The sequence below is a fragment of the Bosea sp. NBC_00550 genome, assembly GCF_026020075.1.
In the GTDB taxonomy this organism is placed as follows: Bacteria; Pseudomonadota; Alphaproteobacteria; order Rhizobiales; family Beijerinckiaceae; genus Allobosea.
Window position 1 is genome coordinate 4,442,515 of the sequence record NZ_CP102772.1, and the last position, 461,373, is coordinate 4,903,887.

The 461,373-nt window shown below is 66.8% G+C and carries 395 protein-coding genes, 2 tRNA genes, 11 pseudogenes and 2 riboswitches (1 of these 410 only partly in view); of the genes and pseudogenes, 191 read left to right on the plus strand and 217 right to left on the minus strand.

Annotated elements, in window-relative coordinates:
* The first annotated feature begins 237 nt into the window (after positions 1-237).
* The 5 genes from NWE53_RS21285 (at position 238) to NWE53_RS21305 (ending at position 6,163) form a co-directional block, all read left to right on the plus strand.
* Positions 238-684, plus strand: a complete 447-nt coding sequence (locus NWE53_RS21285) for a MerR family transcriptional regulator (protein WP_265051343.1) — start codon at positions 238-240, stop codon at positions 682-684.
* A gap of 264 nt (positions 685-948) precedes the next feature.
* Positions 949-4,347: a helicase-related protein gene (locus NWE53_RS21290; RefSeq protein WP_265051344.1), complete on the plus strand. Its 3,399-nt coding sequence runs from the start codon at positions 949-951 to the stop codon at positions 4,345-4,347.
* Between the two features lie 24 nt (positions 4,348-4,371).
* Complete coding sequence (locus tag NWE53_RS21295; RefSeq protein WP_265051345.1) at positions 4,372-4,680, plus strand: RNA-binding S4 domain-containing protein; 309 nt, start codon at positions 4,372-4,374, stop codon at positions 4,678-4,680.
* A gap of 171 nt (positions 4,681-4,851) precedes the next feature.
* Complete coding sequence (fdxA, locus tag NWE53_RS21300; protein ID WP_265051346.1) at positions 4,852-5,187, plus strand: ferredoxin FdxA; 336 nt, start codon at positions 4,852-4,854, stop codon at positions 5,185-5,187.
* A 376-nt stretch (positions 5,188-5,563) separates the two neighbouring features.
* Positions 5,564-6,163, plus strand: a complete 600-nt coding sequence (locus tag NWE53_RS21305) for a CarD family transcriptional regulator (RefSeq protein ID WP_265051347.1) — start codon at positions 5,564-5,566, stop codon at positions 6,161-6,163.
* Positions 6,164-6,380: 217 nt separating this feature from the next.
* Here the strand turns inward: NWE53_RS21305 and NWE53_RS21310 are convergent, their stop codons facing one another.
* The 3 genes from NWE53_RS21310 to NWE53_RS21320 all read right to left on the minus strand — a co-directional run bounded on the left by NWE53_RS21310 (position 6,381) and on the right by NWE53_RS21320 (position 9,574).
* On the minus strand, positions 6,381-7,250 hold the full coding sequence (locus NWE53_RS21310) for a dienelactone hydrolase family protein (RefSeq protein ID WP_265051348.1): 870 nt from the start codon (positions 7,248-7,250) through the stop codon (positions 6,381-6,383).
* A gap of 97 nt (positions 7,251-7,347) precedes the next feature.
* The gene (locus NWE53_RS21315; protein WP_265051349.1) at positions 7,348-8,826 is read right to left on the minus strand and encodes a M48 family metalloprotease; all 1,479 of its coding nucleotides are present in this window, start codon (positions 8,824-8,826) and stop codon (positions 7,348-7,350) included.
* Positions 8,827-8,830: 4 nt separating this feature from the next.
* Positions 8,831-9,574, minus strand: a complete 744-nt coding sequence (locus tag NWE53_RS21320) for a hypothetical protein (protein ID WP_265051350.1) — start codon at positions 9,572-9,574, stop codon at positions 8,831-8,833.
* Positions 9,575-9,632: 58 nt separating this feature from the next.
* Here NWE53_RS21320 and NWE53_RS21325 point away from each other — a divergent pair.
* Both NWE53_RS21325 and NWE53_RS21330 read left to right on the plus strand, forming a co-directional pair.
* Positions 9,633-9,709: transfer RNA gene (locus tag NWE53_RS21325), tRNA-Arg, on the plus strand.
* A gap of 399 nt (positions 9,710-10,108) precedes the next feature.
* Positions 10,109-10,495, plus strand: coding sequence for a recombinase family protein (locus NWE53_RS21330; protein WP_265051351.1), 387 nt, complete (start codon positions 10,109-10,111; stop codon positions 10,493-10,495).
* Positions 10,496-10,565: 70 nt separating this feature from the next.
* On the opposite strand, the gene NWE53_RS21335 is transcribed toward NWE53_RS21330, so the two are convergent.
* The 9 genes and pseudogenes from NWE53_RS21335 to NWE53_RS21365 all read right to left on the minus strand — a co-directional run bounded on the left by NWE53_RS21335 (position 10,566) and on the right by NWE53_RS21365 (position 19,486).
* Positions 10,566-10,976, minus strand: coding sequence for a hypothetical protein (locus NWE53_RS21335; RefSeq protein ID WP_265051352.1), 411 nt, complete (start codon positions 10,974-10,976; stop codon positions 10,566-10,568).
* Between the two features lie 102 nt (positions 10,977-11,078).
* Positions 11,079-11,507: a hypothetical protein gene (locus tag NWE53_RS21340; protein ID WP_265051353.1), complete on the minus strand. Its 429-nt coding sequence runs from the start codon at positions 11,505-11,507 to the stop codon at positions 11,079-11,081.
* 932 nt (positions 11,508-12,439) lie between these two features.
* Positions 12,440-12,607, minus strand: a pseudogene (locus tag NWE53_RS29875) (hypothetical protein); the annotation flags it as partial.
* Positions 12,546-13,289, minus strand: coding sequence for a hypothetical protein (locus tag NWE53_RS21345; RefSeq protein WP_265051354.1), 744 nt, complete (start codon positions 13,287-13,289; stop codon positions 12,546-12,548). The gene NWE53_RS21345 and the pseudogene NWE53_RS29875, both read right to left, overlap by 62 nt.
* Before the next feature lie 551 nt (positions 13,290-13,840).
* A complete protein-coding gene (locus tag NWE53_RS21350) occupies positions 13,841-15,967 on the minus strand; it encodes an autotransporter family protein (protein WP_442865047.1) in 2,127 nt (708 codons plus the stop codon).
* A gap of 3 nt (positions 15,968-15,970) precedes the next feature.
* Positions 15,971-16,768: pseudogene (locus NWE53_RS30085) on the minus strand (hypothetical protein); the annotation flags it as partial.
* 363 nt (positions 16,769-17,131) lie between these two features.
* Positions 17,132-17,395 (minus strand): hypothetical protein, encoded by a 264-nt coding sequence (locus tag NWE53_RS21355; protein ID WP_265051356.1) that lies wholly within the window; start codon positions 17,393-17,395, stop codon positions 17,132-17,134.
* A 683-nt stretch (positions 17,396-18,078) separates the two neighbouring features.
* Positions 18,079-18,312: a hypothetical protein gene (locus NWE53_RS21360; protein ID WP_265051357.1), complete on the minus strand. Its 234-nt coding sequence runs from the start codon at positions 18,310-18,312 to the stop codon at positions 18,079-18,081.
* Positions 18,313-18,505: 193 nt separating this feature from the next.
* A complete protein-coding gene (locus tag NWE53_RS21365; protein WP_265051358.1) occupies positions 18,506-19,486 on the minus strand; it encodes a hypothetical protein in 981 nt (326 codons plus the stop codon).
* 208 nt (positions 19,487-19,694) lie between these two features.
* On the opposite strand from NWE53_RS21365, the gene NWE53_RS21370 reads away from it, so the two are divergent.
* Positions 19,695-19,970: a hypothetical protein gene (locus NWE53_RS21370; RefSeq protein ID WP_265051359.1), complete on the plus strand. Its 276-nt coding sequence runs from the start codon at positions 19,695-19,697 to the stop codon at positions 19,968-19,970.
* Here the strand turns inward: NWE53_RS21370 and NWE53_RS30090 are convergent.
* Positions 19,857-20,222, minus strand: coding sequence for an autotransporter domain-containing protein (locus NWE53_RS30090; protein WP_442865048.1), 366 nt, complete (start codon positions 20,220-20,222; stop codon positions 19,857-19,859). The two genes, NWE53_RS21370 and NWE53_RS30090, sit on opposite strands and share 114 nt — an antisense overlap.
* Positions 20,223-20,701: 479 nt before the next feature.
* Here NWE53_RS30090 and NWE53_RS21375 point away from each other — a divergent pair, with 479 nt between their 5' ends.
* Positions 20,702-26,155 carry an autotransporter-associated beta strand repeat-containing protein gene (locus tag NWE53_RS21375; RefSeq protein WP_265051360.1) on the plus strand — a complete coding sequence of 1,818 codons (5,454 nt, stop codon included), beginning with the start codon at positions 20,702-20,704 and terminating at the stop codon, positions 26,153-26,155.
* A 442-nt stretch (positions 26,156-26,597) separates the two neighbouring features.
* On the opposite strand, the pseudogene NWE53_RS21380 reads toward NWE53_RS21375, so the two are convergent.
* Positions 26,598-27,536 (minus strand): annotated as a pseudogene (locus NWE53_RS21380) (IS3 family transposase); the annotation flags it as partial.
* Positions 27,537-27,566: 30 nt separating this feature from the next.
* On the opposite strand from NWE53_RS21380, the gene NWE53_RS21385 reads away from it, so the two are divergent.
* Complete coding sequence (locus tag NWE53_RS21385) at positions 27,567-28,610, plus strand: IS110 family RNA-guided transposase (RefSeq protein WP_265051361.1); 1,044 nt, start codon at positions 27,567-27,569, stop codon at positions 28,608-28,610.
* 259 nt (positions 28,611-28,869) lie between these two features.
* On the opposite strand, the pseudogene NWE53_RS21390 reads toward NWE53_RS21385, so the two are convergent.
* The 13 genes and pseudogenes from NWE53_RS21390 to NWE53_RS29880 form a co-directional block, all read right to left on the minus strand.
* Positions 28,870-29,151 (minus strand): annotated as a pseudogene (locus NWE53_RS21390) (transposase); the annotation flags it as partial.
* A gap of 103 nt (positions 29,152-29,254) precedes the next feature.
* Positions 29,255-29,662: a VOC family protein gene (locus NWE53_RS21395; RefSeq protein ID WP_265051362.1), complete on the minus strand. Its 408-nt coding sequence runs from the start codon at positions 29,660-29,662 to the stop codon at positions 29,255-29,257.
* A 167-nt stretch (positions 29,663-29,829) separates the two neighbouring features.
* On the minus strand, positions 29,830-30,966 hold the full coding sequence (locus NWE53_RS21400) for an SH3 domain-containing protein (protein ID WP_265051363.1): 1,137 nt from the start codon (positions 30,964-30,966) through the stop codon (positions 29,830-29,832).
* Positions 30,967-31,150: 184 nt separating this feature from the next.
* Positions 31,151-31,387 carry a hypothetical protein gene (locus NWE53_RS21405; RefSeq protein ID WP_265051364.1) on the minus strand — a complete coding sequence of 79 codons (237 nt, stop codon included), beginning with the start codon at positions 31,385-31,387 and terminating at the stop codon, positions 31,151-31,153.
* Between the two features lie 21 nt (positions 31,388-31,408).
* Positions 31,409-31,546 carry a hypothetical protein gene (locus NWE53_RS21410; RefSeq protein WP_265051365.1) on the minus strand — a complete coding sequence of 46 codons (138 nt, stop codon included), beginning with the start codon at positions 31,544-31,546 and terminating at the stop codon, positions 31,409-31,411.
* Between the two features lie 239 nt (positions 31,547-31,785).
* Positions 31,786-32,118: a hypothetical protein gene (locus NWE53_RS21415; RefSeq protein ID WP_265051366.1), complete on the minus strand. Its 333-nt coding sequence runs from the start codon at positions 32,116-32,118 to the stop codon at positions 31,786-31,788.
* The gene (locus tag NWE53_RS21420) at positions 32,118-33,653 is read right to left on the minus strand and encodes a YfjI family protein (protein ID WP_265051367.1); all 1,536 of its coding nucleotides are present in this window, start codon (positions 33,651-33,653) and stop codon (positions 32,118-32,120) included. Before NWE53_RS21420 ends, NWE53_RS21415 begins: the two co-directional genes overlap by 1 nt.
* The gene (locus tag NWE53_RS21425) at positions 33,653-33,892 is read right to left on the minus strand and encodes a hypothetical protein (RefSeq protein WP_265051368.1); all 240 of its coding nucleotides are present in this window, start codon (positions 33,890-33,892) and stop codon (positions 33,653-33,655) included. The genes NWE53_RS21420 and NWE53_RS21425 overlap by 1 nt, the downstream gene beginning before the upstream one ends.
* Positions 33,892-34,074, minus strand: coding sequence for a hypothetical protein (locus NWE53_RS21430; RefSeq protein WP_265051369.1), 183 nt, complete (start codon positions 34,072-34,074; stop codon positions 33,892-33,894). Before NWE53_RS21430 ends, NWE53_RS21425 begins: the two co-directional genes overlap by 1 nt.
* 2 nt (positions 34,075-34,076) lie before the next feature.
* A complete protein-coding gene (locus tag NWE53_RS21435) occupies positions 34,077-34,289 on the minus strand; it encodes a hypothetical protein (protein ID WP_265051370.1) in 213 nt (70 codons plus the stop codon).
* A 100-nt stretch (positions 34,290-34,389) separates the two neighbouring features.
* Complete coding sequence (locus NWE53_RS21440; protein WP_265051371.1) at positions 34,390-34,977, minus strand: hypothetical protein; 588 nt, start codon at positions 34,975-34,977, stop codon at positions 34,390-34,392.
* Positions 34,978-35,310: 333 nt separating this feature from the next.
* On the minus strand, positions 35,311-36,378 hold the full coding sequence (locus NWE53_RS21445; RefSeq protein ID WP_320109525.1) for a tyrosine-type recombinase/integrase: 1,068 nt from the start codon (positions 36,376-36,378) through the stop codon (positions 35,311-35,313).
* Between the two features lie 5 nt (positions 36,379-36,383).
* Complete coding sequence (locus NWE53_RS29880; RefSeq protein WP_320109526.1) at positions 36,384-36,533, minus strand: hypothetical protein; 150 nt, start codon at positions 36,531-36,533, stop codon at positions 36,384-36,386.
* A gap of 270 nt (positions 36,534-36,803) precedes the next feature.
* Here NWE53_RS29880 and NWE53_RS21450 point away from each other — a divergent pair, with 270 nt between their 5' ends.
* Positions 36,804-37,391: a hypothetical protein gene (locus NWE53_RS21450; RefSeq protein WP_442864868.1), complete on the plus strand. Its 588-nt coding sequence runs from the start codon at positions 36,804-36,806 to the stop codon at positions 37,389-37,391.
* A 16-nt stretch (positions 37,392-37,407) separates the two neighbouring features.
* Here the strand turns inward: NWE53_RS21450 and NWE53_RS21455 are convergent, their stop codons facing one another.
* The 9 genes from NWE53_RS21455 to proB form a co-directional block, all read right to left on the minus strand.
* Positions 37,408-37,917, minus strand: a complete 510-nt coding sequence (locus tag NWE53_RS21455) for an RNA pyrophosphohydrolase (protein ID WP_265051373.1) — start codon at positions 37,915-37,917, stop codon at positions 37,408-37,410.
* A complete protein-coding gene (locus NWE53_RS21460; RefSeq protein WP_265051374.1) occupies positions 37,914-39,137 on the minus strand; it encodes a divergent polysaccharide deacetylase family protein in 1,224 nt (407 codons plus the stop codon). The genes NWE53_RS21455 and NWE53_RS21460 overlap by 4 nt, the downstream gene beginning before the upstream one ends.
* Before the next feature lie 105 nt (positions 39,138-39,242).
* Complete coding sequence (locus NWE53_RS21465; protein ID WP_265051375.1) at positions 39,243-40,619, minus strand: S41 family peptidase; 1,377 nt, start codon at positions 40,617-40,619, stop codon at positions 39,243-39,245.
* Complete coding sequence (locus NWE53_RS21470) at positions 40,619-41,983, minus strand: murein hydrolase activator EnvC family protein (protein WP_265051376.1); 1,365 nt, start codon at positions 41,981-41,983, stop codon at positions 40,619-40,621. The genes NWE53_RS21465 and NWE53_RS21470 overlap by 1 nt, the downstream gene beginning before the upstream one ends.
* The gene (gene rlmH / locus NWE53_RS21475; RefSeq protein WP_265051377.1) at positions 41,980-42,459 is read right to left on the minus strand and encodes a 23S rRNA (pseudouridine(1915)-N(3))-methyltransferase RlmH; all 480 of its coding nucleotides are present in this window, start codon (positions 42,457-42,459) and stop codon (positions 41,980-41,982) included. The genes NWE53_RS21470 and rlmH overlap by 4 nt, the downstream gene beginning before the upstream one ends.
* 12 nt (positions 42,460-42,471) lie before the next feature.
* On the minus strand, positions 42,472-42,849 hold the full coding sequence (gene rsfS, locus NWE53_RS21480; protein ID WP_265051378.1) for a ribosome silencing factor: 378 nt from the start codon (positions 42,847-42,849) through the stop codon (positions 42,472-42,474).
* Between the two features lie 103 nt (positions 42,850-42,952).
* The gene (locus NWE53_RS21485; RefSeq protein WP_265051379.1) at positions 42,953-43,564 is read right to left on the minus strand and encodes a nicotinate-nucleotide adenylyltransferase; all 612 of its coding nucleotides are present in this window, start codon (positions 43,562-43,564) and stop codon (positions 42,953-42,955) included.
* Positions 43,565-43,579: 15 nt separating this feature from the next.
* On the minus strand, positions 43,580-44,821 hold the full coding sequence (locus NWE53_RS21490) for a glutamate-5-semialdehyde dehydrogenase (protein WP_265054974.1): 1,242 nt from the start codon (positions 44,819-44,821) through the stop codon (positions 43,580-43,582).
* 111 nt (positions 44,822-44,932) lie between these two features.
* Positions 44,933-46,057 carry a glutamate 5-kinase gene (proB, locus tag NWE53_RS21495; protein ID WP_265051380.1) on the minus strand — a complete coding sequence of 375 codons (1,125 nt, stop codon included), beginning with the start codon at positions 46,055-46,057 and terminating at the stop codon, positions 44,933-44,935.
* A gap of 330 nt (positions 46,058-46,387) precedes the next feature.
* Between proB and NWE53_RS21500 the strand changes: the two genes are divergently transcribed.
* The 6 genes from NWE53_RS21500 (at position 46,388) to NWE53_RS21525 (ending at position 51,739) form a co-directional block, all read left to right on the plus strand.
* The gene (locus NWE53_RS21500) at positions 46,388-46,762 is read left to right on the plus strand and encodes a DUF6481 family protein (protein ID WP_265051381.1); all 375 of its coding nucleotides are present in this window, start codon (positions 46,388-46,390) and stop codon (positions 46,760-46,762) included.
* A 254-nt stretch (positions 46,763-47,016) separates the two neighbouring features.
* Positions 47,017-47,577: a sigma-70 family RNA polymerase sigma factor gene (locus tag NWE53_RS21505; RefSeq protein ID WP_265051382.1), complete on the plus strand. Its 561-nt coding sequence runs from the start codon at positions 47,017-47,019 to the stop codon at positions 47,575-47,577.
* Positions 47,578-47,625: 48 nt separating this feature from the next.
* Positions 47,626-48,318, plus strand: coding sequence for a hypothetical protein (locus tag NWE53_RS21510; protein ID WP_265051383.1), 693 nt, complete (start codon positions 47,626-47,628; stop codon positions 48,316-48,318).
* A gap of 61 nt (positions 48,319-48,379) precedes the next feature.
* Complete coding sequence (locus tag NWE53_RS21515) at positions 48,380-49,879, plus strand: S8 family serine peptidase (RefSeq protein ID WP_265051384.1); 1,500 nt, start codon at positions 48,380-48,382, stop codon at positions 49,877-49,879.
* A 46-nt stretch (positions 49,880-49,925) separates the two neighbouring features.
* Positions 49,926-51,080, plus strand: coding sequence for a glycosyltransferase family 4 protein (locus NWE53_RS21520; RefSeq protein WP_265051385.1), 1,155 nt, complete (start codon positions 49,926-49,928; stop codon positions 51,078-51,080).
* Positions 51,077-51,739: a class I SAM-dependent methyltransferase gene (locus NWE53_RS21525; RefSeq protein WP_265051386.1), complete on the plus strand. Its 663-nt coding sequence runs from the start codon at positions 51,077-51,079 to the stop codon at positions 51,737-51,739. Before NWE53_RS21520 ends, NWE53_RS21525 begins: the two co-directional genes overlap by 4 nt.
* An 11-nt stretch (positions 51,740-51,750) precedes the next feature.
* Here NWE53_RS21525 and NWE53_RS21530 read toward each other — a convergent pair whose 3' ends face one another.
* Positions 51,751-53,259: a globin-coupled sensor protein gene (locus NWE53_RS21530; protein WP_265051387.1), complete on the minus strand. Its 1,509-nt coding sequence runs from the start codon at positions 53,257-53,259 to the stop codon at positions 51,751-51,753.
* A gap of 117 nt (positions 53,260-53,376) precedes the next feature.
* Complete coding sequence (locus NWE53_RS21535; protein ID WP_265051388.1) at positions 53,377-54,012, minus strand: LbetaH domain-containing protein; 636 nt, start codon at positions 54,010-54,012, stop codon at positions 53,377-53,379.
* Between NWE53_RS21535 and phnN the strand changes: the two genes are divergently transcribed.
* Positions 54,011-54,610, plus strand: coding sequence for a phosphonate metabolism protein/1,5-bisphosphokinase (PRPP-forming) PhnN (gene phnN / locus NWE53_RS21540; RefSeq protein WP_265051389.1), 600 nt, complete (start codon positions 54,011-54,013; stop codon positions 54,608-54,610). The genes NWE53_RS21535 and phnN overlap by 2 nt on opposite strands.
* Here the strand turns inward: phnN and NWE53_RS21545 are convergent.
* From NWE53_RS21545 to phnG, 8 genes and pseudogenes are all read right to left on the minus strand, one after another.
* Entirely contained in the window at positions 54,607-55,302 is a 696-nt protein-coding gene (locus NWE53_RS21545; RefSeq protein ID WP_265051390.1) for a DUF1045 domain-containing protein, read from the minus strand. The two genes, phnN and NWE53_RS21545, sit on opposite strands and share 4 nt — an antisense overlap.
* Complete coding sequence (locus NWE53_RS21550; protein ID WP_265051391.1) at positions 55,299-56,438, minus strand: alpha-D-ribose 1-methylphosphonate 5-triphosphate diphosphatase; 1,140 nt, start codon at positions 56,436-56,438, stop codon at positions 55,299-55,301. Before NWE53_RS21550 ends, NWE53_RS21545 begins: the two co-directional genes overlap by 4 nt.
* A gap of 2 nt (positions 56,439-56,440) precedes the next feature.
* On the minus strand, positions 56,441-57,136 hold the full coding sequence (phnL, locus tag NWE53_RS21555; protein WP_265051392.1) for a phosphonate C-P lyase system protein PhnL: 696 nt from the start codon (positions 57,134-57,136) through the stop codon (positions 56,441-56,443).
* A gap of 212 nt (positions 57,137-57,348) precedes the next feature.
* A complete protein-coding gene (gene phnK / locus NWE53_RS21560; RefSeq protein ID WP_265051393.1) occupies positions 57,349-58,155 on the minus strand; it encodes a phosphonate C-P lyase system protein PhnK in 807 nt (268 codons plus the stop codon).
* 161 nt (positions 58,156-58,316) lie between these two features.
* A pseudogene (locus tag NWE53_RS21565) lies at positions 58,317-59,207 on the minus strand (alpha-D-ribose 1-methylphosphonate 5-phosphate C-P-lyase PhnJ); the annotation flags it as partial.
* A complete protein-coding gene (locus tag NWE53_RS21570; protein WP_265051394.1) occupies positions 59,204-60,391 on the minus strand; it encodes a carbon-phosphorus lyase complex subunit in 1,188 nt (395 codons plus the stop codon). The pseudogene NWE53_RS21565 and the gene NWE53_RS21570, both read right to left, overlap by 4 nt.
* Positions 60,392-60,413: 22 nt before the next feature.
* Positions 60,414-61,016 carry a phosphonate C-P lyase system protein PhnH gene (gene phnH / locus NWE53_RS21575; protein WP_265051395.1) on the minus strand — a complete coding sequence of 201 codons (603 nt, stop codon included), beginning with the start codon at positions 61,014-61,016 and terminating at the stop codon, positions 60,414-60,416.
* Entirely contained in the window at positions 61,016-61,447 is a 432-nt protein-coding gene (gene phnG / locus NWE53_RS21580) for a phosphonate C-P lyase system protein PhnG (protein WP_265051396.1), read from the minus strand. The genes phnH and phnG overlap by 1 nt, the downstream gene beginning before the upstream one ends.
* A gap of 88 nt (positions 61,448-61,535) precedes the next feature.
* Here phnG and phnF point away from each other — a divergent pair, with 88 nt between their 5' ends.
* Complete coding sequence (gene phnF, locus NWE53_RS21585) at positions 61,536-62,279, plus strand: phosphonate metabolism transcriptional regulator PhnF (protein ID WP_265051397.1); 744 nt, start codon at positions 61,536-61,538, stop codon at positions 62,277-62,279.
* Between the two features lie 112 nt (positions 62,280-62,391).
* Here the strand turns inward: phnF and phnE (NWE53_RS21590) are convergent, their stop codons facing one another.
* The 5 genes from phnE (NWE53_RS21590) to NWE53_RS21610 form a co-directional block, all read right to left on the minus strand.
* Complete coding sequence (gene phnE, locus NWE53_RS21590; protein ID WP_265051398.1) at positions 62,392-63,246, minus strand: phosphonate ABC transporter, permease protein PhnE; 855 nt, start codon at positions 63,244-63,246, stop codon at positions 62,392-62,394.
* A complete protein-coding gene (gene phnE, locus NWE53_RS21595; protein WP_265051399.1) occupies positions 63,243-64,124 on the minus strand; it encodes a phosphonate ABC transporter, permease protein PhnE in 882 nt (293 codons plus the stop codon). Before phnE (NWE53_RS21595) ends, phnE (NWE53_RS21590) begins: the two co-directional genes overlap by 4 nt.
* A gap of 143 nt (positions 64,125-64,267) precedes the next feature.
* The gene (gene phnD / locus NWE53_RS21600) at positions 64,268-65,197 is read right to left on the minus strand and encodes a phosphonate ABC transporter substrate-binding protein (protein WP_265051400.1); all 930 of its coding nucleotides are present in this window, start codon (positions 65,195-65,197) and stop codon (positions 64,268-64,270) included.
* 76 nt (positions 65,198-65,273) lie between these two features.
* A complete protein-coding gene (gene phnC / locus NWE53_RS21605) occupies positions 65,274-66,092 on the minus strand; it encodes a phosphonate ABC transporter ATP-binding protein (protein ID WP_265051401.1) in 819 nt (272 codons plus the stop codon).
* 151 nt (positions 66,093-66,243) lie between these two features.
* Complete coding sequence (locus NWE53_RS21610; RefSeq protein ID WP_265051402.1) at positions 66,244-67,008, minus strand: TetR/AcrR family transcriptional regulator; 765 nt, start codon at positions 67,006-67,008, stop codon at positions 66,244-66,246.
* Positions 67,009-67,086: 78 nt separating this feature from the next.
* On the opposite strand from NWE53_RS21610, the gene NWE53_RS21615 reads away from it, so the two are divergent.
* Positions 67,087-68,166, plus strand: a complete 1,080-nt coding sequence (locus NWE53_RS21615) for an efflux RND transporter periplasmic adaptor subunit (RefSeq protein WP_265051403.1) — start codon at positions 67,087-67,089, stop codon at positions 68,164-68,166.
* The gene (locus NWE53_RS21620) at positions 68,166-71,252 is read left to right on the plus strand and encodes an efflux RND transporter permease subunit (protein WP_265051404.1); all 3,087 of its coding nucleotides are present in this window, start codon (positions 68,166-68,168) and stop codon (positions 71,250-71,252) included. The genes NWE53_RS21615 and NWE53_RS21620 overlap by 1 nt, the downstream gene beginning before the upstream one ends.
* A gap of 597 nt (positions 71,253-71,849) precedes the next feature.
* Here NWE53_RS21620 and pbpC read toward each other — a convergent pair.
* Together pbpC and NWE53_RS21630 are read right to left on the minus strand one after the other, a co-directional pair.
* Positions 71,850-73,943, minus strand: a complete 2,094-nt coding sequence (gene pbpC / locus NWE53_RS21625; protein WP_265051405.1) for a penicillin-binding protein 1C — start codon at positions 73,941-73,943, stop codon at positions 71,850-71,852.
* Positions 73,944-74,035: 92 nt separating this feature from the next.
* A complete protein-coding gene (locus NWE53_RS21630; RefSeq protein WP_265051406.1) occupies positions 74,036-79,291 on the minus strand; it encodes an alpha-2-macroglobulin family protein in 5,256 nt (1,751 codons plus the stop codon).
* Positions 79,292-79,581: 290 nt separating this feature from the next.
* Between NWE53_RS21630 and NWE53_RS21635 the strand changes: the two genes are divergently transcribed.
* From NWE53_RS21635 to NWE53_RS21650, 4 genes are all read left to right on the plus strand, one after another.
* Positions 79,582-81,132: a serine protease gene (locus tag NWE53_RS21635; protein ID WP_265051407.1), complete on the plus strand. Its 1,551-nt coding sequence runs from the start codon at positions 79,582-79,584 to the stop codon at positions 81,130-81,132.
* Between the two features lie 128 nt (positions 81,133-81,260).
* Positions 81,261-82,256, plus strand: a complete 996-nt coding sequence (locus NWE53_RS21640) for a tripartite tricarboxylate transporter substrate binding protein (RefSeq protein ID WP_265051408.1) — start codon at positions 81,261-81,263, stop codon at positions 82,254-82,256.
* Positions 82,257-82,341: 85 nt separating this feature from the next.
* Positions 82,342-82,833 (plus strand): tripartite tricarboxylate transporter TctB family protein, encoded by a 492-nt coding sequence (locus tag NWE53_RS21645; RefSeq protein ID WP_265051409.1) that lies wholly within the window; start codon positions 82,342-82,344, stop codon positions 82,831-82,833.
* 13 nt (positions 82,834-82,846) lie between these two features.
* Complete coding sequence (locus NWE53_RS21650) at positions 82,847-84,352, plus strand: tripartite tricarboxylate transporter permease (RefSeq protein WP_265051410.1); 1,506 nt, start codon at positions 82,847-82,849, stop codon at positions 84,350-84,352.
* A gap of 274 nt (positions 84,353-84,626) precedes the next feature.
* Here the strand turns inward: NWE53_RS21650 and NWE53_RS21655 are convergent, their stop codons facing one another.
* Positions 84,627-85,376: an enoyl-CoA hydratase-related protein gene (locus NWE53_RS21655; protein WP_265051411.1), complete on the minus strand. Its 750-nt coding sequence runs from the start codon at positions 85,374-85,376 to the stop codon at positions 84,627-84,629.
* A gap of 184 nt (positions 85,377-85,560) precedes the next feature.
* On the opposite strand from NWE53_RS21655, the gene NWE53_RS21660 reads away from it, so the two are divergent.
* Both NWE53_RS21660 and NWE53_RS21665 read left to right on the plus strand, forming a co-directional pair.
* Positions 85,561-87,639, plus strand: a complete 2,079-nt coding sequence (locus tag NWE53_RS21660; RefSeq protein WP_265051412.1) for a 3-hydroxyacyl-CoA dehydrogenase NAD-binding domain-containing protein — start codon at positions 85,561-85,563, stop codon at positions 87,637-87,639.
* A 170-nt stretch (positions 87,640-87,809) separates the two neighbouring features.
* Positions 87,810-88,871: a DUF808 domain-containing protein gene (locus tag NWE53_RS21665; protein ID WP_265051413.1), complete on the plus strand. Its 1,062-nt coding sequence runs from the start codon at positions 87,810-87,812 to the stop codon at positions 88,869-88,871.
* Between the two features lie 216 nt (positions 88,872-89,087).
* On the opposite strand, the gene NWE53_RS21670 is transcribed toward NWE53_RS21665, so the two are convergent.
* From NWE53_RS21670 to NWE53_RS21700, 7 genes are all read right to left on the minus strand, one after another.
* The gene (locus NWE53_RS21670; protein WP_265051414.1) at positions 89,088-89,777 is read right to left on the minus strand and encodes a nitroreductase; all 690 of its coding nucleotides are present in this window, start codon (positions 89,775-89,777) and stop codon (positions 89,088-89,090) included.
* Positions 89,778-89,966: 189 nt separating this feature from the next.
* Entirely contained in the window at positions 89,967-90,869 is a 903-nt protein-coding gene (locus tag NWE53_RS21675; RefSeq protein WP_265051415.1) for a GntR family transcriptional regulator, read from the minus strand.
* Positions 90,870-90,940: 71 nt separating this feature from the next.
* A complete protein-coding gene (locus tag NWE53_RS21680) occupies positions 90,941-91,909 on the minus strand; it encodes a Bug family tripartite tricarboxylate transporter substrate binding protein (RefSeq protein ID WP_265051416.1) in 969 nt (322 codons plus the stop codon).
* Between the two features lie 44 nt (positions 91,910-91,953).
* Positions 91,954-94,626: an aconitate hydratase AcnA gene (gene acnA, locus NWE53_RS21685; protein WP_265051417.1), complete on the minus strand. Its 2,673-nt coding sequence runs from the start codon at positions 94,624-94,626 to the stop codon at positions 91,954-91,956.
* Between the two features lie 127 nt (positions 94,627-94,753).
* On the minus strand, positions 94,754-95,455 hold the full coding sequence (locus NWE53_RS21690; RefSeq protein WP_265051418.1) for a hypothetical protein: 702 nt from the start codon (positions 95,453-95,455) through the stop codon (positions 94,754-94,756).
* A 219-nt stretch (positions 95,456-95,674) separates the two neighbouring features.
* On the minus strand, positions 95,675-96,664 hold the full coding sequence (gene mbfA, locus NWE53_RS21695; protein WP_265051419.1) for an iron exporter MbfA: 990 nt from the start codon (positions 96,662-96,664) through the stop codon (positions 95,675-95,677).
* Between the two features lie 199 nt (positions 96,665-96,863).
* The gene (locus NWE53_RS21700; RefSeq protein WP_265051420.1) at positions 96,864-98,570 is read right to left on the minus strand and encodes a lysine--tRNA ligase; all 1,707 of its coding nucleotides are present in this window, start codon (positions 98,568-98,570) and stop codon (positions 96,864-96,866) included.
* 373 nt (positions 98,571-98,943) lie between these two features.
* Between NWE53_RS21700 and NWE53_RS21705 the strand changes: the two genes are divergently transcribed.
* Entirely contained in the window at positions 98,944-100,101 is a 1,158-nt protein-coding gene (locus NWE53_RS21705; RefSeq protein ID WP_265051421.1) for an amidohydrolase, read from the plus strand.
* Between the two features lie 185 nt (positions 100,102-100,286).
* On the opposite strand, the gene NWE53_RS21710 is transcribed toward NWE53_RS21705, so the two are convergent.
* The 3 genes from NWE53_RS21710 to uxaC all read right to left on the minus strand — a co-directional run bounded on the left by NWE53_RS21710 (position 100,287) and on the right by uxaC (position 104,144).
* Positions 100,287-101,117 carry a transporter substrate-binding domain-containing protein gene (locus tag NWE53_RS21710; protein WP_265051422.1) on the minus strand — a complete coding sequence of 277 codons (831 nt, stop codon included), beginning with the start codon at positions 101,115-101,117 and terminating at the stop codon, positions 100,287-100,289.
* 157 nt (positions 101,118-101,274) lie between these two features.
* The gene (locus NWE53_RS21715; RefSeq protein ID WP_265051423.1) at positions 101,275-102,744 is read right to left on the minus strand and encodes a mannitol dehydrogenase family protein; all 1,470 of its coding nucleotides are present in this window, start codon (positions 102,742-102,744) and stop codon (positions 101,275-101,277) included.
* Positions 102,741-104,144, minus strand: coding sequence for a glucuronate isomerase (gene uxaC / locus NWE53_RS21720; protein WP_265051424.1), 1,404 nt, complete (start codon positions 104,142-104,144; stop codon positions 102,741-102,743). Before uxaC ends, NWE53_RS21715 begins: the two co-directional genes overlap by 4 nt.
* Before the next feature lie 178 nt (positions 104,145-104,322).
* On the opposite strand from uxaC, the gene NWE53_RS21725 reads away from it, so the two are divergent.
* The 5 genes from NWE53_RS21725 to NWE53_RS21745 all read left to right on the plus strand — a co-directional run bounded on the left by NWE53_RS21725 (position 104,323) and on the right by NWE53_RS21745 (position 110,282).
* A complete protein-coding gene (locus NWE53_RS21725) occupies positions 104,323-105,813 on the plus strand; it encodes an ABC transporter substrate-binding protein (protein ID WP_265051425.1) in 1,491 nt (496 codons plus the stop codon).
* Between the two features lie 154 nt (positions 105,814-105,967).
* Positions 105,968-106,912, plus strand: coding sequence for an ABC transporter permease (locus NWE53_RS21730; RefSeq protein ID WP_265051426.1), 945 nt, complete (start codon positions 105,968-105,970; stop codon positions 106,910-106,912).
* Positions 106,909-107,769 carry an ABC transporter permease gene (locus tag NWE53_RS21735; protein WP_265051427.1) on the plus strand — a complete coding sequence of 287 codons (861 nt, stop codon included), beginning with the start codon at positions 106,909-106,911 and terminating at the stop codon, positions 107,767-107,769. The genes NWE53_RS21730 and NWE53_RS21735 overlap by 4 nt, the downstream gene beginning before the upstream one ends.
* A gap of 173 nt (positions 107,770-107,942) precedes the next feature.
* Entirely contained in the window at positions 107,943-109,328 is a 1,386-nt protein-coding gene (locus tag NWE53_RS21740; protein ID WP_265051428.1) for an amidase, read from the plus strand.
* Between the two features lie 153 nt (positions 109,329-109,481).
* The gene (locus NWE53_RS21745) at positions 109,482-110,282 is read left to right on the plus strand and encodes an SDR family NAD(P)-dependent oxidoreductase (protein WP_265051429.1); all 801 of its coding nucleotides are present in this window, start codon (positions 109,482-109,484) and stop codon (positions 110,280-110,282) included.
* A 153-nt stretch (positions 110,283-110,435) separates the two neighbouring features.
* Here the strand turns inward: NWE53_RS21745 and NWE53_RS21750 are convergent, their stop codons facing one another.
* Positions 110,436-110,996, minus strand: coding sequence for a DUF4337 domain-containing protein (locus tag NWE53_RS21750; RefSeq protein ID WP_265051430.1), 561 nt, complete (start codon positions 110,994-110,996; stop codon positions 110,436-110,438).
* 64 nt (positions 110,997-111,060) lie between these two features.
* Positions 111,061-111,987 (minus strand): tyrosine recombinase XerC, encoded by a 927-nt coding sequence (locus NWE53_RS21755; RefSeq protein ID WP_442864873.1) that lies wholly within the window; start codon positions 111,985-111,987, stop codon positions 111,061-111,063.
* Between the two features lie 264 nt (positions 111,988-112,251).
* Between NWE53_RS21755 and NWE53_RS21760 the strand changes: the two genes are divergently transcribed.
* From NWE53_RS21760 to NWE53_RS21785, 6 genes are all read left to right on the plus strand, one after another.
* Positions 112,252-114,456, plus strand: coding sequence for a primosomal protein N' (locus tag NWE53_RS21760; RefSeq protein WP_265051431.1), 2,205 nt, complete (start codon positions 112,252-112,254; stop codon positions 114,454-114,456).
* 207 nt (positions 114,457-114,663) lie between these two features.
* Positions 114,664-115,233, plus strand: a complete 570-nt coding sequence (locus tag NWE53_RS21765; protein WP_265051432.1) for a F0F1 ATP synthase subunit delta — start codon at positions 114,664-114,666, stop codon at positions 115,231-115,233.
* Positions 115,233-116,765, plus strand: coding sequence for a F0F1 ATP synthase subunit alpha (gene atpA / locus NWE53_RS21770; protein WP_265051433.1), 1,533 nt, complete (start codon positions 115,233-115,235; stop codon positions 116,763-116,765). The genes NWE53_RS21765 and atpA overlap by 1 nt, the downstream gene beginning before the upstream one ends.
* Positions 116,766-116,929: 164 nt before the next feature.
* Positions 116,930-117,799 carry a F0F1 ATP synthase subunit gamma gene (locus NWE53_RS21775; protein WP_265051434.1) on the plus strand — a complete coding sequence of 290 codons (870 nt, stop codon included), beginning with the start codon at positions 116,930-116,932 and terminating at the stop codon, positions 117,797-117,799.
* Positions 117,800-117,874: 75 nt separating this feature from the next.
* Entirely contained in the window at positions 117,875-119,362 is a 1,488-nt protein-coding gene (gene atpD, locus NWE53_RS21780) for a F0F1 ATP synthase subunit beta (RefSeq protein ID WP_265051435.1), read from the plus strand.
* A 138-nt stretch (positions 119,363-119,500) separates the two neighbouring features.
* A complete protein-coding gene (locus NWE53_RS21785; RefSeq protein ID WP_265051436.1) occupies positions 119,501-119,914 on the plus strand; it encodes a F0F1 ATP synthase subunit epsilon in 414 nt (137 codons plus the stop codon).
* Positions 119,915-119,962: 48 nt separating this feature from the next.
* Here the strand turns inward: NWE53_RS21785 and NWE53_RS21790 are convergent, their stop codons facing one another.
* From NWE53_RS21790 to NWE53_RS21800, 3 genes are all read right to left on the minus strand, one after another.
* Positions 119,963-120,343: a VOC family protein gene (locus NWE53_RS21790; protein WP_265051437.1), complete on the minus strand. Its 381-nt coding sequence runs from the start codon at positions 120,341-120,343 to the stop codon at positions 119,963-119,965.
* Positions 120,340-120,858, minus strand: a complete 519-nt coding sequence (locus NWE53_RS21795; protein ID WP_265051438.1) for an RNA pyrophosphohydrolase — start codon at positions 120,856-120,858, stop codon at positions 120,340-120,342. The genes NWE53_RS21790 and NWE53_RS21795 overlap by 4 nt, the downstream gene beginning before the upstream one ends.
* A gap of 96 nt (positions 120,859-120,954) precedes the next feature.
* On the minus strand, positions 120,955-121,260 hold the full coding sequence (locus NWE53_RS21800) for an ArsR/SmtB family transcription factor (RefSeq protein ID WP_265051439.1): 306 nt from the start codon (positions 121,258-121,260) through the stop codon (positions 120,955-120,957).
* 106 nt (positions 121,261-121,366) lie between these two features.
* On the opposite strand from NWE53_RS21800, the gene NWE53_RS21805 reads away from it, so the two are divergent.
* Positions 121,367-122,467: an NADH:flavin oxidoreductase/NADH oxidase gene (locus NWE53_RS21805; protein WP_265051440.1), complete on the plus strand. Its 1,101-nt coding sequence runs from the start codon at positions 121,367-121,369 to the stop codon at positions 122,465-122,467.
* A gap of 208 nt (positions 122,468-122,675) precedes the next feature.
* On the opposite strand, the gene putA is transcribed toward NWE53_RS21805, so the two are convergent.
* Complete coding sequence (putA, locus tag NWE53_RS21810; RefSeq protein WP_265051441.1) at positions 122,676-125,777, minus strand: bifunctional proline dehydrogenase/L-glutamate gamma-semialdehyde dehydrogenase PutA; 3,102 nt, start codon at positions 125,775-125,777, stop codon at positions 122,676-122,678.
* 125 nt (positions 125,778-125,902) lie between these two features.
* Here putA and NWE53_RS21815 point away from each other — a divergent pair, with 125 nt between their 5' ends.
* The 3 genes from NWE53_RS21815 to NWE53_RS21825 all read left to right on the plus strand — a co-directional run bounded on the left by NWE53_RS21815 (position 125,903) and on the right by NWE53_RS21825 (position 129,240).
* Positions 125,903-126,361, plus strand: a complete 459-nt coding sequence (locus NWE53_RS21815) for an Lrp/AsnC ligand binding domain-containing protein (RefSeq protein WP_320109583.1) — start codon at positions 125,903-125,905, stop codon at positions 126,359-126,361.
* A gap of 106 nt (positions 126,362-126,467) precedes the next feature.
* Positions 126,468-127,526 (plus strand): ABC transporter substrate-binding protein, encoded by a 1,059-nt coding sequence (locus NWE53_RS21820; RefSeq protein ID WP_265051443.1) that lies wholly within the window; start codon positions 126,468-126,470, stop codon positions 127,524-127,526.
* Positions 127,527-127,626: 100 nt separating this feature from the next.
* Entirely contained in the window at positions 127,627-129,240 is a 1,614-nt protein-coding gene (locus NWE53_RS21825) for an AMP-binding protein (RefSeq protein ID WP_442865049.1), read from the plus strand.
* Here NWE53_RS21825 and NWE53_RS21830 read toward each other — a convergent pair.
* From NWE53_RS21830 to NWE53_RS21845, 4 genes are all read right to left on the minus strand, one after another.
* A complete protein-coding gene (locus NWE53_RS21830) occupies positions 129,209-130,351 on the minus strand; it encodes a GNAT family N-acetyltransferase (RefSeq protein ID WP_265051445.1) in 1,143 nt (380 codons plus the stop codon). The genes NWE53_RS21825 and NWE53_RS21830 overlap by 32 nt on opposite strands.
* A gap of 113 nt (positions 130,352-130,464) precedes the next feature.
* The gene (locus NWE53_RS21835) at positions 130,465-131,586 is read right to left on the minus strand and encodes a CobW family GTP-binding protein (RefSeq protein ID WP_265051446.1); all 1,122 of its coding nucleotides are present in this window, start codon (positions 131,584-131,586) and stop codon (positions 130,465-130,467) included.
* Positions 131,587-131,664: 78 nt separating this feature from the next.
* Positions 131,665-132,561 (minus strand): DMT family transporter, encoded by an 897-nt coding sequence (locus NWE53_RS21840; RefSeq protein WP_265051447.1) that lies wholly within the window; start codon positions 132,559-132,561, stop codon positions 131,665-131,667.
* A 7-nt stretch (positions 132,562-132,568) separates the two neighbouring features.
* Positions 132,569-134,152, minus strand: a complete 1,584-nt coding sequence (locus tag NWE53_RS21845) for a serine hydrolase (RefSeq protein ID WP_265051448.1) — start codon at positions 134,150-134,152, stop codon at positions 132,569-132,571.
* A gap of 191 nt (positions 134,153-134,343) precedes the next feature.
* Here NWE53_RS21845 and NWE53_RS21850 point away from each other — a divergent pair, with 191 nt between their 5' ends.
* The 5 genes from NWE53_RS21850 (at position 134,344) to NWE53_RS21870 (ending at position 138,678) form a co-directional block, all read left to right on the plus strand.
* Entirely contained in the window at positions 134,344-135,249 is a 906-nt protein-coding gene (locus tag NWE53_RS21850; RefSeq protein WP_265051449.1) for a DMT family transporter, read from the plus strand.
* Between the two features lie 135 nt (positions 135,250-135,384).
* Positions 135,385-136,554 (plus strand): acetyl-CoA acetyltransferase, encoded by a 1,170-nt coding sequence (locus tag NWE53_RS21855; protein WP_265051450.1) that lies wholly within the window; start codon positions 135,385-135,387, stop codon positions 136,552-136,554.
* A 211-nt stretch (positions 136,555-136,765) separates the two neighbouring features.
* The gene (locus NWE53_RS21860) at positions 136,766-137,959 is read left to right on the plus strand and encodes an MFS transporter (RefSeq protein WP_265051451.1); all 1,194 of its coding nucleotides are present in this window, start codon (positions 136,766-136,768) and stop codon (positions 137,957-137,959) included.
* An 81-nt stretch (positions 137,960-138,040) separates the two neighbouring features.
* Positions 138,041-138,274, plus strand: a complete 234-nt coding sequence (locus NWE53_RS21865; RefSeq protein ID WP_265051452.1) for an AbrB/MazE/SpoVT family DNA-binding domain-containing protein — start codon at positions 138,041-138,043, stop codon at positions 138,272-138,274.
* Complete coding sequence (locus NWE53_RS21870; protein ID WP_265051453.1) at positions 138,271-138,678, plus strand: type II toxin-antitoxin system VapC family toxin; 408 nt, start codon at positions 138,271-138,273, stop codon at positions 138,676-138,678. The genes NWE53_RS21865 and NWE53_RS21870 overlap by 4 nt, the downstream gene beginning before the upstream one ends.
* Before the next feature lie 10 nt (positions 138,679-138,688).
* Here NWE53_RS21870 and NWE53_RS21875 read toward each other — a convergent pair whose 3' ends face one another.
* Positions 138,689-138,961, minus strand: a complete 273-nt coding sequence (locus tag NWE53_RS21875; RefSeq protein ID WP_265051454.1) for a BolA family protein — start codon at positions 138,959-138,961, stop codon at positions 138,689-138,691.
* A 95-nt stretch (positions 138,962-139,056) separates the two neighbouring features.
* Between NWE53_RS21875 and NWE53_RS21880 the strand changes: the two genes are divergently transcribed.
* On the plus strand, positions 139,057-139,674 hold the full coding sequence (locus NWE53_RS21880) for a J domain-containing protein (RefSeq protein WP_265051455.1): 618 nt from the start codon (positions 139,057-139,059) through the stop codon (positions 139,672-139,674).
* Positions 139,675-139,817: 143 nt separating this feature from the next.
* Here NWE53_RS21880 and NWE53_RS21885 read toward each other — a convergent pair whose 3' ends face one another.
* The 5 genes from NWE53_RS21885 to NWE53_RS21905 form a co-directional block, all read right to left on the minus strand.
* Positions 139,818-141,803 (minus strand): protein meaA, encoded by a 1,986-nt coding sequence (locus tag NWE53_RS21885; protein WP_265051456.1) that lies wholly within the window; start codon positions 141,801-141,803, stop codon positions 139,818-139,820.
* 204 nt (positions 141,804-142,007) lie between these two features.
* Positions 142,008-142,913: a cell wall hydrolase gene (locus NWE53_RS21890; RefSeq protein WP_265051457.1), complete on the minus strand. Its 906-nt coding sequence runs from the start codon at positions 142,911-142,913 to the stop codon at positions 142,008-142,010.
* Between the two features lie 366 nt (positions 142,914-143,279).
* On the minus strand, positions 143,280-143,756 hold the full coding sequence (locus NWE53_RS21895) for a DUF1178 family protein (RefSeq protein WP_265051458.1): 477 nt from the start codon (positions 143,754-143,756) through the stop codon (positions 143,280-143,282).
* A gap of 85 nt (positions 143,757-143,841) precedes the next feature.
* Complete coding sequence (grxC, locus tag NWE53_RS21900; RefSeq protein WP_265051459.1) at positions 143,842-144,099, minus strand: glutaredoxin 3; 258 nt, start codon at positions 144,097-144,099, stop codon at positions 143,842-143,844.
* Between the two features lie 31 nt (positions 144,100-144,130).
* Positions 144,131-144,931, minus strand: a complete 801-nt coding sequence (locus NWE53_RS21905; RefSeq protein ID WP_265054975.1) for a ComF family protein — start codon at positions 144,929-144,931, stop codon at positions 144,131-144,133.
* Between the two features lie 242 nt (positions 144,932-145,173).
* Here NWE53_RS21905 and NWE53_RS21910 point away from each other — a divergent pair.
* Positions 145,174-145,249, plus strand: a tRNA-Glu gene (locus tag NWE53_RS21910).
* A gap of 76 nt (positions 145,250-145,325) precedes the next feature.
* Complete coding sequence (locus tag NWE53_RS21915) at positions 145,326-146,579, plus strand: tyrosine-type recombinase/integrase (RefSeq protein ID WP_265051460.1); 1,254 nt, start codon at positions 145,326-145,328, stop codon at positions 146,577-146,579.
* Between the two features lie 138 nt (positions 146,580-146,717).
* On the opposite strand, the gene NWE53_RS21920 is transcribed toward NWE53_RS21915, so the two are convergent.
* From NWE53_RS21920 to NWE53_RS21960, 10 genes are all read right to left on the minus strand, one after another.
* Positions 146,718-147,413: a hypothetical protein gene (locus tag NWE53_RS21920; RefSeq protein WP_265051461.1), complete on the minus strand. Its 696-nt coding sequence runs from the start codon at positions 147,411-147,413 to the stop codon at positions 146,718-146,720.
* 125 nt (positions 147,414-147,538) lie between these two features.
* Positions 147,539-148,165 (minus strand): hypothetical protein, encoded by a 627-nt coding sequence (locus NWE53_RS21925; protein ID WP_265051462.1) that lies wholly within the window; start codon positions 148,163-148,165, stop codon positions 147,539-147,541.
* Positions 148,166-148,247: 82 nt separating this feature from the next.
* Entirely contained in the window at positions 148,248-148,769 is a 522-nt protein-coding gene (locus tag NWE53_RS21930) for a ribonuclease H family protein (protein ID WP_265051463.1), read from the minus strand.
* 803 nt (positions 148,770-149,572) lie between these two features.
* The gene (locus NWE53_RS21935; RefSeq protein WP_265051464.1) at positions 149,573-149,830 is read right to left on the minus strand and encodes a hypothetical protein; all 258 of its coding nucleotides are present in this window, start codon (positions 149,828-149,830) and stop codon (positions 149,573-149,575) included.
* Positions 149,831-150,392: 562 nt separating this feature from the next.
* Entirely contained in the window at positions 150,393-150,785 is a 393-nt protein-coding gene (locus NWE53_RS21940; RefSeq protein WP_265051465.1) for a hypothetical protein, read from the minus strand.
* Positions 150,786-150,997: 212 nt separating this feature from the next.
* Positions 150,998-151,405: a BRO-N domain-containing protein gene (locus NWE53_RS30095; RefSeq protein WP_442865050.1), complete on the minus strand. Its 408-nt coding sequence runs from the start codon at positions 151,403-151,405 to the stop codon at positions 150,998-151,000.
* A 134-nt stretch (positions 151,406-151,539) separates the two neighbouring features.
* Positions 151,540-152,163 (minus strand): recombinase family protein, encoded by a 624-nt coding sequence (locus NWE53_RS21945; RefSeq protein WP_265051466.1) that lies wholly within the window; start codon positions 152,161-152,163, stop codon positions 151,540-151,542.
* Positions 152,164-152,672: 509 nt separating this feature from the next.
* Positions 152,673-153,029, minus strand: a complete 357-nt coding sequence (locus tag NWE53_RS21950) for an HdeA family protein (RefSeq protein ID WP_265051467.1) — start codon at positions 153,027-153,029, stop codon at positions 152,673-152,675.
* 546 nt (positions 153,030-153,575) lie between these two features.
* Entirely contained in the window at positions 153,576-153,851 is a 276-nt protein-coding gene (locus NWE53_RS21955; protein WP_265051468.1) for a hypothetical protein, read from the minus strand.
* Between the two features lie 194 nt (positions 153,852-154,045).
* Positions 154,046-154,381: a hypothetical protein gene (locus tag NWE53_RS21960; protein WP_265051469.1), complete on the minus strand. Its 336-nt coding sequence runs from the start codon at positions 154,379-154,381 to the stop codon at positions 154,046-154,048.
* A gap of 81 nt (positions 154,382-154,462) precedes the next feature.
* On the opposite strand from NWE53_RS21960, the gene NWE53_RS21965 reads away from it, so the two are divergent.
* From NWE53_RS21965 to NWE53_RS22010, 10 genes are all read left to right on the plus strand, one after another.
* Positions 154,463-155,812, plus strand: coding sequence for a polysaccharide biosynthesis/export family protein (locus tag NWE53_RS21965; protein WP_265051470.1), 1,350 nt, complete (start codon positions 154,463-154,465; stop codon positions 155,810-155,812).
* Between the two features lie 69 nt (positions 155,813-155,881).
* Entirely contained in the window at positions 155,882-156,556 is a 675-nt protein-coding gene (locus NWE53_RS21970) for a LuxR C-terminal-related transcriptional regulator (RefSeq protein ID WP_265051471.1), read from the plus strand.
* Between the two features lie 412 nt (positions 156,557-156,968).
* Positions 156,969-157,661 carry a sugar transferase gene (locus tag NWE53_RS21975; protein ID WP_265051472.1) on the plus strand — a complete coding sequence of 231 codons (693 nt, stop codon included), beginning with the start codon at positions 156,969-156,971 and terminating at the stop codon, positions 157,659-157,661.
* 115 nt (positions 157,662-157,776) lie between these two features.
* Positions 157,777-158,934 (plus strand): glycosyltransferase, encoded by a 1,158-nt coding sequence (locus NWE53_RS21980; RefSeq protein WP_265054976.1) that lies wholly within the window; start codon positions 157,777-157,779, stop codon positions 158,932-158,934.
* A 102-nt stretch (positions 158,935-159,036) separates the two neighbouring features.
* Complete coding sequence (locus NWE53_RS21985) at positions 159,037-159,729, plus strand: class I SAM-dependent methyltransferase (RefSeq protein WP_265051473.1); 693 nt, start codon at positions 159,037-159,039, stop codon at positions 159,727-159,729.
* A 79-nt stretch (positions 159,730-159,808) separates the two neighbouring features.
* A complete protein-coding gene (locus tag NWE53_RS21990) occupies positions 159,809-161,218 on the plus strand; it encodes a hypothetical protein (RefSeq protein WP_265051474.1) in 1,410 nt (469 codons plus the stop codon).
* The gene (locus NWE53_RS21995; RefSeq protein WP_265051475.1) at positions 161,215-163,218 is read left to right on the plus strand and encodes a glycosyltransferase; all 2,004 of its coding nucleotides are present in this window, start codon (positions 161,215-161,217) and stop codon (positions 163,216-163,218) included. Before NWE53_RS21990 ends, NWE53_RS21995 begins: the two co-directional genes overlap by 4 nt.
* On the plus strand, positions 163,215-164,927 hold the full coding sequence (locus NWE53_RS22000; RefSeq protein WP_265051476.1) for an exopolysaccharide biosynthesis protein: 1,713 nt from the start codon (positions 163,215-163,217) through the stop codon (positions 164,925-164,927). The genes NWE53_RS21995 and NWE53_RS22000 overlap by 4 nt, the downstream gene beginning before the upstream one ends.
* Positions 164,928-164,951: 24 nt before the next feature.
* A complete protein-coding gene (locus NWE53_RS22005) occupies positions 164,952-165,737 on the plus strand; it encodes an FkbM family methyltransferase (protein WP_265051477.1) in 786 nt (261 codons plus the stop codon).
* On the plus strand, positions 165,727-166,794 hold the full coding sequence (locus tag NWE53_RS22010) for a glycosyltransferase family 2 protein (protein WP_265051478.1): 1,068 nt from the start codon (positions 165,727-165,729) through the stop codon (positions 166,792-166,794). The genes NWE53_RS22005 and NWE53_RS22010 overlap by 11 nt, the downstream gene beginning before the upstream one ends.
* A gap of 3 nt (positions 166,795-166,797) precedes the next feature.
* Here NWE53_RS22010 and NWE53_RS22015 read toward each other — a convergent pair whose 3' ends face one another.
* Genes NWE53_RS22015 through NWE53_RS22025 form a run of 3 tightly spaced genes read right to left on the minus strand, consistent with a single transcriptional unit; the run spans position 166,798 to position 171,422 of the window.
* The gene (locus tag NWE53_RS22015; protein WP_265051479.1) at positions 166,798-168,237 is read right to left on the minus strand and encodes a lipopolysaccharide biosynthesis protein; all 1,440 of its coding nucleotides are present in this window, start codon (positions 168,235-168,237) and stop codon (positions 166,798-166,800) included.
* Between the two features lie 51 nt (positions 168,238-168,288).
* Entirely contained in the window at positions 168,289-169,455 is a 1,167-nt protein-coding gene (locus NWE53_RS22020; protein ID WP_265051480.1) for a glycosyltransferase family 4 protein, read from the minus strand.
* Between the two features lie 17 nt (positions 169,456-169,472).
* Positions 169,473-171,422 (minus strand): HAD family hydrolase, encoded by a 1,950-nt coding sequence (locus NWE53_RS22025; RefSeq protein ID WP_265051481.1) that lies wholly within the window; start codon positions 171,420-171,422, stop codon positions 169,473-169,475.
* A gap of 254 nt (positions 171,423-171,676) precedes the next feature.
* On the opposite strand from NWE53_RS22025, the gene NWE53_RS22030 reads away from it, so the two are divergent.
* The 4 genes from NWE53_RS22030 (at position 171,677) to NWE53_RS22045 (ending at position 177,295) form a co-directional block, all read left to right on the plus strand.
* Complete coding sequence (locus NWE53_RS22030) at positions 171,677-173,023, plus strand: FAD-dependent oxidoreductase (RefSeq protein ID WP_265051482.1); 1,347 nt, start codon at positions 171,677-171,679, stop codon at positions 173,021-173,023.
* 124 nt (positions 173,024-173,147) lie between these two features.
* A complete protein-coding gene (locus NWE53_RS22035; protein ID WP_265051483.1) occupies positions 173,148-174,209 on the plus strand; it encodes a glycosyltransferase family 4 protein in 1,062 nt (353 codons plus the stop codon).
* Complete coding sequence (locus NWE53_RS22040; RefSeq protein ID WP_265051484.1) at positions 174,202-175,158, plus strand: LamG domain-containing protein; 957 nt, start codon at positions 174,202-174,204, stop codon at positions 175,156-175,158. Before NWE53_RS22035 ends, NWE53_RS22040 begins: the two co-directional genes overlap by 8 nt.
* Positions 175,159-175,240: 82 nt before the next feature.
* Positions 175,241-177,295 carry a hypothetical protein gene (locus NWE53_RS22045; protein WP_265051485.1) on the plus strand — a complete coding sequence of 685 codons (2,055 nt, stop codon included), beginning with the start codon at positions 175,241-175,243 and terminating at the stop codon, positions 177,293-177,295.
* 126 nt (positions 177,296-177,421) lie between these two features.
* Here NWE53_RS22045 and NWE53_RS22050 read toward each other — a convergent pair whose 3' ends face one another.
* Genes NWE53_RS22050 through NWE53_RS22060 form a run of 3 tightly spaced genes read right to left on the minus strand, consistent with a single transcriptional unit; the run spans position 177,422 to position 181,856 of the window.
* Entirely contained in the window at positions 177,422-178,561 is a 1,140-nt protein-coding gene (locus NWE53_RS22050) for a siderophore-interacting protein (RefSeq protein ID WP_265051486.1), read from the minus strand.
* A complete protein-coding gene (locus NWE53_RS22055) occupies positions 178,558-179,691 on the minus strand; it encodes an ABC transporter substrate-binding protein (protein ID WP_265051487.1) in 1,134 nt (377 codons plus the stop codon). The genes NWE53_RS22050 and NWE53_RS22055 overlap by 4 nt, the downstream gene beginning before the upstream one ends.
* A gap of 8 nt (positions 179,692-179,699) precedes the next feature.
* Positions 179,700-181,856: a TonB-dependent siderophore receptor gene (locus NWE53_RS22060; protein ID WP_265051488.1), complete on the minus strand. Its 2,157-nt coding sequence runs from the start codon at positions 181,854-181,856 to the stop codon at positions 179,700-179,702.
* Positions 181,857-181,975: 119 nt separating this feature from the next.
* Here NWE53_RS22060 and NWE53_RS22065 point away from each other — a divergent pair, with 119 nt between their 5' ends.
* From NWE53_RS22065 to NWE53_RS22085, 5 genes are all read left to right on the plus strand, one after another.
* A complete protein-coding gene (locus tag NWE53_RS22065; protein ID WP_265051489.1) occupies positions 181,976-182,662 on the plus strand; it encodes a TetR/AcrR family transcriptional regulator in 687 nt (228 codons plus the stop codon).
* A gap of 195 nt (positions 182,663-182,857) precedes the next feature.
* Positions 182,858-184,378: an ABC transporter substrate-binding protein gene (locus tag NWE53_RS22070; protein ID WP_265051490.1), complete on the plus strand. Its 1,521-nt coding sequence runs from the start codon at positions 182,858-182,860 to the stop codon at positions 184,376-184,378.
* Positions 184,375-185,292, plus strand: coding sequence for an ABC transporter permease (locus NWE53_RS22075; protein ID WP_265051491.1), 918 nt, complete (start codon positions 184,375-184,377; stop codon positions 185,290-185,292). Before NWE53_RS22070 ends, NWE53_RS22075 begins: the two co-directional genes overlap by 4 nt.
* An 18-nt stretch (positions 185,293-185,310) precedes the next feature.
* Positions 185,311-186,192 (plus strand): ABC transporter permease, encoded by an 882-nt coding sequence (locus NWE53_RS22080; protein WP_265051492.1) that lies wholly within the window; start codon positions 185,311-185,313, stop codon positions 186,190-186,192.
* A 37-nt stretch (positions 186,193-186,229) separates the two neighbouring features.
* Entirely contained in the window at positions 186,230-187,564 is a 1,335-nt protein-coding gene (locus NWE53_RS22085) for an LLM class flavin-dependent oxidoreductase (RefSeq protein ID WP_265051493.1), read from the plus strand.
* A gap of 56 nt (positions 187,565-187,620) precedes the next feature.
* Here the strand turns inward: NWE53_RS22085 and NWE53_RS22090 are convergent, their stop codons facing one another.
* Both NWE53_RS22090 and NWE53_RS22095 read right to left on the minus strand, forming a co-directional pair.
* Positions 187,621-189,003, minus strand: coding sequence for an NAD(P)/FAD-dependent oxidoreductase (locus tag NWE53_RS22090; RefSeq protein ID WP_265051494.1), 1,383 nt, complete (start codon positions 189,001-189,003; stop codon positions 187,621-187,623).
* Positions 188,921-189,637: pseudogene (locus NWE53_RS22095) on the minus strand (LysR substrate-binding domain-containing protein); the annotation flags it as partial. The pseudogene NWE53_RS22095 and the gene NWE53_RS22090, both read right to left, overlap by 83 nt.
* A gap of 124 nt (positions 189,638-189,761) precedes the next feature.
* On the opposite strand from NWE53_RS22095, the gene NWE53_RS22100 reads away from it, so the two are divergent.
* From NWE53_RS22100 to NWE53_RS22145, 10 genes are all read left to right on the plus strand, one after another.
* Positions 189,762-192,080 (plus strand): molybdopterin guanine dinucleotide-containing S/N-oxide reductase, encoded by a 2,319-nt coding sequence (locus tag NWE53_RS22100; protein ID WP_265051495.1) that lies wholly within the window; start codon positions 189,762-189,764, stop codon positions 192,078-192,080.
* Entirely contained in the window at positions 192,077-193,285 is a 1,209-nt protein-coding gene (locus NWE53_RS22105; protein ID WP_265051496.1) for a CaiB/BaiF CoA transferase family protein, read from the plus strand. The genes NWE53_RS22100 and NWE53_RS22105 overlap by 4 nt, the downstream gene beginning before the upstream one ends.
* 179 nt (positions 193,286-193,464) lie before the next feature.
* Positions 193,465-194,931, plus strand: a complete 1,467-nt coding sequence (locus NWE53_RS22110) for a DUF1800 domain-containing protein (protein WP_265051497.1) — start codon at positions 193,465-193,467, stop codon at positions 194,929-194,931.
* Positions 194,932-194,936: 5 nt separating this feature from the next.
* Entirely contained in the window at positions 194,937-196,187 is a 1,251-nt protein-coding gene (locus NWE53_RS22115) for a DUF1501 domain-containing protein (RefSeq protein ID WP_265051498.1), read from the plus strand.
* 118 nt (positions 196,188-196,305) lie between these two features.
* On the plus strand, positions 196,306-197,841 hold the full coding sequence (locus NWE53_RS22120) for a CYTH and CHAD domain-containing protein (protein ID WP_265051499.1): 1,536 nt from the start codon (positions 196,306-196,308) through the stop codon (positions 197,839-197,841).
* 196 nt (positions 197,842-198,037) lie between these two features.
* Positions 198,038-199,507 (plus strand): M81 family metallopeptidase, encoded by a 1,470-nt coding sequence (locus NWE53_RS22125; protein WP_265051500.1) that lies wholly within the window; start codon positions 198,038-198,040, stop codon positions 199,505-199,507.
* A 103-nt stretch (positions 199,508-199,610) separates the two neighbouring features.
* Positions 199,611-201,212, plus strand: a complete 1,602-nt coding sequence (locus tag NWE53_RS22130) for an ABC transporter substrate-binding protein (RefSeq protein ID WP_265051501.1) — start codon at positions 199,611-199,613, stop codon at positions 201,210-201,212.
* A 133-nt stretch (positions 201,213-201,345) separates the two neighbouring features.
* Entirely contained in the window at positions 201,346-202,287 is a 942-nt protein-coding gene (locus NWE53_RS22135) for an ABC transporter permease (protein ID WP_265051502.1), read from the plus strand.
* 13 nt (positions 202,288-202,300) lie between these two features.
* Positions 202,301-203,179, plus strand: a complete 879-nt coding sequence (locus tag NWE53_RS22140; protein ID WP_265051503.1) for an ABC transporter permease — start codon at positions 202,301-202,303, stop codon at positions 203,177-203,179.
* Positions 203,180-203,315: 136 nt separating this feature from the next.
* Positions 203,316-205,178 carry an ABC transporter ATP-binding protein gene (locus tag NWE53_RS22145; protein ID WP_265051504.1) on the plus strand — a complete coding sequence of 621 codons (1,863 nt, stop codon included), beginning with the start codon at positions 203,316-203,318 and terminating at the stop codon, positions 205,176-205,178.
* A 41-nt stretch (positions 205,179-205,219) separates the two neighbouring features.
* On the opposite strand, the gene NWE53_RS22150 is transcribed toward NWE53_RS22145, so the two are convergent.
* Together NWE53_RS22150 and NWE53_RS22155 are read right to left on the minus strand one after the other, a co-directional pair.
* Positions 205,220-208,381 (minus strand): efflux RND transporter permease subunit, encoded by a 3,162-nt coding sequence (locus NWE53_RS22150; protein ID WP_265051505.1) that lies wholly within the window; start codon positions 208,379-208,381, stop codon positions 205,220-205,222.
* A 4-nt stretch (positions 208,382-208,385) separates the two neighbouring features.
* Positions 208,386-209,546 carry an efflux RND transporter periplasmic adaptor subunit gene (locus tag NWE53_RS22155; protein WP_265051506.1) on the minus strand — a complete coding sequence of 387 codons (1,161 nt, stop codon included), beginning with the start codon at positions 209,544-209,546 and terminating at the stop codon, positions 208,386-208,388.
* A 511-nt stretch (positions 209,547-210,057) separates the two neighbouring features.
* Between NWE53_RS22155 and aspT the strand changes: the two genes are divergently transcribed.
* Together aspT and NWE53_RS22165 are read left to right on the plus strand one after the other, a co-directional pair.
* Positions 210,058-211,746, plus strand: a complete 1,689-nt coding sequence (gene aspT, locus NWE53_RS22160; protein ID WP_265051507.1) for an aspartate-alanine antiporter — start codon at positions 210,058-210,060, stop codon at positions 211,744-211,746.
* Positions 211,747-211,766: 20 nt separating this feature from the next.
* On the plus strand, positions 211,767-213,587 hold the full coding sequence (locus NWE53_RS22165) for a bifunctional aspartate transaminase/aspartate 4-decarboxylase (protein WP_320109527.1): 1,821 nt from the start codon (positions 211,767-211,769) through the stop codon (positions 213,585-213,587).
* 81 nt (positions 213,588-213,668) lie between these two features.
* Here the strand turns inward: NWE53_RS22165 and NWE53_RS22170 are convergent, their stop codons facing one another.
* The 10 genes from NWE53_RS22170 to NWE53_RS22215 all read right to left on the minus strand — a co-directional run bounded on the left by NWE53_RS22170 (position 213,669) and on the right by NWE53_RS22215 (position 220,303).
* Positions 213,669-214,073, minus strand: a complete 405-nt coding sequence (locus NWE53_RS22170) for a DUF1801 domain-containing protein (protein ID WP_265051508.1) — start codon at positions 214,071-214,073, stop codon at positions 213,669-213,671.
* Positions 214,074-214,116: 43 nt separating this feature from the next.
* Positions 214,117-214,569, minus strand: coding sequence for a DUF1801 domain-containing protein (locus NWE53_RS22175; RefSeq protein ID WP_265051509.1), 453 nt, complete (start codon positions 214,567-214,569; stop codon positions 214,117-214,119).
* Positions 214,570-214,626: 57 nt separating this feature from the next.
* Positions 214,627-215,037 carry an SRPBCC family protein gene (locus NWE53_RS22180; protein WP_265051510.1) on the minus strand — a complete coding sequence of 137 codons (411 nt, stop codon included), beginning with the start codon at positions 215,035-215,037 and terminating at the stop codon, positions 214,627-214,629.
* Positions 215,034-215,360 carry an ArsR/SmtB family transcription factor gene (locus NWE53_RS22185; RefSeq protein ID WP_265051511.1) on the minus strand — a complete coding sequence of 109 codons (327 nt, stop codon included), beginning with the start codon at positions 215,358-215,360 and terminating at the stop codon, positions 215,034-215,036. The genes NWE53_RS22180 and NWE53_RS22185 overlap by 4 nt, the downstream gene beginning before the upstream one ends.
* A 96-nt stretch (positions 215,361-215,456) precedes the next feature.
* The gene (locus NWE53_RS22190) at positions 215,457-215,798 is read right to left on the minus strand and encodes a cupin domain-containing protein (RefSeq protein WP_265051512.1); all 342 of its coding nucleotides are present in this window, start codon (positions 215,796-215,798) and stop codon (positions 215,457-215,459) included.
* A gap of 12 nt (positions 215,799-215,810) precedes the next feature.
* Entirely contained in the window at positions 215,811-216,581 is a 771-nt protein-coding gene (gene kduD / locus NWE53_RS22195) for a 2-dehydro-3-deoxy-D-gluconate 5-dehydrogenase KduD (protein WP_265051513.1), read from the minus strand.
* Complete coding sequence (gene kduI / locus NWE53_RS22200) at positions 216,581-217,417, minus strand: 5-dehydro-4-deoxy-D-glucuronate isomerase (protein WP_265051514.1); 837 nt, start codon at positions 217,415-217,417, stop codon at positions 216,581-216,583. Before kduI ends, kduD begins: the two co-directional genes overlap by 1 nt.
* 10 nt (positions 217,418-217,427) lie before the next feature.
* Positions 217,428-218,708, minus strand: coding sequence for a TRAP transporter large permease (locus NWE53_RS22205; RefSeq protein ID WP_265051515.1), 1,281 nt, complete (start codon positions 218,706-218,708; stop codon positions 217,428-217,430).
* A gap of 4 nt (positions 218,709-218,712) precedes the next feature.
* Positions 218,713-219,246, minus strand: a complete 534-nt coding sequence (locus NWE53_RS22210) for a TRAP transporter small permease (RefSeq protein WP_265051516.1) — start codon at positions 219,244-219,246, stop codon at positions 218,713-218,715.
* 70 nt (positions 219,247-219,316) lie between these two features.
* Positions 219,317-220,303, minus strand: coding sequence for a TRAP transporter substrate-binding protein (locus NWE53_RS22215; RefSeq protein ID WP_265051517.1), 987 nt, complete (start codon positions 220,301-220,303; stop codon positions 219,317-219,319).
* Between the two features lie 157 nt (positions 220,304-220,460).
* Here NWE53_RS22215 and NWE53_RS22220 point away from each other — a divergent pair, with 157 nt between their 5' ends.
* The 8 genes from NWE53_RS22220 (at position 220,461) to NWE53_RS22255 (ending at position 230,039) form a co-directional block, all read left to right on the plus strand.
* A complete protein-coding gene (locus NWE53_RS22220) occupies positions 220,461-221,150 on the plus strand; it encodes a GntR family transcriptional regulator (RefSeq protein WP_265051518.1) in 690 nt (229 codons plus the stop codon).
* A 209-nt stretch (positions 221,151-221,359) separates the two neighbouring features.
* Positions 221,360-222,364 carry an HlyD family secretion protein gene (locus NWE53_RS22225; protein WP_265051519.1) on the plus strand — a complete coding sequence of 335 codons (1,005 nt, stop codon included), beginning with the start codon at positions 221,360-221,362 and terminating at the stop codon, positions 222,362-222,364.
* Positions 222,361-225,093 carry a ribosome-associated ATPase/putative transporter RbbA gene (gene rbbA / locus NWE53_RS22230; RefSeq protein WP_265051520.1) on the plus strand — a complete coding sequence of 911 codons (2,733 nt, stop codon included), beginning with the start codon at positions 222,361-222,363 and terminating at the stop codon, positions 225,091-225,093. The genes NWE53_RS22225 and rbbA overlap by 4 nt, the downstream gene beginning before the upstream one ends.
* Before the next feature lies 1 nt (position 225,094).
* Positions 225,095-226,228, plus strand: a complete 1,134-nt coding sequence (locus tag NWE53_RS22235; protein WP_265051521.1) for an ABC transporter permease — start codon at positions 225,095-225,097, stop codon at positions 226,226-226,228.
* Positions 226,229-226,328: 100 nt separating this feature from the next.
* Entirely contained in the window at positions 226,329-227,450 is a 1,122-nt protein-coding gene (locus tag NWE53_RS22240) for an alpha/beta fold hydrolase (RefSeq protein WP_265051522.1), read from the plus strand.
* Positions 227,451-227,455: 5 nt separating this feature from the next.
* Positions 227,456-228,403, plus strand: a complete 948-nt coding sequence (locus NWE53_RS22245) for a bifunctional enoyl-CoA hydratase/phosphate acetyltransferase (RefSeq protein WP_265051523.1) — start codon at positions 227,456-227,458, stop codon at positions 228,401-228,403.
* Positions 228,400-229,506 (plus strand): acetate/propionate family kinase, encoded by a 1,107-nt coding sequence (locus NWE53_RS22250; RefSeq protein WP_265051524.1) that lies wholly within the window; start codon positions 228,400-228,402, stop codon positions 229,504-229,506. Before NWE53_RS22245 ends, NWE53_RS22250 begins: the two co-directional genes overlap by 4 nt.
* Positions 229,507-229,523: 17 nt before the next feature.
* On the plus strand, positions 229,524-230,039 hold the full coding sequence (locus tag NWE53_RS22255; protein ID WP_265051525.1) for a protein-tyrosine phosphatase family protein: 516 nt from the start codon (positions 229,524-229,526) through the stop codon (positions 230,037-230,039).
* Between the two features lie 167 nt (positions 230,040-230,206).
* Here NWE53_RS22255 and NWE53_RS22260 read toward each other — a convergent pair whose 3' ends face one another.
* The 6 genes from NWE53_RS22260 to NWE53_RS22285 all read right to left on the minus strand — a co-directional run bounded on the left by NWE53_RS22260 (position 230,207) and on the right by NWE53_RS22285 (position 235,037).
* On the minus strand, positions 230,207-230,992 hold the full coding sequence (locus NWE53_RS22260) for an ABC transporter ATP-binding protein (RefSeq protein ID WP_265051526.1): 786 nt from the start codon (positions 230,990-230,992) through the stop codon (positions 230,207-230,209).
* A 10-nt stretch (positions 230,993-231,002) separates the two neighbouring features.
* Positions 231,003-232,046, minus strand: a complete 1,044-nt coding sequence (locus NWE53_RS22265; protein WP_265051527.1) for a FecCD family ABC transporter permease — start codon at positions 232,044-232,046, stop codon at positions 231,003-231,005.
* On the minus strand, positions 232,043-233,074 hold the full coding sequence (locus NWE53_RS22270; RefSeq protein ID WP_265051528.1) for an ABC transporter substrate-binding protein: 1,032 nt from the start codon (positions 233,072-233,074) through the stop codon (positions 232,043-232,045). The genes NWE53_RS22265 and NWE53_RS22270 overlap by 4 nt, the downstream gene beginning before the upstream one ends.
* Positions 233,075-233,343: 269 nt before the next feature.
* A riboswitch (cobalamin riboswitch) is annotated at positions 233,344-233,554 on the minus strand.
* A 34-nt stretch (positions 233,555-233,588) separates the two neighbouring features.
* The gene (locus tag NWE53_RS22275) at positions 233,589-234,416 is read right to left on the minus strand and encodes a 1-aminocyclopropane-1-carboxylate deaminase/D-cysteine desulfhydrase (protein ID WP_320109584.1); all 828 of its coding nucleotides are present in this window, start codon (positions 234,414-234,416) and stop codon (positions 233,589-233,591) included.
* Positions 234,371-234,592 carry a hypothetical protein gene (locus NWE53_RS22280; protein ID WP_265051529.1) on the minus strand — a complete coding sequence of 74 codons (222 nt, stop codon included), beginning with the start codon at positions 234,590-234,592 and terminating at the stop codon, positions 234,371-234,373. Before NWE53_RS22280 ends, NWE53_RS22275 begins: the two co-directional genes overlap by 46 nt.
* 49 nt (positions 234,593-234,641) lie before the next feature.
* Complete coding sequence (locus tag NWE53_RS22285; RefSeq protein WP_265051530.1) at positions 234,642-235,037, minus strand: (R)-mandelonitrile lyase; 396 nt, start codon at positions 235,035-235,037, stop codon at positions 234,642-234,644.
* Positions 235,038-235,348: 311 nt separating this feature from the next.
* Between NWE53_RS22285 and NWE53_RS22290 the strand changes: the two genes are divergently transcribed.
* The 9 genes from NWE53_RS22290 (at position 235,349) to ureG (ending at position 241,205) form a co-directional block, all read left to right on the plus strand.
* A complete protein-coding gene (locus NWE53_RS22290) occupies positions 235,349-235,561 on the plus strand; it encodes a hypothetical protein (RefSeq protein ID WP_265051531.1) in 213 nt (70 codons plus the stop codon).
* 67 nt (positions 235,562-235,628) lie between these two features.
* Positions 235,629-236,474 (plus strand): urease accessory protein UreD, encoded by an 846-nt coding sequence (locus NWE53_RS22295; RefSeq protein ID WP_265054978.1) that lies wholly within the window; start codon positions 235,629-235,631, stop codon positions 236,472-236,474.
* 28 nt (positions 236,475-236,502) lie between these two features.
* Entirely contained in the window at positions 236,503-236,805 is a 303-nt protein-coding gene (locus NWE53_RS22300; protein WP_265051532.1) for an urease subunit gamma, read from the plus strand.
* Between the two features lie 21 nt (positions 236,806-236,826).
* Positions 236,827-237,408: a HupE/UreJ family protein gene (locus tag NWE53_RS22305; RefSeq protein ID WP_265051533.1), complete on the plus strand. Its 582-nt coding sequence runs from the start codon at positions 236,827-236,829 to the stop codon at positions 237,406-237,408.
* A gap of 4 nt (positions 237,409-237,412) precedes the next feature.
* A complete protein-coding gene (locus NWE53_RS22310; RefSeq protein ID WP_265051534.1) occupies positions 237,413-237,718 on the plus strand; it encodes an urease subunit beta in 306 nt (101 codons plus the stop codon).
* The gene (ureC, locus tag NWE53_RS22315; RefSeq protein WP_265051535.1) at positions 237,718-239,430 is read left to right on the plus strand and encodes an urease subunit alpha; all 1,713 of its coding nucleotides are present in this window, start codon (positions 237,718-237,720) and stop codon (positions 239,428-239,430) included. The genes NWE53_RS22310 and ureC overlap by 1 nt, the downstream gene beginning before the upstream one ends.
* 8 nt (positions 239,431-239,438) lie before the next feature.
* A complete protein-coding gene (locus NWE53_RS22320) occupies positions 239,439-239,936 on the plus strand; it encodes an urease accessory protein UreE (protein ID WP_265051536.1) in 498 nt (165 codons plus the stop codon).
* On the plus strand, positions 239,857-240,591 hold the full coding sequence (locus NWE53_RS22325) for an urease accessory protein UreF (protein ID WP_442864877.1): 735 nt from the start codon (positions 239,857-239,859) through the stop codon (positions 240,589-240,591). Before NWE53_RS22320 ends, NWE53_RS22325 begins: the two co-directional genes overlap by 80 nt.
* Positions 240,588-241,205 carry an urease accessory protein UreG gene (gene ureG / locus NWE53_RS22330; RefSeq protein WP_265051537.1) on the plus strand — a complete coding sequence of 206 codons (618 nt, stop codon included), beginning with the start codon at positions 240,588-240,590 and terminating at the stop codon, positions 241,203-241,205. The genes NWE53_RS22325 and ureG overlap by 4 nt, the downstream gene beginning before the upstream one ends.
* Before the next feature lie 33 nt (positions 241,206-241,238).
* On the opposite strand, the gene NWE53_RS22335 is transcribed toward ureG, so the two are convergent.
* Positions 241,239-242,021 (minus strand): IclR family transcriptional regulator, encoded by a 783-nt coding sequence (locus NWE53_RS22335; RefSeq protein WP_265051538.1) that lies wholly within the window; start codon positions 242,019-242,021, stop codon positions 241,239-241,241.
* 141 nt (positions 242,022-242,162) lie between these two features.
* On the opposite strand from NWE53_RS22335, the gene NWE53_RS22340 reads away from it, so the two are divergent.
* From NWE53_RS22340 to NWE53_RS22365, 6 genes are all read left to right on the plus strand, one after another.
* Positions 242,163-242,825 (plus strand): amino acid ABC transporter permease, encoded by a 663-nt coding sequence (locus NWE53_RS22340; protein WP_265051539.1) that lies wholly within the window; start codon positions 242,163-242,165, stop codon positions 242,823-242,825.
* Positions 242,822-243,472, plus strand: a complete 651-nt coding sequence (locus tag NWE53_RS22345) for an amino acid ABC transporter permease (protein ID WP_265051540.1) — start codon at positions 242,822-242,824, stop codon at positions 243,470-243,472. The genes NWE53_RS22340 and NWE53_RS22345 overlap by 4 nt, the downstream gene beginning before the upstream one ends.
* Positions 243,459-244,190, plus strand: a complete 732-nt coding sequence (locus NWE53_RS22350) for an amino acid ABC transporter ATP-binding protein (RefSeq protein WP_265051541.1) — start codon at positions 243,459-243,461, stop codon at positions 244,188-244,190. The genes NWE53_RS22345 and NWE53_RS22350 overlap by 14 nt, the downstream gene beginning before the upstream one ends.
* 41 nt (positions 244,191-244,231) lie before the next feature.
* Complete coding sequence (locus NWE53_RS22355) at positions 244,232-245,014, plus strand: transporter substrate-binding domain-containing protein (RefSeq protein ID WP_265051542.1); 783 nt, start codon at positions 244,232-244,234, stop codon at positions 245,012-245,014.
* A gap of 181 nt (positions 245,015-245,195) precedes the next feature.
* A complete protein-coding gene (locus NWE53_RS22360; protein WP_265051543.1) occupies positions 245,196-246,239 on the plus strand; it encodes a succinylglutamate desuccinylase/aspartoacylase family protein in 1,044 nt (347 codons plus the stop codon).
* Entirely contained in the window at positions 246,236-247,180 is a 945-nt protein-coding gene (locus tag NWE53_RS22365) for a threonine ammonia-lyase (protein ID WP_265051544.1), read from the plus strand. Before NWE53_RS22360 ends, NWE53_RS22365 begins: the two co-directional genes overlap by 4 nt.
* A 206-nt stretch (positions 247,181-247,386) precedes the next feature.
* On the opposite strand, the gene NWE53_RS22370 is transcribed toward NWE53_RS22365, so the two are convergent.
* From NWE53_RS22370 to NWE53_RS22390, 5 genes are all read right to left on the minus strand, one after another.
* Positions 247,387-248,676 (minus strand): four-carbon acid sugar kinase family protein, encoded by a 1,290-nt coding sequence (locus NWE53_RS22370; protein WP_265051545.1) that lies wholly within the window; start codon positions 248,674-248,676, stop codon positions 247,387-247,389.
* 5 nt (positions 248,677-248,681) lie between these two features.
* Positions 248,682-249,965: a ribulose-bisphosphate carboxylase large subunit family protein gene (locus NWE53_RS22375; RefSeq protein WP_442864878.1), complete on the minus strand. Its 1,284-nt coding sequence runs from the start codon at positions 249,963-249,965 to the stop codon at positions 248,682-248,684.
* A gap of 116 nt (positions 249,966-250,081) precedes the next feature.
* On the minus strand, positions 250,082-250,636 hold the full coding sequence (locus NWE53_RS22380; protein WP_265051547.1) for a VOC family protein: 555 nt from the start codon (positions 250,634-250,636) through the stop codon (positions 250,082-250,084).
* Between the two features lie 20 nt (positions 250,637-250,656).
* Positions 250,657-252,504, minus strand: coding sequence for a TRAP transporter large permease (locus tag NWE53_RS22385; protein ID WP_265054980.1), 1,848 nt, complete (start codon positions 252,502-252,504; stop codon positions 250,657-250,659).
* A 93-nt stretch (positions 252,505-252,597) separates the two neighbouring features.
* Positions 252,598-253,614: a TRAP transporter substrate-binding protein gene (locus NWE53_RS22390; protein ID WP_265051548.1), complete on the minus strand. Its 1,017-nt coding sequence runs from the start codon at positions 253,612-253,614 to the stop codon at positions 252,598-252,600.
* A gap of 118 nt (positions 253,615-253,732) precedes the next feature.
* Between NWE53_RS22390 and NWE53_RS22395 the strand changes: the two genes are divergently transcribed.
* Both NWE53_RS22395 and NWE53_RS22400 read left to right on the plus strand, forming a co-directional pair.
* Entirely contained in the window at positions 253,733-254,791 is a 1,059-nt protein-coding gene (locus NWE53_RS22395; protein WP_265051549.1) for a LacI family DNA-binding transcriptional regulator, read from the plus strand.
* Between the two features lie 264 nt (positions 254,792-255,055).
* A complete protein-coding gene (locus NWE53_RS22400; protein ID WP_265051550.1) occupies positions 255,056-255,523 on the plus strand; it encodes an MmcB family DNA repair protein in 468 nt (155 codons plus the stop codon).
* Here NWE53_RS22400 and NWE53_RS22405 read toward each other — a convergent pair.
* A complete protein-coding gene (locus tag NWE53_RS22405; RefSeq protein ID WP_265051551.1) occupies positions 255,515-256,480 on the minus strand; it encodes a LysR family transcriptional regulator in 966 nt (321 codons plus the stop codon). The two genes, NWE53_RS22400 and NWE53_RS22405, sit on opposite strands and share 9 nt — an antisense overlap.
* Positions 256,481-256,579: 99 nt before the next feature.
* On the opposite strand from NWE53_RS22405, the gene NWE53_RS22410 reads away from it, so the two are divergent.
* Entirely contained in the window at positions 256,580-257,749 is a 1,170-nt protein-coding gene (locus NWE53_RS22410; protein ID WP_265051552.1) for an MFS transporter, read from the plus strand.
* A 245-nt stretch (positions 257,750-257,994) separates the two neighbouring features.
* On the opposite strand, the gene NWE53_RS22415 is transcribed toward NWE53_RS22410, so the two are convergent.
* Together NWE53_RS22415 and NWE53_RS22420 are read right to left on the minus strand one after the other, a co-directional pair.
* Positions 257,995-258,561 carry an ActR/PrrA/RegA family redox response regulator transcription factor gene (locus tag NWE53_RS22415; RefSeq protein ID WP_265051553.1) on the minus strand — a complete coding sequence of 189 codons (567 nt, stop codon included), beginning with the start codon at positions 258,559-258,561 and terminating at the stop codon, positions 257,995-257,997.
* Positions 258,562-258,648: 87 nt separating this feature from the next.
* Entirely contained in the window at positions 258,649-260,001 is a 1,353-nt protein-coding gene (locus NWE53_RS22420; RefSeq protein ID WP_265051554.1) for an ActS/PrrB/RegB family redox-sensitive histidine kinase, read from the minus strand.
* Between the two features lie 179 nt (positions 260,002-260,180).
* Here NWE53_RS22420 and NWE53_RS22425 point away from each other — a divergent pair, with 179 nt between their 5' ends.
* The 7 genes and pseudogenes from NWE53_RS22425 to NWE53_RS22455 form a co-directional block, all read left to right on the plus strand.
* Positions 260,181-261,482, plus strand: coding sequence for a polyhydroxyalkanoate depolymerase (locus NWE53_RS22425; protein WP_265054981.1), 1,302 nt, complete (start codon positions 260,181-260,183; stop codon positions 261,480-261,482).
* 44 nt (positions 261,483-261,526) lie between these two features.
* Entirely contained in the window at positions 261,527-262,267 is a 741-nt protein-coding gene (locus tag NWE53_RS22430; protein ID WP_265051555.1) for a M48 family metallopeptidase, read from the plus strand.
* A 93-nt stretch (positions 262,268-262,360) separates the two neighbouring features.
* Positions 262,361-262,576: a hypothetical protein gene (locus NWE53_RS22435; protein WP_265051556.1), complete on the plus strand. Its 216-nt coding sequence runs from the start codon at positions 262,361-262,363 to the stop codon at positions 262,574-262,576.
* A 174-nt stretch (positions 262,577-262,750) separates the two neighbouring features.
* Positions 262,751-263,911 carry an amidohydrolase gene (locus tag NWE53_RS22440; RefSeq protein WP_265051557.1) on the plus strand — a complete coding sequence of 387 codons (1,161 nt, stop codon included), beginning with the start codon at positions 262,751-262,753 and terminating at the stop codon, positions 263,909-263,911.
* A 12-nt stretch (positions 263,912-263,923) separates the two neighbouring features.
* Positions 263,924-265,432, plus strand: coding sequence for a serine hydrolase domain-containing protein (locus NWE53_RS22445; RefSeq protein ID WP_265051558.1), 1,509 nt, complete (start codon positions 263,924-263,926; stop codon positions 265,430-265,432).
* Positions 265,433-265,483: 51 nt separating this feature from the next.
* Entirely contained in the window at positions 265,484-266,197 is a 714-nt protein-coding gene (locus tag NWE53_RS22450; protein WP_265051559.1) for an ABC transporter substrate-binding protein, read from the plus strand.
* Positions 266,198-266,199: 2 nt separating this feature from the next.
* Positions 266,200-266,733 (plus strand): annotated as a pseudogene (locus NWE53_RS22455) (ABC transporter substrate-binding protein); the annotation flags it as partial.
* Positions 266,734-267,066: 333 nt separating this feature from the next.
* Here the strand turns inward: NWE53_RS22455 and NWE53_RS22460 are convergent.
* Together NWE53_RS22460 and NWE53_RS22465 are read right to left on the minus strand one after the other, a co-directional pair.
* On the minus strand, positions 267,067-267,948 hold the full coding sequence (locus NWE53_RS22460) for an aldose 1-epimerase family protein (RefSeq protein ID WP_320109585.1): 882 nt from the start codon (positions 267,946-267,948) through the stop codon (positions 267,067-267,069).
* 97 nt (positions 267,949-268,045) lie between these two features.
* Entirely contained in the window at positions 268,046-268,219 is a 174-nt protein-coding gene (locus NWE53_RS22465; RefSeq protein WP_265051560.1) for a hypothetical protein, read from the minus strand.
* 44 nt (positions 268,220-268,263) lie between these two features.
* Between NWE53_RS22465 and NWE53_RS22470 the strand changes: the two genes are divergently transcribed.
* From NWE53_RS22470 to dapD, 7 genes are all read left to right on the plus strand, one after another.
* Positions 268,264-268,863, plus strand: coding sequence for a nitroreductase family protein (locus NWE53_RS22470; protein WP_265051561.1), 600 nt, complete (start codon positions 268,264-268,266; stop codon positions 268,861-268,863).
* A gap of 70 nt (positions 268,864-268,933) precedes the next feature.
* Entirely contained in the window at positions 268,934-269,917 is a 984-nt protein-coding gene (locus tag NWE53_RS22475) for a TRAP transporter substrate-binding protein (RefSeq protein WP_442864880.1), read from the plus strand.
* 27 nt (positions 269,918-269,944) lie between these two features.
* On the plus strand, positions 269,945-270,724 hold the full coding sequence (locus NWE53_RS22480; RefSeq protein WP_265051562.1) for a VOC family protein: 780 nt from the start codon (positions 269,945-269,947) through the stop codon (positions 270,722-270,724).
* Between the two features lie 155 nt (positions 270,725-270,879).
* Entirely contained in the window at positions 270,880-271,146 is a 267-nt protein-coding gene (locus NWE53_RS22485; RefSeq protein WP_265051563.1) for a hypothetical protein, read from the plus strand.
* Positions 271,136-271,453: a hypothetical protein gene (locus NWE53_RS22490; RefSeq protein ID WP_265051564.1), complete on the plus strand. Its 318-nt coding sequence runs from the start codon at positions 271,136-271,138 to the stop codon at positions 271,451-271,453. The genes NWE53_RS22485 and NWE53_RS22490 overlap by 11 nt, the downstream gene beginning before the upstream one ends.
* A gap of 52 nt (positions 271,454-271,505) precedes the next feature.
* Complete coding sequence (cobF, locus tag NWE53_RS22495; protein ID WP_265051565.1) at positions 271,506-272,264, plus strand: precorrin-6A synthase (deacetylating); 759 nt, start codon at positions 271,506-271,508, stop codon at positions 272,262-272,264.
* A 61-nt stretch (positions 272,265-272,325) separates the two neighbouring features.
* Positions 272,326-273,168 carry a 2,3,4,5-tetrahydropyridine-2,6-dicarboxylate N-succinyltransferase gene (gene dapD, locus NWE53_RS22500; RefSeq protein ID WP_265051566.1) on the plus strand — a complete coding sequence of 281 codons (843 nt, stop codon included), beginning with the start codon at positions 272,326-272,328 and terminating at the stop codon, positions 273,166-273,168.
* Between the two features lie 94 nt (positions 273,169-273,262).
* Here dapD and NWE53_RS22505 read toward each other — a convergent pair whose 3' ends face one another.
* Positions 273,263-273,826, minus strand: a complete 564-nt coding sequence (locus NWE53_RS22505; RefSeq protein ID WP_265051567.1) for a DUF1269 domain-containing protein — start codon at positions 273,824-273,826, stop codon at positions 273,263-273,265.
* A gap of 96 nt (positions 273,827-273,922) precedes the next feature.
* Entirely contained in the window at positions 273,923-275,416 is a 1,494-nt protein-coding gene (locus NWE53_RS22510) for an MDR family MFS transporter (RefSeq protein ID WP_265051568.1), read from the minus strand.
* A 191-nt stretch (positions 275,417-275,607) separates the two neighbouring features.
* Here NWE53_RS22510 and NWE53_RS22515 point away from each other — a divergent pair, with 191 nt between their 5' ends.
* Complete coding sequence (locus tag NWE53_RS22515; protein ID WP_265051569.1) at positions 275,608-276,138, plus strand: hydrolase; 531 nt, start codon at positions 275,608-275,610, stop codon at positions 276,136-276,138.
* A 14-nt stretch (positions 276,139-276,152) separates the two neighbouring features.
* On the opposite strand, the gene NWE53_RS22520 is transcribed toward NWE53_RS22515, so the two are convergent.
* The 5 genes from NWE53_RS22520 to NWE53_RS22540 form a co-directional block, all read right to left on the minus strand.
* On the minus strand, positions 276,153-277,142 hold the full coding sequence (locus NWE53_RS22520) for a branched-chain amino acid ABC transporter permease (protein ID WP_265051570.1): 990 nt from the start codon (positions 277,140-277,142) through the stop codon (positions 276,153-276,155).
* A 21-nt stretch (positions 277,143-277,163) separates the two neighbouring features.
* A complete protein-coding gene (locus NWE53_RS22525) occupies positions 277,164-278,051 on the minus strand; it encodes a branched-chain amino acid ABC transporter permease (protein ID WP_265051571.1) in 888 nt (295 codons plus the stop codon).
* A 167-nt stretch (positions 278,052-278,218) separates the two neighbouring features.
* Positions 278,219-279,424 carry an ABC transporter substrate-binding protein gene (locus tag NWE53_RS22530; protein ID WP_265051572.1) on the minus strand — a complete coding sequence of 402 codons (1,206 nt, stop codon included), beginning with the start codon at positions 279,422-279,424 and terminating at the stop codon, positions 278,219-278,221.
* 79 nt (positions 279,425-279,503) lie between these two features.
* Positions 279,504-280,250 carry an ABC transporter ATP-binding protein gene (locus NWE53_RS22535; RefSeq protein ID WP_265051573.1) on the minus strand — a complete coding sequence of 249 codons (747 nt, stop codon included), beginning with the start codon at positions 280,248-280,250 and terminating at the stop codon, positions 279,504-279,506.
* Entirely contained in the window at positions 280,237-281,004 is a 768-nt protein-coding gene (locus NWE53_RS22540) for an ABC transporter ATP-binding protein (RefSeq protein WP_265051574.1), read from the minus strand. The genes NWE53_RS22535 and NWE53_RS22540 overlap by 14 nt, the downstream gene beginning before the upstream one ends.
* Positions 281,005-281,412: 408 nt before the next feature.
* Between NWE53_RS22540 and NWE53_RS22545 the strand changes: the two genes are divergently transcribed.
* Positions 281,413-283,056: a caspase family protein gene (locus tag NWE53_RS22545; RefSeq protein WP_265051575.1), complete on the plus strand. Its 1,644-nt coding sequence runs from the start codon at positions 281,413-281,415 to the stop codon at positions 283,054-283,056.
* An 85-nt stretch (positions 283,057-283,141) separates the two neighbouring features.
* Here the strand turns inward: NWE53_RS22545 and NWE53_RS22550 are convergent, their stop codons facing one another.
* Entirely contained in the window at positions 283,142-284,047 is a 906-nt protein-coding gene (locus tag NWE53_RS22550; RefSeq protein ID WP_265051576.1) for a LysR family transcriptional regulator, read from the minus strand.
* Between the two features lie 98 nt (positions 284,048-284,145).
* On the opposite strand from NWE53_RS22550, the gene NWE53_RS22555 reads away from it, so the two are divergent.
* Entirely contained in the window at positions 284,146-285,387 is a 1,242-nt protein-coding gene (locus NWE53_RS22555; RefSeq protein WP_265051577.1) for an MFS transporter, read from the plus strand.
* A 3-nt stretch (positions 285,388-285,390) separates the two neighbouring features.
* Here NWE53_RS22555 and bluB read toward each other — a convergent pair whose 3' ends face one another.
* The 5 genes from bluB to cbiE form a co-directional block, all read right to left on the minus strand.
* Entirely contained in the window at positions 285,391-286,002 is a 612-nt protein-coding gene (gene bluB, locus NWE53_RS22560; protein WP_265051578.1) for a 5,6-dimethylbenzimidazole synthase, read from the minus strand.
* Positions 285,999-287,321, minus strand: a complete 1,323-nt coding sequence (locus NWE53_RS22565) for a cobyrinate a,c-diamide synthase (protein ID WP_265051579.1) — start codon at positions 287,319-287,321, stop codon at positions 285,999-286,001. Before NWE53_RS22565 ends, bluB begins: the two co-directional genes overlap by 4 nt.
* Complete coding sequence (gene cobM / locus NWE53_RS22570) at positions 287,318-288,082, minus strand: precorrin-4 C(11)-methyltransferase (protein WP_265051580.1); 765 nt, start codon at positions 288,080-288,082, stop codon at positions 287,318-287,320. The genes NWE53_RS22565 and cobM overlap by 4 nt, the downstream gene beginning before the upstream one ends.
* Positions 288,083-288,269: 187 nt before the next feature.
* Complete coding sequence (locus tag NWE53_RS22575) at positions 288,270-288,659, minus strand: cobalamin biosynthesis protein (protein ID WP_265051581.1); 390 nt, start codon at positions 288,657-288,659, stop codon at positions 288,270-288,272.
* A gap of 148 nt (positions 288,660-288,807) precedes the next feature.
* The gene (gene cbiE, locus NWE53_RS22580; RefSeq protein WP_265051582.1) at positions 288,808-290,058 is read right to left on the minus strand and encodes a precorrin-6y C5,15-methyltransferase (decarboxylating) subunit CbiE; all 1,251 of its coding nucleotides are present in this window, start codon (positions 290,056-290,058) and stop codon (positions 288,808-288,810) included.
* Here cbiE and NWE53_RS22585 point away from each other — a divergent pair.
* Entirely contained in the window at positions 290,057-290,821 is a 765-nt protein-coding gene (locus NWE53_RS22585) for a cobalt-precorrin-6A reductase (protein WP_265051583.1), read from the plus strand. The genes cbiE and NWE53_RS22585 overlap by 2 nt on opposite strands.
* Here the strand turns inward: NWE53_RS22585 and cobJ are convergent.
* The 9 genes from cobJ to NWE53_RS22630 all read right to left on the minus strand — a co-directional run bounded on the left by cobJ (position 290,764) and on the right by NWE53_RS22630 (position 300,424).
* Positions 290,764-291,537 (minus strand): precorrin-3B C(17)-methyltransferase, encoded by a 774-nt coding sequence (gene cobJ / locus NWE53_RS22590; RefSeq protein WP_442865051.1) that lies wholly within the window; start codon positions 291,535-291,537, stop codon positions 290,764-290,766. The two genes, NWE53_RS22585 and cobJ, sit on opposite strands and share 58 nt — an antisense overlap.
* A 134-nt stretch (positions 291,538-291,671) precedes the next feature.
* The gene (locus NWE53_RS22595) at positions 291,672-292,442 is read right to left on the minus strand and encodes a precorrin-2 C(20)-methyltransferase (protein ID WP_265051584.1); all 771 of its coding nucleotides are present in this window, start codon (positions 292,440-292,442) and stop codon (positions 291,672-291,674) included.
* Entirely contained in the window at positions 292,417-293,049 is a 633-nt protein-coding gene (locus NWE53_RS22600; protein WP_265051585.1) for a precorrin-8X methylmutase, read from the minus strand. The genes NWE53_RS22595 and NWE53_RS22600 overlap by 26 nt, the downstream gene beginning before the upstream one ends.
* The gene (locus NWE53_RS22605) at positions 293,046-294,482 is read right to left on the minus strand and encodes a hypothetical protein (protein ID WP_265051586.1); all 1,437 of its coding nucleotides are present in this window, start codon (positions 294,480-294,482) and stop codon (positions 293,046-293,048) included. The genes NWE53_RS22600 and NWE53_RS22605 overlap by 4 nt, the downstream gene beginning before the upstream one ends.
* Entirely contained in the window at positions 294,479-297,994 is a 3,516-nt protein-coding gene (locus NWE53_RS22610) for a cobaltochelatase subunit CobN (protein WP_265051587.1), read from the minus strand. The genes NWE53_RS22605 and NWE53_RS22610 overlap by 4 nt, the downstream gene beginning before the upstream one ends.
* A 9-nt stretch (positions 297,995-298,003) precedes the next feature.
* The gene (gene cobW, locus NWE53_RS22615; protein WP_265051588.1) at positions 298,004-299,059 is read right to left on the minus strand and encodes a cobalamin biosynthesis protein CobW; all 1,056 of its coding nucleotides are present in this window, start codon (positions 299,057-299,059) and stop codon (positions 298,004-298,006) included.
* Between the two features lie 4 nt (positions 299,060-299,063).
* Positions 299,064-299,453 carry a DUF1636 domain-containing protein gene (locus NWE53_RS22620; RefSeq protein ID WP_265051589.1) on the minus strand — a complete coding sequence of 130 codons (390 nt, stop codon included), beginning with the start codon at positions 299,451-299,453 and terminating at the stop codon, positions 299,064-299,066.
* Positions 299,454-299,494: 41 nt separating this feature from the next.
* On the minus strand, positions 299,495-300,235 hold the full coding sequence (locus tag NWE53_RS22625) for a CbtA family protein (protein WP_265051590.1): 741 nt from the start codon (positions 300,233-300,235) through the stop codon (positions 299,495-299,497).
* Positions 300,236-300,247: 12 nt separating this feature from the next.
* The gene (locus NWE53_RS22630) at positions 300,248-300,424 is read right to left on the minus strand and encodes a CbtB domain-containing protein (protein ID WP_265051591.1); all 177 of its coding nucleotides are present in this window, start codon (positions 300,422-300,424) and stop codon (positions 300,248-300,250) included.
* 36 nt (positions 300,425-300,460) lie between these two features.
* A riboswitch (cobalamin riboswitch) is annotated at positions 300,461-300,660 on the minus strand.
* A 165-nt stretch (positions 300,661-300,825) separates the two neighbouring features.
* On the opposite strand from NWE53_RS22630, the gene cobU reads away from it, so the two are divergent.
* The 4 genes from cobU (at position 300,826) to NWE53_RS22650 (ending at position 304,582) form a co-directional block, all read left to right on the plus strand.
* The gene (gene cobU, locus NWE53_RS22635; protein ID WP_265051592.1) at positions 300,826-301,338 is read left to right on the plus strand and encodes a bifunctional adenosylcobinamide kinase/adenosylcobinamide-phosphate guanylyltransferase; all 513 of its coding nucleotides are present in this window, start codon (positions 300,826-300,828) and stop codon (positions 301,336-301,338) included.
* Between the two features lie 9 nt (positions 301,339-301,347).
* Entirely contained in the window at positions 301,348-301,965 is a 618-nt protein-coding gene (gene cobO, locus NWE53_RS22640; protein ID WP_265051593.1) for a cob(I)yrinic acid a,c-diamide adenosyltransferase, read from the plus strand.
* 344 nt (positions 301,966-302,309) lie between these two features.
* Entirely contained in the window at positions 302,310-302,930 is a 621-nt protein-coding gene (locus tag NWE53_RS22645; RefSeq protein WP_265051594.1) for a TetR/AcrR family transcriptional regulator, read from the plus strand.
* A complete protein-coding gene (locus NWE53_RS22650) occupies positions 302,927-304,582 on the plus strand; it encodes an acyl-CoA dehydrogenase family protein (protein ID WP_265051595.1) in 1,656 nt (551 codons plus the stop codon). Before NWE53_RS22645 ends, NWE53_RS22650 begins: the two co-directional genes overlap by 4 nt.
* 230 nt (positions 304,583-304,812) lie before the next feature.
* On the opposite strand, the gene cbiB is transcribed toward NWE53_RS22650, so the two are convergent.
* Positions 304,813-305,790 (minus strand): adenosylcobinamide-phosphate synthase CbiB, encoded by a 978-nt coding sequence (gene cbiB, locus NWE53_RS22655; protein WP_265051596.1) that lies wholly within the window; start codon positions 305,788-305,790, stop codon positions 304,813-304,815.
* On the opposite strand from cbiB, the gene cobD reads away from it, so the two are divergent.
* The 3 genes from cobD to NWE53_RS22670 all read left to right on the plus strand — a co-directional run bounded on the left by cobD (position 305,789) and on the right by NWE53_RS22670 (position 309,104).
* Entirely contained in the window at positions 305,789-306,817 is a 1,029-nt protein-coding gene (cobD, locus tag NWE53_RS22660) for a threonine-phosphate decarboxylase CobD (protein ID WP_265051597.1), read from the plus strand. The genes cbiB and cobD overlap by 2 nt on opposite strands.
* Positions 306,818-306,896: 79 nt before the next feature.
* Positions 306,897-307,868 carry a D-2-hydroxyacid dehydrogenase gene (locus tag NWE53_RS22665; protein ID WP_265051598.1) on the plus strand — a complete coding sequence of 324 codons (972 nt, stop codon included), beginning with the start codon at positions 306,897-306,899 and terminating at the stop codon, positions 307,866-307,868.
* Between the two features lie 18 nt (positions 307,869-307,886).
* Positions 307,887-309,104: an MFS transporter gene (locus NWE53_RS22670; RefSeq protein ID WP_265051599.1), complete on the plus strand. Its 1,218-nt coding sequence runs from the start codon at positions 307,887-307,889 to the stop codon at positions 309,102-309,104.
* Between the two features lie 4 nt (positions 309,105-309,108).
* On the opposite strand, the gene NWE53_RS22675 is transcribed toward NWE53_RS22670, so the two are convergent.
* Together NWE53_RS22675 and NWE53_RS22680 are read right to left on the minus strand one after the other, a co-directional pair.
* The gene (locus tag NWE53_RS22675) at positions 309,109-309,621 is read right to left on the minus strand and encodes a hypothetical protein (protein WP_265051600.1); all 513 of its coding nucleotides are present in this window, start codon (positions 309,619-309,621) and stop codon (positions 309,109-309,111) included.
* A 257-nt stretch (positions 309,622-309,878) separates the two neighbouring features.
* On the minus strand, positions 309,879-311,543 hold the full coding sequence (locus NWE53_RS22680) for a GMC family oxidoreductase (protein ID WP_265051601.1): 1,665 nt from the start codon (positions 311,541-311,543) through the stop codon (positions 309,879-309,881).
* A gap of 261 nt (positions 311,544-311,804) precedes the next feature.
* Here NWE53_RS22680 and NWE53_RS22685 point away from each other — a divergent pair, with 261 nt between their 5' ends.
* On the plus strand, positions 311,805-313,844 hold the full coding sequence (locus NWE53_RS22685; protein WP_265051602.1) for an NAD(+) synthase: 2,040 nt from the start codon (positions 311,805-311,807) through the stop codon (positions 313,842-313,844).
* Positions 313,845-313,987: 143 nt separating this feature from the next.
* Here the strand turns inward: NWE53_RS22685 and NWE53_RS22690 are convergent, their stop codons facing one another.
* Positions 313,988-314,860 carry a flagellar motor protein MotB gene (locus tag NWE53_RS22690; RefSeq protein ID WP_265051603.1) on the minus strand — a complete coding sequence of 291 codons (873 nt, stop codon included), beginning with the start codon at positions 314,858-314,860 and terminating at the stop codon, positions 313,988-313,990.
* Between the two features lie 28 nt (positions 314,861-314,888).
* On the minus strand, positions 314,889-315,746 hold the full coding sequence (gene motA, locus NWE53_RS22695) for a flagellar motor stator protein MotA (RefSeq protein ID WP_265051604.1): 858 nt from the start codon (positions 315,744-315,746) through the stop codon (positions 314,889-314,891).
* Positions 315,747-316,051: 305 nt separating this feature from the next.
* Here motA and NWE53_RS22700 point away from each other — a divergent pair, with 305 nt between their 5' ends.
* A complete protein-coding gene (locus tag NWE53_RS22700) occupies positions 316,052-316,198 on the plus strand; it encodes a hypothetical protein (RefSeq protein WP_265051605.1) in 147 nt (48 codons plus the stop codon).
* Positions 316,199-316,401: 203 nt separating this feature from the next.
* On the opposite strand, the gene NWE53_RS22705 is transcribed toward NWE53_RS22700, so the two are convergent.
* From NWE53_RS22705 to purU, 6 genes are all read right to left on the minus strand, one after another.
* Positions 316,402-317,562, minus strand: a complete 1,161-nt coding sequence (locus tag NWE53_RS22705; RefSeq protein WP_265051606.1) for an IS30 family transposase — start codon at positions 317,560-317,562, stop codon at positions 316,402-316,404.
* Positions 317,563-317,773: 211 nt separating this feature from the next.
* The gene (locus tag NWE53_RS22710; protein WP_265051607.1) at positions 317,774-319,624 is read right to left on the minus strand and encodes an ABC transporter ATP-binding protein; all 1,851 of its coding nucleotides are present in this window, start codon (positions 319,622-319,624) and stop codon (positions 317,774-317,776) included.
* Between the two features lie 18 nt (positions 319,625-319,642).
* Positions 319,643-320,584 (minus strand): ABC transporter permease, encoded by a 942-nt coding sequence (locus tag NWE53_RS22715; RefSeq protein ID WP_265051608.1) that lies wholly within the window; start codon positions 320,582-320,584, stop codon positions 319,643-319,645.
* Entirely contained in the window at positions 320,550-321,509 is a 960-nt protein-coding gene (locus NWE53_RS22720) for an ABC transporter permease (protein ID WP_265051609.1), read from the minus strand. Before NWE53_RS22720 ends, NWE53_RS22715 begins: the two co-directional genes overlap by 35 nt.
* Before the next feature lie 154 nt (positions 321,510-321,663).
* Entirely contained in the window at positions 321,664-323,451 is a 1,788-nt protein-coding gene (locus tag NWE53_RS22725; protein WP_265051610.1) for a peptide ABC transporter substrate-binding protein, read from the minus strand.
* A gap of 209 nt (positions 323,452-323,660) precedes the next feature.
* Positions 323,661-324,524, minus strand: a complete 864-nt coding sequence (purU, locus tag NWE53_RS22730) for a formyltetrahydrofolate deformylase (protein ID WP_265051611.1) — start codon at positions 324,522-324,524, stop codon at positions 323,661-323,663.
* Positions 324,525-324,879: 355 nt separating this feature from the next.
* Between purU and NWE53_RS22735 the strand changes: the two genes are divergently transcribed.
* The 10 genes from NWE53_RS22735 to NWE53_RS22780 all read left to right on the plus strand — a co-directional run bounded on the left by NWE53_RS22735 (position 324,880) and on the right by NWE53_RS22780 (position 336,431).
* Complete coding sequence (locus tag NWE53_RS22735; protein ID WP_265051612.1) at positions 324,880-325,680, plus strand: SDR family oxidoreductase; 801 nt, start codon at positions 324,880-324,882, stop codon at positions 325,678-325,680.
* Between the two features lie 37 nt (positions 325,681-325,717).
* On the plus strand, positions 325,718-326,740 hold the full coding sequence (gene iolG / locus NWE53_RS22740; RefSeq protein ID WP_265051613.1) for an inositol 2-dehydrogenase: 1,023 nt from the start codon (positions 325,718-325,720) through the stop codon (positions 326,738-326,740).
* The gene (locus NWE53_RS22745; protein WP_265051614.1) at positions 326,740-327,537 is read left to right on the plus strand and encodes an inositol monophosphatase family protein; all 798 of its coding nucleotides are present in this window, start codon (positions 326,740-326,742) and stop codon (positions 327,535-327,537) included. The genes iolG and NWE53_RS22745 overlap by 1 nt, the downstream gene beginning before the upstream one ends.
* Positions 327,538-327,626: 89 nt before the next feature.
* A complete protein-coding gene (locus NWE53_RS22750) occupies positions 327,627-328,664 on the plus strand; it encodes an ABC transporter substrate-binding protein (RefSeq protein WP_442864882.1) in 1,038 nt (345 codons plus the stop codon).
* Positions 328,665-328,902: 238 nt separating this feature from the next.
* Positions 328,903-331,119: an ABC transporter permease gene (locus NWE53_RS22755; RefSeq protein ID WP_265051615.1), complete on the plus strand. Its 2,217-nt coding sequence runs from the start codon at positions 328,903-328,905 to the stop codon at positions 331,117-331,119.
* A complete protein-coding gene (locus NWE53_RS22760; protein WP_265051616.1) occupies positions 331,116-332,183 on the plus strand; it encodes an ABC transporter ATP-binding protein in 1,068 nt (355 codons plus the stop codon). The genes NWE53_RS22755 and NWE53_RS22760 overlap by 4 nt, the downstream gene beginning before the upstream one ends.
* 163 nt (positions 332,184-332,346) lie before the next feature.
* Complete coding sequence (locus tag NWE53_RS22765; protein WP_265051617.1) at positions 332,347-334,074, plus strand: Na/Pi cotransporter family protein; 1,728 nt, start codon at positions 332,347-332,349, stop codon at positions 334,072-334,074.
* Positions 334,075-334,592: 518 nt separating this feature from the next.
* The gene (locus NWE53_RS22770; protein ID WP_265051618.1) at positions 334,593-335,816 is read left to right on the plus strand and encodes a TIGR03862 family flavoprotein; all 1,224 of its coding nucleotides are present in this window, start codon (positions 334,593-334,595) and stop codon (positions 335,814-335,816) included.
* 52 nt (positions 335,817-335,868) lie between these two features.
* On the plus strand, positions 335,869-336,090 hold the full coding sequence (locus NWE53_RS22775) for a hypervirulence associated TUDOR domain-containing protein (RefSeq protein WP_265051619.1): 222 nt from the start codon (positions 335,869-335,871) through the stop codon (positions 336,088-336,090).
* Complete coding sequence (locus NWE53_RS22780; protein ID WP_265051620.1) at positions 336,087-336,431, plus strand: hypothetical protein; 345 nt, start codon at positions 336,087-336,089, stop codon at positions 336,429-336,431. The genes NWE53_RS22775 and NWE53_RS22780 overlap by 4 nt, the downstream gene beginning before the upstream one ends.
* 215 nt (positions 336,432-336,646) lie before the next feature.
* Here NWE53_RS22780 and NWE53_RS22785 read toward each other — a convergent pair whose 3' ends face one another.
* Positions 336,647-340,069 (minus strand): class I SAM-dependent DNA methyltransferase, encoded by a 3,423-nt coding sequence (locus NWE53_RS22785; RefSeq protein ID WP_265051621.1) that lies wholly within the window; start codon positions 340,067-340,069, stop codon positions 336,647-336,649.
* A gap of 142 nt (positions 340,070-340,211) precedes the next feature.
* Here NWE53_RS22785 and uvrB point away from each other — a divergent pair, with 142 nt between their 5' ends.
* Entirely contained in the window at positions 340,212-342,890 is a 2,679-nt protein-coding gene (gene uvrB / locus NWE53_RS22790; protein ID WP_320109528.1) for an excinuclease ABC subunit UvrB, read from the plus strand.
* A gap of 262 nt (positions 342,891-343,152) precedes the next feature.
* Positions 343,153-343,434: pseudogene (locus tag NWE53_RS22795) on the plus strand (transposase); the annotation flags it as partial.
* Between the two features lie 259 nt (positions 343,435-343,693).
* Here NWE53_RS22795 and NWE53_RS22800 read toward each other — a convergent pair.
* Entirely contained in the window at positions 343,694-344,737 is a 1,044-nt protein-coding gene (locus tag NWE53_RS22800) for an IS110 family RNA-guided transposase (RefSeq protein WP_265051361.1), read from the minus strand.
* A 30-nt stretch (positions 344,738-344,767) separates the two neighbouring features.
* Between NWE53_RS22800 and NWE53_RS22805 the strand changes: the two are divergent.
* Positions 344,768-345,706: pseudogene (locus NWE53_RS22805) on the plus strand (IS3 family transposase); the annotation flags it as partial.
* Here the strand turns inward: NWE53_RS22805 and NWE53_RS22810 are convergent.
* The 11 genes and pseudogenes from NWE53_RS22810 to NWE53_RS22860 form a co-directional block, all read right to left on the minus strand.
* The gene (locus NWE53_RS22810; RefSeq protein WP_265051622.1) at positions 345,674-346,180 is read right to left on the minus strand and encodes a twin-arginine translocation signal domain-containing protein; all 507 of its coding nucleotides are present in this window, start codon (positions 346,178-346,180) and stop codon (positions 345,674-345,676) included. The pseudogene NWE53_RS22805 and the gene NWE53_RS22810 overlap by 33 nt on opposite strands.
* Positions 346,181-346,274: 94 nt before the next feature.
* A complete protein-coding gene (locus NWE53_RS22815) occupies positions 346,275-347,735 on the minus strand; it encodes a short-chain fatty acid transporter (RefSeq protein ID WP_265054987.1) in 1,461 nt (486 codons plus the stop codon).
* 72 nt (positions 347,736-347,807) lie between these two features.
* The gene (locus NWE53_RS22820) at positions 347,808-348,458 is read right to left on the minus strand and encodes a 3-oxoacid CoA-transferase subunit B (protein ID WP_265051623.1); all 651 of its coding nucleotides are present in this window, start codon (positions 348,456-348,458) and stop codon (positions 347,808-347,810) included.
* A gap of 6 nt (positions 348,459-348,464) precedes the next feature.
* Positions 348,465-349,112 carry a CoA transferase subunit A gene (locus tag NWE53_RS22825; protein ID WP_265051624.1) on the minus strand — a complete coding sequence of 216 codons (648 nt, stop codon included), beginning with the start codon at positions 349,110-349,112 and terminating at the stop codon, positions 348,465-348,467.
* Between the two features lie 235 nt (positions 349,113-349,347).
* Positions 349,348-350,133, minus strand: a complete 786-nt coding sequence (gene fabI / locus NWE53_RS22830; RefSeq protein WP_265051625.1) for an enoyl-ACP reductase FabI — start codon at positions 350,131-350,133, stop codon at positions 349,348-349,350.
* A gap of 14 nt (positions 350,134-350,147) precedes the next feature.
* A pseudogene (locus tag NWE53_RS22835) lies at positions 350,148-350,638 on the minus strand (acetate/propionate family kinase); the annotation flags it as partial.
* Between the two features lie 55 nt (positions 350,639-350,693).
* A complete protein-coding gene (locus NWE53_RS22840) occupies positions 350,694-352,910 on the minus strand; it encodes a DUF3141 domain-containing protein (protein ID WP_265051626.1) in 2,217 nt (738 codons plus the stop codon).
* Positions 352,911-353,392: 482 nt separating this feature from the next.
* On the minus strand, positions 353,393-354,640 hold the full coding sequence (locus NWE53_RS22845; protein ID WP_265051627.1) for an NADH-ubiquinone oxidoreductase-F iron-sulfur binding region domain-containing protein: 1,248 nt from the start codon (positions 354,638-354,640) through the stop codon (positions 353,393-353,395).
* Positions 354,637-356,259 carry an FAD-dependent oxidoreductase gene (locus NWE53_RS22850; protein ID WP_265051628.1) on the minus strand — a complete coding sequence of 541 codons (1,623 nt, stop codon included), beginning with the start codon at positions 356,257-356,259 and terminating at the stop codon, positions 354,637-354,639. Before NWE53_RS22850 ends, NWE53_RS22845 begins: the two co-directional genes overlap by 4 nt.
* Positions 356,256-356,936 carry a 4Fe-4S dicluster domain-containing protein gene (locus NWE53_RS22855; RefSeq protein WP_265051629.1) on the minus strand — a complete coding sequence of 227 codons (681 nt, stop codon included), beginning with the start codon at positions 356,934-356,936 and terminating at the stop codon, positions 356,256-356,258. The genes NWE53_RS22850 and NWE53_RS22855 overlap by 4 nt, the downstream gene beginning before the upstream one ends.
* A gap of 29 nt (positions 356,937-356,965) precedes the next feature.
* Positions 356,966-358,471 (minus strand): anion permease, encoded by a 1,506-nt coding sequence (locus NWE53_RS22860; RefSeq protein ID WP_265051630.1) that lies wholly within the window; start codon positions 358,469-358,471, stop codon positions 356,966-356,968.
* Positions 358,472-359,253: 782 nt separating this feature from the next.
* Between NWE53_RS22860 and NWE53_RS22865 the strand changes: the two genes are divergently transcribed.
* Positions 359,254-359,532 carry a DUF3300 domain-containing protein gene (locus tag NWE53_RS22865; protein ID WP_442864884.1) on the plus strand — a complete coding sequence of 93 codons (279 nt, stop codon included), beginning with the start codon at positions 359,254-359,256 and terminating at the stop codon, positions 359,530-359,532.
* A 329-nt stretch (positions 359,533-359,861) separates the two neighbouring features.
* Here NWE53_RS22865 and NWE53_RS22870 read toward each other — a convergent pair whose 3' ends face one another.
* From NWE53_RS22870 to NWE53_RS22905, 8 genes are all read right to left on the minus strand, one after another.
* A complete protein-coding gene (locus NWE53_RS22870; RefSeq protein ID WP_265051631.1) occupies positions 359,862-360,221 on the minus strand; it encodes an endonuclease domain-containing protein in 360 nt (119 codons plus the stop codon).
* A 105-nt stretch (positions 360,222-360,326) separates the two neighbouring features.
* Positions 360,327-361,133, minus strand: a complete 807-nt coding sequence (locus tag NWE53_RS22875) for a class I SAM-dependent methyltransferase (protein ID WP_265051632.1) — start codon at positions 361,131-361,133, stop codon at positions 360,327-360,329.
* A 793-nt stretch (positions 361,134-361,926) separates the two neighbouring features.
* Complete coding sequence (locus tag NWE53_RS22880) at positions 361,927-362,376, minus strand: NUDIX hydrolase (RefSeq protein ID WP_265051633.1); 450 nt, start codon at positions 362,374-362,376, stop codon at positions 361,927-361,929.
* Positions 362,377-362,502: 126 nt separating this feature from the next.
* Positions 362,503-363,699 (minus strand): Na+/H+ antiporter NhaA, encoded by a 1,197-nt coding sequence (gene nhaA / locus NWE53_RS22885; protein ID WP_265051634.1) that lies wholly within the window; start codon positions 363,697-363,699, stop codon positions 362,503-362,505.
* An 82-nt stretch (positions 363,700-363,781) separates the two neighbouring features.
* On the minus strand, positions 363,782-364,168 hold the full coding sequence (locus NWE53_RS22890) for a c-type cytochrome (protein WP_265051635.1): 387 nt from the start codon (positions 364,166-364,168) through the stop codon (positions 363,782-363,784).
* An 81-nt stretch (positions 364,169-364,249) separates the two neighbouring features.
* Complete coding sequence (locus NWE53_RS22895; protein WP_265051636.1) at positions 364,250-365,065, minus strand: alpha/beta fold hydrolase; 816 nt, start codon at positions 365,063-365,065, stop codon at positions 364,250-364,252.
* 295 nt (positions 365,066-365,360) lie between these two features.
* A complete protein-coding gene (locus tag NWE53_RS22900) occupies positions 365,361-366,071 on the minus strand; it encodes a flavin reductase family protein (protein ID WP_265051637.1) in 711 nt (236 codons plus the stop codon).
* Complete coding sequence (locus tag NWE53_RS22905; protein ID WP_265051638.1) at positions 366,068-366,775, minus strand: GntR family transcriptional regulator; 708 nt, start codon at positions 366,773-366,775, stop codon at positions 366,068-366,070. The genes NWE53_RS22900 and NWE53_RS22905 overlap by 4 nt, the downstream gene beginning before the upstream one ends.
* Before the next feature lie 248 nt (positions 366,776-367,023).
* Between NWE53_RS22905 and NWE53_RS22910 the strand changes: the two genes are divergently transcribed.
* The 7 genes from NWE53_RS22910 (at position 367,024) to NWE53_RS22940 (ending at position 375,588) form a co-directional block, all read left to right on the plus strand.
* On the plus strand, positions 367,024-368,592 hold the full coding sequence (locus tag NWE53_RS22910) for an ABC transporter substrate-binding protein (protein ID WP_265051639.1): 1,569 nt from the start codon (positions 367,024-367,026) through the stop codon (positions 368,590-368,592).
* Positions 368,593-368,720: 128 nt separating this feature from the next.
* Positions 368,721-369,713, plus strand: coding sequence for an ABC transporter permease (locus NWE53_RS22915; RefSeq protein WP_265051640.1), 993 nt, complete (start codon positions 368,721-368,723; stop codon positions 369,711-369,713).
* Positions 369,703-370,656, plus strand: a complete 954-nt coding sequence (locus NWE53_RS22920) for an ABC transporter permease (RefSeq protein ID WP_265051641.1) — start codon at positions 369,703-369,705, stop codon at positions 370,654-370,656. The genes NWE53_RS22915 and NWE53_RS22920 overlap by 11 nt, the downstream gene beginning before the upstream one ends.
* A gap of 217 nt (positions 370,657-370,873) precedes the next feature.
* Complete coding sequence (locus NWE53_RS22925; protein ID WP_265051642.1) at positions 370,874-372,073, plus strand: amidohydrolase family protein; 1,200 nt, start codon at positions 370,874-370,876, stop codon at positions 372,071-372,073.
* A 38-nt stretch (positions 372,074-372,111) separates the two neighbouring features.
* Positions 372,112-373,575 (plus strand): amidohydrolase family protein, encoded by a 1,464-nt coding sequence (locus NWE53_RS22930; RefSeq protein WP_265054988.1) that lies wholly within the window; start codon positions 372,112-372,114, stop codon positions 373,573-373,575.
* On the plus strand, positions 373,572-374,561 hold the full coding sequence (locus tag NWE53_RS22935; RefSeq protein ID WP_265051643.1) for an ABC transporter ATP-binding protein: 990 nt from the start codon (positions 373,572-373,574) through the stop codon (positions 374,559-374,561). The genes NWE53_RS22930 and NWE53_RS22935 overlap by 4 nt, the downstream gene beginning before the upstream one ends.
* A 46-nt stretch (positions 374,562-374,607) precedes the next feature.
* Entirely contained in the window at positions 374,608-375,588 is a 981-nt protein-coding gene (locus NWE53_RS22940; protein ID WP_265054989.1) for an ABC transporter ATP-binding protein, read from the plus strand.
* A gap of 176 nt (positions 375,589-375,764) precedes the next feature.
* On the opposite strand, the gene NWE53_RS22945 is transcribed toward NWE53_RS22940, so the two are convergent.
* Positions 375,765-376,196: an OsmC family protein gene (locus NWE53_RS22945; RefSeq protein ID WP_265051644.1), complete on the minus strand. Its 432-nt coding sequence runs from the start codon at positions 376,194-376,196 to the stop codon at positions 375,765-375,767.
* Between the two features lie 159 nt (positions 376,197-376,355).
* On the opposite strand from NWE53_RS22945, the gene NWE53_RS22950 reads away from it, so the two are divergent.
* Complete coding sequence (locus tag NWE53_RS22950; protein ID WP_265051645.1) at positions 376,356-376,652, plus strand: antibiotic biosynthesis monooxygenase family protein; 297 nt, start codon at positions 376,356-376,358, stop codon at positions 376,650-376,652.
* Positions 376,653-376,903: 251 nt separating this feature from the next.
* On the opposite strand, the gene NWE53_RS22955 is transcribed toward NWE53_RS22950, so the two are convergent.
* From NWE53_RS22955 to NWE53_RS22985, 7 genes are all read right to left on the minus strand, one after another.
* The gene (locus NWE53_RS22955; protein ID WP_265051646.1) at positions 376,904-378,562 is read right to left on the minus strand and encodes an OFA family MFS transporter; all 1,659 of its coding nucleotides are present in this window, start codon (positions 378,560-378,562) and stop codon (positions 376,904-376,906) included.
* Positions 378,563-378,656: 94 nt separating this feature from the next.
* Positions 378,657-378,929: a formate dehydrogenase subunit delta gene (locus tag NWE53_RS22960; RefSeq protein ID WP_265051647.1), complete on the minus strand. Its 273-nt coding sequence runs from the start codon at positions 378,927-378,929 to the stop codon at positions 378,657-378,659.
* Entirely contained in the window at positions 378,926-379,768 is an 843-nt protein-coding gene (fdhD, locus tag NWE53_RS22965) for a formate dehydrogenase accessory sulfurtransferase FdhD (protein ID WP_265051648.1), read from the minus strand. Before fdhD ends, NWE53_RS22960 begins: the two co-directional genes overlap by 4 nt.
* Entirely contained in the window at positions 379,755-382,637 is a 2,883-nt protein-coding gene (gene fdhF, locus NWE53_RS22970; RefSeq protein WP_265051649.1) for a formate dehydrogenase subunit alpha, read from the minus strand. The genes fdhD and fdhF overlap by 14 nt, the downstream gene beginning before the upstream one ends.
* Before the next feature lie 10 nt (positions 382,638-382,647).
* Positions 382,648-384,228, minus strand: a complete 1,581-nt coding sequence (locus tag NWE53_RS22975; RefSeq protein ID WP_265051650.1) for a formate dehydrogenase beta subunit — start codon at positions 384,226-384,228, stop codon at positions 382,648-382,650.
* Positions 384,225-384,701, minus strand: coding sequence for an NAD(P)H-dependent oxidoreductase subunit E (locus NWE53_RS22980; RefSeq protein ID WP_265051651.1), 477 nt, complete (start codon positions 384,699-384,701; stop codon positions 384,225-384,227). The genes NWE53_RS22975 and NWE53_RS22980 overlap by 4 nt, the downstream gene beginning before the upstream one ends.
* 228 nt (positions 384,702-384,929) lie before the next feature.
* Positions 384,930-385,895 carry a LysR family transcriptional regulator gene (locus NWE53_RS22985; protein WP_265051652.1) on the minus strand — a complete coding sequence of 322 codons (966 nt, stop codon included), beginning with the start codon at positions 385,893-385,895 and terminating at the stop codon, positions 384,930-384,932.
* Positions 385,896-386,053: 158 nt separating this feature from the next.
* On the opposite strand from NWE53_RS22985, the gene NWE53_RS22990 reads away from it, so the two are divergent.
* On the plus strand, positions 386,054-387,085 hold the full coding sequence (locus NWE53_RS22990; RefSeq protein ID WP_265051653.1) for an LLM class flavin-dependent oxidoreductase: 1,032 nt from the start codon (positions 386,054-386,056) through the stop codon (positions 387,083-387,085).
* Between the two features lie 147 nt (positions 387,086-387,232).
* On the opposite strand, the gene NWE53_RS22995 is transcribed toward NWE53_RS22990, so the two are convergent.
* Complete coding sequence (locus tag NWE53_RS22995; RefSeq protein WP_265051654.1) at positions 387,233-387,730, minus strand: Lrp/AsnC family transcriptional regulator; 498 nt, start codon at positions 387,728-387,730, stop codon at positions 387,233-387,235.
* Positions 387,723-387,959 (minus strand): hypothetical protein, encoded by a 237-nt coding sequence (locus tag NWE53_RS23000; RefSeq protein ID WP_265051655.1) that lies wholly within the window; start codon positions 387,957-387,959, stop codon positions 387,723-387,725. Before NWE53_RS23000 ends, NWE53_RS22995 begins: the two co-directional genes overlap by 8 nt.
* Between NWE53_RS23000 and NWE53_RS23005 the strand changes: the two genes are divergently transcribed.
* From NWE53_RS23005 to NWE53_RS23025, 5 genes are all read left to right on the plus strand, one after another.
* Entirely contained in the window at positions 387,958-389,217 is a 1,260-nt protein-coding gene (locus NWE53_RS23005; protein ID WP_265051656.1) for a 3-methyl-2-oxobutanoate dehydrogenase (2-methylpropanoyl-transferring) subunit alpha, read from the plus strand. The genes NWE53_RS23000 and NWE53_RS23005 overlap by 2 nt on opposite strands.
* Before the next feature lie 4 nt (positions 389,218-389,221).
* The gene (locus NWE53_RS23010; protein WP_265051657.1) at positions 389,222-390,238 is read left to right on the plus strand and encodes an alpha-ketoacid dehydrogenase subunit beta; all 1,017 of its coding nucleotides are present in this window, start codon (positions 389,222-389,224) and stop codon (positions 390,236-390,238) included.
* Positions 390,238-391,629, plus strand: coding sequence for a dihydrolipoamide acetyltransferase family protein (locus NWE53_RS23015; protein WP_265051658.1), 1,392 nt, complete (start codon positions 390,238-390,240; stop codon positions 391,627-391,629). The genes NWE53_RS23010 and NWE53_RS23015 overlap by 1 nt, the downstream gene beginning before the upstream one ends.
* A gap of 10 nt (positions 391,630-391,639) precedes the next feature.
* On the plus strand, positions 391,640-393,037 hold the full coding sequence (gene lpdA / locus NWE53_RS23020) for a dihydrolipoyl dehydrogenase (protein ID WP_265051659.1): 1,398 nt from the start codon (positions 391,640-391,642) through the stop codon (positions 393,035-393,037).
* A 124-nt stretch (positions 393,038-393,161) separates the two neighbouring features.
* Positions 393,162-393,563: a DUF983 domain-containing protein gene (locus tag NWE53_RS23025; protein ID WP_265051660.1), complete on the plus strand. Its 402-nt coding sequence runs from the start codon at positions 393,162-393,164 to the stop codon at positions 393,561-393,563.
* A 191-nt stretch (positions 393,564-393,754) separates the two neighbouring features.
* On the opposite strand, the gene NWE53_RS23030 is transcribed toward NWE53_RS23025, so the two are convergent.
* Positions 393,755-395,137, minus strand: coding sequence for an aminotransferase-like domain-containing protein (locus NWE53_RS23030; protein ID WP_265051661.1), 1,383 nt, complete (start codon positions 395,135-395,137; stop codon positions 393,755-393,757).
* 162 nt (positions 395,138-395,299) lie between these two features.
* On the opposite strand from NWE53_RS23030, the gene NWE53_RS23035 reads away from it, so the two are divergent.
* Positions 395,300-395,788 (plus strand): Lrp/AsnC family transcriptional regulator, encoded by a 489-nt coding sequence (locus NWE53_RS23035; RefSeq protein ID WP_265051662.1) that lies wholly within the window; start codon positions 395,300-395,302, stop codon positions 395,786-395,788.
* A 186-nt stretch (positions 395,789-395,974) separates the two neighbouring features.
* Here NWE53_RS23035 and mgrA read toward each other — a convergent pair whose 3' ends face one another.
* The 3 genes from mgrA to NWE53_RS23050 form a co-directional block, all read right to left on the minus strand.
* Positions 395,975-396,997, minus strand: coding sequence for an L-glyceraldehyde 3-phosphate reductase (gene mgrA, locus NWE53_RS23040; protein ID WP_265051663.1), 1,023 nt, complete (start codon positions 396,995-396,997; stop codon positions 395,975-395,977).
* Positions 396,998-397,091: 94 nt separating this feature from the next.
* A complete protein-coding gene (locus tag NWE53_RS23045; RefSeq protein ID WP_265051664.1) occupies positions 397,092-398,522 on the minus strand; it encodes an aldehyde dehydrogenase family protein in 1,431 nt (476 codons plus the stop codon).
* A 492-nt stretch (positions 398,523-399,014) separates the two neighbouring features.
* Positions 399,015-399,452: an Lrp/AsnC family transcriptional regulator gene (locus NWE53_RS23050; RefSeq protein ID WP_265051665.1), complete on the minus strand. Its 438-nt coding sequence runs from the start codon at positions 399,450-399,452 to the stop codon at positions 399,015-399,017.
* 127 nt (positions 399,453-399,579) lie between these two features.
* Here NWE53_RS23050 and NWE53_RS23055 point away from each other — a divergent pair, with 127 nt between their 5' ends.
* Positions 399,580-400,638: an ornithine cyclodeaminase gene (locus NWE53_RS23055; RefSeq protein WP_265051666.1), complete on the plus strand. Its 1,059-nt coding sequence runs from the start codon at positions 399,580-399,582 to the stop codon at positions 400,636-400,638.
* A 9-nt stretch (positions 400,639-400,647) separates the two neighbouring features.
* Here the strand turns inward: NWE53_RS23055 and NWE53_RS23060 are convergent, their stop codons facing one another.
* From NWE53_RS23060 to ilvA, 5 genes are all read right to left on the minus strand, one after another.
* Entirely contained in the window at positions 400,648-402,810 is a 2,163-nt protein-coding gene (locus NWE53_RS23060; protein WP_265051667.1) for a TonB-dependent receptor, read from the minus strand.
* A 54-nt stretch (positions 402,811-402,864) separates the two neighbouring features.
* Positions 402,865-404,094, minus strand: a complete 1,230-nt coding sequence (locus tag NWE53_RS23065; protein ID WP_265051668.1) for a GTP-binding protein — start codon at positions 404,092-404,094, stop codon at positions 402,865-402,867.
* 110 nt (positions 404,095-404,204) lie between these two features.
* Entirely contained in the window at positions 404,205-405,095 is an 891-nt protein-coding gene (locus NWE53_RS23070; RefSeq protein WP_265051669.1) for a LysR family transcriptional regulator, read from the minus strand.
* Between the two features lie 10 nt (positions 405,096-405,105).
* Complete coding sequence (locus NWE53_RS23075; protein ID WP_265051670.1) at positions 405,106-406,152, minus strand: YeiH family protein; 1,047 nt, start codon at positions 406,150-406,152, stop codon at positions 405,106-405,108.
* 264 nt (positions 406,153-406,416) lie between these two features.
* Positions 406,417-407,934, minus strand: coding sequence for a threonine ammonia-lyase, biosynthetic (gene ilvA, locus NWE53_RS23080; RefSeq protein ID WP_265051671.1), 1,518 nt, complete (start codon positions 407,932-407,934; stop codon positions 406,417-406,419).
* 189 nt (positions 407,935-408,123) lie between these two features.
* Here ilvA and ggt point away from each other — a divergent pair, with 189 nt between their 5' ends.
* Complete coding sequence (gene ggt / locus NWE53_RS23085) at positions 408,124-409,719, plus strand: gamma-glutamyltransferase (RefSeq protein ID WP_265051672.1); 1,596 nt, start codon at positions 408,124-408,126, stop codon at positions 409,717-409,719.
* 74 nt (positions 409,720-409,793) lie between these two features.
* Here ggt and rocF read toward each other — a convergent pair whose 3' ends face one another.
* From rocF to NWE53_RS23125, 8 genes and pseudogenes are all read right to left on the minus strand, one after another.
* Positions 409,794-410,774 (minus strand): arginase, encoded by a 981-nt coding sequence (rocF, locus tag NWE53_RS23090; RefSeq protein WP_265051673.1) that lies wholly within the window; start codon positions 410,772-410,774, stop codon positions 409,794-409,796.
* Between the two features lie 228 nt (positions 410,775-411,002).
* A complete protein-coding gene (gene efeO, locus NWE53_RS23095; RefSeq protein WP_265051674.1) occupies positions 411,003-411,827 on the minus strand; it encodes an iron uptake system protein EfeO in 825 nt (274 codons plus the stop codon).
* Between the two features lies 1 nt (position 411,828).
* Positions 411,829-413,151, minus strand: coding sequence for an iron uptake transporter deferrochelatase/peroxidase subunit (gene efeB / locus NWE53_RS23100; RefSeq protein ID WP_442865052.1), 1,323 nt, complete (start codon positions 413,149-413,151; stop codon positions 411,829-411,831).
* Positions 413,145-414,212, minus strand: coding sequence for a cupredoxin domain-containing protein (locus NWE53_RS23105; protein ID WP_265054990.1), 1,068 nt, complete (start codon positions 414,210-414,212; stop codon positions 413,145-413,147). The genes efeB and NWE53_RS23105 overlap by 7 nt, the downstream gene beginning before the upstream one ends.
* Positions 414,195-414,980: pseudogene (efeU, locus tag NWE53_RS23110) on the minus strand (iron uptake transporter permease EfeU); the annotation flags it as partial. The gene NWE53_RS23105 and the pseudogene efeU, both read right to left, overlap by 18 nt.
* Positions 414,981-415,298: 318 nt before the next feature.
* Positions 415,299-416,681, minus strand: a complete 1,383-nt coding sequence (locus tag NWE53_RS23115) for an aldehyde dehydrogenase family protein (protein ID WP_265051676.1) — start codon at positions 416,679-416,681, stop codon at positions 415,299-415,301.
* 182 nt (positions 416,682-416,863) lie between these two features.
* Positions 416,864-418,519, minus strand: a complete 1,656-nt coding sequence (locus NWE53_RS23120; protein WP_265051677.1) for an acetolactate synthase large subunit — start codon at positions 418,517-418,519, stop codon at positions 416,864-416,866.
* A gap of 119 nt (positions 418,520-418,638) precedes the next feature.
* On the minus strand, positions 418,639-419,427 hold the full coding sequence (locus tag NWE53_RS23125; RefSeq protein ID WP_265051678.1) for a class II glutamine amidotransferase: 789 nt from the start codon (positions 419,425-419,427) through the stop codon (positions 418,639-418,641).
* 290 nt (positions 419,428-419,717) lie between these two features.
* On the opposite strand from NWE53_RS23125, the gene NWE53_RS23130 reads away from it, so the two are divergent.
* The 3 genes from NWE53_RS23130 (at position 419,718) to NWE53_RS23140 (ending at position 423,581) form a co-directional block, all read left to right on the plus strand.
* Positions 419,718-420,317, plus strand: a complete 600-nt coding sequence (locus NWE53_RS23130; RefSeq protein WP_265051679.1) for a TRAP transporter small permease subunit — start codon at positions 419,718-419,720, stop codon at positions 420,315-420,317.
* A 158-nt stretch (positions 420,318-420,475) separates the two neighbouring features.
* On the plus strand, positions 420,476-422,140 hold the full coding sequence (locus NWE53_RS23135) for a TRAP transporter large permease (protein WP_442865053.1): 1,665 nt from the start codon (positions 420,476-420,478) through the stop codon (positions 422,138-422,140).
* A gap of 13 nt (positions 422,141-422,153) precedes the next feature.
* Positions 422,154-423,581 carry a sodium:proton antiporter gene (locus NWE53_RS23140; protein ID WP_442864885.1) on the plus strand — a complete coding sequence of 476 codons (1,428 nt, stop codon included), beginning with the start codon at positions 422,154-422,156 and terminating at the stop codon, positions 423,579-423,581.
* A 150-nt stretch (positions 423,582-423,731) separates the two neighbouring features.
* On the opposite strand, the gene NWE53_RS23145 is transcribed toward NWE53_RS23140, so the two are convergent.
* The 3 genes from NWE53_RS23145 to NWE53_RS23155 form a co-directional block, all read right to left on the minus strand.
* The gene (locus NWE53_RS23145) at positions 423,732-424,742 is read right to left on the minus strand and encodes an Lnb N-terminal periplasmic domain-containing protein (RefSeq protein WP_265051680.1); all 1,011 of its coding nucleotides are present in this window, start codon (positions 424,740-424,742) and stop codon (positions 423,732-423,734) included.
* A gap of 36 nt (positions 424,743-424,778) precedes the next feature.
* On the minus strand, positions 424,779-426,389 hold the full coding sequence (locus NWE53_RS23150) for a phosphoenolpyruvate carboxykinase (protein WP_265051681.1): 1,611 nt from the start codon (positions 426,387-426,389) through the stop codon (positions 424,779-424,781).
* 265 nt (positions 426,390-426,654) lie between these two features.
* Positions 426,655-427,407, minus strand: coding sequence for a HugZ family pyridoxamine 5'-phosphate oxidase (locus NWE53_RS23155; protein ID WP_265051682.1), 753 nt, complete (start codon positions 427,405-427,407; stop codon positions 426,655-426,657).
* Positions 427,408-427,548: 141 nt separating this feature from the next.
* Between NWE53_RS23155 and NWE53_RS23160 the strand changes: the two genes are divergently transcribed.
* The 15 genes from NWE53_RS23160 (at position 427,549) to trxA (ending at position 446,284) form a co-directional block, all read left to right on the plus strand.
* Positions 427,549-428,250, plus strand: coding sequence for a response regulator transcription factor (locus NWE53_RS23160; RefSeq protein ID WP_265051683.1), 702 nt, complete (start codon positions 427,549-427,551; stop codon positions 428,248-428,250).
* Between the two features lie 71 nt (positions 428,251-428,321).
* Complete coding sequence (locus NWE53_RS23165; RefSeq protein ID WP_442864886.1) at positions 428,322-430,121, plus strand: stimulus-sensing domain-containing protein; 1,800 nt, start codon at positions 428,322-428,324, stop codon at positions 430,119-430,121.
* Between the two features lie 7 nt (positions 430,122-430,128).
* Complete coding sequence (locus tag NWE53_RS23170) at positions 430,129-430,593, plus strand: HPr kinase/phosphorylase (RefSeq protein ID WP_265051684.1); 465 nt, start codon at positions 430,129-430,131, stop codon at positions 430,591-430,593.
* A 109-nt stretch (positions 430,594-430,702) separates the two neighbouring features.
* Positions 430,703-431,104: a PTS sugar transporter subunit IIA gene (locus NWE53_RS23175; RefSeq protein ID WP_265051685.1), complete on the plus strand. Its 402-nt coding sequence runs from the start codon at positions 430,703-430,705 to the stop codon at positions 431,102-431,104.
* A 24-nt stretch (positions 431,105-431,128) separates the two neighbouring features.
* Positions 431,129-431,443 carry an HPr family phosphocarrier protein gene (locus NWE53_RS23180; protein ID WP_442864887.1) on the plus strand — a complete coding sequence of 105 codons (315 nt, stop codon included), beginning with the start codon at positions 431,129-431,131 and terminating at the stop codon, positions 431,441-431,443.
* On the plus strand, positions 431,440-431,706 hold the full coding sequence (locus NWE53_RS23185; protein WP_265051686.1) for a DUF4258 domain-containing protein: 267 nt from the start codon (positions 431,440-431,442) through the stop codon (positions 431,704-431,706). The genes NWE53_RS23180 and NWE53_RS23185 overlap by 4 nt, the downstream gene beginning before the upstream one ends.
* Entirely contained in the window at positions 431,703-431,900 is a 198-nt protein-coding gene (locus tag NWE53_RS23190) for a DUF2283 domain-containing protein (RefSeq protein ID WP_265051687.1), read from the plus strand. The genes NWE53_RS23185 and NWE53_RS23190 overlap by 4 nt, the downstream gene beginning before the upstream one ends.
* A gap of 109 nt (positions 431,901-432,009) precedes the next feature.
* Positions 432,010-433,404, plus strand: a complete 1,395-nt coding sequence (gene ahcY, locus NWE53_RS23195; RefSeq protein WP_265051688.1) for an adenosylhomocysteinase — start codon at positions 432,010-432,012, stop codon at positions 433,402-433,404.
* 527 nt (positions 433,405-433,931) lie between these two features.
* Entirely contained in the window at positions 433,932-436,277 is a 2,346-nt protein-coding gene (locus NWE53_RS23200) for a sensor histidine kinase (protein WP_265051689.1), read from the plus strand.
* Complete coding sequence (gene tsaE / locus NWE53_RS23205; protein WP_265051690.1) at positions 436,274-437,830, plus strand: tRNA (adenosine(37)-N6)-threonylcarbamoyltransferase complex ATPase subunit type 1 TsaE; 1,557 nt, start codon at positions 436,274-436,276, stop codon at positions 437,828-437,830. Before NWE53_RS23200 ends, tsaE begins: the two co-directional genes overlap by 4 nt.
* A gap of 64 nt (positions 437,831-437,894) precedes the next feature.
* Positions 437,895-438,599 carry a nucleotidyltransferase family protein gene (locus tag NWE53_RS23210; RefSeq protein ID WP_442865054.1) on the plus strand — a complete coding sequence of 235 codons (705 nt, stop codon included), beginning with the start codon at positions 437,895-437,897 and terminating at the stop codon, positions 438,597-438,599.
* Entirely contained in the window at positions 438,592-441,699 is a 3,108-nt protein-coding gene (addB, locus tag NWE53_RS23215) for a double-strand break repair protein AddB (protein ID WP_265051692.1), read from the plus strand. The genes NWE53_RS23210 and addB overlap by 8 nt, the downstream gene beginning before the upstream one ends.
* Positions 441,696-445,193, plus strand: a complete 3,498-nt coding sequence (gene addA / locus NWE53_RS23220) for a double-strand break repair helicase AddA (RefSeq protein WP_265051693.1) — start codon at positions 441,696-441,698, stop codon at positions 445,191-445,193. The genes addB and addA overlap by 4 nt, the downstream gene beginning before the upstream one ends.
* Positions 445,190-445,846, plus strand: coding sequence for a DUF1345 domain-containing protein (locus NWE53_RS23225; RefSeq protein WP_265051694.1), 657 nt, complete (start codon positions 445,190-445,192; stop codon positions 445,844-445,846). Before addA ends, NWE53_RS23225 begins: the two co-directional genes overlap by 4 nt.
* Positions 445,847-445,963: 117 nt before the next feature.
* On the plus strand, positions 445,964-446,284 hold the full coding sequence (trxA, locus tag NWE53_RS23230) for a thioredoxin (RefSeq protein ID WP_038366779.1): 321 nt from the start codon (positions 445,964-445,966) through the stop codon (positions 446,282-446,284).
* A gap of 79 nt (positions 446,285-446,363) precedes the next feature.
* Here the strand turns inward: trxA and NWE53_RS23235 are convergent, their stop codons facing one another.
* Positions 446,364-446,756 (minus strand): DoxX family protein, encoded by a 393-nt coding sequence (locus NWE53_RS23235; protein ID WP_265051695.1) that lies wholly within the window; start codon positions 446,754-446,756, stop codon positions 446,364-446,366.
* A 289-nt stretch (positions 446,757-447,045) separates the two neighbouring features.
* On the opposite strand from NWE53_RS23235, the gene NWE53_RS23240 reads away from it, so the two are divergent.
* Positions 447,046-449,196, plus strand: a complete 2,151-nt coding sequence (locus tag NWE53_RS23240; protein WP_265051696.1) for a transglycosylase domain-containing protein — start codon at positions 447,046-447,048, stop codon at positions 449,194-449,196.
* A gap of 183 nt (positions 449,197-449,379) precedes the next feature.
* On the opposite strand, the gene NWE53_RS23245 is transcribed toward NWE53_RS23240, so the two are convergent.
* The 3 genes from NWE53_RS23245 to NWE53_RS23255 are packed head-to-tail and all read right to left on the minus strand — an operon-like array spanning position 449,380 to position 452,490.
* Positions 449,380-450,576: a multidrug effflux MFS transporter gene (locus tag NWE53_RS23245; protein ID WP_265051697.1), complete on the minus strand. Its 1,197-nt coding sequence runs from the start codon at positions 450,574-450,576 to the stop codon at positions 449,380-449,382.
* 58 nt (positions 450,577-450,634) lie between these two features.
* Entirely contained in the window at positions 450,635-451,279 is a 645-nt protein-coding gene (locus tag NWE53_RS23250; RefSeq protein ID WP_265054995.1) for a glutathione S-transferase family protein, read from the minus strand.
* Between the two features lie 26 nt (positions 451,280-451,305).
* The gene (locus NWE53_RS23255; protein WP_265051698.1) at positions 451,306-452,490 is read right to left on the minus strand and encodes a diaminopropionate ammonia-lyase; all 1,185 of its coding nucleotides are present in this window, start codon (positions 452,488-452,490) and stop codon (positions 451,306-451,308) included.
* Positions 452,491-452,592: 102 nt separating this feature from the next.
* On the opposite strand from NWE53_RS23255, the gene NWE53_RS23260 reads away from it, so the two are divergent.
* On the plus strand, positions 452,593-453,072 hold the full coding sequence (locus NWE53_RS23260; RefSeq protein ID WP_265051699.1) for an Lrp/AsnC family transcriptional regulator: 480 nt from the start codon (positions 452,593-452,595) through the stop codon (positions 453,070-453,072).
* A 106-nt stretch (positions 453,073-453,178) separates the two neighbouring features.
* On the plus strand, positions 453,179-454,978 hold the full coding sequence (locus NWE53_RS23265; protein WP_265051700.1) for a chloride channel protein: 1,800 nt from the start codon (positions 453,179-453,181) through the stop codon (positions 454,976-454,978).
* Between the two features lie 165 nt (positions 454,979-455,143).
* Here NWE53_RS23265 and NWE53_RS23270 read toward each other — a convergent pair whose 3' ends face one another.
* Complete coding sequence (locus NWE53_RS23270) at positions 455,144-455,626, minus strand: 2'-5' RNA ligase family protein (RefSeq protein WP_265051701.1); 483 nt, start codon at positions 455,624-455,626, stop codon at positions 455,144-455,146.
* Positions 455,627-455,778: 152 nt separating this feature from the next.
* On the opposite strand from NWE53_RS23270, the gene NWE53_RS23275 reads away from it, so the two are divergent.
* The 4 genes from NWE53_RS23275 (at position 455,779) to NWE53_RS23290 (ending at position 459,860) form a co-directional block, all read left to right on the plus strand.
* A complete protein-coding gene (locus NWE53_RS23275; protein WP_265051702.1) occupies positions 455,779-456,894 on the plus strand; it encodes an ABC transporter ATP-binding protein in 1,116 nt (371 codons plus the stop codon).
* Between the two features lie 15 nt (positions 456,895-456,909).
* Positions 456,910-458,040, plus strand: a complete 1,131-nt coding sequence (locus tag NWE53_RS23280; protein ID WP_265051703.1) for an ABC transporter substrate-binding protein — start codon at positions 456,910-456,912, stop codon at positions 458,038-458,040.
* 171 nt (positions 458,041-458,211) lie between these two features.
* Positions 458,212-459,048 (plus strand): ABC transporter permease, encoded by an 837-nt coding sequence (locus NWE53_RS23285; protein ID WP_265051704.1) that lies wholly within the window; start codon positions 458,212-458,214, stop codon positions 459,046-459,048.
* Positions 459,048-459,860 (plus strand): ABC transporter permease, encoded by an 813-nt coding sequence (locus NWE53_RS23290; RefSeq protein ID WP_265054996.1) that lies wholly within the window; start codon positions 459,048-459,050, stop codon positions 459,858-459,860. The genes NWE53_RS23285 and NWE53_RS23290 overlap by 1 nt, the downstream gene beginning before the upstream one ends.
* A gap of 324 nt (positions 459,861-460,184) precedes the next feature.
* Here NWE53_RS23290 and NWE53_RS23295 read toward each other — a convergent pair whose 3' ends face one another.
* Positions 460,185-461,373: the 3' portion of a M20/M25/M40 family metallo-hydrolase gene (locus NWE53_RS23295; protein ID WP_265051705.1), read on the minus strand. The gene runs 86 nt beyond the window's last position; only the last 1,189 of its 1,275 coding nucleotides appear in the window; the start codon falls outside the window, past its right edge; its stop codon occupies positions 460,185-460,187.

Sequence of the window (461,373 nt, forward strand, 5' to 3'; positions counted from 1 at the left end):
TTCCGGGGCAAGCGCGTAGCGCTTGAGCCCGGAACCCATGAACACGGTGATCGCCGGATAGGCGCATCGGCCGCCGCTCCCGGCTTTTTCTGAAATGTCGTGTTCATGGGTTCCGGGCTCGGCCGTGCGGGCCGCCCCGGAATGACGACGCGGTTCCGTTCAACATGACAGGCTCTTGTCTTCGGAGTGCTGCGGTCTATCTAAAGCTCTAGACACTACAGCTTCGGAGATGATGTCATGACCGCGACGGACAGGCTCGAACGCGTGATGCCGATCGGCGCGCTGGCGGAGCGTACCGGCGTCAAGGTCGAGACGATCCGCTATTACGAGCAGGTCGGGCTGCTGCCGCCGCCGGAGCGTTCCGAAGGCAATCAACGCCGCTATGGCCGTCGCCATGCCGAGCGGCTCGCCTTCATCAAGCATGCGCGCGATCTCGGCTTCGCGGTCGAGAACATCCGCACGCTGCTCCGGCTCTCCGATACCCCCGGCATCGCCTGCGACGAGGCGCATGCGATTTCGGTCGCTCATCTCGATGAAGTTCGCGACAAGATCGCGCGGCTGCGCTCGCTGGAGAAGGAATTGGAGCGGATCGCGACCACCTGCTCGGGCGGCGTCGCAGCCTGCGACTGCGCCATCATCGAGGCCCTGGCCGATCATGGCCAATGCAAGCACGCCCGCCATTGAGCTGGCCGGCAGGCCGGAAAACCGCATTGCCTCTCGTTTCCCCGCCCGAAAGGCTTAAATAGAAAACCTGAAGGGCGGCCTCTGCGCCGCCTCCACGATCACTTTGCGGGAGGGCGCGCGATGCGGCCATGGCCCATGCCGAAGGGAGTGTGGCCCCGAAAGGGGAACAAATCCCGATTCTGCCGGAGTCACCGATTCGGCCCCGCTTCGTTCCGGACTCGTTCCTGATTCAAGTTCACGCTCCCGCCCGCATGGGCGGGCGAGATGATCGGCTCCATCGCCTTGCTTCCTTTCCGTTCGCTGCCGCCCGCTGCCCGCGCCCATGGCGTCACGGCGGTGCTGGGCCCCACCAATACCGGCAAGACCCATCTCGCCATCGAGCGCATGGTCGCCCATCCGACGGGGATGATCGGCCTGCCGCTGCGCCTGCTGGCGCGCGAGGTCTACCAGCGCACCGTCGAGAAGGTCGGCCCCGATGCGGTCGCGCTCGTCACCGGCGAGGAGAAGATCAAGCCGGAGCGGCCGCGCTTCTGGGTCTGCACGGTCGAGGCAATGCCGCGCGACCTCGCGGTCGATTTCGTCGCGATCGACGAGATCCAGCTCGCCTCCGATCTCGACCGCGGCCATGTCTTCACCGACCGGCTGCTCAACCGGCGCGGCCGGGCCGAGACCATGCTGATCGGCGCCGGCACCATGCGCCCGCTGGTCGAGCAGCTGATCCCCGGCGTCAATGTGGTGTCGCGCCCGCGCCTCTCGAACCTGACCTTCGCGGGCGACCGCAAGATCACGCGGCTGCCGCCGCGCTCGGCCATCGTCGCCTTCTCGGTGGAGGAGGTCTACGCCATCGCCGAATTGATTCGCCGGCAGAAGGGCGGGGCGGCCGTGGTGCTCGGCGCGCTCAGCCCGCGCACCCGCAACGCGCAGGTCGAGATATACCAGTCCGGCGACGTCGATTATCTCGTCGCGACCGATGCGATCGGCATGGGGCTCAACCTCGACGTCAACCATATCGCCTTCGCGGCCGACAAGAAATTCGACGGCCATCATTTCCGCAAGCTAAACCCGGCCGAGTTCGGCCAGATCGCCGGGCGCGCCGGGCGGCATCTGCGCGACGGCACCTTCGGCACCAGCGGGCGTTGCCCGCCTTTCGATGCCGAACTGGTCGAGGCGATCGAGAATCACCGTTTCGAGCCGATCCGGCAGATGCAGTGGCGCAATTCCGATCTCGACCTGCGCTCGATCGCCGGTTTGCTCGACACCCTGAATATCCAGCCCTCCGAGCTTGGACTGACGCGGGCGCTGATCGCCGAGGACATGACGACGCTGGAAATCCTGGCGAAGGACCCGGACGTCGCGGCGTTGGCGCAAGGGCGTGCGGCGGTCGAACGGCTCTGGGAGGTCTGCAGCCTGCCCGATTACCGCAAGATCTCGCCTATGCAGCACGCCGATCTGGCGACCACGCTGTATCTCCGGCTGATGCGTCATGGCCGGCTCGATGCCGACTGGTATGCGGCGCAATTGGCCTCCCTCGACCGCACCGATGGCGAGATCGACACGCTCTCGGCGCGCATCGCGCAGGTCCGGACTTGGACCTTTGTTGCAAACCGTCCGGACTGGTTGCCCGATCCTGAGCATTGGCAGGGCATGGCGCGTCTTGTAGAGGACAAGCTGTCGGATGCTCTGCATGAGCGTCTCGCCAGCCGATTTGTCGATCGGCGCACCAGCGTGTTGATGCGCCGCTTGCGGGAGAATGCGATGTTGGAGGCTGAGGTCACTGCGACGGGCGATGTGCTCGTCGAGGGCCAGCACGTTGGAATGCTGCAGGGTTTTCGCTTCACGGCGGACCCGAAGGCTGGAGGGGCCGAGGTCAAGGCCCTGAACCTGGCGGCGATGAAGGCGCTTGGCGCCGAGATCGAAGCCCGGGCGGCGCGCGTCGTGCTGGCGGGCGACGATGCCTTCGTGCTGTCGCATGACGGGCTGGTGCGCTGGGTCGGCGAGCCGGTGGCGCGCCTGACGGCCGGCGAGAAGGTTCTCGAGCCGCGCCTGCGCCTGCTCGTCGAGGAGCATCTGAGCGGTGCGGCGCGCGAGCAGATCGAGGCCCGCCTCAATCTCTGGCTGAAGAATCATGTCACCCGCCTTCTCGGCGCGCTGCAGATTCTGGAAGCGGCGGAAAACGCTACCGGGATCGCGCGCGGCATCGCCTATCAGGCCGCCGAGGCGCTGGGCGTGCTCGAACGCGCCAAGGTCGGCGAGGAGATGAAGGCGCTCGACCAGGAGGGCCGCGCCGCGCTGCGCCAGCTCGGCATCCGCTTCGGCGCTTTCCACATCTACATGCCGGCGCTGCTGAAGCCGGCGCCCCGCGCGCTCGCCGCCCAGCTCTGGGCGCTCAAGCATGGCGGGCCGGAGACGGCCGGGCTCGACGACATCGCCCATCTCGCGGCGTCCGGCCGCACCTCCTTCCCGGTCGACAAGGCCGTGCCGAAGGGGCTCTACCGCGCGGCGGGCTACCGCGTCTGCGGCGAGCGCGCGGTGCGCGTCGACATCCTCGAACGCCTCGCCGATCTCATCCGGCCTGCGATCGCCTATCGGCCCGGTGCGACCCAGGGCACGCCGCCGGCCGGCACCGCAGATCAGGACGGCTTCGTCGCCACCGGCGCGATGACATCGCTCGTCGGCTGCGCGGGCGAGGACTTCGCCTCGATCCTGCGCTCGCTCGGCTATGTCTCGGTCAAGCGCCCCGGCCCGGCGATCACTGTGCCATTGGCGCCGCCGCCGGCAGCGACCGAGCCGGCAAAACCCGTTGTGGCCAAGGCGGATGACGCCACTGCCGCCGATGAGGCTGCACAGGCCGAGCCCGAAACGGCACAGGCTGAGAGCGAAACGGCGGGCACCGAAACGATTGAGGCTCCGGTAGAGGCCGAAGCGCCAGCCGAGCCCGCCATGGCGCTGAACGAGGATGCGTCGGCGGAGAGTGAGGCACCCGTCGCCGAAGCGCCGGCGGTCGAGACGGCGGACACGCCTGTTCTCACCGAAAGCGAGCTGGATCAGGCTCGCGAGCCGGTTCCGGCCGATGCGCTGGTGGCTCTGCCGACCGAGGCCGAGACCGCCGAGACGACCGAGACCCCAGAGGTCGTCGAGGCGGCAACAGCCGAGGCGCCTGCCGCGGAAGCCGCGACCCCGGCCGAGCCCGAGCTCATCGAGGTCTGGCGTCCGCACCGCCATCAGGGCGGGCGCCGGCCGGAGCATGCTCCGCGCGGCCGCCGCGACGGCGATCAGCGCCGCGGCGAGCGTCCCCAGCGCGAAGGCCAGCAGCCGGGTGGTCAGCGTCGCGATCAACGCCCCGGACAGCAGCAGCCTGCCGCGGCAGCGCGCAGCGAAGGCGAGGCGCCGCAGCGGCAGGAGCGCTCGCAACGCCAGGAGCGGCCACGCCGCGACGAGCAGCCGCCACGGCAGGGGCGCCCCGAGGGCGGGCGCGGTCCGCGGCCCGACTTCAAGCGCGACGGCCGCCCCGGCGGCCCGCGGCGCGAGGAACGCGGCGGCGGCGGCGGCGAACGCTTCCAGCAGGCGCCGCGTCCGCGGCCGGCCAATCGCGAGCCGGATCCGGATTCACCCTTCGCCAAGCTCGCCGCACTCAAGGCGCAGCTCGAAGGCGGCAAGAACTGAACGATCCCGGGAGGCGCGGACCGCTTGCAGGAGCATCGTCAACGCCTCGACAAATGGCTCTGGTTCGCGCGGTTCGCGCGAACCCGTCCGTCCGCCGTGCGTCTGGTAGAGGACGGGCATGTCCGGATCGAGGGACGCCGCGCCGAAAATCCCGCGCAGGGGATCAGGGTCGGAGCGGTGCTGACGCTGGCCTTGCCGCACGCGACCATGGTCGTGCGCGTGCTCGCCTTCGCCGAGCGGCGCGGTCCCTTCGAAACGGCGCGACAGCTCTATGAGCGGCTCGACGGCGGCAGCGGCGATGCGCCGCTTGCGGAGGCGGAAGGCGGAGACTAGATCGCGGCTTGTCGTCGGCAGATGCCGCGAGCGGGCAAGCGATGAAAACATTCTCCTGAGCGCCAGAGGAATGAAAAAACGTTCTGCCGAAGATCACGAAAACAGCCTTGAAACCTGCGCCGGGCAGGGGTTTATGGGGCTGTTTAGAAGCGTTGGAAGGGCCGATCGATCATGACCTATGTGGTCACCGAGAACTGCATCAAGTGCAAGTACATGGATTGCGTCGAGGTGTGCCCGGTCGACTGCTTCTATGAAGGCGAAAACATGCTCGTCATCCATCCCGACGAGTGCATCGATTGCGGCGTCTGCGAGCCGGAATGCCCCGCCGAGGCGATCAAGCCCGACACCGAGCCCGGCCTGGAAAGCTGGCTCCAGCTCAACGGCAAATATGCCGGAAGCTGGCCGAACCTGACCCAGAAGAAAGAGGCGCCGGCCGACGCGAAAGAGTTCGACGGCGTGCCCGGCAAGCTTGAGATGTTCTCACCGGAGCCCGGCGAAGGCGACTGATTTTCGCCCCCTCGAGAGCCCAGCGCTGCATTAACCAAGACCGCGCCATGCCGTCACAGGGGAACGCCTTCCGGCGTTTACCTTTGATTCGGCGTGTTTTTTATGCTACAAGCTAGCCCCAGTCGATTTCGTTCCGCATGCCCCTGCGAGATTCCCACAAAAGGGGTGCCCCCAACGATCAGAGCGTCAGAGACAGCCGGTTCAACCGCCGGGCCTCGATCGTCGTTCTCGTCCTGGAGGAAATGAAACAGTCGACTGAGGGAGCGTGAAGCGGTGCCTTTCAAGCGTCGCATCAGGCGGAAAGTCTTCGTCCGACCGGATGAAGACGTGTCATCGCGTGCTCGCGTCGAGCGGGCCGGTCAGGAGTCGTAACGGCATGTCCACTGCGAAGAAAGCTGTTGTGCGCCAGGGTTTCAAGACGGGCGAGTATGTCGTCTACCCGTCCCACGGCGTCGGTCAGATCACGGCGATCGAGGAACAGGAAGTCGCAGGTTTCAAGCTTGAGCTCTTCGTGGTCAGCTTCTCCAAGGACAAGATGACGTTGCGCGTCCCGACCGCCAAGGCCGCCAGCGTCGGCCTGCGCAAGCTCGCCGATGCCGAAGCCGTCACCAAGGCGCTGACCACGCTCACCGGCCGCGCCCGCGTCAAGCGGACCATGTGGTCGCGCCGCGCCCAGGAATACGAAGCGAAGATCAACTCGGGCGATCTCGTCGCCATCGCCGAGGTCGTGCGCGATCTCTATCGTTCCGAGGCGCAGCCCGAGCAGTCCTATTCGGAGCGCCAGCTCTATGAAGCCGCGCTCGACCGCATGACCCGCGAGATTGCGGTCGTCGACGACGTCACCGAGACAGAAGCCCTCAAGAAGATCGAGGGTCAGCTCGCCAAGTCGCCGCGCCGCGCCGGCAAGAACGAGGCGGCCGACGCCGAGGCGGAGTTGGAAGGCGACAACGACGACCTGCAGGAAGAGGCCGCCTGAACGGCTGCTTCCATCCGGAATTCAGAAACCCGGCGGGCGACCGCCGGGTTTTTTGTTGTCCGGACCGCTCCGGGATTTTCCCGGAAACGCGAGTCATCCCGGCCGGAGCGAAGCGAAGAGCCGGGATCCATGCCTGAACCCTGATCGGAGGCGCTCCGGCATGGATCCCGGGTCAAGCCCGGGATGACGACTTGGTACCCCGCGCGATGAACAGGACTCAGGCGGTGCCCGTTCCCGCCTTGAGGAAGGCGATCGTCCGCGCCCAGGCCTGCTTGGCGGTGGCGGCGTTGTAGCGCTCGGCGCTGGTGTCGTTCATGAAGGCGTGGTCGACATCGGGGTAGATGATCGCCTCGTACTGGATGCCGGCCGCCTTCAGCGCCTTCTCGTAATCGGGCAGCATCTGGACGAGGCGCGTATCGCGCGAAGCCTGCTGGATCAGGAGGCGGGCCTTGATCTGCGGCACCTTGGCGAGATCGGGCGGGCCGCCATAGAAGACGACGCCGGCGGCGAGCTCGGGCGCCGCGACCGCGAGATTGTTGACCGCGCTGCCGCCCCAGCAGAAGCCGACCGCGCCGACCTTGCCGTTCGCGTCCGGCCGGGAGGCCAGGTATTTGAGGGCCGCGCGCCCCTGTCCGACGACGGCGTCGTTGGAAAGCTGCGGGAACAGCGCGCGGGCGGCGTCTGGATCAGCAGGCGTGCCGCCCAGCGGGGTCAGGAAGTCCAGGCCGAGCGCCGTGAAGCCCTCCAGCGCCATGCGCCGGGTGATGTCCTCGATATGCGGATTGAGGCCGCGATTCTCGTGGATGATGAGGACGCCGCCGCGCTTGGCCTCCGCCTTCGGCGTGGCGAGATAGCCCTTCAGCGCGACGCCGTCGACGGTGGTGTCGACCCGCGACGTCGCGATCCGGGCATCGTCCGGCGCGATCTGCTGCGCCCTTGCATAATTGGGTTCGAGCAGGGCCAGTGCCGCTTCCGCTGCGGCAGTGGTGCCGGCGATGGCGAGCAGCCGGTTCATGAAGACGCGCCGGTCGAGCGGTTTGTGTGTGTATTCGTCGTAGAGTTCGACGATCCTGCGATCGAGCGCCATTCCTGCCTCCCCGTGGGTTATAGCGGCGATCATAGCGACGTATTCGCCGAGCGCAGGAGGCAGGCGCCCGGGCTCGCAGCCTTGTGAAGGCGCAGGGCTATTCGGCGACGACCTTGTAGCGCTGGCCCGGCGTCAGCGCGGCGTTGCGCTCGATCCCGTTCAGAAGCTGGAAGAGCTCGCTCGGGCGATCCTGCTCGGGCATGCGCTCGGCCATGCTGGCGACGGTGTCGCCGGCTTCGGCCGCGACCAGCCGGATCTGCATCGGCCGGATGGCCTGGGCTTCCGCCGGGCTCAACGTTCGGAAGCTCTCGGCGATGCTGCGCATCGGCCGCTCGGGGTCGCTGGCGCCGCGCGCGGCGAGGATGAAGCGATAGACGCGCTCGCCGACCTGCACGGCGGCAAGGCGGAACATCCAGTCCGTGCCCTTGCCATAGGCGATGACCGCCGGCTGCCCGCCGATATCGACCTTCTCGATCCCGGTCGTCTCGACGCCCTCGATCCAGCCTGCCGCGACATAGGATTCAAGCGTCTGGCCGCTCTTCAGGGTCACGGAGTCGAAGCGCAAGGCCTGGGAGCCGCTGGCGCTGACGCCGATGACCATGTCCTGCGCGGCCTCCAGGCTGAAGCCCTCGGGCGCGGTGAAGCCGATGCGCAGCGTGCTGTTCAGATACCGCCGGCCGCGCACCACCCCGTCGCGCGGGTCGTCGCCATAGGCCAGCCCCTCGATGGCGTTGAGCCAGCGATTGGCGTCGCGCTCGCCGATGCCGGGCGCGCCGATCTGCCTTGCGGCGGCCGTCACCGCGGCGATGCGCTCGGGCGTCTGCGGGTGGCTGGAGAGGATGTCGAGCCGCTTGTCCTCGGCGCTCTGGTTCTGCCCGCTGTTGCGGAAGGCGGTGTTGCGCCCGAGGGTCGCCAGGAAGCGGCCGGCGCCGTACGGGTCGTAGCCTGCGCGCGAGATATTGCGCACGCTGATCTGGTCGGCGGTCAATTCCTGCTGGCGCGAGAAGCGGGCGAGCGAGAGCTTCGAACCCGCCCGCACGGCGGCGCCCCGCGAGGGGTCTTTCAGCACCTGCGAGACGACCTGGCTCACCAGCGCCGATTCGGCCTCCTTCTCGGCGCGCTCGACGGCGTGCTGGGCGGTGACGTGGGCGATCTCATGGGCCAGCACCGAGGCGATCTCGGAGGTGTCGTTGGCAAGCGCGAGCAGGCCGCGCGTCACGTAGAGCCGGCCATTGGGCAGGGCGAAGGCGTTGACCACCGGCGAGTTCAGGATGGTGATCTCGTAATGGCCGATCTGGCCCTCGCCGGCCTTGGCCAGCCGCTGCACCACCTCGTCGAGCGCGGCGCGGGCCTTGGGCGCGCGGTATTCGCCGCCGAAGGCCGTCAGCAGCCGTTGATGCTCCTGATCCGAGGCGCGCTGGACGGTGTTGATGCGCGGGGCGATGTCGTCGCCCGAGGGCGTCGGCAGCAGCGCGCTCTGGTCGCCGAGGCAGCCGACGAGCAGCAGGCCCGGCAGCACGATGGCCGCCAGCCGCTTCGAATGCCGCGAAAGCGATGTCCGCCAGGGCTCCAGCATATCCTCAGTCGATCAGTTCCAGCGCTGCCCGCGATGTCGCCTCCAGCAGGAGGCCGTCGCGCCCGGACATGACGCCATAGGCTCGCAGGCGTTTACCGCCCAGGCTGCCCGCGGTCCAGCCGGCAGCCTTCAATTCACGCCAAAGCGCGCGCGAGACGACGATCGAGGCAGCCTCCCCGGGACGGCGGGACAAATTCAGATAGGTCCGCTGGGAGCGCTCGCCGACGGAGGCGATCCGACCTTCCAGCATGACGTAACGCCCCTCCTGCGCCTTCACGGCGGCGAGATCATGACCGTCGACGGCCACGAGCTGCGAAGGTTGGAGGGCAGATGTTACCGTTTTCTGAATGGGAGCAGGCGCGCCCTTGCAGGAGGCTGTGGCCGGCTCGGGTAAGGGCAGGGCCGCGCCGCTGCGTTGCAGGGCGGTGGAAAGCTCCAGCGGCTCGCGAGCAGCCCCCTCGGGCGGGATGAAGAGCTTCGCGGGCCAGCGCCCCCAGCGGTCCGGCTCGCCCAGGACGGCGAGATCAAGGGCCCGATCGAGGAAGGGCTGGAGCCCGGCGCGGAAGCGCGCGGCTTCGTCGAGGTCCTGGCGCGGCGCCAGCCCGACCAGCCGCAGGACGCGGCCATCGCTCAGGACCGGGTCACCGGCGGCGTTGATGCCGGTCAGCCGCGCTGCTGTCGTCTCGGCCCTGGGTTCGGCGCAGGCGGGCGCCGCCTGCACCGGCGCGCCGGGCAAGACCGCGATCATGACAGTTGCAAGAAGGGACTTCACCCGCATCGCGATTATGCTACACGACGTTTTGTGCGTCCCGGTAGCTCAGCAGGATAGAGCAACGGTTTCCTAAACCGTAGGTCAGGGGTTCGAATCCCTTCCGGGACGCCATATTTTATGTCTAAGTCTTTGTAATCGCACAGCTTTAATTCTGGCGGCCCGTCTTACCCCAACATTTACCCCAACAGCCGGTTTCTGGGCCTGTCTCGCTCGTCGTGTTTCTGCCGTCCGGAGGTCGGTCGCTGGCGAGCCCTGCCAAGTCGCGCCTCCACGGGCAACCGATTTACGGCGTGGCGCAGAACATTCACGAAGCCCACGAACCCATCCGTGCCTTCAAGGGCGAACTCTCGGGTCAGATGATCCGATCACGAAGCGGAGCCCAAGCCCGCGTAGGACGGTACGTCCACGATTCGAGGCGTTTGCGCGCCGTCTTAGGATTTGGCGTAGCCCGCCGGCTTGAAATCAAGAAGCGGGAGAGGCGGGAGACTTCAAACCGCCATCCTGGCCGGCATGGCCGAGCAGGAGCGCCAGGTCATCACGGAGAGGACGTTCCTTGGCCGGCAGGAAAAGGCGACGCGGGGAGGGTATGCCTGCGGGGCGGTGCCGCTGGGCTATGTCACCGACCGGGAGGGCGGGCTTGCGCCTGATGCCGAGAGCGCGGTGACTGTGCGCCGGATCTTCGCCATGCGGAAGGAAGGCGCCACGCTGCAGGCCATCGCCAGCGCCTTGAACGGGGACGGCATCGCAACGTCGCGCGGCGGCCGGTGGTGGCCGGCCACGGTTCGCTACATTCTCGACAACCCCAAATATCGCGGCGACAGCGAATACCTGTTCCGCTGGAATGGCGACGAGAAGCACGTCCAGCGCACCGGCACGCATGCTGCCCTGATAGATTGATGTCTTGCAGTCTAGCTGCCCTGCTACCTCGTCATCTTCCTATCGCGCGCCGGCATAACTTCTGATGCAGTCATTTTCTGACGCAGCGGCCTATCTTGGTGGTCGTGTGGCTGCCGAGTGCGATTATGGTTTCGATGAACTCGCCAGTGGCGTGGTCAATGACGACTGTAAGCGCACCGATGCCGGTTTTGGCGCCGAACACGTTCGTCCTCTTGTTCGCGCCGTCCTCGACCGTCGTGACGGGCAACGGGGGCAGGCATTCGGATAAGCAAGTAACGAGCGTTGCCTCGGTGATCACCAGACGGCTCTTGATGTAGCGGAGCGTTGGATTGTCGCGCTCGTCGGTGCAATGGATGGCCCCAGAGGCCCGCATATCGCAGTCTGCCCGGTTGTTTTCGAGACATTCGAACGAGGCGGCGTAGGTCGGCGAAGCCCCAGCAACCAGCGCGCACGCCAGCAGTTTCCTAAGCAATGCCGTCATTTGTCTGGTTCCTCTCAGCCATGCCCATTCGCAGAGGGTTCAGTCCCGATGGCCAAGGGCCCCATCCGGAGGCCCTTGCCCATTTAGCAGCGGGCAGGGCACTTAAAATTTCTGGCAGGTGCCTCGCGCCAAGTACACCTGATCAGGAACCGGGTTTTTTTCAGTCGCCCCGCCGATTTCTCCAAACATCCGCGCTCTGTAATATTTCAATGTCTTCGAATTGAAAGTGATAAAATTGGACATCCCAACGCATTGAACCAAGTCCGGTAGGGAAAACTCAAGTGGTATAGAACAGGTATATGTTAATTCAGCAATTTGATTCTTAAATTTTAACGTTGGCCAATCCATAACAATGGTGAATTTGGACGGGGCAAAACTTACCTGATTAGGTCCGTTCTTAAAATCAAAACCTGTCGCCTGATCATCAGCGCAGACATACGCAGTCTTTTCCTGACCAATGCCCGGTGTTGTTGAGAACGCCAGCGCCATAAGAGCGCAAAGGAAAGGGCGGGGAAACGAGGTCATGGCCATAATGAGCTCACCGGGCTTTGGGACGATTGGTAACAGTTAAATAAGCTGCCGCTGCGTTCGCCAGTTGTTATTCTCCGCCAAAAGGTTGCTCGCCCCTGCCACGGGGTGGCGTTCGCGGTCCTCACGGAGAGGTGCAAGGATTTGCGGTCCTCTCACCCACCGGCCCGCACTCCCGGAAACGCACGGCACAGGCCCTTCGAGCAGGCACTCGCTGCATGCTCCGCACACTCCCTTACCAATGGAGTACTCGGTTCCTGAGGGATGGCGACCCGCATCCGAGCCCGCGCAGTCAGGCGCGCCGGGGAATTGCTCCAGCAACTCGACGGTCGCGGTGGGGATAGGAGCAAATGGGGACGAACCCACTTTTACTCCAGTGAGCCCCGCGCCCATCTAGTTGCTGGAGCAATTCCCCGGCGCGACCGAAGGGTGTGGCCATGATGGCCATACCTTCGGACAGGAGGGGGAGGCGGGCGAAGTCGCTATTCGCGTCGCCGAGACGGATCTCCGCGCAGTTTGGCAACCCGGTTGGCGACAAGGTCCAGTGCTTCGAAGGCGCAGCGCTTCCAAAGCCGTTCGGCCGCCGAAAAGCCGGTCAGGTAACCGGCCAGGAACGCAATGACGAGTAGGCCAGCCACCATGACGCGAGCCCTCACCCTGTGCCACCGGGGGAATACAAGGCCGGCTGTAGGCAACGGATCGCTTTTGAAGCGATGCGCGATGAGGCCCCGGACTGCGTAAAGCCAAGCTTTCGCAGATCTCAGAAAGTCCGGCCTATCTGTGCAAATTCCGGCTCCGATGACGTACCGTCCACAGAACGTGGATTCTCCTCGCCGATCGAAGTAGCCTTGGTTCGCCGATCAGATGCGGCAGGAACGCCACCGCTTGCAAAGCCCCCCAGCCCAGCCCCGCGGTGGCGTTCTGCTGTCGGCTCGTTAGACCCTCTCCGCCGTCTCCCGCATCCTCCGCACGAGCGCCGAGACCATACGTCGCCGCTCGATCGCCTCTGCCTTGAACCGACCGTGCTTGAACCTGTTCTGATTACCTTTCGGCGCGCCGGGGCTCTTGCCCCCGTGCAGGCGACATCTCCCGTTCGGCATGGCCGGGGATTGGCAGGACGTTGCCGATCGGGTCCGAGCACAGCAGCGGGGGCTGAGACGCAGTTGCGCTGGTTCCATGGGGTTGATCCTCTGATTTGATCGCTGCCCCACCCCCTGGGGTGGCGAAGGCGCCGATTGCGGCCTGTCCGCCCTCGTGGACGTGGACATGCTCGACCGTGACCTTCTGCTGGCCGCCCTTGCCGCGATGCCGGTTCAGGGCCTCGATCAGAGTGGCGTAGGTGCGCGAGAGCTTGTTCGCCTGGGAGAGGTTCTCGGACCGGCCAGCGAATGTCTGGTCGATAATCATCGCCCGGCGGTAGCACTCCATCGCGGCGTTGTGGGCAGCGAACAGCTGGGTTCCCATCATCGCCTCGAGCTCGTCCTTCGCCTGGAAGGCGGTCAAATAAGCGGCGGTGGACTTGAACTGCTTGCCCACCTGGTCCTCATCGGAGCCGGCGAGCCATATGGAACCGAACGCCTGATTGGCGAGGATGTTGTTCCAGTCGTCCGATGACGATCCGCCAATGCGCCTGAGCCGGCCCGCAGTCTTTGGCTCGGCACCCTTGCTCTTGATCGGGGGCGTCTCGGTCTGGGGCTGCTGCTTTGTGGCCTTCGTCACATCACACCTCTCATCGTCACCCAGAGGATCGTTCCGAAACTCGCGAAGGTCATCAAGATGGTGCACCGGCCTCGCTTCTTGATCCGCCGGCCCCGATTTGGATTGCAGGCATGCAATCAATCAAATCATAAGGTGCGATCGATTATGCAATGTTGCCATCGAGAATAACATCCTCGACTGCGCAGCGCCAGATTAGGGGGACTGCCCAGAGCTCCGGGGATGGCCGGATAGACGCCCGGCTGAGTTGCGTCGGTGGGTCGGTGTTGCCTCGCGAACCGGGCCATTTCCTTGAGCCGCATCTTGAACAACCTGCCGCGAAGCAACTGCTCGCGGATTTACGCCTGCTGAGCGCGCAGCTCGGCCTTCTCCAGCGCCCGCGTTAATGGCTCGTGACGCTCACAACGTCAGCTTCCGGACCGAGATCGGAGGGGCAAAATCGACCCAACCGAGACATTTGAAGATCGGCGTCTGCTGACCGGAGCTGGCCCCATTGCCGGCATCCGTAGGGTCCGCTTGCAGGTAAAATGACTGAAGACAACGTAAGGGCGGCCGGTTTGGCAGACTCACGAAGTCCCGTCCCGGCTCGGAACCAACAAGGTTGTCGGCAGGCGCCGCGCCTACCAGGTGACACGCAGGCCGAGATTGCCCTTGATGCCGCGGCGATCGTCGCCGCCGAGATTGCTGGTGTAGCTCGCCGCCGCGAAGACGCCGACGTTCGGCGTCACCTGGGCCGCAACGCCGCCGCCGAGTTCCAGCGAGGTGGAGCCGAAGCCGGTTGTAATCGGCGTGACATTGAAGGTCGTCGTGTCGCTGCCGGAAAACGTGCGCCAGACATTGGCGAGGAGATAAGGTTTCAGCGTCATCCCGCCCATCACCCAATCGCCGGTGAGCCGTGCGCCGATCCGGCCGGTTAGCGCATCGTCGGGCGAAAAGCGGACCGCGGAGAAGCGATCGCGCTCCGTTCCAAACGAGACCGATTGCCAGATCAGCTGCGCCTGCGGCTCAAGCGACAGCCCGGCACCGATCTGGATCGGATAGCCCGCCTCGAGCGAACCGGTGAGCCCGGTTCCGTCGGCGCTCATCCCGATGCCGCGGGTCGAGCGCGGATCGCCATCGAACCAGGAGGTCAGCAGCACCGCGTCGAGATACCAGCCTGACGGACCAATATGGGTCCAGTAGGCGCCGAGGCTGGTTGCATCCATCTTCAGCTTGCCGACCAGCACTCGCTGCTGGGCGATCGCGAAACCGCGAGCATCGACATCCGCACTGGCGAAGCCGACGAACAGCCCAAGCCGGTCGCGATGGCCGTTATTGTCCCAGCCAAAAAGATCCTGACCGGCCTGGAAGCCGCCGATATTGCCCTTCATCTCGGGCGAGAGCGGGCCTGAGCGACTCTCCTCGGCATGGCGGCCGAAGACACGGCCCCAGGCGCCCGGAAGCGCGCCCGAGCCGAGCAACATGGCTTGATCGCCCTGGCGCTCGTGAAAGGTCCCGAGCGTCGCCAGACCAAGCTGGCGCGCCACCCCCGGCAACAGCGTGTAGAGCGCCGCCTCGGGGCGGAAAAGAGGGACGGGAGTGCCAGGAGCCGTTACGCCGGGGGGAAGCACGCCGGGTGGTGTCACGCCTGGTGGCGTCGGGCCGACCGGGGGCGTCACACCGGGGGGCGTCGGGAAAAGCTGGCTTCGCAGGAACCAGTCATTCTCGGTGCCGGGCGTCACACCGCCCTGGAACAGGAGATACTCGTACGGGCCAGCCCCAACGGGGCCGCCGAGCGTGAAAGCGCCGGCAGCGGTGGTCCCTCCGTTCAGCGCGCTGACCACCTGGATGCCGCTGCCTGTCGTCAAATCGCCGGGCCCGCCGGCATTGGCGATACTCAGAAGCGAATTGCCGGTCGCCGAGCCGCCATTGATAACGAGGCGATCGGAAGGCGAGCCGTCAGTTCCGAGGAAAGTGTTCAGCCCTATCGTGCCGCCAGTTCCTGTATAGCTCGGCGTCGTCAAGACTGTGCCGGGGGCGGTGCCGGTGCCCATGCTGACTAGGCCAGCATTGGCGACGCTCGGGATGGTGTGGCTGAAGCCATTGAGGTCGAGCGTTCCGGCGCTCGCGACCGTCACCGGAGAATTTGGACTGAGCGTGTTGAGAGCGCCCGCGCGCAACGTGCCACCGTTAACGTTCGTCGGTCCGGTGTAGCTGTTGGCGCCGGTGAGCATCGTCGTGCCGGCGAACACATTGACGGTGCCATTGCCGCTGATCGCCGGCGCGAACACGTACTCGGAGGACGTGTGATTGAAGTTGAGCGTACCGGCGCCCAAACCAAAGGCGACGGTCGGCGCGTTGATGGTGCCGGGTGCAGCCGCCGCCGTGCTGACGAGCGGGTCCGCGCCGATGTTCAGTGTGCCAATCGATCCGGTCTGCGCCGCGACCACTACAGAAGGCGCGGCAACGACGCCTTCGTTCGCAATCGTGAGCGCGCCCGTGCCAGAGTTGCCAATGTTCACCCCCAAGCTGTTGCGCCAGGCGGAGCCAGTGCCGGTTACCGTGACTGTGCCCCGCGAGCCCGAAGAACCGCCAACCACCCCGGTGAGATCGGTTACAGTGCCGCCGTCCGCGATCATGAGCTCGCCCGTCCCCGCACTGCCGACCACAACGTTTCCGTTATTCGTCCAGTTGGAGCCCGCGCCGGCCACCGTCACCATACCGGTCGCGCCGGCAAACGATCCCAGCACGCCACTAGTATTGGTCACGCTCCCACCGCTTTGGATCGTGAGTGTGCCGGTGCCCGAATCGCCGATATTGAGGACGCCACGGACATCCCAGGTGGATGTAGGCCCAGTTACAGTGGCCGTACCCGTCGAGCCGGCAGTCTCTCCGACAGAGCCCCCAAAAGAACTAATCACCCTACCGCCATCTTCGATTTTAAGAACCCCTGTACCTAGTCGGCCCACAAAGAGGAGGGCATTTGACCACGTGGAGCCGGTGCCGGTCACGGTCACGGTACCATTCGAGCCAAGCCCGCCGCCAATGAACCCGCCCCCAAACGGGAGGGTGGTCAATGTCCCGCCCTCTTGAATTGTGAGCGCCCCAAACCCAACCACGCCGACGGACACTTGAGAGGCGTGCGCGGGCAAGCCCGAGATCACCGTCGGAAACGGCGTCGTGGTGTCAATGACCGTGAAGTTTTGGTTCGTCGGAACACTACCGGGATTCCAATTGCCAGCCGCAAACCAATCAGATGATCCCGCTCCGGCGGTCCAATCTCTGAGGTTCTGGGCGCGTGTCGAAACCGTCGAGGCTGCAACAAGCACCATAGTTGCTAGAGCCGTGGACGAGCCAAACCTGCAACCGCGTGCAAACAACGTCTCGCGCCCCGCCGCGTATATACACCGATGAAACAGTGGTTCGACGTTTCGAGCTAGCGCCCGGCAGTAATGCTCGAAAGCCATTCCTGCGCCCCCTTTGCGTGCACCCTGCGAGCGTGATCGGCGATCACATGAGGGGACTGCGTGACGAGTCGTGCGAATGATCAGAGAAAACGGCAACGACATCTACAAAATGTTTACATGGGCAAGTCCAGTGCCAATGCGAGCCCATATATTTCAGGAACCTGTTGCAAGAACGCTGCGGTTTTCGATCCTACCGCCCCTATGCAGCGACTGAAATTTGCTGTCGGTGCAATTTTGGACGGTCCGAGGCAGGCATTGCGCCCGTCGGAAATGGGTCCTGACCCTGCTTGCTGACCTTCAATCAGTAGCGTTCGCTATGGGGCAGCCCGCCAAAGTTTGGGGGTGGCTGGTTTATGCCAGCGATGCTGCGTGGCGGACTTCTGCTCTCCACCCCTGGCTGTCCCAAACAACGTCAGCTCTCGGGCACATTATCGAACGAAAAAGCTCAATTTCCGCTGAGGCCGATCAGCGTCGCGGGCCGGTGGCGGTCCCGGTCACGCGACCTCTGGAATCGCGGAACGTCGTCGTCCCTTGGCTCTCGGTCGAGGCGCGCCCCGTCGTCCTGCCATCTGGGCCGTAGAAGTTCTGGTTGCCTTGGCTGTCGGTCGTTGAGCGGCCTGTAACGCGCCCGGAACTGTCGCGGAAGGTCTGCTGCGACTGCTGCGCCCCTGCATCGCCCGCCAGAGCTGCGAGCGTCAGGCCGGCGATGATGGCGGTCGTCCTACTCATGGTGGCCTCCCAGTTCAGTCTGGTTACGGACGCCCGTGATCCGCTCTCGGCGCTCCGGCCGGCCGGGCTTTCCATTCCGGCCGGGGAACCTTGGCTTCGCGTCGCGGTTGGCCAAAGGTCTCCTTTCGGTTTGAGCGAACTACCCCGCTTGCGTGCGCAGGCGGGGATTTTCTTATGTCAAAATATATTGCCTCCAGTCGAGAGGCATAGATTCTCGCCCGTATCCATGGCGGAGGAAGGAGCCATGCCATTCTCATCGCTGAGCGACCCCGTCGACCTGGCCCGCGCGCAAGCCGCGCTTAATGCTGCCTGGTCCGAGATCCGATCGACCGTCCCCGATGCCGATGACGAGCAAGTGCGGACGAAGCCGGCCTACATCGTCGCGAGCTTGGTCGCCTTAGCTGAAGATGAGGACGATCTGACGCTACGGGCGATCGAGCGATTTCGATCTCCGTCGTTGCATGAGCGTTCGCCGCGGCGGAACTCGGCTGCGGCTACCTCGTTTTGGCAGTGCTATTGTCGCGACGTGACCCGCGATGGTGGTGGTGGCCACCTACCCAGATGGCTACCGAAGGGAGCCGGTACAGCCCCCAGCCCTCGGCTCCCTTCTCCCGCCGATCGGGAAGCTGTAACCGCGAGCGTGTTTCCGTTTTTCCGCCCGCGTTTCATTCAACGCCACATGCTCACAATTGTGACGTGCCGTCCTGGTTCGCGGCGACAAATTTCTTTGCTTCGCTCACAAACAATAGCCACGTCGGAACATCGCTGCTCGTCAGGCTGTCAATGAATGCCTTAGCGCCAGTGACAGCGGGTATCGCCTCGTCGAGGGGTTGGTCGGGGTCCAATCGTTTCGCTCGACACATAGCCCGCGCGATCCGAATGACCCGGGCACGCTCATGCTCATGCACGTCGTCCATTATGGTCCTCCCAGATTCGCCAATCCGCGCTGCGCCGTCAGATGGTCAGGACATCAGAGTGCGGTGAACTTCACGCGACATGCACCTTCCCCGCCCACGCTCTCGCCTTCAGATGGATCGAACCGTCCTCCGGGCGGGGCAATGGCGGTGGAGCGACAAATGAACCAGTCAAACAATGTATTGATCAAACCGCTTAGCGTCTGCCCATTGCAATCTTCGCCGGCGGTCGTAAGCGCAGGCTCACTGCCGCAGCGATCTTCGCCGCTATGTTTGTCTCGAGATCGAAGCCGCTGCCAGCATTTTGGTCCGCTTCATAGATGCCCGACCAGATGATCGCAGTCGTTCGCCCATCCAGCAGGCGGCTTGTGATCCTGAGCTTGCCGTCGCCTGCACGGATCACGCCCTCCAGGATATGCCGCCGGCCAAGCTGGCGATCGATTTGTGCGGCGGACGCGGAAGATTCCAAGGCAGCTGAAGTCTGACTGCGAAAGATTGTCAGCTCTTCGTTCGGAACGAGCTGCGAGATGACATCGTCGGCAAGTCCTGCCGCGAAAACCTCGAATTCGGCATTCTCAGTGAGGTTGACGAAGGGCTTCACGACGAGTGACAGCCGTGCCGGGCTCACTGGCGCAGCCGGGATCGGTCCATTCGCTATCGCCAGGAAGGCCACCAAGGAGCTGATCGCGAGCGCTGAAGTGGCGCCGACAAGCCAAGGTAGCCTCAGCCAATCGCCCGTTTGCGGGCGGGATGGTTCGTCGGGTGGGGGATCGGATGGCGAAAGCGGCGCAGGGTCGATCTGATCGTTCAATTGCCAGCGGAAGCTAGGCACATAGCCCCCCTTGGCAATCTCGATCACAAGCGCGTCGGTACTGCCTTCAAGCAGATAATACCGCTCCAATCCGCGCCTGAGCCGCCCCGCCTCAATGCGAACGACGGGATCGTTCGAAACGTCGAAATCTGCCCTCCGGCCGAAGACTTCGACTGCGATCGAATAGGCCTTGATGCGGTCTGCCCGGCCAAAGAGCGTCTCTTCAACCACAAAGGACAGAAACCGGCGCACCCGCTCGGGCACCTTAAAGTCGTCACTTGCTAAAATGCGACCCAGTTGGGCACGAATATCGTCTTCAGAGATCCCAGGAACAACGCAGGAGCCACTGCTGGAACGCGTCGGCATTATCAAGGCCCTTCGAATACGCTTAGCACCATCTCGAACAGATGGGGAAATTACTGCAACAGCGCGGTGACACGCAGAGCGCTAGCCAGTCAGCCAAACACTCGCCCCTGCTGTCCCTAAGGTCAATTGAGGGTTCGCTGCGCCAAGCCCAAAATCGGTGAAGGGCAAGGAGTGCATCGACCCGCCCTCACATATCGAGGTCGGCATTATGACCCGGATCGAGGAGCGCGGGCGCGCCCGTCTGAAACTGCGTTTTCCTGATTGGCGGGCCCGTTTTGATCTGGCCGCAAGCGAACCCTTTCTCGACCTTTGCGAGGCGTACGAACTGGCGCATGTGGGGCTGGATTACTGGACCAGGTCAGACGCACCGTTACGCGACGAGATGATTGCAGACTATCGAGACCTGATGGCCTCCCTGGAGTTGGAAGCCCAGATCTGGGCAGATCGCGAGATCGAGGGGAGAAGTCACGCCAGAAAGCGTTAGCTGGACAGTGTTCCTCGTGATCTGCGCATCGATCCCGGCCTTGATCTCGCCCCAGGCTCCGCCAAGATCCGAGCGGAAGGGGATAAAGCCGGTCGCCGAGGAGAACGAGGTCTTGGGGCTGCCCAGGAACTCGTTCCAGAGGCTCGCCTTCAGCGAGGCGGTCATCATGCGCGGTTTGGAACTCGTTGTCCCCTCGTCGAGCGCCCAACTTCTGGCGAGGCGAGCGCCGATCCGTCCGGCCAGTGACTCGATTCCGAAAAGCGCACCAGAGCCGCCCCGTCATTGCCGGAGCCGTTGACCAGCGTCACGGCTGTAACGGGCAGCAGGGCAGCGAGACGGTTTTCAGGGGCGCCGAAAAGGCGGCGCTGGCCAGGGGGTTATCGTGTGGTAACGCTTCATCGAACGTCTGCTTCCGGACCGAGATCGAAGGGGCAAAATCGACCGACCCCCGCCTTGGCAACGTCCGGTTCCCGGCTGCTCGCCTGGCGGTTGAGAGCGCGACGTCCGTTCCCATCGCATCGGTGAGGCTGCAGGCAGCGCAGCGAAAGCGTTCGTCGGGCGGCAGACCGCTAGATCGCAGGCCGCGGCGCAGCCGGCATGTGGTGTCCGCGTAACAAATGCAGAGACTGATCCGCATCAGCGCGGGTGCGCTTGACAGGGACTGCGCTAGGTCATCGAGTTACGATCGCTGCGACGATGCCGTGATCCAATGACGAAGGCTTGCGTCTCCCATGCCGTACCGCAAGACGACTGCCCCTTCGCGTCTCGCGCTACTGCTCGGCGTCAGTGCCGCGGCTTTTGCCGCCCGATCTCCGGCCTTCGCCCAGGATGCGACCTGGCTGGGTGTGACGGGCGACTTCGGCACGGCTTCGAACTGGATCGGCGGCGTCGTTCCGAGCGGCACGGCAACCTTCGGGGCGTTTGGCGCGACAGCCGTCACCACGGTCAACCAGACCCTCGGCGGCTTCACATTCGCGGCTGGCGCCTCCGCCTATAATTTCGGTATGGTGGGAAGTCTGGGCTTCATTGGTGCCGGTATTGTCAATAATTCCGGCCAAATCCCGACGCTGAACAATTCAGGAACTCTGGCTTTCCTCATCAGCAGCACGGCCGGAAACGCCACGCTCACGAATGATAGCGTTCTGAATTTCAACGACACCAGCACGGCTGGAAACGCTACGATCGCGAATAATGGCGGCCTGGATTTCTACAACGCCAGCACGGCTGGAAACGCAACGATCGCGAATAATGGCGCCCTGGGTTTCAACGACGCCAGCACGGCTGGCAACGCCACGATCTCGAATAATAGTTTCTGGGATTTCAACAACGCCAGCACGGCTGGCAACGCCACGATCACGAATAAGGGCGTGCTGGATTTTAACCGCACCAGCACGGCCGGGAATGCCGCGATCACGAATTATTCCGAGGGCGGCCTGACTTTCAAAGAAAGCAGCACGGCTGGCAACGCCACGATCATCAACTATGGCGACCTGGGTTTCTACGACAAAAGCACGGCGGGCAACGCACGGCTGATCACCACGGCTGGCGTTATCACCGCCTTCCTCGGCACCGGGCCGCTCGAGGACGGCCAGGTCTCGGCCGGCTCGATCGAGGGGGCTGGCGCCTACCAGCTTGGCAGCGTGCATCTGACGGTCGGCGGCAATGGCCTGTCGACCGAGGTCAGTGGCGTCATCAGCGGGGCCGACGGCGCCTTGACCAAGACCGGGGCGGGGGCGCTGACGCTGTCGGGCATCAACAGCTATAGCGGCGGGACGACGATCACTGCCGGCTCGATCATCGCGGGCAACGATTCAGCCTTTGGCGCCGGTTTGGTGACGCTGAATGGCGGCGAGCTGGCGACCAACGGTACGCGCGGCATCGCCAACAACGTCTCGCTGGCTAGCTCCAGCGCGATCAGTGTGCTGGACGCGACCGCGACGCTCAGCGGCGTCATCTCGGGCTCAGGCGGCTTGACCAAGACCGGGACCGGGGCGCTGACGCTATCTGGCGTCAACACCTATACCGGCGGCACGACAATCAATAGCGGCAGACTCTCGATTTCCGCCGACAACAATCTCGGCACTACAGCTGGGGCCGTGACATTCAATGGCGGAACTCTGGCAACTACCGCAAGCTTCACGACGACTCGCAATGTGACGATGAACGCCACTGCGACGATCGATGTCGCCGCGGCCACCACGCTGACGGCGAACGGCAATTTCACCGGCGCCGGCGCGATCTCCAAGAACGGAACCGGCGCGCTGACGCTGGGAGGCAACAACGCCGGCGTCACAAACGGTTTCCTGCTCAACCAGGGCACCTTAAGTCTCGCAACCACGGCCGCCGCCGGGTTCCAACGCGTTGGCGCGACCGGGGCCAGCGTCCTCGACCTCGCCAACGGCGTGACTATGTCGGCAAACACGCTGCTGTCTGGAAGCGGCCTGCAGTATCAGGTCGCGGCGGGAACGGCGACGATTTCGGGAAACATCTCCGACCCCGGCGGACCCTTCACCTACGCGAAGATCGGCGCGGGCACGCTCATTCTGACCGGAACTGGCAATACCGTGGCCGGCCCGCTCACCCTCTCCGGCGGCACGCTGCAGATCGGCAATGGCGGCGCCAATGGCTCGCTCGGCACCGGCAACATCCTCAACAACGCCGCGCTCGTCTTCAACAGCAGCAGCCTGGCCTATGCCGGTGCGATCACCGGCATCGGCACGATCGCGCAGAACGGCGGTGGTCGGACAACTCTGAGCGGCAACAGTTCGGCTTTCGCAGGCTCGACCACGGTTGCCGCAGGCGAGCTCCGGGTCGATGGTTCGCTTGGCGGCGCTCTCACGGTCAATGGCGGCACGCTCTCAGGCATCGGCACGATCGGCGGCGCGGTCACGGTCAATGCCGGCGGGACGCTGTCGGCCGGCAACAGCCCGGGCACCCTCACCGTCGGATCGCTGGCGCTCAGTGCCGGCTCGAATACCGTGTTTGAGCTTGGCACCGCAGGCGTCGCAGGCGGTTTGACCAACGACCGCATCGTCGTCAACGGCATCGGTGCGGCCGGCAACCTCACATTGGGCGGCACCCTGACAGCCACGGCTGCCTCGGCAGGCTATTATCGCCTGTTCGACGTCACCGGCGGTGGCACGATCAGCGGCGGCTTCAGCGCGCTTGCGCTCACCGCTCCCACCGTTCCCGGAGCGACCGGCACGGTCTACAGCATGCCTGCCGGCGTGCCGCCGCAGGTCAATCTTGCTGTGATCGGAGCCGGCCAGACTCTGCAGTTCTGGGACGGCGCAGACCAGGCCGGCAACGGCACCGTCAATGGCGGCACGGGAACCTGGAACGGCGGCAACACCAACTGGGCGGTGGCGCCGGGCGAAGTGGGCTTCAATGCCCCGTGGTTGAACTCGGTCGGCGTGTTCCAGGGTACAGCCGGCACGGTTACGGTGTCCGGCACGCAACGTTTCGACACGCTGCAGTTCAACAGCGACGGCTACATCCTGAACGGCGGCGTGCTTGGCCTCGGGGTCGCCGCAGGCGGCACGATCAACACGGCATCCGGCGTCTTCACGACGATCGGCTCGACCATCATCGATGGGGCCGGGACCAGCCTGACCAAGGTTGGTCCCGGCACTCTGATCCTCACAGGCGTCAACACCTATTCCGGAGGCACCACGATCGGCGGAGGCACGTTGCGGGCCGGCAGCGTATCCGCTATCGGCGCTGGCCCGCTGACGCTTGCCGGCGGCACTTTCCAGGCGGGAACGGGTTTCACCAACACCTTCGCCTCCGCCATTGCAGTCGACACGAGCGGTGGTGCCATCGACGTGAACGGTCAGGTCGTCACGCTGACCGGCAACATCACAGATGGCAACGGGGCCGGCGGAGTGCTCTCGCTGCTCAACTCCAGCGCCGACATCGGCCGGGTAGATCTCAGCGGCAGCAACAGCTACAGCGGCCCGACCGCGGTTGGCGGCGGCGTGACGCTGGCAGCAGCGGCCAACGGCGCATTCTCTCCGAACTCCGAAGTTATGCTGGCGCCGAACGCTGCCCTGATGGCGGATGGCCATGCCGTGACCGTTCGCTCGCTCACCGGGAGCGGGCTGGTCGTCAACGGCCATGATACTCAGGCTGGATACCTTACCCTTGCGCTCTCGTCAGGCACAGCGAGTTTTGCCGGGAGCATCGCCGACGACGGGCCCGGCGAGACCGGAGCGACGCTGGCGCTGACCAAGACCGGCGCGGGTACGCAGATCCTTGCCGGTGCCAACAGCTACACCGGCGGCACGACGATCCTGGGAGGGACGCTTCAGATCGGCGCCGGCGGCACAAGCGGCTCGATCACCGGCGACGTCGCCAATGGCGGGGCGCTGGTCTTCAACCGGTCAGACGCTTTTAGTTTTGGCGGTGCCGTCTCGGGTTCCGGCACATTGCGCCAGGCCGGCACGGGCAGGACGACGCTGACCGGCATTAGCAGCTATACGGGCGCCACCTTTGTCGATGCCGGCACGCTCGTGGTCAACGGCTCGATCGCGGCGTCCTCGGGTGTGACGGTCGCGGCCGGTGGCGCGGTCGGCGGAACCGGCACCCTGCCTTCGCTCACCGTGAACGGCACGCTGGCGCCGGGCAATTCGCCGGGAACGCTGACCGTCAATGGCAACCTCGTGATGGGGGCGGGCTCGACCTATATCGCCGAGGTCCAGGGGCCGCTGGCCGACCGGGTCAACGTCACTGGCACGGCCTCGCTGGCGGGTACGCTGCGGCTGGTGCCGCTCGGCGGCTCCTACAGCTTCAACAGCGCCTACACGCTGCTCTCGGCGGCGGGCGGGCTCGGCGGCACAAGCTTCAGCCCGGTCGACACCACTGGAACCTTCGGCGACGGCGTCTCCACGGCGGTGAGCTACACCGGCAACAACGTGCTGCTGACGCTGACGCCGATGCCGCTGGCACCGATCATCGCTCCCGTCGCTCTTGTCGTGCCCGGGGCCGTGCCTGCGCCGACGCGCCCGCGCCTCGGAGTCGGTCGCCCAGCCAATGCCCTTGCCGCCGCCTCGGCCATTGACGGCGCGGTGGCCAACGGCGCCGATCCATCGGCCCTGTTTGGCATCTACAACCTGCCGGCGGCGTCGATCCCGGCGGCGGTGAACAGCCTTTCGGGCGAGGTCCACACCGCTGCACCCGCCATGGCCCACGCCGCCTCCGACCAGTTCCTGCGCACGATGCTCGACGGCGCGGGCGCCGGGCGGCTTGCGGGTGCGCCCGGCGGCCCCGGCGGTGCCACGAGCTTCACTGCCGACCTGCCCTCGAAGCAGGACGGGCCGGGCCGCCCCAGCTTCGACCCGGCGCGCTTCTCGCTCTGGGGCGCGACCTTTGGTTCGACCGGACGCACTGACGGCGACCGGGCCGTGGGCTCGGCGAACCGCAACCTCTCCGATGCTCATGTCGCAGTTGGCGCCGACATCCGGCTCGGCGCCAACACGGTCGCGGGCGTCGCGCTCGCGGGCGGGCAATCGCGCGCCTCGCTTTCGGGCGGGCTCGGCAAGGCTGAGGCCGATGTCTTCCAGACCGGCCTCTATGGCCGCACCACGCTGGGCACGGTCAACCTCGCCGGCGCGCTCGGCTATGCCAGGCTCGACACCGACACCAGCCGCGCCATCCCGGCACTCGGCCGCACCGGTGTTGCCGCCTCCTATGCGACGCAGGCCTGGTCCGGCCGGATCGAGGCCAGCCTGCCGGTGGCAGGCTGGGGTGGCCTGACGCTCTCGCCGCTCGCCGCCTTCCAGGCGGTGCGCGCGAGCAGCCCGGCCGCGATCGAGCGCGACGGCTCGGGCGCGACCGCCGGCATGCTGACGCTGGTGCGGCGTTCCGACATCACCAGTCGCAGCGAACTCGGCCTGCAGCTCGACGCCAGCCTGATCGCGGGCGCCATGCCCGTCACAGGCTTCGTGCGCGCCGCCTGGGCGCATTACTACCAACGCGACGCGGAGCTTGCCGCCGCGCTCAACGGCCTGCCCGGCACGAGCTTCGCGGTGACCGGCGCCAGGCCCGACCGCAATGCGGCGCTCCTCGCCGCCGGCGCCGATATCAGGCTCAGCCAGACCGTCAGCCTTGGCATGCGCGTCGACTCGGAACTGTCCGGGAACACAAGTCGCATCGGCGGCACCGCGCAGCTCAGGGTCAGCTTCTGAGCAGAGACGGCGCCAGATCTGATCGAGATCAGCGCTACGGCGCCACACAATGGCAGCCATCGGCATTTCGTGGAGCGGCCGCTCCCCACCCTCAGCTGTCCCATACAACGTCAGCTGTCGGGCACATTATCGAACGATAAAGCTCCAATTCCGCTGAGGCCGATCAGCGTCGCGGATGGGTGGTGGTCCCGGTCACGCGACCGCTGGAATCGCGGAACGTCATCGTCCCCTGGCTGTCGGTCGAGGCGCGCCCCGTCGTCCTGCCATCTGGGCCGTAGAAGTTCTGGTTGCCTTGGCTGTCGGTCGTTGAGCGGCCTGTGACGCGCCCGGAACTGTCGCGGAAGGTCTGCTGCGACTGCTGCGCCCCTGCATCGCCCGCCAGAGCTGCGAGCGTCAGGCCGGCGATGATTGGCCTGCCCCCATCAGGTGGCCCGGTTCTAATCTAATGCATGGTGGGCTTGTCGGCCACGGTTGAGATGGCCGGCGAAGCGGGTTGGGTTTTCGTAGGCGGCCAGACCACAGCGACCGGTGCTGGCGGCTTGTAGCCGAGCGAGGAGTGCGGGCGCCGGGTATTGTAGTGCTGACGCCAGCCCTCGATGACGATCCGAGCCTCGGCGAGGCTGTAGAACAGCTCGCCGCTCAGGAGTTCGTCGCGCAGCTTGGAGTTGAAGCTCTCGCAGTAGCCGTTCTCCCAAGGACTGCCAGGCTCGATAAAGGCTGTCTTCGCGCCGACCGCTGCGATCCAATCCCGCACTGCTTTGGCGACGAACTCGGGACCGTTGTCCGAACGAACATGCCCGGGCACGCCGCGCAGGATGAAAAGATCGGACAGGACATCGATGACGTCGGTGGCTTTGAGTTTCCGGTCGATCCGGATCGCAATGCATTCCCGGGTGAACTCGTCGATCACGTTCAGCATGCGGAATTTTCGACCGTTGTGGGTGCGATCCTCGACAAAGTCGTAGGACCAGACATGGTTGGGGTGTTCCGGCCGAAGCCGGATGCATGATCCGTCATTCAGCCAGAGACGGCCTTTCTTCGGTTGCCTGGCCGGCACCTTGAGCCCCTCCCGCCGCCAGATCCGCTCAACGCGTTTGACGTTCACCGCCCAACCGGCGGTCTCCAGCATGGCCGCGACCCGGCGGTAGCCGTAGCGGCCATACTGGGTGGCGAGCTCGACAATGTCGGCGGTCAGCGCCGCATCATCGACGCGACCCGTCGGCAGTTTCCTTTGCGTAGATCGATGCTGCCCCAGAACCCGGCACGCCAGCCGCTCCGACACGCCGAACTTTATCATGGCGTGGTCGATGCACCGGCGACGACGGGCGGGGCTCAGATGGGGTATTCGGGGCGCCTCGCGCGGTTGAAGCGGCGGCATAGTGGCGCTCCGATCCAACGCGGGAGTCCCACCATGAACCACCAGCACCATGTCGGCCTCGATGTCTCCGTGAAAGAGACCGCCATCTGCATCGTCGATCCGCACGGTAAGGTCGTGCACCGTACCACCGTCGAGAGCCATCCTGAGGTGATCTGCAAACACCTCATCGGTCTCGGCCACAGCTATGCTCGTATCGGCCTGGAGGCGGGGCCTCTCTCGCCATGGCTCTACGCCGGCCTGGTCGAAGCTGGGTTGCCGGCGATCTGCGTCGAAACCCGTCACATGCACGCCGCCCTTTCGGCGCGCATCAACAAGACCGACCGCAACGACGCGATGGGTATCGCTCAGATGATGCGTGTCGGCCTATTCAAGCCGGTCCACGTCAAGACGCCAGCCAGCCAGCAACGCCGCCTGCTCCTGACCTCGCGCAAATTGCTTCAGCGTAAGGCCTATGACATCGAGAGCGACCTACGAGGTCAGCTGCGCAATTTTGGCCTCAAGGTCGGTGTCGTGGGAGCTGCCGGCTTCGAGCAGCGCGTGCGAGACCTCGTGCTCGATCTGCCCTTCGTCGCGGCTGTGGTCCTACCGTTGCTGGAGGCTCGCTCCGCGTTGCGGACCCAACTCGCCAAGCTGCACAAGATGCTGCTGGACCAGGTCCGCATCGATCCGATCTGCCGACGGCTGATGACCGCACCCGGCGTTGGGCCGGTCGTGGCGCTGACCTACCGCACATGCGTCGACAACCCGGCCCGTTTCGGACGATCGCAATGCGTCGGGGCGCATTTCGGTCTGACGCCGCGGCTTTACCAGTCCGGTGAGACGATGCGGGGCGGGCGGGTCTCGAAGTGCGGGGACACGATGATGCGCGCTGCGCTCTATGAAGCCGCGCTCGTGCTGCTGACCAGCCCGCGCGGCCCGTGGTCCTCCCTGAAGGTCTGGGGGTTGGCCGTGGCCAAACGCCGAGGCATGCAGAAGGCGCTCGTGGCCGTCGCTCGCAAGCTGGCCATCGTGTTGCACCGCATGTGGCGCGACGAGACGGACTTCCGCTGGTCGGCCGCATCCGCCACGGCGGCCTGAGGCCCGCGCTTTAGCATCACGCAATACCGAGCTCCTCCGGCGTGGAGGGGGCCCTGCGGGGACGATGGGAGCGGGCGAGACCGAGGAAACTCGAGCGTCGGTTCTGCCGAGCGCGCGGCTTAGATGGCTCCGCCCACTCCCTCTGATCCCATCATGAGGCGGCACAGGCCGACCTCGGAGAGAAGCAAGAGCTCCGCAGGACCGTTCGCGCGCCGATCCAGGATGCGCACGCAAGGGAGTTGACCTATGAACCCCGAATAGAGAAGTAGTTTCCCGAGGCAGCTTCCTTGAGGATCAGCTTCTCCAACGTCAGATCCGAGACGGCTTTGCGCAGCCGCTCGTTCTCCTTCTCCAGATCCTTCAGACGCTTCACCTGGTCGGACTTCAGCCCGCCAAACTCCTTGCGCCAGCGATAATACGTGAACGCCGTCACGCTGATGGCCCGGATCGCCTCCGCGACCGGGCGCCCCTGGGACAACAGCACGTCGACCTGCCGCAGCTTCGCGACGATCTCTTCAGGCTTGTGCTTCTTCTGCGGCATCGCGGGCATCCTCCAAAGGCTCAAAAAGCCTACTTCAGGGAGGGCCACTTTTCAGGGGGCAGGCCAATCCCGAAAGACCTGCCGCCGCGCAATATTCACTGGATCACGAAGGAACCGTCAGCGGGTAGCCTTCGTAGTCCGCTAGTTCTGGAAGCATCGCTTCCAGAACGAAATCGACAAACGCGTTCGGGGCATCAAGAAAAAACTCTCGCTCTGAGTAAGCGTCGACGTGCGCTGCAAGGCCTCGTTCCTGCAGCCAGGTTGCCAGACGTTCAAGGTCAGCCCTGGGGGTGACACTCAGGAAGGCGATCTGCGAACGCCGTTTGTCGTCGTCACGGTGGGATATCTCGCTGCGGCTGAACTGTAGGTCAACATTCGCGTCTGCTTGCCGCATCCATATCGACCGTTCGGTGCGGCGCAGTGTTGCAAACCCCAGGCAACTTGCAAACATCTCGACAACGGTCTCAAAGCACTTATCCGAAAGTCGGTTCGCAACATGGTTCAGTTTCATTCCGCCGCCTCCATAACTCGCCAGCTCAATGCGCGGAACTGTCGGACATTCATTTGATTCCGATTTGTGCTCGTTGGGATTTCCGTGTGTTCACGCTGATTTGAGAGGATTGCGCGCAACCCGAGGTTCTTGCGGGTATCCAGCTGGGACTCCAAAAGTGGGTTGTCTTAGTAAAGTTTGGAAATATAAGTATTGCCTACCGTTAGAATAGGTTTTATCGGAATGTTTGATTTCAATTTCAAATTAGTCAGTATTTTTCTACCAAGATGCAAATCAAATGTATCCTCAAGAGCAACAATATATGCTCTATTTGTCGAAATATAAATTGATGATGGAACATTTATTCTTGATTTGAAAGACAGTGCTTCGTTCAAATTTTTGAATGAGGCCACTTGTATGTATCGGCTGTCAAAATCGACATTAACAAATTGATCAACAAGTATCCAATTATGGTGTGCATATCCGATAAGTCCGTCGTAAGAAATTCGATACCAATTATCAGAATTTTTGATTATAATTACCTTCGATTTGTTATCCAGAATGGAGATGGTCCGACTGCTTTCGTCCGCCTCTTCGCGGAGGCCAATAAATCCCGCCAATGCCCTCACCTGACCGGTTCTCGCAATCGGTAGCGAGGGGTTCTGAAGTGAGTTGTCCGGTCCGCTGCGAGGCTCCGGCGGCAACTCGTCGCTTCGCCGTTTTGGCGCGTTCATGGTTTGACGCGCGGAAGCGTTCGTAACGATGCGGTATTGCGTCATTTCCCCGCTAGATAAATACCGCATGTCCCAACTCGGATAGCTGAGCCAAATTTGCAAAAAGGCTGCATCTGCGCCCATCTCCGTGACGTAAGCAATTATCTGTCCAGTAAGACGCTGTATTCCCTCCGCGGCCTCTCCTGCATCAAGTGCATACGCCGATTTAACGGATGCCTGATGGACTCCGATTGAGCCCGCTTCAGCCGATCGGCGAACGCCTCCAAGAAAAGCAAGCGAGCATGCGGAAGCGCACAATGTCGCTCTGGGCTGAATTGTATCCAGCCCAAGATGACGTATCAACCGACCCAATTCTAATGCTTTAAATACTTGTCCACCGGGCGAATCGAATGTCACAAAGGCAATAGAATGACTTGTAGCAATCTTTGAAAATTCGGAAAGATCGTCAGATTTTTCAAAACTACCTTGGATAATTACAAAATTTGCTCCATCCGGAAGGGACGATGTCTTGTAAGTTAGAGCCGCCTTAGATGGAGTTGGGAGCCACAAAATTGTTAAAGCTATAATTAATGAATATAATTTCTTCATCATCGTTGCCCCCAAAATTCCGAATGTTCATATTGGTAGGCGTATGGAATTAAAATTCTGCAACTTGATGATGTAAAATTTCTGATAAAGTAAAATATAAGGTTACGTAGGTATGGTTATAACATTATACTGCGAATTTAGGCGAGTGGCTGAGTTAATCCGCAATATTTTACCAATCTTATCAAGTTTATCTAATAATTCCTTCAATCCAGACCTGCGCCATGACCGCCGAGGATCGGCTCGGCGTCGGCCCGAGCGATGATCGACTCAGTATTTCTTGCGCCGCTGAAACCCGCGCGCTGGCCGGCGCACGGGAATCGTTGCAAACGTCCAGCAGGGTCTTGAAGGCGGCTGCGGCTGCGACATCAAAACCAGCACTGATCTCGCCGATGATCGCACGGGCGATACGGCCGGAAGCGAGCAAGGTTGGAGCCGCGCGCTCGGCTTACTCCGGCGTGCTGCCATAGCCGGCGCGCTGCGCCGCTGCCACCGCATGCTGCGGGCCACCCAACGCCAGCAAGGCGGTAATGAATGCAACCTCGCGCGGATCGGAAAGATCGGCGGTGGTGATGGGGCGGCGCATTTCGACCTCACATGCTCCCTGCAATCCGGCCACGTTTGGGGTTTGTGGCGGCTCTTGAATTCTCGAAAAATGCCATACGCAAGCGCCCGTTACTAAGGGTGCGCTCGTGGGGGTATGGGGGACAGGGCGCACCCATCGTGCACCTGTCGTAATGGCCAGTGCCGCGCTAGCCGCGCTGGCCGTAGCCATTGCAGGGACGGCCGAGGCCCGGATAATCGGGAGCGTTCACGACCCAGCCCTTAGTGCAGCAGATGCCTGGTCTGCTCGCGCGCAAGCCGTTCGGCTTCCTCGCGGGGCAGGCCTTCGTCGTATTCGAGGATGCCGGCGCGTTCCTCAAATGCGGCGATCTGGTCTTCGAGGGTTAGCCCTTCCGGAGCCATTGGCTTGGCGATGAGATGAGGTTCCGGAGGTGTTCGATCCAGGGGCGTCGCAAAATCTGTTTTGGAGGTAGGGGCTGCTACATCTGCTAAATCCGCTACGCTTCCGGTCTTTTCTGCGCGAAACGTAGCAGGATTAGCAAACGTAGCCGGGGCATCTTCAGCTTCGATTTCGAAGAACGGCCGGTACGCCATTACTCTCCTCCATCATCGAGAAGCAGGAAACGCTTAGGCCGGGCGTTGATCTCACGAACCCAGCCGTGAGCTAGAAGTAGGGTGGTCGCATCATCGGCTGCGGCTTTGGTCCGGGTGGCTGTCGGTCCCAGCTGCAAGATTTCTCGAAAGCCAATCTCCGGTCTATCACGCGCGCGCAGCCAATCGAGCAACGTCTGAGCACGCATCAGCTTCGGGTCGAGACGCGACGCATGGGCAAGACGCAGCGCCTCGCGCAGATACCAGCCTGCCAGGGCGATGCCGCACAGCATGGATGCGAGCCCGATGTGATCCGTGTATCCCTTCTCCACAGCAGCGATGACGGCCGCGATGCGAGCGGCGTTTTCCGCCGCCTTTGCCGCGACATCTCGAATGAGCTTGAGATCACCTTCGGGACCGCTCTGGGCCTCGACGTGGTTGAAGAACGCAATCCATTTTGCCTCGGCCTCGGCCGACATGTTTAGTGTGACCGGGTCGAGTTCGTTGGCGCCGCCGGAAAGGCTGCGCGCAGGCCTCTCCAGCAAGGCCAAGACCCGCTTGCCGTAGTCAGAGATGGCATGCTCCTGATCAAGGCTCGCGGTCCTGTAGAGCCGCTTTCCGGCGATCGAGAGCGGCGCCGCCAGCAGCACGCGCGAGAGCAAGCCTTGATCGCGCAGGGTCCGGTCGGAGAGGAAGCCACCCGCTGCCTCGGGCTGGACCATAAGATGCGCAGAGAGCCGACGCCCCGACAGGAGCGTGATGCCGTCGCCAGCGCGGATGCGGACAGCGCCATTTCCATCCCACAGCCCGGACAGCATCGCGGCCGTGCGGAGGCGGTTAGCATCGTCCATGCCGTGGCCGGCAGTGAATTGCCCCCCCTCGGCTGAAAAGACGCCGAGAGCCCCGTGCATGTGGCGCCAGTTCTTTGTCAAGCCATCGGGCGTGATGTCGCCAGATGTCAGGACAGGCGACAACGGCCGTCGTGGCTCGTCGCCGAGATCGGCAAGACGATCACGCCGTTCGTCATGGTCGATCTTTGCATCATTCTCGATCTTGCGCTTCGTCGCGGCCCAAGCGGCAAAATCGATCTTCCATTCCCGGAAAAGAATGTCGTGGTCCTCGCGAAGGCGCTTTTCATGCGTCCGAACAGGCCAGTTGGATTCATTGTCAGCGCTAGATTTCCTGTCGCCGGATGCGGCGATGGTGACTAGGAACAGACTACAGGGCCGAACCTGGCCGTAGGGCAAGCGCACGTCGTAGTGGGCCTGAGCTGCCAGCGCCGCTGTGCCGAGCACGGACTGAGCGGCAAGCTCGATCGGCGCCTGCACCTTCGCCGAGATCGCCTCAGCAGCCTGCCGAAGACAAGGCCCAAGGCTAGCGACAGGATAGGGCGCTGCGGCGGCAGGCTGCGGGAACAGGGGCAAGGGCCGATCGGAATACTGGCGCCGAACCTGTTCTCTCCGGCTAAGGAGCAGAGCCGGCGCCAATTGCGCCGGCTTGAGGGAAAGGTCGGTAAGGTCGATCGGATCAAAGGCCATCAGCGGGCGATCCCCTTGCTATCGGCGAGCGCGCCGAGGTCATTGACGACACCAGCGACGGCCTTAGCGCGGGCGATCATGCAGGCGAGGGAATAACGGAAGCCGGCGTTGTCGCCGACCTCCAGAAAGTCGCGCGCCATCGTCGCGTTCATGGCGAGGAGCGACAGGTGTTCGGAAAGGAACGCGCCGGTATCGCAGGCCGGGGCGGTCTGCTGGTTCTGTTGCGAGGTCGTCTGCATCAACGCACCGCCTGCGACCCGAGGCCGGCAAGATGAGCGACGGTGGCTGCGTGCAACTCGCTGATGGCGAACCGCCGCTGGAGCCGGTTGATGATGAGGGCCGGTGTGCTATGTTCGGGATTGCACGCTGCCGAGCTATGCGCCCTGGCCGGCGTCGCGGGGTTCATCTGTTTCAGGTGCATGATCAGGCCGCCTTCCCCTGGTTGGAGGAGGACCGCACCGGCAGCGAAGCCAGCCAGTCGTTGGCGTCCTTGGTGGTGATCAGGAGATGCGCGCCGAGCCGGCGAGCCTTCAGCCGTCCACAGGACATATGCTCGAACGCGGCGGAGCGGCTGATACCGTAGCGCTTGAGAAAATCACGAAGCTTCATGGCTTCGGGTGTGTCGTGATTAGGCATTTGTGCCTCGCATTCCCACCCGCGGAGCCAGCACAATTGCTGCGAACCGGTGTGGTTGAATGCGACTGGGCACTGCCAGCACCCACCTTAACAGGGGGGGTTATTTCTTCTTGTCTGGCTGCGTCTTCTGCGGCGGATTTCTGCGACGTGCGCGGGCCGCAACTTTGGTGATGGCAGTGGCATCGGCCGTCCGGGCAGACAGCAATACGGCGTGCTTCAGGATGTTTTGCGCGATGGCGTTCGGATCGTCCGTCCCGAGCTTCTTTGCCAAGAAATCAATGTAGCGTTGACGTCCATCGAAGACAGACTGTGCCCCAGCGTCGGCGCTAATACCGGAAGCAAGTTCCTGATGCCATTTACCAACGAGTACGCCAAATTTCGACGCGCCGCCGGCCAATGTGTCGGCGAGGAATCCGAAGTTCTTTTCGATGACCGCAAGAGCTTGCTTCTTCAGCATTCCTCCGCCGACCATGATGTCCACCGCCAATGCGACATGTGCTCTGGCCTCCCAAAGGTCACTGCTGAGCATGGGTCTATGGCGCACCTTTTTGGGTGCCAGAGAATAGTGGACGGTGCCGCGATCAAGGTCACTGAGCGATGAGGTGAATCGCATCAGCTCGTGCACTAGGAAAGGCGAGATTTTCTGCTTGGCAAAATGAACAAATATCGTCTCCATTGCCTGCACCATGCGAGCTCGATCTCGTGGAGGTCTATCCTCGGAAACCTCTGAGAAAAGCGCGCGCTCCAATCCCGATTCGACTTCGCCCAGATCCTCGAAGTGCCGTCGAGCCACCTTCTCAGCGAACGACCCCCAAGGCCGAACGCAACCCGCTGGCGGGTTGAATGGGATGCCTAAACGCCAATGAAGAGCTTCCTCCTGCGAGAAAGTAACAGCGATAGACGCTGAAATCGTGGGAAAGCCCAAACTGCACCTGGAAATGACACCGTGGGGAGAACAGGGAAACCAAGCGGTGCAACTCGGCTTGTCGGCTGGCCGGCCTATCCCTGCCCGTCTGGCCCGCTACCAGGCCTTCGCTGGTGAGAGCGGAACGATTTTGGCATCTGCCTTCGGCGTGCTGATGAAACGGCTCCAAGCTTCCATGAGCTTCCGCCGCTTTTCCAATGCGTCGCCGCGTCTATAGGCCTGCTCGGCCTCGTCACCTACCGTGTGCGAAAGTGCCGCCTCGGCTATCTCGCGAGCGAACGGCGTGCACTCGCCGCACCAATCCCGGAATGATGACCGGAAGCCGTGCTGAGTGAATGCAGACGCGCCCATTCGGCGAAGCAGCATTTCCATAGCCATGCCCGAAAGTGGTCGGTCGGGCTTCTGACCCGGGAATACAAAAGCGCTGATCTTAGCGGCCGCCTGCTTCTCGATCACATGAAGCGCGGCCGCGCTTAGGGGTACCCGATGGGCCTTGCCGCCCTTCATACGCTCAGGCGGAACCGTCCAGATTTTCAGTTTCAAGTCGATCTCGTCCCACCGTGCGCCGAGCGCTTCGTTGGATCGACTGGCATTGAGAATCGCGAACTCCAGGGCAGTAGCGGCGGTCGCGTCGCGCTGGCGAAGTTCGGCAACAAAATCAGGCACGTCGGGATAGGGCATGGCGGCGTGGTGGCCGCGCGAAAGCTTTCTCCGCTGAGACAGCAGCTCTTTCAAATGGCCGCGCCATCGCGCTGGGTTTTCCCAAGGCGAGCGAATCTCGTTTTTGGCCTTCGCAGCCGCCAACACTCTCTCGATCCGCCCGCGCACGCGGGACGCTGTCTCCTGTTTTGTGTGCCACAACGGCTGGAGGATCTTAAGGATGTCCTCGGTGGTGATATCGCCCAGCACTTTCCCCCGGATCGGTTCGGCGTAGTGCACCAGCGCCCGCTTCCACTGAGCTTGATGCCGGACGTTTTTGTAGCCGGGCAGGATGGAGACGAGCATGTCATCAGCGAACTCGCCGAACGTCATCGGCTTCTTTTCTGCGGCGGCCGCTTTCTTGAACTCGATCGGGTTGACGCCGGACGATACGAGCTTCCGCGCTACAGACGCGGCCTCACGAGCCTCAGCGAGAGAAGTCCTGCTGATGCCGCCCAGCCCCAATTCCTTCAGCTTGCCTGCCAGCGGAACAGGAACAGCCAGCGGCGAGCGCCAGTTGCGTCGATCACGAGATAGAGCCCATCGCCATCGCTATGGCGGCCGGGCTTCGTCAGCGTCGTGACGCTTCGAGCCGAGAGCTTCTTGACTGATCGCGCCATGCCGCCCGAATCTACCCCAACATTTACCCCAACGCGCGACGCAGATCGTAGCAGACGGATATGGACTGGTACAGCATGTTGCCGCTTTGCGCTGTCCTAAATACCCGGTTTTGTCGGACTTATGTGGATTATGGCGGACTGCAGTTTAGCGTCCTTCCGGGACGCCATTCGACAGTTCGCATGAGAGCGGCCACGTTGTTCTCCAGCGTCTCGTCAAGGCGCCGGCCATTCCGGATTCCCCTTCTCGGCGCGGTGCTTTAAGCAACGTTCATGGAGAACGTGACGCCGCAAGAACTCTTCATCCATGTCCGCATCGTCATGGGCATGGTCATCGGCCTCGGTATCACCCGGATGCTGGCCGGCATTGCCGGCTTCATCCAGCATCCCGGCCGCCACCGCGTCTCGTTGCTGCACATGCTCTGGGTCGGCTCGATCCTGCTGGAGCTGGTGCTGTTCTGGTGGTGGGAGTTCGGGCTCTCGCGCATTCCGGGCTGGAGCTTCGGCATCTACCTGTTCCTGATCGGCTATGCCGTGGTCCTCTATCTGCTCTCGGCGCTGCTCTTTCCGGACAACATCTCGGAATACGCCGGCTACGAGGATTTCTTCATCAGGCGCCGGCGCTGGTTCTTCGGCCTGATGGCGGCGGCGTTCCTGCTCGACATCGTCGACACGCTGATCAAGGGCAGCGAGCACTGGAGCCAGCTCAGCGGCGACTATCTCATCCAGGTCCCGATCGGGCTGCTGCTATGCCTCGTCGCCTTCGTTTCCGCCCGGCGCTCGGTCCAGATCGCGCTGGCATCCGTGCACATCGGCTATCAGGCTTACTGGATCGGGCGCGTCGTCTACACGATGGGCTGACGCCGCGCGAACAGGTTCAGCGCTCGGCGAAGGGCGCGAAATGCCTGGCGACCTGCCGGTAGACGCCCTGCTTGAACGGGATGATCAGCTCCGGCGTCTCGTCGAGCCGCGCCCAGCGCCAGGCGTCGAACTCGGCCTTGTGGCCGCCCGCCGGGGTGAGGATGTTGATCTCGTCATCGGCGCCGACGAAGCGGAAGGCGAACCATTTCTGCGTCTGGCCGCGCCAGCGGCCTTTCCAGGCCTCCTTGCCGATATCGCCGGGCAAATCGTAGGTCAGCCAGCCTGGTGCCTCGGCGAGCAGCTCGACGGAGGTGACGTTGGTTTCCTCCATGAGCTCGCGGCGGGCGGCCTCCAGCGGGGTTTCGCCCTTGTCGATCCCGCCCTGCGGCATCTGCCAGGCATGGCCCGGCGCGACATGCTCGCGCTTCGTCTTGTCGGCGCGCCGGCCGATGAAGACGAGCCCCTCGGCATTGAACAAGGCGAGCCCGACGCAGGGACGATAGCCTTCGGGGGCGGTCTCGGTCATCGCTGCGATCCGGTGGAGAGTGATCCGGTGGTCTTGGGGCTGCGGAAGCCGCGCGCGGCGCTGACGGGGACGAGCGCGATCTTCTTGGCTTCCAATGATTGGGCCCAGCGATTGATCCGCTCGATCGAGACCGGCAGGGCGCTGGCCGAGGCGACGACGATGCCCTGATCGCGTGCCAGCGCTTCCAGCGCTGCGAGCTCCTTGTCGATGGCGTCGGCGCGGGTGACGGAATCGATAACCCGGTCGATCTTCAAGGCGGGGATCTGTGCGCGCGTGGCGGAGGCGGCCAGCAAGCTGCGCGGCGAGGAACCATCGTCGACGACCATCAGGCCGCGGCCCGCAAGCTCGCGCAGGATCGGCGAGAGGGCGCCTTCGTCCGAGGTCAAACGGCCGCCGAGGAAATTGACGATGCCGACATAGCCGGTGAAGCGGCCGAGCGACCAGTGCAGCCTGTCGAGATTGTCCTGCGCCTTGGGCCCGGTCAGCAGCGTATGCGGGCCGGGGTCGTTGTCGGGATAGTCGAAAGGCTCCATCGGCAATTGCAGGAAGATCTCGTGGCCTTCGCTGCGGGCGCGCTGGACAGTGCGTTCGAGCTCGGTGCCATAGGGCGCGAAGGCCAGCGAGACCGGCCCGGGCAGCTTGGCGATGGCGTCGGCGGTGCCATTCTGGCTGATGCCGAGGCCGCCGATGAGCAGGGCGATGCGGCCGGCCGGTTTCGCCCCCGGCTCCGGGCCGAGGGGGCGGGCATAGATCTTCGCAGGCGTCGCGCCGTCCGCGCCGAGCTTCGGCAGCAGGCCGTAGCGGGTGCGTTCGGTGAGGCGGCTGTCGGGGGCGGAAGCAAGCTTGATGGCGCCGGCTTCGTCGGGAACGGTGATGATGATGGCGCCGGGCGCATCCTCGCCCGCGCGCACCACCGTCACGCCGGCGCTGTTCTCGAGCTGCGCAGCGCTCGCCGGCCCGCGCGAGGCGGCAAGAGGCGTATCGTTGCTGGGCGGGATGGAGGCGACGGGGGCCGCCCGCTTTTCTATGGAGGCGACGGCGACGGGCTCGCCGCCTTCTGGGTCGCGGCGGATCGCAGCAACCAGCAGGAGGCCGAGTATCACGGTACCGACGCAGGCTGCGGCTGCAGTCGCAGACCAGCGGCCCCACGGCTTGCCGGAGGGCGCGGCTCGATCCTGGCCGAGCGGCCGATTGAGCTCCGTCAGCGGCGTTCCGGCCAAGGTCAGCCGTCCTCAAGGTTGCGACGCGGACCCGAATCAGTGGCCCGCGCGCTAGTCTTGTCGCCTAAGAAGCCCGCCGTCGAGCCCGAAGGCTCCCCTGTAGGCTCAGTTCGGCTGCTTCGGGGCTTCCGGGGCGGCGGGGGCCGCAGCGGTCGGAGCCGGGTCGGCCGCCGGCTTTTCGGCCGGTGCGGCAGCGTCCTTCTTGACGCCACGCAGCTGGTTGAAGGCCGCGATCAGCTGGGTGTCCTTGGCCGCGTCGTTCGGGACATAGGAGGCGGAACCGGACTGCTCCTCGCCCTCGCCGGCCTTGAGATGGCCTTTCAGCGCCGCCTCGCCCTTGTTCTCGACGAGCTTGTCCTTGATCTCCTGCGGGATGTCCTGCTGGACCTCGATGTCCGGCGTGATGCCCTTGGCCTGGATCGAGTTGCCCGACGGCGTGTAGTAGCGCGCCGTAGTCAGGCGCAGGCCGCCGTTCGAGCCGAGCGGGATCACGGTTTGGACCGAGCCCTTGCCGAAGGAGCGCGTGCCCATCACGACGGCGCGCTTGTGGTCCTGCAGCGCGCCGGCCACGATCTCGGCCGCCGAGGCGGAGGAGCCGTTGATCAGCACGACGACCGGCTTGCCCTTGGTCAGATCGCCCGACTTCGCGTTGAAGACCTGCGTCTCCTCGGCGTTGCGGCCGCGCGTCGAGACGATCTTGCCGCGATCGAGGAAGGCGTCGGAGACCAGCACGGACTGGTCGAGGCGCCCGCCGCGGTTGTTGCGGAGGTCGATGACGTAGCCCTTGAGCTTGTCGGCGCCGATCTCGTTCGAGAGCTTGTCGATGGCCTTGCGCAGGCCGTCATAGGTCTGCTCGGAGAAGGTGCCGATGCGGATGTAGCCGATGTCGCCCTCGACGCGCTCCTCGACCGCGGGCACGACGATGGTCGAGCGGGTCAGGGTGAATTCGAGCGGCTCGGTCTTGCCCGGCCGCTCGACCTTGAGCGTGACCTGGGTGTTGATCAGCCCGCGCATCTTCTCGACCGCCTGGGTCAGGGACAGGCCCTTCACCTCGGTGCCGTCGATCTGGCGGATGATGTCGTTGGCCAGGATGCCGGCCTTGGAGGCGGGCGTGTCGCGGATCGGCTTGGCGACCTTGAGGACGCCGTCCTCCATCGTCACCTCGATGCCGAGGCCGCCGAACTGGCCACGCATGTCCGTGTCCATGTCGCGGAAGGCCTTGGAGTCCAGATAGGACGAATGCGGATCGAGCGAGGAGACCATGCCGTTGATGGCGGCCTCGATCAGCTTCTGCTCGTCCGGCTTGTCGACATAGTCGGTGCGGATCTTCTCGAAGATGTCACCGAAGAGATTGAGGCTGCGGTAGACCTCCGCCGAGGCGGCGACAGCACTGGTCGAGCTGAGCAGCCTCGTCTGAGTAGCCAGTCCGGTCAGGCCCGCACCCATGATGGCGCCGGCGAGAACGAGGGAAACCTTGCGCATCATCCGCGAACCTTTTCGCCTTGCAATTTCGTCCACCACGGGCTCGGGTCGACCGAAACGCCGTCTTTCCTGAATTCGATATACAGGACCGGCTGGCCGGTTCCCACTCCTACTGTCGTCGCGGCAGCTTCCGATGTTTCGCCCATCATCGCAACCGGCTCTCCCGCCAGCACGAACTGATTGAGCGCGACATCGATCCGCTGCATGCCGGCAAGCAATATGTAGTATCCCCCCCCAGCGTTCAGGATCAAGAGTTGCCCGAACGAACGGAACGGCCCCGCATAAACCACCCAAGCGTCTGAAGGCGCCGAAACTAGGGCATTGGGCCGGGTCTCGAGCGAAATTCCGCGAATTGTGCCGCCGGCACCGTCGGGATCGCCGAAACCACGCAATCGTGATCCCGCGACAGGCAGCGCGAGCAGCCCCCTGGCATCGCCGAAGGCGATCTTCGGGGCGAGACGGGCCGGGTCCTTGAAGGCGAGCGCCGTCATGCGCTCGCGCTGCTCGCGGGTCTCCTGCTCGATCGCCTGGCGCGCGGCGTCGGCCGCCCTGTTGGCGACCGAGATCTCCTTCTCGATCTTCTCGACGAAATCGCGCATCGACCGGGCCTGGCCGGCGAGCTCGCTGCCCAGCGCGCGCTGGGCCTCGACATCCTTCGCCGCCGAGGTCTCGCGCTCGCGTCTTGCCTCGATCAGGGAGGCCAGGCGCTGGCGTTCGCCCGCGAGCTGCTGCATCTCCTCGCCGATCTTGATCTTCTCGGTGGCGATGCCGTCGCGCAGCCGCACCAGCTCGCCGAGATCGGTCGCGAGGATCTCGATCTCCTGGCGCAGATCGGGGACGACGGCGCCGAGCAGCATCGAGGCCCGCACCGCTTCGAGGATATCCTCGGGGCGCACCAGCACAGCCGGCGGCGGGCTTCGCCCGATGCGTTGCAGCGCTGCCAGCACCTCGGCGATCAGGCCGCGCCGGCCCTCGAGCGAGCGGCGAATCGCGGTCTCGCTGGATTGCAGCAAGGCGAGGCGCTTCTCCAGCGCGCCCAGCCGCTCCTCGCCGGCCTGCGTCCTTGCGGTGGTGTCGAGCAGGGCCTTGTTGAGCGCGGCACGGTCGGCGCGGATCGCGGCGATCTCCTTCTCCAGACCGGCGCGGGCCTCGGTATTGCCGGCGAGGCGCTGTTCGATCGCCTTGAGCTCGGCTTCGCGCGCCTGCTTCTCCACAAGCTTCTGCATCGCCTCACGGGCGAGAGCGTCCGGATCCGGCGCGTTGCCCTGTGCGAGGGCCGGCGTGCCGAGCAATGCCACGGCCAGCAGGGCGGCGAGGCCCGGACGGCCCAGCCCGGAGCGAATCAGCAGGGCGGCAAGGTTCATGCGCGATGATAGGGGTGTCCGGCGATGATCGTCATCGCCCGATAGAGCTGTTCGAGCACGAGCGCCCGCACGATCTGGTGCGGGATCGTCAGGGCGCCGAAGGCCAGGGTGATGTCGGCCTTGTCGCGGATCTCCTCGCTCAGCCCGTCGGCACCGCCGATCACGAGGCTGGCATGGCCGACGCCTGAATCGCGGGCGGCGGCGATGCGGCTGGCGAAGGCGTCGCTGCCGAGAGGGCGGCCGCGCTCGTCGAGGGCGATCAGCAGGCCGGGCTGCGCCTTGCCGAGGATGGCTTGCGCCTCCTCGCGCTTGCGCTCGTCAGGGCGCCGGCCCCGGCCCTCGGTGATCTCGACGATGTCGGGACCGCTCAGGCCGATGCCCCGGCCGAGCGCGACGCCGCGCTCGCGGTAGCGCTCGCAGAGCTCCCGCTCCGGCCCATCCTTGAGCCGGCCGACGGCGATGACTGCGAGCCGCATCCGAGAACGGCGTCAGCTATCGAGGCGTTCGTTCGGCCGGTCGGTGCCCCACATCTTCTCGAGATTGTAGAACTGGCGCACTTCGGGCCGGAAGACGTGGATGATGATGTCGCCGGTATCGATCAGCACCCAGTCGCAGGCAGGCATGCCCTCGACGTTGGGCGCGGGGAGGCCCGAGCCCTTCAGGGCTTCGATCAGCGCGTCGGAGATGGCGGCGACATGGCGGTTGACGTTGCCCGAGGCGATGATCATCGCGTCGGCCAGAGATGTCTTGCCAACGAGGTCGATCACCGTGATGTCCTCAGCCTTCATGTCTTCGAGGACACGTTGCGCGAGGGCGATGCTATCGGCAGAGGGGTTGTCTGCGATAGCGGCCTGGGGAAGCGGCATCGGCTCGGCTTCACCAAGGGTTTGACGGTTCAGTGACGTATCCTCTCGAACGCGACGCGCTCTCGGCGCGACGCATTTAAAATAGGCCAAAAGGCCCCGGAATTCAATCGCGGCCAGCCTGACGGCGCAGCATGGTCGAAGACAGCGCCGAGCGCTTGCCGTGCAGGAAAACCCAGGCAGGGGGTCGCGTGCGCGGCAGGCTCGCCGCCTGATTCTCCGGAATGCGCCAGCGCGACAGCCAGTTGGCGGCGGGCGAGGCCATGGCGCTGTGGGTCGAACCCGGCCGGTCGATGATGGCGATCGGCATCATCCGGGCGATCGTCCGCCACTCGGCCCAGCGATGGAAGCCGGCGAGATTGTCGGAGCCCATGATCCAGACGAAGTTGACGCCCGGGCAGCGCCGCTTCAGCGCGCGCAGCGTGTCGGCGGTATAGCGGGTGCGCAGCATCGCCTCGATGCCGGTGACCTGGATGCGGGCATGGTTGGCGACGCCGCGAGCCTGCCTTATGCGCTCGGCTAGCGGCGGCAATTTCGCATTGTCCTTCAGCGGGTTGCCCGGCGTGACCAGCCACCAGACACGGTCGAGCTGGAGCCGGCGCAGCGCGGTCAGGCTGGCGAGCCGGTGGCCGTCATGGGCGGGGTTAAAGCTGCCGCCGAACAGGCCGATGCACAGCCCCGGCGCATGGGGCGGCAGGCGCAGATGCTCGTTCGTCATCCCAGATGCATCGGCTCAGGGACGAATCTGGCCCGCGCCATGGACGCGGTACTTGAAGGAGCAGAGCTGTTCGACGCCGACCGGGCCGCGCGCATGCATGCGGCCGGTGGCGATGCCGATCTCGGCGCCGAAGCCGAACTCGCCGCCATCTGCGAACTGGGTCGAAGCGTTGTGGATGACGATGGCGGAATCGACCTCGGCGAGGAAGCGGGCGGCGGCGGCCTCGTCGGCGGTGACGATAGCATCGGTATGGTGCGAGCCGTAGCGCTCGATATGGTCGATGGCGGCATCGAGCCCGGCGACGGTCTTCACCGCGATGATCCGGTCGAGATATTCGGTCGACCAGTCCTCTTCGCTCGCGGGCGTCACGCGCGCGTGCACAGAAAGAGAGGCGGCATCGCCACGCACCGCGCAGCCGGCTTCGAGCAGCGCGGCGACGAGCGGCGCGAGATGGGTTCCGGCACAGGCCTCGTCGACCAGCAGCGTCTCGGCTGCGCCACAGACGCCGGTGCGGCGCAGCTTGGCGTTGAGCAGGATGTCACGGGCTATGGCGAGATCGGCTTGCGCATGGACATAGACATGGCAGTTGCCGTCGAGATGGGCGAAGACCGGCACGCGCGCCTCGCTCTGGACGCGGGCGACGAGGCTTTTCCCCCCGCGCGGCACGACGACATCGACGTTTCCGCTCAAGCCTGCGAGGATTTCACCGACGGCGGCGCGGTCCCGCGTCGGCACCAGCTGGATCGCGTCGGCCGGCAGGTCGGCCGCCTCCAGCCCCTCGCGCATGGCGGCGGCGATCTCGGTCGAGGAGCGGAAGGAATCAGAACCGGCGCGCAGGATCGCGGCGTTGCCGCTCTTCAGGCACAGCGCTCCGGCATCGGCGGTGACATTGGGCCGGCTCTCGAAGATCACGGCGATGATGCCGAGCGGCGTGGCGACGCGCTCGAAGCGCAGGCCGTTGGGCCGCGTCCATTCCGCCAGCACCCGGCCGAGCGGGTCGGGCAGGCCGGCGACGTCGGCGACGGCATCGGCGATGGCGGCGAGGCGCTTCTCGTCGAGGGCGAGGCGATCCATGAAGGAGCCGCTCAGGCCGGCCGCCTTGCCGTCGGCGAGGTCCTGCGCATTGGCGGCGAGGATGCGGGCGCTGCGGGCGCGCAGTGCATCGGCCATGGCGACGAGGGCGGCGTTGCGTTGCGCGGCCGGGGCGAGGGCGATCCGGCGCGCGGCGGCGCGGGCGCGCCGGCCGATCTCATGCATGACGAGCCCGACATCGTCGGCCCCGTTCGTCGCGATGATGCGCAATGCGCTGTCGCCCGTCATGTCATCCAGCCCAAAAACCCGTTCGCCAAAGCCTGTCCGAAAGGAAGCTTAGCCCAGCCCGAGCGCCATGTCGTCCCGGTGGATCATCTCGGCGCGGCCGGGATAGCCGAGCACCGCCTCGATGTCGCGCGAGGCCTTGCCGAGAACGAGCGCCGCCTCGGCTGCGTCGTAGGCGACGAGGCCGCGCCCAAGCAATTGCCCGTCCGCATCGCGGATCAGCACGGCATCGCCGCGCGCGAACTCGCCCTCGATGCGGCTGACGCCGACCGGCAGCAGGCTGGCTCCTCCACGCAGCGCGCGGGCCGCGCCGGCATCGACATGCAGCGTGCCGCGCGGCTCCAGCGTGCCGGCGATCCAGGTCTTGCGCGCGGTGGCGGGCGTCGATGCCGTCAGAAACCAGGTGCAGCGGCCGCCCGCGGCCACGGCGGCGAGCGGATTCTTGCCGCGCCCATCGGCGATCAGCATATGCGTGCCGCCGACGACGGCGATCTTGCCGGCCTCGATCTTGGTGCGCATGCCGCCGCGCGAGAGCTCGGAGGCCGCGCCCCCGGCCATGGCGTCGATCTCGGGCGTGATCCGCTCGACGACGGGGATGTGCCGGGCGGACGGGTCCTTCGCGGGCGGGGCGGTATAGAGCCCGTCGACGTCGGAGAAGAGCACGAGCAGATCGGCGCCCGCCATGGTAGCGACGCGGGCGGCGAGCCGGTCGTTGTCGCCATAGCGGATCTCGGTGGTGGCGACGGTGTCGTTCTCGTTGATGACGGGGATCGCACGAAGGTCGAGCAGGCGGCCGAGCGTCGCGCGGGCGTTGAGATAGCGGCGCCGTTCCTCGGTGTCGGCCAGCGTCAGCAGGATCTGCCCGGCGGTCAGCCCATGGGCGGCGAGCGCCTCGGCCCAGTTGCGGGCGAGCGCGATCTGGCCGACGGCGGCGGCGGCCTGGCTCTCCTCCAGCCGGAGCGGGCCCGAGGGTAGGTTGAGCACCGTGCGACCGAGCGCGATGGCCCCGGACGAGACGATGAGCACGTCGGCGCCGCGCTGATGCAGCTCGGCCAAGTCTTCGGCCAATGCGGCGAGCCAGGCATGGCGCAACCGGCCACGGGCCCGGTCGACCAGCAGGCTGGAGCCGACCTTCACGACGATGCGGCGGAAATCGGAAAGCGAGGGCGTCTTCACGGGATACACGATGGGTTGCAGCGGGCCTCCTGCCTGTTGGCGAAAACGGCGCGCTTGTAAAGACGTGGTTGCCACGGCAATTGCGCGGGACGCCGGAGGCTGGCCGGATTGACAGCGGGAAACCTGGCCCCCATATCCGAGGGCGCCCCGCTCGGCTTCGTTCCGCGCTGTCCACGCCTTCTTTATGGGCAGTCGTCGGTCTACACCGGCTCGATAAGCGCTGGATGCGGGGCTGCCGCGCGTCGATTTCGATACCAATCCTTCGCGATCTGGATTATTTCGCCCGCGCGGGCCGAAAATCGTCCGTAACAACCCGAGAGAAGATCACCCTTGAAGAACCCGAACGACCGCAGCTTCACCGACCGCCAGTCCAATTCCGCCAAAGCCAAGCAGGCTCTGCTCGAGCGCTTCAAGGCGCGGCCGAAAGCCGACGACCCGGTCATGATGCAGCGACGCGCGGAACGGGAAGCCATCGCCGGGGCCCGCGCCGAGCGCGAAGCCGAGAAGGCGAAGATCCGGGCCGAGAATGAACGTCTCGAGGCGCTCGAGCGTGCGCGTATCGAGGAAGAGAAGCGCCAGGAAGAAATCGCCCGCGAGGTCGCCCGCAAAGCGGAGCAGGCCAAGCGCGATGCCGAGCGTCCGCGCAAGGTGCTGCTCGAAGCCGTGCAGTACATGCAGCTGCGCACGGCCGGCAAGCGCCGCTGACGCGCTTTCCGTTCGGCTGGTCACGGCCGGAGGCCGGAATTCGCGCAAAATCATAGGTCGATCTGGGGCGCCGTGGGCGCCCCTTTTCATATCCGCCGCATATAAAGCTCGCGCGCGACCCCTTCACGCGCCGAAAAGCGCCTCTTGCCTATCGGCAAAATGAATTCACCGGATTAGTCTCTCGCCGATTGAACCTTTTCCCGCCTCGCCGCGACCAATTCATGCGAGCCGGAATGCTGGGTCTTCGAGGGGCGATGCATACGGAATCGGACGAGGATCTCGTCAAGCGGATCGCTTCGGGCGACCGGCTCGCGATGAAGGTGCTGTTTTCGCGGCATCAGGTGCGGGTCTACCGTTTCGTGCTGCGGCTTGTCCGCGACGAGACGCTTGCCGAGGATGTGATCAGTGACGTGTTCATGGATCTCTGGCGACAGGCGGATCGCTTCGAGGCTCGCGCCTCCGTCGCGACCTGGCTGCTCGCCATCGCCCGGAACAAGGCGTGGTCGCTTCTGCGCAAGCGCCGCGATGCCGAACTCGACGAGGATTACGCCGGCACCATCGAGGACGAGTCCGATGGGCCGGAAATCGTGCTGCAGAAGCAGGACAAGGGGCTGGCGATCCGCGCCTGCCTCGAACGCCTTTCTGCCGACCATCGCGAGGTCATCGACCTCGTCTACTACCACGAGACCTCCGTCGAGGAGGTCGCGCGGATCGTCGGCATTCCCGAGAACACCGTCAAAACCCGGCTTTTCCATGCCCGCAAGAAGCTGGGCGAGATGCTCAAGGCAGCCGGTATCGACCGTGGCTGGCCCTGAGACGACCGGAATCATGAACCGGGGCAGAGCCGCCGGAGGAGTGGCGTGATGAGCGACAGCATCGCAAGCGATCCGAAGCGCCGGGAGCTCGAGGAGCTGCTGCCCTTCTATGCCAATGGCCGGATTTCGGACGCCGACAAGCGCCGCCTCGAAGCGGCTCTCGCCGCCGATGCCGAGCTCGCCGCCCGGCTCGACATCATCCGCGACGACATGGCCGAGACCGTGCTGCTCAATGAAAGCCTGGGCGCCCCGTCGCCCCGGGCGCTCGAGAAGCTGATGGCCGAGATCGAGACGGTCCCCCGGCAGGCGCCGCTGTTGACGCGGGCCAAGGACGGCTTTGGCCAGAGCTTCCTGGGCTGGCTCGGCGGCCTGCTGGCGGCACAGCCGCAGCGCCGGCTCGCCTATGCCGGGGCGGCCGCGATCGCGCTGATCCTGCTGCAGGGCGTTGCCATCACCGGCCTTGCCCTGCGCGAAGGCGCCGGCTTCCAGACCGCGTCGGCGCCGGGCGCGCAGACCTCTGAGCGCTATGTGCTGCTGAGCTTCTCGCCGGACGCCAAGGCGGGCGAGATCGCCTCCTTCTTCAAGCGCTTCGACGCCTCGGTCGTCGACGGGCCGCGCGCCAACGGCTTCTTCAAGGTGCGCGTCGGCGACGCGTCGCTGTCATCGGCCCAGGTCGATGCCATCGCGGCGCGGATGAAGAGCGAGAGCGCGATCATCTCCTTCGTCGCACCCGCACCGTGATCGTGCTGGCGCCGTCAGCCGGCGCCATGGCATGATGTGTCCGCCGCAGGAGGGCCAGGCCATGCTGCAATCCGGTTTCGCTCGCAGGACGGTGCCGATGCGGCGCCTTGCCGGGGCCGCGTTGCTGGCATGGGGCGTCGCTTTCGTGCCGGCCGCCGCCCTGGCCCAGGCTCCCGCTGCCGGAAGTTCGGCCTCCGACAAGCGTGTCGCTCCGGCGACGGCACCTCAGCCGCCGCCTGCCGCCAATCCGCCCAATCGCTCGATGCGCGTGCCGCCGGGGTCCTGGATGCAACCGCGCCAGCAGCGCGCCATCGTGCCGGCGCTGGACGAGACCCGCTTCGTTCCCGACGAGGTGCTGTTCGAACTCGCGCCCGATGCCGAGGCCGACGCCGTGCTGCGCCGCTACGGCGCGACGCTGATCGCCCGCCAGCGGTTTGAGCTTGCCGGCGTCACCATTATCCGTGCCAAGCTCGAAGCCGGCCGCGACCTGCGGGCCGTGCTGACGCAGATGGGCGACGACAGCAGCATCGCCGGCGCGCAGCCCAATTTTTTGTTCGATTTGCAGCAGGGCTCGCAGTCCAGCCCCGGAACCCCGGCCGTTCCGGCCTCTCCGGCGACGGCGTCCTCCGATGCGAGCACCCCGCCGGCGCCTCCCGCGCTGCGGCTCGGCGAGCCGACGACCGCCGCGCGTAGCGGCGCGGCGGTGCGCCGTGTGCTGCCGCCGCAATATGTCGTCGACAAGCTGCGCCTCGGCGAGGCGCGCAAGCTCGCGCTGGGGCGCGGCATCCGGGTCGGGATGATCGATTCCGGCGTCGACATGGACCATCCCGAGATCAGCGGCTCGGTTATCGGCTATCTCGATGCCGTCGACGGGCTGGCGACGCCGCACGCCCACGGCACCTCGATGGCGACGGCCATCGTCGCCCATGGCGAATTGCAGGGCATCGCGCCGGCCGCGCGGCTGCTCGTCGCCCGTGCCTTCGGCGGGACGCAGGCGACCTCCGCCAACGGCAAGTCCTTCCAGATCCTGACGGCGCTGGAATGGGTGGTCCAGCAGCGCGCGAAGGTGGTCAATCTCAGCTTCGCCGGCCCGCAGGACCGTCTGCTCTCGAAGGCGCTTGCCGGGGCAAAGGAGCGCGGCGTCGTCACGGTCGCCGCTGCGGGCAATGGCGGCAGCCGCGCCGCGCCGCTCTATCCCGGCGCCGATCCCAGCGTCATCGCGGTGACCGCGACCGATGCCGACGACAAGGTTTTCGCCGACGCCAATCGCGGCAGCTACATCGCCTTGGCCGCGCCGGGCGTCGACGTGCTGACGGCGGAGCCCGCAGGCCGGTACGCCTTCACCTCGGGCACCTCGATCGCAGCCGCGCATGTCTCGGGGCTGGTGGCGCTGCTGCTCGAAAAGCAGCCCGAACTCGACCCCGACAGCGCCCGCCGCATCCTCGGCGAAAGCGCGAGCGATCTCGGCTCCAAGGGGCGTGACCCCGTCTTCGGCGCCGGACGGATCGATCCGGCGGCGGCGCTGGCGCGGGTGCTGCCGGTCGCGACGGCCCGGCCCTGATCTGCGACGGGCTTGACCTGCGCCGTCGCATCGGCCTCATGGCGCGATGCCGCGCCCGAAACTCCTCTTCGTCGCCACCGAGGACTGGTTCTTCGCCTCGCATTTCCTGCCGATGGCGCGGGCGGCGCGTGAACTCGGCTTCGACGTCGCGGTCATCGCGCGCGAGCGCAACCACCGGCGCATCATCGAGGCGACGGGCGCGCGCCTGATCGCGCTGGAAGCGGAGCGGCGCAGCCTCGATCCGCGCGCGCTGTTCAGGCAGATCACGGCGCTCAAAGCTCTGATCGCGGCGGAAAAGCCCGACATCCTGCATTGCATCGCGCTGAAGCCGATCGCGCTCGCCGGCCTCGCCGGCAAGCTCGCGGGCATCGACAGGCGCGTTTATGCTCTGACGGGGCTCGGTTTCCTCGGCGCGAAGCAGGGCGTGCTCGCCGCTGCCGCCCGCTTCGCCGCGATCGTCTGGCTGCGCGGCGCGATCGACGGGCCGCAGGTCCGCTTCCTGTTCGAGAATCCCGACGATCCCGTCACGCTCGGCCTCGATCCGCAGGATGTAGCGAAGGTTGCGCTGGTCGGCGGGGCCGGTGTCGATCCGCTGATCCTGATGCCGTCGCCGATGCCGAACGCGCCGCCGCTCAAGGTTGCGCTGGTGGCGCGCATGCTCTGGTCGAAGGGCGTCGATCTCGCGGTCGAGGCGGTCAGGCTCGCCCGCGCTGAGGGCGCGAAGGTCACGCTCACCATTCATGGCGCGCCCGACCCGTCCAATCCGAAGGCCATTCCCGAGGCGACGCTGAAGGAATGGGCGGCGCGGCCCGGAATCACCTGGGCCGGCCCGACGCGCGATATCGAGGCGGTCTGGAAGGCGCATCACCTCTGCATCCTGCCGTCGCGCGGCGGGGAGGGGCTGCCTCGCACCATTCTGGAAGCAGCCGCCTGCGGGCGGCCGATCCTGACGACGGATGTCCCGGGCTGCCGCAGCTTCGTCCGCGAGGGGCAGGACGGCATGGTCGTGCCCGTCGACGATGCCGCCGCACTCGCCAGGGCGCTCACGGTCTTCGCCCGCGCTCCCGGACTGGCGGAGCGCATGGGGGCGAATGCCCGCGCGCGCCTGCTCGACGGCCACACCGAGCGCGCCGTGATGAATGCGGTGAAGGCGCTCTATCAGGGGCTCCTCGCCACGCCGGCCGCGGACAAGGTCGCATGAGCGACGCGAGCGCTCCGCTTGACCGCGAGACGTTCATCCTCACGCATACGCGGCTGATGCCCGTGCCCTATGCGCCGGAGATCGCGCTGCATGTCGCCGAGGAGGCGACCGAGCTCTGGCAGAAGACCGAGGACGAACTCGCGGTCATCGGGCTGCCGCCGCCGTTCTGGGCCTTTGCCTGGGCCGGCGGGCAGGCCCTCGCCCGCTATCTGCTCGACCATCCGCAGGTCGTCGCGGGCCGGCATGTCCTCGATTTCGCCTCCGGCTCCGGGCTGGTGGCGATCGCCGCGGCGAAATCGGGCGCAGGCCGGGTAGAAGCCTGCGATATCGACGCTTTCGCCGGTGCCGCGATAGGCATCAACGCGCAGGCCAACGGCGTCGCGATCCTGCCCCGCGTCGACGATCTCGTCGGCCGCGACGAGGGCTGGGATATCATCTGTGCGGGCGACGTTTGCTACGAGCGCGAGATGGCCGAGCGCGTCATCGGCTGGCTCGCTGCCTTGTCGGCGCGCGGCGCGACGGTGCTGATCGGCGATCCCGGCCGCAGTTACCTTCCGAGGGAACGACTGGAAGCCGTCGCCACCTACGAGGTGCCGGTGACGCGCGCCCTGGAGGACGCCGAGATCAAGCGCAGCTCGGTCTGGCGCCTGGCGGGCTGAGGGCGCGGCGCTCAGGCCGCGCGCCGTCGTGACGGACCGGAACCGGGCTGCGGCTCCGTGCGGAAGGCCGCGACGAGGCGGTTGAGCTGCGCGATCTGGTCGAGCAGCGTCCGCGCCGAGGCCGCGCTCTGTTGGGCCAGCGCCGCGTTCTGCTGGGTGATTTCATCCATATGGCTGACGGTCTGGCTCATTTCGTCGATGCCGTTGGCCTGCTCGCCGGCCGCCGAGGCGATCTCGTCGACCGTGCTCGAAACCTTGGCGGAGGCGGCGACGATCCGGTCGAGCGTCTTGCCGGCCTGCCGCACCAGCTTGACGCCCTCGGCGATTTCCGAATCGGAGGATGAGATCAGGCCGGTGATGTCCTTGGCGGCGCTGGCCGAACGCTGGGCCAGCGCGCGCACCTCGGCGGCGACCACCGCGAAGCTGCGCCCCGCATCGCCGGCTCGCGCCGCCTCGACGGCGGCGTTGAGCGCCAGCAGATTGGTCTGGAAGGCGATGTCGTCGATCAGGTCGGTGATCTCCGAGATCCGCTTCGAGGCGCCCTCGATCCGGGCCATGGCTTCGACCGCTTCCTTGACCACGTCGCCGCCGGTGCGGGCGACATCGGCGGCCTCGTCCGCGAGCGCGACGGATTCGCGCGAGGCCTGCGAGGAGGTCTTGACCGAGGCTGCGAGCTGCTCGGTGGTCGCAGCGCTTTCCTCCAGCGCCGAGGCCTGCTGCTCGGTGCGCGTCGAAAGGTCCTGCGCGCCGCTGTTGATCTCCTGCGAGGAGGCGGCGATCGCGGCCGAGGTCGCCTTGATGGTCGCCGCCATCTCCTGGAGCCGGGCCATCGCCGCGTTGAAGTGCTCGCGGATCTGCCCGTATTCGGCCGGGATCTCAGCGCTCATGCGGTGGGTCAGGTCGCCTTCGGCTAGCGCCGCCATGCTCTGGCTGACGCAGGCGATGGCCTGGTCGCGCTCGGCCGCCTTGGCCTGCTCGATGGCGCGCGCCTCGGCCTCGGCCTTCAGCCGGGCTTCCTCCGAGGCTTCGAGATAGACCGTGATCGCGTAGTCCATGTCGAGCAGCGCCGCTTTGACGATGGCGCCGATCTCGGCAGCGCGCTCCTCGGCGCCGGGCATGCGCTTGCCGAACGCGTTCTTCGGCCAGCGCGTCTCGATCACGCTGGCGAGCATCTTTTCGAGGATCAGCGCGTAGCCGCCGATATACCAGCGCGGTTCGAGCCCGATCCGGGCATGGACCTTGCCGACCTTGGTGACGGCATCGACGTAATTCGCGTCGAACTGGCCCGTCGCGATGCCGCTCCAGTGCTGGAGCTGACGCTGCTTGGCGTTTTCGATGTGCTGCTCGCTACCGAAGAAAGCCCTCGTCTCCGGGAATTGCCGCATCTGGCCGTAGAAGGCGTCGAGCGCGTCCGGGATGGCGGCGCCCAGGGCGTCGCCGACATTGCGGATGCGCCCTTGCGCTGCGCTGTCGAGGCCGATGAATGCCAGGCGCCTGGCGAGGTGATCCGATGCGGACATGAAACGGAAATCCCAGCTGGGGCCACTGTTCGAGCCCGCCCCGGTCTCGCCGATCAAGGGTTAACGGCCGGTGATGGCCGGTATTGACCTGCATCAATCCGGCTGCGGCCGAGTGCCTCAGCTTTTACCGCCGCCCGCTTCGTATTTGTCGAGGAACGCCTCCACCGGGAGATGGCGGAAATCGTCCAGCCCTTCGCGCAGGCGGGCATGCTCCCAATCCCACCAGCCCAGCGCCTGCAACCTTTCCGCGACATCCTCGGAGAAGCGCCGCCGGACCGGGCGGGCCGGATTGCCGGCGACGATGGTGTAGGCCGGCACGTCCTTGGTGACGACCGCGCCCCCCGCGACCACGGCACCGGTGCCGATGCTGCGCCCGGCCAGCACGATCGCGCCATGGCCGATCCAGACATCGTGGCCGATCGTGACGGCATGGGAGCGCCGCCAGTCGAAGAAGGCGGAATCGTCCTGCGCATCGTCGAAATAGGCGGAGGCGCGATAGGTGAAGTGCGACTGGCTGGCGCGATGCATCGGATGGTTGCCCGGGTTGATCCGCGTCATCGCCGCGATCGAGCAGAATTTGCCGATCGTCGTGCAAATGACATTGGCGTCGTTCACGACATAGGAGTAGTCACCCATCGTCGACTCGACGAAGACGGTGCGGGCGCCGATCTCGGTGTAGCGTCCGAGCGTCGCCTGCCTGACCTGTGCGGTCGGGTCGATCACCGGTTCGAGTCCCAGCTTCTTCGCGGCCATGTCGTCATCCTCTCCTGATATCGCAGCAGCCGCCGCCCTGGCGGGTGCCCTTGTTCTCGTCGTCGGCCCGTCGGGTGCGGGCAAGGACACGTTGATGGATGGCGCGCGGGCGGAATTCGCCGGCGACGGCCGCTTCCGTTTTGCGCGCCGGCTGATCACCCGGCCGGCGATGCTCGGCGCCGAGGATCACGATTCCTGCGACGAGGCCGCTTTCGCAGCCGCCGAAACCCGCGGCGAGATGGCGCTGAGCTGGCGGGCGCATGGCCTGAGCTACGGCATCCCGGCGAGCGAACTCGACGGCATCGCCGACGGAACGGTGGTGATCGCCAACATCTCGCGCGGCACCATCGCGGCTGCGGAGCGGCTCGCGGCGCGTGTCGTCGTGGTCAACATCACCGCCCCGGCGGCCGTTCTGGCGAAGCGGCTGGCGGCGCGCGGGCGCGAAAGCGAGGCCGACATCGCGGCCCGGCTGGCGCGCGAGGCGCCGCTCGAAGCCGAGCACGCGCAGATCGTCACGATCATGAACGATCGCAGTATTGCGGAGGCGACCGGTGACCTGCTGGCGGTGCTGCGCGCGCTCGGCCGCCATGGTTGCTAGCCGAGCTGATAGGAATCGAGCAGCCTGAAACGGGCTTCGCGGCCATCCTGCCGAAACAGCGCGAAGCGGTCGAGCGCGACGGTCCCCGGCGGAACGGCAGCGGCATAGGCCGCCTCCAGCGACTGCCGGATCGGCCCGACCCGCTCCGCCGGCAGCGACCCGGTCAGCGTCATGTGGAAGCGGAAGGCGTCGCCGACATAAGGATAGCCATAGGCTTCGAGATAGGCGCGCTGCGCCGGGGTGAGCGGGCTCTTCAGGCGTCGCGCCCGGTCCGCTTCGGCCAGCGGCGCCCGGAAGGGTTCGAAGGCCTGCACGAGCGCGAAGGCGAAGCGCTGCAGATCCTCGCTCGGCTCCGATGGCGTCAGGGCTATGAACGAGCCGAGCGCCGTCACGGACAGCCCGCTCAGCGTCACGCCGTCGAGGCCGGCAGCGTAGTTGCGGGCGAAGGCGCGCAACTGATCCTCGCTGCGGCCATCGGCCAGTTCGAACGGCGCTTTGAGCGTGGCGTGGAAGCCGTAGCGGCGTGGCTCGTCGGTCAGCGCCGGCCATTCCGATCCGTCGCAGCCGGCGGGAACGGCGAAGGGGATGTCCTCGCCCGTCAGCGCGTCATAGCCCAGCGCCGCGCTGCCGAAGCGCCAGAGCGCGCTGTCGACGGCGGGAGCGTAATAGAGTGCGTAGCGCTGGCGGCTCAAAATGCGCGCTCGCCCTTCGACCAGACCGCCGCGAGGACAGGCGTCGCGCCCAACACCTTGAAGCGGACGAGATCGGCCCGCAGCCCGGTCTTGAGATGGCCGCGATCCCTGAGGCCGAGGATGTCGGCGACTTTCCAGGTCACCATGCCCATGGCCTCGGGCAGCGCGATGCCATGCTCGGCATTGAGCTTGACCACGGCCTGCAGCAGGCTCGCCGGCACATAGTCCGAGGAGAGGCCGTCGAGCAGGCCCTTTTCGGCGAGTTCCGAGACCGAGACGCCGCCGGAATGCGAGCCGCCGCGCACGACGTTGGGGGCGCCTGCGACCGTGGCGAGGCCGTGCTTCTTGGCGGCTGCCGCAGCCTCGACCGTGGTCGGGAATTCGGAGATCACAGCGCCCGAGGCGACGCCTTCCTCGACATGCTCGGGAATCGTGTCGTCATGGGTCGCGAGCGGGATGCCGCGGGCGCGGAAGATATCGACCACCGCCTGCCAGTTCCGGGCGACGTTGGCGGCGCCTTCGCGCTGGCGGACCTCGACGTCCTCCTCGAATTCCGCGACCGTCTTGCCGTTGCCGACCGCATAGATCTTGAGGTGCTGGAGATCGCGCCACTGGCGCTTTCCCGGCGTGTGGTCCATCAGCGACACCAGCTGGACCAGCTCGTCGTCCTGGTAGGGTGCGATGTCTTCCAGCAGCTGCGGGCTCGTCAGTTCGCAGCGCATATGGATGCGGTGGTCGATGCGGAAGACGTTCTCGCTCTTGCCATAGGCCAGCGACTTCATCACGTCGGCGAAGATGTCCTTGCGGTAGTCCTTGGCCGAGAAGGGCGTGCCGGCGCAGACCGCATCATAGACGGTGGTGACGCCGGCCGCCGCCATCTGCGCGTCATGGACCAGCGCCGCCGCCAGCCCGTTCGGCCAGAAGACCTTGGGGCGCGGCATGAAGTGCTTTTCCATGTTGTCGGTGTGCATCTCGACAAGGCCGGGCGCGACATAGTCGCCGCCTGCGTCGATGGCGTTAGGCAGGGATGAGCTGCCCTGATCGACAGATGTGATGCCGGTCTCGTCGAAGGCAATGGTGCCGGTGACGACCTCGTTCTCGAGGATCAGTCTGGCGTTGGTGAGAACGGTTTGCATCGTCAGGCCTTCCGGAAATCGGTGATGTCGAGATAGCGCGTCGCGACGCGTTCGCGAACCGCCTCGTCGTGGAAGATGCCGACGATGGCGGAACCGGTGGCGCGCGCCTCCGAGATGAGTTCGACGACGACGTCGCGATTGTTGGCGTCGAGCGAGGCTGTCGGCTCGTCGATCAGCATGATTGGCGAGGGGTCGACGAAGGAGCGGGCGATGTTGACGCGCTGCTGCTCGCCGCCGGAGAAGGTGGCGGGCGCGATGCTCCACAGCCGCTCGGGCAGGTTGAGGCGGGCGAGCATCGCCTTGGCCTTCTCCGTTGCGACCTCGGGAGCGGCGCCGCGCGCCAGCAGCGGATCGCGGACGATATCGAGCGTCGAGACGCGCGGAATGACACGCAGGAACTGCGAGACGAAGCCGAGCGTGCGGCGGCGGACGTCGAGCACGGTGCGCGGCACGGCGGCGACGATGTCGACGAGACGGCCGGCATGGGTAACGCGGATGCTGCCCGCCGTCGGCCTGTAGTTGCCGTAGAGGATGCGCAGCAGGCTCGATTTGCCGGCGCCGGACGCACCCGCCAGCACCAGCGCCTCGCCGGCCTCGACGCTGAAATTGACGTTGTCGAAGACAGGCAGCCGGGCTCCGCCCTGGTTGTGCAGGGTGAAGGTCTTGGCGACGTTCTCGACCTGAATCATCGTGGTCATGGTGTCAGTGCCTTGTGCCGACGAGGTGACGAGGATGTGACGGGACCTCCGCCGTCATTCCGGGGCGCGCCGCAGGCGCGAGTCCGGAACCCAGAACCGATGCCGATTGTCTTTCTACGCGACGCAGCCGCGCGGCTTTCTCCGCCATCGCATCGGTTCTGGGTTCCGGGCTCATCGCTACGCGATGCCCCGGAATGACGGTGGTGGTTCCCTCACACACTCAGCACCGCCGAGGTGAGAAGCTGCGTATAGGCGTGGTGCGGATCGTCCAGCACCTGGTCGGTCAGGCCCTGCTCGACGACACGGCCGTCCTTCATCACCATCAGCCGGTCGGTCAAGAGGCGGGCGACGGCGAGGTCGTGGGTGACGATGATCGCGGCCAGCCCGAGATCGCGCACCAGCACGCGCAGCAGGTCGAGCAGGCGCGCCTGCACGGAGACATCGAGGCCGCCGGTCGGCTCGTCCATGAAGACGAGGCGCGGCCCGGAGACCAGCACGCGGGCGATCTGCAGGCGCTGCTGCATGCCGCCTGAGAACTGGCGCGGACGGTCGTCGATACGGGCGCCGGCAATCTCGACGCGGCTGAGCCAGTCGAGCGCACGCTCGCGGATCTGGCCGTAGTGGCGGTCGCCGCGATCCATCAGGCGCTCGCCGACATTGCCGCCGGCGGTGACGTCCATGCGCAGGCCGTCGCGCGGATTCTGGTGGACGATGCCCCAGGCGGTGCGCATCAGGCGGCGGCGCTCCTGCTCGGAGACTGAATAGATGTCGAGCGGCTCTGCGCCGCCCCGGAACAGCACTTCGCCCTCATCGGGCTTGTCGATGCCGGCGAGGCAGCGCAGCAGGGTCGACTTGCCCGAGCCGGATTCGCCGACGATGCCCAGCACCTCGCCCGGCCAGAGATCGAAGGAGACATCGGCGCAGCCGATGCGCTCGCCATAGAAACGGCTGACGCCGTTGACCGAGAGCAGGGGTGCCGGTTCGAGAGCGGCTTCGGGGAGCGTGACGTGAAGGGTCATGATGCAGCTCCGGATTTTACATCCGCGCCGTCATCCCGGGCGGAGCGAAGCGCAGACCCGGGATCCATGCCGGAGCGCTGATCGGTGGGGTTCAGGCATGGGTCCCGGGTCTCCCTTCGGTCGCCCGGGACGACCTCGGAGCCTGAAACAAGCCCGCTTGCCGCCGCATCGCCCAGCATCGCGCCCCGATGCCCTTCGGCCCGGCGCGTCTCGCAGTAATGGCTGTCGGAGCAGACGAACATGCGCCCGCCCTGGTCGTCGATGACGACCTCGTCGAGATAGCTGTCATCAGCGCCGCACAAGCCGCAGGGTTGCGTCCAGCTCTGGATGCGGAAGGGGTGATCCTCGAAATCGAGGCTGCGCACGCTGGTATGGGGCGGCAGCGCGTAGATGCGCTTCTCGCGTCCGGCGCCGAAGAGCTGGAGCGCGGGCGACATATGCATCTTCGGATTGTCGAATTTCGGGATCGGCGAGGGCGCCATCACATAGCGGCCGTTGACCATGACCGGGTAGTCATAGGTCTTGGTGATCTCGCCGTAGCGGGCGATGTCCTCGTAGAGCTTGACCTGCATCAGCCCGTATTCGGCCCAGGCGTGCATCTTGCGGGTCTCGGCCTCACGTGGCTCCAGCCGACGCAGCGGCTCGGGCGTCGGCACCTGATAGACCATGACCTGTCCGCTCTTCAGCGGTGCCTCCGGGATGCGGTGGCGGGTCTGGATGATCGTCGCCTCCTCCGTCGCCTCGCAGGTGCGGGCATCGGCGGTGCGCTCGAAGAACTTGCGGATCGAGACGGCGTTGGTGGTGTCGTCGGCGCCCTGGTCGATCACCTTGAGCGTATCGGCCGGGCCGATGATTGCGGCGGTGATCTGGATGCCACCCGTGCCCCAGCCGCGGGCGAGCGGCATCTCGCGCGAGCCGAACGGTACCTGATAGCCGGGCACCGCGACCGCCTTGAGCAAAGCGCGGCGGATCATCCGCTTGGTCTGCTCATCGAGATAGGCGTAGTTGTAAGCCGGCTTTGTATCGTCTGCCGGTATTTGATGGATGGTCATTCCGCAGCCTCCGGCATGGCATTCTGCTCTTGGGCCAGCCGCTCCTCGCGCTCCCTGCGGATGCGGCGGATCAGCTCGAGCTCGCCCTGGAAATCGACATAATGCGGCAGCTTGAGATGCTCGACGAAGCCGGCGGCCTCGACATTGTCGGCGTGGTAGAGGACGAACTCGTCCTGCTGCGCCGGATAGCTGGCGGCTTCGCCGAATTCGCGCGCCTTCAAGGCACGGTCGACCAGCGACATCGACATCGCCTTGCGCTCGCTATGGCCGAAGACGAGGCCGTAACCGCGGGTGAATTGCGGCGGGACTTCCTTCGAGCCCTGGAACTGGTTGACCATCTGGCATTCGGTCAGGGTGATGTCACCGAGATCAACGGCGAAGCCGAGCTCTTCCGGCACGAATTCGACCGCGACCTCGCCGACGCGGACCTCGCCGACGAAGGGATGCGAGCCGCCGAAGCCGCGCTGCACGGAATAACCGAGGCCGAGCAGAAAGCCCTCATCGCCGCGCGCCATCGACTGCAGGCGCACGTCGCGATCGGCCGGGAAGGAGACAGGATCGCGCGTCAGGTCGAAGGGCCGCGGATCGCCCTCCGGCGGCTCTTCCGCCTCCATCAGCCCTTCGGCGCCGAGGATATCGGGCACGCGCGGCATGGTAGCATCGAGGGGAGCTTTCAGGTCGTCATGCTCGGGCTTGACCCGAGCATCTCCTGACACCGAGGCTCCGGCGCCTTCTGGTCCTGAGATGGCCGGGTCGAGCCCGGCCATGACGTCGGGGGAATCCATCAGCGCGAAGTCGAACAGCCGGTGGGTGTAGTCATAGGTCGGGCCGAGCACCTGCCCGCCCGGCAGGTCCTTGTAGGTCGCCGAGATACGGCGGCGGATCGCCATGGCGGCGGTGTCGAGCGGCTCGGAGGAGCCGAAGCGGGGCAGCGTCGTGCGATAGGCCCGCATCAGGAAGGCGGCCTCGATCACGTCGCCCTGCGACTGCTTCAGCGCGAGCGCCGCGAGGTCCTGGTCGTAGAGCGAACCCTCGTTCATCACGCGGGCGCAGGCCAGCGCCTGCTGCTCACGGATCTGGGCGACACTGATCTCCGGCACGGCCGGGTCGCCGCGGCGGGCTTCGGCGACGAGATCATGCGTGGCGAGGATGGCGGCTTCGCCACCTTTGACTGCGACGTACATCAGCAAGACTCCCGGTGGGGCATCAGCGGGGCTCCTCGATCTGCGTCGAACGCGGCAGGCCGATCAGGCTGTCACCATGGGCGAAGACGACGTCGACCCCGAGCGGATAGAGCGCGCTGTTCTCGCTAAGCTCCTCGGTGAAGCCCGGGTGCAGGCCCTGAGGCGCGATCGAGCGCGAGCCGAGAATGCCGGGGCCTGAGAGCGAGAAGCCCGCGCCGCCATCCAGAGCAGCGCATTGCACGAACACGGTTGTCGAGCGATCCGGGAACTGGTCGTTGCCGGGATTGAAAGCGGCGAGCTTCGGCCCATCCGCCGCGCTGTCGATCACGGCGAAGGCGGCCTCAGCGGGATCGTCGACTAAGGCGGCGCCGCAATGGAAGCGCAGCCAGGCGCCGGCCGGGCCGTCGCGCAGGGCTTCCGGCAGCCAGACCGGCGTCTCGTAATCGGCGAGCGTCAGCAAAGCAGTCGCCGTCGCGATGTCGAGCCCTTCCGGCGGCGTGATCTCGGCCACGACGCGCTGCAGCATGCCGGGCTCGGACAGGGCGCTGAGCAGGGCGCGGAAGGCCGTTTGCGACTGGAAGACCGGGTCCGAGAAACCGGGGGAGATCATGGCTTGAGCCGACATCACGAACCCCTGACCAGCGTGAAGAAATCGACCTTGGTCGCCGCCGCCTTGCGCGAGGCGAGGTCGCGGGCGGTGGCCTGCTGCGCGGCGAGCGTGGCGACGCCTTGATGCAGTCCGCTGCCATCGGCCTCGTCCTGAAGCCGGGCGTCGAGCAGGGCGGCGAGCCGCGCCTTCCGGCCGTCGCGGCCGAGCGCATAGGAAAACCCCATCCGCCCGCTGGAGAGGCGCACGACGCAACGCGTCACGGTGGCTTCGCCGAGGTTGAAGCGGCGTCCGGCGCCGCCGGCGCGGCCCTCGACCATCACCGTTCCGGTCTCCGGCGCCTTCAGCACGTCGTGGTCGGGCGGGTCGCCGAGCAGGCTCTCGATCTCGGCGCGGGAGGCGCGCGCCAGCGTCGCCATCCAGCTTTGTCTCGGGGTTCTCTGGCTCATCGGCGCGGGCTCGCTGGTCAGTTCCGAATGTCTAGACTATACTAGGGGAGTTGATGGAAAAGGTCTATACTTTTCGGATGAAATTTTGATGACGGACACAGCAATCGCCGAACCGGATGGCGGCACTGCCTGGCGACGTATCGCCGACGAACTGGCGGAGGCGATCGGGCGTGGCGAGTACAAGCTCGGCGACACGCTGCCGGCCTCGGTCGCGCTGGCCGAGCGCTACGGCGTGCATCGCCATACGGTGCGGCAGGCCTTCCGCCATCTCGCCGAGCAGGGGCTGGTGACGGTCTCGCGCGGCCGCGGCACGCAGGTGACGGCGCCGCGCCTGCCGTATCCGATCGGCCGGCGCGTCAGCATGCGCACCAATATGGGCAAGCTCGGCATCCTCGGCACGAGCCGCATGCTCGCGGCCGAGACGGTGGTGGGCGAGGCGCCAGCCTGCGCGGCGCTCGGCCTGAAGAACGGGACGCCGCTCTGGCGCGTGCAGGGTGTCAGCCTGGCCGACGGCGTGCCGATGGGCACCGGCACGCATTGGCTCTCGGTCGAGCGCTTTCCCGATTTCGACAAGGCCTATCGCGAGGCGGCCGGCTCGATCACGGCTGCCTTCAAGATCTACGGCATCACGGATTACGTGCGCCTGTCGACGCGGTTGACGGCGCGGCTCGCCGACGAGCACGAGGCCGAACTGCTGGAGATCGCGCCCGAGGCAGCCGTGATGATCTCGACGGCGGTCGACGCGCTGCCCGACCTGACACCGATCCATCTCGTCAGCAGCGTCTTTGCGGCTGAGCGCATGGAGATGGTGATCGAGCCGTTCGGGGATTGAACCGCTCCGTCATGCTCGGGCTTGACCCGAGCATCTCAGGACGGAGAGGCGCCCTCTGCCTTCTTGCAAGAGATTCTCGGGTCAAGCCCGAGAATGACGCGCCAAGCCGAGCTTAACTCGCCCGCTTGCCGATGATCGCGAAGCGCAGCTTGCCGGAGAGGAAGTCGATGGCCGAGACCGCGGCGAGGATCAGCAGGATCAGGAAGGAGACCTGCTGCCATTCGAGCGTGCGGATCGTCTCGGCGAGATAGAGGCCGATGCCGCCGGCGCCGACGATGCCGATGATCGTCGAGGAGCGGGTGTTCGACTCGATATAATAGAGCACCTGGCTCGCGATCACCGGAAGGACCTGCGGCAGCAGGCCGAAGCGGATCTCATGCGCCTTGCCGCCGCCGACCGAGGCGACGCCTTCGACAGCTTTGCGGTCGGCCGCCTCGATCGCTTCCGAATAGAGCTTGCCGAAGGCGCCGAGATCGCTGGTCATGATCGCAAGCATGCCGGCGAAGGGGCCGAGGCCGACGACATTCACCCAGATCAGCGCCCAGATCAGCGCATCGACGCCGCGCACCGTGTCGAGCGAGCGGCGGGCGAGGAAATGCACGACGCGGTTGGCGACGACGTTGCGCGCGGCGATGAAGCCGAGCGGCAAGGCGAGCGCCGCCGCCAGCACGGTGCCGAGGAAGGCGATCGCGACGGTCTCGAACAGCGCCTGCACGAAGATCAGGGCGCGGGTCCAGGACCCCGGATGCGGCGGCAGCATCAGCGCGACGAAGGAGCCGAGATTGCCGAGCCCGGCGATGATCTTCCAGAGCGTCGTCTCGAGCGTGGTCAGTCCGTAGAGGAAGATGCCGAGCAGAGCGACGATGGTGCCGATGGTCGCGAGTTTCGTCTTGAGCGATCCACGGATCGCGGCCTGGTGGCGGCTCAGGATGGCCGAGCGCTCGGCCGTGTCGAGGGCGAGGCTCATCGGCCGTGCTCCAGGCTGAGGAGTGCGTGGCGCAGCCGCTCGGTGCCGTAGTCGATCAGCATCACCGTGACGATGATCAGCAGCAGGATGGCGCTGACATCGGTGAAGTAGAATTTGCGGATCGCTTCGATCAAATCCTGGCCGATGCCGCCGGCGCCGACGAAGCCCATGATCGAGGCGCCGCGGACATTGATCTCGAAGCGCAGCAGCGCGTAGCTGGCGAAATTGGAGAGCACCTGGGGCACGACGGCGAAGCGCACGATCTGCCACCAGCCGCCGCCTGTGGCGGTGACGCCGTCGACCGGCTTCAGGTCGATGTTCTCGACGACTTCCGAGAAGAGCTTGCCGAGCGCGCCCATGGTGTGGATCGCGATGGCGAGCACGCCGGGCAAGGGTCCGAGTCCGAAGGCGATGACGAAGATCAGCGCGAAGACGATCTCGGGAACGGTGCGGCAGAATTCGAGGTAGCGGCGGACTGCGAAGCGCAGCCAGGCGGACCGGCCGAGATTGGCCGCGGCGGCGAAGCAGAACAGGAAGGCGCCGATGGCGCCGAGCACGGTGCCGACATAGGCGATCAGGACGGTCTGCCAGAGCAGCTTCAGCCAGCCCTTCAGGCCCCAGTACCATTCGGCGAGGTCGGCACCGAAGCTGGAGAGGCGCAGTGTCGGCAGCGTCTCGAAGATGTATTTCGGGAAGCGGTGGATGTTCTCGGCGAACTTGCCGAGATCGACCTCCGAACCCCGCGCCGCGAGCAGCACGCAGACGATGAAGACGGCGGCGCCGATGAAGGCCTGCCGGCGCTTGACGGTCGCCGCCTGCCGATAGGCTTCGGCATGGGCCCGGATGGCCGGGTCGTTGCGATCGATCGCGAGTGTCATGGAGAGGCGCTTCCGAGAGGTCGCGGGGACCGGCTGGCGCCGACCCCGGACAAGGGCGTCATTCTCGGGCGAAGCGAAGCGCGGAGCCCTGAGAATCTCTGGCGAGAGATGCCCGGGTCAAGCCCGGGCATGACGGATGCTGCTTACGACGACTTCTTCTTGCGGAGTTCGTCGACGAACTTGTTCAGCTCGATGATCGGCTCGTAGGACTTGTTGTCGACGGCGACGAGCGGGCCCTGCTTGCCTTCATAGATCTTGTCGAAGGCGACCTTGTCCTTGGTGGCGAGGTTCAGCACCGCGTCGCGGATCTTGGCCTTCAGGTCGTCGGGCAGGTCGGTGAGATAGGCCATCGGCGAGTTCACGATCTGCTCGGACTTGTAGATGATCCGGAAATCCTCGGCCTTGACCATGTTCTTGCGGGCCATGCGCAGGAGGTTCGATTCCTGCTCGTCGTTCCACCAGTTGGCGGCGATGTCGACGGTGCCCTGCTGCAGCGCGATCACCGCGTTCTCGTGGCTGCCGGTATAGACGACCTTGGAGAAGAAGGTTTCCGGCTCGATCTTCATGCCGTTGAGCACGAAGCGCGGTACGTTGTTGCCCGAGGTGGAATTGGGGTCGACGAGGCCGAGGTTCTTGCCCTTGAGGTCCTCGACCTTCTGATAGGGCGAGTCCTTCTTCACGTAGAACACCGAGTGATAGCCCTTGGTGCCGTCGAGGTTGGTCTCGATCGCGAAGGCGTCGACCTTGGCGCCGGTCATGCGGGCGCGGGCGAAGGACGCCGGGCCGTACATGCCGATATGGATGTTGCCGGCGCGCTGGCCCTCGATGATCGCGGCGTAGTCGTTGGCGATGCGCAGCGTCACCTTGGTGCCGAGCTCCTTCGAAAGGTAGTTCACGAAGGGGGTGTAGCGCTCGACGACGCCCGAGGCGTTCTCGGCCGGGATGATCGCGAAGATCAGCTCGGGATACTTCGCCTTCCAGTCCTGGGCGAAAGCAACGTTGCTAAAAGGCTGGGCGGCGGTGGCGGCAAGGCCGGCGGCGGCGAGCTTGAGGGTATGGCGACGGGTCAGCATTGGGTCTGCTCCTGGTTGCTGTCGGGATAGTCTTCTCGCGGCGCCGGCCCCGGGCCGCGCCGGCGATGCTTTGACGTCAGGCGATCTTCTGGCGGGCGCGCTTCGCTTCGGAGGCGGCGATGGCGTCGAGCGCATCCAGCGCCTCGGCCCCGGCATCCTTGGCCTCGATGCCGTAGAGCTCGGCCGCGACCTCGCGGGTCAACGCCTGCGGCACGTCGTCGAACACGACCTTGCCGGCCGACATGCCGATCAGCCGGTCGCAATACTTCGCGGCGATGTCGAGGTCGTGCAGGTTGCAGACCACGGTGATGCCGTCCTCGCGATTGATGCGGAACAGCGCGTCCATCACGACCTGGGTGTTGCGTGGGTCGAGCGAGGCGATCGGCTCGTCGGCGAGGATGATGCGCGGCTCCTGGACGAGCGCGCGGGCGATGGCGACGCGCTGCTGCTGGCCGCCCGAGAGGGTCTCGGTGCGCTGTGCAAGGAGATGTCCCATATCGAGACGCTCAAGAGCCGCGATAGCACGGATCTTGTCGTCTTCCGAGAAGCTCTTGACCAGCGTCAGCGCGACGGATCGATGGTTGAGGCGGCCGAGCAGCACATTGGTCAGCACGTCCAGGCGGCCGACGAGGTTGAACTGCTGGAAGATCATCGCCGTGTCGCGGCGCCAGCGCCGAAGCGAAGCGCCCTTCAGCGCCGTGACGTCCTGCTCCTCGCAGACGATACGGCCCGAGGTCGGTTCGGCCAGGCGGTTCAGCATGCGCAGCAACGTCGATTTGCCGGCTCCGGACCGGCCGATCACGCCCACCATCTCGCCCTTCGGGATGGACAGCGCGACATTGTCGACGGCGTTCCTGTCGCCAAAGCGCTTGGTCAGGGCTTCGATACGCAGCATGGATGGCTTCTCGGGCACGATACGGGCATGAGCGCGGCCCCGGCGGCCAAGGCCGAGGGGCAAGCGCGTCTCCATGGCGACGAGAGCTATCGGCTGCGAATGACAGCGGCGTGACAGCAGGCAGGGTAGGGCGAGTGCGGCCGGGGCCGTCTCAGACCGAGGTCAGAAGCATGTCGACGCAGGCGCCGACATAGGCCTTTCGCCTGGCGGCTGGCATCGGCCTGACGCCGAGCAGCCCGCGTGCCTGATGGAAGCCGCGCAGCATGCCGACGAACTGCTCAGCCAGCATCTCGGCCTGCGCCGGGCCGATCGGCCGCGAGAGCCCGTCGCCGATTTGTGATCGCGCGACGAGCAGGGCTGCCAGATCGTTCAGCATCCGCCTGGCGCCGGCCTCGTAAGCCACCCGGCCGAGCTCGGGGAAGCGCGGGGCTGCGCTCGCGACGAGGCGATGCAGGTCCAGCGCCGCGGGGCGCAGCATCATCTTCAGCATATCCTCGCCGAGGCGCACCAAAGTGTTGCGCAAATTCGACGCGGAAGAATTTTCGCGCAGCGGAATCGTCAACGTTTCCGTGAGCTCGGTGCAAATCGCCTTGAAGAGCGCTTCCTTATCGGCGAAATGGCTGTAGATCGTCTGTTTTGAAACACCGGCCCGATGGGCGATCTGGTCGAGACTCGCGCGTTCGAAGCCTTCCGCGAGGAAGGTTTCCGCGGCTGCGCGGGTGATGGCGTCGTGCTTGTCAGGGCGCGCACGCTCGGCGGAAGGGGATTTGGCCGGATTTGTCTCGGTTTGAGCAGAGGCGAGCAGGCGAGCCTTGGCGCCGTTTCGCCGGAGCGATTTCGGCACGGGTCTTGCCTCGGCAATCGCCGGGTCGGTGAGAAGGGTCGCCCGGTGTCGGCGGAGGGGGGTGTCAGCCATGCTTCCGCCCACTAGGCCTCTTATCAAACTGGACCGTCCAGTCTAAGATAGTCCTGCGGTATCGGAGCGTCCAGTCTTATGAAGCGGTTTCTCCTCCTCGTTTTAGTCGCGGCGCTCGCCGGCGGCGGCTATTACGCCTACCGCAACCAGCGCGCCGGTACGCAGCAGGCACAGGCCAGTGCGGTCTCCGGGCCGCGCGCGGTGCCGGTCGAGGTCGCCTCCATCGAACTGATGACCGTCAACGAGGAGGTCGAGGCCCTCGGCACGCTCGCGGCGGATGAATCCGTGGTCATCGCCCCCGAAATCGCCGGCCGCGTCATCGCGCTCGGCTTCAAGGAGGGCGAGCGCGTCAAGGCCGGGCAGGAGTTGGTCAAGCTCGATACCGCGATCCTCGATGCCGAGCTGAAGCAGGCGCAGGCCGATCTCGGCCTCGCCCGTGACACGAATGACCGGCTGAAGTCGCTGGTGTCGCGCGGCTCGGGCACGCAGGTCGCGCTCGATGAATCGACGGCCAAGCTCGCTTCCACCGAGGCGCGCGTCCAGCTCGCCAAGGCGAAGCTCGCGCAATCGACCATCGTCGCGCCGTTCAACGGCGTCGTCGGCCTGCGCGCGGTCAGCGTCGGCGACTATGTCTCTGTCGGCAAGCAGCTGATCACCCTGACCAACATCGATCCGATCAAGGTCGATTTCCGCGTTCCCGAAATCTATCTGAGCCGCCTCAAGACCGGCCAGCCGGTGCATACGCGGGTCGATGCGGTCGCCGATCGCACCTTCACCGGCCGGATCTTCGCGATCGATCCCGTCGTCGACGTCAACGGCCGCGCGATCCGCCTGCGCGCCAACATCCCCAACGCCGATCTCACCCTGAAGCCCGGCCTGTTCGCCCGGCTGACGATCACCGTCGACCAGCGTGAGAACGCCATCGTAGTGCCCGAGATGGCCGTGGTGCCTGATGGCATCGGCAAGATGATCTACGTCGCCGAAAACGGAAAGGCGCGCCGCGTCGCCGTCGAGCTCGGCAAGCGGCTGCCCGGCAAGGTCGAGATCGTCAAGGGTCTGACGCCCAAGATGCAGATCATCACCGCCGGCCAGATGCGCTTGCGCGACGGCAGTGCAATCTCCATCAAGGAGAAGCCCGTCCAGACGAGCCAGCTCTGATGAGCCTGTTCGAGCTCTTCGTCCGCCGGCCCGTCCTCTCGACGGTGCTGAGCCTGCTGGTGATGCTGATCGGCATCGTCAGCTATGGCCGCCTCACCGTCCGCGAATATCCCAATATCGACGAGCCGATCGTCTCGGTGCAGACGGTCTATCGCGGCGCCTCCGCCGAGATCATCGAGACCCAGGTCACGCAGATCCTGGAGAACTCGATCGCCGGCATCGAAGGCATCGAGATCATCTCCTCGGCCAGCCGCCAGGAGCGCAGCCAGATCTCCGTGCGCTTCCGCCCCGACATCGATCCCGACGTCGCGGCCTCCGACGTGCGCGACCGCGTCAGCCGCGTGCGCGGGCGCATGCCGGACGAGATCGACGAACCGATCATCGCCAAGGTCGAGGCGGATTCGCAGCCGATCCTCTATCTGTCGCTGACCAGCACGCGGCACAGCCCGCTCGAGCTCACCGATTTCGCCGACCGCTTCATCGCCGAGCGCGTCCAGAACATCACCGGCGTCGCCGAGGTCCGCATCCTCGGCCAGCGCCAATATGCGATGCGCATCTGGCTCGATCGCTCGCGCCTCTCGGCCTACAACGTCACGGTCCAGGAGATCGAGGCGGCGGTCCGCGCCCAGAACATCGAGATCCCGTCGGGCCGGATCGAGAGCAGCGCCCGCGAATTCACGGTGCTGTCGCAGACCAGCCTGGTCACGCCGGAGCAGTTCCGCGAGATCGTCGTCAAGGACGCCAACGGCTTCCCGGTCAAGGTGAAGGATCTGGCGCGGGTCGAGCTCGGTGCGCTGGAAGAGCGCAACGCCGCCTGGTTCAAGGGCTCGCCATCGGTGACGGTGGGCATCGTCAAGCAGGCCACCGCCAACCCGCTCGACGTGTCCAGCGGCGTCCAGGCTGCCTTGCCCGGCATCATCGAGGACCTGCCGGACGGCATGTCGATCGCGACCTCCTACGACACCTCGATCTTCATCGATCGCTCGATCAAGGCGGTCTACCAGACGATCGTCGAGGCCATCGTCCTCGTCGTCCTCATCATCTTCATCTTCCTGCGCTCGCTGCGTGCGACGCTGATCCCGCTGGTGACCATCCCGGTCTCGCTGATCGGCTCCTTCGCGCTGATGTATGCGCTCGGCTTCACGGTCAACACGCTGACGCTGCTCTCGATGGTGCTCGCCATCGGCCTCGTCGTCGACGACGCCATCGTCGTTCTTGAGAACGTCCATCGCCATGTCGAGGACGGTATCGAGCCGACCAAGGCGGCGGTGCGCGGCATCAACGAGATCGCCTTCGCGGTGGTGGCGATGACGCTGACGCTGGTCGCGGTCTATGCGCCGATGGCGTTCTCGACCGGCCGCACCGGCAAGCTCTTCATCGAGTTCGCGCTCACGCTCGCGGGCGCGGTGCTGGTCTCGGGCTTCGTCGCGCTGACGCTGACGCCGATGATGTGCGCCAAGCTGCTGCGCCACCACGACAAGCATAGCTGGCTGTACAACGTGCTGGAGCGCGGCTTCGACGGGCTGTCGCGGGGCTACAAGGCCTCGCTGCGCGCCGCGCTCAGCGTGCGCCCGCTCGTCGTCCTGCTCGCGGTCGGCGTCGCCGGCTGCGGCTATTACTTCTTCACCCATCTGCGCTCGGAGCTGGCGCCGGTCGAGGATCGCGGCACGATCAACGTCATCGGCGTCGCTCCGGAAGGCGCGACCATGTCCTTCACGGCGGACTATGCCCGGCGGGTCGAGGAGTATTTCAGCAAGATCCCGGAGGTGGATACCTATCTCGTCATCGTCGGCTTCCCCGACGTGACGCGCGCCATCGCCTTCGCCCGGCTCAAGCCCTGGGAGGAGCGCCAGCGCAAGCAGCAGGATCTCGTCGCCGACATCACCCGCGACCTCGGGCAGATCCCCGGCATCCGCCTGTTCGCCAACAACCCGCCCTCGCTCGGCCAGGGCGGCGCCAACAGCAAGCCGGTCGAGTTCGTGCTGCGCTCGTCGGAGCCCTATGCGCAGCTCAAGGCCTATGTCGATCAGGTGATGGCGGAGGTCGCCGATTCTCCGGTGCTGTCGAACGTCGAGACGAACCTCATCCTCGACAAGCCGCAGTTCAAGGTGACGATCGACCGGCAGCGCGCCGCCGATCTCGGCGTCGGGGTCGATGTCATCGGCCGGACGATGGAGACGCTGCTCGGCGGGCGCCAAGTCACGCGCTTCAACATGAACAGCAAGCAGTACGACGTGATGCTGCAGGTCGCCGGTTCCGAGCGCAACACGCCGCAGGCCTTGCAGTCGATCTACCTGATGGGCCGCAACGGCGCGGTGGTGCAGCTGTCGAGCCTCGTCAAGATCGACGAGACCGTCGCGCCCAAGGAGCTCGTGCGCTTCAACCAGCTGCGCTCGGCCACCATCACCGCCTTGCCTGCGCCGGGCTATTCGCTCGGCGACGCGCTCAAGGTGCTGGAGGATGCGACGGCGCGCGTGCTGCCCAACACGGTCCAGATCGACTATTCCGGCCAGAGCCGCGAGTTCAAGCAGTCAGGCGCGAGCATCTTCCTCGTCTTCCTGCTGGCGCTCGGCTTCATCTATCTGGTGCTGGCGGCGCAGTTCGAGAGCTTCGTCGATCCCATCGTGATCATGGTCTCGGTGCCGCTCTCGCTGACCGGCGCGCTGGCCGCGCTCTACTTCACCGGCGGGACGATGAACGTCTACAGCCAGATCGGCCTGATCACGCTGGTCGGCCTGATCACCAAGCACGGCATCCTGATCCTGGAGTTCACCAACCAGCTGCGCGAGGAGGGCAAGGAGATGATCGACGCCCTCGTCGAGGCGGCGGAGCTGCGCCTGCGGCCGATCCTGATGACCACAGGCGCGATGGTGCTCGGCGCCGTGCCGCTCGCGATCGCCCATGGCGCCGGTGCCGAAAGCCGCTCGCAGATCGGCTGGGTCATCGTCGGCGGCATGACCTTCGGCACGCTGCTGACGCTCTATGTGGTGCCCGTCGCCTACAGCTACCTCGCCCGCAAGGTCCACGGCTCGCGCCATGGCGCGCATGACGAGGTGCAAGGGGCGCATCCGCATCCGGCGGAGTAGGCGTCCTCGCCGTCATTCTCGGGCGAAGCGTAGCGCAGACCCGAGAATCTCCGGACGGGATGGCGCAGGAGCCTCTTTCGGCATGATATGCTCGGGTCAAGCCCGGGCATGACGCCTCGGCCCGGCCACGGCAGGGCTGAGCCCAAACTTATCCCCGCTGCTCCACCCCATGCCTATCCTGCGCGCGTCCCATCCGACCGAGGGGCTTCGCGAGGCATCGTGGGCCGGATGGGTTTGCGGGCTTCGCGTCCCGGACCGTTGCGGGTCGATCGCCGCGCGTCCGATTGGACGCGATAACGGTGATCGATTTATCCAATATCGCATCGGAAACATCCGATGCGATAGCGCGGAGGTGCCGACTTCGTCCGGGCCCAACAGGCAGGCCCGCTCCTTCGCCGGAACCCAGAACGAAGCGGAACCCCCAGATACCCGTGCGCGGAGCCGGGCAGCGCGAGGTCGTCGCTGTTCGACACCATCGACATCGACTCGACATCGGCACGCAGCCGTCGACTGCGAAACGCCGCCCGGCTCCGCGAATCCCTCGGATGTCCAAGCCCGAAACCCCGCAGGCTCAGGCCTGACGGGGCTTTCGGTGCGCTACTGCAACCTGACCGACACGCTCTCGCTGGCCCCGGTCGCATCGATGACCGATATCCGCATGAAGCCCTTGCCGGGCGGCTGCCAGGCGGTTTCGCGGCGGCGCTGCGGGCCGGTGACCGGCGTGCCGTCGACCAGCCAGGTATAGGGCGGGGCGCCGCCGGCCGCCTTGAGGTTGAGCTGGCTCCGCCCGTCGAGGCTCGCGGCCGACAGGTCGATGCGGGCGCCGTCGGGCGGGAAGGCGAGCTTGAGCGTCGGCGTCGTCATCGCCATGACGGTCTTCGGCACATCCTGCCTGAGATGCCTGAGAGGCGGCGGCAGATGGCTGGTGCTGGCGACGATGGCGTCGGATGGCTGCGGGAAGGGTCGCTGGTCGATGCCGAGCCGGGCGAAGGCGTCGAACAGGATCGGCGCAGCCACCGTGCGGCCGACGAGGCCGGGCACGGCGCCATTGTCGGCTCGGCCGACCCAGACGCCGATCGTGTGCTTGCGGTCGAAGCCGACGGCCCAGGCGTCGCGATAGCCATAGGAGGTGCCGGTCTTGTAGGCGATGCGACCGGGCACGGCGTTGAGCGGCGGCGGCGCGCCGAGCAGCGTATCGGCGACATACCAGGCAGCGACGGGGTCGACGAGGCGTGGCGCGGGCGGGCTCAGCCCGGCCTGTTCCTTGAAGCGCAGCGGCACCAGTTCGCCGCCGCGCGCCAGCCCGACATAGGCGCGGGTCAGATCCTGCAGGGTGATGCCGAGCCCGCCCAAGCCCACGGCGAGGCCGGGCGCGCCGCTCTCCTTCGGCATGGCCAGCGCGATGCCGGCATCGCGCAGCCGCGAGACGAAGCGCTGCGGGCCGAGCGCCGAGAGCAGCTCGACGGCCGGCACGTTGAGCGAGAGCTGGAGCGCCTTGCGCGCACTGACCATGCCCTGGAAGGTCATGTCGAAATTTTCGGGGATGTAGATGCCGTAGCGCGCCGGACGATCCTCCAGCATCGTCTCGGGATGGGCGATGCCGTTATCGAAGGCGAGGGCGTAGATGAAAGGCTTCAGCGCCGAGCCGGGCGAGCGCAGCGCCCGCGTCAGGTCTAGCGAGCCCGCCCGCTCGGCCGCGAAGTAATCGACACCCCCGACTGAAGCCCGGACCTCGCCCGTCTCGTTGTCGACGGCGAGGATGGCGATCGAGATTTGTGGTGCCAGTCCGAGGCTGCGCTCGCGGGCGAGGCCTTCGAGGGAGGCCTGCAGCCGTGCGTCGAGCGCGAGCTTGTGGACGCGCAGCGCCGGCGCTTCCGCTACGACCTGCTCCGCGACATGCGGGCTCAAATTCGGGAAGGGGCGGCGCGCGGTCGGGATCGGCTCGTTGCGGGCGGCGGCGACCTCGTCCGATGTCGTGAGGCCGGCCTGCTCGACCCGTTCCAGCACGCGCTCGCGCGCTTTGCGGGCGGCCTCGGCGAAACGGTCCGGCCGGCGCGTCTCGGGCGATTGCGGGAGGGCGACGAGCAGAGCTGCCTCGGCAGTGGAGAGCCGCTTCGGCTCCTTGCCGAAATAGGCGAAGCTCGCGGCGCGCACGCCTTCGAGATTGCCGCCGAAGGGAGCCAGCGTGAGATAGAGGTCGAGAATCCCTGCCTTGTCGAAGCGCCGTTCCAGCTCGACGGCGCGCACCGCCTGCCGCAGCTTGGCGGCGAGCGTTCGCTCCTCGCGCGGTTCGAGCAGCCGCGCGACCTGCATGGTCAGTGTCGAGCCGCCGGAGACGACGCGGCCATTCGCCAGCATCTGGCTGATGGCGCGCAGCATCCCGAGCGGGTCGATGCCGGCATGGCCATCGAAGCGCTTGTCCTCGAAGGCCTTGAGCATGGCGAGATAGCGCGGGTCGACATCCTCGCTGGTGACGGGCAGCTTCCAGCGCCCGTCGGCGGTGAGGAAGGGCCGCAGCAGCTTGCCCTCGCGGTCGAGCACCACGGTCGAGCGCTCGGCCGCGGCCGAGAGGTCTAGCGGGGGCAGGGAGCGGGCGTAGAGGGCGAGGGCGCTGGCTCCGGCGATAGCTGAGACGGCGAGTGCGCCCGCGGCGATCTTCAGTTTGCGAAAGAGCCCACGGTGCGCCGTCATGCTCGGGCTTGACCCGAGCATCTCCTTGTCGAGATTCTCGGGTCTGCGCTGCGCTTCGCCCGAGAATGACGGATGGGGCGTCTCCTTGCCCATCACCGCGCCGAACTGATCTCCACCGCGCCGAAACCCGTCCGGCCGAAGCGGTCGGGCCGGTACATGTCCTCGATCACGGCGGCGGGGGAAACGTATCGGCCGGGCGAGACCGCTCGCGCGATATAGGCGACGGTGTAGGAGAGCTTGTCGGTCTTCGAGCCCGAGCGCTCGAAGGCGGCGACATAACGGTCGTCGCGCGACTCGGTATGAACAGGCGAGACCTCCTGCTTCAGCCAGTCGAGCCCCGCGACCGAGGCGCCCTCGGTCAGGTTGGCGTTCTCGATCTCCAGCCCGGCCGGGACGGGGTCGACCAGCAGCAGCCTTCCATAGCGCGGCGCGCCCTCGGTCACGGTCAGCGCCACGACATAGCGCTCGTTCTGGCGCAGGCGCGCGGGATCGGCCCGCTCGCCCTTCATCGTGTAGATCACCCGCTCCAGCCCAAAGCCCTGGTTCAGCGCCGGTTCGGGCGCGCTCGGGATGCCCGCCACGGTGATGACGGCCTGTGCGCTGGCCGCGCCGGGATTGGAGATGATCAGGGACTTCGCCTCCAGCGCCTCGGCCGAGAGCGTGCGATAGAGCGCGCCTTTCCGGGCCGTGCCGTCCACCGTCAGCGTCATGCCCTCGGCATCCTTGGCCATGGCCTGCGCCGCCAGCACCATCCACATCTGCTCCTGCGTCGAGGTGTAGCTGTCGCGGGCGCTGTTGCGGGTGGCGTCGAGGATCGAGACGGCGCGGCTGATGTCGGCGCGCTCGCCATTGGCCTCCGCGATCAGTGCGAGCACGCCGGCGCCGTCGCGCAGGCGCGAGCCGTAATCCGGCCGCGAGAGACCGTCATCACCAGCCTGCTGCAAGAGCCCGAGCGCGCTGGTGAAAGCGGCGCGGCCGCGGCCGCGATCGCCCAGCGCCGAGAGCGCCGCGCCGATCTGGGCGCGGGCGAGCGGGGTCGCGAAATCGCCGAGCTTGTTGTCGGCGAGATAGCGGAGATCGCCCATCACCGGCCGGCCGTTGCGGGCGAGCACATAGAGCGCATAGGCGATGCCGGCCGCTTCCTCCTTGTTGATGTCGCCGGTGTTGACGACTTGGTTGCGCAGGCGGTCGAGCGCGAGGTTGAAGGCGATCTGCGGCACGGCGAACTGCTTCTCGCGAGCCCGCGTCAGGAAGTCTGCGACGAAGGCGTCGAGCCACAAATCCTCGCCGCCGACGCTCCACAGGCCGAAGGAGCCGTTGCCGCCCTGGCGGGCAAGCACGCGCTCGATCGCGTTCTGCACGCGCTCGTCGGCCTTGTCGTCGAGGGCGAGCTGCTCCATCGAGGCGAGCTGATTGACCGCTAGCAGCGGCAGGGCGCGCGAGACGGTCTGCTCGGTGCAGCCATAGGGGTAGCGGTCGAGCGCCTTGAGCAGGCCGGGCACGTCGAGCGAGCCGAAGGGCGAGACCGTCACCGAGACCTGGCCCGAGTTCGGCACGAGATCGGCCATCAGGTCGGAGGAGACGGTGATCGCCCCGCCATTGCCGGGGATGGCCCGGACGATGCGGCGAGCGATGGTGGCAGCCGAGGGCTGCACGCGCACGGCGAGGTTCTGCACCGTGCCGATGCCGTTCGGGCCGGAGACGCGCACGTCGAACTCGGCGCGGCCGAGGCCGGCGGCGGTGACCGGGATCGTCATCTGCGTCTTGGCGCCGGCCGCGAGCTGCATCGTGCGGCGCGTCGCGTCGGCCGCGACCACCACCGGGCCCTTCACGTCGAGATCGACGGTATAAGCGCCGGCAGGACCCTCGACATTGTCGACCTGCAGATGGAAGCGCGATTGGTCGCCGATGGCGAGGAAGCGCGGCAGCGTCGCCTGCGCCACGATTTGGTCGCGCACGATCACGTCGGCGCTGGCCTGGCCGGTGCGCCCGGTCGACCAGGCGACGCCCATGACGCGGACCGAGCCGTTGAAGGCGGGCATGTCGAAATCGATCTTCGCCGTGCCGTCAGCCCCGACCCTGACCACGCCGGAATAGCGGGCGAGCGGCTCTTGCGTCGGCTTCTCACCATCCATCTTGGGTGCGGCATCGCCGCCGGTGCGGATCGCACCGCGCGTGCCCTGCATGCCGTCGATCAGATAGCCGTAGAGGTCGCGCAGGTCGTGGCCGAGCTGGCGCTGTCCGAAGAAGAACTTGCTGGGATCAGGGCTCTCGTAGCGGGTGAGATTGAGGATGCCGATATCGACGGCCGCGAGCGTGACATAGGCCTCCTCGCCGGCCTTCATGCCGGTGACCTTGACCGGAAGCGACAGCGTCGAGAGCGGACGCACCAGCTGCGGCGCGCCGAGATCGACAGCCAGCGTGCGCTGTTCCTTGCCGATCTGGAACCAGGACAGGCCGATGGCGCGGCCGGGCAGGCGCTTGGCGGCGGTATCCATGGGCCGATGCGCGAGCACGACGAGATAGGCGCTGGCGCCCCATTCCGCTTTCACCGGGATCGAGGCGGTGGTGCCGCCTTCCGCGATGTCGATGGTGCGGATATCCGCGACCTTGTCGGTGATCACCGCGAGCGTCGCCTTTCCGGCGAAGCGCGGCGAGAGGCGGAGCTGCAGGCTCTCGCCATCGGCGTAAGCAGCCTTGTCCAGCGCGACGTCGAGCACATCCGGCGTATCCGCCGTCTTGTCGCTCTCATAGCCGACGCTGAAGGAAACGGAGGTCTCGGCGGCCTCGTTGCCGTCAGAGGTCACGTCGAGCCGGTAATTGCCCCATTCGACGGGTGCCGCGATCCTGGCGCCTGCGGCTTCCGCCACCGCGATCTCGCCATCGGCGACACGGCGGGTGGTCTTGACGCCCTCATAGTTCCAGCGGCCGTCCTGGAAGAACCACTGGTAGTTGCGACGGACCTTCGACAGCACCCATTTGACGCCGGGGCGGGCGAGGCGCTTGCCGTCGCCGGTGGCCATGATGACTTCGAAATTCGCGGTCTGGCCGTTGCCGAGATCGCCGTCCCTGAAGAGCTTCTTCACGCCGATAGCGGCGCCCTTGGGCACGATCGGCAGGGTGACGGAGCGGGCGATGGCGCGCCCGCCGGGTTCGCCGACGCGCACGGTCATCTCGACCTCGAGCGGGCGGTTGGTGTCGGGCTGCTGGACCGGATTGGTGATCACCGCCTTGCCGGCAGCGTCGGTGGTGGCACTCTCTTCGAACTCGCTCTGGACCGGCTCGAACTCCTCGTCGGTCAGGCCGACCTGATAATCCTTGAAACCGGGGATGGCGCTCGCGCCCGCCGCGCGGATCGTCATCGAGCCGGTGACGTCGAGCGCGGAGCCCGGCGCGCCGTAGAGATAGCGCGCGTTGACGTTGAGCTCGGCCGGCTCGCCGGCCTGCAGCAGCGGCGTCTTGGGCGACAGCGTCAGCTCCAGCCGCTCGGGGACATAATCCTCGACGAGGAAGGAGGTCTCGCCGATCGCCTGCCCCTTCGGGTCGGAATAGGCGAGGACGCGCCATGTCCCGGTCGCCGCGCCGGAGACGAGCTGGATCGAGTGGGCCCGCCCACCCGCGCCCTGATCCTCGACCTGGCGGCGGCGATACTCGACGCCATCCGGGCGCTTGACGACGAGGGTCAGCGGCAGGCCGGTGACGGCCGCACCCTTGGCGTCGCGCAGCAGCGACGTCAGATAGACCGTCTCGCCCGAGCGATAGACGCCGCGCTCGGTATAAAGATAAGCGTCGAGCCCGGCCGGCGCGACGCGGCCCTTCACGCCGCGATCGGACAAGTCGAAAGCGGTCTGCTTCAGGTCGAGGAAGCCGTAATCCTCGGCGAGCGAGGCGGTGACGAGGCCCGGCGCATTGCCACCCTGGCCCTTGCCCAATCCGGCATCGAAGCGGGCATAACCGTTGCCGTCCGTCTTCGCCGTGCCGAGTACCTCGTTGTTGCGGGCGACCAGGCGCAATTCCGCATTGGCGACCGGCTTCGCATCGGCGAGCGAGCGGGCCAGCACATGCACGCCGTCGGGGCCGGTGAAGGAGGTCAGGCCGAGATCGGAGACGACGAACCACTGCGTCGCCCGGGTGGAGCCATCATCATAGTCGCCATCGTCGCCGGAGGGCGCCGCGACCGGCCCGCCCGAGGGCTTGGCGAACATCACGTAGACGCCGGGCTTGAGGCTGCCGACAGCCTCCGTCACCGGGAAGGCGGTGATCACGTCCTGATTGAGCTCGGACTTCACGTCCATCGTGCCGGTCCAGACGCTCTGGCCTTTGTCGCCGGAAATCTGCTTGGCGGAATAGGAGCCGAGCTGGCCGAGGAAGTCGTCGGAATGGACGGAGTTGATCAGGTTGCGGTCGCCGATCCGCATCACCTCGAGGTCGAGCTTTCCCGAGTTGACCGAGACGACCGGAATGCCCTGCTGGCCGGTGCGCGGCAGCACGTAGTTCTTGCCGGTGAAGCGAACGGAAGGCGTGCGGTCGCGGACATAGATTTCGTAATCGGCCGATTTCAGCAGGGTTTCGTCGGGGATGGCGGAGGGCACGCCCTGACGGATGACGATGGCATAACGCTCGCCATGCTTGAGCCCGTCGACGCAGATCTGCTTGTCCTCGGCGCTGACGGCGAAGTCGCCTTTCCCGCCTGAGATCGCGACATAGGGCGCGAAATCGACGCGGCCGCGCGCCAGCGCTTCCGAGAATTCGAAGCAGGCGCGCGGCGAGGCGGCGTCGGAATCGGTCTTGTTGGAGATCAGGCGGAAGCCGCGCTTCTCGCGCAGGCTCTCATAGGAGCTTTGCAGCGCTGGATTGGCGGCGAGGTCGAGGCTGAGGCGATAGCTGGTCAGCGCCGGGCGCCACAATTCGTTCTTCTCGAAGGTGCGGGCGAGCACGCCCAGCGACGCGGCCTCGTCATTGCGGTTGGTCGCTCGGCTGTAGGCGAGATAGGCGGCGCTGATCGCGCGCTCGCGCAGCTCCCAGCGCTCGCGATAGTCGCGCGGCTCGATGGCGTTGGCGGCGCGCGCCATCAGGCGCCAGCCGGCGGCATTGCTGGAATCGGCGACGATCGCGGCATTGGCCTGGGGCAGGGCGGCGCGGGCGTCGCCGCGGGCGAGCGCGATCTCGCCGGCCCGGATCGCATCGGCGGCGGAGCGGTTCCCGGCCGAGACCTCGCGCTTCAGGCGCTCCTCCAGCCGCTGCCCATCGGCGAGCAGGTCGTTTCGGACATAGGCCTTCTGGGCGAAGGCGGGTGCGGCTGCGAAGACGAGGCAGAGGGTGAGCGCGAGACGGGATAGCAGGGTCATCGTCGTTCCTCTTCGTCGGCCGCCCGCCAGCGTCGCCGGAGATTGCCTCGGGCGGATGACGGCGTGAGCGGGGCCGGCAGGCTATCACCGCCCGGCGCGCGTTCAAGTCATGCGAATGCAGGTCGCGGGGTGAAAGCTGAAGGGCCATCTCTTCGGGCTTATTGAACTCCGCCGTCATTCCGGGACTTCGCGATAGCGAAGGGACCGGAACCCAGAACCGATGCCTTTCGACAGAAAGCTCTCTGCTCTGGCCTCTTCTATCGGCCGCACCGGTTCTGGGTTCCGGGCTCATGCCTGCCATGCCCCGGATGACCGGCATCTCGGTTGCGGCGCCACGCATTCTGACGCTCAATGCAGCCGCTAGTCCGTTTTCCAAGGATCTGATGATGCCGCGCGCGCTTCGACCTCATTCGCGAAAGAACTCCGTCGCGGCCGCCGCGCTGGCGCTCGCGATGCTGGCGGTGCCGCTTGCGGGTGCATGGGCGCAGGCTCCCGGCGCGCCGGCTCAGGCTGCCAATCCGCAGATGGCGGCGGCGCAGGCGAGCTTCGAGGCGCTGCCCGAGGCCGAGCGCAAGGCGATCCAGTCCGACCTGATCTGGGCCGGGCAGTTCAACGGCGCGGTCAGCGGCTCGTATGGTCCGCTGACCTTCCGGGCGATCAACGCCTTCAAGGGCGCGCGCGGCCCGGCCGATGGCGTGCTGGCGCCGGCCGATCGAGTCGCCCTGGCGAGGGCCGCGCAGGCTGCGCGCGATGTCGCGGGCTTCCGCGTCCTGGCCGACGACAAGACCGGCGTGCAGATCGGCATTCCCTCCAAGCTCCTGCCAAGGCGCGACGCGACGCCCACGGGCGGCAGCCGCTGGCAGAGCATCGACGAGAAGGTCACGCTTGACACCTCCGCCTCGCCGCCGGGCGAGGATCTCGCCGCGCTGTTCGAGAAGGCGACCGCGCTCAACCCGAACAATCCCGGCCGCAAGATCACCTACAAGCTGCTGCGCCCCGACTTTTTCGTGGTGACGGGCGAGACCCCGACCGGGCGGTTCTATCGCCGCCTCTCGGCCGGGCCGCAGGGCTTGCGCGGCTTCTCGATCGGCTACGACAAGGCGCTGGCGCCGACCGTCGACAAGCTCGTCATCGCCATCGCAGCGAGCTTCGAGCCGTTTCCGAGCGGTGCGGTCCCGGCCGCGCCCTCGGCCGTCGCCGGCACGGCGAGCCCGGCGCCCGGCCTGTCGTCGCTGTTGCCACCGGCCGCGCGCAGCAACGAACGCTACGGCGTCGCGCTGGCGCTCTCGGACAGGACGGCCCTGAGCGCAGCCGTCGCCATCGACGGCTGCCGCAGCCTGCGTGTCGGCGGACGCACTGCGAAGCTGCGGCTGAAGGACGATGCGAGCGGGCTCGTGCTGCTCGATCTCGATGGCGCCGGTGCGGCCAAGCTGCCGGGACTGCGCACCGAGGCGCCGGGCGCGGAGGAGGCGTTGGTTCTGGTCGCCTTCGGCGACGATGCTGGCAAACGGGCGGCCGTCGCCCTGCCGGGGCAGAGCGTCCAGGCGGGTGGCAAGCCGGCGCTGCGGGCGCCGCTGCAGCCCGGGCAAGCGGGCACCCCGGCCTTCGACCGTCAGGGCCGACTGGTCGGTGTCATCACGGACAATCCCTCCGACAAGGTGCTGATCGCGGGCGTCGCGCCGCAGCGCAGCTATGCGCTGGCCAACGGGGCGGCAATTCAGGCGATGCTGACCAAGGCCGGCACCTCGCTGCCGCCGGCCGCGGCCGGCTCCGACCTCAGCACCGGCGCGGTGGTGGAGCGGGTTACGAGCGCGGTCCTGCCCGTCATCTGCGGTCTGTGACATCGGCCAAAATGAGGTGTTGTCACCCGCCGCGCGATCGGCTCAGATAATCCCGTCACATCAAGGGCGCCCCGTTCAAGGACGAGGAGCGCCCGGACACTAAATCGATTTAGCGGAGGAGATGGGGAATGAGCGATTTTATCGACAGGCGTAGTGTGCTCAAGGGCGCCGCGGCAGCGGGCGCGGCGAGCCTGATCGCGGCGCCGGCACTGGCACAGGCCAACTGGCCGAACCGGCCGCTGACCATGGTCTGCCCCTGGGGCGCCGGCGGCGGCACCGACGCCACCGCGCGCATCGTGGCGCAGCTTCTGGAGAAGGACCTCGGCCAGCCGGTCAATGTCGTCAACCGCACCGGCGGCTCCGGCGTCGTCGGCCATTCCGCCATCGCGACGGCGGCGCCGGACGGCTACAATATCGGCATGCTGACGGTCGAGATCGCCATGATGCATCATCAGGGCCTGACCGAGCTGACGCCTGCGAGCTATGTACCGCTCGGCCTGATGAACGAGGACCCGCCGGGCGTGCAGGTTTCGGCGTCCGGCCCCTACAAGGACATCAAGGGGCTGGCGGACGCGATCAAGGCGGCGGCTCCCGGCAAGCTCAAGGCCTCCGGCACCGGTCAGGGCGGCATCTGGCATCTCGCGCTGATCGGCTGGCTCGTTTCCATGGGGCTGAAGCCGGACCATGTCGCCTGGGTGCCCTCGAACGGCGCGGCGCCGGCGATGCAGGATCTCGCGGCCGGCGGCCTCGACATCGTCACCTGCTCGGTGCCCGAGGGGCGCGCGATGATCGACGCCGGCAAGGCCAAGTCGCTGGCGATCATGGCGAGCGCGCGCAATCCGCAGTTCAAGGACGTGCCGACACTCAACGAGACGCTCGGCGTCAACTATTCGATCGGCGCCTGGCGCGGTATCGGCGCGCCGAAAGGACTGCCGCCCGAGATCGCGGCCAAGCTGACGGCGGCGCTGAAGAAGGCCTTCGACTCGAAGGACTACCAGGACTTCATGAACGCGCGCGGCTTCGGCATGAAGTTCGCGGACGGGCCGGGCTTCGCCTCCTTCATGGCCGAAAGCGACAAGTCGATGGCCTCCGCCATGAAGGCGGCAGGGCTCGCCAAGGGCTAGTCGGCGCCAGACCACGACGCCGGGGGCGAGGAAAGCTCCCGGCGTTTTCGTCTCTTCACGATCAGAATTCCAAGGAGGTTGCCCCTTGCAACTATCCGACCGCATTTCCGGCTCTGCCCTCGCCGCGCTGGGGGCCGCCGCTTTCCTTTACGGTTCGCGATTGCCTCCCGTTCCCGGCCAGCAGGTCGGCCCCTCCGCCTTTCCGATGGTCGTCGGCGCGGGCCTCGTGCTCTGCGGTGGATTGATCGTCTTCGGGATCGGCCGGCATTTCGAGGAGGTCGCCGAGGCCGATGTCGTCAGCCATGCGACGCCGGAAGAGCTCGCGCCGCTGCCGGCCTGGCGCAACTGGCTGGCACTGCTGCCGCCGGCCCTGCTCGCCTTCTACGCGCTCGTCTCGGAGACGCTCGGCTTCCTGCCGACGGCCGCGATCATGGTGCTCGCCGCCAGCCTCGCCTTCGGCGCCAAACCGAAGCTCGCGGTGCCGCTGGCGATCATCGCGCCCTTCGCGATCAACCTGATCTTCCTCAAGCTGCTGCGCGTGCCCCTGCCCGGCGGCATCCTGCCCTTCCCTTGGTGAGCGAGGCCTGACGATGGACACCGTCATCAAGGCCTTCGGCCTGGTTTTTCAATTCGACGTCATGATCGCGATCGTTGCCTCGGCCTTCTACGGGCTGACCGTCGGCGCGCTGCCCGGCCTCTCGGCCACCATGGCGACGGCGCTGCTCGTGCCGGTCACCTTCTACCTCTCGCCGATCGCGGCGGTGGCGACGATCATCACCGCATCAGCGATGGCGATCTTCTCCGGCGACATTCCGGGCTGCCTCCTGCGCATCCCTGGCACGCCGGCCTCCGCCGCCTATACCGACGAAGCCTATGCGATGACGCGCAAGGGCCAGGCCGAGACGGCACTCGGCATCTGCCTGTGGTTCTCGGCGCTGGGCGGCATCGCCGGCACGCTCTCGCTGATGCTGATTGCGCCGCTGCTCGCCGAGATGGCGCTGTCCTTCTCGACCTACGAGAACTTCTGGCTCGCCATGCTCGGCCTGATGTGCTCGACGCTGGTCGCCCGCTCCTCGCCGATCAAGGCGATCGCGGCGATGCTGCTTGGCCTGCTCATCACCTGCATCGGCATCGACAATCCCGGCGGCGTGCCACGGTTCACCTTCGGCTCGACCAACCTGCTCGGCGGCATCGAGCCTATTCCCGCGCTGGTCGGCGTCTTCGCGCTGGCCGAGGTGATGCGGGCCCTGACCGAGCGCGAGCCGCCGAAGATCGAGAACCGGCGCCTCGGCTCGATCCTCAAGGGCCAGTGGCAGCTCACCAAGGAATATCCGAAGCAGCAGACGCGCGGGAACATCGTCGGCATCATCATCGGCGTGCTGCCCGGCGCGGGCGCCGACATGGCGGCCTGGGTCAGCTATGCGATGTCGAAGCGCTTCTCGAAGACGCCGGAGAAGTTCGGCACGGGGCACCCGGAAGGGCTGATCGAGGCCGGCGCCTCCAACAACGCCTCGCTCGCCTCGGGCTGGGTGCCGGCGCTGCTCTTCGGCATCCCCGGCGACACCATCACCGCGATCGCCATCGGCGTGCTCTACATGAAGGGGTTGAACCCCGGGCCTTCGTTGTTCACCACGCAGGCCGAGAGCATGTACGCGCTCTACATCATCTTCATCCTCGGCAACATCATCATGATCCCCTTCGGCATCATCATGATCCGGCTGGCGAGCCGCGTCGTCGGGGCGCCGCGCTCGGCAGTCATGCCGGTCATCATGATCTTCTGCGCGGTCGGCGCCTTCGCGACGGCCGGCAACAACCTCTTCGCCGTCTGGTGCGTCGCCTTCTTCGGCCTCTTCGGCTTCGTGATGGAGAAGAACGGCTATCCAGTCGCCGCCATGGTGCTCGGCATCGTGATGGGCACGATGGTGGAGCAGAGCTTCGTGACGTCGCTGATCAAGTCTGATGGATCGGTGCTGCCCTTCTTCGACCGGCCGGTCTCCTCGGTGCTGGCATCGATGACCTTCGCGGCGCTGCTCTGGCCGGTGTTCTCCTGGACCCGCGATTGGCTCAAGGGACGGCGCCGGGCGGTGGCGGCCTGAGTGTACGGCAGGCAGGTTCGCGGGGAAACACTGCCGTCATTCCGGGGCGGGCCAAAGGCCCGAGCCCGGAACCCATGAACACCACGCTATTCCAGAAGCGTCGTGCTTGCCCTTGTGGCGAGCATCCACGTCTTGAGCACTGACCTCGACGAAGAAAGACGTGGATGGTCGGGACGGGCGCGACCATGACGGAAGCGCCGTGTTCATGGGTTCCGGGCTCAAGCGCTCTGCGCTTGCCCCGGAATGACAGCTGCGGCTTCGCGAGCGCCCGCTGCTACTTCTTCAGGAACGCCGCGAAAGCCGCCATGGCTTCGGCCGAACGCAGGCGCTCGCCGAAATGGTGGGCCTCGGTGCCGATGGTCTCGGCCACGGCCTGAGCCGAGCCGCGCTTCAGCAGCATCTTCGTCAGCGCGACCGATTCCGGCGGCAGCGCCGCCAGTGTCTTGGCCTTGGCGAGCCCGGCTTCCAGCGCCGTGCCCTCCTCGATCACCGCATTGACGAGGCCGGCATCTTCAGCAGCCTCGGCGCCAAAAGGCTCGCCCAGCATCAGCAGTTCGGCCGCCTTCTTCGAGCCGGCGACGAGCGGTAGGAGATAGCTCGACCCGCCCTCGGGCGACAGGCCGAGCGTGACGAAGGGCAGGCGGAAGGTGGCGGTGCGGCCGGCGAAGGCGAGGTCGCAATGCAGCAGCATTGTCGTGCCGATGCCGACGGCGAAGCCCTCGACGGCGGCGACGATCGGCTTCTTCGCAGTCGAGATCGCATTCAGGAAATCGATGGCGATGGTCAGGCCCTGGCCCGTTGCGGCGGCGGCCGCGAAGTCCTTGATGTCGTTGCCGCTGGTGAAGCAACCGCCAGCGCCGGTCAGCAGGATCGCGCGGATCGAGGCATCGGCTTCGGCGGCGGCGATGGCGGCGATCAGCCCGGCATAGCTCGTGCGGTCGAGCGCATTCTTGCGGTCGGGCCGGTTCATCGTGATCTGCACGACGCCGGCCGCGACGGTTTCGCTGATGACACTCTCGCTCATCGATCCGCTCCTGATGGTGTTGCCGGGATGGCATGCGCTTTCGGGAGGGGTCAAGCGCGGCCGGATGCGTCTTTCGTCGCCGCGCGCTTGACATCGCGCGGGCCGGGCTCTCCCTACCCGGTGGACGCCTTCGCTGCTTTGGCTAGCGAGTCGGAGCGCGGAACGAGGATTGCGGAGGCCGTCGATGACGAAGGTTCAGTTTGAGGTGCGCGGCCCGGTCGCGGTCGTCACCATCGACAATCCGCCGGTCAATGCGCTCGGTGCCGCCGTGCGCGAAGGGCTGGCGAAAGCGATCGAGACCGCCAATGCGGATGCCTCGGTCACCGCCATCGTGATCGCATCCGCCGGCAAGGCCTTCATCGCCGGGGCCGATATCAGCGAGTTCGGCAAACCGCCGGCCGCGCCGCTGCTGCCCGATCTGCTCGACGCGATCGAGGCTTCGGCCAAGCCCGTCGTCGCGGCTATCCACGGCGTGGCGCTCGGCGGCGGACTCGAGGTCGCGCTCGCCTGCCACGGTCGCGTCGCGTTGCCCGCAGCGAAGCTCGGCCTGCCCGAGGTCAAACTCGGGCTCATTCCCGGCGCGGGCGGCACCCAGCGCCTGCCCCGACTGATCGGCGCGGCGAAGGCCTTCCCGGTGATGCTGTCGGGCGAACCCGTCTCGGCCGGCCAGGCGCTCGAATACGGGCTGCTGGACGAGATCGTCTCCAGCGATCTCGTCACGGCAGCGATCAGGCTGGCCGAGGGGCTGGCGGCCGAAGGGCGCCGACCGGTCACGAGCGCCGACGACGAGAGGTTGACGGAGGCGGATCGCGAGGCCTTCGAGGGGCTGGCGAAGGAGGCGCTCAGGAAAGCAGAGGGCATGCCGACCGTGCCGGCGCTAGTCGAGGCGGTCCGAAGCGCCTTCCTCCTGCCCTTTGCCGAGGGGCTGGCGGTGGAGCGCAGGCTCTTCCTCTCGCTGATCGCCGACGAACGCTCCAAGGCGCTGCGCCATGTCTTCTTCGCCGAGCGCGAGGTCGCGAAGGTGCCGGGCATCGGGCCGGAGGTGAAGCCGCGCGAGATCGCCCGCGCCGCGGTGATCGGGGCCGGCACGATGGGCGGCGGCATCGCCATGTGCTTCGCCAATGCCGGCATCCCGGTGACCCTGATCGAGACCGGGCAGGCGGCGCTCGACAACGGCATCAACCGCATCGCCGCGATCTACGACATCTCGGTCTCGCGGGGCTCGCTGACACCGGAGGCGCGCAAGCAGCGGCTCGCCCTGATCAAGCCGGCGGTCGGGCTGGCCGCGGCGGCAGGCGCCGACATCGTCGTCGAGGCCGCCTTCGAGGAGATGGGCGTCAAGAAGCAGATCTTCGGCGAGCTCGACAGGGTGGCGAAGCCGGGCGCGATCCTCGCCAGCAACACCTCCTATCTCGACGTGCCCACCATCGCGGCGTCGACCGGCCGGCCGCAGGATGTGCTCGGCATGCATTTCTTCAGCCCGGCCAATGTCATGAAGCTGCTCGAAGTGGTCAGGCCGCAGGGCGTGGCGGATGATGCCGTCGCCACCGCCGTGGCGCTCGGGCGCAAGCTCGGCAAGGTGCCGGTCGTCGTCGGCAACGGCTTCGGCTTCGTCGGCAACCGCATGCTGGAGCAGCGCACCCGCGCCGCCGAGCGGCTGCTGATCGCGGGCGCCCTGCCGCATGAGGTCGATGCGGCGCTGGTCGATTTCGGCTTCAAGATGGGCCCCTTCGCCATGGCCGATCTCGCCGGCAACGATATCGGCTGGCGCTCGCGCAAGGCACGCGGGCTGAAGGCCGCCGTGGCCGACGCGATCTGCGACGCCGGCTGGTTCGGCCAGAAGACCGGGCGCGGCTATTACATCTATCCGCAGGGCGCGCGCACCGGCCAGCGCTGCCCGGAGGTCGAGGCGCTGATCGCCCGCATTTCGGCCGAGCAGGGCGTCACGCGCCGCGCCTTTACGCAGGCCGAGATCCTGGCCCGGCTGCTCGACCCGATGGTGAACGAGGGCGCGCGGATCCTGGAAGAAGGCATCGCGGCGCGGCCGGGCGACATCGATATCGTCTGGATCAACGGCTATAACTGGCCGGCCTGGCGTGGCGGCCCGATGTATTGGGCCGACAGCGTCGGGCTCGGCGTCATCGCGAAGCGTCTGGAGGCGCAGGCCGCCGAGACCGGCGACAAGGCGCTGGAGCCGGCGCCGCTGCTGAAGCGTCTCGCGGCCGAGGGCAAGGGGTTTGCGAGCCTGAAGGCGGCGGGTTAACCGCGCCGTCATCCCGGCCGCAGCGAAGCGGAGCGCCGGGATCCATCGTAGAGCGGCGCGCCTTCGATGGATCCCGGATCCGCGCTGCTTCGCAGCTTGTCCGGGATGACGCGCGGCTCTATCCCGGAATGGCGCGATCAGCTGGGTCGCTGTCCAACAGGGAGGGCGTTTTGGCTTCGGGTCTGTTCGCGCTGCTCGACGACGTCGCCGGCATCGCCAAGATCGCGGCGAGTTCGGTCGACGATGTCGTGGCGCAGGCCGGCAAGGCCGGCGCCAAGGCGGCCGGCGTCGTCATCGACGATGCCGCGGTGACGCCACGCTATGCCGTCGGCTTCGCGGCCGCACGCGAACTGCCGATCATCTGGCGAATTGCGCTGGGCTCGCTACGCAACAAGCTTCTCTTCCTGCTGCCGGGCGCGCTGATCCTCGCCCTGATCGCGCCCTGGGCGATCACCCCGCTGTTGATGGCCGGCGGCGCCTATCTCTGCTTTGAAGGCGCCGAGAAGGTGCTGGAGCTGGTGCTGCCGCACGGAGCGCATGGCGAGGGCGAGACTGCGGCGGGCGATTCTGCGGCACTCGAACAGCAGAAGATCGCGGGCGCGATCAAGACCGATTTCATCCTCTCGGCCGAGATCATGGCGATCACGCTGGCCGGCGTTGCGGATCAGTCCTTCTGGATGAAGGCAGCGGTGCTCGCCATCGTCGGCATCGGCATCACCGTCGTCGTCTATGGCGTGGTCGCGTTGATCGTGAAGGCGGACGATGTCGGCGTTGCGCTTGCCGCCAATCAGCGGCCAGCGACGAGCCTGCTGGGCTTGAGGCAGCCGGCGCCGGGCGAGGCCGGCGGGCTCGATCGCGCGCTGAGCTGGCTGACGCGGCCGCTCGGGCGCGGCCTCGTCGTCGGCATGCCCCATTTCCTCACCGGGCTCGGCGCTATCGGTACGGCCGCGATGCTCTGGGTCGGCGGCGGCATCATCATCCACGGGCTGGAAGGCTATGGCTTCTCGGGCCTCGGCCACGGCGTCCATGATCTCGCCGTGGCGGCCGGCCGTGCCTTGCCGGCTGCCGTGGCCGCTGCCGGCGAATGGCTGGCGGGTGCGGTGCTCGCGGCCGTCTTTGGGCTGGTCGTCGGCGGGATCGTCATCGTCGCGATGCATTGGCTGGTCGCGCCGCTGCTGAAGCTATTCAGGAAGGCGGCGACGCAGCCGGCCGGCGAAAAGCCCGGGGCCTAGATGTGCAGCGTTGACATGGAATTTAGGCGTCATGCCGGGGCTTCGCGTCAGCGAAGAGCCCGGAACCCATGAACACGGTGCGAGGAGGAAATTGTGATGATGGCAATCGCTCTCGTCTGGATATGACGGTGTTCATGGGTTCCGGGCTCATGGCTGCGCCGTGCCCCGGAATGACGCCGAGGTTCCGTGCGAAATAAGCACGCTCCAGCGGAGCCCTCAATCCAGCCAGCTGGTGAAGGCCTCGACCGGCTCGCGCTCGGGCACGAGGCGATTGGCCGGCGCGTCCGGATCGGCCTTGCCGATGGCGATGCCGCAGACCACGACCTCGTCGTCGGGAATCGCGAGCTCGCGCCTGACGATCGGGTGGAACTGCGCGAAGATCGCCTGCGGGCAGGAATCGAGCCCATGGCCCTGGGCCGCGATCAGCAGGTTCTGGATGAACATGCCGAGATCCAGCCAGGAGCCGATCTCCAGATCGCGGTCGATCGTCAGCATCAGCGCGACCGGCGCATCGAAGAAGCGCAGATTGGCCGCCGTTTGCCGCTTCATGCCCTCGACATCACCCTTCGCCACGCCGAGCAGGCCGTAGAGATCCCAGCCGACCTTTCGGCGGCGTGAGAGATAGGGCTCGCGGAAGCGCTCGGGATAATAGCGGTATTCCTCGACGCCGGGTCGTTCCCCGGCCTCCAGGGCGGCGCGCAGCGCGGCTTCGAGCCGCGCCCGCGACTGAGGACCGATCACCCTGAGCTTCCAGGGCTGCATGTTGGTGCCGGAGGGCGCCTGCGCCGCCAACTCGATCAGACGGCGGACTAAAGCTTGATCGACCGGATCGGGCAGGAAGGCGCGGATGGCGCGGCGGGTCGTGATGGCGCGCTCGACCGCATTCATATCGTTGGAGACATTCATCTTTATCGATCTCTCCATTCAGTCGCTCCGGCGACAGATCGCGGCAACCCGAACCGCCTGGGCCGGCGCCTGGGCGCAATCGGCTCTGTATGCGAGACCCGATTGCAGGAACACCTTTTTCCGTATCGAAGTGGGAGTCGCGAGCAAGACTATAGGCTGGCACCTGCCGAACGCCTGAGACGTTCCCGATCAGCGGCTGAGGAGCGATCGGATGCCGCTCAGGTTGTCGATGGTATGGGACAGATGTCGTCGCAGGCGCTCGGCTGCCTCCGATTGCCGCCCTTCCGCCAGACTGTCGAGGATCGCGAGATGCTCCTCGCATTGTTGGCGGTAGCGCTTCCGGTCGAGCATGGAGCGATAGGAGAGCAGCCGCCGGATACGGTTGATGCGGCGGATCGTATCCAGGAAAAACGGATTGCCCGAACCTGCCACGATGGTTTCGTGGAAGCGCACGCCGCGTTCGTGGAGGGCGTCGGCGCTGTCTGTTTCGATCGCGCCTGCGAGCAGCCGTTCCTCGGCGGCGCGGCATGCGGCTATGCTCTCCGACGCCAGGTGGTACCCCGGTTCGAGGAGCGCCGCCGGTTCGAGGGCGAGGCGCAGGCGGTAGGTCTGCTCCAGGCTTTCCGGCGTGTTCAGAACCGGAGCGAAGGTCCAGCCATAGCCCGCCCGCCGCTCGGCCCAACCCTCCTTGCCGATGCGGGCCAGCACCGCGTTGAGTTCGGCTCGCGTCAGATCGTACCCTTGTCTGAGATCGGCTTCGCTGACCTGTTCCGGCAGGCGGCCGCGAAGATGGTCGTCTGCGATGCGGAAATACGCCTGTGTGATCCTATCCGGCATGGAAAGTCCAAGCGCATCGCTCGAAGCCGGCGACGCCTGCTCGACGAAATAGCCGCGGTTGCGTTCGTGACGCAGCACGCCCTTGTCGGCCAGGATCTGGAGAGCCTGGCCGACGGGGAACCGCGACACGCCGAGGCGTGTCGCAATGTCCTGCGAGCGGAGATGCGTCCCCATCGCCAGCCCGCCGTCTCGAATGTCTGCGAGAATGCGTGCGGCAAGGGGTGTTGCGAGGTCTCGTCTTCCGCTGCCAGCCATCACCTGCCCCTCGTCGGCATTGCCGCGCACGGGTGTGGTTTATGGCCGGTGCGGCCGCGCGACAAGCGGCCCTATTTGACGAGGCCGATGGTCCTGAGAATATCGCCGACGCGGACCTGTTCTTCCTTGAGGAAAGCCGCGAAGGGCTCGCCGGCGAGATAGTAGTCGTCCCAGCCGCGCGCCTTCAGAAGCGCCTTCCACTCGCTGCTCGCGACCAGGCCGTCGAACAGCCTGGTCAGCTGCGCCTTCTGGTCCGGCGTGATCCCGGGAGCGGCCATGACAGCACGCCAGTTCACGACCTCGACATCGTAGCCGAGCTCCTTGAGCGTCGGCACGTCGGCGCCTTCGAGGCGTTTGCCCGAGGAGATTGCGAGAGCGCGAAGTTTACCGGCCTTGATCTGGCCTTCGAACTCGCCATAGCCGGAGACGCCTGCCGTCACGCGTCCGCCGAGCATCGCCGCCAGCGCCTCGCCGCCTCCGGAAAAGGCGACGTAGTTGACCTTTCCGGCATCGGCCCCTGCCACCTTGGTGACGAGCGCCGCGAGGATGTGGTCGGCACCCCCGGCCGATCCGCCGGCCCAGGTTACGCGTGCCACATCGACCTTGATGGCAGCGACGAAGTCCTTGACCGTCTTGTAGGGCGAGTCGGCCGGGACGACGATCACGAGCGGATCGCCTGTGAGGCGCGCAAGCGGGGTCACCTGCTCCAGGCTGACGGGCGATTTGTTGGTCAGGATGGCGCCGACCATGGTGATGCCGTTGACCATCAGCTGGCTCGGGTCGCCCTTGGCGTTATTGATGAATTGCGCCAGCCCGATCGTACCGCCGGCGCCCGTCACGTTGTTGACCTGGACGCTGCGGACGGCCCTGGTCTCGGTCAGCACCTGCTGGATCGAGCGGGCCGCGCCGTCCCATCCGCCACCCGGGCCGGCCGGTGCCATGATCTTCAGCTCCTGGATCGGCGTTTGGGCCAGCGCGAAGCCGGATGCGATGGACAGCGCTGCTATGCCGGCGGCCAGGAAAACTCTGCGGGTCGTCATGATAATCCTCCCAAGGATGACAGGTGATCGCGCTTTTGCGCTGTTCAGGCTTCCCGCAGGGCTGCGGGGGGTGTTTCACCGGTTGCGGTGAAAGGCGGACCGGACGCAGCCAGCAGGCGCCCGAGGATCAGGGAAATGATGCCGCCGGCACGCAGCGTGTCGCATTCGAGCGCGGTTTCGACGGCGGCCCGCACCGGCAACGGCTCGACCGCGCCGCCTGCGCGGTGGATGCGGGCCGCGACAGCGCCGCGCGGGGCGATCGCATCCGGCGCGGCCTCGATCTCGATGGTGTCGCCGGGGACGAGCGCCAACGAGCCGGGCCCCGTCCCGGGCGCGAGCTGGAGAGGCAGAATCCCCATGCCGATCAGGTTGGAGCGGTGGATGCGCTCGAAGCTCTGGGCGATGACGGCATTTACGCCGAGGAGCCCAAGCCCTTTGGCCGCCCAGTCTCGCGACGAACCCGTGCCGTAGCGTTCCCCGGCTATGACGACCATCGCATCTCCCGATGCACGGTAACGCTCGGCAGCGCGCCATAGCGGCAGGGTCTCACCGGTCGGCACATGCAGGGTCGAGCCTGCCGGCAGGTCGGCGGCGAGCCGGTTCACCAAGGTGCGGTTGGTGAAAAGGCCGCGCAGCATCACCTCCCAGTTGCCGCGGCGCGAAGCGTAGACATTCAGATCCCTGGGATCCTCGCCTCGCTCGACCAGCCATCGTCCGGCCTCGCTCGCCGCAGGAGTTTGGCCGGCCGGGGAGATGTGATCCGTGGTGATATCGTCGCCGAGCACCAGCAGCGGATGAGCGCGGTGATGGCCGAGCCTGCTGGGTTGTATCGCCTTGGCAAAGGGCGGCGGCCGCAGCGCGGTCGAAGCCGGCTTCCATGGAAAGAGCCCCGAGGATGGAGCGTCGAGGTCCGACCAGTGCCGGCTCGCGGTTGCCTCGGCAAAAGCATGGCTGAAATCCGCCGGATCGAGTGCGAGCGCCAGCGCGGCGTCGATCTCGGCGCCTGTGGGCCACAGCTCGGCAAGCGTCACCGGTCTGCCGTCTGCCGTCGAAGTCAACGGCCCCTGCAGGATGTCGCGATCCGCATCGCCGGCAAGCGCATAGGCGACGACCAGCGCCGGCGAGGCCAGGAAACCGGCCTCGACCTGGCTATGGACGCGACCGGGGAAATTGCGGTTGCCCGACAGGACGGCGACGGGAAGAACCTCGTCGGCGCGGACGGCGGCATCCATCACCGGCAGCAGAGGCCCCGAATTGCCGATGCAGGTGGTGCAGCCATAGCCGACGATGCCGAAGCCGAGGGCCTCGAGATCTTCGAGAAGCCCAGCACGGCTGAGATAGCGTTCGGCCGCAGGCGATCCCGGCGCCAGGGAGGTCTTCACCCATGCCGGCGGCCTGAGGCCGAGCCGACGCGCCTTGCGCGCGACGAGGCCGGCCGCCACGACGAGGCGAGGGTCGGAGGTATTGGTGCAGCTCGTGATCGCGGCGATGGCGATGGGAAAACGCGGCAATGAGGCGGAAGGCGTCTTCGGCCGCGGCATGGCGGCGAGGGCCGGCAACACGGCCGCCGGTGTAAGCAGATCCTGCGGTCGGCGCGGCCCGGCAAGGCTGATGGCGATCGCGGCGAGATCGATCTCGACGATGTCGGTGTAGCGGGGCCGTGCCTGCGGATCGAACCAGAGCTGCTGCTCCTTCGCATAGGCCTCGACAAGCGCGATCTGTTGCCGCGAACGCCCCGTTTGCGCCAGGTAATCCAGTGTCGCGCTGTCGATGGGGAAATAGCCGGTGGAGGCACCGAATTCGGGCGTCATGTTCGCGACCACGGCTCGTTCGCCCGCCGACAGGCCGGAGACGCCCGGGCCGAAGAACTCGACGAAGGCGCCGGTGACGTTGCGAGCCCGCAGGCGCTGCGTCACCGTCAGCGCGAGATCGGTCGCGCTCACGCCCTCGCGCAGCCGGTTCGTCAGACGCACGCCGATGACGTCGGGAATCCGCATCATCACCGGCATGCCGAACATGACGCTCTCGGCCTCGAGCCCGCCGACGCCCCATCCGAGAACGCCGATGCCGTTGATCATGGGGGTGTGGCTGTCGGTGCCGATCAGCGTGTCGGGCATCGCCCAGACACGGCCGTCGATCCGCCGCGTGGTCACGACGGTCGCGAGCTGCTCAAGGTTGATCGTGTGCATGATGCCGGTGCCCGGCGGATGGACCCGGACGCCGCTGAGCGCCTGCGTCGCCCATTTCAAAAAGCGATAGCGCTCGCCGTTCCGGTGATACTCGCGCTCCAGATTGACCCGCATGGCATCAGGCGAAGCCGAAAGATCGACACCAAGCGAGTGATCGACCGATACGTCCACCGGCAGAACCGGGCTGAGGCGCTCAGGGGCGCCCCCCGCTGCGGCGATGGCATCGCGCATCGCTGCGACGTCGACAAGAGCCGGTGTGCAGGTCGTGTCGTGCATCAGCACGCGGCCGGGCTGAAAGGCGATCTCCGCCGCGGACGTCCCGCGCACGAGCCAGGTTTGCAGATCGGAGAGCGCCTGGTCGCGCTCCTCCTGCGCCTTGGGCTCGCGCATGACGTTCTCGGCGATGATCCGCAGGACGTAGGGCAGTTTTTGCAGATCGACGCCGAACCGGCCCGGCAGGTCCGCGATGAGACAGGCCTGTCCGGTCGCGCTGCCTGTCTCCGAAAAAGATCGTGCTCGAAAACTCATGCCGAAAGATATGCATAAAGACGACTCAAAATGCAATATAGCGCCCGGCTCTGGGATTGCCGCTGATAAGGGCTTTCATTTCCGGTGAAGGTGCCGGAAGCGTCGAAACGAGCTGAGGGATCTGCGCCTATCGGCCGAAGCTGCCGGTGATCTGAATGCCAACCTTGACCGCGGTCCTGTCGTTGCCGTCCTTCGATGGCAGGTCGACTGCAAACCAGGGTCCAATGGTCGCCTGGACGATAGGCCGTTGGTGACGATCAAGCACTACGCCGGTGTGAAGCAGCCAAGGCGCCTTGTCGCCGGCAAGATCGATGGTTAGGTGGCGGAGCAGGCCATTCAGATCCCAATGGGTGTGGCCGTCGTGGTTGACCACGAAGCCGTTCCTGTCGACATGCACGTCGCAGAGGGTCTTGTTGAACGCGATGTGAAGGCTCGTACCGGTTCCCTCTTCGCGGAAGCTCGAGCCGATCGCGGCCCCGGCCGCGGCCTGACGCCACCAGGCATCGCGGTGATCGATCCCCGGATTGTCGGGGATGACGGGCTTGGCTCCTGGAACGACCGCCCGGATCGCTTCATTGAGAGTCTTGGGCGGGAAAGCCCGCTTATCCAGCAGCTTCGCGAATTCCTCGCGCATGCCGTCGCGGAACTGAAACAGGATGCCTGGCGAGGCCGGGGGCTCGAACACCTGCACGACATGTCCGACGAACGGATACAGGCTCTGGTTGAACACACGCTGGAAATGGGTCGCCGCGAACTGCACTTCCCATCGCAGGCGCAGTTCAGGCTGCATCGGGCCGGTTGGGCATCGGGGCGTTTTGATCGGAGCCATCGTCCCTTCTCCTGAAGAGAGCCAGGCTGCCAATCTACGCCAATATCGCGTTCTCGTCACCAAATGTCCGGACCGAAGCGGTCCGGGCGACCTCGCCATGGTGATGGAGAGTCGACCATTCGGAATGGGACAGAGTTGATCCTAGGCCGCAAAAGCCGGCGCTTGCTTGATGTCCCCGGCGCTTGCTTGATGTCCGTTTCAATTCGGAGGCTGCCACGTCTAGGCTCCGCCGATGAAAATGCCCGCCGCCAGCACGAGCAGACCGCCGAGAATGACCTGAAAAACGGCCCGCCCGACAGGCGTCTCCATAAAGCGATGCTGGATCCAGACGATGGCCCAAAGCTCCACGAAGACGACGCAGAGCGCGATCGAGGTGGCGGTCCAGAAATCAGGAATGAGATAGGGCAGGGCGTGTCCAAGCCCGCCGAGTGTGGTCATGACGCCGGAAGCCAGTCCGCGCTTCCACGGCGCCCCCCTTCCAGACAATTTGCCATCGTCATGCGCGGCTTCCGTGAAGCCCATCGAGATGCCGGCGCCGACGGAGGCCGACAGTCCGATAAGGAAGGTCGTCCAAGGGTTCTGGGTCGCGAACGCCGTGGCGAAAATGGGCGCCAGCGTCGAAACGGATCCATCCATCAATCCGGCAAGACCGGGCTGGACCCAGGTCAGAAGGAATTGGCGCTTGGCATGCTCGCCTTCGGCTTCTCCCGCGCGGCTGTGCACGAGCGCGTCCGTCAGCTCCAGCGCCATTTTCTCGTGATTGGCCTCTGCCGCGGCCAGGTCGCCCAGCAGCTTGCGCATCTCGGCATCCGGGCAGTGAGACGCCGCCAGCTGATAGAAGTTCTCGGCCTGCCGCTCCATATCGGCGGCTTCTGCGCGCACCCGCTCCAGCGGGAGCGTTTTCACCAGCCAAAGCGGCCGCCTCTCATAGAAGCCTTCGATATGCTCGCGGCGGATCGGGACGACGGCTTGGCCGAACCGACGCATGTAAAGGTCCAGCAGGCTGCGCCGATGCTCATTCTCTTCGGCGGCCATGTCCTCGAAGACCTTGGCCGACGCCGGATACTCTTCGCGCAGGTTCGCTGCGTAGGCGGCATAGATGCGCCCATCTTCCTCCTCGGCGAGAATGGCGAGGGACAGGACTTCCTTCTGGCTCAGGTCATCGAATCGGCGCCGGGCAGGTCGAAAGAAGGAAAACAGCGCGGGCATGGCGTCACCAGCCAGAATGGGTCGACGACCTTATTTAGAAATATTCTAAAGTTTAGTCCACTCCGGCATATGCTTTCGTGCGGGCCGTCAGGGCGCCGGAGTCCTGCTGCATGTGCTGGTCGGCGCCTGCGACGCCAGTCAGGCGGCGCAGGCGGGTGACGATCGTTCGTTCGACGGACTCGGTCCCGGCCGTCCCTCGCTAGCCCTTGCGCGCGGCGAGGAAGGCGGCGTGCTCCTTGACCAGATCGCCCGCCAGCGCCTTGGCGATCAGGGTGCGGGTGTTGGGCAGGCCGTAGATCGCGGCGAAGGAGCCGAAGCGCGGGCCCTGCTCCTCGCCGAACAGCACCTGGTAGATCGCCTTCCACCAGTCGCCCGAGACGCCCGGACGCTCCGGCGTCGCGTTCTTGGCGGCGAGGTTCTGGTAGCGCGGGATGGCGCGGGCCACGTCCAGCGCGGCGTCCTGCACCATCTCCGGTGTGGCGTCGGCCGGCAGGGCCGCGATGGCCGCGTCGAGCTTGGTGAAGGCATCGCGCTCGACCTCGTCGGCCGGACGGTAGCTCTTCGCCGGCTTCACGAAATCGCGGAAATAAGCGATCGCATAGCCGACCAGCGCATCGAGGCGCGGATGTGTTTCAGGCGAGATCGAGGGAGCATAGCGCTGGAGGAAGCCCCAGAGCACGGCCTTGTCCTCCGAATTCGCGACGGCGACGAGGTTCATCAGCAGGCCGAAGCTGATCTGCGTGCGCACCGCGTTGTCGCCCTCGCCCGAGGCGATCACCTCCGGCTCCGGCGGATCGCCGGCATGGATATGCCAGACCGGGTTGCCGAGCCGGTTCTTCCAGTCCTGCTTCTCATAGCCGTTGAGGAACTGGAGATATTCGTCGATGGCGCGCGGGATGACGTCGAAATGCAGCTTCTTCGCCTCGCGCGGGCGCTGGAACATGTAGAGCGCCAGGCTCTCCGGCGGACCGTAGGTCAGCCAGTCCTCGATCGTCAGGCCGTTGCCCTTCGACTTCGAAATCTTCTGGCCGAGATCGTCGAGGAAGAGCTCGTAGTTGAAGCCTTCCGGCGGCGTGGCATCGAGCGCACGCGCGATCTGCGAGGAGACCTTGACCGAGTCGATCAGATCCTTGCCGGCCATCTCGTAGTCGACGCCCAGCGCGACCCAGCGCATCGCCCAGTCCGGCTTCCACTGGAGCTTCACATGGCCGCCGGTGACCGGGGTGACGAAGCGCTCGCGCGTTTCTGGATCGGTCCAGGCGATGGTGCCGGTCTCGACATCGACCTCGTCGATCGGCACCTGCATGACGATGCGGGTCTTCGGATGGATGGGCAGGAAGGGCGAATAGGTCGCGGCCCGCTCCTCGCGCAAAGTCGGCAGCATGATCTTCATCACCGCATCGTAGCGGGCGAGCATCTTGAGCAGCGTCGCGTCGAACTCGCCGGCCCGGTACGAGTCGGTCGAGGACTTGAACTCGTAGTCGAAGCCGAAGCCGTCCAGGAAGGCACGCAGGCGCGCATTGTTGTGGCGGCCGAACGAGTCATGCGTGCCGAACGGGTCCGGCACCTCGGTCAGCGGCTTGCCGAGATTGGCGGCGAGCAGCTCCTTGTTCGGCACATTGTCCGGCACCTTGCGTAGGCCGTCCAGATCGTCCGAGAAGGCGATCAGCCGGGTCGGGATGGTGTTGCCGGTCAGCACCCTGAAGGCATGCCGGACCATCGAGGTGCGCGCGACCTCGCCGAAGGTGCCGATATGCGGCAGGCCCGAGGGGCCGTATCCGGTTTCGAAGATCACCGATTTCTTGCCGGATTTCTCGATGCGGGCCACGAGCTTGCGGGCCTCCTCGAACGGCCAGGCGGCCGAACGCTGGGCGGCGTCAACAAGGGCTGCGTCGAAGGCGGGCATTTGGGCGGGTATCCTCTCCGCGATGTGTCTAAAAAGCGGGTTCGTTAGGTACGACCTCGCCAAAAGCATAAACGGTATCGCTTATCGGCGAGCCACGGGCTTTCGCAGATTGCGAAGGCCGCCGTCAATGTGCGCGTGTTGCCAGGCTCGTCATGCTCGGGCTCGACCCGAGCATCTCGGCCCGGAAGAGGCGCGTCGCTGGAGCTTAGTTCGGACAGAGATTCTCGGGTCTCAGCTTCGCTTCGCCCGAGAATGACGGCGTGCAAACCGCTTGTCCGGAATGACGGCATTCTCTTTTCCGCGGTTGCCGTGCCCGTTGCGCGGGATAGTCTGGATGCTTTCGTATCTGACCATGCCTTGAAAGGATGCCGCTTTGGACCGCGACCTGCTCGACAAGCTGACCGCTTGGCGACGACATCTCCACGCCAACCCCGAATTGTCGTTGCAGGAGGCTGAGACCAGCGCCTTCGTGCAGGAGAAGTTGAAGGAGCTGGGCATTCCCTTCACCGCCAATGTCGGCGGCCACGGCGTGGTCGCCACGCTCCAGCGCGGTTCCTCGGAACGCTCGGTCGGCCTGCGCGCCGACATGGACGCGCTACCCATACAGGAGGTCAACGACCTTCCGTATAAATCCGGCAAGACCAACGTCATGCATGCCTGTGGCCATGACGGCCATACCGTCTCGCTGCTCGGCGCGGCGGCGCTGCTCAACAGCGACGAGAGCTGGAGCGGCACGGTCCAGTTCCTGTTCCAGCCGGCCGAGGAAGGCTATGGCGGGGCGAAGGCGATGATCGCCGACAAGCTGTTCGAGCGCTTCCCGATGGAGCGCGTCTTCGGCCTTCACAACTGGCCGGGGCTGGAGGCCGGCACCGTCGCCGTGCATCGCGGCCCCGTGATGGCCGAGCCGGGGAAATTTAAGATCACGCTGTCGGGCACGGCGGGCCACGCCGCCAAGCCGGAGCTGACCCATGATCCGATCACGGCGATGGGGCACCTGATCGTGGCGCTGCAGACCATCGTCTCGCGCAATGTCAGCCCGATGGAGAACGCGGTCGTCACGATCGGGCAGATCCATGGTGGGCTCGCCTCGAACCAGATCCCGACCCATGTCTGGATCGAGGGCACCTATCGCGTCTTCACGGTGCCGGTGCGCGAGCGGGTCGTGCAGCGCATCCGCGATATCGCCAACAACATCGCCGCCACCTTCGAGATGACGGCCGATGTCGATTTCTCGCTCGGCGGGCTCGCGACGATCAACACGCCGGACGAGGAGGACATGGCGGCGAATGCGGCGAAGGCCGCGGGGCTCGGGCTGTGCCGCGACATCCCCGCCAGCACGACCTCCGAGGATTTCTGCTATTTCCTCCAGGACGACAGGCCCGGCGCCTATGTCTGGGTCGGGAACGGCCCGGCCGTGAACGGCGGCGAGCTGCACAATGACCGCTACGACTTCAACGACGCGATCCTGCCGGCGACCTCCGGCTGGCTAGCGGCGGTGGCGAAGCAGGCGCTGGCCAGCAACGCGCCCTAAAACGGAAGCCCCGCCGTCATTCCGGGGCGGGCCGAAGGCGCGAGCCCGGAATCCATGACCACAGGAGGTGAAGAAGGGTCGGCACCGATGCCGCTCTTCCTGACCCGTCGTGGTCATGGGTTCCGGGCTCATTGCTGCGCAATGCCCCGGAATGACGGCGAGATTCCGTGCAGAAATTCCGAGCGCTAATACGGACTGACCGGGAAGAAGCGCAGATAGAGCCGGGCGTAGGTCCCGTCGTCCCACAAGCCCTGCAGCGCGTAGTCGATAGCGCGCTTCAGGGCGGGGTCGTCCCTGCGCATGAGGAAGGCGACGCCTTCGCCGAAATAGCGGCTTTCCAGATAAGGGCCGCCGGAGAAGGCGAATTCGCCCCCGCTGCCGGCGAGCGTCAGCGACAGCGCGACGCCGTCGGCGAAGACGTACTCCGCCTCGCCGCTGCGCAGTGCGGCGATGGCGGCGCCGAGATTGGCGCTCTCCCGGCGTTGCACGAAGGGCATCAGCCTTTCGAGGAAGGCCTGGTGCGCCGTGCCGGCGACCACCGCGACACGGCGGCCCTGCAGGGCGGCGCTGTCCAGCGTGGCACGGGCATTGCCGCGCGTGGTGGCGAAGCGGGCCGGGGCGCGGAAATAGAGATGGCTCGCGGCGAAGCGCTCCCGCAGCGCCGGCGTCAGGTTCATCGCCGAAGCCAGCACGTCGCCGCGGCCCTCGGTGAGCGAGTCCGGCAAGGTGTCGAAGCGGCGCGGCTGGATCGTGCAGGTCCAGGCGAGCTTTTCGCAGATGGCGCGGGCGAGCTCGACCGAGAAGCCGGTCAGTGCGCCGTCCGGTCCGGCGAAATGAAACGGCGGATAGTCGTCATCGGTCAGGAAGCGCACGACACGCGGCGGGCCGGGCTCCGGCCGGTCGAGCCGGATGCGCGGGTCCCAGAGATTGGGCACGGCGACGCGTGGTGGAGCCTGCGCCGTGGCGGTCGCAGCCAGCAGGGTCGAGAGGGCGAGGGCGGTCAGCGCGCGAAGCATCGCCGCGCATCTGGCGCCGGATGGAGTTGAGGATCAAGAGGCCCGCCGTCATGCTCGGGTTTGACCCGAGCATCTCTTGCCGGATGCGGCTCCAAGCCTTCGCGTCATGAGATTCTCGGGTCGAAGCTTTGCTTCGCCCGAGAATGACGGAGCTGTATCAGCCCAGACTGGCCGCAGTCGCCTTCGCGCCCTTGTCGAAGAGCGAGGCGAGATGAGCGACCACCGGTTTCCTAAACCGTTGGTCTTGCGGCAGGTCGCTGCCGAAGATCGCCTCGATGCCGGTGAGCGCCTCGGCCAGCGCCTTGGCATCACGCCGGGCTGCCTCGGTCCTGCGCTTGAACTCCACCGCCAGTGGATCGCGGACGTCGATCGCGCCGCCTTTTTCGTCGGTGCCGGTGACGTAGCGCATCCAGGCGGCGACACCGAGCGCGAGATGGTCGATCGGCGCGTCGGCCTTCAGCCGCTCGCGGATGGTGCCGAGCAGGCGCTGCGGCAGCTTCTGCGAGCCGTCCATGGCGATCTGCCAGGTGCGGTGGCGGATCGCGGGGTTCTGGAAGCGGGCGAGCAGCGCCTTGGCGTAGTCAGCGAGCACGACGCCCTGCGGGGCCGGCACGGTCGGCATGATCTCGGCCCACAGCCCTCCGAGGAAGCGCGCGAGGACGGGATCGCCGCTGGCCTCGGCGACCGTCTCATGGCCGGCGAGATAGCCGAGATAGGCGAGCGAGGAATGCGCGCCGTTCAGCATGCGCAGCTTCATGAACTCGAAGGGTGCGACCTCCGAGACCATCTGTGCGCCGACTTCGTGCCAGTCCGGGCGGCCGGCGGCGAAGACATCCTCGATCGCCCATTGCCGGAAGGGCTCGCCGATGACGGGCGCGGCATCCTCGACGCCGATCAGCTTGGCGACCTCGGCGATGTCGGCATCGGTCGTGGCCGGCACGATGCGGTCGACCATGGTCGCCGGGAAGGCGCAGTTGGCCTCGATCCAGGCCGCGAGCTTGTCATCCGTCAGCGCCGCGAAGTCGCGCACGAGGCCGCGCAGGACATGGCCGTTGGAGGGCAGGTTGTCGCAGCACAGCGCGGTGAACGGACCAAGCCCGGCATCGCGACGCGCCTTCAGGCCGGCGACGAGGATGCCGACCGCCGAGCGCGGCGCTTGGCGGTTGGCGAGGTCGTGGACGATGTCGGGATGATCCGCCTTGAGGCGGCCGGTCGCCGGATCGTGGCAATAGCCCTTCTCGGTGACGGTGAGCGAAACGATGCGTGTCTCGGGCGCAGCCAATCTGGCAACGAGGGCAGACGGGCTCTCGGGAGCGACGAGTACGTCGAGCACCGAGCCGATGATGCGCAGTTCGGGCCCTGCCGGAGCACGCTTCAGCAGGGTGTAGAGCCCGTCCTGCGGCTGCAGGCGGTCGCGCTGGTCCGGGCGCTGCAGGCTGGCGCCGACGATGCCCCAGGCGCCGAAGCGCCTCTCCAGCGCATCCTCGGTGTACTCCGCGAGATGGGCGCGGGCGAAGGCGCCGAGCCCCAGATGGACGATGCCGGGCTTGAGGCCCGAACGGTCATAGGCCGGGCGGCGGATGGGGGCTGGCAGGCCGGCGAGGGTCGAAGCGGAAAGGCGGGTCACAGCTTGTAGGCCTCCTTGGCGAGGCGATAGGCGAGGTCGTAGGCGACCTCGGCCGCCTCGTCCTCTTCCAGCCGATGCTCGGCGACGAGCTTGGCGAGATAGGCGCAGTCGACCCGGCGGGCGACATCGTGGCGCGCCGGGATCGAGAGATAGGCGCGGGTGTCGTCGTTGAAGCCGACGGTGTTGTAGAAGCCGGCCGTCTCGGTCGTCAGTTCGCGGAAGCGCAGCATGGCTTCGGGCGCATCGAGGAACCACCAGCCCGGTCCGAGCCGCAGCGCCGGATAATGCCCGGCGAGCGGTGCGAGCTCGCGCGAATAGGCGGTTTCGTCGAGGGTGAAGGCTATCACGGTCAGGTTAGGCTCGTTGCCGACGGCGTCGAGCAGCGGCTTCAGCGCTTCGACATAGTTGGTGGCGGTGGGGATGTCGCAGCCCATGTCGCGGCCGAAATGCTCGAACAGCGCAGCGTTGTGATTGCGATGGGAGCCGGGATGGATCTGCAGCACGAGCCCGTCATCGAGGCTCATCTTCGCCATCTCGGTCAGCATTTGGCCGCGGAAGAGGTCCGCGTCCTTGGCCGAAACCTTGCCCTTGAGGATCTTGGCATAGAGCTTTTCGGCATCCGCATCCGAGAGATTGGCAGTGCGCGCCGTGGCATGGCCGTGGTCTGAGGAGGTGGCGCCGCGCTCCTTGAAATAGGCGCGCCGCTTGCGGTGGGCGGCAAGGTAGCCGGTCCAGCTGCCGATATCCTCGCCCGTCAGCTCGCCGAATTTATCGAGATTGTCGGCGAAGCCCTCGAATTCCGGATCGACGACGCTGTCGGGCCGATAGGCTGTCACGACCTTGCCGCCCCAGCCGGACGAGCGGATCATGTCGTGCCATTTGAGATCGTCGAGCGCGCCTTCGGTCGTGCTGATCGCCTCGATCTTGAAGCGCTCGAACAGGGCGCGGGGGCGCAGCTCGGGCTCTTCCAGCTTGGCGGCGATCTTGTCGTAGATCCTGTCCGCGTTTTCCGGCGTCAGGCGCTCGTTGACGCCGAAGACCGTCGAGGCGGCGTGCTCGAACCAGAGCCGGGTCGGCGTGCCCCTGAAGAGATGCCAGTTGTCGGCGAACAGGCGCCAGATCTTGCGCGGATCGCTCTCGACCTCTCCGCCATCCTTGCGGGCGATGCCGAGCTCTTCCAGCCGGATGCCCTGCGAATAGAGCATGCGGAAGATGTAGTGGTCCGGCTTGACGAAGAGCGTCGCCGGATCGGGAAAGGCGTTGTCCTCGGCGTACCAGCGCGGATCGGTATGGCCGTGCGGGGAGATGATCGGCAGGTCGCGGATGGTGGCGAAGAGCCGTCGCGCGATGCCGCGCGTCACCGGATCGGCGGGGAAGAGGCGATCATCGTGCAACAGCATGGGGCATCTCCATCGGTCGCGTGATCTCTAGAGCCGGCTGCGACAGGGGTCAATCGCCTGGTATACTAGTGCGCCAGGCTCGGGCTTTTCGCGCGACGCGGATTGCGCCGAAGCAGGCTTGCGCTCGCCGCTCGTCCCGCGCCATCTTCGCTGCCGCAAACGGACCGGAGCGATGACGATGACGACGCGGCGTGAACTCCTGGCAGGGGCAGGACTGGCGGCGCTGGCGGCGCAGCTTCCCGTCGTCGCGCTGGCGCAGGCGAAGGACAGCGTCACCATCGCCCAGACGCTGGAGCCGCCGACGCTCGATCCGACCTCCGGCGCCGCGCAGGCGATCCGCGAAGTCACGCTGCAGAACATCTTCGAGGGGCTGGTCAAGATGGACCGGACCGGCAAGCTGCAGCCTTGCCTCGCCGAGAGCTGGACCATCGCCGACGACAACGTCACCTACAGCTTCAAGCTGCGGCAGGGCGCGAGATTCCATGACGACACGCCCTTCACCGCCGAGCAGGTGAAATTCTCCTTCGAGCGGGCCGTCGCGCCCGATTCGACCAATGCCCAGCGCCAGCTCTTCGCGCCGATCGCCGAGATCGCGACGCCGGACCCGGCGACTGTGGTGATCAAGCTCAAGCAGCCGACGGCGAACTTCCTCTACGGCCTGAGCTGGGGCGATGCGGTGATCGTCGCGCCGGCGAGCGCCGCCAACAACAAGACCAGCCCTGTCGGCACCGGCCCATTCAAATTCCTGCGCTGGAATCGCGGCGACCGGCTCGAGCTCGCCCGCTTCGACGGGTATTGGGGCGAGAAGCCGGCGCTGGCCAGGGCGATCTTCCGCTTCATGTCGGACCCGCAGGCGCAGGTCGCGGCGCTCAGGGCCGGCGATGTCGATGCGCACACCAATCTGGCGGCGCCCGAGGCGGTGCCGCAGCTCAAGGCCGATGCCAGGCTCAAGGTCACGATCGGCCGCACCGAGGGCGAGACGGTTCTCGCCACCAACAACGCCAAGCCGCCCTTCGACAACCTCAAGGTCCGGCAGGCCATTGCGCACGCGCTCGACCGCAAGACCATCGCGCTCGGCGTCTACGGTTTCGACGTCGACCTGATAGGCAGCCATTTCTCGCCGCTGCACCCGGCCTATGTCGACCTGACCAACACCTATCCCTACGATCCGGCCAAGGCGAAGGCGCTGCTGGCCGAAGCCGGCTTCCCGAACGGCTTCAACTGCACGCTCAAGCTGCCGCCGCCTTCCTATGCCCGCCGCTTGGGCGAGATCGTCGCGGCGCTGCTGGCGCAGATCGGCATCAACGCCGCGATCGAGCCGCTTGAGTTCCCGCAATGGCTGGAGCGGGTCTTCCGCAACAAGGACTACGACCTCAGCATCATCGCCCATACCGAGCCGCTCGACATCGATATCTATGCGCGCGACGGCTACTACTTCCAGTACAAGGACCCCGCCTTCAAGGAGCTGATCGCCAAGATCGCGGTGACCCTGCCCGAGGCCGAGCGCAACGCGCTCTACAAGCAGGCGCAGGAGAAGCTGGCGCGCGACGCGGTCAACGGCTTCCTCTTCATCCTGCCGAAGATCACGGTCGCCAACGCCGCCCTGGAGGGCATGTGGACCGACTGGCCATTGCCGGTGACGCCGCTCGCGGAGCTGCGCTGGCGGTGATCTCATTGTGATGGGCCCGACCGGGTCGTCCCGGGCGACCGGAGGGAGACCCGGGATCCATGCCTGAACTTTTATCGGGAACGCTCTGGCATGGATCCCGGATCGGCGCGGCTGTGCCGCTTGTCCGGGATGACCTCGCGGAGAGGTGCAGCTCGTGATCGCCTACGTCCTGCGCCGCCTGCTGGCGCTGGTGCTGACGCTGCTTGCGGCGGCGCTGGTCATCTTCGTCGTCCTCGAAGTGCTGCCGGGCGATCCGGCGGCGGTGACGCTGGGTCTAAACGCCGCGCCGGAGGCGTTGGCGGCACTCAGGACTGAGATGGGGCTCGACAAGCCGGCGGCGCTGCGCTTCGTCCTCTGGCTCGGCGGGCTCGTCACCGGCGATCTCGGCCTGAGCTACACCTATCGCGTGCCGGTCCTGCAGCTCATCGCCGAGCGCATGGCGGTGACGCTGCCGCTCTCCCTGATGGCGATCGCGCTGGCGACGGCGATCGGCATCCCGCTCGGCATGCTCGCCGCCTCGCGCCATGGTCGGCTGGCGGATGCGGGAGTGATGGCCTTCGCCCAAGCAGGGCTCGCCATTCCGAATTTCTGGTTCGGTCTTTTGCTCGTGCTGGTCTTCGCTGTCGGGCTCGGCTGGTTGCCGGCCGGCGGCTTTCCCGGCTGGCAGGCGGGCTTCGGCACGGCGCTGAAATCGCTGCTGATGCCGGCGCTGGCCCTGGCCCTGCCGCAGGCAGCGATCATCGCGCGAGTGACTCGCTCCTCCATGCTCGACACGCTGCAGGAGGATTTCGTCCGCACCGCCCGCGCCAAGGGCCTGAGCGAGGGCACCACGATGCGCCGGCACGCGCTGCGCAACGCGCTGATCCCGGTCGTCACCATCCTCGGCCTGCAGTTCTCGGTGCTGATCGCCGGCGCGATCATCATCGAGAACGTCTTCGCCCTGCCGGGGCTGGGGCGGCTCGTCTTCCAGGCCATCGCCCAGCACGACCTCATCGTGGTCAAGGATCTCGTCATGCTCTTCGCGGGCGCGGCGATCCTGATCAACTTCGCGGTCGAACTGCTTTACGGGCTGATCGATCCGCGATTGAGGCAGGCATGAGCGCGGTCGAGGACAAGGCGCCCGGCGGCAGGCGGCATTGGTGGCTGGCGCCGTCATTCGTCATCGGCGCGGTCATCGCGGTGCTCGTCATCGCCGCCGCGCTGACATCTTACGTCTGGACGCCCTATCAGCCGACACAGATGGCGATCCTCAACCGCCTCAAGGGGCCTTCCGCAACGAACTGGTTCGGCACCGACCAGTTCGGCCGCGACGTCTTCTCGATGATCATGGTCGGGGCGCGCAATTCGCTGGCGGTGGGGCTGGGCGCCGTCGGCATCGGCATGGTGCTGGGCACCGCGCTGGGGCTCGCGGCCTCCGTCCGGCGCGACGGCATCCTCGACCACCTCATCATGCGCACCGCCGATTTCACCCATGCCTTCCCGGCCGTGCTGACCGCGATCATGATGACCGCGATCACCGGGCCCGGCATGCTCAACGCCGTCGTCGCCATCGCCGTGCTGAACCTGCCCTATTTCGCGCGACTTGCACGCGGAGCGGCCTTGCAGATCTGGGCGCAGGACTTCATCCAGGCGGCGCGTGCGGCCGGGCTCGACAACCGGCAGATCACGCTGCGCCATGTCCTGCCCAATATCGCCGGCATCCTGGTGGTGCAGGCGACGATCCAGTTCGCGCTCGCCGTGCTGGCCGAGGCGGGGCTGTCCTATCTTGGCCTCGGCACGCAGCCGCCGAACCCGTCCTGGGGTCGGATGCTCAACGAAGCCCAGACCTTCATGGCGACGCAGCCCTGGCTTGCGATCTTTCCGGGTGCCGCGATCGCGTTGACCGTGCTGGGATTCAACCTGCTCGGCGACGGCCTGCGCGACGCAGTCGATCCGCGCCTGCGCCGTGCCCGGTGAGGAACACGCGCGGGTCATCCCGGGCTAGTGAAGCGCAGACCCGGGATCCACCGGAGCGCTTCCGTAGAAGGTTCAGGCATGGATCCCGGATCGGCCCCGCCGAAGGCGGCTTGTCCGGGGATGACCGCCTTTGAAGCTGATGTTTTGAGTATTGGAATGACGAGGCTTTTCCGATGACCGATCTTGCCGATCTGAGCGCCGCCGAGCTTCTCGCCGCCTATAAGGCGCGCCGGCTGTCGCCGGTCGACGTCACGGAAGCGGTGATCGCCCGCATCGCGGTCTGGGAGCCGAAGCTCGACGCGCTCTACGCCTATGACCCCGAGAGCGCGCACGCGCAGGCCAAGGCCTCCGAGGCGCGCTGGCTGAAGGGCGAGGCGCTGCCGCTCGATGGCGTGCCCTGCACGATCAAGGAAAACATCAGGACGAAGGGCGTGGCCGTGCCGCTGGGCACCGCTGCAAACGATCTCGCTCCTGCCGCCACTGACGCCCCCCCGGCAGCGCGGCTGCGCGAGGCGGGCTGCGTGATCCTCGCCAAGACGACGATGCCGGATTACGGCATGCTCTCCTCCGGGCTTTCCAGCTTCCACAAGCCGGCGCGCAATCCTTGGGACATCACCAAGAACCCCGGCGGCTCCTCGGCCGGCGCGGGCTCGGCGGGCGCGGCGGGCTACGGGCCGCTGCATGTCGGCACCGATATCGGCGGCTCGATCCGCTTGCCGGCCGGCTGGTGCGGGCTTGTCGGCTTGAAGCCGAGCTTCGGGCGGGTGCCGATCGACCCGACCTATTACGGCCGCGTCGCCGGGCCGATGACGCGCACGGTCGCGGACGCCGCGCTGATGATGCGCGAATTGTCGAAGCCCGACGCCCGCGACGGCATGAGCTTGCCGCCGCAGGAACTTGACTGGCTGGCTGTCGATATCGACCTGAAGGGCCTGCGCATTGGCCTGCAGCTCGATGCGGGGATCGGGCTCGCCGTCGAGCCGGAGACCAAGGCCGCGATCGAGGCGGCCGCGAGGGCCTTTGCCGATGCCGGCGCGATCGTCGAGCCGGTTTCGCCCTACCTGACCCGCGAGATGCTGGACGGGCTCGACGATTTCTGGCGTCAGCGCGCCTGGGTCGATATCGGCGCGCTCTCGCCCGAGAAGCAGGCGAAGGTGCTGCCCTACATCTTCGCCTGGGCGGAGGGCGGCAAGGCCTTGCCGGGCGACAGGGTTTATCGCGGCATGAGCCAGATGATCGCGATGCGCGATGCGGCGCTGAAGGCGATTGCGCCTTACGACTTCATCCTCTCGCCGGTTTCGCCCGTGCCGAGCTTCCCGGCGGAATGGGCTTCGCCGATCGACGATCCCACGCGGCCCTTCGAGCATATCTGCTTCACGGTCGCGGCGAATATGTCGGACCAGCCGGCGATCTCCGTCCATGCCGGGCTGACGTCTGTTGGCCTGCCGATCGGCCTGCAGATCACCGGCAAGCGCTTCGACGATCTCGGTGTGCTCAGGATGGCCCGCGCCTGGGAGGCGATGCGCGGCGCGATCGCCTGGCCGGTCCTTCCCGCATGAAGGCTCTTGAACGAACCGCATCGTCATCCCGGGCTTGACCCGGGATCCATCGTAGGGCTCGGCGCTCGACGATGGATCCCGGATCGGCGCGGCTTCGCCGCTTGTCCGGGATGACGCAGTGTTTCCGAGCGAACGAGAACCGGAGAAAATGCTATGGATCTACAACTGACAGGCAAACGCGCGCTGGTGACCGGCGGCAGCAAGGGCATCGGCCGCGCCATCGCCCGGCAACTGGCGCTGGAGGGCGTCGATGTCGTCATCGCCGCGCGCAATCAGGACGAACTCGCCGAAGCCGCCTCGGCGCTCGCGGCCGAGAGCGGGCGCAAGGTGATCGGCCACATCGTCGATACCCAGTACGACGAGTCGGTGAAGGCACTGGTCGCCCACACCGTCGCCGCGCTCGGCGGGCTGGACATCCTCGTCAACGCCGCCGCAAAGCCCGGCGGGCAGGCGCCGCCGCCGAAGCTCGCCGAGATCACAGACGCCGTGTTCTGGGACGATGTGAACGTCAAGGTGATGGGCTATCTGCGCATGGCGCGGGAGGCCGCGCCGCACATGGCGGCGAATGGCTGGGGCCGGATCATCAGCATCAGCGGGCTTGCCGCGCGCTCGACCGGCTCGACCATCGGCTCGATCCGCAATGTCGCCGTCTCCGCGCTGACCAAGAACCTCGCCGACGAGCTCGGTCCGCAGGGCATCAACGTCACCGTCGTCCATCCCGGCACGACGCGCACCGAGCGCACGGCTTCGGTCATTGCCGCGAGGGCAGCGTCAAGCGGCAAGAGCGCGGCGGAGGTCGAAGCCGGCATGGCGGCGAATGTCACCATCGGCCGGCTGGTCGACGCGGGCGAGGTCGCCGATATCGTCGCCTTCCTCGCCTCGCCGCGCAGCGTCGCGATCAATGGCGATGCCATCGCCTGCGGCGGCGGCATCCGCGGCGCGATCCACTATTGAGACAGACTAGGTTCTGACGTGTTTCCACGGAAACACGGGTCATCCCGGACGTAGCGAAGCGGAGATCCGGGATCCATGCCCGAGCCTCCGTCGGCAACGTCCCGGCATGGATCCCGGATCAAGCCGGGATGACGGCGAGGTTTCGTCTTTCCCTCAGAACAGCGCCGTCGGGGCGAATTGCGCCAGGGCCATTAGCGCGAAGCCTGCAAGGCCGAGCGCGACGCCCGTCCAGGCGAGCAGGACGACGCCGGTGATGATCGCGGCCGAGGAGATCACGATGGCGATCTGGATCAGGCCGGACGCGATGTCGAACTTGTCGTCGCGCGCGGCGGCGATATCGCGCTGCGCCTCGGCCGCCTTGGCGCGGGCGGCGAGCTCCTTGCGCCCCTCCTGGGTTTCGGGCTCGGAATCATAGCGCGCGGCGGTCTGCTTCCAGCTCTCGATGCGCTTGGTCAGTCGCTGGCGGGCGGCCTCGTCGGTGACGCCGGCAAGCTCGACCTCCATCGCCTCGGCGGCGGTGCGCACCGCCGTCCCGCGGATCGTCTTGGCCTGGAAGAAGGCCCAGAGATTGGAGGCCTCGATGTTCTTGGCGACCGCCTCCTGCTCGGCATTCTTGCCGCCGATCTCTGAGAAGGCGAGCATCAGCGCCAGCAGCGCGATCAGGAGCGCGATGCGCTTGTTGCCGCCCTCGGGCGTTTCGACGGAGCCGGACACGAATCACCTCGCAGGCCGATATTGGCGGGCGCTGTTTAAGGCTTTCCGTTAAGTCAGCAACAGCTCAGCGCCCGGCGCGTGGATGGGCGGCGTCATAGGCCGCCATCAGCCGCGTCGAATCGATGCGGGTGTAGATCTGCGTCGTCGAGAGCGAGGCGTGGCCGAGCAGTTCCTGGATGGCGCGCAGGTCACCGCCCCGGCCGAGCAGATGCGTCGCGAAGGAATGGCGCAGGGAGTGCGGCGTGGCGGAGGAGGGCAGGCCGAGCGCGCCGCGCAGGCCCTCGACCGCGAGCTGGATGATGCGGGGCGAGAGCGGCCCGCCCTTGGCGCCCACGAAGAGCGGGCCTTCCGGTGGCAGGCGCCAGGGGCAGAGCTTGAGATACTCGGCGATCGCGGTGATCACGACCGGCAGCACCGGCACCATGCGGGTCTTGTTCCCCTTGCCGATCACGGTCAGCGCGTCGCCGGCATTCTGCGGCGCCTGTGAACGAGCGAGCGAGAGCGCCTCCGAGATGCGCAGGCCGCTGCCATAGAGCAGGCCGAGCACGGCGGCATCGCGGGCGAGGACCCACTGCTCGCGCTCCTCTCCGGCGCGGGTATCGGCCTGCGTGACGGCGCGGGCGGCGCTGGGCTCGAGCGGGCGCGGCAACGATTTGCCCAGCCGCGGCCCGCGCGTCGCGGCGAAGGCGGCGGCGGTGAGCTTGCCGTTGCGCTCTCCGAAGCGGGCAAAGGAGCGCAAGCTCGCGAGCTGGCGCATCAGCGTGCGATTGCCGACGCCGTCGCGGCGGCGCTGGCCGAGGAAGGCGCGCAGATCGACGGGCTTCAGCGCGGCGATATCCGAGAGCGAGGGGGCGCCGCCGAGATGCTCGGTCAGGAACGCCGTGAACTGGCCGAGGTCGCGGCCATAGGCCTCCAGCGTCTTGGGCGAGAGGCGCCGCTCGGACGAGAGGTGGGAAAGCCAGTCCCGCCGGAAGCTGTCGAAATCGGTCATGGTGTACTCGTCATGCCGGGCTTGACCCGGGCATCTCTTCCCGCGCCTGCCTGTCCCGAGATGGTCGGGTCAAGCCAGACCATGACGCTCCCGCCTTAACAGGTCGCGAATCGATGCTAGACATTGGCGGGAGAAACACGCCGTCATCCCGGACAAGCCGCGCGAGCGGCGCCGATCCGGGATCCATCGCAGAGCACCGCGCCCTATGATGGATCCGGAGCTCCGCTTCGCTCCGTCCGGGATGACGGCGGTGGTAGTTTGGCGATGGCGCAGTTCGATTTGATCGATGACGAAACGACAGCGGCGGATCAGGGCGGCACGGTCGACGTGCTGATTCCGCTCGGGCTCGACCAGGCCTACAGCTATGCCGTGCCGGCGGGGCTCGTCCTCCAGCCCGGCGATGTCGTGCAGGTGCCGCTCGGGCCGCGCGAGATCGTCGGTGTCGTCTGGGAGGCCGGCAGCGGACGCGGCGGCAATCTCAAGAAGGTCACCGGCAAGCTCGACATGCCGCCGCTCGATCCGGCGCTGATGAAGCTGGTCGACTGGGTGGCGTGGTACACGCTGGCGCCCAAGGGCTCGGTTCTGGCGCTGGCGCTGCGCCGGCCACCGGACGATGCGCCGGAGCGGCCGAAGCTGGGTGTCAGGCTCGTCGGCCCGCCGCCCGGCCGAATGACGCCGGCCCGCGCCCGCGCCATGGCCGCCGCCGAGGGTGGGTTGCTGATCGCGAAATCGGCGCTGGCCGAGGCGGCGTCGGTCAGTTCCGCCGTGATCGATTCCCTCGTCGATGCCGGCACCTTCGCCGTCGAGCCGCTGCCGCGCGAGGCGATCGCAGCCGCGCCCGATCCGAACCATGCCGTGCCCGAGCTGTCCGACGGGCAGGGCGCGGTCGCGCAGGCGCTTGTCGCATCCGTGCAGGCGAAGACGTTCGGCGTCTCGCTGCTCGAAGGCGTGACGGGCTCGGGCAAGACGGAGGTCTATTTCGAGGCGGTGGCCGAGGCGATCCGGCAGGGCCGCCAGAGCCTGATCCTGATGCCGGAAATCGCGCTGACGGCACAGTTCATCGATCGTTTCGAGGCGCGCTTCGGCGTCCGGCCGGGGCTATGGCATTCGGCCGTCACCGGCCGCAAGCGCGAGCGGCTGCAGGCGGCGATCGCGAGTGGCGAGGCGAAGGTGGTGGCGGGCGCCCGCTCGGCCCTGTTCCTGCCCTACAAGGACCTCGGCCTCATCGTCGTCGATGAGGAGCACGAGGCGGCCTACAAGCAGGAGGACGGCGTCTCCTACCATGCCCGCGACATGGCGGTGGTGCGCGGCCGCATCGAGAACGCGCCGGTCGTGCTGGCCTCCGCCACGCCGTCGCTGGAGACCCGCGTCAATGCCGAGCGCGGGCGCTATGCCCACCTCAAATTGCCGGAGCGTTTCGGCGGGCGCGAATTGCCGGTGCTCGGCCTCGTCGATCTGCGCCGGGACAAGCCCGAGCGGGGCCGCTGGCTGTCGGGCGCGCTGGTCAAGGCGATCGAGGCCAATATCGAAGCCAAGGAGCAGTCGCTGCTGTTCCTCAACCGGCGCGGCTATGCGCCGCTGACGCTGTGCCGGGACTGCGGCCATCGCTTCCAGTGCCCGAACTGCACGGCCTGGCTGGTCGACCATCGCTTCCGCCGGGCGCTGGTCTGCCATCATTGCGGCCATGTCGAGCGCCGGCCGCATGAGTGCCCGGCCTGCCACCAGCCCGAGAGCCTGATGGCCTGCGGGCCGGGCGTGGAGCGGCTGGCCGAGGAGGTCGCGACGCTTTTTCCACAGGCGCGTTCGATCGTGCTCTCCAGCGATTTTCCGGGCGGAACCGAGCGCCTGAAGACGGAGCTGATGGCGGTGGCCGAGGGCGCGTTCGACATCGTCATCGGCACGCAGCTCGTCGCCAAGGGCCACAACTTCCCCGGCATGACGCTGGTCGGCGTCGTCGATGCCGATCTCGGCCTGACGTCGGGCGATCCGCGCGCGGCCGAGCGCACTTTCCAGGCACTGCGGCAGGTCACGGGCCGCGCAGGGCGGGGCGAGAAACCCGGCCGCGCCCTGCTTCAGACGCATGACCCGGAGCATCCCGTGTTGAAGGCGCTGATCTCGGGCGACCCGGAGCGCTTTTATGCCGCAGAGGAGGCTTCGCGGGAGGCGGCGGGGCTGCCGCCCTTCGGCCGGCTCGCGGCGCTGATCGTCTCGGCGAACAGCCAGGCCGAGTCCGAAAGCCATGCCCGCACGCTGGCGCGCTGCGCCGACGCCGGGGACGGAATCATGGTGCTGGGGCCGGCTGAAGCGCCCCTGGCGGTGCTGCGCGGGCGCCATCGCATGCGTCTGATCGTCAAGACAGCACGCGAGATCAACCTGCAGGACTATCTCCGCGCCTGGCTGAAGCGGGCGCCCAAGCCCAAGGGTTCGGTCAGGGTCGCGATCGACGTCGATCCGCAAAGCTTCCTTTGAAGAGCTGAAAGCCATGGCAAAATCGCCGCTTACGATGGCGAACTAGCGATTGCGTGGCCCGGAACCGCATGCTAGTGCACCGCCACATTTCGGTCGCGAAGTCGTCTTGCCGACTTTGCGCCTAAGATACTCGCAGTGTCGGGACCACGCACTCCACCTTCTCCGGAAGGTCGCCGGTGCAGTCCCTTGAAACGAGAGACGGGAAGCGTGGCAGAAGGCGGATCGCAGGGGACATTGGTGTCGGGCGTAGCTCAGCGCTATGCCACCGCTCTGTTCGAGTTGGCTGAGGAGACGGGTGCGATCGACACCGTCGCCGCCGCCCTCGATGCCTTCAACGGCCTGCTCGCGGAGAGCGCCGATCTCACCCGCCTGATCGAGAGCCCGGCCTTCACCGCCGAGGAGCAGGTCGCGGCGATCAAGGCCGTGCTCGAGAAGGCCGGCATCACCGGCATCGCCGCCAATTTCATCGGACTCGTGGCCAGCAAGCGCCGTCTCTTCGCGCTGCCGGGCATGATCGCCGGCTACAAGCGCCTGGTCGCCGAGGCCAAGGGCATCGTCTCCGCCGAGGTGACGGTCGCCGAGCAGCCCACGGCCAAGCGCGTCGACGAGATCCGCGCGGCGCTCAAGGGCGTCGCCGGCAAGGATGTCGACGTTTCGATCAAGGTCGATCCGACGCTGATCGGCGGGCTCATCGTCAAGATGGCCTCGCGGATGGTCGACGCCTCGCTGAAAACCAAGCTCAATTCAATTCGTCTTGCCATGAAAGAGGTCGGCTGATGGACATCCGCCCCGCTGAAATCTCCGCCATCCTGAAGGCTCAGATCTCGAATTTCGGCTCGGAAGCTTCGGTTACCGAAGTCGGCCAGGTTCTCTCCGTCGGTGACGGCATCGCCCGCGTCTACGGCCTCGACAAGGTCCAGGCCGGCGAGATGGTCGAGTTCGAATCCGGCGTGCGCGGCATGGCGCTCAACCTCGAGAGCGACAATGTCGGCGTCGTGATCTTCGGTTCCGACCGCGAGATCAAGGAAGGCCAGACCGTCAAGCGCACCGGCGCCATCGTCGACGTTCCCGTCGGCAAGGAGCTGCTCGGCCGCGTCGTCGACGCCCTCGGCAATCCGATTGACGGCAAGGGCCCGATCAAGGCCAAGACCCGCGCCCGCGTCGACGTCAAGGCGCCCGGCATCATCCCGCGCAAGTCGGTGCACGAGCCGATGGCGACAGGCCTCAAGGCGGTCGACGCCCTGATCCCGATCGGCCGCGGCCAGCGCGAGCTGATCATCGGCGACCGCCAGACCGGCAAGACCGCCCTGGCGCTCGACACGATCCTCAACCAGAAGCCGCTGAACGTCGAAGGCGCCCCGGAGAGCCAGAAGCTCTATTGCGTCTACGTCGCTGTCGGCCAGAAGCGCTCGACAGTCGCCCAGCTTGTGAAGGTGCTCGAAGAGCGCGGCGCGATGGAGTATTCCATCGTCGTGGCGGCCACCGCCTCGGACGCCGCCCCGATGCAGTTCCTGGCGCCCTTCGCCGGTTGCGCCATGGGCGAGTTCTTCCGCGACAACGGCATGCACGCCGTCATCATCTATGACGACCTGTCGAAGCAGGCCGTCGCCTACCGCCAGATGTCGCTGCTGCTGCGCCGTCCGCCGGGCCGCGAGGCCTATCCAGGCGACGTGTTCTATCTCCACTCACGCCTGCTCGAGCGCGCGGCGAAGATGGGTGAGGCCGCCGGCCTCGGCTCGCTGACGGCGCTGCCGGTCATCGAGACGCAGGCGAACGACGTGTCCGCCTATATCCCGACCAACGTGATCTCGATCACGGACGGCCAGATCTTCCTCGAGACCGACCTGTTCTACCAGGGCATCCGCCCGGCGGTGAACGTCGGCCTCTCGGTGTCGCGCGTCGGCTCTGCGGCGCAGACCAAGGCGACGAAGAAGGTCGCCGGCAAGATCAAGGGTGAGCTCGCCCAGTATCGCGAGATGGCGGCCTTCGCCCAGTTCGGCTCGGACCTCGACGCGGTCACGCAGCGCCTGCTCAACCGTGGCGCCCGCCTGACCGAGCTCCTCAAGCAGCCGCAGTTCTCGCCGCTGAAGATGGAAGAGCAGGTCGTCGTGATCTATGCCGGCGTGAACGGCTATCTCGACGCGCTGCCGGTCAACAAGGTCCGCGCCTTCGAGGACGGCCTGCTGTCGCTGGTCCGCTCGAAGCATGCGGATATGCTCAACGAGATCGGCACGAGCAAGGACCTGTCGGACGCGAACGCCGCCAAGCTCAAGGATATCGTGACGAACTTCGCGAAGTCCTTCGCCTAAGGCGGGGACTTTCCGCATGGTCGACCTTGTGCCGACCATCCACGCCTTGCGACCGATCGAGCAAGGCAGGCGGGGTTGAAGACATGGGTGCCCGGGACAAGCCCGAGCATGACGGAATGAGACGTAGATGGTCAGTTTCGACCATGACGGGGTGAGAGCGCCAAATGCCTTCTTTGAAGGACCTTAGAAATCGCATCGCTTCGGTGAAGTCGACGCAGAAGATCACCAAAGCCATGCAGATGGTCGCGGCGGCGAAGCTGCGCCGCGCGCAGTCGGCCGCCGAAGCCGCGCGCCCCTATGCCGAGCGCATGGAGACGGTGCTGTCGAACCTCGCTTCCGGCGTGTCCGGTTCGAGCGCGCCGCGCCTGATCGCGGGCACGGGCTCTGACAAGGTGCATCTGCTGCTGGTGGCGACCGCCGAGCGCGGCCTGTGCGGCGCCTTCAATTCCTCGATCGCGCGCCTCGCCCGCGACAAGGCACTGGCGCTGAAGGCCGAGGGCAAGACGGTCAAGATCATCTGCATCGGCAAGAAGGGCTACGACATCCTGCGCCGGCAGTTCGCCAACGATATCATCGAGTTCATCGACCTGCGCGAGTTCAAGCAGGTCGGCTTCGTCAATGCCGAGGCGATCGCGCAGAACGTGCTGACCCGCTTCGCCAATGGCGAATTTGATGTCGCGACGGTGTTCTTCTCCAAGTTCCGCTCGGTGATCGCCCAGATCCCGACGGCGCAGCGCATCATTCCGGCGGAAATCCCGGAAGGTACCAAGCAGACCGACGCCGTCTACGACTACGAGCCGGAAGAGGGCGAGATCCTCGAGGCCCTGCTGCCGCGCAACCTGACCGTCCAGATCCTGCGCGCGCTGCTCGAGAACGCCGCGTCCGAACAGGGCGCGCGCATGTCGGCGATGGACTCCGCCACGCGCAACGCCGGCGAGATGATCAAGAAACAGACGCAGCTCTACAACCGCTCGCGCCAGGCGATGATCACGAAGGAACTGATCGAGATCATCTCCGGCGCGGAAGCGCTCTAACCGCCTAATCTTTTGCCGGTGGAGCGATCCGCCGGCTGCCGCTACATCCGAATGCGCTAGTCCCGAGGTTCCACCATGGCCAAAGCCGCTACCAAGACCACCAAGACAAAGACCGCCGAGAAGCCCGCCAACACCGGCACCGGCCGTGTCACTCAGGTCATCGGCGCGGTCGTCGACGTGCAATTCGACGGCGAGTTGCCCGAGATCCTGAACGCGCTCGAGACCGACAATCTCGGCAACCGCCTTGTCCTCGAGGTCGCCCAGCATCTCGGCGAGAACACCGTCCGCACCATCGCGATGGACGCCACCGAAGGCCTGGTCCGCGGCCAGTCGGTGACCGACACCGGCGCGCCGATCGCCGTTCCGGTCGGCGACGAAACTCTCGGCCGCATCATGAACGTCATCGGCGAGCCGGTCGACGAGGCCGGCCCGATCCTGACCACCGCCCGGCGCGGCATCCACCAGCCGGCCCCGTCCTATGCCGATCAGGCGACGGAAGCCCAGATTCTGGTCACCGGCATCAAGGTCGTCGATCTGCTGGCACCCTACGCCAAGGGCGGCAAGGTTGGCCTGTTCGGCGGCGCCGGCGTCGGCAAGACCGTGCTGATCATGGAGCTGATCAACAATGTCGCGAAGGCCCATGGCGGCTATTCGGTGTTCGCCGGCGTCGGCGAGCGCACCCGCGAGGGCAACGATCTCTATCACGAGATGATCGAGTCCAACGTCAACAAGGACCCGAAGGAGAACGGCGGCTCGACCGCAGGTTCCAAGTGCGCTCTTGTGTACGGCCAGATGAACGAGCCCCCGGGCGCCCGCATGCGCGTGGCCCTGGCCGGTCTGACCATCGCGGAGGATTTCCGCGACAAGGGTCAGGACGTGCTGTTCTTCGTCGACAACATCTTCCGCTTTACGCAGGCGGGCTCGGAAGTGTCCGCGCTGCTCGGCCGCATTCCCTCGGCGGTGGGCTATCAGCCGACGCTGGCGACCGACATGGGTAACCTGCAGGAGCGCATCACCACCACCAACAAGGGCTCGATCACCTCGGTGCAGGCGATCTACGTCCCGGCCGACGACCTGACCGACCCGGCGCCCGCGACCTCCTTCGCCCACTTGGACGCACGCACCGTGCTGTCGCGTTCGATCGCAGAAAAGGGCATCTACCCGGCGGTCGACCCGCTCGACTCGACCTCGCGCATGCTCTCGGCCGACATCGTCGGCGAGGAGCATTACGCTGTCGCTACGGCTGTCCAGCAGACGCTGCAGCGCTACAAGTCGCTGCAGGACATCATCGCGATCCTCGGCATGGACGAACTGTCGGAAGACGACAAGATGACGGTGGCGCGCGCTCGCAAGATCGAGCGCTTCATGTCGCAGCCCTTCTTCGTCGCGGAAGTCTTCACCGGCTCGCCCGGCAAGCTCGTCCCGCTCGAGGACACGATCAAGGGCTTCAAGGGCCTGATCGAGGGCAAGTACGATCACCTGCCGGAGGCGGCCTTCTACATGGTCGGCTCGATCGAGGAAGCCGTCGAGAAGGCGCAGCGCCTCGCCGCCGAAGCGGCGTAACGTCGACAAACGCACGACGTCATCCCGGACAAGCCGCGAAGCGGCGCTGATCCGGGATCCATCCGAGGGCACGCCCTATGATGGATTCCGGCTCTCCGCTTCGCTCCGGCCGGAATGACGTCGGAGGAGAGAGTAGCGATGGCCACCTTCAAGTTCGAACTCGTCTCGCCGGAGCGCATCCTGTTCTCGGGCGATGTCGTCAGCGTCATCGTCCCCTCGACCGAGGGCGAGATGACCGTGCTCGCCGGCCATGCGCCGCTGGTGGCGACGGTCAAGGCCGGCATCGTCTTCGTCCAGACGACCGACAGCAACGGCAAGGAATTCTTCGTCAATGGCGGCCTCGTCGAGGTCAACCAGGAGACGATGACCATCCTCGCCGAGCAGGGCAAGTTCATCGAGGATGTCGACACCGCCGTGCTCGACGCCGAAATCCTGACCGCCGAGACCCGTCTCGCCGGCTCGCACAACGAGGACGAGCAGAAGCGCCTGCATGACACGCTGGTGCAGCTGCGCGAATTCAAGCACGTCTTCGAGCAGCGCAAGGCGGCCTGACGCCGCCTGCCAAGCTGGAAACAGGAAAGGCCGCGCGAGCGGCCTTTTTCATGCGTAGCTGATGAATTCGAGCAGCGAGCCGTCGGGATCGCGGAAATAGACGCTGGTGCCGTGGCCGCCGCGGCCGAAGCGCTGGACCGGGCCGAGCTCGATCGCGATCGACTGACGCTGGAGGTGCGTGATCGCCTCCGCGATCGGCCCCGGCCAGACGAAGCACAGATCGCTGCCGCCCGGCGGCACCGGCACGCGCGCGACCGGCGTCGGCTCGATGCCGGGGCCATGGCAATTCAATTGCGCCCGGCCGATGCGATAGGCGAAGCCGTCGCCGTTCCGGACGACCTCCGCGCCGAGAATGTCATGATAGAAGGCGTTGGAGCGTTCCCAATCGGAAACGTGGATGACGCAATGATCGAGCTCGACGATGCTCATCTGGTTGCTCCCTCTGCCGCGACGGGCGAAGCGAAGGCTGCGAAAGCCACGGCCACGCGCTCGTAGACGGGTCTTTTGAAGGGAACGACGAGCCCCGGCATCTGGTTCAGCGGGCGCCAGCGCCATTCGTTGAACTCCGGCGGTTCGTCGCCATTGGGCTTGCCGATATCGATCTCGTCCTCGCTGCCGGTGAAGCGGAAGGCGACCCAGCGCTGGCGCTGGCCGCGAAAGGCCGTGAGCTTGTGCGGCGGGCCGTCATAGGGCGGGAAATCGTAGCTCCACCAATCCTCCGTCACGGCCAGCAGGGCGGCGCTGGTGACACCGGTCTCCTCTTCCAGCTCCCGGCGCGCGGCGGCGACGATGTCCTCGTCAGGGTCGATCCCGCCCTGCGGCATCTGCCAGTCGAAGCCGGGCAGGACGATCTCGGGCCCGGCGCTGTGGGAATGGCCGGCAAAGACGAGGCCCTGCGCATTGAACAGGGCGATGCCGACATTGGGGCGGTAGGGCAGGCTCATCCGGCAAGCATAGGGCGCTGTGCCGGGGAGCGAAACGGCCGGGTGCTGATGCCGGCGATGTCACTTGGTGCGGTCAGCGCCGGCAAGCGAGAGTCTTCAGGCGCTGGGGGCGGAGAGAACGCAGGACAGCAGCCCGGGGAAACGGCGTTCGATGTCCTCGCGGCGCAGCGCGTTCATCCGTGACGCGCCTTCGCTGCGCGTCCGAATCAGCCCGGCTTCGCGCAGGACGCGGAAATGATGGGAGACGCTGGATTTCGGCCGGTCGCAGTCGAGGGCCTGGCAGCTCGCCTCGCCCTCGACGGCCAGACGCCGGACGATCTCCAGACGGATCGGATCGCTCAAGGCGTGAAAGACGTCCTCGAGCGCGATGTCTTCCAGAGCGGGCAGGCGGGTCTGTCGCATCGGGGGAAGCTATCACAGAGTTTTGATGTTGCCAAACTTCGAAAAATATCGAACTGTCGAATAATAAGATCCTGTCGCCAATTTCCCGTAGCGCGGAGCCGCTCCAATGCCCGGTCTGTTCGACCCCTTCAGCCTGAAGACCATCACCCTTCGCAATCGCATCGTCACCTCGCCGATGTGCCAGTATTCGGCGCAGGACGGCGTCGCCAACGACTGGCACCGCGCCCATCTCGCCGGGCTGGCGCGCGGCGGCGCCGGCCTCGTCGTCATCGAGGCGACTGGCGTCTCGCCGGAAGGGCGGATCACGCCCGGCTGCCTCGGCCTGTGGAACGATAAGCAGGCCGAAGCGCTGGAGCCCATCGTCGCGGAGATGCACAAGGCCGGTGCGGTCGCCGGCATCCAGATCGGCCATGCCGGCCGCAAGGCCAGCGCCAATCTTCCCTGGGAAGGCGACGACCATATCCCGGCGGGCGATCCGCGCGGCTGGGAGACGATCGCGCCTTCCGCCGTCGCTCAGGGCGGCGGCCTCGGGCGGGTGCCGCGGGCGATGACGTCAGCCGATATCGAGCGCGTGCGCGGCGATTTCGTTGCGGCGGCGGAGCGCGCCCGCGACATCGGCATCCAGTGGCTGAAGCTGCACTTCGCCCATGGCTATCTGGCGCAGAGCTTCCTGTCGCGCCACGCCAACAAGCGCGACGACGCCTATGGCGGCAGCTTCGAGAACCGCGCCCGCTTCCTGATCGAGACGCTCGTGGCCGTCCGCAAGGTCTGGCCGGAGGATCGCCCGCTCTCGGCCCGGCTCGGCGTCATCGAGTATGACGGGCAGGACGAGGAGACGCTGGCCGAGGCGATCGAGTTGGTGAAGCGCCTCAAGGCCGAGGGGCTCGATTTCATCGATGTCAGCGTCGGCTTCTCGACCAACGAGGCCAAGATCCCGTGGGGGCCGGCCTTCCTGGCGCCCGTCGCCGAGCGGGTGCGGCGCGAGAGCGGCCTGCCGGCCTCGACGAGCTGGTACATCAGCCAGCCCGAACAGGCGGACGCACTGGTGCGCGAGGGCAAGGTCGATCTGGTCACGCTCGGCCGTCCGCTACTGGCCGACCCGCACTGGCCCTATGCGGCGGCAAAGGCGCTCGGCGTCGAGGACGCGGCGTGGAAGACCCTGCCGGCGCCCTATGCCCACTGGCTGTCGCGCTACCGCGCGGCGTGAACCGGGAAGAATGGCGCGGTCATTCCGGGGCGCCCCGCAGGGGCGAGCCCGGAACCCAGAACCGAGCCCTTCGTCGGAAGGTGACAGGATCAGAGCCCTATCCGGTGATCGCATCGGTTCTGGGTTCCGGGCCCAAGCGCTTCGCGCTTGCCCCGGAATGACCGTGGCGAATTGTCACTGCTCGCCATAACCTGCAGGCGTTGTCGCTTCACTCGCCCATCGCGATCAGGCTGGCATTGCCGCCTGCTGCAGCGGTGTTGATCGTCACGGTCTGTTCGGTGGCGAAGCGCATCAGGTAATGCGGGCCGCCGGCCTTCGGGCCAGTGCCCGACAGGCCGTGGCCGCCGAAGGGCTGCACGCCGACCACGGCGCCGATGATGTTGCGGTTGACGTAGATATTGCCGGTCGAGAGGCGCTGCGTCACCCGCTCCACCGTCGTCTCGATGCGGGAATGCACGCCGAGCGTCAGCCCGTAGCCGGTCTCGTCGATCTGACCGATCACCTTGTCGAGTTCGCCAGCCTTCCAGCGCACGACATGCAGTATCGGGCCAAAATGCTCGGCGGTCAGGTCGCCGACGCGGTCGAGCCTGATCACATGCGGCGCGACATAGGTGCCGCCGAGATCGGGCGCCTGGCCGGCCCAGGCGACGCGGCCCTGCTGGCGCATGGCGGCGACATGGCCGTCGAGGCGCTGCTTGGCGGCGGCGTCGATCACCGGGCCGATATGGGTGTCGACCTTGCGGGGGTCGCCGAGCTTCAGCTCCTTGGTCGCGCCTTCGATCATCTCGATCATCTTGTCGGCGACATCCTCCTGCACGACCAGCAGGCGCAACGCCGAGCAGCGCTGCCCGGCCGAGCGGAAGGCCGACATCACGACATCGTCCGCGACCTGTTCGGGCAGGGCGGTGGCGTCGACGATCATGGCGTTGAGGCCGCCGGTCTCGGCGATCAGCGGCACGATCGGCCCGTCCTTGGCGGCGAGCGCCCGGTTGATGCCGCGCGCCGTCGCGGTCGAGCCGGTGAAGGCGACGCCGGCCACGTCCTTATGCGCGACCAGCGCCGCGCCGGCCTCGGTTCCGCCGGGCACGAGATGCAGCGCGCTCGCGGGAATGCCGGCCTCGTGCAGGATGCGGATGGCGACGGCCGCGATCAGCGGCGTCTGCGGCGCCGGCTTGGCGACGACGCTGTTGCCGGCGACCAGCGCGGCGACGACCTGGCCGGTGAAGATCGCGAGCGGGAAGTTCCAGGGCGCGATGCAGATGAAGGGGCCACGACCGCGCAGGATCAGCCGGTTCTCCTCGCCGGTCGGGCCGGGCAGGGCCGTCGGGGCGGCGAAATGGGTCTCGGCCTCGGCAGCGTAATAGCGGCAGAAATCGACGGTCTCGCGAATCTCGGAGATGGCGTCGTCGATGGTCTTGCCGGCTTCCGCCTGCAAGAGCGCGATCAGCAGGCCGCGGCGGGCCTCCAGCAGATCGGCGGCGTTGCGCAGAGCTGCGGCACGGATGCGGGCGGGGGTGGCGTTCCAGGCGGGGAAGCCGGCCTTCGCGGCGACGAGAGCTCGTTCGGCCGTCGCCGCGTCGGCTTCCGTCACCTTGCCGATCGGCTTGTTGTCGATCGGCGAGCGTACGTCGCGTACCGCGCCGGGCTGCGGCTTGCCGTCGATGATCGGCGCGGCATCGGGGAAGCTCTTCGCCGCCGCGATCTCCTTCACCAGGGCGTCCAGGCTCTCCTCATGGCCAAGCTCGGTGCCGGCCGAGTTCTTGCGCGAGGGTCCGTAGAGATCGGCCGGGAGCGGAATGCGGCGGTGACGCGCGGCGCTCGGCGTGCCGATGATGTCGGCCGGCGCCAGCAGGAGCTGCGAGACCGGCACGTCCGGGTCGCCGGAGGCGCTGACGAAGGAAGAATTGGCGCCGTTCTCGAGCAGGCGACGGACGAGATAGGCGAGCAGGTCCTGATGCCCGCCGACGGGGGCATAGGTGCGGCAGGCATAGCCCTCGTTCTCGCGCAGCAGCTTCTCGTAGAGCGCCTCACCCATGCCATGCAGGCGCTGGAACTCGAAGTTTTCGGTGTTGCCCGCCATTTCCGCGACAGCCGCGACGGTGAGTGCGTTGTGCGTGGCGAATTGCGGGATGATGCGCGGCCGCAGCTTCAGCAGCTGCGCGGCACAGGCCTCGTAGTTCAGATCCGTCATCGCCTTGCGGCTGAAGACCGGATAGTCGGGCAGGCCGCGCTCCTGGGCGCGCTTCAGCTCGGTGTCCCAATAGGCGCCCTTGACCAGGCGGACCATCATGCGCCGGTCATAGGCCTCGGCCAGCCGGCCGATATGGTCGATCACGGCCGAGGCGCGCTTCTGATAGGCCTGGATCGCGAGGCCGAAACCGTCCCAGCCGTCGAGCGAGGGATCGGCGAAGATTGCATCGATCACGTCGAGCGAAAGCTCGAGCCGGTCGGCCTCCTCGGCATCGATGGTGAAGTTGAGGTCGTAGCCCTTGGCCTGGCGGGCGAGCTCGATCACCTTCGGCACCAGCTCGGTCAGCACGCGCTCATGGCTCGTCGCCTCGTAGCGCGGATGCAGCGCCGAGAGCTTGACCGAGATGCCCGGCCGGTTCGGCAGCTTGTCGTTGCCGGCCGAGCGGCCGATGGCGTCGATCGCGGCGGCGTAGGAGGCGAAGTAGCGGTCGGCATCGGCCTGCGTGCGCGCGCCCTCGCCGAGCATGTCGAAGGAATAGCGATAGAGCTTGCCGGTGCCGGAGCCGGCGCGCTTCAGCGCTTCCTCGATCGTCTGGCCGAGCACGAAATGGTTGCCCATGACGCGCATCGCCTGGCGCGTGGCGGTGCGCACCGTCGGCACGCCCAGGCGCTTGGCGAGGCTGCTGACGATGCCCGTCGGGGTCTCGCCCGGCTGGATGACGCGCGCGGTGATACCGAGCGCCCAGGCCGAGGCCGAGACGAGGAAGGCGTCCGACTTCGATTCATGGTTGGCGAAATCGCCCTGGCCGAGCTTGTCCTCGATGAGGCGATCGGCGGTGACGGAATCGGGCACGCGCAGCAGCGCTTCGGCCAGCACCATCAAAGCGAGGCCCTCCTTGGTGGAGAGCGAGTATTCGCGCAGCAATTCCTCGATGCCGCCCAGGCCGACCTTGCGGGTGCGGATCGCATCGATCAGGCCGGTCGCGCGCGCATCGATCCGAGCCTTGGCCGCGGGGTCGCGGCGGGCCGAGGCGAGCAGTCGGCCAGCGATGGCACCGTCATCCTCGGCGAAGGGGACGCGGAAAGACGGCACGGCGAAACGCGGGGCAGAGGCGGCCATGAAGGGCTCCGGATCTGTCAGACTGGATTATCTGAAGGATGAGGGATGATATCCCACATATCAATTGGCATTTACAACGCCATTCCCGTATCAATCTCTACAGAATGGCAATTCCATAGAGTTTCATCATGCTTGACAGGACCGATCGCCGTATCCTCGCGTTGCTCCAGGGCGACGGCCGCATCGCGGGCGTCGAGCTGGCCGAGAAGGTCGGGCTTTCGCCGACCGCCACGGGCGAGCGGCTGAAGCGGCTGACGCGCGACGGCTACATCACCGGCTATCGCGCCACGCTCGATCCGATGAAGCTCGGATTAAACCTCCTCGTCTTCGTCGAAGTCTATCTCGACAAGACGACACCGGACGCCTTCGAGCGCTTCGCCGCGGCGGTGAAGCGGGCGCCCGAGGTGCTGGAATGCCATATGGTGGCTGGTGGCTTCGACTATCTGGTCAAGACGCGCGTCGCCGACATGAATGCCTATCGCCGCTTCCTCGGAGAGGTGCTGCTGGCGCTCCCGGCCGTGCGCGAGACCCGGACCTATGCGGTGATGGAGGAGGTCAAGACGGACGGTGCCCTGCCATTGTGACGCAAATGCCGCCGCGTTGACGCCATTTCAACATCTTATGGTGTCAAGAAGCGTGGATGGCACGGATATGCCGTGCCGATGCCCGCAGGGCACTCAGAGGCCTGCCATGCCGATCGCTCCGTCCCGTCCGTCCACTGACCTGTCGCGCCGTGCGCTCGGGCGGCTGGCGATGGGGGCCGCGATCGCCGCGACAAGCGGCGGCATGGCCGGAGCGCAAGGCAATGCGGCGATCCGCTTTGCCCTGGACGGGCGCTTCGATGGGCCGTCGGCGCCGTTTCTGATCGCGCAGGAGAAGGGCTATTTCGGTGCCGAGGGGCTCGACGTCACGATCGAGCCGGGCACGGGCTCTCGCGCCATGCTGCAGCGCCTGGCGACAGGTGCGCAGGACGCCGGTTTCGGCGACGTCAATGCGCTCATCCGCTTCCGCGACGAGAACCCCAGTGCCGATCTCAAGGCGGTGATGATCGTCCACGACCGGCCGGGCTTCGCGATCGTCGGCCGCAAGAGCCGCGGTCTGACCGCAGAGCCGCCCAGCCTGGAGGGGCGCAAGATCGGTGCTGCCAGCGGCGATGCCGCGCTGGCGCAATGGCCGGTCTTCAAGAACCTCAACAAGATCGACGACAGCAAGATCAGGCTGGAAACCGTGGGCTACCCCGTGCGGGAGCCGATGCTGGCCTCCGGCGAGCTCGACGCCGCCCTCGGCTTCGGGCCCTCCTCCTATGTCGGCCTCAAGGCGCGCGGCGTGCCGGTCGACGACATCATCCTGATGGAGATGGCCGATCACGGCCTCCTGGCCTATGGCAGCGCCGTCATCGTCGCGGGCAAGCTCGCGGCGGAGAAGCCCGATGCCGTGCGCGGCCTCGTACGCGCCGTCACCCGCGGCTTCCGCGATGCCGTGGTCAATCCGGCCCTGGGCGGGCAATTGGTCCTGCGCCGCAATGAGGATGCACAGCCGGAGATCGAGCGCGAGAAGCTCGCCATGGTCATCGCGCAGAACGTGCTGACGCCTTATGTGCGCGTCCACGGCCTCGGCGGCATCGACCGGGAGCGCTGGTCGCGGGCGCTGGACCAGCTCGCGCTGGCAGGGAGCTTCCGCGACAAGGCACGGGCGGGCGATGCCTTCTCCGACGCCTTCCTGCCGCCGCCGGGCGAACGCATGTTCTGAGCGCATCCTGACGCACGGAAAACTTGCGCGCGCGGCGGGGTGACAGCCGGGAGCCGCCTGCCTATCGTGCCGCGCCTCCCGCTGGACCCACATCTTGAAATTGCCAGACCTGTCCGACTATGCCGCGCTGCGCGACGCTTTCCGCTGGCGCATTCCGGATCGCTACAACATCGCCGTCGACGTCTGCGACCGCTGGGCGGCAAGCGAGCCCGAGCGTCCGGCGATCATCGAGGTCTCGCAGGATTGGCTGGTGACGCCGGTCAGCTTCGGCTGGTTCCGCGAGCATTCGAACCGGCTCGCCAGCGCCCTGCGCGCACGCGGCGTCGGCCGTGGAGACCGCGTCGCGATCCTGCTGCCGCAGGGCCGGGCGGTCCTGGCGGCGCATCTCGCCGCCTACAAGCTCGGTGCCATCGCGGTGCCGCTGGCGGCGCTGTTCGGCGTCGATGCGCTGGCCTATAGGCTGGAGGATTCCGGCGCGAAGGTCGTCGTGACCAATGATGGAGGTCTCGCGAAGCTCAGCCAGATCGCGCAGCCCCTGCCGGAACTCTCTCTGCTGATCTCCACCGACCGAGCGGATGGGCGCGCGGAAGGCTTGGACGCGCTGCTTGCCGAAGGCAGCCCGGATTTCGTGCCCGCCGAGACGACGCCGGACGACCCGGCACTGATGATCTATACCTCCGGCACGACGGGCAATCCGAAGGGCGCGCTGCATGGTCACCGCGTCCTGCCCGGCCATCTGCCGGGCGTGCAGATGCCGCACGAGTTCATGCCGCGCCCGGGCGACCTCGCCTGGACGCCGGCCGACTGGGCCTGGGCCGGCGGATTGCTCAACATGCTGCTGCCGGCGCTGCATTTCGGTGTCGCCGTGGTCGCGCGGCCGGTGACGCGTTTCGAGCCGGAGGAGGCCTATCGCCTGATCCAGGATCTCGGCATCCGCAACGCCTTCGTGCCGCCGACCGCGCTCAGGATGCTGCGCGGCGCCGGCAATCCGCGCGGGCGTTACCAGCTGCATCTCCGCACGGTCGCGGCGGCCGGCGAGGCCCTCGGTGCCGAGACGCTGGCCTGGGGGCGGGAAGCGCTGGGCCTGACGATCAACGAGGCCTATGGCCAGACCGAATGCAATCTCGTGCTCGCATCGAGCGCCGCCATCGGCGTGAGCCGGCCGGGCTCGATCGGCAAGGCCGTCCCCGGCCACGAGGTCGCGATCATCCGGCCAGACGGCATCGTCTGCACTCCCGGCGAGGAGGGACAGATCGCGGTGCGCCGGCCCGACCCGGTGATGTTCCTCGAATACTGGCGCAACCCCGAGGCCACGGCGGCGAAGTTCATCGGCGACTGGATGATCACCGGTGACGAGGGCGTCCAGGATGAGGACGGCTATGTCCGCTTCATCGGCCGCGACGACGATGTCATCACCTCGTCGGGCTATCGGATCGGGCCAGGCGAGATCGAGGATTGCCTGCTGAGGCACCCGGCGGTCGCGCTGGCGGCGGTGGTCGGCAAGCCCGACGCGCTGCGCACCGAGATCGTCAAGGCCTTCGTCGTGCTGAAGCCTGGGCAGGGCGGGTCGCCGGCCCTGGTCTCGGAGCTTCAGAACTTCGTGCGCGCCCGCTTGTCGGCCCATGAATATCCGCGCGAGATCGCCTTCCTCGGCGAACTGCCGATGACGACGACCGGCAAGATCATCCGCCGTGTATTGCGGGCCGAGGCCTGAACAGCGACTGGCCGACCCGCCTGCTGATGCGGGCCGCCAGATCGGCCGGGGTGCCGGCGCGCCGATGGCTGAGGCGCAGCGTCGCGAAGCCGTCGCTTTTGGCTCCGAAAACCGGCAGGCCGCCAGCGAGCCGGATTTGCCGCGACGGGGCTGTCTTGCGCATCATCGCCAGGAGCAGGGCCAGCGGCCGCGCCCGAGCCAACTCGTCCTCGTCGGCGGCCAGATAGAGCCAGCTCGCCGGAGACCGGCCGATCGTCAGCGCTGCCGCGATCGGTATTTCATCCAGCATCAGCAGCGCGATCCGGCAGAGCTTCTGGCGGCTGAGGCTGCGGCTCATGCTGCGCAGGAAGGCGGCCTCGCGAATGTCCTGCAGGGTCGCGCTGCCGGTCCGCCCACGCCGGCCCGAGGCTTCGAGCGCGAGCAGGATCTCGGCGGCGTCGCGCCGGCCGGCGAGCGTCGAGGGCTCTTCCAGACGCAGCGTTCCATGCGCCTCGAACGCGGCCCGGGCTTCTCGGAGGTTGGTCGGGGCCGTAAACTGCGCGTCCGGCCGGCCAAGGCTGTGCCAATCCGCCAAGAAGCCGTGCCTGCGGGCGAGGCCCGTGAGCGCCGCGGCGAACGGGCCGCCCGGGTCGATCGCGTGGAAGGTCAATCCGGCCGTCGGCCCCGCCTCACCGCGCCAGGCACGCAGCAGCGCCGACAGCGCCGGCGCCACGAAGGTGGCGTCGATCAGCGGCGTGCCGTTGAGCAGGCGCGGATCGGCGAATTCGTCGAGGGCCTCGGCCGCGAACAGACGCTGGCGCCTGCGAAAGGGCGCGAGGCCGATGAGCCGGCGCGGCTGGCCTCCGGGTCCGCCCTGCCAGAGAAGCATGAGCGCGACATCGCGGAACGAGACGAGATGCTGTGCCGCCGCCAGTGCAAATCCCGGATCGAGAAAAGGGTTGGGCTCGATGGCGCGGGTGGCGAGATCGGCCCATTCCCCGATGATGTCGGCACAGGAGCCGAGCGGGCGGATCTCGCAATGGACCGCCGTGCCGGGATGCAGTCGAGGCGGGCTCGATGCCGTGGTGGACATGGCGGCGCCCGTGCCCGCCAAGGCCATGATCTCGCTCATCCGATCCTGCTCCCGATGCATCGTTCCGGCGCATGGCTGTGCCGGATTGGCGAGAAACAGGCATGTGCCTCGCCGCGCGAGGGAACAGGTTCAAGAAGCGCGCCGCGGCGTTCTCAGTGGTGATGCGCCGTTTCGGCTTGCTCCGCCTGCTGGCCGAGGAAGGCGGACCAGAGGCGCTGCACGGTCTCCTCCTCGATATCCTTGACGATGAGGACGAGGCGCGAACGCCGGTCGGCATCGGGCCAGCCTTCGAGCTGGATGGGCGGGTGCAGGATCTGCTGCACGGCATGGACGAGCAGCGGACGGCCCGGCTGCTCGGCGAGATCGACGAGACCCTTGAGCCGCAGCAGCCGCGGTCCGTGGATCGAGCGCAGCAGCGTCCAGAACAGATCGAAGGTGCTTTGCGCGACGGGACGGTCGGCCGTCAGGGCGAAGGCGCGGATCGCCTCGTCGTGACGGTTGACGTCATGCGGGTCCTGCCCGTGGTGATGATGGTGGTCATGACCGTGATCGTGGCCATGATGGTCGTGGCCGTGATGGTGATGGTCGTGCCCGGATACCGTCGTTTCCGCCAGCCAGCGTCGCAGAGCCGCCGGCCGCCGCGCCAGATCGTAGAGGCTCGCGCCGACGAGGTCGCTCGCGGGCGCGTCGGGGAGCAGGATCTCGACGCCCGGGTTCAGCGCGCCCAGACGCCTGCGCAGCGCATCGGCCTCGGCCGGCGTCGCGATATCGGTCTTGGTCAGGACGAGGCGGTCGGCGGCGACGACCTGCCGGCGCGCCTCCTCATGCTCGTCGAGCGTCGCCATGCCGTTGACCGCATCGACGAGCGTGGCGACGCCGTCCAGCCGGAAGCGCATGGCGAGATAGGGGTGGTTGATCAGCACGTTGAGGATCGGTGCGGGATCGGCGAGCCCGGTCGTCTCGATGACGACACGGCTGAAGGCTCCGATGCGGCCATTGTCGCGGCGGCGCAGCAGGTCCTCTAGCGTCACGATGAGGTCGTCGCGGATGGTGCAGCACAGGCAGCCGGATTCGAGGAGGATCATGTTCTCCTCGACGCCCTCGACCATCAGATGGTCGAGCCCGACCGCGCCGAACTCGTTGACGAGCACGACTGTGTCGGCGAGCGCCGGGTCCTTCAGGAGCCGGTTGAGCAGCGTCGTCTTGCCGGCGCCGAGGAAGCCGGTGAGCAGCATCAGCGGAACGGGGGCGGGGCGGGCGGGGGTGCCGGTCATGGTCTGTCGTCCGGTCCGATGCATGGTCAAAGGTTGGATCGCCATCATGCGTCCCGTGACGCAAGAGCGATGCGGCCTTCAGGCGGGCACGACGCTCCGCCTTGAATGTTCTAATATTACATTAGTGACCAGCGCCACGATGACAAGGGCGCCGCCGCCATACTGCAATGGCCCCAGCCGCTCGGCCAGGACGATGGCCGCGATGGCCACGGCGAAGACCGGCTCGGCGCAGAAGGCGAGGCCGGCCGGTCCCGGGGCGATCCGTGCAAGGGCGAGGATCTGCAGGACGAAGCCGATGATGTAGCCGCCATAGGTGATGGCGATGGCGATCGGCGCGAGCAGGAAGGTCTGCGGCGGAAGCAGGCCGCCGGTGATTGCCAGGATCGCCAGCGTCACCGGCAGGATGACGACATGCGACCAGAACAGCTTTGGCAGCGTCGCGACCTGCGCGCAGCGGGCGGCGGCGAAGAACTGCGCGGTCGCGCTGAGGCTGGCGAGGAAGGCGAGGGCAAGCCCGCGCGGATCGAGCCCGTGCAGGTCGGGCCCGACGACCAGGGCGACACCGAGGAAGGCGACGAGCGCGACGGCGAGCCTGTCGGCCCGGAACGGCGCGGAGGTGAGGAGAGGCTCGGCCAGCACGATGAGGATCGGGAAGGTGTAGAACACCACGGCCGCGACCGAGACGGGCACGAAGCTGACCGAGGAGAGATAGGCGATGCCGACGAGCGCGGTGGCGAAGCCGAACAGCAGGACCGGCTGCCTTTCGCTGCGTGCGAGCCTGAGCGAGCCCCGCCACACCAGCGCCGTGCCGCCGACGAGGATCAGCATCAGCAGCACGCGATAGAAGACGAGCAGGGGGCCGCTGAGGCCGGCCTGTCCGGCGATCTGCGCGCTGACGATATTGGTGCCGAAGGCCGCGGCCGAGGCGAAGGCCAGCAGCAACCCGTTACGTTCGCTCGCCGGCCTTGTGTCCAATCAGGCCTCAGGCGTCGCTGGCGGGCTTGGCTTTCGCCTTCGCGGCGGGCTTCTCGGCCGGCGGCTTCACGGCGGCCTGCGATGGCCGCGGCTTGGGCTGCGGGATCGAGGCTGCGGGCGTCTTGCCGGGCTGGGGCTTTGCGGCCGGAGTCTTGGCAGGCTGCGTCTTGGCCGCCTGCGCCTTGGCGTTGCGCGGTGCCGCCTTGATGCCGGCGGCTGCGCCCGGCCGCAGGCTCGCTGCATTCGCGGCGCCCCGCTGGACCGCGCCCTGGAGCCGCAGCGGGCCGCCCTCGAAAGCGTCGGTGGAGGGCTGGACCGGGGTATCTGCCGGCGCGAAGGCCGTGGTGCGGCGCGGGATCGCGCCATTGCTCGACGCGGTACGCCGGGTCGGAGTGGCAGCGAGCCCGGCGGCGATCGGAGCGCCCGGCTCGATCGTCGGGGCGGTGCCGCGCGCGACGCGCGAGTCCGGCTGCGCCGTGACATTGGCTGCGAGCGGAGCCGAGGCGGAGCCGGCGGTGCGCCCGAAGGAGACCTGGATCGGCACGACCTGCGCCCGCTGGCCGAGGATGACGCGCCCGCGCGGCGAGCGCGTCGCGACCGTGCCGGCCGACTGGGTCGCGAAGGTCCCGAACCGGCCGCCGTCGGAATCGTTGCCGGCCGCCGCCGCTGCCGATGCCGAGAGCGGGCCGGAGAGATCGGCATCGTCGGCCAGTGCGACGCCGCCGCCGCGACGGCGGACATCGTCGCAGATGTTCGGCGCCCGCGTGCCGCTCGGTGGCATCGAGGCGACATTGTAGCCCGTGCCGCCCCAGCGGCCGAAGCTTTCGTCGAGAATCTGGGCTGCCTTGACGGTTCGCTCAACGCCGGAGACCGAGCCGAGCACCACGGCGATCAGGGTGCGGCCGCCGCGATTGGCGGTGGCGACGACGTTGAAGCCGGAGGCGCAGGTGAAACCGGTCTTCATGCCGCCGATGCCGGAATAGCGCCCCACCAGGCCGTTGGTGTTGTGCATCACCTGCTTGCCGAGCTGGACGGCCGAGGTGTTCCAGTAGTCCGAATACTGTGGGAAATCGTGCATCAGCGCCATGGCGAGGATGGCGAGGTCATGCGCGCTGCTCTGCTGGTCGGGATGATCCCAGCCATTGGGATTGACGAAGCGGGTGTCGCGCATGCCCAAGCGCTGCGCCTCGGCGTTCATCATGTCGACGAAGGTGCCGACATCGCCGCCGACGCCCTCGGCCACGACATAGGCGATGTCGTTGGCCGATTTCACCATCATGATGCGCAGGGCGTTGTCGAGCGTGACCTCCTGCCCGGCCCGGATATAGACCTTCACGCGCGGCTGGCTCGCGGCCAGCTTCGAGGCCGGGATCGCCGTCTCCAGGCCGATGCGCCCCTCCCGCACTGCCTTCAGCGCGAGATAGATCGTCATCATCTTGGTCGTGGAGGCCGGGCGCCAGGCCTGCGTCGCGTTCTCGCTGGAGAGCACCTCGCCGGTCGATGCGTCGACGACCAGACTAGCCCCGGCGAGGGCGGGACCCGTCACGGCGAAGGTGAGGGCGAGGGCGGCAGCGCAGCGTGAGAGGATCATCGGGCGGTCTTGAACCTGTCTTGGCGGGTGGCGAGGACGGCGCAGGGTTCAACGCGATGCATGCGGCGATTTCGAGACGGCGGGCAGAATTGTCCGCCCATGAACGCATACCTACCCCTAGCCGAGCGATTTGCCTAGTCGCGCAGGCCGGTTCAAAAGCCTAGGCCCGTCTTGCTTTCCCAAGGCTTACCGTGGCTTTCGGTCTTCTCTGGATTCCCGCGACCATCGTCGCCTCGCTGCTGCAGACCGCGCGCAACCTCGCGCAGCGCTCGCTCACCGACATCATCGGCGTCGTCGGCGCCACGCAGGTGCGCTTCCTGTTCGGCCTGCCTTTTGCCGCGCTTTTCCTGCTCCTGGCCTGCATCGGGCTGCAGCGCCTGCCGCCCGCCATCGGCATGGCGTCCCTCGGCTTTACGCTCTGGGGCGCGTTGACGCAGATCGCGGCGACGGCGCTCATGCTGGCGGCGATGCGCGAGCGCTCCTTCGCGGTGACGACGGCCTATACCAAGACCGAGCCCGTGCAGGTCGCGCTGTTCGGTGCCGCGCTGCTGGGCGATGCGCTGACCCCGCTGAAGTTCCTCGCCATCGCGATCGCGACGGCCGGCGTGATCGTGGTGTCGTGGAAGCCGGGCGAGAAGCTGACCCGCGCGGGCATGCGCCCGGCCGTGCTCGGCATCGTCTCCGGTGCCTTCTTCGCCCTGTCCGCCATCGGCTTCCGCGGCGGCATCCAGGCACTGCCGGAAGGCGGCTTCCTGATCCGAGCCTCGACCATCCTCGTGCTCGGCCTCGGCCTCCAGACCGCGATCCTGACGCTCTATCTGCTCGCCGCCAATCGCGACGCGCTGATCCAGAGCCTGAGGAACTGGCGGCGCTCGCTCTCGGCCGGCTTCCTCGGTGCCGCCGCTTCGCAGTTCTGGTTCATCGGCTTCTCGCTGACCACTGCCGCCAATGTCCGCACGCTCGCCCTGATCGAGGTGCCGCTGGCGCAGATCGCCTCGCGTCGCCTGTTCTCCGAAGGCACCAGCAAGCGCGAGATACTCGGCATGGCGATGATCGTCGGCGGCGTCGGCTTGCTGCTCTCGGTGGCATTGCGATGAGCGGAGCGGCCGGCTAGTGCTGAACAAAAGCCCGTCAGCCGATCCGCGCACGGCCATCATGCGCGGATACCGGCTTGCCGGGCGGAGCAAGGCTGCCAAGATATAGTGTAGCTGCACATTAAGGGAGAATCCGTCATGAGCGCTGCAATCGTCGGCTGGGCGCATACGCCGTTCGGCAAGCAGGATGCCGAAACCGTCGAAAGCCTGATCGTGCGCGTCGCGACCGACGCGCTGGTCGATGCCGGCATCACCGCCGACCAGGTCGACGAGATCGTGCTCGGCCACTACAATGCCGGCTTCTCCGCCCAGGATTTCACGGCATCGCTGGTGCTCCAGGCCGATCCGGCCCTGCGCTTCAAGCCGACCACGCGCGTCGAGAATGCCTGCGCCACCGGCTCGGCGGCCGTCCATCAGGGCGTGCGGGCGATCAAGGCCGGTGCTGCGAAGGTCGTCCTCGTCGTCGGCGTCGAGCAGATGACCAAGACGCCATCAGCCGAGATCGGTAAAAACCTGCTCAAGGCCTCCTACCTGCCCGAGGATGGCGAGACCCAGGGCGGCTTCGCCGGCGTCTTCGGCCAGATCGCCGCCGCCTATTTCCAGCGCCATGGCGACCAGTCCGACGCGCTCGCAATGATCGCCGCCAAGAACCACAAGAACGGCGTCGACAATCCCTATGCGCAGATGCGCAAGGACCTCGGCTACGCCTTCTGCCGCGAGGAGAGCGAGAAGAACCCCTATGTCGCCGGGCCGCTGAAGCGCACCGACTGCTCGCTGGTCTCGGACGGCGCCGCCGCCATCGTGCTGGCCGACGAGGCGACCGCGTTGGAGATGCGCCGCGCCGTCGGCTTCCGCGGCATGGCCCATGTGCAGGATTTCCTGCCGATGTCGAAGCGCGACATCCTGAAGTTCGAGGGCGGCGCGCTCGCCTGGCAGAAGGCGCTGGCCGATGCCGGCGTGACGCTGGAGGACCTCTCCTTCGTCGAGACGCATGACTGCTTCACCGTCGCCGAGCTGATCGAATACGAGGCGATGGGCCTGACCAAGGAAGGCGACGGCGCTCGCGCCATCAAGGAAGGCTGGACGCAGAAGGACGGCTGGCTGCCGGTCAACGTCTCCGGCGGTCTCAAGGCCAAGGGTCATCCGATCGGCGCCACCGGCGTGTCCATGCATGTGCTCTCGGCCATGCAGCTCACCGGCGAGGCGCCGGAGGGCATGCAGCTCAGCGAGCCGCGTCTCGGCGGCATCTTCAACATGGGCGGGGCCGCGGTCGCCAACTACGTCTCCGTGCTCGAACGGATCAAGTAAGCACTGCCACAGCGGGCCGGATACAGCCGGCGCGCCTGGAACGACATGTCATCCCGGCCGCAGCGAAGCGGAGCGCCGGGATCCATGCCTGAACCTCGTCGGTGACGCTCCGGCATGGATCCCGGGTCAAGCCCGGGATGACTTGAGGTTCCGTGCGATTCAGAATTCTCCGAGTTCCCGGCTTAGCAGCCCAAGCGGATACTCTCTCGACGTGACGGTCTTCATCGCGCTTCTGCCGGCCTACATCCTCTCGATCTTCTACCGCTCCTTCCTGAGCGTGATCGCCGGGCCGGTGATGGCCGATCTCGGCATCGGCCCGGCTGCCTTCGGCCTGCTCGGCGCGGCCTGGTTCATCGCCTTCGCATTGGCGCAGTTCCCGGTCGGATGGGGGCTCGATCGGGTCGGCCCGCGCCGGACGGTGGCTGTCGCGATGGCGATCGGCTCGGCCGGTGCCTTCCTGTTCGCGCAGGCCGGCGGGGCGCTTTCGGCCGGCGTCGCCATGGCTCTGATCGGCATCGGCTGCTCGCCGATCTTCATGTCATCGCTCTTCCTGTTCGCCCGCACTGCCGCGCCCGCGCGCTTCGGCCTGTTGACCTCGCTGTTCATCGCGCTGGGTTCGCTCGGCAATATCGCCGGGGCGGCGCCGCTCGCGATCGCGGCGGCGCATTTCGGCTGGCGCGGCGCGATGATGGCGATGGCGGCCGCCTTCCTGGCTGCGACCATCCTGGCGGCGTTGCTGGTGCGCGATCCGCCGCCGCGTCCGGCCTCGGCGGCGCCGGATGAAGGGTTGCTGCAAGGGCTAGCCAGCATCGTCGCCATCCGACCGCTCTGGCTGCTCGCGCCCCTGACGATCACCGGCTACGCCATCGTCGCAACCGTGCGCGGCCTGTGGATCGCGCCCTTCATGACGCAGGTCCATGGCTTCGATGCCGTCTGGGCCGGGCATGCCGCGACGATCATGGCGGTGGCGATGATCGTCGGTGCCTTCGTCTATGGCTGGCTGGAAAGCCGGACCGGGCAGGCCAAGGCGATCGTGCTGTGGGGGACGCTGCTGACGGCGCTCGGCTTCGTGTTGCTGGCCTTGAGCGGCCAGAATTCGCATCTGACGGCGATCGCGCTGTTCTCGCTGATCGGCGCGGCGGGCTTCACCTATGCGATCCTCATGGCACACGCCCGGCAGTTCTTCCCGGAGCATCTGATCGGGCGCGGCATGACCTTCGTGAACTTCCTCTTCATCGCCGGAGCCGCGGCTGTGCAGTCCGCTTCCGGCTGGTTCATCGCCGAGCAGCGCGCGACCGGGTTCGATGCGGCCTCGACCTTCGCCAACCTGCACTGGGCCTTCGCCGCCCTGCTGCTGGCCTCGGTCGCGATCTACGCTTTCGCGCCGGCGCGGCCGAAGGGCTGACGGACCGGCGGAGCCGGATGGTTCTTGTCGCGAGCCCGCCCAGGTATTACTTTTGGATCAGGTGGTAATACGGAGGTGGCCATGGCGACGACTGTCACCAGGAAGGGGCAGGTCACGATCCCAAAGGTCGTGCGGGATAAGCTCGGCATCAAGCCCGGCAATGCGGTCGATTTCCGGATGGAGCCGGATGGCAAGGTCGTCCTGCTGAAGGTCGGCGCGGAGGTCGTAAAGAATCCTCTCGATAAATGGCGCGGTATCGCCGGGCCGGGCCCGAGCACCGACGAGATCATGGAAATGACCCGGGGAGAATCTTGAAGGCGACGCTCGTCGACTCGAATGTCTTTCTGGATCTCATCACCAATGATCCGGAGTGGGGTAAATGGTCTGCCGGACAACTGGGCGCGGCGATGAGCAGGGGAGGCCTTGTCATCACCGAGGTGATCTATGCCGAGCTCTCCATTCGCTTCGACGATATCGTGACGTTCGATACCATGTTGGCCGACTTCCGCGTCGAAATCGATCCGATGTCACGGCAAGCGCTGTTCGTCGCCGGCAAGGCCTTCCGGCGCTATCGCGCGGCCGGTGGCACACGGGCGAGCGTTCTCCCGGATTTCTTCATCGGAGCGCATGCCGCTGTGGCGGAGGTCCCGCTGCTAACGCGTGATGCGCGGCGCTATCGCAGCTATTTTCCATCGGTCGAACTGATCGCACCCGAATAGAGCTGCGCGCTCAAACCTCGTTTGGCGCCTTTGCCGCGATCGCCAGCGCGTGGACGCGGTCCGCGAGCTCCTGCGCGAGTGCCGCATTGACCAGGCGGTGACGCTCGAGCCGGCTCTTGCCGGCGAAGGCATCCGACACGATATCCACGCGGAAATGAGTCTCCCCGCCCTCGCGCCAGCCGCCATGGCCGTGATGCTGGTGCGATTCGTCGATCACCCTCAGCTCCTGTGGCGCAAAGGCCTCGGTCAGCTTTCGCGTGATTCTTTCAGCGATTGCGGTCATGATCGCGCCACCGTTGCAATGATTGTCCTATCGGTTCGGCGGTGTGTTGCATCGCACTTGCCGGTCCGAACCTTGCGTCTCATAACCCTTCGACGATGAACATCAACTCGCGCCTTTTCGATCGCATCAGGATCGGCCCTTCCGAGGCGGAAGCGGTCGAGGGTAATGATGCGCCCCGTTGCGACCATCCCGGCTGCACGCGCGTCGGCGAATTCCGCGCGCCCAAGGGGCGCGGCCGCGAAGGCCAGTTTTTCCTGTTCTGCATGGAGCATGTGAAGACCTACAACGCGACCTACAACTATTTCGCCGGGATGGATGACGAGGCGCTCGCCGCCTACCAGAAACAGGAAGAGATCGGCCACCGGCCGACCTGGAAGCTCGGCGTCAACTCGAAGGCGGCGCGGATGTCGCAGCGCGGCCGCGCGGCGAAGGGCGAGGCCAGCGCCGACATGCACGACGCCTTCAACCTGTTCGGCGCGCGCAACAAGCAGCAGGCGGCGCAGCCGGAATCGCGCGTCGGCGTTGTCGCGCGCAAGGCGCTCGATACGCTCGGACTCGACGACACCGCCGACTCGGCCGCGATCAAGGCGCGTTACAAGGAACTGGTGAAGCGCTTCCATCCGGACGCCAATGGCGGCGACCGCTCGCGCGAGGGCACGCTTCAGGAGATCCTGAAGGCCTACCAGCAGCTCAAGAGCGTGGGGATGGTCTGACCGGGCGTGTCATCCCGCACGCGCTGCGGCACGCAGTGCTGCTGCGCAGATGCGGGATCGCATGACGAGAAGGCGCATTATCCTGCACAAGGCCCCGTGTCTGCGCAGCGGCGTTACACGCCGCAGCGCGCACGGGATGACGGCTACCGCTCCTTCGCCGCCAGCCCCGCCACATCGGCGATGATGCCGTCCAGTGCGAAATCCTTCGGCGTATAGACCCGCGCCACGCCCATGTTGCGCAACGCGTTCTCGTCGTCGGGCGGGATGATGCCGCCGACCACGACCGGCACGTTCATGCCGGCGACGCGCAGCCGCGCCGTGACGTCGCGCACCAGCGGCAGATGCGAGCCCGAGAGGATGGAGAGCCCGATGATGTCGGCGTCCTGCGCCTTCGCCTCGGTGACGATCTCCTCCGGCGTCTGGCGGATGCCGCCATAGCTCACCGCCATGCCGGCATCGCGGGCGCGCACGGCGATCTGCTCGGCGCCGTTCGAGTGTCCATCGAGCCCCGGCTTGCCGACGAGGAAGCGCGGCGGGCGTCCGAGCCTTTCCGTCGCCTTCTCGACGGCTGCGCGCGCTGTGGCGAGGCCTGCGGCGTCGCCGAGCTTCTTGGTGTCCACGCCCGTAGGGGCGCGGTACTCGCCGAATATCTCGCGCAGGGTCTGCGCCCATTCGCCGGTGGTGACGCCGACTTTCGCGCAGACGATCGAGGCCGGCATGACGTTGCGGCCCTCGCGGGCGCTGCTTGCAAGATCGGCCAATGCCGCCTCTGCCGCTTTCGTATCGCGGGCCGCGCGCCAGGCCTTGAGCCGCGCGATCGCCTCGATCTCGACCGAATCCGGCACGGTGACGACGTTGCCTTCGCCGGCCGAAAGCGGCGAGGGCTCGCTGCTGGTGAACCTGTTGACGCCGACGACGACCTGCTCGCCGCGCTCGATCGCCTCGATGCGCCGCGCGCCGTTCTCGACAAGCGCCTGCTTCATGTAGCCGCTCTCGACGGCCGCGAGCGCGCCGCCCATGTCGTCGATCTTGGCGAGTTCCTCCAGCGCGGCCGCCTTGAGCTCGGCAACCTTGGCGTCGACCACGGTCGAGCCGTCGAAGATGTCGCCGAATTCGAGCAGGTCCGTCTCGTATGCCAGGACCTGCTGCATGCGCAGCGACCATTGCTGGTCGAACGGCCGGGGCAGCCCGAGCGCCTCGTTCCAGGCCGGGAGCTGCACGGCGCGGGCACGCGCCTTCCGCGACAGCGTCACCGCCAGCATCTCGATCAGGATGCGGTAGACGTTGTTCTCCGGCTGCGGCTCGGTCAGCCCGAGCGAATTGACCTGCACGCCATAGCGGAAGCGCCGCATCGCCTCATCGGCCACGCCATAGCGGCCGAGCGTGATCTCGTCCCAAAGCTCGACGAAAGCCCGCATCTTGCAGAGCTCGGTGACGAAGCGCATGCCGGCGTTCACGAAAAACGAGATGCGCCCGACGATGCCGGGGAATTCCTCGGGGCTCACCTCGGCGCGTGCGCGGATGGAATCGAGCAGCGCCACCGCGGTCGCCAGCGCGAATGAGAGCTCCTGCACCGGCGAGGCCCCGGCCTCCTGCAGGTGGTAGGAACAGACATTGGTCGGGTTCCATTTCGGCAGCTCGCTGGCCGCGAACACCACGATGTCGGTGGTGAGCTGCATGGAAGGACGCGGCGGGAAGACATAGGTGCCGCGCGAGAGGTATTCCTTGACGAGATCGTTCTGCGTCGTGCCCTGCAGCAGCTTGCGGTCGGCCCCCTGCTCGTCGGCCACCGCGACATAAAGCGCAAGCAGCCAGGCCGCCGTCGCATTGATCGTCATCGAGGTATTCATCTGAGCGAGGGGGATATCCTCGAACAGGGCCCGCATGTCGCCGAGATGGCTCACGGGCACGCCGACCTTGCCGACCTCGCCGCGCGCTAGCACATGATCAGGGTCGTAGCCGGTCTGGGTCGGCAGGTCGAAGGCGACGGAGAGGCCTGTCTGACCCTTGGCGAGATTGTTGCGATAGAGCTTGTTGGACTCCGCCGCGTCGGAATGACCGGCATAGGTGCGGAAGATCCAGGGTTTGTCGCGCGCCGTCTGCTGGCCGCCGGTCTTCGTCGCGGTCATGGCGTTTCCCCGTATTGCAGAGCAATCTGAATGTTGCACTGCGGCGAGGATAACGCCAGAGCGTCGAGGCTGTCGCGTGCGACGTTAGGATGACGGGTTTTTCACGCGGGCAGAGCGCGTTTCAGGGAAACGCGCAGCTCCTTCGGCAGGCGGCCGAACGATGGCCCAACGCGCCGGAAGCCGAGCCAAGCGGGCGTCGCGCGCCTATCGCGGCGAAACGCTGCCCTTGATCTCGACGGTGGGCAGCTCGAGCGAAGCCAGGCGGCGGTCGGGCCTGGGCGGAGCGGCGAAGGCGCGCGCGGCCTTCGGCAGATCGAGATCGATCGGCCGGCCCGGCGGCAGCGGCGCGTTCTTGACCAGCATGACGGCCGGCGTCTCGATCGTGGGAAGCCTGGGCGTGGCAGCCTGAGGCGCGAAGGCCAGGGGCGCCGAAGCGAAGGAGGTGGAGGCGACCGGGGAAGCGGTCGTGAGCGGCACGGAGGTGGATGCCGAGGCGAGCTGGATCGTCGGCTCCTCGATGCGCTTGCGCTCGGGGCGCTCGCCCTTGAGGTAGAAGGCGTTGCCGCCGGCCACGGTCACATAGTGCATGTTGGCGTAGCCGAAGCGCATGCCGGCCATGTGGAAGTGCTTGGCCGATCCGACCGCCTCGTTCCGGCGGCCGTTGAGGATGTCGTCCGCGATGGCCTCGATCTGCGGCCGGGTGCGTTCCGGCATCGGGCGTGTCAGGACGCCGGACGCGAACTGGCGGGGAGCTCCGACCACGCCGCAGATCGTCTCGGGATAACGCGCCGATTCGACCCGGTTCATCACGACCGTGCCGACGCCGAGCAAGCCGGCTTCGCTCGAGCGGTTCGATTCGAAATACATCGCGCGGACCAGGCATTCCTTTTCGCGCGGATCGGCCTTGGCCAGAGCGACGGCGCGCTTGCGCGCGACAGTCGGGTCCTTCGCCGTCCGCGCGGAGACCGCGGCGGTTTCGACGGGCGACAGGCTGCAGGCACCCAAGGCGGGCGCCGCCAGCGCGATCAGAAGCGGGATCGACCTGCCGCCGCCGTACCGGAGCGCCCCATCGGAGCGGAGACCAAGTGCAGCGATCGCGGCCCGCTTCATGCGGTAACTCCTGGGTTCAGGATCCCGGGTGGCCAGACGCAGCACACCGGGATCACCAGCAAGGAAACCCGAAACACTTAACAGAAAGTTAATCCCGGAAGGAAGGGCCGAGCCATGCAAGATGGACCGCGGCGAGTGATCTCGCCGGCCATGGAGAATCTAACATATTGGTAAAACAAGGAAAATTATGACGTCCGGAGCGGCGAATTTTCATTTTTCCGCGTTACGGATCGGTCATGATTGCCGGAGCAGGGGCGCGATCACGGAGCGGCTTGCCGGCAATTCGACGGCTTGCCGACCGTTTTTCAATCAAGGTCGATCGTGATCATCGATGTGTCGCTGGCGACCGTCGCGGTGGAAGGCGCTTCAGTTCCCCGAGTTCGGCAGGCGCGGCAGGGGCAGGAAATCGACGCCCTCCTCATGCAGCATGCGGGCGTCGTCGGCGTTCGCCTCGCCATAGATCGCACGCGCTTCCGTTTCGCCGTGATGGATCTTCAAGGCTTCGTCGGCAAAGCGAGTCCCGACATGCTCCGCATTCTCGCGGACATGGCTGTGGAGCGCGGTCAGCATCTCGCGGAAGGCGATCTCCTTGTCGCTCATCAGGGCCATCGGCGCAGGCGTCCCTGCCGGCGCGGGCGCTTCCGCTGCGGGCTCGGCCGCTGTGCGCTGGCCGAGATCGGTACGCGCGACATTCGGCGCCATCACCGCGCGCTCGACCTTCGCGCTGTTGCAGAGCGGGCAGGTCACGAAACCGCGCCTGGCCTGTTCCTCAAAGCTGGCCGAGCCGGAGAACCAGCTCTCGAACTCGTGGGCATTGTCGCAGATGAGGGTGTAACGGATCATATCGTCTCAGATGGTGGCGCCTGGCCACCAGCGCAAATAGGCACGGCAGGGTAGCACGGCAGGAAGCCCGGAGGGGCGTTCCCGCTCAGGCCGCCAGAAGCTTGTCGAGCTCGCCACGGGCATCAAGCGCATGGATGTCGTCGGAACCGCCGACATGGCGATCACCGATGAAGATCTGCGGAACCGACGTGCGCCCGCCGGCCTTTGCCGTCATCGTCTGCCGCAGATCCGGCTTGCCGTCGACGTCGATCTCGGTGAAGGCGACCCCCTTCCGGGTCAGCAGGGACTTGGCGGTCTTGCAATAGGGGCACCAGGAGGTGGTGTAGATCGTGACCGGCGGCATGGGCTGGAGTCTCTCTTGATAGCGCTTGATCTCATGTAGTGATTTCCCGGCCATCCGTCACGACCCGCGCGAATGTCAGGATGTCGATCTCCCGGGCGCCGGCCCGCAGCAGGGCACGGGCCGCGGCATTGGCGGTCGCGCCCGTGGTCAGCACGTCGTCGACCAGCAGAATGCGCCGGCCTTCGACCTGCGGCCGCATCACATCCGGCACCCGGAACGCGCCCTGGAGGTTGTCGGCGCGCTGGGAGCGCGTGAGCCCGACCTGCTGGCGCGTGCGCTTGACGCGGACGAGGGCCGCCGGCCGGAGCGGAAGCCCTGCCTGGCGGGCCACGACGCCGGCCAGCGCGGCGGCCTGGTTGAAGCGCCGGCTCCAGAGCCTCGTGCGGTGGAGCGGGATGGGCGCCACGATCTCTGCCTCGCCGAGAAGTTCGCGGCCGGCCTGCGCCATCATGCGGCCTAGCGTCAGGGACAGTTCGACGCGATCGCCGTATTTGAGGCGGTGCACCAGCTCGCGCGCCACGCCGTCGAAGCGGCAAACGGCCCGCGCCCGCGCGAAGACGGGCGGATCGACGATCGCGGCCGGTGACAACAGGCCCGCCCCGAGATCGACCGCGAAGGGTGTGCCGAGCCGCTCGCAATAGGGGCGCTCGATGAAGCCCATGCCGCTCCAGCAGGCCGGGCACAGCGCCTGCGCCTCGCCCGTCGCCGCCTGGCAGGCGATGCAGATCGGGGGATAGACGACCGACACCAGGCTGCCGAGCCCGGCCCTGAGCACGGCGTGTCCGCGCCGCAGGACGGCGTGGAGTGGATATCGTCGCTGCTCGCCCTGCATCACGAACCGCTTCCCCAAGGCCGTCGCTGCGGCGTCTGCCCGCTGGAGCGGCCTGAAGGCGCGTCCGGCAGTTGGCCCTCAGCATCGAACGTTCCGGAGAGGCGGGCAATCCCGCCGCGTATCTCTGTGGTCGGATGCGAAAACCGCGTCGTCGCGATTCACGCATCTTTTGTCGGGATCACCGCAAAAAGCAGTTGCGGCGGCGCGGTGGTCCGACTACATAGGCGCCCTCGGCCAGCGCTGCTCCCTTCGTCTAGCGGTCTAGGACGTCGCCCTCTCACGGCGAAAACAGGGGTTCGAGTCCCCTAGGGAGCGCCAAAGCTTAGGCCCTATATGCACTTTGGTTGCCTACAGGACTTGCCTACAGAGCCCCGCCGAAGCTACGTTTGTAGCCATGCCGGCGAAGTCCAAAGCCATCAAAGACACCCTCTACCTTCAGCGGATCGGGAACCGCTGGTATTGCCGTGTGCCGGTGCCGAGCCGCCTTCGAGGTGAACTAGGTCCGTATCTTCGCAAGGCGCTCGACACCTCGGACATCAATGAAGCCCGTAAGCGTCGCTGGGACTTCCACCCGATAGCCAAGGCTCAGATTGCACTGGCAGAACGTCGACTGGGCTTGGCCCCCGCGAGGCCTGCTGAGGGGCCTAGGGAACGCTCCTACGCCGCGTTCCGTGCCCGGCTGAAGGAAGTCGGTCCAGCGGTCATGACCAACGTTCTGGACGGCGAGGACATGTCCAACCCCGCTCTAGACGCTCTGGTCGACAGGGCCGAACGAAGCGGTGAAGCCGAGGAAGCCGACTTCGTTCAGGCATTCAGGGACTATGTGAAGGATCGCAAGGTCGTCTCCGAGGTCCTCAAGGAGTACCTGGAGAAGAACCCGAAGCGCTCCACGACCACCGAGGCGAACTACGGCACGACTGTGAAGCTTTGGATTGAGCATCACGGAGACAGGCCGCTTCACGACGTCAGCCGGAGTATGGCGCTCGACTGGCTCAACGCCGTCGCTACGGGCAAGGCACGGGACACCATAAAGCGGTATGCCACGGTCATGTCGAACCTCTGGCTGTGGGTCTACAGGGCAGCCGATGAGCGCCCAAGGAACCCCTTCGAAGACCTAACCCAGGCAGCTGACGAGCGGGGCAGGGCGACGGAGAGCTACGACTTCTTCAGCGACGATGAGCTTGTCAAAGCGTACAAAGCGGTCGCGGAGGACGAGGAGCTTCGCCCGCTGTTCCTGATCTCGATCTATACGGGTTTCCGCCTTAGCGAGTGTATGGCGGCGGAGCGTCAGGTACTCGGAGGACAAGAGTGCTTCGTGCTGCTGACGGGGAAGTCGAAGAATGCCGCTCGGGCGTTGCCGGTCCATGCCAAGCTGAAGGATGTCACCGCGCCAACGGGGGCGAAGGCGAGCGCGTTGTCGGTCCGCTTTGGCCGGCTCATGCGGAAGGCCGAGATACCCGAGGGCAAGACGTTCCACTCCCTTCGGAAGAGCTTCACGACGGCCTTGGAGCGGCTGGGGTGCCCAGAAGCGACTGCCGCGCGGCTGTTGGGGCATGCGCCCCTCGGGATCACCTATGGCATCTACTCCAAGGGCCGGGACGTCGCGGAACTCAAAGAGTGGGTGGACCGGGTCTCACATCCCATCTAGTGGCTCGCCCGGCCGTCCGTGAGGTGGTCTCTCGGTGATCCCGGAGATACACCCCGACCCTAGAAGAACAGACGAGCCTGCTGCTCGCCTAGGGTGTCCACAAGGTGAGCCCCCTTCTCATCCTGGGCGAGCCTGCTGCTAGACCGGCGCGAACCCGGCAGCCAACTCGCGGGACGCCTTCTGTTTCTCTTCGCGCTCCTTCTTGTCCACCGCCAGAACATGGACGAGCCAGGGCGAGTACGCCTCCCGTAGTGTCGCGCCCATCAGTCGGGTGGTGTCCTTGGGCAGAGGGCGATACCAGCGAGTCTCGCGGTTCTTCCTATCATCCCAGGTTACGCCGATGGCGAGCCCCTGTTGGAGGCGGTACACGCGGACAAGCTGCCCAGCCATCCCTTCGTCGCTGACGATGCGGCGCGGGGTGCGCTCGGCGAGGAGGTAGAGAGCCGCGAGGGTGACCCCGCTGTCCAGGGCGTCCACATTCTGGGCCACCTTCAGGACCTCGCTATGAGCCAGGACAACGTGCCTGTTCATCGGCTTCCCCCGGCGCCAGGACGCCAACGTCTCGTCGCTGTGGCGGATCACAGCTTCATTGATGGTCTGGAGACCCTGCCGGATCATCGGCAAGTGACCTCGGCTGATGATCGCCCTGATCCGGTCCTCCATGGGGCGCATCTCAGTCCGCCTGATGTTGGTCTGCCGGGCGTCCCCGTTACGGCGCATCCGATCCCGGCAGTTGTCGCAGAGGTACGCGATGTTGCTTCGGGCAGGGCGCTGACAGCCGGGCGTGCGGCACGTGTTGTGCGTCCGGGTCTTGATGTTGGTTCTGGTCGGCATGGTGCCTCGATTGGTTGATCGGTGAAATGAAAAGACCCCCGCTCCTGGTCGTCAGGGGCGAGGGCCTCGGTCGGTTTTGGAAGTGTAAATGTCTTGGGTAATATACTGGCCCCGCAGGTGAGACCTTACTCGCCGATGTAGATTGAGCCCGATGAAGCCCATTTGCCCATCCTCACGTCGAGGCCTGTATTCACGGGCAAGACATCCTGCTTTCTGCGTTCACAAGCGGCACGGTCTTTTGCTCGTTTCTTGGCATACCGGCTGACCAACGCCGGGGACACCTCCAGGACCTTCGCGATAGTCAGGTGGTCCACATCCTGAAAGTGGTCGAGAACCCAGCAGGCCTCCTCCTGTGCCGTCATCGGTTCAAGACGGTCGGTCGCGAAGGTGACGAGCGCGGCCCTGATGTCGGGCACCAGAGAGCTTTGCTTCTGGCTTTCTTGATAGTCCTGCACTGCTGCGGACCACAAAGAGGCGATGGTCTCCTGCCCCTTCGGGCTTATGACATCGAAGGCATGGCCGGATCGGGGAAAATCGTGGCGCATGCCGAAGCCAACCTCGACCAAATGGCGTGATAGGCGATAGCAGCGACCCTCGCGGGCGAGGACGCCCATATGATGGAGAACGGCACGTACCGACCTTTTTCCGGCACCGTGGCGCAGGCCTAGTTCAGTGACGGTGATCCAATCTCCTAGGCTCTGTGTCTTCAATTGACCGGTCGTGCGGTCCAGTACCTCTTGGGCGTATTCCATGATGCTCCTTCAAAAGCGAAGAGGCCCGCCCAGCGATCACTGAGCGAGCCTCTTGTGGATTGTCTTCAGGTCTCCCAACCGCCTACGCGGCGAGTTCCCGCGTGACCTTGGTCCTCGGCTTCCCGCCAGCCTTGACGGCTTCGGCAGCCTCGTTGGCTAGGGTGTCGACCCTCTCGTTGCCCTCGTCCCCAGCGTGGCCCTTGACCCACTCCAGGCGGACCTGGGGGCGCTCATCGAGGACCTCCCAGAGCCGCTTGACGAGGTCCTGGTGTTCCACGGGCTTCCGCTTGGAAGTCTTCATCCCGCTCTTCACCCACCCCGGTCGCCAAGTCGTGGCGGCCCCGATGGCGTACTTGCTGTCGCTGTAGATTATGCCGGGCTGATCCTTGGGGACGGCCTTGATGGCCTGTAGCAAGGCGAACATCTCGGCTTGGTTGTTGGTCCGGTGATCGGCGCTGCCGCACTGCTCAAAGCCGGTCCCGTCCGGCCTGCGGGCCAGCACAGCCCAGCCAGCGGGGCCAGGATTGCCGAGGCTCGCCCCGTCCGACCAAACCCGCCACTCCGTCCCGGGATCGGCCATGCCGGCGTTAATCAGGGTCGTCATGTTGCTTTCCATTGTTTATGTCTCATCGCTAAGGGCCAATCATCGACGGCCGATTGAAGGTTATCAGGGAAAGGGGTGACCCATCGCTCCAGTCGATCACCAAGGGTCCACTTGGGTAGACTGAATGTTTCTGAATGGGTCGACCCTGAATGAGTCATTATTGTTGTTGGACGTTCGCGGTCGTCTTGAGGCATTCAGCGTCCCGGCCAGTCCCTAGGCGGTGCGCTGTTGCATCGCCGGGCCGTCAGGAAGACGAAGACGATGCCTCCCGTTCAGCTCATCACCGATGACCGCGCCGCTTGGGTCTCACTGCCTCTACTCGGCACGGCTTACGCCTCGCGGTGCCCGACCCTCGATTTTGGTTGCGCCTTGGAGACGGGGCGCAGCCCATCCGCTGGGGAGCACTCAGCGACCCTCTGGGCTGGACCTTGGGAGGTCACCGCCGATAGTTCCCGGCGCCGGGGGCTCATCCCCGCCTTCGTGCTCTTGATGGCCATGGTGCTGTTGAAAGCCATGGTCTGGCCGAATAGCAGGGCTGACCGCAGCCGCTAGGGTGATCCCCCCGCTAGGGTGATCCCCCTGCTAGGCCCCCGGTACAGACCAGGGAGTGAAGACCCCAGCCTTTCGACTGGGGTTTTCTTTTGGCCGGTTACCTCAGGGTCGCGGCCATCCGCTGGAACGACGTGTCGATGCCAACGGTGTCGATGGGTCGAGCCGCCGGGTTGAACGCGATGCGGTCGATAGGGCTTGTCATTGGTGATCCTTAGGGTTGGGCGCCTGATTGGGAGGCGCGGATATGAGCGTCAGCGTTGGGCTGCCGCGGGGACCTTGGCGAAGTCCTGGAGGCGGACGCTGAGAGCGCCCTGGGTGGCCTCACGGTGGAGCACAGCGATAGCCATGGAGACGGCAACCGTGTTCGACACGCTGCACCCGTTACGGGTTTCGATATGGTCGCGGATCGCCGCTAAGCGGGCGATGTCCTGCTTGGTCTGGTGGATGGTGATGGCGGCTGCACCTTGGCCGCGATGGCGATAGGCGACTGGCCGGGCGCGTTTGATCATGGCCAATGGAGTGGCCTTTCTGCCGAGGCGTTGGGGTTTATGGAACAATCAGAAAAAACCCTCGCTACCCAACCGGTGAAGGCGGGCCACGAGGGCAAGGACTGTTGGCGATGAGGGGAAGCCTTGGGCGTCAGCCGTTGGCTAAGGTGACCCCTGAGTGGGGTACACGGCCAAAAGCGCCTCTGGGGGCGGAAGGCGGCACCGCGCCATTGGCTAAGGTGCAAGCAATCAGTAACGTGCGGTACGCTCGCCGCTGGCTAAGGTGCAGCTTGGGGCGTCACAAGAGGGAGTTAGCAAGTTCGACCACGCCGCTGGCTAAGGTGGGGGTTGAAAGGTCACACGGCTCGCTGAACCGCCAAGCTCGACACACGGTCGGAGGCGAGAGGCCAGCCGACACAGGGCTTTGGCATAGGTGGGGGATAATTGTCGCAAGGGGGATATTCAGGGCCGCACAGGACGCTCCTGGAGGCTCACCAGGACGCACCGGGCGGCGCCAGCTAGGAGGCATGCGGCCAGGGCGGCGAGAGTCACCAGCGCGGCCCCAGCGGGCGCAGTGGGGCGATCAGATTTCAGGGTGAGCCCGTGCCTTGCGTTCCCAGTAGGCCGCCCTGCGTGCCTCAGCGGCCTCCCGGCGCCGGGTTAGATCAGCGTGGTACGCTTCGGCGTTAGCCTTTGAACGTGGGATGCGCCGCGCTGAGCGTAGTAAGAGGTTCTGCTCCCACTGCCGTTCCTCGACTGTCAGCGCGGGGAGTTCATCCATCTCGCGTTCGAGGCGGCGACGAAGCATGGCGACGAGCCGGCCCTTGGAGGTGGCTTCGGCCCAAGCAGGTGGATCGTAAGCATCCCGGTGCCGGTCGCTCTCCGCCTGAAGGTAGCGCAACTCTCGCTCCAGCGCGGCGAGGACCAAGCGGTACTCGAATGAGTCGAGCGTGGTCGTTCCCTTTGGTCCGAACATGGTTCCCCCCGGAAGTCCGCCCATAACGTAGCTGTAGGACGTCTCGTTGGTCGAGAGGAAACCTGCGCTTGCCTTCCGACAGCATCCACTTTTCCAGGGCCAGCTGCTCGGCCATCATCGGGTGATCCATGGGTGGTCTCCTTGATCAAATCATTGAGGAATGAAGGAGGGGACGGAGAGGGCACCCGCTAAGGTGCAACTTAAGCGTCACATCAGCGGGACATTAGTGAGCGATAGCGGGCCGCGTCCTCGCAGAGCACCGGCTGGACGTGGGACGGCCTCAGGGCGGGCACAGAAGGCGGCGGAGGAGGAAGCGCGGGGAGTTCCTCGGTGACCCTCGGCGCGGCCCGATAGGCGCCCGCCTTGCGGATCGAGGGGAGCACCTCGTGGCGGACCCAGCGGTCGAAGGCCTTGGCGCCCGGCTTCCTGCTCGCCTGTATCATCTTGTAGAGGCCCGGCTCTGAATGATGGTGGCGGGTTGAAGTCCACCGAGGGTATCCACATTGCGGATGCCCCTTTTCATCGGGGTCCAACATCCGAAGCGGGTTGGATGTGCTAACATACCCAAGCGCCCGGCTCGCGTCGTTGGCGACGAACCACGGCTCCCCGTCCAGCGGGATTACGCGGAGCCCGCACCCTCCGCCGCCCGGTCACTAGACGACCCCCAGTCTGATTGGGGGTGACGGCCATCGACCCTCATCAAAGTCGGGTCTAAGCGCCGCCTGTCTCATCGTACCCCCGAAAATTTCGGGGGCTATGTCGATGCCTGGGCAACATCCTTCGCGATCCGGGCCACCTGTCCCCGGCTGCATCCGGTGATGGTCTGCACCTTCGCCCATGACATGCCGGCCTTGAGTAAGGAGGCGATGTTGTCGTTACGCTCGGTATTCGCCGGGCGGCCCTTGTAGCGGCCCTCCGCCTTCGCCTTGGCCTGCCCCTGAGCCTGCCTGCGGCGGCGGTCCTCATAGTCCTTGCGGGCGATGGCGGCCAGCATGTCCAGCATCATCGCGTTGATGGCGTCGAACATCCGCACCGTGAACTCATCGGCCTTGGGGTCCGCCATGGCCCAGCTGGTCGGTAGGTCCAGCGCGACGACGCGAACATGACGGGCGGCCAGCTCGGCCTTGAGCTTGGTCCAGTCCTCAGCATTCAGGCGCGACAGGCGGTCCACCTGTTCGATAAGGAGCACGTCCCCCGGCCGGCTATCGGCCAGCAGCCGGAATAGTTCGGGGCGCTTGAGTGAAGCCCCGCTCTCGTTCTCGATGTAGGTGGCGGCGATGGTGAGGCCCCGCTCACTGGCGAAGGCTTCTACCTGATGGCGGGCGCGGCTGGCGTCCTGCTCTCTGGTGGAAGCTCTGAGATAGGCACGAATGAACATGGGAACCGCCCTAAGTATCTTTTGGATAGGTCGGTATCTATAGGTATTCCAAGGATAGGTCAATAAGCCGCTTGAGGCTCCAATCGGCTGGTCCTCTAAGGGCGTACCCAAAGTGACCGCCTGCCGGGCCTTGGCGCCCCGATGGTGGTGTGCGGTCCGCGCCAGTAGCGAGCGCGACAACAAGGCGGCCGAGAACACCGAGCAGCCGGGCTGAACTACGGAGGGCCACCCCTGCCTGCCGTTCGAGGGGGCACGGGGGGTAGGTGAGCGGCCATCGCGGAAATAAGGGTTTCAGATACTTGGCTCAAAACATCCGGGGTCCCTGGAAGGCTCTCAGCGACTCCTCCAGGGCCCTCCAGGTCTGCTCTATGCCTAACCAGCTGGCGCTTCGCCGCGGGTCTCCACGGGGCTTCTAGGCCTCTCCTAGAGGCGTCCAGTTCGGAGCCTCTAGTGCCCCCGGCAAGCGTTTTGTTGCGTGCCGTCGCCGAGCAAGTGGAGTTAGCGATTCGTCATTTAGCGATTACGATGCCACGATCCTTGCGCATCTTGTCGAACACCAAGCCAATCGCCTTGATTACCGTAACTTTCGGGTTGTCCTTGCAGTACACGATGATCTCGTGCTCGGCTTCCTTGGCGCGGGGGACATTGATGAAGTGCTTCTTGCCAAGGCCGTTGTACCAGCCGCTATACCACGTCATCAGAAGGCTTGCATCTTCTTGGAAGGTGCCGGCCAGCTGGGCGCATGTCAGCTTCTGTACGTTAATGTAGCCGTTTGCGTCGGCATAGGTCTTCAGTTCCACTTGGGCGTTGGCGCTGGATATGAAGCAGCCGACGAGAGCCGCGGTCGCTAAAATGAGGGTGCGCATCGGTCTTTCCTTCATTATTCGAAGATTGAGAGAAGGCACTACGGGCTCCGACAGGAACCCATTGTCCACTGACCTTAGGGCCAGTATCGCCCCCTGGCTACCATGAGAAACTTGGTCCGTTTGCCATGATTGATGGCGGTGGAGGAGACGTCACGCTGGTGGAGCGTGGGTGGCTATGTCTGCCTCGGAAATTTCGGACCACCCCCCGGTAGCTGCTGGCTACAAGGACTGCCCCAGGCTCACCCCTTTGGGTAGCGTCACGCTCTCTACCACCGACCGCAGCTGCTCAAGCAAGGGGCCGCCGCTGTAGACGCCCAAGGTCATCCCAGGGCGCTCATGGCCAACCGCAAGCGATATGAGGTGGGGCGGCTGCGCAGCCTGCTCCCCGCGACCGCGACACTCAACGTTGCATCCGTTGTCTACAGACCTTGCCTACAGGTCCGGATTAACTGATTGATAAATATAGGTCTGTCTGATGTAACTTCCCCCTCTCACGGCGAAAACAGGGGTTCGAGTCCCCTAGGGAGCGCCACCGATTTCCGCGGCTCAGGTTCGGCTCTGTCGACGGGCCACGCGGCGGTAGAGCAGATATAAGCCGCCAGCGATACGGGAACGGAGGCTGTGCCGCCTGTCGAGACTCGTTGAAGGCCCGGGCAGCGCCGCGAGCATGTTCGAGAAGGCGAGATACTGTGTCCTGAGATCGGCGAGCCGCCGGCTGGCATAGGCCATCTGGGCTTCGGCCTCGGACAGCATCTGCTCGTCTTCCGGCTCGCGCTCGAAGTAGATACCGCTCTCGTTTCCCAGAAGCGATGCTGCGCGCAACCTGGCTTCCTCCAGGCGTCGATCGAGACCTTTCCGTTCTTGCTCCAGGCTGCGTCTGGCCCTCAACAGCGCGAGCCGAACCGCCTGGTTCCGGCCGTCATCCGTCTGTTGATCGCGATCGGGCCTGCGGAAGCGCGTGATCATCGACATGGGGCAGGGACCTCCCGACGTCGAGACAGCAATTGATGTGCCAATCAGCGTGGCAAGATGCGATTCAACGCTGAGCGGAGGCCGGTACGGGGCGCGTCGCCGGGCCTGTTCGCGAGACGCGCAGCGATCATCGCCGCAGCGAAGGCGCCGCAGCTCGCGACGAGCGAGGCCAGCATGACGGCGGGCAGCGGCCCCAGCGGCCAGGCCATGACGACCGTGAGCCCACCGCCGATCAATGCGGCTAGGAACAGGACAAAAATCATCGGCCACCATTCTCTGACGACGCAGGAAGCCTCGTCACGACTATACGCGTTCCGCGGGCCGGCACCAATTTGAATCAGGGCCTCGAATCCCGCCAGCCGCTCGATATCATCGGCCATGGCCATTAAGCCCAGGTGAACTCCGCCGGCGCTTGGCAGAGAACTTGCTATAAGCAGCCCTCGTAGCTGTCGAGGGCGTCAATGGTGCTTCGTCGATCTGCCACCGCGTCGAACTTCCGGATCGTGCCGCCACGGCTCGCGCCCCTGCTTGCCGCTGTTGTCGGGGCCTTCTGCTTTGTTTCGACGGTTATGGCCGGCGAGCCCAGCTATCGGGTCGGCCCCTCGGACAAGGTCAGGATCAAGGTTTCCGAATGGAGGCCGAACTCTCGCGAAGTCTTCGAGTGGACGGGGCTGAGCGGCGAGTTCACGGTCAATTCCGGCGGGCTGATCTCGCTCCCCATCGTGGGATCGGTGTCGGTCGACAACAGGACGACCGACGAGATCGCGGCGCTCATAGCGGATCGTCTCAAGGTCTCCGCCGGGCTGGTCAATGCTCCCGCCGCGGCCGTGGAGATCGCCCAGTATCGGCCGATCTATGTCGTCGGAACCGTCGAGAAGCCCGGCGAATACGCCTACCGGCCGGGCCTCAACGCGCTTCAGGCCATCAGCATCGCCGGTGGCTTCCAGCGGGCTGAATTCGCTCTCGCGCGATTCGAACGCGAGACCATTGTCGCCGATGGAGAAATCCGCCTGCAGGAGACGCAAAGGCTCGCGCTGCTTCTGCGCCGTGACCGCCTGTTGGCGGAAGCCCAGAAGGCCGATGCGATTGCCTTCTCGCAGGCCCTGCAGCGCTACCCCGATGCCCCGTCCGCGGCGCAAGGCATGCGGGAGGAGACGATGCTGTTCAACGCCCGGCGGACCGCGCTGCTCTCCCAGCTGACACTGCTGCAACAGGCGAGATCGCTGCTCGAGGATGAGTTGAGGACGCTTGGGGCCAAGGAGACCAATCAGCGAAAGCAGGTCGATCTGGTCCGCCGCGAACTCGACAACATCAACACCCTGATGAGCAAGGGGCTTGCGGTGAGCCCGCGCCAGCTCGCCGTCGAGCAGAACCTCGCCCAACTGGAAAGCCAGTCGCTGGACCTGATCGTGGCGATGGCACGGGCCAAGCAGGAGATTGCCCGTACCGAACGCAACAGCCTTGATCTGCAGAACCAGCGCGATGCGGACGTCAGCAGGGAATTGCGGGAGACGCAGACGAGCCTCAAGCAGGCCGATGATCGGATCGGCTCGCTCAAGCTGCTGATCAACGAATCCGGTACGATCGGGCCGCGGCTCGAAACTGAGCAGTCGCGCGCCGCGTCCCGCATGTCGATCGTTCTGATCCGCCGGGAAGGTGGTTTGACGAAGCAGTTCGCTGCCGAGGAGACGTCAAGCGTGCAACCCGGCGATCTCATCAAGGTCGAGCGTCCGCAATTGCAGGCCATCGCGCCTGATTTGCTGTCGCTCGACAGGCGGAAGAGCGATGATGCCGGCGTGAAGCAAAATTGAGATCCAATGAATCTATAAAAAAAGACGGGGGGAGGAGAGTGGAAGCGACGACCTGACCAAAGGGACGCCATGAGTTTGGCCTCGGATACGAAGCTGCGTGTCTTCATATGCGACGAACACCCGATCCTCGTGGCCGGCGTGCGATCGTTTCTCGGCCGCTCGCCCGATATCGAGGTGGTCGGGGAAGCAAGTTCCGCTGGGGCATTCTTGCCTCTGATAAGCGAGGCATGCCCCGACATCATCATCGTCGACGCTGTGCCAGGCGGGATTTCGCTCATCAGGTGCCTCGTCCAGGCATTCCCCAATGCGCGCATCATCTGCCTGTCCGAGCAGGACGACCATCGCCATATCGGAGAGGCCTTGGCGGCCGGGGCGCGTGCCTATGTCCTGAAGACCTCGCCGGGCGAGAGCCTGCTGCGTGCGGTCGAGGCGCTCCGCCGGGGAGGCCAGTATGTCGAGGGCCAGGGGGTGCGTGCCGGCGGACAGCTGGCCGGCGGCTCGAATGGTCACCGGACGGTGCTCAGCGAGCGTGAAGTCACGGTCCTCAGGCTGGTGGCCTTCGGCTACAGCAGCAGGGAGATCGCAGCGCGGCTGGGCCTGACGACAAAGTCCGTCGAAACCTACAGGATCCGGGCGACCGGGAAACTCGAACTTCACGGCCGCTCCGACATCATCCAGTACGCCATCGTCATGGGGTGGTTCCAGGGCGTGGCTCGGCCCGCCTCGATCGCGGCGCCGAATTAGACCGCCAGCAGCGCGCCCGCCTGAATTCGAGTCGGTCAAGGAGCGTGGCTGGGCTGGGCTGCCTCTCGCCTTCCTGTAGGTGGGATTGCCTCTTCGCGCTGCCATAGGCGGACGGTCGGTAACGCCGCGTCCGGGGCGGCATTCCCTAAGGGAGTGGCTCAATTTAACGCAAGGTAATGCAAATTAATTGGGCGAGTGAATCGCCGTAATACGCTCGGCATCAAAGCGCTGAATTTAGAGCCATTTTCGTTCTCGTTTTGTAGGGTATTTTCTGATGGCTGATCGAAAAAGTACCATCTTATGTATTGATAGTATAAATAGTAATCAGCAACTAAATTGATCTTGCAGTTTGTTTAACTTGGGTTGATATTTTCTTAAGCGACGTCGTCGTCTTAAGGCCAAGGGTGATGCCATGGCGAAATCAAATCGACCGTCTGGCCTTTCTCTTCCGCGCCCAGTCGGTACGCGGCTGAATCCCAAAGTTCGGTCTGCTGCGGAACGTGCCGCCAAGCGTTCGTTCGACGTTGTTCTGGCGCTCGTGCTTCTGGCTTTCCTGATCCCGTTGCTCGTCGCCCTCTCGGCGGTGATCAGCGCGTCCGATGGCGGCCCAGCCCTCTTTCGTCAGAGGCGGGTCGGCAGGCAGGGCAAGCCGTTCACCTGTCTGAAGTTCAGGACGATGCGATGCGACGCGGAAAAAGCGCTTAACGACCTCCTGGAAGCGGACACCGAGGCCGCGCGGGAGTGGACAGAAAACCAGAAGCTCTCTTGCGATCCACGCATTACGCCGCTCGGGCAATTCCTGCGGCGCACGAGCCTGGACGAGCTGCCCCAGCTGCTCAACATCCTGTCCGGGGAGATGAGCTTCGTCGGGCCGCGGCCGATCGTGGAAGCCGAAATCGCGCGATATGGCGAGGCTTTCTCGCAGTGCTTCTCGGTGCCACCGGGCCTGACCGGTCTCTGGCAGGTGAGCGGGCGCAGCGACTGCGGTTATGTCACGCGAGTGGCGCTGGATGCGCGCTATGCGCGCGACTGGACACTCGCGCTGGACCTCCAGATCCTCGTGCAGACCGTTCCTGCGGTGCTTTCGGGGAGGGGAAGTCGATGAATTCGGGCCTCGTCTCCAGCCTCAAGCTTTCATGCCTGCACAAGCGATGCTCCCCGCCGGCTGCCGATACGCGGCGGGGCGTGCGGTCCCACAGGACGACAGCGGAGGCGGCGCCATGAAGGTCGCGATCATCCACTACTGGCTGGTCGGCATGCGGGGCGGCGAGAAGGTCGTCGAGTCGCTGTGCCGCATCTATCCCGACGCGGACATCTTCACGCATGTCTACGTGCCCGAGGCCGTCTCCGAGGAAATTCGGCGGCATCGGGTCATTCCGAGCTTCATCAATGGCCTGCCCCGGGCCCGAAAGATGTATCAGCAGTATTTGCCGCTGATGCCGCTCGCGCTCGAGCAGCTGGATTTGCGCGGCTACGATCTGATCATCAGCAGCGAATCCGGGCCTGCGAAAGGCATCGTGCCTCCACCCGGCTCGATGCACATCTGCTACTGCCACTCGCCGATGCGATACATCTGGAACATGTTCCATGATTATCGCGAGAGATCGGGTTTCATCACGCGATGGATGATGCCTATTTTCGCGCATTACATCCGCAATTGGGATGCAAATTCCGCGAGCCGCGTCGATCACTACATCGCGAATTCGGAGACGGTCGCAGGAAGGCTGTACCGTTACTATCGCCGGGCCGCTGCGGTGATCAACCCGCCGGTCAATGTCGATGCGTTCGAGGTCGTGCCGAACGAGGCCGTCGAGAACTACAGCCTCATGGTCGGCGAACTCGTGCGCTACAAGCGGCCGGAGCTGGCTGTCCAGGCCTTCAACGAATCCGGCCGTGAGCTCGTCGTCATCGGCGGCGGCGAAATGCTGGGTGAATTGCGCCGGCTTGCGAAGCCGAACGTCAGGATTCTCGGACCGCAACCCTTCGACGTACTGCGGCATCACTATTCCCGGTGCAGAACGCTGATCTTCCCCGGCGAGGAGGATTTCGGGATCGTTCCGCTCGAGGCGATGGCCAGCGGTCGTCCCGTCGTCGCCTATCGTCGCGGCGGCGCTACCGAAACGGTCATCGAGGGCAAGACCGGCATCTTCTTCGACGAGCAGAGCGTCGAAGCCATCATCGCGGCCGACAATCGGGCGCGAGCGACCACCTGGGATTCCGGCGCGATCGCCGACTATGCGCATGGTTTTTCGCGGGATGTCTTCGAAACGCAGATCAAGCTGCACATCGAGCAATTGCTGAAGCCGCTGCCGAACACGATGCGGAAAGCGGTCCTGCATTCCGGACTCACGCCGCAGCTCGCCCCGGCGGAAGGTTGAGGAATGCGTCGTGACAGGGACCGCATCGCCAACGCACCGGGAACGCGTTCGCCCGGGCTCGCAGAGCGCGATAGCCCCCGCAACCCTTGTTGAGTGAGTGCCGTGCAGACGATCTACGAAACCGAGCAATACGCCGACCGGAATCCGAACTGGCACGAAGAGGATTCGCCCTGGAAGGCGAAGCATGTCGCCGAGATCATCAGGAAGAACGATCTCGACTTCGAGACGATCTGCGAGGTCGGCTGCGGCACGGGAGAGATCCTGCTCAACCTCGCCGACGCGTTCCCCGAAGCAAGGTTTTCGGGCTACGAGATCTCGCCGCATGCCTATCGGCGTGCGAAGTCGAAGGAGACCAATCGTGTCCGGTTCCATCTCGCGAACCTGATCGAAGAGGATGGGCCCCACTTCGACATCCTCGTCATCGCCGACGTCGTCGAGCATGTCGAGGATTACCTTTCCTTTCTGAAGAGCCTGAAGGACCGTGCCCGCTACAAGGTGATCCACGTTCCGCTGGACCTTTCGGTTCAATCGGTTCTGCGGGCCTGGCCGATCATGGGGCTCAGGGAGAGCGTCGGGCATCTACACTATTTCTTCAAGGACAGCGTCCTCGCGACGTTGAAGGACTGCGGATACGTCGTCCTCGACTACAAATACACGGCGAGCCGGCTGGAGCTTCCCAATCAGGCCTTCAGCAGCCAGCTGATGCGGCTGCCGCGCCGGCTCCTCTATTCGGTCAATCCGGATTTCGCCGTCCGCATGCTCGGGGGCTATTCCCTGATGGTTCTGGCGGAATAGCCATGGATGGCGGGCGCAGACAGGTCGCGGGGCATCGGAGCCAGCAGTTTCTCCAGCAGGATTCGGGAGGCCGCCGGACATGATGCTGGAGCCGATCGGCCTGGTCACGGTCCTCATCGGGATCGCCTGCCTTCTCTCCACGATCGAAGCCTCTCTCGTCGGCCTCGGTATCGCGGCCGTGCTGGGCGCGGCCTGCGCGCTGTTCGTCGGCGGGGCGAATGTCCAGCCGGGCCACCTGTTCCTCGGCTTCGTCGTGATCGCGGCCCTCAGCCGCAGGCGGGAGGCCAGCACCGCGATCCGGGCGCTCAACCCCGATGAGCCCGGCTTCTGGCTCGCCTGCCTCGCGATATACGGGGTCGCCAGCGCCTTCTTCGTGCCGCGCCTGTTGGCGGGCACGACTGACATCGTCGCGTTGGGAACCTCGATCTACGAGGATAATGGCTCGACTGTGCCGCTGACGCCGGTCTCGAGCAATCTCACGCAGAGCGTCTATCTGATCGCCAATCTCATCTGTTTCCTTGCGGTCGTGGCGATCGCCACGACGCAGAAGGGGTTCGAGGCGGTTCTGAAGGGCGTCCTGGCCTATTGCGCCGCCAATCTCGCCTTCGCGGCGATCGATCTTGCGACCTTCTATTCCGGCACGCAGGCCGTGCTCGAATTCATGCGCAACGCCCAGTACGTGATGCATACAGAGGACCAGGTCGCCGGAATGAAGCGCATCGCAGGCTCGTTTCCGGAGGCCTCGGCATTCGCGCGCTCCACGCTCGGCGTGTTCGGCCTGACCGGAACGCTTTTCCTCTGCGGTCGATACACGCTCCTGACGGGAGGCCTTGCCGTCTGCGCGGCTGTCTCCCTTGTCTTCTCCACCTCGTCGACCGGGCTTGCCGGGGCGCCGGTGATGTTGCTGCTGCTTTACGCGACCGCCACCCTCCGCGCGCAGCGGCCGGGCGGTCGCACGGCGGCGGTGGTCGTGGTCGCAGCACCGGCCGCCGCGGTCGCGGTGTGCATCGGCGTGATGCTGGAACCGACGCTGTCCCAGATCATCCAGGACTATTTCAACCTGGTTCTCCTCGACAAATCGTCTTCGGATTCCAGTATCGAGCGCAGCGCCTGGAACGCGATCTCGTTCCAGAACTTCCTGGATACCCACGGCATCGGGGTCGGGCTCGGCACCGCCAGGGCGTCGAGCTTTGCGGTCGCCCTGCTCGCGACGGTGGGTGTTCCCGGCGCGCTTTTCTATGGGGCCTTTCTCGTCGGCGCGCTTTTCGTGCGGCAGGGCATTCCGGGCAGCTTCCCCACCGATGTGCGCCTCGCCGCGCGCAACGGCTGCATCGGCCTGCTGCTGGGCGACATGCTCGTCAGCCCGGTGATCGACCAGGGCCTGTTCTTCTACATGCTCGCCGCGCTGGCCGCCGCACGGCCGAAGGGGGAGACATATACCGCGAGATCGATGATCCCCGGCTTTCCCGGAAGGAGGCTGCCGGCATGAGTTCCACGACCGGCTTCGCCATCAACGGCCGCTTTCTGACGCAACGCGTGACCGGCGTGCAGCGCTACGCCCGCAACGTCGTTGCCGCGATCGACGCGGCGCTTGTCGAGCGCGGACAGGCTGCGGCGATCATCGCGCCGCGCCGTGTCGACGATCCGGGCTTCCAGGCGCTGCCGCTAACCCGCACAGGCCGTCTCTCCGGCCATGGCTGGGAGCAGCTCGAACTGCCGATCTCATTCTCCGGTCCGCTTCTCAACCTCTGCAACACCGCGCCGCTGGCAAAGGGCGAGCAGATCATCTGCATCCACGATGCGAACGTCTTCACCGCTCCCGGCAGCTATGGCCGGGCGTTCCGGGAACTCTACACCCGGCTGCAGCCGCTTTTGGTGCGCCGCGCGGCCCGCATCGCGACGGTGTCGCAGGCCTCGGCGCGGCAGCTCGCCCGCTACCTGCCGATCCGGGCGGACGAGATCGCCGTGCTGCCGAACGGCCACGAACATGCCCTTGCCTGGCGGCCGGAGCGTGCCGAGACGGCGCCGCTGCTACTCGCGGACAGGGCAGGCCGCCGCTTCGTGCTCGCGCTCGGCTCGCGGGCGCGACACAAGAACCTGAAGCTCCTGATCGATATCGCTCCCCAACTGGCCGACAACGACATCGATGTCCTGATCGCGGGGGGCGAAGGCGATATCTTCGCTCCGGAAGCGCTGCGCGCGGCGCCCAATGTCCACCTCCTCGGCCGCCTGTTGGATGATGATCTCGCTTATCTGATGGACAGGGCGCTGTGTCTCGCCTTTCCGTCGCTGACCGAGGGCTTCGGTCTGCCGATCGTGGAGGCGATGGCACGCGGCTGCCCCGTGGTCTCGTCCGATTGCGCGAGCATGCCCGAGGTCTGTGGCGATGCCGCGCTCCTTGCCGCACCGACGCAGCCTGAGGCCTGGATCAGCTCAATTATGACCCTCGCCAGGTCTCCCGGCTTGCGCGAGGAGCTGAGCGGGAAAGGGCGCGAGCAGGTGGCGTCCTTCTCCTGGGCGCAGACCGGCGCCGGCTATCTCGATCTGCTTCGCCAGCCTGCGGCGTCGCTGGCCGGGCGAGCGGCCAACCTGTCGCGGCCGCCGCATATCGCAGTCGTCATCGCCACGCGGGGCCGCCCCGATGTGGTCTCCCGCACCGTCAGGCATCTCCTCGCGCAGCAATCGCTGAAGCCGACTGACGTCATTGTCTCCTGTTGCAGCCGCGAGGATGCCGGCGATCTCGTCGGCACCTCGGACGCGACGGTCGTGACCGGCCCCGCAGGGCTGGCTGCCCAGCGCAATACGGCGCTGGCCCGGCTGCCGCCTGGAACCGAAATCGTCGTATTCTTCGACGATGACTTCGTCGCGCACCGGGACTGGTTGGCGCGGGCGGCGGAGGCCTTCCGGGACGACGTCGACGTGGCCGCGCTCACAGGCCGCGTCCTGGCGGACGGCGCCACGGGGCCGGGCATCGGCTTCGAGGAGGCCAGCCGGCTGGTCGAGCATGTTCCACGCAGCGACTGGTCCTGGATCGACAGCTACAGCCCCTATGGCTGCAACATGGCCTTCCGTGTTTCGCAGCTCGGCGATCTGCGCTTCGACGAGCGCCTCGTGCTCTATGGCTGGCTCGAGGACCGGGACTTCGGCGCTGCGCTCGCCAGGAAGGGCGGTCGCGTCGCCAAATCCGCAGAGCTCGTCGGCGTTCACATGGGCGTCAAGAGCGGCCGGATCGCGGGCGACCGCCTCGGGTACTCACAGGTCGTCAATCCGCTCTACATGCTCCGGAAGGGAACCATGACCTTGCCGCAAGTCGCCGGGCAGCTGTTCCGGAACATGGCGAGCAATATCGGCAAGGCCGCCTGGCCGGAGCCGTTCATCGACCGTCGGGGGCGCCTGCGGGGCAACGTACTGGCGATCGCCGACGTGCTCCGGGGGCATGTCCAGCCGGAGCGGGCGGCATCGATCACACTCGGTTCGGAGAGGGCATGATGCATAAGGGGTTCACCGGGGGGCGTCGCCTGCAAACGGTCTGGCCGATCGACGAGGTTTCCACCGCGCCGGCGGAGGACGGGCCGCTCGCCTTGCTGAGATCGGTTGGAGCCAAGGTGCGGCGCTATGCGGTCCCGCTCGGTCTGTGGACCGGCCTCTGCATCCTCGCAGCGGGCCTTTACGCTTACACGGCCGTGCCGATCTATTCCGCCACCGCGACGCTCCTGCTCGAGCCGAGGCGCGGAGTGTCTCGCGGTGTCGGGGAGCAGGCGGGTGCAGGGACATTGGACCTCAACCGTGCCGACAGCGAGCTTCAGGTCATCCGCTCGGAGCGCCTGTTGAATGCGGTGTTCGAGGGGCTCGGCCTGGCCGAAAAGCCCGAGTTTCTGCCGCAGGGGGGCGCAGCCGTCGGAAACCTCGCGAACTGGCTGCGCCGGGTCGCCGGTAGCCAGGTGCGGGGAGGCAGGCGTGCCGTGACCGGCGAAAACCCCGGTGAGAACAAGGGCGCTGGTAACGAAGCTTCGTCGCCCGCACCCGACGCGGCCCTGACGCGGCAGGTCGCATTCGAGAATTTCGCGCGACGCCTCACCGCCCGGCGCGTCGGACAATCCTATGTCGTCGAGATCACCTATTCGTCGTCCGATCCCGCCCTCGCGGCTCAGGTCGCGAATGCCGCCGCCTCGGCCTATATCTGGCAATCCGTCTCGTTCAAGGCCGAGCTCGCCCGGAACGGAGCGGAGAATCTCCAGGGACGCGTGAACGCGCTGGATGCGCAGGTCGAGGCCGCCGGGCGTGCCCTGAACGAGGGCGTCGTGCCGGCGGGGCCGACGCCGGACGCCGATGCCCGGGTGATCGGGGCCGCGCTACGTCCGCTCGCGCCCTCGGCACCGCGAAAGACGCTGATCCTGCTGCTCGGGGCGATCGGTGGCCTGATGAGCGGCCTGATGGTGGCCGCGCTCGTCGGGGCTTTCGATCGCAAGCTGCGCGGCTCCGGCGATCTGCCGCGGCAGGCGGGCTTGCCCTGCCTGGCCAGCATCCCGCAGGGCAACGGCGGTCGCGGCGCAAGGCGTCGGTCCGAGGCGGAAATGGAGCGCCTCGCCGTCACGCATCCGACGAGCGCCTACGCATTGGCCGTCCGCCGGCTGCGCACCGCGGTGGCGCTGGCCTGCTCCGCCAGCAGGCCGGGAGAGAACATGGTCGTCGCCTTCGTCGCCTGTGACACCGGAGCCGGCACAACGACGCTGGTGATGAATCTGGCGCGGGTGATCGGCCGCAGCGGGACGCATGTCACCGTGCTGAATACGGAAGGCCCGGACCGCTATGAGCTTCAGGGTGGCGGGGCAGTGACCGTCGTCGACGCCTTGGCCCATCGCGCGCTGCCCGCTCAGCTGTCCTGCTTCAGGCTGGACGATGTTTCGGTCCTGCCTCTTCTCTCCGCGACCGAGGATCTGAACCATTTCGCTGACTTCAACGACCCGTGCGTGGACGCCATGATCGACGCCGTCAGGCAGAAGGGCGACGTGCTGCTCAATCTGCCTCCGGTCGGCAGCGAGATGGATACGCTCGCTTTGGCCCAGCACGCCGACGCCGTCATCCTGGTCGCAGTCGCCGGGAGCACGCGCATCGACGAGGTCGCGGAGGCTGCGCGCTCCCTTCGAGCCGGGGGAGCGAACGTCATCGGTGCCGTCCTGAGCAACGCGGCGGCCTAGCTGCCGCTGTCGAGAGGTGAAGACATGCTGACTAGAACGACCAAGAGGATGGCGGCAGGTGCCGTAGGCGCCCTGGCCGCTCGGCCCGACGTCCGTCAGATCGTCTTCAACGCCCTGCGATTGCGCCGGCCCGAGATCATGCAATTGCGCGAAGACGATGCGGTCCGCTTTCTCGCCTACGTCTTCGAAAACCTCGACAGCTCAAAGTCCCAGATCCTGCAGGATCTTTGGGTCGCCTACGAGCTTTCGGACATGCGCGGCGGGTTCTTCGTCGAGTTCGGGGCGACGGACGGGCTGACGAACAGCAACAGCTGGCGGCTCGAGAAACAGTTCGGCTGGAGCGGCATCCTGGCGGAGCCAAACCCCGTCTGGCATGACGCCCTCGACCGCAATCGCAGCGGCGCGGTCGACAAGCGCTGCGTTTATGCGCGGTCGGGCGAAACCCTCGGCTTCATGGCGACCGAGGATCCCGAGCTGAGCGGCATTTCGGCGAGCGCGGGGCGTGACCATTTCGCTGCGGTTCGGCAGGCCGGGACGCCGATCGAAGTCGAGACGATCTCCCTCGACGATCTGCTCGACCATCACGCCGCGCCCTCGGTCATCGACTACATGTCGATCGACACCGAAGGCAGCGAGCTCGAGATTCTCGAAGCCTTCGACTTCGGAAAGCGGCAGGTGCGCCTTCTCTCGGTCGAGCACAGCAACAGCCCGCAGGAGCCCAAGATCGACGCGTTCCTGGCGCAACACGGCTTCAAGCGGCGCTTTCCGGAGTATTCGCAGTGGGACGGCTGGTACGTCCATGGAGGTTGAGACTCGGGAGGTTGAGACTCGCAGCGTCGGCATGCGCGAGGACCGGCGCACGCCCGCACCGCGGATCGCCGTCATCATCACCTGCTGGAACTACGAGCGCTTCGTCGGGCGGGCGATCCGCAGCGTTCAGGGGCAGAGCTGCGCCGAATGCGATCTGGTGGTGGTCGATGACGGTTCGACGGACGGGTCGTGGGATGCGATCCGCGAAACCGGCGCCACGGCGTTCCGCATCGCCAATGGGGGCCAGCGGGCGGCCTGCCTCTTCGGGCTCGATCAGACCAGCGCCCCCTTCGTGCTCTTTCTCGATGCCGATGACGAGCTGAAACCCGGCGCGCTCGCTGCGATCCTTCCGCATCTCGATGCCGGTGTCGCCAAGGTGCAGTTCCAATTGGCCAGGATCGACGAGAATGGCGAGCGGGTGGGGGCTGCCTTTCCGCCCCTGTCCGCCGGCCGCGATCGTGATCACCTGGTGCAGCGCGTCTTGCGCACTGGCGTCTACACCACCCCGCCGACCTCCGGGAACGTCTTTCGCCGCGATGTTTGCGAGCTGCTGCGCGAGGCCGATTACGACCGGGCGGCGGATGGCGTCATCCTGTTCGCCGCTCCGTTCCTCGGCGATGTCGTCAGTCTCCCGGAGGAGCTCGCGCTTTATCGCGTGCACGCCGCCAACGATTCGGGCCTCGGCAAGCCGCTGGACCCCGGATTGCTGCGTCGCGATCTCGTCCGTTTCGCTCGGCGGATGGAGCATCTGCGGCAGGTCGTCGCCCGCTCCGATGTGACGGTGCCGCTGGTCCAGGCGCAGGAGGCCTACTTCCACCGGGAGCGGAGCTTCTATCTGGCGCTCGCGACCGGAAACCGCCTCGACCGGGGCCAATTCCCGGCGTTGATCGGGAGCCTCTGGCGCGAATATTACCCGGCGAAGATCAAGGCGGTCATGACCCTCTTCTTCGCGCTCGCGGCGGTTCTGCCGCCCAGCCTTGCCGTGCGCCTGCTCGGTTATCGCCTGCAGCCGGGCCGGCGCTCTCCGCTCGGCTTCCTCAAGGCGCTGATGAACTGAACTCTACCAGCGGTCGACGAGCTCCAGCCGGCTCGGACCGGCCATGAGCCTGATGCCGAGGATCAGCAGCGTGCAGCCATAGGTCGCTGCCGCCAGAGCCGCGATGATCCCGAATTCCAGCACCGCTTGCAGGCCGAGAGGCGAAAGACGTTCGCGGAGCAGCAGGACGACCACGGTCATGACGGCTGCCGCGGCCAGCACCTTCCAGAGGTTCTTCAACTGCTCGGCAACGCCGACGCCGATCAGGCGATGGGTCGCGTCGAGATAGAAGGCGAACATGATGCCCGAGAGGGCGAGCCTCGCGATGCTGGCGCCCGTCGCGGAAGCGAGGAAGACGCCGAGCGAGACGAGGACGATCCGGAAACCGAGATCGATGACGCTCAGCCGGGCCAGAAGAGAAGGCCGGTCGACGGCCATGCTCAGGGCACACAGCGTCTGGAAATAGGGGATCGGCAGCACCGCGAGCGCCAGCCACTGCAGCAAGGGGGCTGTACCGGTCCATTTCGGGCCGAGCAGGATCGCGACGAGGAGATCGGCGGTAAGAGCTATTCCCAACGCGGCCGGAACCGCCAGCAGCATGGCGATGCGGGCCGCCTTGAGAAAGGCCCTGCGCAATCGCGGCGGGTCGGCATTCATCTTGGAGAAGGCGGCCATGACTGGCTGGAGCGCCGGGCCGATCAGGCTTTGCGTCGGGGCCGCCGACAGGTCGCTCGCGACGGCATAGTGACCGAGTGTCGCCTTGTCGGCCGTCACGCCGATCAGGGCGCGGTCGAGCTGCCAGTTCAGGGCCGAAATGACCTGGGTAGCGGTGAACCAGCCGACGAAGCTGGAGAAATGCGAGAAGCGCGCCAGCGACAATGACGGTTTGTAGGGTGACAGCACATAGGAGACGGCGGAGGCGACGGTCGGCGCCACGACGAAGTTGACGGCGATCGCCCAGAAGCTGCCGCCGGCGAAGACCGTCGCCATCGCGGCGGCGAAGGCGACGACCTTGCCGATGAACTCGGCCACGAACATCGGGCGGAAAGAAAGTTCGCGCGTATACGCGACCATGCCGGGGCTGAAGAGCCCTCGGGCAACGGGGGCGATGGAGAGCACCAGCACCAGCGGCAGGAATTGCTCATGCGCCCCGAAGAACGAGAAGGGCAGCGCCACCAGCAGGATCGCCAGCGCGACGATGACGCTGCGCGCGAGGCCGAGCGTGAAGCCGGTATCGAGATGGCTCTTGTCGATGGTGCGCAGCCGGGTCAGAGCCTGGCTGACCGGCACTTCCAGCACGGTATCGACGATCGCGACCAGGCTCATGGCGAGCGCGGTCGTCCCGAAATCTGCGGGGGTAAGGATGCGGGCGAGGACCAACATCGTGACCATGTCGATCGCGCGCCCGGCGAAACGGGAAAGGATGAGCCAGCTCGCGCCCTTGAAGGTCTTCACAGCGAGCATGTTTGGGCCTTTTCAGGAAGGCTGCCGCAAATCCGGGCACGGAGAGGGAACCTAGGCATGAGCCGCCGCACGCAGCGAAGTGGCCAGCTCCCGATAGAGCTTGCGGGTGTCGAAGCGCTGCCGGACCGTTGCCGCCGCCGCCGCGCCGAATTGCTCGCGCCTGTTCCAGGCATCGGTGATGGCCAGTGCAAGCGCGGCGGGGTCTGCCACCGGCACCAGCCGGCCATCGACCCCGTCCTCGACCAGCCATTCGAAGGCGCGGATCCGGCTCAGCACCACCGAGGCGCCGCAGCCCATGGCCTCGAGCGCGGCGATGGCGACCGCTTCGTTCGAGGACGGCATGGCGTAGACGCCGCAACTGCGGAAAAGCTCGCGCACTGCCGCCCGGCCGAGAAAGCCGTGGAAGACGACACGCTCCGTGACCCCCGCCTCGGCGGCGCATTTCTGCAGCTTGGCGAGGTCCGGCCCCGAGCCGACGATATCCAGGCGCCACTCCTTCGGCAGCAGGGCGAGCGCCCGGATGAGGTCGCTGGTCCGCTTCTGCTTGTCGGTCAAGCGCGCGACGGTGAGGATCGTCTTGTCGCGCCGGCGGCCCGGGTCGGGCGAAAATTCGCTGGTGTCGCAGCCATTGGGCTGGAGCTTCGATCGTCCGCCGAAGGCCTGGACGATGTCGCATTCGTTGGGCGTCTGGCTGTAGACGAACGGCGTCCTGGCGAAGCTGCGGCGCTTGAACCACTTCAGGACGCCCCTGGAAACGCCGCCATGGTCCGCCGCGGTCACGGGGATGTCGACGCGCGTCACGACATGGTCGAAACGCCCGCTCCAATATTCCTGGATATAGAGCAGGTCGATTTCGTCGGCGCTCAGGCTTTCGCGCAACGGCTTCATCAGGGCAATCGTGTTGAGGCGCTCGTCGAGATACAGCGACAGCGGGTTGGTCCGGCTCAGCCGCTTGAGCCAGACCCGCTCGGCAGGAACATACCAGCGCGCCAGCGGCAGGAAGCGCACGGAGACACCGAGCTCCGTTTCGTAGCGCCCGCTCTCGCGGAGGGAGGGAATATAGAGCGTCGGCCTGATCCCGTTCTCGACGAGGCCGCGGGCGTAGTACCAGGACCAGTCACCGCGATAGCTCTTCAGATACGTCTCCCGCGTCTGGCCCTGGACGCCGCCGAAGAAGCCTTCGAAGGAGCCGCAGCTGAGCAGCATCGCGACGTTCATGGGGCGCCCGGGGGCGGTCACCGCAGCCATTGTGCCGACAATCCTCTCACCGCGTAGCCTGCCTCCATCGCCAGCAGCAGCGCAGGGCGCAGATGCGGGAATTCGCGCGCGATGGCGCCTTCCCGCCAGAGATGCGACCGGACCGCAGAGAGGCGCGCAAGCGCATGGCCAGGGCTGTTGCCGTTGATTGCAGCGACGACATCGCTGCGCCCGAAATCGACCGAGCGCCGGCCGACATCAAGCGCGTGCAGATCCTGTGTCGATGGGCGGGTGATCGCCTGCTTCAGCCTTGGCCAGGCGCGCTCCGCATCGTCGAGGAGCGTCGCGCCGTCGGGAATCTGATCGATATAGGCGAGGACATCCCGCAGCAGCGCGTTGCTGGCGGCGACATCCACGGCCTCGCGGCGGACGCAGCCGGAATTCGCCAGCACATCGCCCGCGGCGTCTTCATGAAAATGACGTACCGAGGGGATGGCCGGCTCGAACAGGCTTTCGACGAGCTGCCAGTAGCGCAAGACCGTCGTTTCGACCTGGAACGGGCTGTAGACATCCTGCTCGACGAGAAGGCCGACGACCCGCGGGAAATGCTCTTCCGAATGGCCCTTGTAGTTGGACCGCGCGAGCTGGACGGTTTCGATCGACAGTTCCGGAAACCCGTCGGCGAGGAGCCGCTGGGTGCTGCCGTAGAGACCGGTATCGCAGAGCACCAGCCGCCCTCGCCCCGCCGAGACCTGTTTCAGGTGCCGGCGGAAGAGAGCGTTCTGCGCGTCGATATCGTCCACGACCTGCTGGCCTGCCGGCGTTTTGAAGAGATCGTAGAGTTGGTCCGGCACGAACGGCTCGGACCAGCTGGCGGGCAGCTCGCGATTGCGCCCGCTCAAGGCTTGCGCCACGTCGGCAAAGCTGCTGTCCCGGAATTCGCGGCTCAGTTCCTCGACTGCGGCGGGGCTGCGCCTTGCGATCGCCGCGCGCGCCGCGACGAGACGCGAGATCAGCAGGTTTTCCCGGGGCGTATCCAGCCGCAGATGCAAGCGATCGAGCAGACGTTCGAACGCCTCCCGAATGCCGACGCCGCCGCGGGCGCAGAACAGCAGTATCGCGTCGTCGTCCTTCCGAAGCTGATCGGCATAGAGCCAGATCCGGAGGCAGAATTCCGCGACGATCGGACCTAGCACCGCGCCGGCGAAGCTGGCGGTATCCCTCGGCGTGGGCAGGGCCAGCCGGCTGCCAACCCATGCACGGTCGAGGCGCCGGCGCGCCTCGGCGGCGGCCCCGTGCATACGCGAGATGCGGCGGCGCAGCCGGGCTCGCGGCAAATGAAGCGTCCTGATGCCCAATGCGCAGGGCACTTCATGGTCGGCGATGGCGTCGTCGCCGACATGGAGCAGGCGGTGCGGCGGGACCTCCTCGGCAGCCAGGATCTGGAGGAAGATGTCGCCTTGGCGCTTGGTGGCCGCCTCGTCCGCGCTTGAATAGACCCGGGAGATCAATTCCGGCCCGTGATGATGCTCGATCAAGCCGGCTATGGCCGCCGCCGGCAAGCCCGTGTCGCTGATCGCGACGACCGGTATGCCGGACTGCCGGAGCGCTGCGGCCAGGGCACGGTTGGGCCGCAACGACCGCTTCTCGACCTCGATCTCGATGGCAAGCCGGTCCAGCGCCAGTTCTTCCGGCAGCCCCAGTACCTGGAGCTGGCGCCGGGTGATGTCGAGAAAGCCGACTTCCCCGTTTCCGTTCATATTGACGGCGCGGTGGGCCAGCGACTGCGCGCGAAGGCGCAGGTCGACGAGCCTCTCCACGGAAACCGAAAAGCCGCGTTCGCCGAGAAACCGGGCAAACAGCCCTTCGCCTTCGACGATACGCGAACGCTCCGATCTCAGTCGCCGCAACAGCAGCGTGTCGAAGACGTCCGTGGAGATCAGGCTGACACCATCGAGCCTGCTGCTGAGTTCGCTTGGGCCTCGCACGTCGGAATCCTCGTTCCAGAGCCAGAGCCGCTTGGGCTGAGGTAAAGCGAAGATCGTGCCAGCGCAGTCACGCGCCTCTGCCGCAGCGGCAGAAAGATGCCGAGTCGCATTCTCGAACGTTGGCCTAAGTCTTGCTGGGATCCGGAGTGATGCCGACGCGCCCGGTCTTTTGCCGGATACTTCTGGCTCCGGAGCGTCGCGCCCGATCCATCTGACCACCGACCCGGTGGTGCAGGGATGAGAAGGGACGAGCCATGGATGACGCGGTTGCCCGCGACATGGAAGACGTCGAAGGCTTGGTCGAGCACTATGACGCCGTCGTGCTCGGCGCCGGCGTATCCGGGCTCGTCTCCGCCTCGGTCCTCGGCGCGCAGGGATGCGGACGCCTCCTCCTCGTCGACGAATACGCCCATGTCGGCGGGAACCACATCGATTGGTCGAGTGGCGGCTACACCTTCGACATCGGCAGCCTCATCTTTCAGGACGACTCGCCGCTGCTCGCTCATTTTCCGGAGCTGCTGCCGCGCTATGTGCCGATCGACCCGAGCTGGGCGCGGCTGAACCCGCAGAGGAAGGTGACCGCCTATCCGATCTCGCCGAGGGACGACGTCCTGGCCGCCGGCCTCTGGGTCCTCATCTGCATCGCAGCCTCCGTCATCTATGCCCGGCTTTTCCAACGGCAGATGCGCAATGCACGGGACTTCGCGCGCTACTGGATCGGCGGGTATCTGCTGCACCGGACCGGGCTCGAATCCTATATGAAGCGCTTTTACGGCGTGCCGGCTGAGCAGATCGATATCGAGCTCGCCCGCAAGCGGATGCTCTGGATCAGCGAAAACGCCTCGCTGCGCGCCTTTGTTGCCCGCTTACGGAAGCCGAAGGGCGGCGCGCCGACGAACCGGCAGCTCGCTCGCCCGAAAGAAGGCTTCTCGACGCTCTACGCCGCGGCGGTCGACCGCCTCAGTGCGAGTGGCGTCACATTCCGCCTGTCGACCCGTCTCGAGGGGATCGAGCGTTCGGGGCAGGGGTTCCGCGTCAGGTTCGCGGACGGCACGATCAGCGCGAGACGCGTCATCTCGACAATCCCTCTGGACCGTGCGGCGGCGCTGTGCGGGATCAATTTCGGCGAGGCGGAACTCGAGACGATCACGCTGGTGAGCCTCTATTTCAGCTTCTCCGGCGAAAGGGGCTTCCGGGAGTCCATCCTCTACAATTTCTCCCATGAAGGCGCCTGGAAGCGCCTGACCGTCTACTCGGATTTCTACGGGCCGGCTGATGGCCGCGAGTATTTCGCGGTCGAGGTCATCGCCGACCATATCGGGCATTCGGCCGCCCAAGCCGAGGCGGATTTCCGCGCGCATGTCCGCTTGAACGGGCTGTTCGATGGCGACCTCAAGCTGGAGGGCAGCCAGATGCTCGCCAATGCCTATCCGATTTATCGCAACGGAGCGGCGGCGAGGGCTGCGGCGCTGGTGGATTCGCTGCGTCAGTTCGGCGTGGAATCCTTCGGGCGGCAGGGAGCGTTCAACTATCAGCCGACCGCCCGGGTCTCGACGCACGAAGCCGAGGCGGCGCTTGGCGCGAGCCGGTCCGCGCTGTGAGTCTCAAACGCAGCCAGACGAGGCTCCCACCCCGGGCAGGCTGCCGTTTCCGGGCGGCAGCCACTCGGTCCGGTCGGGACAGCAAGCGAAGATTGGCTACGCCGGCCTCCACGGGAAACGGATCATGCGCATCCTCCATCTGCTGAACCATACCCGGCGCCTCAACGGGCATGTTCATGCCGCGGTCGATCTGGCCTGTGCGCAACGACAGCTCGGCCATTCGGTCGCGGTGGCGAGCGGCGGCGGCGATTTCGACGACCTCCTCGCCAGGAACGGCATCGAGAGCTTTCATATCGATCACCGTCGCCGGGCCTCCGATCTCATGAGGGCGTTCCTGGCGTTGCGGCGGAAGATGAGGCTGTGGCGTGCCGATATCGTCCACGCTCACATGATGACCAGCGCCGTGCTGGCCTGGCCGGCCTGCAAGCTGGCGCGCATCCCGCTTGTCACGACTGTCCATAACGAGTTCGAGAAAAGCGCGACCCTGATGGGGCTGGGCACGCGCGTGATCGCGGTCAGCGAAGCCGTCGGCCTGTCGATGAAAAAAAGAGGTGTTCCCGCCTCTCGCCTGAGCGTGGTTCTCAACGGTACGATCGGCTCGGCCCGCTTCGAGGGGCGGGATCATTCGCCGCGGGATCTCGGCTCGCCCAGCATCCTGTCCGTCGGCGGGCAGCATCCGCGCAAGGGGCTGCCCGATCTGTTCGCGGCCTTCGACCGGCTTCATGCCGACCATCCCACCGCGCGCCTCTGGATCGTCGGGGAGGGGCCGTATCTGGAGTCCTATCGCGAGATGGTCGGACAGATGCGCTGCGCGCCGGCCGTGACCTTCGTCGGTGCGCAGCAGGATCCCTATCCCTGGATGCTGGGGGCCGATATCTTCGTGCTGCCGTCGCATGCCGACCCTGCGCCGCTGGTTCTCTCGGAGGCGAGAGAGGCCGGCTGCGCCGTTGTGGCGACGGCCGTCGACGGGGTTCCGCAGCTTCTGGAGAATGGCGAGGCCGGAATTCTTGTTCCGGCTAAGGACCCTATGAAGCTTGCCGACGCGCTCGGCCGGATCGTCGGGAATCCGGAGATCCTGTCCGAATGGAGGGCGCGCAGCCAGAGAAACCTGACGCATCTGACGATAGACCGCGTCGCTCGCGAGACCATGAGCGTCTACGAAGCGGCGGGAGCGGCGCATGCATGAGCGACGCTCTTCATCCCGGAACCTCGCGCTGCCGCGGCGCGGCCTGCTGAAGGGGATGGCGGCCCTTGCGGCTGCTCCGCTTGCCGTGGCGGGGCCTGCGAGTGGCACGGCTGCCGTCCCCGCAGACCCGCTGGCCGGCAGGGCGCTCTCGTTCAGCGACGACTTTGCCGTTCTCGATACGAAGCTCTGGCAGGCCGGCCCGAAGGCGACGACATTCGACACCGGCTTCTACGGGCGCTCGGCTTTCGCCCGGATCGACGGCGAGGAAGGGTTCAACCCCTACGCCATCATCGACGATCCCCTCACGGAGAACGGCAAGGCTCTCCAGATTTCCGCCAAATATATCGGTCGCACGATGAGGGTGCCGGCCTATTACGGAAACGTCCTGCCCGAATATCAGTGGATCTCCGGCAACCTGCAGACGGCGCGTCCCGACGGCACGATCGTCGCCGGCTGGCGGAACGGCTATTTCGAGGCCAGGATTCGCTTTCCCAAGCATCCCCTGAGCTTCCCGGCGTTCTGGCTCATGAACGGCCGCAGCATCCTGCTGCCGAAGACGAGCATCGAGATCGATGTCGTCGAGCACAAGGGCTGGGAGCTCGACCTCTACGGCACCTATCTCCACGAATGGGGGCAGCCCGGCGAACATCATGAGGGCGTCGGCATGCCCACGGGAACCGACATCACCGCCGGATATTTTCGCTATGGCGTGCTCGTCGAAGGCGCGCGCTGCGTCCCGTATTTCGAGCGACGACCGGTGAGGGACCCCAAATCGGGCCTCCCCATCGACTGGACGATCGGGCGGGCGCGGCAACTGGACGACCAGGGCGATGTGTTCTGGCCGTTGCTGACCCTCGCCTTGCGCTCGGACGTGCCCTTTCCCGATCCGCTGAGGGAGGAGGATCGCGAGACCAGCATGCGGGTCGATTACTTCCGCGTCTATGCGTGAGGCCGGTTCAGGCCTGGCAAAGCGCGCTGCGTCACATGCCTTTGAACGGAGCAGTTGTTGCGGTCCGTCGCAGGAGGTTGAGATGAACGACCTATCCCCGCCGAACGCTGCGCGGGCCGGGCTGGCCTTCAGTTTCGATGTGTTCGACACATCTCTCTGCCGCCTCCTCCATCTGCCCGAGCATCTTCACCTTGTCGTCGGGCGAAAGCTGCGCCGGCTTGGCCTATCGAAGCTCAGCGACACCGAATGGCTTTATGCCCGGGCACAGGCCGAGTTCGATCAAAGGCTCACGGTTCCTCACCGCGAGGTCACGCTCGACGATATCTACGGCCGCCTGGCCGGCTTTCTCGGCCTGTCGCCGGAGGTCGCGCGTGTCGCGCGCGGAATGGAATTCGAGGAGGAGCTGCGTCTCATCCGCCCGATCGCGTCGACGCGGAGCAGGGTGGCGGCGCTGGCACGGAGCGGGCAGCCGCTGCTCTTCCTGTCGGATACCTATTTCACGGCGGATGAGGTCGGCCAGCTTCTCGCCAAGGCCGGCTATGCCCCTCCGATGGCGATCATCTCGTCGTGCGAGGAGCTCAGGAGCAAGATCGATGGCAGCATTTTCGGCCATGTTGCGGGCCGAAAAAACCTCTCCGGCCTGCGCTTCCAGCATCTGGGCGATAATGCGCTGAGCGATGTCCAGAACGCCCGGGCGAATGGCTGGGAAGCCACGCTGTTCAGCGACTCCCATTGGACGACCCGCGAGCGGGTGCTGTTCGCATCCGGAGCCGGCGATGTCCTGGCCTCCACCATAGCGGGGTCGGCGCGAGCTGCTCGTCTCGGACAGGAGGCACCGGTCGATAAGGGCATTCTGACGGCCGCAGCCAGCGTCGTCGGCCCGCTCTTCGCCGCCTATGTCCTGTGGATCCTGCTCGATGTGCTGAAGCGGGGCGGGCGCGCCATTCATTTCCTCGCGCGCGACGGGCAGGTCCTGGCTGCTATCTGCGAGCGCTTCGTCCGTTGGCTCGGCGTCGACGTGGCCGTGCATTACACCTACGCGTCGCGCCAGGCCTTCCTGCTGCCGGCGCTGCCCGACGATGATGACGAAGAGATGGTCGATCAGGCGTTGGCGCTGGCCTATTACGACCGCATCTCCCTCGCCGAAGCTTTGCTCTCCCTGAGCTATCCTCGCGGCGATATCGATCTGATCGCCCAGGCCTCGAGCGTCGATCCGGGTACGCCGCGCACGGAACTGAGCGAGAACGACAGGGACCGGCTGAAAGAGGTGCTGCTGCGGCCGCTGTGGCTGGCTCCCCTGCGCGAGCGGGTCCGGCAGGCGCGGGCGGCGACCACGGCCTATCTTGAAACCAAGGATTTCTTTGCCGCAGACGACGCCCATATCGTCGATCTGGGTTGGCGTGGCACGACGCAGAGGCGGCTTCAGCCGGTCGTCGGCGATCGTGTCAGTCTCGTTGGCTATTACATGGGGCTCAGCACCACGGTGCTCGGGCCGGAGGCGCGGACGTGCATATGGATGCCGAGCGCGCCGTGGAAGACCGCGCTGCTCGAGGTGATGGCCGCGGCGGATCATACGAGCGTGAAGGGCTTCGGATTGTCCGAGGGTGGGGAGCCGGTCTGCGTTCCACTGCTGCAGGACGATACGGTTCTGGTCGCATGGGGCGCGCGCCAGCAGCAGGAGATCGCGCTTCGGTTCGTCGATTACCTGACGGATGCGGTCGAGCGCGACCATTACGAGCCCGCGGAGCTTTACGAAGCCCTCGAAAGCGCCGCTCTGGCGGCATATCGGCACTTCATGCTGTCGCCGAGCTGGGCGGAGGCTGAGGCCTATGGGGCGATCCTGCATCAGGAGGATGTCAATCACCTCAAATCGCGGGAGCTCGCTCAACGGCTGAAGAGCCTGGACGTCGTCCGTCATCTGGTGAACCGCGGCGCGAAAGGGGCGGTGACGAGTTGGTACACCGGTTCCCTGGCGCGATCGCGGGACCAGCTCATACCCGCGCTGATTTCCCGCGGCATCGACAAGGCGATCGAGCTGGAAGCGCGCCTCCGGACCAAGCGCCGGAACGGGGCAGCGCGCCGGCGGGCGAAGGACGTTCTTGAGGCAAGCGCCGGACGCCGAAAGAGCTCGACGTGATCATTCTTCGCCGCCGCTTAACTGGGCGGCCAGGAAGGCCGCTGGCTAAAGATGCGTCTCGGTCACGCCCTGCAATCGCTGCGGCTGGTTGCAGCATGAGCGCGTGTGGCAGCACCCTTTTTCTGATTATGGAAGATAGGCTTCGCTGCCCACTGCGATGATGTCCTCCTCGCTCATGCTGCGATGCCAGTGCGAGTAGAGGACGCGCCGGTCGGCCGGCAGCCCGACTTCCTCCCTGAGATGGCGGTGGATGGCGCGAAAGGCCTGGAACTCGCAACCGCCCCAGAAGAATGCCGATGCCAGATCATCAGGCCATGCGGATGCGCGTACGGCATCCACAAGCACGGTCGACAGTCCCGGCGCAGCCTCCGCGCGATGCAGCCAGCGCAACGCGATGCCGGGCGGATGCCGCAGCTGTTGCTCGTCCTCGGCGCCGCCGACTTCGACCAAGGCGATGCCACGAGCCTGTGCGTGGAGATCAGCTAGAATCCGGGCGATGCCCGGCAGACCTGTCTCGTCCCCCGCCAGCATATACCATTCGGCAGGCTTGGGCCCTTTGGCCGCCGGGCCGAGGATGCCGGCCATGCTGCCGGGGCGGGCTTCGATCGCCCATCGCGTTGCCGGGCCGGGCGTCGGGTGGAGGGAGAAGTCGATCGTGATCGTCCCCGCCGCCGCGTCGATCTCGCGGATCGTATAGACGCGGGACGGCAAGGGCCCCGATTCCGGCCAGATGATCTTCCCGTCATTGCCGAGCATCGGCCATTGGGGATCGTCGATCCCCTCGGGCTGGAACAGCAGGCGGCAATGGATCTGGTCGGGGCGGTCGAAGCGGACGAGGTTCTCGCCCGAGAAGACGATGCGCCGCAGGCGAGGAGACATATCCTCGATCTGCCGAACCCGCAGGATGCGCAGGTCATCGGGGAGCGAAGGCCCCGTCGCGTCGCCCTGCCAGTCGATGACGAGTTGCTCCGACCGCGCAATGAATTCGATCGGGCCGGCCAGCGCATGTTTCAGGCGGTTGAGATGCGTCGGCTCGTCGGTGCCGACCGTGAGGGTCAGCGTGCCCCGGCCCGCAGCGACCGTGGCGACACCCAATGGCGAGGAAACGGTGTATCCGCCACGGTCGGGCATGACCTCCATGTCATGCGTCGCGATCGAGTCCAGGATGTCGGGCAGGAAGGCGGATACCCGCGGGAACGCGATCACAGCCTTGGCAGCGAATCGTAAGGTTGTCGGACTGGATATCGGCTTTACGGCGGCGGTCACGGATCGGCTCCGTCGAGGTTTGCCCATAACGGGCCGGCGAGGGGTTGCGAAAGGAAGCGGCGATTGATCTCGGCCAGCGTCGCCGCCGGGTTGAGATCGCCGCACAATTCCGGGTGGAGCCACTTGGCGGCGAGCTCGACGAAGACGATGTTGAGCGCCGGAACCGTGATCAGGCCGGTCCAGATCCCGTGGACGCGACGGTCGCGGATGGCGGGCAGGGACGCGAACCCGGTCCGCTCGGTCAGCCGCTGCAGGCCGCGGCGCCCGGCCCGCGGGTCGAGACCCGGCCCGATGGCCGGGCGCGTCGCGGACGCATAGCCTCCGCCGGTCGCGATATAGGCCTGCGGTTGCTGCGCCAGCAGCTGCTCCGTCGACAGCTTCGCGGTCCACGGTGCATCGAGCCCGTCGAGCGAGCGGCCGCCGGCGTCGATGAGCAGCTCTCCCCAGATCCGGGTTCCCGCAGCCCAGCAGCACTCGTCGTAGAGCGACATGATTTCGAGATAGGTTTTGACCGGCTTGGCGCGGGACAGGCGCCGGGAGACGGCCTCGAACCGTTGATCGACGAAGGCGATAATCTCTTCGGAGCGGGCGGGCTCCCCGAGGATGGCGCCCCACATGCGCAGCTGGGCCGCAAGCCCCTGTCGCGGCGAGCGCCGGCTCTCGGACGGGGAGTTGCTGGCGGAGTCGCTGAACACCAGCGGAATGCCGAACTGTGCCAACCGTTCGACCGCCGCCTGCGGATCGCCGCCCGGCGCCATGAAGGCGGTGGCGATGACGAGATCGGGCGCGAGCGAAAGGATGCCTTCCAGCGAAAGCGTGTCGGCCGTCTGCTTGCCGACGAGCACGATCGGATGGCCGGCCGAGCGCTCGAAGCTGTCCCGCAGCAGATCGCTGTCGAAGCGCTCAGGCGCCGCCCAGCCGACGACCAGTTCCGCGGGGCGAGGGTGGAACAGCGCCATCGTCAGGAGGTCGCGCCCTTCGAGCAGCACGATCCGGCGTGGCGCTCGCGGCAGGGTGACGGTCCTGCCGAGCATGTCGACGACGGAAAGGCTGTCGTCGCGCGAGAGTGATGGCTGCGCGATCAACGCGGCCATCGTTCCCAGGGCGGTTCGGCGTGTCGGCAGGTGCATCGGCAGCTTCACCACCGGTAGCGCAGGCCGGCCAGAACCTCTCGGCCGGCGCCGAACTGGCAATAAATATTGGAGCTGCAGCTCGTGTAGTAGTCCTTGTCGAACAGGTTGGAGACGTTGAGCGTGGCTTCCGCCCCCTTCAGCGAGGCGTGCAGCTTCGCGAGGTCATAGCGGATGGCGGCATCGACGACGGCGTAGCTGGGCGTGCGAATGGTGTTGGCATCGTCGGCGAAGCTCGCGCCCACGACGCGCACGCCGCCGCCGATCGAAAGCCCCGCCAGCGGCCCTGTCGCGAAGCGATAGTTGGCCCAGAGCGAGCCGAACTGGGTCGGTACGGCCTGGGGTCGCTTGCCGATCGTGGTCGCGACGGTGGAGCGGGTGACCTCGGTATCGAGCACGGTTACCGCCGCGATGATGTCGAGACCCTCCAGAACCTCGCCCCGCGCCTCGAATTCGAGCCCGCGCGAGCGGATTTCTCCCTGCTGCACGTTGAAGCTGGGCATCGCTCCCGGGGTCAGCACGTTCTGCTGCCTGATGTCGAAAGCGGAGAAGGTCAGAAGCGCGTTCATGAAGCCGGGCTGATACTTCAGGCCGGCCTCGTATTGCTCACCGGTCTTCGGCCGAAATGGAACGCCCACGGCATCGACTCCGATGGTCGGTTCGAAGGAGGTGGAGTAGCTGACATAGGGCGCAAGGCCGTTGTCGAAGAGATAGAGCAGGCCCGCCCGATAGCTGGTCTTCTCGCTGGACTGGCTCTGCTTCGTTCCGGTCAGGCGGTTAAGCGTCGACTGCTCGGTCCAGTCGTGCCGAAGGCCCAGCGTCGCGCGGAATCCGCCGAGCTTGATCTGGTCCTGCAGGTAAACTCCGGCCTGGGTGAGATCCTGCTTGCTGTCGATGATGGTCGCGAGCGGCCCGGCCGGCTGATAATAGCTCGGCGAGACGACGTTCAGCGTCGTTGCCGGCCCGAACCTGTACTGCCAGTTGCTGCCGCCGTTCTGATAGTCGACGCCGGTCAGAAGCGTATGCTCGGCATTGAGGGTCCGCAGATTGAACCGCAGGTGGTTGTCGGTCGATAGCCGGCGCGCATCCTCGATCGAGTTGAGCGCGATGCGCGGGATCGTGCCGGCCGCGCTGATCGGGCCGGCCATCTGCAGCGAGCGGAAATTGGTGTCGACCTCGCCATAGCGCAGGCTCGAATGCAGGCTCACCGTGTCGTTGAAGCGATGCTCGAGGCTGTAGCCGACGCCGTATTGCTCGCGCTTGAAGCTGTCGAAGCCGGGATCGCCGATATTGAGGTCCCGGTTGAGGAGGGCCCGGTAGTTGGGCGCCAGGAAGCGGGAGTAGAGCGAGTTGAAATAGCCGCCCTTCGGATCGCGCTGGTAAAAGCCGGAGACCGTCAGCCGCGTATCGCTCGTGGGCTGCCAGGTCAGCCCCGGCGCGATGCCGAACCGCTGCTCCTCGACGTCGTCGTAGCGCGTGTCGGCAAGGCGGCCGATGGTGCTGAGGCTGTACGAGAACTTGCCCTCGCGGTCGATCGGCCCCTGGCTGGTGAAGCCGCTCTGGACCCGGCCATGGCTGCCGGCCTCGACGCGCAATTCGTTATAGGGCGTGGTGCTCGGCATCCGGCTGATCTGGTTCACGAGCCCGCCCGGGCTGATCTGGCCGTAGAGCAGCGCGGACGGACCCTTGATCACCTCGATGCGGTCGAGCAGGAACGGATCGATCGAGGTCACCGCGAAGGCCTGTCCGCGCGGCAGCCTGAGCCCGTCCAGGAAGCCGACGAAGTCCGTCGCGGTGCCGAAGCCGCCGAAGCCGCGCAGGAAGACGCTGTCGTAGCGCGAGGTCGCGTCACGCTCGGAGAGCACGCCGGCGGTATAGCGCAGGGCGTTTCCCACCGTCTGCGGGTTCTGGTCGTCGAGCTGCCGGCGCGTCACCGTCGAGATCGCCTGCGGGGTTTCCAGGACGGGCGTCGCGGTCTTGGTCGCCGTGGCGGTCGTGCGGCGGGCGTATTCGTCGCGGCTGTCCGAGCGCTCCCCCGTCACGACGAGCGTGTCGAGCTGGAAGGGTTGCGCGTCGGCACGCGTTTGCGCCCCCGCGATCCCCGATCCGGCGAAGAGTGCCAGCACGCATACCGATGTGGAAAGATGTGAAACCCGTGACGTCATAGCGGCAGCCCCAGCAAGCGCGATCGCTCTCGCCTAAACAAAACGGGACTTACCTGTCCAGTTTATTTTCCTTGATTTTCAAGCTTCTAAACTGTGTAGCCGTGAGCTAAGGAAGCATCATGTCCGCCGCTCCTCCCTCTTCCTCACCGCCCAAAGCCTCGCCTGCGAAGGGTTCCCGGCGCCTGGGAAAGGGCGGCAGGCCATCCAAGGCGCGCGAAGGCCAGATTTCCGATGCGATCCTCGATCTCGCCTCGGAGATGTTCGCCAGCCAGGGCTATGCCGCCACCTCTGTGGAGCGGCTTGCCGTGACCTGCCGGGTCGGCAAGGACACCATCTATCGCCGGTTTCCCTCCAAGCGGGCGTTGTTCGATGCCGTGATCGAGCGATTGCGGTCCCGGGTTCTCCAGCGCCTGGAGGCGGTCGCCAGCGAGGCGGGAACCGGCATCGAGCGCCTGCGGCGGACCGCACGCTGGTTCCTCACCGTCAATGTCGAAGCCGAATTGACGGCATTCAAGCGCATCGCCTTCAGCGAAGCCCTTCTGCTCGATGGCGCTCTAGCTGCAAAGACGCCCGACCCGATCGTCGAGCGCCTGACCGACATCGTGCGCGACGCACAGGACGAGGGCGCGATCGCGGAAGGCGAGGCCGAATTCATCGCGGACCAGCTCATCCATGCCGTTGCGACCGGCCCCTCGATCGACGCCATGCTCGGCGGCACGGCCTATGCGACGGCGGAGGCGCAGGACGCGTTCTTCGAGAAGGCCTGGGCTCTGTTCCTGAAGGGCGCGGCCGACGGATCGCGTTGAGATCGACGCCGGTCGGGGAATTCCGCTCTGCTCAGCAGCTCGCATGAGAGCCGCGCCGACGATGGAAATTGCTGCGCCGCCGGGGAGCGGGAGAGGATCTCTATCGATATCGCCGTGGATTTGAAGGCCTTTTCCGGATAGCCCGCGTTATTTTGGCGCCAATCTCGAAGTCTCGAAGACAAGGGCGTCGCTTTCATGAGTTTGTCTGCTTTGATCCGCTGGCCGGTTCTGGCCATGTCGGCAGCGTTGATCCTTGCAAGCCCTGGAAGCTCTGCCGCAGCCGAAACGCTGACGATTGCGCAGGGCAACGACATCCTCTCGCTCGATCCGGCCAATCACGGCAACAACAGCACCGAGTCGGCGCTGGTGAACATCTACGATTATCTGGTCGACAAGGATTTCAGCCAGGGCCGGTTGCGCTTCGCACCGCGCCTCGCGCTGACATGGCAGAGCGACGACAACATCCACTGGACGTTCAAGCTGCGCGACGACGTCTACTGGCATAACGGCGACAAGTTCACCGCCCAGGACGTCAAGTTCACGATCGAGCGCTCGCAGCAAGACAAGAAACTGGTCAACTCGAGCAAGTTCCGCCGCATCAAATCGGTCGAGGCGCCCGACGATCTCACGGTAAAGATCGAAACCGATGGTCCCGACACGCTGCTTCTGCACGCCTTCGTGGGCAACGGCGCCGGCATCTTGCCCAAGGCGGCGTTCGAGAAGGCCGGCAAGGACGAGTTCTTCAAGCAGCCGGTCGGCACCGGCCCCTATGTCTTCAAGCAGTGGATCAAGTCCGATCGCGTCGTTCTGGTGAAGAACGCGCGCTGGTGGGGCGGCACCCCGAAATGGGACAGCGTCGTCATCCGCTCGATCCCGGAGACGACGACGCGCGTGGCCGAGCTCCTGACCGGTGGCGTCGACATCGCCGTGAACATTCCGCCGGAGGATATCGCCCGGCTGGACGACAACAAGGGCACGCGGGCGCTGACTTTCGATATCGCCCGCAACCTCGCCCTCCACGTCCGGACGGGCAAGGACCGCGTCACGGGCGATCCGCGCATCCGTGAGGCGATCGATCTTGCCATCGATCGCAACGCGATCGTGCAGCAGGTTCTGGAAGGACATGGCACGCCGACCCGCGGCTTCTTCCCGCCGGCGATCCCCGGCTTCGCCCCCGATCTCAGCCGCAACATCCGCTTCGATCCGGAGCGGGCCAAGGCGCTGCTGCGCGAAGCCGGCTATGGCGGCCGCAAGCAGCCGGCGATCAGGATCAGCACGCCGAGCGGCCGCTACGTGAAGGATCGCGAAATCGTCGAAGCGGTGGCCGGTTATCTCGAGGATGTCGGCTTCAAGGTTCAGGTCGAGGTGCTGGACTGGACCGTCTACAACAACAAGGTGGTCGGCGACGGCTTCGGGGAGCTCTATCTCTGGGGAATGGGCTCCTACACCGACGCCTCCACCCTCTTCGTCGACAACTTCAAGCGCCATTACGACTGGGCGGACGAAACCTTCGACGGGCTCGCGACGGCCGTGCGCACCGCCAGGACCGAAGAGGAGCGCATCGCGATCTCGCAGAAGGGCCAGCAGATCGTGGCCGACGAACGTGTCCGCATCGGCCTGCTCTTTCCGCAGTCGATCTATGGCGTCAGCGACCGCGTCAAATACAACGGGCGCTTCGACGAGATGATCGCAGCCGAGGATGTCTCGCGCCCATGAGCGGCCGTTCTCCCTTGCGGGCGCTGCTGCAATTCGTCCCGGTGCTCTACATCGTCTCGCTGATCGTGTTCGTCCTCGTCTATCTGACGGGCGACCCTTCGGCCTTGCTGATCCCGGAGGATGCGAGCGAAGCGGACCGTCTCGCGCTGGTCGCGGCCTGGGGGCTCGATCAGCCCTGGTACGCCCAGTATCTGCGCTACATGGCCAACATCCTGACCGGGGATTTCGGCGTCTCCTATCGCTATGGCACCGATGCCCTGCCGGTCGTGCTCGAACGCATTCCCGCGACGTTGACATTGACCGCGGGCGGCCTCGTCGTCGCGATCATCATTGCCGTGCCGACAGGGATCTTCGCTGCGGTCAACCGCAACAGCATGCCGGATTTCGCGATCTCGGCGGTTACGGTGCTGGGCAAGGCGATGCCGAACTTCTGGGTCGGCATCATGCTGATCCTCGTCTTCGGCGTGTGGCTGCGGCTGGTGCCGGTGTCCGGCAGCGGCGGCTTCTCGCATCTCATCCTGCCGGCGATCACGCTGGGCACCGGCTTCGCGGCGGAGCTGACGAAGCTGATCCGCTCCAGCCTGCTGGAGGTGATGGGCCAGGATTACGTCCGGACCGCGCGGGCCAAGGGCGTGCCGGAGCGGCTCGTCATCCTGCGTCACGGCCTGCGCAACGCGCTGATCCCCGCGCTCACCATGACATCGCTGCACGCCATCGCCCTTCTCGGCGGTGCGCTGGTCACGGAGACCGTGTTTTCCTGGCCGGGCCTCGGCCAGCTCGTCGTGCAGGCCGTCTACACCAAGGACATGGCGGTCATTCAGATCGCGGTCTTCGTCATCACGATCATGGCCTTGACGATCAATCTGGCCACCGACGCTCTCTATCGGCTGATCGACCCTCGCCTGCGGCCTTGATCGGCTCACGTGAAAGCGATGCAGATAACTCTCTCGATCCCCCATAGGCTGCGCTGCCCGCGCGTGCTGCGCTCGCTGTTGTCGAACAAGGCCGGTTTGGCCGGTCTCACCATCGTCGTCCTCATCGCCCTCACGGCGCTGCTGGCGGACCAGCTGGCGCCGCTCGACCCGCTGCGGCGCAACCTGTCGCTGAAACTGCTCCCGCCGGCCTGGCTCGAAGGCGGCAATCCGCGACACCTGCTGGGAACCGACAGCCAGGGACGCGACCTGCTCAGCCGCATCATCTTCGGCGCCCGCACGTCGCTGACGGTTGGCGTCGCGGCGGTCGCCCTCTCCAGCCTCATCGGCCTTTGGCTCGGCCTGCTGGCGGGCATGGCGGGTGGCAGGGTCGATGCGCTGATCATGCGCGTGATCGACGCGATGCTGGCGATTCCGACGATGCTGTTCATGCTCGTCGTGGCCCTCGTCGCGGGCTCCGGGCTGCTGCCGCTCGTCGTCGTCATCGCCGCGACCAACTGGGTCGGCTGTGCCCGGATCGTCAGGGCCGATGTCTTGGGCGTGAAGGAAATGGACTATGTCGCGGCGGCCCGCGCGATCGGCGCGCGCCCGCTCGGCCTGATCCTGCGGCACGTCCTCCCCAACATCCTGTCGTCCTTCGTGGTCGTCTCGACCATGAATGTCGGCACCGTCATTCTCGCGGAATCATCCCTCAGCTTCCTCGGCTTCGGGATTCAGCCGCCCGAGATATCCTGGGGCCAGATGCTGAGCGAGGGCCGGCAATATCTGGCGACGAGCTGGTGGGTTGCGACCTTTCCCGGTATCGCGATCACCTTGACGGTGTTCGGCGTCATCCTGCTCGGCGACTGGTTGCGGGATCATCTCGATCCTCGCCTGGACTGAACGCAGCTCCACTCGATTGACCCTGTCCGAGAATGCAATGACGACCGTCGACCAGAATGCCGGGAAGCCCCGCAGGCTCCATCTCGGCCTGTTCCACCAGCCGCTCGGCCGGCATCCGGCTGCATGGCGGCAGGACAGCGCGCAGGGCCATCCCGAGGATGTCGACTGGGCGATCCGGATCGCTCGCAAGGCCGAGGAGGGACTGTTCGACATGTTCTTCGTCGCGGACAATCTGGCTGGCCCGGAGCCGGGCGCCCAAGGCAAGGCCGGCGGGCTCGAACCGCTGACGCTGCTGTCGGCGCTGGCCGTCACGACCTCGAAGATCGGTCTCGTCGGCACGATTTCGACCAGCTTCGCGGAACCCTACAATGTCGCGCGGCAGCTCGCCTCGCTCGACCACATCAGCCATGGCCGCGCGGGTTGGAACGTGGTCACCACCCAATCGGATCGAGCAGCCGAGAATTTCAGCCTCGCGGCGCTGCCGGATCACGCCACCCGCTATGTGCGCGCCGGCGAATTCGTCCAGGTCGTCCGCGGCCTTTGGGATAGCTGGGCCGACGATGCCCTGATCATGGACAGGCGATCGGGAGCATTCCTCGATACGGCGCGGGTGCGCCTGCTGGAGCACAAGGGCGAGCATTTCGGCGTGCGCGGGCCGCTCAACATCTCGCGGCCGCCGCAGGGGCACCCCATCATCGTGCAGGCCGGCTCCTCGCAGGACGGCATTGGGCTGGCCGCGTCCGAGGCGGATATCGCCTTCACGGCGCAGGATACGATCGAGGATTCGCTCGTCTATCGCGCGGCGCTGAGCGAGGCCGCGAGAGCCGCCGGCCGCAAGGCGCCGAGCCTTCCGATCCTGCCCGGCGTCATGCCGATCGTGGGGCGGACCGATGCCGAAGCGCGCGACAAATTCGCCGCTTTGCAGGAGCATACCGACATCGCCGCCGGCATCCGCCAACTGTCCGGGCGCTGGGGTTACGACCTTTCGCAGCACCCGCTCGACGGTCCCGTGCCGGAGCCGGGGGAACGCATCCATGGGGAAAGCCGGGTGCGCCTCCTGCTGAACAAGGCGCGCGCCGAGAACTACACGCTGCGCGAGCTCGCCGCCCTGGCCATCGCATCGCATGGCCACCGCATCATCATCGGTTCGCCGCAGACCATCGCCGACGACCTTCAAACCTGGTTCGAGCAGGGCGCCGCCGACGGCTTCAACCTGATCCCGGCCTCGATGCCGGACGGGCTCGACGATTTCGTCGATCTCGTGATCCCCGTCCTCCAGGAACGCGGATTGTTCCGCCGTCATTACGAGGAAACCACACTGCGCGAGCGCTTTGGCCTCGACATCCCCCGGCTTGCCGCTTTCACGAGCTGAGCGGCCGGCGGAAAGCCGCTTTCGACCGGGCTGACCGACCGTATCGGAAATGACGGCTAGCGCTCGGCTCCCGCCAGCCATTGCTCCCAGGCGATCTGGGCCTTCGCTCCTGCGCCCCTGAAGGGCTCTGGCGGCAGCCAGTTCGGGCCCTTCTGGGCCAACCGGTCTGTCAGCAGCTGGGATTGCGATCCGCACGCCAGCTCAGCCAGCAACTTGCCGTGAATCGTTCCGCGCGTGACGCCGGCGCCGCCGCATCCAGCCGAGACGAAAAGGCCTGGCCTGACCTGCCCGAACGCGAAGGCGCCGTTATGCGTCACCGCGGTCAGCCCGCCCCAGACATGCTCGAACTCATGCGTCCTCATCGCCGGAAAGCGGTTGCGATAGAGCTGGGTCAGCATCGCGCGGACAGCGGCGGGTTCGCGTTCCCGCTCGTAGGAATCGCCGCTCCGGATCAACAGGCACCGCCCCGTCTTCCGCATCGTGGTGCCCATCCGATGCGCCGGCAACGCGCCCCATTGCGGCATTTCGCCGAGAAGCTCCAGTTGATCCCGGTCGAGCTCGGGCGTGAAGGCGTCGCCATAGGTGTAGATGCCGATCATGCGGTCGCGAGCGAGCCCGAAGGCCCGGGCATGCAGGTTGTTCGTGATGAACACCCGGTCGGCAGTGAATTCGCCGCCGCTGGTCGCCACCGTGAACGGCGCTTCACCGCTCAGCGAATGCACCGTGGTGTTCTCCAGAAGCGTAACGCCCGCCGGTAGATGATCCGCGAGACCTCGATGAAGCGCGGCCGGTTGGACCAGGGCACGCGTCAGCGACTGGATTCCGTAGCGATAATAGGCGGTTCCGAGAATGCGCCGCAGGTCCTCGGCCGGATATGCCTTCGATGCGATGCCCCAGGCTTCGTAGCGACGGCGCGTCGCATGGCGGGAGCTTTCGCCGCGCGATGTCGCGGCGGCGGTGATCGCAGGGACGTCTTCCTGCCAGTCGCAGGCGATCGCATGGGTCGCGACGAGTTCGCGCAGCCAGTCCAGCCCCGCCTGGACCAGCCCGATCTGCCGGGACGCCCAGTCGCCGCCGAAGCCCGCTGCATTGGCGCTGGGTTCGCCGGGATTGATCAGCAGGTAGCCCGAATAATTTGAGATTATTGATTGACGGGCGGCGCTCCCTTCCGGGCGTGAGCCGCGAAGGCCCGCGCCACCGGCGAAGGCTCGTTGCGGCGATAGGCGACCGCAAGCTCTGCCAGCACCGGCTCGCCCGCGATGGCGCGGTAGCGCAGGCCGGGAACCTGATGCTCCGGAGCGACTGCGGCACCAGCGCGACGCCGAGCCCGACGGCGACCATGCTGGCGATGGTGACGAAATCGCGTCCTTGCGGCCCCAGCCGCGGAAAGAAGCCGGCGGCGCGGCAGGCCGAGGTGGTATGCGCGTGAAAGCTGACACCCGCAGGGTGGCGCGGCGTGATGAAGATGTTGCCGTTGAGCGCCGATAGGGAAACCCGCTCCTGCTCCGCCAGGAGATGGTTCTCGGGCAGCGCCAGCATGATCTCCTCGAAGAGAACCGGCGTCGAGACGATGCCCAGCGGCAGCGGCACAGGGGGGCGAATGAAGCCGATATCCAGCTTGCCATGGTCGAGATGCTCGAGCTGCTGCGACATCTCCATTTCGGAGATGTCGAGCTCGACTTCCGGGTAGGCCTTGCGGAACTCGCCGATCATCGTGGTGAGTGCGCCGGTATAGGCGGCCGAGCCGACATAGCCGATGGCGATGCGCCCGAGCTCCCCTCTGCCCGCCCGGCGCGTCACCAGCAGCGCCGTCTCGGTCTGCTGGAGCGCCTTGCGCGCTTCCTCGGCGAAAAGCTCCCCCGCGAGCGTCAGCTTCACCGACCGGCGCGTGCGGTCGAAGAGCTGCGTTCCGACGATCTCTTCCAGATTCTTGATCTGCTGGCTGAGTCCTGGCTGCGCGATGCGTAAGCGTTCGGCCGCCCGGCCGTAATTCAGCTCCTCGGCGGTCGCGAGGAAATAGCGCAGATGCCTCAGTTCAAGCATCGCGCTGCTGGGACGTCGGCCTGGCGCCATCGTTCATGCCTCGCATTGAGAAGTTTAAATTCTTGAAATCGATCAGTCAGAATATTGGACCGATATGACCTCGCTCAGCAATATCGCCGGACCACCGATGCCCGCGTGCCCAGGCGAGTTGCGCATGGATTGTCCTCGACCGCCCTCGCGCGGCCTGCCTCACAGCGCCCATTGGGGCAGCTTCTTTGCCCGCCGCGACGGCGATCGATTGGTGCTGACGCCCCATCCCGAAGATCCCGCCCCGTCGCCGATCCTCGGCAACTTCACCGATGCGCTGGATCACAAGGCCAGGATTCGCCGGCCGATGGTTCGCCGCGGCTGGATCGAGGCCGGCCCCGGCCGGCGTGAGCGCGATTTCCGCGACGACCTCGTCGCGGTCGGCTGGGACGAGGTGCTGGATCGGCTGGCCTCGGAGATCGGCCGTGTCCGGACGAGCTTCGGGCCGCAGGCCATCTATGGCGGCTCTTATGGCTGGGCGAGCGCCGGGCGTTTCCATCATGCTCAGAGCCAGATCCATCGCTTCTTCAACGTGGCGTGCGGCGGCTATGTCCGCTCGGTCAACAGCTACAGCGCCGGGGCGTCGTCCGTCATCCTGCCGCATGTGCTCGGGCCGTTCGAGAATCTGTCCCGGCGCAACGTCACCTGGGAGCAGATCGCCGATCATACCGATTTCGTGCTCGCCTTCGGGGGCATGCCGTTGAAGAACTCGATGATCGCCAGCGGCGGCATCACCCGCCATATCGAGCCCGACGCGATGTGGCGGGCCGCCGCGCGCGGCTGCGCCTTCTGGTCCGTGAGCCCGCTTCGCGACGACATGCCGGACGATGCCCGTCCGCATTGGCTGCCGATCCGCCCGGGCACCGATGTCGCGCTGATGCTCGGCATCGCCCGGACGCTGATCGCGGAAAACCTGCACGACCAAGCGTTCCTCGATCGGTACTGCGTCGGCTTCGACCGCTTCGCCGCCTACCTCGGCGGCAAAGAAGACGGCACCGTCAAGGACGCCGAATGGGCGGCCGCAATCACCGGCGTCGATGCCGGCACCATTCGCGAGGTCGCCTGCAGGCTCGTCGGCGGCCGCAGCCTTGTCACGGTCGCCCATGCTCTCCAGCGCGCCCAATATGGCGAGCAGCCCGTCTGGATGGCGGCCGTCCTGGCGGCGATGGTCGGCCAGATCGGCCTTCCGGGGGGTGGCTACAACTACGCGCTCGGCGCCATGGGCCACACCGGCCGGCGGGTGAACGCCGTGCCGATCCCGACCATGCCGCAAGGCAGCAACGGGGTGATGGACTTCATCCCTGTGGCGCGCATCGCCGACATGCTGCTCGGCCCCGGGACACCGTTCGAATATAACGGGCAGACGCTGGCCTATCCCGACATCAGGCTGATCTACTGGGCCGGTGGCAATCCCTTCCACCACCACCAGGACCTCAACCGGTTGCGGCGCGCCTTCCCGCAGGTCGACACCATCATCTGCCAGGACAGCGCCTGGACGCCGATGGCGCGTTTCGCCGATATCGTCCTGCCGGCCACCATGTCGCTGGAACGTGACGATATCGGCGCCGCGGCGACGGACCCGCGCCTGATCGTGATGAAGCGCATCGCCGAGCCGGTCGGCGAGGCCCGCGACGATTTCGAGATATTCCGTGGCCTGGCGCAGCGGATGGGCTGCGAGACCGCCTTCACCGAGGGGCGCACGGCCCCGCAATGGCTGGAGCATCTCTACGAGCCGACCCGCGAAGCGCTCGCGGCGCAGGGCCATCCCGCGCCGTCCTTTGCCGAGTTCTGGAAGAGCGGCGAGATCCCCCTGCCATCGGCGCCGGACGATGGCGGGCTGCTGCGTGCCTTCCGCGCAGACCCCGAACGCAACGCCTTGCCGACGCCGAGCGGGCGGATCGAGATCTTCTGCGAGACGATCGCTGGTTTCGGCTACGACGATTGCCCCGGCCACCCCGCCTGGCTGCCGGCCACCGAGCAGCCCGACGCATTCGCGCCGCTGACGCTGATCGCCAACCAGCCGGCGACGCGATTGCATAGCCAGCTCGATTTCGGCGCCTACAGCCAATCGGCGAAACGGCATGGCCGTGAGGTCGTGCGGCTGAACCCGCAATACGCGGCCGAGCGCGGCATAGCGGACGGCGATCTGGTGCGGATATTCAATGGCCGGGGCGCCTGTCTGGCCGCAGCCCGGCTCAGCGACGGCGTCATGCCCGGTGTTGCCAACCTTTCGACCGGCGCCTGGTACGACCCGGTCGAGGACGACAGCGACCAGCCCCTCTGCCGCCATGGCAATCCGAACGTGGTGACGCGCGACATCGGCACCTCGCGGCTGGCCCAAGGGAGCTGCGGACAGGTCACCACGGTCCAATGCGCGCGATACGAAGAGGAACCGTCGCCCATAAGCGCCTACGATCCGCCCCGCGCAGCGAGCGAATTGCCATGAGCGGTCCTTTGGCTGGCATCCGGGTCCTCGACATGACCTCCGTGCTGATGGGTCCCTATGCGACCTCGATCCTTGGAGACATGGGCGCCGACATCATCAAGCTGGAAGCGCCCGAGGGCGATCTCATCCGCCAGGTAGGGCCCAGCCGAAGCGGCGCGATGGGCGGCATGTTCATGCATGCCAACCGCTCGAAGCGCAGCATCGTGGTCGATCTCAAGAAGCCTGCGGGCCGGGATGTCGCGCTCGATCTCGCGCGGACCGCGGACGTGCTCGTCTACAACCTGCGGCCGCAGGCGATGGAGCGGCTCGGCCTCGGCTACGAGGCAGTCGCCAAGGCCAGGGCGGACATCATCTATGTCGGCACCTTCGGCTTCGGGCAGGATGGTCCCTACGCCGCCAAACCCGCCTATGACGATCTCGTTCAGGGCTTGTGTGCCGTGCCGGCGCTCATCGCCGATGCCGGTGACGGAACACCGCGCTATGCGCCCATCAACATTGCCGACCGCGTCGTCGGGCTGCATGCGCTTGCGGTGATCCTGGCGGCCCTGCGCCATCGCGACCGGACGGGGCAGGGGCAGCGCATCGACGTCCCGATGTTCGAGACGATGGCGAGCTTCGTGCTTGGCGATCATCTCGGCGGCTTGAGCTATGATCCTCCTTTGGACGACGGCGGATATGCCCGTCTCCTTGCGCCGGACCGCAGGCCGTTCCGAACGGCGGACGGATATCTTTGCGCGGTCATCTATACCGACCGTCACTGGCAGCGCTTCATCGACATCGCCGGGCGGGACGACTGGCGCGGCGATCCGCGTTTTGCGAGCCATGCCAGCCGCACCCGCAATATGGCCGGGATCATGACGAGCGTCGCGGCGATATTCCTCACCCGCTCGACGGCCGAGTGGGAGCGCCTGCTTGGCGAGGCGGATATTCCGCATGCACGCATGCACACGCTGGATTCGCTTCTCAGCGATCCGCATCTGGTCGAAGTGGGATTCTTCCCGACCTCGGAGCACCCTTCGGAAGGGCCTGTGCGAACAATGCGTGTCGCTTCGCAGTGGAGCGCCAGCCAGCCTGAGCCGGAGAAACCCGCTCCCCGCCTCGGAGAGCACAGCCGCGAGGTGCTCGCGGAGGCCGGATATTCTGCAGAGGAGGTGCGACGGCTGGTCGCAGCGGGTGTCGTGACCTGTCTGGAAGCGCGGGACTGAGCGGCAAATGGAGCATGGCCTTGAAGCAGGGCCGAGCCCGGCACCGACAAAAAAACTGCTGAAATAGCAATCTTCGGGCGTTCTCCCGCGGCACATTTGCCGAATTGTCATGAATCCCTTCGGTTTTTCGCCATAGTCGCTGCCGATGCTGTCGCTCGTGATCAGCGGAGGCCGATGGCATGGCGGACTCGGGCGATCCAAAGGCGGGGGCCGTCGCCCTCCAGCGCTTCGGGCTCGGGCAGAAGCCGGGGCAGGGCGAGGCGATGCGCCGGGAGGCGCGGGACCGCCTGCTCGCCGAGATCGACGCCGGCCCCGTCGCACAGCCGCAGGGCGTGCCGTTCTCGGGCGCGGCCGAGATCGGCAAGGCACTCTACGCCTTCGAGGATGAGGAAAAGCGCGAGCGGGAAGCGAAACGCCCGCCCGCGCAGCAGCCCGCTCCGGGCATGCAGGTCGCGGCTGCGATGCAGGGCGAGGCTCAAGCCGACGCATCCCGGAGCCAGATGGCGCCGTTGCCCAAGCCGCCGAACGAGCCGGCGCTGCCCTACCGCACCTATCGCGACGAGGTGAAGGCGCGTGTCGCCCTGGCGCTGGCCGCCGAAACCGGCCTCGGCGAGCGGCTGACCCTGTTCTGGTCCAACCATTTCTGCATCGGCGCGACCAAGAGCAACATCTGCCGGATCATGGCGGGCGCCTATGAGCGCGAGGCGATCCGCCCGCATGTCTTCGGGCGTTTCGAAGACATGCTGGTCGCGGCCGAGAGCCATCCGGCGATGCTGGACTTCCTCGACAACCGCCAGTCCGTCGGCCCGAATTCGACGGTGGGCCGGCGCCAGCGACGCGGGCTCAACGAGAACCTCGCGCGCGAGATCATGGAGTTGCACACGCTCGGCGTCTCCGGCGGCTACAGCCAGGCTGACGTCACCAATCTCGCCCGCATCATCACTGGCTGGACGGTGGTGGGGCGCGAGGGCGTTCTTGGCTTTCCCGGCTCCTTCGCCTTCAATGCCGGGTTGCACGAGCCGGGCGTGACTCCGCTGCTCGGCCGTTCCTACGATCAGCCGGGGCGTGCGCAGGGCGTCGCGGCGCTGACCGATCTCGCCCGCCATCCTGCGACGGCCCATTTCATCGCGACGAAGCTCGTGCGCCATTTCGTGGCTGATGATCCGCCGCCGAAGCTGGTCGATCTCCTGGTCGCCACCTTCCGCCAGAGCGGCGGCGACCTGCCTTCGCTCTACCGGGCGCTGATCGGCAGCAATGAGGCGTGGACGGCGCCGGCGACGAAGATGCGTTCGCCGCAGGAGTTCCTGCTCGCCTCGTACAGGGCGCTCGACCGCCAGCACGATTTCGGCCAGATCAACGGGCCTTTGACCGCGATGGGGCAGCCTTTCTGGCAGCCTTCGGGTCCGAACGGCTACGCCGACGACAACGCCGCCTGGGCCTCGGCCGAGGGCGTCAAAACGCGCATCGACGTTGCCGCCGGCTGGGGGCGGCAGGCGGCGAATGCGGTGCCGGACCCGCGCAGCCTGACCGACGATATCCTGGGGCCGATCCTCTCGGCCGAGACGCGGCAGGCGGTGGCGCGGGCCGAGAGCCGGCCGCAGGCGCTCGCGCTCCTGCTGATGTCGCCCGAATTCCAGCGGAGGTGACGGTGATGGATCATCACGACGACGATGATGACTGCGAACGGATGACCCCGTCACGGCGCGCCGTCCTCGGCGCCGCGGGCGCGCTCTTCGCATGGTCCTTCGTGCCGAAATTCGCCTATGCCGCGGCGGGCGCGCGCGACTCCCGCTTCCTGCTGGTGGTCCTGCGCGGCGCGCTCGACGGTCTTTCGGCCGTGCCGCCGATCGGCGACCCCGGCTATGCCGACCTGCGCGAGGGCATCGCGCTCGCCAAGGATGGACCCGACGCCGCGTTGCCGCTCGACGGCTTCTTCTATCTGCATCCGGCGATGCCGAATCTGGCGCGGCTCTACCGGCAAGGCCACGCCGCCATTGTCCATGCCGCCGCGACCGGCTACCGCGAACGCTCGCATTTCGACGGGCAGGACGTGCTTGAAAGCGGCCAGCCCGGCCCGGGACGGACAGCTTCGGGGTGGCTCAACCGTCTGCTCGCCGGCCTTCCGGCCGGAGAAAGCGTTGCGCGCAAGGGCTTGCTCGGCGTCGGCGTCGTGCCGCCGCTGGTGGTGCGCGGCGAGGCGCCGGTGCTCGGCTGGGCGCCCCCGCGCATGGCGCGGGCCGGCGCCGACCTGACGATGCGGCTCGCCGATCTCTATGGCCGGCGCGATCCCGGCCTTGCGGCGGCGCTGAGCCAGGCGATCGAGACGCAAAGGCTGGCGCAGCAACGCGGCATCGACGGCAAGATGGGCGGCGGCGGGCCGGACACGGCCGATGGCATGCGAAGCATCGCAGAGGGGGCTGCCGCGCTCGTCGGCGCCGATGACGGGCCGCGCATCGCCGCGCTGGCCTTCGAGGGCTGGGACACTCACGCCAACGAAGGCGGCGCCAAGGGCCGGCTGGCGACGCTGCTCGGCGGGCTCGACGGTGCCTTCGCAGCCTTGGAGCAAGGTCTTGCGCCGGTCTGGAAGGATACGGTGGTGATGGTCGCGACGGAGTTCGGCCGCACGGCCGCGGTCAACGGCACGGTCGGCACCGACCATGGCACCGGTACGGTCGCGTTCCTCGTCGGCGGGGCGGTCAAGGGCGGTCGCATCATCGCCGACTGGCCCGGCCTGAAGCCGGAGCAGCTCTACCAGAACCGCGATCTGAGGCCCACGACGGATATCCGCGCCGTGGCGAAGGGCGTGGTGGCCGATCTGTTCGGCCTTTCCGGGCCGGTTCTGGCGGAGAAGGTGTTCCCGGACACCGGCGATCTCAGGCCGATGCAAGGTCTGGTGGTGTGACGGACAGGCCCGCGCCGACTCGCTTCTGGGGCGAGCCGCTGCGACCGGCTTCAATGCTATACTGGCGTGAGACAAGAGCGCCCTGTCCTTGTCTTCACCGGGAGCGCCAGGTCAAAGCATGACCGACCCGAAGGAAGTCGAGCTCAAGCTGGTTTGCGATGCGGCGGACTTGACCACGCTGCAGCAATGGCCGCGTTTTGCCGCGGCTGAGGCGAGAAGCGAGGATCGGCTGGAGTCGATCTATTTCGACACGCCGAAGCGCCTCCTGCAGGGATGCGGTTACGTTCTGCGGGTGAGGCGGACGAAGGATGGCTACGTCCAGACCGTGAAAGCCGGCGGCGACGGCCTGATCGAGCGCCCCGAATGGGAGGCGGCGGTCGGCGGCCCCGAACCGGATCGCGACGCCCTGGACAAGACGCCGCTGGCGAAGCTGCTTGGCAGGAAGGCGAAGCTCGTCGCGTTGTTCGCCGTCTCGGTCGAACGCGCCACCTGCCTGATGGAGCATGGGAACTCGCAGATCGAAGTCGCGCTGGACCAAGGGCGCGTCACGAACTCTCGCGGGGAGGACGGCGCGGAGACCGCCGCCATCAGCGAGATCGAGCTGGAGCTGAAGACCGGAACGGCTGGCGACCTCTTCACGCTTGCGCGCGAAATCGGCACGCGCGTGCCGGTCCGTCTCGGAGTGGCGAGCAAGTCGGAGCGCGGGTTCGGCCTGATCGACGGGCAAGCCGACCGGGTCCGCAAGGCCGAGCCGGTCGCCCTGTCGGAGGACATGTCGGCAGCAGATGCCTTTCGTGCCGTTGCCCATGGCTGCCTGCGCCAGTTCCGGCTGAACGAGGACATCCTGCTCGATCGGCGCGACGCGGCCGCCCTGCATCAGGCCCGCGTTGCGGTGCGCAGGCTGCGTTCGGCGATGTCCCTGTTCAAGGATATGCTGGACGACGACGGGCTGAAGGACATCAAGGTGGGATTGAAGCGCCTGTCGGAGCCTTTGGGGCGAGCCCGGAATCTCGATGTCTTCCTTTCGGAAACGCTGCCGGCGGAGAGGTCCCGACATCCCGACCAGGTCGAACTCCTCAACCTGGAGAAGCATCTCGAAAGCCGACGCACGGAAGCCTACCTTGCCGTGGACGACATGCTGCGTTCGGAGGAATGGCGGCATTTCCTGATCGATCTGGTCGCGTGGATCAACGCCGGCCCGTGGCTGTCCGAGGCGAACGCCGCCGAGCGAGACCAGCCTGTCCTGCCGTTTGCCTCGCGCCAGCTCGACAAGCGCAGGCGGCAGGTCCGGAAGCGTGGCCGGCATCTCGCGGCGTTGGACCCGGAGGAGCGGCACCAGGCGCGGATCGCGGCGAAGAAGCTGCGCTACGGCGCCGAATTCTTCGCTGGTCTCTACAAGGGCAAGAAGGAACGGAAACGCCGGAAGGCTTTTGCATCGGCTCTTGGAAAACTGCAGGACAGCCTCGGCACGCTCAACGACATTGCCTCCGGCCATCAGCTGCTCGAACATGTGGCGGGTTCGGATGCCGGCGGTTCCGTTCTGTTCGCCGCGGGGCTGGCGGCGGCCGACATCGGCGCGAAGGAACGGAAGTTGCTCGCATCCGCCGTCGGGGCGCATGAAGATCTGGTCGAGCTGCGGCCGTTCTGGCAGTGAGCGGATCGTTGCAGGCAGGGAACCTTGCGTGCCGATGGTGGACCGCACGCTGGTGAGCGATCGTATCCAGGACGCTGCCATCGTTCTCGAATTATGTGCCGCCATGCTGCATGCGCAAAACTTCATGGTTTGCACTGCGGCTTGACTCTGGCTTCCCGGCCAATCGAACATGGCGCGACATTCGGGAAGGTGACCTATGCGCCTGTTCGCTGCCTCGCTCGCAACCGAAACGAACACCTTCTCTCCCATTCCGACATCCCGGGCCAATTTCGAGGCCTCGGCCTATTTTCCGGCCGGCCAGCATCCCGATCGCGCCACCCATTGCACGGCGCCGTTATACGTTGCGCGGCAGCGGGCCGAACGCGACGGCTTCGAGCTCGTCGAAGGCTCCTGCTTCTGGGCCGAGCCTTCCGGAACCTGCGCCAAGGCCGACTATGAGGAGATGCGCGACGAGATCCTTGCCCAGCTCAAGGCCGCATTGCCCGTCGACGGCGTCCTGCTCGGATTGCACGGCGCCATGGTCGCGCATGGCTATGATGATTGCGAGGGCGACATCCTCGATCATGTCCGCGCCATCGTCGGCCCCTCCGTGCCGATCGGCGTCGAGCTTGATCCGCACTGCCACCTGACGGAGAAGCGCGTCCGCCTTGCCGATGCGATCATCCTCTACAAGGAATATCCGCATATCGACTTCGTCGAGCGCGCCGAGGAACTCGTCGATATCATCCTCGGCACCGTGCGCGGCGAGATCAGGCCGGTGATGTCGCTCTATGACTGCCGCATGATCGAGCTCGTGCCGACGACGCGCGAGCCCGGACGCTCCTTCGTCGATCGGATGAGCGCGCTCGAAGGCAAGGATGGCGTGCTCTCGGTTTCGCTGGCGCATGGCTTCCAGCAGGGAGACGTGCCCGAGATCGGCACCCGCCTCCTCGTCATCACCGACAACGACAAGGCTGGAGGGGATGCGCTCGCGGTGAAGCTCGGCGAGGAGTTCCGGTCGCTCAAGGGGCAGTTCGCCCCGCCCGTCGTTCCGCTCGACGAGGCGCTCGACCGTGCCCTCGGCAGCGCTGCCAATGGCCCGAGCGTCATCGCGGATTCGACCGACAATGCCGGCGGCGGCGCGGCCTCCGACAACACCAACATCATCCACCGCCTGCGCGAGCGCGGCATCCGCGACGCGGCCATCGGGCCCGTCTGGGATCCGGTCGCGGTGGAGTTCTGCCTGACCGCCGGCGTGGGCGCCACCATCCCGCTGCGCTTCGGCGGCAAGGCGGCCTCGACCTCCGGCACGCCGGTCGACGGGGAGGTGACGGTGCTCGGCGCCATCCGCAACGGCACTCAGAGCTTCGGCACCGCGAAGGTGCCGATCGGCAACGCGGTCGGCATCCGCATCGACGGCATCGATGTCGCGCTCCTCTCGCACCGCACGCAGGCGCTGGGGCTCGAGATCTTCACCAGCGTCGGCATCGAGCCGACGCAGAAGCGCATCGTCAGCGTCAAGTCGACAAATCACTTCCACGCCGCCTACGGACCCATCGCAAGCGAGGTGATCTACACCGACGGCGGTGGCCCTTCGCATCTCGACGTGCGCAAATACCCCTACCGCAAGATCAACCGGCCGCTCTGGCCGCATGATCCGCTCCCGCCGGGCCGGCTCGTCGTCTGACGCCGCATGCACCGGATGGACCAGGAGAATTGATGCCATGACCCGCTGAGGGCCAGACGAGGCGAATGCCCGCGGCCCGATCCACAACGAGGAGGAGAACGACATGAACACGACACGCCGTCGCTTCGTACAGGGCGGGCTGGCCACCGGCGCGATCGTCGCCGCTCCGGCCACGATCCGCGCCCAGACCACGCCTCCCGTGGCGCGCACCATCCGCGCCGTCCTGCATGGCGATCTTCGCGTCTTCGATCCGATCTGGACGACCGCGAACATGACCTCCTACCACGCCGGCATGGTCTACGACACGCTGTTCGGCGTGAACGACAAATACGAACCGCAGCCCCAGATGGTCTCGAAATGGTCGCTCTCGGACGACCGCAAGACCTATAGCTTCGAGCTGCGCGACGGTTTGCGCTTCACCGACGGCACGCCGGTGACGGCGAAGGATTGCGTCGCCTCGATCCGGCGCTGGGGCGCCCGCGACGGCGGCGGCCAGCACATGATGGCTCGCCTCGCCGACACGCCGGTGAAGGACGACAAGAATTTCCAGATCGTGATGAAGGAGCCTTACGGGCTCGTGGTCGAGTGGCTGGCCAAGGCGGCCACCAATGTCTGCTACGTCATGCGCGAGAAAGAGGCGCAGACCGACCCCAACCAGCAGATCAGCACCATCCTCGGCTCCGGGCCCTTCCTCTTCAACGAGGGCGCCGTCGTCCAGGGGCAGCGCTACGTCTACGACCGCAATCCGAACTATGTGCCGCGTTCGGAGCCGGCCGTCTTCACCGCCGGCGGCAAGGTGGTGAACGTCGACCGCGTCGTCTACGAGAACATCGCCGACGAGGCGACGGCGATCGCCGCGATCCGCGCCGGCGAGATCGACATGATCGAATACCCCAATGTCGACCTGCTCGACTCGCTGGCCGGCGAGAAGGAGATCAAGCTCGAGGTGCTGAACAAGCAGGGGCAGCTCGGCTGGGCGCGTGTGAACTGGCTCCATCCGCCGTTCAACAACGTCAAGGCCCGCCAGGCGATGCTGCACCTGATCCACCCCACCGAGGTGATGAAGGCGACCTTCGGCGACGAGAAGTATTTCCGCGGCTGTTCCTCGCTCTTCGGCATGGGAACGCCGATGGAGAACGACGCTAATATCGACTGGTTCAAGACGGCGCCGAACCTCGACAAGGCCAGGCAGCTCGTCAAGGAATCCGGCTATGACGGGCGCCCGGTCGTGGTGCTGCAGGCGACCAACATCGCCTATATGAACAACGCCGCCAACCTGATCGCGCAATGGATGCGGCAGGCCGGCTTCAACGTCTCGCTGCAGGCCTCCGACTGGGGCGCGGTCGTCACCCGCCGCGCCGTCAAGGCAGCGCCGGACCAGGGCGGCTGGAACGTCTTCTTCACCTCCGGCTCGGTCAACGCCTTCGGCAATCCCGTCTCGCTCAGCGGCCACGCCGCCAATGGCGAGAAGGGCTGGTTCGGCTGGCCGACCAACGAACTGCACGAGCAATTGCGCGACCAATGGGCCGGAGCCTCGACCGACGCCGAGCGTAAGCAGATCGCCCGCGATATCCAGCAGAACGCCTGGGATTTCGTGCCGCATGCGTATTTCGGCCAATGGTTCCAGCCGGCGGCCCTGCGAAACCTGACGGGCCTGATCGGCATGCCCGAGCTGATCCCGTTCTGGAACGTCAGAAAGGGCTGAGCGCCCTGCCGAGCCCTGCATCCGATCTCCGGGACCCACCATCGGCGGGCCCCGGCCGCAACGTCGCCTTTCGCGGGCGATCGCGCGGCTGCGGCCCGCGCAACGACCTAGCCGACGGAGGACGACCGGAGCCATGCTGAGCTATCTCGCACAACGCCTGGCATCGACCATTCTGGTGATGACGCTGGTCGGCATCTTCGTCTTTCTGCTGCTGCATCTTTCGGCGGGCGACCCGGCCGCCATCATCGCCGGCGACTACGCCACGCCGCAGCAGATCGTCGCCATCCGCCAGCGGCTCGGCCTGGACGATCCGCTGCTCGTCCAGTTCGGGCGCTGGGCGCTGCGCGTCGTGCGGGGCGATCTCGGCGTCTCGATCTTCTCCGGCACTCCGGTCTCGACCCTGATCCTGCAGCGGCTGGAGCCGACATTGTCGCTAGCCGTGCTGACGATGCTCTTCGCCGTCACGATCGCGGTGACCTTCGGCGTCCTAGCCGCCTGGAAGGCGGGCAGCCCTGTCGACCGGCTGCTGATGGGCTTCTCCGTGCTCGGCTTCTCCATGCCGACCTTCGTCGTCGGCTATGGGCTGATCTACATCTTCGCCATCGAGCTGCGCTGGCTGCCCGTGCAGGGCTACCGGCCGATCCTGGACGGGATCGGCCCCTGGTTTCTCCACCTCATTCTGCCGACGGTGACGCTCGGCCTCGCCTATGTCGCGCTGATCGCCCGCATGACGCGCGCCTCGATGCAGGAGGTTCTGGAGGAGGACTATATCCGCACCGCCAACGCCAAGGGCGTCCCGGCGCGCACCATGCTGATGAAGCATGCGCTCAAGAACGCCGGCGTGCCGATCATCACCGTCATCGGCATCGGCGTCGCGCTCCTGATCGGCGGCGTGGTGATCACCGAGACCGTATTCAATATCCCCGGCGTCGGCCGGCTGGTCGTCGATGCCATCTCGAAGCGCGATTATCCGATCATCCAGGGCGTGATCCTCGTCTTCTCCGGCGTCTACGTGCTGATCAATCTGGCGGTCGATCTATCCTATTCGCTCATCGATCCACGCATCCGGCATTGAGGGAGCGCGACCGATGACCGTGATCACCGCTCCGCCCGTCGTTCCGTCCTCCGGCAACCAGATCGCTCGCCTCGGTCGCTTCGCGCGCCGCAACCCGACGGTGCTGCTGGGTGCCGCCATCCTGATCTTCTTCCTCGGCGTCGCCATCGTGGCGCCGCTGATCGCCGGCGATCCGATGATGAAGCTGCCGACCCGGCGCCTGCAGCCGCCGTCGCAGGCCCTGTGGTTCGGCACCGACCATCTCGGCCAGGATGTCTTCGCCCGCACCGTCTATGGCGCCCGCGTCTCACTCATCGTCGGCTTCAGCGTCGCGACGATCTCGATCCTCGTCGGCCTGACGATCGGCCTCTTCGCCGGCTATTACCGCTGGTTCGACGGTATCGTCATGCGGCTCATGGACGGGCTGATGGCGATCCCCGCAATCCTGCTGGCCATCGCCATGGTCTCCCTCAACCAGGGCAGCATCGGCATCGTCATCGCAGCGATCTCGATCCCGGAGCTGCCGCGCGTCGTCAGGCTGGTGCGTTCCATCGTGCTCAGCGTCAAGGAACTGCCCTTCGTCGAGGCCGCGATCGCCTGCGGCGCGCGCACGCCCCGGATTCTGTTCCGCCACATCATGCCGAGCACGATTGCGCCCCTGATCGTGCAGGCCACCTATATCTGCGCCTCCGCCATCCTGGTCGAGGCCTCGCTGTCATTCCTCGGTGCCGGCGTTCCGCCGGAAGTCCCGAGCTGGGGCAACATGATCGCGTCGAGCCGCCTCTATCTCGCCCGCGCACCCTGGACGATCTTCTGCCCGGCGATTGCGCTGGCGCTGGTGGTGCTGGCGGTGAACCTGCTCGGCGACGGCCTGCGGGACCGGCTCGATCCCCGTCTCTCGCGGCGATTATAGGAGCTTAATACGGGTTTCCGCCGCCGTGAACCCATAGTTCCACTCCATCCCCGGCCTGCGCAGAGTATGGCTCGGTCGGTGCCCTCAGGCTAAAAGAGGGCACGGAGTCGCGGACTTCGGCAATCCAGGATCGAGAATGGTTTTCATCGCGCCTCTGGCTTCTGCCAGGACGACGCTGCTTCAGCGCTTCACGACACTAGCGCGGCTGCCGCGCCTGCTGCGAAGCCTCTGGACGGCAAGTCCCGTCCTGGTGTCGGCGGCGATCGTGCTGCGGCTGCTGCGCGCGGTGCAGCCACCGCTCGTGCTGTTCGTCGGCAAGCTGATCGTCGACGAGGTCGTGCTGCAGGCGGGAATGCCGTCGCCGGGGCCCGCTCTGGCCGACTGGCTGGCGAGCGGGCGCCTCTCGGCGCTGGCCGAGTGGCTCGCGCTCGAATGCGTGCTAATGGTCGGCGCGAACATCCTGCAACGCCTGAGCACATTGACGGAGGGGCTGCTCTCCGAGCGGCATGCCAACCGGCTCGGCATCGATCTGATCGAGCACGCCGCGCGGCTCGACCTGATGGATATCGAATCCAGTCAGGCGCAGGACAAGCTGCTGCGTGCGCGCATCCAGACGATGAGCGGGGGTGGGTTGCTCAGCCTGATGATGGGGCAGGTACAGAGTGTCGTCACGCTGATCGCCTTTCTCGCGGGGCTGATCTTCTACGCGCCGGTGCTGGTCTGCCTGCTCATGCTGGCGCTGCTGCCCACGCTGCTCAGCGAGGCGTATTTCAACGAGAAGACCTATGACTGGAGCGTCGCCACTACGCCCGAGCGCCGGCAGATGGAATATGTCCGCCATGTCGGCTCGGTCGCGGATCTGGCCAAGGAGGTCAAGCTCTTCGGCCTCGGCGGATTCCTGGCGGATCGCTTCGGGGCCCTGGCCGAGAGGCTGTTCGTCGCGCGGCGCAGGCTGGCGATCAGCCGCGCCGTCTGGGGCAGCCTGTTCGGCGCGGTCGGCTCGCTCGCCTATTACGCGGCCTATGCGGTCCTGGCCTGGCGGGCCGTGCGGAGCGAGATCAGCCTGGGCGATCTGATCTTCCTCTCCGGCTCGCTGCTGCGCTTGAACGGGTTGTTCGAAGGCCTGATCCTCGGCCTGACGCAGATCGCCTCGCAGGCGCAATATCTCAACGACTACTTCTCCTTCATGGATCTGCGCTCGTCGATGCCGAACGCGGCGCGCCCGCGCGCCTTTCCGTCGCCGCTGCGGCAAGGCATCGTCTTCGAGGATGTCGGCTTCCGCTACCCCGGCAAGGACGGCTGGGCGGTGCGCCATCTCAGCTTCGTGCTCAGTCCCGGCGAGACGCTCGCGCTGGTCGGGGAGAACGGCGCGGGCAAGACCACGATCGTCAAGCTGCTGACCCGGCTCTACGATCCGGTCGAGGGCCGCATTCTCGTCGATGGCATCGATCTGCGCGAGATCGACCTTGACGAACTGCGCAGCCATGTCGGCGCGATCTTCCAGGATTTTGCGCGCTACAACATCACCGCGGCGGAGAATATCGGCATCGGCCGTGTCGCTGCCATCGATGATCGGCCGAGGATCGTCGAGGCCGCGCGGAAGAGCCTGGCCGACCCGCTGATGGGCAAGCTCCCGATGGGATACGACCAGATGCTGGGGCGCAGTTTCGCGCAAGGGATCGATCTCTCGGGCGGTGAGTGGCAGAAGATCGCGATCGCGCGGGCCTATTTCCGCGACGCTGATATCCTCATCCTCGACGAACCGACCGCTGCGCTGGATGCCCGCGCCGAGGTCGAGATTTTCGAGCGCTTCCGCAACCTGAGCCGATCGACGACCGCGCTCCTGATCTCGCACCGCTTCTCGACCGTGCGCATGGCCGACCGTATCATCGTGCTGGAAAACGGCGCGATCCTGGAAAGCGGCGATCACGCCGCCTTGATGGCGCTGGGCGGGCGCTACGCCGAGCTGTTCTCGCTCCAGGCTGCGGGCTTCCAGTAGCCGGAAGTATCCCGCTCAAGTCGGAGCATCCGGCGACACCGTCAAACCGTGCCCTTTTCCACCGCGGGCGCCGCGAGTTCTTCCTTCGGCCGGGTCGATGGCCGCAAGCGCTCGCGTAGCGACTGGAAGACCACGTAGAGCGCCGGGATCACGAAGATGCCGATAAAGGCCGCTGCGAGCATGCCGCCGAAGACCGGTGTCGCAACATTGCGCCTGGCGAGTTTCGCCGGCCCCTCGGCGATGACGAGCGGCAGCAGGCCGAGGATGAAGGCGAAGGAGGTCATCATCACCGGGCGGAAGCGCAGGCGCGCGCCCTCGGTCGCCGCGTGCAGCAGCGGATGTCCCTTCTCGCGCAGCTCCTTGGCGAACTCGACGATCAGGATGCCGTTCTTGGCGGCCAGGCCGATCAGCACGACGATGCCGATCTGGGCGTAAAGATCGAGCGTCAGCCTCCCGATCACGATCGCGACGAAGGCTCCAAGCACGCCGACGGCGACAGAGAGCAGCACCGGGACCGGGATCGTCCAGCTCTCGTAGAGCGCGACGAGGAAGAGGTAGGCGAAGAGCAGCGCGAAGGCGAGGATGATCGAGGTCTGCCCCTCCGCCCGCTTCTCCTGGAACGAGACGTCGGTCCAGGCACCGCGATAGTTCGGCGGCAGCGTCTTGGCGGAGACCGCTTCCATGGCCGCCAGCGCCTGGCCGGACGAAACACCGGGTGCGGGCGAGCCCTGCAAGGTCACGGCAAGGCGGTTGTTGTAGCGGATCAGGGCCTGCGGCCCGACTACTACCTTGGCCTCGACGAAGCTGCGCAGCGGGATCATGTCGCCGGCGCGGCTGCGGACATTGATGCGGTAGATGTCGTCGAGCGAGGCGCGATCGGCGCCATCGGCCTGCACCTGCACCTGCCAGGTCCGGCCGAACAGGTTCATGTCGTTGACGTAGTAGCCGCCGAGCGAGGCCTGCAGCGCCTGGAATACGTTGGTCAGCTCGACGCCGAGGATCTGGACCTTGTCCCGATCGATGTCGAGATAGATCGACGGGGCCGAATCCGAGAAGGTCGAGAATACCCGCCGCAGCTGCGGGTCCTGATTGGCGGCGATGGTGAGGCCGCGCAGCGCCCGGCCGAGCGCCTTGGGATCGGACGTTCCCATATCCATCAGCACATAGCTGAAGCCGCCGCCGCTGCCGAGGCCGATGATCGGCGGCGGGCCGAGCGGCACGACATTGGCGTCGCGCACCGCCCGCAGCTTCTGCGAGAGGCGGGCGATGACAGCCTGGGCGGAATCGTCGCGGCTCGTCCGTTCCTCGAACGGCTTGAGGGAGACCATGACGAAGGCGGCGTTGGGCTGGGAGTAATTGTCGAGGAAGTTCAGCCCGATGACAGTGGAGTAGTCGGCGATCGCGCTCTCGCTTTTGAGGATGCCCTCGACCTGCGCCATGGCCACCGACGTCCGCCCGATGGAAGCGCCGTCGGGCAACTGGGCGACGACGAAGAAGGCGCCCTGGTCGTCGTCGGGCAGGAAGCCTGTCGGCGTGATCCGGCCCATCGCATAGATGCCGGCGCCGAACGCCGCGGTCAGCGCCAGGCTGACGAACGCGACCCGCACGAGGCGCGCGACGGCGTTGCCGTAGCGGTCCCGCGTCCAGTCGATGCCGCTCATGATACGGGCGATCGGCCCGCGCCGCGGCCCGTGCTGTGGCTTCAACAGAATGGCGCAAAGCGCCGGCGAAAGGGTGAGCGCGTTGATGGCGGACAGCACCATCGCGACCGCCACGGTGACTGCGAACTGCCGGAACAGCTCGCCCGAAATGCCCGGTATGAAGGCGACGGGAACGAAGACCGAGAGCAGCACCAGCGTGATGGCGATGATCGGCGCCACGATCTCGCCCATGGCTTTCTTCGTCGCCTCGGCCGGGGTGAGCTCCGGATGTTCCTCCATCACGCGCTCGACGTTCTCGATCACCACGATTGCGTCGTCGACGACGATGCCGATCGCGAGCACCACCGCGAGCAACGACACCGTATTGGCGGAATAGCCGATGGCGTTGAGGACGATGAAGGCGCCGATCAGGCTGACCGGCACGGCGACGGTCGGGATCAGCGTCGCCCGGATGTTGCCGAGGAACAGGTAGACGACGAGCACGACGAGGACGAAGGCCTCGAGCAGCGTCTTCTGCACCTCGTGGATCGTCGCCGTGACGAAGGCGGTCGGGTCGTAGGTGACCTTCCAGGCCAGTCCCTCGGGGAAGGATTTCGAGAGGTCGCCCACCGTCTTCTTGACGGCGTCGAGCGCGGCGATCGCATTAGCGCCGGGCGATTGGTAGACGCCGATCAGGACGGCCGGGCCGCCGTTCAGCCTTGTGTCGCGGTCGAGATTGGCGGCGCCGAGCTCGAGGCGCGCAACGTCGGACAGCCGCAGGATCGAGCCGTCCGCATTGGTGCGCAGCACGATCTTGCCGAACTCCTCGGGCGTGCTGAGCCGGCCCTTGGTCTGGATGTTCAGCTGCAACTGCTGGTCATCCGATATCGGACGTGCGCCGATGCGTCCGACGGCCGCCTGCGCGTTCTGGGACTGGATGGCGCTGATGATGTCGCCGGTCGTCAGGTTGAGGCCGGTCAGGTTGTCGGTGCGGATCCAGGCCCGCATCGAATAATCCTGGGCGCCGAACAGCGCCGCGTCGCCGACGCCCGCCGTCGAACGGATCGAGTCGAGCAGGTTGATGGTGACGTAGTTCGAGACGAACAGCGTGTCGTAGGTGTTCTTCGGCGCATAGACCGCGATGACGCCGAGCAGCGCCGAGGACTTCTTCTTCACCGTCACGCCGTTGCGCTGCACCTCCTGCGGCAGCTTCGACAAGGCGATCTGCACGCGGTTGTTGACGTTGACGCTGTTGATGTCGGGGTTCGTGCCCAGCTCGAACGAGACGAGCAGCGAATAGCTGCCGTCATTGCCGCTGACGCTCTTCATGTAGAGCATCTTGTCGGTGCCGACGATCTGGGCTTCGAGCGGCTGGGCCACCGTCTGCTCGATCACAGCCGCCGACGCGCCGGGATAGGAGGTCGTCACCGAAACCTGCGGCGGCACGATGTCCGGATACTGCGCCACGGGAATCGCAAAGAGCGAGAGCAGGCCGGCGATCGTGGTGACGAGCGCGATGACGATGGCCAGGCGCGGCCTGTCGACGAAGACGGAGGTGAACATCGGCTCAGCTCCGGCCGGCCGGCGGGGGCACGGGCGAGGCGAGGACTGGCGTTCCCGCCCTGAGATTCTGCAGCCCCTCGACCACGATCTGCTCGTTGCCGGCCAGACCCTGTTCGACGACGATATAGGCACCGGCCTCGGCGCCGATCTTGACGCGCTTCACCACGGCCTTGCCGTCCTCGACCGCGAAGACATAGGCGCCCTGCTGATCGGCGATCAGCGCCGATTGCGGAACCAGCACCTTCTCCTCGCTCTGATCGGCCTGGACGGTGACGCGCACGAGCGTGCCGTCGATGAGCTTTCCCTCGGGATTGGCAATCTCGGCGCGCACCAGGACCGTGTCGGTGGCGCGGTCGACCGAGACATCGACGAAATCGACGCGCCCCTTCTGGTCGTAGCTCGATCCGTCCGCGAACCTGATGGTGACGAACGGGGCGCGTGTCTCGGCCGTGACGGCATTCGTCTTCAAGCCGAGGAATTCACGCTGGCTGACCGGAAAGGTCACATACATCGGATCGCCGCTGACGATCTGCACCAGCACGCCGCTATCGGGGCCGACGACGTTGCCCCTGGTCAGCTTCGTCCGGCCGATCCGACCGGAAATCGGCGCCGTGATTTCGGTGTAGCCGAGGTTGATCTGCGCCGTTTTCAGATTGGCTTCCGCAATGGTCTGGTTGCCTTGCGCACTCTTCTCCTCGGCGACGCGCTGGTCGCGGACGGCGACCGAGCCGGCGCTGGTGCGCAGGAGCTCCTCGGCGCGCTGGCGCTGCACGATGGCGTTCTGCAAGGTTCCCTGCGCCCCTTCCAGCGCGCCCTGCGCCTGCTCGACAGCCGCCTCGAACGGCGCGCGCTCGATGCGGAAGAGCGGCGTTCCCTCCTTGACGATGGCGCCGTCCTTGAACAGGACTTCGTCCAGATAGCCGGTCACGCGGGCGCGGATGTCGACGCGATTGACGGCCTCGACGCGGCCGACGAAATCGGCGGTCCGTTCGATGGCACGCTTCTCGGCTGCGACCGTGCCGACCTGGACCGCCGCCGGGGCGGCCTGCTGGGCCGATGCAGGGGCTATGGGGGCGATCGCGAGCCCGCCGGCCAAGGCAATTACTGTGAGGTAGGCAAGTCGGGTACGGGATTTTTCGTTCGACTGCTGCGAAAACTCAGGCATCCGCTTCCCCTTGCCGCCTCGTATCGCGCCGGCTTCTCCTGGGGCGGCCAGCGCGAGGCGATACTGAGTGTTTTTCTCCCGCGGCGCTACAACATTGTTGAATACTTCTGACACGTCCGCTTCTTGCCTGCTATTCGCGTTTCCCATGAGTTTTTCGAAGCGTGTGAGGGCAAATCTGTCGAGGCGGTGGTACATACGGCGACGCCCGAGGCTGCTTTCCGTACCGTCCTGAACATATGTGTGACGAGCGTATCTTATGTATATTCTAAATATAGATCAAAATTCAGGTTTCGCTGGTTGGCTTCAGGGATGGATATTGTTACGATTTATTTTCAATTTTTCGAATTAAAATTTATATCCAGTTCAACTTCAGATTGATGGCCGCACCGCGGAAAACGCTCCCGATGTTGAACCTTGAGTTGCATAAGAATTCCAGTTTAGAGTTCGGCATTCTTCTTTCGGCTCATCCATTTTCCAACGTGCCAGATTTCCGAGATTCAGGAGTAGGTCCGTGGCGGCGCTATCGTCGATTTTTCATCAATCCCCTGAAATAGCTCTCTTTCTGTCATTGGCCGCCGGCTATTGGATCGGGAAGTTCCAGTTCGGGAAATTCCAGCTCGGCGGCGTTGCAGGCTCCCTGCTGGCCGCCGTGCTGATCAGCCAGGTCGGCGTCACCATAGACAACGGCATCAAGTCGGTGCTGTTCGCGCTGTTCATCTACGCGGTCGGCTTCGAGAGCGGGCCGCAATTCTTCCGGTCGCTCGGGCGGCAGTCGATCCGTGAGATCGTCATGGCGGCGGTGCTGGCGCTCAGCGGCCTCGCCACCGTCGTCATCCTTGCCAGGATGTTCGGGCTCGACAAGGGCCTCGCGGCCGGCATCGCGGCCGGCGGGCTCACCCAATCGGCGATCATCGGCACGGCGAGCGCCGCCATCGGCAAGCTCGGGCTCGCGGCAGACGAGGTCCAGCGCCTGCAGGGCAATGTCGCCGTCGGCTATGCGGTGACCTATATCTTCGGCTCCTTCGGCGCGATCATCGTCTGCGTCAACATCCTGCCCTGGCTGATGGGCCGCAGCATCCGCGACGACGCCATGAAGGCGGAGGCCGAGATGCTCGCCGGCATTCGCGTCTATGGCGCGGGGGAGCATCCGGCCGCGCCGGATCTTGTGGGGCGCCTCTTCAAGGTGGAGGGCGTGGCCGGCCGCACGGTCGCCGAGGTCGAGGCGCTCGCGGGCGGCTCCTCCATCGTCATCGAGCGGCTCAAGCGCGCCGGCTCGGTCATCGGTGTGGAGCCGGATCTCACGCTGATGGCCGGCGACACCGTCCTCCTCGTCGGCCGTCGCGCCGGCGTCGTCGGCGTGGCCGGCCAGATCGGCCCCGAGCTCCAGTCTTCCGAAGGCATGGACCTGGTCGTACTCAACCAGGACGTGGCCATCGCCAACCGCGACTTCATCGGCAAGACCGTGCAGCAGATCAGCGAGGCGACCGCCGGAAGCCTGCGCCACGGCATCTATGTCACCGGGCTGCAGCGGGCGGGAAAGCCGCTGCCGCTGAAGCCGGACACGGTCATCGAAGTCGGCGATGTCGCGACGCTTTATGGAACGGCCGAGGACGTCCAGCGTGTGGCGAAGGTCGTCGGCACCGTCCTCGTCGCCAGCGACAAGACCGATTTCGTCTTCCACGGCGTCGGCCTCGTCGTCGGCCTGCTGATCGGCCTGCTGGTCTTGCGCATCGGCGATGTCCCGCTGACGCTCGGCAGCGGCGGCGGCGCGCTGCTCTCCGGTCTGGCCTTCGGCTGGTATCGCAGCCGCAACCTCGCCATCGGCAACATGCCCACGGCAGCCTCGACCCTGCTGCGCGATCTCGGCCTCGCCGGCTTCGTCGCGGTGGTCGGGCTTCAGTCCGGGCATCAGGCCGTCACCACCATCGCGCAGAGCGGCCTGTCGATCTTCCTGATCGGCGTGGTCGTGACGATCCTGCCGATGATCATCACCATGCTCGTCGGGCGCTATATCCTGCACTACGACAACACCGCGATCTTTGCCGGCGCACTGTCTGGATCGCGCAGTGCCAACCCCGCCTTCGGCGAGGTTCTGGACAAGGCCGGGAACTCCATTCCCACCACCCCCTTCGCCATCACCTACGCGTTGGCGAACGTTTTCCTGACCCTGCTTGGCCCGCTCGTCGTGGCCTTCGCCTGATCTGATCGAGGAGACGTATGATGGCGACCGACTACAGCAAATACTCCAAGCTCAGCCCGTTCGAACTGAAGGATGAACTGATCAAGCTCGCGTCGAGCCGCGAGAACCGCCTGATGCTGAATGCCGGGCGCGGCAATCCGAACTTCCTCGCGACGCTGCCGCGCCGGGCGTTCTTCCGGCTCGGCCTCTTCGCGACGGCTGAAGCCGAACTGTCCTATTCCTATATGCCCAACGGCATCGGCGGCCTGCCGCAGATCGAGGGCATCGAGGGGCGGTTCGAGCGTTTCATCGCCGATAATCGCGAGCACCCCGGCGTCGTCTTCCTCGGGCGCGCCCTGAGCTATGTGCGCGACCAGCTCGGGCTCTCCGCCTCGGCCTTCCTGCACGAGATGGTCGAGGGCATTCTCGGCAGCAATTATCCGGTCCCGCCGCGCATGCTCGTGGTGAGCGAGGAGATCGTCAGGCACTACATCGTCAAGGAGATGATCGGCGGCTTCATCCCGGCAAGCAGCATCGATCTCTTCGCCGTCGAAGGCGGCACCGCCGCGATGACCTACATCTTCAACACGCTGAAGCAGAACGGGCTGGTCAAGCGCGGCGACAAGGTCGCGATCGGCATGCCGGTCTTCACGCCCTATATCGAGATCCCCGAGCTGGACGAATACGGTCTGGTCGAGGTCGCGATCGACGCCGATCCCGAAAAGGGCTGGCAGTACCCCGATTCCGAGCTCGAAAAGCTCAAGGATCCGGCGGTCAAGATCTTCTTCTGCATCAACCCCAGCAACCCGCCATCGGTGAAGATGGACGATCGCAGCCTGGAGAAGGTCGCGGCCATCGTGCGCGACCATCGCCCCGACCTCTTCATCCTCACGGACGACGTCTACGGCACATTCGCGGATGATTTCAGGTCGCTCTTCGCGACCTGCCCGAAGAATACGATGCTGGTCTACTCCTTCTCGAAATATTTCGGCGCGACGGGCTGGCGCCTCGGCGTCGTCGCGACGCATCGCGATTCCGTTTTCGACAAGGCGCTGGACGACCTGCCGAAGAGCACCAAGACCGCGCTGGACAGGCGTTACGGCTCGCTCCTGCCGGATGTCAGCCAGCTGCGCTTCATCGACCGTCTGGTCGCGGACAGCCGCACCGTCGCGCTCAACCACACCGCCGGCCTCTCGACGCAGCAGCAGGTGCAGATGGTGCTGTTCTCGCTCTTCGCCCTGATGGACGAGAACGACGGCTACAAGGCAGAGCTGAAGAAGCTGATCCGTCGCCGCGAGGCGGCGCTGTATCGCGAGCTAGGCGTAGCCCAGGAGCAGGATCCGAACTCGGTCGAACTACACGCTGCTCGATCTCGAGACGATCTCGCGCAGCCTTTACGGGCCGGACTTCGCAGCCTGGGTCAAGGAGAACGTCAATCCCGACGAGCTGCTGTTCAGGATCGCCGACGACACCGGCATCGTGCTTCTGCCCGGCCGCGGCTTCGGCACGCGCCAGCCGGCGGGGCGCGCCTCCCTCGCCAATCTCAACGAGTATCAATACGCCAATATCGGCAAGGCGCTGCGCGAGATGGCGGAGGAGTACCACCGCGCCTTCCAGAAGGGCGGCTCGCCAGCGGCCAAGAAGCGCGGCGGAAAGCCCGGACGCAAGAAGTCGAAGGGCTGAGGCCACTATCGGCCGGTGCCAGGGCGCCGGCCGTTCTCCGCCAATCGCTCACGGGCGTTTGGAGACTCCGTCGAGTGCCTCCGTCAACGATGGCCCGGCCGGCCTGGAGCATGTCGCGTTTTCGTGGAAACGCGGGTCATCCCGGACGGAGCGAGCGCAGATCCGGGATCCATGCCTGAGGGATTCGTCGGACAAGCTCCAGCATGGAGCCCGGGTCAAGCCCGGGACGACGGCGTGGTTCCTGACAAAATCAGCACGCTCTAGCGTGAGCGGCCGGAGGGGGCCGCGTTCAACGCAATGGCCGCCCGGATCAGGCTCGTCAAAGCCGTTTCGTCGATCTTGTCGCCCTCGTGGAAATCGATGGCGCGCCGGACATTGCCGTCGAGGCTGGAGTTGAACAGGCCGGAGGGATCTTCAAGGGCCGCGCCCTTGGCGAAGGTCATCTTCACGGCGTTCTTGTAGGTCTCGCCGGTGCAGATCATGCCGTCACGGTACCAGACCGGAACGCCCCGCCATTTCCACTCCTCGACGACATCTGGGACGGCCTGCTTGATCAGCTCACGCAGCCGCGCGAGCATCTCGCCGCGCCAGTCGCCGAGTTCCTTGATCCGCGCGTCGATCAGTTCGGACGGCGATGTCTCGCCCTGGGTTGCGCTCTTGGCCATGGGTTGTCCTCCAGCTTCGGTGTGCTGCTGCGGAGCAGGGTGCCTAGATCACCCAGCCGGGCCGTTTCGCGGCCTGTTCGACCCAGCGCGCCATCAGCGCCGTGTCGGTCAGGCCATGCTCGTCGATGTGGACGTAGCGGGTATTCTTGTCCTTCGACGCGACGGGCGGCAGCGGGTCGAGTCTGGCGCCGTTGAAGAAGGCGATTTTGACGTAACGCGTGAAGCAGTGGACCCCGAGGAACCAGCCGTGCTCGCTGGTTCCGTAAAGCGGCGAATTCCATTTAACCGCCTTGCGCAGGTCGGGGACGGTGCGCTCGATCAGCGCATCGAGCTCCTTTCCCACCGCGTTCTTCCATTCCGGCATCGCCGCGATATAGGCCTGCACGGCTGCATCGCCCTCGGCCTTGGCGATCTGCGGGTTGCCGCCGGAGAGCAGGACGGGCTTGGCGGGGTCGGCCGCATCGGCCTCGATCGATGGTCTTGTCTTCCTCGCCAAGCCGCTCTCCTCCGGCAAACCGATCTCCAAACGACGCGCCCGAACGGCGTGCGTTCCTCAGCCGATCCGCGCCAGCACATCCTCCAGCGCTGCGAAGAAGCGTGGCCAGCCGCCCTGCGCGCCCTGGAAATAGCGCGGCTGGTCGGCCCGGAAGCCCGCCTGCTCCATGCGCAGCGACGTGCCGGACCCGGCTGGCGTCAGCGTCCAGGTCACCACCGTCTTCAGCCTGTGGTCGCCCCATGTGTAGGACAGGGCCCTGGCCGGCTCGACCTCCAGGACCTCGCACTGGACGGAGCCCCATTCGGCGCTGAGATCGAAGCGATGGCCGACGATCGGCTGGAAGTCGTTCTTCATCAGCCATTCCGCGATCAGATGCGGCTGGGTCAGCGCGCGCCAGATCTTCTCGGGAGCGTGCGGAAGCTGCCGCTCGACGACGACGGAAAGAACCTCGTCCGATGTTTCACTCATTGATCCATTCTCCTCAGCAGGTCCTCGAGATCGTCGAAGCGGTTCTCCCAGAAGCCGCTCATCTGGCCGGTCCAGTCGACCAGCGGCGCCAGCGCGCCGGGCTGCGCGCTGTAATGCGTCTGGCGGCCGTCCTGGCGGTCGCGGACCAGCCCGGCCTGCTTCAGCAGACCGAGGTGCTTCGACACGGCCGGTTGCGAAACGCCGGCGCGGGCGGTCAGGGCGCCAACCGTCTGCTCGCCGTCCCGGCACAGGCGCTCGAACAGCGCCCGCCGCGTCGGGTCGGCAAGGGTCCGGAAAAGCAGATCGTGATCGGTCGATGTCAAAATGCATAACCCGTCAGTTATCGATCAAACCAATAACTGACGGGTTATGCGTGAGTCAATCCGGGCTGGGCTGTATCTTGCGGCGGCTCCCGGCTGTCAGGAAACGAAGTCCTGCCGCATCGGCGTGAAGACGTCGACAAGCGTCCCGGCCTCCACATTGACGGCGCCGTGGATGGCATCGGGCGGCACGGTGAAGCTGTCACCGGCGACCAGGCGCTCGGTGTGCCCGGAGATGGTGATGTCGAAGACGCCGCTCTCGACCAGCGAGCACTGGATATGCGGGTGGCTGTGCGCCGGGCCGATGGCGCCGGCCTCGAAGCGCACCCGCACCATCATGACGTCGTCGCGATAGGTCAGGATTTTCCGCGTCACGCCTTCGCCTGCCGGCTCCCAGGTGAGATCGGCATCATGGGCGAAGGGCTCGTTCTTGCGGTCCATGTCAGATCTCCCTCAGCGTGCGAGCCAGCCGCCATCGACGGGCAGGACGACGCCGTGGATGTAGGCTGCTGCGTCGGAGGCGAGGAACACGGCAGCGCCGCCGATCTCCTGCGGCTGGCCCCAATGCCCGGCCGGGATGCGCGCGAGGATGGCGTCGTTGCGCGCGGGGTCGGCACGCAGGGCCTGCGTGTTGTTGGTCGCGAAATACCCCGGCGCGATGGCGTTGACGTTGATGCCCTTCGCGGCCCATTCGCAGGCGAGCAGCCTTGTCAGCCCAGCGAGTCCGCTCTTCGACGCCGTGTAGGACGGGATGCGGATGCCGCCCTGGAAGGAGAGCAGCGAGGCGATGTTGATCACTTTGCCGCCCTTGCCGTCGGCGAGCATGCGCTTCGCCACGCCTTGCGTCAGGAAGAAGGTCGACTTCAGGTTGACGTCCATCACCGCGTCCCAATCGGCCTCGGTGAAGTCGATCGCGTCGGCGCGGCGGATGATGCCGGCATTGTTGACGAGGATGTCGAGGCGCGAGCCGTCGGCCTGCGCCGCGGCCTCGGCCTCCTCTACGATCCGCGCGATCGGCTCCAGCGTGGCGAGGTCGGCCGCGATCTCATGGAGGGGCCGGCCGGTCTCGGCGACCAGCGCCTTCGTCTCGCTCATGCTCGAACGGCCGACCGCGACGATGCCGGCCCCCGCCTGAGCGAGCGCCACCGCGATCGCCTGACCGAGCCCGGTATTGGCCCCGGTGACGATCGCGGTCCGGCCGCTCAGATCGAAGGCAGAGCGCATCAGCGCAGATCCCCGGTCGCGACCATGTCCATGTCGGTGTAATCGACATTGTCGCCGCCCATGCCCCAGATGAAGGAATAGGCCTTCGTCCCGACGCCGGAATGGATCGACCAGCCGGGCGAGAGGATCGCCTGCTCGTTGGCGACCACGAGGTGGCGGGTCTCCTGCGGCTCGCCCATCAGATGGAAGACGCGGGCATCCTCGGGGACGTCGAAATAGAGATAGGCCTCCATGCGCCGGTCGTGGACATGCGAAGGCATGGTGTTCCAGATGCTGCCCTCTTCCAGCGTGGTCAGGCCCATCACGAGCTGGCAGGTGTCGCAAACGCCGGGGATGATGTACTGGCGGATGATGCGCTTGTTGGCGGTCGCCTGCTCGCCGAGCGCGAGGGTCTTGGCGTCGGATTCCCGAATGACCTTGGTCGGATGCACGGCATGAGCCGGCGTCGAGAGCAGGTAGAACTTCGCGGGATTGCCGGCATCGTCGCTTGAAAACGAGACCTCGCCGGCCTCCTTGCCGACATAGAGCGCGTCGCGCTTCGCCAGTGCGTAGGCCTTGCCGCCGACCGAGACCGTGCCGGCGCCGCCGACATTGACGATGCCGAGCTCGCGCCGCCGGAGGAAGGCATCGGTGCCGACCGCCTTCGGCGTCGGCAGCACGACCGGCTTGCCCACCGGCATGGCCCCGCCGACGATGACGCGGTCGAGATGGCTGTAGGTCAGCTTGACCTCGCCGGCGACGAACAATGTCTCGATCAGAAAATGGCGGCGCAGCTCAGCCGTGTCGAAGCCCTTCACCGCCTCGGGGTGCGAAACCTGGCGAATTTCGATGGTCATGGTCGATCCTTCAGTGGAACAGGCGCGGCAGCCAGAGCGACAGGCCGGGCACATAGGTGACGAGCAGGAGCACGGCGACGCTGGCGCCGTAGAACGGCCAGATCGTCCGCATCGACTCCCCGATGGAAATGCGGCCGATGGCGCAGGCGACGAACTGCACCGAACCGACCGGCGGCGTGTTGAGGCCGATGCCGGCATTGAGGATCAGGATCACGCCGAAGTGGACGGGATCGACGCCGAACGCCTTCACCACCGGCAGGAAGATCGGCGTGCAGATGATGATCATCGGCGCCATGTCCATGAAGGTGCCGAGCACCAGCAGGATCAGGTTGATCATCAGCAGGATGACGATGGGATTGTCGGAGACCGCCTTCATCGCGGCGATGGTCGCCTGCGGCACCTGCAGGAAGGCCATCAGCCAGCCGAAGGCGCCGGCCGTCCCGATGACCAGCAGCACCATCGCGGTGGTGCGGACGGCGCCGAGCGTCGCCTCGACGAAGGCCGTCCATGTCAGCTGACGATAGACGAAGACGGTCACGAGGATGGCGTAGACCACGGCGACGCAGGACGATTCCGTCGCAGTGAAGACGCCGGAACGGACGCCGCCGAAGATGATGCCGATCAGCAGGATGCCGGGCAGCGCCAGCACGACATAGCGTCCGACGGCGGCAAAGCCCGGAAAGGCCTCGCGCGGATAGCCGCGCTTCACCGCAACCGCCCAGGCGGCGACCATCAGCGCGCCGCAGAGCATGAGACCCGGCACGACGCCTGCCGTGAACAGGTCCGCGATCGAGATGTTGCCGCCCGCCGAAAGCGAATAGATGATCATGTTGTGCGAGGGCGGGATCAGCAGCGCGATGATCGCCGCGTTCGCGGTGACGTTGACGGCGTAGTCGGCGTCATAGCCGCGCTTCTTCATCTGCGGGATCATCAGCCCGCCGACGGCCGAGGCGTCGGCGACGGCCGAGCCGGAGATGCCGCCGAAGAGCGTGCAGGTCACCACGTTCACCTGGCCGAGCCCGCCGCGCAGATGTCCGACGAGGCTCGCCGCCATCTGGATCAGCCGCTCGGCGATGCCGCCGCGGATCATCAGGTCGCCCGCATAGATGAAGAACGGGATCGCCATCATCGCGAAGGCGTTCATGCCGGAGTTCATCTGCTGGAAGACCACGACCGGCGGCAGGCCCATATAGGCCACGGTCGCGACGGAGGCGATGCCGAGGCAGAAGGCGACGGGCACACCGATCAGCAGGAGCAGCGAGAAGAGGCCGAAGAGAACCCAGAGTTCCATGTGATCAGGCCTCCTGGCTCTCGCCGAAATGGACGAAACCGAGCGGCGCCTGCTGCTCGCCGGTGATGAAGAGAAGGATCTTTTCGAGCGCGAACAGGGCTATCAGCGCGCCGCCCGCCGCGATCGGGACATAGTCCCAGCCGCGCGAGATGCCGATGATCGGCATGCGGTCGCTCCAGGTGCCGGCCGCGAGCTGCCAGCCATAGCCGAGCATGGCGAGCCCGAAGGCGCAGACCAGGCCCTCGCCAAGCACGGTCAGCACGGCGCGTAAGCGCGGCGGCGACATCACGAGCCCGACCTCGAAGCCGAGATGGTCGCTTTCGCGCACCCCGACAGCGGCGCCGAGCAGGATGAACCAGGACATCAGGAAGAGTGATCCGGCTTCGACCCAGATCGGCGTGTCGTTCAGCACATAGCGGCCGAAGACGCCCCAGGCGACCATGATGGTCATCAGGACGAGGCCGGCCCCTGCGGTGATCAGCGCATAAAGGCTGAGCTTGGCATCGAGGCGTGTCAGGAAGGCCGTGAAAGCGCGCATGAGATTGGCCCGGGCTGGCGGGTTGCCGAAAGCGGAGCGGCCGTTGCCGGCCGCCCCGCATCGCAGAGGCTCAGTTCACCGCCTGGATGGCGGCGACCATTTCCTTCAGCTTCGGATCGGTGACGAACTTGTCGTAGACCGGCTTCATCGCGTCGATGAAGGGCTTCTTCTCGACGGTATTGATCTGTGCGCCGCCGGCCTTGACCTTGGCCTCGGACGCCTTCTCGCGCGCATCCCAGAGCTCGCGCATCTTGAGGACCGATTCCTTGGCCGCAGCCTTGATGATCGCCTGGTCGGCCGCGTTGAACTTGTCGAAGCTTTTCTTCGACATCACCAGCGCTTCCGGCGACAGCGAGTGCTCGGTCACGGAGTAGAACTTCGAGACCTCGAAATGGCGGGTCGATTCATAGGACGGCCAGTTGTTCTCGGCACCGTCGATCACGCCGGTCTGCAGCGCGGAATAGACCTCGCCGAAGGGCATCGGCGTCGCGTTGGCGCCCAGCGCCGAGACCAGCGCGACGAACATGTCGGACTGCTGGACGCGGATCTTCATGCCCTTCATGTCGGCAGGGCTGTTGATGGGGCGCTTGGAATTATAGAACGAGCGCGAGCCGGAATCGTAGAGCGCGAGGCCGATGAGGTCGTGCTTCTCGAATTCCTTCAGCAGATTGTCGCCGATCGGCCCGTCCATCGCCTTCCGCATATGATCGACCGAGCGGAAGATGAAGGGCAGGGAGGGGATGTTGGTCGCCGGGATCAGGTTGTTGAACGGCGCCATGTTGATGCGGTTGATGTCGACGACGCCGAACCGGGTCTGGTCGATGGTGTCCTTCTCCTGGCCGAGTTGTCCGGAGTGGAAGACGTTGATCTTGATCCGGCCCTGTGTGCGCTCTTCGAGCAGCTTGCCGAGGTAGCGGACCGCCTCGACGGTCGGATAGTCGGTCGGATGGATGTCTGCGGAACGAAGCGTCACGCTCTGGGCGAGCGCGGATGAAGCTGCCGCTGCCGAAAAGGCCAGCGCGGCGGTATAGGCAAGGAATCTGCGGCGTGCGGTCATGGTGCGTTCTCCCGTGGTTTCGAGCGCCCTGCCGTTTCCCGGCTTGTTCGCTGGCGCCTCGAACGTAAACTTGCTGCCCGCCCCTGCTTGGTTGCGGCAGTGATTGTATGGTAGTATGTTGTTGTATGGTACGCAACAGGCCCTGGAGGTTTTTGACTTGAGCCTTTCGTTGGCGTCACCCGCCGCTCTCCAGGGCGCTTCGGCGGCCGGACGTGTCGAAGCCGAACTGCGTCGGGCGATCATCGCGCTCGAATTGCCGCCCGGCACGCGGTTGTCGGAGCAGGAGATCGCGCTGAAATACGGCGTGTCGCGCCAGCCGGTGCGCGAGGCGCTGATCGCGCTCGCCAAGACGCGGCTCGTCGATATCCAGCCGCAGCGCGGCACCGTCGTGGTCAAGTTCTCGGTGCGCAAGATGATGGAATCGCGCTTCGTGCGCGAGGCGGTGGAGGTCGCGATCGTCCGGCAGGCCTGCCAGTCCTTCGCCGCACAGAGCCGGCAGCGCATCGCCGATTTCCTGGAGATGCAGGACAAGGCCGCCGCGCGCGACGACCATGCCGCCTTCCAGCGCTATGACGAACTCTTCCATGTCGAGCTGACGGAAGGCGTCGGCATGCCGCTCGCCTGGGAGGCGATCCGGGACATCAAGGCGCATATGGACCGGGTCTGCCAGCTGACCCTGCCGGGGCCCGAGGCGATGCTGCCGCTGATCCAGCAGCATCGGCGCATCATGGCGGCGATCGACGCGGGCGATGCCGCCGAGGCCGAGGCCGCCATGCGCCACCATCTCACCGAGATCCTGCGCGCCCTGCCAAAGACCGAAGCGGCGCATCCCGACCTGTTCGAGTAGCGCGCCGCGCATTGCGAGCCGCCCCGCCAGCGGGCAGAGGCGACCGAACCCCCTCGGGAAACGATGGGCGCGAGATCGCGGCGTTGTGCCGCGTTCCCGAGCGCGAACGAAAAGGGCGTCATGCGAGCGCGGCTCTCGCCGGCTGCGGCTTGCGTGCTATGAAAACCGCAGAGCTGAACGTTCCAGGCCTGTCCCGTTGGAGACGCTCCATGCGCGTATACCGAGTAGCCGTCGCCGCTGCCCTCGCCACGTTCCTGTTGTCGCCGCCTCCCGTACAGGCGCAGTCGCGGTTGAAGGCGCTGATCGAAAGGCTGCGCGGCGACGCGATGCCGGAAGGGATCGTCAAGACCAACGGCCGCATCGAGGCGACGCAGATCGACGTCTCCTCGAAATATGCCGGCCGCCTGGCGGAGGTCTCGGTCAAGGAGGGCGACGAGGTCACCGCCGGCCAGGTGGTCGCCCGCATCTCCTCGCCGGAATACGAGGCGCAGCTGCGGGCCGCGCAGGCACAGGTCCTTCGCGCCCGCCAGGCGCTCGCCGAGGCCGAGGCGCTGATCGCCCAGCGCAAAAGCGATCAGATCCTCGCCCGCACCGATGCCGAACGCGGCAAGGAGCTGGTCGCGAAGGGCTATCTCAGCAAGCAGACCGACGATCAGCGCTCTGCCAAGGCCGATGCCGCCGACGCCGCGCTGAGGGCAGCACAGGCGCAGCGCGATCAGGCACAGTTCGCGATCCATGCCTCCGAGGCCGATGCCGAGCAGATCAAGGCGATCCTGGTCGATCTCGTGCTGGTCGCGCCGCGCAGCGGGCGCGTCCAGTACCAGCTCGCCCGGACCGGCGAGGTGGTCTCGGCCGGCACCCGTGTCATCACCATCCTCGACCTCTCGGACGTCTACATGACGATCTACCTGCCGGCTTCGCAGGCGGGGCAGCTCGCGCTGGGCGACGAGGCGCGCATCATCCTCGATCCCGTGCCGCAATACGTCATCCCGGCGACGGTCAGCTTCGTCGCGGCCGATGCGCAGTTCACGCCAAAGGCCGTCGAGACCGCCGAGGAGCGCGAGAAGCTGGTCTTCCGCGCCAAGCTTCAGGTCGATCCCGCGCTGCTCGCCAAATACCACCGGCAGGTGAAGACGGGCGTGCGCGGCCTCGGCTTCGTGCGTACCTCTCCCTCCGCGAAATGGCCCGACTCCCTGGTCGTGAAGCTGCCATGACGCAGGCCGGTCCTGCCGCCAGCCTCGTCGGCGTCACGCACCGTTACGGCAAGGTGACCGCCCTCGACGCGATGACGCTCGACATCCCGTCCGGCCGCATGATCGGGGTTATCGGGCCCGATGGCGTCGGCAAGTCGACCCTGCTCGCGCTCGTCGCCGGGGTGCGCACGATCCAGCAGGGCAGCGTCCATGCGCTGGGCGGCGATCTCGGCGTCAAGGCGCAGCGCGAGGCGCGGCGTGGACGCATCGCCTATATGCCGCAGGGGCTGGGGCGCAATCTCTACCCGACGCTGTCGGTCTTCGAGAACATCGACTTCCATGCGCGGCTGTTCGGACAGGATGCCGCCGAGCGCCGCAGCCGCATCGACGAACTGCTCAAGGCCACCGGGCTCGACCCCTTCGAGAACCGGCCGGCAGCCAAGCTTTCCGGCGGCATGAAGCAAAAGCTCTCGCTCTGCTGCGCGCTGATCCACGATCCCGACCTGCTCGTGCTCGACGAGCCGACGACGGGCGTCGATCCGCTCTCGCGCGGCCAGTTCTGGGACCTGATCGACACGATCCGCGGCCGTCGGCCGGGCATGAGCGTCATCGTCGCCACCGCCTACATGGAGGAAGCCGAGCGCTTCGACTGGCTCGTCGCCATGGATGACGGCAAGGCGATCGCCACCGGTACGCCGGCCGAACTGCGCGAAAAGGCCGGGCAAACGACGCTGGAGGGCGCTTTCGTCGCGCTGCTCCCGGAAGCCAAGCGCGCGCAGCATCGGGAGGTCGTGATGCGGCCGCGGGTCGTGAGTGACGACGCCACGCCCGCGATCGAAGCCGAGGGTCTGACCCGCCGCTTCGGCGATTTCGTCGCCGTCGACCATGTCAGCTTCCGCATCGGCCGCGGCGAGATCTTCGGGTTCCTCGGTTCCAACGGCTGCGGCAAGTCGACGACGATGAAGATGCTGACCGGCCTGCTGCCGGCGAGCGAAGGCACGGCCAAGCTCTTCGGCCAGCCGCTCGCCGCCGACGACATGGAGACGCGCCGCCATGTCGGCTACATGTCGCAGGCTTTCTCGCTCTACAGCGAGCTGACGGTCCGCCAGAATCTGCTGCTCCATGCGGAGCTCTACCATCTGCCGCCGGCCGATATCCCCGGCCGGATCGCCGAGCTCCTGACTCGCTTCGACCTCGAGACCGTTGCCGACGAACGGCCCGACAGCCTGCCGCTCGGCATCCGCCAGCGCCTGCAGCTCGCCGTCGCCGTCCTGCACCGGCCGGCCATGCTGATCCTCGACGAGCCGACCTCGGGCGTCGACCCGATCGCGCGTGACGCCTTCTGGCGCACGCTGATCGACCTCTCGCGCGACGACGGCGTCACCATCTTCCTCTCGACCCATTTCATGAACGAGGCGGAGCGTTGCGACCGCATCTCCTTCATGCATGCCGGCAAGGTGCTGGCAGTCGGCACGCCGCAGGAGCTGGTGCGGCAACGCGGCGTGGACACGCTGGAAGAGGCCTTCATCGCCTATCTCAAGGAGGCCGCCGGCATCGAGGATGCGCCTGCGGAAGCGGCTGCGGTCCCAGCCGCCGCGGCCCGGCCGGCGCCGCCGGCGCGCCGCTTCGATCCGCGCCGGCTCTGGGCCTGCACAAGGCGCGAGACCATGGAGCTGCTGCGCGATCCGATCCGGCTGAGCTTCGCTTTCCTCGGGCCGCTGCTGCTGATGCTGGCCTTCGGCTTCGGCATCTCCTTCGATGTCGAGAACCTGAAATTCGCCGCCTATGACCAGGACAGCTCGATGGAGAGCCGGCAACTGGTCGAGGCCTTCTCGAGTTCGCGCTATTTCGACGAACAGGCGCCGATCCGATCCGCCGTCGAACTGGACCAGCGCCTGCGGAGCGGCGAGCTCCAGTTCGCGATCGAGATCCCGCCTTCCTTCGGTCGCGACCTGATGAGCGGACGGGTGCCCGAACTATCCGTCTGGCTCGATGGCGCTATGCCGTTCCGGGCGGAGACGACGCGCGGCTATGTCACCGGGCTGGCGACGCAGTACGCGCAGAACTTCGTGGCTTCCCAGGCCGCGTCGAGCCATGCGCCGACGCCCGTCACGATCGAGACCCGCTTCCGCTACAACCAGGACTTCAAGAGCGCCAACGCGATGGTGCCGAGCGTGATCATGCTGATGCTGATCCTCATCCCGGCGATCATGTCGGCGATCGGCGTCGTCCGCGAGAAGGAGACCGGCTCCATCGCCAATTTCCGCTCGACGCCGATCAGCCGCTTCGAATTCCTGTTCGGCAAGCAGTTGCCCTATATCGCCGTCGCGATGGTCAGCTTCGTCATGCTGGTCCTGATCGCGCTGACCGTCTTCGCGGTTCCGATCAAGGGGCCGGCCTGGGTGCTGGTGCTGGCGACCCTGCTCTATGTCTCCGCCACGACCGGCTTCGGCCAGCTCATTTCCAGCTTCACGCGCACGCAGGTCTCGGCCGTCTTCGCCACCGCGATCCTGTCGATCATCCCGGCGGTCAATTTCTCCGGCTTGATGGTGCCGGTCGCCTCGCTCTCGGGTGGCGGCCGGATCATCGGCATGAGCCTGCCGCCGGCCTGGTACCAGCCGGTCAGCGTCGGCGTCTTCACCAAGGGGTTGGGGGCGGCCGAGCTCTGGCCCAATCTGCTGGTGCTCGGCGGCTTCTTCCTGCTCTTCCTCGTCGTCGCCCAGTTGGCGCTGCGCAAGCAGGAGAACTGAGATGGCGGCGCTCGTCATCCACCTCCAGAACATCCTGCGCCTCATGGTCAAGGAGCTGCGCAGCCTGCGGGCCGACCCGATCATGCTGGTGCTGGTGGCCTACACCTTCAGCATTGCCGTCTACACCGTGGCGACCGGCGTGAAGCTGGAGGCGCGCGATCTGACCATCGGTGTCGTCGACGAGGACCAGTCCGAGTTCTCGCGCTCGCTGCTCGGCGCCTTCGGTCCACCGCTGTTCAAGGTCTCGAAGCGCATCGCCGCCACCGAGATCGACGCCGAGATGAATTCCGGCCGCCTCGTCTTCGTGCTCGAGATACCGCCCAAGTTCCAGGCGGACCTGCTGGCCGGGCGGCAGGCGGTGCTGCAGCTCAACATCGACGCCACTGCGATGACCCAGGCCGGCAACGGCGCGGTCTATATCCAGCAGATCATCGCCCAGGAGATTTCGAACCGGCAGGCCGGGCGCGAGACGACGACCGCGCTGCCGATCAATCTGGTGGTGCGGGCGCGCTTCAACCCCAATCTCGACTCCGGCTGGTTCAGCTCGGTCATGCAGGTGCTCAACAACGTCACCCTGCTGACCATCATCCTGACCGGCGCGGCGCTGATCCGCGAGCGCGAGCAGGGCACGGTCGAGCATCTCCTGGTGATGCCGGTCACGCCGGTCGAGATCATGCTCGCCAAGATGGTGGCGAATGCACTGGTCATCCTGGTCGCGGCGGTGGCCTCGCTCCTCCTCATCGTCGAATGGGCGCTGGGCGTGCCGATCGCCGGCTCGCTCCTGCTCTTCGTGTTCGGCACGGCGATCTATGCCTTTTCCGTCGCAGCGCTCGGCATCCTGCTCGGCACGCTGGCGACGACGATGGGGCAGTTCGGCCTGCTCGCGATCCCGGTCTTCGTGGTCACGCAGCTTCTGTCCGGCGCGACGACGCCGATGGAGAGCATGCCGCTCTGGCTACAGTGGATCATGCGGATCTTCAGCCCGACGCCGCATTTCGTCGCCTTCTCGCAAGGCGTGCTCTATCGCGGCGCGGGCCTCGACATCGTCTGGCCGGAAATCGTCAAGATCGTCGCCATCGGCGCGGCCTACTTCGCTTTCGCGCTCACGCGGTTCCGCAAGGTGATCTTCTCCTGAGGGCCGCTCCATCGTCCGGTGCTGGCCCGTCCGCACCGGTTGTCATCGCCCTGTCGGCTTCCTAGTGTCCGAGCTGACGGGAGGAGATCTGGATCCGCTTATGACCGCCCGCAAGAAGACGACGCCTGCCGCGCAACTCGCCGCAGACCGCCCCGCCGAACTCAGCCTGCCCTGGTTCTGGCCCGTCGATGCCGCCTTGCGCCTGACCGAGCGCAATCTCGATTTCCTCTCCGAGGCGGTGAAGATCACCCGCCCGCCGCCGCCGGACTGGGCCACGCCCAACACGGTGCGCCTCGACCTTCAGACGATGCGATTGCGCGAATTCGGCAAGCCTCGTGCAGACGGCGTTCCCGTGCTGATCGACGCGCCCTATGCCGGGCACGGCGCGACCATCGCCGACTACGACAAGGGCCAGAGCCTCGTCGAGACGATGCTTTCGAACGGCATCGACCACGCCCTCGTCACCGACTGGAAGCCTGCGACGCAGGAGATGCGCTATTTCAGCATCGACACCTATCTCGCCGAATTGAATGCCGCGATCGACGATCTTGGCGGTGTCGTGCATCTGGTAGGCCTCTGCCAGGGCGGCTGGCTGAGCGCGATGCTGGCGGCCCGCTTTCCGGGCAAGGTCAGGTCGCTGGTGCTGGCGGGCTCTCCGATCGATGCCGATGCGGGCGATGGACCGATCAAGCAGATGGCGCAGACCATGCCGCTGAAGAGTTATCGCGACATGGTGCGGCTCGGGCGCGGGCTGATGCCGGGCCGTTTCATGCTCGCCGGCTGGAAGAACATGCATCCGGAGGAGCACTACGTCGACAAGTTCATCCGGCTCTACCAGAATCTCGCCGACAGGAACTATCTCGACCGGACCGAGACCTTCGCGGCCTGGTACGAGAACCCGCTCGATCTGCCTGGCGTCTACTATCTCCAGGCCATCGAGCAGATCTTCAAGGAAAACCGCTTCGCCAAGGGTGAGTTCGTCGGGCTCGGCCGGCGCCTGAGCCTGAAGGATGTGACCTGCCCGGTCTATCTCCTCGCTGGCGCGGCGGACGACATCACCACCAGCGAGCAGGTCTTCGCGGCGGAGGATCTCGTCGGCACGCCGAGAAAGAAGGTCGAGAAGAAGCTGGTGCCCGGCGGCCATATCGGCCTGTTCATGGGCCGCAAGACGCTGGGCGAAACCTGGCCGGGGATCGCCCGCTGGATCGCGGAACAGGATTAGATGCCATGACGACGCTGTCCGCTTCCGAATATCTCCAGCTCGCGCTCGGCCGCTGCCAGGATCTCCCGGCGGTGCGCACGGGCGTGGTCCATCCCGTCAAGGCCAATGTGATCGAAGCGGTGGCCGATGCGGCCGGCGAGGCGTTGATCGAACCGGTCCTGATCGGCCCGGCCGCCCGCATCCACGCTGCCGCGCGGGAGGCCGGCATCGACATCTCGCCCTGGGAGCTCGTCGACACCGAGCATAGTCACGAGGCCGCGGCGAAGGCCGTCGCATTGGCGGCGGGCGGCGAGCTCGGCGCGCTGATGAAAGGCTCGCTGCATACCGACGAGCTTCTGGGTGCCGTCGTACGGGCCGATTCCGGGTTGCGGACCGAGCGGCGCATTTCCCATGCCTTCGTGATGCATATCGAGAGCTATCCCAAGCCCTTCATCATCACCGATGCGGCGGTCAACATCTCGCCGGATCTCGCTACCAAGGCCGACATCGTCCAGAACGCCGTCAATCTCTGGCATGTCGCTCTGGGCAGCCTCGACGATCTGCCGAAAGTCGCCGTCCTCGCGGCGGTCGAGACCGTCAACCCGCATATGCCGGCGACGCTCGACGCCGCCGCGCTCTCGAAGATGGCCGAGCGCGGCCAGATCACCGATGCCGTCGTCGACGGGCCGCTCGCTTTCGACAACGCGATCAGCGCCGCGGCGGCGAAGGAAAAGGGCATCGTCTCCGTCGTTGCCGGCCATGCCGACATCCTGCTCGTGCCTGAGATCGAGGCCGGCAACATGCTGGCCAAGCAGCTCACCTTCCTGAGCGGCGCCGATGCCGCCGGGATCGTGCTCGGCGCGCGCGTGCCGATCATCCTCACCAGCCGGGCCGACAATCTGCGTGCGCGGCTGCTCTCCTGCGTTCTGGCCGTGCTCCTGGCCGATGCGCGCCGCACGGGGCGGATCAAGTGATCGATACGATCCTCGTCCTCAACGCCGGGTCTTCCAGCCTCAAATTCCAGGTCTTCCGCAGCGACGACCTCGGCGTGCTCGCCCGCGGCAAGGCGGTGCGCCTCGGCGAAGCCGAGCCCGCGATGGATGCAAGCCTTGCCGACGGCAGGCGCGAGCGCATCGCGCTGCCGCAGGCCTGCGACCACGACACGGCGCTCTCCGCCGTCCTCGCCTTCGTCGATCGCCATGACGATGGCTGGCGGATGCAGGCCGTCGCGCATCGCATCGTCCATGGTGGCGAGACCTATGCCGATCCCGTCGTGGTGACGCCGGCCGTCTTCGCTGCGCTGGAAGCGCTCTCGCCGCTGGCGCCGCTGCATCAGCCGCACAATCTCGCTGCCGTTGCCGCGGCGCAGCGCCTGATGGGCGACGTGCCCAACATCGCCTGTTTCGACACCGCCTTCCATGCCGGGCACGATCCGCTCACCCATAATTTCGCGCTCGAACAGGGGCTGCGCGACAAGGGCATCCGCCGCTACGGCTTCCACGGCCTGTCCTATCAATGGCTGGAGATGGTGCTGGCCGAGCAGCATCCCGATCTCCACGCCGGGCGCGTTGTCGCCGCCCATCTCGGCAATGGCGCGAGCCTTTGCGCCATCCGGGGCGGCCGCAGCATCGACACGACCATGGGGATGACCGCGCTCGACGGCTTGCCCATGGGCACCCGAAGTGGCGCGCTCGATGCCGGCGCCGTGCTCTACATGTTCCAGAGCCTTGGGATGAGTGCGGAGGAGGTCTCGAACACCCTCTACGAGCAGTCGGGCCTGCTCGGTCTTTCCGGCTTGAGCAACGATGTCGAGACGCTGCTCGCGAGCGACGATCCGCAGGCGCGTTTCGCGCTCGACTATTTCGCGCTGAAGGTCGCGCAGTTCGGCGCCGCGATGGCCGCTGCCATGGCTGGCATCGACGGCTTCGTCTTCACCGGCGGCATCGGCGAGCATGCCGCGCCGGTCCGGGACGCCATCCTCGAGCGCCTTGCTTTCCTCGGGAATTTCAAGGTTCTCGTTATTCCCGCCAATGAGGAGCGTGTCATGGCCGTTCAGGCGAATGCGCTCATCGCCTGAGGGTCGGAGGAAGCGGAATGAGCAATGCCGGTTCGGGCTTCATGCGACGCGTCGATCTGCCCGCCGAAATCGCCGGCAAGCTCTGGCTCGGACCGATGCCGGGCCGTTTGCGGTCGCTGGCGGACGATCTGGCAGATCTGCAGCGGCAGGGGATCGCCCGCGTGATCTGCCTGACGCCATCGGACGAAATCCGGCTGAAGTCGCCGGACTATGCCGCACGGCAGGGCGATCTCGGCATCCCCGTCACAAGCTTTCCGATCGGCGATTTCGGCGTTCCCGAGGATGGCGGCGGCTTGAAGACCCTCGCGCAAGAGGCTGCACGCGACCTGAAGGCGGGGACGGCGCTGTTCGTCCACTGCGCCGCCGGCATCGGGCGGACGGGCATGGTCGCGACCTGCATCTTGGTCGCGCTCGGCCTGAGCGGGGATGCGGCGATCAGCGCGATCGCCGCCGCCGGCTCGGGCCCCGAGACGGATATCCAGAAGCGCCTGGTCGCCCGCTACGCTGAAGAGGCGCTGAATTCCGGCCGCTGAACCTGGCGCTTATTGCTCGAAATACATGTCATCCCGGACGGAGCGAAGCGCAGATCTGGGATCCATGCCTGAACCTTGATCGGTAGCGCGCTGGCATGGATCCCGGGTCAAGCCCGGGATAGCGGCGTGGTTCCGAGCTGGATAAGCACGCTCCTGCACACCCCCAGTCACGCTCCCGGCTGGTCCCGATCGAGGTCGACCAGGTATTCGATATGCCGGCGCCCGGCATGGTCGGGCTTGATCGCCACGGCCACGCCGAACACGGTCCGGATGGTCTCTTCCGTCAGCACGGTTTCCGGCGTTCCCGCCGCCAGCAACCGGCCATGATGCAAGAGCGCGATCTCGTCGCAGAACAGAGCGGCGAGGTTGAGGTCGTGCAGCGCGACGATGCAGGTGATGCCGAGCCGCCGGATCAGCGTCAGGATCGAGAGCTGATGCTGGATGTCGAGATGGTTGGTCGGCTCGTCGAGGATCAGCTCGCTCGGCTCCTGCGCCAGCGCCCGCGCGATATGGACGCGCTGGCGCTCCCCGCCCGAGAGCGTGTGCCAGGGCTGGTCATGCCGGTCTTCGAGGCCCACCCGCACCAGCGCTTCGCTGACGGCGGCCTCGTCGGCTGCGCTCCACGAGGCGAGCGCGGCGCGATGCGGCGTGCGGCCAAGGCGGACGACCTCGCAGACGGAGAGCTGGATCTCGGTCGTCGCCTGCTGTTCGACGAAGGCGAGCCGCTGTGCCAGTTCGCGTCGCGGCACCCTCGCGATGTCGCGCTCGTCGAGCGTCACCACGCCGCTCGCCACCTTGCGCAATCGGCAGAGCAGCCTGAGCAGGCTCGACTTGCCGGAGCCGTTGGGGCCGATCAGGCCGAGGATGCGCCCCGGCGCCGCCGCGAGCGTCACACCGTCGACGATCATCCTTCCGGCCGCGCTCCAGCGCACGTCCTGCGTCGCGAGCGTCATGCCGGCTTCCTCACGCAGGTCTCCTGGCGCGATAGAGGATCAGCGCGAAGGCCGGCGCCCCGAACAGGGCGGTGACGACGCCGATCGGCAGGATCTGCTGCGGTACCAACACGCGCGAGAGGATGTCGGCGAGGATCATGAAGACCGCGCCGATCACGAGGCAGGCCGGCAGCAGGCGGGCATGGCCAGAGCCGACGAGGAAACGCGCGGCGTGCGGGATGACGAGGCCGACGAAACCGACCGTGCCGACGATGCTGACCATGGCGGCGGTCATCACCGCCGTCGTCGCGAACAGCACGATCCGCACGCGCAGAACCGCGATGCCGAGCGAGGCGGCGGCGTCGACGCCGAAGGCGAAGGCGTCGAGCGCCTTGGCGTGCAGCATGCAGACGCCGAAGCCGAGCAGGGCGACCGGCGCCGCCATCCATAGATCCGGCCAGCGCACGCCGCCGAAATTGCCGAGCAGCCAGAACATGACGCCACGCGCCTGCTCGGCGCTGGCGAGTGTCGTGACGATGGTTGCCGTCGCGGCGTTGAAGAGCTGCGAGGTCGCGACGCCGGCCAGGATGACGCGGTCGCTGGCGCCGCCCGCCCCCGTCGCGAGCAAAGCGACGGCTGCCAGCGCCGCGCAGGCGCCGATGAAGGCGCCTGTCGACAGGCTGATCGCCACGCCGCCGATGCCGATGCCGAGGATCAGCACCGCGACGGCACCGGTCGAGGCGCCGGCGGAGATGCCGAGGATATAGGGCTCGGCCAGCGGATTGCGCAGCAGCGCCTGCAGGATCGCGCCGGAAAGCGCGAGCGCCCCGCCGCACAATCCGGCCATCAATGCCCGGCTCAGGCGATAGTCGAAGATCACGCCCTGCTGGATCGCGCTGACCGGCAGGTCGAGGTCGAACAGCCCGTTGCCGAGCGCCTTGACGGCGACCTGAAACGGGATCGCCATCTCGCCGATCGTCACCGCCAGCGCCACCGACAAGGTGAGTGCCAGCAGCGACAGCAGCGCGAGACCGATCCGCGCCGGCCAGTTCGGACCGTGGGCGGCGTGGCTCAAGGGGCGATGCCGAAGCTCGCGATCGCCTTGGCGAGCGTCTCGATGCCATCGACCGTATCGAGCCCGGCGCGAGTGGCCCCGACGTCGATGATGACGACGCGGTTGTTCTTCACCGCGTCGAGCTTGCTGGCGACGGCATCCGTCTTCAGGAATTCGAGCTTCTTCTCGATATCGTCGACCGGGAAGCGGCGGCGGTCCATCCTGACCGTGACGATCACGGCCGGGTTGGCGGCGGCGATGCTCTCCCAGCCCACCAGCGGCCATTCCTCGTTGGTGGTGATGATGTTGCGCGCCCCGAGCTGCGACAGGATATAGGCCGGCACGCCGTTCTTGCCGGCCATGAAGCCGTCGCCCTTGATGTCCTTGCTGGAGAACCAGACGACCACGGGCACGTCCTGCGCCTTCAGCTTCACGACCTGCTCGACGGCCTTGTCCTCGCGCGCCTTGAGCTCGGCGACGAGCTTCTCGGCGCGGTCGGAAACGTCGAAGATCTGCCCGAACTCGCGGATGTTGCGATAGACCAGCTCCATCGAGAACATCTGCGTGCGCACGCCGTCGCCGGGGCCGGAATTGTCCTTGCCGACGCAATCGGTCGGCGAGACATAGGTCGGCACCTTGACCTTGTGGAACTGGTCGCGCTTGCCGACGATGCCGTTCGGCCCGAGATGCCATTCGAACATCGCGGTGACGAGGTCTGGCTCCTGGCCGACGACGGCCTCGAAGCTCGGGTCGTTGTCGGCGAGGCGCTTCACCTTGGCGTTGACGGCCTCATAGGACTTGGCGACCGGCGAGAACCAGACGGCGGTGCCGACGACACGGTCGCCGAGGCCGAGCGCATAAAGGATTTCCGTCTGGGTCTGTCCGAGCGCGACGATGCGCTTGGGCGGGGCGGCGAAGGTGATCGTCTCCCGGCAGTTCTCCAGCGTCAGTGGATACTGCGTCGGAGCTGCCGAGGCGGCGGCGGCGAAGAGGACGCTGCCGGCGGCCGCGGCGAGCAAGGCGGGAACGAACTGGAAGGCACGACGCATGAACGGGACCGGCTTGGAGAGGGCGTCACGGCAGCGGAGCAGCGAGGCCCCGGCGCAACGGACATCAAGTGTAACAATGTTGCATTTCTCATAGGTCGCGCGACGCGGGCGCGTCAAGTGACGTGCGGCCTGCGCGGCGGCATCAGCGGATATCGTGGACATGGATTTCATCGCTCCCCGAATGAGCGCGGGGAGTCTGGGCGGATACGGCCGGATGCGGGGTCTGGGGACGCCGCCGACGCGCATCCCTCCGGAACACCCCGCCCGAAAGACGTCTCGCGATCGCGGCAGGTCTCCTGGCTCGCGGGTCGACGCCTGATCCGCCCGGCCTTCCCAGTGCGCGGGGCACCAGTGGACGATGGACGGAAGGCTCGCCGCTTACAGTTGCGGGGGCAGCCTCGGCTTCGGCGAAAGGCGCCTCACCGAATTCCCTCTTAGCTCCGGGGTGCGACCCGGAGAACCTCGATCGACCGGCACCATAGGGCGGCGCCGAGGCGCGTCAAGCGGGCAGACGCTACGTCACCGTCCTGAACGATCCGAACTGCGAGAACAATGCGGCGGTGCCGCCGGTATGGATCACGCAGGCCGGCTCGCCGACGGCGATCCGGCCCTCGGTGAGCGCCTCGACGAAGCCGGCACAGGTCTTCGCCGTATAGACATGCTCGATGAGGATGCCCTCGGTGCGGGCGAAGGCCAGGATGGCGGCTTCCGAGGCCGGGGTCGGCACGCCCCAGCCGCCGCCGAGATGCTCCATGTGATACTGCGGCGGCGCCGCATCGAGAGGCGCGACATCGAGCCCCGTCCGGTCGCGCAGGCCCTCATAGATGCGCCGGACATGCTCCTCCAGCTCCGCTCGCTCGTATTCGACGCTGACGAGATGGACCTGGAAGGGATGCCCGAGCAGGGCATTGCCGAAGATGAAGCCGGCCTCTGTCGGCCCCATCGAGCCCGCGAGAAAGACGTGCCGGATCGGTGCCTCTTCCCGCTGCGACTGTTCATGCAGTTCGAAGGCGGCCCGGACATAGCCCATCGCGCCGAGCACGGGGTCGCCAACGATGTAGGGCTTCCGCCCCTGACGCACGAGTTCCGCCGCCGCTTCGGCGAGCGCTGCGTTGCGCTGGCTTTCATCGACCGCTCCGATAAAGCGCAGCTCGGCGCCGAACAGTCGGTTCAGGAAGGAGCGCTCGCGATTCTCCGGCGTATCCGGCGCATTGTGCAGGACGATGCAGTCGAGACCGACGAGCGAGGCAGCCGCGGCCGTGAGGCGGCAGAGATTGGAGGTCGCACCGCCTCCGACTAGAAGGTATCGGCCTTCTCGCGCAGCGCAGCGCCCAGCCAGTATTCGAGGCTCCGCAGCTTGTTGCCGCCGAGCGCGATCTCCATCAGGTCGTCGCGCTTGATGTAGACGCCGGGCCGGCCGAGCTTCTCCTCGAAACGGCGCAGCCTCTGGACCGGCGTCGGAGCCTCGACGAGGGCATGGCGCGGCTCGCGCAAAAGGGTGGAAGGCTGAGGCGTCATCGTCCCGTTCGCGGTAGGACCTAGTCAGGCTGGGTCGATTGGGCGGCGATCAGCCGCCGTACTGGGCGTCCGAGACCTGCTCCAACCATTCGACGACCTTGCCGTTCTCGGCTTCCTGAATGGCGATATGGGTCATGCCCGTTGCCGGCGCCGCGCCATGCCAGTGCTTTTCGCCGGGCGGAAACCAGACCACGTCGCCCGGTCGAATCTCCTCGATCGGCCCGCCCCAGCGCTGCACCCGGCCGGCACCGCTGACGACGACCAGCGTCTGGCCGAGCGGGTGGGTGTGCCAGGCCGTCCGCGCGCCGGGCTCGAAGGTGACGCTGGCGCCCTGCACGCGCTCTGGCGCATGCGGATTGAAGAGCGGGTCGATCCGGACCGATCCGGTGAACCAGTCGGCCGGTCCCTTCCCGGACGGCCGGGAGCCGGCGCGCATGATCTCCATGGTGATCTCCTCGTCTCCGGCGCTGCGGAAGGCGCTCGGGATATTGCGACGATAGGCGCTCCGATGGGAATCGCCTCGTCTGCTACGGGCATAGACCGGGAAGCGCCGTGCCGACAGAGGCGTTCGGATTGAACGAGGCCGGCGCGCCTTGGCGGTGATGATCGGTTGAGCACCCCTGAGGGTTTGGCTCGCAAAGCGGGCGATTGATGCCGCTTTATTGTGCAAATCAGTTTCTTGGATGGCGTCATCGATGGCCTCGGCCAGCTGAGGACCGAATGGTCGGTGCCTCCTGCCGCTTTTGAATGCAGGTGATGGCACTGAAGCGCAGTGCAAACGCGCCCGCCAGCCGGCGCGGGCCGATCAATCCTTTGCCGCGGACGAGCCACTCTGATCGCAATGACATCGAGCTTTCCCGGCTGGCATATCACTTGCGTCTTTTTTCGGCAGCAGAGGGGAAGGCGGCGTGCGTGTTGCTTGGCGGGATCGCGATAGGGGAAGAGCTGTGCGGCTTGCGATCCGCATGATGCTGGGCATCGATGCGGTGGGGGGCGAAGCTGAGACGTTCGTCCCGAAGCGGAAGCGGCGTTGAACATGTTGTTGGCTGCCGATAGTGCGGCGATGCAGGGCGCCGGACCGCCACGGATGCAGCGTGCCGTCGGTCATGCCGGCGTGAGTTTTCGGTCGCTGGACGGGACGACGCGTCTCGAACGTCTCTTCCAGGATGGCTGCGCCAAGATCCGCCTGCCCAAGACGCTGGGCGTCGACGATCCGCAGGCGATCCTCATCAACACCGCAGGCGGCCTGACGGGCGGCGATCGGCTGGCCACCGAGGTGAATCTCGGTGCGGATACCGCCGCTTGCGTGACCACGCAGGCCTGCGAGCGTGTCTATCGCTCGACGGGGCCGGATGCGACGCTCACCAATCATCTGCGCGTCTCGGCCGGCGCGCGTCTCGCCTGGCTGCCGCAGGAGACCATCCTGTTCGATGGCGGCCGCCTCTCGCGCCGGCTCGACGCCGATCTTGAGGGTGATGCCGAGCTGGTCGCGGTCGAGGCCGTGCTGTTCGGCCGGATGGCGATGGGCGAGACGCTGCGCAGCGGGCTGCTGCATGATCGCTGGCGGGTGCGTCGCGACGGGCGGCTGATCTTCGCCGACGATCTGCGTTTCGAGGGTGATATCGCCGCGCGCATGGCGCCGCAGGCGGTTATGGCCGGCCGGCGCGCCATGGCGACGGTGCTGTTCACTGGGGCCGCACCCGAGCGCTTTCTTGAGTCCGCCCGATCCATCATTGGACCAGCCGGCGGCGCCAGCGCGTGGAACGGCAAGTTCCTGGCGCGGCTGGTCGAGGAAACCGGGCTCGCTCTGCGGCGGCGGCTGGAGCCGCTGCTGACCCTGCTGATGGGCGGCCGTTCGCTGCCCAAGGTCTGGCAACTCTAGCAAGGCCCGGAAACTCTAGGATGACGGCATGAACCTGACACCGCGCGAGAAGGACAAGCTCTTGATCTCGATGGCCGCCATGGTGGCGCGCCGCAGGCTCGAGCGCGGCGTCAAGCTGAACCATCCCGAAGCGATCGCGCTGATCTCGGATTTCGTCGTCGAAGGCGCGCGCGATGGCCGCAGCGTCGCCGAGCTGATGGAAGCCGGGGCGCATGTCGTCGGCCGGGCGCAGGTCATGGAAGGCGTCGCCGAGATGATCCACGACGTGCAGGTCGAGGCGACCTTTCCCGACGGCACCAAGCTCGTCACCGTCCATGAACCGATCCGCTGACGTCCCGACACAGAGGCTGCCATGAAGAGACTGTCGATCGCCCTGATCCTGAGCGTTGGTGCCGCGAGCCCGGCCTTCGCCCATCTCAACCCGGCCGAGCATGGCTCGTTTGCGGCCGGCTTCTCGCATCCGCTCTTCGGCGTGGACCATATCCTGGCGATGGTCGGCGTCGGCCTCTGGGCGTTCCTTGTCGGCGGGCGCGCGATCTGGGCGATCCCGCTCGCTTTCGTCGTCACGATGATGCTCGGCTTCGCCGCGGCGCTGGCGGGCATCGGTTTGCCCTTCGTCGAGCCGGTGATCGCCGCCTCCGTCGTCGTGCTAGGCCTGCTCGCGCTCGTCGCGCTGCAGGTGCCGACGCCGGTCGGCATGGCGGTGGTCGGCTTCTTCGCGCTGTTCCACGGCTATGCCCATGGCGGCGAACTGGGCGAGGCGACCAGCACGTCCTTCATGGTCGGCTTCGCGCTGGCGACGGCGCTGCTGCATGCGGTCGGCGTCGGCGTCGGTTTTGCCGGCAATGCGCTTTCGCATCGCGGGCGCATGGCGGCGCGCGTCGCCGGTGGCCTGACCGCGCTCGGCGGCCTCTGGCTGGTCGCGGGAGCCTGACGCGATGATCCCCGGAGAGGTCTTCCCCGCTGCCGGCGACATCGTCCTCAACGAGGGGGCGGCGCAGGTGACCCTGCTCGTCGCCAATACCGGCGACAGGCCGATCCAGGTCGGCTCGCACTACCATTTCTTTGAGACCAACGCAGCGCTCGATTTCGACCGTGCCGCCGCGCGCGGCATGCGGCTCGACATCGCCGCCGGCACCGCCGTGCGCTTCGAGCCCGGCCAGCAGCGCGAGGTCCGCCTCGTGCCACTCGGCGGCGGGCGGGCCGTCTACGGCTTCCAGCAGAAGGTGATGGGGAAACTCTGATGCCGGCCACGCTCTCCCACGCCGCCTATGCCCAGATGTACGGACCGACGGTCGGCGACCGGGTCCGCCTCGCCGATACAGACCTGATCATCGAGGTCGAGAAGGACTTCACGATCTATGGCGAGGAGGTGAAGTTCGGCGGCGGCAAGGTCATCCGCGACGGCATGGGCCAGAGCCAGGCGAGCCGCGCCGAGGGCGCGGTCGATACCGTCATCACCAACGCGCTGATCGTCGATCACTGGGGCATCGTTAAGGCCGATGTCGGGTTGAGGGACGGCGTCATCGTCGCCATCGGCAAGGCTGGCAACCCGGACACCCAGCCCGGCGTCACCATCATCATCGGCCCGGGCACCGAGGCGATCGCCGGCGAGGGCAAGATACTCACCGCCGGCGGCGTCGATGCGCACATCCACTTCATCTGCCCGCAGCAGATCGACGAAGCGCTGATGGCGGGCATCACCACCATGCTCGGCGGCGGCACCGGCCCGGCCCATGGCACGCTGGCGACGACCTGCACGCCCGGCCCCTGGCATCTCGGCCGGATGATCCAGTCCTTCGACGCGGTGCCCATCAATCTCGGCCTCTCCGGCAAGGGCAATGCCTCGAAGCCGGCCGCGCTGATCGAGATGATCGAGGGCGGCGCCTGCGCGCTGAAGCTCCACGAGGATTGGGGCACGACGCCGGCCGCGATCGACAACTGCCTCGCGGTCGCCGACGATCACGACGTCCAGGTGATGATCCACACGGACACGCTGAACGAAAGCGGCTTCGTCGAGGATACGGTCGCGGCCTTCAAGGGCCGCACCATCCACGCCTTCCACACCGAGGGCGCCGGCGGCGGCCATGCGCCCGATATCATCAAGGTCTGCGGGCTCAAGAACGTCATCCCGTCCTCCACCAACCCGACCCGGCCCTATACGCTGAACACCATTGCCGAGCATCTGGACATGCTGATGGTCTGCCATCACCTGTCGCCCTCGATCCCCGAGGACATCGCTTTCGCCGAGAGCCGCATCCGCAAGGAGACGATCGCGGCCGAGGACATCCTGCACGACATCGGCGCCTTCTCGATCATCTCCTCCGACAGCCAGGCCATGGGCCGCGTCGGCGAGGTGCCAATCCGGACATGGCAGACCGCGCACAAGATGAAGTTGCAGCGCGGGCGCCTGCCCGGAGAGACCGGCGACAACGACAATCTGCGCGTGCGCCGCTACATCGCGAAATACACGATCAACCCCGCCATTGCGCAGGGGCTGTCCCGGCATGTCGGCTCGATCGAAGTCGGCAAGCGCGCCGATCTCGTGCTCTGGAACCCAGCCTTCTTCGGCGTGAAGCCGGAAATGGTGCTGGTCGGCGGCATGATCGCGGCCGCTCCCATGGGCGACCCCAATGCCTCGATCCCGACGCCGCAGCCGATGCATTACCGCCTGATGTTCGGCGCACTCGGCCGGGCGCCTGCCATGTCGTCGGTGACCTTCGTCAGCGGGGCCGCGATCGCGAACGGGCTGCGCGAAAAGCTTGGCGTCGCCAAGGGCATGCTCGCGGTGGAGAACACGCGCGGCGGCATCTCCAAGGCCTCGATGGTCCTCAACGACGCGACGCCGCATATGGAGGTCGATCCCGAGACCTACGAGGTCCGCGCCGACGGCGAATTGCTGACCTGCGAACCCGCGACCGTGCTGCCGATGGCGCAGCGCTATTTCCTGTTCTGAGGCCGATCATGCTCCGCGCCATTTCCCATAGCCACGGCGGTGGCGGCGAGCCCGCCGGCACGATCCGGCTCGACCATGCCGCGCGCCATCTGCGCCGCAAGCTCGTCACCACCGATCAGGGCGAGAAGATCATGGTCGATCTGCCGGAACCCGTGCTCTTCGCCGATGGCGACCGGCTCGTGCTGGATGATGGCCGCACGGTCGCGATCGCGGCGGCGGAGGAGGAGCTCTACGAGGTCAGGCCCGGCGGGGCCTGCCCGCTGCGCCATCTCGCCTGGCATCTCGGCAACCGCCATCTGCCGGCGCAGATCGACGCGGACCGCATCCTGATCCAGCGCGACCACGTCATCCGCGCCATGCTGGAAGGGCTCGGCGCTGCTGTCGGCGAGGTCGTCGCGCGCTTCCAGCCCGTGCACGGCGCCTATCATGCTCACGGGCATGACCATGGTCATCACCACGACCACGACCACGATCACGCGCACGGCCACCACCATCATCATGACTGATCCGGTCGCGCTCTCCCGATTGATGACCTGGTTGTCCCCGGCCTTCCCGGTCGGGTCTTTCGCCTATAGCCACGGCCTGGAGCGCGCGATCCATGACGGGCTGATCAGCGACAGGCTCAGCCTGACCGGCTGGCTGGAAGCGCTGCTCGATCGTGGTTCCGGCTGGAACGATGCAGTGCTGCTGGCCGAGGCCTGGCGCTGCACCGCGGCCGGCGACGGCATCGAGGAGGTCGCCGAACTTGCCGAGGCCATGGCGGGCTCGCGCGAGCGGCATATGGAGACGACGTTGCAGGGCGGCGCCTTCGTCGATGCGATGGCGGCCTGGGGCGGCGAGCGGCCGACGAATGGGGAGGGGGCGATCACCTATCCGGTCGCGGTCGGTGCGGCTGCCGCGCGCCATCAGGTCAAGCTTGAGGATGCGCTGGTCGCTTACCTCCACGCCTTCGCCTCGAACCTCATCCAGGCCTGCGTCAGGCTGGTCCCGCTCGGGCAGCGCGACGGCGTCGGCACGCTCGCCGCGCTGGAGGCGGTCATCCTGCGCACCGCGCAGCGTCCAGCCGGCTCGACGCTCGACGATCTCGGCTCCTGCACGGTCCTCGCCGACATCATGTCGATGAACCACGAAACGCAGTATTCCAGGGTGTTCCGCTCGTGAAATCCTCCAATGGCCCGCTTCGCGTCGGCATCGGCGGCCCGGTCGGCGTCGGCAAGACGACGCTGACCGAGAAGCTCTGCAAGGCGATGCGTGATCGCTATTCCGTCGCGGTCGTCACCAACGACATCTTCACCAAGGAGGACGAGCTGATCCTCAACCGGCTGCAGGCTCTGCCGGAGGAGCGCATCCTCGGCGTCGAGACCGGCGGCTGCCCGCATACCGCGATCCGGGAGGACGCCTCGATCAACCTCGCGGCCATCGCCGAAATGCGCCGACGCTTTCCCGATCTCGACGTGGTCTTCATCGAATCCGGGGGCGACAACCTCGCCGCGACCTTCTCGCCCGATCTCGCCGACCTCACGCTCTACGTCATCGACGTTGCCGGCGGCGAGAAGATCCCGCGCAAAGGCGGGCCGGGCATCACCCGCTCGGACCTGCTGATCATCAACAAGATCGACCTCGCTCCCTATGTCGGCGCGAATCTCGATGTGATGCGCTCGGATACGCAGAAGCAGCGCGGCGAGCGGCCCTTCGTCTTCACCGACATGAACCGCCGCATCGGCCTCGACGAGATCGTCGGCTTCATCGAGGAGAATGGCGGGCTGGCGGCTTAGCGCGCCAGCGTCTTCCGCGGTCGAAAGGGCTCGCTACAGCGAAAGCTGCGAACCGGCCTCCCGGCAGGAGGCTTCCAGCGCCAGCAGGATCGCCTGCTCGTCCGTCGCGATGCCATGGCGCTGCAGGCAGGGCACCAGGATCGCCGCTTCGGCATGGCCGCCCGGCCCGATCACCGGGCAGGCGATGTCGGTCACCGCCATGATGTCGCGGCTGGGCGCGACGCGATGGCCGCTGGCGCGGATCTCGGCGAAGGTGCGGAGCATGTCCTCGCTCTCCAGCCTGTCCCGGTCGGCCTCGGAGGCCTCCTTCATCAATTGCCGGCGCCGCACCTCGCTCTGGAAGGCGAGGATGAGCAGGCCGGAATTGGCATCGAGCGCCGGCCGCCCATAGCCCGGCCGCACGATCACGCTGGCGTCGAGATGGCCGGAGGTGGTCGCGAGCACAACGGTCTGCGCCCGGCTCAGCACGACCAGATGCGCGGCCAGTCCGCTTTCCTCGCTGAAGCGCTCCATCAGCGGCAGCACGATCGACGTGAGCTGGCGCCCGCCCGGCGTGCGGATGCCGAGGTCGAACAGCCGCCGCGACAGGGCGAGGCGGTCGGTTCCGGCCTCGCGGGCAAGATAGCCGCGCTGCTGCAGCACGAAGACCATGCGGAAGATCTCGCTCTTCGAGCGTGCCAGGCGCTCCGCGATCTCGCGCGTCGACAAGGGCTCGCCGGCCTCGGCGAGGAGCTCGAGGATGTCGAGCCCTTTCTCCAGGGCGGGAGCCGCGTAGGTGCTTTTATCTCCGCTCTCCGAGTCCGGCAGGTCGCTCATGCTTTCCTGTTTCATATATGAAGCTTGACATCAAATAAGAAACGAACCTAGCCTCCTCGTAAAGGGGAGGCGTATGGTGCGATTGCCGGATCATATCGCGCGCCGGGGCGGCAGCGGAAATCGCCCGCGAGGCGGCAGGGCATGAAATACGGGCTGCAGTTCCGCGACGTCTTCGCCGCGTGGGAATCGATCCTCGACGGCGTCTGGATCACGCTTCTCCTGTCGGCGGCGGCGATGATCGGCGGCCTCGTCATCGGCATCGCCTGCGCGGCGGCCCGCGTCTATGGCCCGGCCTGGCTGCGTCGTGCCGTCGGAACCTATGTCGAGGTCATCCGCAACACGCCGCTGCTGGTGCAGCTCTTCCTGATCTTCTTCGGCCTGCCCAGCTTCGGCTTGCGGCTTGACGGCTTCACCGCCGCGATCATCGCGCTCATCGTCAATCTCGGCGCCTACACCACCGAGATCGTTCGTGCAGGGCTGGAGGCGATCCCGAAGGCACAGGTCGAGGCCGGCCATTCACTCGGCCTCTCCGGGTTGCAGGTCTTCCGCTATGTCGTGATGTTCCCGGCGCTGAAGGCGATGTTCCCGGCGCTCGCCAGCCAGTTCGTACTGCTGATGCTGGCGACCAGCGTCGTCTCGCAGATCTCGGTCGAAGATCTCTTCCACGCCGCCTCTATCGTGCAGTCGCGCACCTTCCGCGATTTCGAGGTCTACACCGTCATCGGCGTGCTCTATCTCGGGCTCGCCTTCGCCTTCCGCGGCCTGTTCGCAGGCATCTATTACTGGGCGTTCGTCAGGCGATGATCCGCGAATTCGGCCTCATCGACGTCATGTACCTGATAGCGGCGGCGCGCTGGACCTTCGCCCTGACCGCGACGGCCTTCATCGGCGCCTCGCTGATCGGCATCGTCCTCGCCATCGCGCGCATCCTGCCCGTCGCGCCGCTGCGCTGGCTCGCGGCGGCCTATATCCACATCGTCCAGGGCACGCCGCTGCTGGTCTGGCTCTTCGTCATATTCTTCGGCCTGCCGCTCATCGGCATCTCGGTCAATCCCTGGCTCGCCGCCGCGACCGCCTTTTCGGTCTATGGCAGCGCCTTCCTCGGCGAGATCTGGCGCGGCGCGCTGGTCTCGATCGCCAGGACGCAGTGGGAGGCCGGCGCCTCGCTCGGGCTCTCGCTCTGGGAACAGCTGCGCCACGTCATCGTGCCGCAATCGATCCGCGTCGCCATCCCGCCGACGGTCGGCTTCCTCGTGCAGCTCATCAAGAACACCTCGCTCGCCGCGACGATCGGCTTCGTCGAGCTGACGCGCGAAGGCCAGCTCACGGCCGCCGGCACCTACAAGCCCTTCGCGGTCTACATCACCGTCGCCGCGATCTATTTCGCGATGTGCTTCCCTCTCACGCAATGGAGCCGCTCGATCGAGCGGAAGCTCGATGTCGCTCGTTGAAATCCACGGAATCAACAAGAGTTACGGCGCCGTTCAGGTGCTGAAGGATGTGACGCTCGACGTCGCCAAGGGCGAGATTATCGCCGTGATCGGCCGCTCGGGCTCGGGCAAGAGCACCATGCTCCGCTGCATCAACGGGCTGGAACCGGTGCAGGCCGGTGTGATCCGTGTCGACGGCACACAGGTCAACGATCCCAACACCAATCTGCGCAAGCTACGCCAGGAGGTCGGCATCGTCTTCCAGAGCTTCAACCTGTTCCCGCATCTCTCGGTTTGCGACAACATCACGCTGGCACCACGCGTCGTGAAGAAGCAGGCGCCGCAGGCCGCCCGCGAGGTGGCGCGCGAGGTGCTGGCGCGCGTCGGGCTGGAGGACAAGCTCGACGCCTATCCCTCCCAGCTCTCCGGCGGCCAGCAGCAGCGCGTCGCCATCGCCCGTTCGCTCGCCATGCGGCCGAAGCTGATGCTGTTCGACGAGGTCACCTCCGCGCTCGATCCGGAACTGACCGGCGAGGTGCTCAAGGTCCTCGAATCCGTCGCGCAGGAGGGCATGACCATGATCCTGGTGACCCACGAGATGGGCTTCGCCCGCCGCTTCGGCTCGCGCGTCGTCTTCATGCATGAGGGGCGCATCCACGAACAGGGACCGGCGGCCGCCGTGTTGGCCGAGCCGAAGACGCCGGAACTCCAGACCTTCCTCAGCGCTGTCCTGCACTGAGGCGGAACCAAGAACCGACATCAACGAGGGGAGAGAAGACGATGCGTTCACTGTTCGCAGGTTTAGCCGCCCTGGCCGTCGCCGCCTTCGGCGCCGCCGAGGCCAAGGCCGACAAGCTCCAGGACATCCTGTCCAAGGGCGTCGTGCGCATCGGCGTGCCGCTCGACGCGCCGCCCTTCGGCGCCCAGGATGCGGACCGCAAGCCGATCGGCTTCGACATCGAGATGGCGGAGATGGTTGCCAAGGGTCTCGGCGTGAAGCTCGAGATGCAGCAGATCACCGGCGCCAACCGCATCCCGTTCCTGCTGACCGACAAGGTCGACATCGTCATCTCGGTGATGGGCCTGACCCCGGAGCGCGCCAAGCAGATCCAGTTCACCGCGCCCTACGCGAACACCTTCCTGGCGGTCTACGGCGCCAAGAATTCGACGGTGAGCAGCCCGGAGACGATCGGCTCCGCCCGCGTCGCCGCCGCCAAGGGCACGACGCAGGAGCTCGCCATCTCGGCCTCCGCGCCGAAGGCCAGCCTGATGCGCACCGAGGACGATGCCACGGCCGCTGCCGCCTACATCACCGGTCAGGCCGATCTGCTCGCCACCAACTCGATCGTGGCGCAGGCGCTCGCCAAGCAGAACCCGAACAAGGAGTTCGAGCGCAAATTCGTCATCCGCCGCAGCCCGGCCCATATGGGCGTGCAGATGGACCAGCATAACCTGGTGCGCTGGCTCGACGGCTTCATCTTCTTCAACGCGATGAACGGCGAGCTCGACCGGCTCCACCGGAAGTATCTGGACATTCCGATGGACCCGCTGCCGACGCTGTAGTCGAGCCGACATCCGTCATTCTCGGGCGAAGCGTAGCGAAGACCCGAGAATTTCCTGACCAGAAGGCGCTGGTCGGCGCCTCACTCGGCCGGAGATGCTCGGGGTTAGCCCGAGCATGACGGCTTGTCTCGTGCCTCTCCTTCCTGGGGAGGCTTCCAAGCCACGTCTCATCGAGCCCGCCATGACCAGTTCCTCGCGCCCCAAGCCCGCCCCGCGCCCGTCCAGCGCCTTCCTCACCGTCGATCTCGACCGGGAGGGCAAGCAAGCCGGCTTCCTCATGATCCCGCATTCGCCGCATGACGATGCCTGGGGCGTGACGCGCGTGCCCATCGCCGTGATCAAGAACGGCACCGGCCCGACCGTGATCATGGAAGGCGGCAACCATGGCGACGAATATGAGGGGCCGATCACGATCTGCGACCTGATCCGCGATCTCGATCCCGGACGTGTCCAGGGCCGGCTCATCCTGATGCCGGCGAACAATGTCCATGCCGTCGTCGCCGGTCAGCGCACCTCGCCGGTCGACGGGCTGAACTTCAACCGCACGTTCCCGGGCGATCCGCGCGGCACCATCACCCAGCAGATCTCGGCCTTCGTCAGCGACCACATCCTGCCGATCGGCGACGCCTTCCTCGACCTGCATTCCGGCGGCTCCTCGCTGGAGATCATCCCGAGCGCCATCGTCGAGCCGACCGACGATCCCGCCCTGCACAAGCGCAATGTCGCAGCGGTGCAGGCCTTCGACGCGCCGATGATCGTCGTCATCAGCAATCTGGGCGAGCCGCGCACCGCGACTGCCGCCGCCTGCCGGGCCGGGCTCGTCACGGTCGGTACGGAGATGGCCGGCGGCGGTACGGTCTCGCTCGACGCGCTCCAGGTCTGCCGGCGCGGTGTGTCCAATGTGCTGGATCATCTCGGCGTCGTCGTCCGGGAGAAGCCCGAGCCGAAGCGCGGCGATGGCCAGATCCTCGAACTGCCCGGCATCTCGGCTTACGTCTATGCGACGGCGGACGGCATCTTCGAGCCGTTCCACGCCAACGGCACGAAGGTCAGCGCCGGCGAGCCGGCCGGCCGCATCCATTGCACCTGGGACCCGACCCGTCCGCCCGAGACGCTGCATTACGCCGCCGACGGCATCCTCTACGGCCGGCGCCAGCCGGGGCGGGTGAAGCCGGGCAATTGCTGCCTCATCGTCGCGGCGCCCTATCGCGGAACCCTGTCATGATCGCGCTCGACGACATCCGCGCCGCCCGCCAGCGGATCGCGCCGCATATCCGCCGCACCCCGACGCTGCCCTATGCCAAGACGCGCGGCACCGATTTCGGCGGCGACGTCACGCTGAAGCTTGAGCTGCTGCAGGCGGCCGGCTCCTTCAAGGCGCGCGGCGCGATGAACCGGCTGCTGACCCTGTCGAAGGACGAGCTGGCGCGCGGCGTCGTCACGGCCTCGGGCGGCAATCACGGCCTCGCCATCGCCCGCTCGGCCCATGTGCTCGGCGTGCCCGCGACCATCTTCCTGCCGTCCAATGCCGCGCCGGACAAGATCGCCAAGCTGCGCGACTGGGGCGCGGACGTCCATATCGTCGGCGACATCTGGGACGACGCCAATGCGGCCGCGCTCGCCCATGCCGCCAAGACCGGCGCGACCTATGCCCATCCCTTCAGCGATCCGGTCGTCGTGGCGGGGCAGGGTACGCTCGGCCTCGATATCCTCGACGACATGCCTGATGTCGACGTCGTCCTCGTCGCCATCGGCGGCGGCGGATTGATCACCGGCCTCTCGACGGCGGTGAAGGCGCTGCGGCCGCAGACCAGCATCATCGGCATCGAGCCGGTGGGATCGCCGACGCTGCATGCCTGCCTCGCCGCCGGCCGCCTCGTCGCGCTCGACAAGCTGGAGACCCGCGTCGCCACCATGTCCTGCCGCCAGACCGATCAGGCGATCTATGAAGCGACGGCCCGCAATGTCGACGAGATCGTGCTGGTGACCGATGGCGAGATGGAGCAGGCGGCGAAGTCGCTCTGGTTCGAATTCGGCATCGCGGCAGATTTGTCGGGCGCGGCGGCGCTGGCGGCGCTCCAGTCCGGGCGAGTCGCGCTCACCGCCGGAACGAAAGTCTGCGCGCTGGTCTGCGGCGCCGGCACCGATGGCTGCCTGCCGGGTTAGGTTGCGTTGAATTTGCACGGAACCACGGCGTCATTCCGGGGCAGGCCGCAGGCCTGAGCCCGGAACCCAGAACCGATACCGTCATGAATTCGAGCGCTGGCCCGACTGTGCCTTTTCGTGAAAACGGCATCGATTCTGGGTTCCGGGCTCTTCGCTGCAGCGAAGCCCCGGAATGACGGAGCAGTTCCGAGGGAAATCAGCTCGCTTCAGCCGACTTCCGCGCGTGCCTCGTCGTTGAAGAAGCCCGGCGGACCCATCTGCCCACCCTTCAGCACGATCTCGAGTCCATCGAGGCGCGGATAGTTGGAATGAGCACGGCAGAGCGGCGCGCCGGGAACGCACGGCCCGCGATAGGACAAGCCCCATATCGGCAGTGATCGGATCGCCATGGTCGAGGTATCGCCGCCCGCGACGATGAGCCGGCCGAGATCGGTCTCGGCGATGATTGCCGAGAGCAATGCCCCAGTTGCTTTGGCAACCGCGCCGGCTGCGGTCGGAGCACCCGCGGGCTGTTCCGTCACCAACATCACATCGCGCTTAGCTAGTTTTGACAGGGCGGCTGCGCGCAACTCCGCAGCATAGCTCTCGTCCGATAGCAGCCGCCCGGCATCGACGGGCAGCATCGCATAGCCTCTTGCGGCTTCGACCTGCGCGCGCGTCACCGGCGACAGGCTGCCGACGAGGGCGAGGGCCGGGCCCGACCCGCGACGCTTCGCATCCGGATGAGGTGCGACAGCCAGCTCCCTCTCGTGCCCAGCCGCGAAGGCGCGCGCGACCGAGCTGGCTCCCACAGCGAGCATCGGACCATTCCCCAGCGAGGACGCAAGCAACCCACCGATCGCCGCGAGATCGGCTTCGGTCGCGACGTCGAAGAGAATGGCGGGCTTTCCGTCCGAGAGTGCATGGGACAATGCGGCCGAGCCATGGGCATAAGCGCGGTAATCGACGAGGCCGATATCTTCGAGCCCCTGCGCGGCGAGGTGCCGGCGCAGATCGGCTTCCGCCATCGGCGTCACCGGGTGGCGGCTCATGGTCGGGTGCCGGTCGATGCGGTGGATCGTGCCGTCGCCGCCCGCCGCGAACAGGTTCCCGAACAGACAGAAGCGCCCGAGATTGGGCTGGCCCCCGAGAATCGGCACCAGCGGGTTCGGAAAGAAGGGCCTCAGTGCCGTAACCGCCGCGCCGATGCTGCCGACGTCAGGCGCACTGTCGAAGGTCGAACAGCATTTGTAATGCATCAGCCCGACGCCGAGCCCGGCGAAGAAGCGCCCGATCTCCGTCAGTTCCGCCGTGATCGCTTTCGGCGCCATGGCCCGGCTCGCCCCGGCGATGCCGATCGCATCGAGCGGGCCGGCAGCGGTTAGTTGCGCCTCATTCGGCTGCCGCAGGAAGAGCAGGGCGCGGAAACCACGCTCGGCCAGCGTCGCCAGCGTATCGGTCGAGCCGGTGAAATCGTCGCCGTACCAGCCGTAGAGAGGCGTCTGCGTTGCACTCACGGCCGCTAGCCTGCCTTGCCGCCGAAGGTGTCGAGCGCCTGCTGCAATTCCGGATGCGCGCGCGCCGCCTCCGTGACGGGCGTGCCTTCCGCCACGGCGGTCCAGGCCTGCCGGATACTGGCGACGCCGGCCTTCGGCCCGCCGGGATGGGCGAGGATGCCGCCGCCGGCCATGAACAGCAGGTCGTCATGGCCGATCGCATCCCAGGTCGGTTGCGCCGTACCCGCCCATTGGCCCGAGGAGAAGGCCGGCATCACCCGGTCGTCGGCGCCATCGGTCAGTGGCGTCACGCAATCCCGGGCGGAGGTCACGACCTCCTCGTCCTCCTGCGCGAATTTACCCTGCAGGCCGTGGACATGCATGTGATCGACACCGGCCAACCGCCACAGCACCTGATAGGCCTGGAAGCCGATGCCGAGCAGCGGATGGCGCGAGAAGGCGCCATAGCCGTTGCGGTGTCCATGCAAAACGAGGTCGGTCGAGCGGCGCAAGGTTTCGATCGCGGAGAAGCCGCACCAGTTCAGACTCGCCATCACGCAGGAACCGCCCTCGCGCGCGACGAGGTCGGCATGACGGCGCATCGCATCGGTCTCGTCGGTGATGTTGAAGGCGACCATGACATGCTTGCCGGTCCGGTCCTGATGCCGGCGCACCGCCGCCATCACGGCGGGAATGCGCTCGGCAAGGGGCGCATGCACCGGGTCGGCGGAAATCTCGTCGTCCTTGATGAAGTCGAGCCCGGCCTCGCACAGGCTGGCGACGAGTTCGGCCGTTTGCGCGGTGCTCAGGCCAACATTCGGCTTGATGATCGAGCCGACGAGCGGGCCTTTCGCCGCTTCAGTCAGCCGGCGCGTGCCGGCGATGCCCTGTGCCGGCATCGGGAAACGCCGCCGGTACGACCAGGGCAACGAAATGCTTTCGAGCCGGAGCCCCGTGACCTCGCCGAGATCATAGAGGTTGCCGGCTACGACGGCGGCCAATGTCGCGAGATTGGCGCCGACATTGTCGACCGGGAAGGAAATGGTGACGCGTGCCCGCCGCCACGGCCCGCCGACGCCTTTGCGGGTGAGCCAGGCATTGGGCAGGCTGGGCTCTGCCGCGGATTCCAGCTCCTCGATCCGCGTGACGGTGGCGCGCGCCCGCTCGCGCAACTCGTCGGTCTCGCCGGCGACGCGGGCGAAGGTGCCGCAGGACTGCTCGCCCGCCATCACCTCCGCGACCTCTGCCGGGTCGAGCGGGGTCTCGATGAGGTAGGTGGCTTCGAAGCGGTTGTCGGTCATCGGACGCATCCAGGCCGTTCATAAGGCGTCATTCTCGGGCTCGACCCGAGAATCTCATGACCAGAGGGCGCTGGTTTCCGAGATGCTCGGGTCAAGCCCGAGCATGACGCAATGCAATTGCGGACTCACGCCGCAGCAGCGGCGAGCTTGCTCAGATCCGGGAAGGGCCGGACCGGCTCCTTGCCGTCCCAGGTTTCCGATGCCTCGCGGATCAGCCGGAACATCTCGCCCTTGGGGCCGGCGACCTCCGACAATTCGATCACGGTGCCCGGATGGTAATGCGTGTCGAAATAGACGAAGCGGCCGCGCTCGCCGACCTCGCCTGACATCACCGGCTTGAAGCCCTCGGCAACAAGCCGTTCCAGATCGGCGTCGTAGTCCGAGGTCCAGTAGGCGACATGCTGCAGGCCGGTCAGCCCCGCATCGGTGAAGTCCTTGTACATCGACGGCACGGCGTTGCGGCACTGGATCAATTCGATCTGGAGCGGGCCGGAGTTGGCCAGCGCCACCGAGTTGTGCGGCTCGTAGGTCTCGCCCTTGTAGCGGTAATTCCTGATCGGGACCTTCGGGTTGTAGAAGAACGGCCCGACGCCCAGCACGCGGCTCCAATAGTCCATGGCCGCCTCGATGTCGGGGACGACATAGCCGGCCTGACGGATCTGGCCAAAGAAGCGGCTCATGGGCGTTGCTTTCTCAAATATCAGGTTCGGAGGAAGCCGATGGAGATCCACGGCACGGCAGCGACGACAAGAAGGCCAAGGAGCAGGGCGAGGATGTAGCCCCAGATGTATTTCAGGCCTTCGTCGGGGTTGATCTTGCTGATCGCGCAGGCGCCGTAATAGCCGACGCCGAAGGGCGGGGCGAAAAGCCCGATGCCCATCGCGAAGATCACGACCATCGAGTAGTGCACCTCGTGCACGCCGACCTGCTTGGCGATCGGGAAGACCAGGGGCCCGAACAGCACGATCGCCGGGATGCCCTCGAGCACACTGCCGAGGATGGTGAAGGCGACGATCGAGACGCCGAGGAAGCCCCAGCTTCCGCCGGGCACGGCCGCCATCACCTGCGCGAGGTCGCGCGAGAAGCCGGATTGCGTCAGTCCCCAGGCCATGGCGGTGGCGCAGCCGATGATGAAGATGATCGCGCCGGTCAGCGAAGCCGTCTCGACCAGCATGCGCGGCAGGCGGCGCCAGTCGAACTGGCGGTAGAGCAGGATGCCGGCCAGCACCGCATAGGCGATGCCGATGGTCGAGACCTCCGTGGCGGTGGCGACGCCCTCGACCACCGCGGCGCGGATGACGAAGGGGAGCGCGATGGCCGGGGCCGCGATCAGGGCGAGCTTGGCGATCTCGCGGCGGGAGAAGCGCGTGACGTTGCTGAGGTCCTCGCCGCGGCAGCGCCACCAGACGACGAAGCAGAGCGCCGCGCCCAGCACCACCGCCGGCAGCATGCCGCCGGTGAACAGCGCCGCGATCGAGACGCCGGTCACCGAGCCGATGGTGATCAACACGATCGAGGGCGGGATCGTCTCGGTCTGCGCGCCGGTCGCCGAGAGCAGGGCGACGAGATCGCCGGGCTTGGCGCCGCGCTTCTTCATCTCGGGGAACAGCACCGGGGCGATGGCCGCCATGTCGGCGATCTTCGAGCCGGAAATGCCGGAGACCAGATACATCGCGCCGACCAGCACATAGGACAGGCCGCCGCGGACATGGCCGAGCAGGCTCGCCAGGAACTGGATCATCGCCTTGGCCATGCCCGTCATCTCGATGAGAGCGCCGAGGAAGATGAAGAGCGGCACGGCGAGCAGGATCAGGTGGCTCATGCCCTCGTCGAGGCGGCCGACCATGACGAGCATCGGCGTCGAGGTGGTGCAGGCGAGGTAGCCGAAGGTCGCGAGCGCGAAGGAGAAGGCGATCGGCACGCCCGAGAAGACGTTGAGCGCGACGACGCCGACGAAGAAGACGATCAGGTTGAGCTTGCCGAGAGGCTTCAGCGCCGGCCCGGCAAGCCAGAACAGCAGCACGAGCAGCGCGGTCAGGCCGATCGCGAGCAGCGCCGGCTTCAGCGAGGAAAAGCGCAGCAGCCGGCAGCCCGCCGCGATCAGCATCAGCCCGACGCCGACCGGGATCGCCGCCGCCCGCCAGGCATTGCTGATCTCCAGCGCCGGGGTGACGATGAAGTTCTCCTCCTCGGCATATTCGATCGCATGCGGGATGATCAGCAGCAGGAAGGCGATCGAGGCGGTGATCGCGACCGCCTCCAGCAGCGCCCGCGTCTGCGGCGAGACGCGGCTGACGAGGCCGGTCATGCGCATATGCTCGCCGCGCCTGAGCGCCACGACCGCGCCGAGCATCGAGAGCCATAGGAACAGGATCGAGGCGAGCTCGTCCGACCAGACCAGCGGCGCGTGGAAGACGTAGCGCGCCGTCACGCCCGCCCCAAGGATGATGATCTCGACCAGCACCAGCACCGCCGCCACCGCCTCGACCAGCCCGCCCAGCGTGCGGTCGAGATGGTTGGCGAAGCGGCCGAGCCCGGTCGCGGGCATGGCGGCAGCAGCGGGAAGGGTCGCGCTGTGAACATCCATCGGGGCGTTTCCTGTCTTATGCGTTTGGGCGCCTTATAGGCTCGCCCGCACGCCTCAGGCCAGCTTGCCGACGGCGCCTTCGAGGAGGCCCCAGGCCTCCGCTCCGAAGCGCTCCTGCCACTCCTTGTAGAAGCCGGCGTCGCGCAGCTTGGCGCGGAAGGAATCCGGGTCCGTCTTGTTGAAGGCGAGGCCCTTCGACTGGAGATCGGCCTGCACGGTTTCGTTGAGCTTCTTGATGTCGCCGCGCTGGGCGACGCCGGCATCGTTGATCGCCCCGGCGACGATCGTCTGGATGTCGGCCGGCAGGCCGCGCCAGGCGCGCCCGTTGGCGATGAACCAGAAGCCGTCCCAGATATGGTTCGAGACGGCGCAGCTCTTCTGCACCTCGTAGAGCTTGGCGACCTGGATGATCGGCAGCGGGTTCTCCTGCGCGTCGACGACCTTGGTCTGAAGCGCCGAGTAGACCTCCGAGAACTGCAGGCTAGCCGGAGCGGCGTCGAGCGCCTTGAACATCGAGATCGAGAGCGGGCTCACCGGCACGCGGATCTTCAAGCCGGCCATTTCCTTGGCCGATTCGATCGCCTTGCCCGAGGTGGTCATCTGCCGGAAGCCGTTGTCCCACATCTTCTCGAAGGCAAAGAGGTTCACCTTCGAGATGGCCTCGCGCACATGGGCGCCGAGCTTGCCGTCCATCGCCTTCCAGACCTGGTCGTAATCGGCGAAGGCGAAGCCGACGGCATTGATCGCCGCGACCGGCACCAGCGTCGCGATCACCAGCGCCGAGGGCGTGAAGAAGGTGATGCCGCCATTGCGCACCTGGCTCAGCATGTCGGTATCGCCGCCGAGCTGGTTGTTCGGGAAGATCTTGACCTCGACGCGCCCGTTGGTCTCCTTCGCGACGCGCTCGGCCGCCTCCTGGGCGCGGATGTTGAGCGGATGGCTGAGCGGCAGGTTGTTGCCGTATTTCAGCTCGATCTCGGCGGCGCGCGCGATATGCGGCATGGCGATGAGCGAGGCGGCGGGGGCGGCGGCGAGCGTGCGCAGCACCGTGCGGCGCGTGAAATTCGTCATGATGGTCCTCCCGGTATCGCTGATGCGATTTGATTGATTGAGGTCTTCTTGCCTCAAGAGTAGAAAACAGGAATGATGGTCGTCAAACTCAATTCTTGATGCTTTTTGATGTAATCTCATGGATGATTTGAAGACGGCAGACGGGCTGCAACGTCGCCGGATGGCGCGCATCGCCGATGTGGCGGCGCTCTCGGGTGCCTCGACTGCGACGGTCGACAGGGTGCTCAACCAGCGTCCCGGCGTGCGCGCCGCCACGGTCCAGCGCGTGCTCAAGGCGGCGAGCGATCTCGGCTACGTGCTCGATCCCGGCCTGCCGGCGCAGGCGCTGACGCCGATGCGGCTCGCTTTCCTGCTCCCGGCCGGCAGCAACCGTTTCCTCGCCATGCTCGGGCGCCACATCGCCGGCGCGCAGGACCAGCTCGCTTCCTTCAACATGCGCGCCCGCGTCGAGTTCATCGAGAGCTTCAAGCCGGAACTGCTGGCACAGCAGCTCCGGCAGGTTGGGCGCGATGTCGACGGCATCGCCTTCATGGCGCTGGAGCATCCGGCGGTGCGCGAGGCGGTGAACGACCTCGCCGAGCGCGGCGTACCGGCCGTGACCCTGATCTCCGACGTCGCCAATTCGCGCCGCGCCGCCTATGTCGGGCTCGACAACCGCTCGGCCGGGCGCACGGCCGGTTCTCTCGTCGCCCGCTTCATCGGCCGGCGCCCGGCCAAGGTCGCAATGATCGCCGGCAGCCTGAGCTACCGCGCCCATGAGGAGCGCGAGATGGGCTTCCTGCACCTCTTCGAAGAGCTGTTTCCGCAGATCGAGGTGGTCGGGCTGCGCGAGGGGCTCGACGACGAAGGGCGCAACTACCGGCAGGCCAAATCCCTGCTCGGCCAGTATCCCACCCTCGCCGGCATCTACAATATCGGCGGCGGGCCCGAGGGCATCGCCCGCGCCCTGAAGGAGGTCGGGCGCCAGCGGGAGGTCGTCTTCGTCGGCCATGGCCTGACCACGGAAACCCGCACGCTCCTGCTCGACGGCACGATGGATGCCGTCATCACCCAGCATCCGCATGCGGTGCTGATGAGCTGTATCGCGATCTTCGCCAATCTGCGCGCTGGCCGCCCCGCTGTCGAAGGCACCGCTGCGCCCAGCATCGAGATCATCCTGCGCGAGAACCTGCCGTGAGAGCCAGAGTAATCGCTTCGGATTGCAGTCTCGCCGCTTTGATCTTGAGCAAGTCCGGACCCACTTCCACGCGTCATTCCGGACAAGCCGCGAAGCGGCGCCGATCCGGAATCCATCGTAGAACTCAGCGGCCTATGATGGATTCCGGCGCTCCGCTTCGCTCCGGCCGGAATGACGGTGGCGGTAAGTCAAGCTGAAGCAATGGTCCTGTCCTGAGAGCGGCTTGGACTTGCAATTTCGGAAACAAAGAGGGAACATGATGGCATGTCCCTTTCGGATTCCGTTCTCAATCCGCCGCCGGCGCGGCCCGATATCACGCGTATCGTCTGTCGCGGCGCGGCCCGGCATCTGCGCGAGCGCGGCTACGCCATCGTCAAGGAGATGACCTTCGCGAATGGCCGGCGTGGCGACATCGTCGCCCTGTCGCCCTCGGGCGAGCTCTGGGTCGTCGAGGTCAAGTCAGGCATCGCGGACTACCGCGTCGACGGTAAATGGCCGGATTATCGCGACTATTGCGACGGCTTCCTCTTCGCGGTCGCGCCGGAGTTCCCGCGCGAGATCCTGCCCGAGGATGTCGGCTTGATCGTCGCCGATGCCTATGGCGGCGAATTGCTGCGCGAGCCGCCGCGCCATCCCTTGAGCCCCGCGCGCCGCAAGATGCTGACCATCGCGCTCGCGCGGCTTGCGTCGATGAGGCTCGCGCTGATCGAGGACCCGGTCGGTTCAGACTGAGGCAGCCTCTCGCGCTGACTCGGCTGGGGCGGGCTCCAGCGGCCTGGCAAAGCGGCGCAGGTCGATCTCGGCGACCAGAAAATCGATGAAGGCGCGCACGCGGGCCGGCAGCCGGCCGCCATGGCCGACATAAACGACGTGGATCTCCTCGACATCGCCGGGATTGAAGGCCTCGAGAACCGGAACGAGCCGCCCGGCGGAGATGTCGTCGGCGATGTGGAAGAGCGAAAGCCGGGTCAGCCCTTGGCCGGCAAGCGCGAGTTCGCGCGCGCTCTCCCCGTCGCCGACCGTGGTGCGTCCGCGGGCGGGGAAATCGCCGCGCTTGCCGTCGATCGCGAAGGGCCAGGAATCGCTGTGCCGTGTGAAATTGAAGGTGACGAGGTCGTGCTTGGCGAGTTCGTCGGGATGGGCTGGAGCGGCGCGCGCTGCCAGATAGCTTGGCGCCGCGACCACCGCCATGCGGCTTTCGCCGAGCTTGCGCGCCACGAGCTGCGACGAGCGCAGTGGCCCGACGCGGATGGCGACATCGGCGCGTTCGTCCACCAGATCGACCACTGCATCGGCGAGCGTGATGTCGAGCTGCACCCCGGGATGACCGGCTGCAAAGCGCGGCACCAGCGGCAACAGGAAATGCCGGCCGAAGGGAACGTTGGTGTTGACCCGGAGCCGCCCGCGCGGGATCTGGCAGGCGGCGACGGCGCGCTCGGCCTCGTCGAGGTCGGCGAGCACCCGCAGCGTCCGATCATGGAAGGTCGTGCCCTCCTCGGTCAGCATGAATTTGCGGGTCGAGCGGACGATCAGCCTGACGCCGAGCCGCGCCTCCAGCCGGGCGACGAGCTTGCTGACCGCCGAGGGCGTCATCCTCAGCGCGCGTGCAGCCGGCGAGAAGCCGCTCAGCTCGACGACGCGGGCGAAAACCTCCATCTCGCCGGAGCGGTTGATCTCGGAGCGCGGCATCGTGAATTCAACTCACAATTGCTGATCGTTACCGCAGTCTAATTCACAGGCGCTCGCGGCGCTATCTCCGGGCCCGAACCAGTTCCCCGGAGGCATCTCATGCCCATTGCCCTTTATGCTCTCACCGTCGGTGCCTTCGGCATCGGCGTCACCGAATTCGTGATCATGGGCCTGCTGCTGCAGGTTTCCAGCGATCTCGGCGTCAGCATCCCGCTCGCGGGCCTGTTGATGACCGGCTATGCGCTCGGCGTATTCGTCGGCGCCCCCGTCCTGACGATCGCCACCCGCTCCCTGCCGCGCAAGACGACGCTGCTGGTACTGATGGCGATCTTCACCCTCGGCAACCTCGCCGCCGCGCTGGCCCCGAGCTTCGGCTGGCTGATGTCGGCCCGCATCGTAACGGCGCTGGCGCACGGCACCTTCTTCGGCGTCGGCTCGCTCGTCGCCACCAGCCTGGTCGCGCCGGAGCGCAAGGCGTCCGCCATCGCGCTGATGTTCACGGGCCTGACGCTCGCCACCCTGCTCGGCGTGCCGTTCGGCTCCTGGCTCGGCCTCGCTTTCGGCTGGCGCTCGACCTTCTGGGCCGTGACCGCCATCGGCCTCGTCGCCTTCGTCGTCCTTGCCGTGTTCGTTCCGGCAGACCGCGAGCGCGTCGTTCCCGGCTCGCTCGCGGAGGAGTTCAAGGTGCTGACCCGGCCGCAGGTCCAGCTCGGCCTGATCATGACCGTGCTCGGCTTCGGCGGCATCTTCGCGGTCTTCACCTTCATCCAGCCGATCCTCATCGAGCTCGCCGGCTTCAGCGAGGCGGCCGTCTCGCCGATCCTCCTCGTCTTCGGTGGCGGCCTCGTCGTCGGAAACCTGCTCGGCGGGCGCTGGGCGGACAAGGCTCTGGCGCCGGCACTGATCGGCTCGATCGCGCTGATGACCGTTGTGATGTTCGCCTCGAGCTTCGGGTTCCACAGCCAGATCGGCGCGGTCATCGCGGCATTCGCGCTGGGCGCAGCCGCCTTCGCCACCGTCGCGCCGCTGCAGATGTGGGTGCTTCAGCAAGCAGGCGGAGCCGGACGGGGCCTGGCGTCGAGCCTGAACATCGCCGCCTTCAACCTCGGCAATGCCTTCGGCGCCTGGCTCGGCGGCTTGGTCATCACGCAGGGGCTGGGCTATGGCGCCATCGCACCGGTCGCGGCTGTCGTGCCGCTGGTGGCGCTGGGCCTGGCCGTCTTCGCCGTCGCGCTCGAACGGCGCACGGCCCGGGCAGTTACGGCCTGAGTGTTCTGCTTCGTGGAAATAGCGAGAGTATGTTGATCGTGCGTGGGAAACACGCCGTCATCCCGGGCGGCCGAAGGTCGACCCGGGATCCATTACAGAGCCCAGTTCCCTACGATTGATCCCGGATCGGCGCGGCTTCGCCGCTTGTCCGGGATGACGGAGAGGTTCCAGGTCAAATCAGCATGTTAGAAGCAAAAGAAAGCCCGCCGGATTCATCTTCCGGCGGGCTTTTCCGTATCGGGACGTCAGCGCGGGGCGCGCTTGGCCAGGATGCGCTGCAGCGTGCGTCGGTGCATGCCGAGACGGCGTGCCGTCTCCGAGACGTTGCGGCTGCATAGCTCGTAGACGCGCTGGATATGCTCCCAGCGGACACGGTCGGCCGACATCGGGTTTTCCGGCGGTTGCGGCCGGGCATCGCGCGAGGCGGCGAGAGCCGCGTGGATCTCGTCGGCATCTGCCGGCTTGGCCAGGAAATCGAAGGCGCCGAGCTTCACGGCGCTGACGGCGGTGGCGATGTTGCCGTAACCCGTCAGCACCACGCCGCGCGCATCCGGCCGGCGTTCCTTGAGGCGGGCGATCACGTCGAGCCCATTGCCGTCCCCGAGCCTGAGATCGATCACGGCGAAGGCGGGCGCGGCTTCTTCCACGGCTGCGAGCCCGGCCGCGACGCTGTCTGCTGTGCGGACCGCATAGCCGCGGCCTTCCATGGCGCGTGCGAGACGGGTGAGGAAGGGTTTGTCGTCGTCGACCAACAGAAGGGACATGTCCGCATGGGCATCAGCCCTGTCGGTTTCGCTCGGCGCATCCTGCATCATCGTCTCCTGACCGCTTGTCCATGCGCGCTGCGGTGGCGCGAAGTGTGGTTTCGAACAGCCGGTCGCAGGCCCGCGGGCCTCCGATCAGCTAAGCTCATGTAATGCCGATGCTTCCGGCTTGGTACCCCCTAGGGTCGGCAGATCCGCTTCAAAAATGTCGCGGGGCCAGACGATGCGGATCGAGGCGCCGCTCGCCGGGGCCGCCCGGTTCGAGAATTCCAGCGTCGCGCCGCCACGCTCCAGCAGCGTCTTGGCGATGAAGAGCCCCAGGCCAAGGCCGCCGCCCGCGCGGTTTTCACCGCCGCCGCGCGAAAGATAGGGCTCGCCCGCGCGCATCAGCACGTCCGGCGGGAAGCCCGGCCCGTCATCGGAAATGGTGAGCACGACGCGGCTTTGGCTCCATTCGGCCGCGATCGTCACGGTCGAGCTGGCGAAATCGACCGCGTTGTCGACGATGTTGCCGAGGCCATAGATCATGCCGGGATTGCGCCGGCAGACCGGCTCCGGCTTGTCGCCGGTCATGGTGATCTCGAAGGGAACGCCGAAGGGCCGCTGCGGCCCGGCAGCCTCCTCGATCAGCAGCCGGAGCGTCAGCTGGTCGAGCGGGCCGGCATCGTCGTCCTGCAGGCTGGAGAGCTTACCGAGGATGCCGCGGCAGCGCTCGACCTGCTCGCGCAGCAGCGCGATGTCCTCGGCCATCTCGCCATCGGGCGGGGCGAGACGGGTGAGTTCGCGGGCGACCAGCGCGATGGTGCCGAGCGGGGTGCCAAGCTCATGGGCGGCGGCGGCGGCGAGCCCGTCGAGCTGGGAGAGATGCTGCTCGCGCGCCAGCACCAGCTCGGTGGCGGCGAGCGCGTCCGAGAGGTCGCGCGCTTCCTTGGCGACGCGCCAGGCATAGATGCCGGTGAAGGCGAGGCCGAGCACGAGCGCGACCCAGTTGCCGAGCTGGTAGAAGGGCGGCAGAACCGGTCGGTCCGCGCCGGCCCAGGGCAGGGGCAGGTGGAAGCGGCTGAGCAGCGTCGCGAGCACCATCGCCAGCAGGCCGAGCAGCAATGTGCGGTGCGGCGGCAGGGCCGTCGCCGAGATCATCACCGGCGCCAGGAACAGGATCGCAAACGGGTTCTGCAGGCCGCCGGTCATGTAGAGCAGGGCGGCGAGCTGGGCGATGTCGAAGCCGAGCAGCGCCGTCGCGGGGCCGTCCTTCAGCCGATGGCTGAGCGGAAAGCGGATGCGCAGGGCGATGTTCAGCGAGGCCGAGACGGCGATGACGATGAAGCACCAGCCGAAGGGCAGAGAGAAGCCGAGGCCGAAATGCACGCCGGCGACCGCGACGCTCTGCCCGACGATGGCGAGCCAGCGCAGCCTGACCAGCGTGTCGAGCCGCAAATGGCGGCCCGTGCGGGCGAGCAGCGGGGCCGAGAGATCCGAGACACTCACTGGCGATCGGCCTTCTCAGCGGCTTCCAGCGGGCGCGGAAATAAGGGGTTCATCCACATGGCAGGAGAATCTTAGCCTTTAGCCGGGTTGAATGAGAACAAAATCAACGTAAGGTGCGTTGTTGCGACGCATCATCTTTTGTTGCGCCGCCGGAAGGACATCGCATGTACGGGGCCACCATGTCGTTTGCCTATCATGCCTATGAAGCGGTTCACATGATGGTGAGCCCGGTCCGGGGTGTTTCCGATGCGATGCATCTGGCTTTCAAGAACCCGGCCAATCCGCTGACCTACACGTCGTTCGGGCGCTCGGTCGCGGCCTCCTGCGAATTGTTCGAGCGCGTGACGCGCCGCTACGGCAAGCCGGCCTTCGGGCTCGACGAGACCACGATCAACGGCGTCAAGGTGCTGGTCGAGGAGCGGGTGGTCTGGGAGCGGCCGTTCTGCAAGCTCGTCTATTTCGACCGCAAGATTCAGGGCCGGCGCAAGCCGCAGCCGAAGGTCCTGCTGGTGGCGCCGATGTCGGGCCACTACGCCACGCTGCTGCGCGGCACGGTCGAGGCCTTCCTGCCCGGCCATGAGGTCTACATCACCGACTGGGTGGATGCGCGCCTCGTGCCCATGGCCGCCGGCCGGTTCGATCTCGACGACTACATCGACTACGTCATCGGTATGCTCCAGACGCTGGGTCCGGATACCCATGTCATGGCGATCTGCCAGCCCTCCGTCCCGGTCATCGCCGCCGTGGCGCGCATGGAGGCCGAGGCCGATCCCTGTGCACCGCGTTCGATGACGCTGATGGGCGGCCCGATCGACACCCGGCGCTCGCCGACGGCGGTCAACCAGCTCGCCATGGAGCGCGGCACCGACTGGTTCCGCCGCAACTGCATCACGGTGGTGCCGTTCCCGCATATGGGCGCGTTCCGGCAGGTCTATCCCGGCTTCATGCAGCTCTCGGGCTTCATGGCGATGAACATGGACCGCCATGTCACCGCCCATTACGACATGTTCAAGCATCTCGTCGGCGGCGACGGCGATTCCGCCGAGAAGCACCGCGAGTTCTACGACGAATATCTCGCGGTCATGGACCTGACGGCGGAGTTCTACCTGCAGACCGTCGACACCGTCTTCGTCCAGCATGCCCTGCCCAAGGGCGAGATGATGCATCGCGACAAGCCGGTCGATCTCAAGGCGATCCGCAGGGTCGCGCTGATGACGGTCGAGGGCGAGAATGACGACATCTCCGGGGTCGGCCAGACCAAGGCGGCGCATGATCTGTGCGTCAACATTCCCGCCGAGAAGCGCGTTCACTACCTCCAGCCGAAGGTCGGCCATTACGGCGTCTTCAACGGCTCGCGCTTCCGCTCTGAGATTCAGCCGCGCATCTCCGACTTCATGGTCAGCCTCGACATGGAGGCCGCCAAGGACCGCCGGAACGATAGCGCGACCGAGCAGCGCAAGGCTCTGAAGGTCGTCGGCTGACAGCCACTTCCCCATCGCCTGCGAATCCCGCACAATCGCGGGCGATGCGCATCTCCCTGTTCAGGCGCCAGCCGGACCCCGACCGGATCGAGGTCGTGCATGCCGGGACGCGCTATCCCGTCCTGGTCAAGCGCCGCGCCACGGCGCGGCGGATGACGTTGCGCGTCTCGCAGGCGAACGGCGAGATCACCCTGACATTGCCCGAGCGCGCCGACTTTGCCGCCGGGCGCGCCTTCGCCGAGAATCATGGCGGCTGGATCGCGGCACGCGTCGCCAAGCGCCCGCTCGCCGTGCCGTTCGAGCCCGGCCATGCCGTTCCGCTGCGCGGCGTGCCGCATCGCATCGTCCACTGGTCGAAGGCGCGCGGGCTGACGCAGGCGACGCAGGACAAGGACGGCGCGCCGATCATCGCGGTCGCGGGCGAGGGCGCCCATGTGTCGCGCCGGGTCAAGGATTTCCTGCGGCGCCTCGCGCTCGAGGATCTGGAGAAGGCTGTGCGCCGCCATACAGCGGCGCTGGGCATCCCCGCGCGCAAGATCACCATCCGCGACACCACGAGCCGCTGGGGCTCCTGTTCCTCGCAGGGCCATCTCAACTTCTCCTGGCGGCTGATTCTCGCGCCTCCCTCCGTGCTCGATTATCTCGCAGCCCATGAGGTGGCGCATCTCAAGGAGATGAACCACTCGCATCGCTTCTGGGCGCTGACCCACAAGCTTTGCCCCCATACGGAAGAGGCCGAGGCCTGGCTGAAGCGCCATGGCGCCAGCCTTCACGGCTATGGTTGACGCGGCGTGCCGGCCGCAATTCCGCCGTTAACCACTTTCTGAAGTCTCACCCCGCACAGTGAAGGCCGATTCGGCTTCAGTGTGAGTATGCCTATGGGTCAGGTCATCGCGTTCCGCCGCCTGCAACAGTCTTCCGCCCCCAGCGAGCCAGCGCTCGGCCTGATGTCGGCGGTCGATTTCGCGCTCCGCGACCTTGTGGAAATCATGCCCCACATCGCTCTCGATACTGCTCGCGAGCAGGCCGAGGCCTGTCGCGCCATGCTGGCGCAGGCCTTCGACGCCGAGGTCGAGGCCGAACTCGGCGGCTGACACCGCCCCGCGCATGCCGCCCCCGGCGATGATGCGGGTTGTCGAAGCGGATGAATTGTCGAACCTCTCCCGAAAGAGCCGGCGATCGTGCCGGCTCCGGCATTCGGACCGAAAAGTGGAGCCCACTTTCCGGGAAAATCCGATGCAATGAAAATACGCCCGGGAGGCTCATCCGTGTTCCTGACCAACAGCGATATGGTCGATCTCGTCGATCTCAGACATCGGCTGCACCGGCGGCCGGAGATCTCGGGCGAGGAAGGCGAGACCGCCGCCACCATCGTCGAATTCCTCAAGCCGACACAGCCCGACCGCATCGTCACGGAGCTGGGCGGCCATGGCGTCGCCGCGATCTATGAGGGCGCCGAGCCCGGCCCGACGGTGATGATCCGCGCCGAGCTGGACGCGCTGCCGATCGAGGAGCTCTCGACCAGCGACCATCGCTCCGAAATTCCCGGAAAGGGCCATCTCTGCGGCCATGACGGCCATATGACCATTCTTGCCGGCCTGGCGCGCGGGCTGCAGCGCAATCCGCCGAAGCGCGGCCGCGCCATCCTGCTGTTCCAGCCCGCGGAGGAGACCGGCGCGGGCGCCGCAGCCGTCATCGCCGATCCGAAATTCGACGAGATCGTGCCGGACTACGCCTTCTCCCTGCACAACCGGCCGGGAATTCCCGTCGGCCACACGCGCATCTCGGAAGGCGCGGCCAATTGCGCCTCGCGCGGCCTGAAGATCGTCCTCAACGGCGAGACCACGCATGCCTCGACGCCGGAGCATGGCCGTTCGCCGGCTCCCGCCATCGCGCGCTTGATCCCGGAATTGACGGTGCTCGGGCCGGGCGGCGCGCTCGATGCGAATTTCGCGCTCGCCACCGTCACCCATGCGGGGATCGGCGAGCCGGCCTTCGGCATCGCGCCCGGCCGCGGCGAGCTCTGGGTGACGCTGCGCACCGTCAACGACGCGCAGATGGGCGCGCTCTGCGAAAAGGCCGAGGCTCTGGTGCGCGAGGTCGCGGAGGCCGGCGGGCTCGAAGCCGAACTGAGCTATCACGACATCTTCCACCATTGCGAGAACGAGCCGGAGGCGGTGGCGATGCTGCGCCGGGCGATGGACGAGGAAAAGGTGCCGCACGGCCCGACGAAACCGTCGCGCGGCTCCGAGGATTTCGGCCTGTTCGGCGGCAAGTCCAAATCGGCAATGTTCCTGCTCGGGTCTGGCGACACTGCGAATCTGCACAATCCGGATTTCGATTTCCCGGATGACGCCATCGACACGGGCGCGCGCGTCTTCATGCGGGCGCTGCGCAATCTGCTCGGCGAAGCCCGGCCGCAAGGCTGAGAGGGCAGGCGCATGGCTCCGGACTGGATGCGCGCCGCCGCGCGTGCGAACGAGATCGTTGCGAACTGGCAGCGCGACGCCGGGCCCGGCGGCGCGGTCGTCCTGTTCGATCGCGACGGGGTGCGTGAGGCTTTCGCCGGCGGCCTCGCCAGCATCGACCACAACCTGCCCTTCACGCCGCAGACGCCGAACCGCTTCGCCTCGATCAGCAAGCATCTGCTGGCGATCGCGCTGCTGCGCGAAGGCGTGCCGCTCGATGCGCCGCTCGGCCGCTGGCTGACCGAGCTGCCCAAGCCGCTGGCCGAGGTCGAACTCGGCCGCGCCCTCGACATGACCGGCGGCCTGCCTGACATGATGGAGGCCTTCTGGCAGCAGGGCGTGCCTTTCACGGCGACGCTCAGCGCCGAGGAAATATACGCGCTCGCCTGCCGGTTTCCGTCGCTGAGCGCGGCTCCTGGCACCGAGATGGCCTATTCCAATACGGGCTGGCGGCTGGGCCAGCGCATCCTGGAGCTGATCACGGGCAGGCCCTACAGGGACATCGTCGCCGAGCTGTCCGGTGATCTCGGCCTCTCCTTCCGCCTGCCCTATGACGCGGCCGAGATCGTGCCCGGCCTCGCCACGGGCTATTGGCGTGACGGCGAAAGCTGGCGGCGCGGCCATTACGGTTTCCACTTCTCCGCCTCCGGCGGCATCGCCGGCTCCGCCGCCGATCTCGCCGGCTGGGCCTCCGCCCTGCTCGCGGGGCGCGGGCCGCTCGCCGGCATGCTGGAGCGCCTGACGGCACCGCGCCATTTCTCTGACGGAAGCGAGAGCGTCTATCGGCTCGGGCTGGTCTGCAGCCGCCTCGGGGCAACCGAAATCGTCGGCCATGGCGGCTCGCTGACCGGCTATCGCAACCATATGCTGATAGCGCCGGCTCTGGGCGTCGGCGTGGTCGTCCTGACCAATCGCGAGGAGGAGGCGCTCTGGCCCGCCCTGACGGTCCTCGCCGCCCTGCTCGGACAGGAAATGCCTGCGGCGGCGAAGGCGCCGACCGGGTTGTTCGTGGCCGACGAAGGCCCGTTCTGGGCCGAGCTGACGCCGGATTCGATCAGTTTCATGGGTGGCTATGAGCGCCTCGTCGAGGACGGCGATGGTGGCCTGCGCAGCCTGCCCGTCTATCTCGACATCCGTCTGAAGCAGGACGGGGACGACAGGCTCACCGGCCTGATCGGCGGCGTACGGCGCTCGCTCCGGCGGGTGCCGGCGGATACGGCGCTTGATGAACGGCTGGTCGGGCGCTGGCGCGATCCGGGCTTCGGCACCGAGATCGAGATCCGGGCGGGCGGCACCGCCCTGATGCCCTGGCCTTCTGGTGGAACGGTCTCGCGTTTGATGCCGCTGCCGAACGGCCGGGCGCTGGCCGATCTGCTTCACGGCCCCTGGCGCTCGCGGCCCTGCCTCTGGCTCGATGCCGATCGCGGCTTGCGGGTGGCCGGGCACCGGGCAAGGATCCTGCAAATGAACCGCGTCGGCTAGGGCGGCTCGTCCGGAGCGCTGCGGTCGACGACGATGGAGGAGGACGTCCCGATGCAACTGCCCCGTTTCGCTGCAGCGCTGCTACTGACCGCATCCGCGCTGCTGCCATTACCGGTGTTGGCGCAGGCACAGCCGGCCGCGAACCGCGTCCTGCGCGTCGCGCCACATGCCGACCTCAAGACGCTCGATCCGGTCGCCGCCTCCATCGTCATCACCCGCATGCACGGGTTGATGATCTACGAGACGCTCTTCGCCTGGGATGCGAATCTCCAGCCGAAGCCGCAGATGGTCGAGAGCTTCGAGACCGCGCCCGACAAGCTGAGCTGGACCTTCAAGCTGCGTCCCGGCCTCAAATTCCACGATGGCCAGCCGGTCACCACGAAGGACGTCGTCGCCTCGCTCGCCCGCTGGATGAAGCGCGACACCATCGGCGGCAAGCTCGGCGAATACACCGAGGGCATGGAGGTGGTCGATGATGCCACCTTCAGGCTCAAGCTGAAGCGCCCGCTGGCTCTCGTGCCCTTCGCGCTCGGCTCGGCCGTCGGACAGATCCCGGTGATCATGCGAGAGGCCGACGCCAAGAGCGATCCGATGAAGCCGATCACCGAGACGATCGGCTCCGGCCCGTTCAGGTTCAACCGCGAGGAATGGCGCAGCGGCTCGAAGATCGTCTACGACCGCAACCCCGATTATGCCCGCGTTCCGAGCCGGCCGACGGGCTCGCCGGCGGCCGCGTCGTCAAGGTCGACCGGGTCGAATGGCTGATCATGCCCGATGCGGCGACCGCGGCCGCCGCGCTCCAGACCGGCGAGATAGACATCTGGGAGCAGCCGAGCCAGGACCTGATCCCGATCGTTTCCGCCAACAGCCAAGTCAAGGTCGAGCGCTATTCCAACCTCGCCAATCAGGTGATGCTGCGGCCGAACCATCTCCACCCGCCCTTCGACAACCCGAAGGCCCGGCTCGCCTTGGCTTATGCCACCGATCAGGCGGACTTCCTCGCCGCCGGCTTCGGCGACGAGGAATGGTGGAAGCGCTGCAACGCCTATTTCATCTGCGGCGGCCCGAACGGCATCGAGGCCGGTGCGGAAGGCTACGCCAAGCCCGACCTGGAGAGGGCGCGCCAGCTCCTCAAGGAGAGCGGCTACAAGGGCGAGAAGCTCGTGCTCTCGACCAGCAACGATATCGCCCCGATCGGCCGCATGGCCGAGGTCGCGGCGTCGCAGCTCAAGGCTGTCGGTTTCAACGTCGACGTCCAGTTCGCGGACTGGGGCGCCGTCACCACGCGCCAGCAGAACAAGAGCCTGCCCGATCAGGGCGGCTGGAACCTCTTCGTCACCTATGCCTCGGGCGCGACGATGCAATCGCCGCTGACCAATATCGGCACCAACATGGCCTGCGAGCGGGCCTGGGCCGGCTGGCCCTGCGATGCCGAGGCGGAGAAGCTGCGTGGCGCCTTCGTCGATGCGCCCGACGACGCCAGCCGCAAGATCGCGCTGGAAGCGCTGCACAAGCGCCTCGCCGAGATGCAGCCCTATCGCGTGCTCGGCCAGTTCGACCAGCCCTATGCGCGACGCACCAATGTCGCCGGCGTGCTGCCAGCGCCGGTGATGCTGTTCTGGAACATCGAGAAGCTAGAGCGTCACGCGCCAGGTGAAGTCGCGGCTCTCGCCCGGCGCCCGGGTCAGGATGCCCGGCTTGGCCGCGAATTCGCCTTGCCAGCCGGCCGGGCTCGCCATGCTGTACCAGGGCTCGATGCACAGGAACGGCGCGCCGGTCGGTTTCGACCAGATGCCGAGATCCTTGTAGCCCTCCCAGCTTACGGTCAGGGCGCGTCGCTCCCGCCCGGCTTCGTCGCTTGCGGCGAAGCGCACCGAGCGGTTGGCGACGTTCGCGATCACGATCGCATCGTTGGCGAACAGCCCCTCGGCGAGCGGGAGTTCGGTGCCCTCAAAAGGCAGAGGGATCGCCGATCCGAGCAAACCGCCGTCGACGCTCAGGCCCGGTCCCGGCTCGGCTTGCGGAAAGGTCAGGCGATGAGCCTCCTTCGCGATTCCCTCGGCCAGCGGCCAGAGGAAGGCGGGATGGGCGCCGACGCCGCAGATCAGCGTCGTCTCTGCCGGGTTGCTTACCTGCGTGGTCACCGACAGCGTATCGTCGGTGACCGCGTAGATCATCCGCAGCACGAAGCGGAACGGGTAGTGCGCCAAGGTCTCCGCGCTGTCCCGCAACTCCAGCACGGCGCGGTCGGCGCTTCGCTCGACCCAGCTGAACAGGCTGTCGCGGGCGAAGCCGTGCTGCGTCAGCCGGTAGGACTGCCCTTCGTGGATCAAGGTATCGTCGGTGAGGCGCCCCACGATCGGAAACAGCACAGGTGAATGGCGCGGCCATTCCGGGCCGCCATGCCAGAGCGCTGGCCCGTCCTCATTGCTCAGCGCTACCAGCTCGCCGCCCTGGGCCCTGATCGTCGCGTGCAGGCGGCTGGAGGAAATCTCGTGGGTATCGCTCATCATCATCTCCCGGCGGCTGCTTCGTTCCTCGATATCCGATCGGGCGGGCCAGCGGAATCGCGATGACCTTCCGCGCTTATCGCGAACGCGCTCGCTATGCGTTTCACGCAAGAGTGATGGCTTCCCGCAAAGAGTTTATGCGATAGAGGCGCCGTGCTCTGCCGGGCTCGTTCGATGGCAAGGCGTTGCCGGAATGGATCTTTTTAAAGATTTTCCTTTCCTTGACCGCCTGATCGCGTGTGCCGATCCTGCCGAACGCCTCCGCAGGGAATTCCATCGGAGGTGGTTCGCGCCGCCGCCAATCTGCCGTCAGGACGTTCGATGACCAACACCGCCAACAGCCGCACCGCCGATCACGATATCGACCCGCTCTTCCTCGAGCGCTGGTCGCCGCGCGCCTTCACCAACGAGATCATCTCCGAAGCCGAGTTGAAGGCGCTGTTCGAGGCGGCGCGCTGGGCACCGTCTTCCTACAATTCGCAGCCCTGGCGCTTCATCTATGCGCGGCGCGACTCGGCCCATTGGCCGACGCTGCTGGGCCTGCTCAACGAGTTCAACCAGTCCTGGGCGAAGCACGCGGCCGCCCTCGTCGTCATCGTCTCGAAGGAAGCGATGGCGGTGCCCGGCAAGTCGGAGGAAGTGCCGTCCCACAGCCATTCCTTCGATGCCGGAGCCGCCTGGGCCAATCTCGCCCTCCAGGCCGTGCGGCTCGGTTGGCAGGCGCATGGCATGGTCGGCTTTGATCTCCAGCGCGCGCGGTCGGAACTAAAGGTGCCGGCCGGTTATCGCGTCGAGGCTGCCGTCGCCATCGGCAAGCCCGGTGACAAGGCGCAGCTTCCGGAAGCCTTGCAGGCGCGCGAGACGCCGAGCCAGCGCAACCCGATCAGCGCGACCGTCTTCGAAGGCAGCTTCGGCGGCTGAACGGCTGTTGCCTCTTGCCGGGGGAGCGGTTTCGGGCGATCCCCCGATCAGCGCCGAAGGAGGCAAGCCCTTGCTGATCACACGCCGTCAAGCCGCCGCCGGCCTCGTCGCCGCGCCGGCTGTCCTGAGTGGAAAGGCCTTGGCCGCCGGGCGCCCGGTCACGGTCGCCTCCCTGCTCGGCGAGGACAAGCCGGAGACCAGGATCTGGCGGCGGATCGCCGAGACCCTGGCGCGCACCGCGCCGGGGCGTTTCGATCTGCGCATCGTGCCCAACGCCGCGCTCGGGGGCGAGAAGGAAGTCGCCGAGGGGCTGCGGCTCGGCTCGATCCAGGCCGCGCTGTCGACGGTGTCCTCGCTTTCCGCCTGGGTGCCGGAGGGGCAGGTACTCGACCTGCCTTTCCTGTTCCGCGACAGGGATCATCTCGGGCGCGTCTTGGCCGGGCCGCTGGGCGGCGAGCTCAAGGCGCGCTACGAGGCGCAGGGCTTCGTCGTGCCCGGCTTCATCAATTACGGCGCCCGCCATCTGCTGGCCAAGGAACCGCTGACGACGCCGGCCTCCGTCAGGGGCAAGCGCATCCGCGTCATCCAGAGCCCGCTTCATACCGCGCTCTGGTCGGGCTTCGGCGCCTATCCGACGCCGATCCCTATCCCCGAGACCTACAACGCCCTGAAGACCGGCGTGGTCGACTGCATGGACCTGACCAAATCCGCCTATGTCGGCTTCCGGCTCCACGAGGTCGTGCCCGTCCTGATCGAGACCGGCCACATCTGGGCGACCGGGGTCGTGATGTTCGCCGCGCCGTTCTGGAAGGCGCTGGCGCTGCCGGACCGCGAGGCGCTGGCCGCGGCCGTCGCGGAGGGAACGGCCTATTTCGACGAGCTGATGCTGGCTGACGAAGCGGCCTCGATGGCCAAGGCCGCATCCGAAGGCGGCAAGGTCGTGCCGGCCGAGGACCGCGCCGGCTGGCAGGACGGCGCCCGCAAGGTCTGGGCGAGCTTCGCCCCCCAGCTTGGCGGCATCGACAAGATCGAGGCGATCGCGCAAAGCGCCTGAATCCAGCATCGACAGGGAGTCGCGACCATGCCGCTTTCGATCGACCATATCGTCATCGCCGTCACCGATCTCGACGCCGCGGTGCGGGACTACACGGCGCTCGGCTTCACCGTGCTGCCCGGCGGCGAGCATCCGCGCGGCTCTCGCAATGCGCTGGTCGTGTTCGAGGACGGCGCCTATCTCGAGATCATCGCCTTCCCACGCCCGGTGCCGGGGTTTCGCTGGTGGCAGGTACTGGACCGCGCCAGCCCCGGCCTCGTCGATTATGCCGTGCTGCCGGATGATTTCGACGCCGATCTCGCCCGTGCCCGCGCCGCCGGCATCGTCATGGACGGGCCGATCGAAGGCGGTCGCCTCCAGCCCGACGGTACACGCATCGCCTGGCGCTCGGCTCGCCCGCCCGAGCCCGACATCCCTTTCCTGGTCACCGACGTCACGCCGCGCGATCTGCGCGTCCCCACGGGTGCGGCGCGTCGTCATGCCAATGGCGTAACGGGGGTGGCCGGTATCACCGTCGCGGTTCAGGATCTCGCCACCTCGACGACGCGCTACCATGCGCTGCTCGGACGCCAGCCTGCCGCCACGGGCGGCGTTCCCGGCCTCGGTTTCGGCTCGGTGCAGTTCCGCATCGAACGGCAGACCCTGTCGCTGGTCGAGCCGCGTGGCTCTGCCGCAGCGGGACCGGCGGAGCATCTCGTCCGCCGTGGTCAGGGCTCCTACGCGGTGTCCTTCTATGGCCCCGACGACCTCACGCTCGATAGCGGCCTTGCTCATGGCGCTCGTCTGGAGATCGTCCGCGATCTCTGAGCCGGCGGCGTCATTTTCCGGTCACGCTTGCGAGCGAGAGTGGCCCGTTACCTTCGAATAGTTCTATTTATGCAGTAATAACAAAGGCTTGCATCGAATCTCAGTCCTGCCTATCTCTCCCGGCGATCAGTGAATCAACCGACGGAGGTACCGGGATGGGTGGGATCACCGAGGTGGATGTCGCGGCCGCGATCGGCCGGATCGACGAGATCATCATTCGCGAGATCGTCCGCACCGGCGCAACCCGGCCGGAGCTGCGTCGCGCGCTCGCCCTGGCCAAGGGTCCCGGCGATCTCGCCGCCGATTCGGCCCTGCCGCCGCGCATGCAGCGCCTCGTCGATCTGCTGGCCGTCACCCTGCCCGAACAGGGGCCGCCAAACCGCCGCCATGCCGCCATGAAGGGTATCGATCGTGCCGCCTGAACAGGGAAGCGCCGAATCGCTCGAAGCTGCCCGCGGCCATCTCCGCGAGGCGGTCATGACAGCTTTTTGCGCGGCGCTCCGGGATACTCACCTGCCGCCGCTGGCGCTGATCGAGTTGGCGGCGGCAGCGGTCGGTTCTGTCTACAGAGAGGTGGCGGATGCTCATCGCGGCGATCAGCCATGCCCTTGCGGCTGGCACCCGCGCCTCGCGGCGGATCTGGAAGCGCTTCAGGCGGCGCTGGCGTTGAGCGCCGCGCCGGTTCCGCAGCCGGACCTCGCGCGCATGGCGGTGCTCGGTCGGGCCTGATCTCGCATCCTGGTGCGGGCCGTGGTAGGCCGCTGTGAACCTTCGGAGCGGCATGCGCAACATCCTCATCATCGGCATCGGGGCCGGCAATCCCGAGCATATGACGGTCGAGGCCATCGAGGCGCTTAACCGCGCCGACGTGCTGTTCATCCCCGACAAGGGCGAAGAAAAGGCGGCGCTGCGTGCCCTGCGCGAAGCTATCTGCGTGCGCTTCATCCGAACGCCCGGCTATCGCACGGTCCCCGTCGCGATTCCGCAGCGAGCGGAGGCCGGCAGCGATTATCGCGGCGTCGTCGACGACTGGCATGAGCGCATCGCCGCCAGCTATCGCGCCCTTTTCGAGGCCGAACTGGCTGAAGGGCAGACCGGCGCGCTGCTCGTCTGGGGCGATCCTGCGCTCTACGACAGCACCTTGCGGATCATGGAGCGGGTCGTCGCATCCGGCCTCGCCATCGACTGGCAGGTCTATCCCGGCATCAGCAGCGTCCAGGTGCTGGCGGCGCGCCACCGCATTCCGCTCAACAGCATCGGCGCGCCGATCCTGATCACGACAGGGCGCAGGCTCGCGGCGGGCTTCCCGGCCGATCAGGACAGCGTCGTCGTGATGCTCGACGGCGAGCAGGCCTTCGCGAAGCTCGATCCCGAGGGGCTCGACATCTTCTGGGGCGCCTATCTCGGCACGCCGGACGAGATCCTGCTCGCCGGCTCGCTCGCCGAACTCTCCACCGAGATCACCCGTGTTCGGGCGCAGGCCCGTGCCCGGCATGGCTGGATCATGGATACCTATATGCTGCGTCGCCGCCCGGCTTGACGCGGCGCCCCTCATCCGCCATCGCTCGCCGCGATCTTTCGAACCCTGCCGGAGCCGTCTGATGTCCCTCGCCGATCTTGCCGCTACCATCGACGCCGCCTGGGAGAACCGGGCCGAGATCGGCATCTCCACCAAGGGCGCGGTGCGCGAGGCCGTCGAGCAGGCGATCGAGATGCTCGATGCCGGTACCGCTCGCGTCGCCGAGAAGCAGGGCGCTGACTGGGTCGTGCATCAGTGGCTGAAGAAGGCGGTGCTGCTCTCCTTCCGCCTGACCGACAACATGATCATCGCCAACGGCCCGGGCGAGGGCGTGTTCTGGGACAAGGTGCCGTCGAAGTTCGAGGGCTGGGGCGAGAACCGCTTCCGCGCCGCCGGCTTCCGCGTCGTGCCGCCGGCCGCCGCGCGCAAGGGCTCGTTCCTGGCGCCGAACGTCGTGCTGATGCCGTCCTTCGTCAATATCGGCGCCTTCGTCGACACGGGCACCATGGTCGATACCTGGGCGACGGTCGGCTCCTGCGCCCAGATCGGCAAGAACGTGCATCTCTCCGGCGGCGTCGGCATCGGCGGCGTGCTCGAGCCGCTGCAGGCCAACCCGACCATCATCGAGGACAACTGCTTCATCGGCGCCCGCTCCGAGGTGGTCGAGGGCGTGATCGTCGGCGAGGGCTCGGTGCTCTCGATGGGCGTCTTCATCTCGGCCTCGACCAAGATCGTCGACCGCGCCACCGGCCAGGTCCATGTCGGCAAGGTGCCGCCCTATTCGGTGGTGGTGCCGGGCTCGCTGCCGGGCAAGCCTTTCCCGGATGGCACGCCGGGCCCGGCGCTCTCCTGCGCCGTCATCGTCAAGACGGTCGACGCCCAGACGCGCTCCAAGACCGGCATCAACGAGCTGTTGCGCGACTGAAATCAGCCGTCATTCTCGGGCGCGCGCAGCGCTGACCCGAGAATCTCTTGCAGGAGATGCTCGGGTCGAGCCCGAGCATGACGTGCCTTGATTTTCAACCCACCGGCGAGGGCGCGCCCGTTCCCTGCGGATAAGGCTCGGGCGGTGTCTGGGCCGCTGCCGGCGTCGTGCCATGCGCGTCGGCCAGCGCATCGCGCAGCTTCTGCTCCTGCGCGCGGTCGAGCGAGGTCTTGAGCACGGTGCCGCCGGTGCCGCGGATCGCTTCCAGAACCTTGTCGCCGGTCACCTTGTTGATCAGCACGAACAGCGCCGCATTGCCGGGTTGCAGGCTGCCGGACAGGTCTTTCATGAACTTGTCGTCGACGCCGTAATCTGTCAGCGCGCCCCCGAGCGCGCCGGACGCCGCGCCGAGCGCCGCCCCGAAGACCGGCATCAGGAAGATCGCGCCGATCAGCAGGCCCCAGAACGAGCCGGAGACCGCGCCCATCGCCGTCGTGTTCAGGAGCTGGTTGAGCTTAACCTTGCCGCCGTCCTGCATCACCGCGATGGCGGCATCGCCGATCTCGATCAGATATTCCTTCTGCAACCCGATCAGCTTCTGGCGCATCTCCTCGGCGCGGGCCTCGGTCGAATAGACGATGACGACGAGATCGGACATGGCGGGAACTCCTGCTGCGGATGCTGGCATGCTGGCCCGGATGGATGACGGGCTCAAGGCAACGCGCAGTCGCAGCGAGCGGTTCCGGCCGAACTCCTATTCGCCGCCGACCGCCTTGGCCGCTTCGACCGCCCGGCCGCGCAGCGGCAATTGCTCCATCAGGGCGAGCGAGACGAGGGCGCAGCCGAAGCCGAGGCTTGCCGCGCCGAAGACGTAGCGGAACAGCGTCACCATCGTTTCCCGATCGACCGTGCCGAGCTTGAGCGCTTCTGGCGAGAGCTGCGCGGCCGCGCCGCCGACGCCGCCGAGCACGATCGCACCAAAGATCGCGACGATCAGCGCCCCGCCGATCTGACGGAAGAAATTGGCGACGGCCGTGGCCGTGCCGAGCTGATGAACGGTCACCGCGTTCTGGATCGAGACGGTGGCGACCGGCAGCAGCGTGCCGAAGCCGATGCTGACGATGGCGAGCAGCACGGAGAAGGGCAGCAGCGCGAGCTGCCCCGAGAACGCGGCGAGCACGGCCGTGCCGGTAAGCGCCACGAAGAGCCCGACCATCGGAACGCGCTTGTAATGGGTGAGATGAGACATCGCCCGGCCGGAACTGGTCGCACCGACGACGGTGCCGCAGGTCAGAGGCAGCAGGCCGAGGCCGGAATGGGTGGCGCTCAGCCCCATCACGGTCTCGAAATAGAGCGGGAGATAGATGGTGAGGCCGATGAAGGTGCCCATGCCGAAGCCGGCCGCCAGCGTGCCCCGGCGCACGACGCGGTTGCCGAGCAGGTCGAGCGGGATCAGCGGTTCGGAGGCTGTGCGCAATCGCCAGGCAAACAGCGCCCACAGCAGCAGCGAGACGCCGATCAACGTTGCGATCGGCAGGGAGCGCCAGGGATAGGCGGTGCCGCCCCAGGACAGGGCGAGCAGAAGCGACACCGTCGCCAGCATCATCAGCACGGCGCCGATCACGTCGAGCTTGTGGGGGTGCTCGTGGCGCGGCAGGCGTTTCAACGCCCCGCTCGTCATCCAGTAGGCGCCGAGGCCGAGCGGCAGGTTGATCCAGAAGATCACCGACCAATGCAATTGCTCCGCCAGGACGCCGCCGAGAACGGGCCCAAGCAGCGAGGACGACATGAAGACGCTGGCGAAATAGACCTGATAGCGCCCGCGCTCCTTGGGGGGCACCATATCGGCAACGATGGTCTGCGCGAGCGCGATCAGCCCGCCGCCGCCGAGGCCCTGAATGAAGCGCGCCAGCACGAGCAGCCAGAGCGAAGGCGCCAGCGCGCAGGCGATCGACCCGATCACGAAGACGACGATGCCAGAAAGCAGCACCACGCGACGCCCATGGATGTCGGCGAGCTTGCCGTAGAGCGGCGTGACGGCTGTCGCGGCGAGCAGGTAGATCGTCACGATCCAGGACAGATGCGTCACGTCGTTGAGTTCACGGCCGATCGTCGGCAGCGCGGTCGCGACGATCGTCTGGTCGAGCGCGGCCAGGAACATGGCCAGCATGATGCCGATCAGGATCGAGCGGATATCCGCAGGCGTCAGCGGCGCGGCAGGAATCTGTGTGTCGAGCCGCTTGTCCATAAAAACCGTGATCGTATCTGCGTCTTGGGAATGCTGGAACTTAATGTCAGCTCTTGCCATGCGCCAGAGGCGCGTCGTGGGAGCGGCCTTGCGACCAGGGCGGGGCAGGTCGAGAGTCGACGGCCTTCGCCACCATGCGTTTCTCGGCGCTTGTCATGCTAGGCTGGCAGGAAAGCGAGAAAGGAGCTGGTATGCCGCTGCTGTCCGCTGGGAACGCGATGCTGGTCATCATCGATTTCCAGGCGCGTTTGATGCCCGCGATTCATGCCGGCGACAAGGCGCTGCTCAATGCCGGGCGTCTCGTCGAGGCGGCGCGCCTGCTCGACATACCCACGATCCTGACCGAGCAGAATCCGCGTGGCCTCGGTTCGACCGTGCCGGAATTGGCCGGGGCCGGGCCGGTCGTCACCAAGATGAGCTTCGACGCCTGCGCCGAATCCGCTTTCCTCGATGCCGTCGCGGGCGATCGCGAGCTGGTGGTCTGCGGCTGCGAGGCGCATGTCTGCGTCGGCCAGACGGTGCTGACCCTGCTCGAGCATCGCCGGCGGGTGATCGTGGTCGCCGACGCGATCGGTTCGCGGGCCCCGGAATCACGCGAGATCGCGCTGCGCCGCATGGCGGGGCACGGCGCCGAGATCGTCACCACCGAGATGGTGCTGTTCGAATGGCTGCGGACGGCCGAGCACCCGCAGTTCAGGCCGGTCTCGAAGCTGATCCGCTAGAGCCCCGGCCGCCGCTAGAGCGGCTTCTTGATGGCCTTGGCGATGACGCCGACGATGCCTTCGCGGAAGAGCAGGACGCAGAGCACAAAGATCACGCCCTGGACGACGGTGACCCAGGCGCCCAGCGTCGCCAGGTAGTTCTGCATGGAGACGATGACGAGCGCGCCGACGATCGGGCCGAAGACGGTGCCGAGCCCGCCGACCAGCGTCATCAGCACGACCTCGCCCGACATCGACCAGTAGACGTCGGTGAGCGAAGCGAGCTGGAAGACGATGGCCTTGGTCGCGCCGGCGAGGCCGGCGAGCGTGGCGGAGAGCACGAACACCATCAGCTTGTACTGGTTGGCGCGATAGCCGAGCGAGATGGCGCGGGGCTCGTTGTCGCGGATCGCCTTGCAGACCTGGCCGAAGGGCGAGTGGATGATGCGGTAGATCAGCAGGAGGCCGGCCATGAAGATCGCGGCCACCAGCCAGTAGAGCGCGCGGTCGTCGGCGAGGCTGATCAGGCCGAACAGCTTGCCGCGCGGCACGGCCTGGATGCCGTCCTCGCCGCCGGTGAAGCGCGGCGTCTGCAGCGAGAAGAAGAACACCATCTGGGCCAGCGCCAGCGTGATCATGGCGAAGTAGATACCCTGTCGCCGGATGGCGAGCGCGCCGAAGACGGTGCCGAGCAGGGCGGCCACGGCCGTTCCGAGCAGGATCGCCAATTCAGGCGTCAGGCCCCAGTTCTTGGCGGTGTAGGCGCTGACATAGCTTGCCATCCCGAAATAGGCGGCATGGCCGAAGGAGAGGAGCCCGCCATAGCCAAGCAGGAGGTTGAAGGCGAGCGCGAACAGCGCGAAGCACAGCACCTTCATCACGAAGACCGGATAGGCGACGAAGGGCGCGATCACCAGCAGCGCCGCTATGGCGATGAACAGGTTGCGATGCAGGCGGGCCGTGCTGTCGTCGGTCTCGGTGAGGACGGCGGCGGCCGGGGTGTCGGTCGAGGCAAGGTCGGTCATGTCGTCGGATCCTTGCTTGCGTCAGGCCTGGCGGCCGAACAGGCCGGCGGGCTTCACCAGCAGCACCAGCACCATGATGATGAAGATCACGGTCGCCGCCGCTTCCGGGTAGAACACCTTGGTCAACCCCTCGATCAGGCCGAGCGAGAAGCCGGTGACGATGGCGCCCATGATCGAGCCCATGCCGCCGATGACGACGACGGCGAAGACGACGATGATCAGGTCGCCGCCCATGTTCGGATTGACCGAGTAGATCGGCGCGGCGAGCACGCCGGCGAAGGCCGCGAGCGCGACGCCGAAGCCGTAGGTCAGCGTCACCAGCAGCGGCACGTTGATGCCGAAGGCCTGGGTCAGGGTCGGGTTCTCGGTCGCGGCGCGCAGATAGGAGCCGAGCTTGGTCTTCTCGATCAGGAACCAGGTGCCGAGGCAGACGACGAGCGAGGCGAAGATCACCCAGGCGCGATAGTTCGGCAGGAACATGAAGCCGAGATTCTGGCCGCCCGAGAGCTGCGGCGGGATGGCGTAAGGCAGGCCGGACGAACCGTACTGGTTGCGGAACAGGCCCTGGATGATCAGCGCCAGGCCGAAGGTCAGCAGCAGCCCGTAGAGATGGTCGAGATGGGCGATGCGCTTGAGCAGCAGCCGCTCGATCGCGATGCCGGTCGCACCGACGATGATCGGCGCCAGCAGCAGCGCCACCCAGTAATTGAGGCCGAGATAGTTCAGGCACATCCAGGCGACGAAGGCGCCCATCATGTACTGCGCGCCATGGCTGAAGTTGATGATGTTCAGGAGCCCGAAGATCACCGCCAGCCCAAGGCTGAGGATCGCATAGAACGAGCCGTTGATCAGGCCGAGAAGGACCTGGCCGAACAACGCCTGGGGTGGAATTCCGAGAAGCTCGAACATGATGGGCTCTTCGCTTTTGTCTTCTGAGTGACGTCGCTCGCGTCATGCCGGACGGAGCGAAGCGAAGATCCGGGATCCATCACAGAGCGCCGAGCCCTTGGATGGATCCCGGATCGGCGCGGCCTTGCGGCCGCTTGTCCGGGATGACGAGCGCTAAACCGCGACCGTCACTTCTTGACGAGCGGGCACTCGCTCTCGGCGAGCGGCTGGAAGGCCTGCTCGCCCGGCAGCACGGCGATCTGCTTGTAGTAGTCCCACGGGGCCTTCGACTCGGACGGCTTCTTGACCTCGTAGAGATACATGTCATGCACCTTGCGGCCGTTGACGCGGATCGTGCCCTTGCCGAAGAGCGGGTCGTCGGTTGGCGTCTCTTTCATCTTGGCCATGACGGCGGCGCTGTCCTTGCTCTTCGCGGCCTCGACCGCCTTGAGATAGTGCAGCAGCCCGGAATAGACGCCGGCATGGACCATGGTCGGCTTCTTGCCGCCGTTGAGCTTGGCGAAGCGCTCCGACCAGGCGCGGGTCTGGTCGTCCTTGTCCCAGTAGAACGACTCCGTCAGGACCAGCCCCTGCGCCGCCTGCAGGCCGAGCGCATGGACGTCACTGATGAAGACGAGGAGCCCTGCGAGCTTCTGCCCGCCGGCGACGATGCCGAACTCGCCCGCCTGCTTGATCGCGTTGGTGGTGTCGCTGCCGGCATTGGCGAGGCCGATGACCTTCGCCTTGGAAGCCTGCGCTTGCAGCAGGAAGGAGGAGAAGTCGGTTCCGGGGAATGGGGTGCGAACCGCGCCGACGACCTTGCCGCCGTTCTTGGTGACGGTGGCGCCGGCGTCACGCTCCAGTGCATGGCCGAAGGCGTAGTCGGCGGTCAGGAAGAACCAGCTGTCGCCGCCGGCCTTCACCATGGCGCCGCCCGTGCCCTGGGCCAGCGCATAGGTGTCGTAGGTCCAGTGTACGGTGTTGGGGCTGCAGGCCTTGCCGGTCAGGTCCGAGCTGCCGGCGCCGGAGTTGATGTGGATCTTGTTCTTCTCCTTGGTGATCTGGCTCACCGCCAGCGCGACCGAGGAGGTCGGTACGTCGAGGATCAGGTCGACGCCGTCCTGATCGTACCATTGCCGGGCGATGGTCGAGCCGACATCCGGCTTGTTCTGGTGGTCGGCCGAGACGATCTCGACCTTGATGCCCTTGTCGGCGGCCTTGAAGTCCTCGACCGCCATGCGCGCGGCGATCACCGAGCCCTCGCCCGAAAGGTCGGCATAGAGGCCCGAGCGGTCGTTGAGCACGCCGGCCTTGACCGAGATCTGCTGGGCCAGTGCCGGGCTCGCCATCAGGGCGGCAAGCGCGGTCGTTGCGAGAATGGTCTTGAGCTTCATCGTATTTCTCCCTGCTGTGGTTGTCGGCGTTTCGCCGTGTTCTTGGCCGCGCGATGCCGGCGTCAGGGCAAAAGGCCCGTCAGACTCCGAGATATCTGTGCAGCTTGTCGATATTGGCGTCGAGTTCGGCGTTCGGGATCATATCGATGACCTTGCCCTGCTCGACGACATAGTGCCGGTCGGCAACCGTCTGGGCGAAGCGGAAGTTCTGCTCGACCAGGATGATGGTGAAGCCGTCCTGCTTGAGCCTGGCGATGGTGCGGCCGATCTGCTCGATGATGACCGGCGCCAGCCCCTCGGTCGGCTCGTCGAGCAGGAGCAGATGCGCGCCGGTGCGCAGGATGCGCCCGATGGCCAGCATCTGCTGCTCGCCGCCGGAGAGCTTGGTGCCCTGGCTCTTCAGCCGCTCCTTGATGTTGGGGAAGAGTGTGAAGATCGCTTCGAGCGAGAGCCCGCCGGGGCGCACCTGCGGCGGCAGCATCAGGTTCTCTTCGACCGAGAGCGAGGAATAGATGCCGCGCTCCTCTGGCACGAAGCCGATGCCGAGCCGGGCGATCGCCCGCGAGGGCAGCCCGATCGTCTCGGTGCCTTCCAGCACCACCGAGCCCTTGCGCTTACCGATCACGCCCATGATGGACTTCAGAGTCGTGGTCTTGCCGGCGCCGTTGCGGCCGAGCAGCGTCACCACCTCGCCCGGCGCGACATCGAGGTCGACGCCGTGCAGCACATGGGATTCCCCGTACCAGGCCTCGAGCCCGCGCACCTTCAGCAAAGGCGCGGTGCCGGCGGCGGCCGACGGCGCCTTCAGGGCGTCAGTGGTGGCCATGGCCGCCTCCCGAACCGATATAGGCCTCGATCACGCGCGGGTCCTTCGAGACCGTGGCATAGTCGCCCTCGGCCAAGACCTGACCGCGCGCCAGCACGGTGATACGGTCCGACAGCGAGGCGACGACCGAGAGGTTGTGCTCGACCATCAGGATCGTGCGGTTCTTCGAGACCTTGCGGATCAGCGCCTCGATGCGCTCGACATCCTCGCGGCCCATGCCGGCCATCGGCTCGTCGAGCAGCAGCATCTCGGGATCGAGCGCCAGCGTCGTCGCGATCTCCAGCGCCCGCTTGCGGCCGTAGCTGAGCTCGCCCGCCGCGAGCGACAGGAAGGGCGTGAGGCCGACAGCGTCGACGAGGTTCCTCGCCTCGTCGTCCAGACTCTTCAGCGTGCGCTCCGGGCGCCAGAAGTCGAACGAATCGCCGCGCTTGCGCTGCAGCGCGATCCGGACGTTGGTCAGCACGGAGAGCTGCGGAAACACTGCCGAGATCTGGAAAGAGCGGACGAGCCCGAGCCGCGCGATCTCGGCCGGCTTCTCCCGCGTGATGTCACGGCCATTATAGAGAATGGTCCCGCGCGTCGGCGGCAAGAATTTCGTCAGCAGGTTGAAGCAGGTCGTCTTGCCCGCGCCATTCGGTCCGATCAAGGCATGAATCGAACCGCGCCGGACATTGAGGTCGACGCCGTTCACAGCTGTAAAGCCGGCAAATTCTTTGGTTAGACCTGACGTCGAAAGAATATTGTCCTCAGGCATGCCGATTGCCAGCCCTCATCAGCTTTGTCTTTCTTGTTTGAGCGGTTCCCCTTGCATGTCATGCTGCACCGCGCCGGGAACATAAGTCAACGATCCCAGGGCTGGAAGCGGCTCGCGGAACGGGCTTCTCATCCCTTGGTCTTATACCGCCTCTCTCCTGCAAATGGAGGATGTCGCGATCGGCCGCGTCGCGCGATGGTGCGCGTTCGGAGCAAGGCTCCGAAATTCCGTTTGAACCTGGAACGAGGGAGGCGCGACCAACGGGTATTCTGGTTTACCGTCGGGAAGTGTTGCGGTAAAAATGTCTGTTGGCCTTCGTCTATCGTCGTCCGTTTATCATCGTGCAGTGCCCTTTGTCGGGCCTTTCGCGGCCAGAAGATATGTGCCGCAGCAGCAGGGGAGGTTGTCGTGAGCTTGACGTCTCTGGTTTCGGTGTTCCAAGCCCGGATGGCTGCGGCCTTTGCGCTGGTGCTCTGGGCCGTGGCGTTCGCCTCGCCCGGCTCCGCGGCCGTGCCGGAGCGGCGCGTCGCGCTGGTGATCGGCAACAGCGCCTATACGGCGGTGCCGCCGCTCGCCAACCCGCAGCGCGACGCCAGGGGTATGGCGGCTGCGCTCAAGCGCCTCGGCTTCGACGTCGTCGAAGGCTATGACCTCAAGATGGACGAGATGACGGGCGTCGTGCGCGAGTTCGCGCAGAAGCTCGACGGCGCCAAGGCCGGCCTCGTCTACTATGCCGGCCACGGCATCGCGGTCGGCGACGAGAACTACCTGATCCCGGTCGACGCCTCGCTCCGTTCCGAGGCGGACCTCGATTTCCGCGCGGTCAACGTCCAGCTGGTGCTGCGCCAGATGCAGCGCGACGAGCGCGTCAACATCGTCATCCTCGACGCCTGCCGCGACAATCCCTTCGCCACGCAGCTCGCGGCGAAATCGCGTGCCGTCACGCGCGGCCTGACGGCGATCGAGACCCAGTCGGCCTCCGGCATCCTGATCGCTTTCGCGACCGATCCGCGCGCCACCGCGCTGGATGGCGAGCGTGACGGCAACAGCCCGTTCACCTCTGCGCTGCTCAAGCACATCGAGACGCCCGAGGTCTCGATCACCACCGTGATGGACCGCGTGCGGGCCGATGTCTGGGAAACCACCGGCAAGAAGCAGAAGCCCTGGACGAATTCCTCGATCATCGGCGAGTTCAGGCTCAACCCGACGCTGAAGCTCGCCTCGGTCGATCCGAGCGCGGCAGCGACCAAGGCCATCGACGCCGCGGTGCCGGTTCCGGCCATGCCGGTCGCCTCCTCGCTCGATCGCGCCCAGCTCGATGTGAAGACCTGGGAAGTGGCCGAGCGCGGCAATTCCGCGCCGGACTACCGCGCCTATCTCGACGCGTTCCCGTCCGGCCAGTTCGCAACCTTCGCCCGCAACCGTCTCGCCAGTCTCGAGGCGGCCAAGCCCGCCGCCGGCTTCCTGGCGACACCGCCCGGCGTCACCGACGAGGCGCTGAAGAAGGAGATCGGCACCGCGCAGAGCGAAACGGCCATGAAGCTCTCGGCTCCGGAGCGGCGCGAATTGCAGAACCGGTTGCGTCTCAGCGGCCTCCAGCCTGGCAAGATCGCCGCCAATTTCGGCCCGAGCCAGCGCAAGGCGATCCAGGAATGGCAGAAGAGCCGCGGCATCCCCGAGACCGGCTTCTTGACCGCGATGCAGGCGACGGCATTGCGAGCCCAGAGCGAGCCGGCCTACCAGCAGATGCTAGCCCAGGAAGAGAAGATCGCGGCCGAGAAGAAGACCAGGAAGGCTGTTGCGGAGCGTCCGCAGGGCGGCCGCGCCACCCGCAACGTCACCTATGAGGGCGGCGAGATGTACCGACGCGACATGGCCCGCGAGCGCGGCGTCGCTCAGGAAGGCTCGGGCACGACCTCGCAGCGCGGAACGGCCGGTGCCTATCGCGGACAGGTGCGGACGCGCGAGCCCGCCCCGGATACCGGCGGTGCCGCAGCAATCGGCTCGATCCTCGGCGGTGCCATCATGGGCGGCATCCTGCGCGGACGCTGAGCCGAAGCGGAAGACGAAACAGAAGAGCCGGCCGCATGGGCCGGCTCTTTGTTTTTGCAGGGGCTGCGATCCACTAGCGCCTTGCCTACGGCTCGGCGCAAAGACGCGCGAGCGCGGCGGCGAAGCTGCGGGCCGCGGGCCCGAGCGGCGCATCGAGGCGATGGCCGACATAGGCCTCCGCCGGGAGTTGCGCGCGGCGGCCGAGAACGCCGGTCTCGACGCGCGCGAGGCGGCCATTCGCAAGGTCCTCGGCCGCAAGCCAGCCCGGCAATCGGCCCCAGCCCAGACCGGCCAGGATCATGGCGTGCTTGATGTCCTGCCCGCCGACGCGGCAGGTTCGCGGCGAGATCACGCCGATATCGCGCTGATCCGTCAACGACGACCGGTCGAACTGCACGATCTGGAGATGATCGGCGAGCGCGGCGGCATCGAGCGGCCCCGCCTGTTGCGCGAGTGGATGCGCAGCCGCGACCACGGCGATCATGTCGATCGCGGTCAGTGCGTCTACCGCAATGCGGGGGTCGCGAAAGCTCTCGCCGACGATGATCGAGAGCTGGCTGCGCTTTTCCAGCAGCGCGGTGATCGGCCCGCCGAGCGCCTCGGCCGAGAGCCGTATCGCGACCGACGGATAGGTCTGGCTCATCTCGGCCAGGGCGGCGCCGACAAGCAGGGGCGGGAACAGCACGTCGACGGTCAGCGACAATTCCAGCTCTACCCCGTCGCGCAATCCTCGTGCCCGGGCACGCATCGCGTCGACCCGCAGCAGCACGTCGCGGACATTGCTGAGCAGCGCCTGCCCTTCCGATGTCAGGGCGGGCTTGTGTCCCGAACGATCGAACAGGGCGATGCCGAGTTCGTCCTCGAGCTTTGCGATGGCGTGGCTGACGGCAGACTGCACCCGGCCGAGCCGGGCGGCCGCGGCGCGAAAGCTGCCGGCTTCCGCCACAGTCAGGAACATCCGCATCCGGTCGAGCGACAGGCTGTCGAGCATGATCGATTCCATAGATCAAGTTGATGCGGATTATCTCACTTCCGTCGATGAAGCAGAAGGTCCATCACAGCACAGGGTTTTCAACGAGGCGTGCCGTCTTGCGCGGAATTGAGGAAACAGCGGGCGGCGCGGCGGGCACGAACCGTATCGGTGCGTCGCCCACGACCGATTGGTGGCTCGTCGCCTTCGTCGTTACCGCCGGCATCGCCGCCTCGCTCCAGATCGGCAAGGCGGCTATCGCGATCCCGCTGCTGCAGGCGGAGACGGGCTACGATCTGGCCGTGCTCGGCTGGGTCAGCTCGATCTTCGCAGTCCTCGGCCTGTTCGGCGGCGTTCCGGTTGGCGCGCTCGCCACACGCTTCGGCGACCGGCGCATCCTGCTGCTCGGTCTGGCGCTGCTCGCCTTCGGCAGCGCGCTCGGCGCCGGCACGTCCGGCTTCGCGCCGCTTCTGGCTTGCCGGCTCATCGAGGGCACCGGCTTCCTGATGGTCAGCGTCTCCGGTCCGGCGCTGCTGCGCCGCTGCGTGGCGGAGCGCGATCGGGAGATCGCGATGGCCCTGTGGAGCTGCTTCATGCCGGCGGGAATGGCGCTGGCAATGTTGCTGGGTCCGCTCTTCGGCAATTGGCGTGCGATCTGGCTGGCGGGCGCCGCCTTCGCGCTCCTTGCCGCCATGGCGGTGCTGCTGCGGGTGCCGGCTGGCGTCGGCGGCGCAAAGATATCGTGGCGCGGCCTCGCAGCGGATGCCGGCAGCATGTTTCTCGCTCGCGGGCCGGTCCTGCTGGCGCTCTGCTTTGCCCTCTACGCGATGATGTTCTTCGCGGTGCTCAGCTTCCTCCCTGTCCTGCTGATCGAGCGCATGGGCAGCTCGCTTGCGCTGGCAGGCCTGCTCAGCGGCCTGGCCACGGCCAGCAACATCCTCGGCAACCTTCTGGCCGGCGTCCTGCTGCGGCGCCGGGTGAACCGCGCGTTGCTCCTCGCCGCAGCCAGCGGCGCCATGGGCCTCGCCGCGCTCTTCGTCTTCCTGCCGCTGCTGCCGGCGGCAGGCGCCTTCCTCTGCGGTGTCCTGTTCGCGATGGCGGGTGGCTTCATCCCCGCGACCCTGCTCTCGACGGCCGCCGCGATCGCGCCGCGTCCCAAACTGGTCCCCACCGCGATCGGCCTGCTGATGCAGGGCAGCAATCTCGGCCAGGTGTTGGGGCCTGCCGTGGTGGGCCTGGTGATTTCCGGGATTGGCTGGTCGGGTGCGGCGGGGCTCGTGGCAATCCTCGCCCTTCTGGCGATGGCGACGTCGCTGGCCTTGCGCCGTGATGTCGCGCGCCTCACGCGGGCGGGGGGCTGACCGTCAGCCCTGTTCCCAGCCTGCCCTGACGAGTTCGGGTAGGTCGGATTCGTCCTCCGGCCAGCCGACGCAGAGATAGGCGATCAGCTTCCAGCCGGGCTGCGCATCCACTGCCGCCGCGATCACATCCGGTTCGAGGATCGAGACCCACCCGACGCCGAGCCCATGCACGCGTGCCGCCAGCCAGAACTGCGTGATCGCCGCGACGACCGAATAGTCCAGCATCTCCGGCATGGTCCGCCGGCCGAGGCCATGGCCGCGCCCCGTTGCGTGATCGCAGAAGACGGCGAGCTGCACCGGCGCTTCATGCAGGCCCTCAAGCTTGAGGCGGGCATAGAGCGCGGCCTGTTCGCCCTCGTAGGACGCCAGCGCATCCCCGTTGCAGCGGCTGAAGCTGGCCCGCACGGCCTCGCGCTGCCGCGGCTCATCGACCGTGAGCCAGCGCCAGGGTTGCGAATGCCCGACCGAGGGCGAGAGCTGAGTCTGGGCGAGCAGCTCTTCGATCAGCGTGGCCGGCACCGCTTCGCGCCTGAAGCGCCGGACATCGCGACGCCAGCGCAGCAGTTCTCCGAATTGCCGGGCGAACGCCGCGTCGAAGACCGGGGCGCCGGTCACGCGGACGGCGCCGTCGCGATGGCATGGAAGAACGACCCCGTCACCAGCCCGCGTCGGCTGCCGGCCGGGGCCGGAGCGGAGCCATGCGGGTCGCCGACCATGGCGAAGGGCGGATCTTCGCCTTGCGCGACGATGCTGGCATAGTGGAACTCATGGCCCGTCAGGGTCGCGCCGGCCAACCCGAGCGGGCCATCCGCCTGCAGCACGGCGCGGCGATAGCCGAGATTCATTTTGCGTTTGGCGAAGGAGGTCTCGACCGAGAGCAGCCCGGCCATGCCATGCGAAACGCCGTCCGCATCCGTCAGGCTGCGGCCGAGCACCATGTAGCCGCCGCACTCGCCATGCACTGGCCGGGTCTCGGCGAAGCTGCGCAGGCCGCCGAGGAAACGTGCTGCCGCCGCGATCGTCGCGGCATGGAGCTCGGGATAACCGCCCGGCAGCCAGCAGGCGTCGCAGTGCTCCGGCGGCGCCTCGTCCTGCAGCGGCGAGAACGGCACGAGTTCGGCGCCTGCCGCCCGCCATCCTGCCTCGACATGCGGATAGACGAAGGAGAAGGCCGCATCGCGCGCGATGGCGATCCGCCGGCCCGGAGCCGGCAGGGGCGGGGTGTCGTGGGCGGGTGGCAACCTCGTCTCGCCGGCGGCTGCGATCACCGCATCGAGGTCGACCGCGGCGGCCACGGCCTCCGCCAGCGCATCGAGTCGCGCATGCAGATCGGCCGTCTCGCCCGCCTGCACCAGCCCGAGATGCCGCTCGGGCAGGATCAGGCTCGCTTCGCGCGGCAGGGCGCCGAGGACGGGCATCCCGATGCGCTCCATGCCCTGCCGGGCGAGGCGCTCATGGCGCGCGCTGGCGACCTTGTTGAGGATCACGCCGGCCACGCGAATGCGCGGATCGTAAACCCGGCAGCCGAGCGCGACCGCCGCTGCCGATTGCGCCTGGCCGGAGACGTCGATGACGAGCAGGACCGGCCAGCCGGTCAGGGCGGCGATGTCGGCGCTGGCGCCGGTATGCCCCTCCGGTCCCGGCACGGCATCGAACAGTCCCATGGAGCCTTCGGCGATGACGAGATCGGCCGCTTCGATCGCATCTTGAGTGATGCGCCCGAGCAGGCCGTCCGGCATGGCATAGGAATCGAGATTGGCGCTGGGTGCGCCGGTCGCTGCGGCGTGGAAGGCCGGGTCGATGTAATCAGGCCCGCATTTCAGGCCGCGCACGGTGAGGCCGCGCTGGACGAGCGCACGCTGCAATCCCAGGGTGATCGTCGTCTTGCCGGAGCCGGAGCGCGGCGCGGCGATGAGCAGGCCGCGCGCGCTCATGCGCCGCCCCGAGGCCGGAAGCGGCGGTCGTAATCGACCGAATAGAGCGCGCTCTCGCGGAAATCATCTGCCGCCAGCGCCGGGCCGACAAGGATAAGCGCCGTGCGTTCGAGGGCACTCTCGCGAACCTGTCCGGCGATGTCGGCGAGCGTACCGCGCAGCACGGTCTCGTCGGGCCATGTCGCGCGGAACACCACCGCGACCGGGCATTCCGCGCCATAGAATGGGGTCAGCTCCGCCACGACCTGCCCGATCACATGGATCGAGAGATGGATGGCGAGCGTCGCGCCGGAGGCAGCGAAAGTCGAGAGCGTCTCCTTCGGTGGCATGGCCGAGGCGCGGCCCGAGGTGCGCGTCAGCACCAGCGATTGTGCGACGCCGGGCAGGGTGAGCTCGCGCTTCAGCGCGGCGGCGGCGGCGGCGAAGGCCGGCACGCCCGGCGTCACGCTGTAGGGAATGCCAAGCCGGTCGAGCCGGCGCATCTGTTCGCCACAGGCGCTCCAGATCGAGAGATCGCCGGAATGCAGCCGCGCCACATCCTGCCCGGCGCGATGTGCTTCCTCCATCTCGGCGATGATCGCGTCGAGGTCGAGCGGGGCTGTATCGACGATACGCGCGCCCGGCGGGCACCAGTCGAGCATCGCCTTCGGGATCAGCGAGCCGGCATAGAGGCAGATTGGGCAGGCGGCGATGAGATCGCGGCCGCGCAGGGTGATGAGGTCCGGCGCGCCCGGTCCGGCGCCGATGAAATGGATGGTCATAAGGACGATGCCTTGCGGTTCTGCCCCGTCATTCCGGGACGCAGCGAAGCTGCGGGCCCGGAACCCAGAACCGATGCCGCTTCTCGTGACGCCATGCGTCGCGCGCTTCCCTCTGTCGGACCTGCGGTTCTGGATTCCGGGCTCATGCCTACGGCATGTCCCGGAAAGACGCAGAGGTTCCGGGCTATCACGACGCGCTCCGTGCCAGCGCGCAGGTGACGCGGGCGGTCGCGATGCGCGGCTGCACCAGCGTTCCGCCGGGACCTGCGCCTGCGAGCGCCGCAGCCTCGGCCACCGAGCCGACGCCATAGAGCGAGGCGATCCGGGTCGAACGCGTCGCGCAGGCGGCCTCGAAGCCCTTCAGCGCCTCGTCGGGAATGGCGACGAGCTCGGCAGACCGGTCGGCGGCGGCGGCGATCATGCCGACCTCCGCGACGCGACTCGCCAGCGTGGCGAAACGCGCGGTCTCGCTGCCCGCAAGGCCGGCGATCGCCAGCGCCTCGTCGAGGCAGGCGAGGATGTCGGCAGCCTCAGTTCCGGGCCGGATGCCGATGCCGGCGACGAGGCGGCCGGTCATCTGGGAACCCTCGCGATGATATTCGTCGTCATCCCGGGCGACCGCAGGGAGACCCGGGATCCACGCCAGAACGCTTCAGGCATGGATCCCGGAGTGGCGCCGCTCACGCGGCTTGTCCGGGATGACGGCGCGGATGGTGTCAAATGCTTCAAGGCTTCTCGACCCGCCACTGCGTCACCGGCATCGCCGGCCGCCAGCCATGCTTGCCGCCGACGGGTGCCAGCCGGTCGATCGAAATGCGCCTGAGCGAGCCGCCATGCTCGGCATGCAGCGCCGCGAGCTTCGCCTCGCCCTCGATCGTCACGACATTGGCGACGAGCCGGCCGCCGGGCTTCAGCGCCGCCCAGGCGGCGTCGAACAGCCCGTCCTCCGTCAGCCCGCCACCGATGAAGATCGCATCCGGCGCCTCGCGCCCGACGAAGCCTGCGGGCGCTTCGCCGAAGACATCGACGGAGAGCCCGCCGAGCTCGAGCCTGTTGCGCGCGATACGCTCGGCGCGTTCCGGCTTCGCCTCGAAGGCGACCGCCCGGTTGCGGACATGGCGCTGGCACCATTCGACGGCGATGGAACCGGAGCCCGCTCCGACATCCCAGAGCAGTTCCCCGGCGCGCGGCGCCAGGGCAGAGAGGGTGATGGCGCGGATTTCCGATTTGGTGATCTGCCCGTCATGGGCGAACCAATCCTCGTCGAGACCGGGCGTGAGCGGCAGAATATGGGCATCGCGCCCGGCCACGACATCGACCGCGATCATGTTCAGCGGCACGATGTCGTCGAAGGCGAAGGCATCGGCCCGCGTCTCGCGCACGCGCTCCTGCGGGCCGCCAAGCTGCTCCATCACGACGAGACGGCTGGCGCCGAGGCCGCGCGCGCGCATCAGCTCGGCGACGGCGCGCGGCGTCGTCTCGTCCCAGGAGAGGGCGAGGATGCGCGCGCCGGGCTGCAGATGCGGCACGATCCGATAGAGCGTGCGCCCATGCAGCGAGACCAGCGCGCATTCCTCCTGCGGCCAGCGCATCCGCGTGCAGGCCATCGAAAAGGAGGAGAGCTGCGGAATGATCCGCATTTCCGCAGCCGGGATGGCGCGGCTCAGGCTGTTGCCGATGCCGTAATGGAAGGGGTCGCTGGTCGCGAGCACGCAGACCTTGCGGCCGCGTTCAGCCAGGATCTGCGGCAGCGCATTGCGGAAGGGCTGCGGCCAGGGCCTGAGCTCGCCCGGCACGGAGCCGACGAGCGCGATGTGCCGCTCGCCACCAAAGACGATCTCGGCCTCGTTCAGCGCGGCGAGTGCCTCGCGGCTGAGGCCTGCGGGGCCGTCTTCCCCTAGCCCGACCAGCGAGAGCCAGGGCGTTGGCGCCTCGCGGCTCGACAGGGCATCCGATTCACGTAAGACTGCCGACATGACCGTCCTCATCCTTGGCGGAACGAGCGAAGCTGCTGCGCTTGATCAGCTTCTGGCTGATCAAGCTCCGGAAATCCGTGCCATTATCTCGCTGGCGGGGCACACCGTCGATCCCCGGCCGACGAATCTGCCGGTGCGCGTCGGCGGCTTCGGCGGCATCGACGGCTTGAGACAATATCTCGTCGAGCAGGGCATCGTCGCCGTCGTCGATGCGACCCATCCCTTCGCCGCGATCATGCCCTTCAACGCCGAGCATGCCTGCAAGGCGGAAGGCGTGCCGCTGTTGGCGATCCGGCGCGAATCCTGGGCGCCGCGCGCCGGCGACCGCTGGAAATCGGTGCCGGATATCGATGCCGCCGTGCAGGCCCTCGGCGAGGCGTCGCGCCGGGTCTTCCTCACCGTGGGCCGCCTCGAACTGCCAGCTTTCGCCGATGCTCCCCAGCATCGCTACCTCGTGCGCGTCATCGAGCCGATCGGCGACCGGCTGCCGGTGCCGCATGTCGATGTCATCCAGCAGCGCGGGCCGTTCGACACTGACGACGAGGAGGATCTGATGCGCCGCGAGGGTGTGGAGATCCTGGTCAGCAAGAATTCCGGTGGCCCTGCGACGGTCGGCAAGCTCGCGGCGGCGCGCCGGCTCTCCCTGCCGGTGGTGATGGTGGAGCGGCCGCCCAAGCCCGATGTCGAGACCGTCGATCATATCGATCAGGTCCTGCCCTGGCTGGTGGCGCAGGGGCTCTTCGTCACCGAGCGCGGCGTGTAGACGTAAGGCGCGGCGCCCTCGCGGGCGATCAGCCGCGTGCTCGATGCCCCGATCATCACCAGCGTCGCCATGTCGGCCGTGCCGGCTGTCGCGATCGCCTCAGCGAGCGTGAGAACGCGCAGGATCTCGTCCGGCCGCCCGACGGCACGGGCGAAGAGCACCGGCGTTTCAGCCGCGCGATGCTCCGCCGCCAGGTCCAGCGCCGCGCCGAGCTGCCAGGGCCGCGCCTTCGAGATCGGGTTGTACAGGCAGATCACGAAATCGGCGGCGAGGGCCGCCGTCAGGCGCGCCGTCACAACTTCCCAAGGCTTCAGGTTGTCCGAGAGCGAGAGCGCGCAGAAGTCGCCGCCGAGCGGTGCTCCAGCCCGCGCCGCCGCCGCCAGCATCGCGGTGATGCCGGGCTCCACCGTGATCGGGATGACCAGCCACTCCGCCGGCCCGGCTTCCAACGCCTCGAACACCGCCGCCGCCATGGCGAAGACGCCGGGATCGCCACCGGAGACGACCACGACCTTGCGGCCCTCAGCAGCCAGCTTCAGCGCGTGGGCGGCGCGCTCGACTTCGACGCGATTATCGGAGGCATGCTTGGTCCGGCCGCTCCGTTCCGGCACGCGGTCGAGATAGGGGCCGTAGCCGATGAGATCGCTGGCGGCATCGAGCGCCGCCTGCGCGGCCGGAGTGATCCATTCGGGCGTGCCGGGGCCGAGGCCGACGATGGTGAGCGAGCCTGTCGCGGTCGTGGCCTTTTTCTCTGCCTTGTCCCGCTCCGCGCCGTCATCCCGGATCGGCGCGGCTGCGCCGCTTGTCCGGGATGACGGCGGCGGTGAAACAGAATGCGAAGGACCGTCGCTCACAGCCGGCGCCCCTCGCCGGGCACCAGCACCATGGCGAAATAGGGCGCCTCGTCATCGGCCTTGTCGACGAGGCGGGCCACCACCTGCCGCTCCATGGTCGCGCGCTCGACATAGATCGCGCGCCCTTCCAGCCCGGCCGCCACGAGCGCGCGGCGCACCTTCGGCAGGTTCCGGCCGAGCTTCATGATGACGGCGGCATCCGTGTCGGCCAAACGCCGCGCCAGCTCCGCCTCCGGCAGCGTGCCGGGCAGAACGGTCATCACGTCGTCGCCCCAGGTGATCGGCGCGCCGGCCTCGGCCCAGGCGCCGGTCATGCCGGTGACGCCGGGCACGATTTCGGTCGGGAAGCGCTGGCTCAGGCGCCGCCACAGATGCATGAAGGAGCCATAGAAGAATGGATCTCCGTCGCAGAGTACGGCGAGGCTGCGCCCGGCCTGCATCTCCGCTGCGAGGCGCTCGGCGGCTTCCTCGTAGAAGGCCGCGATCGGCCCGTCATAATCGGGTTCGCCGACGCTGGCCTCGGTCGTGACGGGGAAGGCGAGTTCGATCTCGCGGGCCGAGTCGGGCGCGATGATGGCGTCGGCCGTGGAGCGGGCGTTGCCGCGCCGGCCACGCTTGCAGAAATGCACGAGACGGTCGGCCGAGAGGATGATGTCCCGCGCACGCACGGTCATCAAATCCGGCGCGCCCGGTCCGAGGCCGACGCCGTAGAGCAGGGTCTTTTCTGTCCCGCTCACGCCGCTATTCCTTGTCCTGCGCCAGCGCATTGACGGCGGCAGCCGCCATGGCCGAGCCGCCGCGCCGGCCATGGACGACGAGGAAGGGCACGCGTCCGTCCTTCGCCAGAGCCGCTTTCGATTCCGCCGCGCCGACGAAGCCGACGGGGATGCCGAGCACCGCAGCGGGCTTCGGCGCCCCGGCATCGAGCATTTCCAGCAGCCGGAACAGCGAGGTCGGCGCATTGCCGATCACGACGATGGAGCCAGCGAGCCGTGGCTTCAACAATTCCATCGCGGCGGCGGAGCGGGTCGTGCCCATACTGGCCGCGAGCGCCGGGACCTGCGCGTCGTCCAGCGTGCAGATCACCTCGTTGCCGGCTGGCAGCCGGGCGCGCGTCACGCCGTTGGCGACCATCTTGGCGTCGCACAGGATCGGCGCGCCGCTCTTGAGCGCGGTGCGGGCGGCTTCGGCGAAGTCGACGGACATCTCGACGTCACCGGGCAGGTCGGTCATGCCGCAGGCATGGATCATGCGCACGACGACGCGCTCGGCCGCGCCGCTGAAGCGGGCAAGATCAGCTTCCGCACGGATGATCGCGAAGGAGCGCTCGTAGATCGCCGCGCCGTCCTGGATGTAATCGTAAGCCCTGCTCAACCGCGCGGTCCCGTTATACGCGCCGCATTGGTGAGCCGCGCGTGAATCTCTTCTCCGGGCTGCAATCGCGCCATGAGCGTCGAAAGGTCAAGCGTCGCGAGCGGCTTGTCCCGCGCCGTGCCGCCGAGCACGACGTCGTAACGTCCGTCTCGACCGACCAGGGTGAGGTCGGCCGCGGCCGGATGCGCGCAGGATTTTATGCAGCCCGAGACATGCAATGTGGCACCCTGAGCGAGCAAGTCGCTGGCGGCTTCGGCCAGTTTCGCGGCGTCCGCCATGGCCGGAGCTTCCGCCCGCGAGCAGGCCGGGCTCCCGGCACAGGCCTGCACCGACAGGCGCGGATCGTCGTCGCGCGTGATCAATCCGAGGTTGTTTGCGAGGGCAAGCATGGCCTCGGCATCGACATGGCTGAGATTGCGGAAGGCCAAACCCCGCCAGGGCGAGAACCGGATGTCGGCCTGCTGCGTTCCAACGCCGGCACCGAGCCTATCGAGCGTCGCCGCATCGCAGCGGCCAAATGGCAGGTTGACGAGCGCCGCGAAGCGATCACCCGCCAAGGCGAAAAGCCCGGCGCGTCGAGGGGCCGGGCGGGGCGCTGGGGCAGCCGTTTCAGCCAGTCCGCCGAGGCCGGACAATGCCGCGGCGGAGAGGTCGCGCAGGCGGCGGATGCGCTCCGGAGCGGCGCTGCGTGCCCGTGCGAACCCGCGCAGGACGGTTTCCACGATGGCGGGCGCATCGAGCTCCGAAACCGGGCCGCGCCAGATCGTGTCGGCGAGCCCGACGACCACCCGGCCGGATTCGACGGCGACGAGCCGTATGTCGCAGGCAAAGCCGTCCAGCGCCTGTCGACCGCCATCATCGACGATGACGCAGTGCTTTGCTGGCAGGCCGGCAATGCTTCGCACCCGTTCCTCGATCGCCGCCGATAAAGCCGCGGCGTCGATCAAGCCCTGTCCGTCATTCCGGGGCGCGGCAACGCCGAGAGCCTGCAAACCTTGAACTTCGTCGCCAATCGTCGGGGCGCTGGAATCGCCCGCGCTTCGTCGATCCCGGCTGTGTTCATGGATTCCGGGCTCTTCGCTGCGCGAAGCCCCGGAATGACGGCAGGCGCCTGCCAGCGGCGAAACCAGCGTCAGCCGCTGCGGGCCGTCGCCCTCATGCTCGTCGACGAGGCGTTCCGCCAGCAGCCGCTCGACCAGCATCGGATGGCTTGCCGGCGTCACGCCCCTGATCTGCAGATTGGCCCGAGCCGAGATTTCGACGAGCCCGTTGCCGTGCTCCGCCGCCAGCGCCGCGATCCGCCGCAATTGCGGGGGCGTCAGTTGCGCGCCGGGCGGATGCAGGCGCACCAGCCAGCCATCGCCGGTCTCCATCGGCCTCAGCGTGCTCGGGCACCAGCCGCGCCGCAGCGCCTCTTTCGGGAGCGCGGTCATTCCGCCGCCTCCCGCGCCAGGAAGGCCCCGACCGAATTGCGCCGGCTGGTCCACAGGCCGCGCCGCGCCGCCTCGGCGAGGCGCGCGCGGATCGAGGCGGCCGCCGGGGCATTGGCGGCTTCCAGCGCCGTCCAGATTTGCGGATCGGCGCAATAGGCCTGGAACACCGCATCGAACAGCCCGTCCGCGACCGCATCCGTACTCGCCGCGAAGACGAAGAGCGTATCGACCGCCTCGGCCAGCTCGGCCGCGCCGCGCCAGCCATGGGCGAGCTGCGAAGCGATCCAGCGCGGATGCGTCAGCCGGCCATGGACGATGCGGGCGATATCCTCGGCCAGCGTGCGCACCTTCGGTGCTTTTGGGTTCGCGCTGTCGAGGCTGTAGAGCACCGGGTCGGCGCCGAGCGCCTTGGCTGCGGCTGCGAGACCGCCGATGACATCGGCCGCGCTGCTCGCTTCCAGGATATCGCGCCCCGCGGTGTCGCTGACATGGATGAAGGCATCGGAGCTGCGGATGCGGTTGGCAAAGCCGGAATCGGCCGTCGCGAGGCCCTCAGGCCCGCCATAGGCATGGTCGGAAGCCGCGAGATAGGCGGCGCCCAGCTCTTCGCGATGCGTCCAGTCGCCATCCAACGCGCGGTCGGCCATCGCCGCGCCGTAGCGGCTGGGCGCGGCGCCGTAGATGCGCGCGCCGTGCTCACCGCGCCGGCGGGCGGCGGCGGGCGCGTTCCAGTCGTCGGGCTCGTCCAGCGCGGCCACCGCTCGCGTCGCCTGATCGATCAAGGCGATCTGGCCTGGAAAGGTGTCGCGGAAGGTGCCGGATATCCGCACGGTCACATCCAGACGCGGGAATGCGAGCTTCGGCTGCGGCACGATGCTGAAGCCGGTGACGCGGGTGGAGGCATTGTCCCAGAGCGGCTCCACGCCCATCAGCGCCAGCGCATGGGCGATATCCTCTCCGCCCGAGCGCAATGTCGGCGAGGCCCAGAGATCCATCACGATCCGGCGCGGATAGTCGCCGTGATCCTGCAGGTGGCGCGACACCACCGCCTGCGCGGCCACCTTGCCGAGCCTTGCTGCGGCGCGCGTCGGAATGGCGCGCGGATCGAGCGTCGAGAGATTGCGCCCGGTCGGCAGCACGTCGGGCCGGCCGCGATGCGGCGCGCCGGCCGGGCCGGGCGGCACGAAGCGGCCGTCGAGGGCGGCGAGCAGGTTCTCGCGCTCGTTGCGGGCCGAAGCTGGGTCGATCTCGGATTGCCCGAAGACATGCAAGCCGTCGCGGAAGGGCAATTCGGCGATGTCGCAGAGATGCGCGTCGAGCCGCGTCAGCGCCTCGTTCATCTCCATGTCGGGCATGACGCCGCAGGAGGCTGCCAGTCCGCTCGCCTCGGCACGGGCGCGAATCTCGGCAGCGACGATGTCGGCGCGACGCGGGTCGAGCACCTGCGCCTGCGAGAATTCCTCGACGAGATCGCGCAGCAGGGCGACTTCCCCTTCGGGCTTGGAATCCGCCAGCGGTGGTGGCAGATGGCCGAGGGTGATGGCCGAGAGCCGCCGCTTGGCCGGCGCGGCTTCGCCGGGATCGTCGACGACATAGGGGTAGATCACCGGCAGCCCGCCGACGGCAAGGCGCGGCCAGCAGCCGGCGGAGAGCGCGACCGCCTTGCCCGGCAGCCATTCCGTGGTGCCGTGGGTGCCGAGATGGATCAGCGCGTCGACGGCCTCGGCTTGGCGGAGTGCGAGGTAGAAGGCGAGATAGCCATGGCCGGGCGGTGCGTCGGGGTCGTGATAGCGCGCCTTGCGGTCTGGCGTGGCGTCGCGCGGCGGCTGCAATGCGACAGTGAGCTTGCCGTAGCGCACGGCGCGGAAGCGGAAAGCGCCGTCGCGGCAGGTCGGATCGGCCTCGGGCGCGCCATGGCTCGCCAGAAGAGCCTCGCGCGCTGTGGCGGGGATGGTGGCGAGGCAGTCGCGATAGCCGGCAAGCGAGAGGCTCAGCTCGGCCGGGCCTGCGGTAAGGGCTGCCATCAAGCTGGCCCCCTCATCCAAATCTGCGCTGTCATCCCGGACAAGCCGCGATAGCGGCGCCGATCCGGGATTCCGGGTCTCCCTCTGGTCGCCCGGGATGACCGAGGAGGGGATATCGACGGAATACCCCGCTCCGGCCAGCAGCTTCCGGATCGCCGTCACGCTGGCGGGCGTGTCCAGGCCGACGGCGAAGCCGGCCCGCCCGCCGCGAGCAGGATAATCGGACATCACCAACGCCAGCCTGCGCTCTGCCGGTGGCTTCCGTGCCAGCGCAACCCAGCCGGCAGCGAGATCGGCGAGCGCGGCGATGCCCTCCGCGTGGGGCTCGAGCCGGCGCGTGGCGAGGCCGGTCGCCGGATCGGTCGCCTCCGCCTTAAAGGCGACGGGGATAGCGCCGATGCGGCCGTCGAATTCCGTTAGCGCCACCTGCATGGCGAGATCGGCAGCCGAGAGGCCACGCGGCGATGCGTCCCAGGCCTCGCGTGGGCTGCCGACCGGCACGGCCTGCAGGATCGGACAGGCGGCGGCATCGAGCACGAAGTCGTCGCCCTCGCGCGCCGAGAAGGCTGTGGTGGTGACGATCAGCGCCGGCTTGCGCAGTGCGATCAGTGTCGCGAGCTCGGCTGTAACGGCCGGGTCCTTCAGGCTCGTCAGCGCGAGCGGCAGTGCCGCCAGGCCGCGGCCGGCCAGTTCAGCGGCGATGGCCTCGCCCATGGCGGTGTCGCCCGCCGCGACGCCGGAGCGGTAGAGCAGGATCGGGACCAGCGGCCGGTCGGCCGGGATTGCGGCGAGCGCGTCCCGCCAAGGCAGGGGCGCACCGCCTTCGCTCAATGCGAAGAAGGATGGCAGGGCGATGGGTGCAAGGTCGGCGGCGTCCCGCCGGCCCTCATCCGCCTGCCGGCACCTTCTCCCCCGAGGGGAGAAGGGCGCGATTGCCGCCGCTTCATCCTTCTCCCCCCGGGGGAGAAGGTGGCCCGGCGAAGCCGGGTCGGATGAGGGTCGAAGCGCCGTCAGATATCCTTCGATCCGCCTCAGCAGCCGGCGCATGTTCTCGGCGCCGCCGCCGGCCTGGAAATAGGCCAGAAGCCCTGCCGCAAGCTCCGCCGGCACCGTCGCATACTCGGTCAGCCGCGGATCGGCACGCTCGTCGCCCGGCAGGATCGCGAGCGGAATGTCTTGCTCGCGGCAGGCCGCGCCCAGCCGCTCGATACCGTAACGCCAGTAATCGAGCCCGCCGAGGCAGCGCACCAGCACGAAGCGGCACTGCGCCGCGGTCTTCTCGATCAGGAAATCGACGGAGAGCGGGTGCTTCAGCCGCCGCAGCGGCGCGAGCCGCAGCGACAGGTTGCTGTCACCTGCCGCCACCGCCAGCGCCGAAAGGTCGCTGTCGGTGAAGGAGAGCACGAGCAAATCTCCCGGCGGCAGGGCGAGATCGACGGCGTCCCCGCCGTCGTCGAGCCTGATCTCGCTGGTCGGGAGGAGGTGCATCGCCCGATGTTACGCCCCCGCGAGGGCCGCTTCCACGGCCTTGAGATCGAAGCCCTTGAGCCCGATCACGGTCAGCCGCCCGTCGCGGGCCTCGCCAGCGCCCCAGGGCCGGTCGAAATGATGGCCGACGCGCCGGCCGACGCCCTGCACGACGAGGCGCATGGGCTTGCCCGGCACGGCGGTGAAGCCCTTGAGGCGCAGCACGCCCTCGGCCTCTGCCGCCCTCGCGACGCGCGCCGTCAGCTCTTCCGGCGTGAGCCCCGCCGGCAGCGGCACGGCGACCGAGTCGAAATCGTCATGGTCGTGATCGTGCTCGCCCTCGCCGTGATGCGAGGGGCGGGCGGCGAGATCGCTCTCGGCGGCGGCGCTCAAGCCCACGATCAGCGCCGGCTCGACCTTGCCATTGATGGTCTCGACGATTTTGATCGCCTTCGGCAGATGCTCGGCGATTTCGGCCTTGACGCGGGCGCGGCCGGCTTCGTCGACGAGGTCGCTCTTGTTGAGCAGGATCAGGTCGGCACAGAGGATCTGGTCCTCGAACACCTCTTCCAGCGGGTTGTCGTGCTCGACGGACGCATCGGCCGCCTTCTGCGCCGCCAGCGCCTCCGGATCATCAGCGAACTGGCCCTCGGCCACCGCCGGGCCGTCGACCACGGCGATGACGCCGTCGACCGTGACGCGGGCGCGGATCGCCGGCCAGTTGAAGGCCTGCACCAGCGGCTTCGGCAAGGCGAGGCCGGAGGTCTCGATCAGGATGTGCTCGGGCGGGTTCGGCCGGTTCAGCAGCTTTTCCAGCGCCGGCACGAAATCATCGGCGACAGTGCAGCAGATGCAGCCGTTGGGCAGCTCGACCACGTCCTCGTCGCTGCAGCCGGCGATACCGCAGCCTTTCAGGAACTCGCCGTCGAAGCCGAGATCGCCGAATTCGTTGACGAGCACGGCGAGCTTCTTGCCCTGCGCGTTCTCGAGGAGATGGCGCACCAGCGTGGTCTTTCCGGCGCCGAGGAAGCCGGTGATGATCGTGCAGGGCGTCTTGCCGAGGTTGGCGGTCTGCGGAGCGTTCATAGGTTTATCCTTGCTGGCGCGCCGGCATCGGCGGCACGCGTGCGACCACGCCCTTGCGGAAGGACTGGGGCCGCTCTTTCCAGGGAACGATGCCGTTGGCGCTGGCGGCATAGGCCTCCGCCGCGCCGACGATCTCGTCGAGATGGGTTTCTGTATCCAGGTCGCCGATCAGATAGGTCCATTTGCCGTCGGCCGCGAAGGCGACGGTGCAGGGCCGCTTGCAGACGGCGAGGCATTCGACGGGCACCACCGGAATGGCACTGCCCTTGGCTGCGAGCTGCGCGGCCAGCGCTTCGGCGAGCGCCAGCCCCGGCTGGTCGTAACCCTCCGGGAGGTCGGCGCGCGCCCGTCTGCAAACCGTGCAGACATGGATGGTGAGGTCGCCCTCGGACATGTGGCTTGCCTTTCGCGCGGAGCCCGAAGGCGCCGCTATCCTCAGGCCGCGGCGGCGCGGCGGCTCACCCAGGGCCAGAGCACGCCGACCATGAAGCCGGTCGCGAGCCAGAGCGCGGCCTGGATGCCGAGCGAGAGCGCCGCGAAATGCGCCGCGACCTCGGCCGGGACCTTGCTCTCCGGCGCGGCCGGATGCGGCGCACCGACGACGTGCGGCAGCAGGATCACGACGACGGCGAGCAGCTTGAGCCAGGGCGCGTCGAAGCGCAGGAACACGAACAACCCGATGGCCGTGGCGATCGCGGTGGCGAGCCACCAGAGCTGGCGCTGTTCCAGCGCGGCGGATGCCGCGCCCGGCAGCTCCGGCGCCAGCCCCATCGCCGGCACGAGGCCGAAGGCGAGGAAGCCGCAGGCGCCCCAGATCAGGGCGCGGCGCTGATCGATCGTGTCCCCGGCCGCGATCATGCCGGCGAGCAGCAGCGCGGCGAAGCCGATCGCGGTCGCGATCGTGACCGAGCTGGTGAAGAGCGTGCGCTGGAGGCCGTCCGCCGGCTTCCATTCGGCATGCTCATGGCCGGGCGCATCGCCCGCCGGGCCATGCGCGAGGATGATTTTCGCCTCGCCGTCGAAAGCGGCGAGCGTCGGCGCTTTCAGCGCGAGCGCCGCCTCATAGGTCTCGGCCTTGAGGATAAGCGGGGTGGTGGTGACATGCTGCAGGGCGGCGACGATCAAGCCAGCCAGAAGCCCGGCCAGGATGCTGACCGTGAGAACACGCGTGACCATGATGGCTTTCCCTCAGTGGCAGGGAAAGGCGAGGCCGTGACGGGTATCGTGCGCGGCGTTATGGACATTGGTCGAGGCCGCGAAGCCGGTCGTATAGATCAGCGCGACGCCGATCGCGAGCGCGGCGGCAACCGCCTTGACGCGTTCGGAAACGCTGAGTGTGGGAGTGGAAACCGAAACCGTGTTCATCATGCTCTCCGTAGCCGCCCCGCCGGCAGCTGGTTGGATCTTTGCGGGTCGACGGCAGGTCTCCTGGCTCGCGGGTTAGACGTCCTGCGCCGCCTTCCCGGAGCGTTGGCTCCAGTGGCCGATGGCGAAGGACACCCGCTTACAGTTGCGGGGGCAGCCGCGGCATTGGGCAGAGCAAGCCCGCACCGCGTTCCCTTTTCACCTCCTCGCGGAGGCACCGTCAGCGACGATCATTAGCCTTAGGGATGCTGCTGTGCAATGCAGGGTGCGCCGCAAGCGCGTCATTCTCGGCCTTGACCCGAGAATCTCATGCAGGAAGAGGCTCGCGCGCCTCCTTCGGGGTGGGATGCCCGGGTCAAGCCCGGGCATGACGACAGGGGGCGGCGCCGAAGGACCTGCCCATGGACTTGCCCCATCTCGCCCTCATCCTCGGTGGCGCCCGCTCCGGCAAGAGCCGCCATGCCGAGTCGCTGATCGAGGCTTTGCCGGCGCCCTGGACCTACATCGCGACCGCCCAGGCCTATGACGACGAGATGCGCGAGCGCATCGCCGAGCATCGGATGCGCCGGCCCCCGGGCTGGCTGACGGTCGATGCGCCGCTCGATCTGGCGGAAGCGATCGCCGAACAGCCGGCCGGGCAGCCGATCCTCGTGGATTGCCTGACGCTTTGGCTGACCAACCTGATCCTCGCCGAACGCGATACCGCTGTTGCCGGGGCCGCGCTTATCAGTGCATGCGAGCAGGCTTCCGGCCCCATCGTGCTGGTCTCCAACGAAGTCGGCCTCGGCATCGTGCCCGAGAACGCGCTCGCCCGGCGCTTCCGCGACGAGGCCGGGCGGCTGCATCAGGCGCTTGCGGCACGCGCCGGCCGCGTGGTCTTCATGGTCGCCGGATTGCCGATGCGAGTGAAGTGAGCCGAAGACATGACGCGGGATATCGACGCTGACGAAGCCGCCCGCCACAAGGCGAAGATGGAGAAGCGCAAGGCGGTTCAGGACGCCGAAATCGCCTCCAAGACGGTCGAGAAGGGCCTGCTCATCGTCAATACCGGTCCCGGCAAGGGCAAGTCGACGGCGGCCTTCGGCCTGATCCTGAGGGCGCTCGGCCATGGCTGGCGCATCGGCGTGGTGCAGTTCATCAAGGGCGCCTGGTCGACCGGCGAGCGCAAGGCGCTCGAAGCCTTCGGCGATCAGGTCAGCTGGCACAGCATGGGCGAGGGCTTCACCTGGGAAACGCAGGACAAGGCCCGCGACATCGCCGCCGCCGAGCGGGCCTTCGCCAAGGCGAGGGAATTGATGGCCGATCCGGAGATCAGGCTGCTGGTGCTGGACGAGCTCAATATCGCCTTGCGCTACGATTACCTGCCGCTCGCCGATGTCGTGGCGACGCTCAAGGCTCGCCGGCCCGACCTCCACGTCGTCGTCACCGGTCGCAACGCCAAGCCGGAACTGATCGAGGCCGCCGACCTCGTCACCGAGATGACGCTGGTGAAGCATCACTTCGCCGCCGGCGTGAAGGCGCAGCAAGGTATCGAGTTCTGAGCCTCTTTCGGGGGGCGCAGAAAGAAGCTTGCCGTCTTTCTCGGGGTAAATCGACCCAACCCATTCCAGCAGACGAAGACGGGTAGGAGAGCGCGGGAACCCCTCTCCTGTAAGGAGAGCGGAGGGGTGAGCTGTTTGGAGGGGCATCGCTAGCCCGAGCCCAACCGCGCCGTGAGCACTCGCGTCCCTGGTCCAGCGGCCTCCACCTCATCCTGCCCGCTCCTTCCAGGAGAGGGTTCCCGCGCCTCCATTGCCCGATCGATTACCCTTGCTGGCGGACACTTGACGGAATGGGGTTCCTCTTCATATTGAATTTGAATTCAGATTCAATTTCGAGATCGTGCATGGTCGATGGAACCCCGAAACAACCGCGCAAGGCGGGCAAGCGTGAGGCGATCCTCTCCGCCGCGCGCCGGATCGTCTCGGAGGTCGGCTTCCAGGAAACATCGATTGCCGCAGTGGCCTCCGCCAGCGGCGTCTCCACCGGCAGCGTCTATTCGTATTTCTCCTCCAAGGCCGAGCTGATGGCCCAGATCGTCGCGGCGGTGTCCTCGCGAGAACTCGCCGTGCTGCGCGAGATCGCCGCGAGCGATGCGCCGGTCACCGAGCGCCTGACGTCGGCAGTCGAAGCTTTCGCCCGGCGCGCCTTCGCCAATCGCCGTCTCGCCTGGTCGATGATCGCCGAACCCGCCGATCCGGCCGTCGATGCGACGCGGCTCGACTATCGCCGTGAGATCGCCGGCATCTTCCGCGCACTTGTCGTGGAAGGCGAAGGGCAGGGCGCTTTCCGTCCCGTCGATCCCGACGCCGCCGCGGCGATGATCGTCGGCGGCTTCATGGAAGCGCTGATCGGCCCGCTTTCGCCCGAGCGGCCGATCACCGCCGAACGCGGTCGCGAGATCGCTGCCGCGCTCGCCGATCTCTCCCTCGCCGCGCTGATCTCCCGTGAAGGACAGGCCGCATGACCGCTCTCGATGCATACGGCTACGACACCCACGAGGTGCTGAACCAGGCCCCGGCGCTGGCGGATTACGACGCCTACGCGGCGGACCCCGCGCTCGGACGCATCCTCGACATGTTCGGCGCCGGCTGGTTCCGCGAGCAGGCGAGCGTGGTCGGCGGCCATGTCGGCTCGCAACGCGTGCAGGATCTGGCGCGGCAGGCCAATCGCAGCCTGCCGGAACTGCGGACGCATGATCGCTGGGGCCGGCGCGTCGACCAGATCGAATTCCACCCCGCCTGGCATGAGCTGATGGGGCTCGCCATGCGCGACGAGTTCCATTCGCTCTGCTGGACCAAGCCGCGCTCCGGCGCGCAGGTGGCGCGCGCCGCGGTCTCCTATCTCTGGAACCAGGGCGAGAACGGCATCTGCTGCCCGCTCGGCATGACCTATTCGGCGATCCCCGTCCTGCAGCGCGACCCCGCGCGCTGGGCCGAGTTCGGCAAGCTGATCACCTCCTCCGACTACGATCAGCGTCCGCTGCCGGCAGCGCAGAAGCGCGGCGGCACGGTCGGCATGGCGATGACCGAGAAGCAGGGCGGCTCCGACCTGCGCCAGACCCAGACCGTCGCCACGCGCAACGCCGACGGCACCTATTCTCTCACCGGGCATAAATGGTTCTTCTCCGTCCCGCATTCGGATGTGTTCCTGACGCTGGCGCGGACCGAGGAGGGCGTCTCCTGCTTCGTCGTGCCGGGCTGGCTGCCGAACGGTTCGCGCAACCGGCTGCAGATCCAGCGGCTCAAGGACAAGTGCGGCAACAAGTCGAACGCCTCCTCCGAGGTCGAATTCCGCGGCGTCATCGCTCATCTCATCGACGAGCCCGGCCATGGCATCCGCGCCGGGCTGGAGATGAACCACTACACGAGGCTCGATTTCGCCGTCGGCTCGGCCGGGCTGATGCGCCATGCGGTCGCGCAGGCGGCGCATCACACCGCCCATCGCCGCGCCTTCCAGAAGGCGCTGATCGACCAGCCGATCATGACCAATGTGATCGCCGACCTCGCTCTGGAGGCCGAAGCCGCCGCCTGGCTCGCCTTCCGCTTTGTCCATGCGCTCGATCGCGAGGGCGGGAGCGAGGCGGAGAAGCTCATCGGCCGCATCGGCGCGCCAATCGCCAAATACTGGAACTGCAAGCGCGCCACGCCGGTGGTGGTCGAGGCGCTGGAATGCCATGGCGGCAACGGCTTCGTCGAGGACCATCTGATGGCGCGGCTCTATCGCGAGGCGCCGCTCAACGGCATCTGGGAAGGTACGGGCAATGTCGTTTGCCTCGACGTGCTCCGCTCGATCCGCCGCTATCCCGATTGCGTGCCGGCCCTGCTCGACGAATTGCGCGCCGCGCGCGGCAACGATCCGCGCTATGACGCTTTCCTCGCCGAATTGGCGACCGATCTCGTCGATGTGCTCCGCCACGAGCATCTGGCGCGGCGCTTCGTCGAGCGCATGGCGCTTGGCTTGTCGGCCTCGCTGCTGATCCGCCACGCGCCGCATGCGGTGGCCGACGCCTTCGTCGCCTCGCGACTGGCGGGTGGCTGGTCGGGCCATTTCGGCTCGCTGCCCGTGGGAGCCGATCTTCAGGCGATAGCGCGCCGCGCCGTGCCGTTGCCGGAGTGAAGTCCGGGGCGACGAACGGCATTCGCCGCTAACGGGTTTTACGAGAACCGCGCCGTCATTCCGGGGCGGGCCGAAGGCCCGAGCGCGGAACCCATGAACACCGTCCGATGGACGTCATGCCGGAGTGTCGGCGCCTTCTCCCGAAAACCCTGTGTCCATGGGTTCCAGGCTCATCGCTGCGCGATGCCCCGGAATGACGGTGTGTTTCCGGAGCAAGTTGATCGTCGGAGTCAGAGCAGAGCGGCGGCCGTCAGCCCTGCCGCCAGTCCCCACAGCAACCCGCAGGCGCGCCGGTACAGCGCAAGCGCGCGCCTGATGTCGGCAGCGTTCGCATCGGCCCGACCATCGCCCATCCAGTGATCGTCGATGCGGGTATCGCCATAGACGCGCGGGCCCGCCAGCCGCAGCCCGAGCGCACCGGCCATGGCCGCCTCCGGCCAGCCGGCATTGGGCGAGCGGTGCTTGCCGGCGTCGCGCCGCAGGGCTCGCCAGGCACCGCCAGCATCCACCGTCCGGTCGAGTGCCGCGGCAACGATCAGCAGCAGCGCCGTCAATCGCGAGGCCGGCAGGTTGACGAGGTCGTCGAGCCGCGCCGCGGCCCAGCCGAAGGCGAGGTGACGCGGCGTGCGATGGCCGATCATCGAATCGGCCGTGTTGATCGCCTTGTAGGCGGCGATGCCCGGCAGGCCTCCGGCGCCGAGCCAGAAGGCCGGCGCGGTGATGCCGTCGGAGAAGTTCTCCGCGAGACTCTCGATGGCGGCGCGCGCCACCCCGGCCTCGTCCAGCGTGTTCGGATTGCGCCCGACGATCATCGAGACGGCCTTCCGGCCGCCTTCCAGGCCCTCGCGCTCCAGCCCCTCGGCCACGCGGGCGACGTGTTCGTAAAGGCTGCGCTGGGCGATCAGCGTCGAGGCGACGAGCGCGAGCGGGATGAGGCCAAGCGGCCAGAAGGCCAGGCAGAAGCTCTGGAGCAGCAACGCGGGAGCGATCGTGGCCGCGAGCAGCAGCGCCAGCGCCAGCACGCCCATCGCCTTGCGGGTGACGAAGGACGAGGCCTCGCGGTTCAGCGCCCGGTCCAGCGCTCCAATCAATCGCCCGATCCAGGTGACGGGATGGCCGATTGCGGCATAGAAGCGCTCGGGATAGCCGAACGCCGCCTCGATCGTAAGCGCGAGCACGAGCAGCGGCAGGCTGGCGGAGAGGTTCATGCGGGGCGCGGGCGCGATCGTGGCTGAGGACGACATCTGGCATGGCGGCGATCTCGCCACGGCCCGCGCGCTCTTTCCGGATGCGCCGCAACCGTGGATCGATCTCTCCACCGGGATCAATCCGATCCCCTATCCGCTTCCGGCGCTGCCGTTAAGCCTCTGGACGCGCCTGCCCGGCGCCGATGACGAGGCCGCGCTCATCGCCGCCGCCCGCGCGGCCTACCGGGTGCCGGACGGCGCAGGCATCGTCGCGGCGCCCGGCACGCAAATCCTGATCGAGCTGCTGCCGCATCTCGCGCCGGCCGGGCCCGTCGCCATCCTCGGTCCGACCTATGCGGAACACGCCCATGCCTGGCGCAAGGCGGGCTTCACGGTGATGGAGGCGGCATCGCCCACCGAGGCGGCTGCGACCGTCGTCGTGGTCAATCCCAACAACCCCGATGGCCGCATGCTCTCGCGAACGGAACTCGCCGGCCTCGCCGTCCGCTGTGCCGCGCGCGGCGGCCTGCTCGTCGTCGACGAGGCCTTCGCCGATTTCACGCCGGAGACGAGCCTCGTGCGGGATTTGCCCGCTGGCGCGCTCGTCCTGCGCTCCTTCGGCAAGACCTATGGGCTCGCAGGCCTGCGTCTCGGCTTCGCCATCGGCGCTGCCGATCTGATGGCGCGGCTCCGAGCATCGCTCGGGCCCTGGTCGGTGGCGGGACCTGCCTTGCACGTCGGCGCGCAGGCCCTCGCGGATCGCGATTGGCTCGCCAGGGCCGGCGCAGATCGCAGCCGTGATGCCGCACGCCTGGACGCGCTGCTCGCGCCGTATGGCCGCATCGTGGGCGGCACCAGCCTGTTCCGCCTGTTGGAGACGCCGACTGCATCGGCACTCTTCGTCCGCCTCGGCCGCCACGGCATCTATGTCCGCCGCTTTCAGAGCGCACCCGACCGTTTGCGCTTCGGCCTGCCCGGCGACGAGGCCGCGTGGTCGCGCTTGCAGGCGGCGCTCATTGATGCGCCCGAAACATCGCCACCAGCGTGAAGCTTGCATGCGGCGAGCGCGGGGACAGAAGCCGGCGCGGCGGCTAACGTCCACTGACGGATTCGGGGAGAGACGACGCATGGCATTGCTGCCGCCGGAAGGCGAATTGACGATAGGCTTCGCGCACGCCGCCTATCAGCTCAGGGACGAATTCGCCCGCCGCAATCGCGCCGCCCGCAGCTTCGAGGTCCGCAGCCTCGACGAATTGCGCGAGCGCGGGCCGGAGGCGGATATCATCGTCGTCTCCGGCATGTGGCGTAACGATCTGTTGCCGAGGCTGCCGAAGCTGCGCTTCATCCAGTCGGTCAGCGCCGGCACCGACCAGTTCGACAAGGCGGCGCTCGGCGCAGCCGGTGTCCGTCTCGCCAGTGCACAGGGCGGCAACGAGCGCGCCGTGGCCGAGCATGCGATGTCGCTGATCCTGGCGCTGACCCGGCAAATCCATTTCGCCCGGGACAATCAGGCAAAGCAGTCCTGGCGGCCGATGATCGGCGATCGCGCGCTCCGCGAGGATGAGCTCGGCGGCGAGACGCTGGTCGTCGTCGGGCTCGGCCGCATCGGCCTGAGGCTGGCGAAGCTCGCGGCCGCGTTCGACATGCGCGTCATCGGCGTGCGCCGCAGCCCCGAGCCGCAGCCGCATGTCGAAGCCATCGTCCATCCCGACAAGCTCGCGGAAACGGTCGCGCAGGCGGATTTCGTCGCGCTGACCTGCCCGCTGACCCCCGAGACGGAAGGGCTGGTCGACGCCCGCATCCTCGCGGCGATGAAGCCCTCCGCCTACCTGATCAATGTCGCGCGTGGCCGCGTGGTCGACGAAGCCGCGTTGTTGGATGCCCTCGGCAATGGCGGGATCGCCGGTGCCGGGCTCGATTGCTTCCATGACGAGCCGCTGCCGGCGGCCTCGCCGTTCTGGCGCCTGCCGCAGGTCATCGTCACCCCGCACAGCGCCGGCGAGACCCGCGCCTATGAGAGCAATGTCATCGATATCCTCATCGACAATCTGGATCGTCTCGCACGCGGCGACGCAGGCCTGCGCAACCAGATCGTCTGACCGGGGCAGATGACGGCCATGGCTTCGCCCAGATTTCTTCGGCCCGGCGGGCCGTCGCTCATCGTCGCGCTCGGCGTCACGCAGGTCTTCGGCTATGGCGCGCTCTACTACGCCTTCACCGTGCTGGCGCCGCGCATCACCGAAAGCTTCGGCTGGCCGCCGGAATGGACCTATGGCGGTCTGGCGGCCGGGCTCTTCCTCGGCGGCGCCGTCGCCCCGGTGACCGGCAGCCTGATAGACCGCTACGGCACGCGGCTGGTGATGACGGTGGGATCGGCCTTGGCCGGGCTGTCCCTGCTGGCGCTGGCGGAGGCGCGGGGCATCGTCAGCTACGTCGCGGCCATGGTCGCGCTGCAGGCGGTGACCACCGCGGTCTTCTACGATGCGGCCTTCGCTGCGCTGACGCAGGCGCGCGGCGGCCAGGCACGGCGCGCCATCAGCCAGCTCACCCTGATCGGCGGCTTCGCCTCGACGCTGTTCTGGCCATTGACCAGCAGCCTGCTGGCGGTCCTCGACTGGCGCGGCGTCTACAGGCTCTACGGCCTGTCGCAGATCCTGGTCTGCATGCCGTTGCACCTCCTCTTCCTGCCGGGGCGGGTGAAGCGGCCGGTGGCGGCGCATGCCTCGGGCGCAGCCGCATCGGCGCCGGCGGAACCCGAAACGGCCTATCTCACGGGCGATGCCCGCCGCCGCGCCTTCCTGTGGCTGGCGCTGGCCTTTTCGCTGCAGGGCTTCGTCGTCTCTGCCATGGCGATCCATCTGCTGACGCTGCTGCGCGGCTTCGGCCTCGGCGCTGCGGTCGCGGTCGGCATCGGCGCGATGCTCGGGCCTTCTCAGGTGGCGGGGCGATTGGTCGAGATGCTGTTCGGCCGCGCCGTCTCGCCCGTCACCACTGCCTGGGTTTCCGCCTGCCTGATGCCGCTTGGCCTTGCGCTGCTGCTGGTCGGCGGATCGCTGCCGGTGGTTGCCGGCCTCTTCGCCGTTGCCTTCGGCATCAGCATGGGGCTGAGTTCGATCGTGCGCGGCACGGTGCCGTTGCAACTGTTCGGGCCGGTCGGCTTCGGCGCGACGATGGGCAAGCTCTCGGCGCCCGGCCTCGTCATCAAGGCGGCGGCGCCGCTGGCCTTCGCCGTGGCGCTGGAGCGCGGCGGCGTGACGGTCTCGACGCTGCTGCTGATCGCCTTCTCGGCCCTGGCTGCCGTCGCGCTCTTCCTGCTGGCACGCAGCCGGCGCTGAGCTTTCAGGCCAGCAGCCCCTGCCACCAGCGCCGGGCGGCATCGCGCGTCCGGATGGCGAAGGCATAGGCGGCCGATGCCCGCACCCAGCCCAGGACCTGGTCGCGCAGGCGGATCACGATCCCCATGATCCCTGCGAACCAGCCATAGCTCATCAGCTTCTCGCGCCCGGCATGATAGATGCGCTCGACGATGAGGAAGCTGGCGAGATGGGCGAGGCCGAGCACGATCAGCCCCGGCCAGAAGGCGCCGCGCGCCATCATGACGAGGCCGAGCAGCTTCAGCGGCTCGGCGATGGCGAAGGGCACGGCGAGCGCCAGCAGCACGAGCGGGCGCGGCAGCCCGGCCACGGCTTCCTCGAGGCGATGAACCAGCCGCAGCGATGAAAACCAGCGGATGAGCGGCCGGTAGAGCGGCCGCGCCATCTCGTCGAGGACGATGAACACCGTCAGGACCGCGCGGACGATCCCGAGCGCGAGCCGCTTGGGCAGGCTCCTGTCGGGCGAAACTGGGGGCATGGTGTGATCCGGCGTGAAGCCGTCCTTAATAGGCCGGTCTTTATGGCGTTTCGAAGCCCGAAACGAAGATCGCGAGAGCCTGTCACTCTTTGAAGCGTGCTGCGTTTTCGTGGAAACGCGAGTCATCCCGGACGGAGCGAAGCGCAGATCCGGGATCCATGCCTGACGATTGTTGGACACGCTCTGGCATGGATCCCGGGTCAAGCCCGGGATGACGTCGCGGGTCTGTAGAAATCAGCAAATCTTTGCGCTGCAACTCAGCTGCGCGCGTCCTCCTTGAGCATCGCCACGCCCTTCTCGGCGATCATCATGGTCGGGTTGGCGGTGTTGCCCGAGGTGATGGCCGGCATCACCGAGGCGTCGATGACGCGCAGGCCCATGACGCCGCGCACGCGCAGGCGCTCGTCCAGCACGGCGCCGGGATCGTCGTCGCGTCCCATCCTCGCCGTGCCGACCGGGTGGAAGATCGTGGTGCCGAGCTTTGCGGCGGCATCCAGCAGCGCTTCGTCCGAGTCGGCCTCCGCACCCGGCAAATATTCCTCCGGCCGGAAGCGTGCCAGCGGTGCCTGCGCCACGATCCGGCGGGTCAGCTTCAGTGCGTCGATCGCGACCTGCCGGTCTTCCTCGGTGTCGAAATAGTTCGGGGAGATCACCGGCGTGTCGTGCACGTCGGCGGAGCGCAGATGGACGCTGCCGCGGCTGGTCGGCCTGAGATTGCAGACACTCGCCGTGAACGCGTCGAAGGGGTGCAAGCCCGAACCCCAGCTGTCGAGCGAGAGCGGCTGGAAATGGTACTGGAGATTGGCGGTGGCATAATGCGGCGCGGATTTGGCGAAGGCGCCGACCTGCGAGGGCGCCATCGTCAGCGGGCCGGAGCGCAGCGCCGCCCATTGCAACGCCATCAGCGGGCGCCGCCAGACCTTGGCGTAGTCGCTGTTCAGCGTCTTGACCCCCTGGACCTTGTAGACCGGCCGGATCTGGAGATGGTCCTGCAGGTTCTCGCCGACGCCGGGCGCATTCACCAGCGTCTCCAGCCCGAGGCCCTGCAGGCGCGCGCCATTGCCGATGCCGGAGCGTTCGAGCAGCAGCGGGGAGGCGATCGCGCCGGCCGAGAGCACGACCTCGCCGCTGACCTCGACCCTCAGCTTCTCCTCGCTGGGTGTTCCCAGGCCATGGGTGAATTCGACCGCCTTGGCCCGGCCGTTCTCGAAGACGATGCGCTCGACATGGACGCGCGTCTCCAGCCGCAGGTTGGTGCGGTCGCGCTGTTCGAGCAGCGGCTTCAAGAAGGCGCGATAGGCACTCAAGCGGCGCCCACGCCGCTGGTTCACCTGGAAATAGGATGATCCCTCGTTGTCGCCGGTGTTGAAATCCGGGATCTTGGCGATGCCGGTAGCCTCGGCCGCGTCGCGGATGGCGTCGAGGATCGCCCAGCGCACGCGCGGATGCTCGACGCGCCATTCCCCGCCGGCCTTGTGCAGCCCGCCGGGCGGCGGCGCGATATGGTCCTCATGCCTGAGGAAATAGGGCAGCACCTCGTCCCAGCCCCAGCCGGTCAGCCCGAGCTGGCGCCAGCCGTCATAATCGGCCGCCTGGCCGCGCATATAGACCATGGCGTTGATCGCCGAGGAGCCGCCTACGACCTTGCCGCGCGGATAGGCCAGCGCCCGCCCGCCGAGGCCGGGCTGGGGCTCGGTCTGGAACAGCCAGTCGGCGCGGGGATTGCCGATGGCGAAGAGATAGCCGACCGGAATGTGGAGCCAAATCCAGTCGTCCAGCCCGCCCGCTTCCAGCACGAGGACCTTGGTGTCCGGATCGGCCGCGAGGCGGTTGGCGACGACGCAGCCGGCCGATCCTGCGCCGATGACGACGTAGTCGAAGCTGCCGATCAGGCGGCGGTCGGAAGGCACGGCGTCGGACATGGCGTTTCCCGGGGGTGCGGCGGCTGCGATGTCCGCTCTTCGATCCCTGAGGGATACTGTGCGCCATGCCGGCCGGCAATCGCACGGGCTTGCGACGTTCGGCCCATCTGCGGATGGGACGGAGCGCCCGGTTCGGCGCGCTCGACCTCCCATGTCGCCGCATCGGCGCAGCCCTGCCGGCGCCCGGCTTGCTTACCGCCTCGCGCCTGCGCGATAAGCGGTGCAGGCCGGCTCGCTGCCTGTCGGCCCGACGGAGTGACGATGAGCTTCCGCAACATTCACGCCCACGGTCTCGTCCGGATCGCATGCGCCGCGCCGCGGCTGAAGGTTGCCGATCCCGCCTTCAACGTGGCCGAGACCATCGCGCTGCTGCGCCGGGCCGATGAAGGCGGCGCCTCGCTCTGCTTGTTTCCGGAACTCGGCATCAGCGCCTATGCGATCGACGATCTGCTGCAGCAGAACGCGCTGCTCGACGCGGTGCGTGAGGCCCTGTCGCGGCTCGTCGAGGAAAGCCGGAGCCTGCGCTGCGTCGCGGTCGTCGGTGCGCCCCTGCGCGTCGAGGGGCGGCTGTTCAACTGCGCCGTCACGATCCATCGCGGCCGCATCCTCGCCGCCGTGCCGAAGACCTATCTACCGAACTACCGCGAATTCTACGAGCGCCGGCAGTTCGCCTCGGGCGAGCGCGCCGGTGCGCTCTATATCGATCTCTGCGGCCAGGAGGTGCCTTTCGGCACGGACATTCTGCTCGCCGCTTCCGACATCCCCGATCTCATCGTCCATATGGAGATCTGCGAGGACGTCTGGACGCCGATCCCGCCGAGCTCCTTCGCCGCGCTCGCCGGCGCGACCGTGCTGCTCAACCTCTCGGCTTCAAACGTGACCATCGGCAAGTCCGACTGGCGCCACTCTCTTTGCAAAGCGCATTCAGGGCGCTGCATCGCCGCCTATGCCTACTCCGCCGCCGGCACCGGCGAATCGACCACCGATCTCGCCTGGGACGGGCAGGCGATGATCTACGAGAACGGCGCGCTGCTGGCCGAGGCCGAGCGCTTCGCCGCCGAGCCGCAGCTCATCCTCGCCGATATCGACCTCGAGCGGCTGGCGATGGACCGCATCCGCCAGAACACCTTCGGCGACAGCGCCGACATGCATCGCGACAGGCTCGGCTTCCGCCGTATCGACTTCACGCTCGATCCGGATCGCGGCTCGGATCTGGGCCTCGCTCGCACGGTCGAGCGCTTCCCCTTCGTGCCGAATGAGGATGCCCGGCTGAACGAGCTTTGCTTCGAGGCCTACAACATCCAGTCGCACGGTCTGCGCAAGCGGCTGGAGAGCACGCGGCTCGACAAGGTTGTGATCGGCGTCTCCGGCGGCCTCGATTCGACGCAGGCGCTGATCGTCGCGGCCCATACCTTCGATGCGCTCGGCCTCCCCCGCGAGAACATCCTCGCCTATACGCTGCCGGCCTTCGCCACGAGCAAGGACACCAAGGACAACGCCTGGCGGCTGATGAGATCGCTCGGTGTCAGCGCCGAGGAGATCGACATGACGCCGGCCTGCCGGCAGATGCTGGTCGATATCGGCCATCCCTTCGCCAAGGGCGAGCCGGTCTACGACATCACCTTCGAGAACGTGCAGGCGGGCGCGCGCACCTCGGTGCTGTTCCGCCTCGCCAACCGGCACAACGCGCTGGTGATGGGCACCGGCGACCTTTCGGAATTGGCGCTCGGCTGGTGCACCTATGGCGTCGGCGATCACATGTCGCACTACAACGTTAACGGCTCCGTGCCGAAGACGCTGATCCAGCATCTCATCCGCTGGGTGGCGCAATCCGGCCGCTTCGGCGCGGAAGCCTCGGCCGTGATGCTCGACATCCTCTCAACCGAGATATCGCCCGAGCTGGTGCCGGGCGACGGCGACAAGCCGGCCCAGAAGACCGAAGATTTCGTCGGCCCCTATGCGCTGCAGGACTTCAACCTGTTCTACACCACGCGCTACGGCTTCAAACCCAGCAAGATCGCCTTCCTGGCCGAGCATGCCTGGCGCGACGCGACCGCCGGCGACTGGCCGCCGAACATGGAGGCAGCAAAGCGCGTCGCCTATGATCTCCCGGTGATCAAGCGCTGGCTCGGCGTCTTCATCCGCCGCTTCTTCGAGACCAGCCAGTTCAAGCGCTCGGCCATGCCGAACGGCCCGAAGGTTTCCTCCGGCGGCTCGCTCTCGCCCCGCGGCGACTGGCGCGCGCCGAGCGACGCCTCGGCTGCGCCCTGGCTGAAGGATTGGGAGCGGATTCCGGATTGAAGGAAGGAAGCTGAGGTTGTTGGGTTCGCTCCCCGGCGCAAACGACGGATTTCGGTACGCCGTCGCAATTGTCAGCCTCTTACGTCGTGTCAACCACTGAGCTCATTCTTAAACGGCTCTGAGGCCGCCGAGGCGCCTTGTCGTCAGGGAATGACCCCCGGGGGTAGCGGCGGCTCCGCATTGAGCAGCGTGATCGTCACCCGTCGGTTCGGCGGGGTGTAGGGATTGTCGACGAAGAGCGGCTCGGTGTCCGCGCGTCCCACCACGGAAACGAAGCGGTTGCTGGGGAGCCCGGCGCCCGACAGTATCTCGCGCACGGCGAGCGCTCGCCCGGCGGTGAGGCTCCAGGAATCGACGGCCTGCACCGAGCCCGGGCGCGCGGCGGCCGTATGGCCGGCGACAGACAGTTGGTTGGGCAGCCGGCGCAGGGTGGGCGCGAGCGCCTCCAGCACGAGACGAGTGCGCTCGTAGGGCTGGACCGAGCCCTCGGGGAACATGGTGCGGCCGTACTCGTCCACGAGGGAAACGTTCAACCCCTCCTTGGTCGGCTCGATCACGATGTTGCGCGACAGCTCGGCAATTTCGGGCATCTTCTGGAGCGCCTGCCGGAGGCTGGCTATGGCGCTGTAGTTGGCCTGCACGCCGGCGGCCGGGCGGCTGACCTCGCGGTCGCTGGCGCGGCCCGAATTTGTTGGGCGCGCTTTGTCGTCCTGCCCGGTAGTGCCCCTCGCCGCGTCGCGGGGCGCCGACGGCTTGTTGCCTGCCTTGTCTAGGACGGTGCCCATCAGGACGCCGCCAGCGCCACTGGTTGTAGGACTCGGAGCCGCCGGGGCGAAGTATTCCGCCAAGCCGATCTTCTGCTCCTGCGTCGTCATGCTGATCAGCCACATCAGCAGAAAGAACGCCATCATGGCGGTCACGAAGTCCGCATAGGCGATCTTCCAGGCCCCGCCATGGTGCGCATGAGCGGCCTTCTTGACCTTCTTGATGATGATCGGCTGGGGGGGCTTGGCCATCGAGTCCCTATTGGAGATTGGGTCAGATCTAGGCAGGCAGATCGGCGGTTGCCGCTTCCACTTCGCTGAAGGTCGGGCGGACGTCGCTCATCAGAGCCTTGCGGGCAAATTCTACCGCCATCACCGGCGGCTGGCCGCTGATATGGGCGAGGAGACCCGCCTTGAGTGAAAGGTAGTATTTGGATTCCGCCTCGTAGATGCCCTTGAGCGACTGCGCCATGGGCCCGAAGAAGCCGTAGGCGACGAAGACGCCGAAGAAGGTGCCGACGAGCGCGCCGCCGATCAGATGTCCCAGCACCTCCGGCGGCTCGGTGATCGCCCCCATCGTCTTGATCACGCCGAGCACGGCGGCGACGATGCCGAGCGCCGGTGTTCCGTCGGCGAGCGACTGCATGGCCGCAACGACACGCTCCTGCTCCTGGTGGTGCGTCTCCAGTTCCTCGTCCATGAGAGCGTCCATCTCGTGGACGTTGTTGGCGCCCATCGTCAACATCCGCATGTAGTCGCAGACGAACTCGACCGCATGATGGTTCGCTGCAAAAGTCGGGAAGGCGTTGAACAGCGTGGACTCGCTCGGATTATCGATGTGCTCCTCGACCGCGAGCATGCCCTTCTGCTTCACAAATTTGTACAATGAATACTGCATCCCCAGCAGTTCGACATAGCATTCCTGCTTGTACTTGGGGCCCTTCATGAGCGTGCCGAGCATGGCGGGCACGGCCTTGAGCACCGGCGCGGGGTTGCCGATGACGAAGGCACCGATCGCTGCACCGAGGATGATGACGAACTCGAACGGCTGCCAAAGGACCTCAAGGTGGCCACCCATCGCCGCGTAGCTGCCGAAGACGCAGACGAAGACGATGATTGTGCCGACGATCAGCCGCATGGTTTGCCACCCTCGCACCGCAGCAGGTACAGCCACGCGAAGCCACTACTGGTCCGACGAAATGACCGATCAAGGTTAATGGCGAGTTTACAGCCATTGGCACGCGGGCTTGTAAGCGTCGTCGTCCTCCGGCCACGGCTTTGAGGCTTGGGGCGGCAGGGCCGGCCCACGGGAGGAAATCGGGGTGCGATGAGCCTCCGCCAATCCCGGTGATCGGCGTCCAATAGGGGACCGTTTCCCGCGGTCTACGCTGCGCCGCTTTGCTGTGGCGCGGCGAGGCTGAGGATGACGCGGGTGAGAGCCAGGTGGGCAACGTGTGCAAGCGCTTCCTCGCGCCGACGCAGCGCTTCGCAAGCTACAAGGAGCCGAACGCCAGGCTTGCCGAACGCTACGTCACGCACGCCAAGGCGACGGCTCCCCCTCGGTTCCGTGGACCATCTGGCATGCTCTGATTGCGTTCTCTCGCCGGCGCCAATCCAACCCTCCGGACAACGTATCGAGTCGCTGGAAAGCTGACCAAGAAGGTTGACCGCATATCGGACTTTTAGCCGATGCTTGCTGAGTGCCGCAGAACAGAACTGTCACTCCGCTTGGGGGCGCAGCCAGCACTGGCGTAACGAGGCGGAACGAGGAGTGTCCGGATTTGGGGGCGGGCTCAACTGATCGCCGCAACACACTCGGCGAACTTCTCGGCTGGGGTTTGATAGAGCAAGGTCTTTCTGGGCCGTTCGTTGAGCTGACGGGCGATGGCGCTGAGCTGGGCCTGGCTTTGCAGGGACAGGTCGGTTCCGTGGGGAAGATACTGGCGCAGGAGCCGGTTGGTGTTCTCGTTCGAGCCACGTTGCCAGGGTGACCTGGGATCGCAGAAGTAGACCTCGACGTTCGAAGCGAGGGCCAGCCGCTTGTGGTCGGCCAACTCCTTGCCTCGGTCCCAGGTCAGGGACTGATAGAGTTCGCCGGGCAGTTTCTTCGACTGTTTGATCAGGGCGGTGATGACGCTCCCGGTGTCTTTGTTGGCGACCTTGACCAGCATCACGTAGCGCGAATGCCGCTCGACCAGCGTGGCGACGTAGCTGTTCCGGGAGCCGCCGATCAGGTCGCCTTCCCAGTGACCAGGGACCGCACGATCCTCGACGGAGGCCGGCCTTTCGCTGATGGAGACGGCGTCCCTGATCTGGCCCAGGCCGTTCCGCTTCAGGCTGGCGTGCCGGGAGCGGCGGATCGTTCGCCGGGCCCTCAGGTGGTCCAGCAGTTCCTTCTTCAGCACCCCACGGGTCTGGATGAACAGGCTGCGGTAGATCGTCTCGTGCGACACTTGATTGTGTGGCTCCCGGGGGCAGGTGCGCTTGAGCCAGCCGGCGATCTGCTCGGGCGACCAGTTCCGCTGCAGCTTGCCGGATACTGTCCGGGCCAGACCGGGTCGGCAAGCCAGCTTGCACGGCTTGGGACGCAAGGCCCGGTCCCAGGCCGCCTGATCGGAGCGCGCCGCGCGGTAGCGATCCGGCCCGCCGTTGCGCTGAACCTCGCGACTGACCGTGGACGGTGATCGGCCCAATTGCCGAGCGATCACGCGCAGCGACCGGCGGGTGCTGAGCCCTCGGGAGATTTCCTCCCGCTCGCTGAGAGTGAGCGCCCGCGGCGCCCGCCGCCGGTCTGGAGGCCGAATGCCGCCCGTCGGCGAAAGCACCGAGAACACCGAAGAGGACTCCCGATCGAACCGCCGCCCAATCGAACTCATCGACTCGCCGGCCTTCCAGCGATCCCAGATCTCAGCCCGCTGGGCCGCCGAATAGTAGATCCGCCGCCGCTGCTTCATCACCCACGCTCCATCTCCAAAGGAAAAGTAGCGTGTTGCGATTACCGATTGAGACCACCGGCGATCTCCCAATGTCCGGTTGTGGCGCGATCAGGTCGTTTGCGGCGCCGGTCGCGAAGTTCGGCTATCCACCCAAATAGAGCATTCCCTGCAGCCCAACAAAAAGCCCGCGGCGCGAGCCGCGGGCTGATCGTTTTACGCTTCGAAGGCCTCAGGCCGCGACGGCGGCCGGCTCCTTCTTCTCCCATTCCTCGCCCCAGATCATCACGGCATGGCCGGGGGAGACCTCGCGATACTGGCGCACCGGCACGACGTAATCGGGCGCCCGCACTGGGCTCTTGATCTCGTCGTTGGTGACGGGGCGCTTCTCGGAGCGCCGGGTCGGATCGGCGATCGGTACCGCCGCCAGCAGCCGCTTGGTGTAGGGGTGCTGCGGATTGCCGAAGATCGCCTCGCGCGGGCCGATCTCGACGATCTCGCCGAGATACATCACGGCGACGCGATGGCTGACGCGCTCCACCACCGCCATGTCGTGCGAGATGAAGAGATAGCCCAGCCCCATGCGGGCCTGCAGGTCGAGCATCAGGTTCACCACCTGCGCCTTGACCGAGACGTCGAGCGCCGAGACGGCCTCGTCCGCCACGATCAGCCGCGGCTCGACCGCGAGCGCCCGCGCGATGCAGATGCGCTGGCGCTGGCCGCCCGAGAACTCGTGCGGGAAGCGGTTCGCCATTTCCGGCAGCAGGCCGACGCGCTTGAGCAGGTCGGCGACCTTGTCACGGGCTTCCGAACGGGTGGCGAGATTGTTGATCAGGAGCGGCTCGGCGACGGCGGTGCCGATGTTCATGCGCGGGTTGAGCGACGCGAACGGGTCCTGGAAGATCATCTGCATGCGCTTGCGCTGTTCGCGCAGGTCATGCTGGTTGAGCTTGAGCACGTCGACGCCGTCGAGCAGCACGGAGCCCGCCAGCGGCTCGATCAGGCGCATCACCGAGCGGCCGGTGGTGGACTTGCCGCAGCCGGATTCGCCGACCAGCGCCAGCGTCTCGCCGGCTTTGAGGCTGAAGGAGACGTTCTCGACCGCATGCACCCGGCCCCTGACGGAGCTGAGCAGGCCGCCGCGGATCTCGAAGCGCGTGGTCAGGCCGGAGACCTCGAGCACCGGGCGCTCGGCCGCCTGGACGGTATCGGGCACTTCGGTCGGCACGTCGGAATCGCCGGTGGCGCGGTCGACGACCGGGAAGCGCATCGGCCGGCGGCGGCCTTCCATCGAGCCGAGCTTCGGCACGGCCGAGAGCAGCGACTTGGTGTAGGGCTTCTGCGGCCTGGCGAAGATGTCCTCGGTGTTGCCGGTCTCGATCTCGTCGCCATTGTACATGACGACCGTGCGGTCGGCGATCTCGGCGACGACGCCCATGTCGTGGGTGATGAAGAGGACGGACATGCCCTCCTCGTCCTGCAGCGTCTTGATCAGTTCGAGGATCTGCGCCTGGATCGTCACGTCGAGGGCGGTTGTCGGCTCGTCGGCGATCAGCAGCTTCGGCTTGCAGGCCAGCGCCATCGCGATCATCACGCGCTGGCGCATGCCGCCCGAGAAGCGGTGCGGGTACTCGTGGAAGCGCGACTTCGCGGCGGGAATGCGGACCTTCTCCAGCAGGCGGATGGTCTCGGCCTCGGCCTCGGAGCGCGACAGGCCGCGATGCAGGATCAGCGCTTCGGCGATCTGGAAGCCGATGGTCAGCACCGGGTTCAGCGAGGTCATCGGCTCCTGGAAGATCATCGCGATCTCGTTGCCGCGGATGTGCCGCATGTCGGAATCCGGCAGCGTCAGCAGCTCCTTGCCGTTGAGCTTGATCGAGCCTTCGATCTTGCTCGAGCCGGGCGGGGTCAGCCGCATGATCGAGAGCGCGGTCACGCTCTTGCCGGAGCCGGATTCACCGACGACCGCCAGCGTTTCCTTCGGCTTGATGTCGAAGGAGATGTTGCGGACGACCGATTTCCAATGGCCTTCCACTCGGAAGGAGGTCGTGAGGTTCGAAACGGACAGGATCGGGGAGGTCATCTCAGGTCCTTCTCTGGATCAGATCACGCGGCGCGGGTCGAGCGCATCGCGCAGGCCGTCGCCGATGAAGTTGATCGACAACACGGTGAGGAAGATTGCAGCGCCGGGGAACAGTGCCCAGTGCGGCGCGGAGTCGAGATGGTCCTTGGCGTCGAACAGCAGGCGACCCCAGGTCGGGATATCCGGCGGGAAGCCGAGGCCGAGGAAGGAGAGCGTCGATTCCGCGATGATGGCCGAGGACACCTCGATGGTGGAGGCGACGATCACCGGGCCGAGCGCGTTCGGCAGGATGTGGCGGGTCATCTGGCGCAGCTTGGTCGCGCCCTGTGCACGGGCGGCCTCGACGAACTCCTTCTCGCGCAGCGAGAGGAACTGCGCGCGCACCAGCCGGGCCACCGGCATCCAGCGCAACCCGCCGATGACGACGACGATCAGCACGAAGACGCCGCCCTCCACCCCGAACAAGGCCTTCAGCTGCTCGCGGAACAGGTAGATGATCAGCAGCAGCAGCGGCAGCTGCGGCAGCGACAGGAACAGGTCCGTCACCCACATCAGCACGGGGTCGGCGACCTTGCGCGACATGCCGGCGAAGGCGCCGATGATGACGCCGACGGTCGTCGCGACGATCATCGCGGCAAGGCCGACGGCGAGCGAGATGCGCCCGCCATACATCATGCGCGCCAGAATATCCTGGCCGAGGTCGTCGGTGCCGAGCGGGTGCGCCCAGGACGGCCCCTGCAACTGTGCCGAGAAGTCGATGTCGTTGATCGCGACCGGCCAGAACCACGGGCCGACGACGACGCTGAGGATCAGGAAGGCGAGCACGACGGCGCTGGCCATGGCGAGCTTGTGCCGGCGGAACCGGCGCCACGTCTCGCGCCCCGGCGAGACCGCGACGGTGGCGGCTGCGGCCGTCACGATCGGATCAGCTGAAGGAGATGCGAGGGTCGAGCCAGCCATAAAGGACATCCGCAATGAGATTGAACATGACCACCAGGCAAGCGAAGACGAAGGTCACCGCCATGATCACAGGTGTGTCGTTGGCGAGGATCGCGTCGATCAGAAGCGAGCCGATGCCGGGGATTCGGAAGATCTGCTCGGTCACGATGGCGCCGCCGAACACGGCGGGCATCTGCAGCGCGACCAGCGTCACCACCGGGATCAGCGCGTTGCGCGTGATGTGCCGCAGCGTGACCTTGCGCTCGCTGAGGCCCTTGGCGCGCGCGGTGGTGACATAGTCGAGCCGGATGACGTCGAGCACGGCCGAGCGGACATAGCGCGTATAGGAGGCCGCCTGGAACAGGCCGAGCACCATGATCGGCATGATCGCCTGGCGGAACATCTCCCAGTACCAGCGCCAGCCGGTCGCGGCGACGTCGGAACGATAGACGAAGGGGAACCAGTCTAGCGAGACCGAGAAGATCAGGATGAAGAGCAGGCCGGTGAAGAAGGTCGGCAGAGAGAAGCCGACGAATGCCAGCGTGTTGGCGATCTGGTCGAAGATCGAATAGGGCCGCGTCGCCGCGTAGATGCCGACCGGCAGGGCGATGCATAGCGCCAGGATCTGCGAGGAGCCGACCACGAACAGCGTCGTCGGCACGCGCTGCAGGATGAGCTTGTCGACATTGATGCGGCTGGCGAAGGAGAAGCCCCAGTCGCCCTGGGCCATGGCGCCGAGCCAGCGCAGATAGCGCACCATGATCGGGTCGTTCAGGCCGAAGCTGGCGCGGATGGCTTCGCGCACCTCGGGCGGCACGTTGGGATTGGTCGCCATTTCGGAGAACGGATCGCCCGGCGCCAATGCAAGCACCGTGAACAGGATCACGCTGATTCCGAGAAGACTTGGAATGGCGATCAACAGCCGCCGTATGAGATAGGTCGCCATATAGTTTCTTCTCTTTGCGTGCGCGGCACCGCCGCGGACTGAACGCCGATTGCAACCGGCCCATCCTTGCGGCTTGCCGCAGCCGAAAGGATGGGCCGGGTACAAAAGCGGCCCCTCGCGGAGACGAATCTCTCCGCGAGGGGCCGCCTGGCTCTTAGCTGCGATACCAGGCCGCGAGGTTCCAGGTATCGACGTCCCAGCCGGAATGGTCGTGGGAAAGGTTGTTCAGCGATGCGGCCACGCGGGTGCGGGACAGCAGCGGCAGGATGATGTTGGCCTCGCAGAAGATCTCGTTGACCTTGATCAGCAGCGCGGCGCGCTTGGCCGGGTCGAGCTCCTTCTGAGCGGCCTTGTAGGCCTCGTCGGCAGCCGGATCGGTGTAGCGCGAGACGTTGCGGCCGAGCCACTTGTTCTCCTTGGTCGCGACCTCCCAGGAGACGAACTGGTTGAGGAAGCGCTCCGGATCGGGCTGGGGCTGGGTCGTCGTGTACATCTCCATGTCGACATAGAGCTTGGTGTAGGTGTCGGGATTGGCGACGTCCGACGAGAAGAACACCGAGGCCGTGACCGACTTGAGCTCGAGATCGATGCCGGCGCGCTGGCAGGCCTGCTTGATGATGGCCTGGGTCTTCTGGCGCGGGGCGTTGATCGAGGTCTGGTAGACGTATTTGAGCTTCTTGCCGTCCTTCTCGCGGATGCCGTCGGCACCCTTCTTCCAGCCGGCGTCGTCGAGGATCTTGTTGGCCTTGTCGACGCTGAACTCGTATTTCAGCTTCTGCGACTTGAACTGCTTGGGCTCGTTGACGAAGCTCGCCGTCGCGATGCCGCCGCGGCCATAGATGAACTTCTGGATCGAGTCGCGATCGATCAGGAGGTTGATCGCCTCACGCACCTTCGGATCCGACAGCGTCGGGTGCTTGGTCTTGATGCTCGAGCGCTCGCCGTCGACTTCCGTCCACGGATCGGTCGGGTTCAGGATGATGAACTCGATGTCGCCCGAGGCGACCGCGCTGATCTTGCCGCGACCGCCGGTCTCCATGCGCTTGAGGACCTCGTCCTCGACCTGCAGGTTCCAGGCATAGTCATATTCGCCGGTCTGCAGCACGGCGCGCGCCGCCGAGACTGCGTCGCCGCCGCCCTTGACCTCGAGCGTGTCGAAGGCGGGCTGGTTCTTGATGTGATAGTCGACGAAACGCTCGCCGGTCAGGACGTCGCCGGGCTTGAACTCGACGAACTTGTAGGGGCCGGTGCCGATCGGCTTCAGGTTGTCCGGCGCCTCGCGCGACTTGGCGCCGACATAGTCGCCGAACCGGTGCTTGGGCAGGATCTGGCCGACGGTGCCGACGAAGGGGTCGGCCCAGAACGGCGTCGGCTGCTGGAAGATGACCTTGACGGTGAGGTCGTCGACCTTCTCGACCTTGATGTTGGTATAGGAGCCGGTGGTGTAGGCGGCCGTCGCCGGATCCTTGGCGTATTCCCAGGTGAAGACCACGTCGTCGGCGGTGAAGGGCTTGCCGTCATGCCACTTCACGCCGGGCTTCAGCTTCCAGGTCACGACCGTGCCGTCGGCCGAGAGCCCGCCATTGGCCTTCGTGGGCACCTCGGCGGCGAGGCAGGGGATGAGGTTGCCTTCCTTGTCCCAGCCGGCGAGCGGCTCGTAGAAGATGCGCGAGGCGATCTGGTCCTTGGTGCCGGAGGCGAAATGCGGGTTGAGCAGGGTCGCGGCCTGCCAGAGCAGGATCTTCAGCGGCCCGCCGCCACCGGCCTTGGTCGGCTTGTATTCGAGCGTGGCGTTCGCCATCGCGACATCGTTCCAGACGAGGATCTGGCTTGCGATCGGCGCGGCGATACCCACCGCCGCCATCTTTTGCATGAAGGAGCGTCGCGAAAGCGTGCCTTCCTTCACATCCGCGACGAGGCCGCGGATTTCCTGCTCTTTCATCGGATTGCCTCCACCTTTAAACAATAAATTATCCCCCGGCGCTTTCGCGCCGTGTTTTCGTTGATGGCCTCAGCAAGGCATGTGCCAACGAAAGCGTCAACTGTGCAGCGCGGGACTGGTATGTCCCTGTGACGGTCTCGGATGGCTGGAAGCGGGAGCGTATGCATGAATGTGCCTTGCGCCTGCATCTTGCTGAAATTTTATGCGGGTCAATCCGTAAAGACGACAGTTTTCTTTCCGTTGAGAATGATGCGGTCCTCGAGGTGATGGCGGACGGCGCGCGCCAGCACGCGCCGCTCGATGTCGCGCCCCCTGCGGACGAGATCGTCAGGCGTGTCCCGGTGCGAGATGCGCTCGACGTCCTGCTCAATGATCGGGCCTTCGTCGAGATCCGAGGTCACGTAATGGGCGGTGGCGCCGATCAGCTTCACGCCGCGCTCATGCGCCTGGTGATAGGGCTTGGCGCCTTTGAAGCCGGGCAGGAAGGAATGGTGAATATTGATGCAGCGCCCGGCGAGCTTGGCCGAAAGCCCGTCGGACAGGACCTGCATGTAGCGCGCGAGCACCACGAGATCGGTCCGGCTGTCCTGGATCCGCCGCCAGATCTCGGCCTCCTGCTCCATCTTGGTCTGGCGGGTGACCGGCAGGTGGTGGAAGGGCAGCTCGCCCAGATCGGTCGAGGCGAAATGCTCGCGCGCGTGATTCGAGACGATGCCGGTGATCTCCATCGGCAATTCGCCGATCCGCCAGCGATAGATCAGGTCGGCCAGGCAATGGTCGAATTTCGAGACCAGAAGCATGACGCGCTTGCGGCGGCTGGCCTCGTGCAGGCTGAGCTCCATGCCGAAGCGCCGGCCGAGCGCCGCGAGCGATTCCGCGATGGCCGCGTGCGGCTGGCTGCCGTCAAGCCGGTTGAAGACGACGCGCATGAAGAACCGGTCGGACTCGGTGTCGTCGAATTGCTGTGCGTCGAGGATGTTGCAGCCGGCCTCGAACAGCAGGGTGGAGACGGCGGCGACGATGCCGGGGCGGTTCGGGCAGGAGAGGGTCAGGGTCGAGCTGAGATCGAGCATGGCTGGCGCCGCCCGCCGGGGCGGCCCTTTCACGATAGAGATGAAGACATGAAGCGAGGAGCCGGCTGCGCGCGACGCGCTGCGGTCAACCTCGGCCGGCCGGGCGCCGGAAAGCTGCCGCCGGTGAGCGACGTTGCGGCCGGGAAAGGCGCTTCGGTCTCGCTGTCCTCATGATCGTCCGGGCTGTCCTGGCTCATTGGTCGGCTGGACCATGCCGGATCAAACACCGCCCCCGGCGGCTTTTGTCAACGCGTGCAGCCGGAGCGCCTTGACTTGTTCGTGCCGAGAATGGAATATTTATTCCAATAAGCGGGAAGCCTAAAAAATTCCTGCCGTTTTCCGGGAGGCAGCTTCCTTGCCGCAAGCCAGCGTGTTCAGCCGTGATCTCCACGGCAAGGTCGCCGTCGTCACCGGTGCCAGCCAGGGACTTGGCGAGGCGATCGCGCGCGAATTCGCCGCTCGCGGCCTGCAGGCCGTGCTGCTGACCGGGCGCAACGCGGCGCGCGGCGAGGCGGTGGCGGAGAGCCTGCGCACTGAGGGCTGCGACGCTCGTTTCCATCAGGTCGATCTCGCCGATCTCGACGCCGTCAGGCAGATCGTCCCGGCGGCGGAGAAGGCCTTCGGCCGCCTCGACATTCTCGTCAATGCCGCCGGAGATACCGATCGCGGCACGATCTTCGACACGTCGCCGGAGCTCTACGAGCGCATCATGGCGGTGAACCTGCGAGCGCCCTTCTTCCTGATCCAGGGCGCGGCCGAGCTGATGCAGCGGCAGGGCATCGCGGGCGCGATCGTCAACATCCAGTCGATGTCGGCCCATGGCGGTCAGCCTTTCCTCTCCGCCTACAGCGTTTCGAAGGGCGCGCTCGCGGTGCTGACCAAGAATGTCGCCTACGGCCTCATCAAGCACCGCATCCGCGTCAACGGCCTGAACATCGGCTGGATGGCGACCCCGGGTGAGGACGCCATCATGAAGCTGCGCCACGACGCCAGGGATGGCTGGCTCGACGAGGCCGCCGCCTCCCAGCCTTTCGGCCGGCTGATCGATCCGCGCGAGGTCGCCAAGGCCGTCGCCTATCTCGCTTCTGCCGAGTCGGGGCTGATGACCGGCGCCAACATCGATTTCGACCAGAACATTCTCGGCGCGCACGACTAGCGCGCTGAGCCCAATCGCGGCAGGACGGCCGCCGGACATGACCACGGGACTGAAGACGACCATGAAGATCGGATTGCTGGGCGCCGGCCGCATCGGGCGCATCCACGGGCTGAACGTCGCCGCGCGCGGCGATGCCGAGTTGGTCGCCGTCACCGACGCGATGCCGGAGGCCGCCGCCTCGCTCGCCGCCGCCACCGGCGCGAAGGCCGCGAGCACCGAGGCGATCCTCGCTGACACCGCCATCGACGCGGTGCTGATCTGCACCCCGACCGACACCCATGCCGATCTGATCGAGCAGGCAGTCTCCGCCGGCAAGGCCGTGTTCTGCGAGAAGCCGGTCGATCTCGACGCCGCCCGCATCCGCCGCTGCCTGGAGATCGTCGGCAAATCCGGCAAGCCGCTGATGATCGGCTTCAACCGCCGCTTCGATCCGAATTTCGCGGCGCTGGAGAAGCGGCTGCGCGCGGGTGAGGCCGGCGAGATCGAGATCGTCACGGTGATCTCGCGCGATCCTTCGCCGCCGCCGGTCGATTACGTCAAGCGCTCGGGCGGGCTCTTCCGCGACATGATGATCCATGATTTCGACATGGCGCGCTTCCTCTTGGCCGAGGAGCCGGTCGAGGTCTTCGCGCTCGGCTCCGCCCTCGTCGACAAGGCGATCGGCGAGGCCGGCGACGTCGATACCGCCGCCGTCGTCATGAAGACGGCCTCGGGCCGCATCGCCCAGATCTCGAATTCCCGCCGCGCGACCTATGGCTATGACCAGCGCATCGAGGTCCACGGCTCCAAGGGCATGCTGCGTGCCGGCAACATCCACGAGACGACCGTCGAGATCGCGACGGGGCAGGGCTTCCGCGCCGATCCCGTGCAGAACTTCTTCCTCGAGCGCTATGCGGCCGCCTATCGCGCCGAGCTCGACGCCTTCATCGCCGCCTGCAACGGGAAGGCTATGGCGTCGCCGACCGGCCTCGACGGGCTGAAGGCCCAGATTCTGGCCGATGCCGCGACGGAATCGGCACAGACCGGCAAGCCGGTCCGCGTCGATCTGGGAGCCAAGTGATGGCTGGTGGTGCGATGACCCCGGCGGAACGCGATCTGCGGTATTATGCGGCGCTCGGCCTCGCGGCCGAGGCAAGCCATCTGGCGCTGGGCTATTTCAACAAGCGCGAGTCGCTCGGCGTCACCATGAAGGGCGCACAGGACTGGCTGACCGTCGCCGACGGCAAGGTCGAGGACTTCCTGCGCCAGCGGCTTTCCACGCTGTTCCCGAACGATTCCGTCATCGGCGAGGAAGGCGGCGGCGAGGCCTCCTACGCCGTCTGGATTCTCGATCCGATCGACGGAACCGCCAACTTCGCCCATGGCGACCGCAACTGGTGCATCTCCATCGGCTTCCTCTCGCAGCGGCAGCCGGCGATCGGGGTTGTGGCCGCGCCTGCGCTCGGCGAGGTCTATGCCGCGCGGCGCGGCGTCGGCGCCACGCTGAATGGCGATCCGATCAAGGTTTCGGGGGCGGCCGACATAGCCCGCTCCTCCGTCGAGCTCGGCTGGTCGACCCGCATTCCCGCGCAGAACTACCTGAAGGTGATCGAGCGGGGCTATGCGGCGGGCGCGGCGATGAAGCGCGGCGGCTCCGGCACTCTCGGCCTTTGCCATGTCGCCGGCGGTTGCAGCGACGCCTATGCCGAACTTCACATCAACGCCTGGGACGTCGCGGCGGGCATCGTCATCGCCAGCGAGGCCGGCGCTCACATCAATGATTTTTTCGCCGGCGAAGGGATCGCCAAGGGCAATCCGATCCTATGCTGCACGCCGGAGCTGGCACCGGTGCTGAAGGAGATCACCGGAATCGTTTAGCCAGCACGATATTTGATTGATCTTTCGGAGAAGTCGTCTCAGCTTCGTCTCAAGCCACAAAAACAAGAGATCCGATCAGGGAGGTTACCATGCAGTCGAAATCCTGGCTCAAGGCGGGGCTCTTCGCCGCGCTCGCCACCGCGGCCTTCGCCGCCACGCCGGCCCGCGCTCAAGGGTCGCTCGTCATGTATTGCGGCGTCCAGGAGGAATGGTGCCGCGCCATGTCGACGGCCTTCGAGAAGGACACCGGCATCAAGGTCGCGATGACCCGCAAATCGGCGGGCGAGATCTATGCCCAGCTCAAGGCCGAATCCTCCAATCCGCGCGGCGACATCTGGTGGGGCGGCACAGGCGATCCGCATCTGCAGGCGGCGGAGGAGGGGCTGACCCTCGAATATGAATCGCCCAAGAACGCGGAGCTGAACAGCTGGGCGCTAGACCAGTGGAAGGCCGCCAAGCAGCGTTCCATCGGCATCTATGCCGGCGCGCTCGGCTTCGGCTTCAACACCGAGCAGATCAAGGCCAAGGGCATCCCCGAGCCGAAATGCTGGGCCGACCTGCTCAACGCCAAGCTCAAGGACGACGTCCAGGTCGCCGATCCCAACTCGTCCGGCACCGCCTACAACCTGCTCGCCACCGTCGTGCAGCTGATGGGCGAGGAGAAGGGCTTCGAGTATCTCAAGGCCCTGCACAAGAACATCAGCCAGTACACCAAGTCGGGCGCCGCTCCGGCCAAGGCGGCGAGCCTCGGCGAGACCGCCGTCGGCATCGTCTTCATCCATGACGCGGTGGTCTTCGCCGTGCAGGGCGACCCGATCAAGCCGGTCGCGCCCTGCGAGGGCACGGGCTACGAGATCGGCTCGATGTCGATCGTCAAGGGCGCGCGCAATCTCGACAACGCCAAGAAGTTCTACGACTGGGCCCTGACCCCGGCCGCCCAGGCGCTGGCCGCCCCGGCCAAGTCCTATCAGGTGCCGTCGAACAAGGCTTCGCCGGTGCCGGCGCAGTCGCCGAAGATGGATCAGATGAAGCTGATCAACTACGACTTCGTGAAATACGGCTCCTCGGCCGAGCGCAACCGCCTGCTCGCCAAGTGGGACAAGGAAGTGAAGGCGCTGCCGAAGTAATCGGCGCCGTCCTTCGGTGAGACGTCGGGAGGTTCACCTCCGAACCTCCGCCGTCATCCCGGGCTTGACCCGGGATCCATGCCAGAGCGCTTCCGCTTAACGTTCAGGCATGGATCCCGGATCTCCGCTCCGCTCCGTCCGGAATGACGGTTGCGGGGCTCCTACAGAATCGCATCAAGAACCGTGAAGGCCGGCGCGAACCGGCCCGGATCGCTTTCCACGAGGGGACAGGGCAACCATGGCGCCAGCGACGCGACTCGTGCTGCTGATCGGCTGGCTCGGCTATGCGCTGATGCCCTGGTATCTCGTCGAGGGCATGAGCCTGACGAGCTGGGGCTGGCTCGGCGAATACCCGTTCGGCAAGGCCGGCAGCGCGCTGGCGCTGGCTCTTTCGGGCCAGACGCCCTGGCTCCTGCCGGTGGGCATTGCGCTGGCAGCGGCGACGGCCTTTGTCGGTAGCCATGACCGGCAGCGCACGGCCCGCGTTCTGGTCTGGGCGGGCCTGCTCGGCATGGTCCTGTTCTTCGCCCAGGCCTTCTCCATCGTCCTGCAGGACCAGGGCATTCCATGGCTCGCGGCGCTGCTCGGCGGGGCCGGCGCCGCCCAGCGCGGCATCGGCGGCGGCGCCTTCGTGACGCTGCTGTCGCTGCTCTTCCTGCTCTGCCACGGCCTCGCCTATCGCGGCGTCTGCCGCGGGGATCTCTTCACGGTCTCGACGATCGGCCTCGTCGTCCTGCTGATCGGCATCTTCATCTTCTTCCCGGTGGCGATCATCCTGAAGAGCGCCCTGGTCGACCAGAGCGGCGCCTTCGCCCCCTCAGCCTTCATCGCGCGCTTCCTCGATTCCTCGATCTGGGGGTTGGGCTGCGTCACCAGCAACACCAATTGCGGCGTCGCCTGGAACACGCTGGTCCTCGCCGTGCTCTGCGGCGTCATCACCACCCTGCTTGGCCTTGCCTGCGCGCTTCTCATCCTGCGCACCGGCATGCCGGGCAAGCGCATCATGCGCGCGCTGACGGTGCTGCCGATCATCACGCCGCCCTTCGTCATCGGCCTGGCGCTGATCCTGCTCTTCGGCAGGGCGGGAGCCATCTCGACGATGCTCTACGAATGGTTCGCCATCCCGCGCTCGCGCTGGCTCTACGGCCTGCCGGGCGTACTGCTGGCGCAGGTGCTCGCCTTCGCGCCGATCGCCTTCCTCGTGCTGATCGGCGTCGTCCAGGGCATCAGCCCAAGCCTGGAGGAAGCCTCGCAGACGCTCGGCGCCAAGCGCTGGCAGACCTTCCGCACCGTGACCTGGCCGCTGCTCAAGCCCGGCATCGCCAACGCCTTCCTGCTCGGTTTCGTCGAGAGCATGGCCGATTTCGGCAATCCGCTGGTGCTCGGCGGCAATTTCGAGGTGCTCTCCACCAAGATCTTCTTCGCGGTGGTCGGCGCTTCCTACAATCAGGGGCAGGCGGCGGTGCTCGCCATCGTGCTGCTCGCCTTCACGCTCGGCGCCTTCTGGGTGCAGCAGCGCTGGCTCGGCGGCAAATCCTATACGACCGTGACCGGCAAGGGCGATGCCGGCCTGCCGACGCCGCTGCCGCGCCGCATCACCTGGCTGTCGGCGGCCGTGATCGTGCCCTGGGTCGCGCTGACGCTGGTGATCTACGTCGTCATCCTGGTCGGCGGCTTCGTCCGCAACATGGGCCGGGATTTCACGCCGACCCTGCAGCATTACACGACCGGCTTCGCCATCGACTTCAGCAACGGCATCTATTTCCAGGGCTCGGCCTGGCCGTCCTTCTTCACCACCATCAAGGTCGCGGCGATCTCGGCGCCGCTGACGGCGATCATCGGCCTGCTGACCGCCTATCTGCTGACGCGCCAGCGCTTCCGCGGCCGCGGCGGGCTGGAATTCGCGACGATGCTCTCCTTCGCCATTCCCGGCACGGTGCTCGGCGTCGCCTATATCCTCGCCTTCAACGTGCCGCCGGTCGAGATCACCGGCACGGGGCTGATCCTCATCATCGCCTTCGTCTTCCGCAACATGCCGGTCGGCGTGCGCTCCGGCATCGCCGGCCTGTCGCAGATCGACAAGAGCCTGGACGAGGCCTCGACGACGCTGCGCGCCCGCAGCTTCACCACGCTCTGGCGCGTCGTGCTGCCGCTCTTGAAGCCCGCGCTGGTCTCGGCGCTGGTCTACAGCTTCGTGCGCTCGATGACGGCGGTCAGCGCGGTGATCTTCCTGGTCTCGGCCGAGTACAACCTTTCCACCGCCTATATTGTCGGCCGCGTGGAGGCCGGCGAGTTCGGCCTCGCCATCGCCTATTCCTCGGTGCTGATCGTCTTCATGGCGCTCGGCATCGGCCTCATCCAGTTCGGCGTCGGCGAGCGCAAGCTCGGCCGCCGCAAGGTCGTGGCACTATCCAGCTCGGTCTCCGACCCAATCACCCAGGGAGCAACAAGTTGACGAAGGCCGGTCCCGCTTCTGTCGAGTTCCGTAACGTCTCCATGCGCTACGGCGCGGTGACGGCGGTCGACAACGTCAATTTCACCATCGAAGCCGGCAAGCTCGTCACGCTGCTCGGGCCCTCAGGATGCGGCAAGACCACGACTTTGCGCATGATCGCCGGCCTCGAGATCGCCAGCGAGGGCCAGATTCTGATCGGCGGCAATGACGTGACCAAGCTGTCCGCTGCCGACCGCGACGTCTCCATGGTCTTCCAGTCCTATGCGCTCTTCCCGCATATGAGCGTGCTGGAGAACGCGGCCTACGGTCCCACAGTGAAAGGGCTCGGCAAGGAGCAGGCGAAGCAGATGGCGCTGGATAAGCTGGCGCTGGTCGGCCTCAAGGGCTTCGAGAGCCGCTACCCCTCCGAGCTCTCCGGCGGCCAGCAGCAGCGCGTCGCCGTGGCGCGCGCCCTCGTGCTGGAGCCGCAGGTGCTGCTCTTCGACGAGCCGCTCTCCAACCTCGACGCCAAGCTGCGCCGGAGGGTGCGGGAGGAAATCCGCGAATTGCAGCAGGATCTCAACCTGACCGTGGCCTACGTCACCCATGACCAGGAGGAGGCGCTGGCCGTCTCCGACCGCATCATCGTGATGTCGAATTCGCGGATCGCGCAGGAGGGCGCGCCGCGGGACCTCTACGAGCAGCCCTCCAACGCCTTCGTCGCCGACTTCATCGGCGATGCCAATTTGGTGGATGTCACCGTGAAGGCCGTGGCCGATGGCCGCGCCGATGTCGGCATCGGCTCGACCACCGTCTCGCTGCCGGCGCGCGGGCTAGGCCCCGGTCCGGCCAAGGTCGCGATCCGGCCTGAATCCCTGCTGCTCGGCGAGGCCGGCCTGGCTGGCTCGCTGCCCGGCACGATCCGCAAATGCGCCTATCTCGGCAACCATCTCGACATCATGGTCGAAACCGAGGTCGGCGAGCTCTTCGTGGTGCAATACGGCGCCCGCGATCTGCTGGAGCAGGGCGCGCCGGTCGCGGTTTCCTTTGCGAAATCGGGCGTGACGCTGATTCCGCCCAACTGAGCCGGGCGAAGATCGATAAAAATCAACGTTCGGATGCCAGCCGTATGGGCGTTCTGCCGCATTCTCGGCACTTTCAGGCGTTATTTCTGTTGAGTTGGCTAATCAAAAAATGATAGATTCTGCCGACACATGATCACCTGAAACGGGGAAAGACCGCACTGAAATGGCCACGGGCGAAAGCGCTACCAACATCCTGCTCCACCTCGCCGGCGGCGTCGCGCTGCTGATCTGGGCGGTCAGGCTGGTCCGAACGGGCGCGATGCGCGCCTTCGGCTCCCAGCTCAGGCATGCGCTGCAGAGTTTCACCCGCAATCGTTTCGCCGCTTTCGGCAGCGGCATCGTCGTCACCATGGTGCTGCAGAGTTCCACGGCGACGACTCTGCTGGTCTCCTCCTTCGCCGGTCAGGCCTTGATCGGCTCGGCCATGGCGCTCGCGGTCCTGCTCGGTGCCAATCTCGGCACGGCGCTCGCCGCCTTCGTCATCTCGATGGATCTCGGCTGGCTCTGGGGCCTGTGCATCGCCATCGGCGTCGCGATGTATCTGTCGAGCGAGGCGATGGAGCGCCCGCGCAATATCGGCCGCGTCCTCGTCGGCATCGGCCTGATCCTGCTCTCGCTGATCGAACTGAATACGGCCGCCGCCCCGCTCGCCCAGTCGCCGACCTTCCGCGTCGTGCTCGGCGCCCTCGGCAGTGAGCCGCTGCTCGCCGTGCTCGTCGCCATCGCCGCGACCTGGATGGTGCATTCCAGCATCGCGATCATCCTGCTGGTCGCGACCTTCGCTTCCTCAGGCCTGTTCCCGCCGGCGACGGCTCTGACGCTGGTCATCGGCGCCAATCTCGGCAATGCGCTGATCCCGGTGCTCGACCAGCTTGGCGCGCCCGCCGCCCAGCGCCGCGCCGCCGTCGGCAACCTGCTGACCCGGCTCGTGCTGGCGATCGCCGTGCTGCCCTTCGTCGGCCCGCTCTCGGCCTGGCTGCTCAGCCTGCCCTCTGCCGATGCGCGCCTCGCGATCGAGTTCCACGTCGCGCTGAACTTTGTGGGTGCGCTCGTCTTCCTGCCTTTCGTCAAGCCGATCTCATCGCTGGTCGAGCGCTTCATGCCCGGCAAGAACGATAAGGCCGAGGCCGTGGCGCCGCGCTATCTCGACCCCAACGCGCTCGACAGCCCGACAGAGGCTCTGGCCGGCGCCATGCGCGAGGCGCTACGTCTCGGCGACCGCGTCGAGGTCATGCTGCGCGACACCATGACCCTGCTGGAGAAGGACGAGCTCAAGCTCTCCCGTGCCATCGCCCAGGCCGATGACGGCGTCGATACCATCCACGAATCGATCAAGCTCTATCTGGTCAAGGTCTCTCGCAACGAGCTGACCGAGGAGGAGAGCCGCCGCCTGTTCGAGATCATCACGCTGATCACCAATCTCGAGCATATCGGCGACATCATCGACAAGAATCTGCGCGAGCTCGCCGAGAAGAAGATCCGCAAGCGCTACACCTTCTCGCCGGAGGGGCTCGGCGAGATCCGCCAGTTCCATCAGCGCGTCGCCTCGGCGCTGGCGCTCGCCCTCAACGTCTTCGCCACCCGCGACCTCGTGCTCGCCCGCCAGCTCTTCGCCGACAAGGCGGCGATGCGCGAGGCCGAGCGCCACGCCGCCGACAGCCATTTCCAGCGCCTGCGCTCCGGCCGGCCGGAATCGATCGAGACCAGCGCGATCCATCTCGACATCATCCGCGACCTCAAGCGCATCCACGGCCACGTCGTCTCGATCGCCTATCCGATCCTCGAGAGCGCCCACGAGCTGCGCGAGAGCCGCCTGCGTGAGACCAAGGAAGCGGCCCGCAATCGCGAGACGCCGACCGTGCTCATTCCGTCGCCCCATTCGGGGGGGTAGAGCGCGCGCTCCACAACGGTGTCGTCATTCCGGGGCGGCCCACAGGGCCGAGCCCGGAACCCATGAACACGACGTCTCGGAAAAGAAGCAAGGCGCGGCAGCCGTCGTTCCGCTCCGGCACCTATGGTGTTCATGGGTTCCGGGCTCATTGCTGCGCAATGCCCCGGAATGACGGTGGAGCTTTGAGAGCCGGGTAAGCCGGCGCCGGGTCACCTCGGCGCCGCGAGGATGATCGCGGCTCCGGTGAGGCAGACGATCCCGCCGGTCAGGTCCCCGCGATCCGGCTCGCAGAGCGCGGCGCCGATATAGGCGGCGATGGCGGGCATGGGCGTTCGGGGCTTTGCGCGGCGGGTGCGCCAGTCTAAAGCCATGCCTTACAGAAACAACGCCGTCATCCCGGACAAGCGGCTTCAGCCGCACCGATCCGGGATCCATGCCAGATCGCTTCTTCCGAAGGTTCAGGCGTGGATCCCGGGTCTCCCTCTCGTCACCCGGGATGATTGATGAAGGTTTGACGCATGCCCGATATCGCCATCATCGGCGCCGGCCCGGCCGGCCTGATCGCCGCCGAGCGGCTGGCCGCGGCCGGGCACCGCGTCACGATCCACGAGCGCATGACCTCGCCTGCCCGCAAGTTCCTGCTGGCCGGGCGCGGCGGCCTGAACCTGACCCATTCCGAGCCGCTCGACGCCTTTCTCCGGCGCTATCGCGAAGCCAGCGGCTGGCTCGAACCGGCCCTGCACGCCTTCCCGCCGCAGGCCCTGCGCGACTGGGCCGACGAACTCGGCGCCGACACCTTCGTCGGCTCCAGCGGCCGGGTCTTCCCGCGCGCCATGAAAACCTCTCCGCTGCTGCGCGCCTGGCTCGGCCGGCTCGATGGGTTGGGCGTGCGTCTCGCGGCGGGCAGGAGCTGGACGGGCTGGGATGCAGCGGGCGCGCTGACCTTCCGCCTGGCGAGTGGTGAAACCGAAGCCATCCGCCCCGACGCGACGCTGCTCGCGCTCGGTGGCGCGAGCTGGCCGCGGCTCGGCTCCGATGGCGGCTGGGTGCCGCTATTGGCGGAGCGCGATGTCGCCGTTTCCCCGCTGAAGCCCGCCAATGGCGGTTTCGCGGTCGCCTGGTCGCAACTGATGAAGGAGCGCTTCGCCGGCCAGCCGCTGAAGCGCGTCGTCGTCCGTTTCGCGGGTGAGCAGGCGGCCGGCGAGGCCATGATCGATGCCGAGGGCATCGAGGGCGGCGTAATCTACGCGCTCTCGGGCCCGATCCGCGAGGCGGTCCTGCGCGACGGCGCGGCGGAGATCGAGGTCGATCTGCGCCCCGACCTCACGGCGGAAGCCCTCGCCACCCGCCTCGCGAAGCGCCGCAAGGGCGAGACGCTGAGCAACCATCTGCGCAAGGCCGCGGGCCTCTCGCCGGTTGCGGTCGGCCTGTTGCGTGAGGTCGCTGGAACCGCGCTTCATGATGAGCCGGAGCGCCTGGCTGTGCTGATCAAGGCGTTGCCGCTGCGTCTCGGCGCAGCCATGCCGATCGCCCGCGCCATCTCGACGGCCGGCGGTGTCGCGCGCGATGCGGTCGATGCCGGTTTCATGCTGAAGCGCCTGCCCGGAATCTTCGTCGCCGGCGAGATGCTCGACTGGGAGGCGCCGACCGGCGGCTATCTGCTGCAGGGCTGCTTCGCCACGGGCGTCGCCGCGGCCGCGGGAATCGAAAGCTGGTTGCGCGGGCCCGGCGATCGCGGCTGAACCTCGGCCCGCCCGCTGCGTTGCTTCAGCATCGCAGCAGGAGAGTCCGGGCATGACCGAGGCCTTGAAGCCGGGAACCGATGTCACATGGCGCTGGGGCGCTCATCGCGCGCGCGGCCGGGTCGAGCAGGTCTTCACCCGGCCGGTGAGCCGCACGATCAAGGGCACGCGTGTCCGCCGCAATGCGACCGAGGCGAAACCCGCCTATCTCGTGACGCAGGCCCATGGCGGCTACGCGCTCAAATCCCATACCGAGCTGGAGCGGCTGCAATGAAGCATGTCGATCTCACCCCGCCCGAGGCCGTCGCCAAGGCGGCCGCGAAAGGCCTCAGGCTGCGCCAGCAATTCAATCGCGGCGGCACGCAGATCGGCGTCGCGCGGGCCCGCGACCTCAGCCATCGACGGACATTGAGCGAGGACACCGTCCGGCGCATGGCGAGCTATTTCGCGCGTCACGCGGTCGATTGTCAGGCCAAGGGCTTCGGCGACAGGGACAACCCTTCGGCCGGCTGGATCGCCTGGTTGCTCTGGGGCGGCGACGAGGGCCGCGACTGGTGCGAGCGCAAGAAGGCAGAACTGGAGCGGGCCGGCGACCAGGAGCAGAAGCGCGCCTGATGCCGCTGGATCACGTTGGTCTATGCGGAACCACGCCGTCATTCCGGGGCGGACCGCAGGCCCGAGCCCGGAACTCATGAACATGACAGCCCATTAAAAGGGCGCCGATCGGACGAATCTTCTCGCCCGCTCCTTGTTTATAGGTTCCGGGCTCTTCGCTGACGCGAAGCCCGGATGACCGTGTGGTCCGTCAAAACCCAGCAAGCTCCCAAGCCTCAGCCGGTCGCCATCAGCCTGCGCACGAAGCTCACGCCGCCATCCGTCGTGGAGATTTCACCGACTCGCGTCAGCGACACCAGGATATCGCGCACCGCGCGCTCCACCTTGCGGCCCTGCCGGAAGCGACCGGCGATCGCCGCCGCATCGAGCGCGGCCGGGGCGGAGCCCAGCGCGGACAGCACGCTCGCCACCCGCTCCACCGGGTCGGTCGGGAAGACCGGACGCCCGGCATTGGCCGGAAGCGCCGCGACCAGCCCATCCGCCTCGATCTGCTCGCCTCCTTTGCCGGCGCCGCCGAAGCGCGGGCGCTGGTAGTCCGGCCTGAGCCAGCGCACGGTGCCCCGCGTCTCCTCCTGCGTCCTGAGGCGGTTCAGGGCGACAAGCCGCGCCAGAATCTCCTCCTCGGCCAGATCGGCCGGCCAGCCATAGGCAGCTGCCACCGCCGCATCGATGGCGTCGTGATATTCGTTCAGGATCAGAACCAGCCTACGGTCGCGAATATCGTCTTCGGCGGCGGTCAGCGTACGCCCCGCCCGGATCGCCTCGCGCACATTGTAGAGCTTGGTCAACGTCAGGTCGGGATGATCGGCCAGAACCTGCTTGCGCAAGCCATCCAGCGCCTCCGCGGGCTGGCGAATGGCTTCCTTCTGAAGATCGCTTGCATCGGGGAACGGGAAGGGATCGAAGCAGCGGGATTTCACGTAGACAGCATCGCGGGCGTAGACGCCGAGCTTGCCCGCGCTCGCGAGATACCAATTTTCGTGGATCGAGGACGATAATACCCCGAGCGCGTAAGCATCTGAAAGGCCAATGGCTATGAGTTTGTTGTCAGGCAGAATCGACGCGTCGAGGAACTGGAAAACGCGGTGCTTCGCCGTCTCCACCGTGGCGATGTAGCGTTGGAGGTGAGCGAGGGCGGGACGAATTTCATCGCGCGTCCGGCCGAATAGCCACCAGCGCGCTTTGATGTCGGCATCTCTGTTGCGATCGCGCTCTACTTTCACAGTTCGGAGCAGGTGCTGATAGACCTCGGGATAGCGCTCCCTGACCTCGTCCGGTTTGAGACCATAAAGGTCGACGACCATCACATCTCTAGGGCGAGCGGTCAGGTCGCGGCCGTTTCGATAGGCGCGAATGTGATGTTCCAATCCCGTCCGCCGCCCAAGTCCTAAAGTGCGCGCCTGTTGTGCGCTGACGATAAAACCGGCCCCGAACAGCATCACCCCGCGGGAACTGAGAGCGGCATTAGCCCGGAGACCTGCGGCTGTGCCGGCGTCCACTCCGATGGTCAAATCGGAATTGATCCGTCCTTCCCGTTCGCTCAGTTCGATCTGTGGCTGATCGGTGTCGAGTCCGGACTCCGACACGACCTCGAACAGCTTGCCCTGGCACCGTCCGGCTTGCGCCACCGTCATCGCGATGCGCACCGCTGCGGTGTCCTTGCCCACCTTGATCCAGGGATGGTCCGCGATCGCCATGACGAGTGAGAGCGGCCGCTTGCCGTTGAGGTGCCTCTCCACGGTCCGGCGCTGGAAAAGTTGAGTGATCGAATTCGTGGTGACGAAGCCAAAGCGCCTCAGTTTCGTGCCTGGCCGGGTCAGGATTTCGGCCGCCCGGTCCCACCAATACATCACCAGATCGGCGCTCTCGTTCATCTGCGGATGCGCCGCCCAAAGCGACTCGGCATAGACATCGCCTAGTCGAGACCGTAGGTCCTTGCCGCCGATGAAGGGCGGATTGCCGACGATAAACTCGGCCTCCGGCCATTCCGGCCGGCGCGGATTCGGCAAGACCTCGCCGCCGTCGCGCCATTGCGGGACCGGCCAGCCATCCCAGCACAGCACCGCGTCGCGCTTATGGATATGGTCGAGCTTCTCCAGGATCGGCTCGCGCGGCGCGAAGCCACGGGTCCGGAAATGCCATTGCAGATGGCCGATCCAGAGCACGAGATCGGCGATGGCGACGGCGCGACGGTTGGTTTCCATGCCGAGGAATTGATGCGGCCCGACATGGTGGGCGGCGAAGCCTGACAACTCCTCGTTGCGGCCGAGCTCGCCCGCCGCATCCAGCACCTCGCCCTCCAGCTTCTTCATCAGCTCTTGCGCGACGTGCAGGAAATTTCCCGTCCCGCAGGCCGGATCGAGCACCCGCGTGGTGCAAAGCGCCTCGTGAAATTCCTCGACCAGAGCCAGCGCCTTGCGCGCGTCGCCGCCGTCGCGTGCCTGCTGCGCCGCGCCGAGGACGGCCCGCCAATCCTCCCGCAGCGGGCCGATCACGGTTTCCACGACCAGCCGCTCGACATAGGCGCGCGGCGTGTAATGGGCGCCGAGTCGCGCGCGCTCCTCCGGGTCCAGCGCCTGTTCCAGCAGCGCGCCGAAGATCGCGGGCTCGACCTCCTTCCAGTCATGCTCGGCCGCGGCGAGCAACTCGCCGATCTCCTCGCGCCCGAGCGCGAACACCCTCGCATCCTCGTAGAGCTTGCCGTTGAAGCGCTTCATCCTCTCGCGCACGGAGGTCGAGTATTCGCCCTTGTCCATCGCCTGCCAGAGCTCAGCGACCAGCGGCAGGAAGGAGGCGGGGTCGTCGCGGCACTCGCGCAACAGCGCCTTGAAGGCGTCCTTGCGGATCAGCCCGACATCCTCGGCGAACATCGTGAACAGGCAGCGCATCAGGAAGAGCGCGACCTCCTCGGGATCATGCGCGCGCTCCAGCGCCTTCGAGACCGCGGCCAGCCTTTCGGCGATCGCCCGCGTGACGCGGGCGGCATGGCGGGCCGGGTCGAGCGCGAGCGGCTCGGTCCAGATCGCGGCGAGGCGCTTGCGCACGGCCTCATCCCGTAGATCGTCGAGATAGACCCGGTAGCTCTGCCGATCCGGGAACTGGACGTAGTTCTTACCCTGGCCGGTGAAGTCGGCGTAGAATTCGAAGCAGTGCCCGACATCGCAGACGATCAGGAAGGGCGGCCAGCCATGCGGGGCCGGCAGTGCCTTGGCATAGTCCTCCGCCTGCCGCCGGGCATTCAGCATCAGCACGTCCCAGGCCCGGTCGGCGCCGCGTCGGCCGCGCGGGCCGGCGGGCTCCGCGAAGGGCAGGGCGCCCTGCGCCGGCAGGACCTCCTTCGCCTGCCCCTTCATCCTGCTCTGCTTGGCTTCGAGGACGAAGGCGCCTTTCCGGTAGAGGTCGATCCGTCCCGTGGTGGAGCCGCCCTGCCCATCCGGGAAGCGCACCGGATACTCGAAGCGATAGGTCACAGCGTCGGAATCGCTGGTCGGCGGCTGCGGCGCCTCGACGCCGATCAGCCGGCAGAGTTCGCTGAGGAACTGCGCATAGGCCGCGCGCTCCGCCCCTTCCGATACGCGCCAGCGGGCGATGAAGGCCTCGACCTCCGCCGCATCCGCCTCGGACCCGCCCCCCGACATGGCCCGTCTCCCCAGGTTGTATTATCGTCATATATGCAATCTAAGATTGCATAAGCCTCTCCTGTCAACTGCTGTCACCAATCGCGCCCGCGAAGCGTCGTGCCCCCTCGCATCCCCGGCCGTTCCGCCCCATATTGCGGCCATGCCGAAAAGCTCCGACACCACCGCGACCAAGCCGAAAGCCGTGAAGAAGCCGGCCAGCGCCCGCACGCCGAACTCCAAGGCGTCGAAGCCGGAGCTGAAGCCGCTCGAGGGCTATCTCGCCGATCTGCTGAACCCCGCGATCAACCGCGGCACGGCGGTGCCGGGCGGCGCTTCCGGCTTCAAGGACACGCCGCAGGCCGGCTACGAGGCCGAAGCGCGCCCGGGCGATGGCGATGACAGGCCGAAGAAGAAGCTCTCGAAGAAGGCCGATTCCGCCTTTGCCGGCGCCGAGGGTGCGGCGGCCGCGACCGCGACCTCGCTGCAGGCGCTGCTGGAGACCGGCAGCCCCTTCATCGATCCCGGCAAGGCCTGGACGCCGCATCGCCCGCCGCGCCCCGAGAAATCGGAAGGCGGCATCCGTTTCCGCATGAATTCGGAGTTCGAGCCGGCCGGCGACCAGCCCACCGCGATCGCCGATCTCGTCGACGGCATCCGCCGGCAGGAGCGCGACCAGGTGCTGCTCGGCGTCACCGGCTCGGGCAAGACCTTCACCATGGCGCAGGTCATCGAGAAGACGCAGCGCCCGGCGCTGGTCCTGGCGCCGAACAAGACGCTGGCGGCGCAGCTCTATGGCGAGTTCAAGAGCTTCTTCCCCGACAACGCGGTCGAGTACTTCGTCTCCTATTACGACTACTACCAGCCCGAGGCCTACGTTCCGCGCTCGGACACCTATATCGAGAAGGAATCCTCGATCAACGAGCAGATCGACCGCATGCGCCACGCCGCGACGCGCTCTTTGCTCGAACGCGACGACGTGATCATCGTCGCCTCCGTCTCCTGCATCTACGGTATCGGCTCGGTCGAGACCTATACGGCGATGACCTTCTCGGTGAAGCTGGGCGAGCGCATCGAGCAGCGCCAGCTCATCGCCGATCTCGTCGCCCTCCAGTACAAGCGCACCCTCGGCGATTTCGCCCGTGGCACCTTCCGGGTGCGCGGCGACGTCATCGAGCTGTTCCCGGCGCACTATGAGGATCGCGCCTGGCGCATCGGCCTGTTCGGCGACGAGGTCGAGAGCATCAGCGAGTTCGATCCGCTCACCGGCCAGAAGACCGGCGAGCTCGAATTCATCAAGGTCTACGGCAATTCGCACTACACCACGCCGCGCCCGACGCTGACCCAGGCGGTCAAGTCGATCAAGGCGGAGCTCAAGGGCCGCCTCGACGAGCTCAACCGCATGGGCCGTTATCTGGAGGCGCAGCGTCTCGACCAGCGCTGCACCTTCGACATCGAGATGATCGAGGCCACCGGCTCCTGCAACGGCATCGAGAACTATTCGCGCTATCTCACCGGCCGCAAGCCGGGCGAGCCGCCGCCGACCTTGTTCGAATACCTGCCCGACAACGCCCTCGTCTTCACCGACGAGAGCCACGTCACCGTGCCGCAGATCGGCGGCATGTATCGCGGCGACTTTCGGCGCAAGGCGACGCTGGCCGAATACGGCTTCCGCCTGCCCTCCTGCATGGACAACCGGCCGCTGCGCTTCGAGGAATGGGACGCGATGCGGCCCCAGTCGGTGCATGTCTCGGCCACGCCCGGCGGCTGGGAGATGAACCAGACCGGCGGCGTCTTCACCGAGCAGGTCATCCGGCCCACGGGGCTGATCGACCCGCCGGTCGAGATCCGCCCGGCCAAGCACCAGGTCGCGGACCTCTTGGACGAGATCAGGGAAGTCACCGAGAAGGGCTACCGCACCCTCGTCACCGTGCTGACCAAGCGCATGGCCGAGGACCTCACCGAATACCTGCACGAGAACGGCATTCGCGTCAGGTACATGCACTCCGACATCGACACGATCGAGCGCATCGAGATCCTGCGCGACCTGCGGCTGGGCGCCTTCGACGTGCTGGTCGGCATCAACCTGCTGCGTGAGGGCCTAGACATCCCCGAATGCGGCTTCGTCGCCATCCTCGACGCCGACAAGGAGGGCTTCCTGCGCTCCGAGACCTCGCTGATCCAGACCATCGGCCGCGCCGCCCGAAACGTCGACGGCAAGGTCATCCTCTATGCCGATCACATCACCGGCTCGATGGAGCGGGCGATGGCGGAGACCAACCGCCGCCGCGAGAAGCAGGTCGCCTATAACGAAGAGCACGGCATCACGCCGCAGACGATCAAGCGCGCCATCGGCGACATCCTCGGCTCGGTCTATGAGCGCGACCATGTCACGGTCGACAAGGGGCTGGTGGCGCCGGCCTCGGGCCACAACCTCAAGGCCGCGATCGCCGATCTCGAGAAGCGTATGCGCGAGGCCGCGGCCGACCTCGAATTCGAGACCGCCGCCCGCCTGCGCGACGAGATCAAGCGCCTGCAGGCGACGGAACTGGCGATCTCGGACGACCCGCTCGCCCGCCAGAGCGACGTCGAGGCCAGCGCCGGCCGCTACAAGGGCGAGCGCAGCTACGGAGCGAGCGCCAACCTGCCGCCGACCCGCGCCCGCAAGCCCACGGACGAGGACATGGGCCCGCATAATCTCGGCGGCGGCGAGGGCCGGCCGAAGCGCGGCGCGGCGCCGGAACCACTGGCTTCACGCGCCCGCAAGCCGACGCTGGACGAGATGGGCCCGGTGCCGGAGTCGCGGCCTAAGGGGGCGGGGGAGAGACGGCGGCGGAGGTGAATAGTGAGCATCGTAGGTCGATACAACCTTGACGTGTCGACGGAGGCGCGGTCAGTTTCTCTTTTGACTTGGGGGCTGAGTCGTGACGCAAGAGATGTCGTATCAGCTGAATGCTGATGCTGCGATTAGGGATTTGATTTTAGAATTCGAGTGCCAGCCTATCCTATTCGTCGGGAGCGGGATATCGAAACGGTACTGGCCTGCCCCCTGAAAAGTGGCCCTCCCTGAAGTAGGCTTTTTGAGCCTTTGGAGGATGCCCGCGATGCCGCAGAAGAAGCACAAGCCTGAAGAGATCGTCGCGAAGCTGCGGCAGGTCGACGTGCTGTTGTCCCAGGGGCGCCCGGTCGCGGAGGCGATCCGGGCCATCAGCGTGACGGCGTTCACGTATTATCGCTGGCGCAAGGAGTTTGGCGGGCTGAAGTCCGACCAGGTGAAGCGTCTGAAGGATCTGGAGAAGGAGAACGAGCGGCTGCGCAAAGCCGTCTCGGATCTGACGTTGGAGAAGCTGATCCTCAAGGAAGCTGCCTCGGGAAACTACTTCTCTATTCGGGGTTCATAGGTCAACTCCCTTGCGTGCGCATCCTGGATCGGCGCGCGAACGGTCCTGCGGAGCTCTTGCTTCTCTCCGAGGTCGGCCTGTGCCGCCTCATGATGGGATCAGAGGGAGTGGGCGGAGCCATCTAAGCCGCGCGCTCGGCAGAACCGACGCTCGAGTTTCCTCGGTCTCGCCCGCTCCCATCGTCCCCGCAGGGCCCCCTCCACGCCGGAGGAGCTCGGTATTGCGTGATGCTAAAGCGCGGGCCTCAGGCCGCCGTGGCGGATGCGGCCGACCAGCGGAAGTCCGTCTCGTCGCGCCACATGCGGTGCAACACGATGGCCAGCTTGCGAGCGACGGCCACGAGCGCCTTCTGCATGCCTCGGCGTTTGGCCACGGCCAACCCCCAGACCTTCAGGGAGGACCACGGGCCGCGCGGGCTGGTCAGCAGCACGAGCGCGGCTTCATAGAGCGCAGCGCGCATCATCGTGTCCCCGCACTTCGAGACCCGCCCGCCCCGCATCGTCTCACCGGACTGGTAAAGCCGCGGCGTCAGACCGAAATGCGCCCCGACGCATTGCGATCGTCCGAAACGGGCCGGGTTGTCGACGCATGTGCGGTAGGTCAGCGCCACGACCGGCCCAACGCCGGGTGCGGTCATCAGCCGTCGGCAGATCGGATCGATGCGGACCTGGTCCAGCAGCATCTTGTGCAGCTTGGCGAGTTGGGTCCGCAACGCGGAGCGAGCCTCCAGCAACGGTAGGACCACAGCCGCGACGAAGGGCAGATCGAGCACGAGGTCTCGCACGCGCTGCTCGAAGCCGGCAGCTCCCACGACACCGACCTTGAGGCCAAAATTGCGCAGCTGACCTCGTAGGTCGCTCTCGATGTCATAGGCCTTACGCTGAAGCAATTTGCGCGAGGTCAGGAGCAGGCGGCGTTGCTGGCTGGCTGGCGTCTTGACGTGGACCGGCTTGAATAGGCCGACACGCATCATCTGAGCGATACCCATCGCGTCGTTGCGGTCGGTCTTGTTGATGCGCGCCGAAAGGGCGGCGTGCATGTGACGGGTTTCGACGCAGATCGCCGGCAACCCAGCTTCGACCAGGCCGGCGTAGAGCCATGGCGAGAGAGGCCCCGCCTCCAGGCCGATACGAGCATAGCTGTGGCCGAGACCGATGAGGTGTTTGCAGATCACCTCAGGATGGCTCTCGACGGTGGTACGGTGCACGACCTTACCGTGCGGATCGACGATGCAGATGGCGGTCTCTTTCACGGAGACATCGAGGCCGACATGGTGCTGGTGGTTCATGGTGGGACTCCCGCGTTGGATCGGAGCGCCACTATGCCGCCGCTTCAACCGCGCGAGGCGCCCCGAATACCCCATCTGAGCCCCGCCCGTCGTCGCCGGTGCATCGACCACGCCATGATAAAGTTCGGCGTGTCGGAGCGGCTGGCGTGCCGGGTTCTGGGGCAGCATCGATCTACGCAAAGGAAACTGCCGACGGGTCGCGTCGATGATGCGGCGCTGACCGCCGACATTGTCGAGCTCGCCACCCAGTATGGCCGCTACGGCTACCGCCGGGTCGCGGCCATGCTGGAGACCGCCGGTTGGGCGGTGAACGTCAAACGCGTTGAGCGGATCTGGCGGCGGGAGGGGCTCAAGGTGCCGGCCAGGCAACCGAAGAAAGGCCGTCTCTGGCTGAATGACGGATCATGCATCCGGCTTCGGCCGGAACACCCCAACCATGTCTGGTCCTACGACTTTGTCGAGGATCGCACCCACAACGGTCGAAAATTCCGCATGCTGAACGTGATCGACGAGTTCACCCGGGAATGCATTGCGATCCGGATCGACCGGAAACTCAAAGCCACCGACGTCATCGATGTCCTGTCCGATCTTTTCATCCTGCGCGGCGTGCCCGGGCATGTTCGTTCGGACAACGGTCCCGAGTTCGTCGCCAAAGCAGTGCGGGATTGGATCGCAGCGGTCGGCGCGAAGACAGCCTTTATCGAGCCTGGCAGTCCTTGGGAGAACGGCTACTGCGAGAGCTTCAACTCCAAGCTGCGCGACGAACTCCTGAGCGGCGAGCTGTTCTACAGCCTCGCCGAGGCTCGGATCGTCATCGAGGGCTGGCGTCAGCACTACAATACCCGGCGCCCGCACTCCTCGCTCGGCTACAAGCCGCCAGCACCGGTCGCTGTGGTCTGGCCGCCTACGAAAACCCAACCCGCTTCGCCGGCCATCTCAACCGTGGCCGACAAGCCCACCATGCATTAGATTAGAACCGGGCCACCTGATGGGGGCAGGCCAGTTTTGTTCCCAGACGACGACTTCGTCGCCTGCACGGAAATCGAGGCCATTGGTGATGACGCTGTTGGCCTCTGAGGTGTTGCGCACCAACGCGACCTCGTCGGGCGCCGCGCCGATCTGGGCCGAGATCCTGGCGCGCGAATCCTTCAGCGTATCGTTGAACTGCGCCCGGTTGTTGAGCGACACATCATAGTCGACGATCCGTGAAAGCGCCGTGACCTTCTCGGCGACTGCCTGGAAGGTCGGGCACAGGTTCGCGCAATTCATCGGCACGGCCGACTCAGGAAAGATAAACTGGCGGCGCACCAGGAGCCAATAGATCTCTCCATCGCTTGGTTGCGCATTCGCGATGTTCTGGATGGCAGTATTGCCAGCCGCCGCCAACGCACCGGCTGCGGTAGCATTCTGCAGAATCGATCTGCGGGTGATTGAGAGTTCCATGTCGGCCTCCGAGTAGTGTTCACCCCCAAGCCAAGTGCCGAATTCTTCTCTGCCTTCAATCGCTGCCTCACCCTGCTCGGGTTGCGCGTCCAGATCATGGGATCACGGGCGGATGGTATTCGAGCGTGTAGGCCAGCGCCCAGAGCATGAACAGCACGAGGGGTAGGTGGACGAGCAACTGCAGGAACGTGAAGCCGACGACGTCGCGCGCCTTCAACCCCAACACGCCGAGCAGCGGTAGCATCCAGAATGGGTTGATCAGGTTTGGAAGCGCCTCGGCCGCATTGTAGACTTGTACCGCCCAGCCCAGATGTACTTTGAGGTCGTTGGCAGCCTGCATCACATACGGCGCCTCGAGGAGCCACTTGCCGCCTCCCGAAGGAATGAAGAAGCCGAGCACCGCCGAGTAGATGCCGATCACCAAAGGATAGAGGTGCTGGGTCGACATCGCGACGAATGCATGAGCGATTTGGTCGGAGACGGTCAGGCCGGCCTCGTTCTTCGCCATCGTCAGGATTGCCGCGATGGAGCCGTAGAACGGAAACTGGATCAGCACTCCTGAAGTCGCCGGAACGGACTTCACGACCGCGTCAAGAAAACGCCTTGGCCGCCAGTGCAGCAGCATGCCGAGCATAATGAAAAGGAAATTGTAGGTGTTGAGGCTGGAGATCGCGATCATCGGGTCTTTGGTCGCAAACTCATGGATCAACCACCCCGCTGCGAGTGCGACGATTAGGACCGTCAGCAGAGGGGAATGTTCCAGCCACTCCCCCGGCTGCTGTGGCCGCCGCTGTTCACCCGTCTCCCCGCGCTCGACCTTGATCCCCATGGCCTGCGCCGTGATGGCGGTGCCGGGACCCGGAGCGGACGAGACGGCAATCACGACCGAGATGGCCACCAGAACGGCGGTGATGACGACCGACTGCCAAAGGAAGATCGTTTCGGAGAATGGGATGACGCCCGTTATCGGCAAAAGCGACTTCGGCAGGCTGGCGGCATTCGCCTGCAATTGCGCGGCCGAGGACGAAAGCCCCATCGCCCAGGTGGCGCCGAGCCCGAGATAGGCCGCCGCGGCCGCAGCACGATAGTCCATCTTGAGTTCCTGGCGCTCCGCGAGCGCGCGCACCAGCAGCCCGCCGAAAATGAGGCTCAACCCCCAGTTCAAAAGCGACGCCAGCATGCTGATGCCCGCAATCAAGCCAACGGCTCCTGGCCCGGTGCGTGGAATCTCAGCGAGACGATGGATGAGTCTCTGGGCCGGAGACGATACCGCGACGACATAGCCCCCGATCGCGACGAAGGCCATTTGCATCGTAAAGGTGATCAGGCTCCAGAAGCCATCGCCGAATGCCCGGCTGACCGAGAGAACGGACGCGCCGTTCAACATTGCAGCAAGAGCGACGACGACAACCGCGATCGCCACGAAGACAAACGCGTCGGGAAACCAGCGCTCTGCCCACGCAGTAAAGGAAATCGCAATTCTTGCCAGGACGCCTTCCTTCGGCGCCGGCTCGTCGCGCAAATTCGCAACTGTTGCCAATATTGGCTTCGTCATGGCCATCTTCCTTCGAAGATTGTTCTGACTCAAAGTTGTTGAGGTGAAGTCGGTATCGATTTTCTGATTTTGCTAGATTTTCATCTCGGAAACATTGGGATGGATCCGAAGATTTGCCTCCGTCGCAGCCACGATCTGGTCGACAGTTATGCCAGGCGCCGTTTCGAGCAGCGTTGCCTGCCCATCAGGAAACGCGATGACGGCCATCTCGCTGACCACGAGGTCCACGGGCCTCGACGATGTCAGTGGCAGAGAACAGGTCTTCAGAATCTTGGGCTGACCCTTGGCGGTGTGCTGCATGGCGACCACGACACGCTTGGCGCCGGCAACGAGATCCATCGCGCCGCCCATGCCCGGCACCATCTTTCCGGGGATCATCCAATTCGCCAGCAGGCCTTGCTGATCGACCTGGAGGCCGCCGAGCACGGTCATGTCGACATGGCCGCCGCGGATCAGGCCGAATGAGGTGGCGCTGTCGAAAGTGCACGCGCCGGGAAGAGCCGTCACCGGCCGGCCGGCAGCGTCTGACAGAAGCGGTTGGATCAGCCCCTCCTCCGGAACAGGACCGGTGCCGATCAGTCCGTTCTCGGATTGGAAAAACACCTGGATCCCGTCCGGAACATAGTTGGCAACCAGCGTCGGAATGCCGATCCCGAGATTAACGAGCATTCCCGCTCGCAATTCCAGCGCAATCCGCTTAGCGATAATCTCTTGAGCATCCATCGGCTGTCACCCGGTAGCGATCACATAATCGACGAGAGGCGCCGGCGTGACGACGTGATCCGGCGGAATGAAGCCGACCGGCACGACATGCTCGACCGTCACCATGGTTGTGTCGGCGGCCATGACCATCACGGGGTTGAAGTTCCGGGCGGTGAGCGCGTAAGTCAGATTGCCGAGATAATCCGAAAGGAAGGCGCCGATGATCGCGAAATCGGCGCGGAGCGCCGTTTCGAGGAGATAGCTCCGGCCATCTACCTCGATCTTCTGCTTGCCTTCCTCGACGATGGTTCCCACGCCGGTCGGCGTCAGAACACCGCCAAGACCATAGCCGCCCGATCGGATGCGCTCGATCAACGTCCCCTGCGGCACCAGATCGACCGTGATCCGTCCCTCGATCATCTGTTTTTGCGTGACCGGGTTGAGCCCGATGTGGCTCGCGATCACTTTTCGCACGAGCTCTGCGTCGATGAGCTTGCCGATCCCGCGTCCGGGCATCGCAGTGTCGTTGGCGATCACAGTCAGGTCGCGTTTTCCCTGTCTCACCAACTCGTCGATTACACGTTCGGGCGTGCCGACACCCATGAAGCCACCGATCATCAGGCTCGCGCCGTCAGGGACCATATTAACCGCGTCAGCAACAGGGATCGACTTCATGCCCGGCCCTCACATTCAAGATGCGCGTCTTGCCGTTTGAAATCCGCAGCGGTTCCAATCGAACGCTAATGCGTCGGACTGCCGATGCTATTGTCCTTTAGGGAGCCTCCACAGCTGCCAAGCGGCGAGCCGGCTAGGGCGCTTGTACAGATGCGGATGGGAAGTCAGCTGCAAAACCCGCAACGGCGCCTGATAGGGGCACATACATGGTTGGTTGATCGCAGCCCGCGCCCGCTCAGTCCATGATGTGGTAGCCGCCATCAATGTAGATCACGTCTCCGGTCATTAATCGGGCGGCATCGTGAGCGAGGAAAGCCGTCGCCACGCCGACATCGTCGATGCTGATCAGCTCGCGGGCCGGGGCACGGGATTTGGCCTTCGCCAATAATTCATCGAATTCGGCGATGCCAGAGGCTGCGCGGGTGGCGAGGGGGCCGGGCGAAACGGCGTGGACCCGGATACCCTTGGGGCCCAGTTCGGCGGCGAGATAGCGCACCGAGCATTCAAGAGCTGCCTTGGCCACACCCATGATATTGTAGTTTTCTACCACCATCTGCGAGCCGTAATAGGTCATGGTAAAAAGCGTGCCGCCCTTCTTCATCAACGGCTCGGCCAGATGCGCCATGCGGATGAACGACCAGCACGAGATTTCCATGGTTTCGAGGAACCCCTCGCGCGGCGCGTCCGTCACGCGGCCCCGAAGCGTGTCCTTGGGGGCGGATGCGATCGAGTGAACCACGAAATCCAGTTCTCCCCACTCGGATCGGATGCGCTCGAAAACGGCTTCGAGCTCTCCGGGCGAGCTCATGTTCATCGGCATGACAATCGCAGCCTCCACCTCCTGCGCCAATGGCTCGACATAGGGCTTCGCCTTCTCGTTGAGATAGGTGACGGCGAGTTCGGCGCCAAAGGCGCGAAAGGCGCGGGCGCAACCCCAGGCGATCGACCGGTCGTTGGCGATGCCGACGATCAACCCTCTGCGGCCTTCCAGGAGCTTGGCTTTGACGGTGGGCAGCGGCATGACGGGACCTCCGGTCAGGATGCGGCGGACGTGTGGAGCAACGCGAAGGTGTGGCGGGCGATGACGAGTTCCTCGTCAGTTGGAATCACGAGGAGCGCCACTTTGCTTGCTGCGGTGGACATGCAAACGGCGCCGGATTCATTGGCGTCGGGTCTAGATCGGCACCCAGCCAGGCAAGACGTTCGGCGATGCGGCCGCGGATAGCCGGCGCGTTTTCACCGACTCCTGCGGTGAAGACGAAGGCGTCGAGTCCACCAAGAGCGGCCGCCAACATCCCGGTCTGCAGCGCACAGCGATGGACGAAATGGTCGATTGCGAAGGCCGCGCCCGCCTCGTCACTCGCCAGCAGATCGCGCATGTCATTGGAGAGGCCGGAAAGACCCTTGAGCCCGGAATCGCGATACAGAAGATCAGAAACATCCTCCGCGCTCATGCCCTTGTGGGTGATCAGTTAGAGCACTACACCGGGATCGAGCTGACCGGGTCGGGTCCCCATCGGGAGGCCAGTGCGTCAATTGCTGGGCGGCGCGATCGGACATGCGGGATCCCTTCGGATGAAGTCAGGACGCGATACGATTGCCTGGATTCGACGGCCCAAGAGCTACCGGCTCACTTGGAGTCTGAAAGAACAGGGCAATGCGCGCGAGCCTCTCGCTAGTGGCGTCCGTTAGCGAGCCTGCCGCCTCCAGCACTTCGCGCAGAGCCGCGAAAGCCGCACGCCGCTCGTCTGGCTGCTTCGGCAGCAAAGCCGGGATGGCTGCGAGTGCCGCATCCTCGTCGATCAGGAGCATGTAGTACTGTTCGCGTATCACTTTCTTGAATTCCCGAAGGCTTGTTTGCCGCGTCGCAGGATGGGCCTGTCGGATACGACGGATCGCCTCGAAGCCGCGCTCGTCAACGCTGCCGCGTGCCAACCCGACATAGATTAGTGAACGGGCCAGCCCTTCGCGAAGCCCACCTGCCGTCATGAGCGCTCGCAATTCTGAAATCCGGGCTTCGAGGAGCCGGGTGTGCAGCAGGTTCGCCGCCGCTTGGCGCGGCCGGCGATGCGACTTTACGTCGACACCGAGCGCACTCTGAAGCGCCGACGTTCCATAAATGGCATGGAAGCTCTGCTCCGACATCTTCTCAATCTCTTTACGCCAATTCTCTAAGCTTTCGACGATCTGCTCGGAAGCCTTCTCCTGAAGCGCCAAGAAAGGATTGTCGGCGGGAATTGCTTGCCTGTTTTCTCGAACGTTTTCCGCGGCGCCCTCGACCCACGAGAGCCAAGGGTTGCCGGCTCCAAACATTTCGTAGGAAAGGCGAAGCGGATGCAGGCTCCGCAACGCCGCGGCCATCGGCGTTGTGACGAGTGCCTGGACGATCGGCTGCGCCACGGTCCGGTAGAGCGCGAGGTTGATTTCGGAGACGCGCGCAGCGGCGGCAAACCGTCGCTCATCCTCCAGATCATTTCCGCCCATGGCACGAATGTCATCCAGGGTTCGCGCTTCGCAGCGCATGACCCATGACCCCGTTACGAGATCGGGATTTGTGACCGCTTCACCCTTTGCCTCAAGAACTGCCTCGTAAAGGCCGGGCGGCAACACATCGATTAGGTCGATATTGGACGCGAACTCATCGTGCTCCTTGCGGGCCACTCCCGAAGAGACGAAGATACCAAGATGACCCACAGTCTCGTGCACCGCGTAGACGATTGTCTGGCCATAGGCGCGGATGTCGTCGACGCTATCGTATAGGTCGAGGATCCAGTCGAGCGCCTGCTGCGGGGGGGTGATGTTGTCGCCCTTGGAGCAGAAGACCACGATCGGTGAGGCAATGTTGCGTAAATCGATCGTCGTTCCATCGGAAGTCTGAATCGCACCGGCTGCAAGCTTGTTCCCCACAAAGAGCTCGTCGACGATAAACTGCATTTCTTCGGCATTGAGTGTTACATGCCCACCCCACCATTTTTCGAAACCGAGATAACGATCTGCTTCCGTGTCGATCTTTGAGTAGAGATTGTATTGCTTCGACCAAAGCGTGTTTGCGGGATTCTGGCTCTCGAAATTCTGAACTAACGAAGCCCCGTCGAAGATGCCGGCACCCAGATCGCCTGCAAGCGCGGTCAACCAACTGCCGCCGAGCAGCCCCCCCGCGTACCGCATCGGAAACTGCCCCCTGACGCCAGCCCAGTAGGACAACGGCGTGCCGGCGACGATAATTGGGCCAAAAAGCTCCGGGCGAAGCGATGCCAGGATCATGACTGCCCAGCCGGCTTGGCAATTGCCGATTACGCAGGGTTTGCCCTCAGCATCCGGATGGCGCTCGATGACCTTCTCAAGGAAGATTGCCTCGGCCCGCGCGATGTCCTCGATGGTCTGGCCGTGCACAGGATCGGGCAAGAAGCCGATAAAATAACAGGGGTGCCCCGCCTTCAGGGCAACACCGATTTCGCTGTCGGCCTTGAAGCCGCCAATCCCGGGACCATGGCCCGCGCGCGGATCGACGACCACGAAGGGTCGCTTGCGTTGGTCAATGACTATCCCCGGCGGTGGAACGATGCCGGCCAGCACGTAGTTGACCGGGCGCGCCAGCGTGCGCCCGTCACAAATTAATTCCGCTTCATAGTCGAGTACGTTTGGAGCGAGTTGTTTCGCGTGCTCCTCATACTGTCCTGCTCGCTTGCGCATTGTATCGAGGAAGAGAATCGCGCGCTGCCACGCGTCGGTCGAGTAAGAAAATGCGCTGTCTAGCGTGGACGGGTCTAATTTCTGAGATGTCGTCGGCTTGACCATTACACACTCCCGCCGGAATTCAGTTCCTAGTCGGCGCGGTTTTAGCCGGTCAGTGCGTAATTTACGAGTCCGATCTCGAAACGCCAGTTCTGGCCGACAACTGCATCTACTGAGCGCCCGAGGCACGCGCAAATAGGATTCCAGCGGAGAATCGGATGTGATTCATGGGTTTCGACTGATCTGGAGGTCGGAAGCGATGTCTACTCGGATGGACGAAGACGACTGGGCGTCAAAGAGAAGGACAGGCCCGCCTTCTTCGCCACCACGCTCATAAGGCCCGCCCGTATCGAGCAGGGCATCGGCACCCTCAAACGCTTCAAGCGCGTTGGCCTCCGATGCGAAAAGACAGCCCGGAATTTTCGGTCCATCGTCAGCTTCGCCGCAGGCCTATGCTTGATCAAATTCGTCCAGACGGCCTAACACGTAAGTAGCCGAGTGAAATTGGCGCGAGGCCCCGCGGCTGGCGTCCCGAAATGCCGCAATCAGAGCTTCAACGCCTGCCTATACTCCTCGCCAAACGTGGACAGTGAACTGGCGAGCACCGTCGCCGCGCCATCCACCAGGCCGCAACGGCCGGAACCAGGCAGCAGCCGCGTAAGATTCTCCAGGGCCGCAAGATCACTCGGCCGCCCGGCGCCGGCCTCGATACGCTCGAGGATGCGCGAAACCTGATTTGTGCCGATCTTGCAGGAGGGGCATTGACCGCAGGAATTGGCCGCGAAGAAAGCGACGTATTCTGCCGTCTTGCGCAGGATACTAGTGCCTTCGCCAACTACGATCATCGCACCCGTGCCGAGCCGCGAGCCACGTGCCCGCAGGCTGTCGAAATCCAGCGCCACGTCGAGATCACTGGCCGTCAGAAGCGTGTTGGAAGGACCGCCGGTGAAGACGGCCTTGAACCCCTTATCCGCGAGCATTCCGCCGCCATGGCCGAACACCAGGTCGCGTAGGGAGGTGCCCATGGGCAGTTCGTGCAGGCCGGGGCGCATTACGTCACCGGACAGCGAATAGAGCTTGGTGCCCACCGCATCGCCGAGGCCGAGCCCCCGATACCAAGCAGCGCCCCGGCCCAGGATGTGCGTCGCATGGGCGAAGGTCTCGACATTGTTCAGCAGCGTCGGCGCGCCGTACACGCCCTTCTCGGCGGGGAAGGGCGGCTTGAGCGACGGGAAGGGAAAGCCGCCCACCACGCTGGCCACCGCTGCCGTCTCCTCGCCGCCGACATAAAGGCCGGAGCTGGGACTGACATGGATCTCCACAGGCATCCCGATCGCCCCGCCGACGCGCGCGAGGAGAGGATGCTGGCGCCACGCCGCGGACGCGGCGTGCAGCATTTCCACCAAGCCGGTCTCGCGCGGATTGACGTAGAGGGCAATCCTGTTCGCCTTGACTGCGATCGCGCCGATGAGCGCGCCCTGGATCACCTGGTGGGGCGTGCGGGAGAGCAGGAATCGGTCCTTGAAAGTGCCTGGCTCATCCTCATTGCCATTGCAGATGATCCATTTCCCGCCTCCCTCCGGGCAGAGCGGCTGGGCAGCCACGGCGGCCCATTTGCGATGCGTCGGAAAGCCTGCGCCGCCCAGACCGCGCAGCCCGGCAGCTTCCAGGGTGGGAATGATGCTGGCCGGGTCCGACAGGGCACGCTCCAACCCTTCGCCGCCGCCCGCCGCGAGCCACCCGGCGAGATCCGGACCGACTTGGATGGCCTCGGCGGTGAGCACGGCGGTCATGTGGCGATCGACCTATCGGTGGAGGCGTCGAAATTGCCATAGGGCGGAAAGATCATCGGCGACTTGCGGCTAAGTGGCAGGCCCTGCATCTCAAGGGCGCGGCGCCAATTGGCCAGGTGCGCCAGACCGACGTTACGCGGCCGCTCCCCCCGTGCGTCGGCCGCCGCGCTGGCACCGGCGTGGCGGCCGAACACCACCAGTTCCAGCAGCGCGTTGCCCATCATGCGGTTGCGCCCGTGCAGTCCGCCGGTCACTTCGCCGGCACACAGAAGGCCGGGGACGGCCGTGCGGCCCTTCGGGTCGATCAACACACCGCCATTCTGGTAGTGCAGCGTTGGACGGATCAGGAAGGGTTCTTCGGCCGGGTCGAAGCCGCCGCGATGCGCGAGGTGGAGCAGCGTGACGAGGCTTTTCTCCAGGATGCCGGGCTTCGCCTGTTCCAGGGATGGCGTGTCAAGAAAGACGCCGGTCTTGCCATCGCGGCCGATGCCCCGGCCCTCGGCGATCTCGCGCAGGACCGCTGAGGCCACGATGTCGCGTGGCTGCAATTCATCGACAAAACGCTCACCCCGCCCATTCACCAGATAGGCGCCGGACGAGCGGGCCGCCTCGCTGACCAGCGCGCCTTCCAGGTGCGGCGGCCAGGCGATGCCGGTAGGGTGGTACTGGAAGCTGTCCACGTCGCGCAGCGCAGTGCCGAGGCGATAGGCCAGCGCCAGCCCGTCCGCCGTGGCGCCGTAGTGATTCGAGGTCGGAAACCCCGCGAGATGCAGCCGCCCCGCGCCGCCAGTGGCCAACACCACCGCCCCGGCGCGCGCCAGCACCGCGCGGCCGTGAGCGAAGTCGTGCAGGACCGCCCCGGCACAGCGGCCGCGATCGTCGCTTAGCAATTCCAGCGCCGGATGGCGGTCGAGGAGGGTGATCCCCGGCTGCAGCAGGGTCGCTTCCCGCAGCGCCCGCATCAGTTCCAGCCCGGTGAAGTCTCGATAGGACAGCAGTCTGGCCGCGGTGGCGCCGCCCGGCTTCTTGCGCAGCAGCGTACCGCCCATGCGTTGGCTGTTCTCGGTGAGGTCGAAGTTCATCCCCTCCTGGATCAGCCAGCGGATGGCGGAAGGTCCGTCTGCGACCAGGGCCGCCACCAATGCCTTGTCGGCGGTGAAATGGCCCGCGCGCAGCGTGTCCTCGAAATGGCGTTGCAGGCTATCCTCGGCGCCCACGGCGGCCTGGATGCCGCCTTCGGCCATGACGGTGTTGCTGTCTCCGATGCGCAGCTTGGTGGCGAGCAGCACGCGCGCCCCGGCACGGGCGGCGGTTAATGCCGCCACGCAGCCCGCTCCACCACCGCCGATGACCAACACATCAGCGTCCAGGGTCGGAGCGCCGGCGAGGTCCACATCCTCCAGCAGCGAATCCGCCTGCAGCAGGTCAGCGAGGATGGCCGGGCATTCCTGGCCGGCGCTGACGCCGACCCGGAGCGTCACCATGGCGCCCGGCTGGCGGTCAGGGTGGTAGCCGGCCAGCAGGTCCTGCACCGGCAGGTCCAATGCCTTGGCCGGGGCCGGGGCGGCGGCTCGCCAAGCCTCCACGGCTTGCGCATGCGGAATGCAGGCGGCGCTCAAGCAACGGACTCCGTAGGGGGCGGATTGGCGCCGGGCGCGTCGAAGTCAATCGGCTGCCGGCCTTCCCCGATCTCGTGCAAGCGCATGATCAGGTCCGACGGGCGCAGTGTGAGGGAGGCGCGCATCCGCCGCACGAACTGGCCCAGATGCGCAGGGTCGATATGCTCGGGGCAGGCGGCAACGCAGAGATTGCAGAGCACACAGTGATCGAACAGCCCCGCCGCCGCGTCGGTCTGGCCCAGAACGGCCAGATCGACCATGCGCTGCACCTCGATCCCTTTGGGGCAGGCGTGGTCGCAGCCGCCGCAGTGGCGGCAATGCTTGGCTTCGGGGAAGACCGCGCCGATCTGCTCGATGGCTGTCCAGCTGTCGGCGAGGAGTTGCAGGTCGTAGCCATGCGCGCGGCTAGCCGGGAAATGGTCGATGAAGGCGACCTGCATGCCCTCCTCGGCCAGCATCTCGCAGGCGAGCGCCGTGCTGGCCAGCCGCTCGCCCGTGCGGCGCACCAGAACCCGGCAGGCACCACAGACCCCCTGGCCCATGCAGCCCACATTCTCGGTGAGCGGCAGGCCGGCCCCGATCCAGGCCTGGAGCAGGGAGACGCCCCTGGTCGCCCGGATGGCATGGCCGTCGAAGGTGAAGCCTACGCCATCGGCGGCTGCGGCATCGTCGGCCATGCGGGTTTCTCCTCCATCCGTCATCGGGTTCACCAGAGGCCCAATATCCTCCACCAGGTGGTGCCGAGCACCGCGTAGATGATAAGCTCCCCAACGCACATGATGAAGCCGACGCGCCACCAGGTGCCCAACGGCACATAACCGCTTCCGAAGATGATGGGCGAGGTGCCGGTGGCGTAGTGCGTCAGTGTCATCATGATGCTTGAGCCGGCCACCATCATGAGCAAGAACGGTATCACATAGTCGGGCGGCACCACGCTGACGCCCACGGTCAGGAAGGCGAGCATCATGGCGCTGATGTGCGCCGTCGTGCTGGCGAAGAAGTAGTGCGAGAAGACAAAGAGCAGCACGAGCAGCGTCGCGGCCAGCTCCCATCCCATGCCGGCGGCCACGATGCCGTTCTTCAGCAGGTTGGAGAACCAGGGGATGACACCGGTCTCGTTCAGCTGCTCGGCCATCATCACCAGGGCGCCGAACCAGATCAGCGTATCCCAGGCGCTCTTTTCCGAAAGGACGTCGTCCCAATCGATCGTGCCGGTGATGATGAGGGTGAACAGGCCCAGGAAGGCAACGGCTGTGGGGTCAAGCGTGAAGGCCGGGCCGAAGATCATCGCCGGCACGTTGGCCCAGAGCACGAGCAGCATCGCGAAGGTGCCGATCATCACCCATTCCTTGCCCGAGAGCGGGCCCATGCGCTTCAGTGCGGTCTGCGCATATCCGACCGCATCCGGCGTCGCCTTCACCTCGGGTGGGGAGAGGATGGAGATGGCGATGGGCATGAGCAGCAGGCAGACCAGGCCCGGCACCAGCATGTAGAGCGCCCAGGCCGTCCAGGTGAGATGGAAGGTCTGGTTCGTGACCCGCGCGACATAGTCGACCACCAGCGGGTTCGGCGCCGTGGCGGTGACGAACATGCCCGAGGTGATCGTATTGGCATGCATGTTTACGAGCGACAGGTAGGTGCCCATCTTCCGCTCGGTGCCCTTGGCAGGATCGGAATCAAACGCGGTCGCGATCGATCGCATGATCGGATGCACGATGCCACCACCGCGGGCCGTGTTGCTGGGCGTGAAGGGCGCCAGCACCAGTTCGCAGATCGCCAACCCGTAGCCGATCCCGATGGTCCGCTTGCCCAGCAGGCTGATGAAGATCAGGCCCATGCGGCTGCCCAGACCGGTCTTCTTCAGGCCGCGCGAGATGAGGATCGCGACCACGATCAGCCAGATGAGGGGACTGGACAGGCTACCCAGCGCGTCCGCTATGGCGCCCCTCGAGGAGGTCGCGGTGACCTGCGAAAGGGCGACGATGGTCATTGCCATCATGGCCATGACGCCGATCGGCATGACCTTGAGGATGATCGCGAGGATGGTGGTCAGGAAGATGCCCAGAAGCGCCCAGGCCTTCGGCGTCAGCCCTTCGGGGGCGGGCAGCAGCAGCATGACGACCAGGAAGATCGTCGTGATGATCGCGGGCTGCAGTCGGAACGGTACCGATGCCTTGAAAAAATCGAACATCGCCTTCAGGCGCCCGAGCATCGGCAATTTCCCCCTTGCAAACCGGCCCGCCAGCCTTTGCCAAAGCGGCCGTGAATTCGATCAAGAAGTTCGCAGATCGCAACTGATGCAAGTACGCCGTGCCCTGACAATGGGTCCAGCAAGCAGCAAGCGTTTCAAATTCGCAAGCCCAGCACTGGACAGTCCCGACACGAGAGTTGAGCGCCGGCATCTTTTTGTCGGACAGTCTGCGCGTGTTCGGCGCAGCGCGCGGGGATATGCAGGGGGTAGGAGGCCGGGCTGGCACCATGAGCGCGCGCTTTGGTGCGTCGGTGTCAGCGAGCGAGGGTTATCGCGCGCTTATCTCTGGTGTCAGATCGTCGAGTCCCGCCTCGACCGCGCTGCGGTTCTTGCTGCGTGTCGACCAGGCGCGGGCCACCGCGTGAAGGTCACGCCAACGGTCGGTGCGACCGGACGGGGCGGAGAAAAAGTGATCGATGCTGCGCGATTCCTGAACGGGAGAAGCCATCCTGTTTCCTTCCCTCTCGCAGGTCGCACTGTTTCCGCTCTTACGGATGCGCGCTTCATCGCGTTGCAGGGCCGCTGCTAGGTATGACTATGCATCTGCAAATTGTGTTCGACAGCGTTATCCTCAGCGGGCTCGCCTCTCAGGGGTAGGGGCAGGCGACTGAGCCCCCTTCAAAACCGCAGGTGCCCGTGGCGCCCCAGGCAGGGCAGGGCGAAGAGGTTCTTTCCAGCGGCCCTCCGATGCGCTCGTTGCGCCGATCGCGCTCTACCCCGACGCCTTGCTCGCACAGGTGCCGATGGCTTCGACCTATCCGCTGGAGGTGGTGCAGGCGGATCGATGGTTCGCAGCCAACAAGAAGCTGAAAGTCTCGATCGCCCTGAAGCTTGAGGACGGTCATCCCACCGATGGGCTTGGGGCATTCGTGGCCGCACCCGGAGAATACCAGTGCGCTCCGCGTCCCGTGATCACTCGGGCGATCATCCAGAGTAGTATCTGCGAGGCTTTGCCGGCATGCTGCAGGCCGATGACTATGCCGGCTGCGACGGCCGGCCCGTCAACACCGCCGGTTCGATGAGCCCGGGGTACTGGCAGGCGCGGCAAGGCTCGCCCCCGCGCTCCGGCAGGCTGCCTCGCTTGGGAGTTTCGATGCTGCCTATAATCTACCCCTCAACTTGGATTATCGCAGATAACAATGTATCTAATTGATAACATTAGACAATTTATGGCGCCTGCAAGTTTTTTCGATCACCCGGATGGGAGAGGGGCAGGGGTGAGGGACCGCCGTTGATCATGAAGGCGCAACGGCGCCGCAGCGCCTTCTGCGGAAAGCGCACACCCTCATCCGGCGCTCCGCGCCACCTTCTCCCATCCGGGAGAAGGGAAGAGGCATTGCGGTTCTGGAACTCAGCTGATCAAGGCTTTGTGGATTGCGGCGATGACCGCGTCGCGATCGTCCAACACTTCGCTATTCGTGAAGCGAATGACCGTGAAACCATGCTGCTCGATCTCCTCGGTCCGCGCGGTGTCGTCGTCGCGCTCCCAGCCATGCTGTTGGCCGTCAGGTTCGACCACCAGCTTGCGGTCGATGCAGAGGAAGTCGACGGTGTAGCCGAGCAGCGGCACTTGCCGCCGGAACTTCAAACCGTCGAGGCGGCGATCGCGGATGAGGGACCACAGCATGTCCTCGGCTTCCGTCGCTCGGGCGCGGAGCTTTCGGGCGAGAGGCGGCGTTCTGTGGTGACTGGAAGGATGCTGTACCGGCATGCCGTTCCCGGCAAGGGCGGTCCCTCACCTCTGCCCCTCATCCGGGGGAGGGTTCCCGTCCCGGTTCATAGCACGCCTCGAACGGAAGACATGGGCCCGCCCGCCTCAGGGCGAGATCGCCTGCAGCGCCCAGGCGCGCGCTTCGAGCGGGATCGTGCCGTCGGCGGCGATCGGCAGGCTCTCGCGCAGCTTGAGCCGCAGCTGCTCGCGCGCCTCGGGCGGCAGGCTGGCGCAATAGCCGGGGGCCGGGCCGGCGCCGAGCGTGAAGGGCTGCCAGAGATCGTCGAAATCGCGGAACAGCGTCGGCACGGTGATCGCCTCGCAGGCGATGTCGACCAGCCCCGCGGCGCCGGCAAGCTCGGTCAGTCCCTCCTGCGTGCAGAAGGGAAAGCGCCTGTCCTCGGTGAGCTCGCGCGCATTGGGGTCGAGCGCCGCCGCGGCGGTCCAGAAGGCGCGCATGAACTGGATGCCGCCGCCCGGATAATCCCAGACATAGAAGGCGACGAGCCCGCCCGGCCGCAGGACGCGCCGCATCTCGGCCAGCGCCTTGCCCCGGTCCGGCACGAAGTTGAGCATCAGCGCCGAGCCGGCGGCGTCGGCGCTGGCGTTCTCCAGCGGCAGCGCCTCGGCGCTGCCGAGCCCGAAGGTGACGCGTCGGTCGGTCACGCGCGCCTGCGCCTGCGCCAGAAAGCCTTCGGAAGGGTCGATCGCGACGATGCTGACCGGCACGGCCTCGCCCAGCAGCGCCTCGGTCAGCGCGCCGGTGCCGCAGCCGATGTCGAGCCAATCGAAGCCCGGCAGGGGATTCAGCCAGTCGACAAAGCGCGGCGCGAGCTGGCGGCTCCAGCGCCCCATATAGCGATCATAGCTGTCGCCGGCCTGCCATGCGTCATGGCGCGTCTGGTCGGGCATCGTCTGGCCTTTGGCTCTACGATAACTAACCTTACGTCAAGGCGATAACCTGTACGAGCGAGGGATGTTCCACGTCGTGAAACCGGGGTGTAAAACTTATCCCCGCCCTTTCAACCCAAGCCTATTCTCGACCCACCTCATCCCCGAGGGGCAGCCATCCGGAGGCATGTCGTGTGGCGGGATGGGGTCGGCGCCTGCGGCTGGCCTTGCACGCCAGACTCGGGAGGCTTCGGGGCACCGCTCTGGGGACATTACGATCCCTGCGCGAGGAGCTCGCTGGGAGGCTCGAAGGGAAAGGTTCTGCAACCCGAGACGCGACGAGGCCGGCATCGAACTGAGAAGTGCAAGCCACTTTTCGGGACCATCCGATGCACGAGACAAAGCGGAGCGCAGCGCGCTCCGTGCCGAACTGGCGTCGAGGCGAGCGGGACCGGAACCGGAGAGCCGTAGAAGCGCGGCCCGGAGTCTAGATGAGAACGCCGATAGGCGGAGCGCCACGGGGCGTGCGGAAGGTGGCTCAATCCTTCCGCGCCGCATCCTGGCTCAATGGAAGCGGCCCGATACCCCCGCGCCTCGCGGCGCTCCGCTGCCCCTCGAATTTCGAAACGCTCGTGCGGCAGCGCTGGCGGGTGAAAACACGCGCGTCATTCTCGGGCGACCGCAGGGAGACCCGGGAATCCCGGGCCGGAGGAGGCTCCGGCGCATCCTCGTCAGGAGATGCCCGGATCAAGCCCGGGCATGACGCGGGAGCCGAGCCGGGCGTGACGCCGATATGCGGTTGGAAAGGAGCGCCTTACGCCGCCAGGGCGGGCGTGTTTCCCAGCTTGCGGATGGCGGTGCTGAGCTCCGGCTCGTCGACCAGGTCGGCGGCGTCGGCAAGCTTGAACCAGTGCAGGTCGCGCTGGTGCTGCTCGGCGAAGTTGTCGAGCTGCTGCTCGACCTCGAGCAGGTAGAGTTTCACCTCGCAGAGCGCGAAATGGTCGCTCATGCGCTTCCAGTAGGTGTAGCGCCCGGCCGGATCGCGGCTGACGCGGCCGAGGACGCCGGCCTCCTCATAGGCCTCGCGCGCCGCGGCGTCGCGATCCTTCAGCCCCTTCATCGGCCAGCCCTTGGGGACGATCCAGCGCCGGGTCGTCCGCGATGTCACCAGCAGGATTTCAGTCGAGCCGTCGGCGGCACGGCGGATCGGCATGGCGGCGATCTGCGACCGCTTCTCCCCCGGTTTCCGCTTGGCCTTCTTCATCGACGCTGGAAGCCCCTTCTTGGCTGCACATTCGTCCGGCTCCGAATCATAATGTTCGCCGGAGCGAATAAATATTGCATCGCTGCGTAAAATTGGAAGAGGCATTCTGCCGAAAAAGTGAACGCGTCAGCCCTGCTTCCTGTGCATATCTTCCCCGGCGGAGAACCGCAGAAGCAGCCAGCCGCCGATGCCGGAGATGAGCGAGCCCGCGATCACGCCCATCTTGGTCTGGTTCTGAAGCATCTCCGAATCCGGGAAGGCGAGCAGGCCGATGAACAGGCTCATGGTGAAGCCGATGCCGCAGAGCAGGGCGATGCCGTAGAACTGAGCCCAGGAGGCTCTGGCCGGCAGATCGGCGAGCCCGGCCCGGATCGCCAGCCAGCCGAAGCCGAAGATGCCGATCTGCTTGCCGACGAACAGGCCGAGCAGGATGCCGAGCGGCAGCGGCTCCGCCAGCGTCGCGAGCCCGAGGCCGCTGAAGGGAAGGCCGGCATTGGCGAAGCCGAAGATCGGGATGATCAGGAAGGCGACATAAGGGTGGAGCCCGTGCTCCAGCCGGTGCAGCGGCGAGCCCGCGTCGTCGGGCCTGGCGGGTGAGGCCTTGAGCGGGATGGTCAGCGCCAGAGCGACACCGGCCAGCGTGGCGTGCACGCCGGATTTCAGCGTGAAGATCCAGAGCGCGATGCCGAGCAGCAGATAGGGCGCGAGCCGCGTCACGCCGAGGCGGTTGAGGACAGCAAGCGCAATGAGCGTCAATGCCGCGAGGCCGAGATACAGTTCGGACAGCCCGCTGGTGTAGAACACCGCGATGATGATCACCGCGCCGAGATCGTCGAGGATGGCGAGCGCGGTCAGGAAGACCTTGAGCGAGGCCGGAACACGTGGTCCCAGCAGCGAGAGCACGCCGAGCGCGAAGGCGATGTCGGTGGCTGTCGGGATCGCCCAGCCGCGCAGGCTCTCGGGCGCGCCGCGGTTGAGGGCGACATAGATCAGCGCCGGCGCGACCATGCCGCCGAGCGCGGCGAAGCCGGGCAGCGCCCGTCGCCCCCAGCTCGAGAGCTGCCCGTCCAGCATCTCGCGCTTGATCTCGAGCCCGACGAGCAGGAAGAACACCGCCATCAGCGCGTCGTTGATCCAGTGCAGCACCGAAAGGCCGAGCACATAGCTCTTCAGCGCGGCGAAATAGAACGGCGCCGCCGGCGAGTTGGCGATGACGACGGCGAGCGCCGCAACCGCCATCAGCACGATGCCGCCGGAGGCCTCGCTGTGCAGGAATTCCCGCAACGCGGAAAGGGGTCTCGTCCGTGCAGCGGGGCCGGCCATCATGATCTCCTCTGTGGATCGAGCAGAAGGAGATACGACAGGCCTATGGATATGACCAAATCTGCAGATGTCGCAGTGGAATTCAGAGCTTCTTGCCGTCCTTGTCGAACTGCTTGAGGAAGGCGATCAGGTCGTTGATCTCCTTCTCGCCCTTGATGCCGGCGAAGATCATCTTGGTGCCCGGAATCTTGGCCCTGGGGTCCTTGATGTAGTCGGTGAAGGTGGTTTCGTCCCAGGTCAGGCCGGAGTTCTTGTTGGCGGCGGAATAGCTGTAGGCCTCGACCGCGCCCGAATGCCGGCCGATCAGGCCGTTGAGCTCGGGGCCGACGAGGTTGCGCGCGCCCTCGCCGATCTGGTGGCAGGCGCGGCACTTATTGAAGGATCGTTCACCGGCCGCGGCGTCCTGCGCGGCGGCTGATTGACTGAGGAACGGCAGGATAAGGAGGAGGCTCGGGAGAATGGCTCGCATGGTCAGGTCTTTTCGACTTGGAGGCATTCTTACATAACCCGAAGCCGCGCGGCGGCGGCATGGGTCCTTTCGCCGCGCACCTCAGAGCTCGCCGATCCACTCCGCGACGGTGGCGGTGAAGGCGTCCGGGCGCGAGACCGGGAAGAGATGTCCGCCGGTCTCCATGATGGTGCGCCGGCAGCCGGGCAGGGCGGCGGCAAGCGCTTCCTGATGGTAGACGGGCACGACGATGTCGTCGCGCGTGCCTAGCACCAGCACCGGCATCATCAGCGAGCCGATATCGGCCGAGCCGTCGAAGGCGAGCAGGGCATCGATGCGCTCATGCGTCACAATCCTCGCCTGCTCGCTGACGGGCGCCGATGCCAGCGCATCGTCGTAGATATGCCAGTTCTGCTCGATCCAGCGCGGCTGATAGCCGCTGAGCACGGAGATCGCGGCGTAGGCGTAGGGGTCCGCATCGAGGATCGCGCGGCGCGCCCCGAACAAGGCGCTCAGGAACCGGCCGGGCGAGAGCCAGCTTGCGCTCAGGATCAGGCCGTCGAGGCGCCCCGGAGCGAGCTTGGCGATCCGCTGGGCAATGCAGCCGCCCGTGGAATGGCCGAGCACGACCGCGCGCTCGATGCCGGCGGCGTCGAGGACCGCCAGGCTGTCGCGGGCCAGAAGCTCGATATCGCAGGGCGCTTCGCCGCGCGTGCTGGAGCCGATGCCGCGCTGGTCGAAGCGGATCACCTGGAAGGAGCGCGACAGCGTCGCGGCGATCTCCGTCCAGAACGTTGCCGTGCCGCTCAGCCCGCTGACGAGCAGCAGCGGCTGGCCATGGCCCTCCTTGAAGGCGTGGAGCACCGCGCCGTCGGGCGTCTCGACCTTGAAGTCGATGATCTCGGTCGTGGCTGTCATGCGTCACCTCGCGGAAGGGGACGTGAGGTTCTGCGCCCGGCGCACATGGTCTCGAACATGGCCCCGTTCTCCCTGAAACGTGAGGTCGCCCGCCCTCCGGTCATTCCGGCCTTGATCTGGCCGATTGGACCGGTTCGTGTCAGGATGGCGCATCAGGGCCGCCCCTGCCATGGCGTGAGTGCAGGGGGCGGAATGTTCTCGGCGCAGAGCAAATAGACCAAAGACTAATTGGCCTGCGTCTGGTGCATAGCTTTGCGCTGTGTCTGCCGGAGAGCCGCGAGGCGAGGCGTGTTCGCTACGATTTCCGTCGGCTGCGCCTGTTTGCAGCGCCGGGATCGGTGCGCCAGGTCTCGACCGGCAGAGTGGGTAGGTCGAAATAGTCGCGCGTCGTCGCATAGCCCTGGCCGCCCATGCGTCCGACGGCGTCGAGCGCGACGGGATCGACATAGAGCTTCTGCGGATCGATCGTATCGGCGCGGAAATGCGCGTAGACGACCTCGCCGAGGATGATCTCGCGCGAATTGCCGATGCCGAGCGTGGTGTGATGCCGACATTCGAAGGCCGCCGGCGCCTGGCCGATCCAGGGGCAGGGCACCTTGACGCCGGGCATCGCGGTCAGTCCGGCTTCCGCCAGCTCGTCGGCACCGGGCTCGAAAGGCACCGCGCAGACATTCATGCCTTCGACCAGCGCGTCGGAGACGATGTTCACGGTGAAGGCCAGGGTCTGGCGGACATTGCGGCCGGTGTCCTTCTGCGCGCCGCTGGGCCGGTACTCGACGCCGAGAGCCAGGATTGCGGGATCGGCCGAGAGGCAGTTGAAGAAGGAGAACGGCGCGGCATTCACCGTGCCGTGCTCGTCGACCGTGGTCACCAGCGCGATCGGACGCGGCACGACCGCGCCGATCAGGAGCTTGTAGCGCTCGCGCGGGGTCAGTGCCGCGAAGTCGAAGGTGACGATGCCGGGGGCGGTTTCGGCGCGCGGCTGTCCGGTGGGGTGGGCGGTCACGATGGGGTCAATCCTTCGCTGCGGGCGTAGGGGGCGAGCACGTCGCGGATGTCCCGCTCGACGCGCGGGGTCAGCAAGGCGCGGGTCACGACGGCGCGCAGATGGTGGTCCATCAAATCGGCGGCGCGGGCGGCGTCGCCCGAGCGCAGCGCCTCGATGAGCTGGCGATGCTCGGAGACCGCGCATTCGCTGGAATGGGGACGCCCATAGATCGCCAGGATCAGCGAGCAGCGCGACGACGCTTCCTGGACATAGCGCAGCAGCAGCGCGTTGCCGGTCATCATCGCGAGCTTGATGTGGAACTCGCCGGAAAGGCGGATCGATTCCGGCCCGTCCTGCTCATGCGCCTTCTCTTCCTGCTCGACATGGGCTTCGAGCTCGGCCGCCTGGGCCGCCGTCAGGCGCCCGGCGAGGTTCTCCGCCACGAGCCGCTCCAGCCCGCGCCGGACCTCGAAGACGTCGCGCGCTTCCTCCAGAGTCGGATAGGCGACGGAGGCGCCGCGATTGGGCTTCAGCTCGACCAGCCCTTCGACGGCAAGGCGCCCGAAGGCTTCGCGCACCAGCGTGCGGCTGACGCCGAGCTGCTCGCCGATCGAATCCTCCGGCAGCTTGATGCCCGGCTTCAACGCTTGCTCGATGATGGCGCGCCGGAGCGCCCTGTATACGGATTCGGCCCGCAGAACCGGCGTGCGACGCTCGCCCATATCGGCCTTCCCTCGTCCTGATCTGACAGTTTGCGGGAGCGTCAATGTCACGATCGCGGGCTCCGATCCAGTTTCCGCTTGTGCTCAATAATCGCATACAATACGATCTTCATATCGTATGCAAGTTTGATTACTAATCGCACACGAGATGGCGATCAAAACGCCACGGTGCCTAAAGAGGCGGCAGATGACGATCGAGGGTCCGGCCGCGTGCTGCGGCGGGCCGTCAACAAAAAGGGGAGAGTTGGATGAAGAAGGCCTGGTTGCTGGCGGCCGTTGCCGCCTTTGCCCTGGTGGGTTCCGCCGAGGCGAAGACGCTCAAATGGGGCGCGGCGCGCGAGATCGCCTCGCTCGACCCCTATTCCTTCGGCGAGACCTTCACCCTGTCGGTGCTGAACCACGTCTATGAGGGGCTGGTGCGCTATACCGGCGACCTCAAGATCGAGCCGGCGCTGGCGGAATCATGGGAGACGGTGTCGCCGACCGTCTGGCGCTTCAAGCTGCGCCAGGGCGTCAAGTTCCACAACGGCAACCCGTTCACCGCCGATGACGTGATCGCCTCGCTGGCCCGCGTCACCCATGCGGACTCGCCGCTCAAGGGCAACCTGCCGGCCTATAAATCCTCGAAGAAGATCGACGACTATACCGTCGAGATCGAGGTCAACGGCCCCTATCCGCTGCTGCTCAACGACCTCACCAACATCTTCATCTTCGACAAGGAGTGGATGGAGGCCAACAACTCGCTGCTCCCCACCGATTCCGGCAAGGGCGTGAAGGGCTACGCCACCGACAACGCCAACGGCACCGGGCCGTTCTTCGTCGAAAGCCGCCGCGCCGATTCCAAGACCGTCTTCGCCAAGAACCCGAGCTGGTGGGACAAGCCGCAGCACAACATCGACAAGATCGAATTCACGCCGATCACCTCGTCCTCGACGCGGGTCGCGGCGCTGCTTTCCGGCGAGATCGACTTCACCAACGTCGCCCCGCTGCAGGACCTGCCGCGCCTCTCCGCCTCGCCGGACGTCAAGGTGCTGCAGACCAACGAACTGCGCTCGGTCTTCTTCGCCTTCAACCTGACCGACAAGCTCTTCGAGAGCGACATGAAGGACAAGAACCCCTTCAAGGACATCAAGGTGCGCGAAGCACTCTATCGCGCCATCGACATCGACGCGGTCCAGAAGCGGGCGATGCGCGGCCTCTCGCGCAACACCGGCGCGCTCGTCGCTCCCGCCATCCCCGGCTATGAGCTCTCGCAGGACGACCGGCTGCCCTTCGACCTGAACGGCGCCAAGAAGCTCCTGGCCGATGCCGGCTACCCCAACGGCTTCTCCTTCCAGATGAACTGCCAGAGCGACTCCCTCGTCAACGAGGAGGAGTTCTGCCAGGCGGTCGCCTCGATGTGGTCGCGCGCCGGCCTCAAGCCCAATCTCAGCATGGCGCCGCGCAGCCAGCAGGCGCCCAAGCGCGTGAAGGGCGAGTTCGACGTGATCTCCTTCGGCTGGGCGAACGAGCCGATGATCGACGCCTATTCGCTGCTCGTGCAGGTGATGCGCTCGAAGAGCGGCACCGGCGGCGTCTTCAACTGGGGCAACTGGGGCGATCCGCGCATCGACGCGCTGATCGACAAGGCCGGCGTCGAGCTCGACGACGCCAAGCGCATCCCGATGATGAAGGAGGCGCTCAAGATCGCCAAGGCCGAGCATCTCTTCATCCCGTTGCACCAGCAGCCGATGGCCTGGGCGATGCGCTCCACCGTCGCCTCGACCGTGCAGGCCTCGGACAACAAGCCGCGGCTTTGGCTGACCATGATGAAGTGAGGCGGCGGCGACGTCATGGCTGGGCTTGACCCGGCCATCTCGGAAACCAGCGCCCTCTCGTCCTGAGATTCCCGGGTCTTCGCTTTGCGAAGCCCGGGAATGACGGCAGGGGAACAGGAGCCCACCCGATGCCGGCCTTCCTCTTCAAGCGACTGCTCAACGCCGCCGGCGTCATGCTGGCGGTGGCCTTCCTCGCCTTCCTGATCTTCCGCTTCGTCGGCGATCCCGTCGAGCTGATGCTGAACGAGCAGGCGAGCCAGCAGCAGCGCGACGAGCTGCGGACCCGGCTCGGGCTCGACAAAGGCTTCGTGATGCAGTTCGCGACCTTCGTCGGCAACGCGGCGCGGGGCGATTTCGGCATTTCCTACCGCAACCAGCAGGACGTCTTCACGCTGATCTCGGAACGCTTCCCGGCGACCTTCGAGCTCGTGCTGGTCGCGACCTTCCTCTCGCTCGCCATCGGCATCCCGCTCGGCGTCTACACCGCGATCCGACGCGACAGCTGGCTTGCCAAGGCACTGCAGTTCATCTCGGTGCTCGGCGTCTCCTTGCCGAGCTTCGCGCTCGGCATCCTCTTCATCCTCGTCTTCTCGGTCTCGCTGCAATGGCTACCCGCCTTCGGGCGCGGCGAGGTCGTCCAACTCGGCTGGTGGAGCACCGGCTTCCTCACATCGTCCGGTCGCAAGGCGCTGGTCCTGCCCGGCATCACGCTCTCGCTCTTCCAGATCACGCTGGTGATGCGCCTCGTGCGCGCCGAGATGCTGGAGACGATGCGCACCGATTTCATCCGCTTCGCCCGCGCCCGTGGCCTGCCGTCCCGCGCCGTCCATTTCGGCCACGCGCTGCGCAACTGCCTGATGCCGGTCATCACCGTCACCGGCCTTCAGATCGGCAACCTCATCGCCTTCGCGCTGGTGACCGAGACCGTGTTCCAGTGGCCGGGCATGGGCATGCTCTTCGTCCAGGCCGTGACCTTCGTCGATATCCCGGTGATGGCGGCCTATCTGATCGTCGTCTCCTTCATCTTCGTCACGCTCAACACGCTGGTCGACCTGACCTATGCCTGGGTCGATCCGCGCCTGCGCGAGGACGCGCTCACGGGAGGCGTCAATGCTCGTTGAGAAGACCCGGCCCGCTGACATCGTCAAGAAACCCGGCCGCCTGCGCCGTTTCCTCGACAGCGACATCGGCTGGAGCTTCTGCCACACCCCGGTCGCCTGGCTCTCGGCGCTGGTGCTGGCGCTGCTGGTGCTGAGCGCGCTCTTCGCACCGCTGATCGCGCCGCAGAATCCCTACGACCTCACGCAGATCTTCATCGATAAGGCCGAAATCCCGCCGATCTGGCAGGAGGGCGGCGAGTGGCCCTTCCTGCTCGGCACCGATCCGCAGGGCCGCGACGTGCTCTCCGCCATCCTCTACGGCTCGCGCATCTCGCTGATCATCGGCTTCTCCGCCGTCGTCGTGTCGATGCTGGTCGGCGTCTCGATCGGGCTTTGCGCCGGCTTCTATGGCGGGCGCGTCGACAACCTGCTGATGCGCCTCGGCGACACCGTGCTCTCGATCCCGACGCTGCTGATGGCGATCCTGGTCTCCGCGATCTTCCGCGAGATGCTGCCGCCGGCCCTGCGCGAGCCCTTCGCCGCCGTGGTGCTCGTGCTCTCGATCGCGCTGACGAGCTGGGTGCAGTACGCCCGCACCGTGCGCGCGCTCACCATGGTCGAGCGCCGCAAGGAATATGTGCTGGCCGCCCGGATCATCCGCGTGCCCGCCACCCGCATCATGGGCCGCCATATCCTGCCCAACACGATGACGCCGGTGCTGGTCTCGGCCACGCTCAATCTCGGCCTCGCCATCCTCTCTGAGGCGACGCTGTCCTTCCTCGGCGTCGGCATGCCGATCACCCAGCCTTCGCTGGGCACGCTGATCCGCATCGGCAACCAGTACCTGTTCTCCGGCTCCTGGTGGCTCGTCGTCTTCCCCTCGCTGCAGCTCGGGCTGATCGTGCTCTCGGTCAACCTGCTCGGCGACTGGCTGCGCGACGCGCTGAACCCGAAGCTGCGGTGATGATGCCCGCTCTCGAACCACGCCGTCATTCCGGGGCAGGCCGCAGGCCTGAGCCCGGAACCCATGAACACCGGAGTTGCTCAAAGAGGCGCGCGCATCGTCGTGCCCCAACAAAGGCCACCTGTGTTCATGGGTTCCGGGCTCGCTGCTGCGCAGCGCCCCGGAATGACGGCGTGTGCCCACGGCCAAAGAACGAGATCACGAGGAAAAGCCTGCGATGACCGCCTCCCTGCTGCTGCGCAATGTCCGTCCCCATGCCGGCCCCGCCACCGATGTGCTGATCGAAAACGGCAAGATCGCTCGGGTCGGAGCAAACCTGACAGCCCCCGCCGGCGTCGCGGTGGAGGACGGACGCGGCGAGATCGTCATCCCCGGCCTCGTCGAGGCGCATACCCATCTCGACAAGAGCCTCTGGGGCCAGCCCTGGTACGTCAATGAGGTCGGCCCGAAGCTGCTCGACAAGATCGACAACGAGCGCCTGAACAAGAAGCGCCTCGACATCGATCCGACCCGCCAGTCGGCGCGCCAGACCATCCAATCCTCCCTGATGGGCACGACCCATATCCGCAGCCATGTCGATGTCGATACCGATCTCGGGCTCTGGGGCGTCGAGGGCGTGATGCAGACCCGCGATGCCTACCGAGACATCGTCGACATCGAGCTGGTCGCCTTCCCGCAATCCGGCCTGCTGCGCCGCCCCGGCACGCTGGAGCTGATGGACCAGGCGATGAAGGCGGGCTGCGAGATCGTCGGCGGGCTCGACCCTTGCGGCATCGACCGCGACCCGAAGGGCCATCTCGATGCGGTCTTCGCGCTCTGCCAGAGCTACGGCAAGCCGCTCGACATCCACCTGCACGAGCCCGGCGAGATGGGCGCCTTCTCGATGGACCTGATCATCGAGCGCACCCGCGCGCTCGGCATGAACGGCAAGGTCACGATCAGCCACGCCTTCTGCCTGGGATCGCCCGATGCGGCGCTGGTCGACCCGCTGATCGCGCAACTCGCCGAACTCGACATCGCGATCATGACGACGGCTCCGTCGCGCAGCGCGGCGCCCCCGGTCAAGAAGCTGCTGGAGGCCGGCGTGCGCGTCTGCTCGGGTTCCGATGGCATCCGCGACACCTGGGGCCCCTACGGCAATGCCGACATGGTCGAGCGCGCCATGTTTATCGGCCTGCGCAACAATTTCCGCCGCGATGACGAGCTCAAGCTCGGCCTGGACGTCTGCACCACCGAAGGCGCCAAGGTGATGGAGATCGCCGATTATGGGCTCGCCGAAGGCAAGGCCGCTGATTTCGTCGTCATGCCCGGCGAGACGCTGGCGGAGCTGATCGTCACCCGCTCGCCCAAGCGCCGCGTGGTCAAGCGCGGCCGGATCGTCGCACGCGACGGCGTCTCGGTGAGGACCGCTCCGTGAGCCTGCAGGCAGCCAGGCGGCCCGAGGGCCGCATCCTGATGACGGCGCGCTGGGTCGTCGGCCACAAGGACGGCCGCCACCGGCTCTACGAAAACGGCGAGGTCGTCTTCGAGGACGGCGCGGTCGTCTTCGTCGGCCACGGCTTCCCCGGAGAAGTCGCGCGCCGCATCGACTACGGCAATGCGCTGATCGGGCCGGGCTTCGTCGATTGCGACGCGCTCTCCGACCTCGACACCACCATCCTCGCCTATGACAACCAGCCGGCCTGGAAGAAAGGCCGCGTCTGGCCGCGCAGCTATCTCGATGCCGGTCCCTACGAGATGTACACGCGCGAGGAGCTGGCCTTCCAGAAGCGCTACGCTTTCTCTCAGCTGATCCGCAACGGCATCACCACGGCGCTGCCGATCGCCTCGCTGTTCTACCGCGCCTGGGGCGAGACGGTTCAGGAGTTCGAGGATGCGGCACAGGCCGCTGCCGATCTCGGCCTGCGCGCCTATCTCGGCCCGGCCTATCGCACCGGAAACCAGCTCGTCGAGGCCGATGGTCGCGTCGTCACCCACTACGACGAGGCGCGGGGCCTCGCCGAGCTCGACGCCGCCATCGACTTCGCTGGGCGTCATGAGGGCGCGGCCGGCGGGCTGATCCGCGCGATGTTCGCGCCGGATCGCATCGAGACCTCGACGGCCGAACTGCTGCGCCGCACGGCAGCGGCCTCGCGCGAGTTCGATGTTCCCGTTCGGCTGCATTGCTGCCAGTCGAAGATCGAATACGACCTTGTCCTCGCCCAGCACGGCATGAGCCCGCCGGAATGGCTGGAGAGCCTCGGTTTCCTCAACGAACGCTGCCTCTTGCCGCACGGCACCGTCGTCTCCGGCAGCCGGCTGATCGAGCGTCCCGGCCGCGACCTCGATATCATCCGCGATTCCGGCGCGAGCATCGTCCATTGCCCGCTGGTCTCCGGGCGGCACGGCAATGCGATCGACCATTTCGGCCGCTACCGCGCCATGGGGCTCAATATCGCCATGGGCACGGATACGAGCCCGCCCGACATGGTGATGAACCTTCAGACCGGCATGATCCTCGCTCGCACCATGGCCGGCAATGTCGCCGCCGTCCGCTCCGAGGATTATTACGACGCCGCCACCATCGGCGGCGCCGACGCGCTGCAGCGGCCCGATCTCGGCCGCCTCCAGCCCGGCGCGCGCGCCGACATCACCGTTTTCGATCTCGATCGGCCCCATAGCGGGCAGGTCATCGATCCCATTCAGACGATGATGCTGACCGGCCATGGCCGCGACTTCTCCACGGTGGTGATCGATGGGCGCTTCGTCATGGAAAACCGGACCATCCCGGCGCAGGACGAGGCGGCCGACAATGCTCGCGCCCAGAAGCAGTTCGAAGGCGTGATGGCGCGCTATCCCGAGCGCACCCTGGGCCACCCGCCGATGAGCGAGATCTTCTCGTCGAGCTACGCGATCGAACGCAGCGAGGTCCTTGCATGACCGCTCCCGCCGCAGCGCCTCTTCTGTCGGTGCGTGATCTGCGCATCGTCTTCGACGGCCGCCACGGCGCGTTGACGGCGCTGGACGGCGTCTCCTTCGACATCGCGCCGGGCGAGATCCTCGGCGTGGTCGGCGAGTCCGGCGCGGGCAAGTCGCTGACCGGCACGGCGGTGATCGGCCTGCTCGATCCGCCGGGGCGCATTGCCGGCGGCGAGATCCACCTCTCCGGGCAGCGCATCGACAACCTCCCGGCGGAGGCGATGCGCAGGCTGCGCGGCCGGCGCATCGGCGCGATCTTCCAGGACCCGCTGACCTCGCTGCATCCGCTGCTCAAGGTCGGCGACCAGATCGTCGAGACGATCCTGACGCATCTGCCGGTGAGCAGGGCGGAGGCGCGCAAGCGTGCGCTCGACCTGTTGAAGGAGGTCGGCATCCCCGCCGCCGAGTCGCGCATCGACAGCTACCCGCACCAGTTTTCCGGCGGCATGCGCCAGCGCGTCGTCATCGCGCTCGCGCTCTGCGCCGAGCCCTCGCTGATCATCGCCGATGAGCCCACGACCGCGCTCGACGTCTCGATCCAGGCGCAGATCACCACCTTGCTGAAGCGGCTCTGCCGCGAGCACGGCACGGCGATCATGCTGGTCACGCACGACATGGGCGTCATCGCGGAGACGGCCGATCGCGTCGCGGTGATGTATGCCGGCCGCGTCGTCGAGATCGGCCCGGTCGAAGAAGTGACGCGCCGGCCCCACCATCCCTACACCGCCGGGCTGATGGCCTCGATCCCGAGCGTCCACGTCCGCCACGAGCACCTCAACCAGATCGACGGCGCCATGCCGCGCCTCAACGCGATCCCCTCCGGCTGCGCCTTCAATCCGCGCTGCGGCCGGGTCGAGCCGTTCTGCCGGGATCACAAGCCCGGGCTGCCGGTGTCGAGCCACGCCGCCGCCTGCCATTTCCCGCTGAAGGAGGCCGTGCATGCGTGATACCGTGACGACGCTCACGCAGGGTGAGGCCATGCCGCAGCCGGCCATGATCGATACGGCGCCCGGCGGCGACATCATCCTCGATGTCGCCTCCGCCTCCTGCCGCTTCGACGTCTCGGCGCCGGCGCTGTCACGCCTGTTCTCCAAGGAGCCCCGCCGCATCCTGCGCGCGGTCGAGAATGTCTCCTTCACGGTCAAGCGCGGCACCACCTTCAGCATCGTCGGCGAATCCGGCTGCGGGAAATCGACTTTGGCGCGCATGGTCGTGGGCCTGCAGCGGCCGACCCAGGGCATGCTCGATTTCCGCGACATCCGCCGCGCCGATGGGTCGTTCGGCCCGCCGCGCGTGCAGATGATCTTCCAGGACCCCTATGCCTCGCTCAATCCGCGCTGGCGCGTCGGCGACATCATCGCCGAGCCGATCCGCGAATTGAAGCTGCGGCCGGACACCGAGAGCACGCAGCAGCGCGTCGGAGACCTTCTGGAGGTCGTCGGCCTCTCGCGCACCGATGCGAGCCGATACCCGCACGCCTTCTCCGGCGGCCAGCGCCAGCGCATCTCGATCGCGCGAGCGCTCGCGACCGAGGCCGACTTCCTCGTCTGCGACGAGCCGACCTCGGCGCTGGACGTCTCCGTGCAGGCCCAGATTCTCAACCTGATGGTCCGGCTCCAGAAGGAATTCGGGCTGACCTATCTCTTCATCAGCCACAACCTCTCGGTCGTCCGCCACATGTCGGACGATCTCGCCATCATGTATCTCGGGCGTTTCGTCGAGGCGGGGCCGGCCGAGGAGGTCTTCACCCGGCCGCGCCACCCCTATACGCGGCTGCTGCTCGACACGATTCCCGATGTCGAGCGGCCGAACCGGGAGCGTCGGCCGATGTCCGGCGAAGTGCCCAGCCCGATCAACCCGCCGCCGGGCTGCAGCTTCAACCCGCGCTGCTCGCTCGCCGCCGATCGCTGCCGCATCGAGCCGCCGGAACTGCGGCCGATCGGCGGTGTCGAGGTGTCCTGCCACTTCGCCTGAGGCGTGAGGCGACATTCTGGGGACATTGCGCAGCAATGAGCCAGGGAGCCCATGAACACGACATTCCCGTCATGGTCGGGCTTGTCCCGACCATCCACGTCTTCATTCGACGAGGACGGTGTTCAAGACGTGGATGCTCGCCACAAGGGCGAGCATGACGTGGTGGTTCGCGAGCTTTAGCCCACCAGCGTCGCTTCGAGCGTGATCGGCGCCTTGAACAGCTTCGAGACCGGGCAGCCGGCCTTGGCCTTGTCGGCCAGCGACTGGAAGGTCGCCTGATCGGTGCCGGGCACCTTGGCCTTCAGCGTTAGATGGATCGCGGTGATGGCATAGCCGTCATCGAGCTTGTCGAGCGTCACCCGCGCCGTGGTGTCGAGCGCGTCGGCCTTGAGATTGGCCTCGCCCAGGATCAGCGAGAGCGCCATGGTGAAGCAGGCGGCATGTGCAGCGCCGATCAGCTCCTCGGGGTTGCTGCCGGGCTTGCCCTCGAAGCGGCTGGAAAAGCCGTAAGGATAGGCGCTGAGCGCGCCGGTCTCGGTCGAGATCGAGCCCTTGCCATCCTTGATGCCACCTTCCCAATGGGCCGAGCCTGTCTTGTTGATCGCCATGACGCCGTCTCCTGTTCTGGTTCGGATGGGTATGCTGCGCTTGGAACGCTACCCTTTCACAACGGCCCAAGGCGAGTCGGGTTCACCGGTGCCCGCTAGTCAGGAGGACAAGCAGGCTGGATTGCCGTAAGGTCATGGTCCCGAACGCTGGAGGCTGCCATGACCGCATTCAATGCCGTTCGCTTCAAGGTAAAGCCGGGGATGGAGACCGCCTTTCTCGATGCTCATCGCAATGTCGCCGCGGACTGGCCGGGCCTGCGGCATGCGAACATCATTGGGGCCGGAGATGGGCGCTACTGCATTATCGCCGAATGGGAGAGCGTCGAGGCGCTGGCGGAGGCCCGTCCGCAGATGATCGCCACGCTCAACAGCTTCCGTCAGACGCTCGATGATTTGGGAGGCGGCCTCGGCGTCACCGACCCGATCGCCGGATCGGTAGCCTTGTCGCTGAAATAGGCGCGGTCTCCCCAAGGCCGAACGCTTTGCGGCCATGGAGAAAGCCCGCACCGATCGCTCGATGCGGGCCCCAGTATAGATTGGAGCGTGCTGATTTTTCTCGGAACCACGTCGTCATCCCGGGCTTCCCCCGGGATGACGACGGGCCGCGGAGCTCTACGATGGATCCCGGATCAGCGCCGCTGCGCGGATTGTCCGGGATGACGCGGGGGGTTCGTGTAAAATCAACACGGTCCAGTGTCGCGCTGTGCTCAGCGGAACAGCGCCAGCGACTTCGACAGCGTGATCCAGACGCCCCAGGCGATCGGCAGGCCGACCACCGCCCAGGCGAGCAGGGCGCCGCCGTTGAGCCCGCCCTTGCCGATGCCGTGCGAACCGTAATGGGTCGTCGCGCTGGCATTGGCCGACCGCGCCTGCAGGGCGGCGACCTCGGCATCCTTCATGAACCACTTCGTGGCGACCGGCCGGACCAGCAGGTTGCAGAGGAAGCCCAGCACCAGCATGCCCGCGAGGATGTACATGGTGCGGTCATAGACCTGCGCGCGCGGCACGCCGGCATTGATCTGCGCCTCGCGGATGTAGTTCACCACGACAGGGCCGATGATGCCGGCGGTCGACCACGCGGTCAGCAGGCGGCCATGGATGGCGCCGACGAACTGCGTGCCGAACATGTCGGCGAGATAGGCCGGCACGGTCGCAAAGCCGCCACCATACATCGACAGGATGATGCAGAAGAAGCCGACGAACAGCGCCAGCGACCCGGCATGCGCCGCCCAGGGCGAGAGCGCGTAGAGCAGGATGCCGAGCCCGAAGAAGGTCGCGTAGGTCAGCTTGCGGCCGAGCTTGTCCGACAGCGAGGCCCAGAAGAAGCGGCCGACGATGTTGAACAGCGAGAGCAGGCCGACGAAGGCCGCCGCGATGGTGGCGATCTGCGTCTTCTGCCCGGCGTCGAGGGCGGAGAAACCGATCTCGGGCTTGCCGATCAGGGAGCCCGCGAAGATCTCCTGCAGCATCGGCGAGGCCATGCCGAGCACGCCGATGCCGGCGGAGACGTTGAGGCAGAGCACCGCCCAGATCAGCCAGAACTGCTTGGTCTTGTGCGCGTTCTGGAGATGGACATGGCCCGACGTGATCATGGCGTTCTGGGTCGCCGGCGGGGTCCAGCCGTCGGGGCGCCAGTTGGCCGGCGGCACGCGGTAGCCGAAGGTGCCGGCCATCATGAAGACGAAGTAGATCGCGGCCATGGCGACGAAGGTCTGCCAGACGCCGACGGAGGCCGGGGTCTTGAAGGTGTTCATCAGCATGTCGGCGAGCGGGGAGCCGATCATCGCGCCGCCGCCGAAGCCCATGATCGCCATGCCCGTGGCCATGCCGCGCCGGTCCGGGAACCACTTCACCAGCGTCGAGACCGGCGAGATGTAGCCCAGCCCGAGTCCGATGCCGCCGATCACGCCGGAGCCCAGCCACATCAGCCAGAGCCGGTGCCAGTAGACGCCGAGCGCCGAGATCAGCAGGCCGCCGCACCAGCACAAAGTCGAGACGAAGGCCGCCTTGCGCGGGCCGACGCGCTCGAGCCAGCCGCCCCAGATCGCCGCGGAGGAGCCGAGGAACACGAAGAACAGCGTGTACATCCAGCCGAGATCGGCGACCTTCCAGTCGCAGGCCGTGGTGAACAGCGAGCCGATCAGGCCGACATCCGCCGCGCAGGCCACCGGCTTGGTGATGCCGATCGCCTGGCTCAGCGGCAGCCAGAACACCGAGAAGCCGTAGGCCATGCCGATGCACAGATGGATGCACAAGGCCGCCGGCGGCACGAGCCAGCGGTTGAAGCCCGGTTTGGCGATGGTCCGTTCACGGTCGAGCAGGCCGACGCCGCCTCCGACCTGACCGATATCCTGTGCGATGCTCATTCCCCGTTTCCTTTCCCCAAAGCTTCGCTGTCGGGCCGGGTAGGTTCCCGGCTCGTTGCAATCTCCGCGCCGCCCTAAGGCGGCGCCTGGCCCGCTAACCGCCGCGCCCCGGCTTGATCCGCGGCAGCACGCGCCGCAGAAGGGGCGGGAGGTCCTCCGGACGTGCGGCGAAGGCGGCGAGGAAATCCCCGCGCATCCGTGCCGTCCAGAACTGGTTGATGTGATCGGCGACGGAGGCGGCAGCCTCCTCCTCCGGATAGACCTTGAAGAAATCGGCGATCTGCCCGGCCATGCGCCGGAGCTTCGCGACGTTGTCCTCGTGATGATCGGCCGCGTCGTGCCCTTCGGTCAGCGTAGCCTCCGTCATCGGGCGATGGTCTCCGGCTCGGGCGCGAGCGCGCCGGCGAAGACGATGCAGCCGTCGCGCCGCGCCACGGCGGCGAGTGTCAGGCCGAGATGCTTGGCCCGCTCGATCGCGAGCGAGGTCGGCGCGGAGATCGCGACCAGCGTGCCCGCGCCGAAGATCGCCGCCTTCTCGACCATCTCGAACGAGGCGCGGCTGGTGACGAGCAGGAAGCCGTCGCTGGCATCAACTCCGGCGCGCAGCCGCGCACCGATCAGCTTGTCGAGCGCATTGTGCCGGCCGACATCCTCGCGCACCGCGATGACGGTGCCGGCGGCATCGCACCAGGCGGCGGCATGGACGGCGCGGGTGAGCTGGTTCAGCGGCTGATGCTTGTCGAGCGCGGCAAGCGCCGTCTCGATCGCGGAGGCGGCAACGGCACGGGAAGCCCGCGTTGCGGCATCGGCGAGCGGAATCTCCTCGATGGTCTCGACGCCGCAGAGTCCGCAGGAGGTCCGGCCCGACAGATTGCGCCGGCGCGCCAGATGCTCGCGGAAGCGGCCGGGCGCGAGCGTGACGGTGACGATGACGCCCTCGTCCTTCGGCTCGACGGCAATAGTGCGGATTTCGTCGGCGCCGCGCACGATGCCTTCGGTCAGGCTGAAGCCGGTGACGAAGTCCTCCAGGTCGGACGGGCTCGCCATCATCACCGCATAGGGCATGTTGCCGTAGACGATGTTGACCGGCGTCTCGACCGCGACCTCGATCTCGCGGCCGCCCTCGCGCGCCGCGCCGAAGCGCAACGGCTGCGCCGCGACGGCGGCAGAGGCCGGCGGCTGGGCGGGCGCGTTATTCCGCGGCATCGGGCAGGCGCTCCGCGATCCGCCGCAGGGTCACGTCTTCCTCGAAATTCTTCTCCTGCCAGGCGGACCAGGCATTGGTGCGCCGGACCTCGACGGCGGTGACCTTGTATTCCGGGCAGTTCGTCGCCCAGTCCGAGAAGTCGGTGGTGATGACGTTGGCGCCGGTCTTGGCGTGGTGGAAGGTGGTGTAGACGACGCCCGGCTGCATGCGCTCGGAGATCACGGCCCTGAGCGCGATGTCGCCCGAGCGGCTGGCAAGCGCGACGAGATCGCCGTCGCGGATACCGCGGCTCTCGGCGTCGAAGGCGTGGATCTCCAGCACGTCCTCGTCATGCCAGGCGCCGTTCTCGGTGCGCCGCGTCTGCGCGCCGACATTGTATTGCGACAGGATGCGGCCGGTGGTGAGCAGCAGCGGGAAGCGGGGCCCGGTGCGTTCCTCCGTCGGCACGAACTCGGTGATCATGAACTTGCCCTTGCCGCGCACGAAGCGGTCGACATGCATCAGGGGCGTGCCGGTCGGCGCCTTCTCGTTGCAGGGCCACTGCACCGAGCCGAGCTTCTCCAGCTTGTCGTAGGAGACGCCGGCGAAGCTCGGCGTCAGCCGAGCGATCTCGTCCATGATCTCGCCGGGATGGGCGTAGGACATCTCGTAGCCGAGCGCCCGCGCCAGATCGATCGTGACCTGCCACTCGTCCTTGCCGGGGAGCGGCGCCATCACCTGCCGGACGCGGTTGATGCGGCGCTCGGCATTGGTGAAGGTGCCGTCCTTCTCCAGGAAGGAGGCGCCCGGCAGGAAGACATGGGCGTATTTCGCCGTCTCGTTCAGGAAGATGTCCTGGATGACGACGCATTCCATCGCGGCCAGCCCCGCCGTGACGTGCTTGGTGTTGGGGTCGGACTGGGCGATGTCCTCGCCCTGGACATAGAGGCCCTTGAACGTGCCCTCGACCGCCTCGTCCAGCATGTTGGGGATGCGCAGGCCCTGCTCGGCATCGAGCGGCACGCCCCACATCATTTCGAAGACCTGCCTTGTGGCGTCGTCCGAGACGTGGCGGTAGCCCGAGAACTCGTGCGGGAAGGAACCCATGTCGCAGGAGCCCTGCACATTGTTCTGCCCGCGCAGCGGATTGATGCCGACGCCGTCGCGGCCGATATTGCCGGTCGCCATGGCGAGGTTCGCCATCGCCATCACGGTGGTCGAGCCCTGGCTGTGCTCGGTGACGCCGAGGCCGTAATAGATCGCGCCGTTGCCGCCCGTCGCATAGAGCCGCGCGGCGGCGCGGACATCGCCCGCCGGCACGCCGGTGTACTGCTCGCTCGCCTCCGGCGAGTTCTCCTCGCGGGCGACGAAGCGGGCCCAGTGCTCGAAATCGCCGAGGTCGCAGCGCTCGCGGACATAGGCCTCGTCGATCAGCCCTTCGGTGACGACGACATGGCTGAGCGCATTGAGCAGGGCGACGTTCGTGCCGGGCCTGAGCGGCAGATGATAGTCCGCCTTGACGTGGGGCGACTGCACCATGTCGATCCGGCGGGGGTCGGCGACGATCAGCCTTGCGCCCTGGCGGATGCGCTTCTTCATCCGCGAGGCGAAGACCGGGTGGCCGTCGGTCGGGTTGGCGCCGATGACGAGGATGACGTCGGACTTGGCGACCGACTTGAAATCCTGCGTGCCGGCCGAGGTGCCGAGCGTCGTCCTCAGGCCATAGCCGGTCGGCGAGTGGCAGACGCGGGCGCAGGTATCGACATTGTTGTTGCGGAAGGCGGCGCGCACCAGCTTCTGGACGAGGAAGACCTCCTCGTTGGTGCAGCGCGACGACGTGATGGCGCCGACTGACTCGCGGCCGTATCTCGCCTGGATGCGCTTGAACTCGGAGGCCGCGTAGTTGATCGCCTCTTCCCACGAGACCTCGCGCCAGGGATCCGTGATCTTCGCCCGGATCATCGGCTTGGTCATGCGGTCGGTATGGGTGGCGTAGCCCCAGGCGAAGCGGCCCTTGACGCAGCTATGGCCCTCATTCGCCTTGCCGTCCTTGTAGGGCACCATGCGGATGACGCGGTCGCCCTGCATCTCGGCCTTGAACGAGCAGCCGACGCCGCAATAGGCGCAGGTCGTGACCACCGAATGCTCCGGCTGGCCGTATTCGATGACCTTGTTCTCCATCAGCGTCGCCGTCGGGCAGGCCTGCACGCAGGCGCCACAGGAGACGCATTCGGAACCGAGGAAATCGGTCGGGCCCGCGGCGACGCGCGAGTCGAAGCCGCGGCCGGTGATCGTCAGAGCGAAGGTGCCCTGCACCTCCTCGCAAGCGCGCACGCAGCGATTGCAGACGATGCATTTCGACGGATCATAGGTGAAGTAGGGGTTGGAGGTGTCCTTCGCGAGCCAGTTCTCGTTGACCGCACCGTCCTTACCCTCTGCGAAAACATGGTTCTCGCCCTCATAGCCGTAGCGCACTTCGCGGAGGCCCACGGCGCCGGCCATGTCCTGCAATTCGCAATCGCCATTGGCGGAGCAGGTCAGGCAGTCCAGCGGGTGGTCGGAGATGTAGAGCTCCATCACGCCCTTACGCAGGCCCGATAGGTTCTCCGACTGGGTGCGCACGACCATGCCGTCTTCGGCCGGGGTCGTGCATGACGCGGGCGTGCCGCGCCTTCCCTCGATCTCGACGAGGCAGAGCCGGCAGGAGCCGAAGGGTTCGAGCGAGTCGGTGGCGCAAAGCTTGGGGATCTTGGTACCCAGGCTCATCGCCGCCGCCATCACCGAGGTGCCGGCCGGCACCGTGACGCGCTGGCCGTCGATGCTCAGCGTCACCGTCTTCTCGGAGAGCCGGATCGGCGTGCCGTAGTCGATTTCCTTGATCAGGCTCATCGCTGCCTCCTCACTCGGCTGCCATCGCAATTTCTTGCAGTGGGCTGGGAGGACGGTCGAAATCCTCGGGGAAATGGTTGAGCGCGCTCATCACCGGCATCGGCGTCAGCCCGCCCATCGCGCAGAGCGAGGCGTCGGTCATCAGCTTGGAGAGATCGCGCAGCACGGCGATGTTCTTCGGCACCTCGGCGCCGGCGATGATGCGGTCCATCACCTCGACGCCGCGCGTCGCGCCGATGCGGCAGGGCGTGCACTTGCCGCAGCTTTCCTTGGCGCAGAATTCGAAGGCGAAGCGCGCCTGTTTGGCCATGTCGACGCTGTCGTCGAAGACGACGATGCCGCCATGGCCCAGCATGGCGCGCATCGCTGCCAATGCCTCGTAATCCATCTGCACGTCGAGCTGCCCGGCGGTGAGATAAGAGCCAAGCGGCCCGCCGACCTGCACGGCCCGGATCGGCCTCCCCGAGAGCGTGCCGCCGCCCATATCCTCGATGATCTCGCGCAGCGAGATGCCGAAGGCGAGCTCGATCAAACCGCCGCGCCTGACGTTGCCGCCGAGCTGGATCGGCAGCGTGCCGCGCGAGCGGCCCATGCCGTAATCCGCATAGGCCTGTGCACCATGGTCGAGAATCCATGGCACGGCCGCGAAGGAGAGCACGTTGTTGACGATCGTCGGCTTGGCGAACAGGCCCTGCAAGGCCGGCAGCGGCGGCTTCGCCCGGACGATGGCGCGCTTGCCTTCGAGGCTTTCGAGCAGCGAGGTCTCCTCGCCGCAGATATAGGCGCCGGCGCCGAGCCGGACCTCGAGATGGAAGGCGTGGCCGCTGCCGAGAACGGAGGCGCCGATCATGCCAGCGGCTTCCGCCTTGAGGATCGCGCGCTGCAGCGTGCGGAACGCGTGCGGATATTCCGAGCGCAGATAGATGTAGCCGCGCGTCGCGCCGACGGCGATGGCCGCGATCGCCATGCCCTCGATCACGAGGTAGGGGTCGCCCTCGAACAGCATGCGGTCGGCGAAGGTGCCGCTATCGCCCTCGTCGGCGTTGCAGACGATGTATTTCTGGTCGGCCCTGGCATCGTGGACCGTCTGCCACTTGATGCCGGTCGGGAAGCCGGCGCCGCCGCGCCCGCGCAGGCCGGAAGCCTTGACGGTCTGCACGATGTCCTGGCCGGTGAGCGAAAGCGCCTTTTGCAGGCCCGCAAAGCCGCCATGGGCGCGATAATCGGCGATCGAGAGTGGGTCGATGACGCCGACGCGCTCGAAGGTCAGCCGCTGCTGGCGCTTCATCCAGTCGAGCTCTTCGGTCTTGCCGAGGCGCAGCGGATGGGCACCGCCTGTTGCAAGCCCTGCGTCAAACAGCGCCGCGACGTCCTTTGCCGCGACCGGCCCGTAGGCGATGCGGCCTTCCGCTGTCTCGACCTCGACCAGCGGCTCCATCCAGAGCATGCCGCGCGAGCCGTTGCGGAAGATCTCGGCGGAGAGGCCGCGCGCCCCGACCTCGCGGGCGACGGCCTGGGCGACCGCCTCGGCCCCCACCGAAAGCGCGGCCGCATCGATCGGCACGAAGATTCTGACGGGTGCGGCGCTCATGATTGCGCCCTTCCGTGCTGGCAGAGCCCGGCGATGCGGGCGGCGTCGACGCGCCCGATCAATTCGCCATCGACCAGGGCCGCAGGCCCGAGCGCGCAATTGCCGAGACAATACACCGTTTCGACCACGGCGTCGTCGGCAGGCCCGCCATCGACGGCGATGCCGTGCTCACGGGCGAGATCTTCGACCAGCGCCTCGCAGCCGAGCGCCTGGCAGGCTTCGGCCCGGCAGAGCTTGATCACCCGCTGCGGCGGCGGGGCGGCCCTGAAATCATGGTAGAACGAGATCGCGCCATGGATTTCGGCGCGCGAGAGGTTCAGCGCCTCGGCGATCAGCGGCACCGCCTGAGCGTCGACATGGCCGAACTCCTCCTGCAGGGCGTGCAGGATCGGCAGGGTCGCGCCTTCTAGATGCGCGAGGCCCGCGATGATCGAGCGCGCGCTCTCCTGATTCCAGGCGGGGTATCCGGCCATCTTTCCTCCATCCGGCCCGGTTCACCGGGCACATCTTGAGGAAAAGGTGGTCTATCCTGGAATGATTTCAAATCGTTTGTTTCAACTGCATGATAGTCTGGGCCTATCAAACTCGCTTGCAAGCGGAGTGGGATGGCCGCCTGCGCCGGAGAGGCAGTCCGAAAGTTTCGCGGCGGAGCCGTTTTGCGCTGCACAATTCGATGCGGGCTCTAAGACGATAGGTTGAGACTATCGCACGATCGTTCGTCGCGGCAGCCGCGCATCCGTCACCGGCTTCGTCATCATCAGCAGGTTGCGGGCGAGCGGCGCGACGGGCTGCCGGTCGGCGACGATCAGGCCGATCGTCCGTTGCGCCTCGGGCTCGACCAGCGACAGTGCTTTCGTTCCGAGCGGCACGCCGAAGAATTCGAGCAACTGCAGCGAGACGATGCTGGCGACGCCCTGGATGCCGGCATGGGAGCAGAGATTGAAGATCGAGTTGGTCTCGATCATCGGCCGCGGCGCGGTGCCGACCGAGCGGAAAATGCCGTCGATGATGCGCCGGTTCTGCATGTCGCCGGTGAGCAGGCAGAGCTTGTGCTCGGCCGCCTCGGCCCAGCTGATGGTGTCGCGCGGGCCGAGCGGGCCGTCCTCGCGGGTCAGCAGCACATAGGATTCCTGGTAGATCGGCTTCGAGATCACCCGGTCGAGCGGCTCGTTGTCGAGATAGGTCAGCCCGACATCGAGCTCGAAATTGTCGATGCCCTCCTGGATCTCCTGCGAGGTCAGCGACAGCACGGTCAGCGAAACCGCCGGATAGCGCTCCGAGAATGGCGCGGTGATGTGCGCGATCATCGGCAGCGCGGTCGGGATCGCGCCGAGCCGGATGCGCCCGGACACGCCCTCGCGCAGCTCGGCGATGGAGTCCTTCATGATCTCGGCTTCGGCCAGGATGCGGCGCGCATGGGCGAGCACGACCTCGCCCTCCTTGGTGAAGCCCTGGAAGCGCCGGCCGCGCTCGACGATCATCACGCCGAGCTCCTCCTCGAGCTGCACGATCGCCGCTGACAGAGTCGGCTGCGAAACATGGCAGGCTTCGGCCGCGCGGCGGAAATGCTTCTCGCGGGCGAGCGCGTCGAGATAGACAAGCTGGCGGATGATCATGGCGTCGTTTCGGATGCGGCTGATGTCGCCGCGGCCGCCGAGCATCGGCATAGCCGGCGCCGCTTGCAAGCGCTGCGGTTGCAGCCGTGCAAACAGGCTGTTGCTGCAGCGGCAACACCCGGAGAATTGCGCCCGGGCAATGGCGCTCCTAACTGCGTCTGGCCGGGATGGCCGGCAAGCAACGGGCCGTAGCAGGCCTGGGGATGATCATGGCGCAGGAACTGGAATTCGGGCTCGACACCTTCGGCGACGTCACCCATGGGGCGAACGGCAAGCCGTTGCCGCATGCGCAGGTGATCCGCAACCTCGTCGACGAGGCGGTGCTGGCAGACAGCGTCGGCATCGACTTCATCGGCGTCGGCGAGCATCATCGCGCCGATTTCGCAGTTTCGTCGCCCGAGACCGTGCTGGCGGCGATGGCCGCGCGCACCAGCCGCATCAAGCTGGGCTCCGCGGTCACCGTGCTGAGCTCGGACGATCCGATCCGCGTCTTCCAGCGCTTCTCGACGGTGGACGCGCTCTCGAACGGGCGTGCGGAGGTCATCCTCGGGCGCGGCTCCTTCACGGAATCCTTCCCGCTCTTCGGCTTCGACCTGCGCGACTATGAAAAGCTCTTCGAGGAGAAGCTCGATCTCTTCGCCGCGCTGCTGCCGCAGGAGCCGTTGACCTGGCAGGGCTCGATCCGTCCGCCGCTGAAGGACCAGCTGGTCTACCCGCCGGTGGAGCACGGGCCGCTCAAGACCTGGATCGGCGTCGGCGGCAGCCCGGAATCGGTGGTGCGGGCGGCGCGCTACGATCTCCCGATGATGCTCGCCATCATCGGCGGCGATCCGCTGCGCTTCAAACCCTTCGTCGATCTCTACCATCGCGCCTATGCGCAGCTCGGCAAGCGGGCGAAGCCGGTCGGCGTGCATTCGCCGGGCTATGTCGCGGCCACCGACGAGCAGGCCAGGGAGGAGTTCTTCCCGGCCTACAAGCAGATGCGGGACCGCATCGGCGCCGAGCGCGGCTGGCCGCCGATGGGCCGAGACGAGTTCGAGCAGGAGGTCGCGCGCGGCTCGCTCTATCTCGGCTCGCCCGAGACGGTGGCGCGCAAGATCGCCGCGACCGCCAAGGGACTGGGCATCGCCCGCTTCCAGCTGAAGTACAGCGCCGGCCCCCTGGCGCATGAACGGATGATGGAATGCATCAGGCTCCATGGCGAGAAGGTCGTGCCGCTGGTGCGGGAGATGTTGGCGTAGAGCGTTCGCAAAGGCCGTCATTCTCGGGCGAAGCGAAGCGGAGACCCGAGAATCTCAGGCAGGATGAGGCTCAAGGAGCCTCTTTCGGCAGGAGATGCTCGGGTCAGGCCCGAGCATGACGGCTGTTCTCCCGACCATCCTGCGATTTCACCCCACCACCTTCAGCGGATCGACAGAAAGCGTCCGCTTCAGCGCCCTCAGCCCGAACGTCGTGCGCGTCTGGCGTACGCCCGGGATGCGGTAGATCGTCTCGCGCAGGAAGCGCTCGTAGTGGTCGGTGCCGCTGACCACGACCTTGGCGAGATAGTCGTATTCGCCGGTGACCAGATGGGCCTCGACCACCTCCGGCGCCCGGACCAGCGCCTCGCCGAACTGGTCGAGCACCTTGTCGTCATGCTTGTCGAGCGTGATCTCGACGAAGACGACATTGTTGTAGCCGAGCGCCTTGTGGTCGAGCAGCGCGACGTATTTCTCGATCGTGCCGGATTCCTCCAGCCGCTTCACCCGCGTCCAGCAGGGAGAGGGAGAGAGGCCGACCTTTTCGGCCAGCGCCTGCGTCGTCAATCGCCCATCCTCCCGCAACGCAGCGAGAATCTTGCGATCGATCAGATCGAGAGCAGGACCATTCTGGCTCTTTTTATTCATCGGGCGATAATTCCGCAATCTTCGACAAAGGCAGCAGTATCTTCTGCCTCATGTCGAGGACGTCCGCAAATTCGGAAGGAACCTCCGCCCGCGCAGCGTTAGCGTTGGTTGCAAGGGGAACGATCGCGGGCCGGCTGCGGTTGCTGTGCATGGCGGCGCCGACGAGAGGCGCCTTGCCGGATGCACGCGAAGGCGGAATGCTGGTGGCGACAGGGATGGAGACGCTCATGAGCAGCGACAAGGCCGACGGCACGTCGGCGACGGTCCAGCCGCTGAAGTTCCATGTCCCGAAGCCGGCGAGCCGGCCTGGCGAGAAGCCCGACTTCTCCCATGTCGTGATCCCGAAGGCGGGCTCGGTCGCGCGGCCGCCTGTCGACGTCGACCCCAAGGATATCCGCGATCTCGCCTATTCGATCATCCGCGTGTTGAACCGCGAGGGCGAGGCGGTCGGCCCCTGGGCGCCCGATCTCGGCAAGGACGATCTCGTCCGCGGCCTGCGCCACATGATGACGCTGCGGACCTTCGATGCGCGCATGCAGATGGCCCAGCGCCAGGGCAAGACCTCCTTCTACATGCAGCACACGGGCGAGGAGGCGGTGAGCTGCGCCTTCCGCATCGCACTCCAGCCCGGCGACATGAACTTCCCGACCTATCGCCAGGCCGGGCTCCTGATCGCGAACGACTATCCGCTCGTCGACATGATGTGCCAGATCTACTCGAACGAGCGCGATCCGCTGCGCGGCCGGCAATTGCCGATCATGTACTCGTCGAAGGATCACGGCTTCTTCTCGATCTCCGGCAATCTCGCGACGCAGTTCGTCCAGGCCGTCGGCTGGGCGATGGCCTCGGCGATCAAGAACGACACCCGCATCGCCGCGGCCTGGATCGGCGACGGCTCGACGGCGGAATCGGATTTCCACGCCGCGCTGGTCTTCGCCTCGACCTACAAGGCCCCGGTCGTCCTCAACGTCGTCAACAACCAGTGGGCGATCTCGACATTCCAGGGCATCGCGCGCGGCGGCTCCGGCACCTTCGCGGCGCGGGGACTCGGCTTCGGCATCCCGGCCCTGCGCGTCGACGGCAACGACTACCTCGCCACCTATGCCGTGGCGCAATGGGCGATCGAGCGGGCCCGCCGCAATCTCGGGCCGACGCTGGTCGAATACGTCACCTACCGCGCGGGCGCGCATTCCACCTCGGACGACCCTTCCGCCTACCGCCCCAAGCATGAATCCGACGACTGGCCGCTCGGAGACCCGCTGATCCGGCTGAAGCAGCATCTGATCGCGGTCGGCGCCTGGACGGAGGAGCGCCACAAGCAGGCGGAGGCCGAGATCCTCGCAACCGTCATCGCCGCGCAGAAGGAGGCCGAGAGCTTTGGCACGCTGCATTCCGGCGGCAAGCCCTCGGCACGCGACATCTTCGAGGATGTCTATGCCGAGCTGCCGCCGCATCTGCGCCGCCAGCGCCAGCAGATCGGAGTCTGACGCGATGGCCAAGATGACGATGATCGAGGCGATCCGCTCCGCCATGGATGTCTCCATGGGCCGCGACGACAATGTCGTGGTCTTCGGCGAGGATGTCGGCTTCTTCGGCGGCGTCTTCCGCTGCACGCATGGGCTCCAGCAGAAATACGGCGTCTCGCGCTGCTTCGATGCACCGATCAACGAACTGGGCATCGTCGGCACCGCGGTCGGCATGGCCGCCTATGGCCTCCGCCCCTGCGTCGAGATCCAGTTCGCCGACTACATGTATCCGGCCTATGACCAGATCGTCTCGGAAGCAGCGCGCCTGCGCTACCGTTCGGCCGGGGATTTCACCTGCCCGATGGTGATCCGCATGCCGACCGGCGGCGGCATCTTCGGCGGCCAGACCCATAGCCAGAGTCCGGAAGCCCTCTTTACCCATGTCTCCGGCCTGAAGACCGTCGTCCCGTCCAACCCCTACGACGCCAAGGGCCTGCTGATCGCGGCTATCGAGGACCCGGACCCGGTGATCTTCCTCGAGCCGAAGCGGCTCTATAACGGCCCCTTCGACGGCCATCACGACAGACCCGTAACAGCCTGGTCGAAGCACGAGCTCTCCGAGGTGCCGGACGGCCATTACACCGTGCCGCTCGGCAAGGCGGTGACGCGGCGCGAGGGTAGTGCCGTGACCATCATCGCCTACGGCACCATGGTGCATGTCGCCCTCGCCGCCGCCGAGGATACCGGGATCGACGCCGAGGTCATCGATCTGCGCACGCTGGTCCCGCTCGATCTGGAGGCGATCATCGCGTCGGTCGAGAAGACCGGCCGCTGCATCGTGCTGCACGAGGCGACGCTGACCTCCGGCTTCGGCGGCGAGCTGGCCTCGCTGGTGCAGGAGCACTGCTTCTACCATCTGGAGGCGCCGGTGATGCGCGTCACCGGTTGGGACACGCCCTATCCGCATGCGCAGGAATGGGACTACTTCCCCGGTCCCGCCCGCCTCGGACAGGCGCTGCGCGACATCATGGAGGCACGCTGATGGCCGAGCGCATCATCAAGCTGCCGGATGTCGGCGAGGGCATCGCCGAGGCGGAACTCGTCGAGTGGCACGTCAAGGTCGGCGACATCGTCCGCGAAGACGATCTGCTCGCCGCCGTGATGACCGACAAGGCGACGGTCGAGATTCCTTCTCCCGTCGAGGGCGAGGTCACCTGGGTCGGCGCGGAGGTCGGCGACACCGTCGCGATCGGCTCACCGATCGTGAAGCTCAAGATTGCGGGTGCGGACGGCGCGGAGAGCGACGATGTCGCGGGGAACCAGTCCGTCATTCCGGCGCAGGCCGAAGGCCTGAGCCCGGAGCCCAGAACCGATGCGTCTCTTCGCAAGGGCGCCGGTGGCGGGGCGACAACCTCCGACAACCCAGCGGTTCTGGGTTCCGGGCCCTTCGCTGACGCGAAGTCCCGGAATGACGGCGGTGGTTCCGTTGCTAAACCGGCTGCCCCGCCGCCGCCGAAGCCGGCGCGCGCCGGTACCACACCCGCCCAGCGCCGCGCGCCGGGCGAGAAGCCTCTTGCTTCGCCGGCCGTGCGCCTCAAGGCGCGTGAGGCCGGCGTCGATCTGCGGCAGGTCCAGGGCACCGGCCCGGCCGGCCGCATCAGCCATGAGGATATCGACGCCTTCCTGCTACGCGGCCCCGAGCCGGCACGCGGCGGCGGGCTGGTCGAGCAGAATGCGGTTACCGACATCAAGGTCGTCGGCCTGCGCCGGCGCATCGCCGAGAAGATGGCGCTGTCCAAGTCGCGCATCCCGCACATCACCATCGTCGAGGAGATCAACGTCTCGCCGCTGGAAGACCTGCGCGCGACGCTGAACAAGAAGCCGACGCCGGAACGGCCGAAGCTGACGATGCTGCCCTTCCTGATGCGCGCCATGGTCAAGGCGCTCGGCGAGCAGCCGGCGCTCAACGCGCTCTACGAAGACGATGCCGGGGTCGTGCACCAGCATGCCGCGATCAATATCGGCATCGCCACGCAGACGCCGTCCGGCCTCGTGGTGCCGGTGGTGAAGCATGCCGAGGCGCGCGATCTCTGGGGCTGCGGCATCGAGCTCAACCGCCTCGCCGAGCGCGCGCGTGACGGCACCGCGACGCGCGACGAGCTCACCGGCTCGACCATCACCATCACCTCGCTCGGCGCGCTCGGCGGCATCGCCACGACGCCGGTGATCAACTACCCGGAAGTCGCCATCGTCGGCGTCAACAAGATGGTCGTGCGCCCGGTCTGGGACGGCACGACTTTCGTGCCGCGCAAGATGATGAACCTCTCCTCCAGCTTCGACCACCGCGTCATCGACGGCTGGGACGCCGCCGTCTTCGTGCAGCGGCTGAAGGAACTGCTGGAGAACCCGGCCACGCTCTTCGTGGACATCTGAGGAGCAAGCCATGACCGAGATCACCTGCAAGCTCCTCGTCATCGGCGCCGGCCCTGGCGGCTATGTCTGCGCCATCCGCGCCGGCCAGCTCGGCATCGACACCGTCATCGTAGAGAGCACCAAGCTCGGCGGCAGCTGCCTCAATGTCGGCTGCATCCCCTCCAAGGCGATGATCCATGTCGCCGAGGAGTTCGAGAAGGCGGCCGAGGCCGCCGCCGGCAAGACGCCCTTCGGCCTGACCGCCGCGGAGCCTAAACTCGACCTGAAGCAGGCAGTGGCCTGGAAGGACGGCATCGTCCAGCGCCTCAACAACGGCGTCGCCGCGCTGCTGCGAAAGGCCAAGGTCAAGATCGTCCATGGCAAGGCGCGTTTCCGCGACGGCAAGACCGTCGTGGTCGAGACCGAGACCGGCCCGCGCACGATCAGGGCGGAGGCGATCGTCATCGCGACCGGCTCCGCGCCGGTGGAACTGCCCTTCCTGCCCTTCGGTGGAAACACCATCTCGTCGACCGGCGCGCTGGCGCTGACCGAATTGCCGAAGCGGCTCGTCGTGGTCGGCGGCGGCTATATCGGCCTCGAACTCGGCACCGCCTTCGCCAAGCTCGGCAGCAAGGTCACGGTGGTGGAGGCGCAGGAGCGCATCCTGCCGCTCTACGACACCGAACTGACGGGCCCGGTCTCGAAGCGCCTGACTGCGCTCGGCGTCGAGGTGCTCACGGGCGCCAAGGCGCTTGGGGCAACGCCGAAGGGCGACGGGCTGCGCATCGAGACGGCCGATGGCACCGAGCGTGCGCTACCGGCCGACAAGATCCTCGTCACCGTCGGCCGCAAGCCGGTCACCGACGATCTCGGGCTTGAGAACCTCGTTCTCGACAGGGATGGCCGCTTCATCCGTATCGGCGAGCGCTGCGAGACCGCGATGCGCGGCATCTACGCCATCGGCGACGTGACCGGAGAGCCGATGCTGGCGCACCGCGCCATGGCGCAGGGCGAGATGGTGGCGGAGATCGTCGCCGGCCTGCCGCGGGCCTGGGACAAGCGCGGCATCGCGGCGATCTGCTTCACCGATCCCGAGATCGTTTCGGTCGGCCTTTCCCCTGAGGAGGCCAAGCGCGCCGGCCATGAGCTCAAGATCGGCCAGTTCCCCTTCGCCGCCAATGGCCGCGCCATGACCCGCCATGCCGAGGCCGGCTTCGTCCGCGTCGTCGCGCAGGCCGGCAGCGAATTGGTGCTCGGCATCCAGGCGGTCGGGCAGGGCGTCTCGGAACTCTCGGCCGCCTTCGGGCTGGCCATCGAGATGGGAGCGACGCTGCAGGACATCGCCGGCACGATCCACGCCCATCCGACGCTCGGCGAGGCCTTCCCGGAGGCCGCGATGAAGGCGCTGGGGCACGCGCTGCACATCTGAAAACGCCCCGCGACCGATCCGCGCAGGCAGCCAGCTAAGATGCATACAATATTGACATTGTCTGTATCGAGGCTGATCTGAGGGGCAACGCCGATCGAATGGCGCCGTCCCGAGGAGACATTCCATGTCCGGCGAGCACTGGCCGCCACTCTCTCCGCTCCAGACCGGCCTGCGCGGCCGCTGCCCGCGCTGCGGGCAGGGCAAGATGTTCGAGAGCTTCCTGAAGCTGAAGCCGAAATGCGAGGTCTGCGGTCTCGACTATTCCTTCGCCGACCCGGCGGATGGACCGGCCTTCTTCGTGATGATGTTCGTCTGCATCCCGGCCGCGGCCTTCCCGCTCTGGCTGGAATTGACCTACAATCCGCCGACCTGGGTGCATCTCGTCACCACGCTGCCGCTGATCCTGCTGACCTGCATTCCGCCGCTCCAGCCGCTGAAGGGCTGGCTCGTCGCCTCGCAATTCTTCCACAAGGCCGAGGAAGGCCGGCTCGCCCGCCCGACGCCGCAGGACAAGCCGGCGGCCTGATCCTGACAAAGCTGTTTCAACAGCTGCTGATCTGCGACGGAACCACGGCGTCATCCCCGGCTTGACCCGGGATCCATGCCGGAGCGCTTCCGGTCGAGGTTCAGGCATGGATCCCGGCTCTCCGCTTCGCTCCGGCCGGGATGACCCGCGTTTCCGTAAAATCGCAGGGCCTCTACCCGGTTTCAGGGTGTTCAGCGCGCCTCTTGTCGCTCCAATTCATTGCCTGCGATCAGCTCGGCCAGAAGTCGGAGCGCTTCGGCCAGCCGCGCCCGTTCCGGTATCGCCCCCAGTGCGATCCGGATCGCGTCCGGAGCCTGGCCCCCCGTGCTGAACGCATCTGCCGCCATGACGCCGAGCCCGGCCGTCCGGGCACGCTCGATCAGGCGGCTGCGCTCCCAATGCGCGGGCAGCGGCTGCCAGACATGCAGCGCATAGGGATGGCCCTGCATCGTCTCGGGCAAAATCCCTCTCGCCAGTACTTGCCGCTCGGCCGCTTCGCGCCGCACGCCCTCCAGCAGATCCTTGGCCACGCCGATCCTGATCCAATGCGTGGCAAGTGCCGTCATCAATGGCGCGGGCATCAGGGCGGTCGCGCGCAAGGCGTCGAGGAACGGAGCGTCGTCGGCTCCCTCGGGCATGACGATGAAGGCCGTTCGCAGGCCGGGCGTCAGCACCTTCGACAAGGTCGCGATATGCCATGTCCGCTCCGGCGCCAGCGCAGCGAGCGGCGGGGGCGCATCCCCGGCGAGCAGGCTGTAGGGATCGTCCTCGATCAGCACGAGGTCGCGTCGGCGGGCGACGGCGACGAGTTCGCGGCGGCGCTGTTCGCTGATCGTGATGCAGGTCGGATTCTGCAGCGTCGGTGTCAGCGCGAACAGCCGCGCTCCGTAGCGGATGGCAGCCTCGTCGAGCGCGTCCGGGAGCGGGCCGTCAGCATCACTCGCGACAGGAGCCATGGTAAGCCCATGTTGCCGGGCCGCGCCGATCAGGCCGGGATAGGTCAGCGGTTCCGTCAGGACCGTATCGCCGGGCCGGGCCAGCAGCGAGAGGAGGGCGTTCAGCCCCGTTTGCGCTCCCGGCACGACGGCGATGCGCTGCGGCGCAAGCACGCCCATCAGCGGCGCGAGCCAGGCGGCTCCGGCCGCGCGTTCGGCCAGCGACCCGGCCCCGCCATGATAGTTCATCAGCTGGTCGGCATCGCTGCGCGCCAGAATCTCGGCGATGCCGCGCTGCATCAGCTCGCCCAGTCGCAGCCCCTTCGGTGCCGGCGGGATCGTCATGCTGAGGTCGAGCGCAGGCCCCTCCTGCTCCTGCCGGACCGAGATGAAGGAGCCGCGCCCGGTCACGGCGTCGATCAGCCCGCGTTCGCGGGCTTCGCCGAAGGCGCGGGTCACCGTGGTGAGATCGACCGCGAGATGATCGGCCAGCTTGCGCTGCGGCGGCAGCCGGTCGCCGGGCCGGAGTAGCCCCTTGGTCACGGCCTGTTCGAGCTGCGCGACGATCTGCAGGTAGCGCGGCCCTGCCGCCGGATCGAGCCGGCCGATCCAGCGGATCGCTTCATCGCCTTCGACCATCGCAGCGCGGGTTTCCATACATTCGCAGGATTGTAGGTATCGCTTAGCTCGACCGGCGCCTTCGCGCCAGTTGTATCGTGTTGCTCCCTTCCACGGTGATGCCCATGGCGATCAACGGCGGCTCCTGTAAAAGGGCGATGTCAGCCGGGACGGAGACAGGGAATGGCACGCCTGCGCCTCGATGCGCTCGACCGCAAGATCATCGCGGAACTGCAGATCAATTCGCGCCTTTCGGTGCAGGACCTCGCCCAGCGCATCGGCCTCTCCGCCTCGCCCTGCGCGCGCCGCATCCGCATGCTGGAGGAGGCCGGCGTCATCCAGGGCTATGCCGCGATCATCGACCAGACCAAGGTCGGCCTGCCGATCAGCGTCTTCGCCTCGGTCAAGCTGGAGCGCCAGCGCGAGGACGAGCTAGACCGTTTCTCGCAGGCCGTGGCGCGCTGGCCCGAAGTGGTCGACTGTTATCTGATGACCGGGCAGCGCGACTATCTCCTGCGCATCGTCGTGCGCGACCTGCCGGCCTATGAGCGCTTCCTCAAGGACAAGCTCACCCGCCTAGACGGCGTCGCCTCGATCGAATCGAGCTTCGCGTTGGGCCAGGTGAAGCGCTCCAGCGCCCTGCCGATCGCGGCAGTGGCGGAGGAGGATTGAGGGGAGTCGGACGGGCGGAGAAACACATCGTCATCCCGGGGCATGCCATCGGCATGAGCCCGGAACCCAGAACCGATACCGGATCTAAATGAAGCGGCGCGACTGCTGCGCTCTCGATAAGATGCATCGGTTCTGGGTTCCGGGCTCTTCGCTGCGCGAAGCCCCGGAATGACGATGGCAGCTGTTCTAACGCTCCGCCGAAGCCGCCCAGATGTTGATGCCGCCATCGACCGCATGCTTGTCGATCGCCGCCAGCTCGTCGGCGGAAAATTCCGGGTTCTTCAGCGCCGCGACGCAATCGGTCACTTGCTCCGGCCGGCTCGCGCCGATCAGGGCCGAGGTGACGCGTCCGCCGCGCAGCACCCAGGCGATCGCCATCTGGGCGAGGCTCTGGCCGCGCGCGCTGGCGATCTCGTTCAGCGCCGCGATGCTCCTGAGATTGTCCTCGCTCAGGAAACCTTCGCGGAAGGAAGGCGCCTTCTTGTCGGCACGGCTGCCGGCCGGCACGCCCTTGAGGTACTTGTCGGTCAGCATGCCCTGCGCCAGCGGCGAGAACACGATCGAGCCGATCCCCTCCGCATCGAGCGTGTCGAGCAGCCCGTCCTGCTCGATCCAGCGGTTGAGCATCGAATAGCTCGGCTGGTGGATCAGGCAGGGCGTGCCGAGCCGGCGCAGGATCGCGACCGCTTCCTGCGTGCGCTTCGAATTGTAGGAGGAGAGCCCGACATAGAGCGCCTTGCCCTGGCGGACGATGGCGTCGAGCGCACCCATCGTCTCTTCCAGCGGCGTGTTCGGGTCGAAGCGGTGCGAATAGAAGATGTCGACATAGTCGAGCTTCATCCGCTTCAGGCTCTGGTCGAGGCTGGAGATCAGGTATTTGCGGCTGCCCCATTCGCCATAGGGGCCGGGCCACATCCGGTAGCCGGCCTTGGTCGAGATCAACAGCTCGTCGCGATAATCAGCGAAATCTTGGGCGAGGATCTCGCCGAAGGCGGTTTCGGCCGAGCCGGGCGGGGGGCCGTAATTATTGGCGAGGTCGAAATGGGTGATGCCGAGGTCGAAGGCCGTGCGGCAGATCTCGCGCATATTGGTGCGGCTGCCGGTCTCGCCGAAATTCTGCCAGAGGCCGAGCGAGAGCGCCGGCAACTGCAGCCCGCTGCGGCCGCAGCGATTGTAGCGCATCGCGTCATAGCGGTTCGGATTGGCCATGGCCTGTCTCTCTCAATCGATTGAATGGTCGATAAGATGAAGGCCCGGTGGCTTTGCGTCCACCGGGCCTTGCGTCTGTCAGGTCGCTATCCGATCAGGCTGCGGCGTAGCCGACCGTGCCCTTGATCTCAAGGAACTCCTCGAGGCCGAAATCGGCGTATTCGCGGCCGTTGCCGGACTGCTTGTAGCCGCCGAAGGGCGCGCCCGCGTCCCAGGCCGGATAGTTGATATAGACGTTGCCCGAGCGCATCTGCGCCGCGATCTTGCGGGCGCGATCCTGCGAGCCAGACTGGACATAGGAAGCGAGGCCGTAGGGCGTGTCGTTGGCGCGCTCCACCACCTCGTCGTCGCTCTTGTAGGGCAGGATCGAGAGCACGGGTCCGAAGATCTCTTCGCGCGCGATCGTCATCTCGTCGGTGACGCCGCCGAAGACCGTCGGGCGGACATAGTAGCCGCGGTTCAGACCTTCCGGCCGGCCGGGGCCGCCGGTGACCAGCGTTGCGCCTTCCTTGATGCCGGCCTCGATCAGGCGCTGGATCTTCTCGTACTGCACCTCGCTGACGACCGGGCCGAGGAAGACGCCGTCCGCCGAGGGAGCGCCGACCTTGAGCGGCTCGGCGACCTGCTTGGCGATGGCGAGCGCTTCCTCATGCAGCTTCTCGGGCACGAACATCCGGGTCGGCGCGTTGCAGGACTGGCCGGAGTTGCGCATCACGCTCTCGACGCCGAGCTTCACCGACTTCTTCAGGTCGGCATCGTCGAGGATGATGTTGGCCGATTTGCCGCCGAGCTCCTGATGCACGCGCTTGACGGTGTCCGCCGCCGCCTTGGCGACGAGGATGCCGGCGCGGGTCGAGCCGGTGAAGGAGACCATGTCGACGCCCGGATGGCGCGAGATCGCCTCGCCGACCGTCGGGCCATCGCCGTTGACGAGGTTGAACACGCCCTTCGGCACGCCGGCCTCATGCATGGCTTCCGCGAAGATGATGGCGTTGAGCGGTGCGATCTCGGAGGGCTTCAGCACCATGGTGCAGCCGGCGGCCAGCGCTGGCGCGACCTTGCACATGATCTGGTTGAGCGGCCAGTTCCACGGCGTGATCATGCCGACGACGCCGATCGCCTCCTTGGCGATCAGGGTGGTGCCGCGCAGCTCCTCGAACTCGAAATTCTCGAGCGTCTCGATCATCTTGGCGAGATGGGCGGTGCCCATCGCGGCCTGCGCGCGATGCGCCAGCTCCTTCGGCGCGCCCATTTCGCGCGAGAGCGCGTCGGCGATGTCGTCGTAGCGCTTCTTGTAGGCCTCTGCGAGGCGGCGCATCAGCGCGAGGCGCTCGGCCTTCGAGGTCGCGGCGAAGGCGGGGAAGGCCGCGCGGGCCGCGGCGACGGCCTTGTCGACATCGGCCTGCTCGCCGAGAGCGATGGTGGCGAAAACCTCCTCGTTGGACGGATCGACGACGCCCAGCGTGCGCTTGCCGGAGGGCTGCACCCACTGGCCGTCGATGTAGAATTCGAGCTCATGCGACATGGTCTGGTCTCCCTGATCGTGTCTTGGCTCAAAGGCGCGCGAACCCGGCCGGGAAGCGGCCGTTCGTCCATGCCCTGAGCAAGGAACTGTCGATGCCGGACGCGAACGGGCGGCCTTGCGCGATCATGCATCGCCGGCCGCCATCGACGCCTTCGTCTGACAGGTGGCACGTTAGGGGGGCGGCGCGCGCCTGTCACGGGGCGCCGTGTCGCATTTGCGGATGGCGGCCATGCAGCGGCGATCCTTGTCGAAAGTGCTGGGTGGTGTGGGCAGCTTCCAGAGATGATGTTGCCGGAGCCTCAGCCGTCATTCCGGGGCAGGCCGCAGGCCTGAGACCGGAACCCAGAACCAATGCCGTTATTCATTTGATCGGTGACCCAACCGCGCCTTCGTGGAGATCGTATCGGTTCTGGGTTCCGGGCTCTTCGCTGGCGCGAAGCCCCGGAATGACGGGGGAGCCACGACAGGCCGGCGACGAACTGCCCATAGCGCCTACAGCCGCGCCTTGACGCTGCGCGGCGTCGCCAGCAGCAGGCTGGTCTCGCTGTTGGTGACGCCGGGGATCAGGCGGATGCGTCTGAGCACCTGGTCGAAGGCGATCAGGTCGGAGGTGCCGAGCTCGACCACGAGGTCCCAGTTGCCGTTGGTGGTGTGGATGCTGGAGACCTCGCTGAAGCCGCTCAAGGCTGTGGTGACCGCGTCCGCCGCCTGGCCGGCGATCTCGATCATGGTGATGCCGCGCACCGGCAGGTCGATCGCGTCCGAGCGGAGGATTACGGTGAAGCCGATGATCTCGCCCGACTGTTCCAGCTTCTCCAGCCGCGAGCGCACCGTCGCCCGCGTCAGGCCGAGATCGGCCGCAAGGTCCGAGATGCTGCGGCGCCCGTCATGGCGCAGCAGGGTGATGAGGCGCTGATCGATATCGTCCATTGTCCATATTGGATAATCGCCTTTACCGATCCGATCAATCTTGGCATCGATCAGGTCAATCTGGCTTCTATCGCCTGCCGCTCAAAACGCGGACAATGGGTCTTTCATAAGAACAGCGCGGGGACCCATGATTCAGCAGCTCAACGTCGTGCCTTTCGTCAGCGTCGACCACATGATGAAGCTGGTCCATGCGATCGGCATCGAACGCGTGCTGTCCGATATCGCCGGCTATATCGAGGACGATTTCCGGCGCTGGGAGATCTTCGACAAGACGCCGCGCATCGCTTCGCACAGCCTCGAAGGCGTGATCGAGTTGATGCCGACCAGCGACGGCAAGCTCTACGGCTTCAAATACGTCAACGGCCACCCCAAGAACATGAAGGCCGGGCTACAGACGGTCACCGCCTTCGGCCTGCTCTCCGACGTCGCGACTGGCTATCCCGTGCTGCTCTCGGAGATGACCCTGCTGACGGCGCTGCGCACGGCGGCGATGTCGGCGGTGGCGGCGAAGCACCTCGCGCCGAAGAACGCCGCGACGATGGCGATCATTGGCAATGGCGCGCAGTCCGAGTTCCAGGCCTTCGCCTTCCGGGCGCTGCTCGGCATCGACAATCTGCGCCTTTACGACGTCGACCCGGCCGCGACCGAGAAATGCGCCCGCAATCTCGCGCGCCACGGCTTCAGGATCACCCGCTGCGCCACCGCCATGGAGGCGGTCGAGGGCGCGGAGATCGTCACCACCGTCACGGCCGACAAGCAGTATGCGACGATCCTGACCGACAACATGGTCGGTGCCGGCGTCCATATCAACGCGGTCGGCGGCGACTGCCCGGGCAAGACCGAGATCCACCGCGATGTGCTGCTGCGCTCCTCGATCTTCGTCGAATACCCGCCGCAGACCCGCATCGAGGGCGATATCCAGCAGCTCGACCCGGATCACCCGGTCGAGGAACTCTGGAAGGTCATCGCCGGCGTCGCGCCGGGCCGCAGCGACGTTAGTCAGATCACGATGTTCGACTCGGTCGGCTTCGCCATCGAGGATTTCTCGGCGCTGCGCTACGTCTATGAGCGCATCCGCGAGGCCGGCACCTATGTCGACCTCGACCTGATCGCGGATCCCGACGATCCGCGCGATCTCTTCGGCATGCTGATGCGCGCCGCGCCGAGCGCCGTGGTCGCGGCCTGAGAGCGAGGTTCAGAACTTCGCGCTCAGGAAGGCCCTGACCCCGCGGCCCGGCAGCACCACCTCGTCCTTGCGGAACGAGACGGCGTTGCGGATCGTCTCGTTGAGCAGATTGGTGCCGTTGACGCCGGCCGTCAGCTCCACAGGGCCAAGCGGACTCTCCTTGATCTTGAAGCGATAGCTCAGCTCGGCGTTCAGCAGGTTGTAGCCGTCGGTGGTGGTTTCCTCGGGTGCGGTGCGCTTCTGCGAGAAGGCGTGAAGCAGGGTGACGCGCGCCTGCCAGCTTTCTCCGCCGCGCCAGAACAGGCCGCCACCGAGCCGCTGCGGCGGAATGCGCGGCACGTTCTCGCCGCCGGAGAACTTCGCGCGCACGATGTCGTATTGTCCTTCGATGCCGAAGACGTGCGGGCCGATGGCGAAGAGGTCGTACTGCGTCTTCAGCTCGCCGCCGAGGAAGGTCGCGTTGCGCTGGCTGTAGATGACCTGGGTCAGCTCGTCGCCGGTGCCGCAACTTGTGAACTCGTCGTCGCAGCGGGTGCCGGTGACATGCCGGTAGATGAAGCCTTCATAGCGCGTCGCATAGAGGGAGGCGTCGAAGCGCCACGGGCCGGCGCTGCGGCGCAGGCCGAGTTCCACCGTCTTGGCGGCCTCCTTCCTCAGGTTGGGATCGCCGATCTCGAAGGTGCCGGGTGCATCATGGGCGCCGCGCGAGAACAGCTCGGCGGCCTTCGGTGCCCGCTCGATATAGGAGCCGGCGAGGCTCGCCACGAAACCGTAGGGCAGGTCCTGCAGCAGGCCGATGCTGGCGCTGAGCGGCACGAAACGGCGCGTGCGCGGATCGTCCGTAGGGTCGCCGGAAGCACCGAGCAGATCGGCGGGGAAGATCGCGCCGGTGCCCGAGACGCGGGCATAGTCGATGCGCCCCGCCGCCTGCAGCTTGGTGCCCGGCAGAAGCTGAAGCTCGTTGAAGTTGTAGAGCGCGGCGGTCTGCGTCGTCGCCGGCAGCAGCAGGCCGCCGGCCTCGCCCGCCGTGCCGATCTCCTGCCGACCGAACTGCACGCCGAAGGCGGAGGTCAGGCGGCCGATCCCGATATCGACCGGCTTGAGCTGCGCCTCGACGCGGCCCTCGACCTCGCGGTTCTTGAAGGTCGCCGCGGTCTCGAACAGGCCGTCGCCGTTCAGGCCTTTCTCGTCATGGCGATAGACCGAGCCGCCCACCCAGTAGCGGATCGTGTCGATGAAGCCGCCGTCGATTTGGAACTCGCCCTTGCTGGCCAGCCGCGTCTGCTCGAGATCGATGCGGGTGCGGCTCTGGGCGGCGTCGTTGCCGGGAATGCCGTAGAGGCTGGTGAAATGCGAGAGCGAGAAGCCGATGAAGCCGTTCTGCAGGAAATAGGTGCCGCCGATCGCCTGCCCGTGCGAGCGGGAGAAGCTGTTGAACTGCCGGCCGCCGGGAATGCGGTAGTCCTCGGCATTGCGGTGATAGATGTCGCCATGGATGACGAACTGGCCGGAGCGGGCATCGATCAGCGCCGAATTCTCGAAGCCGTTGTCGACGGAGGAGACCGACGAGCGCGTCTCGGCATGGAAGCCCGGAGCGATCAGCATGGAGGGAATGCGGTTGTTCTCGACACTCACGACTCCGCCGATCGCCTGCGAGCCGTAGCGCAGCGTGCCGGGGCCGCGGATCACCTCGATGCGCTGCGCCGCCAGCGGGTCGATCGGCACGCCATGGTCCTCGCCGAGGTCGGAGACGTCCTGCGAGCCGATGCCGTTTTCCTGGATGCGCACCCGGACATTATCGAGGCCGCGGATCACTGGCCGGTCGGCGCCTCCCGGCGCGAAGCCGGAATTGGTGATGCCGGGCTCGTTGGCGAGCTGGTCGCCGAGCGTGCGCCCGCCATTGCGCAGGATGTCCGGCGCGGTCAGCACCGTCACCGACGAGAAGCTGCGGTTGAGGGGCACGGTGTCCCCGCCTGCCTGCGCGGCCTCCGGCAACACGCGCGGCTGGATCGGGCTCGGCGCGGTGACGGTGATTTCCGGGAGAACGATCGCGCCTTGTGCCAGCGCGCCCGAGGACAGGAGAGAGCCGAAGGCCGTGCCGGCGGCAAGGTGGGCGACAAGGCGAGTGGCAAGGCGCGCGGCATGGCGCGGCCGGAAGCGAGGCTGGGTCATCTGATATCTCGATTGGGCAGGGAGGGCGCCGGCTTTGCGGCGATGACGGAACGGTCAGGCCGCCTGGCGGTCCCAGCTCGGGAAGGGGTCTTCCAGCCTCAGCATCGACTGCGTCAGCCCCGTTGACGTGTTCCCGGTCAGGCAGGCGTCGAGCTCGGCGCGTATCGCCGCCTCGTCCATCTCCGGCCCGCCGATGAAGACCAGCTCCTGACGTCGGTCGCCCCAGGCCGTCGACCAATGCTTGCGCATCATCGACAGGAATTCCTCCGAGCCCGGCCAGCGCTCCCTGGGCACGGCGGCCCACCAGCGCCCCATGCCCTCGGTGCGGGTGATGCGGCCGGCAAGCGAATATTCGCCGACCCAGTATGGCCGGCTCGCCAGCCAGAAATGCCCCTTGGCGCGGATCACGCCGGACAGGCGCTTGCCCATGAATTCGTGGAGCTTCAGCGGGTGGAACGGCCTGCGCGCTCGGTAGACGAAGGAGCGGATGCCGTATTCCTCGGTCTCCGGCACATGGTCGCGGAAGCCGTAGAGCTCCTTGTGCCAGAGCGGATGGGTCTGCGACCTCTCCTCGCTGTAGAGCTTGGTATCCAGCACCTCGTCGAGCGGCACGCGGCCGAAATCGGCGTCGACGATGCGGGCGTCGGCATTGAGCCCGCGCACCACCTGCCTGACCTTCTCCAGCTTCTGCGGCGAGACCTCGCCCGCCTTGTTGATCACCACCACATCGGCAAACTCGATCTGCTCGACCAGTAGATCGACCAGCGTGCGCGCATCGCCTTCGCCGGCGGTCTCGCCGCGATCGCCGAGGAAGTCGCGGCTGTCATAATCATCGAGCAGATTGAGCGCGTCGACGACTGTGATCATCGTGTCCAGCCGCGCGACATCGTCGAGCGAGCGGTCCTCTTCGTCGCGGAAGGAGAAGGTCGCGGCGATCGGCAGCGGCTCGGCGATGCCGGTGCCCTCGATCAGCAGGTAGTCGAACTTCCTCTCCTCGGCGAGGCGGCGCACCTCGGTTAGAAGGTCGTCGCGCAACGTGCAGCAGATGCAGCCATTGCTCATCTCGACGAGGCTTTCCTCGGTCTTGGAGAGGTTGGCGCCGCCTTCGCGCACGAGATCGGCGTCGATGTTGACCTCGCTCATGTCGTTGACGATCACGGCGACGCGCTTGCCCTCGCGGTTGTTGAGGATGTGGTTGAGCAGCGTGGTCTTGCCGGCGCCGAGGAAGCCCGAGAGGACCGTGACCGGCAGGCGCCGATCGACGAGGAGGGAGGGGTTGGCCATCGGAAAGGTCCGGTCTGATGAAAGGTAATTTGTTACATTATAACATTACTTGAATGTCAACCGCCGTTCGTCTGGCAGCTCTCTGCCGATGCATCGTGGTTGAGGGGGTGTCAGGCCGGTATGTGCTGCGCCGCCGTCAGCGCCAGGAATGCCGCGGCCGCCTTGGCCAGGTAGCGCTCCTTGTGGCGCAGCGCGAGGAAGCGGCGCTTCGGCAGCGGCAAGGCGACAGTGGCGAGCCGCCCGGCCGCGATGGCGTTGGCGGCGACGAGGCGGGAGATCGCGGTGGCGCCTGCACCGGCGGCGACCGCGGCGCAGATCGCCTCGTTCGACGGCAGTTCGAGCGCCACAGCGAGATCGGCAGGCACGAGCCCGAGCCGGGGCAGCGCCGCCTCGAACATGGCGCGCGTACCAGAGCCGGGTTCGCGCAGCACCCACGCCGCCTGCTTCAGCGCGGAGGGGATCGGCGGTGCGCCCGTCCAGGGATGGCCGGTCTGCACGATAATCACGAGTTCGTCCTCGGCGACGGCGGTGATGGCAAGGGCGGGATCGTCGATCTCACCCTCGATGAAGCCGAGATCGGCCGCTCCGTCATGGATGGCGGCGCTCACCGTCTCGGTGTTGCCGATGGAAAGCGTGATGGCGATGCCGGGATGGGCGTGGCGGAATTGCTGGATCAGCGGCGGCAGCCAGTAATTCGCCACCGTCTGGCTCGCCATCAGCGCCAGCGAGCCGCGCGCCAGCCCGGAAAGATCGGAGAGCACCGCTTCCGCCGCCGCCGCGCGCGCCAGCACGGCGCGGGCTTCGGTCAGAAACAGCCGGCCCGCCTCGGTCAGCGCGATCCGCCGTCCGATGCGGTCGAACAGCCGGGTCGCATAGCGCGCCTCCAGCGCCGCGATCGCCGAGCTCACCGCCGACTGGGTGAGGTTGAGCGCGCGGGCGCCCTGCGTCAGGTGCTCGCGCTCGGCGACGGCGACGAAGATGCGGAGCTGTTCGAGCGTCATGCGCCGCAGCTTACGCGGCGAGCTTCACCAGCAGAAGGCTGAAGCAGGCGATGAACAGGAAGGCGGCGAGCCCAAGAAGGAGCGGGCGCAGGCCCTTGGCCTTGAGCTTGCGGATATCGGTTTCCAGCCCCATCGCGGCCAGCGCCATCGAGAGCAGGAAGGTGGTCGCCGTCACGATGCCGGTTTTTACGTCGCCGGGAACCGCGATCAGGCTGTTGAGGCCGACCATCGCTATGAAGCCGAGCACGAACCAGGGCATCGGCGCTTTGGCCTGCGTGCCGGCATCGCCGCCGCGGCGCGCCCGACGGGTGGCCATCAGGCCGAGCGTGATCACGACGGGGGCGAGCATCATCACCCGCGAGAGCTTGGCGACGGTCCCGAATTCGCCCGCCTGCTGCCCACCCTGGAAGGCGGCGGCGACGACCTGCGCGATCTCGTGGATCGAGGCGCCCGTCCACAAGCCGTAGGCGTGGGCATCGAGATGCAGCAGCCCGGGCAGCAGCGGATAGGCGAACATCGCGATCGAGCCGAAGACGGTGACGCAAGCCACCGCATAGGCGACGTCCTCGTCGGGCGCCCGCGTCACGGTGTTGGTCGCGATCACGGCCGAGGCGCCGCAGATCGAGCTTCCCGCCGCGATCAGCTCGGTCAGCTTCGGCTCGACGCCGATCCGCCGCCCGAGCCAGGTGGTGAACAGGAAGGTCGAAACCAGAGTCAGCCCGATCACGGCGATGCCGCTCAGCCCGACATCGAGCACCTGCGTCACGGTGAGCTGCAGCCCGAGCAGGATGATGGCGAAGCGCAGCACCTTGCGCATGGCGAAGGCGACGCCGGCCTTGGCGATTGCCGGCGTTCCCACAAGATTGTGGAAGCCGATGCCGATCAGGATGGCGAGGATCATCGGGCTGAAGCTGCCGACGCCCGGAAGCTGGCGCAGCGCGAAGCCCGCCCCAGCAATCACGGCGGCGAGCAACAGGCCGGGGCCGATGGCGAGCCAGGACGCGCCGGCCGTTGCCGGGACCGGCTGCGCGAGGCGTTGCGAGGCGTAAGAGGACATTGACCAGCTCTCCGATGCTGATCATGGAATAATTTTCTACCTTCGATCGATCCAACTCATAATATCGAATGAATCGTTCGATAAGATCGAACGGATACATTTACTCGCTGAGATACGGGTGTTCGCTGATTATGCGCAGAACCACCCCGTCATCCCGGGCTTGACCCGGGATCCATCGTAGGGCTCCGGAGCTTTGCGATGGATCCCGGATCTCCGCTGCGCTGCGTCCGGGATGACCGCGCTTCTATGAAAACGTAATGCGCTCTACGCCTCCGCCAGAAACGACAGATAGGCCGGATTCTCGCTCTCGCTCCAATAGGGATAGCCGAGCGCATCGAGGCGCTTGGCGAGCTGGCCGCGCTCGGCTTGCGGAATCTGGATGCCGGCGAGCACGCGGCCGTAATCGGCGCCGTGGTTGCGATAATGGAAGAGGGAGATGTTCCAGTCGGCCGAGAGACTGTTCAGGAACTTCAATAGCGCGCCCGGCCGCTCCGGGAACTGGAAGCGGAAGATCAGTTCGTCACCAAGCCCCGGCGCCTTTCCGCCGACCATGTAGCGGATATGCAGTTTGGCGAGCTCGTTGTCGCTCATGTCGAGGACCGGATAGCCGTGCTCGGCCAGCATCGCGATGATCTGGCGCTTCTCGGCCTCGCCCTCGTTGAGCTGCACGCCGACGAAGATGCGCGCGGCCTTCGCGTCGGAGTAGCGGTAGTTGAACTCCGTGATGGCGCGCCGGCCGAGCAGATGGATGAAGGCGCGGTAGCTGCCGGGCTTTTCGGGGATCGTCACCGCCAGCAGCGCCTCGCGCTGCTCGCCGATCTCGGCCCGCTCCGCGATATGGCGCAAACGGTCGAAATTCATGTTGGCGCCGCTGTTGATCGCGATCAGCGCGCCCGTCCGCTCGGCATGGCGCGCGGCATAGGCCTTCAAGCCGGCGAGGCTGACGGCGCCGGAGGGCTCGGCGATGGCACGGGTGTCCTCGAAGATGTCCTTCACCGCCGCGCAGATCTCGTCGGTCGAGACGGTGACGACCTCGTCGAGCAGCTCGCGGCAGAGCCGGAAGGTCTCCTCGCCCGCCTGCCGCACCGCGACGCCGTCGGCGAAGAGGCCGACCTGGTCGAGCACGATGCGTTCCCCCGCCGCGATGGCGCCGGCCATGGAGGCGGCGTCCACAGGCTCGACGCCGATCACCTTGATCTCCGGCCGTAGGAACTTCGCGTAGACCGCGACGCCAGCGGCGAGCCCGCCGCCGCCGATCGGCACGAAGATCGCCTCGATCGGGTCGGGGTGCTGGCGCAATATCTCCATGCCGACAGTGCCTTGCCCCGCGATAACGTCGGGATCGTCATAGGGGTGGACGAAGGTCAGGCCCTTCTCGGCCTCGAGCTTGCGGGCATGGCCGTAAGCCTCGTCGAAATTCTCGCCATGGAGCACGACGCGCCCGCCGAGGCTGCGCACCGCCTGCACCTTGATGTCGGGCGTAGTGCGCGGCATCACGATGGTGGCCTTGATGCCGAGCTTGCGCGCCGCCAGCGCCACGCCCTGTGCATGGTTGCCGGCCGAGGCGCAGATCACGCCGCGCTCGGTCGCCTCTGGCGCGAGCCAGGCGATCTTGTTGTAGGCGCCGCGCAGCTTGAACGAGAAGACCGGCTGCAGATCCTCGCGCTTCAGCAGGGCGCCGCCACCGATGCGGGCCGAAAGTCGCGGCAGCGCGTCGAGCGGGCTCTCGATCGCGACGTCGTAGACGCGCGCCCCGATGATCTTGCGGATGTAGTCTTGCATGGCAGTCCGTCCTTCCAGCCGGCGATAGTTCGCCCGGCCGGGATGTCAATCGCCGATACGGCGTGCGGCGCGGGGCTGCTCATGCGGGTCATGCGCCCGGCGGGATTGCCAAGCCTCCGGCAGGCGGCGAAACCGTTGCGCGAAACAAGGCGCCGCGAAGCGACGGCGTCACAGAGGTGGAGACGACGGATGAGCTGGGGCAATCGCGATTTCATGGTGCCGGGCCGCCCGGTGGCGGTCGGTGATCGCGGCATGGCGGCGACCTCGCATCCCGCCTCGACGCTGGCCGCCGTCGATATCCTGCGCGCCGGCGGCAACGCCATCGATGCCGCCATCGCCGCCGTCGCGGTCCAGGCGGTGGTCGACCCGCATATGACCGGCATCGGCGGCGACTGCTTCGCCATCTACGCACCGGCCGGCGGCAAGATGGTCGCGCTCAACGGCTCGGGCCGCGCGCCGGCCAAGGCCGAACTCGGCTGGTTCCTCGCCCAGGGCCTGACCGCGATCGCGCCGGATTCGCCCCACGCGGTCACCGTGCCCGGCGCCATCGACGCCTGGTGCCGCCTCGTCGAGGACCATGGCAGCAAGAGCCTGGACGAGATCTTCGCCGCGGCGATCCGCGCCGCCGAGGAGGGCTTCGTGGTGACGCCGCGCGTCGCGCTCGACTGGAACCGCTACAAGGGCCGCATCGAGAAGCATGGGCTCGGCAACGCCGTCTACCTGCCGGGCGGCAAGGCCCCGGCCATCGGCGACAGGATGGTCCATCCCGCGCTCGGCAAGACGCTGCGCCGCATCGCTCGCGAGGGCCGCGCCGCCTTCTACGAGGGCGAGATCGCCGAGGAGATCGTCGCGGTCCTGAACACGGCCGGCAGCGTGATGGCGGCCGAGGACCTAGCCACCGCGAAGCCGGACTATGTCGACCCGATCGGCGCCGACTTCCGCGGCCATCGGCTGTGGGAATGCCCGCCGAACGGCCAGGGCATCGCGGCGCTGCTGATCGCGCGCATCCTCGACGGCTACGACTTCAAGGGCGACAAGCTCAGCGAGGCCGACCGCATCCATCTCCTCGCCGAGGCGAGCAAGGCCGCCTATCGCCAGCGCGATGCTCTGATCGCCGATCCTGCCATGAGCCCCTTCGATACGCAGGCTTTCCTCTCGGATGAGTTCGTCGGCCGCATCCGCAGCCGGATCAGCATGGAGAAGGCGGCGGCGCCGGAAATCTTCGACATGCCGCTGCACAAGGACACGATCTATCTGTGCGTCGTCGACCGCGACGGCAACATGGTGTCCTTCATCAACTCGCTGTTCTCGGCCTTCGGCAGCGGCATCTATGCGGCGAAGGCCGGCGTCATGCTGCAGAACCGCGGTTCCGGCTTCCGCCTGATCGAAGGGCATCCGAACGCCATCGCGCCGCGCAAGCGCCCCTTCCACACCATCATTCCGGGCATGCTGGCCAAGGATGGCAAGGCGGTGATGCCGATGGGCGTGATGGGCGGCCAGTATCAGGCGACCGGCCATGTCCATTTCCTCTCCGGCATCCTCGATCGCGGCCTCGACCCGCAGCAGGCCTCGGACGCGCCGCGCAGCTTCGCCTTCGACGGCAAGCTCTCGCTGGAATCGACGATCGCAGCCGATGTCGCTGCCGACCTGAAGGCGCGCGGCCATGACGTGGTCTGGGCCGAGGAGCCGCTCGGCGGCTGCCAGGCGATCTGGGTCGACCATGCGCGCGGCGTGATGTTCGGCGCCTCCGACCACCGCAAGGACGGCTTCGCGCTGGCGGTCTGACGGCCGCTGAGCCTCAACCGCCGCATGCCCTGAAACCCCGTGCGCCCGCCGAGGCGCACGGTGTTTTTTTGGGCTCAGGCGGCGCCGATCGCGTTCGACGGCGTCTGGCGGTCGGTGATCTGCTGGCCGAACAGGCTGCCCGCCAGCTCGACGGCAAGCCGCGCCGTCTGTCCGCGATCGTCGAGGAAGGGGTTGAGCTCGACGATATCCATCGAGCGCACCAGCCCGGAATCGTGCAGCAGCTCCATCACGAGATGCGCCTCGCGATAGGTCGCTCCGCCCGGCACGGTGGTGCCGACGCCCGGCGCCAGCGGCGGGTCGAGGAAATCGACGTCGAACGAGACATGCAGCACGCCGTTGGCGGCCCGCACCTTCTCGATCACCTGGCGGATCAGGATGCCGACGCCATGCTCGTCGATGGCGCGCATGTCGGCGATGTCGACACCGCGGGCCTTCACCGCCGCCTTCTCGAGCGGGTCGATCGAGCGGATGCCGAACAGGCTGAGCTGCTCCGGCGTGATCGAGGCGCGCGGCTCGGCGCCGAGCAGGTCGTCGAGGCCGGCTTCGCCGCAGAGGAAGGCCGAGGACATGCCGTGCATGTTCCCGGAGGGTGAGATCGCAGGCATGTTGAAATCCGCGTGCGCGTCGAGCCAGAGCACGAAGAGCTTGCGGCCCTGCTCCTGCCAGTGCCTCGCGACGCCGTTGACCGAGCCCATCGACAGGCTGTGGTCGCCGCCGAGGAAGATCGGGGTGGCACCGGTGCGGGCGAGTTCATAGGCGCGGGCGCTCAGCGCGCGCATCCAGGCGGCGATCTCGTGGTAGAAGCGGGCATTCTCGGGCGCCGGGCCGTCGACGGCTCTGAGGTCGCGCGGCAGGATGTCCCCATGGTCCTCGACCGCATAGCCGAGCTCTTCCAGCACCGGCACGAGGCCGGCCGTGCGCAGGCCGGCCGGGCCCATCAGCGCGCCGCGGCGCGAGGCGCCGACCTCGATCGGGGCGCCGAGCAGGGCGATGCGGCCCTGGGAAGCGGGAGCGTTCGCGGAAGTGGCGGTCATGCTGGCGGTCCGTGAGTATGGTCTTGAAAGAGCGCTGCGCGCTGAATGCCCCGTCATTGGCGCATCGGGGCCTGCCTGTCGAGGCTCGCGCCTGCCTGACGATCTCGCCGTCATTCCAGGCTTACCCGAAATCCATCGTAGAGCGCGGTGTCCCGTGATGGATTCTGGATCGGCGCCGCTTGCGGCTTGTCCGGAATGACGGAGTCTTTCCGATGAAGGACGTATGCCCTAGCCGAGGCCGAGGACGCCGCGCAGCTTAGACAGGTCTTCGGCCAGCGTCGTGATCATCGCCGCGAGCGCCTTGCGGTCGGCCTCGCTCAGCTTGTCATAGGTCTCGAAGCCGCCATCCCCGAGCTTGTATTTCGCCAGCGTCTTGTCGACGGTCGCGAAATTCGCGTCGATCTTGGCCGCGAGCGCCTTGTCTTCCTTGGCGACGAGAGGGCGCAGCAGGTCGACGATGGTCTTGGCGCCGTCGACATTGGCCTGGAAGTCCCAGAGGTCGGTGTGGCTGTAGCCGTCCTCCTCACCGGAGATTTTGGTCGCCGCGACCTCCTCGATCAGCGCCGCCGCGCCGCCGACCATCTTGTCCGGCGGAACCGTCAGCCCCTTGATCCGGCCCTGCAGCTCGGTGACGTCAGCCAGCAGCTTGTCCGCGAAGGGGGCGAGGCCCTCCGTGCTGTTCCTGGCGAAGAGCCCGTATTCGATGCGGTGAAAGCCGGTGAACTCCGGGTCCTCCTCCTTCTTCTCATGGTCGTCGGCGCGCGAGTCGATGCTGCCGTCGAGATCGCTGAAGAGTTCGGCGATCGGCTCGATCTTCTCGTAGGAGACCCGCGTCGGCGCGTAGAGCGCCCTGGCCTTGGCGAGGTCGCCGGCCTTGACCGCATCGGTGAAGGTCTTGGTGTCCTTCACGAGCTGGTCGACGCCCTTCGAGACATAGATCTTGTACTCGGAGACCGGTGCCACGAGGTCGAGCGGCGAGGCAGCGAAGGCCGGTGCCGCCACGACGGTGGCGATCATGCCGGCGCCTGCCAGCCATGCGAAACGCAAGCTCATCCTAGTCTCCTGTCTTGCGGGGGGAAGTCGAAACCGATGCCGGGGCGATGCCGCGCGCGGCCGCGATCAGCCCGGCGCCGAGATGGCTGGCGGCATCGGGCACACCGGGCAGGGCGAAGAAATAGCCGCCGCCGACCGGCTTGATGTATTCCTCCAGCGGCTCGCCATCGAGCCGCTTCTGCACGGCGATGAAGCTGCGCTCCAGATCCTGCTGGAAGCAGATGAAGAGCAGCCCCATGTCGAGCTGGCCGGCGCGGGTGACGCCGTTGGAGTAATTGAACGGACGCCGCAGCATCCGGCTGCCTTCCGTCTCCGGCCGGCGCGGATTGGCGAGCCGGATATGGGCGTCGAGCTTCGTGCGCTTGCCTTCGGGATCGTCGGCATAGGCGGGCTCGTCGTATTCGCGCCTGCCGCCGAAGGGCGCGCCGCTCGCCTTCTCGCGGCCCATGATCGCTTCCTGCTCGCCGAGCGGCGTACGGTCCCAGCGCTCGACGAAATTGCGGATGATCCGCACCGCCTGGTAGCTGCCGTCATGGGCCCATTCCGGCTCGCCGGAGCCCGGCCGCACCCAGACGAGATGGTCCATCAGTGCCTGGTCGGTGGCGTCGGGGTTGGCGGTGCCGTCGCGGAAGCCGAGCAGGTTGCGCGCGCTTTCCGCCGGCTCGCCGGGCTTGGACTGGCGCACCGGCACGGTGCCCTCCTGCTTCCAGCGCAGCAGGATGAGGTCCGGCGCGTTCTTCAGGATGTCGCGGAGCGCATGGATGTTGGTATCGGCCGTGTTGGCGCAGAACTGCAGCAGCAGGTCGCCATGGCAGAGCGCGCCGTCGAGCGCGTCGTTGCGGAAGCGCTTCATCCGCTGCAGATGCTTCGGCTTGAGCGGGCCGAGGCTGAAGCGCTCGTCGAAGAGGGAGGCGCCGAGCGCCACGGTCACGGTGAGATTGTCCGGCGCGATGACGGGGCCGAGGATGCCGCTATCCGGCGGCGGGAAGCCCGGATCGGCTGTTGGAGCCGGCCCGCCCTGCATCAGGAAGGCGATGCGCTCGGTCAGGAGGCGCAGGAGCCGTTCGAGCTCGTCGAGCGAGGTCGCGGTGACGTCGAAGGCCGCGATGAGCCCGGTCGCCGGGCGCGGCGTGGCGATGCCGGATTGATGGACGCCGTGGAAGGGCTGGCGCTGGGCGGTGGCGTCGCTCTCGGGGGCCGTCGCCGGGTTCTGTGCCGGTTCGGTCGCCGCCTGCGCCAGCGAGGCGCCGCCGAGCGCTGCCGCGCCGCCGGTCAGCAGCGATCGCCGCGAGGGCGTGAATCCTTTGTCAGGCCGGGTCACGATTTGCGCTCCGTTTCAGGCAGCGCGAGCGCCCGACGCATGGCCGCGAGATTTTCGGAGAGGGAGAGGATCGCGCCGCGCGGCCTGGCATCGCCGGCAAGCGCGGCGAGTTCGACCTTCGTCCGCGCCGCCAGATCGGGGTCGATGCGCGCCGTCAGCGGCAAAAGCAGCCGCGCGATGTCCCTTGCCGCGCTGATGCCCTCGGGCGTGACCGTTTCCGCATCCTGAGGCGACAGGAGGGCGATCGCGCCGGCCAGCATCGTGTCCGGCAGGATCGTTCGCTGGCCGAGTGCGGCGCGAAACGCCTCGGCGGCCTGCCCGATCTCCGCAGGAGCCGTCGCCGTATCGCCTGCGAGGGCGTCCTGCACCTTTCCGTGGAGCGTTTCGAGTTCCGCGTCGCCCGCTGTCGCTGGCCGCAAGCCGGGCAGCAGCGCGACGGCATCCCGGCGAGCCTTGTCAGCGCCCTGTGCATCGCCCGCACTCTCAGCCTGCTCGAGAGCGTCGAGTGCCGCCCCGAGAGCGGCCGAGCGCTCGCTCAGGAAGGCGCGGTATTCGGCGGCGGGTCCGACCATGTCCATCAGCGTCAGGGCCGGGCGTGGTTGGATCGTCGAGGCCTGCACGATCAATCGGCCGCGCGGCGCGCTCAGCAAACCGCAGGTGATGGCGTATTCGCCTGGATGCAATTGCGTCGTCAGCCGCCGCGATTGGCCCGGCGCGATGTTCTCGCGCTCCTCCAGCACCATGACGCCGTCGAGAATCTCCCATTCCAGCACGCGCTCGCCGCGATTGGTCACGACGAAGCTCGCCTTGCCGGCGGGAATGGTCAGTGTCGCCGGCTCGCAAGTCCGGTCGGTGATCGCGACCGCGATGTCGGCGGTTCCCGCTTCGGCCGCACGCCGGCTGCCGGTGGCCGCCGCATAGACGAAGGCGGTGACGCCGCCGCCGACCAGCAGCAAGGTGACGGTGCCTGCCAGCCTCAAGCGTGGCGAGTGCCGGGTTTCGCGGCGCGGCGCGGCGGCTGCCGTCTGCTCCCGTCGGCCGCCGGCGAGGAACAGGACGAGCATCGGGATCAGGAAGGCGAAATAGGCGATCACTTCGCCGAGCGCAGCGCGCTCCTGGTAGCCGAAGAAGCCCGACAGAACCGCGCCGAGAGCGCTGTCGGCCGGCAGCACCTTGCCGAGGTCGTAGAGGGGCTGCTGGAGTTGATTCCAGATGCCGGCCTCGTGCAGGGAGCGCACGGCATTCGCCACGAGCCCGGCTGCGACGAACAGGATCAGGATGCCGGTCCAGCGGAAGAAGATGCGCAGGTTGAGCTTCACGCCGAGCGCGTAGATGGCGTAGCCGGCTACGACGGCGAGCAGGATGCCGAGCCCCGCGCCGAGCGCAGGCGCCCAGCCGCCGTTCTGCTGGAAGATCGCGAGCAGGAAGAAGACCGATTCCAGCCCCTCGCGCACCACGGCGAGGAAGGCGAGGCCGACCAGCGCGAGCCCGTGATGTGCACCAGAAAGCGCCGCGTCGACGCCGGCCTGCAACTCGCCCTTGATCGAGCGCGCCGCCTTGCGCATCCAGAAAACCATCGAGGTCAGCATCGCCGCTGCAATGAACCCGACGACCGCCTCGAAGAACTCCTGCCCGCGCTGGGGCAGTTCGCCCGCGACGATGTCGAGCGCGGCACCCGCCGCGAGGCTCACCGCGCAGGCGAGGCCGACGCCCAGCCAGAGCGCCGGCAGCCATTCGCGCCGTCCGGTCCGGACCAGATAGCTCGCGACGATGCCGACGATCAGCGCGGCCTCGATGCCTTCGCGGAGCATGATGAGAAACGGTACGATCACGGCGAGCCAGGCCCGGTTGCGCGTCGCGATCAGGCTATTCGCGGCGCAGACGTCTTGTGCCTAGGCAGCCGCAACGCAGGGGTCAACCAAATCCTTATAGTTTGGAACGATCGTAATCTATAGAAGCTGCGCCTGATACTTGAGGAAGCGCGACCAAATCATGCTTTCCATGTGCTCCGCCTTCTGAAAAAGCCGCCGTCATTCCGGGCTTGGCCCGGAATCCATCATAGGGCGTCGGAGCCCTCCGATGGATTCCGGATCGGCGCCGCTTCGCGACTTGTCCGGAATGACGCCGAAACGCATGAGCCGAGCCCCACCTCAGCGCCGCTTCAGCAGGATCATCTTCTCCTGCGTCATGTCATGCATGGTGTAGGGGATGCCGCCCGTGCCGTAGCCCGAACTGCGCCGCCCGGCGAAGGGCATCCAGTCGGTGCGGAAGGTGGTGGGGTCATTGACCATCACGGCCGAGGCGTCGAGCCGGTTCGCGGCCCGCAGCGCGACGTCGATATCCTGCGCGAAGATGCTGGCCTGGAAAGCGACGGGCAGCGAGTTTGCTCGCGCGATGGCGTCGTCGAGCTTGCCGTAGCGATAGATCGCGACGACCGGGCCGAAGACCTCCTCGGTGGAGATGCGGGCTTCCGCCGCCGGGTCGATCAGCACGGCCGGCTCCAATGTCGTCTCCGACAGGCGCTTGCCGCCGGTCGCGAGCCTGGCGCCACCCTTCACCGCCTCGTCGATCCAGGACGCCACGCGGTCGGCCTCCTTCGGGATGATCAGCGGGCCGACTTCGGTGTCCTTCAGCGTCGGGTCGCCGGTGCGCAGCTTCCTGACGCGCGCGACGAGCCGCTCGGTGAAGTCGTTGACGATGGCGTCGTGCACATAGATGCGCTGCGTCGACACGCAGACCTGGCCGGCATGGTAGTAGCCGCCCTTCACGATCGGCTCGATGACCGCGTCGAGATCGGCGCTCTTGTCGACGATCGCGGGCGCGACGCCGCCATGCTCAAGCGCCGAGCGGGCGCCATGCGCGAGCTTGGAGTGCAGGTACCAGCCGACGTTGGCCGAGCCGATGAAGCTGAGGAAGGCGATGCGCGGATCGGTCGCGAGCTTCTCCGCCAGCGCCGTCTCGGTGGGGACGAAGGTCTGGCACCAGGCTTCCGGCAGGCCGGCCTCATGCACCAGCTTGACGAAGTCGATGCAGGAGAGCGGCGTCGTGCCGGCCGGCTTGATGATGACCGGGCAGCCCACCGCGATGGCCGGCGCGACCTGGTGGACGATCAGGTTGAGCGGGTGGTTGAAGGCCGAAATCGCCGCGACGATGCCGATCGGCTCCTTGGTGGTGAAGGCCCAGCGGTCAGCCGCGGCGGCGGAGAGCCCCATCGGAATCTCGCGCCCGGCGAAGTTGCGCAATTCGTCGGCGGCATTGTTGACGCCGTCGACGGCGCGGTTCGCCTCGACGATCGCGTCGGGCAGCGGCTTGCCGCCCTCGCGCGCGATCTGCATGGCGAAATGGTCGCGCTTGGCCTCAAGCAGACCCGCCAGCTTGCGCAGGATCGCGATGCGCTGATGCGGTTTCAGCCAATTGTCGCGGTCCTTGAAGACCTCTTGCGCCGCCTTGAGCTTGCGTTCGAGCGCGGCTTCGTCGTCGGTCTCGATCTCGGTGATCGGGGCGCGGTCATAGGCTTGAACAACCTGAAGCATGGTTCTTTCTCCAGAATAAGACGTCTTGGCTTCTTCCTGCGAGCCCTCATCCTGAGGAGCCATTCCGACGGAATGGCGTCTCGAAGGATGCTCCATGAAGCTCCGGAACCGGCTGGAGCATCCTTCGAGACGCCGCGTGCCGCGGGTTCTCAGGATGAGGGCTGCCAGTTGGAGAAGGGCGTTTAGGCCAGATCGACGTCCGGCACCTTGTTGCGCAGTTCCTCGACGAGGACGCGCGTGTTTTCGGAATAGTCGATGGGGCAGTCGACGAGATGGACGCCGCCGCCTTTGAACGCGGCTTCCAGCGTCGGCACCAGCGCCTCGGCAGAGGTCACGCGCGAGCCCTTGGCCCCATACGCCTCGGCATAGCGCACGAAATCGGGGTTGCCGAAGGTCATGCCGTAATCGGGGAATTTGTCGACCGCCTGCTTCCAGCGGATCATGCCGTAGGCACCGTCGTTGAGCACGAGCACGATGAGGTTGAGGCCGAGCCTCACCGCTGTCTCCATCTCCTGCGAGTTCATCATGAAGCCGCCGTCGCCGCAGACGGCCATGACGCGCCGGCGCGGATGCAGCATGGCCGCCATCATCGCCGAGGGCAGGCCGGCGCCCATCGTCGCCAGCGCGTTGTCGAGCAGCAGCGTGTTGGCGACATGGGTGCGGTAGTTCCGCGCGAACCAGATCTTGTACATGCCGTTGTCGAGGCAGACGACGCCGTCCTCAGGCATCACCGCGCGCACGTCATGGACGAGCCGCTGCGGCGTCACGGGGAAGCGGTCCTCCTCGGCGCGGGCGTTGATCTTGGCCAGGATCTTCTGTCGCAGTTCCAGCATCTGCTTCTGCTCGGGCAGCTTGCCCTCGAGTCTGTCCGCCAGCGCGGTCACCGTGGCGCCGATATCGCCGATGACCTCGGCGTCGGGATGATAGACCTGTTCGACATTGGCCGACTGGTAGCCGACATGGATCACCTTCGGCCCTCCGGCATTGCGCATCAGGAAGGGCGGCTTCTCGATCGTGTCGTGGCCAACGGCGATGATAAGGTCGGCCAGCGCCACCGCCTCGTGGACATAGTCGCCCTCGGAGAGCGCGGCGGTGCCGATATAGAGGTTCGAGCCGCCGGTGACGGCGCCCTTGCCCATCTGGGTGTTGAAGAAGGGCAGGCCGGTCCGGCGCACGAAGGCGGAGAGGGGCTCGACGAGGCGCGGCCGGTTGCCGGCGGCGCCGATCATCACCAGCGGCCGCTTGGCGGCGAGGATCATCTCGGCCGCGCGGTCGAGCGGCACCGCAGAAGCGACCGGTTGGTCGAGCGGGTGCACCGGGATCAGCGGGATGTCCTCGATCTCCTCGGCGGCCACGTCCTCGGGCAGTTCGAGATGGACCGGCCCCGGCCGCTCCTCCATCGCGACGCGGAAGGCGTCACGTACCACCGAGGGAATGCTGGCAGGGCTGACGATCTGGCGCGTCATCTTGGTCAGCGGGCGCATCGAAGCGACGACGTCGACGATCTGGAAGCGCGCCTGCTTGGCGGTCATGATCGCCTTCTGCCCGGTGATCAGGATCATCGGCATCGCGCCGAGATGGGCATAGGCCGCCCCGGTCGAGAAGTTGAGGGCGCCGGGGCCGAGCGTCGCGATGCAGACGCCGGGCTTGCCGGTCAGCCGGCCATGCGTGGCGGCCATGAAGGCGGCAGCCTGCTCGTGCCGCGTCAGCACCAGCTCGATCTTCGATTTGCGCAGCGATTCGACGACGTCGAGATTCTCCTCGCCGGGAACGCCGAAGACGCGATCGACGCCCTCGTTCTCGAGCGCCTCGACCAGAAGATCGGAACCCTTCTTCATTGTCCGTCGCCTTTCCGTGGAAGCGGCCTCGCCTGAACGGCAAGGCTAGGCGTTCGACGTAGGAAGGCAACAGCGCAGCCGTCAGGCCGCCCAGCGCATGGCTGTTCTGCCGGGTGGTTTCAGGCCGCTTGCCGCAAGCCGACGAGGAACGGCGAGAGCGCGACGTCGCGGCCCTGCACCGTGACCAGCGTGTTGCAGGGCAGGGCCTGCCAGCATTCGCGGGCGGCATCGACCGGCTCCGAGGCGACGACGACGCTATCGGGCCGTGCGCAGACATAGAGGCTCGGCGGCTTGCTGTCGGAGGACCAGCGCACGGCATGGATCATCTCGCCATCCGCCAGTGCAGCCGCGCAGCGCAGCGGCTCGCGCGTTCCGGCTTGTTCCATCAGGGCGAGCACGTCGGAGAGCGCGGCGGCGAGCGCCTCGCCCGGTGCCATGCCGCCGGCGATATGGGCCAGGACAAGCAGGAAAAGCGCTTCGGAATCGGTCGTGCCGGCGCGGACGCTGTAGAGGGAATCCGGGATCAGGGCCTCGAGCCGCCTGCGGATCAGGCCGTAGCCGCCGATCTGGCCGTTATGCATGAAGAGGTAGCGGTCATGGACGAAGGGGTGGCAGTTCGCGCGCGTCGTCGCGGTGCCCGTGGCAGCCCTGACATGGGCGAAGAACAGGTGCGAGCGCACCTGCCGGGCGATCGAAAGCAGGTTCTCGTCCGACCAGGCCGGCCTGACCTCGCGGTACTGCCCGGGCTCGGGCCGCTCGCCATACCAGCCGACGCCGAAGCCGTCGCCATTCGTTCCGGTCTTGGCTTCCTCGGCGTGGAGCGACTGGTGGATCAGCGAATGGCAAGGCGAGGCGACGAAGTCCTCGAGAAAGACGGGGGCGCCTGAATAGGCGAGGAAACGGCACATCTCGGCCTCGAATCAGCCGGGTGGAAACGATCGAAGGGAATATTGTTCTCTGAATATGAATGCAGACATAACGAATTTTCTAGCGGCCGTTGGCCCGGACGACGAATGCGCCGCATTCTGTGGCGCGAAAATGGGCAGCCGCGCGGGTCCGCCTTTCGTCCAAGGGATAAGAGCCGCATAGTCTTGCGTGGCACGCACCGCTCCTATACCGATCCTGCCCGTAAACAGCGCATAATCACTGCCCGGAACGATGTATCCGGCGCGTAGCGCCTCTCGACGGGAGCGGGAATGTGAAGGGCCTCCTTGCAGTCAGCCGGGTCATCGACGCGGTCAATGGCTTCATCGGCAGAAAAGTCGCCTGGCTGATCCTTGCGGCAGTGATCGTCGCGACGGTCAACGCGATCATCCGCAAGGTCTTTAACGTCTCGTCGAACGCCTGGCTCGAACTGCAATGGATGCTGTTCGGCGCGGTCTTCCTGATGTGTGCCTCCTGGACGCTGCAGGTGAAGGAGCACATCCGCATCGACATCGTGAACAGCATGCTGCCGCAGCGCGTCCGCCAGTGGATCGAGCTGCTCGGCCACATCTTCTTCCTGATGCCGTTCTGCCTGCTGATCGTCTACCATTCCTGGCCGTTCTTCCTGCGTTCCTACGCAATCAACGAGCAGTCGCTCTCGGCCGGCGGCCTGCCGCAATGGCCGGCCAAGGGGCTCGTCCTCGTCGGCTTCGTGATGCTGACCTTCCAGGGCATCTCCGAGATCATCAAGCAGGTCGCGATCATCCGCGGCGATCTTGAGGATGCCGAGGTCGCCCTGGGCCACGCTGCGGCGGCCGAGGCGGAAGCCCAGCGTCTGCTCGAACAAGCCAAGGAACAGGGCCTCGCTTCGTGAGAGGCCCGCAAGAAGTCCGGAACCGTCCCATGCTCGCTCATCGCCTCTCGCGCGCCGCCGGCCTGCTGCTCGCGCTCACGATCCTCGCCTTCTTCAGCCTCCACACCGGCGACGCCTATGCGGCGGGCGGCGGCATCGGCGACTTCCTGCGCGTCAACATGGCGCCGGTGATGTTCGCCGCCCTCGTGGTCTTCCTGCTGCTCGGCTATCCCGTCGCCTTCGCGCTGGCCGCCAACGGCCTGCTCTTCGCGCTGGTCGGCATCGAGCTCGGCCTGTTCCAGGAGAACTTCCTGCAGGCGCTGCCGGAACGCATCTACGGCACGATGAACAACGACGTGCTGCTGGCGATCCCGTTCTTCACCTTCATGGGCCTGATCCTCGAGCGCTCCGGCATGGCGGAAGACCTGCTCGACACCATCGGCCAGCTCTTCGGGCCCGTGCGCGGTGGCCTCGCCTATGCGGTGATCTTCGTCGGCGCGCTGCTGGCGGCCACCACCGGCGTCGTCGCGGCGTCCGTGATCTCGATGGGCCTGATCTCGCTGCCGATCATGCTGCGCTACGGCTACGACCGGCGCCTTGCCTCCGGCGTCATCGCGGCCTCGGGCACACTCGCCCAGATCATTCCGCCCTCGCTCGTCCTGATCGTGTTGGCCGACCAGCTCGGCCGCTCCGTCGGCGACATGTATGAGGGCGCCTTCATCCCCGGCCTCGTGCTGGCCGGTCTCTATGCCGGCTATGTCTTCATCATCACCATGATCGCGCCTTCGCGCGCGCCGGGCCTGCCGCCCGAGGCGCAGACGCTGCGTGACGCCGATGGCCAGACGCGCCGGCTCTCGCTGCTCGTCATCACCATCCTCTCCTTCGCCATCGCCTACGCCTATATGAAGCTGTTCACCAAGGTGACGGCGGGCTCGGACTTCGTTGTGCTGACGATGTCGATCGCGGTCGGCGTGTCCTTCGTTATCGCGCTGCTCAACAAGCTTCTCGGCCTCAAGCTGCTCTCGCGCATGGCCGAGCAGGTGGTGTTCGTGATGGTGCCGCCGCTGGCGCTGATCTTCCTCGTGCTCGGCACGATCTTCATCGGCGTCGCCACGCCGACTGAAGGCGGCGCCATGGGCGCGGCGGGCGCGATCCTGCTCGCCTGGGGCAAGAAGCGGATGACCTTCGACCTGCTCCGGCAGGCGGTCGAATCGACGGCCAAGCTCTCGTCCTTCGTGCTCTTCATCCTGGTCGGCGCGCGCGTCTTCTCGCTGACCTTCTACGGCGTCAACGGCCATGTCTGGGTCGAGCATCTGCTAGTCGGGCTGCCCGGCGGCGCGACGGGCTTCCTGATCGTCGTCAACGTGATGGTCTTCCTGCTCGCCTTCTTCCTCGACTTCTTCGAACTCGCCTTCATCATCGTGCCGCTGCTCGGCCCCGCGGCGGAGAAGCTCGGCATCGACCTGATCTGGTTCGGCGTCATCCTCGGCGTGAACATGCAGACCTCGTTCATGCACCCGCCCTTCGGCTTCGCCCTGTTCTTCCTGCGCTCGGTCGCGCCGAAGAACCCCTACAAGGACAAGGTTACCGGCAAGATGATGGAGCCCGTCACCACCGGCCAGATCTATTGGGGCGCCGTGCCTTTCGTGGTGATCCAGTGCATCATGGTCGCGCTGGTCGTGCTCTTCCCGCAGATGGTCATGCACTATAAGGCCTCCGCCATTCAGCTCGACCAGAAGGCGATCGACAAGCAGTTCGACTCGATCCAGATCCCCGGTCTCGGCGGTCCGGGTGGCTTCGACTTCAACGCGCCGCCGTCGATCGGCGCGCCGCCCAAGCCGTAAGGCAGGCTGCGCCATGGGGGCTGTCGTCGGTCGAGGGGTCGCCGCGATCCTGGTCGCCGCCTCGGCGATGGCGCCTGCCAGTGCCTGGGCGGCGGGCGATATCGGCGGGGCGACGATGGGCGGCGGCTGGGCACTGCCCTTCGCCGGCATGCTGCTCTCGATCGCGCTCGGTCCCGTGCTGTTCCCGCATCTCTGGGAGCTGCACTACGGCAAGTTCGCGGCCTTCTGGGCCCTGCTCACGCTGGTGCCGCTGGTGTTGCTGCGGGGGCTCGATCCTGCTCTCGGGGCGCTGCTCCATACCGCGCTGCTCGACTACGTTCCCTTTATCATCCTGCTCTTCGCGCTGTTCACGATCGCGGGCGGCATCCTGATCTCCGGCAATTTGCACGGCACGCCGCTGACCAACACGGTGCTGCTCGCGATCGGCGCCGTGCTGGCGAGCTTCGTCGGCACGACGGGCGCCTCGATCATCATGATCCGGCCGGTGCTGCGCGCCAATGACGCCCGGCGCTTCAACGTCCATGTCGTCGTCTTCTTCATCTTCCTCGTCTCGAACATCGGCGGCTCGCTGACGCCGCTCGGCGACCCGCCGCTCTTCCTCGGCTTCCTGCGCGGCGTCGACTTCTTCTGGACGACGACGCATCTGTTCCCCGGGACCGGCTTCGCGGTCCTCGTGCTGCTGGCGCTGTTCTACGCGCTCGACAGCTGGTTCTTTCGCAAGGAGGAAGGTGCTCCGAAGCTCAAGGACCCGACGCCGGACCGGGCCATCAAGCTCTGGGGCAAGGTCAATATCCTGCTGCTGGGCGGCGTCATCGCCGCGATCCTGATATCGGCCAACTGGAAGCCGGGCGTCGCCTTCACCGCGCATGGCGTGCCGGTCGAGGGGCAGAACCTGCTCCGCGATGTGATCCTGCTCGTTCTCGCAGGCCTCTCGCTCCGGCTGACGCCGAAGCCGGTCCGCGCCGGCAACGAGTTCAGCTGGGGGCCGATCAAGGAGGTCGCCAAGCTCTTCGCCGGCATCTTCGTCTGCATCATCCCGGTGCTGGCGATGCTGCAGGCGGGCCGCGAGGGCGCCTTCGCGCCACTGGTCGGCCTCGTCACCAACGCCGACGGCAGCGCCAATACCACCGCCTATTTCTGGCTGACCGGTGCGCTCTCCTCGTTTCTCGACAACGCGCCTACCTATCTCGTCTTCTTCGAACTGGCGGGCGGCGATGCCAGGGAGCTGATGACCAGCGGCGCTCTGACCTTGGCGGCGATCTCGGCCGGTGCCGTCTTCATGGGCGCGAACAGCTATATCGGCAATGCGCCGAACTTCATGGTCTACGCCATCGCCAAGGACCGCAAGGTCGCGATGCCCAGCTTCTTCGGCTACATGCTCTGGTCGGGCGCGATCCTGATCCCGCTGTTCGTGGTGCTGACGCTGCTGTTCTTCTACTAGGCGAGGGGCGTCATACCGCACGCGCCGCAGCATGCAGTTCTGCTGCGCAGATGCGGGACCGTCCTACGGAAGGGGCGCCTCTTTCTGCGCGCGGTCCCGTGTCTGCGCAGCGGCACTGCGCGTCGCAGCGCGCACGGGAAGACAGCGACGTTATGGCCGCCCGGCCGGAACGCCTTCCCTGATCTTCGCGGAGAATAGCGGGTCGTCGAGCGAGAGCGTGCGGGCGTGGTCGCCGATGCGGGCAAGGCGCACGAGTTCGTCGAGCGGGATGTCCTGCCGGATCGCGCCGATCTGCTGGAGATAGCCCGGCAGATATCCGGAGAGCAGGACACGCGGATCGAGCGGCAGCGAGAATTTCCAGCCCGGCGCGACGCTGCCGACGAGGTGGTAGACCACGGTCGTGCAGTTGGTCGTCAGCGTATTGTACCAGCGCGGCTTGGCCGCGAGGTCGTTGATATCCGCGATATAGGCGAGCAGCAGGTCGCGTGCCTGTGTAGCAGAGGCGCTGAGGCGGAAGAGGCGGGCATCCTCGCGCCGGGCATGGGTGCGCAGCCCGACGATGTCGCGCTCGTCTGCAGCCACATAGGCCATCTCGTAGCTGCGGAAGAAGCCGGCGAGAGCGGACCAGTCCTCGCCCTTCTCGCGGCGCACCTCGATCGAGAAGGTCAGCGGCACCGAATCCGAGAAGGTGAAGCTGACCAGGAGATGCGCGATCGCCTCGCCCGACCAATAGGTCAGGAAGACGTCGGCGCCGGTGATCGCTGCGAAGTTGTAGCGGCGCGTCTCCCAGCGCTGGTCGTAGTCCTCCTCCGTGCGCCAGCGGAAATGGCGCAGGTTCGAGACGGTCAGCGCATCGCCCTCGCGCGCGATTGTCGGTAAACGCGCGAGTTCGGGAATCCAGTCGCGGTCATGCGAGGGCTGGAAGCTGTTCCACCAGGAGAGCAGGCCGACGAAGACCATGACGAAGCCGAGCGGCAGGCGCGCGTCGCTCGTCCAGACGCCGATGAGGCCGGCCAGTGCCGCGATGCCGAAGCCGATCGCCGCGACGATCGCCATCGCGCCCGAAAGGCGGAACAGCAGGAAGCCCGCGCCCCAAAGCGCGGCGGCGAGGATGGCGAGGGTCAGGAGGAGCTTCAGCACAATCAAAAAGAGGCGGCCCATGGCCGCCTCTCGTAGCACAGGTCGGACGCCTTGGCGTCAGGCCGCGAGGTAATTCGTCGGTGCCGCCGCCTTCACCGCATCGTCGACATGGTCCTCGAACTTGGCGAAGTTCTTGGCGAACATGCCGACGAGGTTTTTAGCGGTCTCAGCGAAGGCGGCTTTGTCGGCCCAGGTCTTCACCGGGTAGAGGATGTGCGGCTCGACGCCGGGCACCGAGCTCGGCACCGCGAAGCCGAAATACGGATCGCGGCGGAAATCGGCGCGGTTGAGCGAGCCGTCGAGCGCAGCCGAGAGCAGGCGGCGCGTCACGCGGATCGGCATGCGCCGGCCGGTGCCGTATTGGCCGCCGGTCCAGCCGGTATTCACCAGCCAGCAATCGACATGGTGCTTGTCGATGAAGTCGCGCAGCAGATTGGCGTATTCGGAAGGGTGCCGCGGCAGGAAGGGCGAGCCGAAGCAGGTGGAGAACTCGGGCTCGACGCCGGTGAGGCCGCGCTCGGTGCCGGCAACCTTGGCGGTGTAGCCGGAGAGGAAGTGATACATCGCCTCGGCCGGGGTCAGCTTGGCGATCGGCGGCATCACGCCGAAGGCGTCGGCCGTGAGCATCACGATGTTCTTCGGGATGCCGGCGCGGCCGGTGCGAGAGGCGTTGGGGATGAAGTCGAGCGGATAGGCCGAGCGGGTGTTCTCGGTCTTCGACTGGTCGTCGAAATCGACCTCGCGCGTCACCTTATCGAGCACGACGTTCTCCAGCACCGTGCCGAAGCGCAGCGAGGCGGCGTGAATCTGCGGCTCGGCCTCGGCCGAGAGGCGGATCGTCTTGGCGTAGCAGCCGCCCTCGAAGTTGAAGATGCCTTCCTTCGACCAGCCATGCTCGTCGTCGCCGATCAGGGTGCGGTCGGGATCGGCGGAGAGCGTCGTCTTGCCGGTGCCGGAGAGGCCGAAGAAGATCGCGGAATCGTCCTTGGGGCCGACATTGGCCGAGCAGTGCATCGGCACCACGCCCTTGGTCGGCAGCACGTAGTTCAGATAGGTGAAGACCGATTTCTTCATCTCGCCGGCATAGGCGGAGCCGCCGATCAGCACGATCTTGCGGGTGAAGTCGATGGCGATCACGGTCTCGCTGCGGCAGCCATGGCGCTTCGGATCGGCCCGGAAGCTCGGCAGATCGACGATCGTCATCTCCGGAACGTAGGCGGCGATCTCGTCGCGCGCCGGGCGGATCAGCAGGTTGCGGATGAAGAGCGAGTGCCAGGCCATCTCGGTATAGACCCGCGCCTTGACGCGGTGAACCGGGTCGGCGCCGCCATAGAGATCCTGCGCGAACAGCTCCTTGCCCTCGGCATGGGCCAGGAAGTCGGCGAGCAGGGTCTCGAAATGCTCGGGGCTCAGCGCATTGTTGTTGTCCCACCAGACGGTGTTCTCGGTCAGCGCGTCGCGCACCGTGAACTTGTCCTTGGGCGAGCGGCCGGTATGCGTGCCGGTGTCGGCGCAGAGCGCCCCGCCGCGTGCGAGCCGGGATTCGCTCCGGCTCAGCGACTCCTCGTAGAGCTGTGGCGCTTCGAGATTCCAGTGCACGGCCTTGAGCTTGCGGAAGCCGAAGCCCTCGGCACCATGGGCGGCATTGAACTGACCGATCGTGTCCACTGAATTCCTCCAAGGCCGGCCGTTGCTGTGGGCGGCCCATTGTCGAAACGAATACGCCGGGCCGGCGGAAGGCCCGGGCGTCGAGGCGGAGGCCATGAGGCCTTGCCCGGTCTTTAGAGCCATGATGCCTCAGGCTCAAGTCATTGGAAAAGCCCGGCCTCTTCGGATGTTTTGCTAAATCGATTGAAAGTCGACTGTGGTAAATCCCCGGATCGTGCCGGGCGGGCATGATACGGTCGGCGACCCGCCTTGGCCCACGGCACCGTCAGGCGGCCTGCGCCCGCGCCTTGCCTGCGAGTTCTCCGAGAATCCGGCGCAGGGCCCCAGGGCCGTCGACGGAGGCAGGGAAGGGCAGGCGCAGCGCGGCGCTGCCCAGCGCCATGTCGAGTCCGTCCGGGTCGAGGCCGATGGCGCGCCAGTTGCCCGCCTTCGCGCCGAGAAGCCGCGTCGCATAGAGCCCTATCGCATCCTTGTGATCCTCGTTCATGTGCTCGACCGCGCCTTCCTCGACATCGGCGAGGGCGGCCGCATGGGCCGGATCGCTCATGAGATCGGCGGGGGAGGGCGCATAGGCCCGGGCGAAGCCGCCATTGAGACTGACGCCCTCGATCGCCAGGGCAAAGAAGCTGAAATCGGGGAAATCGGCGTAAAGCGCGGATTTCGGCTGGCGCGCCAGATAGCGGCGGCGAATGCGGACGCCCTCCGGTGCCTCGCGGTCGATCTTGCGGGCGCTGACCTTCAGGGTGAGGCGGGCATGGGCGAGCGGGTCGCCCTTGCCGCCGGGCGAGATCAGCAGCGAGGCGCGGGGATCGGCGGCGAGGTTGCGGGTATGGGCGGCGAGGCCTGAGATCAGGATGACGGGCGCGCCGTCGATGTCGGTGGCGAGCCCGACCAGGCTCGCCGAGGGGTAGCCGTCCGGCCCGATCGTGGCCAGCGCGGCCGAGCGCGCACCGCGCAAGAGCCCCTTGGCCTCGCCGCGAACGGCATCGTCCATCGGCTGGATCACGTCTTTGGCCATGGAACCTCTCTTCGGTTTTCGGCTTGTGATACGGGGACATAGGCAAATCGCCACGCTCGGGCTAGATTGCCGCCACGCTTTGGCCTCTCTCGCACGAGAGTGAGCAGATTTATTGCAACGAGCCGAAGAGGCCTTTGACTTATGCCAACGATTGCGCTGGTCGACGACGACCGCAACATCCTGACGTCGGTTTCCATCGCCCTCGAAGCGGAGGGCTATCGCATCATGACCTATACGGACGGCGCCTCCGCTCTCGACGGGCTGAAGCAGAACCCGCCCGACCTCGCGATTTTCGACATCAAGATGCCGCGCATGGACGGCATGGAGCTGCTGCGCCGCCTGCGCCAGAAGTCAGACCTGCCCGTGATCTTCCTGACGTCGAAGGACGAGGAGATCGACGAGTTATTCGGCCTGAAGATGGGCGCCGACGACTTTATCCGGAAGCCGTTCTCGCAGCGCCTGCTGGTCGAGCGCGTCAAGGCCATCCTGCGCCGCGCCGGTGCCAAGGACGCGACCGCGACCCCACGGGCCGAGGACGCCAAGGCGCTGGAGCGCGGCCTGCTGCGTATGGACCCCGAGCGCCATACCTGCACCTGGAAGGGCGAGCCGGTCACGCTCACCGTCACCGAGTTCCTGATCCTGCAGTCGCTGGCGCAGCGCCCCGGCGTGGTGAAGAGCCGCAACGCCCTGATGGATGCGGCTTATGACGACGAGGTCTATGTCGACGACCGCACCATCGACAGCCACATCAAGCGCCTGCGCAAGAAGTTCAATCAGGTCGATGTCGATTTCGACATGATCGAGACGCTCTACGGCGTGGGCTATCGCTTCAAGGAAGTCTGAGGCAAGGAAGGCTGGGGATTCGCACCGCACCAGGTGCGTGACAGCTCTCGAGCGGGAAGCAAGCCGCAGCCATGGCAACCGTCGACAACGAGGCTCGTGCGTCATCGCCCGCCGCCGGCTGGCGCGGGGCGATGCGCCGCCGCTTCGGCCTGGCGTGGCGGCGCATGGCGCGCGCGGTCTCGGCGCGGGCCGCCTCGAGCCTGACCCGGCGCATCCTCGTCCTCAATCTCGGCGGCCTCGTCGCGCTACTGCTCGGCTTCCTCTATCTCAACCAGTTCCGTGAGGGCCTGATCGAGGCGCGGGTGCAGAGCCTGCTGACCCAGGGCGAGATCATCGCCGGCGCGATCGCCTCCTCCGCTACCGTCGAGATCGACTCGATCGCCATCGATCCCGACAAGCTGCTGCAGCTCCAGGCCGGCGAGAGCGCCGGCATCGCCGAGGATCCGCTCGATTTCTCGATCAACCCCGAGAAGGTCGCGCCGCTGCTCCGCCGGCTGGTGACGCCGACCAAGACCCGCGCGCGGGTCTACGACAAAGACGGGCTGCTCACCATCGACTCGCGCAGCCTCTATTCGCGTGGCGATGTGCTGCGCCTCGACCTGCCGCGCGTCGGCGAGCCCGACGAGCCGCCGCTGCTGGAGCGCACCTGGAACATGCTGCGCAATCGGCTCGGCAAGGCCGATGTCCCGACCTATGACGATTTCGAGAACGCCAACGGCAAGTCCTATCCCGAGGTCGCCCGCGCCCTGAACGGCGCCCCGGCGAGCGTCGTGCGCGTCAACACGCGTGGCCAGACCATCGTGTCGGTCGCCGTGCCGGTGCAGCGCTTCCGGACGATCAAGGGCGCGCTGCTGCTCTCGACGCAGGGCGGCGACATCGACGCGGTCATCGCCTCCGAGCGCTTCGCGATCTTCCAGGTCTTCGCGGTGGCGGCGGGCGTGATGATCGTGCTCTCGGTCTTGCTCGCCGGAACCATCGCGGAGCCGATCCGCAAGCTGGCCGACGCGGCCCAGCGCGTGCGCCGCGGCGTCAAGTCGCGCGAGCAGATCCCTGATTTCAGCAGCCGTCACGACGAGATCGGCCATCTCTCCGGCACGCTGCGCGACATGACCAAGGCGCTCTACAGCCGCATCGAGGCCATCGAGAGCTTCGCCGCCGATGTCGCGCATGAGCTGAAGAACCCGTTGACGTCCCTGCGCAGCGCCGTCGAGACCCTGCCGCGTGCCAAGACGGAGGACTCGCGTTCGCGCCTGCTCTCGGTGATCCAGCATGATGTGCGCCGGCTCGACCGGCTGATCTCCGACATCTCTGACGCTTCGCGCCTCGATGCCGAGCTCGCCCGCAACGATTCCGCGCCGGTCGATGTCGCGCAGGTCCTGGAAGCGGTGGTGACGATCCAGAACGAGACCCGCCGCGAAGCGCAGGCCAGGATCGAGCTGACCAGCGATCGGCGCAGCCAGCGCCCGGGCGGCGATTCCTTTGTCGTGCTCGGCCATGATTCGCGGCTCGGCCAGGTCATGGTCAATCTCATCGACAACGCCCGCTCGTTCTCGCCGCCGGACAAGCCCGTGCGCGTCGTGCTCTCCCGCGTCGCCAACGACGTGCTCGTCACGATCGAGGATGAGGGACCGGGCATCGAGCCGCATGCCCTGGAGCGCATCTTCGAGCGCTTCTACACCGACCGCCCGAATGAGGGCTTCGGCCAGAATTCCGGCCTCGGCCTCTCGATTTCGCGCCAGATCATCGAGGCCCATCGCGGCTCCATCCGGGCGGAAAACCGGCTCGGGCCGGTTGGGCCGGATGGCGAGGCACCCCGGATCGGCGCCCGCTTCATCGTCTGCCTGCCAGCGGCCTATACGCATGCCGCCTGAGACATCCGTGAGTTCGGGATCGACGTCCGGCAGCCGGATCCACGCGACCGTGGTCGCGATAGGGGAGGCTGGCGTGCTGCTCCGTGGCGCTTCCGGCAGCGGCAAGTCCTCCGTGGCTCTTGCCCTTGTCGGCCTCGCCAGCCAATCCGGCCGCTTCGCGCGGCTGGTCGCCGACGACCGCGTGGCGCTTGCTGCGGGCGGTGGCCGATTGCTTGCCCGCCCGGTCGCACCGCTCGAGGGTATCGTCGAACGCCGCGGCCTCGGCCTGACGCCGGAGCCTTTCACCGGAGCGGCTGTGGTCAGGTTGCTCGTCGACCTGATCGGCGAGGAGCCCGCGCGCATGCCGGAGCCGGAAGAACTGGTCGACAATCTCGTCGGCATCGACCTGCCGCGGCTGCGGGTCTTTGGACGCACAGGTGACGAGCGGCTTGTGCTCGCGGCTCTCGACTTATTCACAGAGCCCGGCCCGTAGCCGCGATTTTGACAAGTTTAACGGCTGGCACCTTGCGATTATCTCGCACCTGCCGCATAAACCGCGACCTTGTCCGGGCGCCGATGGGCGCTCTCCGGTGCTGGATTGAATGATCGGACTGGTCCTTGTGACTCATGGGCATCTGGCGACGGAATTCCGCGCCGCGCTCGAACACGTCGTCGGCCCTCAGGCGCAGCTGGCGACCATTGCCATCGCTCCCGATGACGACATGGAGAGCCGCCGCCGCGACATCATCGCCGCCGTCGAGCAGGTCGAGAACGGCAGCGGCGTCGTCATCCTGACCGACATGTTCGGCGGCACGCCCTCCAATCTGGCGATTTCGGTGATGGAGCCCGGCCGCGTCGATGTGGTCGCCGGCGTCAACCTGCCGATGCTGATCAAGCTGGCCAGCGTGCGCGAGGAGAAGACCCTCGACGAGGCGGTGACCAGTGCGCAGGATGCGGGCCGGAAATACATCACGGTCGCCAGCCGCGTGCTGGCCGGCAAGTAAGCGGGCGCGATCGGGGAGGGCGGCTTGGACGAGGATTGTGACTGCCCCGAAGTCGAGATTCCCGCCGGGGCCCTCTACGGCGAATTCGAGATCGTCAACAAGAAGGGTCTGCACGCCCGCGCCACGGCGAAATTCGTGCAATGCGCCGCCCGCTTCGATGCCGACATCACGGTGAGCCGCTGCGGCGAGACCGTAGGCGCAACCTCGATCATGGGCGTCCTGACGCTCGGTGCCGGCATCGGCTCGACGATCACCATCGTCGCCAAGGGCACGGAGGCGAAGCCGGCCCTCGACGCGCTTGCGGCCTTGATCGCCGACAGGTTCGGCGAAGGCGAATGACGCGAGCTGCGACGGGCGCAGCTTTCGAGTTCACCAACCATGCCCTGGCCATGATGGCGGAACGCTCCATCGAACGCGCGTGGGTGGAGCTCACCGTGCTTGAACCGGATCAGGTCGAGCCCGATCTCCGCAATCCCGAAGTCACCAGAGCATTCCGGACCTTGCCAGAGCGCGACGGGCGCGTGTTGCGTGTGGTATACCGGCGAACCGATACCCATTTTCGCATCATCACGATGTTTCTCGATCGAGGTCGCGGCAGATGAGAACGACCTATGACGCGCAGGTCGATGCGCTTTATGTGCGGTTTGCCGAAAGCAAGATCGTTGAAAGCGAGGAAGTGCGGCCGGGCATCGTTTTCGACTTCGACGATGCGGGGCGCATCGTTGGTGTCGAGATTCTCGATGCGTCCGAGCATCTGGCGAAGGACGCCGACCTGTCGCATCTCAGCGCGGCCTGAACCTTCGCGAAGATTGATATAAAGACATCTTTATATCTTTGATTGCCTTCCGCTCCGGTCGCTGCTAGAGAACCGCCCACGTTTCAGGTGGCAGGATTGGAGCTCCCCCGTGTCGGATTACGTCGTCAAGGACATCGCGCTTGCGGATTATGGCCGCAAGGAAATCAACATGGCCCAGGACGAGATGCCGGGCCTGATGGCCGTCCGTGCCGAGAACAAGGGCAAGGCCCCGCTCAAGGGCGCCCGGATCGCCGGCTGCCTGCACATGACCATCCAGACCGCCGTGCTGATCGAGACGCTGAAGGAACTCGGCGCCGACGTCCGCTGGTCCTCCTGCAACATCTTCTCGACCCAGGACCACGCCGCCGCCGCGATCGCCGCGACCGGAACCCCCGTCTTCGCCATCAAGGGCGAGACGCTGGAGGAGTACTGGGAGTACGTGCTGAAGACCGCGACCTGGGGTGACGGCGGCACGCCGAACATGATCCTCGACGACGGCGGCGATCTGACCATGCTGATCATCCTCGGCGCCGAGGCCGAAGCCGGCAACGCCGCCTTCCTCGACAAGCCGGGCAATGAGGAAGAGACGATCTTCTTCGCGCTGATCAAGCGCCAGCTCAAGGCCAATCCGGGCTGGTTCACCAAGACCCGCGCCGCGATCAAGGGCGTCTCCGAGGAGACCACCACCGGCGTGCACCGCCTCTACGAGCTCGCCAAGGCCAGCCGACTGCCGTTCCCGGCGATCAACGTCAACGACAGCGTCACCAAGTCTAAGTTCGACAACCTCTATGGCTGCCGCGAGTCGCTGGTCGACGCCATCCGCCGCGGCACCGACGTCATGATGTCGGGCAAGGTCGCGGTCGTCGCCGGCTATGGCGACGTCGGCAAGGGCTCGGCCGCCTCGCTGCGCCAGGCCGGCTGCCGCGTCCTCGTCACCGAGGTCGATCCGATCTGCGCCCTGCAGGCCGCGATGGAAGGCTATGAGGTCGTGACGATGGAAGACGCTGCCCCGCGCGGCGACATCTTCTGCACCGCCACCGGCAACCTCGACGTCATCACCGTCGACCACATGCGCGCGATGAAGCACCGCGCCATCGTCTGCAACATCGGCCACTTCGACTCGGAGATTCAGGTCGCCGGCCTGAAGAACTTCAAGTGGGACAACGTCAAGCCGCAGGTCGACGAGATCGAGTTCCCGGACGGCAAGCGCATCATCCTGCTCTCGGAAGGTCGCCTCGTGAACCTCGGCAACGCCACGGGCCATCCGTCCTTCGTGATGTCCTGCTCGTTCTCGAACCAGACGCTCGCGCAGATCGAGCTGTGGAACCACCACGCCAAGTACGAGAACAACGTCTACACCCTGCCGAAGCACCTCGACGAGAAGGTCGCGGCGCTCCACCTCGACAAGGTCGGCGCCAAGCTGACCAAGCTCAACGACGCCCAGGCGAAATACATCGGCGTGCCGCAGTCCGGCCCGTTCAAGCCCGAGCACTACCGCTACTGACACGCGCCAAGGCGCGATGTTGCCAAGGCCCGGCTCTCGCCGGGCCTTTTTTTATGGCTGTGCTTTTGCTGATTCACTTGGCGGGACGCTACTAATTGTATGTCGGCGACCCAATGAATCTACCTCTTGATATTTTTCGATGACGGCCGAGTGCCGCCTCAAAATCTCTCCGTTTACCGGCGATTAAGCACTTCCTGACGGACTCCAGCGATGATTAGAGTAGGACTGATTCGGGCTTCCGCCATGGTGCGACCGGGTCGAAAGCTCTGATGTGATTGGCGTGGTGGCGAGCGTGCATCGGCCCCCAGGAGACGGCGATTCTCGCCGGCTCTCCAGGCCGATTCCGACGAGCCTCGTGGACAGGGCGGGGATACCTGCCGAGAGATGATGGGCGCAGGATGAGACGGTCGAGGCGACAGGGGCGGGGAAGCGGCTGGAATCCGCACGCATGGCTGCCTGCCCTGACTGCTTCGGCCACGCCCGTTCTGGCGCAGGATCAGTGGCTGGCGCCGATACGGGTCGACATCATGAACACGGGCGCGCTGTCCCTCATTCTCGCCGGGCTTACGGTCTTCGCCACGACCACCTCGCTCGTCTATGTGCGCGAACGGACCCGCTGGCAGAAGCGCGAGGCCAAGCTGGCGGCCGACCTCGAGGCTGCCCGCAGCCATCAGGAACGCCTCTCGATCCTGCTCGCGGCCGATCCCCAGGTCGTGGTGAGCTGGAATGGCCGCGACGCGCAGCCCGTCTTCGAGGGCGATAGCGGCTTTCTCGGCGCGCCCGGGGCAGCGCTCGCCCTCGCTTATGGCAGCTGGGCCGCGCCTGCCGACGCCAAGCGGCTGGAACTCGCGACTGACGCGCTGAAGGAGCGCGGCGAGGCTTTCAGCTTCACGCTGCGCAGCAAGGGTGGCCCCTTCATCGATCTCGAGGGCCGGCCCGTCGCCGGCCGTGCGGTGATCCGCTTCCGCGAGGTCACGGGTGAGCGGGCGCAGGTCATGACGCTGCGTGGCGAGCTGGAGCGCGTCACGGCCGATCACGCGGCTCTCGCCCATCTGCTCGCGGGGCTGCCGCACCCGGCCTGGATGCGCAATGCCGATGGCCGGCTGACCTGGGTCAACGCCGCCTATGCCCAGGCGGTCGAGGCTACCGACGCGACGACGGCGGCGAAGGGTGGGCTGGAATTGCTCGACCGGGCCGAGCGCGAAACGGCTTCGCGCGCAAGGCGGGATGGCAATGCCTTCGCCGTGCGGGCGCCCGCGGTGGTCGCCGGCCAGCGCCGGACCCTCGATATCATCGAATTGCCGGTCGCGACGGGCTTTGCCGGCTTTGCCACCGATATGAGCGAATTGGAGGCGGTGAGGGCTGATCTCCAGCGCCAGATGGACGCCCATGTCCGCACGCTCGACCGCCTCAAGACAGCGGTCGCCGTGTTCGACGGCTCGCAGCGCCTCGTCTATCGCAACTCCGGCTTCGACACGCTCTGGTCGCTGGAATCGGGCTTCCTGGACGCCCTGCCGACCGATGGCGAGATCCTCGACCGGCTGCGCTCCGAGCGGCGATTGCCGGAACTCGGCGATTACCGCAGCTGGAAGGCGGCCGCGCAGGCGGGCTACACCGCGACACGCGCCAGCGAGGACTGGTGGTATCTGCCGGACGGGCGCACCGTCCATGTCGTCGCCAGCCCCAATCCGCAGGGCGGCGTCACCTATCTCTACGACGACGTTACCGAGCGCTTCACGCTCGAATCCCGCTTCAACGCGCTTTCCCGCACCCAGCGGGAAACGCTGGATTCGCTGCGCGAGGGCGTCGCCGTGTTCGGCTCGGACGGGCGGCTCAAGCTCTCCAACCCGGCCTTCGCCCAGTCTTGGCGCATTCAGGGCGGCGATCTCGCCGCCAGCGCGCCGCACATCGACGAGGTCATCCGGCTCTGCCGGCCGCTCTTCCCGCAGGAAGACGTGTGGAGCGAATTGCACAGCGTCGTCACCGGCGTGCGCGATGCGCGCGAGGATTATCGCTGTCGCATGGAGCGCCGCGACGGCACCGTGCTCGACATGGCTGCCGCGCCGCTGCCGGACGGCGCGACCCTGATCTCCTTCGCCGACGTCACCGCCAGCGTGAATGTCGAGCGGGCGCTGACCGAGAAGAACGACGCGCTGGAGAAGGTCTCGCGGCTGCGCGAGGATTTCGTCCACCACGTCTCCTACGAGCTGCGCTCTCCCCTCACCAACATCATCGGCTTCGCGCAGCTTCTGGGCACCGAGACGGTCGGCCCGCTCAACGAGAAACAGCGCGATTATTCCGCCCATATCGTGCGCTCCTCGGGCGCGCTGCTCGCCATCATCAACGACATTCTCGACCTCGCGACCATCGACAATGGCGCGCTCACGCTCGAGATCCAGGATGTCGACGTCGCCGACACCATCGCCCAGGCGGCGGCGGGGCTGCATGACCGGCTGACCGACAGCAAGCTCGAACTGAAGGTCGAGATCGACCCGCGCACCGGCCCGCTGCGCGCCGACGGCAAGCGCCTGCGCCAGGTGCTGTTCAACCTGCTCTCCAATGCGATCGGCTTCTCGTCGGCCGGCCAGACCGTCACCGTGACCGCGGCACGGCAGGGCAGCGACATCCGCATCACCGTCGCCGATCAGGGCCGCGGCATCCCCGCCGAGGTCAAGGAGAAGGTGTTCGAGCGCTTCGAGAGCCATTCGCTCGGCTCCAGCCATCGCGGCGTCGGCCTCGGGCTGTCGATCGTGCGTTCAATCGTCGAGCTCCATGGCGGCCATGTCGAGCTCGATTCCACGCCGGGGAAAGGCACCCGCGTCATCGCCGTCTTCCCGGCGCAGGGCGTGTCGCTCTCGGACGCTGCCGAATGACCGAAGAAGCCCGCAAGGCCGGTTCGCACCGGCTCATGCTGGCGGACGAAGCGGCGACGATCCGCCTCGCCGCCGATATCGCCGCCAACCTCAAGCCCGGCGACATCGTCGCGCTTTCCGGCCATCTCGGCTCAGGCAAGTCGCTGTTCGCGCGCGCCATCCTGCGCGAACTCGCGGACGACCCCGCGCTCGAGGCGCCGAGTCCGACCTTCACCCTGGTCCAGAGCTACGACACGCTGCGCGGCACGGTGCTCCATGCCGATCTCTACCGGGTCCGCTCGCCGGACGAGCTCGACGACATCGGGCTGATCGAGGATGTCGAGCGCCTGATCACCCTGGTCGAATGGCCGGACCGGGCCGGCACGCGCCTCCCTGCCGGCCGCCGGCTCGACATCGTGCTCGACGTCGATCCCGACAATCCCGAGACGGGCCGCATCGCCGATCTGTCCGGTGGCGTGCTCTGGAAGCAGCGCCTGGCCATCGCCGTGGCCTCGCGCCGCCTGATCGACAATGCCGGCTGGGGCGAGGCGCGGCGCGATTTCATGCTCGGCGACGCCTCGACGCGCGCCTATGAGCGATTGACGCGGCCTAACGGCGAAACGGCGGTGCTGATGATCTCGCCGCAGCGCCCGGACGGCCCGCCGATCCGCCTCGGCAAGCCCTACAGCGCGCTCGCCCATCTCGCCGAGAGCGTCGACGCCTTCGTCGCGATGGATCGCGGCCTGCGCTCGCTCGGCTATTCGGCGCCGGACATCCTCGCCGAGGATCTGACGGCCGGCCTGCTCATCATCGAGGACCTCGGCAGCGAGGGCGTGATCGATGCCGATCGCCAGCCGATCGCCGAGCGCTACGAGGCGGCGGCGCGGCTGCTCGCCGATCTCCATCGCCACACCTTGCCGACGATCCTGCCCGTCGCGGAGGGGCGCGATCATTCGATTCCCCCATATGACCGGCAGGCCCTCGCGATCGAGACCGAGCTGATCCTCGAATGGTATGCGCCGCATATCGCCGGCGTCACGCTGCCGGCGGTGACGCAGGCCGAGTTCGCCCGGATCTGGAGCAGGCTGTTCGACGAGATACTCGCCCAGCCCAGCACCTGGACGTTGCGCGACGTCCACTCGCCCAACCTGATCTGGCTGGAGCAGCGCGAGGGCCACGCCAAGGTCGGCCTGATCGACTTCCAGGACGCGGTGCTCGGCCACCCGGCCTACGACCTCGCCGCGCTCGGCCAGGATGCGCGCATCGACGTGCCGGCTTCGCTTGAGCTCAGGCTGCTCGCCGCCTATGGCTCGGCCCGACGTGCCGATACGCCGGATTTCGACCTCGCGGCTTTCGCCCGCGCCTATGCGATCCTCGGTGCCCAGCGCAACACCAAGATCGCCGGCATCTTCGCGCGCCTCGACAAGCGCGACGGCAAGCCCGGCTATCTCAAGCATCTGCCGCGTATCGAGGCCTATCTGCGCCGCAATCTCGAGCATCCGGCCCTGGAAGAGCTGAAGGTCTGGTATCAGGCGCACATGCCGAAGCTGTTCGAGACCGAAGCGGCGGACTAACCTCAAGCCGATCGATACGGAGATTCGCGTGACTTCAACCGCTTCGCCTCCGATCCGCCGGGCGATGGTGCTGGCGGCCGGGCTCGGGCAGCGCATGCGCCCCATCACCGACACGCTGCCGAAGCCGCTGGTGCAGATCGGCGGAAAGGCGATGCTCGACCATATGCTCGACCGGCTGGCCGATGCCGGTGTCGAGGAAGCAGTGGTCAACGTCCACCACCTTGCCGGGCAGGTCGAAGCCCGTCTCGCTGACCGTAGCCAGCCACGCATCACCATCTCGGACGAGCGGGCCGAGTTGCTGGAGACCGGCGGCGGGGTGAAGAAGGCGCTGCCGCTGCTCGGCGCCGCACCGTTCTTCCACGTCAACTCCGACGCGCTCTGGCGCGAGACGGGGCGGCCTGCCATGCAGGCGATGGTGGAAGCCTGGGAGCCCGAGCGGATGGACATGCTTCTCCTGCTCGCCGATCGCCAGACCAGTATCGGCTTCGACGGCGCCGGCGATTTCTTCCTGGGCGATGACGGCCGCCTCGCCCGGCGCGGCAGTGCAGCGAGTGCGCCCTGGGTCTATGCCGGCGTCGCCATCCTGAAGACGGAGCTCTTCGCCGATACGCCGGACGGTCCCTTCTCGCTCAACCTGCTCTTCGACCGTGCCATTGCCCGTGGCCGGCTGTTCGGCGAGCGGCTGGAAGGGCGCTGGCTGCATGTCGGCACGCCCGACGCGATCGCGCCGGCCGAGGCTGCCTTCGCCACGCAAACGGTCGATGCCTGAGCTCAATCTCTTCAGCATCCCCGCCGGAGCGCCCTTTCTCGACGTGCTGGCGCAGGCGATGCTCGATGGGCGGCTCGGGCCGATCCACGACCCGGCCGATCCGGCAGCGATGGCACGGGCCACGCTCTTTCTGCCGACGCGCCGCGCCGCCCGCGCCTTCACCACGATCCTGGCCGAGAAGCTCGGCGGCAAGCCGCTGCTGCTGCCACGCATCGTGCCGCTGGGCGATGTCGACGAAGCCGAGACGGCGCTGATCGGCTCCGGCGCCTGGTCGGGCGGGCGCATTGCCCCGATCGATCCGCTCAAGCGCCGCATGCTGCTGACACGGCTGGTCGATGCCTGGGGCCGCAGCGCCAACCGCAGCCATCTCAGGCTCGACCCCGGCGAGCCTTCGCTGGTGCCGGCGACGCTGGCGGAAGCCTATGGCCTCGCCGGCGATCTCGCCGCCTTGCTCGACCAGCTGCAGACCGAAGACGTGCCGGTCGAGAAGCTGGCGGCGCTCGATGCGGCCCGCTTCGACAAGGTCTGGCAGCTCAATGCCAGCTTCCTCGCCATCCTCGGCGATGCCTGGCCGCAGATCCTCGCCGACCAGGGCGCGATCGATCCGGCCGAATTCCGCAACCGCATGCTGGCGGCCGAGCGCGAGCGGTTGCTGGCCGGCGGGGCGAGGGGGCCGATCATCGCCGCCGGCTCGACCGGCACCGTCCCGGCGACGGCGCGGCTGCTCTCGGCCATCGCCCGCCTGCCGAACGGGGCGGTCGTGCTGCCCGGCATCGATCTCGGATTGGACGAGCGCGCCTGGAACGCCATCGCGGGCGAGCCCGCGCCTTCGCACCCGCAGGCGGCGCTGCACCACCTGATGGAGACGCTCGGTGCCGAGCGCGACGACGTGCGGGAGCTGGCGGCGCCCGATGCCGCCCGCAATGCGAGGGGAGACCTTCTCCGCGAAGCGATGCTGCCGGCCTCCGTCACCGAGCTTTGGGCCAGCCTCGATCAGCGCATCGCGGCTGGTGAGGCGGCAGCCGGTTTCGCCGGCCTGCGCATCGTCGAGACGGCCGACGAGCGTCAGGAAGCTCTCATTGTCGCCATCGCGCTCCGCGAGACGCTGGAGCGGCCGCAGGCGCGGGCCGCGCTCGTCACGCCGGATCGCGGCCTTGCCGAGCGCGTCGCCGTCGAGCTGGCGCGCTGGGGCGTCGAGGTCGACGATTCCGCCGGCATGCCGCTGGCACGCTGGCCGGCCGGCTCGCTGCTGCGGTTGATCCTGGAGGCGGCGCTGGGGCAGATGACGCCTGCATCGCTCGTTCCGCTCTTCGCTCACCCGCTCTGCCGGCTAGGCCTCTCCCGTGAGACGCTGGCGCGCGGCGCTGCTGCGTTGGAAATCGGCTGCTGGCGCGGCAACGCGGTCGGCCGGGGCCTGGCGGGCCTGCATGTCGCGCTCGGTCAATGGGATGAGCTGCGCGAGCGGGGACATGTTCCCCGTCCGCGCAAGCGGCTGACGGCGGAGGACGCGGCCGCCGCGACCGTGGTGCTCCATGCGCTGGAAACCGCCTGCGCGCCGTTGCTCGAAGCGCTCTTTCTCGACCAGCCGTCATTGGCGTCGGTCGTCATGGCCGCGCGCAAGGCGGTGACGGCGGTCGGCATGACGGAGGCTGGCACTCCACTCGCCTTCCTCGGACCGGATGGCGAGACGCTGGCCGGGCTGTTCGACGAGCTCGCCGGTGCCGAGGCCGTCATGCCGCCCGGTGGGCGGCCGCAGGATTTCGTCGCGATCCTCGACGGGCTGCTGGCCGAGCGGGCGGTCAAGCGCGCGACGCCGGGCCATCCCCGCGTCGCGATCTGGGGCCTGCTCGAAGCGCGCCTGCTCGAAGCGGATCATGTCGTGCTGGGCGGCCTCAACGAGGCGGTGTGGCCGCCGCAGACCACCACCGATTCCTTCATCAACCGGCCGATGCGCGCCGAGCTCGGCCTGTCGCCGCCGGAACGCCGCGTCGGCCAGACGGCGCATGATTTCACCCAGGCGCTGATGGCCCCGCAGGTGACGCTGACGCGGCCCCGCAAGGTCGGTGAGGCCGAAACCATCGCCTCGCGCTTCTGGCAGCGCCTGCAGGCGGTGACGCCGAAGGCGGTCTGGAGCGCGGCGCTCGATGAAGGCAAGCGCCTGCGTGGGCTTGCTGCCTTGCTGAGCGCTCCCGCCGACGTGAAGGCGATCGCCCGCCCGGCGCCACGCCCGCCGCGCGCGCTGCAGCCGCTCTTGCTCAGCGTCACCGAGGTCGAGACGCTCTACCGCGACCCCTATCAGATCCACGCCCGCAAGATCCTGAAGCTCGACGCGCTCGATGGGCTGATCGAGGACCCGACCGCGCAGGATCGCGGCCGGCTGCTGCATAACATCGTCGAGAGCTTCACCAGGACCTATCCCGAGCAAATGCCGCCAGATGCGCTCGGGCAATTGATCGCCATCGGCGACAGGCTGTTCAGGGATTATGACGATGTGCCGGAGGTGCGTGCCTTCTGGTGGCCGCGCTTCCTGCTCACGGCCGGACACTACATCCGCTGGGAGGAGCGCCGGCGCGGCGGTATCGCACGCATCGGCGTCGAGCTTTTCACCGGCGCAAGCTTCACGCTCGCCGACGGCAGCAGCTTTCGCCTGAGCGGCCGAGCCGACAGGATCGAGCTGACGCGCGAGCCCGCACTGCGCATCGTCGATTTCAAGACCGGCGCGCCGCCAAGCAAGGCGCAGGTCGAGAAGGGCTTCGCGCCGCAATTGACGCTGGAAGCCGAGCTCGCGGCGCGTTCCGGCTTCGAGGGTCTCACCGGGCCGACGCCGGTCGAGGCTGTCATCTACATGAAGCTCCACCACGATCCGAAAGGCTGGGCCAAGGACAAGCCGCTCGATTTCGGCGACGAGACCCTGGCCGATGTCGCAGCACGCCATCTCGAAAACCTGCTCGGACATCTCGACGCGCTGCGCTCAGGACGCGAGGCTTTCGTTTCGCGGCGCGCGCCCGACTACATCCGCTATGCCAGCCCCTACGACCATCTCGCCCGGGTGAAGGAATGGTCCGCCGCGCCGGGTGGTGACGAAGGAGGCGAGGCGTGAAGCCGGGCTGGATCGTCCCGTCGCTGACCAACCAGCGCCAGGCGCTGGCCGCCGATCCCGGCCTTTCCGCCTGGGTCTCGGCCAATGCCGGCTCGGGCAAGACCCATGTGCTGGTCAACCGCGTGCTGAGGTTGCTGCTCGATGGTGTGGCGCCGAGCCGCATGCTCTGCATCACCTATACCAAGGCGGCGGCGGCCAATATGGCGAACCGCATCTTCAAGGCGCTGAGCGCCTGGGCGACGCTGGATGAGGCTGCCCTTGCGAAGGAGCTGACCAATCTGACCGGCCGCGCCCCTGCCGCTGCCGAGCGGGCCAAGGCGCGCCGCCTCTTCGCCGAGGCGCTGGAGACGCCGGGCGGCCTGCGCATCGAGACGATCCACGCCTTCTGCACCCGCGTGCTGCAGGCGGCGCCCTTCGAGGCGAATGTGCCGCCGCGCTTCGAGGTCGCGGACGATCTCGCCCAGGCCGAGATGCTGCGCGAGGCGCGGCGCGAGTTGCTGGCGCTCGTTGCGGCGAACCCCGGCGGAGCCGAGGCGAAGGCGCTCGACCTGCTGGCGCAGCTGGCCGCGCAGGACTCGTTCGAAACCATGGTGCAGGAGGCGCTGCGCCAGCGCGCCCTGTTCAGCGACGAGAACGGCCGCGCCCGCGATCCGCGGGAGATGCTGGCCGGCATCGCCGCCTTCCTCGGCATTGCGCCGGACCTCGAAGCCGATACGATCAGGCGGGTCTTTCGCGCCGAATTGTCCGCGCTGCCCGGCCTCCAGACCCTGATCGAGGCGCTCCACGCCGGCAGCGCAACGCGCCAGAACGTGGCCGCCAATCTGCGCACGCTGCTCGCCGGGCAGGATGATGGCGACCCCATCGCCTTCTGCCGGCGCGGCTTCATCACCGAGGCCGGCACGATCAACGCCAACATCCGTGGCAAGGGCAAATCCGAGTTCGACGGCGCGCTGGTCGCGACGCTGGAAGCGCTCGCCGCCTGCCTGCTGACGGCAGCCGACGCGATCAACGCCGTGGCGATCCGAGACCGCAGCGCGGCGCTCGCCTTGCTGGTGACGCGCATGCTCGCCTCCTACCAGCGTCAGAAGAGCCTGCGCTCGCTGCTCGACTATGACGACCTGATCGCCCGCACGCGCTCGCTGCTGGAGCGCGTCGAGGCCGCCTGGGTGCTCTACAAGCTGGATGCCGGCATCGACCACATCCTGCTCGACGAGGCGCAGGACACCGGCGAGGCGCAATGGGCGATCCTGCGCAAGCTGGCCGAGGAGTTCACCAGCGGCGGTGATCTCCGCGCGAAGCCCCGCACGATCTTCGTCGTCGGCGACGAGAAGCAGTCGATCTACGGCTTCCAGGGCGCGGCACCGGCCGCCTTCGGCGAGGAGCGCCGCGCGCTGGAAAAGCGGATCGAAGCCGCCCAGCTGGATTTCGAGGCGATCAGCCTCAACACCTCCTTCCGCTCCGCGCCGGACATCATGCAGGCCGTCGACGCCGTCTTCGCCTTGCCCACCCATGCGCGCGGCCTCGTCTTCGACGGTGCGGCGCGTCCCGAGATGCACGATACGGTCCGCCGCAGCGCGCCCGGCACGGTCGATATCTGGCCGATCGCGGCCAACGATACCGGCGAGCCGCCGGACGCCTGGACCACGCCGGTCGATGCGCCCGAGCGGCGCAGCGGCACGGTCAAGCTCGCCGAGCGCATCGCGCGCACCCTGCAACGCTGGCATCGCAACCGCCGCGACGATCGCGGCAATCCCTTCTCCGCAGGCGACGTGATGATCCTGCTGCGCCAGCGCGGTGCCCTGTTCGAGGCGATCGTCAAGGCGCTGAAGGATGCGGGCGTCCCCGTCACCGGCCGCGACCGGCTGACGCTCGCCGAGCATCCGGCGGTGGAGGACCTCGTCGTGCTCGGCCGCACGCTGCTTTTGCCGGACGACGATCTGACGCTGGCCACGGCGCTGAAGACGCCGCTCATCGACCTGAACGACGACGATCTCCTCCACCTTGCGCCCGGTCGCCAGGGTTCGCTGCGCACAGCCTTGCAGGAGGAGGCTGCTCGCGAGCCGCGCTACGCCGCGGCCGAGGCAAAGCTGACCGAGTGGACGCGAGAGGCGGGGCGCTGCGGGCCGTTCCGCTTCTTCGCCGGTCTGCTCGGCCCAGGCGGCGGGCGCAATCTCGCGCTCGCCCGGCTGGGCGCGGAGTCCGGCGATGCGCTCGATGCCTTCCTCAATGCGGCGCTCGACCATGAGCGCCGCTACGGCCCCTCGCTGGCGGGGTTCCTCCAGCACGTCACCGGCAGCGCCGCCGACGTGAAGCGCGATCTCTCGGCCAGCGCCGGCGAGGTCCGCGTCATGACGGTCCATGGCTCGAAAGGTCTGGAGGCCAAGGTCGTCATCCTCGCCGATCTCGGCGTCGAGCCCGGCGCCAAGCGCCTGCCGAAGATCCTGGCGGTGTCCACGCCACGCAACAGCCTCGTGCCGATCTGGCCTCCGGCGAGCGCCGAGGACACGCAGGCGACGGCTGCGGCCAAGGCTCTCGTCGTAGACCAGATGGTCGAGGAGCATCACCGCCTGCTCTATGTCGCGATGACCCGCGCCGAGGACCGCCTGATCGTCTGCGGCACGCAGCCCAAGGGCGAGTCGCCGGCCGGAAGCTGGTATGCGATGATTACGGAAGGCCTGGCGCAGTCAGAGCCGAGCCTGGTCGAAATCGGCGAGGGCGAGGAGGCGATCCTGCGCTTCGCCGTGACGCCGCCCCAGCCGTCGCCCGATATCGAGGAGCGGCCGGCCGAGCCACTCCCGCTTCGCCCGGATTGGCTGGCGAAGCCCGTCATCCGCGAGGCCGAGCCCGCCCCGCCGCTGAAACCGTCGAATGCTCTGTCCGCCGCGGACGGCGAGGAGCGGCCGGGTGACGGGCCGTTCCTGGCGGAAGCAGCGGCTGCCGGCCGGCTGGCGCATCTCCTGCTGCAGCTCCTGCCCGATGTCCCTGCCGAGCGCCGCGTTGAAACGGCCGAGGCGCTCGCGGATGCGCGCGGCGGCGCGCTGTCATCGGAACGGCGGGCGCGCATCGTCGCCGAAGCCCTGGCCCTGCTGGACGCGCCCGGCCTTTCCAAACTCTTCGCCGAGGGCGCGCTGGCGGAGGTCCCCGTCGCCGGTGCCATCCAACTGCCTGACGGCACGTCGCGGGCCATTTCCGGGCGGATCGACCGGCTCGCCGTCACTCCGGACAGCGTCATCATCGCCGATTTCAAGACGACCGCCCGGCCGCCCGAGCGTGCCGATGCGATCCCGGTGGGAACGCTGGCGCAGCTTGCCGCCTATGCCGCGCTCATGCAGGCGATCTATCCCGGACGCGCGATCCGCACGCTGGTGGTCTACACCGCGAACCTCGTTCATTTCGAACCCGACGCGGTGCAGCTCGACGTGGCGCTCCTCGCCTTGGCAGGGGCCGCGCCGGGCGGTAGCGTGAGCGCCCCCGGCGGATCGTCCCGATCATGAAGCTCCTGCCATCCCTGCTGCTGCGCCCCCGCCTTCTGGCGGCACTGGGGGCTGGCGTGGGCCTGGCAGCCGTGCTGCCCGGCGACTGGCGCTGGGCGACGCGGCTGCTGATCGCCTGGGATGTCGGCGCGATCCTCTATCTCGGCCTGTTGGCCTCGACCATGTTCTCCGAGTCGGTCGATCAGATCCGGGCGCGGGCCGAGCGGCAGGACGAGGGCGCCTTCGCCATCCTGATCATCTCCTGCCTGGCGGCGAGCACGAGCCTGGTCGCCATCGTGCTGCAGCTCACCGGCATCGGGTCGGTGCCGGCGCCCGATCGCGGCCTCCATCTCGCGCTCGGAGGCGTCACGATCCTGTGTTCATGGACACTGCTGCACGCCTTCTTCACGCTGCACTATGCCGGCGTCTACTACCGCGGCGGCAAAAAGGAGCCCTGCCTCGATTTTCCCGGCGAGACCGATCCCAACTATGTCGATTTCCTGTATTTCTCGTACACGATCGGCTGCACCTCGCAGACCTCGGACGTCGGGGTGACGACGCGCGAGGCGCGGGCGGTCGTGCTGCTGCATTCGATCCTCGCCTTCGTCTTCAACACCTCGATCCTGGCGATGGCGATCAATGTCGGGGCCGGCCTGGTTTCAGGCGGCTCGTGACGCGTCGGCCTCGCCTCTGCCCTGCGGCGCACGCGCCTTGACCGGAGAGGCGGGCGTTCATAGCTTCGCTGGCGAAGGGTGGCATTGCCGCCCATTGAAACCGAAAGGCGGCCAGTCATGGCAACGAGCAAGGTAACCGATCAGAGCTTCGAGGCTGATGTCCTCAAGTCCTCCGAGCCGGTCGTCGTGGATTTCTGGGCGGAATGGTGCGGCCCCTGCCGCATGATCGGCCCGGCGCTCGAGGAAATCGCGACCGAGCTCAACGGCAAGGTCAAGATCGTCAAGATGAACGTCGACGAGAATCAGCAGATCCCGGCGCAGTTCGGCATCCGCTCGATCCCGACGCTGATGCTGTTCAAGGACGGCAAGCTCGCCTCGCAGAAGGTCGGCGCGGCGCCGAAGAGCGATCTCTCGCGCTGGATTTCCGCCGCCGTCTGATCGGCGCGCCCTGAAGACAGAAAAGGCCCGTTTCCGTGAGGAAGTGGGCCTTTTCGTTTTCGGTCGGATCAGCGGGCCGTCAGGCGCGGCTGTCCTTGTCGATCGCGAAGGCGCCGGCGCCCGCGAAGACGAGATAAAGGAAGACGAAGCAGTACAGGATCGCCGCGTCGCCGCCGTTTGCGACGGGGTAGAAGCTCTTCGGCGCGTGGCCCATCCAGTAGGCGAAAGCCATCTGCCCCGAGAGGACGAAGGCGGCGATGCGGGTCTGGAAGCCGAACAGGACCAGGAGGCCGCCGACCAGCTCGAGCACGCCTGCGTACCAGTACATGGTGAAGGCTGGCGGCAGGGAGCCGTTGGGCGGCAGCACGGGGAAGCCGAACAGCTTCTGCGTGCCGTGAGCGATGAAGATCAGCGCGGTGACGATACGCAGGACGCCAAGGAAATACGGCGCGTAGCGGTTGAGCGACTGCATGCTGTGCCTCTTTATGGAAGGGATCGAACGAGTGTTGAAACGGCTTCGACAACCGGAGTAGCTGAGCGATCGAGCGTGACGATGTGCTTGTAGGCGAGCGGTTCGATTTTGCGCAATATCCCGTTTGATGACGTTTTCGTTTGCGCATTTGCAAGTTTGATCACGATCTCGCGACGGCTGTGTCCTCAACGTCGCGGTGCACGCTTAACCACCCCTTAAAAGCGCCATGTTTGAATCCTGTGTGACCTGACCGCATTGCAGGCGGCATGTCGGCCGGAACGGGACAGGGATGAACGACCGGATCAAACGAGGCGAGCGGCGCGAGCCGTCCTTCGATCATGAGAGCGGCGAAAGCCGCGACGATTTTGACATGCGCGTTTCCGACGACGACCGCCCACTACACCGTCACCGCGCCGCGGCACGCCCGCAGCCGCGCAGTCAGCCGGTGCGCAACAAGCGCAGCGGGGGCGGAGGCGGCGGCAAGCGTCGTGGACGCCGGCGCCGCTCGCTGCTGGGCGGCCTGTTCTACTGGACGATGGTGCTCGGCCTGTGGTGCGCCATCGGGCTCGGCGGCTTCATCGCCTATCACGCCTCGCAGCTGCCGCCGATCGACCAGCTCACCGTGCCGAAGCGGCCGCCGAACATCGCGATCCTCGCGGCCGACGGCTCTCTGCTCGCCAATCGCGGCGAGACCGGCGGGCGCACCATCACCATCGGCGAGATCCCGCCCTATCTGCCGAAGGCCTTCGTCGCGATCGAGGATCGGCGCTTCTACGACCATTTCGGCATTGACCCGATCGGCATCAGCCGCGCGCTCGTCACCAATCTGCGCGGGCGCGGCGTCGCCCAGGGCGGCTCGACGCTGACGCAGCAGCTCGCCAAGAACCTCTTCCTGACGCAGGAGCGCACGGCGGCCCGCAAGATCCAGGAGGCGATCCTGGCGCTCTGGCTGGAGCGCACTTACACCAAGGACCAGATCCTCGAGCTCTATCTGAACCGCGTCTATTTCGGCTCCGGCGCCTATGGCGTCGAGGCTGCGGCGCAGCGCTATTTCAACAAGTCGGCGCGCTCGGTGACGATCGCGGAGGCCGCTATGCTGGCCGGCCTCGTCCAGGCGCCATCGCGCCTCGCGCCCAATCGCAATCCCGACCTCGCCGAGAAGCGGGCCCAGCTCGTCGTCGCTGCCATGGCCGACCAGGGCTTCATCTCGCAGGCGGCGGCCAAGGGCGCGCTCACCGCGCCCGCCGAGGTGCCGGAGCGGGTCGGCGCCGGCTCGGTCAACTATGCCGCCGATTACGTGATGGATGTCCTTGACGACTTCATCGGCGCCGTCGAGGGCGACGTCACCGTGCTCACCACGATCGATACCAAGCTGCAGGGCTCGGCCGAAACGATCCTGGTCGATGCGCTCTCGGCTCAAGGGTCGAAGCTCAACGTTTCGCAGGGAGCGGTGGTTTCGCTCGCTCCGGACGGCGCGATCCGGGCCCTGATCGGCGGGCGCGACTACACCAAGAGCCAGTTCAACCGCGCCACCGCCGCGCATCGCCAGCCGGGCTCGTCCTTCAAGCCCTTCGTCTACCTGACCGCGATCGAGAAGGGCATGACGCCGGACACGATCCGCGACGACTCGCCGGTCTCGATCAAGGGCTGGGAGCCGGAAAACTATTCGCGCACCTTCCGCGGCCCGGTGACGCTGCAGACCGCCTTCGCCCATTCGCTCAACACGGTCGTCGCGCGGCTGATCCAGGAGGTCACGCCGCGCGAGGTGATCCGCACGGCCCAGCGCCTCGGCGTCACCTCTCCGCTGCAGCCGAACCCGTCCCTGGCGCTCGGCACATCCGAGGTGACGCCGCTGGAGATGACCGCGGCCTATGCCAGCTTCGCCAATGGCGGCCAGTCGGTGCTGCCCTATGTCATCCGCGAGGTCCGCTCGACCAGCGGCAAGGTCGTCTATGCCCGCAAGGCGAATAATTTCGGCCCGGTGATCCAGCCGCAGACGCTGTCGATGATGAACACCATGTTCCATGGCGTGATGACCGGCGGCACCGGCAGCAAGGTCAACCTCGCGGGTTGGGAGGTCGGCGGCAAGTCCGGCACCACCCAGGATTATCGCGACGCCTGGTTCGTCGGCTTCACCGGGCGCCTCGTCACGGCCGTCTGGGTCGGCAACGACGACAACTCGACCATGAAGCGCGTCACGGGTGCAGGCCTCCCGGCCGAGATCTGGGGCAAGTACATGAAGGCCGCCCATGCCGGCGCCCAGCCCGTCCCGCTGCCGGGAGGCTTCTGGCAGGGCGCGCCGAAGACGATCTTCGGGGATGGCGCGCCGGTGGCCGACGCCGGCGCTCCGGCGCCGGTCCAGCCCGCGAGTTCGGATCGCGCCTGGGTCAGGCCCGCTCCGCAGGAGCGCAACTTCTTCGAGCGGCTCTTCGGCGGCTGAAGAACCTCACCGTCATTCCGGGACGGCCCGCAGGGCCGAGCCCGGAACCCATATCCGCGGGTGCTTCAGGAAAAGCCTGCGGACAAGCCGCCTCGTCATGCCAAACTGCGGTTATGGGTTCCGGGCTCTTCGCTGACGCGAAGCCCCGGAAAGACGGCGCGGTGCGTCGGAATGCAGGACGGTCTAAGCCTTCGCCGTCCGGATCGCGCGCGTCGCCCGGAACAGCACCAGCGCGGTCACGCCCAGCGCCGACATCACCAGCGGCAGCGGCAGCGCGGCGTTCTTCAGCAGATGGCCGACGAGCAGCCCGACGCAGGCCGAGAGCAGCATCTGGCATAGCCCGTTGAAGGACGAGGCCGCGCCGGCCCGGTCCGGAAACGGCATCATCGCCGATGCCTGGGCCTGGGGCATGGCCAGGCCGACGCCGCAGGCATAGATCGCCATCGGCACGACGACGCCCGCCGGTCCGCCCAGCCCGGTCAGGACGCCGACCAGCATGGCCAGTCCGCCACCGGCGAGGCAGCCGACGCCGATGGCGATGACGCCGTCCATGCCGCGCCGCCCGACGAGGCGCTGCGCGATGATCGTGCCCGCGATGTAGCCGAGCACGCCGAAGCCGAAGGAGAAGCCGTATTCCACCGGCGTCAGCCCGTAGATGCCGATCAGCACGAAGGACGAGCCGGAGATGAAGGCGAAGAGCCCGGCATAGGCCAGCGCCGTCAGGGCGACATAGACCCGGAAGGCCCGGTTATGCAGCAGGACGCCGAAGCCGCGGAAGATCGCGAGCGGCGAGAGCGGCAGCGGCGAGCGCACGCGCAGCGTCTCCGGCATCACCGTGACGATGACGATCGCGAGGCCAAGTGCAAAGACGAGTGAGGCCAGGAAGGTCGAGCGCCAGCCGAAGGCGACCTGAAGCACGCCGCCGATCACCGGCGCGACCGCCGGCACCAGACCCATGATCATGCCCATCCGTGCCAGCTCGCGGCCAGCGCGCGGGCCATCGTAGAGATCGCGCACCATGGCGCGGCCGAGCACGATCGGGCCGGAGGCGCCGAGCGCCTGCAGCGCCCGCGCGGCGGTCAGCGCGCCGATCGAGGGCGCGAGCGCGCAGGCGAGCGTCGCCAGCGCGAAGAGACCCAGGCCCGCGAGCAGCACGGGCTTGCGCCCCAGTCGGTCGGAGAGCGGCCCCCAGAAGATCTGCCCGGCCGCGAAGCCGAACAGGAAGGAGGAGAGCGTCGCCTGCGCGCCGGCGACATCGGTCTCCATCACCCGCACGATCTCGGGCAGGGAGGGCAGGTAGAAATCGGTCGAGAGCGGGCCGAGCGCCGTCAGCATGGCGAGGACGGCGGTCATCGCCAGCGTATCGGGACGAAGCTTCATGGGCGGCCTCCGGCGCAGCCGGAGCGGGGCCGCGCGCCCCTGCTACGACGTCAGCCGGTCATCCGGCAATGGCGGGCTGCGCCGGGCCGTCCTGTGTCTCGCCGTGATAGGCGGTCGCCCGCATCGAAGGCCTCTGCGAGAACGTCTCGTACCAGCGCGTCAGCCGGGGCCGACCGGCGCGGAAATCCGGCAGCGCGCGGAATTCGAGCCAGGCCAGCGCGGTCGCCAGTCCGATATGGCCGATATGGACCGGCTCGTCGAAAGCCTCTGCCTGTTCCAGCAGGTCGTAGGATGCCACCAGCTTCGTCGTCTGTCCCTCGCTCAGCGGCGGGTAGCGCAGATGCTCGGGCCGTCGCGCCGTCTCCCAGCGCAGAGCGATGCCGGCGTCGCACTGCCCTTGCGCGACGGCATGCAAACGCAGCGCCTGCCAGCGCGGCTTGCCTGCGATGGGGATCAACCTCGGCCCGCCATGCAGCCCGTCGAGATAGTCGCAGATCACCAGAGAATCGAAGATCGCGCCCGCTTCGGGCGTCATCAGCACCGGCACCTTGCCCAGCGGATTGACCGCGAACACCTCGGGATTGCGGTTGGTCGGGCTGGTCTCGTGATCGACGACGGCGATACGGTCAGCAAGCCCGGCCTCATGCGCGAAGACGATGGTCTTGCGCGCATAGGGCGAATGGCTCTGCGAATAGAGCGTCAGCCGTTCGGCGCCCGTCATACTGGTGATCACGCGACTTCGCCGGGCTTGAGGCCGACGAGTTCGGCATAGCGCTCCGAATCCGTCGCTCCTTCCGTGTTGACGAGGAAGACGCGGGAATCGCCATCGAGCTTGAGCGCGGCGCGCGCCTGCGGGTTGCGCAACGCCGCGAGCAGCCCGGCGAGGCCGGCACCGCCGCTCTCGCCGGCGACGATGGCCGGATCGCCGGCTGCGGGGCGGGCGAGGCGGTTCATCGCCTCGACAGCGTCCGCATCCTCCGCCGTCAGGAAGGCGTCGGCGGCGCGGTAGAGCACGCGCAACGCCAGCGGCGAGGGCTCGTAGCATTCGAGCATCGCCATCACAGTCGGCTCGCCATGGGCGATCTTCACCGGCCGGCCCTGTCGCGCGGCCTCGAAGATGCAGGCCGCCCGCGACGGCTCGACCACGGTGAAGAACGGCCTGTCCTCGCCGAAGGCGGTCAGCATCTGCGCGGCGAGCGCGGCGGCGATGCCGCCGACGCCGGCCTGCACGAAGACATGGGTCGGCCGCGCCGGCATCTCAGCCAGCGCCTCGCGGGCGATCGCCGTATAGCCCTGCATCACCAGGCCGGGGATACGCTGATAGCCGTCCCAGGAGGTGTCGGAGACGATGGTCCAGCCGCGCTCCGTTGCGACGCGGGTCGCCTCGACCACTGAATCGTCATAGGTGCCGGCGACGCGCACCATCTCCGCGCCGAAGCGGGCGATGGCGGCGACGCGCTCGTCGCTGACGCCGCCATGCACGAAGATCACAGCCTTCGCGCCGAGCAGCTGTGCCCCCTGCGCCACCGAGCGGCCGTGATTGCCGTCGGTCGCGCAGGCAAAGGTCATCCCGGCCGCCACGGAACGGACGGCGGGGTCGTTCATGTCCGCGTCGCTCAACGGGCGGCCGAGCTTTTCGGACGCCGCTTCCAGAGCCAGCCGGATCACCGCATAGGCGCCGCCGAGCGCCTTGAAACTGCCGAGGCCGAGCCGCTGGCCTTCGTCCTTGATGAACAGCGCCCCGATTCCGAGCGCGGCTGCGAGGCCGGGCAGGTCATGGAGCGGTGTCGGCACATGGTTCGGGCGTTCGGCCAGATGCGCCTCGATCGCGTCCGCCCCGGCCGGGCCCAGCGTCTCGACATCCTTCGGATGAAGCGCGGAACGGTAATCGCGATGGCGGTTAAGCAGGAACATGTCGGCCTCGCTGGAGCGGATCGTGAATGAATATTGCAATCCAGGCGAAAAAGGCGCCGGAATTACAGCCCTCGGACGCAAGTTTGTTTCTCGGGACGTTCAATGCCAGCGCCGGCCGCTTATGATCTCGACGCCTTCGACCGGGCGATCCTCGTCATCCTGCAGCAGGACAACACGACGCCGCAGCGCGTGATCGGCGAGCGTATCAATCTCTCCGCGCCGGCCGTGCAGCGCCGCATCCGCCGGATGGAGGCGAGCGGCGTCATCCGCGCCAATGTCGCGGTCGTCGATCCCGTGGCCCTCGGTCATCCCATCACGCTCTTCGTCGAGATCGAGCTCGTGAGCGAGACGGCGGTGGACATCGACGCTGCCAAGAGCGCCTTCATCGCCGCGCCCGAGGTGCAGCAATGCTACTACGTCACCGGCGAGGTCGATTTCATGCTGGTGGTGCTGGTGCCGAGCATGACGGCCTATGAGGCGCTCACGCGCCGGCTCTTCTTCGCCAACCCCAACATCCGCAAGTTCCGCAGCTTCGTCGCCATGGACCGGGTCAAGACGGGGCTGGCCGTGCCAATCCCGTAGCGGCTCCGCGGCGGGTGCAGGCGCGGTATCGCCATGGCGTCTTGTTCTGGCCTCTCCGATATGCGACCGCGAGCGGACGTGACGAACGAGCCTGACGGGCCTTGCCGTGATCACCGTGAAAGCCTCCGAAGCCGCAGCCGGGGCGGGCGATGCGCCGCAGGGCTGGCGCGCGCTCATCCGATCGAGCGAGATCGGCATCGTCGTGCTGGCCTCCGTCGTCGGCGTCTTCGCCGGGCTGATCGTGCTGGCGATGTCCTTCACGACGCAACTCCTGCATGAGCTGATCTTCGGGCTGGCCGCAGGGCAGCGCCTTTCGATCACCACGACGATACCGCCCTGGCGCGCAATCGTCGGCCCCGTGCTCGGCGGCTTCGCCATGGGCCTGGCGTCCTGGCTGTTCTTCCGCCGTCGCAAGCAGCCGATCGACCCGATCGAGGCCAATGCGCTGCATGGCGGGCGGATGTCGCTGCGCGACAGCGCCTTCGTCGCGCTCCAGACCATGGGCTCCAGCGGCGCCGGCGCCTCGGTCGGGCTCGAAGCCGGCTATACCCAGGCGGCGAGCGGGCTGGCCTCCCATATCGGCCGCCGCTTCCGCCTGCGCCGGGCGGATATGCGCCTGATGGTCGGCTGTGCCGCGGGCGGCGCCATCGGCGCGGCCTTCGATGCGCCGCTGACCGGCGCCTTCTACGCCTTCGAACTGATCCTCGGCAGCTATTCGATCGCGGCCTTCGTGCCGGTAATGGCCGCGACCTTCATGGCGACGGTGACGCATAGCCTGCTCGCCCCGTCGCTGCTCGCGGTCGAGGTGCCGCCGATCGGTTCGATCCTGGTGTCAGACCTGCCCCTCGTCGTCCTGCTCGGTGCCGCCTGCGGCCTCGTCGGCATCGTCGTCATGCGCGCCGCCGCCTTCGTCGAGGCAGGATTCCGGCGTTCGCGCATCCCGACCTGGCTGCGGCCGGCCTTCGGCGGGCTCGTCGTCGGGGCGCTGGCGATCTGGAACCCCTCGGTGTTCTCGGCCGGCCACGGCGCCATCAACCTCTACCTCGGCATCGATGCGAGCCTGCTGCTGCTGGCGCTCGTGCTCGTCGCCAAGGCGCTGGCCTCCTCGGTGTCGATCGGCTCCGGCTTCCGCGGCGGCCTGTTCTTCGCGTCGCTGCTGCTCGGGGTGCTGACGGGGCGTCTCTTCATCGGCGTGCTGACGCTCGGCTTTCCGAACCTCGCAGGGCACGAGACGCTGTTCGCGCTGGTCGGAATGAGCTCGCTTGCGGTCTCGATCGTCGGCGGGCCCATGACCATGACGCTGCTCGCGCTCGAGATGACCGGCGATCTCAAGCTGACGCTCGCCGTCGTCGGCGCGGCCGGCGCGGCTTCGCTGGTCACGCGCCGCCTGTTCGGCTTCTCCTTCGCGACCTGGCGCTTCCATCTGCGCGGCGAGAGTATCCGCGGCGCCCATGACGTCGGCTGGATGCGCGAGTTGACGGCCGGCAGCATGATGCGCATCGAGGTGCCGAAGATCGCCGCCGATGCCACCATCGCCGAAGCCCGGCTGAAATATCCGCCGGGCTCGACCAATTATCTCGTCGCGGTCGGCCCGGGCGACGCCTATGCCGGCATGGTGCCGCCCGGCGCCCTCTACGAGCCCGATCCGGGGCTGGACGAGGAGGCGGCGGCCGAGCCCGCTCCGCGCACGGTGCGGCACCTCCTGCGCAATCCCGACAGGATGCTGCTGGCCGACATGTCGGTGCGCGATACGCTGAAGCTCTTCGACGAAGCCGAGAGCGAAGCCCTCCCGGTCGTCGCCGACCGCGAGAAGCGCCGCCTCGTCGGCATCCTCAGCGAGGCGCACGCGATCAAGCGCTACAGCGACGAGATCAGCCGCCGCAACCGCGAGCTGACCGGCGAGTAGCCGTCTCTTACCGGGAGGCTTCCAGGCTTTCTCAGGAACGCGCGGTCATCCCGGGCTTGACCCGGGAGACATGCCGGAGCGCTGCCGGTGAAGCTTCAGCCATGGATCCCGGATCATCGCTTCGCTCCGTCCGGGATGACACGCATTTTTGTAGCGTCGTGGAATCTACGAACGGAGTTCCACGCTCGTAACAAGCCGCCAGTCGGCGATCGCGATATCCTGTCCCGAGGTCACGATGCCGATGCGGTCGAAGTGGATCATGCGTCCCGCGAGTCGCGCCTGTACCTCCGCGATCGCCGCTGCCTTGGCTGGCGCCTCGACCGGCCCGTAGAGCAGCGAGACATGCGGCATGAAGCTGTCGAGACCCTCGGGGTCGAGCGCGCGCTTCAGCCTCGCCAGCGGCGGCGAGACGGCAAAGCGCGCATAGAAGGAGCGGAAGAAGGCCTCGCTTCCCTCGACCATCGCGACGGCCTCCGAGAAGGCCGGGACCGTCTCCGCTGCCGCCGCTGCCGCGCGTTCCAGCGCGGCGGGCGGCAGCTCCGTGTCACCTTGCAGCGTCAGATGCGGCGCGAAAAATGGGGTCCCGAAGCGCCCCGACAATTCGCCGACGAGCCCCGTCAGCATGGCCTCGTCGGCCGGCGATGGCATGAGCCAGAGAGAATGTATCCGCGCTGTCATCCAAGTTTCACAAAGCTCTTGCACATAGTGCGCCCCGTACGTAATGTTTATTTCAATCGGGTCGGTCAATGGAAGAAAAATTCCATTATCCGGCAACAAAAACGAAGTGGGGAGTAGGCGCCTTGCAGCCGGTAACGCAAGCCAGAACGGGCAGTGGCGCGGCCATCGGCGTGCGCGGTCTCAAGGTCGCCTATGGCGGCACGCGCGTGCTCCATGGCATCGATCTGGACTTCACGCCCGGCAGCTTCACGGCGCTCCTCGGCTCCTCCGGCTGCGGCAAGACCACGCTGCTGCGCTCGCTCTCCGGCTTCGTCCCGGTCGAGTCCGGCTCGATCATCGTGGGCGGCAAGGATGTCGCCGGTCAGCCGCCGGAAAAGCGCGGCATGGCGATGGTCTTCCAGTCCTATGCGCTCTGGCCGCACATGACCGTGCTGCAGAACATCGGCTACGGCCTCAAGCTGCGCGGCAAGTCGAAGGCCGAGATCGCCGCCAAGGTCGGCGAGATGCTGAATTTCCTCGGGCTCGCCGGCTATGAGGACCGCAAGGTCACGGCGCTCTCCGGCGGCCAGCGCCAGCGTGTTGCCCTCGGCCGCGCGCTCGCCATCGATCCCGGCATCCTGCTGCTCGACGAGCCGCTCTCCAATCTCGACGCCAAGATCCGCATGACGATGCGCCACGAGATCCGCTCCATCCAGCAGCGTCTCGGGCTGACGGCGGTCCATGTCACCCATGACCGCGAGGAGGCCATGACCATGGCCGACCGGCTCGTCATCATGCAGGCCGGCCACATCGCCCAGGTCGGCACGCCGGAAGAGGTCTACGACCGCCCGGCCAGCGCCTTCGTCGCGAATTTCATGGGCGCGGAGAACGTGCTGCCGCTGCGTGTCGAGCGTGGCGACGGCCATGCCGCGGTCGCGGCCGGCGACGCGCGCACGACGCTTGCCGGCGAAGCCGCCTCCGCGCTGCCGGCCGGCGACGCGCTCGCCTATTTCCGCGACGACGTCGCGAGCCTCGACGCGCTTGATGCGCCGGCTGCGGGAGGCGATCTCGTCGTGCCCGGCACCATCGCCGCACGCGCCTATCCCGGTGGCATCTACCGCTACAAGGTGGAAGCCGCCGGCCGCCAGATCACGGTCGACGATCTCGGCCGTCACGAACTCGGAACGAAGGTTGGGCTGCGCATTCCGCTGCAGCGCCTTCACATCTTCCCGGCGACCGAGGCCGGGATTGCCGCCTGACAGGGAGTCAGACACATGCGCATCATCACGCTTGCCTGCTCGCTCGCTGCGCTGATCGTGGCTTCGCCGCTATCCGCGCAGACCCTCAACGTCGCCTCCGCGGGCGACCAGAACATGGTCGATTACGTCAAGGACTATCTCGGGCCGATGTTCGAGAAGGCCCATCCCGGCGTGAAGGTCGTCTCGGTCGGCACCGGCCCGGGCGATTCCGGCTCGCAGAAGATCTACGAGAAGCTCGATGCCCAGAAGGGCGCGGGCGCGACCGATTTCGACGTGCTCGTCATTCACCAGAAGGCCGCCGGCCAGATGGTCAAGGAAGGGCTGCTGAACAAGTACACGGCCAATGTCGAGACGGCCAAGCTCGCCACCGGCGACGCCGCCAAGAACGCGCTCGGGACCGATGTGAGCGGCTTCGTCATCCCCATGTTCCAGTCGCAGACCGCGCTCGCCTACAATGCCGACATGGTCAAGACGCCGCCGGCGACCTTCGCCGAGCTTGCCGACTGGGCCAAGAAGAACCCGAAGCAGTTCGGCTATAACGGCATCAAGGGCGGCATGTCCGGCGTCTCCTTCGTCGCCGGCTGGGTCTATGCCTTCGGCGGCGACGCCGACAAGCTGATCCAGGGCCCCTATGACGCCAACACCAAGGCGGGCTGGGACAAGGCCTTCGGCGAGCTGAAGGAGTTCAACAAGAACGCCGTCATCACCCCCGGAAACGCCGGCACGCTCGACATGCTGAACCGCGGCGAGATCGCGATCGGCCCGGTCTGGGTCGACATGTTCTATTCCTGGCAGGCCGACGGCAAGCTGCCGCCGAACATGAAGCTGAAGCTCGTCTCGCCCGGCATGCCCGGCCAGCCGATGTATTACGCGGTTCCCGAGAAGTCGGCCCAGAAGAAGCTGGCCGAGGCCTTCATCGCGCTCGCCACCAGCCCGCAGGTCCAGGCCGACGGCATCGTCAAGAAGTTCAACTGGTATCCGGGCATCGATGCCAAGAACCTCGAAGGCAAGCTCGACAAGGCCGCCTGGGACAAGCTCTTCACCGACGTCACGCCGGCCGAGCTCGCCAAGAACGGCAAGCCCTTCCCGATCGCGCCCTACTTCAACGACATCCTCGAGGGCTACGAGAAGAAGGTCGCGAACTGAGGTTCGCCTTGCGGGATGGCGCGTGGAAACACCGCGTCATCCCGGACGTAGCGAAGCGGAGATCCGGGATCCATCCTGGAACTCCGCAGCCCCCCGATGGATCCCGGATCGGCGCCGCTCGCGCGGCTTGTCCGGGATGACGGCGCAGAGCTTCAGGAGCGGTCGCGCAGAATGTCCCTTTCCCAACGCAATCTCGCCCTGCTGCTGATCGCGCCGGGGCTCGCCCTCGTCGCGGCGCTGTTCCTCTATCCGCTCTGCTTCTCGCTGATCTCGGCCTTCACCGGCCCCCAGGGCGGCTTCTCGCTGCAGGCCTTCGCCAAGGCCTATGAGCTCTACTCCGGCGATATCGTCTTCACCGTCATCATCGTGCTCGCGTCCTGCCTGCTGACTGCGCTCGCCGCCATCGTCATCGCCGGCACGCTGACGCTGGGCGAGAACCGCATCATTGTCGGCACGTTGAAAGCGCTTTATCGCTGGCCGCTCTTCATCCCCTTCATCGTCGCGGCGCAGTGCATGCGCACCTTCCTCGCCAAGAACGGGCTGATGAACAACACCTTCGTCTCGCTCGGCCTGATGGAGCCGCTGCAGGCGGTGAGCTTCCTCGACTGGCGCGGCATCATCGCGACCTTCGTCTGGAAGCAGACGCCCTTCGTCGCGCTGCTGCTCGCCGGCGCGCTCGCCTCGCTCGACCGCGCGACGCTGGAGGCCGGCCGCAATCTCGGCGCCTCGCGCATGCGCGTCCTCATCGAGCTCGCCTTGCCGCAGGTGATGCCGCAGCTCCTCGTCGCGCTCGTCCTCTCCTTCGTGACGATGCTCTCGGTGCTCTCGGTGCCGATGATGGTGTCGGGCTCGCAGCCGACGATGCTGACCGTGGACATGGCCTTCCGCATCAACGCCTATGGCGACTACGCCACGGCCAATGCGCTCGGCGTCATCACCTATCTGATCTCGGCCGGCGCGGCGATCATCTACCTCAAGCGCGGCATGGCCAAGGAGGGCACGCCATGATGCGCGTAGCCTCGACCGCGCGTGCGACGCTCGCCGCCTTCCTGCTCATCGCCTTCGCCTTCGTCCTGATCGGCCCGCTGGCCAATCTCGCGCTCTGGTCGGTCGCCGAGCGCTGGTACACGCCCTACAAGCTGCCGGTCGTCTACGGCACGCGCTACTGGGAGCAGGTCTTCCGCCCGACCGGCGACGCCATGGCCTCGCTCGGCACCTCGGTCTGGATCGCGGTGCTGACGGTGATCGTCGCGCTCGCGCTCTCGATCCCGGCCGGCTACGCGCTGGCACGGCTGAAGCTGCCGGCGCGCGCCTTCTTCATGGTGCTCTTCCTGCTGCCCCAGGCCTTCCCCTCGGTCGCGATCTACATCAACGTCGCGCGCGTCTTCTATCAGCTCGGCATCAACGGCACGGTCTTCGCCGTCGTGCTCGTCCACGCCGCGCACGGCCTCGTCTATTCCGTCTGGATCGCGGCAGCGGCTTTCGCGGCGGTCGACCGGGACCTCGAGCTCGCGGCCCGCAATATCGGCGCCTCGCCGCTCAAGGCCTTCTTCTCGGTGACGCTGCCGCTCGCCGCGCCCGGCATCATCGCCAGCGGCATCTTCGTCTTCCTCGAATCGCTCGACGAGTTCACCGGCACCTTCTTCGTCGGCGTGCCGCAGGTCACGACCTTGCCGCTGCTGCTCTACAATGCGGCGATGGGCGGCAATTATCAGGTCGCCTCGATCACGGCGCTGATCCTGCTCGTTCCCTCGGTGCTGTTCATGCTGTTCATCGAGCGCTTCCTGCGCGCCGACGTGCTCGCCAAGGTCGGCGCCTGAGCGAAGGCGGACGCAAGCCCCGCCCTCGCATGTCGTGAAGCTCTGAGCGGCTAGGACCGGAACCACGGCGTCATTCCGGGGCGGGCGGCAGGCCCGAGCCGGAACCCATGAACGCGACATCGCTCCAGTTCGTCATGCTCGCCCTTGTGGCGAGCATCCCCGTCTTGAACAAGACGCTCGATCGGCGAAGATGTGGATGGTCGGGAAAAGCCCGACCATGACGGCAGACCCGTGTTCATGGGTTCCGGGCTCTTCGCTGACGCGAAGCCCCGGAATGACGGCGTGTTTCCGTCAAAGCCCAGCAAGCTATAGGTTCGGCGGCGTTTACTTCCCCGCCGGCCCGGTCGAGCTGAGATAATCGACCGCGCAGCCGACGTGCAGCTTCATCACCGCGATCGCCTCGTCGATGGTGACGTGCTCCTCGTCGGTGCCCATGCTGATCGGCGAGGGGCCGCAGATCAGGGCGGGGACGCCGCGCCAGCGCCAGTAGCGCGTATCGGTGCCGCCCAGGCTCGACACCGGCGGCGCGTCATGCCCGAGCAGCTCGCGGATATTGCCGCGCAGGATGTTGGCCATCTCGCCGAACGGGTCGGTCAGGCTCGCCGGATAGCTGTGGTCCTCGTTGACGACCATCTCGCAATCGGCCTCGCGGGCGAGCGCTTCGAGATCGGCGCGGATCGCGTCGCGGTCGGAGCCGATCGGAATGCGCATGTCGAGATGGGCGATGCAATGCGTCGGGATCTGCGTCGCCTTCTGGCCGCCTTGGAGGATGCCGACATTGACGGTGATGCGCCGGGCGACATCGCCCGCGCCCTTGCCGAGGTTGAGGTCGGCCGCTGCGATCGTCTCGGGCGAGGTCAGAACCGCATCGATCTCCGGCGGCAGCGTCGCGAGCTTCAGGTGATAGCGGTCGTAGATCACGGTCACGAGCCGGCTGACGTCGGCAATCGGATTGCGCGCCCTGTGGGCGTAGCCGCCATGCCCGCCGATGCTCTTGGCCGAGAGCGAGAAACGCAGCGTGCCCTTCTCGGTGAAGCGCAGATTGGCGAGGCCGCTCGGCTCGCCGTTGAGGCAGCAATCTGCCTCCATCTCTTCGCCGAATTCATCGAAGAGGAACTTGGTGCCGTAGCGCCCGCCCGACTGCTCGTCCGAGACCACGGTCAGCGACAGCGCGCCGTTGAGCTTTTCGCGGTGAGGGTAGAGCTGGCAATAGGCCAGGATCGAGGCGAGCGTGCCGGTCTTCATGTCGGACGCGCCGCGGCCCATGATCTTGCCGTCGACGATCCCGGCTTCCCAGAGCTTCTCGTTGGTGACCGGGAAGATGTCCATATGGCCGTTGAGGATGAGATGGCGGCCGGGATTGCCCGTTTCCCAGCGGCCGATGATGTTCGGCATCTCCGGCACGAAGGCCTCGGTGCGATGCGGCACGCGGGCGGCATCGAGCAGTTCGCGAACGAAGTCCGCGGCCTCGCGGGTGTCGCCGGGCGGGTTGACGCTCTTGATGCGCAGGAAG

Coding starts and splice junctions, on each gene's coding strand:
- NWE53_RS21650 (WP_265051410.1), top strand. CDS start 82,847: ATGGACACCGTCATCAAGGCCTTCGGCCTGGTTTTTCAATTCGACGTC.
- NWE53_RS23025 (WP_265051660.1), top strand. CDS start 393,162: ATGTCCGGCGAGCACTGGCCGCCACTCTCTCCGCTCCAGACCGGCCTG.
- NWE53_RS21935 (WP_265051464.1), bottom strand. CDS start 149,830: ATGATCAAACGCGCCCGGCCAGTCGCCTATCGCCATCGCGGCCAAGGT.
- NWE53_RS23075 (WP_265051670.1), bottom strand. CDS start 406,152: ATGTCCTCTTACGCCTCGCAACGCCTCGCGCAGCCGGTCCCGGCAACG.
- NWE53_RS22395 (WP_265051549.1), top strand. CDS start 253,733: ATGGATGATTTGAAGACGGCAGACGGGCTGCAACGTCGCCGGATGGCG.
- NWE53_RS21420 (WP_265051367.1), bottom strand. CDS start 33,653: ATGGCCTTTGATCCGATCGACCTTACCGACCTTTCCCTCAAGCCGGCG.
- NWE53_RS22825 (WP_265051624.1), bottom strand. CDS start 349,112: ATGAAGTCGATCCCTGTTGCTGACGCGGTTAATATGGTCCCTGACGGC.
- NWE53_RS22625 (WP_265051590.1), bottom strand. CDS start 300,235: ATGGTCACGCGTGTTCTCACGGTCAGCATCCTGGCCGGGCTTCTGGCT.
- trxA (WP_038366779.1), top strand. CDS start 445,964: ATGGCAACGAGCAAGGTAACCGATCAGAGCTTCGAGGCTGATGTCCTC.
- NWE53_RS22435 (WP_265051556.1), top strand. CDS start 262,361: ATGGGTCAGGTCATCGCGTTCCGCCGCCTGCAACAGTCTTCCGCCCCC.
- NWE53_RS21975 (WP_265051472.1), top strand. CDS start 156,969: ATGGCGAAATCAAATCGACCGTCTGGCCTTTCTCTTCCGCGCCCAGTC.
- fdhD (WP_265051648.1), bottom strand. CDS start 379,768: ATGCCGCGGAATAACGCGCCCGCCCAGCCGCCGGCCTCTGCCGCCGTC.
- NWE53_RS22325 (WP_442864877.1), top strand. CDS start 239,857: ATGCTCACGGGCATGACCATGGTCATCACCACGACCACGACCACGATC.
- NWE53_RS23140 (WP_442864885.1), top strand. CDS start 422,154: ATGGGGGCTGTCGTCGGTCGAGGGGTCGCCGCGATCCTGGTCGCCGCC.
- NWE53_RS23190 (WP_265051687.1), top strand. CDS start 431,703: ATGAGAACGACCTATGACGCGCAGGTCGATGCGCTTTATGTGCGGTTT.
- NWE53_RS22995 (WP_265051654.1), bottom strand. CDS start 387,730: ATGAATAAAAAGAGCCAGAATGGTCCTGCTCTCGATCTGATCGATCGC.
- NWE53_RS22605 (WP_265051586.1), bottom strand. CDS start 294,482: ATGACCGCGCTCCCGAAAGAGGCGCTGCGGCGCGGCTGGTGCCCGAGC.
- NWE53_RS22180 (WP_265051510.1), bottom strand. CDS start 215,037: ATGAGTGAAACATCGGACGAGGTTCTTTCCGTCGTCGTCGAGCGGCAG.
- NWE53_RS21525 (WP_265051386.1), top strand. CDS start 51,077: ATGAGCGACGCGAGCGCTCCGCTTGACCGCGAGACGTTCATCCTCACG.
- NWE53_RS23045 (WP_265051664.1), bottom strand. CDS start 398,522: ATGTCGCATGAGCTCGAATTCTACATCGACGGCCAGTGGGTGCAGCCC.
- NWE53_RS21945 (WP_265051466.1), bottom strand. CDS start 152,163: ATGTTCATTCGTGCCTATCTCAGAGCTTCCACCAGAGAGCAGGACGCC.
- NWE53_RS21830 (WP_265051445.1), bottom strand. CDS start 130,351: ATGAGCGAGATCATGGCCTTGGCGGGCACGGGCGCCGCCATGTCCACC.
- cobU (WP_265051592.1), top strand. CDS start 300,826: ATGGACTTGCCCCATCTCGCCCTCATCCTCGGTGGCGCCCGCTCCGGC.
- NWE53_RS21980 (WP_265054976.1), top strand. CDS start 157,777: ATGAAGGTCGCGATCATCCACTACTGGCTGGTCGGCATGCGGGGCGGC.
- NWE53_RS23240 (WP_265051696.1), top strand. CDS start 447,046: ATGAACGACCGGATCAAACGAGGCGAGCGGCGCGAGCCGTCCTTCGAT.
- NWE53_RS22525 (WP_265051571.1), bottom strand. CDS start 278,051: ATGTTCGAGCTTCTCGGAATTCCACCCCAGGCGTTGTTCGGCCAGGTC.
- putA (WP_265051441.1), bottom strand. CDS start 125,777: ATGGCCGCCTCTGCCCCGCGTTTCGCCGTGCCGTCTTTCCGCGTCCCC.
- NWE53_RS22165 (WP_320109527.1), top strand. CDS start 211,767: ATGGCGACCGACTACAGCAAATACTCCAAGCTCAGCCCGTTCGAACTG.
- NWE53_RS21340 (WP_265051353.1), bottom strand. CDS start 11,507: ATGGCCATGACCTCGTTTCCCCGCCCTTTCCTTTGCGCTCTTATGGCG.
- NWE53_RS22385 (WP_265054980.1), bottom strand. CDS start 252,504: ATGCCCGCGACCGGGCTCGGCCGCTTCGCCAACCATCTCGACCGCACG.
- NWE53_RS21710 (WP_265051422.1), bottom strand. CDS start 101,117: ATGCTTCGCGCGCTGACCGCCCTCGCCCTCTCGACCCTGCTGGCTGCG.
- cobM (WP_265051580.1), bottom strand. CDS start 288,082: ATGACCATCCATTTCATCGGCGCCGGACCGGGCGCGCCGGACCTCATC.
- fdxA (WP_265051346.1), top strand. CDS start 4,852: ATGACCTATGTGGTCACCGAGAACTGCATCAAGTGCAAGTACATGGAT.
- NWE53_RS22510 (WP_265051568.1), bottom strand. CDS start 275,416: ATGGACAAGCGGCTCGACACACAGATTCCTGCCGCGCCGCTGACGCCT.
- NWE53_RS22225 (WP_265051519.1), top strand. CDS start 221,360: ATGCGCGTATACCGAGTAGCCGTCGCCGCTGCCCTCGCCACGTTCCTG.
- NWE53_RS22725 (WP_265051610.1), bottom strand. CDS start 323,451: ATGAAAGAGCAGGAAATCCGCGGCCTCGTCGCGGATGTGAAGGAAGGC.
- NWE53_RS21880 (WP_265051455.1), top strand. CDS start 139,057: ATGAACATCAACTCGCGCCTTTTCGATCGCATCAGGATCGGCCCTTCC.
- NWE53_RS22775 (WP_265051619.1), top strand. CDS start 335,869: ATGACCGAGGCCTTGAAGCCGGGAACCGATGTCACATGGCGCTGGGGC.
- NWE53_RS21995 (WP_265051475.1), top strand. CDS start 161,215: ATGAGTTCCACGACCGGCTTCGCCATCAACGGCCGCTTTCTGACGCAA.
- NWE53_RS23285 (WP_265051704.1), top strand. CDS start 458,212: ATGTCCCTTTCCCAACGCAATCTCGCCCTGCTGCTGATCGCGCCGGGG.
- NWE53_RS22945 (WP_265051644.1), bottom strand. CDS start 376,196: ATGGCGATCAACAAGACAGGCTCGGCCCATTGGGAAGGTGGCATCAAG.
- addB (WP_265051692.1), top strand. CDS start 438,592: ATGCCTGAGCTCAATCTCTTCAGCATCCCCGCCGGAGCGCCCTTTCTC.
- NWE53_RS21455 (WP_265051373.1), bottom strand. CDS start 37,917: ATGACCGAGACCGCCCCCGAAGGCTATCGTCCCTGCGTCGGGCTCGCC.
- NWE53_RS23225 (WP_265051694.1), top strand. CDS start 445,190: ATGAAGCTCCTGCCATCCCTGCTGCTGCGCCCCCGCCTTCTGGCGGCA.
- NWE53_RS22645 (WP_265051594.1), top strand. CDS start 302,310: ATGGTCGATGGAACCCCGAAACAACCGCGCAAGGCGGGCAAGCGTGAG.
- NWE53_RS22890 (WP_265051635.1), bottom strand. CDS start 364,168: ATGCGAGCCATTCTCCCGAGCCTCCTCCTTATCCTGCCGTTCCTCAGT.
- NWE53_RS22100 (WP_265051495.1), top strand. CDS start 189,762: ATGGATTGTCCTCGACCGCCCTCGCGCGGCCTGCCTCACAGCGCCCAT.
- NWE53_RS22755 (WP_265051615.1), top strand. CDS start 328,903: ATGGCGCCAGCGACGCGACTCGTGCTGCTGATCGGCTGGCTCGGCTAT.
- NWE53_RS21515 (WP_265051384.1), top strand. CDS start 48,380: ATGCTGCAATCCGGTTTCGCTCGCAGGACGGTGCCGATGCGGCGCCTT.
- NWE53_RS21505 (WP_265051382.1), top strand. CDS start 47,017: ATGCATACGGAATCGGACGAGGATCTCGTCAAGCGGATCGCTTCGGGC.
- NWE53_RS21630 (WP_265051406.1), bottom strand. CDS start 79,291: ATGACCCTGCTATCCCGTCTCGCGCTCACCCTCTGCCTCGTCTTCGCA.
- nhaA (WP_265051634.1), bottom strand. CDS start 363,699: ATGGCCGGCCCCGCTGCACGGACGAGACCCCTTTCCGCGTTGCGGGAA.
- NWE53_RS22065 (WP_265051489.1), top strand. CDS start 181,976: ATGTCCGCCGCTCCTCCCTCTTCCTCACCGCCCAAAGCCTCGCCTGCG.
- NWE53_RS22240 (WP_265051522.1), top strand. CDS start 226,329: ATGACCGCCCGCAAGAAGACGACGCCTGCCGCGCAACTCGCCGCAGAC.
- NWE53_RS21360 (WP_265051357.1), bottom strand. CDS start 18,312: ATGGACGACGTGCATGAGCATGAGCGTGCCCGGGTCATTCGGATCGCG.
- uvrB (WP_320109528.1), top strand. CDS start 340,212: ATGCCGAAAAGCTCCGACACCACCGCGACCAAGCCGAAAGCCGTGAAG.
- NWE53_RS23135 (WP_442865053.1), top strand. CDS start 420,476: ATGGCGCCGGTGATGTTCGCCGCCCTCGTGGTCTTCCTGCTGCTCGGC.
- rsfS (WP_265051378.1), bottom strand. CDS start 42,849: ATGCCGCTTCCCCAGGCCGCTATCGCAGACAACCCCTCTGCCGATAGC.
- NWE53_RS22630 (WP_265051591.1), bottom strand. CDS start 300,424: ATGAACACGGTTTCGGTTTCCACTCCCACACTCAGCGTTTCCGAACGC.
- NWE53_RS22480 (WP_265051562.1), top strand. CDS start 269,945: ATGCCGCTTTCGATCGACCATATCGTCATCGCCGTCACCGATCTCGAC.
- NWE53_RS21485 (WP_265051379.1), bottom strand. CDS start 43,564: ATGACGAACGAGCATCTGCGCCTGCCGCCCCATGCGCCGGGGCTGTGC.
- NWE53_RS22680 (WP_265051601.1), bottom strand. CDS start 311,543: ATGTCCGACGCCGTGCCTTCCGACCGCCGCCTGATCGGCAGCTTCGAC.
- NWE53_RS21895 (WP_265051458.1), bottom strand. CDS start 143,756: ATGATCCGTTACACCCTCATCTGCGACAATGCCCACGAGTTCGAGAGC.
- NWE53_RS22855 (WP_265051629.1), bottom strand. CDS start 356,936: ATGGCCGACGATGCCGCAGCCGCCGATGGCGTAGGCTTCACCTTCGAC.
- NWE53_RS21965 (WP_265051470.1), top strand. CDS start 154,463: ATGGTGCTTCGTCGATCTGCCACCGCGTCGAACTTCCGGATCGTGCCG.
- NWE53_RS22975 (WP_265051650.1), bottom strand. CDS start 384,228: ATGAGCGCCGCACCCGTCAGAATCTTCGTGCCGATCGATGCGGCCGCG.
- NWE53_RS22810 (WP_265051622.1), bottom strand. CDS start 346,180: ATGGAACTCTCAATCACCCGCAGATCGATTCTGCAGAATGCTACCGCA.
- NWE53_RS22270 (WP_265051528.1), bottom strand. CDS start 233,074: ATGCGTCGTGCCTTCCAGTTCGTTCCCGCCTTGCTCGCCGCGGCCGCC.
- cobO (WP_265051593.1), top strand. CDS start 301,348: ATGACGCGGGATATCGACGCTGACGAAGCCGCCCGCCACAAGGCGAAG.
- NWE53_RS21385 (WP_265051361.1), top strand. CDS start 27,567: ATGAACCACCAGCACCATGTCGGCCTCGATGTCTCCGTGAAAGAGACC.
- dapD (WP_265051566.1), top strand. CDS start 272,326: ATGTCCCTCGCCGATCTTGCCGCTACCATCGACGCCGCCTGGGAGAAC.
- NWE53_RS21930 (WP_265051463.1), bottom strand. CDS start 148,769: ATGACGACCCTGATTAACGCCGGCATGGCCGATCCCGGGACGGAGTGG.
- NWE53_RS21785 (WP_265051436.1), top strand. CDS start 119,501: ATGGCCACCTTCAAGTTCGAACTCGTCTCGCCGGAGCGCATCCTGTTC.
- NWE53_RS22895 (WP_265051636.1), bottom strand. CDS start 365,065: ATGACAGCCACGACCGAGATCATCGACTTCAAGGTCGAGACGCCCGAC.
- NWE53_RS23280 (WP_265051703.1), top strand. CDS start 456,910: ATGCGCATCATCACGCTTGCCTGCTCGCTCGCTGCGCTGATCGTGGCT.
- NWE53_RS21905 (WP_265054975.1), bottom strand. CDS start 144,931: ATGCAGGGCGAGCAGCGACGATATCCACTCCACGCCGTCCTGCGGCGC.
- NWE53_RS22135 (WP_265051502.1), top strand. CDS start 201,346: ATGCTGAGCTATCTCGCACAACGCCTGGCATCGACCATTCTGGTGATG.
- NWE53_RS23010 (WP_265051657.1), top strand. CDS start 389,222: ATGGCCAAGATGACGATGATCGAGGCGATCCGCTCCGCCATGGATGTC.
- NWE53_RS21290 (WP_265051344.1), top strand. CDS start 949: ATGATCGGCTCCATCGCCTTGCTTCCTTTCCGTTCGCTGCCGCCCGCT.
- NWE53_RS22375 (WP_442864878.1), bottom strand. CDS start 249,965: ATGCGTCCGATGACCGACAACCGCTTCGAAGCCACCTACCTCATCGAG.
- NWE53_RS29880 (WP_320109526.1), bottom strand. CDS start 36,533: ATGGCGCGATCAGTCAAGAAGCTCTCGGCTCGAAGCGTCACGACGCTG.
- NWE53_RS22010 (WP_265051478.1), top strand. CDS start 165,727: ATGGAGGTTGAGACTCGGGAGGTTGAGACTCGCAGCGTCGGCATGCGC.
- NWE53_RS22245 (WP_265051523.1), top strand. CDS start 227,456: ATGACGACGCTGTCCGCTTCCGAATATCTCCAGCTCGCGCTCGGCCGC.
- NWE53_RS22400 (WP_265051550.1), top strand. CDS start 255,056: ATGTCCCTTTCGGATTCCGTTCTCAATCCGCCGCCGGCGCGGCCCGAT.
- NWE53_RS22215 (WP_265051517.1), bottom strand. CDS start 220,303: ATGACCGCACGCCGCAGATTCCTTGCCTATACCGCCGCGCTGGCCTTT.
- NWE53_RS22675 (WP_265051600.1), bottom strand. CDS start 309,621: ATGCCCCCAGTTTCGCCCGACAGGAGCCTGCCCAAGCGGCTCGCGCTC.
- NWE53_RS21890 (WP_265051457.1), bottom strand. CDS start 142,913: ATGAAGCGGGCCGCGATCGCTGCACTTGGTCTCCGCTCCGATGGGGCG.
- NWE53_RS21855 (WP_265051450.1), top strand. CDS start 135,385: ATGAGCGCTGCAATCGTCGGCTGGGCGCATACGCCGTTCGGCAAGCAG.
- NWE53_RS23260 (WP_265051699.1), top strand. CDS start 452,593: ATGCCAGCGCCGGCCGCTTATGATCTCGACGCCTTCGACCGGGCGATC.
- NWE53_RS22840 (WP_265051626.1), bottom strand. CDS start 352,910: ATGGTCAAGCCGACGACATCTCAGAAATTAGACCCGTCCACGCTAGAC.
- NWE53_RS21915 (WP_265051460.1), top strand. CDS start 145,326: ATGCCGGCGAAGTCCAAAGCCATCAAAGACACCCTCTACCTTCAGCGG.
- phnN (WP_265051389.1), top strand. CDS start 54,011: ATGTCGTCATCCTCTCCTGATATCGCAGCAGCCGCCGCCCTGGCGGGT.
- phnE (WP_265051399.1), bottom strand. CDS start 64,124: ATGACACTCGCGATCGATCGCAACGACCCGGCCATCCGGGCCCATGCC.
- NWE53_RS22040 (WP_265051484.1), top strand. CDS start 174,202: ATGCATGAGCGACGCTCTTCATCCCGGAACCTCGCGCTGCCGCGGCGC.
- NWE53_RS21530 (WP_265051387.1), bottom strand. CDS start 53,259: ATGTCCGCATCGGATCACCTCGCCAGGCGCCTGGCATTCATCGGCCTC.
- NWE53_RS22565 (WP_265051579.1), bottom strand. CDS start 287,321: ATGAGCGCGCGCGGCCTGCTCATCGCCGCGCCGCGCTCCGGCTCCGGC.
- NWE53_RS22255 (WP_265051525.1), top strand. CDS start 229,524: ATGAGCAATGCCGGTTCGGGCTTCATGCGACGCGTCGATCTGCCCGCC.
- NWE53_RS22585 (WP_265051583.1), top strand. CDS start 290,057: ATGACCGTCCTCATCCTTGGCGGAACGAGCGAAGCTGCTGCGCTTGAT.
- NWE53_RS23120 (WP_265051677.1), bottom strand. CDS start 418,519: ATGAAGAAGGGTTCCGATCTTCTGGTCGAGGCGCTCGAGAACGAGGGC.
- NWE53_RS22300 (WP_265051532.1), top strand. CDS start 236,503: ATGAACCTGACACCGCGCGAGAAGGACAAGCTCTTGATCTCGATGGCC.
- NWE53_RS23255 (WP_265051698.1), bottom strand. CDS start 452,490: ATGTTCCTGCTTAACCGCCATCGCGATTACCGTTCCGCGCTTCATCCG.
- NWE53_RS22815 (WP_265054987.1), bottom strand. CDS start 347,735: ATGACGAAGCCAATATTGGCAACAGTTGCGAATTTGCGCGACGAGCCG.
- NWE53_RS22990 (WP_265051653.1), top strand. CDS start 386,054: ATGGCGCAGGAACTGGAATTCGGGCTCGACACCTTCGGCGACGTCACC.
- NWE53_RS22350 (WP_265051541.1), top strand. CDS start 243,459: ATGTCGCTCGTTGAAATCCACGGAATCAACAAGAGTTACGGCGCCGTT.
- NWE53_RS22515 (WP_265051569.1), top strand. CDS start 275,608: ATGCCGCTGCTGTCCGCTGGGAACGCGATGCTGGTCATCATCGATTTC.
- NWE53_RS23210 (WP_442865054.1), top strand. CDS start 437,895: ATGGTGCTGGCGGCCGGGCTCGGGCAGCGCATGCGCCCCATCACCGAC.
- cobW (WP_265051588.1), bottom strand. CDS start 299,059: ATGAACGCTCCGCAGACCGCCAACCTCGGCAAGACGCCCTGCACGATC.
- NWE53_RS21510 (WP_265051383.1), top strand. CDS start 47,626: ATGAGCGACAGCATCGCAAGCGATCCGAAGCGCCGGGAGCTCGAGGAG.
- NWE53_RS22055 (WP_265051487.1), bottom strand. CDS start 179,691: ATGCACCTGCCGACACGCCGAACCGCCCTGGGAACGATGGCCGCGTTG.
- NWE53_RS21845 (WP_265051448.1), bottom strand. CDS start 134,152: ATGATCCTCTCACGCTGCGCTGCCGCCCTCGCCCTCACCTTCGCCGTG.
- NWE53_RS22520 (WP_265051570.1), bottom strand. CDS start 277,142: ATGACCGACCTTGCCTCGACCGACACCCCGGCCGCCGCCGTCCTCACC.
- NWE53_RS21620 (WP_265051404.1), top strand. CDS start 68,166: ATGAGCCTGTTCGAGCTCTTCGTCCGCCGGCCCGTCCTCTCGACGGTG.
- NWE53_RS22335 (WP_265051538.1), bottom strand. CDS start 242,021: ATGAGCGACCTGCCGGACTCGGAGAGCGGAGATAAAAGCACCTACGCG.
- NWE53_RS22405 (WP_265051551.1), bottom strand. CDS start 256,480: ATGCCGCGCTCCGAGATCAACCGCTCCGGCGAGATGGAGGTTTTCGCC.
- NWE53_RS22085 (WP_265051493.1), top strand. CDS start 186,230: ATGACGACCGTCGACCAGAATGCCGGGAAGCCCCGCAGGCTCCATCTC.
- NWE53_RS22280 (WP_265051529.1), bottom strand. CDS start 234,592: ATGACGCCTCAGCCTTCCACCCTTTTGCGCGAGCCGCGCCATGCCCTC.
- uxaC (WP_265051424.1), bottom strand. CDS start 104,144: ATGCTGTTGCACGATGATCGCCTCTTCCCCGCCGATCCGGTGACGCGC.
- NWE53_RS22980 (WP_265051651.1), bottom strand. CDS start 384,701: ATGGCCGGATACCCCGCCTGGAATCAGGAGAGCGCGCGCTCGATCATC.
- NWE53_RS21335 (WP_265051352.1), bottom strand. CDS start 10,976: ATGACGGCATTGCTTAGGAAACTGCTGGCGTGCGCGCTGGTTGCTGGG.
- NWE53_RS21970 (WP_265051471.1), top strand. CDS start 155,882: ATGAGTTTGGCCTCGGATACGAAGCTGCGTGTCTTCATATGCGACGAA.
- NWE53_RS22190 (WP_265051512.1), bottom strand. CDS start 215,798: ATGGACCGCAAGAACGAGCCCTTCGCCCATGATGCCGATCTCACCTGG.
- NWE53_RS21470 (WP_265051376.1), bottom strand. CDS start 41,983: ATGAACCTTGCCGCCCTGCTGATTCGCTCCGGGCTGGGCCGTCCGGGC.
- NWE53_RS21820 (WP_265051443.1), top strand. CDS start 126,468: ATGCCGATCGCTCCGTCCCGTCCGTCCACTGACCTGTCGCGCCGTGCG.
- NWE53_RS23035 (WP_265051662.1), top strand. CDS start 395,300: ATGGCACGCCTGCGCCTCGATGCGCTCGACCGCAAGATCATCGCGGAA.
- NWE53_RS21410 (WP_265051365.1), bottom strand. CDS start 31,546: ATGCGCCGCCCCATCACCACCGCCGATCTTTCCGATCCGCGCGAGGTT.
- NWE53_RS21735 (WP_265051427.1), top strand. CDS start 106,909: ATGAGCGCGGTCGAGGACAAGGCGCCCGGCGGCAGGCGGCATTGGTGG.
- NWE53_RS23000 (WP_265051655.1), bottom strand. CDS start 387,959: ATGAGCGTCTCCATCCCTGTCGCCACCAGCATTCCGCCTTCGCGTGCA.
- NWE53_RS22020 (WP_265051480.1), bottom strand. CDS start 169,455: ATGAACGTCGCGATGCTGCTCAGCTGCGGCTCCTTCGAAGGCTTCTTC.
- atpA (WP_265051433.1), top strand. CDS start 115,233: ATGGACATCCGCCCCGCTGAAATCTCCGCCATCCTGAAGGCTCAGATC.
- NWE53_RS22955 (WP_265051646.1), bottom strand. CDS start 378,562: ATGAGCATCGCACAGGATATCGGTCAGGTCGGAGGCGGCGTCGGCCTG.
- phnH (WP_265051395.1), bottom strand. CDS start 61,016: ATGTCGGCTCAAGCCATGATCTCCCCCGGTTTCTCGGACCCGGTCTTC.
- NWE53_RS21310 (WP_265051348.1), bottom strand. CDS start 7,250: ATGGCGCTCGATCGCAGGATCGTCGAACTCTACGACGAATACACACAC.
- kduI (WP_265051514.1), bottom strand. CDS start 217,417: ATGACCATCGAAATTCGCCAGGTTTCGCACCCCGAGGCGGTGAAGGGC.
- NWE53_RS21520 (WP_265051385.1), top strand. CDS start 49,926: ATGCCGCGCCCGAAACTCCTCTTCGTCGCCACCGAGGACTGGTTCTTC.
- mgrA (WP_265051663.1), bottom strand. CDS start 396,997: ATGGCCAATCCGAACCGCTATGACGCGATGCGCTACAATCGCTGCGGC.
- NWE53_RS22035 (WP_265051483.1), top strand. CDS start 173,148: ATGCGCATCCTCCATCTGCTGAACCATACCCGGCGCCTCAACGGGCAT.
- phnF (WP_265051397.1), top strand. CDS start 61,536: ATGACGGACACAGCAATCGCCGAACCGGATGGCGGCACTGCCTGGCGA.
- NWE53_RS22665 (WP_265051598.1), top strand. CDS start 306,897: ATGGCATTGCTGCCGCCGGAAGGCGAATTGACGATAGGCTTCGCGCAC.
- NWE53_RS22460 (WP_320109585.1), bottom strand. CDS start 267,948: ATGATGATGAGCGATACCCACGAGATTTCCTCCAGCCGCCTGCACGCG.
- NWE53_RS23125 (WP_265051678.1), bottom strand. CDS start 419,427: ATGTGCCGTTTCCTCGCCTATTCAGGCGCCCCCGTCTTTCTCGAGGAC.
- NWE53_RS21795 (WP_265051438.1), bottom strand. CDS start 120,858: ATGAGCCTGCCCTACCGCCCCAATGTCGGCATCGCCCTGTTCAATGCG.
- NWE53_RS22320 (WP_265051536.1), top strand. CDS start 239,439: ATGCTCCGCGCCATTTCCCATAGCCACGGCGGTGGCGGCGAGCCCGCC.
- NWE53_RS21320 (WP_265051350.1), bottom strand. CDS start 9,574: ATGATCGCGGTCTTGCCCGGCGCGCCGGTGCAGGCGGCGCCCGCCTGC.
- NWE53_RS22305 (WP_265051533.1), top strand. CDS start 236,827: ATGAAGAGACTGTCGATCGCCCTGATCCTGAGCGTTGGTGCCGCGAGC.
- NWE53_RS22415 (WP_265051553.1), bottom strand. CDS start 258,561: ATGCAGGATGCGCCGAGCGAAACCGACAGGGCTGATGCCCATGCGGAC.
- NWE53_RS21315 (WP_265051349.1), bottom strand. CDS start 8,826: ATGCTGGAGCCCTGGCGGACATCGCTTTCGCGGCATTCGAAGCGGCTG.
- NWE53_RS22120 (WP_265051499.1), top strand. CDS start 196,306: ATGACCGACCCGAAGGAAGTCGAGCTCAAGCTGGTTTGCGATGCGGCG.
- NWE53_RS22145 (WP_265051504.1), top strand. CDS start 203,316: ATGGTTTTCATCGCGCCTCTGGCTTCTGCCAGGACGACGCTGCTTCAG.
- NWE53_RS22880 (WP_265051633.1), bottom strand. CDS start 362,376: ATGAAGAAGGCCAAGCGGAAACCGGGGGAGAAGCGGTCGCAGATCGCC.
- NWE53_RS22985 (WP_265051652.1), bottom strand. CDS start 385,895: ATGCCGATGCTCGGCGGCCGCGGCGACATCAGCCGCATCCGAAACGAC.
- NWE53_RS23115 (WP_265051676.1), bottom strand. CDS start 416,681: ATGCTTCAGGTTGTTCAAGCCTATGACCGCGCCCCGATCACCGAGATC.
- NWE53_RS22710 (WP_265051607.1), bottom strand. CDS start 319,624: ATGACCTCCCCGATCCTGTCCGTTTCGAACCTCACGACCTCCTTCCGA.
- NWE53_RS21800 (WP_265051439.1), bottom strand. CDS start 121,260: ATGCGACAGACCCGCCTGCCCGCTCTGGAAGACATCGCGCTCGAGGAC.
- NWE53_RS22130 (WP_265051501.1), top strand. CDS start 199,611: ATGAACACGACACGCCGTCGCTTCGTACAGGGCGGGCTGGCCACCGGC.
- NWE53_RS22690 (WP_265051603.1), bottom strand. CDS start 314,860: ATGGCCAAGCCCCCCCAGCCGATCATCATCAAGAAGGTCAAGAAGGCC.
- NWE53_RS21370 (WP_265051359.1), top strand. CDS start 19,695: ATGACCCGGATCGAGGAGCGCGGGCGCGCCCGTCTGAAACTGCGTTTT.
- NWE53_RS22870 (WP_265051631.1), bottom strand. CDS start 360,221: ATGCCGGTACAGCATCCTTCCAGTCACCACAGAACGCCGCCTCTCGCC.
- NWE53_RS22770 (WP_265051618.1), top strand. CDS start 334,593: ATGCCCGATATCGCCATCATCGGCGCCGGCCCGGCCGGCCTGATCGCC.
- NWE53_RS22860 (WP_265051630.1), bottom strand. CDS start 358,471: ATGCTCGGGCGCCTGAAGGCGATGTTCGATTTTTTCAAGGCATCGGTA.
- NWE53_RS22005 (WP_265051477.1), top strand. CDS start 164,952: ATGCTGACTAGAACGACCAAGAGGATGGCGGCAGGTGCCGTAGGCGCC.
- NWE53_RS21285 (WP_265051343.1), top strand. CDS start 238: ATGACCGCGACGGACAGGCTCGAACGCGTGATGCCGATCGGCGCGCTG.
- phnL (WP_265051392.1), bottom strand. CDS start 57,136: ATGACCACGATGATTCAGGTCGAGAACGTCGCCAAGACCTTCACCCTG.
- NWE53_RS22845 (WP_265051627.1), bottom strand. CDS start 354,640: ATGACCGCCGTGCTCACCGCCGAGGCCATCCAAGTCGGTCCGGATCTC.
- NWE53_RS23070 (WP_265051669.1), bottom strand. CDS start 405,095: ATGACGCTCGAACAGCTCCGCATCTTCGTCGCCGTCGCCGAGCGCGAG.
- NWE53_RS21450 (WP_442864868.1), top strand. CDS start 36,804: ATGGAGAACGTGACGCCGCAAGAACTCTTCATCCATGTCCGCATCGTC.
- NWE53_RS22915 (WP_265051640.1), top strand. CDS start 368,721: ATGCCGGCCTTCCTCTTCAAGCGACTGCTCAACGCCGCCGGCGTCATG.
- NWE53_RS22485 (WP_265051563.1), top strand. CDS start 270,880: ATGGGTGGGATCACCGAGGTGGATGTCGCGGCCGCGATCGGCCGGATC.
- NWE53_RS22410 (WP_265051552.1), top strand. CDS start 256,580: ATGCCCATTGCCCTTTATGCTCTCACCGTCGGTGCCTTCGGCATCGGC.
- NWE53_RS22905 (WP_265051638.1), bottom strand. CDS start 366,775: ATGGGCGAGCGTCGCACGCCGGTTCTGCGGGCCGAATCCGTATACAGG.
- NWE53_RS22685 (WP_265051602.1), top strand. CDS start 311,805: ATGAGCTTCCGCAACATTCACGCCCACGGTCTCGTCCGGATCGCATGC.
- acnA (WP_265051417.1), bottom strand. CDS start 94,626: ATGAGTTTTCGAGCACGATCTTTTTCGGAGACAGGCAGCGCGACCGGA.
- NWE53_RS21375 (WP_265051360.1), top strand. CDS start 20,702: ATGCCGTACCGCAAGACGACTGCCCCTTCGCGTCTCGCGCTACTGCTC.
- NWE53_RS21395 (WP_265051362.1), bottom strand. CDS start 29,662: ATGAAACTGAACCATGTTGCGAACCGACTTTCGGATAAGTGCTTTGAG.
- NWE53_RS22045 (WP_265051485.1), top strand. CDS start 175,241: ATGAACGACCTATCCCCGCCGAACGCTGCGCGGGCCGGGCTGGCCTTC.
- NWE53_RS23005 (WP_265051656.1), top strand. CDS start 387,958: ATGAGCAGCGACAAGGCCGACGGCACGTCGGCGACGGTCCAGCCGCTG.
- NWE53_RS21435 (WP_265051370.1), bottom strand. CDS start 34,289: ATGCCTAATCACGACACACCCGAAGCCATGAAGCTTCGTGATTTTCTC.
- NWE53_RS22720 (WP_265051609.1), bottom strand. CDS start 321,509: ATGGCGACCTATCTCATACGGCGGCTGTTGATCGCCATTCCAAGTCTT.
- NWE53_RS21640 (WP_265051408.1), top strand. CDS start 81,261: ATGAGCGATTTTATCGACAGGCGTAGTGTGCTCAAGGGCGCCGCGGCA.
- NWE53_RS22575 (WP_265051581.1), bottom strand. CDS start 288,659: ATGACCGGCCGCCTCGTCGCCGGCATCGGCATCCGGCCCGGAACTGAG.
- NWE53_RS22940 (WP_265054989.1), top strand. CDS start 374,608: ATGATCGATACGGCGCCCGGCGGCGACATCATCCTCGATGTCGCCTCC.
- NWE53_RS21690 (WP_265051418.1), bottom strand. CDS start 95,455: ATGGCTCCGATCAAAACGCCCCGATGCCCAACCGGCCCGATGCAGCCT.
- tsaE (WP_265051690.1), top strand. CDS start 436,274: ATGACCGAAGAAGCCCGCAAGGCCGGTTCGCACCGGCTCATGCTGGCG.
- NWE53_RS23105 (WP_265054990.1), bottom strand. CDS start 414,212: ATGCTCGTCCTGTTCCTCGCCGGCGGCCGACGGGAGCAGACGGCAGCC.
- phnE (WP_265051398.1), bottom strand. CDS start 63,246: ATGAGCCTCGCCCTCGACACGGCCGAGCGCTCGGCCATCCTGAGCCGC.
- NWE53_RS22505 (WP_265051567.1), bottom strand. CDS start 273,826: ATGTCCGATCTCGTCGTCATCGTCTATTCGACCGAGGCCCGCGCCGAG.
- NWE53_RS23290 (WP_265054996.1), top strand. CDS start 459,048: ATGCGCGTAGCCTCGACCGCGCGTGCGACGCTCGCCGCCTTCCTGCTC.
- NWE53_RS23185 (WP_265051686.1), top strand. CDS start 431,440: ATGACGCGAGCTGCGACGGGCGCAGCTTTCGAGTTCACCAACCATGCC.
- ureC (WP_265051535.1), top strand. CDS start 237,718: ATGCCGGCCACGCTCTCCCACGCCGCCTATGCCCAGATGTACGGACCG.
- NWE53_RS22925 (WP_265051642.1), top strand. CDS start 370,874: ATGACCGCCTCCCTGCTGCTGCGCAATGTCCGTCCCCATGCCGGCCCC.
- NWE53_RS22780 (WP_265051620.1), top strand. CDS start 336,087: ATGAAGCATGTCGATCTCACCCCGCCCGAGGCCGTCGCCAAGGCGGCC.
- NWE53_RS21805 (WP_265051440.1), top strand. CDS start 121,367: ATGCCCGGTCTGTTCGACCCCTTCAGCCTGAAGACCATCACCCTTCGC.
- NWE53_RS21550 (WP_265051391.1), bottom strand. CDS start 56,438: ATGCAAACCGTTCTCACCAACGCCAGACTGATCCTCGAGAACGAGGTC.
- NWE53_RS21655 (WP_265051411.1), bottom strand. CDS start 85,376: ATGAGCGAGAGTGTCATCAGCGAAACCGTCGCGGCCGGCGTCGTGCAG.
- efeO (WP_265051674.1), bottom strand. CDS start 411,827: ATGAGCTTGCGTTTCGCATGGCTGGCAGGCGCCGGCATGATCGCCACC.
- NWE53_RS22920 (WP_265051641.1), top strand. CDS start 369,703: ATGCTCGTTGAGAAGACCCGGCCCGCTGACATCGTCAAGAAACCCGGC.
- NWE53_RS21950 (WP_265051467.1), bottom strand. CDS start 153,029: ATGCGCACCCTCATTTTAGCGACCGCGGCTCTCGTCGGCTGCTTCATA.
- rlmH (WP_265051377.1), bottom strand. CDS start 42,459: ATGCGGCTCGCAGTCATCGCCGTCGGCCGGCTCAAGGATGGGCCGGAG.
- NWE53_RS21835 (WP_265051446.1), bottom strand. CDS start 131,586: ATGACCGGCACCCCCGCCCGCCCCGCCCCCGTTCCGCTGATGCTGCTC.
- NWE53_RS22290 (WP_265051531.1), top strand. CDS start 235,349: ATGGCACTGAAGCGCAGTGCAAACGCGCCCGCCAGCCGGCGCGGGCCG.
- NWE53_RS22210 (WP_265051516.1), bottom strand. CDS start 219,246: ATGCGCGCTTTCACGGCCTTCCTGACACGCCTCGATGCCAAGCTCAGC.
- NWE53_RS22150 (WP_265051505.1), bottom strand. CDS start 208,381: ATGTTCACCTCCGTCTTCGTCGACAGGCCGCGCCTGGCCATCGTCATC.
- NWE53_RS22365 (WP_265051544.1), top strand. CDS start 246,236: ATGATCGCGCTCGACGACATCCGCGCCGCCCGCCAGCGGATCGCGCCG.
- NWE53_RS22425 (WP_265054981.1), top strand. CDS start 260,181: ATGTCGTTTGCCTATCATGCCTATGAAGCGGTTCACATGATGGTGAGC.
- NWE53_RS21400 (WP_265051363.1), bottom strand. CDS start 30,966: ATGATGAAGAAATTATATTCATTAATTATAGCTTTAACAATTTTGTGG.
- NWE53_RS22535 (WP_265051573.1), bottom strand. CDS start 280,250: ATGGCCACCACTGACGCCCTGAAGGCGCCGTCGGCCGCCGCCGGCACC.
- NWE53_RS22745 (WP_265051614.1), top strand. CDS start 326,740: ATGGCTGGTGGTGCGATGACCCCGGCGGAACGCGATCTGCGGTATTAT.
- NWE53_RS21760 (WP_265051431.1), top strand. CDS start 112,252: ATGGCGCAGTTCGATTTGATCGATGACGAAACGACAGCGGCGGATCAG.
- NWE53_RS23055 (WP_265051666.1), top strand. CDS start 399,580: ATGATTCAGCAGCTCAACGTCGTGCCTTTCGTCAGCGTCGACCACATG.
- NWE53_RS22875 (WP_265051632.1), bottom strand. CDS start 361,133: ATGCCCGACCAGACGCGCCATGACGCATGGCAGGCCGGCGACAGCTAT.
- NWE53_RS21465 (WP_265051375.1), bottom strand. CDS start 40,619: ATGCGCAAGGTTTCCCTCGTTCTCGCCGGCGCCATCATGGGTGCGGGC.
- NWE53_RS22595 (WP_265051584.1), bottom strand. CDS start 292,442: ATGCGCTGGCGCAGGACAAGGAATAGCGGCGTGAGCGGGACAGAAAAG.
- NWE53_RS23065 (WP_265051668.1), bottom strand. CDS start 404,094: ATGGCCAACCCCTCCCTCCTCGTCGATCGGCGCCTGCCGGTCACGGTC.
- phnC (WP_265051401.1), bottom strand. CDS start 66,092: ATGCTGCGTATCGAAGCCCTGACCAAGCGCTTTGGCGACAGGAACGCC.
- NWE53_RS21490 (WP_265054974.1), bottom strand. CDS start 44,821: ATGCATGAGATCGGCCGGCGCGCCCGCGCCGCCGCGCGCCGGATCGCC.
- NWE53_RS23235 (WP_265051695.1), bottom strand. CDS start 446,756: ATGCAGTCGCTCAACCGCTACGCGCCGTATTTCCTTGGCGTCCTGCGT.
- NWE53_RS22470 (WP_265051561.1), top strand. CDS start 268,264: ATGACCAACACCGCCAACAGCCGCACCGCCGATCACGATATCGACCCG.
- NWE53_RS21430 (WP_265051369.1), bottom strand. CDS start 34,074: ATGCACCTGAAACAGATGAACCCCGCGACGCCGGCCAGGGCGCATAGC.
- NWE53_RS22015 (WP_265051479.1), bottom strand. CDS start 168,237: ATGCTCGCTGTGAAGACCTTCAAGGGCGCGAGCTGGCTCATCCTTTCC.
- NWE53_RS21990 (WP_265051474.1), top strand. CDS start 159,809: ATGATGCTGGAGCCGATCGGCCTGGTCACGGTCCTCATCGGGATCGCC.
- NWE53_RS22070 (WP_265051490.1), top strand. CDS start 182,858: ATGAGTTTGTCTGCTTTGATCCGCTGGCCGGTTCTGGCCATGTCGGCA.
- NWE53_RS22295 (WP_265054978.1), top strand. CDS start 235,629: ATGTTGTTGGCTGCCGATAGTGCGGCGATGCAGGGCGCCGGACCGCCA.
- NWE53_RS22450 (WP_265051559.1), top strand. CDS start 265,484: ATGCAACTGCCCCGTTTCGCTGCAGCGCTGCTACTGACCGCATCCGCG.
- phnG (WP_265051396.1), bottom strand. CDS start 61,447: ATGAGCCAGAGAACCCCGAGACAAAGCTGGATGGCGACGCTGGCGCGC.
- NWE53_RS21725 (WP_265051425.1), top strand. CDS start 104,323: ATGACGACGCGGCGTGAACTCCTGGCAGGGGCAGGACTGGCGGCGCTG.
- NWE53_RS21365 (WP_265051358.1), bottom strand. CDS start 19,486: ATGCCGACGCGTTCCAGCAGTGGCTCCTGCGTTGTTCCTGGGATCTCT.
- mbfA (WP_265051419.1), bottom strand. CDS start 96,664: ATGCCCGCGCTGTTTTCCTTCTTTCGACCTGCCCGGCGCCGATTCGAT.
- NWE53_RS22610 (WP_265051587.1), bottom strand. CDS start 297,994: ATGCACCTCCTCCCGACCAGCGAGATCAGGCTCGACGACGGCGGGGAC.
- NWE53_RS22465 (WP_265051560.1), bottom strand. CDS start 268,219: ATGGAATTCCCTGCGGAGGCGTTCGGCAGGATCGGCACACGCGATCAG.
- NWE53_RS22785 (WP_265051621.1), bottom strand. CDS start 340,069: ATGTCGGGGGGCGGGTCCGAGGCGGATGCGGCGGAGGTCGAGGCCTTC.
- NWE53_RS22235 (WP_265051521.1), top strand. CDS start 225,095: ATGGCGGCGCTCGTCATCCACCTCCAGAACATCCTGCGCCTCATGGTC.
- NWE53_RS21610 (WP_265051402.1), bottom strand. CDS start 67,008: ATGGCTGACACCCCCCTCCGCCGACACCGGGCGACCCTTCTCACCGAC.
- NWE53_RS22910 (WP_265051639.1), top strand. CDS start 367,024: ATGAAGAAGGCCTGGTTGCTGGCGGCCGTTGCCGCCTTTGCCCTGGTG.
- NWE53_RS22105 (WP_265051496.1), top strand. CDS start 192,077: ATGAGCGGTCCTTTGGCTGGCATCCGGGTCCTCGACATGACCTCCGTG.
- NWE53_RS21330 (WP_265051351.1), top strand. CDS start 10,109: ATGGCCGAGCAGGAGCGCCAGGTCATCACGGAGAGGACGTTCCTTGGC.
- NWE53_RS22310 (WP_265051534.1), top strand. CDS start 237,413: ATGATCCCCGGAGAGGTCTTCCCCGCTGCCGGCGACATCGTCCTCAAC.
- NWE53_RS22030 (WP_265051482.1), top strand. CDS start 171,677: ATGGATGACGCGGTTGCCCGCGACATGGAAGACGTCGAAGGCTTGGTC.
- NWE53_RS22820 (WP_265051623.1), bottom strand. CDS start 348,458: ATGGATGCTCAAGAGATTATCGCTAAGCGGATTGCGCTGGAATTGCGA.
- cobD (WP_265051597.1), top strand. CDS start 305,789: ATGCGGGGCGCGGGCGCGATCGTGGCTGAGGACGACATCTGGCATGGC.
- NWE53_RS22390 (WP_265051548.1), bottom strand. CDS start 253,614: ATGACGAATTTCACGCGCCGCACGGTGCTGCGCACGCTCGCCGCCGCC.
- atpD (WP_265051435.1), top strand. CDS start 117,875: ATGGCCAAAGCCGCTACCAAGACCACCAAGACAAAGACCGCCGAGAAG.
- NWE53_RS22140 (WP_265051503.1), top strand. CDS start 202,301: ATGACCGTGATCACCGCTCCGCCCGTCGTTCCGTCCTCCGGCAACCAG.
- NWE53_RS22115 (WP_265051498.1), top strand. CDS start 194,937: ATGGATCATCACGACGACGATGATGACTGCGAACGGATGACCCCGTCA.
- NWE53_RS22670 (WP_265051599.1), top strand. CDS start 307,887: ATGGCTTCGCCCAGATTTCTTCGGCCCGGCGGGCCGTCGCTCATCGTC.
- NWE53_RS21960 (WP_265051469.1), bottom strand. CDS start 154,381: ATGGCCGATGATATCGAGCGGCTGGCGGGATTCGAGGCCCTGATTCAA.
- NWE53_RS22930 (WP_265054988.1), top strand. CDS start 372,112: ATGACGGCGCGCTGGGTCGTCGGCCACAAGGACGGCCGCCACCGGCTC.
- NWE53_RS21940 (WP_265051465.1), bottom strand. CDS start 150,785: ATGTTCGGACCAAAGGGAACGACCACGCTCGACTCATTCGAGTACCGC.
- NWE53_RS22060 (WP_265051488.1), bottom strand. CDS start 181,856: ATGACGTCACGGGTTTCACATCTTTCCACATCGGTATGCGTGCTGGCA.
- NWE53_RS21535 (WP_265051388.1), bottom strand. CDS start 54,012: ATGGCCGCGAAGAAGCTGGGACTCGAACCGGTGATCGACCCGACCGCA.
- rocF (WP_265051673.1), bottom strand. CDS start 410,774: ATGACCGCCACTTCCGCGAACGCTCCCGCTTCCCAGGGCCGCATCGCC.
- NWE53_RS22340 (WP_265051539.1), top strand. CDS start 242,163: ATGAAATACGGGCTGCAGTTCCGCGACGTCTTCGCCGCGTGGGAATCG.
- NWE53_RS22715 (WP_265051608.1), bottom strand. CDS start 320,584: ATGGCTGGCTCGACCCTCGCATCTCCTTCAGCTGATCCGATCGTGACG.
- purU (WP_265051611.1), bottom strand. CDS start 324,524: ATGCTCGATCTCAGCTCGACCCTGACCCTCTCCTGCCCGAACCGCCCC.
- NWE53_RS23165 (WP_442864886.1), top strand. CDS start 428,322: ATGGCAACCGTCGACAACGAGGCTCGTGCGTCATCGCCCGCCGCCGGC.
- NWE53_RS22205 (WP_265051515.1), bottom strand. CDS start 218,708: ATGGAACTCTGGGTTCTCTTCGGCCTCTTCTCGCTGCTCCTGCTGATC.
- NWE53_RS21355 (WP_265051356.1), bottom strand. CDS start 17,395: ATGAGTAGGACGACCGCCATCATCGCCGGCCTGACGCTCGCAGCTCTG.
- pbpC (WP_265051405.1), bottom strand. CDS start 73,943: ATGACGGCGCACCGTGGGCTCTTTCGCAAACTGAAGATCGCCGCGGGC.
- NWE53_RS22355 (WP_265051542.1), top strand. CDS start 244,232: ATGCGTTCACTGTTCGCAGGTTTAGCCGCCCTGGCCGTCGCCGCCTTC.
- NWE53_RS22765 (WP_265051617.1), top strand. CDS start 332,347: ATGGCCACGGGCGAAAGCGCTACCAACATCCTGCTCCACCTCGCCGGC.
- NWE53_RS22705 (WP_265051606.1), bottom strand. CDS start 317,562: ATGAAGCAGCGGCGGCGGATCTACTATTCGGCGGCCCAGCGGGCTGAG.
- NWE53_RS22000 (WP_265051476.1), top strand. CDS start 163,215: ATGATGCATAAGGGGTTCACCGGGGGGCGTCGCCTGCAAACGGTCTGG.
- NWE53_RS22260 (WP_265051526.1), bottom strand. CDS start 230,992: ATGACGCTCGCGACGCAGGACGTGCGCTGGAGCGCGGCCGGAAGGATG.
- NWE53_RS22550 (WP_265051576.1), bottom strand. CDS start 284,047: ATGCTCGACAGCCTGTCGCTCGACCGGATGCGGATGTTCCTGACTGTG.
- cobF (WP_265051565.1), top strand. CDS start 271,506: ATGCGCAACATCCTCATCATCGGCATCGGGGCCGGCAATCCCGAGCAT.
- NWE53_RS22445 (WP_265051558.1), top strand. CDS start 263,924: ATGGCTCCGGACTGGATGCGCGCCGCCGCGCGTGCGAACGAGATCGTT.
- NWE53_RS23060 (WP_265051667.1), bottom strand. CDS start 402,810: ATGACCCAGCCTCGCTTCCGGCCGCGCCATGCCGCGCGCCTTGCCACT.
- motA (WP_265051604.1), bottom strand. CDS start 315,746: ATGCGGCTGATCGTCGGCACAATCATCGTCTTCGTCTGCGTCTTCGGC.
- NWE53_RS22155 (WP_265051506.1), bottom strand. CDS start 209,546: ATGCCTGAGTTTTCGCAGCAGTCGAACGAAAAATCCCGTACCCGACTT.
- NWE53_RS21660 (WP_265051412.1), top strand. CDS start 85,561: ATGACGAAGGTTCAGTTTGAGGTGCGCGGCCCGGTCGCGGTCGTCACC.
- NWE53_RS23030 (WP_265051661.1), bottom strand. CDS start 395,137: ATGGTCGAAGGCGATGAAGCGATCCGCTGGATCGGCCGGCTCGATCCG.
- fabI (WP_265051625.1), bottom strand. CDS start 350,133: ATGCCGCTGCCCACCGTCAAAGCCAAGCTCCTGGAAGGCCGCAGAGGG.
- fdhF (WP_265051649.1), bottom strand. CDS start 382,637: ATGAGCCTGATCAAGGAAATCGACTACGGCACGCCGATCCGGCTCTCC.
- phnD (WP_265051400.1), bottom strand. CDS start 65,197: ATGCTGACCCGTCGCCATACCCTCAAGCTCGCCGCCGCCGGCCTTGCC.
- NWE53_RS21615 (WP_265051403.1), top strand. CDS start 67,087: ATGAAGCGGTTTCTCCTCCTCGTTTTAGTCGCGGCGCTCGCCGGCGGC.
- NWE53_RS21700 (WP_265051420.1), bottom strand. CDS start 98,570: ATGCCCGCCTTCGACGCAGCCCTTGTTGACGCCGCCCAGCGTTCGGCC.
- NWE53_RS22080 (WP_265051492.1), top strand. CDS start 185,311: ATGCAGATAACTCTCTCGATCCCCCATAGGCTGCGCTGCCCGCGCGTG.
- NWE53_RS23270 (WP_265051701.1), bottom strand. CDS start 455,626: ATGCCATCGCCGGCCGACGAGGCCATGCTGACGGGGCTCGTCGGCGAA.
- NWE53_RS22285 (WP_265051530.1), bottom strand. CDS start 235,037: ATGGAGATCATGCGCGCCGGCTCCCGGCCGTCCGGGAAGGGACCGGCC.
- NWE53_RS21865 (WP_265051452.1), top strand. CDS start 138,041: ATGGCGACGACTGTCACCAGGAAGGGGCAGGTCACGATCCCAAAGGTC.
- NWE53_RS22430 (WP_265051555.1), top strand. CDS start 261,527: ATGCGCATCTCCCTGTTCAGGCGCCAGCCGGACCCCGACCGGATCGAG.
- ilvA (WP_265051671.1), bottom strand. CDS start 407,934: ATGCAAGACTACATCCGCAAGATCATCGGGGCGCGCGTCTACGACGTC.
- NWE53_RS23200 (WP_265051689.1), top strand. CDS start 433,932: ATGAACACGGGCGCGCTGTCCCTCATTCTCGCCGGGCTTACGGTCTTC.
- ggt (WP_265051672.1), top strand. CDS start 408,124: ATGAGCTGGGGCAATCGCGATTTCATGGTGCCGGGCCGCCCGGTGGCG.
- NWE53_RS21570 (WP_265051394.1), bottom strand. CDS start 60,391: ATGTACGTCGCAGTCAAAGGTGGCGAAGCCGCCATCCTCGCCACGCAT.
- cbiB (WP_265051596.1), bottom strand. CDS start 305,790: ATGAACCTCTCCGCCAGCCTGCCGCTGCTCGTGCTCGCGCTTACGATC.
- NWE53_RS21920 (WP_265051461.1), bottom strand. CDS start 147,413: ATGCCGACCAGAACCAACATCAAGACCCGGACGCACAACACGTGCCGC.
- NWE53_RS22865 (WP_442864884.1), top strand. CDS start 359,254: ATGGCTTCGACCTATCCGCTGGAGGTGGTGCAGGCGGATCGATGGTTC.
- NWE53_RS23015 (WP_265051658.1), top strand. CDS start 390,238: ATGGCCGAGCGCATCATCAAGCTGCCGGATGTCGGCGAGGGCATCGCC.
- NWE53_RS22960 (WP_265051647.1), bottom strand. CDS start 378,929: ATGACGGAGGCTACGCTGACCGAAGGGCACGACGCGGCCGATCATCAC.
- grxC (WP_265051459.1), bottom strand. CDS start 144,099: ATGCCGCCGGTCACGATCTACACCACCTCCTGGTGCCCCTATTGCAAG.
- NWE53_RS23155 (WP_265051682.1), bottom strand. CDS start 427,407: ATGGCCAAAGACGTGATCCAGCCGATGGACGATGCCGTTCGCGGCGAG.
- NWE53_RS21755 (WP_442864873.1), bottom strand. CDS start 111,987: ATGACCGATTTCGACAGCTTCCGGCGGGACTGGCTTTCCCACCTCTCG.
- NWE53_RS23145 (WP_265051680.1), bottom strand. CDS start 424,742: ATGGGCCGCCTCTTTTTGATTGTGCTGAAGCTCCTCCTGACCCTCGCC.
- NWE53_RS21775 (WP_265051434.1), top strand. CDS start 116,930: ATGCCTTCTTTGAAGGACCTTAGAAATCGCATCGCTTCGGTGAAGTCG.
- NWE53_RS21745 (WP_265051429.1), top strand. CDS start 109,482: ATGGATCTACAACTGACAGGCAAACGCGCGCTGGTGACCGGCGGCAGC.
- NWE53_RS22360 (WP_265051543.1), top strand. CDS start 245,196: ATGACCAGTTCCTCGCGCCCCAAGCCCGCCCCGCGCCCGTCCAGCGCC.
- NWE53_RS22950 (WP_265051645.1), top strand. CDS start 376,356: ATGACCGCATTCAATGCCGTTCGCTTCAAGGTAAAGCCGGGGATGGAG.
- NWE53_RS21925 (WP_265051462.1), bottom strand. CDS start 148,165: ATGGAATACGCCCAAGAGGTACTGGACCGCACGACCGGTCAATTGAAG.
- NWE53_RS22540 (WP_265051574.1), bottom strand. CDS start 281,004: ATGCCTGAGGACAATATTCTTTCGACGTCAGGTCTAACCAAAGAATTT.
- NWE53_RS22170 (WP_265051508.1), bottom strand. CDS start 214,073: ATGGCCAAGAGCGCAACCCAGGGCGAGACATCGCCGTCCGAACTGATC.
- NWE53_RS22650 (WP_265051595.1), top strand. CDS start 302,927: ATGACCGCTCTCGATGCATACGGCTACGACACCCACGAGGTGCTGAAC.
- NWE53_RS21305 (WP_265051347.1), top strand. CDS start 5,564: ATGTCCACTGCGAAGAAAGCTGTTGTGCGCCAGGGTTTCAAGACGGGC.
- phnK (WP_265051393.1), bottom strand. CDS start 58,155: ATGACCCTTCACGTCACGCTCCCCGAAGCCGCTCTCGAACCGGCACCC.
- NWE53_RS23050 (WP_265051665.1), bottom strand. CDS start 399,452: ATGGACGATATCGATCAGCGCCTCATCACCCTGCTGCGCCATGACGGG.
- NWE53_RS21425 (WP_265051368.1), bottom strand. CDS start 33,892: ATGCAGACGACCTCGCAACAGAACCAGCAGACCGCCCCGGCCTGCGAT.
- NWE53_RS21680 (WP_265051416.1), bottom strand. CDS start 91,909: ATGACGACCCGCAGAGTTTTCCTGGCCGCCGGCATAGCAGCGCTGTCC.
- iolG (WP_265051613.1), top strand. CDS start 325,718: ATGACCACGGGACTGAAGACGACCATGAAGATCGGATTGCTGGGCGCC.
- cbiE (WP_265051582.1), bottom strand. CDS start 290,058: ATGTCGGCAGTCTTACGTGAATCGGATGCCCTGTCGAGCCGCGAGGCG.
- NWE53_RS21440 (WP_265051371.1), bottom strand. CDS start 34,977: ATGGTGCAGGCAATGGAGACGATATTTGTTCATTTTGCCAAGCAGAAA.
- NWE53_RS21740 (WP_265051428.1), top strand. CDS start 107,943: ATGACCGATCTTGCCGATCTGAGCGCCGCCGAGCTTCTCGCCGCCTAT.
- NWE53_RS21670 (WP_265051414.1), bottom strand. CDS start 89,777: ATGAATGTCTCCAACGATATGAATGCGGTCGAGCGCGCCATCACGACC.
- NWE53_RS23175 (WP_265051685.1), top strand. CDS start 430,703: ATGATCGGACTGGTCCTTGTGACTCATGGGCATCTGGCGACGGAATTC.
- NWE53_RS22935 (WP_265051643.1), top strand. CDS start 373,572: ATGACCGCTCCCGCCGCAGCGCCTCTTCTGTCGGTGCGTGATCTGCGC.
- NWE53_RS22380 (WP_265051547.1), bottom strand. CDS start 250,636: ATGAGCCGCTTCTTTGGCCAGATCCGTCAGGCCGGCTATGTCGTCCCC.
- NWE53_RS21415 (WP_265051366.1), bottom strand. CDS start 32,118: ATGGCGTACCGGCCGTTCTTCGAAATCGAAGCTGAAGATGCCCCGGCT.
- kduD (WP_265051513.1), bottom strand. CDS start 216,581: ATGCGCTCTGCCTTCGATCTGAGCGGCCGGACCGCGATCGTCACCGGG.
- NWE53_RS23245 (WP_265051697.1), bottom strand. CDS start 450,576: ATGAAGCTTCGTCCCGATACGCTGGCGATGACCGCCGTCCTCGCCATG.
- NWE53_RS22750 (WP_442864882.1), top strand. CDS start 327,627: ATGCAGTCGAAATCCTGGCTCAAGGCGGGGCTCTTCGCCGCGCTCGCC.
- rbbA (WP_265051520.1), top strand. CDS start 222,361: ATGACGCAGGCCGGTCCTGCCGCCAGCCTCGTCGGCGTCACGCACCGT.
- NWE53_RS21675 (WP_265051415.1), bottom strand. CDS start 90,869: ATGGCTGGCAGCGGAAGACGAGACCTCGCAACACCCCTTGCCGCACGC.
- NWE53_RS21790 (WP_265051437.1), bottom strand. CDS start 120,343: ATGAGCATCGTCGAGCTCGATCATTGCGTCATCCACGTTTCCGATTGG.
- NWE53_RS22620 (WP_265051589.1), bottom strand. CDS start 299,453: ATGTCCGAGGGCGACCTCACCATCCATGTCTGCACGGTTTGCAGACGG.
- NWE53_RS22800 (WP_265051361.1), bottom strand. CDS start 344,737: ATGAACCACCAGCACCATGTCGGCCTCGATGTCTCCGTGAAAGAGACC.
- NWE53_RS22110 (WP_265051497.1), top strand. CDS start 193,465: ATGGCGGACTCGGGCGATCCAAAGGCGGGGGCCGTCGCCCTCCAGCGC.
- NWE53_RS22125 (WP_265051500.1), top strand. CDS start 198,038: ATGCGCCTGTTCGCTGCCTCGCTCGCAACCGAAACGAACACCTTCTCT.
- NWE53_RS22530 (WP_265051572.1), bottom strand. CDS start 279,424: ATGAAGCTCAAGACCATTCTCGCAACGACCGCGCTTGCCGCCCTGATG.
- NWE53_RS22345 (WP_265051540.1), top strand. CDS start 242,822: ATGATCCGCGAATTCGGCCTCATCGACGTCATGTACCTGATAGCGGCG.
- lpdA (WP_265051659.1), top strand. CDS start 391,640: ATGACCGAGATCACCTGCAAGCTCCTCGTCATCGGCGCCGGCCCTGGC.
- NWE53_RS22075 (WP_265051491.1), top strand. CDS start 184,375: ATGAGCGGCCGTTCTCCCTTGCGGGCGCTGCTGCAATTCGTCCCGGTG.
- NWE53_RS21885 (WP_265051456.1), bottom strand. CDS start 141,803: ATGACCGCGACGAAGACCGGCGGCCAGCAGACGGCGCGCGACAAACCC.
- NWE53_RS21635 (WP_265051407.1), top strand. CDS start 79,582: ATGCCTGCCATGCCCCGGATGACCGGCATCTCGGTTGCGGCGCCACGC.
- NWE53_RS21875 (WP_265051454.1), bottom strand. CDS start 138,961: ATGACCGCAATCGCTGAAAGAATCACGCGAAAGCTGACCGAGGCCTTT.
- NWE53_RS23160 (WP_265051683.1), top strand. CDS start 427,549: ATGCCAACGATTGCGCTGGTCGACGACGACCGCAACATCCTGACGTCG.